Source organism: Ochrobactrum sp. A-1 (genome assembly GCF_022488005.1).
In the GTDB taxonomy this organism is placed as follows: Bacteria; Pseudomonadota; Alphaproteobacteria; order Rhizobiales; family Rhizobiaceae; genus Brucella.
In genome coordinates this window covers 1,445,837-1,795,000 of sequence record NZ_JAKVQC010000007.1, presented here as the reverse complement: position 1 = coordinate 1,795,000, position 349,164 = coordinate 1,445,837, and the positions used below count along the sequence as shown (strand labels likewise).

Here is a 349,164-nt window from a genome sequence, read left to right as displayed (position 1 = left end):
TGGCGTAGTGTGCTCAGGGTCTGTTCGTTCTTGTCCAGCAAAACTGATTCCGTAATCTCCAGTTCCAGCCGCCCTGCATGGAGCCCGCTTTGCTCAAGTGCATCAATCACGCTCTGAATGAGATTCAAACTGCGAAATTGAACTGGAGAGAGATTGACCGCAATCTTGAGCGGCTTGTTCCAATGGGCAGCTTCCAGACAGGCTGTCTTAAGCACCCAGTCTCCAAGAGCATGAATGAAGCCGATCTTTTCGGCAACCGGAATGAACTCGACGGGCGAAACAGCCCCCCTTATAGGATGCGTCCAACGAAGCAGCGCTTCATAACCGCATATTTCACGGGTGATAGTGCAAGCCTGCGGTTGATAGTAAACTTCCATCTCGCCGTTCTCCAATGCCTTCTGAAGATCAGCTTCGAATGATTTTTTCTCTCTCAAGCGTGTCTGCATCTGAGACTTGAATACGCTCGCGTGACCGGGACCAAGCGCCTTCGCTTCATAGAGCGCGAGATCGGCGTGTTTAAAAAGTTCTTCCGTATCCGGTTCGCCTTGGGAGATTGCGACACCGACGCAGGTTCCGATTTTTATTTCCAGCTCGCCGACATGGTAAGGCTGACTAATCGCATCCATCAGGCGATCTGCAAGCTCCAGAGCTTGCTCTTCCTGCAGCCCAGTGGAAAGCAGGGCAAATTCGTCGCCGCCTAGGCGGCATACCATGTCGCCTCTCTCACCGAGTTTTGTGAGGCGCCGCGCGACTGCCTGCAAAAGTGCGTCACCGACATCATGTCCGAGCGTATCATTGACATCTTTGAACCCATCGAGGTCCAAAAGAAGAATGATCGCCGATAGGCTTCCGGACTGTGCGGCTTCAAGCCTTTTCTCCAGATCCTGTCGAAATAGAACACGATTGGGCAAACCGGTCAAAGCATCGTGATGAGCGTCATGCTCAAGCCGAAAGTTCTGCGACTGCAACTCGCCCGTCGCTTGACGAAGGTCGCTTGTCAGGCGCTGCATGCTGCCATGCGCCCGATCGAGAAGCTTGTTATGGCGAAGCAGAAGAATGACCAGCACCACGCCGCAGAGGATAAGACCTGCCGCCAATCCCGTGTAAATGAGATGCAGCTGACGAACTTCTGCCTGTGCAGCATCGATAAGCCCGACATCATACTCAACAGCTGATGACGCGAGTGCCGTCATCGGCCCGTCAAGTGTACTCATCGACTGCAAAAGGTTTTTGACACCCTCCGCATCAAGTTTATCCAGCTGAGCATCAAGTGTCTGCAGAACATTGCTCAGCTTCAGAAACAGGTCGCGCCGCTGCTGGTCATTTTGAATGAAAGAACGCAGATTGCCCTGCTGCAGCAACTCCAGTCGGCCAAGCATAATATCGAGACGAAGCCGCACTTCGTCACGCGTGTCCTCATTCAAATTCAGCGCATATCCAGCGAGAACATGCTCAAGTCGCATATATTCTGAAACAGTCTGACCAACAGCCCAGGAATCGTTGTAACGGGAAAACTTCTGAAGCGCAGTCTGTCGCTCAGCAATGACATAGGCGATATAGGCCGTTGCCACCACGAAACAACAGATAATAACGCCTAGTATTCGTCTCACACTTTGCCTCTATTCAACTATCAGCTTGGCAACCTGCCACGCAGAACGTGTGTAATAGGTCTGGCTTTGAAGCTGAGGGTCGCTGTCATAAGGGTAGATTATAAACAATGGTCCTTTATCGCGCACAGCCATGTAATTGCCATCTCGCTTCATAGCAAGAATAACATTGAACTTCTTCAAGTCCTCCATAGGCAGTGTGCTGACATAGTCGTTCAACGCCACCGCCGTCACTTTCGTTCCCGTGGCACCGACGAGCGTCATAAGCTTGTCCATCGATACACCTTCGAAGCGCACGCGACCATCATACCACGGATTAGCAGTTTCTACGGTTTCCAAACCGATCGCTTCCAGCATGTCCCTATCAAATTGAGCTGTATCGCCGACATTTGTATTCGAAATATTGCCAGATATGACGAGGATCGGCTTACCCGTTGGTTTGGCCAACGGCTCCGCCGCTGCCCCCGACAGCCAGACCAAGGGCAAGAACAGACATAAAAAGAGCCGGATGAGTTTCATTGCATTTCTCCATGATAAATTAGACTGATAAAGAGAATTGCCTAAATCAACGTGAAGATTGCATGAGTTTTGTATCTTTTCATGTTCATATGCAATAAAAATGAAATATCGGCAGCAACCGTGACGCAACGTAACTTCAAATCATGGCTGTTAGTGAATTACCCCAATATTAGAACGTTTTCATACGATAGTAACGCTTTTAACATGCCGTGCTGGATGATCATGTCCTGACTATAGCGTGATTCCGCCCATCAAGAGCCTAAAGGGCAACATGATTGACGTCGCCCTTTAGGGAAATTCGATGGTTGTCGTTGATTCAACCTGCCAGTTTTCCACCCGTCATCGGCTCTGGCACCCCGGTCGTACTTGGAAAACTGATGGGCAAGCCACGCAAGACCCGAACCGCGAGGAAAGCAAAGCATTCCGCTTCCACGGCATCGCCCCGCCAGCCAAGTGTTTCAACGGGAACGAGTTCCACTTTCGCACGCTGGACCAGCATGCGCATCATGGTCGGATTGCGACGGCCACCACCGCTGACGGCCAGCCGCTTTGGCCGACGCGGCAAAATATCCAGGGCCTTCCCAACAGCAGAGGTAGTGAACGCGGTCAATGTTGCCGCGCCGTCTGCCTCATTCAGACCGTTAGCCATTGCATCGGTGAAATCGAAGCGATCCAATGACTTCGGGTATGGCGCAGTCAGATAAGGGTGTTTGAGCAGTTCCGTGAGCCGGGCTTCGTCTACCCTGCCCTTTGCCGCCAGCACTCCATCGCGATCCATCTCACCCAATCCATGTGCCTTCATGAAATCATTGATGGGTGCATTGGCTGGCCCCGTATCGAATGCCACAAGCGCATCACCGCCATCCCACCACGTGATGTTGCCGACACCGCCAAGATTGAGAATCGCAGTATTGCCACTCGAATCGGCACTGCGCAGCAAAGCAGCGTGATAGACGGCCGCAAGCGGAGCGCCCTGCCCGCCAGCGCGAATATCTGCTGTCCGGAAATCATAAGCAACTTTAGTTCCGAGCAATTCGCTCATAAGCCTTCCGTCACCAAGTTGCCTTGTGTCACCAAACCTGCCTGCCTGCGGCGCACGATGCAAAACCGTCTGCCCATGAAAACCGACAACGCCGATATTCTCCATCGACAGCCCGCTTTCCTCGACCAGTTCGCGCACAGCCGCAGACTGTGCACGCGTCAGCGCTTCCTCGGCCTCACTAAACACGGAAGGTTCCGCACCTTCAAAATTCCAGCCTCGAGCCTCCGCTTGCGCTCGTTCCAGAAGATCACGAATCCAGCGCGGATAAGGCTTCAGCGCATAAGCGCCAAACTCCGTGATGGTCTCGCCATCAGTCTTCAAAAGGGCAACATCGATGTTTCCATCAAGAACAGTGCCGGTCATCAGGCCAACGGCCCATATTGGCTGCATAGACGTCTCCTATCCCAATGAAATTGCGTCGCCAACGCCCTGACGTAGCGAAAGAATACCACTTTCGAAATGGCGTGTCGGATGAATGCGATTGGTGAGCAAGGTCCACGCCCTGCCCGCTTCAAAATCGATCCACAAACCGGTACCCGTGAAACCGGTATGACCGATCGTATCCTTCGAATTGAAATTGCCGCCGGACCAGCCGTCATAAGGCAGTTCCCAGCCATGCGTCCGGGTTGCGGATATTGGTTGGCGCATCTGCGTTATAACGTGTTGCGATGCGCCAGTGCCGTCGAGCAAACCAAGTGCGAAATCGAGTATGGATGCAGCCGTGCCGAACAGCCCCGCATGCGCAGCACCCTGTAACGCTGAACAATTGTCGTCGTGGACTTCACCGCAAAGTACGCGATTGCGCCAGGTGCAATCTTCGGTGGCAGCACTGATCTCCGGCTCCGCAGAAAAGGCAAACCCCTCACCGGGGTCCATTTCGCGAATGGTCTTGCCGTAATGCCTTTCCATCGCGAAACCGAGCAGAATGAAATTGATATCCGAATAAACCGGTGCGGATTTTCGCCATTCGCGTTGCAGAACGAATACGCGCAACAATTCCGGGTCTCGTCCGTAGGTGTAGATCGGTTCTACCGATGGGAACGGTGTCTGATGGCCAAGGCATTCGCGGAAAGTAACTCTGCGCTCCCACGCATCATTGTCATACTGCCGAAGATCCGGAAGCAATGTGATCAACGGCGCGTCGAGATCAATGACACCTTCCTCAGCCAGTGCAAGAATCCGGGGTGTCGTGAAAATCACTTTTGTCAACGAGGCGAGATCGAACCATGTATCGATTGTCATCGCGCGCCGGGCCGGTACAGCCTGCGCATAGCCAGTTGCCCGGACAGCCCGGTTGCCGGAGAGATCGACCATTCCGAGCACACCTCCCGGAATTTGGCCTGAGTCGCACGCACTTGTCAGCAGGCTGAAAGCTTTTTCAAAGCGTGCGGTAAAGGCGGTATCCACGGAGTGGCGGACATTTGGTTCAGCCGTCATGATTATACCTCGGTCCGGGCCACGTGATCATGACCGTATGTCTGCCAGTTTGCCGGTGCGGGCTCGTATCCCAACGGGCGGACGAGTGACGGCACCTGCCGCGTGTCGAGGGTGAAGTGCTCGTTGCGCCGATCAATACTTGGAACAGCAGATATTAGCCGCTTCGTATAAGAATGTTTCGGCGCAGACAGGATTGATGCGGCATCGCCGACTTCGACAATCTGGCCAGCATAGACGACCGCAATGCGATGCGCGATACGTTCCACCACCGCCATGTCATGCGACACGAACAGATATGCAAGGCCGCGTTCCTTCTGGAGTTCAATCAGCAGGTCCAGAACTTTCACCTGCACTGAAACATCCAGCGCGGAAACGGCTTCGTCCAAAACGACAATCGAAGGGTTCAGCATCAGCGCGCGGGCAATGCAAAGTCGCTGGCGCTGTCCGCCAGAAAACTCGTGTGGGTAGCGCTCCAGACTGTTTGCGGGCAGGCCCACGCGGTCAAGCAACTGCAGCATCTGGTGCCGCGCTTCCGGCCCACCGTACCCACCAGCGGCGATAACCGGCTCTGCAAGGATACTATCTATACGCAGGCGCGGGTTGAGCGATGCATAGGGATTCTGGAAAACCATCTGAACGGAGGAGGAGCTGCGAGTGTCAGAGGCATTTGCCACACCGACTTCAAGCTTGCCGCGCGAAGCTTTGACAAGTCCGAGAATCGCGCGCGCTGTCGTCGACTTACCCGAACCGCTCTCTCCGACGACCGCAAGTGTTTCGCCCGGAACAAGATCGAAATCGACACTCTCCACGGCATGAACTGCACCGAGTCTACGGCCAAGAATGCCTCCCTTGATGGGAAACCGGACTGTGAGCCCTTCCACAGCAAGAATTGGCTTTGTTCCGGGCCTGGCTGCTCGCACGCTATCCGTTCGTGCCGCATTGCCACTTTCAAAATGCGGCACAGCTTTCAGGAGATGCTGCGTGTAAGAATGCTGAGGCTGGTCAAGAACGGCACTCAGTTCACCTTGCTCTACCGCCTCGCCATGCTGCATCACCATGACCTTGTCGGCCATCCCTGCGACCAGGCCAATGTCATGGGTAATGAAGACCATCGCCATGCCGGTTTCGCGCTTCAGTTCTGCCAGCAGCGCCATGATCTGTGCCTGTACCGTAACATCGAGCGCTGTGGTTGGCTCGTCGGCGATCATGAGACGCGGATTACAGGCAAGCGCCGTTGCAATCATAACCCGCTGCAACATACCGCCTGAAAGCTGGTTCGGGCAGTATCTAAGACGCCTTGCAGCATCCGGAATGCGTACGCGATCAAGTGCGTCCTTGGCAGCGAAAGCTGCCTGCTTTCCGGTAAGCCCACGATGGAGGCGAAACGACTCCTCAATCTGTGTTCCGATTGTGAGCACTGGATTGAGCGACGTCATGGGCTCCTGAAAGATCATGCCGATTTCCGCACCGCGGATTTTCGTCAGCTCAGCTTCGTTTGCAGTTGCAAGATCGATGGTGGTGCCGTTTGCGCGCTTCAGCTTGATCGTTCCATCGATAATGCGTCCGCCGCCAAAATCCACAAGACGATTGATCGACAAGGCCGTTACAGATTTACCGGAACCGCTTTCTCCGACAATAGCCAGCGTTTCCCCGGCGGCGAGATCGAAACTCACACCGCGCACGATCTCATTGGCTTCAGGATTGCGCCCGAAACCAACGCGAAGGTTTGAGACAGACAGAAGCTTGTTCATGCAGTTACCCTCCGCATCCTGGGATCGAGAATGTCGCGCAGGGCATCACCCAGAAGGTTGAAGCCAAGAATACCGATCATGATCGCCAGGCCCGGAAAGGCCAGCAGCCATGGCGCGGTTTCCATGAGATTACGCGCATCTGCCAGCATGAGGCCAAGCGACGAAGCAGGTGGCTGAGTGCCGAGACCGAGGAAACTCAAGCCTGCCTCTGTTAGCAGCGACCAGGCCAGCGCCAAAGTGATTTGCACAGTCAGAGGCGCGATCAGATTAAGCAGCAGATGGCGCGAAAGGATATAACGGTTGCTGCTGTGGAACGTGCGTGCCGCATCGACGAATTCGCGTGTTTTAATCGACAAGGCCGGACCACGTACAACCCGCGTAAAAATCGGGGTGTAAACAATGGCGATGGCGGCGATACTTGTTCCAATGCCCGGTCCAACAACGGCGATGATGAGAAGCGCAAGCAAGATAGCCGGAAACGCTAGAAGCACGTCCATGACGCGCATGACCGTGCCGTCCCACCAGCGCCCGAACCATGCCGCGGTCAATCCCATAATGGTGCCAGCAAAGGCGGCAATTCCGACCGCAGAAAAGCCCACGACGAATGATTGCGCTATGCCTGCCATCAGGCGGCTCATCACATCACGTCCGAAGAGGTCCGTTCCCATCCAGTGGGCAGCACTTGGAGGACGCAGCCTGTCTATCCGGTACTGCATTAGCGGGTCATGCGGCGTAAAGCCGAAATACCCCAGACACGCGACGATCAGATAGATCAATACGATGAGCCCGCCGATACGGCCACTCGGATGAGCAAAAACGGACCGCAATATCTGCATCAGTTTTCCCCCAGGCGAATACGTGGATCGAGCGCTACGTAAAGGAGGTCAACAAGCAGATTGACGATCATGAAGTTGAAGGCGATGAAGAGAATACTGCCCTGCACCAACGCATAATCCCGCTGCAAAATGGCGTCGAGCACCATGCGTCCAAGTCCCGGCAGAGCATAGATCTGCTCGACCAGCACAGCTCCGCCCAGAAGGTAACCAAATTCCACGCCGCTCAGCGTCACCACAGGGATGAGTGCGTTCGGCAATGCGTGCCGCCAGATAACAGAGCGGGCCGAAGCACCCTTGCTGCGAGCGGTACGAACGTAATCATCGCTGAGAACATCCAGCATGGCGGAACGCGATATGCGTGTGACCGATGCAGCAAATGCGAAGCCGAGTGTTATGGCGGGCAAAATCATCTGCAAAAAATTCTGCCACGGATTGACCCATATCGGCGTAAATTCGCCCATGGTCGGTAACACACCAAAGCCGGCCGACAGAATATAGATAAAGAGGAGGCCCAGAACGAAGCTCGGGGTCGATTGGCCGATCATTGCGAAAATACGGACGGCAAGATCGGACATTTTCTCGTTGCGAGTTGCCGCATAAATCCCGGCCGGAAGGCCAATGAGCAACGCAATAATCATCGACATCAATGCCAGTTGCAGTGTCAGCGGGAAGCGTTCCAGAATAACCGTCAAAACCGGTTTGCCGAACGTGACCGAGACACCCAGATTACCCTGCAACACGTCACCGAGCCAGCGCCAGTACTGAGTAGTCCAGCTTTGATCGATGCCGAAATATTGCGCCAGTGACTGCCGTTGTTCCGGCGTCAGCAATCCAGCCTCCGTTCCGAGCATAGCCGTGATGGAATCGCCCGGAACCATACGGATCGAAACGAAGACAAGGATCGACACCCCCAGCATAACCAGTGGAAATGTCAGCAGCCGACGTGTCAGATAATTCATGTCAGATTACTCACGGCCTGCCGTCAAGGAAGGCACTGGAAAGCCACGCCTTCCTGATGAAGGCTTGACGGATTTCAAGACATCACTGCCCGATCTGCAGCTTGGTTACGCCGAACAGCGAACCGGTAGCGCGAGGCTCAAAACCTGTAACGTTCTTCTGGTGAGCAACATAGTTGTTGGCCGTATAGAGCCAAACCCATGGAGAAACTTCCGTTATGTGCTTTTCGAAATCGGCGAAGATCACCTTGCGTTTTTCAGGATCGGTCTCAACTCTTCCCTTTTGCATCAGATCATCGAGCGTATCGTCGATATACTGCGCGACCTTTTGAAGGTTTCCCGCCTTGGTCCAGTAACGACCATACATCGTATAGGGATCAGCCGAACCGCCGTTCAAAGCCACGGCCATGTCGAAATCACCCTTCAGCCAGGTATCGACATAGACGTTAAGTTCCATCATCCGGATATCGAGCTTGATGCCGATTTCGGCGAGTTGCGACTGGAGGACCTGAGCTTCAGCCGCAGCGGTTGCTGGCTCTCCATTCGCAGCTATGATGGTTGCCGAAAAGCCATCCGCATAACCGGCATCCGCCATCAGCTTCTTTGCTTTTTCGACATCGCGTTTGTAGCAGAAAAGCGTGTTCGGATCGCTTGCATAAGCAGGCATGGTCAAGGGACCTGTCACCTTGCCTTCACCAAGCAATGCGGTGTCGAGCACATCCTGGCGATCAACAGCGCAGGAAATGGCCTGACGCACGGCCAACTCTGTCATTGGTTTGCGCGAGGGATTTAGCTGTAACACGTGATAGGCTAGTGCCGGTGTGCGTACCAGTTCCAGCGCGCTCTCACGCGGCACCATCGTTGCAACCAGCGGGTCGTTTAGAAATGCAAAGTCGATCTGCTTGGCGCGAAGCGCCGCGAGAATTGCTGTTTCGTCCGGCAGGACGCTGATGTCGATCCCATCGATCGCTACTTTGCCGCCCGCCCAATCGGGATTGGCTTTCAGCACTTCCTTGGAGTTCGGTTCCCAACGCTCAAGGATGAATGGGCCTGACCCAACCGCTTTCGTCCCAATATTTCCGGCCTTGATCTCGCTTTCCGGAACGACCGCCGCATTGATGCTGGCAATGGCTGCCAATAGAGGAACGTCAGGCTGCGAGAGTTTGAAGGCGACCGTTTCGGCGTCCGGGGTTTCAATAGCAGCAATGGAACCGAAATTGGCGCGCGCCACTGCGCCTGTCTTTTCATCCAAAATGCGCTCGAAGGATGCTTTCACATCGCCTGGCGTCACCGACTGACCGTTCTGAAATTTCGCATTCTTGTCGAGCTTGAATGTGAGAACCTTTCCGCCATCGGAAAATTCCCAGCTTTTTGCAATGGCAGGCGCAATCTGAAGGTTGGAATCAAGACGGACGAGCGGTTCATAGATGAGCTCAAGCAGGCGAATCGACGAAAATGCCGGCTGCTTATGTGGATCGAGACCAGTGGCATCCTGCGACCAGGCCATTCGGAGCGTCACGGCAAAAGCCGTCGAAACACCTAATCCGCCAAAGCTCCCAATGCTCAACGCTATTGCGGCAGCGCCCGCAATAAGGCTTTTCTTGAAACTCACTCCCATTTTCTTCCCTCGCAAATTACTGCAATGCTGATGTCCGATTGCTTCCCCGCTTCGGCTCACGCTTTATTGGCATTTATTGCCTGTCTAAGAAATCCCCCAGCATTCTTTAATGCCTTTCTTGCCTCATCCACTGGCATTCCGGTGATCGTGATGAGAATTGCAAGCTTCACGTCATTGTCGGTCAGAGCGAGAACGCGTTTCGCCTCCCCCGCCCCGCATCCGGTTGCCTGCATGACAATTCGCGATGCCCGCGCAACAAGCTTATTGTTGGTGGCACTGACGTCCACCATGAGGTTCTCGTATGTTTTCCCGATCCGGATCATGCTCGCCGTCGTCAGCATATTAAGAACTAGCTTCTGCGCCGTACCGGACTTAAGGCGTGTTGAGCCTGTCAGTATTTCAGGCCCGACAACCGGCGATATGGCGATTTCAGCCAAGGTCGCAATGGTCGAATCGGGATTGCAGGAGAGCGCCACGGTCGTGGCGCCGATAGATGCTGCGTAGGCCAGACCACCTATCACATAGGGCGTGCGCCCACTGACCGCGATTCCCACAACAACATCGTGCGAAGACAAACCTATGTTGCGCAGGTCAGATTCCCCAAGCAACGGATCATCTTCTGCCCCTTCGATTGCATGTTGCAGCGCATCCACGCCACCTGCAATCAGCCCTATCACCACGCCCTCCGGCACGCTGAAAGTCGGCGGACATTCCGATGCATCGAGAACGCCGAGACGTCCGCTTGTTCCTGCGCCCAAATAAATCAGTCGGCCGCCGACCCGAAATGCGTCGACAATCTTATCGACGGCCTGCGCGACCTGAGGCAGTACTTGCTCAACGGCGGTGGGAACCAGATGATCTTCATCGTTAATACGGCGCACAATAGCAAGGCTCGACAAGAGATCGATATCCATCGTGCGGGGGTTTCGTTCTTCTGAAACCAGCCTATCCAGTTCAGATAACAATGCCTGTTCAGTCATGCCTCTGCCTGCTTATAGATCAGCGTTCAGGATCCGCTGCCATATGGTTAATGAATGGTAAGATTATAAATTCCCACAGTCAATCGCACAATGGAATAAATTATTCCTATTCGATGAGTGCCATACGTTTGCGCTCAACTGGAGATCACCATATTTCGAGCAAGAATGATCGCACCTGAAACAGCATCGCCATCGGCAGGTTTCAGTCGCCGACGGACATCGGGTGCCAACCACGGTTCTAGTGGGGTCGCAAGCCCGCCGAGCAGCGTAACGCGAGGTGCCCCTTTTTCGAAAAGTACGCGCACGATCGTATCTATATGGCCCGCAGCAGCTTGAACGATCTGGCGCGCGGCTGCATCGCCCTGATCCGCATGGCGCATGACCATAGGTGCCAGAGATGCATATTCCGTGGCAGTGGCCCGGTCCATCCACGCGACCGCCTCCATCGGGTTTTGATTAAAACGCACCATGACTTCGTTGAGAAGTGGCGTGCGTTCAATACGTCCGTCATAGGCCTGAAGCGCCCGCTGAATCGCAGACAACCCCAGAAAAGCACCACTGCCTTCGTCTGAGATGGGAAAGCCATAGCCTCCAACACGAATGTCGGTGCCATTCACGAAGCCAAGGCCAATTGATCCGGTCCCAGCAATAACGATGGCTCCGTCATTACCCGAATGCGCACCAAGACAAGCGCCCTTGCCGTCGCTTATGAAATGAATACTCGAAAAGGGATGCTGTATAGCCTGAAGTGCTTCGAGCGCACCTTGCCTGCCTATGCCCGCCAGCCCAATACCTGCATGCGTTCGGGCCAGTTCTTCCGCACACAGACCTGCCTCGCTGATCGCTGCGTCAAACGCACGTGCAATGGATTCCCATGCCTTGTCTATCCCGAGCCGTGTAGTCGCCGGGCCGGACAATCCTTGTCCGAGTACGTTGCCGACCTCATCTTCCAACCGGGCTCGACAACCCGTACCGCCGCCATCCACGCCAAGATAGAACCGATTTTTCCCAACCCTGTCCGACATCATTCTGACAGCCGTTCTATATCTGCACCGCAAAGTTTCAGTTTGCGGTCAAGCTGTTCATACCCGCGATCAAGATGATAGATGCGATTAACGACAGTTTCTCCCTCGGCAACCAGCGCTGCGAGAACAAGCGACACGGATGCCCGCAAATCCGTTGCCATGACTTGTGCGCCGTGCAGCGGGCGCCCGCCGCGTACCAGAGCAGTTGTTCCCTGCAGTTTGATGTCAGCGCCAAGCCGCATCAGTTCCGGCACATGCATGAACCGGCTTTCGAACACTGTCTCGCGAATGAGCGATGCTCCTTCGGCACATGCTGCCAACGCCATGAACTGGGCCTGCAAATCGGTAGGGAAGCCGGGATAGGGTTCGGTCGTCAAATCAGTGCCACGTAAGACGCCATTACGCGAAACAACCAGACCGCGGTCGCTCGGCCATACACTGACGCCCATAGTTTCAAGCATTTGCACAACAGAAGCGAGATGCTCAAGACGAGCATGTGTCAATTCGAGCGTGCCGCCGGTAATCGCCGCAGCCACTGCATAAGTTCCGGCTTCGATACGATCCGGTATGCCGTGATGGCGTGCAGAACGCCAAGATGTATCGCCCTGAATCAGAATGCGATGCGTACCCGCCCCTTCAATCTGCGCGCCCATGGCCCCAAGACATGCTGCAAGGTCAGCAATTTCCGGTTCACGGGCTGCGTTCAATATTTCCGTCTCGCCACGAGCGGCGGTTGCCGCCATCATTGCTGTTGCCGTCGCGCCAACGGAAGGTGCGGGCAAAACAATACGGCTTCCGATCAGGCCGCTATCGGACGAAGCAACGATCCAGCCGCGATCAATGGAAACATGTGCGCCAAGTGTGGAGAGCGCTTTCAAGTGCATATCGACAGGCCGCGCGCCAATGGCGCATCCGCCCGGCAAGGAAACACGAACTTTACCCAGTCTCGCCAACAGAGGTGCCAGCACCAGAACCGTCGCACGCATTCGCCTTACAGTGTCATAAGGCGTTTCTCCTTCGACAAGTTCAGCGGCGGCAATTGTCGTCGAATGCGGCGTGCGGGAGACCTGTGCCCCGTGCGACTGCACGACATTGAGCATGTTTTCAACATCACTCACCGCTGGAAGGTTGGTAAGCTCAACGGGGTGGGGACTTAGCAGGGAAGCCGCGATCTGAGGCAGCGCAGCGTTTTTCGCACCGGAGATAGTGACCGCTCCCTGTAACGGTCGTCCACCGACAATTCGCAATCGTTCCATGTCTCTCCACCATGTACCATCTTGTGGATAGTTAGCTCATTCCGTAAATTTTAAAAGATTGGAATTTTATATTCCAAATCAATTTCGGTTGTCTTATGAGGCAAGACAATCGAATATCGAGCCTTCCGACGCCGGAGTGGGGATTAATCGCGCATGTCGATCCTGCAGAAGATCAATGCCAAATTGAACGAGCTGACGATTGCAGACCGAAAGATCGGCCAGTTCATCGTCGATCATCCAGAACAGGTATTGAAGCTTTCCTCTTCCGCGCTCGCAGTCGCGACCGGCCGCAGTCAATCGAGCGTCGTCAAATTCAGTCAAAAGTTCGGTTTTGACGGCTATCAGGAACTTAAACTCGCGGTCAGCGAAGCTCGAGCCAAAGAATGGCAGGTTCCGGCAGGCATGGTCCACGGCAGCATCGAGACCGGCGACAGCTATATTACGGTTCTGCAAAAGCTGATCGGCAGCAAGCTACAATCCATGCAGCAGACGATTTCCGTCAACAATGAACAAGGTATCGACGGCGCATTGCAAGCGCTGATCAGCGCCCGGCGTATTCATCTCGCTGGCGTTGGCGCATCGTCACTCGTTGCGCGTGATTTTTCCTACAAGCTGATGAAGCTTGGGCGCAATGTAATGCACGACAGCGATAGCCATATCCAGATGGCCAATGTTTCCACATTGCATGAGGGTGACGTTCTGTTTGCCCTTTCCTATTCGGGAACGAGCATCGAGACCCTTCGCATCGCCGAGCAGGCCAAGAAGTGGGGAGCAACCGTGATCGCTGTTACAGGCCTCAACGAAAACCCGCTCAACAAGATCGCTGATATTCGCCTATATACAGTTGCCGATGAAGAACGAGTGCGCTCGTCGTCAATCACGGCACGCGATGCACAACTGGTTTTGACGGACTTACTCTTTATCCTGCTGTTCCAACGGCAACAGGATGCGAACGATTATGTGCATAAGAGCGAAGCCGCAGTGTCTTCGCTGAAAATATAAGCGGCAAGATCAATCAATAATGGCGGCGGCGGCCAGGCTAGCGAAGGCAGCAACGAACGCTACTGCGACAGCACCAACTTTCGTGAAGAGATTAAACATATCACCAGGCGTTTCACGGTTTGACATGTTGAGATAGACCAGCGCCGCAACGATGATAACAATCGAAAAACCGAAAGCGGAAACCCACTGCCACAACTCAGGCATGAAACCTCACAGACGCTAAAGTCATTTTTGAAACTGCAGCCTTTTACGGTAACTTTGTTACCGCAGTGTGACCTCACCTAATGTTTTCAATTCCGGCTCGCAATGTGCCACGAAAAAAACGGACTGATTATCATCACTTTGTGATCGTGCACTCACTCAGACATTCCAGGCAACGGTCTCGCCGTTATCCCACAAAAGTCCCCGTGAACGGCGTCTTGTGTCGTGTTTCGCAAATCAGCCTTGCCGTCCTGAACTTTTGAACGCAATAGCGGAGAGATGACTTTCAGATAGCCACAGCCGTGATATATCTGCCCGGAAGCAAGCTGCGTTCGAACGCAGGCTTTGCCAGAAACAAACCGCAAAGGTATGCATTATGACTTCACCGTCATCTCCTCCACGCATCGAACACGCAGAACGTCTTGAACGATTGGCATTGTTGCAAAGCAAATTGAGAGAGCGCGGGATTGGCGGGCTTCTGCTCGGGCCAACGGCAAGTCTGCGATATTATACCGGGCTTGTCTGGCACATCAGCGAACGTTTTCTGGGCGCACTCGTCACACCGTCGGAAGTCGTTTATATCGTTCCCGGCTTTGAACAGAGCCGCGTCGAAAGCCTGCCGCATCTGCCGGGTGAAATCCGCGTGTGGCAGGAGGAAGAGAGCAGTGCTGAACTGATAGCGTCACTCATTCCGGCAAGCGCTACACTTGCCGTAGATGATGCTGTGCCGCTGTTCGTCTATAATGCTCTTAAACACGAAATCTCGCCGGAGCGCTTGCTTGACGGCGGTGAACTGATCCGTGAACAGCGCATCAGCAAGTCAGCCAATGAAATTGCGATCATTCAGTACGCGATGAATCTGACACTTGAAGTCCATCGCCGCGCACATGCATCGATAAAGCCCGGCATCGCCGCAAGCGATGTGGTACGCTTTATCGATGAACAGCACCGTACCCTTGGTGCTACTGGCGGTTCGACGTTCTGCATTGTCTCTTTCGGAGCAGCGACCTCTTTGCCGCATGGTGCAGATGGAGAACAGTTCTATCGGTCCGGTGACGTTATCCTCGTCGATACCGGATGCCGTATCGATGGCTACCACTCCGATCTTACGCGCACCTACATGCTGGAAGAGCCAAGCGCAGAGTTTTCACGCGTTTGGGCAATCGAACGTGAAGCGCAACAGGCCGTTTTCGACGCGGCTAAGCTTGGTGCGGCCTGTTCAACCCTTGACGATGCGGCACGCGCTGCACTCGTGAAGCATGGATTGGGACCGGATTATGCGTTGCCCGGCCTTCCGCATCGCGCCGGTCATGGCCTTGGTCTGGAAATTCACGAGGCCCCATACATCGTTCGCGGGAATTCACTCCCCCTTGCTGAAGGCATGTGCTTCTCCAACGAGCCGATGATTGTGATTCCAGACCAATTCGGTATTCGTCTGGAAGATCATATTCATATGACAGCAACCGGGCCGAAATGGTTCACCCACCCCGCGAAAGGCCCGACCGAACCTTTCGCGTGAAGTCTCAACTGTTGCTATCGATTACCGGGTATGCCTGCCCAGCTTTCCGCTTGCTTTTCGCCAATATCGATCAGGTCAATGGCTCGCGCCGCGATCTGATCGGCCACCTCATCAACCGATTGCGGCTTGAAATAGAATGCCGGGACTGGCGGCATCACAATCGCGCCCATTTCTGTCACCGTGCACATATTGCGCAGATGGACCAGATGCAACGGCGTTTCCCGTGTAATCAAGACCAGCCTGCGCCGCTCCTTCAAATGAACATCGGCGGCGCGGGTTAACAGACTGTCGCTGTACCCCGTTGCAATCGCCGAAAGGGTACGCATAGAGCATGGCGCAACGATCATACCGGCTGTCTTGACCGATCCGCTAGCGATCAGAGCGCCAATATCGCCGACGGAATAGCTTCTGTGCGCAAGCCTGTGCAGAAGCGCATAACCGTCGGGGCCTAACTCGTGACGCAAGGTCTGCTGTGCGGCGTCTGAAACGACCAAATGGGTCTCGACATCAGTTAAAGCAGAAAGCTGTTCCAGCAGTTTGAGCGGGATGAGAGCGCCCGATGCGCCGGAAATTCCGACAACAACCCGTTTCATCACATGTTTTCCTTATTCAACCCAAGCTCACCCCACATGGCATCTACACGAGCGACCACATCTTCGCTCATCTTCAGCACAGCGCCCCACTCCCGGTCGGTTTCGGAGCCGATCTTGTTGGTCGCATCGAGACCAAGCTTCCCACCCAAGCCCGAGCGCGGCGATGCGAAATCGAGATAATCCACAGGCGTGTCGGAGAGCATCACAACATCGCGGCTCGCATCGAAGCGCGTAGCGAGCGCCCACATGACATCATCCCAATTGCGAACATTTATGTCCGGATCGACCGCGATGATGAGCTTCGTATAGCTGAATTGCGGCAGCATCGACCAAAGTCCCATCATCACCCGTCGCGCCTGACCGGGATAGCGCTTGTCGATTGAGACCACCATTGCGCGATAGGAACATGCCGCCGGAGGCAGCCACAAATCGGCAATTTCCGGGAACTGTTTTCGCACAATTGGCACGAACAGCTCATTCATCACTTCGCCCAGTCTTGACGGCTCGTCCGGAGGGCGACCGGTATAGGTCGAAAGATAGACGGGGTTCTTCCGCATGGTCATTGCCGTTACCTGGATGACCGGGAATTCCTCGACACTATTGTAGTAGCCGGTGTGATCGCCGTACGGCCCCTCTGGCGCGGTGATTGATGTGGAAACGTGCCCTTCCAGAATGATTTCAGCGTTAGCGGGCACGGAGAGCGGCACAGTGTGCGCATCAACGACGGAAGGCCTTCGCCCGGCAAGCAGGCCCGAGAAGGCAAGTTCGCTCATCCCTTCTGGCAAAGGCATGACAGCAGCAAGAATCGTCGCTGGATCGGCCCCGATAGCCACAGCAACGGGCATATCCTCCCCCCGCCTTTGCCACATGCGGTGATGACGCGCACCACCACGATGGGCGAGCCAACGCATGATCAACCTGTCCCGGCCAAGCTTCTGCATCCGGTAAATTCCGACATTGATATCGGATGGATCGTCTGGTGCCCGAGTGATAATCAACGGCCAGGTAACAAGCGGCGCGGGCTCTCCCGGCCAACACCATTGAATCGGTAATTGATCGAGATTGACGGTTTCGCCTTCCAGTATGTTCGCCTGCACCGGTGCGCGGCGGACTAGCCGAGGGCGCATATTCAATGCAGCCTTTGCCAAGGGCAGCGTGCTCCATATTTCCCCTGCCGAGCGCGGCGGTTTAGGTGCCCGTAGTTCCGCAAGCATCTTGGCAAGGTCAGGGATTTCCTCGACGGCACGGCCAAGCCCCAATGCAATACGTCGCTCAGAGCCAAAAAGATTGGCCACGAGGGGGATTGAATGCAGACGCCCATCGGCATCGACCGGTTGTTCGAAAAGTAATGCCGGACCATCCGCTTCAAGCACACGCTTGTGGATTTCTGTTATTTCCTGGACAAGCGATACCGGACGCTTGATCCGGACGAGATCATTGCGCCGTTCAAGCTCCGACAAAAAACTTTGCAGGCAGTCGTAATGCAACGGAGAAGATTGGACCCTTTTCATGTCTCTAGTTTTGAATGTCGAAATCTTCCGCCGTCTTTGATCTGAATCAAACTGTCCTCGTATTGAATCGCCTAATTCTGAATTCACCTTGTAAAGCTCACTGGAGCTAAGTGATGATGAAGATACCTCCAGCTGTGGCTGTTCCAGCCCGGCTTGTTCCGCCTTTTCTGATCGCCCCTTTTGTCTCGCGCATTTTCTTTCAGGTAATGCGCTCCCATCCGGGTCTTTTCGAGCGTCTCGGAGACTACGCGACAAAGCGGTTCCGTTTTCGCCCGTCCGACATACCATTCGCTTTTGTGATCGAGCCGGATAAGCCGCGCATCACAATCGTGCGTGAAGACGAAGCGACGGAAATCGACGCAGGCATCGAGGGGCCACTGGTTATGCTGCTAGCGCTTCTCGAAGGTAAGCTTGACGGAGATGCGCTGTTCTTCTCCCGGGATATTACCGTGACAGGCGACATGGAAGCCATGCTGGCGCTTCGCAATGCGTTGGATGACTGCAACATAGACCTTCCATCCGATCTTGGCACAAGTGCGGGACCATTTGCCCCGATGGTTCGCGGCATAGCAAATTACGTACGCAGCAAAGCGCTCGGAAAGGAAGCCACCGGATGGAACTGATTTGTCCTGCAGGTACGCCATCGGCTTTGCGTGAAGCAGTGGGTGCAGGAGCGGATGCCGTCTATTGCGGCTTTCGCGACGAAACGAACGCGCGCAACTTTCCAGGCCTCAACTTCAGCCGCGACGAATTACGCGATGCTATCCGGTTTGCCCATGCTCACAAAACGCAGGTTTTCGTGGCCATCAACACGTTCATGCGCGCAGGCGATGAGCACATCTGGTACCAAGCCGTAGACGATGCATCCGCTCTTGGTGCAGACGCGGTCATCCTCGCCGATTTCGGGCTGATGGCCTATACCACCGAGAAGCATCCAACACAGCGGCTCCACGTGTCCGTACAAGCTTCCGCCTCCAATGCAGATGCAATCCAGTTTCTCGTCGATGCGTTCAAGGCAAAGCGAGTCGTGTTGCCACGCGTTCTGACCATTGCCGATATTGCGAAACTCGGCCGCAAGATCGGCTGCGAAATGGAAGTATTCGTATTCGGCGGACTATGTGTGATGGCGGAAGGGCGATGCTCCCTGTCTTCCTACGCTACCGGCAGATCACCCAACATGAACGGTGTCTGTTCACCGGCAAGTCATGTGCGTTATCGTCAAGACGGAGAGCAACTCGTTTCCGAACTTGGTGATTATACGATCAATCGTTTTCCTTTGGGCGAACCTACCGGCTATCCAACACTCTGCAAAGGCCGCTTCAATATCGCAGACGATCAAGGTTATGCATTCGAAGATCCTGTTTCGCTCGATGTCATGAACCATATCGACGAGTTACGAGCGGCCGGTGTGTCGGCGCTCAAGATTGAGGGTCGCCAACGTGGTAAGGCTTATGTTGGTGAAGTCGTCTCGACACTTCGTCAGACACTTGTCGCAAGCCCAGAAAGCCGTGCAACCCTTTTGTCCCGCCTCCGTCTGCTGAGCGAAGGCCAGCAGACGACTTCGGGCGCTTACGACAAACGCTGGAGATAGATATGTTAGCACCTAGCCTCAGCCTCGGTCCTGTTCTCTTCCTGTGGGACGGTCCGAAATGGCGGGATTTTTATTTCCGTATCGCCGATGAAGCCCCAATCGACCGTGTCACGGTCGGTGAAATCGTCTGCTCCAAACGGTTCCATTTCCTCACACCGTATATAGAGGCTGTAATCGAGCGGCTGCAACGCGCGGGAAAGACAGTAAGCCTCGGCTCCTTGGCACTCGTCATGCTTGAACGGGAAGCAAAACAGGTCCGTCAAACGATCAAGGAAGCGGCGCTACCAGTGGAGGCAAACGATCTGTCCGCATTGGGGCTCTTATCCGGTGTGCCGCATATAGTCGGTCCACTGGTCAATGTTTATAATGCTGCGACCGCCAAGGTTCTTGCGGCCCGTGGTGCACAGTCTATCTGCCTGCCGCCAGAGTTACCAATCAGTTCAATCCGGGAGATCGTCAAAGCCGCGCCTGAGATTGCGTTTGAAGTATTCACGTTCGGACGAGTACCGCTCGCCATTTCAGCTCGTTGTGCGCATGCGCGATCCAAGGGTCACATAAAAGATAATTGCCGATTTGTATGCGGCGAAGAACCCGACGGACTGCCGGTCAAAACCCTGGATAGCCAACCCTTCCTGGCACTGAACGGTGTACAGACACTCTCCCATACCTGTCAGTCGCTGATTGAGGACCTGCCTGACCTGCAAGAAGCGGGAATCAGGCGTTTCAGACTGTCACCGCAGGATTGCGATATGGTGGAAGTTGCCTGCATCCATGAAGAGGTGTTAAACCGATTTATCAGTCCAGACGAAGGGATCGCGCGCTTGCGAAAGGTTTATCCGGACGTACCGCTCTCGAATGGTTTTTTGCACGGTAGTATCGGCGCGGCTTGGATCAGCCGTCAACGTTCAGCCGCTGCAAACTAGATAACGCAATTCATACTTTCATTATATGTTTTCTAGCTTTCGCCATCGGCAATCGATTTCAAATGCCGAAGGTCGCGAACAAGTAATGACTGTCTGCCACCTTCCACCCAGCCTTTCGCCTGCCACTGGCTAATGATGCGCGAAACTGTATGCAGGGTTGTCCCGGTCAATTCAGCGATATCCTGCCTTGAAACCGGAAAATCGATACGTACACCGCCGCTTTCTTTTACCCCTGCTTCACGGACAAGTCTCAGCACCGCATGTGCCACACGCGGTTCGACTTCCTGTGTTGATATCTCTCTGATGCGATTGTGTGCGGCATCCAACCTGCGCCCGATCATCTGCATCGTATTGACCGCAAGTGCGGGACTGCGCGCCATGAAATCAGTCATCATCTCCATCGGCCAGGCAAGTACTGCGCTATCGACAGCAGCCAGAGGCGTACCCGGATAGTCCTTGCGTCCAAGCGCCACCGCAAAACCGAAAAGTTCTCCGGGATTGACCACCCGCACTATAATCTGCTGCCCGTCGACGGTGACTTGCATAACTTTCAATCGTCCGCTCAACAACACAAAGAAATGGCGCGCATCGTCACCTTGATTGAAGACAGCAGTACCTTTGGACACAACGCGCTGTGTAGCCTGTCCAAGAAACTGGTCAAAACTCGCATCATCCATACCGGCGAAGACCGACAGCGAACGGATATGCGTTTTATCAAAGGGGAATGCCATTACATCCTCATTGCCAAGCCGCCTTCCGGCAAAAAAATGGCGTCAATATCAGCGAACTGGCTGGCATCGCTATCAGACCGGACCTGGAATGAAAACACTAATCGCGCTTCCTGAAGGCCGATGCATCAATAGCAAGCTTTTGCAGGCGGGCGTAGAGGCTTCGGCGCGGCAATTGCAACAACGCCGAGGCCGCTCCAACATCCCCGTTGCAACGATCCAGCGTTGCGCGAATGACACCGTCTTCAAAACGATCCATCTGTTCCGACAGAGAAAACGGGCTTGTCTCTGTGATCTGGTCGTGACGTAGGCCCAATACCATTTGCTTTGCATAATTGCGCAATTCGCGGACATTTCCCGACCATTCGTCGGAATTCAGTCGCGCTTCCATTACAGCGTCGATTGCAGGTCGCGTTTGGCCGAATTGGGCTGCTGCTTCATCAAGGAAATAGGAGAAAAGTAGACCTATATCCTGTCGCCGCTCGCGCAGAGGCGGAACACGTAACCTGACGGTTTCAAGGCGATAAAACAAATCGGAACGAAAGCGGCCGCTTGCCACAGCTTCCTCCAGATTGCCTTTCGCAGCCGCAATGATCCTTAGATTGACCGCACGGGGCTCTCCAGTAGGTGAAGGTAACTCACGCTCTTCAACAACACGTAGCAGCTTGCCCTGAACGGACGGCGACATGCTGTCAATTTCATCGAGAAATAATGTACCGCGATCCGCGTCAGCTATTCTTCCACGTTGAATGCGACTGCCGAAAAGAACCTCGTCAGCGATAGCATCCGGCAAGGCGGCACAATCAATGGCAACAAAACTGCGGGCATGACGTGCGCTCCAGCGGTGCAGGAGGCGAGCCACCAATTCTTTTCCGGTCCCGGTTTCGCCTTCTATCAACACATCGACATCGACACTGGCAAGCTGGCGGATCGTGTCACGCAGCCGTACCATCACCGGAGTTTCACCAAGTAGAGGATAATCCTGCTCGGCATCTGCCGCAGCACGACGAAGACGGCGATTTTCCAGTACCAGCCGACGCATTTCCAGTGCACGACGCACGCTCGATATCAGGTGATCGGCCGCGAATGGTTTGGCTATGAAGTCAAACGCTCCCTTTTTGAGAGAAGCGACAGCCATTCCGATATCACCATGTCCGGTCATCAAAATAACCGGCAACTCCGGATCACGCGCCAACAATGCTTCCATCACCGCATGTCCATCGACCCGCGGCATGCGGATATCGGTCACAACAATGCCGGGATAATCGGGCGTCAAACTGCTCAAAGCGGACTGACCATCACCATGGGCTTCAATATCGAGACCTGCGATCTCGAATGAATCGGCCAAGGCCGTACGAAATGCTGCATCGTCATCGACCAGCATCACCCGCAAAGGCTCAATTTCCATTGCACTTTGCCCTCTTCAAAGTTGCCGCAAAAGCTGCACCGCCAAGCTGCGATGGAACGACACACAACGTTCCTTCCAGTTCTGCCATGAGGTCTCTTGCGATGCCGAGACCCAGACCGAGACCGTCCGCCTTTCCCGTCACGAATGGGCTGAAAATCTCATCGGCCAATTGGGGATCAATGCCAGGTCCGTTATCGTCCACGACAAGAGAAATCTGGTCACCCTCATCGCGGACGTTGAACGAAACACGGGGATTCTCGCTGTTCACGACCGCATCCAATGCGTTCTGCAGCAAATTCACCAGCACCTGCTCCGATCTAACGCGGCAGGCAAGTATCATTACGTCAGAACGCTCCGGTATATCCAGTTGAACCTTGGCATTGCGGAAACGGTCTCCCATCAGCAACATCGTGCCATCCACCAGTTCATTTAGCGGCAGCGAGCGAATGACACCGCTGCGACGGCGCGCAAACCGGCGCATTTCCTGTGTGATAGAGCCTATTCGCGCCGTCAGTTCCACGGATGTATCCAGGTTACTGGCGACCTTATCAAGCTTGCCGTTTGCAAGATGATGCTGTGCGTTTTCGGCGAGTGTCCGAATAGTCGCGACGGGTTGGTTAATTTCATGCACCAGCCCTGCGGTAATAGATCCGAGGGAGGCGAGCCTGTTCGCCTGGGCAAGCTCTTCCCGCGCATCGCGAAAGCGTTTGTCAGCCAGTTCCCGCTCCGCCATTTCTGCGCTCAATGCTGCCGTGCGCTCTTTAACTGCAGCCTCAAGCTCGGCACGATAGGCTGCCGCACGCGCTGCGCGGCTCACTCGCCAGTAGGCGGCACCTGCAACCACGACGAAGACTAGCATGGCCGCCACCGTAATCAGCCGCGCAAGGTCGTTGGCAGCGCGCAAGGCTCGCCCCGTAGGTTCGATATGAACCAGTTTCAGAGAGGTTTCGGCAATCGGCTCATCGACAGCAACTGAATATTGCCCGGAAGGCTCGATCATCATCGCGTCCGGCGCAAAGCGATAATTGCTCGGTTTCATATCCGCCGCATTGAACTGCCCGCTCTCGATAATCTTGGAGCGTTCTGTAGTTGATATTGGCTGAAAGGAGCGAAGGTCTTCGGCCTTATCGGTGGAGGCCAGTATGATCCCTCGAGGATCAACGACGAAGGTCTGGCCGGGGTCGTTTGCCCAGGTTTGCACCAGCCTGTGGAATTCAAACTTGATCACGACCACACCGACCGGGTCAGTCTGATCACCGATGCGCCGCGCCAGAAAAAGGCCGAAGCGACCACTCAAATCACCTATGGCATAATACTCTGCCGAACCTGCCGCCATCGCGCCCTTGAAGTAAGGCCGGAAATCGTAATTGCGTCCGACAAAGCTCTCCGGCGTATTGGCATTAGATGACGCGATAACCGTACCATCACGAGCGATCACATAGATGATTGGCGAACCGATCTGATGTGCAAGAAGTTCAAGCTTTTGGTTCAAACGAGCGGTCGCGTCCTTCGAACCACCCGCGAGCACATCGCGCAGATCGCTATATTCCTTCAACACCACTGGCAATAACCGGAACTTTGCCAGTTCGCTGTCGATGAGGCGGGTTTGCTGACGCGCTATCAACGTCGCATCCTGACGGAGACCATCCAACGCCCCGCTTTCGGCCCACAGCCGGGCGGAAAACCACACACCGATTGCCAGCAAGGAAGCGAGGGCAACCAACAGGAGTTTTGCAATCTTCGACGGCGCCTTCATTTGTGCTGATTTATGCAAAATCACGCAAAGAGTCACGCAGAATCTTGCACAATACCGGCACGGGAGTATGTCGAAATCTACAGAAAATCTTTTTATTTCAATATTTTAATCTTTTTAACCCAGCTCTCTGGCGATCAATGTTGCACTACCGCATGTTAGCGCCACTTCGAAAAAGGGAGTTTCGAAGAGAGGAGTTTACCCGTGAACCACATCAATATAGCCCCCTGCATCGCACCCAATTCCGGGACCGCTCTCATCGACCGGATCACTGATATTGCGTGCTCGAAGCTGAAGCGGAGCACGGACTGAGATTATTCACCAGCGCCAAACAGGCCTTTTCTCACTCATCCAAACGGAAGTGCAGAGAGACGCGTTGAAGGCAACGGAAAAACACCCCGAAACCGTTTCGCCGATCCGGTGCCACAACAAGGGGTGAAATTCAAAAATCGAGAGATTTGAAGGAGCAACCCATGGTCTCAATCACTAACGAACGGAGTGAAGTGCAAAGCACCAATAGCCGCCTGAAATCCATTATCGGTGGCTCGACCGGCAATCTGGTCGAATGGTTCGACTGGTACGTTTACGCAGCATTTGCGCTTTACTTTGCACCGCACTTCTTCCCGTCCGAAAGCCAGACCGCGCAGCTTATGAGTGCCGCCGCAGTCTTTGCCGTGGGCTTTATCATGCGCCCCATCGGCGCATGGATCATGGGGGTTTATGCCGACCGCAAGGGTCGCAAGGCAGGCCTTGCGCTGTCCGTGACGCTGATGTGTGCAGGTTCGCTCATCATCGCACTGACGCCGGATTACCAAACCATCGGCCTTGCAGCCCCGGCCCTTCTCGTACTCGCACGTTTGATGCAAGGCCTGTCGGTTGGCGGTGAATATGGTGCCAGCGCCACCTATCTGTCGGAAATGGCAGGCAAAGACCGTCGCGGCTTCTTCTCCTCGTTCCAGTATGTCACGCTCATTTCTGGGCAGCTTCTCGCAATTCTGCTTCTGATCGTGCTTCAGTCGACCATGGAAACCCCTGCGCTGGAATCCTGGGGCTGGCGTATTCCGTTCTTCATCGGCGCCTTGCTTGCAGTAGTCGTATTCTGGCTGCGTCGCGGCCTTGCAGAAACCGAGAGCTTCAAGAATGCGAAGGCTAAGAACGCTCCGAAATCCGGCTTCTGGACGCTTATAAAGCATCATCCGAAGGAAACCGCTCTCGTCATGCTTCTGACTGCTGGCGGTACGCTCGCATTCTACGCGTACTCGATCTACATGCAGAAGTTTCTTGTAAACACGTCTGGCTTCAGCCGCGAAGTGGCAAGTCAGATCAACGCGGTGACGCTGTTCGTCTTCATGTGCCTGCAGCCAATCGCTGGTGCTTTGTCGGACAAGATCGGCCGCAAGCCATTGATGATCGCTTTCGGTGCCGCAGGTGTTCTTTTCACCTATCCGATCTTCACGACGCTGGAACAGACCCGCGATCCGATCACGGCCGGTCTACTGGTCATGGGCGCGCTCATCATCGTCACCGGCTACACCTCCATTAATGCTGTAGTGAAGGCGGAGCTTTTCCCGGCGCATATCCGTGCACTCGGCGTAGCGCTGCCCTACGCACTAGCCAACACTCTCTTCGGTGGTACTGCCGAGTATGTTGCATTGAGCTTCAAGAATGGCGGATGGGAACGTGGCTTCTACTGGTACGTCACCATCATGATCGGCATTTCCCTGATCGTTTATCTGCGTATGCGGGATACGAGCAAGGACAGCATGATCAAGGAAGACTGACATCGCCTCCCAAGCGACAAGATGCCGGGCTTAGGCCCGGCATCTTTTATTCCTCTTGCTGTACAGTCCGAAACTGCCCTGGGCTTTGCCCCATCCATTTATGAAATGCGCGATAGAAGGCGCTCGGCTCACTGTAGCCAAGTTCGGCAGCCACCTCCGCTACACTTAGCTTGTTTTCCTGCAAAAGCCTTTCGGCTAACACGAAACGTAACTCGTCCTTGATACTCCCGAAATTCTGCCCCTCCCCGCGCAGCCTGCGCCGCAAGGTCGGCCCGGACATGCCAAGCCCCTTCGCCAGCCCTTCAAAAGATGGCCAGTCTGTGATTGGCAAAGCATTCAGTTGTGCGCGTACTCTCGCGGAAAGATCATTATCATGACGATAGCGGATCAGAATATTGGCCGGAGCCTCGCGTAAAAAACTCTCCAGCGCCACATCGCTGCGGATGATCGGCAGCGATAGATAGGATGAAGAAAAAACAAGCCGCGTCACTGGTTGGTCGAAGAGAACCGGCGCTCCGAAGAACTTGTGATAATCCTGACGATGGACCGGCGCTGGACAAGCAAAGTCGAGTGTGCGCAACGGAATACGCCGCCCGATCAACCAACAGACCACCCCCATCAGGATTAGCCAATAGGCACGATAGGCGAAGGCCGGTCTCGGAGGTCCGGCATCGGTCAGAACGACATGGGCCATCCCATCGCGGATACGCAATTCGCCTTGCGGATCGTCCAGCACCACGTTGAGAAATTGCAAGGCCCGTCGCAAAGCGCGTTCCAGCGTACCCGCGTGCAGCACAGCATGACAAAGCAGATTAAAGCTGCCCGGGCGCATCGGCCTTGCCGCAAGTCCGAAGAATTCGTCGTCAATCGTTTCAGCGATCAGCCACCACAAACGACCATATTCTATATTGGTGACGGGCTCCGTCACTGCTCTAGGCAGGCCAATCTTCGCCATCAGAGGAGCCGTATCTATCCCCCGGATACGCACACTTTCGAGCGCATCCTCGACAAAGCCCGGTGCAATATTATGGCGTTCCATGGCTTCTCCATATTGCAAAATCGATCACACATTAATGCATCTAATGTCATTGTTTGCAATGCATGACGCGTTAACCTTCAAGTGTGGTTGGCCACGAGGAGGTGGCGGTCAGGGAGGTTATACTGGATGACTGAAACGTCCGTTTCAGCGCGGCTGGCGCGTTATGATGATGCCGTTGCGCAATTTCGCATCGAAGATGCCATTGCAAAGCTTCACGGCAATCCTGAAACCGGCATCAATGCCTGTGTTGAATGCTGCGACCGGCACACTGGCGATAATCGCGTAGCCCTCCGCGCAATTGCAACCAATGGCGAACTTTCCGAATTCACTTTCGAGAACCTGCGGGATATGGCCGCTCGCGTCGGCAATGTACTGAAAGATGCAGGTGTCGGTGCTGGCGACGTAGTCGCAGGCCTGTTGCCTCGCACGCCGGAACTCATTGCAACCATTCTCGGCGCATGGCGTATCGGCGCTATTTATCAGCCGCTTTTCACCGCCTTTGGCCCGAAAGCAATCGAACATCGCCTGAAAACCAGTGGTGCAAAACTGGTGGTTACCAACACAGCCAACCGCTCCAAGCTCGCTGAAATTGAAGCCTGCCCCAAAGTAGCAATCGTGCTGACACCCGGCGAAGACCTGCCAGCTGATGACATCAATTTTCGTGCTGTAACGGCTTCCGCTTCGGTCGATTGCGCGCCTGTACTTCGCAAAAGTAGCGATCTGTTCATGATGATGTCGACCTCCGGCACGGCGGGTCTACCGAAAGGCGTACCGGTTCCGCTTTATGCGCTGATGGCATTCGGCGCCTATATGCGCGAAGCCATCGGTCTGCGTTCTGACGACATTTTCTGGAATATTGCCGATCCAGGCTGGGCTTATGGTCTTTATTACGCCGTTACAGGTCCGTTGCAGCTTGGCATGGCAACTACGCTTTACGAAGGTGGTTTCACCGCTGAAAGCACCTACGACATCATCGAACGCCTTGGTGTCACCAGCCTCGCCGGTTCGCCGACTGCTTTCCGTCTGCTGATGGCTGAGGGACCGGAAGCTGCGAAACGTATCAAGGGTCGCCTGCGTGTAGTCTCCAGTGCCGGAGAGCCGCTTAATCCGGAAGTCATTCGCTGGTTCGACGCATATCTTGGTACACCAATCTACGATCACTACGGCCAGACCGAACTCGGCATGGTCGTGAATAATCATCACGGCCTTGAACATTCCGTTCGGCATGGTTCGGCTGGTTATGCAATGCCCGGCTATCGTGTCGCGGTTCTGGATGAAGAGAGCAATGAACTTGGCCCTAACCAGCCCGGTATTCTCGCTGTCGATATAGCACAATCGCCGCTTCTCTGGTTTTCCGGCTATTACAAGCAGGAAACTCCAGCCATTGCGGGCGGTTACTATCGCACCGGAGACACCGTGGAGTTCGAGCCGGATGGTTCGATCAGCTTCATTGGTCGCGCTGACGACGTTGTAACATCATCTGGTTATCGCATCGGACCATTCGACGTCGAAAGTGCCCTTCTTGAGCACGCAGCCGTCAACGAAGCGGCGGTTGTCGGCGTACCGGACCCGCAGCGAACGGAAATTGTGAAGGCATTCGTTATCCTTGCGTCCGGTTTCGAAGGTACGCAGGAACTGAAGGATGAGCTGGCACTGCACGTGAAGAAGCGGCTCTCCGCCCATTCCTACCCGCGTGAAATTGACTTCCTGAGCGAACTTCCCAAGACGCCAAGTGGAAAAATCCAGCGTTTCCTCCTTCGCAAGGCGGAAATCGACAAACAGCAACAGACGAAGGCCTGAGGACAAGCATATGCAGATTAAAGATCGGGTATTCCTTATTACCGGTGCAAGCTCTGGCCTCGGTGCTGCGGTTGCTAAAATGGCCGTTGATGCAGGTGGGAAAGTCATGCTTCTCGATGTGAATGCTGAAGCCGGTGAAGCACAGGCCAAGGCACTTGGCGCGATGGCAAAATTTCATCGCACCGACGTCACCAGCGATGCGGACGGCAGGGCTTCCATCGCCGCTGCCCTGGAGGCTTTCGGGCGCGTCGACGCACTCGTCAACTGTGCCGGTGTGGCACCGGGTGAAAAGGTTCTTGGACGTGATGGCGCGCATAGGCTGGAAAGCTTCGCGCGCGCAATTTCGATCAATCTCATTGGCACATTCAATATGCTGCGCCTCGCTGCCGAAGCCATGGCAAAGAACGAGCCCAGCGAGGGTGGAGAACGAGGCGTCATCATCAATACGGCGTCCGTTGCAGCCTTCGACGGCCAGATCGGCCAAGCGGCCTATTCAGCTTCCAAGGGCGGCGTTGCTGCCATGACATTACCAGTGGCCCGCGAACTTGCGCGTCACGGCATCCGCGTCATGACCATCGCGCCCGGAATATTCGCCACACCTATGATGGCTGGTATGCCGCAGGAAGTGCAGGATGCCCTCGGCGCTTCCGTGCCATTCCCGCCCCGCCTCGGTCGACCGGACGAATATGCGGCTCTTGCCCGCCACATCGTGGAAAACCAGATGCTCAACGGTGAAGTCATCCGTTTGGATGGCGCACTTCGCATGGCAGCGAAATAAAGCAATTCCAGGAAAAGTGGAAACCGGTTTTCCGTCCGGAACTGCGTACAGAAAGAACCAACGAGGAACAATCATGTCCAACAGCGATTCTATTGTCATTGTCGGTGCTTCCCGTACTCCTATGGGCGGCTTTCAAGGCGATTTCGCCAATGCTCAAGCCACAGATCTCGGTGCTGCCGCCATTCGCGGCGCACTTGCAGGCGCTGGCCTTGCGCCGGAAGCGGTAGAGGATGTCTATATGGGCTGCGTCCTGCCTGCTGGTCAGGGACAGGCTCCGGCGCGTCAGGCTTCGATCAAGGCCGGGATACCTGTTTCCACTGGCGCAACGACGGTCAACAAGATGTGCGGTTCGGGCATGAAGGCAACCATGCTGGCGCATGATCTGCTGCTGGCGGGTTCTGCCGATGTCATTGTTTCCGGCGGCATGGAGAGCATGACAAACTCCCCCTATCTGCTGCCTAAGGCACGTGGCGGCTATCGTATGGGGCACGGACAGATTATCGATCATATGTTCATCGATGGTCTCGAAGACGCCTACGACAAAGGCCGCCTCATGGGCACCTTTGCCGAAGACTGCGCGGAAGCTTATCAGTTCACGCGGGAAGCTCAGGATGAGTTCGCCATTGCCTCGCTGACACGCGCCCAGAATGCCATCAAGAATGGTCTTTTCGCCGCCGAAATTACGCCCGTTACCGTGAAGGCCGGACGTAGCGAAGTTGACATTTCCATCGATGAGCAGCCCGGTAAGGCGAAACTGGACAAAATTCCGACCCTTCGCCCGGCTTTTCGTGACGGCGGCACCGTGACGGCTGCCAACTCCTCCTCGATTTCGGACGGTGCAGCAGCCCTCGTTCTCATGCGTGCTTCCGAAGCGGAAAAACGCGGCCTCACCCCGCGTGCGGTTCTGGTCGGCCATGCGACCCATGCCGACAAACCGAACCTCTACCCGACCGCGCCCATCGGCGCGATAAGCAAACTTTCGGCGAAAATCGGCTGGAACCTGAAAGATGTCGATCTCTTTGAGATCAATGAGGCTTTTGCGGTCGTAACCATGGCGGCGATGCGTGATCTCGATCTGCCGCATGATAAGGTCAATATTCATGGTGGCGCCTGCGCCCTTGGCCATCCTATCGGCGCGTCCGGCGCGCGTATTCTTGTCACCCTGCTTTCAGCCCTCGAAACCCATGGTCTGAAGCGCGGCGTTGCTGGCATCTGTCTGGGCGGTGGCGAAGCAACTGCCGTCGGCATTGAGAGGATCGTCTGATGCTCTTGAACGATACGCAGGAGCAGATTCGCGAAGCCGCCCGGCAGTTCGCACAGGAACGGCTCGCGCCGGGTGCTGCCGCACGCGACAGAGAGCATTCTTTCCCGGGCGCAGAGCTTGCCGAAATGGGCGAGCTTGGCTTTATGGGAATGCTGGTACCGGAAGAATGGGGCGGTTCCGATCTGGGAGCGGTTGCTTACGCTCTGGCGCTGGAAGAAATTGCTGCAGGCGATGGGGCATGTTCGACCATTGTTTCGGTCCACTCGTCTGTCGGCTGCGTTCCGATCCTGCGTTTCGGTACCGAAGAGCAGAAACAGCGTTTCCTGCCCAAGATGGCTTCCGGTGAATGGATTGGCGGGTTCGCATTGACCGAACCACAGGCCGGTTCGGATGCGTCTGCGCTCAAAACCCGCGCACGCCGCGACGGCGATCATTACGTGATCGACGGTTCCAAGCAGTTCATCACGTCGGGCAAGAATGGCAGCGTGGTGATCGTGTTCGCTGTTACCGATCCATCGGCAGGCAAAAAAGGCATTTCGGCGTTCATTGTGCCGACCGATACTCCGGGCTACGAAGTTGTTTCCGTGGAACACAAGCTCGGCCAGCATTCATCGGATACCTGTGCGCTCGCTTTCACCGATATGCGCATTCCAGTAGAAAACCGACTAGGCGATGAGGGCCAGGGCTACAAAATCGCGCTTGCCAATCTGGAGGGCGGGCGCATCGGCATTGCTGCTCAATCAGTCGGCATGGCCCGCGCAGCATTCGAAGCTGCATGTGCTTACGCCAAAGAGCGCATCTCATTCGGCAAGCCAATTATCGAGCATCAGGCCGTCGCTTTCAGGCTTGCCGACATGGCAACGAAGATTGAGACAGCCCGTCAGATGGTTCTCCATGCAGCTGCGCTGCGGGAGGCAGGCAAACCGTGCCTGACTGAAGCATCAATGGCCAAACTTGTTGCCTCTGAAATGGCTGAACAGGTCAGCTCTGCCGCGATCCAGATTCATGGCGGTTACGGTTATCTGGCTGATTATCCAGTTGAGCGTATTTATCGCGATGTTCGCGTCTGCCAGATTTACGAAGGCACCAGCGACGTGCAGCGTCTTGTAATTGCGCGAGGAATGTGAAGGCCACTTGCGATAATGTTTGCAAGTCGTGGTGAAAATCGGCCAAAAGATCGCGTGCGGATACCAGGTATATCTGCACGCAAAATGTGAGGCCTGATGACTGTTCGCCCGATTGTAAACTATCCGGATAAACGGCTTCGCGTTGCAGCCGAGCCAGTCACCCTGTTCGACGGCGCTTTGCAGGAGCTAGGCACCGATCTTCTCGATACAATGCGCGCAGCACCGGGCATCGGTATAACCGCACCGCATATCGGCATATCAACACGTTTGGTGGTTTTAGAATTACCGACCGAACCAGGCCCAAAATTTTATGTAAATCCGGAAATCGTCTGGGCTTCAGAAGAAAAAATCCATCATCAGGAAGGCAGCGTCTCGATGCCGGGTGTTGTCGATGAGGTCGAGCGCCATGCCCGCATCACAATTCGATATCAGGATCTCAATGGCAACGAGCAAACCGAGAAATCGGAAGGCCTGCTCGCCGTTTGCCATCAGCACGAAATCGACCAGCTTGACGGTATTTTCTGGATTCAGCGCCTTTCGCGATTGCGCCGAGACCGCCTCATCAAGCGCTATGAGAAATCGCAGCGCCCGAGATAGTTGGCGCTGCGAAATGCACTCAATAAAGTAGACGGGCGCGGATAGTGCCGGGAATTTCGCGAATGGCCTGCAATACCGTTTCGCTGGCCTCACCGACGCCATCAGCTTCCATCACAAGATAACCCACTTCGCCATCGGTCTGCAGAAACTGGCTGGCGATGTTGATGTTATGCGTCGAGAAAACATTGACGAGGCTGTTGAGAATGCCGGGGCGATTTTCATGCACATGCATGAAGCGCGTGCCCGTGGGACGTGGCGGCAGCTGGACTTGCGGGAAGTTGACAGCGCCCAGCGTGGAGCCGACATCGGAATATTCGACCAGTTTTCGGGTGACTTCCAAACCGATACGTTCCTGCGCTTCTTCCGTCGATCCGCCGATGTGAGGCGTGAGAATGACGTTCTCCAGACCCTGAATCGGAGAAACGAACCTGTCATTGTTCGAGGCTGGTTCAACCGGGAACACGTCAATGGCAGCGCCTGCGAGGTGACCTTCCTGCAGAACCTTTGCCAGAGCTTCCAGATCAACAACCGTACCGCGTGCATTGTTGATGAGAAAGGCTCCCTTCTTCATCTTGCGCAGTTTCGCTTCGGTAATCAGCTTCGAAGTCGATTTATTCGACGGCACGTGCAGGCTGACAACGTCTGAAATCTTCAGCAGTTCGTCGAGGCTCGCAGCTGGTTTGACATTGCCATATTGCAGCTTGTCGGACGTATCGAAATAACGCACGGTCATGCCGAGGCTTTCAGCCAGATTACCGACTTGCGAACCGATATTGCCATAACCGATGATACCAAGCGTCTTGCCACGCACTTCACGGCTGCCGGTTGCCGTCTTGTCCCAACCGCCTGCATGTGCGGAGACGGAGCGTGGGAAAATCCGGCGCATCAGCATGATGATTTCGCCAATCACCAGTTCTGCTACCGAACGGGTATTCGAAAATGGTGCATTGAAGACCGGAATACCGCGCTTGCGTGCAGCTTTCAGCTCAACCTGATTAGTCCCAACCGAGAAGCAACCGACTGCGATCAGACGGTTAGCCGCAGCGAAAATCTCTTCAGTCAGTTGCGTCCGCGAACGAATGCCGACGATATGCGCTGACGAAATCGCTTCAATCAGATCGGCTTTATCCAGCGCCTTCGGCAGATGCGTGACATTGGTGTAACCGGAAGCTTTGAAGTAATCGACGGCTGTTTGATTGATGCCTTCCAGTAGAAGAACATTGATGCGGTCGCGTGCGAGTGAGAGACGTTCAGTCATTTTGGGGATTTCCAGGCTGTAACAGCAGATAGTCGGTTTACGACATGAATGAACGCAAAGCCGTCGTCAACAGGATGTATTGAAAGATTTTACCCCAATTGCAGATTCACGAAGAAAGTGAATGGAGCAGCGCCTTTTCAGAAACCCCGACGGGCCTATTTGATTACTATGGCAAATAACAAAGCTTCCATTTGGCTCACCTGCCAACCGAGCCAAAGATGTCCTTAAATGACAGCAACCGGAGGAATACCCCCGATGAGTGAAACTATCACCCTTGATACGCATGAAGCCATTCGGGACTGGGTGGCTGCTCGCAACGGAAACCCCGCATTTGTCAGCACATCCATAGATCCCGATGCAGCGCCGGTATTGCGAATTGTTTTCGAGCCGGAATTCGTTGCCGATGTCGAACGGCCCTTGGATGCAGGCGGACTTGAAGTCGTGGAATGGGAAGATTGGTTTCGCGTTTTCGACCAGGAAAAACTGGTCATGCTGGTAGCTCACTCGAAGCCAGGAAAACTTGATAATTTCTATCAAATCCTCCCGGCCTAATTGCTAATGAAATAATTACCTTTTGCCGGTCAGGGACTGGCTTCAAGCCAGTTTCCCTGATCGGCTATCAGTTCTTAAGCTTCTTGCCGATGGTTTCCGCGACCAGCGCCAGCGAAATGGCTCCCGCATCGGGATGACCGATGCTCTTTTCCGCCAATGGTCTCGCCCGACCGAGTTTCGGAGCAAGTGGTGCCGTCGCGTCGGCTGCGACCTTTGCAGTCTCTGCCGCTTTATTCCAAGCATCGGCCAGCGTCTTGCCAGAAGCAAATTCGCTTTCAAGCGTTTCAACAAAAGGAACAAACGCATCCACCAATGTCTTGTCGCCGGGCTTCGCCCGACCAAGGGTTGTCACTGAATCAAGCGCGCGCCTGCCACCGCGAACGACCGCACCATCATCAATGTTGCCATTGTCCGAAAGCTCCGCGCTCCATGAGCGCAGCAGAAGTCCCCATAGCGCTCCCGATGTTCCTCCGGCCCGGTCCGCCCAGGCGTCACCTGCAACAGCCAATACGCTTGCGGCCCCCGCCCCGGCCTTGACGGCCCGGTCAGCTGCATCTTTTGCAGCCGTAGAGCCACGTCGCATGCCTTGCCCATGATCGCCATCACCTGCGAAGGCATCGATACGACCCAATTCCTCTTCGGCCTCGACCAGCACATCAGCGACGGCGTGCAAAATACCCTGCATGCAAACGGCACCGGCACGCCCGGCCTCATCCGCCTGAGCAAAATCGGGCGCCACATCCTCGTTGGCAATGACATCGTATGCGGGCTCGACTGTGATCGCTTCGCCGCGACGCAGAACCGGAGTATCGCAAGCTGCCGTCCAATAGCGCTCGAGTTCGTCATCGAGCCAAAGAAGGGTCAGCGAACAGCCTTGCATGTCGAGACTGGTAACAAACTCACCAGCTTCCGGAGCTACAACGTCAAGACCAGCTTTTTCCAGCAACGACGCAATCGCTGTCCACAGGACAAACAGCTCTTCGTACTTGGTAGCACCAAGGCCGTTCAGGATAACACCAACTTTCTTCGTTCCTTTGGGACGCTCCGCCAGAAGCTTCTCCACCAGCAGGCTTGCCAGACCAGAGGCAGGCAAGATCGCCTCTTCCTTGATCCCCGGCTCGCCATGAATGCCGAGACCAAGCGCCATCTGGCCTTCCGGTACGGTAAAGAGCGGATGCGGAGCGCCAGGCAAGGTGCAGCCTTTGAAGGCAACGCCAAAAGACACGGTGTTGGCGTTCGCATGACGTGACAGCCGTTCGACTTCGTCCAGTGACAGACCGGCCTCAGCAGCAGCACCAGCAATCTTGAACACGACCAGATCACCAGCAATGCCTCGCCGCTTCTCGTGCATATCCGCCGGAGCGCTGGCCACATCGTCGGTTACAGGCACGATGCGGACGTCGATACCTTCGGCACGCAGTCGTTCAGCAGCAACGCCAAAATTGAGCACATCCCCGGCGTAATTGCCAAAGCCCAAGAGAATACCACCGCCCTTATGCGCCTGCCGACAGACACGCGCCACTGCCGCCGTGGAAGGCGAAGCAAATACGTCACCAGCAACGGCTGCATCCGCGAGGCCTGGCCCGACATATCCGGCAAATGCAGGGTAATGACCCGAGCCGCCTCCGACAACCACAGCGACTTTGCCTTGAGGGACCTTTGTGGAACGAACAACGCCGCCACGCACGTGACGAACATAGCGGTTATAGATACTGGCAAACCCGGCAAGAGCGGTCGAGGCAAACTCCTCCGGCGCGTCGAAAATCGTCGTCATTGAAACAGTCCTTGGTCTGGGTCATTAGCCGCGTGGCAGGATGCGGCGCAAGTAGTCACGATTTGTAGCCGAAACAGAAAGCCCGTCGCCACCATAATGTTCACATAAAAACGGGCTGGCAAATCCGTGATCCAGCGCCATTCTGATGGCTGCACGATAATTGATGATCCCGCTTTCGAGGGGAGCAGGATGTGTGACGATGACACCGGAGGCTGGATCTTCTGTACGGGTGTAGTTCTTGACGTGCCAGAATTTTGCGTAAGGCGCGACCTTCTCCATCATCTGCTGCCAATGCTCGACCGGACGGTGCAGACGAATGAGATTACCCAGATCGGCATTGATCCCTACATTATCGAGGCCGACTTCCTCGACAAAACGAACCGAACTGTCCGCAGTACCGAGATAAGTATCCTCATACATTTCAAGAGACAGCTCTATGCCAAGCTCCTCTGCGTGACGACCGAGTTCGCGAATTCGTTCAACAGCCTTGTTCCAGACAGCCGGATCGTCCGGGTTCTTCGCTCCGTCGACCGTCCAGAACCATAATGCCTGTTTCTGCACGTCTGTCAGCGGTTCAAAAAGCCCGAAGGAAACGCAACCGGCACCGATTTCCTTTGCCGTGTCGATAACCCTGTGCCCATAGGCCAAATATTCGTCGCCATGTTGTGCATCGATCACGTTGCGCCGTGAGGTCGAAATCGCAGGAATAGTAAAGCCGAGCGATTTGGTGACCGCCATAAATTCACCAAGACGGGCGGGTGACAAATCCGCCAGCCGCAACCAGCTGTCAGTCGGATCGAGTTCGGTAAACCCTGCATCCGCAACGTCGGACAAAGTACGAGCCCAATCTTCTGCCGACTGATCCTGCACGGAACTGCCATCCGGCAGCATATTGGGATACTGGATCATCGCGGCTGCAATTGGCCAGGTTTCGCGCGTCCATTTCGAAGTCGTCTGTTTCAACTTACATTCCCGTTCTTTTGCGTAATCCATCGACATCAGGCCACGTTGCCGTTACCGGAGGGAATTTCGGGTTTCCGGCTACGCAGTTTGCCAATGCCCCAGAAGATGGCGGGTGAAACAAGCAGGAAGACGCCGAGCGTCATCAGCGATGCAACCAGGCCATTCGACCAGAATATCGAAAGCTGACCGCTGGACATCATCATCGACTGACGGAATGCATCTTCTGCCTTGTCTCCGAGAACCATGGCTAGAACCAACGGTGCCAGCGGATAGTCGAGTTTCTTGAAGATATAGCCCAGCACGCCAAATGCGATCACCAGCCAGACGTCGGTTATCGAGTTGGCGACCTGATAAGCGCCGGAGAAAATGACCGCGACAATGATCGGCCCGATGATCGAGAACGGCACGCGCAGAATAGATGCGTAGAGCGGCACGGTCGCAATGACCAGAATAACGGCGACAATATTGCCGAGATACATGGATGCAATCAGACCCCAGACGAAATCCGGGCGATCCGTGAACAATGTCGGGCCGGGAGTGAGGCCCCAGATCATCAGGCCGCCCATCATCACAGCAGCGGTAGCCGAACCCGGAACACCAAGTGCCAGCATGGGGAGAAGCGCAGATGTACCGGCAGAATGGTCAGCGGTTTCCGGAGCCACGATACCGCGCGGGTCCCCCTTGCCGAACTTCGATTTATCGCGGGCAGAACGACGAGCCACGCCATAGCTCATAAAGGATGCAGCCGTTGGCCCGGCGGGCGTTATGCCCATCCAGATACCAATCAGCGTTGAACGAGCGAGCGTGAACCAGTAGCGCGGCATTTCAAGAAGCGTACGCCCAATCTCACCGAGACGCACCCGTGCCTTGATGCCATCAAAGCGTAACCCCTCCTCCGTCGTCAGCAACAGTTCGCCAATCCCGAACAGGCCCATCACTGCAATCAGAAAGGAAATACCCTTGATGAGTTCCGGTATTTCGAATGTCAGGCGCAAGTTGCCGGAGATCGTGTCCATGCCCACCGAAGCAAAAGCAAAACCGATCATCATGGAAACGAGTGTCTTGAAAGGTGATTGAGCGCCCATGGATATGAAGCTGGCAAAAGCCAGAAAATAGACAGCAAAATATTCCGGGGAAGAAAACCGCAGGGCGAAATTGGCGACCCAGCTGGAGAGCAGTGTAATCATCACTACGCCAGCCAGTGCTCCGATACCAGCCGAAACGAATGCCAGCGTCAGGGCGCGGCTCGCATGTCCAGCCTTCGCCATCGGATATCCATCGAAAGTGGTGGCAACGGACGAAGGCTCACCTGGAATATTGAATAGAATGGACGTAGTCGATCCACCGAACAATGCGCCCCAATACATACAGGAAAGCAGAATAATCGTGAGCGCAACGAATAGCCCACGTCTTTCGTGATTGACGGAATGGGTTTCCGGCTGGCAGTCAAAACTTTTGCTTTGCCCGCTTCGGCATAAAATAGGTTCGGATATTGACGAGTGCTTCAGCGACGTCAGCGGCATCCTGGCGGGTGGCTTTGCGTTTTGTCTCGCCGAGCTTGCGAATTGGCGCAATGATATCGCCGGTGACGGCATGACCGCGAAGAACCGGCTGCCAAAGTCTCGGCGCGTATCCTGTTGCCAGCAAAAAGCAGAGGTCCCAATCGAACGGATCAAAGGTTTGATCATCGATCCTGGTGAACCTGGGCCGGTAGTCTTTCGGGGTTTCAGAGAGGCTCCCCGAGATACGGTTATATTCCGCAACGATCGTCTGCACGGCCCGATGTTCGGTTGTTTCCATCGGCAGGTTCAGGGCGTCCGGGCCAGTCAGTTCCGGGATCCATTTGCGTGGGTCGATGAACTTTGGGCCAATGATCAGAGCCGTAAGATAACCATCGAGACCGCTCATTGACCAGATTGGCGATGCCGGACGGCGTCCCCTGATAAAGGCTTCGAACGCCGCGTCATCAAGCTTCGGTCGATCCGTCGTCCCCTGGCTGTTGTGCATCATGCCGCCCGTCGCTCCTGCTGCGTCATCGCTTCACGCTCAGCCTTCCAGGCCCACGGCAGGAGACTTTCCATTTCGTTGGCTTTCACTTTGCCGGAGATGATGCGCTCCAGCACATCGGCAAGCCAGACCTCGGGGTCCACACCATTCAGTTTACAGGTGTTGACGAGCGATGCGAGGACAGCGAAAGTCTTTCCACCCCGCTCGTTGCCCACGAACAGCGAATTCTTCCTCGTCAGGGCCACGGATTTCATTGAACGCTCGACCACATTGGAATCGATCTCGACCCGGCCATCATCAAGGCAGGCTGTCAACCCGCTCCAATGGTTGAGCGTGTAGCTGACGGCCTTGCCAAGCGCCGATTTCGCCGACACCTCGTCGCGCAGTTCGGTGAGGTGGACTTTCAGCTCTCTCATGACTGGAGCAGCCTCGCGACGTCTCACGACGAGCCGGGTATCGGCGCTTTCGCCGCGCAGTTTTGCTTCGATCCGATAGACTTCCGCAATCCTGGCAAGGATCGACAAAGCCTCCGAAGAACCCGTCAGCTTGACGACATCGACGAACTTGCGCCGCGCATGAGCAAGGCAGAAGGCCAGCCGCATGGGTGCGACATTGCTCTTGCCCCGACGTTTGACCATGGTTTTATAGGCTTGGTATCCATCGACTTGAAGCACGCCGGTAAACGACGACAATTGCCCCTCGATCTCGCGGGCGCTGCGGCTTTCGGCAAAGATATAGGCCACGGCCGGCGGTGCCGGACCATTCCAGGGACGGTCGTCAACCGCCTGCGCCCATAACTGGCAGACCTTGGTTCGTTTGCGCCCCGGCTCGAGCCGCGGCAACGGCGTCTCGTCACAGAACACTCTCGGCTGCGAGCGGATAAAGGCGGTAAGCGCGTCATAGAGAAGCTCCAGCCACCAGGCGACCCGCATCACCCAGGCGCCAAGCGTACCGCGATCGATGATGACACCGCAGGAGGCCAGCATTTGCGCCTGTCGATTGAGCGGGAGATGCCAGGCAAACTTCGAAACAGCGACATGCGCGGCAAACGCCGTGGTCACCATGCCACCGTCCATCACGCGCGCCGGTGCAGGTGCTTGCACGATGGCACTCTCACAGGCCCGGCATGCATAGCGCGGCCGGATCGTCCGTTTGACCCGGACAACAGCAGGTACGATGTCGAGCGCCTCGCTGACGTCCGTGCCGATGCAATGCAGTTCGAACGAACAGCAGGGGCAAATCTTGCTCTCCGGCTCAATGATCTCTTCATAGCGCGGAAGATGCTTGGGCAAGCGGCCGATATTGCGGGCAGACGATCGCCGTGCCTGTGTTTTGTCTTCACCGGCCGGTGCGGCATCGTCATTGGCTGCAACGGGAATATCGCTTAGATCGCCCAGGTCGAGCGTTGCCTGGGCTGGATCGATGATCGTCATCTTCTCCGATTTCGTCCCGAAGAGCTGGCGCTCAAGGAAGGCAATACGCGCTTTGAGATCGGCATTCTCTTCGTCGAGTAAGAGAATGATCCGGGTCAATTGCGCAGCATCCTGGGGCAAGGGATCGGGTCGAAGCAGCATGACCGACCCTATCATATTAGCCTGAATCTTCAAGCAAAACCAATAGGATCAGCCTACTTTTGAGGGTCGTCTCACCGCGTTTCGCTTGACCCGCGTCCAGTCAATGCCAGCTAGCAAAAGCGAGAACTCCTGGGCACTCATCTGCATCGCACCATCGCGGATCGGGGGCCAAACAAACTTTCCGCTCTCCAACCACTTTGTCGCCAGGATCATGCCTGACCCATCCCAGTAAATGCAGCGAAGTCGATCCAGACGCTTGGCGCGGAAAACGAACACGTCGCCACAATAGGGATCGGCCGCGAGCGCTGACGCCACCAAAGCCACAAGGCCATTCATGCCGCGCCGGAAGTCGACCGGTTGCGTAGCCACCATGATCTTCACGCCACTCGGCGAAACTCCGATCACCGGCGACCTCGCAAGGCCGCCACCATCGCTTGCGCCAGTTCAGGTGCTACCGGGCCGATAACCGTCATGCGCGCGCCAGCAATCTCGATCTCAATTCGACCCGCGGCAAAGTGGGCGACATCTGACGGCGAGCCTGGAGCCGGCGTTCGATCGCCAACTACCGTCACCGGCACGAACATCGCCTGCTGCGCACTGGACCTCGCAGATCGTTGAGAGGTCAGCCCAGCGTCCCGGCGCCAGACGTTCAGCAAGCCGCGATTGACGCCCCAGCGCCGGGCAACGGCCGAGATGTTAACATCAGGTTCCGCGCTTTCCGCAAGGATCCGCGCCTTCTCCTCGTCAGTCCAATTCCGCCGCTGCCGCCGGCCGGTAATCACCTCGATCCGACGATACTTTCCCTCATGCCTGGCTTCATCCATGTCTTCAAGCATGGCATCAGCGCGATCTCCAATCATCCCGGTCCGCTCCTATCAATGAAGGAGCTTATCTCGCGGCATCATTCACAAAAGAAAAGGTGGGATGTTCGTCGCGCTCACGAATAATCGCGGAGATAGGGTCCATCGTGAATGTCAGCGGCAAAAGCAGGGAAACGCCGTTAGGCGCACCCAATCCCGGCAGGACACCAACCAAAATTCCAAGCGTTACACCCAGCATCATCAGCAAAACATGATTGAAACTGAGTATGTGGGCGAAGCCATCCATCAGGAGACTGAAGTTTTCCATGTCTTTCCTCCCAAGACATCGGACTTTCCGGTATCAATAAATGCCGAAGAAAGCCTCCACCGGACCTTTAAGGAGCGGAACCTTGAAGCCGATTTCAAAAATGACGAAAAAGAAGAGGGAAACGGCAATACCGGCTGGCAATGAAGCCCACCATTTGTAGCGCCCCTGAAACATCATCGCTGCAGCGATATAGAGCGCGGTACCGACATATAGTCCGAGAACCGTCGATATGGCAGCGAAGGCAACCAGCGGCAAGGCGAAACCGAGAACAGGTTTCAACCGAGAGAGTTCAACGAATACTTCTCCACTACCACGATGTTTTACAAATGCCAGAACGACATTGACCGCGCTTCCGAACATGATCAGTAGCCCGATGTAGAACGGAAAGTAACCTGCATCCGGCCCCATTTCGGTCCAGCCTGTACCAGCCTGTAGTGAGCCATAACAGACCACCGCTCCCAACCCACCCGTCAAAAGAGCTACGCTCCCCTCGACGATGAAGCGGGAAATTCCGGCCTCGCCTTTGTCACTCATTGGATAAGCTCCTTCAATGAATGGTGCAGACGCCGGCGGCGTCTGCACAAATACACGAAACGTCAGTTGGCAAGCCAGCCTTCACGCTTCAGCACGGCCGTTACCGCTGTTTCATCGTTCTTGATAAAGGATAAGAGTTCATTACCGCTCATATAGGCGGCGGATTGCGAACTATCGGCAAGATACTTCGCCCATTCAGGTGTCTCGACAACCTTCTTGAGTACGCCTGCATAGTAATCAACCACGTCCTGATCGACGCCTGCAGGAAGCCAAACGGTGCGTGGCATGGAGTAATTTTCGATTGCGATCCCTGCTTCCTTGCAGGTCGGGATGTCGCTCCATCCCATATCGCCAGCAACCTTGCCGTCACTCTTGAGTTTTTCACCCTTGAAGACGCAAAGCGGCTTCACCATGCCCGCCTGCCATTGACCGAGGTTCTCACTCGGATTGTTGACATTGGCCGCAATGTGCTCGCCCGCGAGCTGAACAGCGGCTTCGCCACCGCTTTTGAACGGGATATAGCCGAGTTTCGAACCCGTGGCATCGTTGATCATGGATGTCAAAATCTGGTCAACGTCTTTGGACTGACTGCCGCCAACCTTCATGCCCGCATCAACTTTCGCTTTGGCGATAAACTCTGCGGCTGTCTTGAAGTCAGACTTTCCGTTGATCCAAAGAATGAATTCGTCCGAAGCAAGCGCCGAAACAGGGAGCAGATCTTCCGATTTATAAGGAACTTTGGCGCGCACTGGCAAAAGGTAGGCGTTGTTCGTACCGAAAGCGAGCTTGTATGGATCGCCCTTATAGCCAGCAGTATAGACAAACCCCTCCGCCCCGCCTGCGCTGCCCTTGTTTGTGACGACGATTGGCGCACTCATCAGGTCATATTTGCCGATGATCGACGGATTGTACGCGCGAAAATATCCGTACCGCCGCCCGGCCCGGCTGTCACGACAAACTCGACTGGCCGTGTCGGCTCGAATGCCAGGGCAGATGATGCGATTACTGCCACGCCTGCTGCCAGGCATGCGATATGTAGAGACTTCTTCATGGTCTATCCTCCCAGTTAAGCGGCACGGGCCTCCCCCCATGCCGATAGTGTCAAAATGTCGAAAATCAGGCAGCGTCTGAAAGTGCAGCCGCTCTTTTCGCCATTCGTGCCGCGAGCAGGATTGCTTCGCGCGTGGCCCCCACGTCGGCGATGCCCTTCCCGGCAATATCGTAGGCAGTGCCATGGGCGGGCGTGCAGAGCGGGAACGGCAATCCGCCCATCATTGTCACGCCTTTGTCGAAGCCCATCAGCTTCATCGCGATCTGACCCTGATCGTGATACATGGTCAGCACCGCCTGAAAGCCATCCTTCAGAACACGCAGGAACACTGTGTCAGCTGGGAACGGACCATCGACATCGAACCCCTTGGTCTTCGCTGCCTTGACGGCAGGTTCAATGATGTCGATTTCTTCCATGCCAAAGCTGCCGCCGTCGCCAGCATGTGGATTGAGCCCAGCCACTGCAATCTTCGGATTGTCATATCCCGCCTTCTTCAAGCACATCCAGGCCAGTTCCAGCTCGGCGAGAATTCCTTCAACAGTCAGGGTCGAGGCCACATCCTTGAGCGGAATATGCGACGTCACGCGCGCGTTCCAGACTTTCTCCAGAACGTTGAACTCACGCACCTTGCCTGTGAAGCTCAGCACATCGGCAACAAAGCGGATTTCGTCGTCGTAACCCGGATAGGCAAACCGCATGGCCTGCTTGTTGAACGGCGTAAAGCAAACAGCCTGCGCATGTCCGGCATCGGCAAATTTCAACGCAGTACGAAAGTTCTGAGTTGCAAAAGTTCCGCCGACCAACGTGGCTTCACTACGCACAACATCCTTCGGATCGAGATTTTTCAAGTCAACGAAGACGTGCTTGCCGACCGGCATGTTGGGCGCATTTTCGAGAGTAGAATTCTGCAGATCAAGCTCAACACCCGCTATACGCGCACCTTCGTCCAGAACGCGGCGATCACCAAAGACGATGATATGCGCTTCTTTTCTGACATCCGGCAAAGCGAGGAGACGCGCCGTCAGCTCGGGACTGACACCGGCTGGATCCCCCATTGCAAGCGCAATTACGCTCGGTTCAGCGCCAGTAACGGTCATTAGCATCCTCCTCGTCTGCATTCTGTATGCAGCATGCATATGACAGCCCCACGCATGACGCAAGCATTTTGTATTCTGTATGCAGCATTTTATATTGACGGTTGAGGGCAGGCCAGCCATCTTCGCCTCAAACGGTGAGGTGAGGATTCGAGCTCACTCTTTGAGAAAAAGGCCGATGGACGAAATTCAAAAAAACGAACAAGCCGAAAACGGCTCACAAGCGTTCCGCCGTACTGCCTTGCACGACATGCTCGTCAATCATCTGCGCGACATGATTATCGAAGGGCAGCTAGAACCTGGCACGCGTCTGCATGAAGGCCAGCTCGGGGAGCAGCTCGGCGTATCCCGCACACCGCTACGTGAGGCGATCAAGTATCTGGCCAGCGAAGGACTGGTCGAGCTTGTTCCAAGTCGGGGCGCCGTTGTGAAGCGATTCAGTGCCGCCGACGTGAAAGACATGCTCACAGTCCTGCGCACTCTGGAAGAACTTGCCGGAAAGCTCGCCTGCGAGCTGGCGTCCGACAAGGAAATTGCTGAGGTTCGTTCACTGCACGATGAAATGATCGAGCGCTACAAGCATGCTGACCGACTGCAATATTACAAACTGAACCAGCAGATTCATCTCGCCATCGTTCGTCTGGCCAAAAACCCCACGCTGGCAGACATTCACCAAATGCTGCAGACACGATTGAAACGAATCCGTTTCGTCGGCCACGAAGGCACCGAAAAATGGGCGGCGGCTGTATCAGAGCACCAAGAAATGATCGAGGCGCTGGAAGCCCGCGACGCGACCCGACTGTCTGAAGTATTGGGACGCCATTTGACCAAGGCATGGGAGCGCGTACGCGATTCGATGTAAAGGCATCAGACGTCTCGTTTTGTCTATCCGCCGCTATCGGCCAGATCATTGTTTGATCGAAAACATCAGATGAACTCTACCTCAATCCAATCGGATCGCGTTATAGATAGGCTGTGAACTTTTTTGCTTATCTGATGTATCGGTGCAGACTATGGAACTGAAATGGCTTGAAGATTTCGTCAGTCTTGCAGAACACAGGAGCTATTCTCGCGCGGCAGGTGACCGCAATATCACGCAGTCTGCCCTCAGCAAGCGCATCAAGCAACTGGAAGACTGGATTGGCCTCCCCCTGATCGACCGCTCTTCGAATCCTATTGGCTTGACGAAGGCGGGAGAGTGTTTTCTCCCGCGAGCACACGATGCTCTTGAAATGCTGCTTACCGCCCGTAAGACCGTCAGCGAAGGTTATAGCGCATCGTGGGAAATCGTTTCTTTTGCTACACTCAACACGCTGTCACTCACATTCTTTCCGCACTGGATGGCGCAGATTGAAGCCTCCGGCGCGTCATTCCGTGCCCGTTTTGCCGATCCGCACTCATCATTCGTCGGAAATATTTCCACGCTTGTCAGCGGGCATTGCGACTTCTTCCTGACTTATGCGCATCCGGCAGTTCCGCAGATGGATGATCTTGGCGGTTATCCGTTTTTGGCACTGGGCACCGAGAGGGTCATCCCTGTATCCGCTCCTGCGCCGAATGGACAAGCCCTACATAGCTTGAAGGAAAAGTCGCTACCAATCGACTTCCTCAGCTATCGAGGCAATTCGTTCTTTTCTCTCGCTCTGCCCTGGCTGTTTGAGAAACATGGTTTCGAATTGAATACGGTCTATGAAAACGGAATGTCTGTTGCGCTCAAGGCAATGGCGGTCTCCGGACATGGGGTTGCATGGATACCGGAAAGCCTTGTCGACGATGAACTCAAGCGTGGCGTGCTCGTCCGCGCCGGTGAAACAAACACCGATCTGTTGATTGAAATCCGCGTTTACCGAACAGCCCAATTCAGGAACAAGCAGGCGGAACTCTTCTGGCGCCGTGCCTCGCAACTGGTTGCCCAGAAAAATGGCCACAACGCCGGAAGTCTTGCGCCGAGTTAAGACATCAAGGCCGGGTGAAAAGTGCCGCAACAGCTTGCAGGTTCTCTGCATCGTCAAGATCACGCAAATCCCGATAGATCTGATCTGCTGCCGGAATCACCGCACAACAATCAAGAAATTTTCGCGTCCGGTCATCTGCGCTAAACGGTTGCTGCAGAGTACCAACGGCGAAGCTGCGCGACGCCTGCAAAACACGTCCGTTTTTCAGTGTAACGGTTGCGACATGCGGCAGCTTTTCCACTGATGCCCGTTCTTCCTCCATCGAATAACTTCGCATGGCGATAACATCGAGCAATGGATCGTCCCGGAAAGCACCCACGGCCTCTGGGGTAAAATCTGCAAGTGCCAGATGTCCCTGCCGCAGGGCGCGTGCGACGCAATATTGCATGGAAAAGCGTGCCTGCATCTGGTCGTCCGGCTGCATATAGGCAAGATTGCGATAGTTCGCGATCCCAACCAACGTATCTACAGCTACAACATCCTCGGCATCAAACCGGTGTTCTTCCTTAAGATCAAGCAACGCGTCGACGATCATATGGGTGGACCCACAGCAAGGATGCCGTTTCGGCATGACACCGGCCGTTTCGATTACATGCGCCTTATCCGTGAGGATATCTTCGATAATCCAACCGAGACGTGGGTCCCCTGCAAATAACTCACGAATACCCTGCTCCCCTTCCAGAATATCGTGCCGGGCCTCCATTCCGGCTTTTGCGAGCAATGCAGCCTCAACAGCATTGCGCGCGGCCATGCCTGCATGAAACGGCTTGATCAGCGTGCCGAACTGACCTTTCGTGCCGGATGCGAAACTGGCAGCGATAGTGATCGCCTGTGTGGTCGTCGCGATGTCGAGACCGAGCATATGAGCCGTGGCGACAGCCGTGCCAATACTCCCCACCGTTGAGGTGCCGTGCCAGCCAGCTGTGTAATGTGCCTGTCCCAGGCCCTCGCCTACCAGGGCCTGTGCCTGCAGTCCTGCCAGATAGGCGTCAATCAGACGCCCCCCTGCGGTTTCATCCAGATCGGTCAGTGCCAAGATAGCGGGCACGATCACCGCCGAGGCATGACTCATGCCGGGCAGGAAATTATCGTCGAAATCGAGCGCATGCGCTGCTGTAGCATTGACCAGTGCAGCGAACATCGGGCTGCCTGTTTTTCCCGCAACCAACAAAGCAGTTCCGCCAGCGCTGAATTCTGCAAAGGCTTTCGCAACACTTTTCGTGCTGACATCGTCACGACCTGCCACCATACAGGCCAACGTATCTAAAATGGCGTCACGCGCCAGTGTCCGCGCATTGGCGCTCACCACTGGTTTTGCACATGCCGAAGCAATCGCGAGTGCGACTGTCACCTTTTCCCACTGCATGACATTACCCCTGAAAAGCATCCAGAATGAGCTTCAAGAGACGCCCGAACTTGTGCCGGTTCAGCTGACGACCAGCAACGTCCGTATCCACACGATGCACGATCACCATGTCGAGCGCGGGCAATACGATACAGAAATGGCCGCCGGCACCGAAACCTGCATAGCTGCCATTCGGTGTCACCACACCGGGGAAAAACACGCCGTCTCGCTCCAGCCACCACATATAGCCATAAGCGCCACGTGCACCGGCATGAGAGTAAGGCATCACACATTCCTGCGCCCACCCCTCAGGTAGAACGGGTGCACCATTCCAGCGACCATTGCGCAGATAAAGCTGACCGAAGCGCGCCAGATCGCGTGTCGACAGACGGAACGGGTAAGCGGCGTGTCGGCTTTCCATAAAACGGTCATGCCAGCCGTCTGGATTGTCACCGTCGAGTCTAAAATCCTCAAGGCCAAGCGGTCTTGCGATACGCTCATCGAAAGCCTGGTGTACGGTCTTGCCGGTCAACTGCTCGAAAATAGTACCTAGTGCGTTGAAATCCCAGTTGTTATAGCACCAGAAGGTGCCTGGTGCATGGGAATGACGCTTTTCCTTGATCATCCGCATCCACGGGGTCTCGTAGCCCGCGGGATGATAAATGCCGGAGCGCGCGGTCAGGAGATCATAAACCGTCGCCTGCTTCTCAACTTCGCTCAAGCCTTCATTGTCATCAATGCCTAGCTGCTCCAACGTCAGGCTGAGATCAATGGTGCCATCGGCTACATCCTGTCCCATCATCGCTGCAAGAATACTCTTGCGGATGGAGTGGCAGAGATATTTGTGCGTGATGTCGCCATATGTGTGGACGATCTTGTTGCCCTGAACGATCATCAGCGCATCGGTTTCCTGGCTGTCGGCACAAGCATCGACGGCGCCCAGTCCAGCTTCAGACCAGCCCGCCGCAGCGGGGCTTTTCAGACGTTCCCATTCCTGTCCCGGATTGGCCACCGAATGATAGTTCATACTCGTATTTCCCTAGACTGATTATGTGCAACAGCTTCCACACTGGCATGCAGGAACTCCTGCGTGTATTCGGCTTTGGCGCGCGAATGGCGCAGATCGTCCGCCGTCAATTCTTCCAGAATGATGCCCTTGTGCATGACCCCGACACGCTCGCAGATATGCGCCACCACGGCGAGATCGTGCGAAACCATGAGGTATGTGAGATTTCGCTCGCGGCGCAGCACCTTTAGCAGATTGAGAATTTCCGCCTGCACGGAAACATCGAGCGCGGATGTCGGCTCATCGAGAAGCAGCACGTCCGGTTCGATGATAAGTGCACGTGCTATGGCGACACGCTGGCGCTGGCCACCGGACAATTCATGTGGATAGCGATAGAGAAAGCTCGGACCGAGACCCACCGCTTGCAATACGTCGCGAACTCGCTCGTCCTTGCGGTCCATGCCGTGAATGGCAAGCGATTCCGCCAACACCTTATGCACCTGCTTACGTGGGTGCAGCGAGGCATATGGGTCTTGAAACACCATCTGCACGCGACGGAAAAATGCTTTATCGCGTTCGCCGCCCATCTTCCGTCCGTCAAAGCTGAAGTTGCCTTGATAATGCGGGATGAGACCGGCAAGAGCGCGCAGGATCGTGGATTTGCCGCAACCGGATTCACCGATCAGACCATAGGCCTCGCCGCGTTCGATATGAAATTTCACCTTCCTGACGACGGCGGCCCGCTTGCGCCCCTTGCCGAAGCTGATGGAAAGGTCCGAGACATCCACAAATGGAAAACTGACTGCATGTATCATGAGTTTCCTCCCACCAGCGTCGGCTCGGTCAGCCAGCTTTTGTCGCGTTCCGGCACCTTCAGCATATCGACCGGATGGTCGAGCCGCGGCAGGCTGGCCAGCAGTGCCTGCGTATAGGGGTGGCGCGCCTTGTGCAGCTCCTTCGCCGGCAGATCTTCCATGATACGCCCCGCATACATGACCAGTACCCGATCGCAGAAATCGGCAACCAGGTTGAGATCATGGCTGATGAACATCAGCCCGGTGCCTGAACGGCTGACCAGCTCATCGAGAATTGTCAAAACTTGGCGCCGCACGGTCACGTCGAGCGCGGAAGTCGGCTCGTCGGCAATAATCATGTCCGGTTCGGGAATCAGCATCATCGCGATCATTACACGCTGCCCCATGCCGCCGGAAATTTCGTGCGGGAACAGACGCATGACACGTTCGGGATCGCGAATATGCACGGCCTCGAGCATGGCAATTGTCTTCTGTCGCGCCTCTGCCGATTTCACCCGATGGTGTATCCGATAGGCTTCCATGATCTGATCGCCGATACGGATCAGCGGGTTTAGTGAGTATTTCGGGTCCTGGAGAATCATCGAAATGCGGTTGCCCCGCACGCTGCGCATCTGGCGCTCGCTGGCTGACAGCAGGTCAATCTCGCCGAAACGCAGGCGCTTGGCACGAATCTGCGCCGTCTTTGGTGTGAGTTTGAGAATCGAGCGCCCGGTCATCGATTTGCCGGAGCCGGATTCACCTACGATGCCGACTTTTTCGCGCCCGATGGAAAAGCTGATGCCGCGAACGACATCGATGTTGCGATCAGCACCGGGAAAAGACACCCACAGATCATCGACTTCAAGCAATGGTTTTGTCATTGATCTTATCCGTTTCTAGGGTCGAGGACATCGCGCAAGCCGTCACCGAACAGGTTGAATGCAAGGCTCGCAAGCAGGATTGCGGTGCCCGGCACAGCGGCAAGCCACCAAGAGGTCATCATAAATTCACGACCACTGGACAACATCGCGCCCCATTCCGGGCTTGGCGGCTGTGCACCAAGGCCGAGAAAGCCGAGGCCCGCAGCGGTTAGGATGATCGACGACATGTTAAGTGTGATGCGGATCACCACCGAGGGTATGCACATCGGCACGACATGCTTCGCAATGACCCGCATGGCGGAAGCCCCCTGCAGACGGATGGCGGCCACATAATCCGACGAGCGGATCGTCAATGTCTCGGCACGGGCAAGACGCGCAATGGGTGGCCACGCAGCGAGCGAAATGGCTATGACGGCATTCTCGATGCCCGGCCCGAGTGCTGCGGCAAAGGACAGCGCAAGCACAAGACTGGGAAAGGCAAGAAAGATGTCGACGATGCGCATCAGCGCCGTATCGACCCAGCCGCCCATATAGCCCGCGGTGGTGCCAACGACGAGACCGATAGGTGCAGCGATGACGGCGGTCAGCGTTACGATGTAGAGTGTGATGCGCGAACCATAGACAAGGCGACTGAAAATATCGCGACCCAGTTCGTCTGTACCGAAGAAATGGCCCCATGACGGTGGTTGGAGCCGATTGGCGAGATTGTTGGCACCGATGTCGTGTGTTGCGATCAGGGGCGCGAAAATCGCCACCAGAACCAGAAGGACGATGACCGCAAGACCAAAGACAGCGGATGTGTTGGCCATCAGCTTGAACCAGGACCGGCGCAATTGCTGTATATTGGCCTGAAAGGCAGAAGTGGGTACGGGAGCGGTCAGCCAGGCCCGCAGGGAACTGGAAGTTCGCGCCGGCGACGTGCTGGTGTGCGTGTTCATCGGCAGTTTCCTATCGTGTGCGGGGATCGAAGACGCGATACAGAAGATCGCTGATCAGGTTGATACCGACGAAAAGAATGCCGACGATAAGCGTACAGCCGACCACTGCGTTCATGTCACCAGCCAGAAGTGCATTGGTGAGGTAACGCCCGAAGCCCGGCCATGCGAACACTGTCTCGGTCAGCACCGCACCTTCCAGCAGGAAAGCATAGGACAGCGCCACAACCGTCACGACCTGAACCGCAACATTGCGGAAGGCATGGCCCCAGACGGTACGCGCCCAGGACAACCCCTTGACGCGTGCTGTGATAATATATTCCTGATTGAGTTGCTCGATCATGAAACCGCGCGTCATGCGGCTGATATAGGCCATCGAGCCGAATGCGAGGATCAGCGCGGGCATGATGATATGGCTTACGGCGTTCCCAAAAGCATCCCACTGGCCCTGCATCGCGCTGTCGAGAAGCAGGAAGCCGGTCGTCGGTTCGACGGAATATTCGTAAATGAAGTCTATCCGACCCGGCCCACCAATCCAGCCCAGCGTGGCATAGAAAATCAGCAGCGCCATCAAGCCGAGCCAGAAATTCGGCGTGGAATAGCCAAGCAAACTGACCATACGCACGGTATGATCTAGAGGCGAATTGCGGTACATGGCAGAGAAAACACCGAGCGGAATGCCCAGCGCGGTTCCGATGACGATAGCCACAGTCGCCAGTTCGATGGTGGCCGGGAAGACGCGTGCAATATCTTCCAGCACCGGACGACCAGAAGTCAGCGCGTTGCCGAAATCGAACATCAGCGCGTTCTTAAGATAGAGGCCATATTGCACGATCAATGGCTGGTCGAGCCCCAGCTTTCTATACATCGTGTCATAGGCTTCCTGGGACACATTATCGCCCAGCATCGCGATGACCGGATCAAGTGGCAAAAGGCGGCTGATGAAAAAGGTCAGCGTGATCAGCCCCAGAAGCGTAATTGCCACTGAAACGACCAGACGCGCGGTGGCGGCGAGAAACTGAAGTACGGGTCCGGCCTCCCGATCGTGGTCCACCGCCTCCACATCTTCAATGATTTCGTGCGTCGTCATCTGCAAATTCCCGAAAGAGAAAAACGGGATGCCCGGTCCGGGTCGCGAAGCGAACCACAGGCGACCATGCGGTCATCCATTGAAACGATGTGCACCCAACCACTTTGAGAGAAGCCGCCGGGTGCGTAATTCCCGTTATTTAGCGGCCAGATCGTAGTAGACGCGGAAGCCGTTCCAGCTCCAGTTCTTTATGGCCTTGTTGACACCGGCGACATTGTAAATCTGGAAAATGAAGGCATGCGGCCCCTTCTCCATCATCTCTTTCTGCAGATCGATATACATCTGCTTGCGCGTGGCCTCATCCTTCTCGAACAGGGCAGCGTCAACTTCCTTGTTCACGGCTTCGTTGAAATAGCTCGCGCGCCAGCTCGGATACATGGTCTGCTTGGCTTCAGCCCGGTTGTCGGGATTGAATATCTGACGCGAAGCATTGCCATGCGCGTCCGGAACAGTCGTCTGCCAGCCCATCAGCGAAGTCTGGAACTCACGGCCACGGATACGGCTGAACAATTGCGCATTGGCCATGCGTTCGATCTTGATCTTCACACCTATCTTGGCGGCCGCGTCCTGAATACTCTGGGCAATCGGAGCGGCATAAGGCGCGGTACTGATGAACATCGTCGTCTCGAAGCCCTTCTCGTAACCGGCTTCCTTCAGCAGTTCGCGAGCCTTTTCGACATCAAGTTTGAAGGGCTGCCCTTCCTTCTCGTCCAGCGCGCCGAAAGCACCGAGCTGCACGAAACTTGCACGCGGCACGCCGACATTGTTGATGACCGTCTTGCCGAGGCCCTCATAGTCAATGAGATAGCGCATCGCGAGGCGCACCTTCTCATTGGCGAAGATTGGATCGGCATTGTTGAAGTTCCAGTAGAACAGCGAAGGCTTCAGCGAGCGTGAGGCGGTCACCTTGTCCTGAGTTTCCAGATCGCGCAGATCTTCCGGCGTCAGGTCACGGGCGATGTCGATATCGCCCTTTTCGAGCAACAGTCGCTGAGTTCCCGCTTCAGAAACATGGCGGATCAACACCTGCTTAAGCTTCGGCGCTTCACCCCAATAATTGTCGGTCGCCTGTAGGATAACTACTTCAGCCGGGTTCCACCGCATCAACTTGTAGGGGCCAACGCATTCCGACCGGGTGGCCAGATATTTGTTACCCATGTCATTATCGACCTGGTTCTGCATCAACACCTTCTGGTTCAGAAGGCTGGCAACACGGTTGGCGGCGATCGCTGCCAGGATGAGATTGACCGGATAAGGTTTGTCCAGCTTGAACACGACTGTGTTGTCGTCCGGCGCCGAAATGGTCTGATCCACATTGTCCTTGGTGAAACCGTATTCTGTCAGCGTCGCTGCGTTGCCGAAACCGAGCTTGACCGCGCGCTGGAGCGACCACGCCATATCACCCGCCGTCGCCTTGTCGCCATTGTCGAACTTCAGGTCATCGCGCATGTGGAATGTGATCTGCAACCCGTCTTGCGACACCTCCCAGCTTTTGGCAAGTTGCGGCACGATCTTGGTCTCGTCAGCCGGATCGAAATCGACCATGGGATCGCAGATATTCTGGATAATTTCATTGGTCGCGGCTTCGCCGATCTGCGCCGGATCAAAAGTGCTGATGGCGTCGATATTCCAGGCCATGACGAGTGCGTTCGGCGGTGAGGCGGCTTCGGCGGTGAACGTCACGGCGCCCATACCGGCGGCAAGCGCGAGCGCCGTGGTGCGGCGCAGGATGGTTGTCTTCTGTTTTTGCATTGTTATCCCCTTTTATGGTTGGGCATTTTCGAAAGGTGCCGCGCGCGGACGCAGGGCACGAAATGCATACTCTTAGCCAGTCAATCGGCCGGACGCGGCTGCAGCGGCGGGTTGACTTCCGGCGGGATCGGGCAGGTATAGGGCGTCTTTGCCGTGCGAGCTTTGTGATCGGCTTTGGCGTCGTTCAGAATCTTCTCATTTTGAAGAACATCGAGTGCCGTACCCGCCATTACCTTCGCAGCATAGACCATGCCCTTATGAGCAGCCGGCATCTTGCCTTGCGCGGTGATCTGCCAGGAATGGCCCGGCGAACCGATGGCGTGCGTTGCCACGCGTGCCTGAACAGTCGGCACGACCCAGCTCACATCGCCCAGATCAGTGGAGCCGATCATCGGTACGCCCTTCTGTTCGCGCGGCAGCACGTAGTCGCAAAGCGGTTCGTTTTCCGCCAAAGGCTGGCCGACACGCAGATAGTCGGTTTCGATGTCTTCTTTCGAAAGAGTCGACTGTATCTCCGCTGCAAAGGCACGGTCCGCATCATCAAACGGCACGCCGCCCAAACGCTCCATGTTCGAATGCATCGCGATTTCCAGTGGCGTATTGCCCAGCAGGTTCGAGACCGCGCTCATGATGGAGATATTGACGGTCGTTTCCGTCATCATTGCTGCGCCCGCCGCAACCTTCTTCACCCGATCATTGAGGGCGAACATGCCCGGCAGATCAGCGGCGCGGATGGCGTAGCGCACCTTGGCCTTGGCTTGCACGACGTTCGGCGCGATGCCACCCGCATTGAGATAAGCATAGTGAAGACGGCAATCGGACGGGATATGCTCGCGCAGATAGTTGCAACCGACACTCATCAGTTCCGCCGCATCCAGAGCCGAACGCCCTAGATGCGGTGCCGCAGCAGCGTGGGAGGCCCTTCCGGTGAATTCGAAATCCATCCGGGTATTGGCAAGCGATTGGGCGTCATCGACCTGCGTAAACGAAGCCGGGTGCCAGCAGATGGCAATATCGACATCGTTGAAAGCGCCCGCTCGCGCCATGAAAGACTTGGCCGCGCCGCCTTCTTCTGCAGGACAACCATAGTAGCGCACGCGACCCTTCTTGCCGGTCTTTTCCAGCCAATCCTTGACCGCCGTCGCAGCCAGAATGGCAGCGGAGCCCAGAAGATTGTGGCCGCAACCATGACCATGTCCCGTACCGGGGATCGGACGCGGCTCTGCTATGCCCGCTTCCTGACTAAGGCCTGGCAGCGCATCATATTCACCAAGAATGGCGATGACTGGTCCTCCCTCACCCGCCTCGCCCATGACGGCGGTAGGGATGCCAGCCACGTTTTCGGTGATGCGGAAACCCTGTGCCTTTAACATTTCGGTGTGCTCTGCACAGGACTTGTATTCGGTATAGGCGATCTCGGGCATCCCCCAGACACGATCGCTCAAGGCTTCAAAATCAGCCTTCTTCGCATCCACTAGATCCCAGATCTCTTCACCATTCTTCACGGCGTACTCTCCCAACAATGCTTTTAAAGATTCTCGTCGATGAAACGGGCAAGCGCGCCAAACACGCGGCGACGATTTTCGATACGCGCAAAGCCATGGCCTTCGTGCGGCACGCGCAGATACTCGATGGGCTTGCCGAGGCCGCGTAAGCAGGAATAGACCATCTCGCTCTCGCACGGGGTGACGCGCGGGTCCTCCAGACCATGTGCTACCATCAATGGTGCTGCGATATTTCCGATGCTGTTGATGGGCGAGAATCGCTCCAACTCATCGCGCATGGTTTCGGCATCACCATATTCAACAGCGCGCAGCTCCTTGCGCCATGGCCCCGTCGTCTGCAACAAGGTGAGAAAATTGGCGATCCCGTAATATTCGACGCCAAGCTTCCACAGATCGGGGTATTCGGTCATGGCCGACAAGACCATGAAACCACCATAGGAGCGACCGAATACACCGATACGGTTTGCATCAACATCGCTGCGTGCCGCGACCGCCATGCGTACCGCCTTGAGATCAGCAACGCTGTTCATGCGTAATTCGCGATCATCCAGGTGTTGGTAGGCGCGGCCATATCCCGTGCTGCCGCGAACATTTGGCGCGATGACCATGATGCCTTGCGCCAGCATGTACTGAATGTCCGCACGAAAATCCGGCTTCCACTGGGCTTCAGGACCGCCATGTACGATTATCATCACCGGATAACCATCGAGACTTGCAGCAGGCTCCGGCTTGTAGACGAAATAAGGAATCTCCAAACCGTCAAAGCTTACCGCACTTGTCACTATCGGTTCGAGGAAAGCCGGTAATTTAACCTTGGCCTTTGGTGCGTCTGTCAGGCGCGTGAAAGCACCGCTTTCAACATCGCAGCGCCAGATGTCGCTTGACGTCGCAGCACCTTCCACAGGCATGATCAGTGACGTGCCATCCGGCGTCCACGCGATCGAAGCAACGACCCCGGTAACCGGCATCACTAGCTGTTTCAGTACAGCTCCACCGCGGCCGACCAGAACCACATCGTTCCAGCCTTGACGGTTCAGGACGAGTGCTATCCTGTTTTGATCGGGTGAGATTGCAAGCGCTTCGACATCCTGCCCTTCGAAGGTCGCAAGTTCAGTCAGCGATGCCGCGTCACGCGGCTTTACCATGACCGAGAGATACTCGCGTTCCTGATCGGCAATCAACAGAATGCCGGAACCATCCTTGAAGAATTTCGGCGCCTGATAGCGCGCCCGGCCTTCATGCGGCAGAATGTTTTCATAAACGCCTGTTTCGAGATCGAGACGGCAAAAATCCTGATCCGTCATGGCACGCCGGCAATCATTGACCAGAAGCGACTTGCCATCGGGCGCAAAAGCGGCGGGAGTGCGCCAACCGATACCCTTGTAGACACATTTGGTCTCGCCAGTTGCAACGGTCATCACATGAATGTCCATGTGCGATCGATCGCGATAATTGGCACCATAGGCGATCTGCGCGCCGTCCGGCGACCAGCAACCCCAGGCATGCACCACCGTAGTATCGGTGGTGAGGAGACGTGGCTCACCTTCGGCGTTTTCGATCAACCAGAGCTGATTACGCTCATCCCCCCCCCAGTCGGTAGTGATAAGCAGATCACGGCTCTTCGGATTGAAGGCAAGATTGCCGACCGGTTCCGGCAGATTGGTGATCTGGCGTGGCACGCCGCCCGCAAGCGGACGCCCCCAGACCTGCGCCGTGCCGCTTTCATCGCTGAGATAGACCAGAAGCTCACCGTCCGGCGAGACGACGGGCTTTACGGCCTTGCAGATATCGATGTAGTGCGTCATCGAAAGCGATGTATCGGCGGTCTTTGTATCGAACATCGAACTGTCCTCAATTCCAAGCATTGAACGTGTGGGCTTACCTCAATTGCCGCGCCAGCCGGGCTGATGCGGCGGTCAGTGCATCAGCCATCGGGCCAATTGTCGACTGATGATTGGCAAGCGTGACGATGGTGAAATTCGCTTCCGGCCAAGCTTCCTTGAGTTTCCACGCCGTCATCATCGGAGTGACGGTATCGTAGCGCGCCTGCACAATTTCAGCGGGAAGGTGGTGGATACGATCGATATTATCGATGAGATAATTGTCCGGGAGGAAAGCCTGGTTGACGCAATAGTGCGTAAAAATGCGTGATACGGCCAAAGCCGCTTCCGGCTTCAGAAGCTTGGAAACGTGGTCCGTGTCCGGTTCGAAGGTCTGCGTGCGCGCCGAGAACCCGCGCAGGCTCTGGGCCGCTTCCTGTTCTTGTACGGGATCGCCCGAGGTGAGCCGCTTATAATAAGCGGTAAGTAGATCGCTACGTTCGCTTGTAGGCACGAATTCGGCAAATTTCTGCCAGTGGTCTGGAAAAATGGCCCGGCAGCCATGGAACCACCAGTCGACATCCTCCTGCCCCCCCAGAAATATGCCGTGCAGCCGAAAGCCGAGGCAACGCTGCGGATGCGCGATGCCATAAGCAAGCGAAAGACACGATCCCCAAGAGCCGCCGGCCACAAGCCAGCGCTCAATACCCAGTTTTTCGCGCAGGGCTTCCATATCCGCGATCAGATGCTGTGTGGTGTTTTCAGCAATTTCAGCGAGAGGGGTGGAACGTCCCGCGCCGCGCTGATCGAAGGTAATGACACGATAGGTGTCCAGATCGAAACTGGCAATCTGTGCAGCCGAGACGCCCGCACCGGGACCGCCGTGCAGAAAGACAGCAGGGATACCTTTCGGATTGCCATATTCCAAAACGGAAAGCTCATGTATGTTGCTGACTTGCAAACGGAACTCATGCGTCGGCTGAGCGGCGCTTGACGCCCCAACGGCGCTGCTTTGCAGTTTCAAATCATTGATTTGCTGTGCCTTTTCGCCAGAAGGGTAAATCTTCCCCTTCGGAATGCACTTGGCTTCCGTCATTCATTTCCCCATTTTTGTGCGCTCGTTTGAAAGGCGCGCCAGTCATCGTTGCCCGGAGCTGATCTTCTCGCTTTTTCAAAAGCTTAAAGAAAAGCTGAGGAGCATTCTCCCTTGACTGTCAGTTTTGTTATTTGAAATTTATAGGCAGCAAATTTGGGCGTTGGCCAATGCAATTTTAGACTTGCCATTCCAATCTGGAATACGTGTCTATACGCGGCCATATCGTTGGCAGCCTGTCTTTACGGGATTGGATAATACTGATCCCGTAATATGTCCGGGGCAAACTTTGCCAAGCATCGTGGCAAAGAGATTTATGGCGTATGGAGCCAATCCCCCATACGCATATGGACAACCGTTTCAAGAAAATAGAGCTGACAACGTCTTGGCAAGCTCTGAAATTTCAAGCAAATACTTCAATCCCAACCATAGATGCCGGTATGAATCTCACCATCTGCACCGCACCACGCACGATACATGCCCGGACTGTTGAACGGCAGACAGACATTGCCGTTGCGGTCCACCGCAACGAGGCCGCCAGAACCGCCGATTTCACCAAGCTCGCGGACAACAACTCCAGCCGCTTCGCTGAGCGTTTGCCCGGCCCAGCGCATCCGCGCATCTACTTCGTGGCCTACCGCCCAGCGGATGAAATATTCTCCGTGACCTGTGGCGGAAAGCGCAACCGTCTGGTCGTCAGCCCAGGTTCCAGCGCCGATGACCGGACTGTCGCCAACACGTCCCGGCGTCTTGGCCGTCATGCCACCCGTGGATGTTGCTGCAGCCAGATGCCCGAAACTATCCAGCGCAACAGCACCTACAGTCCCGTGCTTGCGGGCTGGATCGCCATCGTCGGCTGCGCCACTGCGACGACGCTCCATTTCGTCATGCAATGCCTTGCGGCGCTGTTCCGTCGAGAACCATTCCGGTGCCATCATTTCCAGACCGGCAGCTTCGCAAAACCGCTTCGCCCCTTCGCCTGCAAAGAACACGTGTTCGGTCTGCTCCATAACCGCACGTGCCGCCAGAATAGGGTTGCGTGGTCCGCAAATTCCAGAAATTGCACCACATGCCCGAGTTGCGCCATCCATGATGGCAGCATCCATCTCATGCGTTTCGTCGGCGGTGAAAACAGCTCCTCGCCCGGCGTTAAAAAGCGGATTTTCTTCCAGAGCAATCACAGATGCCGTCACAGCATCGATAGCTTTGCCACCTTTACGTAAGACGTCCAGTCCAGCCTGCAGGCATTCACGCAGGCCAGCGTGATAGGCGGCCTCTTTCTCCGGCGTCATATTGGCCTTGAGAATAGTTCCAGCGCCGCCGTGCAACGCAATTACGGGTACAAATTCGGACATTTTAACTCACTGTTGAAGACGTTATCACGGACTGGAATGACGTGAAGACCTATACGAACTATCGAAATGTATCAGCCAGTTTTGACTGGTTCGTTTCGTTCTGCGTATTTTCAAGTTCCCTTGGAAGAGGCGCGCTTGAGCAACGCAGATGCATCTCGCGAACGAAAATTTTCCGCCGCTTCTCGTCGTTCTCTTTTATTGCCGCCGCGATACCCAGCCCATATGGACCGATGAGAAGTCCAGGAGCTAGATCAGAAGCTTTCGTTTCTCTGGCCTCATAGTTCGTGGCCTCCGCACGAATTTCTTCGCACTGCGGCGACTGCCATTTGGGATCCTGCGTTGAAAGCGAAGCTGCATAATTCTGCGGCGATGTCGTGCATCCAACCAAAGTCAATGACAGCAGGCAAACACACCCCACCGCTAAACGCTCTAATACCATTTTATTCCGTTTCTCCGTGCGACAAGCTCCATATGCGAAGCCACCGCTCTATTCTGAAATATTGCTATTACCTGCAAGTATTGCATCTGCGGCCAACCCACCTGCCATGCGGTATTCATCCGACCACTCTTCGTCATCAAAGACGCAAAGTGCAACTGTCGCGCATCGCTGCCTCTCCCTAAGGATAGCGAGCGCGATCACATCGACGGGTACAACTTTTTCGTTCGCTTCGGAGACTTCCAGCCACAAATTTCTGGCGGCATCTTCGATATCACGGGGAAATTCCATGCCGTTCGCCTCTTCACGTGGTTCAATGCGCAAAATTTCAGCTCGTCGAATCGCACGCACTTACCCGCTATTTCTATCGTTTCACAATTCAAAACATCAGGCACTTCTCAACAATGCCGCATTGAGCGAAACTTTCTTTCGACAGCGCCCGTTAACGAAAAACACTGATCCGCACGGATATAACATATTGAAGGTTGCATCTAACAACGGGTGAGGCAGGGCTTGAAGCCGGACTTATTCTTTAAAATCATACTGGCTTTATGCGCAGCTTTCCTTGTGACTGCCATCATTGTCAGACTTTATCACGAGTATCACGACATTGATTCAACTTGGGGCAATATGCGTTCAGGTGTGTATCCCGGTTGGGATACACCGGAGAACTAGTCTCCGAAGCTTCAGAAAACCTGCTTGCCTTGTACGTCAGGCTTCCCGATTCCGCAGCCTCCACCTCAATTCGAATATTCCTGATTTCGATAGATTGTTGCTCGACCGGAAAATCGACTGTTTGTCCCGTATCCGGGTTTAGCAAGTCAGTCGCGGTATAACCGCGAATCTCGAAACGCATTCTGCCATCGATAATGCCCAGATAAACGATATCAAAAATCGTGCCGGACTCGATCGGATCATACTCATCGGGATTCGGTATCTCCGACCCTTTTGCGTAGCCGCGCGGAGGGACAATGGGATCGCCGCTGAGAACGAACTGCGTCTGACCGAAGGTGTCGGTTGCCAGCGCAGGATGATGCAATGTCTCTTCAGTCATCGCCGACACCTCTGCATTTGCAGCCGGTTGCGCATGCAAACCCGTTGGAAAATTCAGAATACAAGATGTAACCGAGAATATCGCAAGCCGTCGAGTTGTATTCGAACGTTTATCCATCGGCTGTTCCTTTCCCTGAATCGCAAATCAGCAGCGTTGATTTGACCGAAACGCGACACGCAGGCAATCCTGCATATCATGTGCTGCTCCTGTTGAAAGGACAGCAGTAACTGTCACGATTTTATGACTGCAATCATTAATACCTTAGGTTAGGGTCAGCGCGAGAAGACTACCTTCTGAAACCTCAGTAGAGAGGCATGGCATGACGGTTGAATCCAGGTCAGTTCGCATTATCCGGACAGTTGTTGAAACACTGCGCCCACAGTTCAACGTGGAACTATGGGATGGTACACGTATCGGTGCGTTCGATGGTCCGTCATTGGTAATCAACGATCCAACAATCGTCCGACAGCTTCTTCTCAAGCCCAACTATGATTCCCTGATTGATATCTGGACATCCGGTCGCGTCGATATCAGCAACGGTACGATCTTCGATCTCGCTGAAGCCAAGACTGATGGGAGTGTGAAGAACAGGTTGAAAGAGCTGCCAAAATGGCAACTACTCAAGGATCTTCCGGCTCTTCTGTTGACTGGCAAAACCGATGCGCGCGAGGTTCTTGACGGCAAGGAGCCGTTCGTCAGTGGATCAAGCAAGGAGGCGATTACCCATCATTACGATGTATCCAACGAGTTTTATCGCTTATTCCTCGATGAACGAATGGTTTACACATGCGGTTACTTCAAGGACTGGGCCAATGATATCGACCAAGCCCAGAAGGACAAGCTGGAGCTTATTTGCCGTAAACTACGATTGAAACCCGGTGACCGTCTTCTAGATATCGGTTGTGGTTGGGGTGCCCTCCTGATCTATGCAGTGCAGAACTTTGGCGTCATCGGAACTGGCGTTTCATTGTCTGAAGCGCAAAGCGCGCTGGCCCGCGAGAGGATCAAGCAGGCAGGACTTGAAGACAGGATTACCATCCACGTCAAATCCTATGCAGAACTTGATGGTCAGTTCGACAAGATTTCATCTGTGGGAATGTTCGAGCATGTGGGAATTGCCAACTACGATAGCTATTTCAGCGCTGTGAACCGGCTTCTACGCCCCGGTGGACTTTATATGCATCACGCAATCACAAGGCGCATGAAGAAGAACAAGAAATCCTTCAAACGTAAAAGTGCAGAGCATAAGGCGCTTGTGAAGTATATTTTTCCCGGCGGGGAACTCGATCATCTTGGAATGACCGTAGAGAACCTTGAAGGGCACGGGTTCGAAGTCCACGACGTCGAAAATTTACGCGAACATTATGGCCGCACCTGCCGGTTATGGTGTGAACGACTGTATTCCAATTTCGACAAAGCCGTTGCCGAAATTGGATATCCGAAAGCGCGTCTCTGGCTGCTTTATCTCGCGGGATGTTCGCTGGCATTTGAGAGAGGCACCGTCCAAATCAACCAGACGGTGGCTTCAAAACGCAAACGCGGCATTTCCGCTGTGCCGCAGACGAGAGCGGATATCTATACCAGTTTCAGCCGGCCGGGACGTGAGTAGGCAGCGAGGGTAATCGCTGCTGAGACCCACGACCGGCTAAACAGTCTCCACTAACTGTACGCTTTGTACCGGTTTAGCCTGTATCTGGCGCCATAGAGGCGTCATTGCAGCTGTGATTTCTCCATAAAGCGCGTAACGGCGATTATAGTGTCCATCCAGCGCGGCGTTCGGCTTGTAATGCCGATCGGCGCGCACCATGGCATTGGCACCTTCTGTGAAATCTGAGAACAGCCCAACACCGGTCCCCGCCGCAATGGCTGCGCCAAGTGCGCCTGTTTCTCGTGAGACGGCAACAGAAACTGGCACGCCGAGTACATCGGCAAATATCTGGGGCCATAAACGGCTGCGTGAGCCGCCACCGGAAAGCAAAGCCTCCTCGAAGGTCGCGCCTGCTTTTCGGATGGTTTCCACATGCTGGCGATGACCGAAGGCAACGCCTTCAAGCAAAGCGCGTATCAGATGCCCCTTCGTATGCCAGCCCGCAATACCGTAAAACCCTGCGCGGGCGTGGCCGTCCTGCTGCGCTCCGTAGAGATAAGGGTGGTAAAGCGGATCATCACTTGCAGGTTCGATGGCTGCGGCGAGACTGCAACAAACATCAAATGGCGAGACATCGGCATGATGGTCGCCTTCAAAAAATTCCCGCACCAGCCATTCAAGATTCGCCGCAGAGGTAGCGCTGTTTTCCATCGCCATGTAACGGCTGCGATCAAAAGTAGAGGTCATGAAGACCGGCCCCTTGAGATCAGGACTATCGACAATAATCTGGTTGATGCTCCACGTACCTGCAATGATCGATGCGCTTCCCGTGCGCGAGACGCCAGAACCCAGCGCCGATGCTACGACATCGAAGAGACCTCCAACAACGGGCGTACCCGCCGCAAGCCCAGTCTCCCTTGCCACAGCCTCAGTTACATTACCTGCAATATTGTCGCTTTCGATGAGCGGCGGCAGGATGTCCATACTGTCACCCAAACCGTAAGCATCCATCAAAGCACTGTTGTAACGGCGCGTTGCAAGATCGAGCAAGCCTGCCCCCGACATATCGGAAACTTCGCTGAAACGTTTGCCCGTCAAGCGATTGACCACGAAGTCCTTGGAGAAAAATACCGTGCCTATCTGGTCAAACAGTTCAGGCTGGTAGCGCTTCAGCCAGGCAAGCAGCGTCGGGGTTTGGGAGGGCCATGGACGCTGGCGCGCTATCGGATAGGTCTTTGCGCCCACCTCTTCCGCCGCCCACTCTTCAACGAGACCAGTCGCGCGGGTGTCGAGCGACTGGATGCCTATGAGCGGATCTCCCTCCCGGTCGAGCGCGTAGAGCCCGTTACCGTGTCCGGCACAGCCGATAGCGGCAATATCACTCGCCGCTATCCCCGCCTTATCAAGGCAAGCCCGAATAACCCGCTTGGCATTGGACCAGAGCTCGCCAAGGTCACGCTCGACGTGACCGGGATGCAGCATGCGGCTATGTCCTTCTTCACCTGCATGGGCGAGCTCCCGTCCCGAAAGATCAAAAACCACCGCCTTGATGACAGTGTTGCCCGCATCGAGCCCCAACAGATATTTTTGCATGAAGAACCCCTCCCAAGGTCCAACCAATCCAGTAACTCAGCCCTGCTGATAAAGCGAGTAGGCCTCCTCGCCGCTCGCATTCTTATGAATAATCGCCATCAACCCACGCACCACGGCGCTTGGATTGGCATGCTGATATATGTTGCGCCCATAGACCATGCCCATTGCACCTTGCTGCATCAAGGCTGCAGATTTTGCAAACACTGCGGAGAGATCTTCCTTACCGCCGCCACGCACCAGCACCGGACAGCGCGCCGTCTCTACAACACGATGGAAATCCTCTGCATTTGTTGTGGGGTCTGCCTTGATTATGTCAGCTCCCATTTCTCGGGCGAGCCGTGTGAGTGTCACGATCTTGTCGGCATCACCGTCAACCATGTAGCCACCGCGTTCAGTGACTGGCTGCATGACGAGCGGTTCAATCATGAGCGGCATGCCGTATTTTTCGCAATCTGCCCGGACGCGGGAAATGTTCTGTACGCATTGGCGAAAGAGAGCCGGTTCGTCCGGCAGCATGAAGAGGTTCACCACCACGCAGGCCGCATCCATTTGTAGCGCTCCAATCAGCGGATCGGCCTCGTTCTGCAGCACCGCCCACATGTCGCGATGGCGGATGCGGTTATAGGGATTGCCCATGTCGAGGCGCATGACCAGCGCTGGCTTATCCTTACCGGGAATATCCTGCAGCAGATCGGCCTGACCATAGTTCATTTGGATGGCATCAGGCTTTGCCTCAACCAATGCCTTAATGACAGCAGGCATATTCTCCAATCCGTCGAGAAAAGATGGTTCATTGCACACGCCATGGTCAACAGCCACATCCAGACAACGACCGTTGCCGAACAACCGGTTCATCCGGAATTTGCAGTTTTCTCGCATAATTCACTCCTTTGTTCATTCCTTGCGGAAAGGGTTTCCTCGGCGACGTCGTGGCGTTCGCGCATGAGGGTTAGAAATCGTTTCAACTCAGCGTTTGCACGCTGTGGCGGCCAGCTTTTCTCCTTCGCAAGCAGATCAAGGACAGCCTTCGCTATAGCGAGGGAAAGTTCACCTGAGATCGCCAATGTCGTACGACGCAAAAGCAAGTCATCGAGATGCTCGACTGCCTCGGTTCGGATGAGATAAAGGAACTCTCGCGTACTGTAGTCAGCATTGGGCAAGGCATAATCTGGCCCTTCCACGATGAAACGAGCGATTTTGACGGCATCTGTGCCGTAACGTTCAAAGAGTGTTTCAATGCGGCCTGCGGGAAGTCCGGTGGCGGCAGCCGTTTTTGCGATCCAGCTCGCACGGTCTTTCGGAAATTCACGTCCACCACCTATGGCGCGTTCCGTTGTGTCGATCCGTCGCGACAAACCCAGCCGTTTCAGCGCCATATCGGCCGCCATTTCGCCAAAGGAGCGGAAAGTCGTCCATTTTCCACCGATCATGCAGAGGACGGGAGGACGGTTATCCTGCCCTTCAAGCACCGTGCAGAAATGGTCGCGTGGGATACGGCCCGTAAAACTGTCGTTGCTGGCTGGCAGCGGGCGCACGCCTGCGAACTGGAAGACAATCTCCTCAGGACGTATTTTGATCTCTGGCAGCACGAAAGCGAGCGATTGCAAAATGTAGTCCCGTTCGTCTGCCTCGCAGCGCACGGTGCCGGGATCGTCGACGCGGATATCCGTCGAGCCGACGAGAACTTTGCCGAGATAGGGAAACAGGATGCAGATGCGTCCGTCCTCGTTCTCGTAATAGATCATGTGCCCATCAAGACTGTCACTGAGAGCGGGATTATCGACAATGAGATGCGAGCCTTTGGTGACCCCCATCAGCGGGGCAGGTTGTGCCTCTTTCGGAAACAGTGTGCCATTCGCGATATCGATCCAGCCACCCGTCGCGTTGATGACCAGCCGCGGCTGGATAGAGAGTGTTTCGCTGGAAATACCGTCGAATAACTGAAAATCACCACCGCCACTTTCACAAATTGCCGCATAGTTCAGCGCCTTGGCATTCGGTCCAGCTGAAAGGCCGTCGCGCAGAAGCTCGACCCCAATCCGCTCTGGATGGCTGACCCAAGCATCGAAGTAGGTAGCGGAACTGCGGATCGCGGGATTGAGCGAAGGCCATTTTGCAAGTGTCGTTTTGCGACTGCGAAAACGGTGTTTTGGCATAAGCGCTCGTTTGCGCGTCAGAAAATCGTAGATACCTAATCCTGCTTTGATGGCGATTGCACCACGCCGGCTCGGACGGCGCGTAAGCCCCAGAAAACGTACAATCCCATTTCCTAACCCCGAGAAAATGTCGAAGATCGGAACGGTTGTCGGTAGCGGCGCGACATAGTGGGGAGCATTGCGCAGCAATCTGTCACGCTCGACAAGGGATTCCTTCACGAGGCTGAACTCGCCATTCTCCAGATAACGCAAACCACCGTGAACCATACGTGAAAGCGCAGCGCTGGCGCCCGAACAATAATCGGACTGCTCAACCAGCAGCACGTTCACGCCCTGCAGCGCAAGCTCACGGAAAACGCTGAGCCCGTTAATGCCACCGCCGACGACACAAACGTCCACCTTCGGGCTCTGGCGGAGCCCGTCTAATATCTCTTTTCGGTTCATGATGGCCGTCCGTTATCCGTCCATGTTAACCAGTTGTGCCGAAATGGCCGTGTCGATAGCCGCAAGGTCATCGGACGAAAGCCGGAGCCTTCCTGCCTGCGCATTGTCGAGCGCCTGCGCTGGATTTCTCGCCCCGCAAAGTGCGAAGGTCACTCCCGGCTGCGCCAGCGTCCAAGCAATCACGATCTGGGCTATCGTCGCGCCATGGCGATCGGCGACCGGCTTTACAGCCGTCGCAAAATCCTTTGCCTTCTGCCGGTTGGCAACGGAAAAGCGTGGATTGTCCTTGCGTTGATCGTCCCCGGAAAACACACGTTCCGGTCCGATCATGCCAGACAGAAGACCAAGCGCGAGTGAGGAATAGCTCAACGTCGATACATTGTTTGCAGTGGTAAGCGGCAGCAAGTCTTGCTCGATCTCCCGATCGATCATGCTGAGCCGCTCCTGGATCGCATCGAGCGCGCCAGTCTGGACATAGTGCTCCAGTTCCGACCGATTGACGTTGCTGGCACCAACAGCCCGGATTTTGCCTGCCTGTTTCAGGTCATCAAGCGCCGCGACGGTCTCTTCGATTGGTGTCGTCGGGTCCTGCCAATGAGTGATGTAAAGATCGATATAATCGGTACCAAGGCGGCGCAAACTTTCTTCCACCTCGTGGATGATCGCATCCCGCCCCAGATAGCGATGGACTGGCTTTCCATCCTGATCGAAGAAGTGCTTACCTTTCCGGGTATGCCAGACGAGGCCGCATTTGGTCGCGATCACCGCCTTGTCGCGGCATCCGGCAATTGCCTTGCCGACAATTTCCTCAGATCGTCCGAGGCCGTAGGCCGGCGCCGTATCGATCAGCGTCACGCCAGCATCCAGCGATGCCTGGATAGCTGCGATGGATTGGGCTTCATCCGTTCCGCCCCACATCCAGCCGCCTATAGCCCATGTACCGAGACCGACTGCGGACGCCCTGACGCCGGAGCGCCCGATTTCGCGGATCAACTGTTCGCCGCTCATGCGAAATATCCTTCTTGGGATGCAAGTTCGAGAATGCGGGCGCCAGTCGCTTCGTCGGTGACGAGCGTATCGAGATGATTGCCGCGAAGAACACTCAGGATAGATTCGGCCTTGTTCAATCCGCTGGCGACACCGATCTTCGTCGGGATGTGCGCAAACTCATTCAGCGTAAGCGAGACCAGCGCACGATTGAGGCTATAGTTGCAAATCTGTCCCTCCACATCGAGCAGATGGGCGAGAAGTTCCGCACTGGCACCGGAATGCTCGATAGCCGTCCGGTCTTCACTCGACGACGGGTGCAGATCGTAATAGGTCGAATCCGTACTGACGATAGAGCCGATACCGACGATGGCCACCTTGGCCTCCCTCGCCCGTTGGAACACGTCAGCGACAGAGCGCATGTTCATCAGCATAGCGCGCTGCGCAGCATCATCTGCGAACAAGGGCGCATGTATCTGATAGGAATGCCCTCCGAGTTTTTCGGCCATCAAGGTCGAGACGTGATTGACGTCAGTATAGTGCTTTCCCTGCACACAGCCCGTTGCTGGAATAACCTCGACATCGAAACGGCGTGGGGTCTGAATTCCAGCGACCACGGAACTCACGCCCTTTCCGCCAGTGATGCAGATCGTGTCACCATCGGCGATTTCTTCAAGAAGCAGGCGGGCAGCGGCTTCCCCCACCGCCAGCAAAGCCGTTTGCGGGTTGTCGGATGCGGTCGGCACAACAATGGCGCGGCTAATGCCACCAAGCGCCAGTAATCGTTCTTCCAGATCGATAAGAGGCTCAACCGGCGACTTGATCTTGATTTCTACAAGGCCAAGCTGGCGGCCGCGTTTGATGAGCCGGTTGACAGTTGCGTGAGAAATCCCGAGCTGGTCCGCAATCTGCGCCTGCGTCAACCCTTCCAGAAAATGCAGGACGAGAGCCTGATGCATCTGGCGGGCAACGACGATTTCCTCACGTGGCGCTGTTGTTCTTGGTTTCAGTTTAGCAATGGGCATATCAGGACGCCTTCCGCTTGTGCAGGAAATGGTCGATCGAAACAGCGGCAAGAAGAATGCAGCCCTTGATCATGTCCTGCCAGTACACCGAAACATTGAGAAGGATCAGCGAGGATGTGACCAGCGAAAGCAGAGCCATGCCGAGAATAGCGCCAAGGATAGTACCTGAACCGCCGCTGAGCGATGCACCGCCGATGACTGCGGCAGCGATAATATTCAGCTCCATGCCAACACCAAAAGTAGGCGTAGCAGCACCGAAGCGGGACATATAAATGACGCCTGCAACACCGGCGAGCGTCGAGCACAACACCGTAACCCAGAATTTGACCTGGTTCGTCTTTATGCCTGAATAGAGCGCCGCTTTCTCATTGCTGCCGGTATAGAACACCTTGCGAAAGGCCGTGGCGCGACGGAGCAGGAAGTCGAACAGAATGACGACGGCGACGAAAATCAAAATGACATAGGGGATGCCATAGAATGTGCCCTGCCCCACCGCTTTAAAGCTTGGCGGCAGCGTGAAAAGCGACAGCGGCGTTCCTTTGGTGATGATAAGGCAGAGGCCACGCACAATTACCATGGCTGCCAGCGACGTGATGAAATGGTTGAGGCCAACGACGGTTACGAAGAATCCCATAATGCCGCCGATGGCTGCGCTCGCCGCAATGCCTACAAGCGAAGCCGTCCATGGATCGAGCCCAGCCAGAAAGAGTGCGCCGGAAAGGACCATGGAGAAACAGACCACCGAGCCCACCGAAAGGTCGATGCCCCCGACAATCAACAGGATCGTCATCCCCACCACGACGATGCCTTCCACCGAGAAACTCATCAACATCGCACGAAAATTGCCGAGCGTCAGAAAATGCGGCGACGCAAAACTCATCACCACGGCCAATGCCAGAATGATCGCAATCAAACCGGCTTCACGCATGGTTCCTATGCGCCTTATCGACGAATTTTTTGGCGCAGCCGCTGCCATTGTGTCGATTGCCATTTCACCCTCTCCCATTTTCTTTTCATGCGGCATGATGCGATGCCCGTTCCGCGCCAACGCCTGAAGCAAGAAGGATCACTGCCTCTTCCGACATGGTGTCCGTAGAAAGCTCTCCCGCGATGTGCCCTTCCCGAACGACGAGCACGCGGTCAGCAAGACCAAGCAGTTCCGGCATTTCCGACGAGATGACGATGATACCAATACCGGAACGCGCAAGCTCCCGCAGCAGGCGATGAATTTCCGCCTTTGCGCCGACATCAATGCCCCGTGTCGGTTCATCCATCAGAATGACTTTGGGCTTTACCGCCAGTTGCTTGGCGATTGCCACTTTCTGCTGATTGCCGCCTGAAAGTGATTTCACAGGCGCTTCGATGCCACCCATGCGCACGGAAAGCCGTTTCGCAAAATCCTCTGCAAGTGCAGCCTCGGCTCGACCGTTCAGAAGTCCGGCGGCATTGGTCAATGATTTCAGGTCCAGCACGGAAATATTCTGCGCGATGGACATCTCCAGGAATACGCCAGAACCTTTGCGGTCTTCTGAAAGATAAACAATGCCGGCCTTGGCTGCGTCGGAATATGAACTGATCTTCTGTGTCTTGCCATGGAGGCGAACTGTTCCCGCAGTGCGTGGACGAAGGCCGCAGATACCTTCGGCAATCTCCGTTCGCCCCGATCCGATAAGGCCACCGACACCAAGAATTTCACCTTTGCAAACGGCAAAGCTTACGTCATTAAAGCGCACGCCATCGCCAATGCCGTCGACTTCGAGAATAATTTCGCCTGCCGCCTCGTGTGATCCAAGCTTATCTGGGTAGAGCTGCGTGATCTCTCGTCCTACCATCCGACGCACCACATCGTCGGGTTTCACATCTGCAATGCGATCGGTGCATACATAACGACCATCGCGGAAAACCGTCACCCGGTCGCAGAGGCTGAAAATCTCGGCCATACGATGACTGATATAGATGATGGAAATGCCATTCGCCTTTAGATCACGGATAATCGAAAAGAGCTGCTGTGCCTCGGTTTCGGTGAGCGCAGCCGTCGGTTCATCCAGAATCAACACACGGCAGTCGAGTGTCAGCGCTTTGGCGATCTCCACGAGCTGCTGGCTAGAAATCGGCAAGTTGGCGACCTTCTGCCGAACATCGATAGCCGCCAGGCGGTTCATCACGATCTGCGCATCACGTTCCAGCGCGCGGTAATTCATGAACGGCGAACGACGGCGATTGGTCGTCGCCATAAACATGTTTTCGGCCACTGTAGCGTCCGGACAAAGCGCTATTTCCTGATGCACCAGACCGATACCAAGCGATTGCGCCACGGCGGGGGAGGCAATGTGAACGGTTTTGCCGTCAATGCGTATCTTACCTTCAGTCGGCTGCAAAACGCCAGCGATAATGCTCATCAGTGTCGATTTACCAGCACCGTTCTCGCCGCAGAGCGCATGGACCTCACCACGTTCAAGCCTGAAATCCACTTGCGTCAGCGCCTTCACCGCTCCGAAATGCTTGGTTACACCGTGGATGGTAAGCACCGGTTCAGCCATCTTTTTCCTCCCTCTCCATTCCAACCATCCGCACCACAGGGCGCGGATGGCTTCTTGAACGGAGCCTATTCCTCAATGCCCTTAGTACCGCGACGCTTCAGATATTTGTCCCAATAGAAGTCGTCCGCGTTTTCTGCGGTCACAATCGAGAGGCCATTATCGACAACGGGAATGCTCATCGGGTTGAAGCCGGAACGCTTGGCGTCATTCATCGGGTCGATCAGTTCCGGATGCTTGGCAAGCCACAGCAGCATGAAGCCCATATAGCCCTGCATGCCCTGGTTCGGATTGATCGAACCGAAGACTTCACCAGCCTTGATCATGTCGAGGATGTTGGCGTTGACGTCGGCACACATGACGAGAACCTTGCCACCGGCTTCCTTGTTCGCCTGAGCAGCCCCAATTGCGGAGTTGGCCTCCGGCATGAAAACCGCACCAAGGTTCGGATTGGCCTGAATGAGGCTCGACAGACCCTGATAAGCCTTGGTCGGGTCCTGATTGGAAGCAGCGCGACCGACCAGTTTCATGTCCGGCCACTTTTCTTCCATACGGGCAATGAAGGCTGCAATCCGCTTGTCGTGATTATCCTGTCCCGGATTTTCAAGAACTGCATATTCGCCTTTGCCGCCCATTTTCTGGGCAATGGCATCGGCTGCATATGTACCTTCGCGGGTATTGTCCGAAGTGATGAAGGACACACGCTTCGACAGCGGTGAGTCTGCTGCGAAGGTGACGACAGCCGTGCCCTGATCAATCGCCCGGTTGATAGGCTCGATGAACGGGTCAGAATTCATTGGATGAACGAGAATGCCAGCCGGGTTCTGCGCCAAAGCCTGATCGAACGTCGCGATCTGTTTGTTCACGTCATATTCCGGCGTACCCGTATATTCCGTCTCACAGCCGAACTGCTGACCAGCCTGCTTGAACATTTCATAGACGGGAAACCAGTATTCAACGCCAGAAACCATGACGTTCATCACATATTTTTCGCCCGGTTTACAGCGGAACGGATTTTCCGTCTCGGCTGCCGTTGCGGAACCGGCCAGAAGCGTTGCCGCAAGAACCGCCAGTGCGGTCGTGCTCAGAAAATTGCGCAAGTGTCCTCCTCGAGGCCGAAGCCCCTCCCAAACGCGCGGATAGCGTCCCAAAAACGCCGTTGATCTTTATGAAGACCGGCCCTCCTCCTCGAAGACCAGTATTGATAGCTAATCGCAAAGAAATGCGCCTGTCAATATAATTCACATAATGAAATATATTTCACGGTACTTGTTCATTTTGCCCATGGTCAAGCTGGATCGGTGGCGAAGCGCATATCTGGATGATGAAATTTTTGATGCTGCCCGCATGTTCCCTATTTCTGAAAATGGCAGCCACTTCCGACATGATCGGCTTTCCCGCTATTGGACGAAAAACCATATTGGGCATGTGCACGACGTTTCTCACCACGCCCGGTATTACCGATATGCCTGCACCCAAAGACACTTGTGTCAAAACAGCTAGAAGACCGCCCGGCTTTGCAACGATCCTTGGAGTGAATCCTCCGCGCTTCGCGACTTCATACGTACCTGCCTCCTGTTCGGGCAGAATAAATCGGCTTTCTGCAAGAAGAGCGTACTGCCCCTCCAACGCTGCAACCGTCAGCCGATGGTCTGAGGGGACTGCCAGACAAAAATAGTCTTGCAGCAAAACATGAGCACTGAGTGACGGTGGGAGCGTCATCGGCATACGGACGAAGCCAATGTCGAGATGTCCTTCCTCGATGAGCTTTGGGAGTTCCTCCATCGGAAACTCACGCGAGTGAAGCTCCACCTGAGGCCAATCTCCTGCGAAACGGCTGATCTGCGTCTGCAAGGCTCCGGCATAAGCCGCCGAGCCAACATAGCCGATTTCGATCCGCCCGATTTCCCCCCGCCCGGCTCGGCGTCCGACACTTTCTGCCTTGTCGAACTGATCCAGCACTAATCTTGCTTCCTTCAGAAAGACCTCGCCCGCCGGGGTGATTGTGACTGAACGTTTGGTTCTGAGAAAAAGCTTCGCACCGAGCCGCCGCTCGATTTCCTGTATCTGAACCGTAAGCGTCGGAGCAGCAATGTTCAACCGCTCCGCAGCTCTTGAAAAATGAAGCTCTTCGGCGAGAGCCACTAAATAGCGAAGGTGCCTGAGTTCCATGTGCGCTTCCAACAATTAGGTAAAAACTAATATTATTCCAAATTACCGCGAATGAAAGAAATTCAAAAATCCGATCTATTGGCACTGTCAATCTCTATGAAAGAATGTCTTATGTCCCGACATACTGTCGCAATCATCTCCTCGCTAATCACAACGATAACCCTCACTAACTCGGCATTCGCACTGGACTTGCCGACAAAACCTTTTCTTACGCTCGAAGCTGCCCGCTTCGTCGTTGCGGCCGCCGAGGAAGAAGCTAAGGTGAATGGCTGGCCCTGTGTGATCTCTGTCGTCGATGCGGAGGGTATGCCAATTCTGACCGTGCGCATGGACGACGCATCAGTACCTGCTGGCGTCGAACTTGCACCTGAAAAAGCTCGAACAGCCGCTCTTTTCCGTCGAGAAAGCGGCGCTTTGGAAGATGCCATCAACGGGACACGTCCTGCTGTCATCACCGCGCGTGGATTTGTGCTTATGCGTGGTGGCGTGCCCATCACCGTGGGCGGTAAGGTTGTCGGCGCCATCGGCGTATCGGCGGACACGCCCGATCATGACCAGCAAATTGCTAAGGCTGGTGCGGCAGCGCTGACAACAAAATGACGACAGCTCTTGCATCCGCACCGCGTCTTACCAATTCAACTTTGATTTTGCTGACGGCATCGACCGGTTGCGCAATGACCGTGCTGGACACAAATGTCGTCGCAATGGTCCTACCGACTATCGCACAGGAATTTTCTGCCAGTTTTGCCGATGTCGAGTGGGTTATCAGTACTTATGTTCTTTGTTTCGCGTCACTCCTCTTACCAGCCGGCGCCCTAGCCGATCGGTTCGGACGCCGAACTGTTTTCCTGATCGGAATTGGCGCGTTCGCATTGTCGTCCTGGCTTTGCGGTGTGGCGAATTCTGCCAGTACACTTTATCTCGCCCGTGCATTGCAAGGCGCAAGCGCGGCCTTCCAGCTCGCACCCGCGCTCGCAATCATTGGCCATACGTTCCATACCGAAGACGAACGTAACCGTGCATGGTCAATCTGGGGTGGTATCATGGGTCTGACCATGGTCCTGTCACCCATTATCGGCGGCATTATTGCCCATGCGCTTGGCTGGCGATGGGCATTCTACATAAACATACCCATCAGCATTGTTCTGGCACTTGCTACGCTGCGTTTCGTCACGGATTCAAATGATGAAAATGCACGACGTCTCGATCCTATCGGGATCATTTCCTTTGCAGCGACCATGTTTGCATTAACATGGGGGCTCATCAATGGGCAGGCACATGGCTGGACATCTCCAATCGCTGTGACAGGTTTTGTCAGCGGCGTTGCCGGGCTGATGATTTTTCTTATCGCCGAAACTGCCCAGCAGCGCCCGATGCTCGATCTCAGTCTGTTTCGTAATCCCCGCTTCATCGGTGGTGTCTGGGCGATGTTCGCCTATGCCGCCTGCGCGCAGGTGATGGCATCCATGCTGCCACTGTTCCTTCAGAACGGCTTCGGTCAGCCACCATTGCAGGCTGGTTTTGCCATGCTCCCATTTGCAAGCGCGATGCTGATCTTCCCCAATGTCGGGCGCCTTCTCGGAAAGAAAGTATCATCTCGAGAAATTCTTGCCCTGGGTCTCATGGTCGTCGGCGTTGGCAGCCTCGTGACAAGCCTCGGTGCGCATTCCGGAAACTGGTCTATCGTGATGTGCGGCATGTTTCTGATCGGGAGCGGTGGCGGCCTGCTGAACGGTGAGACCCAGAAGGCGATTATGAGCGCGGTTTCGCGCGAACGGGCCGGGATGGCATCTGGCATCAGCACAACCGCTCGGTTTACTGGCATTCTGCTCGGCTTCGCAGTCCTGAGCGGTGTGCTAGCAAGTGCTGTCCGAACTCATCTAATTCAAACGGATTGCAGCGATCCTACATGCAGCGGAGATTTTGCTGATGCGATAGTGGCAGGCGACCTACCCAATGCGCTTTACATGGTGGCACCGTCAGCCAGAACTGTCACATCTGAACTTGCCATGCGGGGTTATTCCGCCGGTTTCTCGGTTGCGCTGCTGGTTTCCGCGACCGTCGCCATCGCCTCCTCGCTTCTGGTGTACCGCCTGATGAAACGACAATAACCTTCTCGCGAAGGCTCTATTCCTTTTTATAAAGTGTACGCGACCGCTCGAGATGACGGAGCATGGCAGCCTCGGCACGGTCCGCATCCTTACCGGACAGGCAATCCAGTATTTCCTCGTGCTCAACGAGGGTATATTTCTCCTTACCCGTCCAGATAAGCATATGAGTATGATACTCTTTCAGCCAGGCCAACATGGCCTCGCTCACTGCTACCAATATCGGATTACCAGCAATTCTGGCTATCCGGACATGAAACTCCATATCGGCAGCGATGAATGCATCCGCGTCACCAAGCGATTCCCGCTGCCGTTCGATGATCTCTCGCAGTTCCGCGATATCATTTTCCGTTATCTTCTGCGCAGTCTCGCGAACAATACCGCGTTCGAAGAAAATTCTTGCACTCTTCAAATCCTCCAGTGTGTCCATTGATTGCGCAAGCATGATCTTCGCAGTCGGATCTACCTGCTGAAAGATCGACTTTGCCGTTAGCTTCAGCACCTTGGCACGCTCTCCGTGCGAAATACTGACCAGTCCCATTTTGGCAAGCGACTGCATTGCCTCGCGAATTGCGGGGCGACCAACACCGAAACGCTCCATCAGAACTCGTTCCGACGGCATTTCGTCCCCCGGCCCCAACTCACCGGAGGTGATCATGTTTTCGAGCCGATCAAAAACTTCATCGGACAATTTGCGACGAACAATAGGTTCGATTGGCTGGTTCATTGCATCTCACCCCTCATGCGCTTTCCCCTCTTATGCATCTTCGAATGCGTGGAGAAAAGCTATTTGCCCACAGCAGTCGAAGCGTCTCACAATTTTTCACTTGCGCATAATGGAGTACTCATTATACCAGTTATCCTGCATACGCCAAGCGAACACCGCTGGCAACAAACCAATAGCCAGTTCCCGGTAACGACCATGCACATAAACTTGACCTATCGCATTGAGACAACCGGCAGCATCGAGCAGATGGCAGCCAAGATTGCGAGCGATCAGTCTACCGGCACTTTCGTCTCCGTTCCCGGTGAAACGGAAGAACTGAAGGCGCGCGTTGCAGCACGCGTGCTCGCAATTCGTCCACTTGAAGATGCAACAGTTCCAGCCTGGCCAGAACTTGAACCAGCTCACGGCCCAATCAAGCGTGCCGATGTCGACATCGCCTTCCCGCTCGACGCAATCGGTACTGATCTTGCAGCACTGATGACGATTGCTGTTGGTGGTGTTTACTCGATCAAGGGCATGACCGGCATTCGCGTTGTCGACATGAAGCTGCCGGATGCATTTCGCACAGCCCATCCCGGACCACAATTCGGGATTGCCGGAAGCCGTCGCCTCACCGGCGTTGAAAAGCGCCCGATCATCGGCACCATCGTCAAGCCAGCCCTTGGTTTGCGTCCGCATGAGACCGCAGAACTTGTCGGCGAATTGATCGAATCTGGTGTTGATTTCATCAAAGACGATGAAAAACTGATGAACCCGGCCTATTCGCCGCTCGAAGAGCGCATCGCCGCTATCATGCCGCTTATTCTCAATCATGAGCAGAAGACCGGCAAAAAGGTCATGTATGCTTTCGGCATTTCGCACGCCGATCCTGACGAGATGATGCGCAACCATGACATGGTGCTGGAGGCTGGCGGCAATTGCGCCGTCGTCAACATCAATTCGGTCGGCTTTGGCGGCATGAGCTTCCTGCGCAAGCGCTCCGGCCTTGTACTGCATGCGCATCGCAACGGCTGGGATATTCTGACCCGTAATCCGGGTGCAGGCATGGATTTCCGCGTTTACCAGCAGTTCTGGCGCCTGCTCGGCGTCGATCAGTTCCAGATCAATGGCATCCGCGTGAAATATTGGGAGCCGGACGAAAGCTTCGTCAATTCGTTCAAGGCTGTCAGCACACCATTGTTCAGGCATGCCGATTGCCCGCTTCCCGTCGCCGGTTCCGGCCAGTGGGGCGGTCAGGCACCTGAAACCTATGAACGTACAGGCCGCACCACGGACCTGCTTTATCTGTGCGGCGGCGGCATTGTCAGCCATCCGGGTGGCCCGGCAGCTGGTGTTCGCGCCGTACAGCAAGCATGGGAAGCAGCAGTCGCTGGCATCACACTTGAAACCTATGCTGCTGAGCATCCTGAACTTGCAGCTTCGCTCGCAAAATTCGGCTCCGTTAATTCAAATGGAGGAGGCGAATAATGACCAAGGCTTCCAACGAATTGCTGCTGTCTTACTACGGTGACGACCTCACAGGCTCGACCGATGTTATGGAAGCCGTGTCTTCCAACGGCGTTGACACTGTGCTGTTCATGAATGTGCCGGACGAAGAGCTTCTTTCGCGCTTTTCGCACTGTAAGGCTATCGGTCTTGCAGGAACGAGCCGCAGCGAAACGCCGGAATGGATGCAGGAAAATCTCACGCCTGCATTCAACTGGCTCAAAAGCTTGAATGCTGCGATTGCTCATTACAAGGTCTGCTCAACATTCGATTCCGCCCCCCATGTCGGCAATATCGGCAAGGCCGTCGAAATCGGCAAAGCGGTCTTTGGTCAGACCTATGTGCCGTTGGTTGTTGGCGCACCGCAGCTCAAACGTTATACCGCTTTCGGGAATCTCTTTGCCGCCTATCAGGGCGAAGTCTATCGTATTGACCGCCATCCGGTCATGAGCCGCCATCCCGTCACGCCAATGCACGAAGCGGACCTGCGCGAGCATCTGGCTAAGCAGACCGCACTGAAAACCGTGCTTGCTGATCTCGTAGCGCTTTCAGCCTCCGATGCGGATGAGCGTGTAAACGCGATTGTCAAAGATGCTGACGGCATGTTGTTGCTTGACGTTGACAGCCACGAAAGCCAGCTGCAGGCAGGTGAACAGCTCTGGCGTTTGCGTTCCCGCGATGGCTGGTTTGTCGCTGGGTCGTCCGGCGTCGAATATGCGCTTCTGGCCGCCTGGGCCAAGGCCCGACTGATCGGTGCGAAAAAAGAGTTTCCGCTTCCCGGCAAGGCTGACCGCATCGCGATCGTTTCGGGCAGCGTCTCACCAACCACCGAACGCCAAATCCGTCATGCAACCACATCGGGCTTTACCGGCATTGATCTTAACCCGCTCGATCTTCTCTGCGAAAACGGCAATCAGGCAATCGAAGCTGCCATTGCTGACGGCCAGAAAGCGCTCCAGCAGGGCAACAGTGTGATCCTCAACACCGCGCTTGGTCCGTCCGCTGATCGCGGCACAGAAATTGATAAGATCGCAGGCAGCCGCCACAAACTGGCCCGTAGCCTCGGCTTCATCCTCCGCAGCCTTGTCGAACGCGAACAGCTTACCCGCGCAGTTATTGCAGGCGGCGACACTTCCAGCCACGCATTGCGTGAACTGCATGTCGATGCACTCACCACGCTTTTGCCGCTTCCACAAACTCCGGGGTCGCCGCTTTGCACGGCGCACGGCGCTCACGCCGCCACCAACGGCCTGCAGGTTGCCCTCAAGGGCGGCCAGGTCGGCTCAGACAATTATTTCAGTCAGATTCGCGACGGGCTGATCGCTTGAATCTGGAATACTCATTGACTGGTTATACCAGTTACACTACCAAAAGTCTGGAAGGAAATACAATCATGACAGCTATCGCTTTGTTCGGAGCGGGCGGCAAGATGGGCTACCGTCTGGCCAAGAACCTCCAAGATTCACGCTTTGACGTACGTCACATCGAAGTCAGCGACGCAGGCAAGGCACGCCTGAAGAACGAACTCGATATTGACACCATCGATGCAGATGCAGGTCTCGAAGGCGCTGAAGTAGTCATTCTGGCTGTGCCGGATACCATCATCGGTAAGGTTGCTGCAGGTATCGTTGACAAGCTGAAGCCAGGCACAATGGTTATCGCGCTCGACGCAGCCGCTCCATTTGCAGGTCACCTGCCAGAACGCGCAGACCTCACCTATTTCGTAACCCATCCTTGCCATCCGCCGATCTTCAACGACGAAACGGACGTGCAGGCAAAGAAGGACCACTTCGGCGGTCTGTTTGCAAAGCAGCACATCGTTTCGGCTCTGATGCAGGGCCCGGAAGAAGCTTATGCGCTAGGTGAAGAAATCGCGAAGGTCATCTGGGCACCTGTCATGCGCTCGCACCGCGTGACCGTCGAGCAGCTCGCAATCCTCGAGCCGGGCCTTTCGGAAACCGTTTGCGCTTCGCTTCTGGTCGTCATGAAGCAGGCCATGGATGAAAGCGTCCGGCGTGGCGTTCCTGAAGAGGCGGCCCGAGACTTCCTGCTGGGGCATATGAATGTCCTTGGAGCGGTCATTTTCGGCGAAGTTCAAGGCGTATTCTCCGATGCCTGCAACAAGGCAATCGAATTTGGCATCCCGGCGCTGATGCGCGACGACTGGAAAAACGTATTCGAACCGGCAGAAATCGCAGAAAGCATCCGTCGCATTACGTGACGTCACTTGGGAGGGCGTCAAACGCTCTCCCCTTTTCCGCCCTTTTGGGAAATGGGGCTTATTGGGAGGTCTACATGAAGTTCACACGCAGGAAAATTGCACGCGGTTTTGCTATTGCAGCCGTTTCGGCAACATTGGCAGGCAGTGTTGTCATGCCGGCATGGGCTGCTGATCTGATCGCGATCATCACGCCATCGCATGACAATCCATTCTACAAGGCTGAAGCCGTAGGTGCTGAAGCCAAGGCCAAGGAACTTGGTTACGAAACACTGATCCTCCAGCATGACGACGACGCGACCAAGCAATCGCAACTCGTCGATACGGCCATCGGTCGTGGCGCAAAGGCTATCATCCTCGACAATGCCGGTTCGGAAGCCTCGATTGCAGCCGTTCAGAAGGCAAAAGACGCGAAGATTCCCTCATTCCTGATCGATCGTGAAATTAACGCCTCGGGCGTTGCCGTTTCGCAGATCGTATCCAATAACTATCAGGGCGCTCAGCTCGGCGCTGAAGAATTCGTCAAGCTGATGGGCGAAGCCGGCAATTATGTCGAGCTGCTCGGCCGCGAATCCGATCTCAACGCTGGCACCCGTTCCAAGGGCTATCACGACGTTATCGACGAATATCTAGACATGAAGATGGTTGCGCAGCAGTCTGCTAACTGGAGTCAGACTGAAGCCTTCACGAAAATGCAGAGCATTTTGCAGGCAAACCCTGATATTAAGGGCGTGATTTCCGGAAACGACATCATGGCCATGGGCGCATGGGCAGCTCTTGAAGCTGCCGGTCGCAAGGACGTTATCGTTGTCGGCTTTGACGGCTCCAATGATGTTCGTGACTCGATCAAGGCAGGCGGCATCAAGGCAACTGTTCTTCAGCCAGCCTATGCTCAGGCACAGATGGCTGTCGTACAGGCTGACGAATATATCAAGACCGGCAAGGGACCTGCTGAAGAAAAGCAGTTGATGGACTGCGTCCTCATCAATCCTGACAATGCAGACAAGCTTGAAACCTTCGCTTTGAAGGATTAATCAAGCGCGGCTTGGCCGGGAGCGCCAGCGCTCCCGGTACTATTTCCTGTATCGAGGATAAATTCATGTCAGTGCTGAAGTCAGCTTCCATTATCGTGCTGGCCTGCGGTGTCGCGCTTTCGGGCTGCAAAATCATCAAGACTCCGACAGCAGAAGAAGCCGCAGAAGCACGCGGCGATAATTTCAATCCCGATCGTTCGGTTGCCGACATCTGGGATTCAAAAGTTAAGCCGTTTTTTGCCGAAAAAACTGCAACGCTCGATGGAGTGATGCAGGCAGCAAACGCAGATGCTGATGCCGCTGGAGCGAAATACGGTCATCGCGAAAAGCAGGGCAATGCCCCCTGGACCTTTGCAGCCAAGCTTGAAGGCACCGTGGTCGCCGCTGAAACGAAATCCCGCGCAGCCTATGTTGATGTGGACAGCAATGGCGATGGCAAGGCCGATGCACGCGTGCAGATCGGGCCGACCGTTCGCGGCAGCGCAATTCGCGACAGCCTCTCCTTTGTGAACTTCAACGAGTTTCGCAATCAGATCGACTGGGCTCAGTTTGGCAAGGCGTTCAACACCCGCGTCAATGACGATGTTCTTTCAAAGCTCCCGCGCGAAGATTTGGTTGGCATGAAGGTGAAAGCCGAAGGTGCTTTCCCGTTACCATCGAAGGGCCAGCTTCCGCTCGTCACGCCTGTTTCCATCTCTTTGGAGAAATAAGCGATGGAGACGGAATTGAACCCAAAGGACGATATCGTCCTCAAGCTTGAGGATGTTTCCAAGGTCTATTCGGGTATTGTCGCGGTCAAGCGCGCCAATCTTGAATTGCGCCGTGGTTCGGTCAATGTGCTTGTCGGCGAAAACGGAGCTGGCAAGTCAACGCTGATGAAGATCATCGCGGGCGTTGAGCGTCCGACCATGGGGAAGATCATTCTCGATGGCGAGGAAGTGTCATTCGACAGCCCCGCCGACGCGCAGAAGCGCGGCATTGCGATGATCTTTCAGGAACTCAACCTGTTTTCAAACATGACGGTGGCAGAGAACATCTTTGCCACGCGCGAAATTACACGCGGTTTGCGCGGCATTGATCACAAAGCACAGGTCGTCAAGGCCAATGAATATCTCGACCGCCTTGATGCAGGCATCAGTGCAAGTACGCTCGTCGCCGATCTGCCAATCGGTCAGCAGCAACTTGTCGAAATCGCCAAAGCCATTTCGCTTGACGCACGCATCGTCATCATGGATGAACCGACATCGGCCCTTTCTGCAGCCGAAGTCGATATTCTGTTCAAGGTGATTGCCGAACTGAAAAAGAAGGGCGTGGCAATCGTCTATATCTCGCATCGTCTCGAAGAACTGATGCGGATTGGCGATTACATCACGGTTCTGCGTGACGGAAAAATCACCGGCCAGGAAGAGATCAAGAACATCGATACGCAATGGATCGTGCGTTCGATGATCGGTTCCGATGCCAAGGATTTTGCCAAGCCTGTGACCCACAAGATCGGTGCAGAACGGTTTCGCGCTGAAAACATCACCCTGCCGCGTGCAACCGGTGGGCTTGCAGTGAATGACGTCTCCCTGACTGTGCGCGCAGGCGAAGTTCTGGGTATTTACGGCCTTATGGGCGCCGGACGTTCCGAGTTTTTCGAATGTGTGATGGGCCAGCATGGGCATTCCACTGGCCATATCTATATCGATGGCGAGGAAGTGAAGGAACGCGATACGACCCGTCGTATCCGGCGTGGCCTTGCCCTCATACCGGAAGATCGCCAGCGCGAAGGACTGGTACAGATTTTGTCGATTGCCAGCAATCTGACACTGGCAAGTCTTGACCGTCTGGCTCGCTTCTTCCACATCACGCCAAAGCGTGAAAAACAGGCCATTCAACAGGCAATCAAAGACCTTTCGATCAAGGCACCGAACCCCGAATTCGAAGTCACTTCGATGTCAGGTGGCAATCAGCAAAAGGTTGTCATCGGCAAGGCGCTGATGACCAATCCGAAAGTTCTTCTGATGGACGAGCCATCGCGCGGCATCGACGTGGGTGCGAAGGCCGATGTCTTTCGCACCATGCGCAGGCTTGCTGCCGAAGGTCTCTCCATTCTTTTTTCAACCTCTGATCTGGAAGAAGTCATGGCGCTCTCTGATCGCATCGCGGTGCTCAGCAATGGGAAGCTGATTGCCATATTCGACCGCGATAAAGCGACGGAAGCCGACATTGTTGCCGCATCGGCCAAGGGCCACGGGCACACACATGACAACGACCACAACAAACAAACAAGGGAACTCGCGTCATGACAGCCAACACGACGACGGCCGCCACTGACTCAACCTTTAACAGCGGCTCGGTCCTGCTGACACTGATGAAACTAAGAACCTTCATCGCGCTTTTCGCGGTGTTCATCTTCTTCTCGTTCGCAGCGCCGAACTTCCTGTCAGCTGCCAACCTGATCCTGATGTCAAAGCACGTTGCGCTTAATGCATTTCTTGCAATGGGCATGACTTTCGTCATCATCACAGGCGGCATCGACCTTTCCGTCGGCTCCATTGTCGGGCTTTGCGGCATGGTTGCCGGTGGTCTTCTGATCTACGGTATCGATCTTGGCATCGGCTATACGATCTATTTCAACATCATTGAAATCTCGCTGATCACACTGGCTGTGGGTGTCGCAGTCGGCTTCATAAACGGGCTATTGATAACCAAACTGAATGTTGCGCCCTTCATTGCGACACTCGGCACGCTTTATGTAGCGCGTGGCCTGGCACTTCTGTCCTCGGACGGCCAGACCTTCCCGAACCTTGTAGGCCGCGAAGACCTGGGTACAACCGGCTTCGCCTTCCTCGGATCAGGCAGCATTCTCGGTCTTCCGGTCTCGATCTGGATTCTGATCGTTGTCGCGTTGGCAGCAGCCTATATCGCGCGATACACGCCCCTTGGTCGCCAGATTTTCGCAGTCGGCGGCAATGAACGTGCGGCACGCATGTCGGGTATCCGCGTCGACCGCGTAAAGATGTTCGTTTACATGTTTTCGGGCTTCTGTGCGGCGATCGCCGGGCTTATCATCTCGTCCGAACTGATGTCTTCGCATCCGGCAACCGGCAACTCGTTCGAACTGAACGCCATTGCGGCAGCAGTCCTCGGAGGCACCTCGATGTCTGGCGGGCGCGGCACCATTGGCGGCACGATCATCGGTGCATTCGTCATCGGTATCCTCTCCGATGGCCTGGTCATGATGGGCGTATCGTCCTTTTGGCAAATGGTCATCAAGGGCCTTGTCATCATCATTGCCGTGGTGGTGGATCAGGCACAGCGCCGCCTCCAGCAGCGCGTTACACTTATGCAAATGGCAAAAGCGGGTTAAAATGGCAGAATTGAATGGCGCTCTGATCGGCTGCGGTTTTTTCGCAATCAACCAGATGCATGCATGGAATGACGTTTCGGGTGCCAGGATCGTGGCAATCTGTGATCGCAACCCTGAGCGGCTGAAGATTGTCGGCGACCAGTTTGGCATCGAACGCCGCTACACGGATGCGCAGGCGCTGTTTGCGGATGGCGGCATTGATTTTGTCGATATCGCCACCACAGTCTCAAGCCACCGCGCACTGGTGGAGCTTGCCGCCGCCCATAAGGTGCCGGCAATCTGCCAGAAGCCTTTTGCCAAAACGCTTGATGATGCAAAGGCCATGGTGAAAGTCTGCGATGAAGCAAGCATTCCGCTCATGGTGCATGAAAACTTCCGCTGGCAGACGCCTATTCAGGCAGTGCGCAAGGCACTCGATAGTGGCGTCATCGGCACGCCGTTCTGGGGACGTTTCTCCTTCCGCTCGGGCTTCGACGTGTTTTCCGGCCAGCCCTATCTTGCTGAAGGCGAACGCTTCATCATCGAAGATTTAGGCATTCATACGCTTGATATTGCACGCTTCATTCTGGGCGATGTGACCAGCCTTGTTTCTCGCACAAAGCGTGTGAACCCGAAGATCAACGGTGAAGATGTAGCAACTATTCTCATGGATCATGAAAATGGCGCTACTTCCATTGTCGACGTAAGCTATGCGACCAAGCTCAAAACCGATCCTTTCCCGGAAACGCTCATCGAAATTGATGGCACCGAAGGTTCGATCCGGCTTTATCAGGGGTATCGCCTTGAAGTGATTACGCCGAACGGCACCACGGTTTCCGACGTTTCGCCAAAACTGCTCTCGTGGGCCTCACGTCCTTGGCACAATATTCAGGAAAGCGTTTTTGCCATTCAACAGCATTGGGTGGACAAACTGGAAACTCGCGAAGAAACCTCGACATCGGGTGCGGATAATCTAAAGACTTTCGCGCTTGTCGAAGCCGCCTACGACAGTGCCACAAGCGGCAATCGCGTCGACATTACGGCGTTGCTCAAATGAGCAACGTCGATCCTTTTCTGCTCTTTGGAACGCGCGAAACGGAAGCGAAACCATTTCATCTGAAAGCGGGCCTGCTCGCCGTCGATTTGTGCGATGGCAATCTACGAACCATCAAATATGATGGCGTTGGGGTTCTGCGCGCTGTTTCCTATCTCGTGCGGGATCGAGACTGGGGAACCTATAATCCGGAAATCAACAACCTGAACGTCGAAGAAAACAGCACCGGATTTGCCGTCACTTATCAGGCGCGTTGCGAAGGCCCGGATGCGACCCAACTCACCATTGATGTCCGCATTCAGGCAGAGAGTGGCGGAACACTTACTTTCGACGCCGTGGCCACTACCGTGACCGGCTTTGAAACCAACCGTTGCGGCTTCTGCATTCTCCATCCGATTGTCGGCGTGGCAGGTTCGCCTGTAACAGTCGAGCATGTCGATGGCACGCTCAACCAAACCCATTTGCCCGACCTGATTGAGCCATGGCAGCCTTTCAAGGACATGCGTGCAATCACCCATGAGGCCATGTCTGGCGTTACGGCGGAATGCCGCATGGAAGGCGATACGTTTGAGATGGAAGACCAGCGCAACTGGTCCGATGCATCTTACAAGACCTATGTGCGTCCCCTGGCTTTGCCATGGCCTTACCAGATCGAAGCCGCCAAACCCCAGCATCAGCGCATCGTGCTCAGTATTCGCGACACGCGCAAAGCAGCATCACAAGTGGGCACGCATGCAGCGCCGATAAGCATCACGCTTGGCGACCTAAGTGGCAGGATGCCAAATATCTGCATCATCATCACACCAGAAGAAGCCAAGGCCAGTTTAGCTGCAATAGAGCTGCTTGAGGAAATAGCCCCGCAGGATCTGTTATTTCATTACGATCCTCTGGCAAGTCATAACGAATCAGCTTTTGCTGATTTCGCGACCCTGGCTGCGAAGCATAGCGGGCACGTTTCGCTCGAAATTGTATTGCCTTGCGAGAAATCGCTCATCGAAGAGACGATAGCAATCGCTTCTGACATGACAGCAGCTGGCTTTACCCCGGATGCGGTCATTGTTTCACCGGCCATAGACCGGCAATCGACGCCTCCCGGAAGCAAATGGCCTCCCTGCCCGCCGCTCGAAGATGTTTATGCGGCAGCAAGAGCAGCCTTCCCGGATGTACGGCTTGGCGGTGGAATGCTGAGCTATTTCACAGAGCTTAATCGCAAGTGCGTTCCCGGCGAGCTTGTTGATTTCGTCACCCATTGCACCAATCCGATAGTCCATGCCGCTGACGACCTGAGCGTCATGCAGACACTAGAGGCTCTGCCTTTCATCACCCGCTCGGTGCGAGCGATCTATGGCGACAAGCCCTATCGCATTGGGCCGTCGACGATCCCCATGCGTCAGAATCCCTATGGAAGCAGGACGATGGAAAACCCGAATGGCAAACGCATTGCCATGGCCAATCTCGATCCACGCCATAATGGAAAATTCGCGGAAAGCTTCGCCATGGCCTATGCCATATCGGTGCTGAATGCAGGCCTTGATCGTCTGACGCTTTCGGCCATGACTGGCCCGTTCGGGCTTATTGCTGGCGAAGGCGAGCCAACGCCAGCAGGCGGAAAACGTCCGCTCTTTAATACGATAAAAACATTGGCCGGGCTGGCAGGTAAGAAATGGCAGCAGCTTGTTTCGTCGCGGCCTGACCACGTTCTGGCCTTTGCAACAGAGCGAGAATTCTGGCTGGTGAACATCACTTCACAACCTCAAACTGTGAGCATCGCTCAATTTACCGAGATTGTTCTCAATCCCTATGCGGTCAAAAGCTTGAAACGCTGCTAGTTTTTAATCAGGTCGACGTTTCGTTTTGATCAGGAGCGACCAGCGCCAGCTATAAAAACGATATGCCCGCCAGCAAGAACTGACGGGCATAGATCGAAAGAGTTTTGAGCGGTTTAGATCAGATTTGAGTGGCAGGCAGACGTCAAATTATTCCCACTCGATCGTGCCAGGCGGCTTTGAAGTCACATCATAGACAACGCGATTGATGCCACGGACCTCATTGATGATGCGGGTTGCCGCATTGCCAAGAAAGTTCATGTCGTAGTGGTAGAAATCGGCCGTCATGCCGTCCACCGAAGTCACGGCGCGCAGCGCACAGACGAATTCGTAGGTACGACCGTCGCCCATCACGCCTACGGTCTGAACCGGCAACAGAACAGCGAAAGCCTGCCAGATGGCATCGTAGAGGCCAGCCTTACGGATTTCATCCAGATAAATCGCGTCGGCTTCGCGCAGAATCTCGAGTTTCTCTCGCGTAATGCCGCCCGGGCAGCGGATAGCAAGACCCGGTCCGGGGAACGGATGACGACCGATGAAGCTGTCCGGCAGGCCAAGTTCCTTGCCGAGCAGGCGTACTTCGTCCTTGAACAGTTCGCGCAATGGTTCGACGAGCTGCATCTTCATGCGCTCCGGCAAACCACCAACATTGTGGTGCGACTTGATCGTAACCGAAGGACCACCGGTAAACGAGACACTTTCGATCACGTCCGGATAGAGTGTGCCCTGCACGAGGAAATCCGCACCGCCGAGCTTCTTGGCTTCTTCCTCGAACACTTCGATGAAGAGACGACCAATCGTCTTGCGCTTCTTTTCAGGATCGGTTTCGCCTTCCAGCTCACCGATGAAACGATCAGCAGCATCAACCAGAATGAGCGGCAGGTTGTAATGTTCGCGGAACATTTCAACGACCTGCTGCGCTTCGTTCTTGCGCATCAGCCCATGGTCAACGAGAATGCAGGTCAGCTGATCGCCAATAGCCTCATGCGCCAGAAGTGCAGCAACGGAAGAATCAACGCCGCCAGAAAGCGCGCAGATAACCTTACCGCTGCGGACCTGCTTGCGGATGGCTTCGACGGCCTGTTCGCGATAAGCACCCATCGTCCAACCGGGCTTCACGCCGACAATGCGATGAACGAAGTTTTGAAGGAGCTTTGCGCCGTCCGGCGTGTGCACGACTTCAGGATGAAACTGCACGCCGTAATATTTGCGCTTCTCATCCGCAATAGCGGCAAAAGGCGCGTTTGGCGAAGTACCGATAATGGTAAAACCATTGGGCAGCGATGTAACGCGGTCGCCATGGCTCATCCAGACCTGATGGCGAGTGCCCTTGGCCCAGATGCCTTCGAAGAGAGGACTATCTTCCTGCACATCCAGGAAAGCACGACCGAATTCGCGATCATGGCCACTTTCCACCTTGCCACCCAGCTGGGCGCACATCGTCTGTTCGCCATAGCAGATGCCGAGGACCGGAATGCCTTCTTCGAAAACGGCCTGGGGCGCACGCGGCGACCCAATATCAGTCGTCGAATGGGGGCTTCCTGAAAGGATAACACCTTTCGGCTTCAGCCGCTTAAAAGTCTCTTCCGCAGACTGGAAAGGGACGATTTCACAATAGACGTTGGCTTCGCGCACGCGACGCGCAATCAGCTGCGTAACCTGGCTGCCAAAGTCGATAATTAGGATTGTGTCGGGATGTGCCGTGTTGCTCATGTGCAGCATCTATTTAAAAAGTGACCGGGATGCAATGCCTATATGGGTTATAGACGCCATGCTCAACAAGTGCGTTGCCAAAAAATCGACCTATACTGACATACCATTGTCAGGAGCCGACAAGAGACCATCCGCGATTGCAGCCTCAAGTCGCTCGACCGCTTGGGCCAGTTTTTCATCGATAATGTGCAGATACTGTGTCCAGTCCCCGACATGCTGCAACTCGCTTGCACCATCGGAGATACCACGAAGCCCAAAAAGCGGAACTCTTGCAAACTGGCATGCGCGCAGACAGGCATAGGTTTCCATATCGACCATATCCGCATCAATCGCCGCATAGGCTTTTCCTGAAACGATATTTGCACCTGTTGAAAGCGATGCAGCAGGGATTTCCAGTACGGAAACCGGGAGTTCGATCACTTTGGGAAGATCGAGAAAAGGCGTCGCGCCTTTTTCAAACCCAAGCGGCGAAGCATCCATATCGCGATAGGATACGGAAGATACCTGGAACACTTCCGCTTGCGGTAGTCTGGCTGAGCCTGCAGAGCCGAGTGAAATCACAAGATCAGGCTTTTCTCCCGCGTGCATCAGAGCTGCAAGAGCATAGGCGAGATTGGCAGCCGCCTCGACCGGTCCTACCCCGATCATGACCGGCGTGAAGAGCTTCGCCAGATGACGCCCATATTCGGCATCAACAGCCATAACGTAGAGCAGACGCTTTCCGGCGACAATTTTCATCATCCCTGCAGGCCTTTTCTGTCCTGCACGACCATCATTGTTCCGGTCATTGTTGCGATCAGGCGCACTTCCGTGTCGGTAACAGCAAATGCCTGTCCATCACTAACCATGATGGTACGGCCGGGTTTGGTGACCTCACCGCGAAAGAGAAACCGTTCACCTTTGCCTGGAGCAAGCAGATTCACTTTGAATTCGATAGTCAGTACTGCCGCATCGGAAGGCATCAGCGTCAGCGCAGCATAGCCGCAGGCAGAATCGAGTGCGGCAGAAATCATGCCTGCATGCAAAATGCCGTGCTGTTGTGTCAGCTCCTCACGAAACGGCATTTCAACTTCAACGATACCGGGCTCACACCGTGTCAGTTCAGCGCCGATAAGCTTCATGGCCGCCTGCCGAGCAAAGCTTTCCTCGACGCGCTCTTTGAAATCCGGTTCTGCTACACGATGCGCTGACATCGTCTCTCCCGTTTCATTTTGATCTTTGCAGAATGCTCACATAAAAACCGTCGGTGCCAGTGGACAATGGCGAGAATACTGCGCCATACGACGGAAATACCGGCTCCACTTCACCGGAATCCGCAACAATTGTATCCCAGATAGCCTGTGGCGCGACCTCCGAAAAATCAGCGTTACCTGTGAGAAACCGCGCAACCTGTTGCGTGTTTTCTTCCGCAAATAGAGAACAGGTAACATAGGCAAGTCGCCCACCCGGCTTCACGTAATGCTTGGCAGATTCCAGCACTTCTCGCTGGTCCTGGACACGCCGCTCAAGCTGCTGGTCGTTCAGCCGCCATTTCGCATCCGGGCGGCGGCGCCATGTGCCGGAACCTGTGCAAGGCGCATCAGTCAGAACGAGGTCCATCTGCCCTGTGAGCGGGTCGAGTGCATCGAGATTTCCATGAACCTGCGTATTGCGCACCCCTGCACGCTGCAGTCGCTCGTGCATCGGCGACAATCGGGAGCGTTCCGCATCAAAGGCGTGGATTTGACCACTATTTTGCATCGCAGCAGCCAGAGCCAATGTCTTGCCACCAGCTCCAGCGCAATAGTCCAATACTTGTTGGCCGGGCATCGCACCGGCAAAGCGGGCGGCAAGCTGCGACCCTAAATCCTGAACCTCGAACCAGCCGTCGAGAAAAGCCTGTTCGCCCTGCACATTCGGGTGCCGTCCAAGTGCTTCAATCGGCGGTATGCGCAAGGCTTGCGCAAGGAATGGCGCCGGTGCAGCGCCGGCTTTTTCCAAGGCCGCAAGCGTTTGCTCAGGCTTGGCCTTCAAACTGTTTACGCGCAGATCGACGGGTGGCCGTGTTGCCAGTGCCCTACCCTCATCCACCCAGCGCGCCCCGAAAAGTTCCTCCAGCGAAGATGCGCACCATTCGGGCACATCCGCCTGAACATGGGCTGGCGCTTCGGTGACATCCCTGCTTTCCCAAGCAATACGACGCAGCTGCTCCAGCACCTGCGGCGCAAACTTATCTCCATCGAGAGCGGCATCAACAGCAACAATATCCATGCCGCCATCGGCCAATAGCGCGCCAAAAGCCAGAGCGCGTGCATCGTCGGCGTCCATTCGCCACGCGATGGACAGTTTGCGGCGCAGTGCATCATAGACGATATTGCCAATCACAGCGCGGTCACCCGCGCCTGCGAAACGATGGGAAGCGCCCCAATCCTTCAGCACGTCTGAAGCCGGACGCGTGCCCACTTCAATCTGATCCAATACCTCGATAGCCGCCTGCAGACGTCCGCCAAGCCGCATTGTGTCTCCTTCTCGAATGCCTGCTTGGGCATAGCCTTCCTTGGAGGGAAAAGGCAATCGGCAAATCAAAACAAAAAAGCCGGAGCGACGAGCTCCGGCTTTCTTTCTATCTTATGACAGCGGTTTATTCAGCCGCCGTTGCTTCTTCATTAGTGGCAATCGTGTTGGCTTCATAGCCATGGGCATCCTTCAAGGCTTTACGCACGCCAGCCTCATAGTCGGGATGGATCAGCTTGAAGTGACCGAGCTGACGCTCGACAATGAAGCCCGGAACCCCACCCATTGCCGCAGCGATATTGGAGAACAGGCGTTGTTTTTGTCCGTCATCGAACAGATTAAACAGGGCCCGCGGCTGCGAATAATCGTCATTACCAACACGATGGTCATAACGAGCAGCATCGCCTGAGATACGCAGCGGCGGCTCCTTGGCTGACGGCTGTTCAACCGGACCATTGAACGAGTTCGGCTCGTAATAAGCATCTGGATTGCCGGTCTTGATCCCACCATAGACATTCATCTGACCATCGCGGTGATAATGATGAACCGGGCACTTCGGCTGGTTGACCGGAATGCTTTCGTAATGTGTACCAAGGCGATGACGATGCGCATCCGCATAGGAGAAGATACGCGCCTGCAACATCTTGTCGGGTGAATAGCTAATACCCGGCACGATATTCGACGGCGAGAAAGCCGCATTTTCAATCTCGGTGAAGTAGTTCTCCGGATTACGGTTCAGCTCCATGATACCGATGTCGATCGGCGGATAGTCTGCATGCGGCCAGACCTTTGTGAGATCGAACGGATTGTATGGCGTCTTGTCGGCATCAAGTTCCGGCATGATCTGCACCTGAACCTTCCACTTCGGGAAATCTCCCTTGTCTATGGAGGTGAACAGGTCTTCCTGCGTGGATTCACGCGTACGGCCAATCACATTCTCGGCTTCTGCATTGGTCCAGTGCTTGTGACCTTGCATGGTCTTGAAATGGAACTTGACCCAATAGCGCTCGCCAGCATCGTTCCAGAACGAATAAGTATGAGAACCATATCCGTTGATGTGACGCACATCGGTCGGCAAACCGCGATCCGACATCAGGATTGTCACCTGATGCAGGCTTTCCGGCGAGAGCGACCAGAAGTCCCACATCGCAGTCGCCGAACGCAGGTTTGTCTTGGGATGACGCTTCTGGGTGTGAATGAAATCCGGGAATTTGACCGGGTCGCGCACGAAAAACACGGGTGTGTTATTGCCGACCAGATCCCAGTTGCCTTCCTCTGTATAAAACTTGAGAGCAAAGCCGCGTACATCGCGCTCGGCATCAGCGGCACCCTGCTCGCCGGCAACGGTCGAGAAGCGCGCCAGCATCGGCGTCTTAGCGCCTGGCTGCAGAGCCTTGGCTTTGGTGTATTTCGAAATATCGCCGGTAATGGTCAGTGTACCATGGGCACCCCAGCCCTTGGCGTGGACAGCACGCTCTGGAATGCGTTCGCGGTTCTGATGGCTCAGTTTTTCAATGAGCTGATAATCCTGCATCAAGAGAGGGCCGCGCTCGCCCGCACTCAGGGAATTCTGGTTGTCCGGTATCGGAGCGCCTGCACTCGTCGTCATTGTCGGGCGATCTGCCATGGGAATTCCCTCCTGAAAAAGCCAATATTGGAATACGACTAGCCTTGCTAGAAGCACGACACGGTTCGTCCGCGTCATACCGTGGCTAGGTAACGGGCTCAGATTAGACCTATTCCAATCATAATCTCCAATTGCTTTTCCGATTATTTTTGATAACTTTTTCTTATCATGTTTACAGTACGTCAGATGCGCTATTTCGAAGCGCTTGCCACCACGCTACATTTCCGCAAAGCCGCACAATTGGCTCATGTGTCCCAGCCCGCGCTTTCAGCTCAGATCGCGGAAATGGAGGCCGTTGCGGGTGCACCGCTTTTCGAGCGCTCTCAGCGACAGGTAATAATGACGGAGCTTGGCAGGCAACTTTATCCAGGTATCAAGACAGTGTTGCGTGAACTCCATGCACTTGAGGAAATTGCCGCGCAAAGCCGGGGGTTGCTGCAAACACGGCTACGACTGGGTATCATTCCAACCGTTGCACCCTATTTGGTTCCGGTGCTCATCCCACTTTTGCGCGAACGGCATCCGTCATTCCGCCTCCAATTGCGGGAAAGCGTAACCGCCAAACTTCTTGATGAGCTGCTTGCGGGTGAAATCGATGCGCTTGTCGCTGCCTTTCCCATTGACGACGAGCGGCTCGCCCAAAGAAAACTGTTCGATGATCGCTTTCTGATAGCGACCTCCACCAATGATCAAATGGTTTTGGCTTCACCGATGACGCAGGACAACGTTGCTATCGACCGATTACTTTTGCTGGAAGAAGGGCATTGCATGCGAGATCAGGCATTGGCCGTTTGCTCGCTACCATCGCAACGCCAGCTCGTAAAATATGGCGCCACCAGCATGACTACCCTGTTACAAATGGTGAGCCATGGCATGGGCTTTACACTCATTCCAGAAATAGCGGTGCGTGCTGAAGCGCGCAGTAATCATATGCGCATCGTGCCTTTTAAAGGCGAACAACCGAAGCGGGAAATTGCTTTGTTCTGGCGAAGACAGAGCATGCGTCGGCAGGATTTTCTAGCCCTCGCGGACTGTATCACTGAAAGCGCAAGCGGACTGAAAGTAGGCCACGATGATCTCTCTGTCCTGAAGTGACCGCCCCTCACACTCTTAAGGCTGCATTAAGTTTGGAAACATAGCCACTCAACGTTTTGATTCTGAAACCTATTGCCTGGAGGGGATAATGAGGTGGTCCGATTTGGCGGCCTATGGTGTGGTCTTTTGCCTGAGCTTGACTTATTTCGCGGTGACGAGCGACAGTTCGCGCTCTTCAATTACGCCGCGTACAAACCACGCCATCGCTAAGAATAATGCAACTGTACCGCAGAATGCTGCGACGTCTGCGAATACGGGAAACGTTTCTGCAAAAACAGCGGCGGCCGAAGACGCTGCCTGGGAGATACCAGATCCCGACACATTGCCTGACGATGCGTGGGGACGAATTGTGCGCCATGGCCGCGATCTGATTACCGAGACTTATGCGCATATGGGTCCAGAAATGGCTGATGAAACGAAACGTTTTGCAGGTAACAATCTTTCCTGCCAAAGCTGCCATCTGGAAGCCGGAACCAAGAAATATGGACTACCTCTCGTTGGCGTCTACGGCGACTTTCCTCAGTACCGCTCGCGAGAAGGTCAGGTCGGCACGATTGAAGATCGCGTCAATGGTTGCATGACCCGAAGCCTAAATGGCACAGAGCTGGCCATCGATTCCCCGCAGATGAAAGCCATGGTCGCCTATATCAAATACGTCTCTGCAGGGACTATTGTTGGCGAAAATACCAAAGGTCGCGGCTCTGGAAAGATGCCGGAACTGAAACGCCCGGCCGATCCGGTGCACGGCGAGAAACTCTATGCTGAAGTTTGCGCCGCCTGTCATGGAGCGGATGGTCAGGGCAAACGGGTCGGCGTCGTAGGCGATGCGAAAGGCTATGAGTTTCCGCCGCTCTGGGGGCCGGATAGTTTCAATGACGGCGCAGGCATGAACCGGCTGATCTCAGCGGCAAATTTCATTCACGCCAACATGCCGAACGGCGTATCACTTGACGAGCCGCAATTGGAACCGGAAAATGCATGGGACATTGCCGCCTTCTTCCAGTCGAAGCCACGTCCAGCTAAAGCAGATCTGGACAAGGATTTCCCAAACCGATTGGAAAAGCCTGCGGATGCTGGCTACGGCCCTTATGCCGACAACCTGTCTGCACAAACGCACAAGGTTGGTCCCTTCGATGAAATCCGCACAGAAATTAAGAAGTTGAAGGCCGTAACCAACTAAAGATAAAAAAGGCGGCTTCAATCGAGTCGCCTTTTTCCATTCGTGAAATCTAATGAATTACATGCCGCCAGGATAGTTTGGGCTTTCGCGGGTAATGGCAACGCCATGCGAATGGCTTTCACGGAGACCGGCATTGGAAATCCGCACGAACGTTGCCTTTTCACGGAACTCTTCCAGTGTTTTGGCGCCAACATAGCCCATGGAGGCTCTCAAACCGCCCGCAAGCTGGTGCAGGACTGCCGAAATCGGCCCCTTATAAGCTACCTGCCCTTCGATGCCTTCCGGTACAAGCTTCAGTTCATCGCGCACTTCCGCCTGGAAATAGCGATCAGCCGAACCGCGCGCCATGGCACCAACCGAGCCCATACCGCGATAGGCCTTGAACGAGCGCCCCTGATGCAGATAAACCTCGCCTGGGCTTTCTTCCGTACCGGCCAACAGTGAACCAGCCATCGCTGCGACTGCTCCTGCAGCCAGTGCCTTCGCGAAATCGCCAGAGAACTTGATACCTCCATCAGCGATCACCGGGATATTCTGCTTCTGCGCTGCCTCAACGGCTGACATAATGGCTGAAAGCTGCGGAACGCCAACACCGGCGACGATACGTGTAGTACAGATTGAGCCTGGCCCGATACCTACCTTCACCGCATCCGCACCCGCATCAATGAGTGCCTGCGTGCCACCAGTCGTTGCCACATTGCCCGCAAGAATAGCGACATTCGGATAGGCCTTTTTGATACGAGCCACAGCATCGAGAACACGCTGCGAATGGCCGTGCGCCGTATCCACGACCAGAAGGTCGACGCCTGCTTCAATCAAACGTTCGGCGCGCTCATAACCATCTTCTCCGACGCTCGTAGCGGCGGCAGCGCGCAGACGTCCCTGAGCATCCTTGGCAGCATTAGGATTGAGCTGCGACTTTTCAATGTCCTTGACGGTAACGAGACCGACACAACGACCTTGATCGTCGACAACGAGAAGCTTTTCAATGCGATGAGCGTGCAAGAGACGCTTTGCTTCGTCCTGATTGACGTTCTCACGAACCGTAATGAGGTTCTCGCGAGTCATTAGTTCGTGGATTTTCTGCTTCGGATCAGAAGCGAAACGGACGTCGCGATTGGTCAGGATGCCGACAAGACGGCCTGGGCCCTTGGTAGCATTTTCAACGACCGGAATACCGGAGATTCCATGCGCCTTCATCAATGCCTGAGCGTCGGCAAGTGTAGCGTCCGGCCCAATGGTGACCGGATTTACGACCATACCGGATTCGAACTTCTTGACCTGACGGACTTCTTCCGCCTGACGTTCCGGTGTCAGATTGCGGTGAATGACGCCGATGCCACCAGCCTGTGCCATCGCAATGGCCAGACGGGATTCCGTCACCGTATCCATAGCAGCAGAAAGAAGAGGAAGGTTAAGCTCGATATCCTTCGCGATGCGCGTGCGCAGATCAACCTGCCCCGGCATCACTTCGGAATGGCCCGGCTGCAATAGCACATCGTCGAATGTGAGAGCGAGAGCGCCAGTGGGCGATTCCACGATTTTAGCCATTGCCAATTCCTTTGCCGATTTTATCGAATGAGAAAAGCCGCCTCTCCGGAATAGGTCCGGGAGCAGCGACGCATCTGGTTTGCTAGGTTGAATTGGCACCGGCTGGTAACACGGTTATGACCAAATGGAAAGCCTTTTGCTGACAAGTTTCAGTTACCGATAAGGATTTGCGTGATAAATCTCTGTACGTCGAAAACGGGCAGCAGCAGATTTGCAGGGGCAAAGTGAGAAAATCCTATAGACGCGTTCCGCTTGTCAGACGGTCAAAAGCCATGTGGATGTCGCCGCATGTCTGGAAACCACGGCTGGTCTTCTGGTGCGGCGCATTGGCCATCGGTCTTATCAGCGTCGGCTTTGCAGAAGCCGCCGACATTGCGCAGGATTGGTTCAAGACACTAACAAGTGGAAACAGCTGGCGGGCATGGCTCCCCCTGCTTATCACACCGGTCGGGTTTATGGCCTGTTCCTGGATTGCCTTATCCTGGTTTCCAAATTCTGGAGGCAGTGGCATTCCGCAAGCAATTGCCGCACGCCACTTGCACGATCATGAAGATCGAACTCTTCTGCTTTCGCTCAAGACCGCAGTCGGGAAAATCATTCTCACTCTCGCAGGGCTTTTTAGCGGTGCTTCCATCGGACGTGAGGGCCCGACAGTGCAGATTGGCGCATCCATCATGATGCAGTCTGCGCGTTTCGGCGGCATGGAGCAGGCACGCGGCCTCATCCTTGCAGGCTCTGCTGCAGGTATCGCCGCAGCATTCAATACACCTCTGGCGGGTGTCGTCTTCGCGATCGAGGAGATGGGACGCGCCTATGCGGCCCGAACCAACGGCCTTGTGCTGTCCGCTGTCATTCTCGCTGGTCTCGCTTCGCTCGGTCTTGTTGGAAACTATAATTACTTCGGACTGACCATCGTTACGGCTTCGACCGGCAAGGATTGGGTTTTGGTTATTGCGTGTGGTGTAATCGGCGGAGCATTCGGGGCAGCCTTCAGTGCGCTCGCACTGGAACTAGGACGCCGCGTGCGACGTCGTGTTCAAAAAGCCCCACTTCGCAATGCCGTGCTTTTCGCAGGAATTTGCGGCCTCCTCGTCGCAATCATCGGCATTGCATCCGGCGGGTCGACCTTCGGTGCAGGCTACGATCAGGCACGGAGCGCTGTCGAAGGGCTGGCTCTTCCGCCTCTCTACTTTATCGCGAAATTTCTTGCCGGGCTCCTCTCCATGATTTCGGGAATACCGGGTGGGATATTTGCGCCGTCTTTATCGGTCGGCGCGGGATTGGGCAGCACAATCGGCCTTGTTCTTGGAACCAGCGCCAGCCTTGCTGCTGTTCTCGGCATGGCGGGATATTTTGCTGGTGTCGTGCAGGCGCCCATGACGGCATTCGTCATCATTCTGGAAATGACCGGCAATCATAACAATGTCATTCCACTCATGTGTGCATCAATGCTGGGCTATGGCACTGCGCGGCTGATTTCTCACGAGCCGCTCTATCATGCCCTGTCACGTGACTATGTGGCCGACGTTCTGCGCCAGCGCCGGGCACGCGAAAAGAATACGCTCTCTCAATAGAGCAAAAATGGAGGAGAAAACTGTTCATGGACCGCAGAACATTTACCAAGTCGCTTGCGGGACTTGGGGCAATGCCCTTTGTCGTCAATGCCGCATCTGCAGCTACTGAGGGAGGAGCGAATATGCTGGAACTTATGGGTGGAAGCATCACGGATGTGCCCGGAATCAAGCTGGGACACCACACACTGACAAAACGTCCGACCGGCTGCACCGTCCTTCTATGCGAGGACGGCGCTTCTGCGGGTGTCGACGTGCGCGGTTCAGCCCCTGGTACGCGTGAAACTGATCTGCTCGATCCGATCAATTATGTGCAGCAGGTTCAGGCCATCCTGCTTTCCGGCGGCAGTGCATATGGTCTGGCGGCTGCAACCGGTGTCATGCGTTATCTCGAAGAAAACAATCTCGGTTTCAAGATCGGCAAAGGCGTAGTTCCGATTGTACCGGCAGCAATCCTGATGGATCTCGGTGTCGGAGATTTTTCTGTGCGCCCCGATGAAGAAGCCGGCTATCTGGCATGCAAGGCCGCAAAGGCCGAGGCTTCTGGAGAAGGCAATATTGGTGCTGGTGCAGGCGCGACTGTCGGCAAGATGTTTGGCATGGATTACGCCATGAAGGGCGGACTCGGCACTGCCAGTTACAAGGTGCCCGGCACCGAAATCGTTGTTGGCGCAATTGTTGCTGTCAACGCTGTCGGTGATGTCTATGCACCGAACTCACGCCAGATTCTGGCTGGCGCTCGGGCAGAAGACGGCAAAAGCTTCCGTGATACCATGTCCGCCATCATGCAGGGCCACGGTGTGGTCAAGTCGGGAGGCGCCAACACAACGATTGGCGCAATAGCGACCAACGTCCCGTTCGACAAGGCTCAGCTGAAAAAGATTGCGGGCATGGCGCATGATGGCTTTGCACGCACGATCAACCCAATCCATACAATGTGGGACGGTGACACGGTCTTCGCACTTTCCACAGGCAAGGCGAAGGGTGTGGAAGCCGATGTAACTGCGATTGGAGCAATTGCAGCGACTGTTATGGCAGAAGCCGTGGCACGTGCAGTTGTCAATGCAGACAGCCTTAAGGATTTGAATTTGCCAGCACATAAGGATTATGCCCCGCAATAAGGCGATTATCTGCAGACAACAATGTGTATTCGGCAGCATCCTTGAATGCACAAAAGGCGGTCTGGCCGGACTATAGAAGCATGTTCTTTACAGAAGCGAATCCTTCTATAGTCCCACCATGCCCATTCGACACTTAAGCGAAACCATCATCAATCAGATCGCGGCAGGGGAGGTCATCGAACGCCCCGCCAGCGTTATCAAGGAACTTGTCGAGAATGCAATCGACGCTGGCGCGACCCGCATTGAGGTCGTGACAGGTGGTGGTGGCAAGACTTTGTTGCGGGTGACGGATAATGGTTCGGGAATCCCGATTGATGAGCTTCCATTGGCAGTTTCCCGCCACTGTACTTCCAAGCTTTCCGATGATGTGCACGATATTCGCGCACTGGGATTTCGTGGGGAAGCTCTGCCATCTATTGGCTCGGTCGCAAAACTGACCCTCAAATCTCGCCCGCAGGACGCTGACTCCGGCTTTGAAGTATCGGTTTCCGGCGGACATCTCGACGGTCCCCGTCCTTCCGCGCTCAATCGCGGGACGATTGCCGAGGTCCGCGATCTTTTCTACGCGACCCCTGCCCGTCTAAAGTTCATGAAGACGGACCGCGCGGAAGCTTCAGCGATAACCGATGTCGTCAAGCGCATCGCAATTGCCTTTCCGCATGTCCGCTTTTCGCTTGCAGGCACCGACCGGACACCGCTGGAGTTGTCCGCAACCGGTAGCGGCGCAGAGGCAACGCTCGAGCGCATCAACCAAATACTCGGAAAAGAGTTCGGCGAAAATGCGCTCGCCATCGACGCCGAGCGTGACGGCGTGCGCCTGGCCGGGTTTGTGGGCATTCCCTCCCATAATCGCGGCAATGCCCTGCATCAGTTCGCTTATGTGAACGGGCGCCCGGTGCGTGACAAACAGCTTTTCGGCGCATTGCGCGGAGCTTATGCGGATGTCATGGCCCGTGATCGCCATCCGGTTGCCGTATTGTTTCTGACGCTGGACCCTGCACTGGTCGACGTTAATGTGCATCCGGCCAAGGCTGACGTGCGTTTCCGTGATCCGGGTCTCGTGCGTGGACTGATTGTTGGCGCAATCAAACAGGCACTGGCGCAGTCGGGCATTCGGCCTGCAACCAGCGGTGCCGATGCCATGCTGCAAGCTTTCCGCGCAGAAGGGTTCCAGCCAGCCACGCCATCATTTACATCGCGGCCTCCTTCGGCTGGTTATGCATCAGGAAACTGGCGCCCTGCGCCTTCAGCCCCGAGAAACGAATGGTCGCCGCAGACTGCGCATCCGGCGCATCGGCCGCTGGACTTGGGAGTGGCACCCTCCTTTCAGGAAAGTGACCAGGCGACGCTCACCGCCGTCAATGTTCTTGCAGCGGACGCGCGGGCGACGCTTGACGAAGTGCCGGTGGAACTCCAGCAGAAGCCGCTTGGTGCGGCCCGCGCACAAATCCACTCAAATTATATTGTTTCGCAGACGGAAGACAGTCTCGTTATTGTAGATCAGCATGCGGCTCACGAACGCCTTGTTTATGAAGCGTTGAAAAACGCCCTGCACTCTCGCCCGATACCGGGACAAATGCTGCTTATCCCTGAAATCGTGGATTTACCGGAAGAAGATGCCGAGCGGCTGGCAACCCACGCAGAAACGCTTTCACGCTTTGGCCTCGGCATCGAACAATTTGGGCCAGGTGCCATTGCTGTGCGTGAAACGCCTGCAATGCTCGGAGAAATGAATGTACAGCAGCTGATCCGCGATCTTTCGGATGAGATTGCGGAACACGATACATCCGAGGGATTGAAGGCCATGTTGAACCATGTGGCCGCAACCATGGCCTGTCATGGCTCCGTTCGCTCGGGACGGCGGTTGAAGCCTGAAGAAATGAATGCACTTCTGCGGGAAATGGAAGCCACCCCCGGTTCAGGCACATGTAACCACGGTCGCCCGACTTACATCGAATTGAAACTGACAGATATCGAACGGCTTTTTGGCAGGCGTTGATAGAATTACGACCAAGCAAGATGCCGGTACTGCTGGACGCAACGCACGGCACTTGCTAGAGTCAGCCACAAAGGTATTAGACACATGAATAAATTTGAATCGCCCCGCTCTTCCGAAGCTGTTCTGCGTTATCTTGACGGTGATTATGAGATCGTCAGACACGGAGCCTATGTCGCGTGCGCAGTGACCGGTGCCCATATCCCGCTCGATGAACTCAAATATTGGAGCGTTGCGCGGCAGGAACCCTACGCAACCGGCCTGATTTCTTTTGAGCGTGAGTTGGAAGTCAATCCTGAACTGCGTAGCCGTAAGAAGGCTTAAAATTAGCTCGCAACACGGCTTTTGAAACGTTCGATGACTGTATCCAGAATGTGGTCAAGCCCGTCGTTGCGGTCAAATTTGAGATCGACATCGAGAACCGCGAGTTTTGCCAGAAAGCTGGCAGGAACGCCAATCATCGTTGCCAGACGCACCTGATCCTTAGCTGTTGTAATCAATCCCAATCCCTGACGGCGAGCTGTGTCCATCAGGTTGCGAATATCATCCGCTTCAAAACTGTGATGATCGGGGAACGAGCGCGTCTCCACAATCTCACCGCCTGCCTGTGCAACACTTGCATAGAATTTTTCTGGATTGCCTATACCCGCAAATGCGAGCCATCGATTGCCCGCTACCGGAGCGGACGACGAGGGTTCAAGCTGCGCTTCATATATCGGCCGACCAGCCCGTGCCGCTTGACGGATGACGAAATCAGCACCATCGCCCTTGCCTATACGCAGCAAAGCGTCGGTCTTACGCATCTGGTCTGTCAGCGGAGCACGCAGGGGACCTGCCGGTATGACCTTTCCATTGCCAATACCACGCACGGCATCCACAACCAGCAGCGAAAAATCGGCAAAAAGCCGCGCACTCTGGAAACCGTCATCCATGACGATGAAATCGCAACCGAGCGTCTGTAAATGGCGAGCCGCCTTTAGCCGATCAGGACAAAGAGCCACCGCGGCATGACGTGCCAGCAGGAGTGGCTCGTCCCCGACATAACGCGCACTGTCATGCGCGGGATCAACAACGTGTAATCCCTTGTAAGCGCCGCCATAGCCGCGTGACACAATGCCGGGGTTTAAACCTCGCGTTTTTGCACCAGCAGCGAAAGCAATCGCGGTCGGCGTTTTTCCCGCTCCGCCTACGGTGAAATTGCCCACACAAAGGACCGGCAGAGAAATTTTTGGTGGCTCCGCTTTCAATAGCCGACGCCCTGCCACCGCTCCGTAGAGCCAGGCAGCAGGTGCCAATGACAGAGCGCGCCAGTCAGGTTTTTCCCACCAGAAAGGCGGCGCTTCACTCACCATGCTCAGTGACCGCCCGTCTGATAGGCAGTCTCATTGCGATTGCCAGGTAACTGTGCCTGCAGGATCAAGGGCTGGATAAACGGCTCGAGTGCGACAAGTGTACGGTCCAGTGCACCGCGCATATCCCTAACCGTGCTCACTCCTGCATTGATCATGGCACGGAGATGCTGAGGATTGTTGAACAGGAAATTGATCGCTCCCGCGAGCATATTGCGATCCTTCACAATGCGCGCGCCACCGTTCTTGATGAGACGCTGAAAAGACTCACGGAAATTCTGGACATTCCGTCCAGTTAGCACGGCAGTTCCCATCATCGCCGGTTCCAGCGGGTTGTGTCCGCCTTCCTTGGTCAGCGAATTGCCAATAAAGGCTATTTCTGTCAGCTGGAGGTAAAGCCCCATCTCTCCGATAGTGTCTCCCAGCAGGATATCGGTATCGGCTTCAATCGGCTCATTAGTGCTGCGACGCGCAACCTTGAGCCCTTTTTCCACCAGCATAGCCTCAATGGCCGGAGCGCGATCCGGATGACGCGGAACAATAATCGTGATGAGATGAGGATAGCGTACTTTCAGCATCTGATGAACTTCCGCCGTGATCGCTTCTTCACCGTCATGGGTAGAAATTGCGGCCCATGTCCGCCGTCCACCGATCTGGCGTTGCAACGCGGCCAGTGCCTGCGGATCGGCTGGCGGAGGATTCGTATCGACTTTGAGATTCCCTGAAACACTGACCGGTCGCGCTCCCAGCGCCCGAAAGCGATCTGCATCAAGTTCCGACTGTGCAACCACATAGGCGAAATTTTCAAAGAGCGCTTCGGCCAGTGCCGGTCTCTTCTGCCAGGCAGCGAAGGAGCGGTCAGACATGCGCCCATTGACCAGAACCTGCGGCGTATGGCGACTGCCAAGCGAAAGTACGGTTGCAGGCCAGACTTCAGACTCACAACCAATGGCAAGATCAGGTTTCCAATGGTTGAGAAACTTGTTGACCGCTGGTTGCAAATCCAGCGGCGCATATTGATGAATAACCTTGCTACCCAATTGATCCGCTACAACTTTTGCCGACGTCACAGTACCTGTCGTCAACACGATATGAATACCCGTTGCGGCAATCCGCTCAATCAATGGCGTGATCGCAACAGTTTCACCCACGCTTGCCGCGTGGGCCCAGATTACCGGTCCCTGCGGGCGTGCGATGGCGGATTTGCCGTAGCGCTCGCCGCGGCGCATACGCTCTTCCTTGCCGCGCGATGCACGATAAGCGATGTAAGGCCCCATAAAAGGATAGGCCGCAGAGCCGAGTGCGCGGTAGGCAGCCAACATATTGCGCGCCCAGCGTTCGCTCATTTCGCTTTCTCCAACGCGGCATAGGCCTTGGCAGTCGCGTCGTTGAGTTGGCGCGTTAGCTCCATGCGTTTTTCTTCCAGTTGCGTTTCATCGGCATCCGCGTCGACCCATACATTGTCGCCGCGCACGATAATCGAACGCCCAAAGGGCAGCGGAATCGCCGTCTTGTCCCAGGACTTTTCCAAAACATGGTTCCGTGAGAAAGCATAAGCAACCGGAATTATCGGACGACCGGACAATTTCGCCAATAAAATGATGCCGTCTCCAGCTTCACGCGCTTTGCCGTGAGCAATGTCTGCAATTATCGACGCCGACTGGCCTTTCTTTAGCGCATTCTTCAATGTCAGAAGCGCGCGCGCCCCACCTTTTTCCGGCTTGGAGCGAGAACCTCGTCCTCCGGAACCTCGTACCGTCAATAATCCGAGTTTTTCCGCAACACGAGCATTCAACTCCGCATCGGCACTTCTCGAGAACATGGCAACCAGTTCAATTCCTTTAGGGCAGATGAACGGTCCCATGAGATGTTGCCCGTGCCAGAACGTCACGATGAAAGGATCGTCCTTGCCAACCAGTGCTTGAGGGTCAGCTGATTCTTTCAGACGCGAATTGGTGCTGTAGACGAACTTGAAATAGGTAGTGATCAGCCAGACCAGCATGGCTTTAACCACGGCAGACTGCGCCAACGGCCCGCGAATACGCCGCCAGAGGCGTTTCGCGAGCCCTTGCTTCTTATGCCCGGTGGTCCGACCCGGGCTATCTCCGCTTTGCATCCGATACCGGCCGGGAGCAGGCAAACTGCTCAATCCGCCTTCAGCGTTATGCCTTCAGGATCGAGCAACCGATGCAGGTGCACGATAAAATAACGCATATGAGCATTGTCCACGGTTTGCTGGGCTTTCGACTTCCACGCCGTCTTGGCCGACTCGTAATCCGGGTAGATGCCAACGATATCGACGTTCTCAAGATCGCGAAACTCAACGGTACCGAGCTTTTTCAGCTCACCGCCGAACACCAGATGAAGAAGCTGCTTTTTGTCGCTTTCGACGCTCATGACAATTATCCCTGAACAAATTTGGTTCGCGGCATGATTAACCCAAGGGTCAGCCCGCGACAACACTCAACATTTCTTGCAGAAGGTCCCCGCTGGCGGCAACGAGAGCACCATGGCTCAACGTCGGACCACCATATGTGATCGGCAAGGCATCGTTTGTCAGGATTGCCCCGCCCGACTCACTCAGGATCAGATCAGCTGCTGCCAGATCCCAATCATGCGAATTTGGCCGAATGAAGGTGCCTGCTATATCTCCGCGTGCCACCATCGCAATACGGTAAGCGAGAGAGGGAACATAGGGGTGAACCTTTGCACGGTCCCGCCAGCTTTCCGAGAGTGCCGTCACCATGTTGCGGGCTGATGCGATGGTGACTTGTTCACCTGACGACGGTAACTTGACATGAATGGCAGCACCATTTTGCGAAGCGCCGATGCCTTTACCAGCCTCGATAAGTTCTGTACGCGCTGGACACTCTAGGACGCCGGCCAACGGGCGGCCCTTTTCAACAATGGCTATGCTAACACACCATTGATCCTGTCCTGCAATATAGGCACGGGTGCCGTCAATCGGATCGACGACAAAGGCGCGGCTACGTTTTTGAGCCACTCGTTCATCAACGGTCTCTTCAGATATCCAGCCATAATCCGGCCGCGCTTTCAAAAGGACATCCTTCAGATAGCGGTCAACAGCCAGGTCGGCTTCACTGACGGGCGATGAACCATCCTTCAGCCAGACTTCCGGAGAACGACCGAAGTAGCGCATCGCGATACATCCGGCTTCACGCGCAGCATCACGCAGAAGCGCCAGCTCCCCGGAAATGTCGTTTTGTTTGTCAGTTTCCGGCAAGGGTCATGCCTTCGATTACGAGTGTCGGCGCCGTCATCCCGAAATTTCGGTCGATATCGGACGCTGGTGTCATATTGAGGAACATGTCCTTGAGGTTCGAAGCGATCGTCACTTCGCTAACGGGATAGGCGAGCTCGCCATTTTCGATCCAAAACCCCGACGCGCCGCGGCTATATTGGCCCGTTATCATGTCAACGCCCTGCCCAAACACCTCCGTTACATAAAAACCTGTGCCGATTGCACGGATTAATTCCTCCGGTGACTGTAAACCGGGTTCGATAGCAAAATTGGTCGATGCTGGAGAAACGCCGGAGCCAGAACGAACACCGCGACCATTGCCTCGCAAACCGAGCTCGCGGGCGCTCGACCCAGAAAGCAACCAATGATTGAGAATGCCGTCTTCAACCATCGTCAACGGCTGCCCCTCAATCCCTTCGCCGTCGAACGGACGCGAAGAAGAACCACGCACACGCAGCGGATTGTCGGTAACGTTTATACCCTGCTTGAGAATCTGTCTGCCGAGACTGTCGCGAAGAAAGCTCGTCTTGCGCGCAACCGAAGCGCCGTTAATGGCGCTTGCAAGATGTCCCGCAATACCGCGTGCAAGGCGAGGATCAAAGACAACAGTAACTGGCCCCGTCTTTGCCTGACGCGCACCCAGCCTTCGCACAGCGCGTTCGCCAGCGCGACCCCCAATATCATCAGGCGTATCAAGATCGGAAAAATGCAGTCGCGAACTAAAATCGTAGTCGCGCTCCATTTTCGTGCCCTCGCCTGCAATCGCCGAGACCGATCGTCCAAAGCGTGTGGCTGCATATTGGCCTGAAAACCCGGTGGACGTGACCAGCACCAGACCACCCAGACTGCGCGAAGCGCCAGCACCACCCGAATTTGTCACACCTTTAACGGCAAGCGCCGCAGCTTCCGCCACAAGCGCATCCTCTGTCAGACGTTCGGAATCGATTTCCGTTGAATCGTAGAGATCAAGATCACGAGGCGAAACCACAAGCAGCAATGGATCGGCCAGTTGTTCATAAGGGTCTTCCGGCGCAACACGCGCCATGGCCACCGCCCGCTCAGCGAGACGGTCGGGGTCGGCGCTCGCATTTGCTGAAACACTCGCAATGCGACGCCCCACAAAAACGCGCAGAGCGAAATCGTCGCTTTCCGACGATTCGGTTCCCTCAACCTTACCCAGCCTCACCGACACGCTTACGGACCGTGCACGCATCACGACTGCGTCAGCCTGATCCGCACCGGCACGTTTGGCCGCAGCCACGAGAGCGGCTGCTCGATCAACAAGTTTCTCTGCCGAATTATCTGAAATCATTATATAATCCGAGTTTCCCAAGTTTATCACGGTTCAACCTTGCACTACAATTTGCAGCGGGACCGAAACCGGGACTTGCTAAAAAATATCGTCAAATTGTTCGACATCGGGCTGATTACAGCCATATCTTGTTTCTATATTGCCGAAATCCAAGGGCTTCAAGGCAAGTCCTTCTACATTTCTCCAAATTCCAAGAGCTTGGCATGGTTGCAACTGGCGGAAGTCTCTACCTACAGTGTCTGATGATTTTGGGTGGTGCAATTATCGCTGCGCCGCTGTTCAAACGATTAGGACTTGGCACAGTCCTCGGCTATCTTGCGGCAGGCATCACGATTGGACCTGTAGCTCGCCTGATTGCAGACGGAGAAGATTTTCTGCACTTCTCCGAGCTCGGGGTTGTCTTTCTTCTCTTCATTATCGGGCTAGAGCTGAAGCCCTCAAGACTTTGGGCATTGCGCCAATCGATCTTCGGTCTTGGCACCGCCCAAGTTCTGATTTGTGGAGCAGCTCTGACCGCTCTTGGCATCTATTTTGCGGGCCTCAGCCCTGAAGCAGGAATCATCATCGGTTTCGGTCTTGCGCTTTCGTCTACGGCATTTGCGATGCAAGTTTTGGAGGACCGGGCCGAAACGAACCAGAAACACGGCCAGCGTGCTTTTTCGATCCTGCTGTTCCAGGACCTTGCGATCGTGCCGATCCTTGCAATTATTCCGGCACTTTCGCCAAACGAACCGTCACAGGCGAGTGCGGGATTCCATCTCGCCACAGCTATCGCAGCCATAGCGGCGCTGGTGATTGCAGGACGCTATCTCATCAATCCGATGTTTCGCATTATTGCCAACACAGGCGCCCGCGAAGTAATGATCGCCGCAGCGCTCTTTGTGGTACTCGGATCAGCCAGCCTACTTCAGGCTGCAGGCCTTTCGATGGCCATGGGCGCATTCATTGCAGGCGTTCTGCTTGCAGAATCGTCCTATCGACACGAACTGGAAGCGGACATCGAACCTTTTCGCGGTATTTTCCTTGGATTGTTCTTTGTTGCGGTCGGCTTGTCGCTCAACCTCACGGTGATCCTGCAATACTGGAAGATTATCCTTCTTGCAGTGCCCATCTTCATGGCCACCAAAATCGCCATCATCTATCTGTTGTGCCGCATCTTCCGGTCCAGCCATAACGATGCAGTGCGGATCGCTTTTCTTCTGCCGCAGGGCGGTGAATTTGCTTTCGTTCTGTTCTCGGCAGCCTCGGCTGCAGCCATTATCTCAAGCGCTCTTGGTTCCGAGCTCGTGGCCGCCGTCACCGTATCCATGGCTCTGACGCCGCTTTCTGTCGCGATAGGGTCGAAGCTGCTTATCAAGGATAAGACTGTCGACGTCATTGAAGAGAACTATGAAGGTGCAGGTTCTGACGTCTTGATGATCGGCTTTTCACGATACGGGCAGATTGCATCGCAGATTCTTCTTGCCGGTGGTATCGACGTAACCGTGATTGACAGTTCGCCCAACCGTGTCCGTGCAGCGGGAAAATTTGGCTTCCGCATTTACTTCGGTGACGGCACCCGCAAGGACGTCCTGGAAGCCGCAGGAATTCGAAAAGCAAAGATTGTCGCCGTCTGTACACACAAGAAGGAAACGACTAACCACATCGTCAATCTCATACAATCCGAATATCCGGACGTGCGTTTGTTCGTTCGTTCCTATGATCGCGAACATACGTTGCAATTACGAGCGCAAGGCGTTGAATATGAACTGCGCGAAACATTTGAATCCGGCCTGCTGTTCGGTCAACGGACGCTTGAGGGGCTCGGCATAGCCGAAACGCAAGCCTACGGAATTCGCGAAGATGTGCGCCAGCGCGACGAGGACCGTCTCCACGTGCAGGCTTCGGAAGGAATTCTGGCCGGGCGCCATCTGCTTTTCAACAAGCCGGTCACACCAGAGCCTCTGGTCAAACCAGCTCGCGAAGGCCAGCGCATCGACAAAGGTGCAGATGATATCGTGCCCGCGGCATCGTCAAGTGACACAGTCGGATTACCGATTCCGGCGGAATAGCAATCATATAAAGACGCCGATAAATTCAGGTAGCAAGAGTTGAGTTTATCGGCACCACTTTCCCCTCAAGTGCCAGTTCGATAGCGCGTTTCAGTTCGTCACGAACGCTGGCGCTTTGTGACAAGATTTGCTCGAACTTCAGGAAATCGAGAAGCCCAATCCGCTCGACATTAGGGCGAATGAAAATGTGCGGAGGGCGAATGCGAAATTTGTTTTCGATGATGGAGCACATCGTCAGCTGGTTCGCGCCGATCACCGCCTCGAACGTCGTTGGCATATAGTCGTCAGGTCCGACCGGGGTGCCAACAACGTCAATGCCTATGACAATATCGGCCTCATCGAACAGCAAATCAAAGGGTACTGGATTGAATAATCCGCCATCGACCAGAATGCGGTCATTTCTACGCACCGGAGCGAACACTGGCGGTATGGCGCAGGACGCTGCAATGGCGGAATGTAGATCGCCATCACGAATATGAATTTCCCGAGCGGCATGGAAATCCGCCGCCGTAATGCTCATCGGGATTTTCAATTCTTCTACATTGGCTGGTAAGCTGACAGGCAAAAAGACGTCCAGCACCTTTTCGATGTTGAACTGGCTGACGCGTAGCCCACCCTTCAGTAACTCTACCCAGCGAGCCGGTCGAGTCTGCCACATGCGCTTGGCGACTTCGGAGCGGCGATTGAAAATCGCTGCCATATATTCATGAATTTCCTTGCCGGTCATACCACTCGCCATGCCAGCGCCGACGATCGAGCCTATCGACGAGCCTGCAATTGCAACCGGCCTGATACCAAGTTCGTCAAGTACTTCGACGATATGGATGTGAGCAATGCCGCGTGCCCCTCCTCCGCCGAAAGCGACGGCAATTCGGGGTGATGACGGCACTGCCTTTTCCAATTTGGCACCTTTTAGCTTTGGGCTGGACCGAAAATCAGTATTGCCGGTTCCGCTTCAAGCAGCTTCTTGGCAATAGCCTTGACCTGATCCAGCGTTACAGCATCGATCAACTCCGAGCGCTTGTCGATATAATCACGCGGAAGTTCTGCTTCCTGCAAGCTGACGAGAGTTTCAGCGATTGCTGCAGACGAGTCCAGATTGTTGACTGCGTAAGACCCTTTGAGGAAGTTTTTTGCAGCAGCAAGTTCCTCTTCCGTCGGTCCCTCGGCAGCCATTGCAGCAACCTGTTCACGAATGATCTTCAGGGATTCCTGCGCCTTATCGGGACGGGTAGCGGTCGAAATCATAAGCGCTGAAACATGATCACGCATGACCATGGATGACGACACCGAATAGGCAAGACCGCGCTTTTCGCGCACCTCGGCATAGAGTCGCGAGGTAAAGCCGCCTCCCAGAATATGATTCATCAGATAGGCTGCAAAGAATTCGGGATCTTTGCGCGGAATAGCCGGATAGACGAAACTGATCGAGGTCTGCGGCATATCGAAATTGAGACTGGTCGTGGTGCCGAGTGCCAGTTTGGCATCCGGTACGGGAACCAGTTCGGCCATCGCAGGCAGATCACCGAACACCTTATCCAGCAACGCACCAAGATCCTTTGCGTTGATGGAACCCACTACGCCAATGGTCAGGCGGTCACGTGCAAAATTCTTGCGATGAAAGTTCAGCAGATCGTCACGCGTGATCGATTGCAGTGACTTCACCGTGCCGTCATCGGGACGCGCATAAGGATGGTTGCCGTAGAGAACTTCGGAGAATTTACGCGATGCAATCGTCGAAGGGTTACGTTGCGATGATTCGATACTTGCAACCACCTGCTGTCGAATACGGTCGATTGCATCCTGGTCGAAGCGAGGCTTGTTGACGGCAAGAGCAAGCAAACTCGTTACTGCGTCACGATTTTCCGCGAGCATGCGAATGCCGCCCGAAACAGAATCGGGCGTTGCAGAAAAACTCATTTCCGCGCCCAGATTGTCGATCTTCTCCTGAAATGCATCCGATTTCAGGTCGCCGGCGCCCTCGTCGAACAGCCCAGTCATGAGGTTAGCCAACCCTTCCTTGCCTGAAGGATCCTGTGATGTGCCACCCTTGAATGAGAACCGCATGGAAACAAGCGGAACTGAATCGTCTTCTACCAGCCAAGCATGAATGCCCTTTGGCGAAACAACTTCCTGAATTTCTATTGCGCGCGCCGGCAAGGCACATACGATCAACAATGTCATGGATGCCGCAAGAATACCCACAGCGGAACTGGCATAGCGAAAGCCGAAAACACGTTTGAAGTTCAACATAAGAATGTTCTTCACTGGATTGCTCCCTCAGCACCATTGCCATCGGCGCCCTCTGTTGACGCAGCCGGGTTCTCGCGAGCGCTTTCCGGCTCGGCGTCTGGTGGAAGCAAGTAGCTGGTTACCGACTGGTCTTTGACAAGATAGCGCGTCGCCACATCCTTGATTTGGTCGACGGTGACACCCTTGATGACCTCCGGCCATTTCTGGATATCGTCGACCGTCTGTCCTACAGACAGCGACGAGCCATAAATCCGGGACATACCTGTCTGGCTGTCGCGTGCAAAGATAACCGCTTTCAGGAAACGATTGCGAGCTTGATCGAGCTCAGTCTGGCTGACGCCATCCTTGATGATCCGCGCAACTTCGGCATCAACAGCCTTTTCAACATCGCCAAGCGTAGCGCCATTGCGCGGTGCACCATAAACGGAAAACGTACCGTCATCGAGCGCATCGCCGCCATAGCTCGCGCCCGTATTGGCAGCAATACCCTGCTTGACGATCAATTCCTGATAAAGGCGCGAACGTAACGAACCGCCAAGAATTTCGCTTAAAAGATCAAGAGCGGGGGCATCCCCCGGTTTCACATTCGGAAACCGCTTTTCATTCGCATAGGACGGGACGAGCCAAGACACTCGGAAAGAAGGCGTGCTGACACGCTCATCATGCAGCGTCACGACGCGCGCGGCGTGCTTCGCGGGTTCCTGCGGACGCTCACGCAGCAGAACTTCGGCTCGTTTCGGCACGTTTGCCCATGTCTTCAAAGTCAGATCACGCACGCGTTCTGGCGAAACGTCTCCGGCTATAACAAGCGTCGCATTATTCGGTGTATAATATTGCTGATAAAAGTCGATGGCGTTCTTGAGGCTTAGCTTTTCCATTTCCTGCTGCCAGCCAATGACAGGCTTGCGATAAGGATGGTTATAGAAAAGGACAGCGTCGGCGTTTTCCATCAGCATCGACGCGGGATTGGAATCGACCCGCATGCGGCGCTCTTCCAGAATGACGTCCCGCTCGGTTTTGACGGCTTCTTCGTTGAGCACCAGATTTTCCATCCGGTCCGACTCGAACTGCATCACCATTTCCAGCGCTTCGGGAGATACACGCTGGAAATAGGCCGTATAATCATAAGACGTGAAGGCGTTTTCCTGCCCGCCGATGGAGGCAACTTTCGCCGAAAACTCACCAGCTGGATGGTTCTTCGTCCCCTTGAACATCAGATGTTCGAGGAAATGCGCAATACCCGAAACGCCGGGTGCCTCATCGGCCGATCCCACATGGTACCAGATCATCTGGGTCACGACCGGAGCGCGATGATCGGGGATAACGACCACTTCCAAACCATTTGGCAATGTGAAGTGACTGACTCCATCCGACTGGATAATTTCTGGAAGCGCCGCTTGTTCAGTAGCTGGTGGCGACGGAGGCGCTGGTTGCGTTTCAGTAGTAGCGGCAGGTTGGCTTTCTGCCCGGACAACACCGTTTGCCATTGGTAAAGCCAGCACGAAACCCAAGGCGGTAGACAGCAGCAAGCGCCGGAGTGAGGGGGTTTTCACCAAGCGACATCTCCAATCGGTTTCATCTTCGCTCGGTTGTTCCGGGCGACTTGTTATATTTTATGCGAACGGAATCGTCCGCTAATTCAACCGGCGGCTTTCAACTGGATCAGCCGAATAATCGTGCCCCCGTAGTTGCGCTCTTCCAGCACGACGAATCGTTCATCGAGTTCGAGCGCCGCCTCAGCATCTTCTTCAAGCACCAAAAGTGCGTCAGGATTAAGCCAGCCGCCCTGAAGCGCTGATAAAAAAGCCTTTTCACCCATTCGACGTCCATAGGGAGGATCCGCAAAAACCAGGTCAAACGGCTCCATCGTGCCGACAATACCTAGCTGGCAAGCGTCGCGCCGCAAAATTTTGGTATGCCCCTGAAGACTGAAAGCTTCGATATTCTGGCGCAACAATCCCCGTCCTTCTACGGATTCTTCCACGAAGGTCGCATAGCGCGCGCCGCGCGACAAAGCCTCCAAACCGAGCGCGCCAGTTCCCGCGAACAGGTCGAGGACGCGCGCGCCCTCCACCTTGTCGAGGAAATTATGCGCGAGAATATTGAACAGGCTCTCGCGAGTGCGGTCAGTGGTGGGACGAATGGCGTTGGTCGAAGGTGTTACGAGCACTCGCCCACGGAACTTACCGCCGACGATCCGCACCGCCGCCTCCAGTTCTGCCACCGCCTGACTTGCCGCCTCCCGGCTTTCCACCAGGTTTACCACCCGGCTTGCTTCCCGGTCCCCGACGCGGGCCATCGTTCGGGCGATCATCAAAACGACGAGTCTTGTTGCCCGGTCCGCTGCTGCGCGGACCTGAACGCGTATCACGGTCGGAAGCACCAAAACGGCCTTCTCCACGCGGCCCGCCCGGCTTACCCGTCTTACGACCCTCAAAGCCACCTTTACCGTGCTCTGCAGAGCGCCCTTCCGTATCGCGCAATTCCGCACGTTCGCGCTTGCCGGGACGACGTTCCTTGCGTCCATCCTCACGCGGCTCGCGGCGCTCCGGACGTCCTTCTTCCGAACGATTTCTTTCCGGGCGCGGACGTTGTGGACGGGAATCCTTGTCAAAACGGCCTTCCGGTCGTTTGTTGTAGCGGCGTTCGCCGCCGTCTTCGCGGTCGCGACCCTGCTCCTCTTCCCCAACCCGGCGCGGCCGCATTTGCAGGTCGCCACTGAACTTTGCCGAGCGATGCGGAACCTGGTGCTCTACACGAGGAGGCTTTGCAGCCGCCTTTTCGCCCTTGGGTCGCGCACCGGGAGCCATCCAGACATTGGCGTTTCCACGACGGCGTGGCTCGACCTTCTCTGTCTTGTCTTCCCGTCCGCGACGACGTTCGGGGCGACTGGAAATCCATTCACGCTCACGCGGTGCCCGGCGGGTTTCGCCTTCCTGCTCCGGCTGAGTTTCTTCCATCTCACGGCGAGTGCGGCCCTGCACGGCGGTGTTGGAAAACTCATTGAGAACAGGGGCATCAAAATCTGCGCCCGATTCCTCGATCAGCTTGTCACCCAACTGATCCCGCAGAATACGCCCCTTGATTTCGCGAACGGCGCCTTCTTCAAGATCACTAAGCTGGAACGGGCCGAACGAAACACGGATAAGCCGCCCGACCGTAAGGCCCAGCGCACCGAGAATGTTCTTCACTTCGCGGTTCTTGCCTTCACGCAACCCGATGGAAATCCAGACGTTCGCACCCTGTACGCGTTCAAGTTCGGCTTCAATGCTGCCGTAGAACACGCCATCGACCGCTATGCCGTTCTTCAGTTCATCCAGTTGCGGCTGGGTGACCTTGCCATGAGCCCGCACACGATAGCGGCGCAACCATCCGGTGGACGGCAGCTCCAGAACGCGTGACAACCCGCCATCATTGGTCAGAAGAAGAAGCCCTTCGGTATTGATATCAAGCCGACCAACCGACAGCACACGCGGCATTTCTGCTGGCAACGCCTCAAAAACCGTTGGACGGCCTTCAGGATCGCGATTTGTCGTCACCAAACCTGCTGGCTTATGGTACAGCCAGAGACGGGTACGCTCGGTTTGCTTCAACGGCTTGCCGTCGACCGTGATAATGTCAGTACGCTTGACATTGACAGCCGGGCTTTCCAGCACCTTGCCGTTCACAGCAATACGGCCAGCCGCAATCATCGTCTCAGCTTCACGACGCGAAGCTATGCCTGCGCGCGCCAGACGCTTGGCAATACGCTCACTCGTCTCCTCCTGCGCTTCAGTGCCGCGCGATCCGAATTTTCGTGGCTTGTCACGTCCACCGTCGTCGCGGCGCGGACGGCTATCCCGGTCTGTCCGGCCGGGACGATCGGAGCGCCCTCCTCGGCCATAGGGACGCTTGCCGTCCTTGTTATCGTCATCTGTAGTCATCTGGTATTGGCCTTTCAGCAGCGCTGCCGTGTCACCTTACACCTTTAATGACAGGCAAGGGACAGCCGGAAACAGGAACGCCGTATAAATCCGTTCGCAAATCGGTTTCGATTTCGAGAAATATGCAGTAACAAATCGTTCCATGGCTTGCGAGCGAAATTTCCGAAAGAGTGCATGAAATGGAACCCGCGTGAAAAAGAGTGCCGAAGTCCTGAACCAGAATATGGCGATTCCCATGGAGATCGCACTGGAAGAGGCACGAGCTGCAGGCGCACGCGGAGAAGTTCCGATTGGCGCAGTCATCGTGCATCAGGGTACAGTCATCGCGCGGGCAGGCAACCGCACACGTGAGCTCAACGACGTAACCGCTCATGCTGAAGTACTTGCAATTCGCGACGCGGGCGAAGCTCTGAAATCCGAACGTCTAATCGACTGCGATCTTTATGTGACACTGGAACCATGCGCGATGTGCGCAGCCGCCATCTCTTTTGCCCGTATCCGTCGTCTATATTATGGCGCCTCCGATCCGAAAGGAGGGGGCGTGGAGCAAGGGCCACGCTTTTTTACGCAGCCCACCTGCCATCATACACCCGAGATCTACGCGGGCCTCTCCGAGAGAGACGCGCAGGAAATCCTGCGGGACTTCTTCCGCGATAAGCGCTAATTCAAGACCTTGCGTCCAGTCATATAGCGCAGCGTATCATCCCGCAGTGCGAAATGATGAAAAAGTGCCATCAAGACATGCCCAAAGACCGCCGCAAGCAACACCCACCCCAACAAACCATGCAGTACATTACCGGGAGCGGTTAGTGCGGCATTCTGCACGCCTGTTTGCTCGAAAATCCGAACACCAAGAAACGAGAAACCTCGCCCACTGCCATATGTACGCAACAGCGCCAAGGCTGGAACTGCGAACATCAGTCCATAGATAACGAGATGTCCCAGCGTCGCCAGCTTGCCAACATGACCTGATTTATGCGGACGACGACCGAAATTCAGTACTCCCCATGTTCCGCGCAATAGCACCAATACCAGAAGCACAAAACCGAGCTGGTGATGAGCCGACCAGAAGATATTATAGATCGTTGTATCTTTAGCGACAACACGCAGGATTGCGGACATAAACTGCCAAAGAAACAAAACAGCCATCAGCCAGTGAAGAGCTCTGCTGATCAGACCATACCGCGACGGCGTATCCCAGATAGTGTTCATCTTGTTCATCAAATCATACCTTATATCCCAAGTTGGCAAGATACGATCTGCTTGAAGGAAATCTTTGATTGAAATCAAATATACGTCAGAACCAGCAACATTAAAAATATTTAATGATTTCAAAAAAGAATAGCCGAAGCAATGAAACGAACCCGAAATAAAGTAAGCCTCAGTAAATTTTATTTACTGAGGCTTACCATCAACCATTTTATTTAAAGAAGAGTTAGTTCCAAGGAAGATAATCGCGCCAGCCCTTTGACTTGCCAGCGGCCTTCTTGCGCTCACGCTCCTTCTGAGCCTCGTCCGTACCCAACTCACCGACAGCTGCGGTAGACGCTGGCTCACGATAGGTAAGCGGCGGCTCGCTCAAATAACGGCGCGTCGTCGAGGAACCTTGAGTCTGCTGCTCCCGTGCGGCCTTGTAGGCAGCAACCTTCGCTGGGTCGAACGTCGGTGTACGGGATTCATAATCTTCACGACGGCTATTACCGCGTGGCAAGGCTGCCTGAATATTAGACGCCACCGGACCATCCTGAACGACCGGTGAGACGAAATTCGGATCATCACGATTCGCAGTGATTTCGTCACGCAGACGTTTGCGGCGCTGTTCCGGTGATTCTGGCCAGTTCGGATCGTTGGAGCTGGCGACGCTTTGCTGAGGAGCAGGCAGCTGGCCCTTGTCACCAGGAGCCGGACGAACCAGATCGGGACGCGGCTTGTAATCAATCCGCTCTTTCTTGTTCTTACCTTGTCCGAAGCTCGCCATATTCGACACGTCGTCAAAGAGCTGTGCTCCTGCGGTCTTGTCGGTTCCATAGGTTGGCGAAGAAACGCAGCCGGATAGCGAAACGCCCGCTATCGCTGTCATAAGCACCAGAACTCGTCCTTCAATCTTCATTAGCGCCACTTCTTTTACGCTTGCCGATCTTATCTTCACCAAAATTTGCTCAAGCAAGCCTTGACTGAAGAAACCGGCAACTCCAAGGCAGATCTTGAAATTATCCGAGGAATGCCTTGTACATGAGTGCACCCCATGCGGCAATCCGATGTTAACTGGTATTTCACCATGTCCGAAGAGAGGAATGCAACCCGTTTCCTTCTGAAAATGCCCCCGCCATGTGAAACGCCGAGGGCAAATCCTTCAGAAGACCATCAAGCCTCAAGCTTGCCAAGTGACTTTAGTTCCTTGAGAGCGGCAGCGTCTCGCGCCGAGACTTCGGGAAACTCGGGGTCGGAACCAACATCTGTCGTATAACGCCACGAACGCGCGCACTTTTCACCATCAGCGCGTGCAGGCACAACAGCTACACCTTTCACATCACCAAGCGTGAAAGCGTCTTCCGGTGCAGCCGCGTCACTCAACGATATACCGCTGGTGATGCAGATTTCTGCAAAATCAAGACCTTCGAGCGAATCGGTCAGGCTCTTGTCGGAAATGTAGACGAGCGGAGCGGCTTCGAGCGACGATCCGATACGCTTGTCCGCACGCTCCAGTTCCAGAGCGCCAGTAACGACACGGCGCACCGCACGAACCTTGCGCCACTTTTCGGCCAGCACGTCGTCGCGCCATTCGGCCCGCGTCGGGCGGAACTGCTCGGCATGAACCGAAACCGATTGCGGATAGCGGTCGAGCCACGCTTCTTCCATCGTGAATGGCAGCATTGGCGCCAGCCAGGTCGTCAGACGGTCGAAGATTTCACGCACAGTCTGAAGCGCAGCCTTGCGACGAACGCTCGACGGCGCATCGCAATAAAGCGCGTCCTTGCGGATATCGAAATAGAAGGCCGAAAGCTCGACATTCATGAAATCGATCAGCGAGCGCGCAATGCGTTTGAAATCGAACGCATCATAGCCGGAGCGGACGACTTCATCCAGCTCGGTCAGACGATGCAGCATCAGGCGTTCAAGTTCCGGCAGATCGGCATAAGCGACGTTTTCGCCTTCATCATGCGCCAGCGTTCCCAGCATCCAGCGGATGGTGTTGCGCAGCTTGCGATAGGCGTCGATATTGGTCTGGATGATGCTCTTGCCGAGGCGCTGATCTTCCCAATAATCGGTCGTCATGACCCACAGACGCAGGATATCCGCGCCGGATTCCTTGATGACGTCCTGCGGTGTCACCGTATTGCCGAGCGACTTCGACATCTTCTTGCCGTGCTCGTCCATTGTGAAACCATGGGTCACGACGGCATTGTATGGCGCGCGGCCGCGCGTGCCGCAGCTTTCCAGAAGCGAGGAATGGAACCAGCCGCGATGCTGGTCGGAACCTTCGAGATAGACATCTGCCGGCCATTTCATGTCCGGGCGATCTTCCAGCGTGAAGGTGTGGGTCGAACCGGAATCGAACCACACGTCCAGGATGTCACGCACCTGCGTCCAGCCTTCATTGGAGCGACTTCCGAGGAACCGCTCGCGAGCACCTTCAGCAAACCAGGCATCGGCACCCTCTGCCTCAAAAGCATCAAGAATGCGCTTGTTGACGGCATCATCCTGAAGAATGTTGCCTTCTTCATCCACGAAAACACAGATCGGCACACCCCAGGCTCGCTGGCGCGACAGAACCCAGTCTGGACGGCCCTCGATCATCGAGCGCAGGCGGGTTTGACCAGCCGCCGGTACAAAACGAGTGTCATCAATCGCCTTCAACGCACGCGAACGCAACGTCGTGCCGTCACCGAGGTTTTTGTCCATATAGACAAACCACTGCGGCGTGTTGCGGAAGATGACCTGTTTCTTGGAGCGCCACGAATGCGGATAGGAGTGCTTCAGGCGACCACGGGCGAAGAGCTTTTCACGGGCGATGAGCTGATCCATGACAGACTTGTTGGCATCGCCTTTCTTGCCGTTATCGTCGATAACGCGTGCAGGACCACCTTCACGGTCAGGACCAAAGCCCGGTGCGTCCTTGGTGTAAAAGCCATCATCCCCGACCGGGAACGGGATGCTCGGATCGATACCGCGCGCTTCCAGCTCGCGGGCGTAGTTCATCCATGCCTCAAAGTCTTCGCGACCGTGACTTGGAGCTGTATGCACAAAACCCGTACCCGCATCATCGGTAACATGATCGCCGTCGAGCATCGGCACGATGAATTCATAACCATCGCCAAAGCCCTTGAGTGGGTGATCGAGAACGATTTTACCTAGTTCATCAGCCGAGATACCACGCAAACGCTTGAACTGAAGCTTCGCCTTGGCAAAGCATTCTTCCGCGAGCTTGTCGGCGAAGATAAGCTTTTCGCCTGGACGCGGACCGAAATCGTTCTCGGCTTCCGTGACTTCATAAAGCCCGTACTCGATACGCGAAGAATACGACACGGCACGATTGCCGGGGATGGTCCACGGCGTGGTCGTCCAGATCACCACGGCGCTGCCGGAGAGATCGTCTTGTCCAGCGACCGGGAACTTGACCCAGATCATATCCGACTCGACATCGTGATATTCGACTTCGGCTTCGGCAAGCGCCGTGCGCTCGACGACCGACCACATCACCGGCTTGGAGCCGCGATAAAGCTGCCCTGAGGCCGCGAACTTGAGAAGTTCACCAGCGATACGCGATTCAGCGTGGAAGTTCATCGTGGTGTACGGATTTTCAAAATCGCCAAGAATCGCAAGGCGCTTGAACTCTTCCGTCTGGACCTTGATCCAGTTGGAAGCAAATTCACGACATTCCCGGCGGAATTCGTTGATCGGAACTTCGTCCTTGTTCTTGCCCTCAGCGCGATACTTTTCTTCGATCTTCCACTCAATCGGCAGACCGTGGCAATCCCAACCCGGAACGTAATTCGAATTGTATCCGCGCATCTGGAAGGAGCGCGTGATGACGTCCTTGAGGATCTTGTTCAGCGCGTGGCCGATATGGATATTGCCGTTGGCATAGGGCGGACCGTCGTGCAGTACGTAAAGTGGGCGATCTTTCGCCTGCTCACGAAGCTTTTTATAAAGGTTCATGCCCTCCCAGCGCTCAACGAAAAGCGGTTCACGCTGCGGCAAGCCAGCACGCATCGGGAATTCGGTCTGCGGCAGATAAAGGGTTTTGGAATAATCGATTTTGGTCGTCTCAGTCATGAGGGTATTCGCCTGTGAAGCCCCAGCCAGAAGTGGCGGGCATGTGGATCAAAGAAAACATGGGACTGTGGAGCACAGCCGGTCACTCCCGGACCTCGCGCCAGATATTGCCTGGCAAAGCAGCCATTCAGGCAAAGCGGGAGGCCGGGCCAATAATTCGTATGGCCGTCATGATAAGCCGAAAATTCGTCATCATGGGCACGCTTTTAGCAATGAGCTTCGCAGGAATAAAGAGGCCAGAGGGGCAAAGACGCAATAAAACTGCATCCCTGCCCCTGAAAATGTTCACATTGATACCGCTGAGGTCAGTCCAGCGAGAAATCGAAACGATAGGTCGCAGAAACCCCGACCATGAACTGGTCCGGGGATCCACGTTCTTTCACGATGCTTGAATCCTTTGCCGGACCTTGCAGACGACTATATTCACCAAACAGGCTCGTATCGATCTTGTCGGTTGCCTTCCAGGTAATTGCGCCACCAACACCAGCTGACTTGAAGCCACCGCCTGGACTATATTCGGAAAGTCCCGACGCAACTGCTTCCTCGGCATCGACGCCGAAATATGTCTTGAAATAATCCTTTGATGCGAAGGTAGCACGCGGACCACCTGAAACGCGAACGGTCGGCGTGACATCATAGAATGCATCTGCAGCAATATCAGCCACCACGCCCTTATGTGCACGGATACCTTGACGCACTTCACCACGCACACGCAGCCAGTCGGTTGGATAAACGTCAACGAACGCACCTGCTTCACCGCCGAATTTTGTATCTTTCAGACCATGAATATCGTCATCTCGTTCGAACAGCAGCTTCCCGGCGAGCCCCACACGGAAGCGATCATTGTCAATCAAAGCGAAGGATACGTTGTCGTTTCGTGACGAAAAGCGTGTCGCCTGCCCGTGTCGACCAAGCGAGATCAACGGCTGAGCAGAAAAGCGATATTTGTTCGAGCCTTCGAACTTCGGAGCTACGAGCCCTGCCGCACCTACCTTGAGATACCAATCGCCGGACCAGAAATGCTTGCGAGCAGGCTGAACCGTTTCAGCCGCGTAAATATCAGTTTGCTGCGCATCGGCCGAGAAAGCAAGCGAGCTACTCGTTAGGAATGCGGCACCTGCAACGAGCGCCAGAGGAACAATACGTGCCACATTAAACTCCAACAAAAAGCACCCCAACAAGTTTTGAGGCATTTATCCCTTTTTGTCGAGAATAAGTAAAATTTGATTTAAATCTTAAGTGGAAAACGAAACCAAGAGTTCGCCTCACTCAAAAGAAAGCAACCGATCCAGGTCCGAAAGTGGTTTCGCACTTGCAAGCAGGGCTCGCGCTTCCGCATCGTCGTGCCCCATCTGCTCGATAAGCGGATCAAGACCATCAAACTTGATCTCGCCACGTAGAAACCCGAAGAACGATACACAAGCGGTCTCACCATAGAGATCCCCCGAAAAATCAAACAGGAAGGTTTCAAGAAGGGGTATACCGTCACTATCGACAGTCGGGCGACGACCGAAACTTGCAACCCCATCGTAAAGGTCGCCATTCTCGCGCCTGAACCTGACAGCATAGATTCCGTGCTTCAGGCCTGCCTGCGCGTCGATTTTCATGTTGGCAGTCGGAAATCCAAGTGTTCGCCCTAGCTTCTTGCCATGAATGACTTCACCACACACCATATAGCGATAACCAAGAAGTCCTGCTGCTTGGACGACGTCACCTTCGCAAAGCAGATTTCTTATGCGGGTGGATGAGACAAGATTGGCACCTTCATCGGTGAAGGCATCAACCAGAGTAACTGTGAAACCAGCATCTTCACCGGCCTTTTGAAGAAACTCCGGTGTCCCGCGCCGTCCCTTGCCGAAATGAAAATCGTACCCCGTGACCACACAGCTTGCGTGCAATCGGTCAACCAGAATGTGCTCAACGAAATCTTCAGCCGAGCGGGATGAGAACTCATCGGTAAAGGGCTGTTCAACGACAGCATCAAATCCCATCAGACGCAGTATTTCTGCCTTCTTCACCGCCGCAGTCAAACGATCGATTGGCGCGTCGGGCTTGAAAAAGCTGCGTGGGTGCGGCTCGAAAGTCAGGACCACCGCTGGCAGGTCGTGCTTTCCGGCGATCTCCAGCGCGCGTTCGAGCACCGCCTGATGGCCGCGGTGGACACCATCGAAATTACCGATTGCCACCACACAATTCTGTAAGCGTTCCGGTAAGGAATCCGTTCCAGAAAGGCGCTGAAAGCTGGATTTGGTCATCTTGATCTGGACTTCGCTTGATAGTAGCGGGATTGCTGAGGTTCAAACAAGAGCGTTAAGCGTAGCGACCGGGCGGTTGCCGTGCTTCTGGAGAAACGCTTCCATTCGGCTAATGTCAACGGTACCGTCAGTTGTATAGTCCGCGGCATGAACTCCGCCGGAGATATAAAGCACATCCAATCCGAAATCGGCAGCGCCCTTCACGTCAGTCAGAACTCCGTCACCGATACCGAGAATTCGGCTTTTCTCGACTTTTTCGTCCCGAATCTCTTCGGCAAACCGCAATGCTGCCTCGTAAATCGGGCGATGCGGCTTTCCAGCAATAAGTGTGCGTCCGCCGAGCTGGCCATATTCGCGCGCAAGGGCCCCCGCGCACCAGATCAGTCGCGTGCCACGCTCGACCATAATGTCCGGATTGGCGCAGATGAACGGAAGATTGCGCGAACGCAACCGGGCCAGCAATTCCTTGTAATCGTCCGGCGTTTCGCTTTCATCATCATAAAGCCCGGTGCAGACGACGCCTGAAGCTTCAAATTCTTCGACCAGTTCAACATCAAGACCGTCATAGATGGTCAGCTCGCGTTCACAGCCGATATGAAATACCTTGCGCGGACCTTCCGCGATCAGATCGCGGGTTACGTCACCCGAAGTAACTACGCGATCATAAGTATCGGCGGGAACGCCAAGACCTAACATCTGCTTTTCAACATCGGGATGAGGTCTTGGAGAATTCGTCACAAGAATGACCGTAACGCCTTTAGCGCGCGCACGTTTTAACGCGTCGATTGCAGCCGGATAGGCGGACACGCCGTTATGCACCACGCCCCATACATCGCAGAAGAGCACATCGTACTGGTCGGTCAGATCGTCGAGGCGTTCGAGCTGCTTCATGGTTTCCTCTTGATAATCCATCTGTAAGGCGAGAGCCGCTATAGGAGATATATGGAAGTCCGCCAAAAAGGCAGTCAGCGCTCCATCTAACGCAGGCAACCACTTCTGTCACGGCCTTTGGTCCGGATATCCAACCCGCAGAGCGCGTCCAATTATCCCATAGTGTGTTTCATCGATCATTTACCGTGCTTCGTGACTGACTGTTAGAAAGATGCTGATAGGAGCGGATACAACTTTTCATTTCATGTGTCGCAGACACAACCGTCGGCGGGGGCCAAATTGAAAAACTGGATCACTCAAGCCCTCAGGCTTCGTCAACATTTGCTTCAATCACCGAGCGCGTTCTTTATCAGGGACGAGCGCGGTAACTTTGCAATGATAACGGCGTTAGTGCTGGTACCTCTGCTTCTGGCAGGCATGGTTGCGGTTGACACAGCCAATCTCATGCGCGTGCGCAACAATGTGCAGGCCTCGCTTGATGCTGCGGCACTTGCTGTAGGCAAGAGGTTTTCCACTGGTGAAAATCAGACCGTCGTGCAGGTCTACGGCGCCAAAGTTTTTACCGCTAACCTCACCGTTCTAAGTGCAGATGCAGTCAATTTCCAGATCGCCTTCCCCCAAGATAGAACAACTGATCAACAGATACTCGCTACTGCTGGGTTTACCTACAAATCTCTGTTTGGCGTAGTAGCCTCCCGCCTCACAGGAGATAACTGGGACCAATACCGGTATACGCTCAACGCTTCCGTCAGACTTAAGAACACAATTGAAGTTGCACTGGTCCTCGACAACTCCGGTTCAATGGATGAAACAAGAAGTGGGTCAACAAAAAAACGCATCGATCTTCTAAAGGAAGCCGCCTCGCAGCTTGTCGAGACGATGGCCTCGCAATCTGCGCTCATAACGCACGTCGAACGACCCGTGCAGTTTTCATTAGTTCCTTTTGCGGGCTCTGTGAATGTCGGCCCACAATACTTGAACGCAACCTGGATGGACCCGGAAGGCAAGTCTTCCGTGAATCTTGAAAACTTTACACTACCAATCACGATCGACAATACGCGCAAAATAGAAGAAAGACCGGCAGGCAGCGGGCGATACTACAAATCTGGTACAGGTTGGGGAACACGCAATAACAAGCCTTTTTCGCGCGCGGAACTCTATGCCGACCTTTCACAGCGATCAAAGGAGACCTGGCTACCTTGGCAGGGGTGTGTCGAGTCTCGTCCAGGCACTTATGCCCTGGATGTGACGCCTCCTTCTGACAATAATCCAAACACGTTATTTGTACCCATGTTCGGCCCGGCTGAATATTACAACACCGACAGCAAAGGAAACGTCACCTCGACAGTTTTGAACAGTTGGTGGCAAGATGAGGTATCCCTGTCTTATTCGTCTCGACAAAGCGACCTCAAAAAATACTATTTGCGTGATTCCCTTGATAAGATTTACCGAGGTGGAAGATCGAAAGACGGCGGCCCGAACTATAGTTGTACATCATTACCTCTCACGCCCTTGACGGACGTCTCGACGGAACAAGGGATGAAAACGATCCAAACCGCAATCAAGGCGATGGTGCCAGCTGGCGGCACAAACGTTCCCGAAGCGATGGCCTGGGGATGGCGGACAATCGTCCAAGGCGCACCATTTACAGAAGCCCGCGCTGCGACTGAACGGGGCAACGACAAGGTCGTAATCGTACTCACCGACGGTGCCAACACTTACTATAAATATGACGGCCTCGCGGGTTCTGGGCCGGATCGCGCAGGAAACTTGTCGTATTATTCGGCACATGGCTATACCGGTCGTATAACCAAAAACTACACGCAGTCCCGCTTGTTTCAGGAAAGCGGCGTTTCGGTTTCGCAAAACAACAGTACGTACACCAAGGCTATGAACGCCCGCTTTGCAAAGCTCTGCGACAATGCCAAGTCCGCAAACATCATCGTCATGACAGTCGCGTTGGACCTCAGTGCGACGGATAGCGCAGAGAAAGCACAAATAGATTTGCTGAGATCGTGCTCTTCAAACTCACGCGTGCGCATGGAAAGCGGTAAACCAGTTAAGCTTTTCTGGAACTCGACAGGTGGCGAACTGAGCGAAACCTTCCGGCAGATCGGCGACGAATTGTCAAACTTGCGTCTCGTCAATTGATATTGCCAACGACATCACCATATGCCGGGTTGGCCGGAGCCACCTCTTTGCCGTTCCGCATTAAAGATGGTGCAAATTAACCATCATTTGTCTGTCAAATTTCTCAGGCAATCTTGACAAGATAAGGTCCGGCTTCTATCTCAGAGCCACGTTAGCACTCTCGCTTGATGAGTGCTAACAAGCGCGGATCGGCTCGATCCGTTAACAGGGTTCAACGTCTATAACACCAAGGGTTATACCATGGCTGATATCAAGTTCCGCCCGCTTCATGACCGCGTCGTCGTTCGTCGCGTTGAATCGGAAGCCAAGACTGCAGGCGGCATCATCATCCCTGACACCGCCAAGGAAAAGCCGCAGGAAGGCGAAATCGTCGCTGTTGGCGCAGGCGCCCGTGACGAAGCTGGCAAGCTGATCGCTCTGGAAGTCAAGGCTGGCGACAAGGTTCTGTTCGGCAAGTGGTCGGGCACCGAAGTCAAGATCGGCGGCGAAGACCTGCTGATCATGAAGGAATCCGACATTCTGGGTATCGTTGGCTAATTAGCCAGAAGCGTTTCGCTTTTATCCTAGAAATCCAATTCACCATAATCTGACCGGGATATTCCCAGGAGAGTAAAATGGCTGCAAAAGACGTAAAATTCGGCCGCACTGCGCGCGAAAAGATGCTGCGCGGCGTCGATATCCTCGCTGACGCTGTTAAGGTAACGCTCGGCCCCAAGGGTCGCAATGTTGTCATCGACAAGTCCTTCGGCGCACCGCGCATCACCAAGGACGGCGTATCGGTCGCCAAGGAAATCGAACTGGAAGACAAGTTCGAAAACATGGGCGCACAGATGCTGCGCGAAGTGGCTTCGAAAACCAACGACACTGCTGGTGATGGCACGACGACTGCAACTGTTCTCGGTCAGGCAATCGTTCAGGAAGGCGCAAAGGCTGTTGCTGCCGGCATGAACCCGATGGACCTGAAGCGCGGTATCGACCTCGCAGTAACCGAAGTTGTTGCTGAACTTCTCGGCAAGGCCAAGAAGATCAACACGTCGGAAGAAGTTGCTCAGGTCGGCACGATCTCTGCCAACGGCGAAGCCGAAATCGGCAAGATGATCGCTGACGCGATGCAGAAGGTCGGCAATGAAGGCGTGATCACGGTTGAAGAAGCCAAGACCGCTGAAACCGAACTCGAAGTCGTTGAAGGCATGCAGTTCGACCGCGGTTATCTGTCCCCTTACTTCGTCACCAACCCGGAAAAGATGGTTGCTGACCTGGAAGACGCTTACATCCTCCTGCACGAAAAGAAGCTCTCGAACCTTCAGGCCCTCCTGCCGGTTCTGGAAGCTGTCGTTCAGACCTCCAAGCCGCTCGTCATTATCGCTGAAGACGTCGAAGGCGAAGCTCTTGCAACGCTCGTCGTCAACAAGCTGCGTGGCGGCCTGAAGATTGCTGCTGTCAAGGCTCCTGGTTTCGGCGATCGCCGCAAGGCCATGCTGGAAGACATCGCGATCCTCACCGGCGGTCAGGTTATCTCCGAAGACCTCGGCATCAAGCTCGAAACCGTTACGCTTGACATGCTCGGCCGTGCAAAGAAGGTTTCGATCTCGAAGGAAAACACCACGATCGTTGACGGTGCAGGCCAGAAGGCTGAAATCGACGCTCGCGTTTCGCAGATCAAGCAGCAGATCGAAGAAACCTCTTCGGACTATGATCGTGAAAAGCTTCAGGAACGTCTTGCCAAGCTCGCTGGTGGCGTTGCCGTGATCCGCGTCGGCGGTGCAACGGAAGTTGAAGTGAAGGAAAAGAAGGACCGCGTTGACGACGCGCTGAACGCAACCCGCGCTGCGGTTGAAGAAGGCATCGTTGCTGGTGGCGGCACCGCCCTTCTCCGCGCTTCGGCCAAGATCTCTGCCAAGGGCATCAACGCCGATCAGGAAGCTGGCATCAACATCGTTCGTCGCGCTCTGCAGGCTCCGGCTCGCCAGATCACGACCAATGCCGGTGAAGAAGCTTCGGTTATTGTTGGCAAGATCCTTGAAAATGCCTCTGAAACCTATGGCTACAATACTGCCAATGGCGAATTCGGCGACCTGATCAAGGCTGGCGTTGTCGATCCGGTCAAGGTTGTCCGCACCGCTCTGCAGAACGCAGCATCGGTTGCTGGCCTCCTGATCACGACGGAAGCCATGATCGCCGAACTGCCTAAGAAGGATGCAGCTCCGGCTGGCATGCCTGGCGGTATGGGCGGCATGGGCGGCATGGACTTCTAAAAAGTCCACAAAGCTTACTTTGATGAAAATGCGCGAAAGGCGGCCTTGGGCCGCCTTTCTTTTTCTGCTGCGTAACCATTTGTGATTTATGAAAAATTTACTCTGCTCACGCTTTGCGGCAGTAAAGTCTTTATTTTAGAAACTTCTGATTGACTCATAACCGCCAATCATGATCAATCCCGAATGACATAGAGATGGACTTCCTGTTTGCCCCCGCACTTTGGAAGTCCTGTCTCAGGCAACAGGAAAGGCAGGCTTCGGCCTGTCTTTCCACTTGTACTCCTCAACGATTAGCTCTCATTCTGCAGCGTCGATCTGTGCATTACCTGACGCTAAAGCATCATAGCGGGCACGAGCGACCAGCACCTTTGCTTCATTGGCTATCGCCCACTCACCCAGCGCTCGCACAGGGCGCAAAAGATCGCACCCCAATTCGGTCAATTCATATTCGACCTTTGGTGGGATTGTCGGAAAGAGAGTGCGCTTGACGAAACCATCCCGTTCCAGATTACGTAACGTCGTCGTCAGCATTTTTTGCGAAATACCATCCACTGTTCGGCGCAATTCGTTGAACCGCATTGGACCATTGCCGAGATAACTCACCACAAACACTGTCCATTTATCGCCAACTCGCGACAAAATCTCCGCTACAGTCCTGCATGCACTGGTTTCCTTGAAGTCACCGGGTTTCATAAAAGTGCCTCCTTGCGCCGCCAATTAGTCACTTATATAGCGTCGGTTTCCAATGGTTACCACTCTAATAAAGGTGCTATCTATGTCTAAGCTCAAAGTCGCAGTCATCGTCGGCAGCACGCGCGAACAGCGTTTTGCCCCAGTTCCCTCCCAGTGGATTGCGAAACTCGCTGCCGAACGGGCCGCACTGGACGTGGAAATTCTCGATATTGCCGACTATCCGATGGGCTTCTATGGCGACACTTCCACCACGACTGCACAAGCGGAAACTGCCGACAAATGGAAAACCAAGCTGCGCGAGTTCGACGCCTACATTCTGACCGCGGCTGAATACAACCACGCTCCCACTGCTGTTCTGAAGAACGCCATCGACTACGGTGACTGGATTCAGAAGCCAATGGGGTTTGTCGGTTATGGCGGCGTTGGCGGCGCTCGCGCTGTCGAACAACTGCGGATGATTGCCGTCGAAATGTCTTCTATGTCCGTCAAAACCGGCGTTCATATCCTTTTTCCTGATTATCTCGCTGTCGTCAAAGGCGAGAATAAGCTGGACGATTTCCCGCATCTTGGGGAAGCTGCCAAGAACATGCTGGATCAGCTGATCTGGTGGGGCAAGGCCCTTAAGTCTGCACGTTCGGCATAAACAAGACGGCAGGCCGGAACGTTGGGGTTCCGGCTTGCCGCTGGCATTGTATGCCCTATGATTATCTGCAGTCACAATGGAATGGATGATCATATGCGCAAAGAACTTCCCATCGCCACAGCTCCGAAAGACGGCAGTAAGATAACAGTCGTCTGGACCGATGAAGATGACCAGCGCAATGAGTCAATTGCACAGTATCGAACGCTAGCCCAGTTGCAGGCCGGCGGCGGTCAATGGGATGAGACTGATACAGGCTGGTGGACGTTCACCGATAGTAAGACCCAGCGCAAGATCGAACCGACCGCCTGGATTTCCGAAGCGGATGACAGTGAGGATGAGGATGACGCTTGACCGTTCAGGTCCGGTCAATAAAATTTGACTTTTATAGTCATATTTTATCAAGTGATTGCGTTATAAAAGTTTCACGAAGAAACATTAGCCCGCCAAGGACTTGGCGGTGCTATATTTGCTTAGAATGGCTCGGCTTCGAGTCCAAGTTACCCGGAGACCTGAAATGACAGCTATGCGTACCGAGACAGATACGTTCGGACCGATTGATGTTCCTGCGGACCGTTACTGGGGCGCCCAGACGCAACGCTCATTGCAAAACTTCAAGATCGGCGGGGAGCGCATGCCGCTTCCATTGGTTCACGCATTGGGTGTCGTCAAGCGCGCAGCGGCAGAAACCAATATTGCGCTTGGCAAACTCGATCCGGTTCTCGGTCAGGTCATTGCTGTAGCGGCTTCAGAAGTCATTGAGGGCAAACTCGATGACCATTTTCCACTGGTCGTCTGGCAGACTGGTTCGGGAACGCAATCGAACATGAATGCCAACGAGGTCATCTCAAACCGGGCTATCGAGCTTCTCGGTGGCGAAAAGGGGTCCAAGAAGCCGGTCCATCCCAATGACCACGTGAATATGAGCCAGTCGTCCAATGATAGCTTCCCGACGGCGATCCACGTCGCTACGGCGGTTGAGGCAGTCAATCGGCTTTACCCGGCGCTTGAACACCTGACCAAGGCGCTTCAGGTCAAGGAAGAGGCATTTAAGGATATCATCAAGATCGGCCGTACCCATACGCAGGATGCGACGCCGGTCACACTCGGACAGGAATTTTCCGGTTATCGCGCCGCATTGGAATATGCGCGTCATCGTATCCAGCAATCACTCGCAGACATTTTTCTGCTCGCGCAAGGCGGAACTGCAGTCGGTACGGGCCTCAACGCACCGGTTGGTTTCGATACAGGCTTCGCCGATGCGGTGAGCGAAGTTACCGGCCTTACTTTCAAGACTGCGCCCAATAAATTTGAGGCTCTAGCCAGCCATGGTGCCATTCTCAACTTCCACGGCAGCCTGAACGCCTTGGCGGCAGATCTTTTCAAGATAGCCAACGACATCCGTTTCCTCGGTTCAGGTCCTCGTTCCGGCTTGGGTGAACTGTCATTGCCGGAAAACGAACCAGGGTCGTCCATCATGCCCGGAAAGGTCAACCCGACCCAGGCCGAGGCTTTGACGATGGTGGCAACACAAGTATTCGGCAACCAGACCACTGTCACCGTTGCCGCAAGCCAAGGCCATTTTGAGCTCAATGTGTTCAAACCGGTGATCGCGTTTAATGTTTTGCAATCAATCCGCATTCTTAGCGACGCCATGGTGTCGTTTGCTGATCATTGTGTCGAGGGAATCGAACCGAATCTGAACCGTATCAAGGAACTGCTGGACCGCTCGCTGATGCTCGTTACCGCACTGGCCCCGGCGATCGGTTATGACAATGCGGCCAAGATCGCCAAGACTGCTCACAAAAATGGAACGACTTTGCGCGAAGAAGCATTGGCGAGTGGATTGGTGTCGGAAGCAGACTATGAGCGACTGGTGCGCGCAGAGAGAATGATTGCGCCAGAATGAATTGTATTCATACTGTAAACGAACTGTCGAGGATTAGACGGCTTTCCTTGACAGTCAGTAATCGTTAATTGATGCCCCAGTTCAACAGGAGATAGCCCCGCATGTCCTCTATCACTCCGCAGACCAATGGCGTTGTAACGCTCATTGCCCGCATTTTCCTTTCGATTCTCTTCATCCTTGCTGGCTATGCCAAGCTGACCGCCATCTCGGGTACCGCAGGTTATTTTGCTGGCCTCGGCCTTCCGGTTCCGACCGTTACGGCTGTTATTGTCGGTCTGGTGGAATTTGTTGGCGGCCTCGCAATTCTCGTCGGTTTTCAGACCCGCATCGCGGCAGCCGTTGTCGGTCTGTTCACCATCGGCGCGACGCTTGTTGCCCATATGGACTTCTCGCAGGGTATGAACGCCATGATGGCGCAGAAAAACCTCGCAATTGCCGGTGGTCTTTTCATCCTTGCCCTGCATGGCGCAGGTTCGCTTTCGATCGACGCCAAGCGCAGCTGATCAAGTGCCGTAAAGACAACGAAACCGCGCCATTTTCATGGCGCGGTTTTCTTATCTCTAAACCCTTGTCGTCAGCACAATCACAATGCTGGATACTCCTCGAACTGAGGCAGATCATCCAGAATGTCATACCATTGAGCTTTCGAGCCAACGAAAATATGGGCCGACGGCTTCAGGCTTGGCTCCTCAGCCAATACACCATAATTGACATGAACATATTCCCCGTCGCGAACAATGGAATATAGAAAAGAACCGCAAGCAGCACAGCGCACATCGTGATCGGTCTCGTTGCCGACAAACATGAGCAACGCTTTGTCGTTCGCCCCTTCCAATGCGTTGGTTCTTATTCCGCCAAAAGCCTTGAATGCACTGCCCGTCGCACGACGACATAATGAACAATGGCAGTTCAGGGCGTATTCGAATTCATCTGGCACGGTGAAACGGACAGCTTCACAAGCACAACGACCAATCAATCTCCGCACACCGTTCATCTGGACTGTTCCGAGTTCCAATTGTGAAATCGCAACTCGCAACATAAAAGACAAACTTGAAGTTATCTACCCGTCCAATCCTTTACGAATACGGGTCGCAACTTCAGTGACACGTGAATTCTCCCGGCTGCGGCGTGCCGAAACAAGGCAAGCCTGCGAGCGCAAAATAACGCCATCTTCCAAAACCTTGAGACGGTTGGCCCGCAGCGTTGAACCGGTCGATGTAATATCAACGATCATGTCCGCAGAACCAGCCGCCGGAGCGCCTTCAGTGGCACCAAGGCTTTCAACGATGCGGTAAACCTGAATGCCATGCTTTTGCGAAAAAAACTGCTGTGTCAGTCGCCAATATTTGGTGGCGATGCGCAGACGACGACCATGGCGTTGGCGGAAATCTGCCGCTACATCATCCAGATCGGCCATGCTGGTCACATCGCGCCAGACTTCGGGCACTGCCACGATCACGTCGGCATGACCAAATCCCAATTCGGCTTCAATAGCCACACGTTCTTCCGAATGCGCCAATGTTTCGCGAACAAGATCTTCGCCTGTAACGCCCAGATCAACGCTGCCATATCCCAACTCGCGGGCAATTTCTGAAGCTGAAAGGAACAGAATATCTAGATCAGGTTCGCCCTCGACACGCGCTCGGTAATTACGCGAGTCGTCTGGCAGGATCACCCTGTAGCCCGCCTTTTCGAGCACTGCGAGCGTCTGTTCCTTCAACCGTCCCTTGGACGGCAACGCGAGGGTGACACTCATTTTTTCTCTCCCGCCAGGGCCTGAAGCCGGTCCAGCCAGATGGAAAAGCCAACGCCGGGAATGTTTTCGGAAGCGCCAAGCATGGTCAGAAGCCGATCATAGCGGCCACCACCTGCCAGAACAGCATCCTTCTCCACGCCTGTGGCACGAATCTCATAGACGAGGCCGGTATAATAATCGAGCGGCCGCCCGAAAGAGGCATCGTAGATAATATCTTTCGTAGCAATCCCCTCATTCGCAACAGCTTCACTACGCGCTTCAAACTTCTGCAATACCGCAGCAAGGTCAAGGGCGTGTTCCGATGCGAACGCCCGCAAGGTAACGGCTGCGGAATCAAGCGATACACGCATTTCGAGAAACTGCTTCAAGAGGTCGAGCGCAGATGCCGGGAAACGCGTGGCCGCCAAATCCTCCTTTTCGATCAACCGCCGTGCAATCTCTGCGGGCGAGCGTCCAGAGCTAGGCGAAATGCCAGCTTCTAACATTTCCGCTTCCAGCATGCGCGCAAGCCCGGTTTCGTCGCCTTCTGCGACCAGAACGGCAAGGGTTTCCGGCAATGGATCACGCCGCTGTGCGCCGGTCAGCTCGGCTAGTACCTGCTCCATCGAATTCGCGTCGCCAAAAGAACGCAAAAGCTTCTTGCGCCAGCCTTGTGGCAGGCCCAACGCCTTCAGCATGCCCGCAAAAACCGACTGGTCTCCCAAAACGATCTCAAGTTCTGCTTCCGGAGCCGCAGCACGAACGCAGGAAAGAGCATCTGCAATTGAGCGCGCATCCGAAGCCGCTTCGTCGGAAGCGCCCAAGTCTTCAATACCAGCCTGAAGGAATTCAGCCGCTCCGTCACGACGCTGACGGAACACTTCGCCCAGATAAGCATAGCGCTTCGGCGTGGCGGCGTTTAGAGCGATGTGGTTGCGGCAGACGGGAATTGTAAATTCCGGTCGCAAGCACAAACTATCGCCATTCTCGTTTTCGGTCAGAAAAATGCGGCGGCGCAAATCCTCGCCCGCCATATCCAGAAATGGATCAGCTGGTTGGATCAGCGGAATTTCGACAAGTTCGGCTTCGCGCGCATCAAGCGTTACACGAAGAGAATTGAGAATACCAGATGAGCTCGATCCAGCCATGGTTTCCGTCACTTAGACTGTTCTGCGCGATCTTGCGCCTGACTGGCAAGGATTTCACGGACAGCATTGATGAGATCATCTTCCTTGGCCGTGATCTGCGCCGGACGGCTTTCACGCCAGGTTACATTGTCCTCGATCTCCGCAGAAAGACGCTTGCCCTCAACCAGATCCTTGATCTGCACCTCACCGGCCTCACGCTCCTGCGAACCCTGAATGATGGCGCACGGAGCCTCACGGCGATCAGCATATTTCATCTGCGCCTTCATGCCAGATCCGCCAACATACATTTCAGCGCGAATGCCAGCCTGACGCAGATCGGAGACCATTTTCTGATAGCGCCCAAGGCTTTCCGTATCCTTGTCCATGACCAGAACCACTACCGGCCCGACGACATCGGAAACATCCAGTTTGCCGAGGTTCTTCAAAGCCGTCATCAGACGCGAAACACCGATGGAGAAGCCAGTCGCAGGAACTGGTTCACCCCGGAAGCGTGACACGAGACCGTCGTAACGGCCACCGCCCCCCACCGAACCGAACACGACCTTCTGGCCGTCTTCATTAGTCACATCGAACAGAAGTTCTGCCTCGAAAACCGGACCAGTGTAATATTCAAGACCGCGCACAACAGATGGATCGATCTTCACACGGCCATCATAGCCGCCCGCAGAGAACAGCGCCTGCATGTCGGCGAGTTCGGTCACACCTTCTTCGCCCTTGGCGTTGCCTGCGACGACTGCACGGAGATTGGCGATCGTATCGGCACCCGTCGCACCACCGGCGGCGGTGAAAGCCAGCACCTTTTCAATCGCGGCATCGGTCAACTCTGCGCCCTTGGTGAAATCGCCACTTTCATCGAGGCGACCTTTACCAAGCAGAAGGCGAACGCCTTCCGGGCCAAATTTGTCGAGCTTGTCGATGGCGCGCAACACATTCAGGCGTTTCGCAGCATTGCTCTCACCTGTAAGGCCGATGGCTTCCAGCACGCCATCGAGAACCTTGCGGTTATTGACGCGGATCGCATAATCGCCACGACGGATGCCAAGGCGCTCCAGCGTGTCGGCCATCATCATGCACATTTCAGCATCAGCAGAGACATTCGGCGCACCGACCGTGTCAGCGTCGAACTGCATGAACTGACGGAAGCGGCCCGGTCCCGGCTTTTCATTGCGGAACACCCAACCATTACGATAGCTGCGATAAGGCTTTGGCAGCGACTCGTAGTTTTCGGCAACAAAACGTGCCAGCGGCGCAGTCAGATCGTAGCGCAGCGACAGCCATTGTTCATCGTCGTCCTGAAACGAGAACACGCCTTCGTTCGGGCGATCCTGATCCGGAAGGAACTTGCCAAGCGCGTCCGTATATTCCACGAGCGGAGTTTCCACCGGCTCGAAGCCATAAAGGTCATAAACTTCACGGATGGTCGCCATCATCTTTTCAGCGGCGCGCAAATCATCCGGCACCCGATCGACAAACCCGCGCGGCAACCGCGCCTTCATCTTGTCCGCTTTATCGGCCATTTTTCCTGCCTGATCGCTGATTTATACATACATGCCGATTGGAACCGGCATCAATTCTGTTGCCGGTTTCCTAACCGATCAAGTCCGTTGCGGCAAGTGCGGGAAGCCTGTTCAGCGTGTCGCAATGGCGACAGCCGCTCCCGCCATCATGCCAGCGCTGGTTCTATTGGCAATTCGCATCATGCGGGGACTGCGCAGAAACCGTCGCGCCTGCGCTGCGAGCACCACCCATGCGGTATCGACTGCTGCGAGAACCGCAAACATGACCAGCAGCAATTCGCCCCAGCCAACCAGCGAAACATGGGTGATATCAACCACCGTCGGCAAGATGGCGAGGTAGAAAACCATGATCTTCGGATTGCCGAGTGTGATCGCCAGCGCACTAAGGAAGAGCTTCCCCGCTTCACCCTGACGCGGAATGGCATCTCCATCTGCAACTTCATCTACCGGAGCAATCCACATCTTCCACGAAAGATAGACCAGATAGGCTACGCCCACATATTTGAGGATGAGAAACGCTGTATGAAACGTATTAGCCAGCGCGGCCAGTCCCCAAACCGCGAGTGAAAGCCAGATGGCATCACCGAGCCACAGACCGAACATGAATGGAAAAACGCCCTTGTGGCCGCGGCTGATGACACGTGCCACCAACGCGCCGACATTCGGTCCGGGCGTGCCCGCCGCCACGACCAGAATACCGGCAAATGCCAACAACGACACCAAGTCCATGATCGTCTCCCATACTCAAAGATGGATGTTTCTCGCAGAAATGATGCGGCTTAGCAATCGTTGCTCTAGCTCGGTCGTTTGAAACTCTGTCGCAATTTTTCAATGTGAGTCCGACAATGGCAACCCTCAATGTGGTCGTTCACCAGTCCCATGGCCTGCATGAAGGCATAAACCGTGGTCGGCCCAACGAATGACCAGCCGCGCTTCTTTAGGTCTTTGGAGATGCGGATGGAAGTCTCAGTCGTCGGGTTGGCGACAAGAGTTGGATAGTCCACCACGGCAGGGCGATCTTTAGCCCCCGGCTCGAAGGACCAGAAATAGGCCGCAAGTGAACCCTTTTCTGCAACCAGTTCAATTGCGCGCTTGGCGTTATTAATCGTGGATTCGATCTTGCCGCGGTGACGCACAATTCCCTTGTCGGCCAGCAAGCGCTCCACATCCTCTTGATTGTACTGCGCAACACGATGGAAATCGAAGCCATCGAAAGCTGTACGAAAATTCTCGCGTTTGCGCAAAATCGTGAGCCACGACAGGCCTGATTGGAAACCCTCGAGGCAGATTTTCTCGAAAAGCCGGAAATCGTCAAAGACAGGAACACCCCATTCATTGTCATGATAAGCTAGGTAATCCGGTAACTCGCCCGGCCAGAAACAACGTGCCATACCATCGGCGCCGACGATCAGGCCGGTTTTTGCCTCAGTAACCTCGCTCATTGTTCCGCCTCTCGAGTTTCATCCATAATTAATTATGTCACGCAACCTGACACTAACCACAACTTTAATTGGAAGGACCATCAGGCGAAACACGCGACCAAAATTTACCTTTACGATTCCATTCCAGCACACAATCCCTACACGAGCATGAGGGTCGCTCTCCTGACAGCTGATGTCAGGAGCTGCAACGGGCAACTGCGCCACAAAGATTTTCCGGCGCAAAGAGACGGATCTGGATTATGAAACCACGTCATCTTCTTTTAATCGGATCGCTTGCGGCGATTGCTGTTTCCATCGTCAGCACGGGTATGGCGTTTGCCAATGACCGCTATGCAACCCTGCCGCCGGTGAGTGTGAGTCCTGACCTCTCTGCCCCTTGGGTAGCTCAGTTGCATGGACAACCCGCCCGCATCAAGGCCGTACCGCAATCTTTACAGCCAGCGCCACGTGTTGGAGCCAGGCAGAAGCAAAAAGTCAAATCGAGCTATCGCCAGGTTTCCTATCAACGACCGCCCGCAAATCCGGCAACCACGGTACGAAAGCACCAGATTGATCCAGCTTATCTGCCGCAGATGGTGTCCTATTCCGGCAACGAAAAAACGGGAACAATCGTCATCGATACAAGCAAGCGCTTCCTTTATCTCGTTCAACCTGGCGGGAAGGCGATGCGATATGGTGTTGGCGTCGGCAAGCAGGGATTCAGTTGGAAGGGGTCGCAGCGCATCAGCCGCAAGGCTGAATGGCCGACCTGGACGCCACCGAAGGAAATGATTGCACGCGAGCGCAAGAAGGGACGTATTCTACCTGCACGCATGGAAGGCGGCGTCAACAATCCTCTCGGCGCACGTGCCCTTTATCTCGGTTCGACGCTTTATCGCATCCACGGAACTAATCAGCCATGGACCATCGGCAAGGCGATGTCGTCCGGCTGCATTCGCATGCGTAACGAAGACGTCACTGATCTTTATGAACGTGTTCCAGTTGGTGCAAAGGTCGTTGTCCGCTAACCAAACCATTTTGCATGCCATTTGCGACCGTCTTCTCCCGAAGGCGGTCGTATTGTTTTCACACATCTGAAAAGATCAAAATTTCTGCACAGAAAGAATGATCGCAGACTTCGAAACATGCCTGAAAGGGCTTTTCCTTTTGCCCCAAACACCCATATGCTGACCATGGCAAAGTCCAGAAAGATATGGAAAAGGCTGCCGGATGGCAGTTGTGCTGGAGAAGAAAACCGGCATGTAGGTCAATAGCATTTATGCGCATAAAGGGGCCACCCCGCGCCGAATGCTTCGGAGGGAAAGGATAAATCATGACCGTACCGACAGTTAAACTGAACGACGGCAATCACATTCCGCAGCTCGGTTACGGTGTCTGGCAAGTGGGTAACGACGAAGCGGTCGCCGCTGTCAGCGAAGCGTTGAAAGCGGGATATCGCCACATCGATACCGCTGCCATTTATGGCAATGAAGAGGGCGTCGGCAAGGCGATCAAGGGTTCCGGTATCGAGCGTGGCGACATTTTCCTCACCACGAAATTGTGGAACAGCGAACAAGGCTATGAATCAACGCTGAAAGCATTCGACACCAGCCTGAAAAAGCTTGGTACGGACTATGTGGATCTTTATCTCATCCACTGGCCGATGCCATCAAAAGACCTTTTCATGGAAACATGGCGCGCGTTTCTTAAACTGAAAGAAGAAGGCCGCGCCAAATCCATTGGTGTATCCAACTTCCGTATAGCCGATCTCGAACGCATCATCAAGGAAAGCGGCGTTACGCCTGTTCTTAACCAGATTGAATTGCATCCACAATTCCAGCAGGACGAGTTGCGTCTGTTCCACAGCAAACACAACATCGCAACAGAAGCCTGGAGCCCACTCGGTCAGGGTAAAATTCTGGAGGAAGCTACGCTGAAAACCATCGCGGAAAAGCATGGCAAGTCGGTTGCACAGGTCATTCTGCGCTGGCACATCGAAACAGGTAATATCGTCATCCCGAAGTCCGTTACACCTGCCCGCATCAAGGAAAACTTCGATATTTTCGATTTCCATCTCAACGGAACCGACCACGATGCGATTACGAAACTGGACAAGGCCGATGGCCGGATAGGTCCGAACCCGAGTACATTCTCGGCCGGCTGAACATGTATCAAAGAAAAACCGGGCAAGCGCCCGGTTTTTTTTTATGCAGCGCTTTGTGACAATCCTTGCGGCATCGGTCCACCATAGGCCCAGTCAATCAGCTCCACAGTATGCACAATGGGTAGTTTGCTGCCGGTTGCGATCTGCGTCATGCAACCGATATTGCCGGTAGCGATCAGATTAGCTCCCGTCGCCTCGATATTCTTCACTTTACGGTCGCGAAGTTTTGCAGCAATTTCCGGCTGCATGATGTTGTAAGTACCCGCCGACCCACAGCACAGATGCCCCTCCAGCGGCTCCTTCACCGTGAAGCCCGCTTTGGACAGTAGGTCTTTCGGCTGGCGTACGATTTTCTGCCCATGCTGCATGGAACAGGCAGAATGATAGGCAACTGTCAGTGCCTGCGGTGCATCCGGCTCTGGCAGATCAATGTTTGCCAGATATTCAGTGATGTCCTTGGCCAGTGCCGATACGCGTGCTGCCTTGTCCTTGTAGGATGAATCGAGGCGCAGCATGTAGCCGTAGTCCTTGATGGTCGTGCCGCAGCCCGATGCCGTGACGATAATGGCATCAAGACCACCCGCTTCGATCTCACGCGTCCAGATATCGACATTGTGCCGTGCCTGATCAAGTGCCTGCTCTTCGCGTCCCATATGATGGACCAGCGAACCGCAACAGCCCTCGCCTTTCGGTGTCACGACCTCAATGCCGAAACGGTTCAAAAGGCGCAAGGTTGCCGCATTAATGCCTGGATTGAGCACTGGTTGCGCACAACCATTGAGGATCGCAACGCGACCACGCTTCTCGCCTTTGGCGGCACTGATCGTTTCGACATTGGCGGCGGCTGGCAAATTTTGTGGAGCAAGATCAAGCATTGCCGCCATCGGTCGCAGGGCCTGGCTCTTTCGCAGAAGCGGCGCAAACGGCTTGCCGATCTTCGCAAGCTTTAGTGCTGCACGGAAGCGCCCCGGATAGGGCAACACCTGCGCCAGAACCCCACGCAAGAAGCGGTTCATAAATGGGCGCTTATAGGTCTTTTCGATATGCGCACGCGCATGATCGACCAGATGCATGTAATTGACGCCCGAAGGGCAGGTTGTCATGCAGGAGAGGCAGGACAGACAGCGGTCGACATGGCGCACGATTTCCTCATCCGCCGGGCGGCCGTTTTCCAGCATATCCTTGATCAGATAAATGCGTCCGCGGGGACTGTCGAGTTCGTTACCGAGCGTCACATACGTCGGGCATGTGGCGGTACAGAAGCCGCAATGCACGCATTTCCGCAGGATTTTTTCGGCTTCGTTGACACCGGGATCGCGCAGTTGGTCGGGGCTGAAATGAGTCTGCATGGGTTCAAGCTCCAGCCTGACGGGGATGCATACGCCCCGGATTGAGGATATTCTCCGGATCGAATTGCTGCTTCAACCGCTGCGACAATGCCGCAAGGGCTGCTGGCTGCGGTTCGAACACATGGATACTGGCGCGGATTGCTTCCGACGCGCGCACCAGCGTCGCATGACCACCACCATGTCTGGCGATGAGCTTGCGCAAAATCTGCGCTTCCGGCTCAGCTTCCATCCGCATCCAGATCAGGCCGCCCTGCCAGTCGTAATAGGCATCGACACCGGCATGACGGCGGAATTCATCCACCATCTGCCAGCCCTGCATCGGCGCCATCGAGACGCGCCAGACCACGCGATTGTCATCGGCCTTGGCATAGGGATGCACATCGCGCACTTCGCGCCAGAGCTGTTGCGACTGCGTTCCGTCCAGCACATCAACCGCACCCGACCCGCTGAGCAGCGCCTGCAACTGTCGGCTGCGATGCGCGACCGAGGGCGCAAAGCCCTCAAGCCGCAATACCGTCGCCGCTTCCCAGCCCAGTTTGCCATCGAGAAAGCGATTGGCAACCATGGGCGGCAAATGTGCCGCGGAAGCAACTTCCTCGCGCGATCCCATGGCCATTGCCATAATACGCGTCGCCTGCTCATCGGTCAGTCCGCGCACGGCGAGCGTCGCCGCCGTCTCCGGTTTCGGCAGAACCTTGAACGTCACCTCCGTGGCGATGCCTAGCGTCCCCCATGAATTAGCCATGCCTTTCGACAAATCATAGCCAGTCACGTTCTTGACCACACGACCGCCAGATTTGAACAACTCGCCACGTCCGGACACAACGCGCACGCCAAGCACATGATCACGGGCGGCACCCGCTTTGATGCGGCGCGGACCGGACAGATTGGCGGCAAGCGCTCCGCCGATCGTGCCGCGCCCGCTCTCGCCCGACAGCAACGGACCGTAATCCATCGGTTCGAAATGAAAGCATTGATTGTTATCGGCCAAAAGCTTTTCGATCTCGGCCATTGGCGTTCCAGCCTTTGCCGAAAGCACCAGTTCGTCCGGTTCGTACAACGTCACGCCAGTAAGCCGCGACACGTCGAGTACGCGGCCTGCGTCGACCCTGTGTCCGATGCCGCGCTTGGAGCCATGGCTGATGATTTCAAGCGGGGTGGAACTGGCCAGCGCATCCTGCACCACATCCAGAACGCCCGTCTCATCCTGCGGCTTTAGAATATTTGCATCACTCATGATCAAAACCACAACTCAGAATCGAGGAATATCCGGGAAGGCCAGCTCACCGCGATGCACATGCATGCGGCCAAGCTCGGCGCAGCGGCGCAATTGCGGAAACACCTTGCCGGGATTGAGCAGATGCTTGGCATCGAAAGCACATTTGACACGCATCTGCTGATCGAGGTCGATCTCGTTGAACATTTCCGGCATCAGATCGCGCTTTTCAATGCCGACACCATGTTCGCCGGTGAGAACACCGCCAACCTTCACGCAAAGACGTAAAATGTCCGCGCCAAAATCTTCCGCAGCTTCCAGTTCGCCAGGGATATTCGCATCATAGAGGATAAGCGGATGCAGGTTGCCATCGCCGGCATGGAATACATTGGCCACCCGCAATCCATATTTTTCGGACAGTTCGCGCATCCCCGACAAAACACGCGGCAGCTCTTTACGCGGAATGGTGCCGTCCATGCACAGATAGTCCGGCGAGATGCGTCCTACTGCCGGGAATGCAGCTTTCCGCCCCGCCCAGAAAGCCAGACGCTGTTCTTCCGACTGAGACAGAATACACGTCGTGGAGCCATTTTGGAGCGCCAGCGCTTCGACCCGCCCAATCAGATAATCCACTTCAACTGGAGGTCCATCCAGTTCGACAATCAACAATGCTTCAACATCCAGCGGATAGCCTACACGGACAAAATCCTCCGCCGCTTTGATAGCCGGCCTGTCCATCATCTCCATTCCACCGGGAATGATGCCTGCACCGATAATATCAGCCACACACTGACCAGCCTGCTCGCTGGATGGAAAGCCAACCATGACAGCACGCGCCGTTTCCGGCTTTTGCAGGATACGGACCGTAATTTCTGTCACGACGCCGAGTAGCCCTTCCGATCCGGTCATCAGACCGAGAAGATCATAGCCCTCACTATCGAGATGCTTGCCTCCAAGCCGGAGCACCTCACCGGTAATCAGCACCATTTCAATGCCGAGTACATTATTCGCTGTCAGACCGTATTTGAGGCAGTGCACACCGCCTGCGTTTTCTGCGACATTACCGCCAATGGAGCAGGCGATCTGCGACGACGGATCGGGTGCGTAATAAAAGCCCTCATGTTCAACAGCCTTGGTGATGCCAAGATTGGTAACGCCCGGATGCACCACCGCGACACGATTTGGATAATCGATTTCGAGAATGCGATTGAAGCGCGACATGCCAAGCAGAACTGCATCCTGCAATGGCATTGAGCCACCGGACAACGATGTACCCGCGCCGCGCGGCACCACGCGAATATTATTATCGTGACAATAGCGCAGAACCTGCGAAACCTGTTCTACCGTTTCTGGCAGCACAACGACCAGCGGCAACGAACGGTGCGCGGTCAGGCCATCGCTCTCAAACACGCGCATTGCATTGATAGCATCGACAACGCCCTCGCCCGGCACGATTCCGCGCAGATCGGCGACAATCTGCTCGCGTCGCTGCATGACGGACGCGTCTGGTTCCGGCATGATAAGTCCGCTCATATTCTCCTCCACCACGTATGTGGTCAAAGTGCACTCCGTACCATTTTCGTCAAGTGGTAAATCATTTTTACCACTTTAGTCAGCAGCTAAACAGTTTCCACGCTGCGGCATAATTGCTTGCCTAGTTTCCTAGCGCTCGGCTAGATGCTTAAAACCCAACGCTTGAGCAAAAGCACGGCAGGGAGTGGGATAGCAGAACATGATGAGCAGTCTGGCGGATATGGAAATTTTTGCCCGCGTCGTGGCAACGGGCAGCATGTCAGCAGCCGCACGCGATCTGAGTCTCTCACCAGCAGTCGTATCGAAGCGCCTGGGACGGTTGGAAGAACGTCTCGGAACCCGGCTGCTTCAACGCACAACCCGCCAGATCGCGCTAACTGAGGCGGGTCAAGGCTATCATGAACGGGTTCTCGCCATTCTCTCTAACATCGAGGAAGCGGAAGCCTTTGTTGCTCGCCGTTCAGCCGATGCGCGCGGAACACTGAAAATTTCGGCACCGACGACTTTCGGTCGCATGCACATTGCGCCTTATCTCGTACCATTCATGCGCGCTAATGCCGATCTTACCGTCAATATGCAGCTTACCGATGAGATGGTCGACATCGTGGGCGATGGATATGATCTGGCCATTCGGATCGCGGAGCTTTCCGATTCAACCCTCGTCGCGCGCCGTCTTGCCCCAGTGCGTCGTATTCTCGTCGCCTCACCCGGTTATATTGCGGAACGCGGTACACCACAGACGATTGAGGACCTGCAAGAGCATATCTGCCTGGCACCGCACAACAACGACCCCTGGCGACTGGAGGGCCCCAAGGGACCCATCGTCATCCGACCGGTTGGGCCACTGCAAACCAATTCCAGCGAAATGGTACGCGAGGCAGTCCTGGCAGGCCTTGGCATAGCGCAACGCTCAACCTGGGATATCGGCCCGGAACTTGCAGCGGGCAAGTTGGTGCAAGTACTGCCCGACTATGCTGCTTCTCGCAACGTTGCTATTCATGCCGTCTATCCGTCGAAACAGTTCCTCCCGGCTAAGGTCAGACTGTTCATCGACTATCTGACAGATCTTTATGGCCCTGTTCCTTACTGGGAGAGCGGCGCATCTCCGCACGAAGTAGCAAAGAAATAGACTGGCTTTCATTCGTCGGTTAATAAGTCGCGCGCGCTATATTAGCGTGCCAGCATATACAGCTGACTAAGCTTTTGATTCTAAAAGGCTTAGATATCCCGCAATCCGTTATTCAAGCGAATCGGATGATTTCCTCCCGTTGTCCTGATTTTCTGGGAAAAATGATGAACACACCTGTACGTTTTATTCTAGCAATCATCGTCGCCGTTATCGTCGGCTGTGGTTTCATGTTCTATGACAAATCGCGCGGCGCTGAATGGGTCGTTTCACCACAGCAGATCGAACAAGCCAAAGCTGACGGCAAATCCGGCGTCGAAAGCCGCCCCGGCACAGTAACTGTACTTCCCATCCGTAGCGAAACAGCCGACGCACTTCCGTTCAAATGGGCCATGTATGGCCTTGTCGCAGGACTTGTCGTACTCGTCGCGACACGCAAGCGCAAAAAAGCCTGATCATTTTTCGACCATAACTCCTGAGAGCCCGATTCCATTATCGACCGGGCTCTCATTTTCAATATATTCCGTTGCCGGACATCAGCCTAAAGGCTACTTTGCCGCCGTTATGGAGAGGGCTTCAGACGGCATGGCCGAAACGATTTTTTCACGCATACAGGCAAGCCGCACGGCAGACGACGTCGTGCACCAGATTGAAACGCTTATTCTCGAAGGCGTTCTGCGTGGTGGCGATCGGCTTCCCGGCGAGCGTGAGCTGGCGCGCCAGTTCGACATTTCCCGCCCGATACTTCGCGACGCGCTCAAGAGACTTGAGACCGCCGAACTCCTGATCTCCCGCCATGGCGGAGGCACATTCGTTGCAGACGTGATCGGACAAGTGTTCAGCGCCCCTGTGGTCAAACTTTTTGCCGATCACCGCAAGGCAACTGCAGACTACCTTGAATATCGGCGAGAGATTGAAAGCATCGCGGCAGAATACGCGGCACTTCGAGCCACACCAGCCGACAAGGCACTTCTGACTGAAATCATGGAAGCCATGGAAAAAGCTCATGGCGTCAGTGACTTTGACACGGAAGCACGCCTCGACGTGGAATTGCACAATGCTATTGGCGAAGCAGCACACAACATCGTTCTGCTGCATACCCTTCGGTCTTGCTATCAACTGCTGAAGGATGGTGTTTTTTACAATCGCAGCCTTATTTACAGCTATCCTGGCGTCGCTGACATGTTCCTGTCGCAACATCGCGCCATTTACGATGCCGTCATGGCTGGCAATCCGCAGGCGGCTCGCGAAGCGGTTCAAAAGCACATTCGCTTCGTGGAACAGGCAACCCATGATCGCGAACTGCACGAAGAACGTGAACGCGTCTCACGTCTGCGCTACCGACAGCGGGCGGGCGTGAAGGCGAGCAAAGACATTAAGGAAGATGACAGTCAATGAGCGTGGTTTTCAAGGATGCGAAAGGGCCGGACGGTATCCGCCTCTATGCCATTGGGGACGTGCATGGCCGTCTCGACTTGTTACAGGACATGCACGGGCTGATCCGTGCCGACCTTGACCAACGCCCTGCTCACGACTGGCGTATCATTCACCTTGGCGATTACATAGATCGCGGCCCGAGCTCAAAGGAAGTGCTGGATTTTCTGATTGAACTGTCGCGTCGGGATAAGCGCATCATTTCGTTACTAGGCAATCACGACGACGGCTTCCTTACCTATCTGGCAACGGGAGACGTCGCAGGGATATTTGCATTGCACGGCGGCGTCGATACCGCCCGCTCCTACGGTGTGGAAGTTGACTTTACTGATACAGATTCAGCCCGACGAGGTCATGCTGCGCTCGTTAAAGCTGTTCCACAAGATCATATCGACTTCATCCGCGCTATGCCGCGCTCAGTCGCTTTTGGCGAATGCTTCTTCTGTCATGCGGGTATAAACCCCGTTGTTCCGTTAGATGCACAAGATCCGGAAGAATTGATCTGGATTCGCACGGCTTTCCTCAAATGGACTGCCCCCTTCGAAAAGCTCATCATCCACGGGCATACACCGCAAAGCGCTATCGATATTCAGCCCAACAGGGTCAATCTCGATACATATGCCTGGAAAAGCGGACAGCTTTCAACCATCGTAATAGATGGTTCGGAAAAGCGTTTTATCGAAGCGAAATAAATGCGCCTAGTGCGCGCTGGAAATGCCGTAGCCGTCGGTGGACATCGCATTGTTGCCGGCATCGACGGTGAATATGCCGACCGCCATGAATACAATCGCGGAAACCATCAGTACGGTGAGAAGAGCGGCATGTTTGGCGGTCATATTCGGAAACTCTTTCGACTGGGGCCGGACGAAATTCGTTAGACGAGCCGCCACTTGGGAGCCTGGCAATCAGCCCTGCTCGTTCGGTTGCTGCCCGGGGAGACGGTGTCCAGTTACACTCGAAAAAAGTTACCTGCAACTGAACGGTTCCAGCCAAACCATCGCTTTTCTCTTGAAAAACCGAATTGGTTGAACGCTGTGGCAAAGCCGCAACGCGATACTTCGACTTAAGGTTAAAGCGCAGTTACGAAGCCTCTAGATTTGGTTTACCCACGCCTTGGCTAATGCAGCACCTGCAGCATCCGCTTGTAATCCAAACTTATTTGCCAGCACTGGGTGCTGTACTGCCCAATCCGGTGCGAAACCCACAATCATCTCACTTAGCTGATCGTTCCATTCAGCGACAAGCTGTGTGTTCGCCTCGAAATGAAACTGCGTGCCATAAACTGCACGCCCGATGCGATAAGCCTGATGAGGCGTCATATCACTCGTCGCCATATGCAATGCGTCCTTCGGAAGTGAAAACGTATCGCGGTGCCAGTGAAAGATTGGGAAGGCGTCTCCTGCGGCAGACAATACCGGGTCGCCTTTGCCTTCCTCGGTAAGCCGAACTTCTTGCCAGCCGAACTCAATGGGTCGGTCCAGAATATTTGCGCCGCCATAAGCACGCGCGATGAGCTGACTGCCCAGACAAATGCCAAGAACGGCCTTATCGCTGTCGCCAAACTGACGAATGAGCTCAAGCAAATGCGGGAAATATGGACATTTAGCGTCGGCCAGCGCATTCTGCTCGCCCCCAAGCACAATCAAGGCTTGATATCCATCGTCGTCACCGGGCAATGCATCCCCGCTGTATGGATGACGCAGATCAATCGAATAGCCAGCATCTGCCAGAACAGGTTCAATTTGTCCCAATCCAGAGCCTTTGTAGTTCTGAACGACCAGTACACCCATGAGAAATCCCCGACCTCTTTTTATCTTTGCTAACATGGAAAAGGCCCGGACGACAGCCGGGCCTTTAAATCAGTTCACCACCGAAACGCTGACCGTTCGACCGGCAACGAGGTGGACACTGTCCGGCACATCTTCAAGCTTCACACGCACCGGCACACGTTGCGCCAGGCGCACCCAGTTGAAGGTCGGTGAAACATTTGCCAGCAGACTAGAAGAATCGCTACGCTCACGATCTTCAATCCCTCCGGCAACACCCTCGACCTTTCCTTTAAGTTGCACTTTGCTGCCCATGATATCGACCACCACCGGATCACCAATCCGGATACGCTCGAGCTTGTTCTCTTCAAAGTAGCCGGAAACGTAGAACGAGTCCGTATCAACGAGGGCCGTCACTGCCGATCCGGCGGAAACATAATCACCCGGTTGAAGTGAGAAGTTTGTAATCACTCCGTTGACGGGCGCCTTTACCGAAGACCGGTCCAGATTGAGTGTCGCCAGATCGCGATCCAGTTGCGCCTGACGGTAGGAAGCTTCTGCTTGCTGGGCCGTAGTTTCGATCTGCTCCAGTTTCTGACGTGTCACGGTCGTGTCGTTGAGTTGGCGATAGCGGACCAGATCGCGGTTTGCCATATCAAGCGCTGCTTTGCTGCTATCAACCTTTGCTTCCGCTGTCTGCAGGGCGAGTTTGTAGCGTGCCTGATCGATACGGAAGATAACGTCACCCTGATGAACGCTTTCATTATCGTGGACGAGCACTTCTCCGACCAGACCTGAGACATCAGGCGCAACGCGCACGACATCGGCACGAATTTTGCCGTCGCGGGTCCACGGCGCATTCATGTAATAGTCCCACAAATGCCAGCCAAGAAGCCCCGCCATAGTGACCATAACCACGGTTACAAAGACACGGCCTGAATGTGCAAAGAGCTTTTTCATAGCGGTATTCCATTGAGAAAGACGGCCGTAGCGCCGAGAATACAAAAATACATCGCGGCATCGAACAAAGGCCGGTGCCATACGAAACGATAGAAGCGTGCGCGCGCCAGAAGGCGCTGCATGACCGTGTTTGCGAAATAGGCACCGAGCGCCAGCACGCCGAGGGTCGGAATATAAATTCCGTAGATGTCGAGTTCAGGTTGCATCACAAGTCACATTGTTTTTCTAGGCTGCTTGGGGAAGTTCCATCAGCGGACGTGGCGGCAACACGAATGGTGGGGCCTTCGGAAAAAGATTGAAGCGAAGAGCGACCAGCGCCATTCGGGTACGTTTGGCTATCGCAGGCGATCCGCTCTCGATAATGGTGGTGATTGCTGTATCGATGGAGGTGAGCAGATTTCGGTCGATTTCACTTGCCTCCTTTGGCTTGTTGGCCAAGGCTCGATAATGCGCACCAACGCCATCCAGCACTTCATCGACAGCTGGCCGACAGTTTTCAGGCAGTTTGGAGCGATATTGCTGGAGATCGATCGTGTTCATGCCGTTTCGCAGATCGCGCAACAGATCGACCTTCGCCACGTCTGCTGCCGGAACCAGCGCCAGACGTGGGGTCATCATGCCGATACGGTCGATCATCCGGAGCAGAAGGCGATTCATACGCTGACGGCGATGACGTCCGGGACGCCTTTCGGCAGCAAGCGCAATATCGTTCCAGCCCGCCTTGATCAGGCGGCGCACGCTCCATTCAGCACCGACAGACCGGACAATTGAAGTCACTACGGCGGCGATTACGATCCCCACAACGGTGGCCAGATTCGCATTGGCAAAACTGACAAAATCGTGGGTCAGATGACCCTGCAGCATGAGCATGTTCGGCAAGTTCACGCAGAGCACCATGCCGAGCAAAAATTGCGAAGGAATAGCAAGCAGCAAACCTGCTGGAATGAGGAACAGTCCCAGCACAAGAACCAGCGGAAAGAACCCGTCCACCAGCGGCAGCAACGCAAACTCAAAAATAAAGGCGGCAACGATGACAATCAAAAGCAGCCAGTTGAACTTGCGCATGACCGGCACCGGGTCATCCATGGTTGCAAAGATGCAGCAGAAAATACCGGCCATCATGGCTGCGGCACTCCCTTGAGACCAGCCGCTCGCAATCCAGAAAGCGGTTGCCACACAAGTTGCCAGAAAGGCAGAAAAGCCAGACAGAAAGGCCATGCCATAATCACGATGCATGGGGCGGGCTTTCAGATGTGCGTCGTAGCGACGCCACCGCAACGAATGCCGGGAACCGGAAACAATGTCCTGGCGCAGCGTGATGCAGTCGCTCCATATCTGAACGAGATCGCGAACACGTGCAGCCACGTTGAAAGGTAGCAACTCGCTCCAGCTTGTAGCGTTCTTCCCATGCTGGTCGATTTCCTCGATCAACTGCAACAGGACGGCACGGCGTTCCTCTGTTAGATTTTCGCCACTCTCGATCCAGTCGCAGGCCTCGTCCAATAGTTTCTGGACCGCCGGATGCCAGGACTTTTCGTTATCGCCAGGCTTCATCGCCAGCACATCGTGCAGACTTGATATGATCGGAAGAACAGCCACCATGCGTTGCTGCAGGACGTGAAGCTGCGTTCCGACATTTCTGATCGATGAGGTGTCATAGGCAACATGTGTTGTCAGATTGCGCAGTTCAAGTGCATCGGCTGCGAGACGCTGGCGATCCCGAAGGAATTCGGGCGTAGCGCCTTCACCTCGCATGCTTGCCAACGCAAGCTTTGAACCCTCACGCAGCCAATTGTCGATACGACTGACGAGCACCGGGCCGCTGTGACGTGGAAAAACAAGTCGATTGACGACAGCGGCGCAAATAATGCCGATTGCGATCTCTTCCACACGGCCCACGGCATAGTCGAACGTCGTTTCAGGCACGGAAACAACAGCAAAACTCGCGATTGCCACCGTGTAGCCAGCCAGCATGAACAAATAGCTGCGCGGCGTACCGTCGAGCAGGCTGATCGCAAGACAGAGGCCCATCCAAAGACCGATCGCCAGCGTCAGTAATTCAGGTGAATTGACCAGATGTGGCACGAAAAGAATGGTCATTGCCCCGCCGATGATCGTACCGACCAAACGGTAAAAACCCTTTGATGTGGTCGCACCTGACAACGGATGCGCGACAATATAGACAGCAGCAATGGACCAGTATGGATTGGGCAAGTTGGCCATCAGGCCGATCCACAGCGCAAGCATGGCCGCAGCGAAAGTCTTCAGCGAAAAGACTACGTCCCAAAACTTCGGAGTTGTTTCGGCTGATTTCATCATGGCTTGCGGGGGCACCGGTTGAACACATTGCATCTTTCCGGTCAGACGGCTGATCAGAAAGACTATGTTTGAAATTTCTCATTCAACTTGCGCAATATCTCCATGGCTACATCGACCGCATCGGAATCGAAATCGCCTAGGAAAAGAGCGCGAAGGCGGGCGGCCGACTTTTCCACCTTGGCGGCAAGAGCGCGACCGTCCTCTGTCAGTTGGATAAGCTTGACGCGACGATCGGCATCGTCGGCAACACGCTGGATCAGACCGTCCTTTTCCAGCTCATCGACAACCCGGACAATCGTTGCTCCCTCAATACCGACCCGTTCGGCCAGTACCCCTTGAGGAACACGATCTCCGTGCCGCAACAGGGTCATCAGCGGTATGGCTTTCGCGTCGGAAAGACCATGTTCCGCCATCGCTGCATCGAAAGCTTTCCGCCATCCTCTGGCGGTACTAGCAAGAAGCGGTGCGAATTCGACCCACGCTTGTTTCATCACATCAATTCCATTCAAATAGATAGCTTCATACCTATATGGATACAATCTAATTAAATGCAACTGACATGATATTTCCCATCAATTGTTTGTGTAGGAATGCTAATTAATTGTCTCTTGATGCATTACCAAAGCGCTTGACCGCCGCCCCTGCCCTCTGCCATCGATGCTGACATGCGCGCAAACTATAAAATGCAGAGATTATACGTTGAAAACGGCCTCGAAAGCGGCGACCAGATAGAGGTCGCCCTGCAGGCCGCACATTATCTCACCCATGTCTTGCGATTGAAGGACGGCGATGAAATTCTTGCCTTCAATGGACGCGACGGCGAATGGAAATCGCGGTTGAAGCCGGAGGGTAGAAAGCGGCTGTTCCTCGTGCCTTTCGAACAGACGCGTCAGCAACCTTTACCGAGCGATCTGGTCTATTGCTTCGCCCCACTGAAGCAGGGACGGCTGGACTATATGGTGCAGAAGGCTGTGGAGATGGGCGCAGGCGTTTTGCAGCCAGTTATCACACAGCACACTCAGGTATCAAAGCTCGGAACTGATCGCATTAACGCCAATGCGATAGAAGCTGCCGAACAGTGCGGTGTGCTTTCCATACCTGAATGTCGCGGGGCCATCCGCTTTGACCACTTTATCGAACAATGGGATCAATCCCGACATCTGATTTTCTGCGATGAAGGGCATGAATCGGACGATCCATTGACCATCTTGCGGAAAATGACGCCAGGCCCGACCGCTCTTTTGATCGGCCCTGAAGGAGGTTTCTCAGAGGATGAACGTCAAACGCTCCGAAAACTACCATTCGTAACATCTATTCCGCTTGGCCCTCGAATCCTCCGTGCCGATACAGCTGCCGTCGCTGCGATGGCTTTGGTACAATCTGTGCTCGGGGACTGGAGAAATGAAGGATGACGTTCTCGAAATCTGATGTTCAATGGAATTGACTTGCGTGATTTGACAAATTTGTCCAATCACGCTGAAAAGCGAAAAATCGACTAGGGATAGACTGTATGGCGCGCGATACGACTGACGAAACGGCACTGACGGGCGTTGAACAACTGGCAGACTATCTGGCTGGCGGATGCAAGCCCAAAGATGCCTGGCGCATCGGCACCGAGCACGAAAAATTTCCATTCTACACGGCCGATAACAGTCCCGTTCCCTATGAGGGACCGCGCGGCATCAAAGCCATCCTTGAAGGTATGCAGGCAACGCTTGGCTGGGAACCTATTATCGATGAAGGCAATATCATCGGTCTGGTGGAGCCAACCGGACAGGGTGCTATTTCGCTGGAGCCCGGCGGCCAGTTTGAGCTTTCCGGGGCACCGCTTTCAACCATTCATCAGACATGTCGCGAAGTGAACGCTCACCTGTCTCAAGTCCGCGAAATAGCGGAACCTTTGGGTATTCGCTTTCTAGGTGTCGGCGGCAGCCCAAAATGGACCTTGGCCGAAACACCAGTCATGCCGAAGTCACGCTATAAGATCATGACGAACTACATGCCAAAAGTCGGGCGTGAAGGTTTGGACATGATGTATCGCACTTCGACCATTCAGGTGAATCTGGACTTCAGCTCGGAACGAGACATGCGCCGCAAGATGCAGGTTTCGATGAAGCTGCAATCCGTAGCAACAGCACTTTTCGCCAGCTCGCCGTTCACCGAAGGCAAACCGAACCGCCTTTTGTCATGGCGTTCGAATATCTGGCGCGATACCGATAAGCAGCGTTCGGGCGTGTTGCCTTTCGTTTTCTCGGAAAACTTCGGGTTTGCCGATTATGTCGAATGGGCGCTTGATATACCTATGTATTTTATACTGCGCGACGGGCATTATCACGACTGTACGCATGTCACCTTCCGCCAGTTCATGAACGGCGCGTTGAAAGGTGAAGTGAGCGACCCGGTCCCCAATATGGGCGACTGGACCAATCACCTTTCGACACTGTTCCCTGAAGTGCGCCTCAAGCGTTTCCTGGAAATGCGAGGAGCTGATGGAGGTCCGTGGCGCCGTATCTGTGCACTTCCAGCCTACTGGGTCGGACTGCTCTATGACGAAGAAGCTCTGACCGCTGCCGAACTTCTCACCAAAGATTGGACCTACGAAGAGGTGCTTGCACTTCGCAACGAAGTTCCTGCCAAGGCGTTGAACACGACCTTCCGGGGCAAACCGCTGGAACAGATCGCTCGCGAGACTTTGAAAATCTCCCGGCTCGGCCTCTTAAACCGCAACAAGCTCAACAGTGAAGGTCATGACGAAACGCATTTCCTCGCACCGCTTGAGGAAATCGTTGCGGCTGGTGTTACGGATGCCGAGCGCATGCTGAAGGCCTATAACAGCGTATGGGCAGGGTCAGTTGATCCAATCTTTCTGGAATATGCCTATTAAGCATTGAGTTGCAAAACACATCCAACAAAAAGGGCGCGTTATCCGCGCCCTTTTTATCTTAGTCAGCTTGTGACCTGCTGGCCCTTCGTCGGATCGGGGATCACGACAATTGTGCTACCATCGCGCACATTGTTGTAGAGATCGATCACATCTTGATTGAGCATGCGGATACATCCCGACGACACGGCCTTGCCGATACTCCAAGCCTCCGGGGATCCGTGAATGCGATAGAGCGTATCGCGCCCGTCCTTATGAATGTACATCGCTCGCGCGCCAAGTGGGTTCTTGATACCCGGGGGCATCCCGCCATTGGCGATGCTGTAAGGCTCCAGCGCGGGTTGACGTGCGACCATCTCATCGGGTGGCGTCCAGCGGGGCCATTGGCGCTTATAAGCAATCTTCGCGCGTCCCGCCCAAGCAAAACCGTCACGTCCGACACCGATGCCATAGCGCATGGCCCGGCCATTGCCGAGTACATGATAGAGATACTTGTTCGGCGTATCGACGATAACAGTACCTCTGACTTCGTCAGTCGGATAACCGACCTCCTGTCGCCAGAACTTTGGATCAATCTTGCTCGTATCGACGGCAGGAATCGGGAATTGTTCGTCTGGCAAGGCCTGATACATCAACGGCACGGGCCGTGACGATGCAGGTTCAGGCATTTTTTTCACCGGCTGAGGTGGCTGTTCCGCCGTCGAAACACAGCCAGACAACGCAACCGCGCTTACACCTATGAGAAAGCCGCGGCGGCTGAAAGCAGCCCTCGCAAAGCCATTTGTGAGGTCGTCCTGGGATTTGTTACGCGACATCCTGAATCTCTAACAATGACAGATGCACGAGAAAAAGACGGCCAAGCTTAAGCCAGCCTTAAGGCCAGGCAACCTCAGCAGAAAGCGAACAACACCGAGACGGACTGTTGCTAAAATAACGATCCCTGATTGCCGGAGCCGGGAGACCGAACCTTTTTTGTTTGTACAAGCTTTGCGGACTCACTCCCGTCTTCCTCACTCGCAACGACTGCAACGTCTCCATCGCGAAACCGAATGGACAATGCATCGCCAGCCGATACGGATGCAGCCTGCTTCACCGGCTTCCCTTCTGCATCGAAGATAACCGCAAAGCCACGCTCGAGAACGCTTTCATAGGAAAGCGTGCGCATGAGACGCTCCAGTTCCTGCCCGCGCCGTTTGGCTCTTTCAATGAGAAGCCGCACAGCTTGGTCGCGACGACGATCCAGCTGTTCTGTTGCAACGGTTGTAAGCTTTGTTCGCCGCAGTATCGGCTCCGCCGAAAGTCGACTTGCTCGATGAATGAAAGCCGTTCGACGTTCGCGCAGGAATGCCTCAAGCGCGCGAGGCAATCTCTGCCCAAGAACGGAAACCCCGCGTTCCAGTTCCGTAAACCGGCGCCGAAGGAGGCGCGGCGATAATTGTCGCGCATGACCTTCAAAGTGAACTCGTTTCTTTTGCGTATTGACGAACAGCGCCCGCGTGAGGCGCGAAGCCGCTTCGTCGAAACGGCGTCGAGGCAAAGCCAGCAACTGGTCAGCCGACGGAAGAGCACGCGCTGCCGAACGATGTGCTTGTTGTTTCAGATCGATAAAGCGGGACATGGCTGATGACAGCCGAGCGGACTGACCCGCCAGCGCTGCCTGCAGGTCCGCCTTTACAGGCACCGCCATTTCCGCCGCGCCCGTCGGCGTCGGAGCACGAATGTCGGCTGCAAGATCGATCAAGGTCCAGTCTGTTTCGTGACCGACTGCAGAAATTACCGGAATATGCGACGCAGCAACGGCACGAACAACGATCTCGTCGTTGAAACCCCACAGGTCTTCCAGACTGCCACCGCCGCGCGCCACGATCACCACATCCGGCCTCGGAATAGGACCATCTTCGGGCAATGCATTGAAGCCATCAACTGCGGCGGCCACCTCAGGTCCGCTCGTCTCGCCCTGTACACGCACAGGCCAGACAATAACATGCAGCGGATAGCGGTCTGCTATCCGGTGAATGATGTCCCGAATAACCGCCCCGGTCGGAGAGGTCACCACCCCGATCACACGAGGCATAAAGGGTAGAAGCTGCTTTACCGCAGGATCAAACAACCCTTCAGTAGCAAGCCGTCGCTTGCGTTCTTCCAGAAGCGCCATCAAGGCGCCAGCCCCGGCAGGCTCCATCTGTTCGATGACGATCTGATATTTCGATGAACCAGGATAGGTCGTGAGTTTGCCGGTAGCAATCACTTCCATCCCCTCTTCAGGACGGAAGCGCAGACGGCTCATCGAGCCCCGCCAGATCACGGCTTCAAGACGCGCACGATCATCTTTCAACGCGAAATAGGCGTGCCCCGACGAATGTGGGCCTCGATAGCCGGAAATTTCGCCGCGCACGCGCACATGTCCGAACGTATCCTCGACCGTGCGCTTCAAAGCGCCGGAAATCTCGGAAACGCTATACTCGGCAACATTGGACGATGTGCCGGTAAAACTCGAATCGGAACCCATGCTCATCCCATCATAGGCAACCAGGTGGCATAGCTGGTCAAGAAGCCATGCGGCGATTTACTGTCTCATCACCAGCCTGGCAGCAATTCGTTGGCTCGCACCCTCCTCGTGCGAACCGCCGGAAACGGCGAAATTTCCGCCGAAGCCATCGCACCGGGCTGCGGTGATGATATATTGTCTAGACTTTCGATAATGTGCTGCGCAAGTGCATCGACGATGGCATTCTGTTTTGTATGGCCGCGCATGATGCCAATGCCGAATTCCGGCAGTGTTCCAAACCCATCAACTTCACCAAGGACCCGCATACCGGGACGGAGTGCGCATTCTGGAAGAACAGAGACCGCAAGGCCGGAGAGAACTGCCGCCGCAAGAACAGTCGCTGACCAGCTGGTGATGATGATACGGTAATCGCGTCTGGCCGCTTCCAGCACATCAATAGCTGCATGACGCCAGATACAGGTCGGGCGCCCGACTGCAAGCGGCAGAACAGCCTCTTCATGTACCGCATGATTGGCAGAAGTCACCCACAGCAATGGCTCGGTTCGAACAACTTCCGAGCGACGTTTGTCATCGCACTGGGTGACCAGAGCGATATCCAGTGTTCCGCGGCGGATCATCTCGTCCAGATTGACTGTCGGTTCGCAGACGACCGACAATTCAACGCGCGGGTTTGATCGCGCAAAACGTGCCATGATTTCCGGCAGAAACCGATCGGCATAATCGTCCGGTGTGCCGATGCGTACGTGACCTTCCAGTTGTGTGTCATCAAACGCAGCGATAGTCTCACCATTGAGCTGCATCATGCGACGTGCATATAGCAAAAGCCGCTCGCCCTCTTCGGTAAGACGATTGGTCCGTCCATCACGTTCAAATAACGACTTGCCGATACGCTCTTCAAGACGGCGCATCTGCATGGAAACGGCCGATTGCGTCTTGAAAACAGCGTCCGCTGCCCGCGTGAAACTGCCCATATCCGCTATGGCGATGAAAGTCTGTAACTGATCGAGATCCAGAGGCGTGCTCATCGGCGTCATCCATCATTATTATTGAAGAATGACATTAAAAACATTCGTTGGAACAATCAATTCGATTGTTAGATAAAGCAGCCATCGTAAAGGAAAAGGAGCCGCGAAAGCGAATGACCCTGACGATAAGGATCACTTAGCCCCGCTAAATCAAAGGAGAGCGGACATGACAGCGACAAGCAAGATAACGACACCGCACTTACCAGCAACGAGCGTACAGACCTCCACGCCCGTGCAAATGGTGAAGGCCGTATTTACGTCGATCATGCGTCGCTGGACGTTTTCCAATGGTCGACGGCAAGTGCTAAACCTGAGCAGCTTTGACGACCACATGCTGCGCGATATCGGACTTCGCCGTGAGGATATTTACACAGCAGCTCATTATCGCGGCGCAGCCGACCCCACACAGGTTCTGGGTGAACTGGCAGACGCTCGGCTACGGATCAAGGCTACACGACTGATCTGCTGAACCAACATCGCTTCGGGACTCGGTAAGGCACTGCCATTTTCGAACCCGCAGACTCATAATCTGGCAGGCGCCACCTTCACATACCGGGTCCCCTCCCGGTCAGCCTGCCCCTTGCCCGGCCGCTCCTCCGCTGGCCGGGCTTTTTTATGCACCTGCTTCTGGAAAGCATTCCTCTACACATCAATTTGCAGCGCCTCACCGCATGAAATCAGCAATTGCTGGATAACTTAAATCGCTTTGAATTTTTTCGAAGAAAAGTGTTGCGTTCGGTGTTTGAGTTCGCTAGATGGAGGCCGTCGCGAACGAACTAACGCTTCCATCGCGCTTGCAGGCCTCCAGATCGAAGGCATTTGCAAATTCCTGCTGGGGAATAGTTTAAGGGTAGAACAGCGGACTCTGACTCCGCTAGTCTTGGTTCGAATCCAGGTTCCCCAGCCAAATTTTCTTCAAGAAAATCAATGCTATAGATAGTCAGCCGGGGCACTTCTCGGCTTTTCTCAGGTCGCGTTTAGCGGCAACCAGCTACCAGTACCCAGCTTAGATATCGTAACCTGCATTAAGAGTTTTCAAAACGGGACACGTACCGGATCGAACATTGCAAAAAATTCAGGTTCTAACCTTGAACTTGGCAGAACCATACACATTTGAAGAAATGCAGCGCCGGGCCCCTCTGGTCATGGCTACCGCTATGGCGATGTCGGGGCTGCTCCACTTGTTCAAATGGAGATGGTCCGGCGATGGATTCGCTTATTGTAGCCCTTTCGGGCGATTTTCTCGGCACACCTGTATATTTCTGGGCGGCATTTATCATTGTCGTCGTCGGCTTGCTTGTTTTCGACCTCGGTATTTTGCATCGCGACGAGCACGAGATTGAAGCCAAGGAAAGCCTCCTGCTTTATGGCTTTTATGTCCTCATCGCGCTGGCCTTTGGTGGCTGGGTGTGGTGGCAGCGCGGTGCAGAGTCCGGTCTGGAGTTTTATACCGGCTATCTGATCGAGCAGAGCCTCGCGATGGACAACATGTTTGTTATCGCAACGATCTTCGGTTTCCTTGGCATTCCCCGTCTTTACCAGCACCGTGTTTTGTTCTGGGGCATTCTCGGCGTTATAGCCTTCAGAGCAGTCCTGATCGGGCTTGGTGCCGCACTTGTGCACGAGTTTAACTGGATTCTTTTCCTATTCGGCGCGTTCCTGGTTTTCACCGGATTCAAGATGTTCGGACATCAGGATGAGACACCCGACATCGAACAGAACGCCGTATTCAAATTCCTGCGTCGCCGGTTCAATATCACTCGCGAACTGCATGGCCGCAATTTCACGGTCAAGCAGCCACACCCTAAAACCGGCAAGATGGTCACCTGGCTGACGCCATTGGCGGTCGCACTTATCATGGTGGAAACAGTCGATCTGATCTTTGCTGTCGACTCTGTCCCCGCTGTTTTCGCTGTCACCCAGGACACTTTTATCGTCTACACTTCGAACATCTTTGCCGTTCTGGGCTTGCGCGCGCTCTATTTCGCGCTGGCTGCGGCAATGAACCGGTTCCGCTATCTACAGGTGTCGCTTGCTATCATTCTGGTGTTGATCGGCATCAAGATTTTCCTTGTACCGCTGGGCGTTCACATCAACACGCTGCTGTCACTTGTCGTAACGCTGGCTATCCTCGCAAGCGGTGTACTTTACTCGCTGTATAAAACCCGGAATGAACCTGACATGAGCGTCGAGGATCTCGCCAAGCAGCAACATACAGAGAGCTGATTGAAAGCAGTTTCAACGCCAGAAAGGTCGGCCATATTGTGCCGACCTTTCTTCTGTGATGACAGTGTAATTCATTGCATACATACCGAGCCGCGCCGAGCCTAAGCCATCCTTTTGGTGAAGCTGCATCTCAACTCACAGATGATATACTGAGTTTCAAAAGGCAATCATTCGAAAACAAGTCGCGGAAGGCGAAGTTGAACTCCTTATTGCTTGGCGCACTGGTATTCTTCATCCTGATATTGGCGACCATGCTTGGCATGGTCGCTCGAACGCGTTTGCCCGAGCATCATCTAAACTCTGAGTCCAAGGATGTCATCCGCCTTGCCACCGCTGTTGTCGGAACACTTTCCGCTCTTGCCCTCGGGCTTCTGATTGCTTCGGCAAAATCCGATTATGACGATGCACAAGCCGAGATGAAAACATCGGCGGCTCGCATTGTCTTGCTGGATCGGATCATGGCGCGCTACGGCCCTGAAACGGAGCGTCCACGTGCCGTACTCAAGCAAATCATCCAGAAACGTCTTGATCAAGCATGGAATGCCAAGCGAGCCGACGAGCTTTCCGACGGAGCTTTGCCGGAGTTCAAGGATATCGAGGATATTCAGGCCAGTCTGCGTGCTTTGAATCCGACGGACTCCGCGCAGAGCTCCCTCCAAGCACGCGCGCTGGAAGTCAGCGGAATGATTGCCGAAGGTCACTGGCAATTGGTGGAAACAACAGATGAGGGGCTGCCTGTTCCATTTCTCATCGTATTGATTTCATGGTTGGCGCTTTTATTCGCAACTTTTGGGCTACAGGCCCCGTTAAACAACACTGTCATATTGATTATAATCGTATGCTCATTGTCCGTCGCTGGCGCGATTTTCGTGATTTCGGATATGGCGAGTCCCTATGCCGGACTGATCCACATTTCTGAAGCTCCACTTCGCACTGCACTGGATCGTCTTGGTGCTCCATGACGAATTGCCTGCGCTACAACGCCACGAAATGCTGAGGCGATACCTCGCGATACTCGCGTAAAGGCACCGCGAAATCTGCCGGACGGATGGGACTCTTGAGTTCCCCCGTTTCGCTTGAAAGCTTGGTCCTGCGTCGGTCAGGGTCAGGAACCGGCACAGCCGCCATCAGCTTGCGTGTATAGTCGTGCTGGGGGTTCTCAAACACCGACGACCTCGGCCCGATTTCTACGATCTCGCCCAGATACATCACCGCCACACGATGGCTTACACGCTCAACGACGGCCATATCGTGCGAGATGAACAGGAATGCCAGATCGAAGCTCTGCTGGAGATCCAGCATGAGGTTGATGACCTGTGCCTTGATCGAGACATCGAGCGCAGACACACTTTCATCTGCCACGATGACTTTAGGTTTCAAGGCCAGCGCCCGGGCTATACAAATACGCTGCCTTTGCCCGCCAGAGAATTCATGCGGGTAGCGCTTTGCCATATCCGGCGTCAGGCCAACCTTTTCCAGCATGTCTGCAACAACATCCTTCGCGTCCCGTGTGCTTCCCAGCCGGTGTTCGATGTAAGGTTCCGCAATGGCGGCTCCCACCGTCATGCGCGGGTTCAACGATGCATAGGGATCCTGAAAGATCATCTGAACCGTTCTCCGCATCTCGCGCATGGCCTGCTTGTCGAGGGCCAGAATATTTTGGCCCTCAACCAAAACCTCACCGGAATCCGGTTCGGTCAGTCGCATGATGGCGCGTCCAGTCGTCGATTTCCCGCACCCGCTCTCGCCAACCAGCGAAAGGGTTTCACCCTTGCGGAGATCGAAGGACACATTTTCCACGGCATGGACACGCCCGCTCAGGCGAGACATGAAACCTGAGTAAATCTCGAAGCGCTTGGTAAGGCCTTTCACTTCCAACACGGGTACATCGACCTTGTCGACCGTATCCGCCACCTCGACCGGCTTTTCCGAAAGGCCGGTCGCATTGTCTACTATCGGAAACCGCAGAGGGCGTTGATAGCCCTGCATTGAACCCAGTACAGGAACTGCCGACAAAAGTGCACGCGTGTAAGGATGTTTGCTCTGCCGGAAGATATCGACTGTCTGCCCTGTCTCAACCTGCTTTCCACGAAACATGACAACTGTACGATCCGATATTTCGGCCACCACGCCCATGTCATGCGTGATGAAAAGAACGGACGTGCCCTCCTCTTCCTGCAACGTCTTGATAAGATCGAGTATCTGGCCCTGAATGGTTACATCCAAAGCCGTCGTCGGTTCGTCGGCGATCAGCAGTTTGGGTCTGGATGCCAGAGCCATCGCGATCATGACACGCTGGCGCATACCGCCTGAAAAGCGATGCGGATATTCATCGAAGCGGGATACTGCGGACGGGATGCGGACCTTTTCAAGCAAGCGGATCGTTTCAGCACGCGCATCTGCCTTTGACATTTGCGAATGGCAGAGCAATGCTTCCGAAATCTGGTCCCCTATTGTGAAGAGCGGATTGAGACTCGTCATCGGCTCCTGAAAGATCATAGCGATTTCGTTGCCGCGTATCCGGCGCATTTTCTCTTCTGGAAGCGTCAGAAGCTCCCTATCTCCCAACCTGATACTGCCTTCGATGCGGCTCGTATCCTTCTGCAAAAGACGCATGATCGACAGTGAGGTGACACTCTTGCCTGAGCCGGATTCCCCGACGATTGCGACGGTTTCTCCGGGATGGACATCGAAGGAAACGTCATCCACAACCGGTTTCCAGGCACCATCGACCAGAAAAGAGGTGCTCAGCCCTTGAACGGATAGAACAGGTTCGTGTTTTCCAACCGTCGCAATTTTCTCAGACGTCATGATGTTCCTCCGCTTTACTCAGGCTCCGCCAATCAATCCGGCCAACGCAGCAAGCTGTCGAAGCGATGCCTGCTTCGATCCTCAAAGGGAGTCGCGATAATCTCGTTCGATGCCCGGGCTTTGTCGAGTTCTTCGCCCAGACGTTGAGCAACAATGGTCTCCTGCCCTGGATGGAGATTGCAGGGATCGAGATAGAAATAATTGTGTTCCACCTCGTGATCTCGGGTGATGATCGGTGGGTTCCCTCGGGCAAGAGCGGTCACCAGATCCCAGGCCGTGATGTGGGCGTCAGTGGCCGATACGATCACTCGCAGGCGGTCGAGCGGGTTGTTGGTCGGATCTGGTTCGATCAGTGCCGTGATGCCGGGACGGCCATCCAGCGTCTTCTTCCACAGTTCCAGATATGTAGTCTCCCTCTCGCGAATTCCGGCATGGTCGCGCTTTTCCCACGCTTCCAGCGCCGCCATAACGCCATAAATGCTCTCTTTACCAACTTTCATGCCGCGCCCGATGCCGAGATTTTGCAGGAACGCATTGCGGACAAGCTCCTTCTTACCTGCAACGATGCCGGAGGTCGGACCGCCCAGAAACTTGTGTCCCGAATAGATTGCGACGTCTGCGCCCTTTTCCAGAAATAGCTTCAAGTCGTATTCAGATGCGGCATCCACGATCACTGGCACGCCCTTGGCATGCGCGATCTCGACAAACTCACTGAGATGCAAAAGGCCATAGTCGACGACGTGGTGCGATACGACATAAACCGCCGCAGCCGTCTTTTCGGTAATCGCATTTTCCATGTGATAGCGATGCGTCGATGTTGCCTGTCCGATCAGAACGACCTTGCCACCCGCAAGCCTGATTGCCTGATCGACCGGTGCGCCGTAGCTGACCACGTGACCGGTCTGCACCAGAACTTCGTTCTTTTCCGGTGTAGTGTCCGGTAGCTTTTCAATTGCGAGAAGGTTGTTGCCTGTCATAGCTCCGGCAACAGCAAGCGTAATGCCTGCCGAGCAGGACGCAGTGACGAAACCAGCTTCGCCGCCTGTCAATCGCGCAATCACTTCACTTGCCTTACGCTGGAGATCATTGACCTCGACGAATTGCGGCAGGATGGCCGCCATCGCCTCTACCGCCTCAGGCACAACGATGGACGCGCCAAGCGATGTCATCGTACCGGAAACATTGATGACCGGTCGAAGCCCGATCTTGCGGCGGATATCATCGGTCATTTCAATTCTCCCATTTCTTTCGCTGTCTCAGGCATAGACGGATATACCATAATAATGTAATAACTTCTCGAATTCACATGGAGCACATGAGTGAGCGCATCATCATCCGCCGTCCCCGCTGAAACGGCTCCTGCAGACGACACCGAAGTCAAGTCGACACGTCGCTCTCGTGTGAGCGGCATAGATCGTGCGTTGCAGGTGATTGATTATCTTTATGAAACCGGTGCTCCGGCTGGTCCCTATGCGATTGCAAAGGCGATCAAGGCACCTTTGTCGACGGTCTATGTAACCATCGATGATCTCGTTGAAAAGAATATGCTCGCCCGCAACGCGGATGGCGCAATCTGGCTCGGTGCGCGGCTCTATCACTACGGTCTTGCTTATGCGCGCTCGCTTGATTTCATGAGCGTCGCCACGCACGAGATGCATGATCTTTGCCGCGAAGCGAACGAAGCGGTGCAGCTGTGTGGACGGGACGGAGATCATATGCTCGTTCTGGCCATGGCGGATGGACCAAGCCCGTTCCAGGTTGCCTCGCGTGTCGGCACAAGAGTGCCCTTGAACTGGACCGCGTCCGGACGTCTGCTGGTCGGTCATTTGGCTGCAAATGAACGGATCGAGCTTTTCAAGCGCTGCGCCCGAACTTCTCCAACCGGTCGGGCCGAAATCGACGCCGCAAGTCTTTCGGAGGCTGCGGCGAAAGCCTTCGATGAACGGCTCTCGATCCAGATTGCGGAATCCGATTATGCGGTTGCCTGTATTGCTTCCCCGATCTGCGACCGCGATGGACAATGCGTTGCGACGATCTCCATCGTGCTCCCGGAGCAGAAAGTGCTTTCCGACGAAGGTCGCTACACCAGTCAGGTACGCGCTTCGGCAGCGAAGATCGAAAAGCTGATGGGTTGGCGCAATCATTAACGCTGTCCTAGTCGTTCAGGGCTACGATCGCTTCGATTTCAACCGTGATATTGCCCGGCAAGGAACCGAAGCCGACGGCTGAACGTGCATGTTGTCCGGCAGCACCAAATACTTCGATGAAAAGATCGGAGCAGCCATTGATGACATTGGGATGCAGTTCAAAATCCGGCACGGCATTGACCATCCCCAATAGTTTCACGACACGTTTCACACGGGAAAGATCGCCAAGAGCCTCGTGCATGACGGCCAGCAGATTGATACCCGTCAGGCGGGCATCCTGATAGGCTTGATCCACGCCAATATCGCCACCGACTTTACCCGCGCGCAAATATCCGCTCTCCTCCCGGGGGCCCTGCCCTGAAAGATAGAGGATATTGCCTTCCCGAACATGCGTGACAAAGTTCGCGATAGGTGGGGGTGGGGGCGGTAAAGTTATGCCAAGCGAAGCCAAGCGATCATAAGGGGAATGCTGTATTTCGGTCGTTTGGGGAGAATGAGACACGAATTTTCCTCATCATTTCGTCACGGGGCGTTCCCGCAAATTCAATGCTGCGCCAATTGTTTCAGCGCCACGAATAACCGTGGCTATGACGAACGAGTTTGCGCGCACGCGGTATATAGCGGCTGGCCGTAATGGCCTCGGCGCCGATGACTGCGTAGCGAGGTTCAAAAAGCCTGTTCAGGCGAGACACATCGCCATTGGAATCCGTCGCTTCCAGGTCGGCGTCGAGCAGATCAAAGATCGTGAAATCTGCGCGCTGTCCTACCGAAAGCCGGTTTTCCATCGAGAGCTTGATCACCGACGCCGGATTGTGCGTGACAGCTTCGATGACATTTTCGAACGGCATGTTGACCGACAGCAGCTTGGACATGGTTGTCGCCAGATCCCAGACAGGGAAATTCATCGAGTGGCCATGCAGGTCCGTCGAGATTGAGAATGGAAGGAGACCACGTTCAATTGCCGCTTCAGCAACCTTGAACGAAAAGGACGCTCCGCCATGGCCGATATCAAGCCGGATACCTTCGCCAGCGCAGCGTCCCGCGAGGTTGAACAGGTCTTCGTCTTCCATAATGCTGGAACCGGATTTGCCGTTGAAGCAATGCGTGACCACATCGCCAGGGCCAAGAATTTCAAGAACCTCGTCATAGAGCGCGGGCGGCTCGCCTACATGCACCATCATAGGCACTTTGAGTATCTTGGCGATCTTCTTACCAAGCTTGACCGGCGTAACGCCCCATGACCCGGTTATGACATGGCTGGCCCGGACCTTGATCCCTACAATATGCTCACTGTTGGCTGCATAGCATTCGAGAATACGATCAAGATCGATGTCCTTGATGTCTCGTAGTTCCGGAACCCGGTTGCAAGCGACAAGGCCGATTGAACCGAGATTGAGGAAGGCTTTGATCCGTTCCTTGGACGGTTCGATGATATATTCTCGGAAACCATGAAAATTGGCTTCTCCCGCCGAACCGGCATCAACGAGCGTTGTCACCCCTCGCTCAGCACCGCACTCCGAAGGGCGTATCGAAATATCCGTGCCGCCGTGCCAGATATGGACATGCAGATCGACCCAACCCGGCGAAATCCAGGCTCCCTTGCCATCGACACGCTCCACCTCTGCCGGTGCGTTCAACGACTTGCCGATGGCGCTGATATTGCCGTCTTTCCCGACCAGAATATCGGTCGTCATATCGAAATGTTCTGCACCGAAAGCTACCGGTTTGACATTGGTGATTAGAAGCGGCTTCGTTTGTTCACCGGAAATCATATTACAAATCCCTTCGCAGTCTTGGATCGAGCATGTCGCGTAGTCCGTCGCCAACCATCTGGAGCGAGAGGACAGAAAGAATGATGGCGAAGCCGGGGAAGTAGGTCATCCAGTCGGCTTGTCCGATATATTGGCGTCCTGCGGCAATCATGGTTCCCCAGGTTGGAATCTCGGGGCTTACGCCGAGACCAAGGAAGGAGAGCCCCGCTTCGGCGAGCATTGCGCTCGCAAAGAGGAAAGTGCACTGCACGATGATGGGCGAGATCAGATTTCTCAGCACGTGCCGCGTCATGATGTGGAATGTCGAAATTCCAAGCGATTGAGCCGCTTCGACATAAGGCAATTCACGGATCACCAGCGTTGAGGCGCGCACGATGCGCGCCAGCCTCGGTGCGTAGACGATAGACAACGCAACGATGACCGTCGCCAGCGATGGGCCAAGCGCAGCGACCAGGGCAATGGCCAACAGAATATCGGGGAACGCCATCATCGCGTCGATCAGGCGAGCGATGGGCGTATCCAGACGCTGGAAGAAGCCTGCGAGCAATCCGAGTGTCACCCCTATGATCGCCGACAGGACGACAACAGCCGCGCCCACCATAAGTGACAGCCGTCCGGCATAGATCGTACGAGAAAAGACGTCACGCCCGAACTCATCCGTACCGAACCAAAACATCTCGCTCGGCGGCTTTAGACGGTTGACGATGGATAGCTTCGACGGTGAATAAGGTGCGATCCAGGGCGCCAGCAGCGCGAGGATAGCAAAGACTGCAAGCACAATAATGCCGGCCGCTACCGTCTTGCGTTTGAACAGCCGACGGATGAACAAAGCCCGTTCCGAAAGGGCTTTTTGCGTGGTCGTAACAAGATCGGCCATCAGTAGCGAACCCTCGGATCTACGAACAGATAGAGCATATCGATGATGAAATTAATCAAGACATAGAGCCCTGCTATGACGAGCAGCGCGCCCTGAATTACCGGATAATCCCGTCGCAGGACTGCAGACACGACAAGATTGCCAACCCCCGGCAGGCCGAACACCGTTTCCGTTACCACGGCTCCGGAGATCAGGACGGCTGCAGTAAGACCGACAACCGTCAGGATCGGGATCAGCGCGTTCTTCAATGCGTGCTTCATGATTACACGCCGCTCAATCAAACCCTTTGCACGCGCCGTGCGGATGTAGTCGTCACCAAGAACATCAAGCATTGAGGCACGGGTGAAACGCAGGATCAGAGCAGAGGAAACCAACCCCAGCGCAAAGGCTGGCAGGATCAGATGATACATTCGATCCATAAAGCTCGAACCCGGACCGCCATAGCCGGACACAGGAAACAGGTTCAGCCGGACCGCAAAAAACTGCATGAGGATAAGGCCGAGCCAGAAGCTCGGTATGCTCGCTGCAAGCATGGCAACCGTCGTTGCAGCCTGATCGACAAAGGAACCACGCCGATAAGCTGCATAAACTCCAACCGGCAGAGCAATGATGCAGGCAATCAGAAGCGAAAGAACGGTCAGGAAGAATGTTGGTTCGGCCCGGTCAAGCAATGCCGCACCGACCGGCATGTTGAGAAAGATCGACTGACCGAGATCGCCCTTCAGTAGCTGACCGATGTAGTAAAAGTATTGAATGACCAGCGACTGATCGAGGCCAAGTCGGGCGCGCAGATCGGCAATGTCCTGCGCCGATGCATCCGGTCCAAGCATGACAGCGGCAGGATCACCTGGCGTCACCCGGACAATCACGAATACGATCGTCACGACCAGAAACATGACGACAGCCATGCCGACAAACCGCTGAAGGATGTAGCGCACCATGCGATCAGATTCTCCAGATTGAACACTTCAGCAAATGCCGACCGGACGGACGGCATTTGCATTGCCCGGAAGTTACTTCTTCAGCGAAGCATTCCAGAAGTAAGGCCACGGCGCGGGCTCAACGCCCTCCAGCTTGGTGGACATTGCCGCGACAGCATTGAAGTCGCCGATCTTGATCAGGGGCAGTTCGTCATAAATGGTCTTCTGAACGTCTGCCCACAGCGCAATGCGCTTTTCCGGATTGGATTCAGACGTGAATGCATCGACTACGGTTTTACGCGCCGGCGTGTCCCACCAACCCGGCGAGCTGGTCGACAGAGAACCCATCAAAGCAGGCTCGGGCAGGAAAGGGCTGTGCGTTATGTAGATATCCCAGAGCTTGGGATCAGCGCGGCGCTGCGTCAGTGTCGCCCAATCGACAACCTGCAAATCCACGTTGAAACCGGCAAGCTTCAGATATTCTGCAGCCACCTGCGCCATCTTGTAGTGGAACTCATACTGGCGGCTTGTCAAAATGCGTAACGGCTCGCCATTATAGCCAGCAGCCTTCAATTCTTCGGCTGCAGCTTCCGGCTGGGCCACATTATAATTGCCTTCAACGCCAGCGTCAGAATTCCAGACGAAATTGGACGGATAGAAGGCGCCGTCTAACGCGTAGAATTCCGTACTGCCGAATGCAGCCGCAAGCATGTCTTCCATACTCAATGCGTGTGTGACAGCCTTTCGTACCGGCAATTTCGACGCCACGCCTTCCTTGGTGTTGAACACAAAGACTGGATAGCCGAAGGGCTTGAGAAGCAATGGCTGGGAAGCCGTTGATGACTTGATCTTGTCGAATGATTCAACTGGAATGGAATCGACATAGTCATACTGTCCGGAAACCGCCGCTTCGACACGGGTGTTGGCGTCTGGCACCGATACAAACCGGATTTCATCAAGATATTGATGGCGTGCGCCGCCATAACCGTCACTCTCGCCATCGCGCGACTTGTAACCGTCGAAACGTACGAGCTGAATATACTGATCTGCCTTTCGCTCCTTGAGCATATAGGGACCGGTGCCGATAAACTCATTCATCGGCTCTGCCTGCTTTTCTGACGGTATGATGATCGCCGCAGAGTTGTTGAAGGCAAGCAGAGAGGTCAATGGCGCATAGGGCTGCTTGAGCGTTATCGTCACTGTGGCCGGATCAGTCGCCGCGATATTATCGATAAAGGCCGACGCCTGCTTTCCGCGCGAAGCGAGCTTCGTCCAGCGCTCCAGCGACGCAACCACGTCTTCCGACGTCATGTCGCTACCGTCATGGAACTTGATATCGGAACGCAGCTTGATCGTATAGGTTTTTCCATTCGCGCTGATTTCAGGCAGGCTTTCTGCCAGCAATGGCGTCGGCTTCCATTCCTTGTCGAACGTATAGAGCGTTTCGAAGATATGCTGCGTGACGATACCCACAAGATCGGCGGTGGACACCATCGGATCGAGCGTCGGCGGCTCGCCAATGGTCGCGACATTGATGACACCACCCTTGTCCTGAGCCAGCGAAACGCCGGGACTGAAGATCATGGCAGAAGCCAGAAGGAGTGCTAGTTTGATCCGCAAGGCAGAACCCCCATTTTTGAATTGTTCCACAATTATGTTATATAAGCTTTTATAAAAGAATAACTAAGATCATGAGGGTGTCAATCCATCAAAGCACATCGACTGGAAATCTTCCGCCGATAACGATGGAATGCTCATACAATGTGGGCATTTCAGATTTTATGGGTGGCAGCACCAATGCTGTGTCGATAAGAGTGCGCCATGACACGCAAAGGCCAGGGCTATCTCTTCACACTTCTCGCGGTTACCATTTTTGCAACGCAGGATGGTATCTCAAAGTATCTTGGCACCCATTATTCGCCGATCCTCATAACGATGATTCGCTATTGGGTCTTTGCAGCCTTCGTTCTCCTGCTTGCAATCCGCTCCGGAGGCATTGCCAAGGCCGCAGCAACGAAACGTCCTTTCTTGCAGGTTTTTCGCGGCATCCTGCTTGCTGCTGAAATCGTTACATTCATATTCGCTCTCAGTCGCGCGGGCATGGCAACGGCACAATCGATCTTTCAGGGCGCGCCGCTATTAGTGACCATGCTCTCCGTGCCCTTCCTTGGCGAAAAGGTTGGCTGGAGACGTTGGACTGCAATTATTGTCGGGTTGATCGGTGTTTTGCTGATTATCAATCCAGTGAACGCGACATTCGACGCAAGCCTGCTTCTGCCCGTGGCGGCGATGGTCATGTTCGCCGTTTATGCGGTTGCGACACGCGCCGTCAGCAAGAGCGACGATGCCATGACGAGTTTCTTCTACACTGGCATAGCAGGTGCCGTTGCCCTCACATTTGTCGGCAGTTTCTATCTCATGCCTATTGCCAGAAGCGACTGGTTCTGGATGGCAGCCCTTTGTGCCTGCGGTATCGCAAGCCATTATTTCCTTATCCGTGCCTACAACATTCTGGAGGCAGGAGAAGTACAGCCGCTTACTTATCTGCAGCTCGTTATCGGCGCATGTATCGCAGTCACGGTGTTCCACGAGCAATTGACATGGAACATCATCGCCGGCGCAGTCATCGTCGTCGGCGCCGGGCTGTTCTCGGTCTTCCGCGAACGGCAACTTGGCAAAAGAACGCCGCCCGCGCTCGGATAGATTTCAATTCTCAATGCAGGATAAACTGGCAAGTCAAGCTCAACGGCATTGCTCGCTGGCGTGGCTCGGTCGCTTGACAAATTAAACTTGATAATTTAATTCATGTTTTGACCTCTACTGGTCGCGTAGACTTCCAGCCGGCGCTTGACCTACTGAGAGCGCCGGTCTTTTTATGTCTTGTGTGCAAAACAAGCGCGGTCGAGTGGAACAGTCATGACGCAGCCAGCCCCATCGGATATCAGCCATATCGAAACTGATTGCGTGATCGCAGGTGGTGGGCCAGCAGGGCTGATGCTGGGGCTTCTGCTGGCGCGCTCAGGTATCAACGTGACCGTTCTCGAAAAGCACCCGGATTTTCTGCGCGATTTTCGCGGCGACACAATTCACCCGTCCACCCTTCAGGTCATGTATGAACTCGACTTGCTGGATGGCCTTCTTGCCCTCCCCCATACCAAAGCGCATCGGCTACATGCAGAAATCGGCGGCAAGGACATCACAATAGCCGATTTTTCGAGAATTCCCGCTCAGTGTCGTTTCATCGCTTTCATGCCGCAATGGGAATTTTTGGATTATATTGCACGCGAAGCTGCGAAGTATTCGAACTTCAGACTCATTATATCTGCGAGCGTGGTCGATCTCATCGAACGGAATGGGAAGGTCACCGGCCTCCTTGCAACAACATCCGATGCATCGATCAGGATTGATGCCAAACTCGTCGTAGGGGCAGACGGGCGAAACTCCACGGTTCGCACAAAGGCCGGTCTGGAGGTCGAAAGCTTTGGCTCGCCAAGCGAAATTCTCTGGATGAAGCTGTCACACGCTCCCAATGACCCACCCTATACGATGGGCCACGGCGGTCCTCGACAGGGTTTCGTCATGATCGATCGCGGCGATTACTGGCAATGCGGTTATGTGCTCCGCAAACAGACCTTTGCTGACGTCAGACAAGGAGGACTCGATGCACTCCGCAAAGCAGTTGCGGAAGTCTCCCCTTTGCCTGCCGACCGAATGGATGAAATACGCACCTGGGATGACGTTCATCTCCTGAGCGTCCGCATTGACCGACTTAAGACATGGTGGAAGCCGGGGCTTCTGTGTATCGGTGATGCCGCTCATGCCATGTCGCCAATCGGCGGCTTTGGGGTCAATCTCGCCATTCAGGACGCCGTTGCAGCTGCAAATATTCTGACCGCACCGCTTCAGGAAAACCAAACTTTAGAACCGCATCTCGCTGCAGTCGAAGCACGGCGTCGTTTTCCGACAAAGGCAACACAGAAGCTTCAATTGATGATGCGCAGCGATCGACGCAAGCGCGAAACAAATGACACTAGGCGCGATGGGCCACCCGCTTTTATGCGCCACATCGCACGCTGGCCCATTCTTGCACATCTGGCGGGCAGGTTAATAGGGGTCGGCTTCCGCCCGGAACACGTCCGAAACAACTAAGCGGAGAGCTTCAGTCCATATCGTCAAGTTCGTCGTGAATACCGGCGACGATCTCCAACCGCTGTTGCGCCGATTTGCCTGCATGCGAAGCATAGGTCAAAGCGAGAAGCCGAATGGCGCTGCTGACGGCGGTATATGATGCTCCCAATGCGAAGCTGTCTACATGACACGGCAGCACGACGCGCGCATAACGCTGGGCCTCCGAAACCGATCCCCGGTCCGTAATGGTCACAATATTCAACCGGCTCGTAGCCGCATAACCCAGAATTTGTTTCAACAATGCCCGATGTGGCGGCAGCGTGATCAACAACAACACATCTTTCGGACCAGTCATGGCAAGGTCTTCAGCCCACGAGCCCTGATTGATACCAAGGATCATCACGCTGTGACGCAACCTTGAGAACAAGAGCCGCGCATAACGCGCGAACCCTTCCTCGTCGCCTATCCCGACCACCCAGACACGCGGCGCTTCTGCGATAAGTTCGGCAGCTTCACGCATCTTGTCGGACCGAAGCGCCTCGAATGTTCGGGTTATATTGGCGATCTCCAGATTAAGATGCGCACTGATGGTACGCACCAGCGGCACTTCTTCGTCAACCGTGCTCGAATATTCAAAAGGTTCGGTGCGATTGCGCTCCTCACGCGCCTGAAGTTTGACTTCATTGAAATCCGCATAGCCCAGATGCTGAAAGAAACGAGCTGTGGTTGCCTTGGATACGCCAGCCATCTCCGCGATTTCAGTAGCGGAATGAATCAGGATGTCGTCCTCGCGCTCGAGAACGAGCTGCGCGATTTTCTGCTCGCCTGCGGTGAGCTTTGCGTAGCGCTCCTGTATGCGCAGTACCAGACGTGAAGCCATGTGCGTTTATTCCGAATCTCTCTGTGCACTAAAAAAGCTTATCATCGCCTCTTGCAATACTGAAACATTTGTTTCATTGATAATGAAACATTGAAATTCATGGAATCTCCATGGCGTATTCCCGCAGTATACGGCAGCGCATATGGGATCGGCTGAAAGACGTCGCCCGCCCTGATGCACGCTTCCACTTCAAGTTCTCGGAATTCATACCGGATTTTGAAGGTGTAGAGGCAGCGACGGATCGCTTGCTGGTGGTTGAAGGGATTGCGAAAGCCAAACTGGTTTTTGTGACGCCAGATAATTCCATGATCGAATTGCGCCGTCGCCTGATCATGTCGGGTACACCATTCATCATGCCGACCTACGGCATGCAGCGCGGCTTTCTCCTGCTGGAACCGGGATCCGTTCCCCCGGGGCTGGAGAAAGCCGCAGCCTGGCTTGACGGTATGGAACATTTCGGTCGATCGGTCAGTCTCGAAGACCTGACTCATATCGGCCGTTTTGATGTCATTGCGACTGGCGCATCCGCTGTTTCCATCGATGGAGTCCGCTTTGGCAAAGGCCATGCGTTCTTCGATCTGGAATGGGGCATGTTCACCGATCTGGGTCTTGCTGACGAGCAGTCTCTGATTGCAGCAGCCGTGCATGACGTACAAATCGTGGAAGAGCGCCTCAACGTATCGGAGAACGATATTGCTCTCGATTTCATTGCCACGCCCAGCCGCCTGATTGAGATAACACGTAACCGTCGCAGGCCGCGCGGTATTCGCTGGAACGACGTTTCAGCCGAAGAAATCCAGTCCATCCCGCCGCTGCGTGAGCTTGCGCGCATGCGCGGCATTGCCTGACAGTTCAGCACCAAAAGGAAAATTCAATGAATATTGCCCTGGATCGCCGCCGTTTTCTCGGACTTTTGGGCGCCGCAGCCACTCTGCCAGCTATGAGCCGTTTTGCCTCAGCGGATGCACCGTTCAACTTTCAGGCCTCCTGGATCAATGACGCAGAATTCAGCGGCTATTTCATTGCAGTCGACAAGGGCTTCTATCGCGAAGAAGGCCTCGACCTGAACTATATTTCCGGTGGGCCCGACGTCATCCCGGAAAGCACTATCATCGCGGGCAAGGCCGACCTGACCCTCACCACTCCCGACACGACGATCAAGGCAATCGTCGAACAGGGAGCGCCTTTCAAGATTATCGGCGCCCAGTATCAGAAGAACCCTATCGGCATTATTTCGCTCGCCAAAAACCCGATCAGGGAGCCAAAGGACCTGATTGGCAAGACGCTGGCTGTGCCGCCGGTCAATGTCATCTCGGTCGAAGCCATGCTGAAGATTTCGGGCATCGAACCTTCTCAGGTCAACATCGTTCCTTATGCCTATGATCCAACGCCGCTCATCAAGGGTGAAATCGACGCTTCGCTCGACTTTACGACCAATGTTCCTTTCACCATCAAGCAGGCAGGCGAAGAGGCCGTGTCGTTCCTGCTCTATGATTTCGGCTTTACGATCTTCAACGATACGGTTGTCGTGACGGAAGAAACACTCAAAGCAAAGCGCAAGGATCTCGTTGCTTTCCTTCGCGCAAGCCGCAAGGGCTGGAATGAAAACCTCAAGGACCCGGCAGCCTACCCACCAAAATTTGCCGACAGCTGGTTCAAGGGTACGGGCAGGTCGATTGAAAATGAAATCTATTTCAACACCGCCCAGAAGCCGCTGATCGAGTCGCCGAACGGTGTATTCTCCATGAGCGAAGAAGCCATCGAGAACACGATCAAGGCGCTCGGTACGATTGGCATCGCCGCCAAGCGCGATCATTTCGACACTACGCTTCTTGAAGAGATTTGATGCCTGAGATGTCCGGGATCAAGCTTGAAAATGTGACGCGCTCTTTTTCGGGGCGCGGCACGGATGTAATTGCATTATCCGATGTCTCGCTCGCATGCCCGACCGGCTCGTTCACTGCACTTATCGGGCCGTCCGGCTGTGGCAAGTCGACTATGTTGCGGCTGGCACTCGGCCTCGACCAACCCGACGGCGGCTCGATTTCGGTCATGGGCAAAAGCCCTGCAGAAGCAGCAAAGGCCGGACTGACCGGTGTGGCTTTTCAGGATGCGGCGCTCATGCCCTGGCGCAGTGTCGAAGACAATATTGCATTGCCGCTGGATGTACTTGGCCAGTCTCGCTCCGCAAAGGCTGAGCGGATTGCCGAATTGATCGCCCTTGTTGGCCTCAAAGGCTTCGAGAAGGCACTTCCAGGTGAGCTTTCAGGTGGCATGCGCCAGCGTGTGGCAATTGCCCGCTCCCTGGTCACCGATCCGCGCGTTCTGTTTCTCGACGAGCCTTTCGGCGCGCTTGACCAGATATTGCGCCGCCAGATGAACATCGAGCTTCAACGCATTTGGCTTGAAAGCAAGGCGACCACCCTGCTCGTTACCCATGGCATAGACGAGGCGGTATTCCTCGCCGACCGGATTGTGGTGATGCACAGTCGCCCCGGACGCATCGCGCAGATCATCGATATTCCGCTGGAACGCCCACGCAGCCCCGAAATATTCAGCACATCGCAGTTCCATGCGCTGGAGGACGCTGTCGCGGAGGCTCTGCATGGCTGACATGAAGCCATCGAACCATTTCTCTACCTTGCGCAACTGGGTCATCCTCATTGCAGCCTGGGAGATATGCGGCCGCTTTTCCCTGATCGCAGGTGGCGCCTTGCCGGCACCTTCGGCAATTCTGGCCCGCCTGTGGATCGACCGAGCCGATTATCCAGCCCACATACTGGCCACGCTTCAGGGCGCAGGTTCTGGCTTTGTCATCGGCAACCTTGTTGCCGTTGCTGCAGGCATTCTGTTCGCTCTCTTTCCGGCTGCCGCGAAACTGGGACGTGGCGTCAACATCGCGATTTTTGCACTGCCTCCAATTGCCATTTCGCCCATTCTGGTGCTGACTTTCTCAGGAATGACGCCGCGTATCACACTGGCGGCACTCGGTTGTTATTTCATCACCATGGCTGCTACCGTGACCGGCATCAGCCAGACAGACCGCCGCATGGTGGATATTGTTCGTGCCTATGGCGGCAGCCGATGGAAAGTGCTGCGTCTGGCGCAATTGCGATCCGCCCTGCCGTCAATCCTTGCCGGTCTGCGAATTGCGGCTCCGAATGCAGTTCTGGGCTCCATTCTGGCCGAGTTTGGTGGCGGCGGACGCTTTGGTCTCGGCGCTTATCTGATCGGCTCTCTCGGGAGAGCTGAACCGACCCGGCTCTGGGGTATCGGTTTGTGTGCTACCTTGCTTGCAGGATTGGCCTATGCGCTCTTTTCCATCCTTGCAAAAATGTTGACCGGCAGCACCAAGGCCATCACCGTCCCAGCCAACGCTCCGAACGCTACCCCGCGCAGCTCGCGTGGTTTGAATTTTATTCTCGTCATTTGTTCGATCGCGCTTCCATTCGTCTTGTGGTGGCTACTGCTTGTGGCCATGGGAACACCGGCCATGATTGCCAAAACGCCGACCGGACTGTTCGACTATCTGTTCCTCGCTCCGTCGGCAGCTCCCGCGCAGGCAAAATTGCTGACGGCGCTTTCGCAGACTTTGCCGCTTACCTTTCTGGGCATGGCAGCAGGCATCCTCTTCGCCTTTGCACTCGCTATCGCCTCCGTCGCCAAACCTGCCATCGTGCGCGGCTTCATGCCTGTCGCTCTTGTCACGCAGACGATGCCGCTCGTCGCCCTGACGCCCCTGCTCGTTTTGTTGTTGGGACGCGGGCCGTCCGTCATCCTCTGGATCACGGTGTCGGTCACATTCTTCCCTGCCTTCGTGACCATGGCGCAGGGTATGGCACTGGTTCCTCGTGCGGCGCTGGACGTGCCCCGCGCCTATGGTGCGAGCATCTGGACACAAATCCGTCTGGTATCCGTACCCGCCTCCCTGCCCTATCTCTTCGCTGCCATTCGCCTTGCCGTACCCCGCGCTTTGCTTGGAGTCATGATTGCCGAATGGCTGGCCACGGGTACGGGGCTCGGAAACCTTCTCAACCAGTCACGCGGATATCTCGACTACGGCATGATCTGGGCCGTTGCGGTTGTGTCCGTCATGCTATCCGTCTTTTTCTATCAAATCGTAGCCCTCTGCGAGCGCCAGGTACTCGCACGCCGCGGCATGAGCCCGGCAGACTAAAATGCAAGGAGTTCCCATGGAAATCACCGATCACAAAGCTTCCGTTCGCGAACGTGTGTGGAGCGAGTTGCGCAAGGTCGCTGTCCCGGATAGCCGTTTCCATTTCGACTTTGGCGAGTTCATCGCGGATTTCGAAGGTGGAGAGGATGCCGTAGCCCGTCTGACAAGCCATCGCTATTATCAGAACGCAGACTTCATCTTCATCACGCCAGATAATTGTCTCGACCGCCTGCGTCTTCAAGCTTTGAAAGACGGTAAGACCGTTCTGATAACCACATATTCGATCAAGCGCGGCTTCTGGGTTCTCGATCCGAAGTTGATTTCGCCGGACTATTATCTTTATGCCTCGACGCTCGACGGCATGGAGCGTGTAGGACAGCCGGTAACGCTGAAAGATATCTCGGCCATGCCGGTCGTCGACTACATGGTTACCGGCACCGGCGCGATCAATCTCGAAGGGGTCCGTTTTGGTAAAGGACATGGTTTCTTCGATGCCGAATGGGGCATGCTTTACCGTCTGGGCCGCATCACCGCCGCAACGCCAGCAGCGGCGGTCGTGCATGATTGTCAGGTACTGAGTGAAAAGCTGACGCCGGATGTCTACGATACAGTTGCGGACGTGATTTTCACCCCCACCCGCACAATCGAGGTGAAGGACCCGCACAAGCCAACCTGCGGCATCATCTGGGATCGTCTCGACCCTGTCATGTACGAAACGATCCCTCCGCTTCAGGAACTGAAGGCCATGGGGCTATAGACAACGTCCCTCCGAAACCTCAAAAAGCCGGATGCATTTATCGCGTCCGGCTTTTTCCTTACATGCCAATCACGAGCTTCAGCGCAATTGACCACATCGTTACGGCAATGATGCCTTCCAGAATACGCCACGAAGATGGGCGGGCAAAAATCGGGCGCAGCCAGCGGGCACCAAAGCCAAGCGAAAAGAAGAACACGAAAGACGCCGTGATCGCACCTGCGGCAAACGATGTTTCCAAACCCGGAAACTGCGTGGAGATCGTTCCGAGAAGGACGACAGTATCCAGATAGACATGCGGATTGAGCCATGTCAGCGCCAGACAGGTTGCAAGTGTCTTGGTGAGACTCACAGACGCCCCGTTCGCAGTGGCCAGAACAGCCGACGAGGTAAAAGCGGAATAGAGGCTGCGCGCACCATACCAGATCAGAAAAGCCGCACCGCCATATCGCATAATGGGATCAAGCGCAGGCATGATAGCAGCGATCTTCTGGAAGCTTGTGACACCGATCAGGATCAGGATGGCATCCGATACGGCACAAGCAAGGCTTACGGCAAACACATGCTCATCGCGCAGCCCTTGCCGCAGGACAAAGGCGTTCTGTGCTCCGATGGCAACAATGAGAGTGAGGCCCATGGTAAGGCCGGTTACATAGACTGAAGGATTCATAAATGGTCGCCATCTGGGGTCAGTTGGCACTTGGATACTGGAAGTTAGAGAGTTAGAATAGTTAAACTTTATAACTTCAATTTAGGAATTCTAATGATCGACTATTCTGCCTTGAGAGCAGTGGCGATGGTAGTTCAGACAGGCAGTTTTGAGAAAGCCGCACGGGCATTGAACGTGACCCCGTCAGCTATCTCACAACGTGTCAAACATCTCGAGGAGCGGCTTGGTGCCGTGCTCATCGAGCGAGGTTCTCCTTGCATGGCCACAGAGAAAGGCGACTGGCTATGCCGGCATATCGAGCAGGTGGGCATGCTTGAACGCGAACTTCTGGCGGAATTGCCTGGATTGTCCGGCAGCGAGAATACGGCACAGCGCGTAACGCTTCATATAGCGACCAATGCCGATAGTCTCGGCACGTGGTTTCTGAAAGCGATTTCGCATTTCAGCACATCATCGGAGTATCTCTTCAACATTGCGGTAGACGATCAGGATCATACTGCCGAATGGCTGCGGCGCGGACGCGTCGTTGCTGCCGTAACCTCCCTGTCCAAACCGGTTCAGGGCTGCCGTCTGACGCCGCTTGGTATTCTCCAATATCGCGCCACGGCATCACCAGATTTCGTCGCTCGCCACTTTCCCGGTGGAATAACCCGCGATGCTATCGCCAGGGCCCCGGCTCTGACATTCAACCAGAAGGACAGATTGCAGGATCAGTGGGTGCGCGCTGCCCTCAGAGCCGACATAGCATGCCCGACACATTGGCTTCCCTCGACACAGGCTTTTGTCGATGCAAGCCTATCAGGCATGGGGTGGGGGATGAACCCGATGCAGTTGGTGGGTGACCATTTGCAATCAGGCAGGCTCATCGAATTGATCCCGGACACACCGTTGGATATTCCTTTATTCTGGCAGGTCAACCGCCTTGCGGCTGACAGGCTTGCAAGCCTGACACAGGCAGTTTTGACGACGGCACGGCAGGAGCTTGCACCCATCTCAAACAAATGAGGCAAGCCATCACTTCCAAAAATCACATTGGAACAATGGGATAGAGAAGGATTTTCTTCACTGATCCCGTCAATCACCATCTGTTTTCTTGAACGTGAACAGCGATTGAGCGATGCATGATGAATGAAGCTCCTGTTCCTCATCGCGGCGCTGGTCGCCCTTGTCTTCCTCGGCTGCTACTTGCAGATGTTTTTTGCCGTGCCATAAAAGCGGCACCCCTGATCTGCCTGCCTAAGCCGAGGAGCTCGGAGCACTCGATAAAGCTGAGCCTTACAAGAAAAAAGGCAGGATCAATGATCCTGCCCTGTTTGTGCAACGCCTGCTGCCTCTTCACAGACCCTGACATGCTCTGCCAGTGCCTCGAGTTGCAAGAAAGCGCTTATGGTACAGATATCCCGCTTCTGAAACTTTGGAAGTTCCTGAAGCTCCTTCAATCTGGTGAGAAGTGCACCGCGGTTCATGGTTTTTCCCTCCATCTTTTTCGGCTATCCGCAAATTTGGTACTAATCAGGCTGCCCGCACCTTCGCTTTCGTCTTCAACGGAAGTTCGATATCGACTTCGAGCGTCGACATCTGATCGCCCCGATCCATTTTCACGCTAACCTTGTCGCGATCAATCTGGATATGTTTGGCGATAACGGCGAGAATTTCCTCTCGCAATACCGCAACAAGATCAGAATGTTCGTGTGACGCCCTTTCATGGGCAAGCAGAACCTGCAACCGTTCGCGCGCTTGCGGCGCGGAAGCAGGCTTGCTGAAGAAACGAAACAGGCTCATGCCGCTCTCCTTCCGAAAAGTTTACCCAGAAGGCCGCGCTTTTCGGATGGAACAGTCATCGGCACTTCTTCACCGGCGAGGCGGCGGGCTGCGTCGAGATAAGCCAATGCAGGCGCACTGCGCTGATCGGCAAGCGTTACGGGCGAACCAATATTGGATGCCCGCAGAACATCCTGGCTTTCCGGAATAATACCCAGAAGCGGGATGGACAGAATTTCGAGAACGTCATCGACCTTCAGCATGTCACCGCGCTCGGCGCGCACCGGGTCATAGCGGGTCAGCAGGAGATGCTTTTCCACGCGTTCGCCACGCTCGGCCTTGAGTGTCTTTGCATCCAGCAAACCGATGATACGGTCGGAATCGCGCACGGACGACACTTCAGGATTCGTGACGACCACAGCCATATCCGCATGACGCATGGCGAGCGTGGCACCGCGTTCGATCCCGGCAGGGCTGTCGCAAATGATCCAGTCGAACTCTTTCTTGAGATCTTCCATGACGCGGTCGACGCCATCGGTGGTCAGGTTATCCTTATCGCGTGTCTGGGAGGCAGGCAGCAGATACAGTGTCTCAAGGCGCTTGTCGCGGATCAAAGCCTGTGGAAGCTTCGCATCACCCTGAATGACATTGACCAGATCGAACACGACGCGGCGTTCTGCGCCCATGACGAGGTCGAGGTTACGCAGACCGACATCGAAATCGATAACGACAGTCTTCTCGCCGCGTTGTGCCAGCGCAGCACCGATTGCAGCGGTTGATGTCGTTTTGCCAACGCCACCCTTACCGGAAGTTACAACAATCACTTTTGCCATATTTGTCTCCTGTATCTCCCGCGCGCCTCCAGAGCATTCGTTACCCGGGCTATGAAGTGCTCTGCTTTTCTTTTACGACACTCAAAAGTGCCTTAAATCCTATTGAAATCTGCTTCTCTCAAAGCTTCTCAGCTCTGAGGGCAATGCTAACTCAGCGTTTCTGCCATCATATAATCGCCGTCGAGCCAGAGCTGGACCGCCTGTCCACGCAACCGGCTCTCCATGTCTTCGGCCGTCTTGTAGAGGCCGTCGATGGCAACGAGTTCTGCTTCCATCTTGCGGCAGAAAATGCGCGCATCGGCATTTCCGGCTGTTCCAGCCATTGCACGGCCGCGCAACGCGCCATAGACGTGGATCGAACCACCTGCCACCACTTCAGCACCGGACGCTACAGAGCCAACAATCGTTACATCACCGTCCGGAAAATAGACCGATTGGCCAGACCGAACCGGCTCGGTGACGACCATCGACGGAACAGCCTTGACAAGTTGCACCGACGCGGAGGCAACCGGTGCACGCTCCTGCGGTTTCGGCTCTGTGATCTCCGGGTCGAAATCTGCTGCAGGCTGCCCACCACGCATTGCAGGCGGCATACCTGGGCCCAACAGAGAGGGCCGCGCATTTTCAAACCCCGTAATCCAGACGCCACGTTTAACCAGATCCTCAAGCAACTGAACCAATTGGGGACGCTCAATCGAAACATTCTCCAGATCGAGAACGATCGGGCGATTCAGAAAGAACCCCACTGAACGGGCTGCAAGATCGTCCAGCTTGTCGAGCCAGCCATCGAGCGGCAGTTCAGGCGAGAGTACCAGCGCAAGAAAGGACCTCCCTTTCAAGCGGATTGGACGAGACTGTGTTAGCACTTGATTCATCTTGGTTAAAAAACGGTTTATCCGGTCTATATGCGCAATGGTTAACAGATGGTTAATTTCTGAAGCCCAAATAGTTCCAACTGCGGGAGCAGCCGGTCCCTTTTTGACGATCAGAACATAACTATCAGCGGACATTAAAGTGCTGCGCGTCCTTATGGGCGCACGCAGGACACTCCAAGCTATTGAAACTACACATCACGCTTTCCGAAAAGCGATTCCGAGTTTCGGACTGATGCGGTAGCCATCGGACACGGAACGCAACATAGTGCCCGATTGAACAGCCAAAGGCACTTCCAGCTCGAAAGCGACTCAGCCTATTCTTAATTATAAACGGACAATCGGATTGATTATTGCGGTTTCTTAGCCCATCCACAGAAGACGTTGCAAAAAATATAAAATTAAATTCCGATCAAATGTGACGCTGCGTAATGTATTATATTTTTATAATATATTTTTATTTAGCCCTAAATCGAGAATATCTTACACTGAGCGGAACTCGATAAAAATCTATCCGATTCTTTTTAAATCATATTTCTTCTAATTAGTAGACATTTGGAGATCAGCTGGATCATTTTCTGATATTGTCAGCGCTTCATCAAGAATTTCATGAACAATATGCGCCATGAAAAACCTTCAGGCGGCCCATCAGCCGACCCGGTCGATGCAACGAGTGAGTATAACTCAGCGAAGCAACAGCGATCTTTCTGATCGTTGTCTTTTCTCTACGAATGCCGTCCTCGTCAGTAGGAATGATCCCTGACTGACGCACGGAATATAGATTGTTTGGAAGGTTCCGCTCAAAGGAACCGCCTCGCGTTTGGGCGGGGGGCTTAGGGGCGCGAGGCGGGCGAGCTCTCAGGAGTGCACGCACAGGCAAAATGGAACGGTAGCTCCGATTCTGGAATTAACAATACGTTCCAACCTGAAAAATTACGTGAGCAGAGTATAGAAAAGCCCACAACGCCTGGGAGGAGAAGAGCGTTGTGGGCTTAATCTGTAAGCGCGATCGGGAGGAGGAGTATCGCGCTTGAGGTCCGGTTCTTGGGAGGAGGAGTGAACCGGACGCATTTTTAATAGCCTGCCCAGCAGGCCCGCTCAATCAACAAGCTTGCATTGCTGATATGCACTTTCAACAGACCCAAAATGAAAACCGCCTCGCAGCGAATGAACGCGCTGAGGCGGCATATCTCCCTCGAAAGCCCCCAATCGAAGAAGATGGAGGAACTTACTGATAGCTTTGACAAAAATAAATAGACAATCTGCACGCGCACTTGAAAATCTGGTGAACAATATCAGCCAATGGTTGAAGATTCTTGCTTCAACAAACTTTTCCGCGCCTCCAGCCGCTCGATTAAACACTGTTCAAGATCGGATATAGTTCAGTCGTGCAGTGTGATCAAAATGCTCTTAAACCGGTTAGAATCTGAATGAGTATCAATCAAATATCTTACACAAATTTCAGTATTTTCTGAAAATCCTAGAGTTCTATTAGGGGGTTGCTTTCTCCACGAGCGCGGTTATTGTTCCTCTCACTTGGAGGAGGGAGTACCGCCCCAGCGCGCTAGACCGCTGCGGGGCGGTTTCTTTTTTAGCTACCCAAAAATGCATATCTGCATTGCAGCGTTGCCCCTTGTATGCAGCGGCCCTTATTCCTATTTTGGACTTGTTCGGTTTTACTCCTCCTCCCAAAAACCGAACCCAAAGCGCGATACTCCTCCTCCCAATCGCGCTTTATAGATCCGCCCACTGCACACTCCTCCTCCCAGTGCAGTGGGCGTTCTCTTTTCTGAAACTCGTCACACATATAAAAAATTGAACCCAATCGGACGACCCTGTGGCTATTTCAGTAGTTTTAAGGGTTTGCAGATAATTTCTGCACTGGATGCACCAGGGAGCGGGGTTCCATGTTCTTCAGCACGACCTTCAAATCGGCCAGACCACCGCTGCTATGCGTGCCTTTGTTCTGGCTGGGTTTTGTTCTGGTTCTGCTGATCGCGCTTTTGTCATTCAGGCTCAGTGCCCCTATTGGGCCGATGTATTGGGACAGCTATATCTATTTCGATGCGGCCCAGCGCATAAGAATGGGCCAGATTCCAGGCGTTGATTTTTCCACACCTGTCGGGCCACTTGGCTATTATCTTTTTGCATGGGGGCACGCCCTGTTCCCGCAGGCGCAACCGCTTTTGCTCGTTCAGTGGTCAATATTGGCCGTTGCAGCCCCTCTGATGGCGTGGGTACTGGCAGAGATTCGCCCCTACAATCGAACAACCGGGTTTCTGATCCTTGTTCCATTTCTGGTTTTCGCAATCTTTCCAGCCAATACACAGAGCTTTTACCCCTATCCCGGGCTGGATGGGTTTGGCATTTATAACCGCCATACATCGCTTCTGCTCTACGTGCTGATGTGCGGACTGCTATTTATGCGCAACGGCACAAAGCTCGCGCTCTTTTGCGCGGCAGCGATGCTCACCCTGCTTTTGATGAAGGTGACTGGTTTCCTTGCAGGTGGGCTGTTCGGACTCACAGCACTTCTCGCTGGGCGAATCTCAACCCGCAACGTTCTGCTGGCCGCTGCCGCTACCGCAGCATTTCTGCTTGCCCTTGAACTGCACAATGGGATTATCAGCGGATATATTCGCGATATTGCTACATTGGTCACACTGAACGAAGAAGCCCTGCTCCCGCGTTTCCTGACCGTCATATCCTTGAAGCTGGACGTTATTCTACCGACAGTAATCCTTGTTCTGGCCCGTTTCTGGAATGAACAGCGCCAGTCCAGTGAACAAAATCGCTTCTTCGACCGGAGCTCTGTCTGGCTCGCCATTGGGCTTCTGGGCGGCATCATCCTTGAAACGCAGAACACCGGAAGTCAGGAATTCATATTCCTTTGGCCTATCCTGCTTCTGATCTTTCAGCGGATGAAAGCCGTCCCCGAGAAGCTCAAAATCGCCTTCGTCTTGCTCGCTGCCTTCTGTGTCATTCCGACGTTCACCAAGGTTGTGCACCGTACCCTGCGCGCCGTTGCCGTAGCCCCAACTTATGTAGAGCCGTCTTTGCCGGAACTGAAAAATCTCGGGCAGGTCCTAACCCGGCCCGATTTCCTGCAGCGGGCAGAGCTTTTCGAAACCCATTACCCGGAAAACAATACAGCCTATGACGCGCTGGCAGCACAAGGCCAGCTACCTAGCTGGCAGCTTTATTCGGAAATCGATTTCCAGGTGTACTGGCTCGTTTCTGCAAACCAGGTGGTAAAGGATCTGAAATCCTTCGAGACCCAGAAGAATCTTCACCTGCAAAGCATCATGTCGCTCGACTTCGTCAATCCATTTGCGTGGATATTGGATCGCGATGCGACACGGCATATCCAGATCGGCGCCGATCCCTTCCGCACAGTCCGGGCGTTATCCAAGGAAACGAAAGCTGCCGTAGAAGCAACCGACGGCATATTGCGCGCGAAATGTCCAACGACGACCAATCGCCTTGCCTTGCAGAAAATATATGCCGAAGCGCTACAGGATCGTACCGTCGTCGCTTTGAACCCCTGTTGGGATTTGTTGCTTCGCCCCGGTCTCATTCCTTAATCAGAAACGGCTCATTTGATCTGAGCCCTGACGAAATCCCGCACAATCCGGACAATGCCGCGTGAAAGTACCTCATCCAATGCTTGGATGAATGCGTCCACATGCTCGCGCCCGCAGATCAGCGGCGGCTCCAGACGGATGACGTTTCGATTATATTCGGTAAAGGCGACCAGAACTCCATGATCGCGCAGCAGATGGCTGCCGATAAAGCCAGGAAGCGAACCTTTCAGCTTTTCATCAAGCATCGCCAAGACAGGTCGCAGCACGACCGGCATGGTCTGTGAGAAATCATGGAACTCCAGCCCCACCATCATCCCCTTCCCGCGCACGTCTTTGACAAGCGCAGGATAGCGGCTCTGCAACTCATCCAGACGATCCAGAAGATATTCTCCAACATCGGCTGCGTTATCGATCAGATGCTCGTCATAGAGCACGTTCAATGCTTCAATCGACGTGATGCAGGCTTCACCAATCCCGCCAAAGGTCGCCATGGCATGTATCATTGCTGTCTTGGGCGTGCCGTAGGCCTTCATATAGATATCGCTGCGGGCAATCATTGCAGCCATGGCCGTCTTTCCACCACCCAGCGACTTCGCCAAGGCAGTGACGTCCGGTATCACGCCATAATGCTCGAAAGCATAGAATTTCCCGGTTCGTCCCAGCCCACACTGCACTTCATCGGCAACCCAGATCACACCATACTGGTCGCAAAGGCTCCGCAGCTTCTGCCAGAACTCAGCATCGGCCTGAATGATGCCGCCACCGCCTTGCACCGTCTCCAGCACAATTACCCCGATTTCGGGGTCGGAGCGAAATGCGTTCTCAATAGCCGCGATATCACCGAAGGGCACACGCAGGGTGTTATCGACAAGCTTGAATTCACCACGATAAAGCCCGCCATCCGTGATAGACAGGACGCCCTTGGTCTTGCCGTGGAACGAATTTTCCGCATAGACGATCTTGGGCTTTTTCGGACCCGCAGCGCGCTCTGCCACCTTGATTGCGGCCTCCATTGCCTCGGAACCGGAAGACCCCAGAAACACCATGTCGAGATCGCCCGGCGAGCAGGCCGCAATATCATAAGCGAGTGCGGTCGCATACTGCGACATGAAGGCGATTGCGATCTCGTGACGCATTTCTTCCTGGAATTGGCGCCGTGCTTCCAGAATACGCGGATGATTGTGACCGAAAGCCAGCGATCCAAAACCGCCGAAGAAGTCGAGAATTGAGCGCCCGTTCTGGTCGTAATAATACATGCCTTCGGCACGTTCGATCTTCACCTTGTGAAAACCGAGCAACTTCATGAAGTGAAGCTGACCCGGATTGAGGTGAGCGGTGAACAGCTCCGTCATCCGTGGCAGGTCGAGCGCTTTCGCCTCGCTGACGGTGAGCAGTTTCGGCTTTGGCGTTGTGTTGATCTTGTTCATTTCTGCCTCTACGCCGCTTCCGAAGCCCGCGCATCCAGCGATGCGGCTCCAATCTTCCTGCGATACTCGCTATAGGCCGCGATCAGCATGTCCTCGTCCCTGTATTGGGGAACCCAACCAAGCTCGCGCTCGCCTTTCGAAACATCGAGTACACACATTTCATCAGCTATAAGATATTGCTCCGGGTCCATGATGGGCTTGTTCATCCAGTCCAGCAGGTCCAGCGTGCGCTTCACCGCCCAGGCGGGCGTCGGCAACAGGACGGATTTTGATCCGGCATGCTTGATCAGATCACCGAGCAGTTTTCGAACCGGGGGCGGTTTGAGCGAACCGAGGTTGTAGACCTCGTTGGGGACACCGGCGCTGAAAGCGGCACGCGCCGCCGACGCACAATCGAACACCGAAATGAACTGGTAGGGATTTCTGCCCGAGCCGATCATTGGCACCGGTAGATTGTGATCAACCAGCTTGAACAGCTTTTCCAGAATGCCGAGACGGCCCGGTCCAATGATAAGACGCGGGCGAAACAGCGAAATATTCATGCCCCGCTCGCGCCATTCAATGGCGAGTTCTTCGGTTTTCAGTTTGGATAGCCCGTATTCCCCGAGCGGCTTGCACGGATGGTCCTCTTTCTGCGGCCAGACGTGAGTGTGCCCGTACACCATATCGGTGGTGAAATGGACGAGCTTGCTGGCACCAGCCGCATCCATCGCCTTGATGATGTTCTCCGTTCCGTGAAAATTGACAGGAAAGAAGAAATCGTGCCGCTTCGCCCGGACCTGAATTGGGGAAAGCATCTTGGCGGACAGGTTATAGACCATGTCGTCTGCGCTGATGCCAAGTCTGCGAATTGCGTCAGGATTGGTTACATCAGCCACAATGAAGGCGGCGTCAGCATAGTGCGGCAGATCGCTTCTTACGATATCTGCAACAATGACCTCATGACCATCGGCAAGGAGTTTTGGAGCGAGATAGCGTCCGACAAAACCGTCGCCACCGAAGATTATATGTCTCATTGCGTCCCCCGTTTAACGATGTGTCTGCTGGTTCATGTTCGTATCCGCCTGCGGCTCGGAGGGCTTGCCGCTTTGCGCGATCAGCACAGTTCCAATGCAGATGAACGCGATGCCTGCAATTTTGTATGCACCCAGCTCCTCCTTGAACAAAAGCCATGCGAACAGAGCGACTGCTACATAGGCGAGACTGAGGAACGGATAGGCAAACGAAAGATCCACTTTCGACAACACGTAAAGATGTGACGCCATGGAGATCACGAAGGTCAGCAAGCCGGCAAAAATCCAGGGATTGAAGACAATCTGGAACATGCGCTGGATCAATGTTTCGGCTGAAAAGCTGATCGGTCCGAGCGTTAGCATGCCATATTTCAGCATCAACTGCGCGGCAGCGTTGGTCATGACCGTAAACAGGATGAAGGGAATATATTTCATCGCATTTTCCTAACCTGCCGAACCGAGCGTCAACGCCGTTCGGCGCCAGAAATTCGAATTGAAAGCCTTATCGCGAAAAGGTTCAAAATCGCGCCAGTGCGGGTAGCTAGCGGCAAATATTTCCGCGCTCATCCGCTGATCCTTATATGGATTGACCCGGCCACCGGCCTCCACCGTCATCCGATCCAGATGGTCCAGCAATTTCAACGTCTCACGGCCACGATTGGGAAAATCCATGGTCAGCGTATACCCAGGCAGCGGGAATGACATGAGGCCAGGAGATGTCATTTTTCCGAAACGTTTGAGCACCGTCAGGAACGAAACCTGCCCGGAGTTTCGGCTCGCCTCAAGCATCGCCGGAATGACCGCTCTGGCTGCATCGAACGGCATGACACTTTGATGCTGGTAAAGCCCTGACGGGCCGTAAATCCTGTTCCAGTTTCTGACGCCATCAAGTGGATAAAAGAACTTTTGATACGGCACTCTATGTGCTGCCGTCAGTAGTTTTTTGCGCTGAAAATAAGCTGCATTAAACAGTGACAGGCTTGCCTTGTTCAATACGGAGAACGGCAATTCAAAGGGCACGCCAAACCGCGCAACCGCCGACATATGAGAATTATGGGCCGTCGCAATATGATTGCCGACAATCAGCAGACCTCGGCCATCGGAGAGCTGGTCGACCCAGGCAACGGCATATTCATTCTCAAGATCTTCGGCCTGGGCCATATCGAAATATTCATCGAGATTGGCGAATGGCAGAACCTTCTCCTCCACATCGAGACCATCCACCCGCATAAGCCGGATGGTCGCGCGAAGGATCAAGCCCGTCAGGCCTAATCCGCCGATTGTGGCGCGGAACAGATCAATGTTCTCCTTATCGGAGCATTTGTAATGAACACCATCCGAACGAAGCAGATCCAGCCCTTCGACGTGACACCCGAAAGTCCCCTGCCGGTGGTGGTTTTTACCATGCACATCGTTGGCAATGGCACCGCCGAGAGTCACGAACTGCGTGCCTGGTGTGACGGGAAGGAAATAACCATGCGGCGCGACATGGGCGATAACTTCATTCAAAAGCATACCGCTTTCAGCCGTCAGCAACCCCGTATCGGGATTGAAGTGCGCTATCCTCATTCGCGCCTGCATAGGCACAAGAAAGCCCGCATCGTTATGACAGCTATCCCCATAAGAACGACCATTTCCAAATGGCAACAAGCTAGCGCCTTTGGGCAGGAACTGCGCGAAATCAGCCTCCAGCCCATCCAGCGGACTGTACTGCCGCTTTCGCCGGTCAATGCGGCCAAAACTGTCGAAGGATCGTTCCATCAGCGCATACCAGCCACAAGAAGCAGCACTGCACCAAGCGCGATGACAACCTGGCTGCGCCAATCTCTGGCAATAAAGAGTACCGGGTCATCATCCATGTCGCCCCGATGCGCCAATATCCACACACGCACATTGATATAGAGTACGATCGGACCAAGCGGCCATATCAGCCAGGGATAGGTGTAGAGCGTCTTGACGGCATCGCTATTGATATAAAGCGCCAGAACCAGTGCAGCGGTAAATGCAGCCGCAACCCCACACTGCCCAACAATATCGCGATCTTCCGGACGGTAGCCTCGCCCCAAAATCCGGTCCTTTTCTGTCACTGTAGCGCCTTGCAACTCGACATAACGTTTCACCAGCGCCAGTGACAGAAAGAAGAACATGGCAAATGCCATCAGCCAGAACGACGGTGGAATATAGGAAGCCGCCGACCCTCCCAACAGCCGCAGGCTGTAAAGCCCTGCGAGGCAAATTACATCTCCCAACAACATGCGTTTCAAGGCGAAGGTATAAGCGGTCGTGAAAACCAGATAGGTGACAATTGCGAGCGTAAAGGCGGATGGGAGGAAGAAGCAGACAAAAGCCGTCAGAATCAACAACAGCGCCGCAACGCCTAGACCAAAAGGAATGGATATCTGTCCGCGTGCAAAAGGTCTCTGATTTTTTCGCGCGTGTCTTCGATCCACCGGAAGATCAACAATGTCATTGACGATATAGATCGCAGACGCCGTAGCAGAGAAGGCGATGAATGCCAGACAAGACGCAATCAGCACATCGGGTTTCAATATGTCATGCGCCAGAATGGCCGGCACAAAAACAAGCAGATTCTTCAGCCACTGATGAACACGCAGCATACGAACATAGGTTCTATTAGTCGGTTTCTCACCACTGAAAAGTTTGCAGCCAGTCCGTTGCTGGAAATGTGCCGCCGCGTGATCGGGCGCGACAACGATCGCCTGTCGGGCTGCATCGAAAACCGGCAGGTCATCATGATCGTTTCCGGCATAGTCGAACCCCTGTCGTCCATAGTGCTCGACAAGCAGATTGGCCTTGTGTTTCGCCGAAAGATTGGTCGTGCCGGACGTTGAATAGACAGCGCTGAAAATCTCAAGCTCGGACGCAACGGCCTTGGCCATCGATTCTGCCGCGGCTGTTGCCAGCACTAAAGTCCGCCCCGATGCATGTTCGCTGCGCAGAAATTCCAGAAATTCTGTTCGATAGGGAAGCCTCGACGCATCCAGCGCTACACGTTCTGCGACCTGTCGCTTGAGATATGCTTTGCCTGAGAATAACCAAACCGGCAGCATGAAGACGAACAGGATGTTCTTCTTCAGAAGAAGAAAAATACCTTCCCACAGCAGATCGGTCGAAACCAGAGTTCCGTCCAGATCGACTGCCAGCGGCACATCCTTGTTGTTCTGCCCCCGCGTGTCCATTTTCAGCCCTTTTCCGCTCAGGCAGGAATGCGGTTCGATCAACCTGTTCCGCCCAAGCCCCCTCTCGTAAAGGGATAGAGGCAGAAACCAAATGAAAAATGAATATTCCTGTTACAATCGATGATTGATTTGTTGAATACGATTTCTGCTTAAAATTTTCCCAACAACTAAAATACAGCATATTGATCGCAGCTTGCATAGTTTCATGTTCGCCGAAAAGAATATCCGGCGAACATTTCGTAATTTAGATTTATCTAACTTATACTATCTTGAACCTGGGAACAGCAAATCGACAAATCTGGCGGCAGTCGGTTGCGGCTCATGATTGGCAAGACCCGGACGCTCGTTGGCTTCAACGAAGATATAGTCCGGCTTCTCGGGCTGGTTGACCATAAAGTCAATGCCCACGACCGGTATACCAATTGCTTGGGCAGCCTTGCAGGCAGCATTGACCAGGTCTGCATGAACAGTGGCGGTCACGTCATGGATCGTGCCGCCCGCATGAAGATTGGCCGCCTTGCGCACGGTTATTTCGCGACCGTCCTCCAGAACAGAGTCGAGTGACAGAGCTTGTTCCTCAAGGCATCTTTTCGTTTCCGTATCGACCGGAATACGGCTTTCTCCGCCGGTCGCCGCAGCGCGTCTGCGCGATTGTGTCTCGATAAGTTTGCGGATCGTTGACTTCCCATCTCCGATCACGCGCGGCGGACGACGAACTGCAGCCGCGACAAGCTGGTAATCGATGATAACCAGCCGGAGGTCTTCGCCTTCAAAACACGCCTCCAGCAGCACGCGGTCGCACACGGATCGCGCCTGTTTGATCGCAGCACGCAGATCCTTGATGGTCGAAATACCGACGGAAATTCCTCGTCCCTGTTCGCCCCGAGCCGGTTTCACAACCAGCTTGCCGTGGCGTTTCAGAAAAGCCTCCAGCGCGTCGTCACTCGCTTCGGCAGCGATCTGCTCCGGCACCGTTAGCCCAGCGGTCTCAACGACACGGCGCGTCACGGCCTTGTCGTCACAGATCGACATCGCGACGCCCGATGTCATTTCAGACAGACTTTCGCGACAATGAACTGAACGCCCGCCATAGGAGAGGCGGAAAAATCCGCCTTCGGCATCGGTCACATCAACCTGAATACCACGGCGCACCGCTTCATCGATGATGATGCGGGCATATGGATTCAGTGCATCGAAGGATTCCAGATGTGGGGCGAAAAACTTCTCGTTGATTGCATTCTTGCGTTTAATCGCAAAAAGCGGGACACGGCGAAATTTCAATTTTTCATAGAGCCGTATGGCGTTCTCATTGTCATGCAGAACCGAAAGATCGATATGGCTTAGCCCGCGAGCCTGAAAATGTTCGGCAAGTTTTCGCACCAGTTTTTCGCCGATTCCCGGCTGCCGTGCTTGCGGATGAACGGCGAGGCACCAGAGCGAAGCACCGCAATCAGGATCATCGAAAAGACGCTGATGGTCTATACCCGTCACCGTGCCGACGATTTCACCTGTGGCATCGTCCTGTGCCACGAAATAGGTAACGGCCCGGTTGTCTCGCTCAGACGAGAAAAAGTCCGGTCGCAGTTGAACCATACCGCAAGCCGCATAGACGGCATTGATGCCTTCTGCGTCTACTTCCGATACCGCGCGACGAATGGTGACACCACGCGTCCGTCGGCCGCCCGGACGATAGGTTGCAAGCTCGATGCGGTAGGTATGCGACGGGTCGAGAAATATTTCATGTGGCGCAAGCGACAGCAGTACATGAGGATCACTTACATAGAAGACAATATCGCGGCTTGCAGGCGCTTCCGCGCGCAATGCCTCCACAATGGCTTCATTGGTTTCGAAGGTCTGCGCAAAGAGCAATCGTCCCCAGCCGCAGTCAACGACCACATCCTGCTTGCGGCCTTCCATTCCCGCCCGGTCATGGCCATACATATGTTCCTGATAAAAGCCTGCACTTTCAGGCGTGCGCAAGCGCGTCAGACGATGCGAAAAGGCCTTGCGACCTCTCGCTTTCTGCCGGGTCATATCCACCTCACCGGGTTTTCGCATGTCATGCCTCCTGCGCCTGCAGCCACATTTCGAGAAGGCCAGCCTGCCATAGCTCCGAACCACGTAATGGCGTTATGTGCTCGGACGGCTTTGCGAACAGACTTTCCAGGTAATCGCGTTGAAAAAGCCCGCGCTCCCTCGCCTTTTGCGACGAAAGAGCATCACGCAACATGTCGAGATAGGGACCTGCAATATATTTAAGCTGTGGCACCGGAAAGTATCCCTTCTTGCGATCGATGACTTCGCTTGGAACGATCTTCCTCGCCACATCCTTGAGGATACCTTTGCCGCCATCGCGCAGCTTCTCTTCCGGCGGAATGCGAGCCGCGAGCTCTACCAGTTCATGGTCCAGAAACGGCACCCGCGCTTCAAGTCCCCAAGCCATCGTCATGTTGTCCACGCGTTTGACCGGATCTTCCACCAGCATTACATTTGTGTCGAGCCGCAATGCACGGTCGACTGGTGTATCCGCACCGTCCTGCAACAGGTACTCTTCCAGAAACTCCTGACTGTAATCGCGTTCCGGCATCCATTCCGGCGATAATTGCGTGGCAAGCACGTTGTGCGAGCGGTCACGAAATCCCTTGGCATAATCGCTGACAACATCGTTGGAATCGACCAGTGGCGGATACCAGTGATAGCCGCCAAAGACTTCATCAGCCCCCTGCCCCGACTGGACAACCTTGATATGTTTCGAAACTTCCTTGGAAAGAAGATAGAAGCCGACATTATCGTAGGACACCATCGGTTCCGACATTGCGGCGATTGTTCCCGGCAGGGCATCCATGAGGTCTGCCGAGGGCACAAAAATCTTATGATGCTCGGTACCGAAATGTTTAGCGATCAGGTCGGAATAGACAAACTCGTCGCCTGTTTCCCCGTTAGCTTCCTCGAAACCGACTGAAAAGCTCATCAGGCCCGATTGACCAGCCTCGGCAAGCAATCCAACGATCAGGCTCGAATCCACACCGCCGGACAAAAGCACACCGACCGGCACGTCAGAAATCATCCTGCGCTTGACGGCTACGCGAAGCATATCGAGCAATTGCTCCTGCCATTCCTCCCTGCTCAAGGCGCCATCACCGCGCAGACGGCGATAAGGTGCCTGCCAGTAGATACGGTCGCTGAAACCGCCATTCGGTTCGTAAACCCGCATCGTCGCGGGAGGAAGCTTTCGAACACCGTTGTAAATCGTGCGCGGCGGCGGCACGACAGCATGAAAGCTCATATAATTGTGCAAGGCTGCATGGTCGATCGACGTGTCGATACCTCCCGCCTTGACCAGAGCAGGCAAAGACGAGGCAAAACGCAACGCACCGTCCACCTCGGCCAGATAGAGCGGCTTGATACCGAACCGGTCACGCGCGAGAATAATCCTGCCCGTATCGCGTTCGTGAATAGCGAAGGCGAACATGCCCAGGAAGCGCGATACGCAGCTTTCGCCCCATGCGTGCCATGCCTTGAGTATGACTTCTGTGTCACCATCGGAGAAGAACTTGTAGCCCTTCTGTTCCAACTCAGTGCGCAATTCTCGGAAATTGTAGATGCAGCCGTTGAACACCAGCGTCAAACCGAGGTCCGCATCAATCATCGGCTGCTGCGATTTTTCGGAGAGATCGAGAATTCTTAGTCTTCGATGCCCGAAGCCGACATTGCCCCGGATCACAATCCCGGACGCATCCGGTCCGCGAGGACTGAGTACATCCGCCATTTTCGAGACTGCCGAAACTGACGGCGAACCGCCGTCGAACCTGACTTCTCCGCAAATACCACACATAAAAAGGGTCGAAACCTCCATTGTCATTCATAAACAAATGAGGCCGTCGCGTCTGTTATGGCGGCGGCCTGCATAGTTGCAAATGCGGGAGCGCCGGGATGGTTCCCAACTTTTTAGCTCTCTTTATGCGGTTTTCCCCACTGTACTCGCCTTGGAAAGCATATAGTTTTCGGCTGAAACCATATGCTCATACGTAATACGGCGGGCATCTTCACGACGATTTTCAACAAGCGCCGTAAGCAATCGGTGCTGGAAAATAAGTCCTTCTTCGCGCGAAGCCGGTGTCGGATCGGCATAGATCGCCCGCGCTATCGGCAGGCTTCGCAATAGATTATGGGTCAACCCGCAGATGAAGCCCAGCAACCGATCGGGACAGAGTTGCGCCAGCGAGGAATGGAAATCCAGTTCCGCGACGCGCTGGTGGTATTGATCATCAAGATCGACCGGCGGACGGTCATAGACCCGCATTGTGTTTTCCAACTGCGCAATATCGTCGCCGGTCAGTCTTCCGCACAGCAAGGTAGCGACTTCCGGTTCGAGAAGCTTGCGAATGGCATAGACTTCGGCAAGGCTCGGCTGGTCGAAAAAGAAATAGCTTCCAAGCATTTCCATTGCATGCTGAGCGGAAGGCTCGGCCACAAAGGCGCCGCCGCCAGGGCCGCTGCGCGTAAAAATCAGCCCCTGCGTTTCCAGCGCCTTCATCGCTTCGCGCACGGTGCCCTTGGCTGCCTTGAACTGATCGATCAATTCCTTTTCCTGCGGCAGGCGGTCTCCCGGTTTCAATGCATCGGAACGGATGACATCCTTGATACGATCGGCAATCTCCTCCGGCCGCCGCCGGGCTTTTACCGCCCTCGCGCGCGGTTGCGGTTCGTGATCGGAATTCCGGCCCGGTCTGACCATAGTCTGTTACTCTCTCCTGATGCGCGGAGCGCTTTCCACGAGTTGTCGTGTATAGGCATGTTCCGGTCTGGCAAAAAGATCGCTTGCGGTCGCTTCCTCGACTATTTCCCCGAAATACATCACGGCGACCCTGTCAGAGATGGCCTCCACCACAGCAAGATCGTGGCTGATGAAGAGGTAGGAGAGACCAAACTCCTTATTCAGTTGATCGAGAAGCAATAGAACCTGCGCCTGAACGGACACATCGAGTGCGCTGACCGGCTCATCGAGAACGATAATTTCCGCTTCCGCAGCCAGCGTGCGGGCAATGGCGATGCGTTGCGCCTGTCCGCCGGAAAACTCGTGCGGATATCGTTCCAACGTATCATTGGGCATCTGAACGGCGTCGAGCAATTGGATCATGCGCTGCCGGCGTTGTGCAGAATCCAGCCCGCCCAGAAGCTTGAGCGGTGTTTCCAGTATCTGGCGGATCGTCTTTCTGGGATTGAGTGAAGCAACAGGGTCCTGAAACACATATTGTATGACCTTGCCGAATGCCTGTGCGCCCGAATTCCGCAGTTCGCTTGAATCTCGACCCGCAATCGTCATCGTGCCGTCAGTCGGCTCGGTCAACCCGACAAGCATTCTGGCGAGCGTGCTTTTGCCCGACCCGCTTTCGCCGACAATGGCCAATGTCTCGCCGCTTCTGAGATCAAGCGAAACACGTTTAACGGCCTCGACTTTGTGGCGCTCCTTCCCCAGAAAGCTTCGCCCGCCACCAAAGGTTTTGCTGAGATCGCGCACGCTGATCGCATTGTCGCTCATCCTGTCGCCTTCCCGTTCTCGTATCTGAAGAGATCAGCCACACGGTCCAGAAAGCCGGCTCCCTGCCCAAGTTCGGGAACACAGGCAATCAAGCGCTTCGTATAGCTATGCTGCGGATTGGAAAGAACTTCCGCAGTCGTACCTGTCTCGACTATTTCACCGTCTTTCATCACTGCCACGCGGTCGCAAATCTCCGAAACCACTCCAAAATCATGGGTGATAAACAGGAGAGCCATGCCGCGCTCGCGCTGGAGATCGCGTAGCAGCTTGAGAATGTGCGCCTGCACCGTGACATCGAGCGCCGTGGTAGGCTCGTCCGCAATGATGATGTCTGGATCATTGGCCAGAGCCATGGCAATGCCGACACGCTGACGCTGGCCACCTGAAAGCTGGTGCGGATAGTGATTGGCCCGTTCCGCTGCATCTGGAATGCCAACCTTGCCAAGAAGCACAATCGCCTGTTCCCACCGCTCACTGGCTCCAATCCGCCGATGCGCTGCAATTGCTTCCTCGACCTGCCGACCGACCGGATACATAGGATGCAACGTCGTCAGTGGGTCCTGAAACACATAAGCAACTCTTGCGCCCCGTGCCGCCGTCAACTCGGTTTCAGACATTGAAAGAACGTCCCGGTCGCCCAGATAGATCGCGCCGTTGCGGATAAGTCCGGGCGGGGACGCCACGAGGCCCATTACTGACAGGGCGGTCACGCTTTTGCCCGATCCGCTCTCCCCGATCAGGCCGAGACATTCGCCGCGTTCAAGTTCCAGTGAAACATTGCGGACAGCGGGGGTGAAATGCCCACCATTGACAAAGCCCGTTTCGAGACCGGCAATAGAAAGAGCTTTTTCGCTATCCTTGATCATGGGCGATGACCGGTCCTTGGCAATATCGGTTACAGCATCTGGCCGCCCCAGCGCACCTGACCGCAATCGCGGATCGAGAACATCGCGCACCCCATCTCCCAATACGTTGAGACTGATGACCAGCAGGAAGATCATCAATCCCGGCACGATGGAGACATGCGGGGCATTGAACAGTTGCGCGCGGCCCTCGCCGAGCATGGAGCCGAGATCGGCCTGCGGCGGCTGCGCGCCAAGACCGAGGAAGCTCAGGCCCGCCGTTTCGAGGATCATCCAGCCCGCCGTGGTCGACATGGTAATGACGATAACCGGCAGCACATTGGGCAGCACTTCGCTTAACAGGATCGAAACCGGACTTTTCCCGGAGAGCCGGGCAGCATCAATAAACTCACGATGCGCGAGACCAAGCGTAACCCCGCGAACATTACGCGCGAAGAACGGAATATTGACCACGGCGATCGCGTAGAGCGCATTCATTAGGCCAGGCCCGAGTACGGCCACGATAGCCAGCGCCAGCAGGATATAAGGGAATGCCATCAGTATATCGATGCCGCGCATCATCAAATTGTCGGTTCGTCCACCCGCATAGCCGGCCACGAGACCGATCGCCGAGCCAACGATCGCTGCGATCAGCGTCGCTGCAAATCCTACTGCGACAGACACCCGCGTGCCCCATATGACACGACTCAATATATCGCGCCCAAGCTGATCCGTTCCAAGAAGATGTCCTTCGCTGAACACGGGTTTCAACCGCATTGCGGGAGAAGTCGCGTCAGGATTGGGAAGCGGGAGAACCGGGGCCAGCAGAATGACGAGGCAGATCAGGACCAGCATAAAAAAACCGAAAGCCGCCAGTCGATTGCTCATCAGGAGCTGCCATGATGACATGCGGACCGCCGTTGGCGCGGCAGAAATTTCTGGAAGCGCGCTCATGAGCGTATCCTTGGATCGAGCATGGTCTGGATGACATCAGCGAGCAGATTGAAAAGGACATAACTCGCGGCAACCACAAGCACGCCACCCTGCACCAGCAAGATATCGCGGGTGGAAATGGCTTTCACCAGCATGGCGCCAATACCGGGCCACTGGAACACGGTTTCGATGTAGACGGCGCCGCCCAGCACAAATCCCGCCTGAATACCGATCACAGGAATGACGCTGACAAGTGCGGCGCGAAACGCATGACCATATATCACACGACGTTCGTTGAGACCTTTGGCCCGGGCTGTCCGGATATAGTCCTGACGAAGCACTTCCAGCATCGCGCCGCGGGTCAGACGTGCGATCACGCCTGCCGCCACCACGGCCAGCGTCGTGGCAGGCAGGATCAGATGCCAGAGCAGATCCTTCAGGTCACCGCCGCCATAAACAGCATACATGCCGGACGCTGGCAGAATGCGCCAATGAACCGCGAAGAGATAAATCAGAAGCAGCCCCAACCAGAATGAAGGAATGGAAATTCCGGCAAGCACGATGAAAGTGATCGTCCTGTCTGCCCAGCCGAACTGGCGTACCGCCGAAACGATGCCCGAGAGCAGGCCGAAGACTGAACACAGTACCAGCGCTACGCCCGCAAGCACGAGTGTCGCCTGAAAGCGCTCCATAACCTCATCCAGCACCGGACGATTGAGCACGAAGGAACGCCCGAAATCCCCATGCAGGAGATTGCCCATCCAGATGAAGTATTGTTGCAGCAACGGCTTGTCGAGACCGAGATCGCGATTGATCCGCTCGACATTTTCCGGTGTTGCGTATGATCCGAGCAACGCAGTCGCCGTATCACCGGGGATCATCGCCATGACGAGAAAAACAATGATCGAGAGCCCGAGCAACACAGGAACAACGGCCAAAAGTCGCTTGAGGATATAGGCTGGCATGAATGCCCTCCCTGCTTATTCCTTGGTTACGTCTTTCAAATGCAGCAGGAAGGACGGCTGCAACTTGAACCCCTTGACGGCAGCGGTCGTGACTGCATTTTGCTTCCAGTTCGCCACGAACAGCCATGGTGCATCGTCACGGACAATGCTCTGCACTTCGCCATAAAGCTTGCCGCGCTCGGTTTGATCGGTCGATGACCGCGCCTTTTCCAGAAGCTCATCCACTTTGGGGTTGGAATAGTAACCGGAATTGAAACCGCCCTTGTCCGGCAGTGCGTCGCTGCGAAGCGTCAGATAAGGCACCGTGTCCGGATCATTGGTCATCCATGCCATCTCGGCCATATCGGCCTTGCCTTCCAGCCCCGGATTGACCCTGCCAAGGAACGTGTTCCACTCATAGGTTTCAATCTTGACCTTGAAGCCCACAGCCTGAAGATCGGCCTGGATTGCGGCACCCATCGTGATTGGATCAAGCATGCCAGAACCGCCTTCGGTCACATAGAACGTGACTTCGGGATTGCTTGCACCAGCTTCGGCAAGGAGCGCCTTGGCCTTTTCCGGATCATAGGGATAGGGTTCGGTTTTGTTCTCGACCCAGTTGAAGGCGGGTGGGATCGGCCCCGCAGCAACAGTTGCGGAACCCTGCAAAACATTATCGACAAGCCCCTGCTTGTTGACCGCATAATTCGCCGCCTGACGCACTTTCTTATCCGCGAATGGACCGCTCTTCGCATTCAGGATAGTGAACCACACATGGGGCCCAGCCTGTTCGGCGACCACGAAATTCGCGTCCTGCTTGAATGTGGCAAGATTGTCCGGCGGTACTTCCACCATGACATCCAGCCCGCCCGCCATCATCTCCGCAACGCGGGTATTGGCATCCGTGATCGGGCGGAACACGATTGCTTCCAGTGCCGGTGCCTTATCCCAATAATCGGGATTGCGTTCCACCACCACACGCTGGCCGGATTGCCATTCTGCGAATTTGAAAGGGCCGGTTCCCGATGGATGACGGCCAAATTCCTTACCGTATTTTTTGACCGCTTCGGGAGAAACGATCAGGCCGGTTGGATAGGCCAGATTGGAGAGGAACGGGGCGAAAGGTTCCTTCAACTTGAATTCGACCGTATGATCGTCGAGTGTATTGACCGCATCGATAGACGAGAAGTTGAACGAAAGCGGAAATGGGCCGGTGTTATAGAACGGATGATCTTCCTTCAGCATTCTGTCGAAGTTGAATTTGACCGCCTCAGCATTGAAATCCGATCCGTCATGAAATTTCACGCCCTGGCGCAGCTTGAACGTATAGGTCTTGCCGTCATCCGAGATCGTCCAGCTTTCGGCCAAAGCTGGCTCCACTTCCAGCGTCCCGTCTTTGTAACGCACCAAGCCATCGTAAATGTTGACCAGAATGCGGAAATCATTGGTGGCCGTAACTGTATGCGGATCCAGTGATTGCGGCTCCGCAATCTGTCCGACAATCAGCACATTGGGCGGCGTTTGCGCCAGCGCGACTGTGCCCGCCCCGGCGACCGAAAGCGCCATAGCAGTCAGAACGGCACGGAATAACCTTCTCATGGGGTTCCCCTTCATTTGTCAAATCCGTCGGAATCTAATTTATAGGCATAAATCAATGATCATCAATGAATTATCATAATTAATTTTAACGAGACAAAAAAAGCGGGCCTCAGCCCGCTTGTGATTTCGGAAAGTTCCAAGTTTATTCTGCAGGTGTATCTTCAGGCTTGAGATCCTGCTCGGCCTTGGTCGATTTCTGATGCGTGAAACCCTTGAGGCCCTTGGCGGTTTCCTCGGCATCGCGTTTGATCTCGACTTCGCTCATTGCATAATGAACTGCAAGTTTTGCAATGGAAGTCAGAGCGCTTAGATGAATGCGCTCATAACCATGCGAGGCATCGACACCGAAGGTCAGCAAAGCCGTGCGCACATCATGCCCGGCCTCAACCGCAGACGCGGCATCAGAACGATAATAACGGAACACGTCCTTCTGGACCTGAATGTCATGCTCTCCGCAAAGCTCGTAGAGTTTCTTCGTCAGATGGTAATCGAACGGTCCGGTCTGGTCCGCCATGGCAAGCGTGACACCGAACTCCGATGAATTCTGGCCTGGTGCAGTCGTTCCATTATCGATGGCGACCAGCGAGGCAATATCCGGCACAACGACCGCAGAGGCACCCACTCCAACTTCCTCGCCGATGGTGAACAGCCAATAACTGTCGACCGGCGTTTCCACATTGGCTCTCTGCATCGCTTCGAGGGCCGCAAGCATGATTGCAACGCCTGCCTTGTCATCAAGGTGACGCGAGACGATAAAGCCATTATCGATGAATTCGGGCGCGGGATCGACAGCAACTATGTCACCGACATCGATACCGAGCTGCAGCAGATCATCACGATTTCGGGCGAGCGCATCGACGCGGAGTTCGACATAAGGCCAGCCGACCGGCTGCGTATCGACTTCGTCATTGAATGTATGGCCGGAAGCTTTCAACGGCAGGATCGAACCGCGATAAATTCCTTTGGACGAAAAGATGGAAACGCGGGCACCTTCAGCGAAACGCGCTGACCAGTTACCGATGGAAACCAGTTCCAGCCGTCCGTTTTCCTTCAGATATTTTACCTGCGCGCCGAGTGTATCGACATGCGATACGATCCCACGCGCCGGTCTCTCCGTCAGGCCCACCCTGCGCGCGCGAATAGCCCCCCGGCGCGTCAGCATAACCTCAAGTCCCAAATGCTCCAGCTCGCGCGCAACATAACGCACGGCTTCGTCGGTAAACCCGGTCGGGCTCGGTATGGCGAGAAGCGCATTGAGCCGTGTTACGAGATAGTCCTGATCGATTGTGATGGCGGTCTGCATCATTCATGTGTCGCAAAACAAGACCGCAACGTCAACGTCATCTCCAGAACAGAAAACTTCGGCACCGGTGTTACGCGGCGCCGAGATGCCATCAGAAACTCCAGTCTTCATCCTCAGTCGCGACCGCCTTGCCGATGACGTAAGAAGAGCCAGAACCGGAGAAAAAGTCGTGGTTTTCGTCTGCATTCGGTGAAAGAGCGGACAGGATCGCCGGGTTGACCTTGCACGCTTCAGCCGGGAAGAGTGCCTCATAGCCGAGGTTCATGAGGGCCTTGTTGGCGTTGTAATGCAGGAATTTCTTGACGTCTTCAGTTAGGCCAACACCATCATATAGCGCTTCCGTGTAGCGAACCTCATTGTCGTAAAGTTCCAGAAGAAGTTCGAAGGCAAAATCCTTGATTGCCTGCTTCTGCTCTTCGTTCAAGCGTTCCAGTCCGCGCTGGAATTTGTAACCGATATAATAGCCATGCACAGCCTCATCACGGATGATGAGCCGGATAAGATCGGCTGTATTGGTCAGCTTTGCCCGGCTCGACCAGTACATGGGCAGATAGAAGCCGGAATAGAACAGAAAGCTCTCCAGAAAGACGCTGGCGATTTTCCTTTTCAGCGGATCATCCGCGCGATACTGGTCCAGGATCAGAACGGACTTGCGCTGCAGGAATTCGTTTTCCTCGGACCAACGATAGGCATCGTCAACATCCGGCGTCAGGCACAAAGTCGAGAATATCGACGAATAGGATCGTGCATGAACCGCTTCCATGAAGGAGATGTTGGACAGCACCGCTTCTTCATGCGGCGTCGCTGCATCATCTATCAGCTTCACGGCACCGACTGCGTTCTGGATCGTATCGAGAAGTGTCAGCCCGGTGAAAACGCGGATCGTCAGTTGCTTTTCCTGCGGTTTCAGCGTTTCCCACGACTGAATATCGTTCGAAAGCGGCACCTTTTCTGGCAGCCAGAAATTGCCGGTCAGACGGTTCCAGACCTCAAGGTCTTTCTCATCTTCGATCCGGTTCCAGTTGATCGCACGCACTGCGGCGGGTTTCGGGTTCTTGGTTTTCGCTTGAATATTCATTGGTCATCACCAGTGGTCAGAGGGCGCAGGAAACGCAGCCCTGCACTTCCGTGCCGGAGAGCGCCATCTGGCGCAGGCGAATGTAGTAGATGGTCTTGATGCCCTTCTTCCACGCGTAGATCTGTGCGCGGTTGATATCGCGTGTCGTTGCGGTATCGCGGAAGAACAATGTCAAAGATAGGCCCTGATCGACGTGCTGCGTCGCCGCCGCGTAAGTGTCGATGATCTTTTCCGGCCCGATCTCATAGGCGTCCTGATAGTAATCGAGATTGTCATCGGTCATGAACGCTGCCGGATAGTAGACGCGACCGATCTTGCCCTCCTTGCGGATCTCAATCTTCGACACGATCGGATGAATCGATGACGTCGAATGATTGATGTAGGAAATCGAGCCTGTCGGCGGCACGGCCTGAAGGTTCTGGTTATAAAGCCCGCCCTCCATCACCGCATTTTTCAGATCGCGCCAGTCATTCTGCATCGGAATCGCAATGCCAGCCTTTTCGAAAATTTCTCGAACCTTTTCCGTCGCCGGTTCCCAAAGCTGCTCGGTATATTTGTCGAAATATTCACCTGTTGCATATTTAGATTTCTCGAAACCTTTAAAGGACTTGCCCGTTTCCACTGCAATCAGGTTCGATGCGCGGATCGCGTGATAGGTAACCGTATAGAAATAGATATTCGTGAAATCGACGCCCTCCTCCGAGCCGTAATAAATCCGCTCGCGGGCGAGATAACCATGCAGATTCATCTGGCCGAGACCGATAGCATGGCTTTCATCATTGCCTCGGACGACCGACGGCACGGAGCCGATTTGGCTCATATCGGAAACTGCTGTCAGAGCGCGGATGGAGGTTTCGATGGTCTTGCCGAAATCGGACGAGTCCATTGCCGATGCAATGTTGAGCGAACCCAGATTGCACGAAATATCCTTGCCGAGATGATCATAGGAAAGGTCTTCGCCGAAGATGCTCGCCTCACTCACCTGGAGGATTTCCGAACAGAGATTGCTCATGGTGATGCGCCCGTCAATCGGATTGGCGCGGTTCACCGTGTCCTCGAACATGATATAGGGATAACCGGACTCGAACTGGATTTCCGCCAACACCTGAAAAAACTCGCGTGCATTGATCTTCTTCTTGGCAATACGCGCATCGTCGACCATTTCCCGATATTTTTCGGTAACCGAAATCTCGGTCAATGGCACGCCGTAAACCCGCTCCACATCATAGGGCGAGAATAGGTACATATCCTCGTTGTTCTTTGCGAGTTCGAAGGTAATGTCTGGAATGACCACACCAAGCGACAAGGTTTTAATACGGATTTTCTCGTCGGCGTTTTCGCGCTTCGTATCCAGAAAGCGCATGATATCCGGGTGATGGGCGTGCAAGTAAACAGCACCCGCTCCTTGTCGCGCACCCAACTGATTGGCGTAGGAAAAGGAATCCTCAAGAAGCTTCATCACCGGAATGATACCGGATGATTGGTTCTGAATCTGCTTGATAGGTGCGCCCGCCTCGCGAATATTGGTAAGGCTCAAGGCCACCCCGCCGCCCCGCTTCGACAATTGCAACGCCGAATTGATCGAGCGCCCGATGGACTCCATATTGTCTTCGACCCGCAGCAGAAAACAGGAAACGAGCTCGCCGCGCTGCTTCTTGCCTGCATTGAGGAAAGTCGGCGTCGCAGGCTGGTAGCGGCCTGCAATGATCTCCTCCATCAGATTGCGTGCCAGCTGTTCATTGCCGCGCGCCAGCGTCAGCGCTACCATGCAGACACGGTCTTCATAGCGCTCCAGATAGCGCTTTCCATCGAAGGTTTTCAGCGTATAGCTGGTATAATATTTGAATGCGCCTAGAAATGTCGGAAAACGAAATTTTCTCGCATAGGCTTCGTCGAAAAGGTCACGCACGAAATTGAAGGAATACTGATCCAGCACCTCCTGCTCGTAGTATCCCTCCGTCACCAGATAATCGAGCTTTTCCCGCAGATTATGAAAAAAGACGGTGTTCTGGTTCACGTGCTGAAGGAAATACTGGCGTGCAGCCTGCCGGTCGCGATCAAGCTGGATTTTTCCCTCGTCATCGTAAAGGTTCAGCATCGCGTTGAGCGCGTGATAATCCAGCCCGTCCGAGGATTTTGCCGGTTTGTTGCTGTTGGAAGTCGCCGCTTGAGGCGCATCCTGCGCCACTGGCCGTGCCTCGCGCTCTCGGATCAAGGTCGTGTCTGCCGTGTCCAAAATCGTTCCATCCCGTTTTTGACATTGCCAATGTCCTCATCGGTTCCCAGAAGCTCGAAGCGGTAGAGATAGGGAACCTGACATTTGGCGGAGATAATGTTGCCGGCGATACAGAAAGCCTCGCCGAAATTGCTATTTCCCGCGGCAATCACGCCGCGGATGAAAGAGCGGTTGGTCTCATCGTTGAGGAAGCGGATCACAGGTTTGGGGACAGCGCCCTTGGAGCCGCCGCCACCATATGTGGGCGACACGAGCACGAATGGCTCGCGCACCTGCAATCCGCCTGAACCGTCCATCGGGATACGGTTCGACCGCATTCCAAGCCGCTCGACAAACCGGTGCGTATTTTCCGACCGGCTGGAGAAATAGACGATCAGGCTCATGTGACCGCAGCCCTCAGGCGAGCGCGCTGATCATGTCCGGCCGGAAGCCCGCCCAATGGGATTCACCTGCCACAACCACCGGCACCTGGCGATAACCCATGCCCTGAACGAGATGGAAAGCATCGGCATCGGCAGAGATATCGATGACCTCATATTCGATGCCCTGGCGGTCGAGGGCGCGTGTGGTGGCGGTGCACTGAACGCAGGCGGGCTTGCTGTAAACGGTGACGTTCATTTTTTCCTCACTGGAGCATGTCTCCCAAAAATGGGAACCGGTTTTGGGGTCAAGACATGCATAAAAACAAAGAGATAGAGCATTTCCAACGGTTCGGTTTAAACTGGAATACTCTCGATAGGAGACGCAAAAAGCCGTTCGCGCATCGCAAGATGCGCGTCAAAAAGCACAAGATAGGAAACGGTCAGCCGCCACGATGAGCAGTCTGACCACAACAGACTATGCCTCGAAGGGAGGACCGGAACCGAAACTGAATAGACTGGACATGGACTTCACCCCGAAGCTATGAGCGGGAAGTTCGGGGCAGCAATCGGCAAGGCAATAGTTTGCCACACAAGATTGCGCGCCAACCGGACACCCCGCCCGTGGACGTACTCGTTCAAGGCAGGTCTCCTGGCTCACGGATCAACATCCTGCCCGCCTTCCCAGCCTGAGCCAGTGACGTGATGGACAGAACTCTCCGCTTACAGTTGCGGGGGCAGCTCCGGCATTGCCGCATCCGTCATGGATGAAACGCACCGGATTCCCGTCTTAGCTTTCGACTCAACGAATCGAAAGAACCTAGAACACTATATATAGTAGTCGAAGTTAAAAACCCGTCAACGGATAGTTGGTAGCAAAACATAAAATTAGCGGACCATTATGTGAGGCCTGTGAATAGCAGGGATTATCGCTGTTTATTTTGCGTGTTTGATCGGTTTCGGTTTGAATTCCGGCTTGATGGCCTTGAGGGCCATGCGATCCACCAGCGCGGGAGCGACAAGTTTCAACCAGCGCCCGAATCGCATCTGGCGCGTCATCAACACTTCACGCTTGCGTGCCCGCACACCTTCCAGCATCAGTCGTACGGCTTCTTCGACCGGCATCATGTCATCTTCACGCACACCGCTCTTTCCCAGCGCGCTGCCGTCCGCACTATAGCCCACCTTGCGAATGTCGGTTTTGACGACACCCGGATAGACGATTGTCACGGAAATGCCGCTGGGGTCCAGTTCCGCGCGAAGCGCCTCGCAGAAGCCTGACAGGGCGAATTTCGTTCCGCTATAGGCCGTGCGCCCCGGCACGCCGATCAATCCGGCCACGGATGAGACAGCGACAATCCGCCCCCTGCTGGCAGCGAGATATGGAAGTGCGGCATGGATAGGCCAGACACTGCCCCAATAGTTCAACTCCATCAGGTCATGCATCCAATCGAGATCGTCCGGCTTGATCTCGGCAAAATTGGCATGGGCCGACATGCCCGCATTCACGATCAGCGTATCGATGCGACCATAGGCGGAAACCGCCTTGCCGATCAGAGCTATGCAAGCAGCGTGATCCTTTACGTCGGTGGGTATCACAAGGGCCGAGCTGCCCATTTGCCGCAATTCAGCGGCAAGCCTCTCCAGTTTGTCCGCATTGCGCGCAGCAAGCACCAGCGCAGCATTGGCGCGGTCGCACCGGGCGATTTGCCGCGCGGTTTCAGCGCCGATACCATCCGATGCTCCCGTTATGATCGTCACGTCCATGCCCCGCCCTCCCCTGCCTATCGATCCGACGACAGGCAAGGTACAGGCAGGGCAATCAATGCGTCCAGTGGTTTAGACCTTGCGCGATAGAATAGCAGCAAGAGCGAGACCACCGATCAGCGATATGTGCTCCAGCGCCACCGTCATATCCCGGAAAGCTTCTTCTCCTTCCTTTGCCCAGAACGGGTGGGCAACTGGAATGGTCAGGATCGTAAAGACGGCAAGAGCACCACAAGCCAGCCAGATTCCGCGATTGAAGATGATCATCAGCGATCCGACAATCTGCAAAAGCAGGGTTGCGCTGTTGAACAGCCAGCCCGGATGAAGACCAAAGCTTTCCATTTCCGCAGCATTGGCGCCGAAGTCGAAGAGCTTGGCCAGCCCACTCGACCAGAAAATGAAGGTAAGGACCACCTGCGCCAACAAAAGGCTGGCACGGGAATCGAGGATGTTGGCGATGAAACGCGGCATTGGTCAACCCTTTACGCCGGTGATACGGATAACCTTGAATGCGACCGCCACGGCAACTGCTGGCGCGAGTGCGAATATCACCGACAGCCAGAGCGAGGCATTTGCCGCGCCCTCTACACCTCCCGGCACGGCAATGCCGGCAAAATTGGCAATCATCCCCGCGCAAGCCGTCCCGAAGGCTATGGCGAAGAGTTGTACGGTCGTCATTCCACCCGCTGCGAGATCCTGCTCGGTGGACGGAGCGCTCTGATAGACGCGGGTAACGAGGCTTGGCCAGGCAAGACCGATCCCCAAACCGATCAGGATGAGCCCAAGGCAGACGGGCGCGAGCAGCAACCAGTTGCCGTTTCCATGGATCGGGAGAAATATGGCGAGCAGGACAAGACCGGCGAGCGCCAGAACAGGGCCGGCAACGACAAGCTTGTCGCCCCCCTTCTCCTGCCATCTGGAACTGAGGAAGGATGCCACCGTCCAGCCGATTGCCATAAGTGCCGCCAGATATCCTGCCCAGAGCGGAGACTGGCCATGCAAGTGCTGCAGCAGATAAGGCACGTATATTTCGGGCTGCATGCTGAGCATCAAAAGCGCGATCGTAAGGTAAAGAGGCCCGAGCGGCGTCGACAGGCTGAACGAGCGGCGCGGCAGGAGACGTGCCTTGGCGTCGCGGTCCACGACTGTGATGATGGCGATCATGAATATCGCCGCACCCAAACCGACGACCTTCCATAGCGTTTCCTGTGACAGGCTCCCCGCTGAAACCGCAAGGACAGCGCCGGTCAAGAGGATGAGTTGAAGAATCGGAATGGAAACACGCTCGTTTTTATCCCAGCTCGAGCGTGGCAAAGTCGCGAATGCCACCACAGCGAAAAGACCCGATACCGGCAGCAATGACCAGAAAGCGGCGCGCCATGCGCCATATTCGGCAAAGATGCCGCCAATTGCCGGCCCGATCAGCGTGGCCACGCCGAACATAGCGGAAATAAGACCGATGGCCCGGCCCCACAGGCGCTCTGGCAAAACGACACGGGTGAGACCATAGGCGAGCGCGTAAAGAAATCCGCCACCGAGGCCTTGCACGCTCCGCCCCGCCAGCATGACCGGCATGTTGATGGCCAGAGACGAGATCAGTGTGCCTGCTGCGAACAGCAGGGTCGCCACGACATAAGCGCCTCTTGGACCGGCACTTTTCAGAAGCCGCGCAGTGAGTGCGGCACCCAGAATGGAGGCCACGACGAACAAGGTCGTGGCCCAGGCATAGAAATCCATGCCGCCAATATCCTGCACCACGCTCGGCATGACTGTGGTCGCGATGTACATATTGACCGCGTGGAGCGTGACTCCACCAGCCAAAGCCAGGGCATAGAGGCCATTTTTACCGCTTAGAAGCTCACCCCAGCCAGCGGGCTTATAGCCCGCATCCCCCGCCGGAATTGTTTCTTCGATCGAACTTTGCACTGTCGGCCTCCGTGAACTGAATTGTTGCCGACGGGTTTATAGAACCTCAACCTTCGTTGAGGTCAATAGGCTATTTCGACTGAAAACATCAGGATTTAATCGGCCAAATCCAAAACAAAACCGCCACTGCGAACGAGCACAATGGCGGTGGGGAAAACTCGGCTCGGACGCTCGAAAGTCAGGTGAGATTGCCGGTCTTGGCCATCAATCTTCTGGGGCCAGCGCCCTGTTGTCCGAGGATGTCGTCCGGATTTCGCAACGGGCATTCGGAAAGCGAGAGACAACCGCAGCCGATGCAGCTCGTTATTTGGTCACGAAGCTGCATCAGACTGTCGATACGTTCCTGAAGCATGCCTTTCCAGGCTTCCGAAAAACGTCTCCAGTCTTCCGCTGTCGGCACGTGGTCATGCGGAAGGTCTTCCAGCGCCTCGCGAATGATCGCGAGGGGGATACCCGCGCGTTGCGCGATTTTGATAATGGCAATGCGACGCAGCACGGCGCGGTGATAACGTCGCTGGTTGCCCTCTGTGCGCCAGCCCTCGATAAGCCCCTTGGTTTCATAGAAATGAACGGTAGAGACCGCCACGCCAGCGCGCCGGGAAACGTCACCAACTGTCAGGCTTTTCTTGAGACCTGAATGTTCCATATCGTCAAACTCGATCATGCCGAATGTGTAGGCCTTTGAGCACATCCCGAAAAGTGTGAAACGGCTTTTGGTTCAGATGCGCGGAAGAAAAGCGCTCCAGCCGCGCGCCATTGCAAGCGTCTCATAAATCCGCGTCATGTCTCAACGCGCGATAATTGCGGCGCGCCCATAGCAACGGGCGAGAATGCAGCGGCAAATCGGTATTCGTTACCAGCCCGGCAAAAAGCGTGTGATCCGCCATTGGAACACTGCCCGCCAGTTCGCAATCTATCGCAGCTGACGCCCCGAAAAGATGCGGCCTGCCCGACGGCCATTCGCCCCACACCCCAATGAGAAATCTTTGCCCATGCGGTATTTTGCCTGCAAAGGCGTCGCCGATCATCTCCTGCCCTTCCGCGAGCATGGCGAGTGAGAAGCCGCCATCGGAAATGATCGCCGTTGCCAGTGCGCTGTCGCTTTTGACCGAAACCAAGACCATCGGCGGTTCGGCGGAAAGCGACAACACCGCTGTCACCGTGCGACCGTGGGCTTCGCCAGCATCGCGCGCTGTCACCACGGACACGGTCGCGGCCATACGCGACATCACATCCGCGAACTCTCGTTTCGAAACAGCGCCAATTGCGTCGCGGTCTATATGCAGCACGTTCGTGTTCATCATGTCAGGCAACCTTCGGCTTCTGTCCCCGCTTAGAGCGGCCCCAGTTTTGACGGCATCGTTGGAACCGCTCTATCTATTTGTTTTTCCACATTTCCGAACGCAAACCGTTTCACACTTTTGCTGGAAATGTTCTGGCGCCGGTCGGAATCGCCCCGCAGCGTTTCCGACCGGCCATGGCCTTACGTCGGGATGTCCGTTCGGCCATATCGGCTCCAAACAGCTATTCGGAATGCTGTTTGAGATAGGCGATCATGTTTTCGAGGTCTTTTTCCTTGGTCAGCCCGGCGAAAGCCATCCATGTGCCTTTCACCATGGCCTGCGGTTTCTTGAGAAAGCTCTTCAGCTCATCCTCGTTCCAGACCAGCCCTTCGGACGCCGCCTTGCGCATTGCATCCGAATAGGGATAGCCCGGATAGGAGGCGGCCTTGCGGCCCACCACGCCCTTCAATGACGGGCCGCGCTTGCTCTCATCGGCATCCGCCGTGTGGCAGACGGAGCATCGCTTGAAGAGTTTTTCCCCCGCGGCAGCATCCGCCCCTTCACCAGAGGCGGCTGTCGAAACAATGAGAGCAGTGGAAAAGGCAAGGGGAACAAGAAGGAGCGACAAGCGCATGGACGATACTCCAGATAATCGGCCATGCTTCTCTAGTTCCTCAACCTTGGTTGAGGTCAAGAGTAAATCTTGCCTGCCTCCTCACTTTTTAGCCACCGCTCGCAGAAAAATTCGCGGCAGCGCTTAACACAGCCCGTATTGACGCGGTTGCGATATCGTCATCGATCCCGACGCCGAAAACTTTCCGCCCATCCTGCGTCCGACATTCGATATAGGCCGCAGCCTGTGCGTAGGTACCTTTTTTGAGCGAATGCTCGTGATAATCGACGATTTCCAGATCGATATCGCAACCGGCCTGCAATGCCGAAACCGCACTTGAGATCAATCCGTTACCGCGCCCTGTTATGACGACTTCCTTGCCGCGATGCCGGATTCGTCCGGCAAAAACACGCGGCTCCCCGCTCCGCGCCGGTCTGCTTTCCGTGTAGTTCAGAAGCTCGAATTCGGCGTTTGCGTTCAAATGATACAGGTCGCTGAATAGCGTCCAGATCATTTCAGAGGTCGTTTCCTTGCCGGTATCGTCGGCAAATGCCTGTACGCGGCGGCTGAAATCGATTTGCAGCGGACGCGGCAGTCTCAGCCCCCGGTCCTGTTCCAGCACCCACGCCACGCCGCCCTTGCCCGACTGGCTGTTCACGCGAATGACGGCTTCATAGCTCTCGCCGATATCCTTCGGGTCAATGGGCAGGTAAGGCATTTCCCATATTCCGTCATTACGCGTTTCATGCGCGGCAAAGCCCTTGCGGATAGCGTCCTGATGCGAGCCGGAAAAAGCTGTATGGACCAGTTCGCCTGCATAGGGATGGCGCGGATGAACTGGCAAGTCATTGCAATGTTCCACCGTTCTCACGACGGAACGCATCTCTGGAAAATACAGTTTTGGGTCGATGCCCTGCGTATAGAAATTCAGTGCCAGCGTAACGAGATCGACGTTGCCGGTGCGCTCGCCATTACCGAACAGGCAGCCCTCGACACGATCAGCGCCTGCGAGCAGGGCCTGTTCCGTTGCAGCCACCGCTGTGCCCCGGTCGTTATGCGGATGGACGCTTATGATCACGCTGTCGCGGCGGGAAAGATTGCGGCAGAACCATTCGATCTGGTCCGCATAGACATTCGGCATTGCCACTTCAACGGTAGCAGGCAGATTCAGGATCGCCTTGTTTTCCGGCGTTGGCTGCCAGACATCCAGAACACGTTCACAGATTTCCAGCGCAAAGTCCGGCTCGGTGAAGCAGAAGGTTTCCGGTGAATATTCAAACGTCCAACGCGTCTCGGGTTGCTTCCGGCTTTCCTGCAGCATGGCCGTTACGCCACAGACGGCCAGGTCGATTATCTCGTTCTTTTCCATCTTGAATACAACGCGACGGAAGAGCGGCGCTGTCGCATTATAAAGATGGACGATGGCCTGACGCGCTCCGCGCAGGGATTCAAAAGTGCGTGCAATCAGGTCGGCTCGCGATTGGGTGAGCACCTGAATGGTCACATCGTCAGGTATCAGTTCCTCTTCGATCAGGCGGCGGACAAAATTGAATTCCGTCTGCGAAGCTGAAGGAAATGCAACCTCGATTTCCTTGAAACCGATTTCTAGGAGCATGCGATAAAAGCGCATTTTCTTGTCGCCATCCATCGGGTCGGCAAGCGCCTGATTGCCGTCGCGCAGGTCTGTCGATACCCAGCGCGGCGCCTGCGTCAAGCGCCGGTTCGGCCACTGGCGATCCGGCAGTTCGATTGGAGATATGAAAGGACGGTATTTGCTGTCCGGGTTCTGCAACATGATAATAGTTCCTTCGGCTGCGCGGAGCAGCGACTGCGACAATGGGAAAGGGATTGACGGCAGGTTACGACCGCCGGGATGCCATCAGGCCCAACGGTCGCCGGTAAGTCGAAGGAGAAGAAGCGAAAAAGCCAAGCGTGCGCCGCCAGCCGGAGTGTTCAACTCCGTCGAAACAACTATGTTGTGGCAGGCGCAAGCGGACACGTTCAGGCTTTCTGGAAAACTGGCTTCTCCACCCGATAATAGACGTGCCGATATTGGCATTCTTGCGCATCAGGGTCATAATAGAGCGCAAAAGGGGCAACCCATGTCGCTGAACTACCCTGCGCCGCTTGCGCTCGCCCTATCGGCCCTGGCGCAAGATGACACGTCTTTTGCCGGGCCGCCGCACCGCCATCAGGATGCGCAACTGATCTATGCGCGATCCGGCGTGGTATCCGTCACAACGGAGAGCGGAACCTGGGTCGTGCCGCCAAATCGTGCGGTGTGGGTACCGCCGATGGTGGAACATGCAACGCGCAGCCATGGACCGGTCCAGTTTCGTACGATCTTTGTCCGTTCGGATGCGGCCCGCTCCCTTCCCTTGTCCTGTGGCGTGGTGGAAGTTTCGCCATTATTGCGGGAATTGATCCTGCGTCTGGTTGAATTGCAGGACCAGCCTGTTACATCCTTTGTACAGCGTATCAGCGAACTTTTGCTGGAAGAACTGACCTTTCTCCCCGCGGAACCGCTCAATCTTCCAATGCCTCTGGATCAACGGTTCCGCAACCTTTGTGAAGCCCTGCAAGCAGAGCCCGATACAGAGCTGTCCCTTGACGATGCCGCCGATCGAACGGGCATGAGCAGGCGCAGTTTCATGCGACACTTCGAGCGCGAGACCGGCATGACCTATGGCCGCTGGCGGCAACAGGCACGATTGCTCGCCGCCCTGCCCGCCTTGGCCGCGGGAATGCCCGTCGTCACCGTTGCGCTGGACTGCGGATACCAAAGCGCAAGCGCCTTCGCCGCAACGTTCAAACGCAGCCTCGGGCGAAGCCCGGCAAGTTATTTTTCCTGAAATATTCACAAAGTTGTGTGATGGCAACCGAAGTGAAAGCGAACATTTTCAATCGCTTATATTCCGGGGCATTTCGACCGCGAACTTTCAAGCCTTGATTTGGCCCTCCTGATCGAAGGGAGAAATTGACAGTCCGGCTTCTTATCCTGTATCGGTCGTTTAGTTTTGAACATTGTTCAATATACTGAACAAACGAAAAGTTTCTCCCAGGCTTTTCTTCAGAACCGCCGATGCATCGGCTGTATCGGAAAATGACGGAGGCGCTTCCTTCCCAAGACAGAAGCTTTTCCGGGATAAGCCCAGCGTTGTGTGCCGGTGAGGAAGTGAGAGACCTCGGCGCTGGTGAAAGTGATAAGGGTGGAATGATGACAACAGAGATCAAGCCATTTTCGTTCGATACCGTCGGCTCGATGCTCGTCGAATGGAGCGCTGCCAAGCGCCTCGGCGAAATCCTCGGCGAGCGGTTTTCCGAACGCAAGATTCTGATCGTGACGGACAAGGGCCTGCACAAGGCCGGCGTCCTCAACCATGCGCTGGCCTCGCTTGAAAAGGCTGGATTCGGTATCAGCGTGTTCGATGACGTGGTAGCCGATCCGCCGGAATCCGTATTGTTTGCCTGTGTTGAGCAAGCAAAGGCCGCCGGTTGCGATATCGTACTTGGTCTGGGCGGCGGCTCTTCCATGGATATCGCCAAGCTCGCGGCCGTGCTGCTCGTTTCCGAACAGGAACTTTCCGAGCTGTATGGCATCGGCAAGGTCCAGGGCAGCCGCCTGCCGCTGATCCAGATCCCGACTACGGCGGGAACAGGATCGGAAGTCACCAACATCACCATTCTGACCACCGGTGAGACGACGAAGATGGGTGTGGTTGCCCGTCAGCTTTACGCCGACTTCGTGATCCTCGATGCGGAACTGACTTGCGGCCTGCCTGCGCTTCATACGGCCGCGACCGGCATCGACGCCATGGTCCATGCGATTGAAGCCTATACGAGCCGGATCAAGAAGAACCCGCTCTCCGACGCGTTTGCCCGCGAAGCTCTGAAGCTTCTTTCGGCCAATCTGATCGCGGCTTGCGAAAACGGCAATGATCGCCATGCCCGCGAGGCCATGCTACTTGGTGCCAACTATGCCGGTCAGGCTTTTTCCAACTCGCCAGTCGGCGCTGTTCATGCACTGGCTTACCCGCTTGGCGGCCACTACCATGTGCCGCATGGTCTTTCCAATGCGCTGATGCTTGGTCCGGTGCTGCGCTACAATATGGCGGGTGCAGCCAAGCTATATGCAGAGCTTGCCGATCTGCTGCTGGAGAAATCCGAAGGCACGACGGAAGAGCGTTCAGCGGCCTTTGTCACCTATATGGAAGCACTGATGAACAAGTCCGGCGCACCGCGCCGCCTGCGTGATGTCGGCGTGACCGAAGACAGTCTTGAAATGCTGGCGCGCGACGCGATGCTGCAAACGCGGCTTCTGGGCAACAATCCGGTCGATGTGACTGAGGCCGACGCTCTGGCGCTTTATCGCGAAGCTTTCTGATCAAACATAACGAACTGACGGACCAAGCGCCGGAGAAGTGAGCTGACTGCCACTTCTCCGCAGCTTGGCTCTATATCTGCGGAGAATAAATTGAGCACTGAACGTATCGACGGTCAGGAGCAGCCTTTTTGGTCTGCCGGACCGTTCAAAATTCGCCTGCCTTTCGTTCACTATAAATTCGAATGGCCTGATTATTTTCAAGGCCTGCTGATGTGTGCGGTGGACCTGTCCGCCATCCCGCTTATGACTGAACTCCTTGGCATGCCTTTCGAAGTGGCCCTCGCCGTGGTCGTCCTGAACGGGTTGTTCTATCTGACGCACCATTTGCTCGGCGATCCCGTCGTTCCGGGTTGGATCACACCTGCCATTCCGCTTCTGATGGCCTATTGCACCACGTTCCCCGAAGGGCCAGAGCGCGTTCATGCACTTGTTGCCTTCCAGATGATGCTGGGCATATTCTCGATCTTTATAGGAGCGTCAGGGCTTGCACATCGCGTCGTGCAACTGATCCCATCAGCGATCAAGGCTGGCATCATTGCTGGTGCGGGCTTTGCCGCCGTCATATCGGTGTTTCAGATTGGCGGTCGTTTCGACAGCTTCCCGTTCACAATCACCATTGCAGTTGGCCTCGGTTTCTACGTGATATTCTCGCGCCAGTTCGCACGTATTAAAAATAGCAATCCGGTACTGGCCCTCATTGGAAAACTGGGTGTTTTCCCGATTATCCTGCTCGCAGTAATCATAGCCCCGCTCTTCGGCGAAGCACCCTGGCCAAAGCTTGAATGGTCGCTGACCAGCCCCGACTTCTCGACGCTTTGGCGTGAATATACCGTATTCGGACTTGGCTTGCCGCCGCTGTCGATGTTCATTACGGCTATTCCGACCATGTTCGCCGCCTATATCGTTCTTTTCGGCGATGTTTTGCAAAGCCGGGCAATCCTGAAGGAAGCCGACGAAGCCCGCCCCGACGAAAAGATAGACTACAGCCCTGATCGTGCTCATCTCATTTTTGGCGGGCGCAACGCGGCCATGAGTGTCCTTGGACCGGACGTATGTATGTGCGGCCCGCTCTGGTCCGCCATGCACGTCGTCATTACCGAGCGTTTCTCGCAGGGCAAGAAGGCCATGCATTCGATCTTCGGTGGCGCAGGCTCATTTCGCTGGGGCACCAATACCGGCTTGTTTCTGATGCCAATTGTCACTCTGGTGCAGCCGATCCTTGGCGTCGCACTCGCCCTCACCTTGCTTATTCAGGGATATGTTTCGGTTCGCGTCGGCATTCTCGAAGCACGTTCCCAACGCGATCTTGGCATTGCCGGCGTGGTCGGTGCGGTTCTTGCCACTCGCGGTGCAGCCTGGGCTTTTGCGACCGGCGTCGTCCTCTGCCTTTTGATATATGGCCGTGACTTCTTCCGTGGTGAAATAGACAACACTTTTACCAAAGACAACTGACCGATAGCCCTCCCGGTCCTACCGGGAGGGCTTCTGGTTTTTATCCACTCACGACTTCAGGCAACGGTCGATCCACTGTCATCGCATGATCGAGAACCCGTTGCAGATTGGCGGCGTGACGGAAACTCGGTTCCAGTTCCGCACCATCGGCCACAGCACGCGCAAAACGCTGGTAGTTCGTCTCTACCGTTCCCGCATCGATGTCCCGCCAGACTGGCGTTTCAATGTCCTCGCCGATGGAACCGCGCAGGCTTGAGCCTGTAGGTGTGTGGAGAATTTCCAGCGCACCCTTGTCGCCATGGATCCGCAGCCGCAGCTCGTTCAGGTGCCCCGTCGCCCAACGGCTGGCGTGAATGACACCCAGCGCGCCATTGGCATATTCCGCCATCATGACGAAGCTGTCATTCGCATCGAGCACATATTCACCAATATGGTTGTTCTCGGCCTTCTCGAAAGTCTTGAGGCGAGCCGAGGCACGTTCCACATCGCTGCCGATGGCATAGCTGGCGAAGTCGAGAATATGGATGCCGACATCGCCCAGAACCCCGTTCGAACCATGCCGGGTCGAAAGGCGCCAGAGCCATTTGCTTTCGGTTTTCCAGTCGCCCCATATCTTCGAGACCAGCCAGCTTTGCAGATAGGACGCCTCGAAATGACGCACCTGGCCGATCTCACCCGCCATCACCATTTCCCGCGCCTTCTGCAGGGGCGCGACATTGCGATAGGTCAGGTTGACCATGTTGATAATACCGGCCTGCTCGGCAGCATCCGCCATTTCAGCGGCTTTTTCGTAGCTTTCTGCAAGTGGCTTCTCGCAGAAGACATGCTTGCCCGCGCCCACCAATGCAAGTGTGGTCGGATGGTGGATGGCATCCGGCGTGACATTGGCAACGGCATCGAAACGGCCCCACTCCAGCGCATCCTCAAGTCGCGTGAAGCGGTTGTGAATGTCGTGGTTTTCAGAAAAGGCATCGACACGCTCCGCCGAAACGTCACATGCGGCAACGACCTCGACGCCCTCAATGGCCTTGAAGGCTTCGGCATGGTTTTTCGCCATGCCACCTGTTCCCAGAATAAGAAGACGCATCATGCACCTCAACGATAGCCGGCTTCGCCCGGCTTGTGCAGTTTAGGCCCACGCTCGACAATAGGCTCCGGCGCCTTGTCGACCGGAACATTCGGCGCGGTGTGAATGCCCGTCCATGCCGGTTGCGGATTGTAGGCCCATTTGACCGAGTTGCGCAGAACCGTCTGCACATTCGCGTCGTGATAGGTCGGGTAGGTTTCGTGGCCGGGGCGGAAATAGAACACATTGCCCGCACCGCGCCGCCAGGTCATGCCGGAGCGGAAGACCTCTCCACCCGCGAACCACGAAATGAACACGGTTTCCAGCGGTTCCGGCACGGAGAACTGTTCGCCGTACATTTCCTCATTCTCAAGCACGAAATTCTCGTCCAGCCCCTGTGTGATCGGATGGCCGCGATTGACCACCCAGAGCCGCTCGCGCTCACCCGCCTCACGCCACTTGAGCGCGCAGGGTGTGCCCATCAGGCGCTTGAAGATCTTGGAGAAATGTCCAGAATGGAGCACGACCAGTCCCATGCCTTCGAAAACGCGCTTCGCGACGCGTTCCACAACCTCGTCACTGACGCCACCATGATCCTTGTGGCCCCACCAAGCGAGCACATCGGTCTTGGCGAGACGGTCTTCGGTCAAGCCATGCTCCGGTTCCTGCAAGGTGGCGGTCGTCGCCTCGATTGCGCTATCCTCGTTCAGTGCCCTGGCGATAGTGTTGTGCATGCCGTCCGGATAAACCGAACGTACGGTTTCATTGATCTGCTCGTGAATGTTTTCACCCCAGACGACAGTACGAATAGGCACGAGTATTCTCCTTGCTGCGGGCAATCACGGCCCATTTGTCTCATGTATCATCAAGCTTGGGAGGTCAGCGTCAGACGGCGCGGCCCTTTTCATCGAAACGATGAACATTTTCCCCCATCGGGGAAACCGAGAGTATCTCGCCTGACCTGCGCGCTGCCACGCCGCTTTCGCGGACCACCAGCGGTTCCTCCAGGCCAAGATCGATATAGACATAGGTGTCGGAACCGAGAATTTCGGTGTGGATCACCTGACCGGTCCAGTGAGCATTGTCGGATACAATGACGAGGTGTTCGGGACGCAGGCCCACTGTATGCGCACCGAAAGGCTCACTATATCTGCCGGTCAGGAAATTCATCTTCGGTGATCCGATGAACCCGGCGACGAAAAGCGAATTTGGCTTTTCGTAAAGCTCAAGCGGCGTTCCGATCTGCTCCACCCGTCCGTCACGCAGCACACAGATGCGGTCAGCCAGCGTCATCGCCTCCACCTGATCGTGCGTCACGTAGATCATGGTGGTGTCTTCCATGCTCTGGTGGAGCTTGGCGATCTCAAGCCTTGTAGCCACACGTAGCGCCGCATCGAGGTTGGACAAGGGCTCGTCGAAAAGGAATACTTTCGGATCGCGCACGATGGCACGGCCAATCGCGACGCGCTGCCGCTGGCCGCCGGAAAGCTGGCGCGGCAGGCGCTCAAGATAGGGCGTCAGCTGCAGCATTTCTGCGGCTTTTTGAATGCGGGCCTTACATTCATCCTTGTTCTTGCCTGCAAGCTGCATACCGAAGGCCATGTTCTCATAGACCGTCATATGCGGGTAAAGCGCATAGGACTGGAAGACCATTGCGATGCCGCGCTTCGACGGTGCGAAACTGTTGACCACGGTTCCATCGATGGCGAGGCTACCCGATGAAATTTCCTCCAGCCCCGCGATCAGGCGCAGCAGCGTGGACTTGCCACAGCCCGAAGGGCCGACAAAGACCATGAACTCGCCGGGACGGATATCCATGTCGACGCCCTTGATGACATCGAAATTGCCGAAAGACTTGCGCACATCGCGCAACTGAAGTTCTGCCATGTGTTAAGACTCCTAACCCTTTACGCCACCCGCCGTCAGACCGGACACGATCCGCCTCTGGAAGATGAGCACGAGGATGACGAGGGGAACCGTCACGATGACGGAAGCCGCCATGATGTTGCCCCAGGGGATTTCAAACTGGCTGCTGCCGGACAGAAGTGCGATGGCGACAGGCACCGTGCGCTGGCTGCTGGACGAAGTAAAGGTGAGCGCGAACAGGAACTCGTTCCATGCGGAGATGAAAGCAAGTAATCCGGTCGTCACTAGCGCCGGCCACATCAGTGGCATGAAAACACGCGTGATAATCACCCACGGCGATGCGCCATCCACGATGGCCGCTTCCTCAATCTCGATTGGCAGGTCACGCATGAAGGTGGTGAGGACCCAGACCGTGAAAGGCAGCGTGAAGATCATATAGGAGAAGATCAGCGCCAGCGGCGTGTTGAAGATGCCGAGGAAGCGTATCAGCTCGAACAAACCTGCCAGAACGGCGATCTGCGGAAACATGGACACCGAAAGAATGGTGAGAAGCAACAAGCCCCGTCCGCGAAAACTCACACGCGCCAGCGCATAGGCAGCTGTCACCGCCAGCAAGAGAGAGATTGCCACTACAACGGTCGCCACCAGCAGTGAATTACCAAGACTGCGTAGGAAGCTGCCCTGCGTGAGAACACCGGTATAATTGTCGAGCGAGAAACTGCGTGGCCAGTAATCGACCTGAAACAGCGCCGTCCCGGATTTGAGACTGGTGATGATCGCATAATAGAATGGGAACACCGCGATCAAAATGATGAGTGCCACCAGCAGATAGAAGCTGAGGGTTTTCACATAGTGCATCATGCTATTCCCCCCTGCTGCCGACATTGACGCGTCCGAAGAACATGTAGAGCACGGTGATGGCCGCAATGATGAGGAACAGCATCGTCGATGCCGCCGCACCATAGGCGAATTTGTCGAAATCGAAGAGATTTTCGCGCGCGAAAACCGACATGGTCTTGGTCTGCGCGTTATTCGGCGTCAGCACATAGATCAGGTCGAAGATGCGCAAGGCATCCAGCATACGGAAGATGATCGCCACCATCAGCGCTGGACGGATTAACGGTAGCGTCACCCGCCAGAATACCTTGACCGGATGCACGCCATCGATCTTCGCCGCCTCGTAAATGTCGGATGACACCATTTGCAGACCGGCCAGAATAAGCAGCGCCATGAAGGGCGTCGTTTTCCAAACATCGACGATCAAGATCGCAATCATCGCTGTGTCGGGATTGGCCGTCCAGGCGATCTTCTGGCTGATGAGGCCGAAATTGAGCAGGATATGATTGAGGATGCCGAACTGGTCATTGAGCATCCAGCCCCACATCTTGGCCGAAACAATCGTCGGGATTGCCCATGGGATCAGGATTGCGGCGCGCACGAGCCCACGCCCCCGAAAATTCGCGTTCAGCACCAGAGCGACGATCAATCCGAAAATCGTTTCGAGGCTGACCGACAGAATAGTGAACCGGATCGTGTTCCAGACCGCACCCCACCAGGCGGGATCGGCCAGAAGACCACGGTAGACGGTGCGCCCGCTCTTGAGCGTCACCCACGACAAATAGTTGTTGAAGCCGACGAATTCAGCGGTGCTCAGGCTCGTCAGCGATGCATTGGTGAAACTGAAATAGATGGTCCGCAGCAGCGGCCAGCCAGCCACCAGCGCCAGCACGATCAGCGTGGGTGCGAGAAACACCCATGCCGACCGGATACGCTGCGCGCGCAGATCGGAGTGAAGCCGTGTCTGCAGGCTCCTCAGCGCATCAAGGGAAGTCTCCGTCATGATCCTGCTCCGGGTCATCGGATGAGAAGGGCGTTCGGGTTGCCCGATAGGGGGCTTGGGAGGACAACCCGAACGCGGCTTGATCGGTCCTTACCAGCCGGAGCCTTCCAGCTCAGTCAGCTCGACCTCAAGCATTTCGAGATTCTCCGCAGCCGTACCGTTGCCCGAGAGCGTCTTGTGCACGGCAGTCCAGAACTTCGAAGAGACTTCGTTATATTTCACCTTCGTCGCAGCCGATGGGCGCGGCACGGCATTCTGGAAGATAGGTTTCCAATTGGCCATGAAAGGCTGCGCTGCAATGACATCCTTGTCATCATAAAGCGTTTGAATGGTTGGCAGACGCGAAATCTCGACGGCCTGCACCTTTTGCACTTCCGGCGATGCGAGATATTTGACCAGCGCGATGGCCGCATCCTGCTTGGTGGAATATTTTGAGACGGCAAGGTTCCAGCCGCCGAGCGTCGAGGATGGCGCATCCCCCTCTGCACCGGCAGGCAGTGGTGCGACGTCGAACTTGCCGTTCACGCCGCTATCGGCACTGTTGCCAAGCGCATAAGCATAGGGCCAGTTACGCATGAAGACGGCATTGCCAGTCTGCCAGACGCCGCGCGATTCCTCTTCCTGATAAGCAAGCGCGCCCTGTGGCGAAATCGAACCGATCCAGCCCTTGGCGCGATCGATCGCCGCTGCTGCCTTCTCATTGTTGATGGAGATCGTACCGTCGGCTTCAACGATCTGGCCGCCTCCGGACGACTTCACCCATTCAAGCGCATTGCAGGTCAGGCCCTCATAGGCATTGCCCTGAAACACAAAGCCCCAGAGATCGGACTTTCCCTCCGCCCGCTCCTTGTCCATGATCTCCTTGGCAGTCGCCGTCATCTCATCCCAAGTCTTGGGAACCTGTTTGTTGTATTTTTCGAGGAGATCCTTGCGATAGAAAAGTGCCGGAGCGTCGGTATAGAAGGGCAGCGCAACCAGCTTTCCGTTCACGGTCTGTGACGCGATAATGGATGGGAAATGCGCGCCCGTGACATCCTTGGTCGCTTCCGTCAAATCGACGAACTGATCGGATAGCTGCGGCGCCCAGACCACGTCCGTCTGGTAGACGTCGATATCGGCGTTACCTGCCGCGAGCCATAGACGATACTGGCTGAATTGCTCGCTGCTCGATGGCGGCATCGAGACAATATTGACCTTGTTGCCGGTGTCCTTCTCGAACTTGACGATCTGCTCCTGCAGAAACTTGATGTTATTGCCCGTTGAATTGGCCGCAATGGAAATCTCCACTGCATGGGCGCTTACCGTCGCCAGGCCAAATGCCGCGCAAGCCGCGAGTATACCTTGGAATGCCTTCATAGTTCCCTCCTCCCATCCATTCTGTAAGCGGTTTGATAAAATCGAAAACGGTTTGGATGACGAAAAGGTTGCAGAGGACCGCATTTCTGTCAAGCAGCAGATTTTTCACTCTATTTCATTTCACATCTCATCACTCAATATATATTGCAAATTCAATATATTATCATTCATAATCTGTATTTCTTAGCGCTTAAGGGGCATGCTCTCTCAAACGTGCCAAAATGAAAATTGAAACAAACTTGAAATCGGTTTGGATTTCGTGCACCCTATATGTTGCAGCAGTTTAAAGAACTCAACCGACCAATTGTTAATCGCAAGGAAGCGGCTATAATCCGCTGCCTTGCCTGCCTGACTAATTCGAAAGCCAAATGAAGCTCCGTGAATTCGCCAAACATCTCGGCCTCTCAGCCACGACCGTCAGCCGGGCGTTGAGCGGCTATCCCGAAGTGGCGGAAAGCACGCGGAAGCGGGTCATGGACGAGGCTGTACGTCTCGGCTACCAGCCCAATGTCAACGCGGTCAGACTGGTTACCGGGCGTGCTGGTGCAATCGGCGTCGTGATGGGCCGTAACAGCGAGTTTCACTTCGCCGAGTTCATGCGCGGCATGGCAGAACGGCTCAGTCAGGATGAAGTCGATATTCTCGTCAGCCCGATTGCAAACAACGGCACCGACGACGAAGTGCAACTCTGTCGGCGCCTCGCCACCAGCCACCGTGTCGATGCTATCATCGTGACGTCTCCAAAACCCAATGACGAGCGCATCCGCATGCTGCATGAACTGGGAATGCCATTCCTCGTGCACGGACGCTCTGAAACCGACATTCCTCATGCATGGCTCGACATCGATAATGAAGGCGCGGTTTATCGCTCAACAGCCCATCTGCTTGACCTCGGCCACCGTCGTATCGCGATGATAAATGGTCGCTACGGCTTCACCTTCTCACTTCACCGCGACGAAGGCTACCGGAAGGCGCTCGAAAGCAAAGGCATTGCCTTCGATCAGGAACTTGTCGAGCACGGCGATTTCACGGATGAGATCGGTTATCGTCTTGCGCGCAAGCTTCTGGAGCGTAATCCGTGCCCGACAGCGTTTGTTGCCGGCTCCATGATGACTGCGCTTGGCATATACCGGGCCGCGCGCTCTTTCGGCCTGACCATCGGCAAGGATATCTCCGTCATCGCCCATGATGATGTGATCTCGTTCCTGAGCGCTGACAATATGGTGCCATCCCTGACTGCAACCCGCTCGTCGATGCGAGCAGCGGGAAAACGCTGCGCCGATCTTCTGATGGATATACTCGACGGACGCGCGGCCACCGACATCCATGAATTATGGCCCGTCGAACTGATCCTGCGGGAGTCCGCGACCCGCGTGCCCGAATGGGCTTAGGAATGTTCAGAATTTAACGCGATTTGTCAGATTCACGCCACTGGTGTAGATTTGTCATGCAACGCGGAATTGGTTCAACACGCAGAAATGCGCCCCCGAAACCAAACCGCGTTGCATGCGGTTTATATCGGAGTAAAAATTGCGCAGTGAACAATCTATTCTTCAAATTTCCATAGCGGTTACTATTCTGGTTGCTGGCTTCGGCATCGTTTTCGGCCTGTTATCCGGCTCATTTTCTATCGTATTCGATGGCGTTTACATGCTGGCTGATGCTGCGATGAGTGGGCTTGCCCTCCTTGTCTCGCGTCTCATCGCCCTTTCTGCCTTGCCGGAACAGCCACGCGGAAAATTGCGCGATCGCTTCACAATGGGCTTCTGGCATCTCGAACCGATGGTACTTGGCCTCAACGGTATGATGCTTACCGGCGTTGCGATCTACGCGCTCATCAACGCAATCGGCAGCCTGATGGATGGCGGACGCGATCTCGAATTCAGCTATGCGATTTTCTATGCCGTCGTCGCCCTGATCGCTTGTCTCGGCATGGCGCTGTTGGAAATGCGCGCAAATAGGATATTGAAATCAGACTTCGTCGCACTCGATGCCAAAGCCTGGATCATGTCCGGCGGCATAACTGCGGCACTTCTGATCGCCTTTTCGGTCGGCTATGCCATTGAAGGAACAGAACTCGGCTGGCTGACGCCTTATATCGATCCCGCAGTTCTGGCAGTCGTTTGTCTTGTCATCATTCCCATGCCCATCGGCACGATCAAACAGGCTCTGGCCGATATATTCCTGGTTACACCCATTGATCTCAAGCAGCATGTCGATGCGGTTGCTGGAGAGTTCGTCAAGCGCAACAGCTTTCTGTCCTACCGCGCTTATGTCGCCAAGGTCGGTCGCGGCAAACAGATCGAACTCTATTTCATCGTTCCGCCCGACCTTCCGCCACGAAAGCTCGAGGAATGGGATGCGTTGCGCGGCGAAATCGGTGATGCACTCGGCGGCGAAGGACCGGATCGGTGGCTGACCATCGCCTTTACCACGGATGTGGAGTGGGCCGTCTGACCTGAAGGGCTTTGTTACTCGTTCGTCAGCGACAACTGTCGGCGCAGCCGCATCGTGCGGCTGTCGCCTGGCTGACGGGGCAGCCGATTGAAAGCATTCAGGTAATTGGTCTTGGTGCGCATGATGTGCGCCTCCAGTATTTCCCGCAATTCCTTCGGCTTGTCGGCATCGGCCAGCTCAATGATGGCGGCATGGTCGGCGAAGGAGCGTGCAGGCTCGCCCTCCGCACCGATGGCAAGATGCGTTCGCAAGGCTGCGACACGTCCTAGAATACTGTCATAGGCGCGCGCCAGATAACGATTGCCGCAAACACGGAAGAAGGCCAGATGAAATTCTGTATCGCAACGCCCGTAAGCGCGCAGGTCATCCTCATCTATTGCCGCACGCATGAGGTCGAACTGCTTTTTCAGTTGCGAGACAAGTTTCTTGCGGTTGTTGCCAAGCGCAAGCCGCATGGCCTGATCTTCCAGGCCCACCCGAAAATCGCAAAGCTCTGCAATGTCTTCCTGCGTCGGCGTAAAAACATAGGTGCCGGACTTTGGAACGATATGAACCAATTCCTGCATCTGCAGGATGTTGAGCGCCTCGCGTACCGGCGTGCGACTGACATCGAAGGCCGCAGCGAGCATGTCCTCGGAGAGGTTCTCCCCGAATTGAAACTCAGCATCGACAATCGCACCGCGAATACGTTCGGCGATGCTACTTGCCAGCGACTTCTTGCTCTTGCCTCGAATCTCTCTCATGTCCGAATCTTACAGACGCCTCATTGCGACGTATAGAGCGGTTGAAACCGCATTCAAATTGCACCGGTGAATGGTAGCGGACCCGGATGAAGTCCGGGCCCGTCATTTTGATCAGTCCCGCTTGGCTTTCAGGCTCATGCAGAGAAAGAAGCCAAGAATCGGAAACACGGACAGGGCCAACAACGACAGCGAGAAACTGTCTGTCGTGGATTTAACCCAGCCCACGAGATAGGGCCCGGTAAAACCGCCAAGCTGCGCGAAGCCGTTGATGGCCGCAAGTCCGCCAGCGGCAGCAGCGCCGGACAGGAACTGTGTCGGCAGCGTCCAGAACACGCCGAGATAGGACCACAGGAAAAACGCGCAGACCGACAGGAGCACGAGGCTCAGGATCGGCGACGGTGCCAGCGCACTGGCAGCAAGGAAGATACCGCCGAACAGGCCGGCAATCGCCGTGTGAATCTTGCGCTCACCGGTACGGTCCGAACTGCGTGAAATCACGACAAGTCCGATCGCGGCAAACACGAACGGAATGGCAGAGATGAGTCCGGTCTGCGCCGCAGTATAGTCGCCAAGGCTCTTCACGATCTGCGGCAGCCACATGATGACGCCGTAAACAGCAATACCGTTGAACATATAGACCAGCGTCAGAAGCCAGACGCGGTAATCGCTGAACACTTCTTTCAGCGAATGACGAGTATCGGCCTGCTTGCCTGCATTTTCCTTGGCTAGTTCGGCCATCAGCCATGCGCGTTCGTCGGCGGTCAGCCAGCGCTTGTCCTTTTCTGGACTGTCAACCAGATAGAAGAAGGTCACGACGCCGAGGAGCACCGCGGGAATTCCTTCGAGAATGAACATCGCCTGCCAGCCGTGCAGACCAAACAGTCCCTCGCCTGCATCCATCAGCCAGCCAGAGAACGGTGCGCCCACAACGATGGAAAGCACGGTTGCCGTCATGAACAGGGCCGTTGCGCGGCCACGTTCCTTGGCCGGGAACCAATAGGTGAGATAAAGCAGAACGCCCGGTGCAAAACCGGCTTCTGCAACACCCAGCAGAAAACGGAGGATGTAGAACGAAACCGGGCCCTGCACGAAAGCCATGGCGCACGACACAAGCCCCCACGTGACCATGATGCGCGCAATCCAGACGCGCGAGCCGAGCTTGTGCAGCATCATGTTGCTCGGCACTTCGAACAGCATGTAGCCAATGAAGAAGATGCCCGCACCAACGCCGAACATGTAAGGCGTGAGACCGATATCATTGTTCATGTGAAGCGCGGCATAGCCGATATTCACACGGTCGAGATAGTTAACGATGAAGCAGATAAAGCAGAACAGAACGATCCGCAGATTGAGTTTGCGAATGGTGCTGTCGCGCAGGTCGGGCGTTGCGCCGACCGCACTCAGAGTGGAATTGACCACGATGTCCTCCCAGGTCTCCGCTCACATTCCAGCATGAGCGGCATGCAATAATCGTTGCGGGAGCTGACACGTGATGATGCGCTCTCCCGTTCAGAGCTTTATCTGCAGAAACGGAGCCGGGACCATTCCGGCATGTTTCCAGCAGACAGGCAATCCCGATCACGGACAGGCCATTGGCACAGATCCGACCGTTATCGTCTCACTCCCATTGCAATGATTAGCGTGCAAACAGCAACTTTACAAGTAGCATACAAAATCTTGTACCCTAGATTGACAGGAGAGCCGGTCCATGGCTTTTAAAGCCACCGTTGCCGAAAGGTTGAGTCTGCGGATTCTCTTCGGCGACCCGTGGGCGCAAAGCGACGCCTTTCTTCGAGGAGGAAGATTTCATGACGACGAATCCAACAGCCTTTCCGGCTGATTTTTTTGCGGATCGGGTGGTGCTCATTACCGGCGGCGCATCAGGCATTGGCAAGGCCGTTGCCGAAAAGCTCATCGCGCTCAAGGCCAGGGTCGTGCTTTGGGATGTGAACGGCGCTCGTCTGCAGGAAATGGCGGACAAACATGGCGAGCAGGTTCTGACGGCCATTGTGGATGTCTCCGACAAGGCCGCGGTTGATCGCGCGGCGCACGATATCACCACGAAATGGGGGGGCATCGACCACCTGGTCAACAATGCGGGCATTATCGGCCAGCGCATGACCGTGAAGGAATTCGATGCTGATGAGCTGGACCGCGTGCTGGCCGTCAATCTGAAAAGCGTGTTCTACGTTTCCAGCGCTTTCCTCAACAATCAGGGCAAGAAGCCGAATAAATCGGTTGTCGGCCTGTCCTCCATCGCCGGTCGTACTGGCGGCATGGTCGGTAATATCGCCTATGCGACGACCAAGGGAGCAATCGCTTCCTACACCTACGCGTTTGCCAAGGAGCTCGCGCCGGAAATCCGCGTCAATGCACTGGCGCCCGGCGTGATTGACACGGAAATCCAGAAGGATGTTTTTGCCGATCCTGCCAATATCGCCAAAATGGCTGACCTCATTCCATTGAAGCGGCTTGGAACTGCCGATGAAGTTGCAGACGCGGCCATCTGGCTGCTGTCGCCGGGAGCGGCCTATATTACAGGCGTCGTGCTTGACGTTTCGGGCGGGCGATAAGGAGACGACGATGACGCAGGCAAAGGCCCTGAAAAACCTCATCGAAACCGGTCGCATCATTCAGGCGCCGGGTGCGCCCGATCCGCTAACCGCCCGCCTTGTGCAGCAGGCAGGGTTTCCGGCCATCTACATGACCGGGTTCGGTGCGACGGCAAGCCGCCTCGGCACGCCCGATCTGGGTCTCCTCACGCAGACCGAAATGACAACCCATGCGCGGGATATGACCCGCGTGGTGGATATTCCGGTCATCGCCGATGCCGATACAGGTTACGGCGGCCCGGCCAATATCGTGCGCACGGTGGAGGAATATATCCAGTCCGGCGTCGCTGCCATTCATCTGGAAGACCAGATGGCGCCGAAACGCTGCGGCCAGCTTGCCGGTATCCGGCTGATTCCGTCGGAAGAAAATGTGCGTCGCCTCAAATGCGCGATTGCGGCGCGCGCCGACAAGGACTTGCTCCTGATCGCCCGCACCGACGCCATGCCTGCGGCTGGAGCGGAAGAGGCGATCCGTCGCGCGAAAATGTATCAGGATACGGGTGTCGATCTTGTCTTTGTCGATGGCATTAAGACTATTGCGGAAGTCGAAGCCGTCGCCCGCCACGTCGAAGGACCGAAGGTCGTCAGCATTGTCGACGGCAACGAAACCGTGGCTTTGACGGCCACCGACCTCGAACAGATGGGCTTCAACGTCGTGTTCTATGCGCTTTCAACGCTGTTCTCGGCGGTCAAGGCAGTGAGCGATACGCTGTCAGTTCTCAAGCGTGACGGTACGCCGAAAGCCCGCGCCAGCAATATGATTACGTATCAGCAATATTGCGACATCGTGGACCTGAAAAAGTTTCAGGATCTCGATGAGGAATATGGCTGGTCATAATCGGACTAGCCGAGGCAGGCGGCGACGCCTGCCTTTTCAGGCACTAAGCTTCTTCGCCTGAATGCGCGGCGATGCTCTTTCGACCGTGATTTCATAATGGTCGCCTTGCGTTACCTCAGCGATACGGCTTGGACGAAACGCAACTGTATTGATGCCGCCTTCGTGGCGCAGGCTGTCGAACAGAATTCCGAACTCGCCGCCCTTGCGCATTTCTTCGCCGAACTTCTGTGAAGCGGCGTAATCTGTCGGATCATAGACGGCAGGTAATGTTGCCTGCTCGCCGCATATATCGACGAAATCCTCTTCCAGCTTCGCCGCATAGACCCGAAATGTACGGGCCAGACCGTCCTGCTGCGTCGCAACGGTTTCGCGACGCATGTGGTGCGCAACCTCGACGACGGACGTGGTCAACCGCGCCGCCGCATACCAGGCGCCAAGCTCAGGACCGTTGAAGCGCATGCCGCCCGGCGCCACATGCAGAAACGTCGCCATGACGATGCTGGAATTGGGCCTGCCGAACACCCATTCCTCGCGTGGAAGGCGCTGCAATCGTTCACTCAGAAGACGATCGTTCGTCCAGCCTGCCAGTTCCATCACCGCTTCCAGATCGGCAGCGGTAGCAACGGTATCAAAAAGACCAATCGGCGGAAAACGCGACGGGATCAGACGATAGCTTGGTTGTGGAGCAGGATTGCGCCTCACGAGAACACCACGTCTTCATCCCGATAAGGCCGGAACGCGCGATCCAGTTCGTTCGGCTCCATGTAAAGGCCGCCACGCGCCGCATCCAGAAACCGGCGAACCGTCAGCAAGCCATCCTGCAAACCGCTCGTTATCAGGCTCAACGGCGGATGACCGCCGAAGACGCCGGACTGATTGGGCGTATGCAGCCAGCGGATACCAGCTTTCTCATCTGGATAAAGCACGCCCAGCGCCTGATGAATGCCCAGCACAGCGGACAAGCGCATCAACACGTCCACATCCAGCGTGATTTCGCGATGCTCGCGCACCGCCTTCACCCAATTGTAATAGGTTGATCTTGAAGGCAGTCCCAGCACCATAAGCCGCTGCTGCTCGTCCAGCCCCCAGAGATCGGCAATAGCAAGAAAGGTGCGCAGGCCCGGTCCGCTCAACCGCTTGCGCGAATGCGGAGAAAAGCGGGCCGCATCGAGAATATCCGGTCCCTTGCCTATCATTGACTTCAACACCGCATTGCTTCTGGCCATGATTGCCTCCGATCGTCCAGATCAGAATATAGTCCAAATTTGGACTTTTGCAACCTGACGGTGTTTCAGCCGGTAAGACACGCTTTATTCGGCGGCGATAAGAGGCGTTTCGGCAGCCACGTCCGGCATTGTATCGAAATGGACCGGACACAGCGAGACATAGCCGTTGCGAATGTCCAGCACATGCGAATAGACATTCTGGCCGTTTTCAAGCCGCGGCAGCTTGTCCTCATGCATGATGCTGATGACGATGGCTTGCGGGCAGCGGGTCTTCAGCGCCTCATGGAACCGCATCTTGGAAGCCGGATCGAGGGCACCGGTTGCTTCGTCGAGGAAGATAATCGACGGCTTGTGCAAGAGAATGCGCGCCAGCACCATCTTCTGCTTCTGGCCTCCAGAAAGAACCATGTCCCAAGGCGTGCCATCGGCATCGGCGTCATTCATGCGCTCGATGAATTCGCCCAACCCCGCCTCGTGCAGCACAGCAGCAACAGCCAAGTCACTGAACAGGTTCTCATCGGCGGGCAGGCTGACAAGCTGCTTCAAGGAGACGGAGGGGAACTTGGCCTCCTGGGTCGCATAAAACGAGGTGGCATTCTGCGGATAGATGATATCGCCGGTGCCATATGGCCACAGGCCATTCAGCGCCTTTACGAAGGAAGTTTTGCCCGAACCGGATTCACCGCGCATATAGACCCAGTCGCCTGAACGAATATTGATCACGCCAGAGCGCAGGAACGGTGCTTCGCTGTCCGGTCCCTGCATGAGGGTGAGATTGCGTACCGACAGGCCGAAACGCGGATGCTGTTCGGCAAAAGCGAAGCGATTGATACCGGAGCGGCTGTAAAATTCCGTCGGATCCTGAACATTCTCGATGGCCTGCGCGAGGCCGATCACGCGGCCCGCATTGGCGCGCAGATTGGCAATTGCCGGCATGACCTGAATAAACCACGAGCAGTCATTGATCATCGCAGCGACGAGTTCCGCGCCCGTCACATAGTTACGGAAACTGACGGAGCCGCTCATATAAGGCAGAAGGCCCGGAATATAGGCAACGATACGGTTCGACAGAAAACCATAGGCTTGCGAGAAGGCGAGATAGGCAGCGTCGAAACGGTTAAGCCGGTTCCAAGTGCCATCGACATCCTTGTAGAGACGATCATTGACCGACCGCTGGACGGCTTCACCGCCGGATGCAGAAATCTGGAAACTGCGCCGCAGCAGCGTCGTCCACTCGCCACGATAGGAACCTTCGGCCTTCTGGATGCCGAGATTGAGGCGCTCCAGGCGTTTGCCGATCTTGATCGCGACCAGCGTTCCGAGCGGGACATAGATCACGATTGCAGCAAAGGCCAGGACGGCGCTGCCATAGCTTCCGAGGAAATCCAGTCCCTCTACGTGGGTGGACATTTCAATCAGCTTCTGGCCAATGAAGAAAGCAGACAGGAACACACCAACAATGCCCATGACGAGGCCGATGGCGCCGCCGGTCATGCCCTTGATCGATTCCTGCAGGCGCTGATCGATATTGTCCGGCTGATCCTTGCCCCTGCCCTGTTGCAGATGGAAATGCGTATGCTTGCCGTTCAAAAGCGCAGTGGAGAACTGGTCGTTCAGCCATTTGCGCCATTTACGGTGCAGCGTGGTGGACAGGAAATGGCGGGAACCGACCAGCATTACGTCCTTTGCCAGCATCAGCAGAACAAGAACGCCTGCATTGGCGGCAATGGTTATGAGAGGATGCTGAACAGGCGCAGTGTTGACGTTAACAATAGAATTCATCAGCAGGCCCGAAGCCTCGGCCACCCATACCGTGGTCTTGCTCACGAAGGCCGTCATCAGGAAGATTGCGATGGTGAGAGCCCAGGCTTCCTTCCAGCGGTCGGAAACCCAATAGGCGCGCATCAGCCCCCAGAACGACGTCATGTCAGCCACGGCAGACCTCCCCCTTGCCTGCAAGGATTGCTGTCTGGCCTGCCGGTTTTTGCTCAATCCACACCTCATTCAACATCAAGAAATGTAACGCTATGTTACATATTGCAACAAACTGTGGTTAACGAAATGTTAATAGTCAACACAAAAGCGGAGCACTAACCCGTGATCATAGGGGGCGCATATCAGCAACGAGCTGAAATCGTTAGGCTATCGGAAACCTAATTATTTTGGATGAAGCACGTGTTTTGCATCGGAAATTCGACATTTCCGGGAATCATCGCCGATGATTCGAGCAAATCAGCCCTACTAGGTTGCAAGATAGGTCTGCAGACGCGGCACCACAAAATCAAGAAAAACACGAACCCGTTGCGGCAGTCGCGCACCGCCAAGAAACACGGCGTGTACTTCCTCTATGTCGTTCTCCACCGCCTCGGCCAGAACCTCCACCAATGCGCCAGAGGCGAGGTCGTTCCGCGCATGATAATCGCCGATCCGGGCGAGCCCCAGCCCCGCGACTGCCATGCGCCGGACCGTCTCCCCATTATTGGCCAGCAGCGAACCGTAGACCGCGCGATCCACGATGCGACCGCTTTCCTTCAGCGGCCAGACGGGTGCAGCGCGGCGAAAATTGAAACCGATGCAATTGTGATCGGCAAGATCGTCTATAGTCAACGGCGTCCCGCAACGTTCCAGATAGGCGGGGGCCGCCACGATCTTGCGACGGGCCGTACCAAGCTTGCGCGCCATCATGCTGGAATTGGGCAAGGTGCCGATGCGGAAAGCCACGTCGGTGCGGTCAAGATAAAGGTCAACCAGCTCATCCGACAGGGCCAGGTCAATCACGATATTCGGATAGGCCGACAGAAATTCCGGCAACAAAGGCTCCAGCGCCAGCGTGCCCAATGCCACAGAAGCGTTGACGCGCACAGTGCCACCAGTGCTTGCCGAACCTTGTGAAAGCTCGCGTTCGACTTCCTCGAAATCGCGCAGCAGTCCCTGACTGCGCTCATAATAAATCTGCCCCTCGGTTGTCAGCGACAAGCGCCGCGACGAGCGCTCCAGAAGCCGGACGCCGAGCCTTGCTTCGATACGGGATATGAGCTTGCTGATGGTCGAAGGGTTCATGCGCAAGAGGCGGGCAGCTTCGGAAAAGCTGCCCGCTTCCACAACCCGCAGAAAGACCTGCATTTCGCCAACGCGATTGTCCATCGCCCGCTCCACCTGTGAAACTGTTTCACAGATAATGTGGATTCCCAGCGGATTTTCAAGCCCGCGCGACTGTCCTATTTCTGCATCACGAGATCGAACCTGACCGAAGATTATCCGGAACAGGATCAGAATCCATAAATTGACGGCCCGAAGCATGAGCCTCCCAAGCTCGCGCAACTGACGCGAAAACGCCGAGGGCCAATCGACAGGAGATGATATGAAAATCGTAAACGCACACGGTGCGTCTATACCCGCGCTCGGCTTCGGTGTTTTCCGCATGACGGATGCGGAAGTGGAAAGCGTCATCCCGGCTGCGCTGGAAGCGGGTTTCCGCCATTTTGATACGGCCCAGATCTATCAAAATGAGGCTGCCCTCGGTCGTGCTCTTGAGAAGGCAGGCGCGCAACGCAAAGACCTGTTTCTCACCACAAAAGTCTGGGTCGATAATTACAGCCCGGAAAAGTTCAGTGCATCCGTGGATGAAAGCCTCGACAAACTGAAAGTAGATCAGGTTGACCTCCTGCTCCTGCATTGGCCTGCCGACAAGGTGGCGATTGCTGATCAGATCGACATGCTCAACGCAGTGCAAACGGCAGGCAAGACGCGCTTCATTGGCGTGAGCAATCAGAATGTCGCGCAAATGAAAGAGTCTATTCTTCGCAGTGCAGCACCCATCGTCACCAACCAAATCGAAGTCCATCCTTATCTCTACCAGAATGCCGTAGCAGAGGCCGCAAAGGCATTAGGCATTGCCATCACCGCCTATTACGGCATGGCTGATGGCGCAGTGCCGCGCGACCCCATCTTGCAGGCCATTGGCGCCCGATACGGCAAGACTGCCGCTCAGGTGGGTCTACGCTGGCTGATTGAACGCGGCTTCATCGCACTTTCCAAGACAGCCAAGCCCGAGCGTGTCGCTGAAAACTTCGACATATTCGACTTTGAGCTCAGCGTAGAAGACATGACGGCGATCTCCAAACTCGCTGGCCCCAATGGACGACTGGTCAGCCCCGACGGTCTGACCCCGGTCTGGGACAAATAACGGAGGCTATGATGAGCACGATGACGTCTCACGACAGCGCAACGAAGACGGCCGGTTTCAACTGGCCGCTTCTGGCGCTTGCAATCGGTGCGTTTGGTATTGGCACTACGGAATTTGCACCTATGGGTCTGCTGCCGGTCATTGCCGACGGCATTGACGTTTCCATTCCGACGGCCGGTCTTCTGGTCAGCGCCTATGCCATCGGCGTCATGGTCGGCGCACCGATCATGACACTTGCCTTCGGACGGTTCGGCAAACGCACGGCACTGATGCTGCTGATGAGCATTTTCACACTCGGCAACATCCTGTCGGCTCTCGCACCGGATTACTGGACGCTGCTTGCAGCGCGTCTGGTAACGAGCCTCAATCACGGTGCGTTTTTCGGGCTTGGCTCCATTGTTGCAGCCAGCGTCGTGCCTCCTGAAAAGCGGGCAAGCGCCGTTGCCACCATGTTCATGGGTCTGACGATTGCGAATATTGGCGGCGTCCCGGCTGCGACCTGGATTGGCCAGCAGATCGGCTGGCGCATGTCGTTCGCCGGTACTGCTGTTCTGGGTCTGCTCGCCATCGCGGCGCTCTGGCTTTCGCTGCCGCGTGGCGAGGCAGGCAAGATGCCCGACATCCGTCGTGAGCTCGGCGTCCTGATGCGCCCGACCGTGCTGATGTCGCTCGCAACGACCGTCATGGGCGCTGGTGCCATGTTCACGCTCTACACCTATGTAGCGCCTGTACTGGCCGACCTGACAAGCGCTTCGGAAGGTTTCGTGACGCTGGCGCTCATTCTTATCGGCGTGGGCTTCACTATCGGCAACGCGCTCGGCGGACGCCTCGCAGACTGGTCGCTCAATGGTGCTACGCGGATATTTCTTGCAGCGCTTGCCATCATCAGTCTGGCACTGCCGTTCCTGCTGGGAAGCCATATCGGTGCGGCAATCGGCCTGCTCGCCTGGGGTGCGGCAGCTTTCGCCATCGTTCCTCCGGTTCAGACCCGCGTGATGCAGGCTGCATCGGAAGCACCTGGGCTGGCATCGTCGATCAATATCGGCGCGTTCAACCTCGGCAATGCGGTGGGCGCGGCCCTTGGCGGCGGCGTCATCAGCGCAGGCTATGGCTATGCAGCCATTCCCGTCGCAGGCGGCCTTCTGGCAGCGGCAGGATTGTTGTTCACACTGTCTCGCCGCCCGAAAACAGCGCTGGCTCCATCAGCCTGCTAATCCAACGTTCTCCTGAAGCGCAGAAGCGCCAGCGACGTAAACAGGAACACGAAGAATATGAGGGCGTTCACTTCTCCGGCAATGTCGGAGAGGTGGGCGCCCTTAAGCATGACGGCACGGACGATCCGCAGAAAATGCGTCAGCGGAAAAATCTCGCCCAGCGCCTGCGCCCAATCGGGCATACCCCGAAACGGGAACATGAAACCGGACAACATCAGCGATGGCAGGAAGAAGAAGAAGGTAAGCTGCATGGCCTGCATCTGCGTGCGCGACGCCGTCGAGATCGTATAGCCGAGCAGGACCAGCGACAAGACGAAGATCAGCACGCAGGTCAAAAGCAGCGCCAGCGAACCGACAAAGGGCACCCCGAACAAAAGCTTGGCCGCGACCAGCACGACCACGACCTGCACGCCACCGACGACAAGAAATGGCAGAACCTTCCCCAACATGATTTCGGCGGGCGTTGCGGGCATCGCAAGCAGGTTTTCCATCGTGCCCCGTTCTGTCTCGCGGGTCAGCGCCATAGCCGTCATCATCACCATGGTCATCTGCAGGATTACACCCAGAAGACCAGGGACGATGTTGTATTGCGATACGCCTTCCGGGTTGTAACGGCGATGCACGATGACCTGGAGCTGGCTTCGCGCAGCATCTGAAGCTTCAGCCTGCTTGCCCTGTTCACGCAGGAGCGCCTGACTTGCGACCGTTCCAAGCGTGGAAATCGCACCGCTTGCCACCGACGGGTCCGTCGCATCGGCCTCGATCAGGATCTGCGGCTGTTCGCCTGCATCGACACGTCTTGCAAAATCCGACGGTATCGTCACCACGAAGGAAACGGTGCCGTTGGCAATCAAGGCCTCGGCTTCTGCGGCACTTTGCACGACGTGGTCGAAACGATAATAGCCTGTGGTTTCCAGCGCGGAAATCATGGCACGCGTATAATGATCCTGACTGGTCACGACCAGTGCGCTCGGCAGGCTTTTTGGATCATTATTGATGGCAAAGCCGAAGAGCAGCAGCTGCATCAATGGAACGACCAACATCATGGCGAAGGTGATGCGATCGCGCCGCATCTGGATAAATTCCTTCACCAGCATCGCGCCAAGACGTTCGAACGAGAACCAGCCGCTCATGGTTTGCCGCTCCCGGAGTTCCTGTCCTTGGACATATTATCCTGCGCATTGGCCATGAACTGGATAAACACGTCCTCAAGACTGGTTTCGCCCACCTCGACTGTGGTCCCCTCGCGATGCCTGATCTTCTCCAGAGCCGCCTCAAGCTTCGCCCTGTTGGACCCCACGACATGCAGCGTCGCACCAAAAGGCGCAACCTGCTCGACACCCGGTTCACCTTCCAGTTCATGTGCTACTTCGCCAAGTCGCGGGCCATTGACGATGAAGGTCGTCAGCCCCGCCTTCTCGATGACATCCCGGACGGTCCCGGTGGCCAAAAGCTTGCCATAGGAAATATAGCTGATGCGATGGCAGCGCTCGGCTTCGTCCATGTAATGGGTCGAGACGAGTACGGTCAGTCCACCATCGGCCAGACGATGTATCTCGTCCCAGAAGTCGCGCCGTGCCTTCGGATCGACCCCAGCGGTCGGTTCATCCAGCAGCAGGAGCCTGGGCTTGTGCATGATACAGGCTGCCAGTGCCAGCCGTTGTTTCCAGCCACCGGAAAGCGTGCCCGCCAACTGATCCCCACGCGAGGTCAGTCCCAGCTCCTCAAGTGTCCGTGCCACGTGCTCCTTCACCGGCTTCAACCGGTAGAGACGCGCAACAAATTCAAGGTTTTCGGCAATGGTCAGGTCTTCATAGAATGAAAAACGCTGCGTCATGTAACCGACTTCGCGCTTGATCTTCAGTCCTTCGGTACGAAGATCGAAACCCAGCACCTTCCCTTCGCCCTCGTCGGGCGTCAGCAGCCCGCACATCATGCGGATCGTGGTCGTCTTGCCCGAACCATTCGGCCCCAGAAAGCCGACAATCTCGCCCTCGGCCACCGACATGCTTACATGATCGACGACCGTAGCGTCACCGAAGCGCTTGACGAGACCTTTGACATCGATAGCGTTCGACATTGCCACCTCCGCCTATCGGGCAGCCAGATCGACATCCACGATCTGACCGGGCTGCAGAGGCGATGCGGGATCGACCGGATGCGCCTCGACGAGATAGACAAGCTTCTGGCGCGTTTCAAGCGAGTAGATGACGGGCGGTGTGAACTCGGGATCGGGCGAAACATAGCTCACACGCGCTTGCAGGCCAGGCGCGCAACCATCGCAGCGCACGGACAGAATATCGCCCACCCGCACCGCCGAAAACTTGTCTTCCGGAATATAGACCTTCAGCTTGACCGCACCGTCCGGCAACATGGTCAGCACCGGTGCGGACGGACCCGCAATATCGCCCGGATTACGGATGACATCGGTGATCCGGCCCGGTGCGGGTGCTTCAATCGTTCGCTTGGTCAGATGCCAGCGTGCGGAATCTAGCTGCGCTTCGGCGCTCCTGACGGCATTTTCCGCCGCCTTGATCTCTTCCGGGCGCGCGGGCAAGCGACCAACCGCCAGATTGGCTGTGGCCTGATTGATCGAGGCCTGAGCCACTTCCACCTTGGTGGCCGCGTCGTCAAGCTGTGCCTGCGTCATCACCCCGCGTTTCGTCAGGTCCTGCGTACGCAAAAGAGTTCTCTGGGCATCGTCTGCCTGTGCCTTTGCTGTCCTGACGGCCGCATCCAGAACTGCAATTTCATCGGGACGCTTGCCAACCTGCAAATCCGCCAGTTGCGCGCGGGCCTGCGCCAGCGCCGCGTCGGCCTGCGCAACGGCGATCTTTGCATCCGCATCTTCCGTCTTTGCTATCGGCTTGCCCGGTTCGACGCGATCACCACGCCTGACGGCAACGGACTGAACCTGCGCCACTTCCAGCGGTGCAAGCTGCACGAATTCACCCTCAACATAACCAACAGCAAGAGGCTGCGCGCTGCATGCGGCGAAAAGGTAGGACGCAAAAGGAACCATACAGAGAATGCTCATGCCAACACCTCGCCGTTTTTGGCGGCGTCCTTCGCTGCAAGAATAGCCATGAGATTCTGGCGTGCGATTGCCGCAACAGCCGCCGCCTCTTCCGAACCCATTGTGGACCAGCCCATGCGCCGTTTCACCGCCTCCCGGCCAATGCGGAAATAAACAACCTGCCCAAGCAGGGTGAAGACGAGAAGCCGCGTAGCCTCGCTCTCGGCAGGTTCGCCCGTCGCAACTTCCCAGATGGCGCACAGCCTTTTGTGCGTTGGCTCGAAAACACCGGAATAGATACGATCGAGCGCCGCCGTCGGATGCGCCAGCTCACGCAAAAGGAACTGGACGATCTCGCCGGATTGCGGTTGTGCGACAATGAAATACGTCATCCGCTCCAGCGCCAGACCAAGCTGCTGACGGGCCGTTTCCTTCGTTTCGGCAGGTGCACTGATCACACCGTGGTGCCCGAGCGCCTGCCCCGCAATGCCCTGTATCGTTTCGACAATATAGTCTGCCGCCGCCAGCCGCAGCCCTTCCTTGCCGCCGAAATGGTAGGCAATGGAACCGATATTCGCCTTGGCCATCCCGGCAATCTCGCGGGTCGATGTGGCGTCAAAGCCCTTCGAACCAAACAGTTGCAAGGCCGCATGGATCAGCGCCATCCGCGTCTGATCGACCGAAGGTGACGGAGGCTCTTGTCCTGCATGTTTCGTTTTGCTCATATCATGATTTAATCAATCGATTGATTAAATGTCAAGCATAACAGAACCCAAAGCGCCGATCTTGGATCAGCACCTTGGATCCTACTGAAAATTATAGACGTTGTTCAGCCTCGTCTTCCAACATGCCGACCGACAGCAATCGGTGTCGGCATCTCGCGGTGTGTGTGAGAAAGCCCCTCCAATACGGCCAGAATTTCGGTCTTCGCAGCGACCGCCTTGCCCGCCTTGCTGTCGACATGAAGCAACATCTGCTCGGCGCTGGCAATCTCCGTATCGCCACGCCGGAGGCTGTGAAAGACATGTGCGCGCTTCTCGTCGAAGGAGAGCAACTGCGTTTCGACATGCAGCGCATCGCCTGCCTTGGCCTCGCCGCGATGCATGATATGGGTTTCGACCGTGTAGTAGCTGTGACCGGATTTCAGATAGGCTTCGTCCACACCGATATGCGCCAGAAACCTGTCCGTCGTCTGGCCAAATACATCAAGATAACGATGCTCGGTCATATGTCCGTTATAGTCGATCCATTCCGGGATGACGCGCGCATCCAGTAGGCGCAATGGACCGGAACCTGCCTTGGAAGAACCCGCAGCCGCATCGAGCCGTGCTGTATAGGCGTTGAGAAGCGCGCCTGCGCCCCAACCCTTGCCATTTTGCTGATGCGCGAGAGCGCGAATGATCGCGACCAGATTTTCGTCACGAATCCGCTCCAGATCGCGAATTGAAAGCCCTTCATTTTGCGCGTCCGACTGGTCCGCGATGCGGTTGATGAGGCTGTCATCGAGATCGGGCACATCTGTCAGCTTCGTCCATGGCCATTGCAACGCAGGCCCGAACTGGGCCAGGAAGTGCCGCATGCCTGCCGGACCACCGGCAATGCGATAGGTCTGGAACAGCCCCATCTGCGCCCAGCGAAGCCCGAACGAATAGCGGATGATATTGTCGATCTGCTCGACCGTGGCGATACCGTCACGCACGAGCCACAATGCCTCGCGCCACAGCGCTTCCAGCAGGCGGTCCCCCACGAAAGCATCGATCTCCTTTTCGAGCACGACCGGCTCCATTCCGGTCTGGCGGTAGAGCGCGGACGCACTTTCGATTGTCGATACGGAAGTCTTGCCTCCCGGCACCAGTTCAACCAGCGGCAACAGGTAAACGGGATTGTAGGGATGCGCGATCAAGAGGCGCTCCGGATGCCGTAACCCAGCCTGCAACTTGCTTGGAAGAAAACCGGAGGTGGACGAGGCGATCAGTGCATCGTCTGCACAAGCGGCTTCAATCTCCGCCAGAACGGCAAGTTTCAGGTCGAGACGCTCGGGCACGCTTTCCTGAACAAGCACCGCGCCTGCCACCGCCTCCGCCAGCGAAGAGGAAAACGACAATTGCCCCTCCTGCGGAAGACGCACAGTGGTCAGCGCTGCCAGCGCCTTGCGCGCATTATCGAGAATGTGTTCGGTCGTCGCCTTTGCATCGGGCGACGGATCGTAAACAGCAACGTCGAAACCGTTCAGCAGAAAGCGTGCGGCCCAGCCGCTGCCGATGACACCGCTGCCAATGCAGGCAATCTTGGGGGAATGGCTATTCATGGATTTCACCAACGCTTTGTAAGCTTGAGTTTTTCGCGGACTTCAGCAGGCGTCAGAACCTTCGTTCCCATATTGACGGCGATGGCTTTGGCCCGTTCGACCAGATCGCCATTCGACGCCAGAACGCCCTTGTCGAGCCAGATATTGTCTTCGAGACCCACACGGATATTGCCACCCGCCAGCACGGCAAGGGCCGCATAAGGCAACTGATTACGGCCAATGGAGAACGCCGAGAAAATCCAGTTATCCGGCAGGTTGTGGAGGATGGATACCAGCGTCGCCAGATCGTCCGGCGCGCCCCATGGAATACCCATGCACAGCTGCACCAGAACCGGGTCATCAAGCAGGCCCTGCTGTTGCAACCATTGGGCGAGCGGCAGATGGCCGGTGTCGAAAATCTCGATCTCCGGGCGCACGCCAAGCCGCTGTATCTGCCCGGCCATTTCCCTGAGCATGGCGGGCGTGTTGGTCATCACATAATCGCCTTCACCGAAATTCATCGTGCCGCAATCCAGCGTGCAGATTTCCGGCAAGAGTTCAGCGACATGGGCAAGCCGTTCCGTTGCGCCCGCCATATCGGTCTTGGCGGCATCGGGCGGCAGCGGCGCTTCTGCCGACCCAAAGACCAGATCGCCGCCGACACCTGCCGTCAGATTCAGCACGATATCGACACCGGACGCCCGGATGTGGTCCACAACCTCGCGGAAAAGCTCCAGCTTGCGCGATGGTTCACCCGTTTCCGGATCGCGCACATGAATATGCGCGACAGCGGCACCCGCTTCGGCACTCTCAATGGCCGCATCCGCGATCTGGCGCGGCGTGATCGGCACCTTGTTCGAGCGGTGCGTGGTGGCTCCGGCACCGGTGACGGCGGCGGTGATGAATATTTCGCGGGCGGGCTTTAAAGGCATGATCGTTTCCCTCAATTTTCGCCGAGCTTGACAGGTCACGAAATGCCGGGATTATCATTTTACGAAATCTATTTGGCGAAGAGCGAAACGTATGATCTTTGAGCCCTCCGACGAAGAACTGAGCGTTACCTTGCTGGTCCTGCCGGATTGTTCGCTTATGTCATTGGCTGCAACGCTGGACCCCATGCGCGGCGCCAACCGCGTGACGGGCCGCTCGCTTTATCGCTGGCGGGTGGTGTCGCCGGATGGCAGCGATCCCGTCACATCCAGCGGCCTCAAAGTTGCGGCCAATGGCCGTTTCGAGGCTGGCGCGCAGGATATTCTTATTATCGTCAGCGCTTTTCACGCGCTGGAACATGCGACGCCGAAGCTTCTCGCCATGCTGCGCCAGGCGGCCAAGCAATCGAAACTCGTCGTGGGTGTGGAAGCCGGGTCATGGGTGCTGGCAAAGGCAGGATTGCTGAACGGACGTAAGACAACAACGCACTGGGAAGACATGGAAGCATTCTCGCAGCGCTTCCCGGAAGTCGAAATGCAATCGGATCGTTGGGTGCGGGATGGAGCTTTTCTGACAACCGGAGGCGCGGCACCGGCGCTTGACATGATGCTGGCGCTCATTCGCGCCCGCCACGGCTATTCCATCGCGCTGGATGTGGCGAGCCTCTACATCTACGACGAGGTGAAACAGGCTTCCGATGCGCAGCCGCTGGTATCCCTTGGCCGTTTGCTTAACCGCGAACCACGACTGGCAGATGCCATAAAAATCATGGAAACCCATATCGACCGCCCGATCCCCGTGTCGAGCATAGCCCGAAGACTTGGGCTTTCAACGCGCAGCCTTGAATTGCTGTTCGCCAATGTGATCGGGCAGTCACCGGGCAATTACTACCTGTCGCTTCGGCTGAAAGCGGCCCGGCGGCTGATCCTCGATACGCATCTCTCCATGGCGGATACAGCGGAACAGACCGGCTTTTCGTCGATCAGTTCGCTGTCGCGCGCCTTCAAGCGGCATTTCGGTCAATCGCCGAGCAAGCTGCGGCAATAGCGGACGGGTTTCTTACAGATCAAGCCCCGACTTCACCTCTGCGAGCGCGGGCTTGCCGTCGAAAGTGGTCACGCCGTCAAGCCACGCATCAAGCTGCGCCGGGTTGTCCTTGATCCATTTCGTCACGGCGTCCTTGGCTTCCATGCTGTCGTTCAGGATCATGTTCATCATCGTGCTTTCCATCTCCGTGCTGAACTTCAGGTTCGACAGAAAGCGCGAGACATTGGGGCAATCCGCTGCATAGCCCTTGCGGGTCAATGTTTCGACGGTCGCGGCACCGTCATCCGGTCCGAACAGGTTTTCGCCATTTTCCAGATAGGTGAGCTTATAGCGAATATTCATCGGATGCGGCGTCCACGCGAAAAACACAACGGGCTCATCCTTGCGCACCGCGTTTTGAACCTGCGAAAGCATGGCCTGCTCGCTCGATTCCGCGAGCTGGAAATCCTTCAGGCCAAACTTGTCCTTCTCGACCATCGACTGGATCGTGGCGTTGGCGCTGCTGCCAGCCTCAATACCGTAGATCTTGCCGCCAAGCTGATCCTTGAACTTCGCGATATCAGCGTAGTTCTTGATGCCGAGATCCTTGCCTGTTGCTGCAAGACCAATCTTGGCGCCTTCGAGATTGACGCCAGCCTGCTCGACCTTCTTTCCTTCGATATAGGGTTTGCGCGCTTCTTCCTGAAGCGGCATCCAGTTGCCGAGGAAAATATCGATCTGTCCATTTTCCAGAGACTGGAAGGTGACCGGCACGGAAAGAATGGTTGTCTGCGGCTCATACCCGGCTTTTTCAAGCAGCAAAGAAGCGAGTGCTGTCGTCGCAGTAATGTCGGTCCAGCCGACATCGGAGAATTTGGGTGCCTTGCAGTTTGCGCCTTCAGCGGCATGCGCCTGCACGCTGGCAAGGCTGGCGACGCTTGCTGCAAGCAAAAGAACGATGCGTTTCATTATCTTCTCCCCTTTGTTTTTATTGAGAACAACATGATAGGGGAAACAGGAAACGCCTGTTCGCAATATACGCAATCATCTTTGCGTTTTGCGCAACCTTTGACCATTGATCAGTCGGGTCGATTTCTGAAAGCTGCGCAAAACCGGGGCGAAATTTATTTGCCACCGCCATATTGCACGTCGCTGACATGCTCCATCCAGTCGACGACTTTGCCGTCGAGCTGTTCCTGAATGGCTATATGGGTCATGGCATTGCTCGCGGATGCGCCGTGCCAGTGCTTCTCGCCCGGTTCGAACCAGACCACATCGCCGGGCCGGATTTCCTCAATCGGTCCGCCTTCGCGCTGCACAAGGCCAAGCCCGGCGGTCACGATCAAGGTCTGGCCAAGCGGATGCGTGTGCCATGCAGTGCGTGCGCCGGGCTCAAACGTCACGGTCGCAGCCGCAGCCCGCCGGACATTATTGGGAGAAAACAGCGGATCGATACGGACAGTGCCGGTAAACCAGTCGGCAGGGCCTTTCCCCGAAGGATCAGTTCCGTTGCGCTTGATATCCATGAGGCGTTTCCTTTCCTGTTCACAACGCAACATAGATCAACTTCACGGACTGTTCAGCGCCTTTTGGCGGGGTCCCGCTGCAAAATCACGTTATGCCGTTTCTCAAGCTCTGTGTTGACCGCTTCGATTTCCTGCGCCTTGCGCGCATCGTCCCAGCCAAGCTCCCGCGCCAGAATATCGGCGATTGCAGCAAGATTGCCGGTCGTCAGCGCCCCGTCGATTGCAAGTGTGGTGCGCCGCAAAACGACGTCCGCCAGATGCACGACAAGCTCGTTGCGTGCGATCCATGCGATTTCCGTCGCGCTGACCGTGTCGGTTTCAGGCAGCATCGCGACCGTTACTTCTGCTTCCTCTCGGAGGATCGGCAGGGCCGTGCTGCCATAGCGCTTCAACAATGTCTCAACCCGTGCGGCGGACAACTTTGTTTCGGTGGCATATTTCGTCACCCAAGCCTTGCGGGCGCGATCATCGGACGGATAGTCCCTGCCGCCGCCTATAGGGAGGTTGCGCGTTGAAACCTGCCGCGTCTTGTCGAACCGGCCCAGAACCTTGTCGGCCACTTCCTCGGCAAAGCCGCGGAATGTGGTCCACTTGCCGCCAACAAGCGAAATGATCGCGAATGGCCGTTCGTTATCCGGCTCGATGACGGGCGCGGAATGATCGCGACTGATCAAACCCGGTTCGGAAGCATTGGAAGCCGGAAGCGGACGAATGCCGCTATAAGTGTAGACGATTTGGCTGCGGTCGAATTTGAGTTTCGGCAGCAGCGAACGCAGGCTGTCGATGAAATAGTCGGTTTCAGGATCGTCGCAGCGCACATTGTCGGGATCGTCCGATGGAATATCGGTGGAACCCACCAGCGCCAGACCGTGATAGTCGTAGACAAGGCAGATGCGTCCGTCATCCGCCTCGAAATAAATCATTCGTCCGTTCAGGCTCTTCACCAGTTCGGGGTGATCGACAAGAATATGCGAGCCCTTGGTGCCGCCGATCATCTTGGTCGGCTTGCCAAGCGCAGCATTGACCCGGTCGATCCATGGCCCAGCCGCGTTGATGACCAGCTTCGGCCTGACCGCGAATTTCACACCATCCGGCCCTTCAAAGCCGATAAGGCCGTTCTCGGCGGAAACCAGCGTCGTGAAATTGGCGGCAGCGCTTTTCGAATTGGCGCGCAGTCCGTCGCTGACAAGTTCATAGACCAGACGTTCCGGCTGGCTGACCTTCGCATCATGATAGATGCCGCCCGCCACGATTGCGGGCGTGATATAGGGCATTTCCTTCGTCGCCGCCTCCTTCAGCAGAAAACGGTGACGCGGCATAACGCGCTCGCGCGCACCAAAATAATCGTAAAGCGCCAGACCGATCTTGATCAGCGCGGCGCCACGGCTGCGCGGCGCGGTCGTCGAGCCAAATAGGGTACGCAACGCCGCCGTAATACCCTTGGTCCATGAGAAGACAGGAATGAAAGTCGGCAGCGGCTCGACATTGTGCGGCGCATTTTTCAAAAGCAGATTACGTTCCAGTGTGGACTGGGCCACAAGCCCGAACTCACCGGTTTCCAGATATTTGAGGCCGCCATGGATAAGCCGCGACGGCGCAGCACTTGTGCCTGAACCGAAATCCGCCTTGTCGACGATGAGACAGCTCACGCCCTGCTCGCAAAGATCGCGATAGAGGCCCGCTCCGTTGACACCAGCGCCAAGGATGAGCACATCCACGCCCTCGGCTTCCAGTTGTCCGATGCGGCTTTTCATTCCGGCCTTGCCTGCGAAGTCATTCATCTTACTGTCTTTATGTCTGTGGCGCATCGCGCCTTGTCCTTCAATCCGCAAGAGCTTCGATCTTTGGCCAGACCGGCCCAAGCGCAGATGCGATCTCCTTGAAAAGCTGATAGCGCTTTTCATAAAGCGCGCTTCGCGCTGCATCCGGTTCATAGGTGCGGCCTATGGCGTCGAGATCGCGCGGGTCGCTGTAGACATTGGCAAAGACACCTGCGCCCTTGCCAGCGCAAAGGGCAGCCCCCCAGGCGGCGGCCTCGTCCGTATCCGTAACGGTAACGGGCATGCCGAGCACATTGGCAAACATCTGCGCGAAAGCCGGGCTACGCGACACGCCGCCGGTGAGGCGCGCAGCGGAGATTGCAAACCCGTCCTTCAGGTGATCAACATGGATGCGATGATTGAAGGCAATGCCTTCCCAGATTGCGCGCAGCATATCGCCCCGATCCTGCCAGCCGCGCAGACCGAAAAACGCACCGCTCGCCATCGCCCCATAGGGCGAGCCGAAGAGATAGGGATGGAACATCGCCGTCGAAGGCTTCGCCAATGCCGTATCGATTTCCGGGCGCAGCATGTCGTGGATGGAACGCCCTGTTTCCTCTGCCTCGCGCCGTTCTGCCGGGCAGAGTTTGTCGAGGAACCAGTCGTAATTGGCCGTCGACGCCGGCGAGATCGACATATTGTTCCATTCGCCCGGCGCAATACCATTGCGGCAGAACCAGCTTTTGTCGACACGCGGTTCGGAAGATAATGTTTCGTTGATGGAATAGGTCCCGGCCACCACGGCAACGGTCCCGATGCCAAGCCCGCCGACGCCAAGCGCTGAAGCGGTGACATCGTGCAAGCCACCGACAACCGGTGTTCCGGCAACGAGGCCTGTACGTTGTGCGCATTCGACAGAAACGCTACCCACGATTTCATCGGAACGCGACATGGGTGGTAATGCGTCCCAAAGCGCATCCAGCCCGAAAAGAGCGAGCGCTTCTTTCGAATATTCCTGCGTGTTGACATCGGTGAAGGAGGTCGAGGCTTCGGTGCGATCCGTGCCGACATCGCCGGTCAGGCAAAAGCGCAGCCAGTCCTTGCAGGCGATCACATGCGCGATGCGGCCAAAGCGTTCCGGTTCGTTTTCCTTCACCCATGCCAGAATGGCGGATGGTGCCGATGCATGGGGAAGCTGGCCGGTGATGGTTATGGCCTGCTCTGCAACGGGGCTATTGACCCAACGCTCCGCAACATCAACGGCGCGGCTGTCGAGAGACAATATGCCTGCGCCAAGCGGACGGCGATCCTTGTCGAGCATATAGATGCCATCACCATGCGCTGTGGTGGCAATGGCCAGAATGTCGGACGCAGGTCGCCCGCCTTTAGCGATGGCTTCGGCAATAGCATCCGCCGTTGCAGTCCAGAATTCATCCATGTCGCGTTCGACATGGCGGGCGCGCGGAAAGGATTGCGCCACGCGGCGGCGGGCAATGGCAAGGGTGGTTCCGTCAATATCGAACAGTACGGCTTTGGTGACGGTCAGTCCGCTGTCGATTCCGAGCAGAGAGGGCATGTATCGTATTCCTGATAAATATGCGCGAGCTATTCTTGCTTGCCGCCTGTCCCGGCATTGGCGCGGGCAACCACCACGTTGATGCCTTGCGCCTCCATGCGCTCGATATGCGCGAAAGGCGTAGCCTCATCCACGATGACGACATCGAAGTCGCTGAGCGCCCCGAAATTGTGTAAAGCGCGGCGCTCGAATTTTGTGTGATCGGCAAGAAGAATGCGCTTGGCGGCGCAGTCCAGCATGGCACGCTTGGTTTCCACCATTTCCGGTGATTGATGAAACAGGAGGTCGTCGGTGATCGCTGCAATCGAAATGAAGGCCACATCGGCGCGAAGACGACGAATTTCGTGGATCGTCATGCCGCCGACGAATGCGTTGCACCAGTTATAGAGCTGACCGCCAAGACCGAGCAGCGTCACATCCTTGATGTCGCGTACTTCGTTCATCAGAATCAGCGAGTTTGTAATGACGGTGAGCGGCCCCTTGCCCGGAAGATGCGGCACCATTTGCAGAACAGTGGTGGAATCATCGAAGAAAATGGCCTGTCCCGGCTCAACGAACTGCATTGCAGCTTCGGCGATCAGTTTCTTTTCTTCCGACTGGCGGGTAACGCGATAAAGATCGCTTGCCTCGATCAGGCTTGTGGGCGCAGCCGACACGATGCCGCGCGACTTGCGAAACAGGCCGCGGCTGACCAGTTCATCGACGTCGCGATGCGCTGTCATCAGGCTGATGCCGAACCGTTCGGTGAGGTCCTCGATACGCATCGAGCCTTCAGCCATTACAGTTTCCGCAATCTGCTGGCGCCGGACGAGCTGACGCGCATGCCGGCTGTCGTTCGGCACTTGCTCCGTCATAAGCTTGTCAATGCTTGCTTTGTTGCTCACTGCCATGCCTGTCACTTGTCCCCTTGCTTGCGCGTTCCAAAAGCTTCGGAATCGCCTGATAGGCTTTATATTGCGCGGTCTTCAGCCCCAAAATCCAGCGAGTGATTGCATGGGACTTTCTTGAGGAGAGGGACTTCTGGAAATGCGCATCCCGAAAGCGTTCTGCTGCCGGGATGCGCCTTTTCAAACCTTACTGTTCGAGAACGAACGGCGAGGTGTACTTATCGACATTGTCCTTGGTGATCAGGATGCAGTCGAAGAGCTGCTTTTCATGATCCACACCGGTCTTGCCGGTCTTGATGAAGTTGTCGGCCTGCTTGACGGCAGCTTCCGAGAACACGGCAACCGGCTGCAGAACGGTGTACTGCAGTTCACCCGCCTTGATGGCTGCAACCGCATCCGGCGAACCGTCGAAACCACCGACCTTCACCTGATCCAGCTTGCCAGCCTTCTTCAGAGCAGCAATTGCGCCCAGAGCCATTTCGTCATTACCGGAGATAACGCCGATGATGTCCGGATTGGCCTGAAGCAGAGCCTGCATCTTGTCGTGACCCTGCGTACGGTCCCAGTTGGCGACGTCCTGACCGGCCTTCACCAGATCGGGATACTGCGACAGAACGGTTTCATAGCCGTTCGAGCGCGTTGCGGCGTTGTTGTCCGATGGCGAACCGAACAGCTCGACATACTTGCCCTTGTCGCCAACGCTTTCGACCCACTGGGTCGCACCGATAGCGGCGCCCTGTGCGTTGTTGGAAACGAGCTGTGCCTTGGCCAGGCCTTCCTGGTTGATTTCCGCATTGACGAGGAAAACCGGGATGTTGGCGGCGATTGCACGCTTGACCGCGCCGACCGAACCGTCCGCATTGGCCGGGTCGAGAATGATGGCAACCGACTTGTTGGTGATAGCCGTGTCGATCAGGTTGCTTTCGGTGTTGGTGTCGCCCTTGTGGCCACCGACAACAGCCTTGTAGCCGAGACCTTCAGCGGTCTTCTTGGCAATTTCACCTTCGGTGTACCAGTACGGATTGGACGGATCGTTGACGATGATCGTCATCAGTCCTTCGGCCCAGGCCGTGCTGGCGATGAGAGGCAACGCTGCCGCAGCGGCGAACAGAACGCGCATTCCCTTCTTGAACATGGTCTCACTCCCTTAACATTTTTCGTTTGCGTTATGCCGGTTCCCCGGCGGTACTCATTTCCATCAGGCCGTTTTCGAGATCTTGTGCCCTTTTGGAACTCTTTCGATACGCCCGGCTGTTTTCGCGGCTCCATCCGGAACGGTGGACAGAGCCGCTATCGATCATCGCCGGGAGTATTGAATGCTGTTGAGCAGAACCGCGAGCACGATCACCGCGCCGGTAAAGACGGTCTGCCAGTAGGAGGACACGCCGATAATCACGAGGCCGTCGGAAAGGAAACCGATCACGAAAGCGCCGAGAAGTGTGCCCTGTATAGTACCGCGCCCCCCAGTGAGCGCAGCGCCACCGATAACCACGGCAGCGATTGCCGTCAGTTCGTAAGTGGTGCCTGCTGTCGGACCAGCCGACGTAAGCTGCGAAGAAAGAACCAGACCTGCGATGGCAGCGCAAATGCCGGAAATGACATAGACCGACACCTTGACGCGCTTGACCGGAACGCCGGACAGTTCAGCCGCACGTTCGTTGCCGCCCGATGCATAGAGCCAGCGGCCAAATGCTGTGCGGTTGAGAACGATCGCGCAGATGATGGCGAGAACCGCCAGAACCAGAACGCCGATCGGCACGCCGAACAATTTGTTGAAACCAAGCCATTCAAAGCCCGTATTGCCAAGTTCCGGACGTCCGCCGAGATTGTTGTAGGTCAGGCCATTGGTCATCAGAAGCGCCACGCCGCGCGCGCAATAGAGAACGCCGAGCGTCGCAACGAAGGCCGGAACGCGCAGATATGCGATGAGCACACCGTTGACCGCGCCGACGAACGCGCCGAGCGCACAGGTGATGAGAACCACGGCCCAGACCGGGAAATAGAGAATGATGCCGAATTCCTGCAGCGTCACGCCCTGCATCAGAAAACCGGCGACCACACCGGCCAGCCCCAATGTGGAGCCAACGGAAAGATCGATGCCGCCATTGAGGATGACGAGCAGCATGCCGATGGCAAGCAGGCCGAAAATGGCCACGTGCGACGACATGATGAGGAAGTTGTCGACCGTGAAATAATAAGGCGAAAGGAACGAGAAAACTGCGATGATCGCGATCAGTGCAAAAAATGCACGACCTTCGAGCAGCAGATGCACGATGCCGGGTTTCCGCTTCGCGCCGTTCGGAGCCGCTGTTTCTTTGTTGGTGCTCGTGACTGACATTCTATCAGTGCTCCATAACTATTTTAGTGACCGACCATGGCTTCGCCCGAGGCGGCCATGATCTTCTCCTTGGACACGTCCGATCCGAATTCGGCAGAGATGCGTCCACGGTGCATGACGATGATACGATGAGCGATGCTAAGGCACTCGCCGACTTCCGAAGTCGTGTAGACGACAGCCAGACCCTGCTTCGCCTTTTCAGCTAGAAGCTTGAACACTTCCGCCTTCGCCCCGATGTCGATGCCGCGGCTTGGCTCATCAAGCAGAATGACTTCCGGCTCGGTTGCCAGCATCTTGCCGATCACGACCTTCTGCTGGTTACCACCGGAAAGCGAACCGATTGTCGCTTCGCCGCCATCCGTCTTGATGTGCACATTCTTGATCGACTGATCGACAATCTGCTTTTCACGCTTGCGCGATGTGAAAAGGCCCTTCGTCATTTCGGCGATGCTGGCGAGCGACAGGTTCTTGCCGACCGTCATCGTCTGGACGAGACCGTCGCGCTGGCGATCTTCCGGCACCAGCACAAGGCCCTTCTCGATACGCTGCGCGATGGTGAGGCCGGAAACATCCTGCCCTTTCAGGAGAACACGTCCACCGCTTGCCTTGAGACGACCGGCAACAGTTTCCAGAAGCTCCGTACGACCGGCACCCATGAGGCCATAAATGCAGACGATTTCACCAGCCCGGACCTGAAGCGACATGCGGTCGACCAGCGCGAAGCCCGCACCACCCGGATCGGGAACCGTCAGGTTCTCCACGGAGAGCGCAACATCGCCCCAGTCATAGCCGGTCGGCGGCGAGCCGAGATCGAAATTTTCGCCGACCATGTTGCGGACGATCCATTCCAGATCGATTTCCTCGCGCGGTGCATAGGCCGTCATGGTGCCGTCGCGCAGCACCACCGCATGATTGGTGATCTGCAGCGCTTCTTCCAGATGGTGCGAAATATAGACGATGGCGACACCACGCGCCGTCAGGTCGCGGATCACCTTGAACAGAACCTCGACTTCCGAGGCGCTGAGCGCCGATGTCGGCTCATCCATAATGAGAATACGTGAATTGACCGAAAGAGCACGGGCAATTTCAACGACCTGCTGCTGGCCAAGGCGAAGTTCCTCGACCGGCGTCAGAGGATCGATGTCTTCTTCCAATTCCTTCAGAAGATCACGCGTCAGGCGTTCTTCCTCGGCGAAATCGACGCCGGTCGCAGTACGGATTTCGCGTCCCATGAAGATGTTGTCGCGCACGTTCATGTTGGGCGCGAGGCTCAATTCCTGATGGATGATCGAGATGCCGAGATCGCGCGCTTCAGTAGACGAATTGAACGTCACCGGTTCGCCATCGAGAATGATCGTGCCGGAGGTCGGCTGGATGACGCCGGAAAGCACCTTCATCAGCGTCGATTTTCCGGCACCGTTTTCGCCGAAAAGCGTCGTGACCTGACCACGACGAATTTCGAAATTCACGCCCTTCAAGGCATGAATGCGACCATAGGCTTTGGCGACGTTGTGCGCGGCAAGAACGACATCGCCGTTTTTGCCTTCGATTTTTGGAGCGGCGCTCATTTCACTTCCAGCCCCACAGGCGTGACGAGCCAGTTCTTCGGATTGACGACCTTGAAGACGCCAACCACCGTCACGGTCTTGCCGACGAGATTCTCGATATCGACGCCCGAAAGCACCTGCTTCTTCATCTCATTGTTCAAAGCCGAGCCGGCGTTCTGATATTCGATCTGGTTCTTGAACTGGCCGAACTGGATTTCGCCGGTCGCATCGCGCAGATCGGTGCCGTTGACGGCAGGGCCGGTCTGGACACGGATGGCAACGCCGTCCGGCAGGCCATCGACCTTCACGACGTTGTAGTTGGACTTGCGCTCTTCGACGACGCCCGTGAACTTGACCGGGATGACCGGATTAACATCGCCCACGCCATATTTCTTTCCGGCTGCGGCCTTGTCGGCGGCGAGAGCCGTTCCAACTTCCACAGCATCCACGGCGCGCTGCTCGACGCTGGCCTTCACCTTGGGGAATTCGGAAGCGCCATAGGCATCGGGAGAGAAAGCCTGCTGGCGCACATCGGAATCAGACCCGATCTTCACGACTTTCGTGTCGAAGGCAATCGCACCGACAACCACCACCACAGCGATCACGCTCCAGACGACGGCGCGGCTCAGCTTTGCGGGTTTTTGTGAAATTTGACTGGTTTGTGCACTCATTATCAAACGCCTTCAGCAATTCTGCCGTATTGTCGTTATGGAAACGGATGATGCGGCTGGATTTAAGCCGCCTGTAGACTATTCTCGATCATTGCCATCGGGCCTGCCGGATAGGCAGGAGCCTCCGCCAAAGCGGCGCAAGATGCGATGGACAAGATCATGATGGCCTCCACATGAATTCCAGGGCCCCGCTCCTCCGTGCAACCTGGAAACAGATGCACCGCAATCAGAGCCTATGATAGCGGTGTGTTATTAACTCCAATAATGATGTTATAAAGCTTGAAAGCTGTCAATCGGATGTTTTCGAAACACCGGTTAATTAGCACCATTCCATGCTGAATCCACATCACAATCCAGAGAAATCCACTACATATTCCGTTACAACGCGAATTATTCACACAGCGACTTTTCACGAAAAAAGCATATGGAAACGTAAGAGGTATCCAAAAATATTATTATTTATTTCAGATAGTTAGCAATTCTCTGATAGAAAAATCTTTGCCAGAAAGAAAAGAAACGGGTCAAAATCCGCACATTGAATCACAGCGATTTCCCCTGCAATCACTGTTTGGTGAAAAAAAATTCTCACCATCGAAAATTTTACAGACAACGTGGTAGCGTTATGTTATCTCCAGCATACGCCATTGCCCGACTTCATTATAAACGGGGCTGGGAGCGACGTATTTTCAGTCGCGGGAGGAATCCAAATGTCAATGAAAGCACATATCCGCCATGCGTGAGAAAGGTGACATCATCATCGGGATCGACGCGGGTACTTCCGTGCTCAAGGCAGTCGCTTTCGATCTCAGCGGACGTCAGATCGAGTCTGCAGCCGTTCGCAACAAATACGATACCGGCGACCATGGCGCCGTCACACAATCGCTTTCCCAGACATGGCATGACTGCGCGCGCGCATTGCGCGACCTCGGCGCGAAGGTGCCGGGCCTAGCTGAACGCACTGCGGCAATCGCCGTTACCGGCCAGGGCGACGGAACCTGGCTTGTCGGTCGCGACAACCAGCCGGTTGGCGATGCCTGGCTATGGCTCGATGCCCGTGCGGCAACGACGGTCACGCGGCTTACCGCTGGCCCCATGAACCGCGCGCGCTTTGAAGCGACCGGCACCGGGCTGAACACCTGCCAGCAGGGCTCCCAGATGGCGCATATGGATGCTATCGCGCCCGAGCTTCTGGATAATGCCGAAGTTGCGCTCCACTGTAAGGACTGGCTCTATCTCAATCTCACCGGCATTCGCGCCACCGACCCCTCGGAAGCAAGCTTCACCTTCGGCAATTTCCGCAATCGCCAGTATGACGATGTCGTCATCGACGCGCTCGGCCTGACGAAACGACGTGGATTGCTGCCAGAAATCATCGACGGCACCGAAGTGCAGCATCCGCTTTCCCCCGAAGCGGCAGCAGCAACGGGCTTGCGGGCAGGAACGCCGGTGAGCCTTGCCTATGTCGATATGGCGATGACCGCACTCGGCGCAGGCGTTCGCGGTGGAACGGCAGGAGCCGGATGCTCGACCATCGGTTCCACAGGCGTGCACATGCGTGCCAAGCCGATTGCCGACATCCACCTGAACAAGGAAGGCACCGGCTACGTCATCGCCCTGCCCATTCCCGGTATCGTCACGCAGGTGCAGACCAATATGGGCGCGACGATCAATATTGACTGGATATTGCAGGTCGCTGCCGATCTCATGTCGACGCCGGACAAGCCTATTTCGCTCGGTGACCTTATTCCCCGCCTTGATGTTTGGTTCAATGCCAGCCGTCCGGGGGCGATCCTCTATCATCCGTATATTTCGGAAGCGGGCGAACGCGGCCCCTTCGTCAATGCCTATGCCCGGGCCGGTTTCGTCGGCCTTTCCAGCCGCGACCGTTTCCCCGAAATGGTGCGGTCTGTCGTTGAAGGCCTCGGCATGGCAACGCGCGACTGCTACGCAGCCATGGGTGAAATGCCTGCCGAATTGCGCATCACCGGCGGCGCGGCGCGCTCGAAGGCTCTGCGCAGCACCCTTGCCGCAGCCGTGAATGCGCCAGTGCGTGTTTCCTCGCGCGAAGAGGCGGGAGCCGCAGGTGCTGCCATGATGGCTGCGGTGGCCATCGGCGCCTATCCCAGCATGGATGCATGTATTGCGGAATGGGTCGAGCCGCTGCTTGGCCCGTGCGAGGCCCCGGACGGTCCGCGCGCAAAGCACTATGAGGAACTATTCGTTGCCTATCAGGAAGCTCGGCTGGCACTGACGCCGGTATGGGGCAAGTTGGCACGCATATAGACTATGGGATGCAATTGCATCCGAAGGAGCATGAAATGGCTGAACCGGAAACCTGCGATCTGTTTGTCATCGGCGGTGGTATCAACGGCGCGGGCGTAGCCCGTGACGCCGCCGGGCGCGGCCTCAAGGTTGTGCTGGCGGAAAAGGACGATCTGGCGCAGGGAACATCATCGCGCTCCGGCAAGCTGGTGCATGGTGGCCTGCGTTATCTCGAATATTATGAGTTCCGCCTTGTGCGCGAAGCGCTGATCGAGCGCGAAGTGCTTTTGAACGCCGCTCCCCATATCATCTGGCCGATGCGTTTCGTTCTGCCGCACAGCCCGCAGGACCGTCCAGCCTGGCTGGTGCGGCTCGGCCTGTTTCTCTATGACCACCTCGGCGGTCGCAAGAAGCTTCCCGGCACACGCACGCTCGACCTGCGGCGCGATCCGGAAGGTACGCCGATCGTCGACCAATATACCAAAGGCTTCGAATATTCCGACTGCTGGGTCGATGATGCCCGTCTCGTTGCACTGAATGCGGTTGGCGCTGCTGAAAAAGGCGCGACCATTCTTACCCGCACGCCTGTCGTTTCCGCACGCCGCGAAAAAGGCGGCTGGATTGTGGAAACAAAAAACCGCGACACCGGCGAAACCCGCACATTCCGCGCGCGCTGCATCGTCAACTGCGCCGGACCATGGGTTACGGATGTCATCCACAATGTCGCTGGCTCCAACTCGTCGCGCAATGTGCGTCTCGTCAAGGGCAGCCACATCATCGTTCCGAAATTCTGGTCGGGCGCAAATGCCTATCTCGTCCAGAACCACGACAAGCGCGTTATCTTCATCAATCCTTATGAGGGCGACAAGGCGCTGATTGGCACCACCGACATCGCTTATGAAGGCCGTGCCGAAGACGTTGCAGCGGATGAGAAGGAAATCGAATATCTGCTGACTGCTGTGAACCGCTATTTCAAGGAAAAGCTCAGGCGCGAAGACGTGCTGCATTCCTTCTCCGGTGTTCGCCCGCTGTTCGACGACGGCAAGGGCAACCCTTCCGCCGTCACCCGCGATTATGTCTTCGACCTCGACGAAACCAACGACGCGCCGCTGCTCAACGTCTTTGGCGGCAAGATCACCACGTTCCGCGAGCTGGCGGAGCGCGGCATGCATCGCCTCAAGCACATCTTCCCGAAAATGGGCGGCGACTGGACGCATGGCGCACCGCTTCCGGGCGGCGAAATCGCCAATGCCGATTATGAAACCTTCGCCAATAGCTTGCGCGACACCTATCCGTGGATGCCGCGCACACTCGTCCATCATTATGGCCGCCTCTACGGTGCGCGCACGAAAGAAGTGGTTGCAGGCGCGCAAAACCTCGAAGGTCTCGGTCGCCATTTCGGCAGCAGCTTCTATGAGGCGGAAGTGCGCTATCTGGTAGCGAATGAATGGGCGAAGACGGCAGAGGACATTCTCTATCGCCGTACCAAGCATTACCTGCACCTGACCGAAGCCGAACGTACCGCATTCATCGCATGGTTCGACAACGCAAATTTTACTGCCTGAGGAAGCCATGGCTCTGACGCTTTCGCTGAACACCAATCCACTGGTCAACCGCTTTGCAGAGCCGGACGACCTGATCGAAACCGTGGCGCGCGACCTGCGCCTGCGTGACCTCCAACTCACCCACGAGTTCATCAATCCAAGCTGGCAGGCTTCGACCATTCGCCGCCTGACGCGCGACATGGACAAGGCACTGCAGCGCACCGGCGTTCGTGTCACCTCCGGCATGACCGGCCCCTATGGCCGTCTCAATCACTTCGGCCATCCGGACGCAGAAGTGCGCCGCTATTATATCGACTGGTTCAAGACCTTTGCCGACATTATCGGCGATCTTGGCGGCAAGTCGGTCGGCACGCAGTTTGCGATCTTCACCTACAAGGATTTCGATGACGCTTCGCGCCGCGAAGAGCTTATCAAGATTGCGATCGATTGCTGGGCGGAAGTCGCCGAACATGCGAGCAGTGCCGGTCTCGACTATGTCTTCTGGGAGCCGATGAGCATCGGGCGTGAATTTGGCGAGACGATTGCCGAATGCATGAAGCTTCAGGACCGCCTCACCGCTGCCGACATGGCAATTCCGATGTGGATGATGGCTGATATCGACCATGGCGATGTGACTTCCGCCAATCCGGACGATTTCGACCCCTACGCCTGGGCACGCGCCGTGCCGAAAGTCTCACCGATCATTCACATCAAGCAGAGCCTGATGGACAAGGGCGGACATCGTCCGTTCACCGCAGCGTTCAATGCCAAGGGACGCATCCAGCCAGAACCACTTCTGAAAGCCTTTGCCGAAGGCGGTGCGGTGGACAATGAAATCTGCCTTGAGCTGTCGTTCAAGGAACGCGAGCCGAACGACCGTGAAGTCATTCCGCAGATTGCAGAAAGTGTGGCTTTCTGGGCTCCGCACATTGACACCGGCGCTAAGGACTTGAAGATATAGACAATTTAAGGAACCGGACCGCTTTCAATGGCAGATGCTGATGATTCACTGGCGCTGCGCGCTGCATGGCTTCACTTCGTGGCGGGCATGACCCAGTCAGCCGTTGCGAAGCGCCTTGGTCTGCCGTCCGTGAAAGCGCATCGCCTTATTGCCAAAGCCGTCGCGGACGGTGCGGTGAAGGTCAGTATCGACGGTGACATAACCGAATGTATCGACCTCGAAAACCGCCTCGCCGATATGTACGGCCTCGATTATTGCGAAGTTGCCCCTGACATTGGCGAGGAGGGCCTGCCGCTCATGGCGCTTGGTCATGCGGGTGCGGATTTTCTGCGGCGCGAGATCGAGCATGGCGACCATGAAGTCATCGGCATCGGCCATGGCCGCACGCTTTCGGCCGCAGTCAACTATATGCCCCGCGTGGTAGCCAACGACCTGCGTTTCGTGTCGCTGCTCGGCGGCCTGACACGCAATTTTGCCGCCAACCCGCATGATGTGATGCACCGCATCGCCGAAAAGACAGGTATGCCCGCTTATGTGATGCCGGTGCCCTTCTTCGCCAACACGGCAGAAGACCGCGAAGTGCTGCTCGCACAACGCGGTGTCACCACCGTTTTCGACATGGGTTGCCAAGCTGAACTGAAGATCGTCGGCATCGGCACAGTCGATGCGCAGGCGCAGCTTGTCACATCCGGCATGATAGAACTGGCTGAAGTCGAAGAGATCGCCAGCCTCGGCGGTGTTGGCGAAATGCTCGGCCATTTCTTTGACGCCAATGGCCAGCGCCTCGAAACAGCGCTGACCGCCCGTACCATCGCTGCATCGGTCGAAAACGCGGATATGAGCCGAATTGTGGGCCTTGCCGGTGGAATTTCCAAGGTGGAAGCCATCCGCGCCGTGCTGAAAAGCGGTCGTCTTTACGGCCTCATCACCGATGAGCGCACGGCAAAAGCGCTCGTTGAACAGCCGAACGGAAAATAACATAATAACATTTTTATAATAGATTTTTTTGTGATTTTGTGATCTAACTTCACGCGATAAATGTTCCGCCAATGAGATCGGACGAGAGCGTGAAGCGCGACGACAGAAGACAGGCGATAATAAACCTTCTGATCGAAAATCAGGCCGTCGATCTCGACGATCTGGCGGATCGGTTTGCCGTTTCCAAAATGACGATCCATCGCGATCTGGATTCGCTGGAACATACCGGCGTGCTGCGCAAGGTACGCGGCGGAGCGACGATCGATACCGGTACACAATTTGAAAGCGATTTCCGCTTCCGCGAACGGCAGGACGGCGAAGCGAAGCAGAAGATGGCCCGTACCGCGCTCCAACTTGTCGAGCCGGGTATGACGGTGATGATCAACGACGGCTCCATGGCCGCAGTTCTCGGCGGTTTGCTTCTGGAAAAACGCCCGCTGACGGTCATCACCAACAACGCCGTCATCATTGATGAGCTGAAGGGTGAAAGCGGAATCAATCTCATCGCGCTCGGTGGAACCTATTCAGCCAAGTTCAATGCGTTTTTCGGCATTCTGACAGAAAGCGCCCTGTCACATCTGAGTGCCGATATCGCCTTCATTTCCTCGCCTGCAGTCAATGGCAAGCTCGTCTATCACATGGATGAGAATGTGGTGCGTACAAAGCGCGCCATGACGGCGTCCGCCGCCCGCACCTGTCTTCTGGTCAATCACCAGCGGTTCGGACGCCCCGCACTGCATGTCATGGCTGATCTTTCCGATTTCGACGCGATCATAACCGATGCCTCCCCCGACGCGACTGTACTGGCCGATCTCGAACAGGCTGGCATTGCACTGACCATCGCTGACGACTGCGCATAAACCTAAAGGACGAAAATTGAGCATGACCAAATTCTGGATTGGCACGAGCTGGAAGATGAACAAGACGCTGGCTGAAGCCCGCGTTTTCGCCGAAGCGCTGAAAACTGCCGATGCGAGCCGGTCGTCGGACATCCAGCGCTTCGTCATCCCGCCCTTTACCGCCGTGCGCGAAGTGAAGGAAATTCTCTCCGGCACATCCGTCAAGGTGGGCGCGCAGAACATGCATTGGGCCGATCAGGGTGCATGGACCGGCGAGATTTCGCCGCTGATGCTCAAGGATTGTAATCTCGATATTGTCGAACTCGGCCACTCGGAGCGCCGCGAACATTTCGGCGAAACCAACGAAACTATTGGCCTGAAAGTGGAAGCCGCCGTGCGTTACGGTCTGATCCCGCTCATCTGCATCGGTGAGACACTGGAAGACCGTGAAAGCGGACGCGCGGCGCAAGTGCTTGAAGAAGAAGTACGCGGTGCGCTTTCCAAGCTCTCCGATGCGCAGAAGCAGGCCGAAATCCTGTTTGCCTATGAACCGGTCTGGGCCATCGGCGAAAATGGCATCCCGGCATCGGCGGACTATGCAGATGCGCGACAGGCGGAAATCATTGCGGTTGCAGAAAGCGTGCTTGGTCGCCGCTTGCCTTGCCTTTATGGCGGCTCGGTCAATCCGGGCAATTGCGAAGAGCTGATCGCCTGCCCGCATATCGACGGTCTTTTCATCGGTCGCTCGGCATGGAACGTCGAAGGCTATCTCGACATTCTGGCCAAATGCGCCAACAAAATTGCATCCAAATAAGGAGTAACGTCATGAAAGTAGCAGTAGCAGGCGACAGCGCCGGCGAAGGTCTGGCCAAGGTTCTCGCTGATCATCTCAAGGATCGCTTCGAGGTTTCGGAAATCTCACGCACGGACGCTGGCGCAGATGCATTCTACGCCAACCTCTCCGACCGCGTGGCTTCCGCGGTGCTCGATGGCACCTATGATCGCGCCATCCTCGTTTGCGGCACCGGCATCGGTGTATGCATCGCGGCCAACAAAGTTCCCGGCATCCGCGCCGCGTTGACGCACGATACCTATTCGGCAGAGCGCGCAGCGCTTTCCAACAATGCCCAGATCATCACCATGGGCGCCCGCGTCATCGGCTCGGAAGTGGCCAAGACCATTGCCGACGCCTTCCTCGCTGAGACCTTTGACGAAAATGGCCGTTCGGCTGGCAATGTCAACGCGATCAACGAAGTCGACGCAAAATACAACGCACGTTGATCTTCAACGCATGAAACAAAAAAGCGGAGGGTTTCCCCTCCGCTTTTCTTTTGCCGTATCGACAGAATTTAGCTGAACTTCGGATCCAGCGAACCATCGCGATAGCGCTTTGCCATTTCGGAAAGCGGGATCGGACGGATCGAGGCAGCATGACCGGCAGTGCCGAACTGTTCGAAGCGCTCCTTGCAGAGCTTGGTCATCGCGGCCATCGCAGGCTTCAGGTATTTGCGCGGATCGAACTCGCTCGGATCTTCCTGCAGGACGCGGCGGATCTGGCCGGTCAGCGCCATGCGGTTGTCCGTGTCGATGTTGATCTTGCGCACGCCATGCTTGATGCCGCGCTGGATTTCCTCAACCGGAACGCCCCAGGTCGGCTTCATCTTGCCGCCATACTTGTTGATGATTTCCTGCAGCTCTTCCGGCACTGAAGACGAACCATGCATGACAAGATGCGTGTTCGGCAGCTTGCGATGGATTTCCTCGATCACATTCATGGCGAGGACGGAACCGTCCGGCTTGCGGCTGAACTTGTAGGCGCCATGCGACGTGCCCATGGCGATTGCCAGTGCATCGACCTTGGTTTCGCGCACGAATTTCACAGCTTCATCCGGATCGGTCAGAAGCTGGTCGTGCGACAGTACGCCTTCCGCGCCGTGGCCGTCTTCTGCATCGCCCATGCCGGTTTCGAGCGAACCCAGAACGCCGAGTTCCCCTTCCACCGAGATGCCGCCAAGATGCGACATCTCGCTGACCTGACGCGTGACGGAAACATTGTAGTCCCAGTCGGCAGGCGTCTTGCCGTCAGCCTTGAGCGAGCCGTCCATCATGACGGAGGTGAAGCCCGCCTGGATGGCGGTCATGCAGGTGGCGGCTTCGTTGCCATGGTCGAGATGCACGCAGACCGGAATATGCGGATAGATTTCCGTTACCGCATCCATCATGTGACGGAGCATGATGTCGTTTGCATAGGAACGCGCACCGCGCGAAGCCTGCAGGATCACCGGCGCATCGGCGGCATCCGCCGCTTCCATGATGGCAAGCGCCTGTTCCATGTTATTGATGTTGAATGCCGGGACGCCGTAACCCTGTTCAGCGGCGTGATCGAGCAATTGCCGCAGCGTAATGCGCGCCATTTCTAGCCTCCTAGAGCGCATCCCGAAAAGTGTGAAACGGTTTTCGGAACAAGATGCGCGTAAAAACAAATGGATGGAGCATTTCCAATGCTCCAGACGATGTCAGATCAGGTTATTTCGCGAAATATTCGCCGAGGATATCCACCTCTTCGGCCACGCCGAACACCAGCGCACTGCGCTCGTGATAGGTTTGCGGGACAATATCGAGAATGGATCTCGAACCGTCGGTCGCCTTGCCACCCGCCTCACGGGCGAGGAAAGCAATGGGATTGGCTTCGTAGACGAGCCGCAAGCGGCCCTTCTCATAGCCGGGGCGGCTGTCATTCACATAGAAGAACAGGCCGCCGCGCTGCATGATGCGGTGCATGTCGCCCACCGCAGCACCGAGCCAGCGCATGTTGAAGTTACGCCCGCGCGGACCATCCTTGCCAAGGAATGCATCGTTGACATAGGCTTGCATGCCAGCGGACAAATGCCGCTGGACGGATGCGTTGAACGCCAGATCGGACGTGTGTTCCGGCAGCGTCACATTGCGGCGCGTGATATGGAAAATCCCGCTTGCCGGATCGAATGTCGCGAAAATCACGCCCTCGCCGACCGAAAAGCCGAGATCGACCGAATTGCCATAGGAAACATAACCGGCTGCAATCTGGCGGTTGCCGGGCTGCAAAAACGGCTCCGCCGTATCTGCCGGGAAAATCGAGAAAATCGTGCCAAGCGGGGCACCTAGGCTCACATTGCCGGAGCCATCGAGCGGATCGATGGCGACAGCGATCAGCCCATCGGCCTTGCCTGCTACGGGAAGATCCGCTTCCTCCGAAAGAATGGAGGCCGCACCTCCCGCGATCAGCAGCTCAACGAACAGATTGTGCGAACCGACATCGATGCACTTCTGCTGGTCCTGATCGCTATTGACGCCGACAAGCTTGCCCGGATCGCCTGGAAGCGAACCGCGTGCGATGCGACCGGCAAGCCGCGCTGCGCCAGCCAGAATAGCCTTGATTGCATCGGCGGTCGCAAGGCGCAGCGCGTCCTTGCCAGCCCAGTTGTCGAGATAAGCGCCGACAGCTTCGGCTTCCACGCGATCGCTATCGCCAACAAGAACCAGCGGAGAAAAATTGCCAGCCACCGTCATTTGCCCTGCTCCAGCAAGAATTTGGCGCGGGCGATAATCGCCTCGGCCGTGATGCCGAATTTTTCATAGAGCACCTCGGCAGGTGCCGAAGCGCCGAAGCCATCCATGCCGATCACATCGTCTTCGCTGTCGACATAACGCGTCCAGCCGAACTTGCCTGCGGCCTCGACGGCGATGCGCGGCGCATCGCCCAGAACGCCCTTGCGGTATTCCTTGCTCTGCTTTTCGAACAGATCCCAGCTCGGCATGGAGACGACCGCTGTTGCGATGCCTTCTTCAGCAAGCTTTTCGGCAGCCTTCACAGCGAGCGACACTTCCGTGCCCGTGGCAAGCAATGTGATCTGGCGTTCGCCTTTTGCTTCACGCAGTACATAGGCGCCACGCGCGGAGAGGTTCTCGCCATTGTCGGTGCGCAACTGCGGCACGTTCTGGCGCGAAAGGGCCAACACCGAAGGCGTATGCGGATCGGAAACCGCCACAGCCCAGCATTCCAGCGTCTCAATCGTGTCTGCCGGGCGGAAGACGTGAAGGTTCGGCATGGCGCGCAAGCTGGCCAGATGTTCGACCGGCTGGTGCGTCGGACCGTCTTCGCCGAGACCGATGGAGTCATGCGTCAGCACATGGATGACACGCACACCCATCAGCGCCGAAAGGCGGATGGCGTTGCGGGCGTAATCGGAGAACACCATGAAGGTGCCGCCGTAAGGGATGAAGCCGCCATGGACCGCGATACCGTTCATGGCTGCGCCCATCGCAAATTCACGCACGCCGTAGCTGACATAGCGACCGCTGTTTTCCGGCGTGAAATCGCTGTCGACGGCAGGAACGCGGGTGAGGTTCGAATGGGTAAGGTCAGCCGAGCCGCCGATCATTTCCGGCAGGGCTGCCGTCAGGCTTTCAAGCGCGATCTGGCTTGCCTTGCGGGTCGCAACATTCTGCAGCTTGTCGAGGAGACGTTGCTTGGCATCGCCGACGACCGCTGCAAAGCCTTCCGGCAGAACGCCAGCAATACGACGGTCGAATTCGGCGCGTTCGGTTGCAGGCAGCGCATCGACGCGCTTTTGCCACGCTTCACGCTCCAAAACGCCACGCGCACCGGCTTCACGCCAGGCATTGAGCAAGGGGCCGGGAATTTCGAAAGCTTCCGCCGTCCAGCCGAGCGCTGCCTTGGTGGCGGCATTTTCAGCGGCACCCAGCGGCGCGCCATGCACGCCGCTCGTACCGGCGCGATTTGGCGAACCATAGCCGATGACAGTCTTGAGCGCGATCAGCGTCGGGCGGTCGGCTTGAGCCTTGGCGCGCGTCAGCGCCGCATCGATGGCATGATGATCGTGACCGTCGACCTTCTCAACATTCCAGCCACAAGCTTTGAACTTGGCTGGAATATCGTCGGTGAAGGCAATTTCCGTGCTGCCGTCGATGGTGATGCCGTTATCATCATAGAGCAGGATCAGCTTGCCGAGGCGAAGGTGACCGGCAAGCGAGATCGCTTCCTGTCCCACGCCTTCCATGAGGCAGCCGTCGCCGCAGAACACATAAGTGCGGTGATCGACAATATCCTTGCCGAACTGGCCGGCGAGCGCGCGTTCGGCGATTGCCATGCCGACCGAGCTGGCGAGACCCTGACCGAGCGGGCCGGTGGTCAGCTCAACGCCTTCTGTATGACCATATTCTGGATGACCGGCGGTCTTCGAACCCCACTGGCGGAAGTTCTTCAGCTCATCGATGGACACGTCCTTGTAGCCCGCCAGATAGAGCGCACTGTAAAGCAGCATCGAGCCATGGCCGTTGGAGAGCACGAAACGGTCACGGTCCGCCCAGTTCGGCGTCGACGCATCGAATTTCAGGTGCTTCGAGAACAAAACGGCTGCGGCGTCAGCCATGCCGAGCGGCATTCCCGGATGGCCGGAATTGGCAGCATCGACGGCATCGATCGAGAGAGCGCGAATGCAGTTGGCGAGTTGCAGCATATCTGATACGGGCGGGGCGAAATTCATCGGCGGCAACCTCCTTGCCAAAAGCAAAGCCTTGAGCATGTCCGGCAAACGAAACCCGGTTCGGTGCCGATATGCGTAAAACAACTAAGCCAGAGCGCATTGCGCTCGTGCTGCCTGAGATTTCGCAGTCCTTTTAAGGCCAGCCTCTCAGGCACCAATTGCGGTAACACCGTTTCAAAAGCATAACAATATGGCCATAACATTATAACGATTTAAATGTGATATTGAGTGTGATTTTTCTTTCCACACCCTTGTTTTTGGCCGTTTAGAAAGGGCGAATCGCAGCTTCAGCGCCGCGACTCACCTCCCAAAACGCAAAAAAGCAATCCGTGGATGACCACGGACTGCTCCTTATAATAGTATCGAGATGAGGCGGATTACGCACCGGCCATGCGCTGGCGCCGCTCACGCAAAAGCATCGGACCGTATTCGAGAACATAAAGCCCGAAAGCGCCCATCCAGAGCAAAGCCGATGCGGCGAGGATGGTATGGAAGAAATTCGGCATGACTTCCGCCAGCGGGCGGATCAGCGCGGCGGCGACCAGGCACAGATAGGCAATCTGCGTGACGGGCGAGGCCGTCAGCTCGCGTCCGGTATGGCCTCGCGTCGCCCGCGTCATGACCGCCAGCATCATGCAGCCGATTGCGCCGACAGTCACGACATGCAAGGCGGAATAGGGGTTGAGGCGATCAATGGCGGAAAGACCGATGGCGATGAAACCGAGCGGGATGAACGCATAGGCGACATGAAGAACCAGCAGCAGCTTTTCCCTCGCCACAGACCATCCCCGCCAGCGGTAAAGCCGCACGATGTGAAACAGGGCTGCGATCCACGCCAGCACCGCCGTTATCGTCTGATCAGGAGCGGCGATCCAGCCGATGCAGGCAGCCACCCCGACAAGAATGCTGAAACCGTCATAGCGGTTGAACGGCACCGGAAAGCGTATCCGCCCCATCTTGTTGAGCCAGTTGCGGGTGAAGCTTGGCACAATGCGCCCACCGATCACCATGACCAGCAGGACATAGGCACTGACACCAATGCGGTTGGCCAATGCCACGTCGCCATCGGTCAGGATCAGATAATGAAAGACGAGATTGGCAACCATCACCGTTGCCACGCCGACCAAAACCTTCAGGTTTTTCCACTGGCGCCCGGCAATGATTTCCCGCGCGCAGATGAAAAGCAGCAAGGGCAGAAACAGGCCTTCGACCGCAACGGCGAACCGTATATCGACAAGATCAGGCTCCAGAAACACGAGCCTGCCCGCAATCCACACCCCGAAGAGAACCGCAAGCGGCATCCCCGACACCGGCAGACCGCCGGTCCAGTTCGGAATGGCTGTCAGCAGGAACCCTGCCAAAACGGCGGAGGAGAAGCCAAACACCATTTCATGGGCATGCCAGTTCAGCCCGCCATAGGAACCGCCGAGCGGCATTCCAAGCGTCAGCGACAATATCCAGAAAAGCATGGCCAGAACGGCCCATATGGCTCCGCCCAGAAAAAATGGGCGGAAGCCATAGCTGAGGAGGACGGGACCAGTCATTTTCAGTCCACGCGGCATACCTTTTTGATCGGATGGCATCGCAGCAGGTACTGCCTGCAGGCTTGGCTGTCTGGTCATGATGTCCTCGTCATGTAGCCGGTTCAAGTTCGGCTCATCGAGAGTTTTCGGTCAATCTTATTTGGCGCTGGCGATGACCTTATCCAGCCGCTCCTGAACGATCTTCGGCTTCTTGGCAGAAACGATCTGGTCGAGATTGGCCGGGTTGTCACCGACAGCGATGAGCGCGATCATGCCCATGGCATAATGCGGTGTGCACTTTACCATATATGCGCCGGGATGGGTAACCGTCAGCACATAGTTCTCATTGATCTTGCTTTTGAATTTTTCGGCACCTTCGGGGATCATGTCCTTGATGGACTCGACATTGTGCCCTTTGTCGATCGGTATGAAAGTGATCGTGTCACCGGGATTGGCCTTGATATAGGCGGGCTCGAAAACCATGGCGCCTTCGGCACCCTTGTTGAGCATGTGAACTTCGATATTTTCGGCAAGGGCTGGGGCCGCCAGCACCGAAAGAATGCCTGCTGCAGCAAATTTGATCGCGAGGTTACGCATTTTCGTCCTGATCTCCATCGATTGGCGCACCTGCCGTCTCGGCTTTGACACGCCACGTCACGGGATGTAGACCTGTCGTCTGCCAACCTCTTTGATCTGGATCAAACAGGTGAAGTTATTCCTGATAATGACGCTCAAATTACAATAGAAGCCAAAAGGAGCGCCTCAGCGCTCCCTTCGACTATGGTTTCAGTTCTTGGCCGCAACGACCACGACTTCGATCAATCGCTTCGGGTCGCCCAGATCGGCGATGCCAATCGTGGCGCGGGCGGGAAGGTCGTCCCCATCCAGCCATTCGAGCCAGGCTTCGTTCATCTCTTCCTTCTTCGACATGTCGCTGATGTAGATGCGTGCCGAGACGAGCTGTGTCTTGTCCGAGCCGCATTCGGCAAGTACGTCGTCCAGTTTGGCGCAGACTTGCTGCGTCTGTTCCTTCATGCCGAGCGAAATATCGGACGCCGCATGTCCACCGACGAAAATGAGACCGTTATGCTCCACTGCCGCATGCATGATGCGATGCTTCCGGTAACGCGTTACCATAATTATACCTCTCTTACAGAATTGAATTTCAAATGAGATGACCCGTCACGCAGGCGCGTAACGAGAAAGATCGACGGCGAGCGGCGCGTCGGTCAGAAGGTCGGCCAGCAGTCTGCCTGCGAAAGGTCCGATGGTGAGCCCGGCTGCGCCGAGCCCGTTTCCGACGGTCAGACCCGAGACGCCCGGCACACGGCCCAGGATGGGCTTCATGCTCCGGGATGCCGGACGGAAGCCAATGCGTGTTTCGATGTGGGTCGCGTTTGCAAGGCCAGGAGCCACTGCCAGCCCCGCATTCAGTACTTCAGCCTCCCCACCTGCCGTTACGCGAAAATCAAAGCCTGAATTATCTTCGCGAGTAGCGCCGATCACCACGCGGGAATCGTCGAATGCCAACAAATAATGGCTACCCATGGGCAGGAGCACCGGCCAGTTCGAAGTCTGGACACCCGGCAGACGAAGATGAATGATCTGCCCCTTCTGCGGTTCAACCGGATGATCGAGACCCAGCGGATCAAGTATCTGCGAAGCCCAGGCACCGGCGGTCACGACGATTTCGTCTGCCTCAACCACAGCACCGTCGCCTGCAGAGCAAACCGGCTTGCCGTCCTTCAAAACGAGTGAAACCCGATCCTGTCGCACTTTCGCACCAAGAGAGGCCGCAGCGCGCAACATGGCTGCTGCAAGCAGCCGTGCATCGACGCGAGCTGCACCCGGAATGAAGATCGCTTCCATATCGTCGCGCAGTGGCGGAAATTTCTCGCGCGCCGCTGCTGCGCTCAGATGCTCGACCGTGCCTGCCTCCGGAACATTGGCGACCCGACGCGCTACTCGCTCGGCGGCAGCTTCGAATTCCTGCCTGTCTTCGGCGACGACCAGACCGCCGACCTTGCCATAACCGAGATCGGTTTCGCCGAATGATTTGAGTCCTTCCACCAGCGCCGCATAATAGGCCGCGCCTGCGGCATACATATCGTAAAAGGGACCATCCTCAAGTTTGGTTGCCCACGGACATACGATACCGGCACCGGCAAGCGTGGCCTTGCCTTCATGCTGGGCGTCGACGATTTCGACGTCGATGCCCTTGCGGGCGAGATGGTAGGCCGTGCTTGCACCAAGTATGCCCGCACCGATAATCAGGACTTTCATATCTGCTCCCGTATCTGCTCTCATGCGAATGCGCAGTTTGAGGCGGCCCCCAGCGAAACGTGTCGGGAACTGCCTGACTATTCAACTATTCCACGGTGACACCGGAGAACCGGCTCGTCCCGAAAATTGCGGGCTCGAAACCCTTCACATTTTTGGCAACCGTCGTCAGCGTGTCGGCACCGCCGAGAATGACCGCAGGCGCTTCCTCGTAGAAACGTCTTTGCGCCTTCTCATAGAGCTCGATGCGCTTCTCCTTGTCTGTAACGCGGCCGGCCTCATTCATCAGGCTGATAAATTCCTTGTCGCACCACGCGCCCACATTGGACGGACTTGGCTTGCCCTCGGAATCGCAGATGAAATAATTGTTGGGAATCTGGCTCGGGTCGGGGAAATCATAAATACCGCCAAACATCGCGACCGGCGCTTCGCCAGCCCGCGCGCGCTGGATATATTCACCCCATTCAAAAGAGACGATTTCCGCCTTCACACCGATCTTGGCCCAGTCGGCTTGGATCATTTCCGCAGCACGGCGACCATTCGGCATATAGGGCCGATAGACCGGAACGGCCCAGACCTGCGTTGAAAAACCGTCTGGATAACCGGCTTCCGCCAGAAGCGCCTTGGCCTTTTCAGGATTATATTCGTGTGGTGGCAGATCCTTGGCATGTCCCCAGAGGACCGGCGGGATCAGCGCTCCCGTGGATACACCCATGCCGCTATAAACCGCTTCAACCAGCGCGGGGACATTGATTGCTTCAGCAAGAGCAGTTCGCACGCGCTTGTCCTGAAACTTCTCGTCACGGAAGTTGAAATCGATAAAGCCGGTCGAGGCCACCGGTGTCTGCTTGAGTTCAAGCGTTTCGCTCTTCTCGATCGTCGCGCGATCCGCAAGATTGGGGTAAAGCGCAATCTGGCACTCGCCTGCAAGTGCACGTTGCAGGCGCACCGACGCATCCGTGCTGATCGCCATAATGAGTGCGTCGACCATCGGTGTGCGGCTTTTGTCACCGATAGCCGCCCCCCAGGTTTCCTTGAACGGCGCAAGCCGCACGATGGCATCCTGCTGATAGGCCTGCAAGGCGAAAGGGCCTGTCCCGATGGGGTCCATATCGAAAGTCTGCGGCGTTCCAGCCTTCAGGAGAACATCGGCATATTCCGCCGAGGTGATAGCGAGCGACTGGTGCGCCACAACGCCGACAAAAGGTGCCAAAGGCTCCTTCAAGGTGAAGGCGACAGTGTAGTCGTCGATCTTCCTTACCGATTGCAGAGTGTCGGCAAGCTTGGTGTTGAATGTGACGTAGTTGCCGCCATTGATTTTGGCGTAGGGGTTCTCCGGACTCATCATCCGGTCGAAAGTGAAAACCACATCATCCGCGTTGAAATCCCGACTTGGCGTGAACTGCGCATTGGACTGCCATTTGACACCCTTGCGCAGCTTGAACGTGTAGGTACGACCGTCATCCGAAATCGTCCAGCTTTCGGCAAGCGAGGGTTCCAGATCGGAACTGTTCGCCTTCACCGAGACGAGATTGTCGTAAATATTGCCAAGAACGTTCGATGTGGTGCCGTTGCTGCTTAGCTGCGGATTGAAGATTTCCGGCGATCCCTCGACGCAAACCGACAATATTCCCGCATGAGCGGGAGCTGACAGCGACAGGGCCAGCATCGCCGACCCCAATGTGGAAGCAAAGGCCGATGGACGGGCCAGTCTCATGCGCATTCCCCTTTTTATGAAACGAACCGCCTGGCGGCCCGTCGTGCTTTCTTGCAGGGAGAAAAGCGAGACAGGGTATAATTGTCAAATATCAAATTATCCTATCATTATAACCAAACCTCATATTGTCGATTCCAGACGAAAGCGCCTGCATGAACATCCGCCAACTCGAAGCATTTCACAACACGATAGAAACCGGGTCGGTTACGCTTGCTGCCGAACGGATGCGGATTTCGCAACCAGCTGTCAGCAAGCTCCTGCGCAGTTTTTCCGATACCTGCGGTTTCCAGCTTTTCATTCGCTCCGGCGGGCGCCTGACACCAACGCTCGAAGCACGCATGCTCGCTGTCGAGGTCGCCAAGATGTTTTCCGGTACGGCGCGGGTGGCGCGGCTGGCCGATGCTGTGCGAAATCAGGAGTGGGGCGAGATAACGCTCGTCGCGCCGCCGGCGCTCACCACGCGGTTTCTGGCGCAATCGCTCGCGCCGCTCCTCGCCGACCAGCCGGATATCCATTTCACCATGCGCAGCCTGCCCTCCCCACGCATCATCGATCTCGTTGCCGCACAACAGGTTGATATCGGCCTCAGCGTGCTGCCATTTGAACACCCGAATGTCGAGACTGAACGCCTCATGCGGTTTGAAATGGTCTGCGTGCTGCCAGCCGGTCATCCGCTTGCCGACAAGGCCGTCATCGATCTGGAAGACCTCGGCAGCGCCCCCTTTGTGTCGCTGGCCCGAGACGATTGTTCGTTGATGACCATCGACCGCGCCTTCCAGATCAAGGGCGTGCAGAAGAGAAACCGCATAGAAGTTCCACTTTCCGAGACGGCCTGTTGCTTCGTGGCCAATGGCGTGGGTGTTTCCATCGTCCCTTCCTTTGTTGGCCTCGATTTTGGTCCCGATATGCTGATCAGGCGACGCATCGTGCCAGAAACGACCATCGATCTCTGGCTGCTTACATCCAAAAATCATCCACGCTCGCTCGCGGCCAACAAACTGATTGATTTTCTTCGCCAGGCTGTCGCACCATTTGATGCACGGCGGTAAGGAGACCGCCCCTTCCACGCCAGCCCTTTTGCCGCAGTCTCCGCCCCGCCTGTGCGGCATGACAACCCTGCATGCATCTTGTATGCATTTAACGAACGATATTCGCCTACACTCGGCCCACCCCTAAGAACTGCGTCCAAAGAATTGCGCCCAAGAATTGGATAGGAATGACAGAATGAGCGACACCATTTCGATTTCGACAGAAGAACTCGCCAAGCTTGTGCGAGAAATCCTGCACAGAACGGGTTTCAGCGCCGATCATGCCGCAGCCATTGCCAAGACGATTGTGGCGGGTGAACGCGACGGCTGCAAATCGCATGGTGTCTACCGTATCGAAGGCTGCCTGCGCACGCTGAAGAGCGGCAAGGTTGTCGCCGATGCCGTCCCGGTCGTCACGACCGACGACAGCGCCGTCGTCCGCGTTGATGCCAAGGGCGGCTTTGCCAATCTAGCATTCGAGCGCGGCACGCCTGCCCTCGTCGAGAAGGCACGCAAGCTCGGTATCGCAGCGCTGGCGATCAACGACTGCACCCATTTCGCAGCCTTGTGGCCTGAAGTCGAAGCACTTGCCGAACAGGGCCTTGCGGCAATGGCCATGTGCCCGAGCTATGCCACCGTGGCGCCAGCAGGCGGAACGAAGCCGCTTCTCGGCACCAACCCATTCGCCTTCGGCTGGCCTCGCTCCGGCGATTACCCTTATGTGTTCGACTTTGCCACCAGCGTTGCCGCGCGTGGCGAACTGGAACTTTACCGTCGTGCCGGAAAGCAGCTACCCGAAGGATGGGCCGTCGATGCGGACGGTAATCCGACGACCGATCCTGAAGCCGCCCTTGCAGGAGCAATGCTGCCGTTTGGCGGGCACAAGGGATCGGCCATCTCCACGATGATCGAGCTTTTGGCCGGTGTGATGATCGGTGATTTCACCAGCCCCGAGGCGCTGGACTTCCTTGGCACGACGACGCTTGCGCCGCGCCACGGCGAACTCATCATCGCCTTCGACCCTGCCCGCATGGCAGGTGGCCGCGGCAACCCGCAGGAGCGTGGCGAAATCCTGATCGAAGCGATTGCCGGACAGGGCGCACGCCTGCCGTCACAGCGCCGCTTTGCCGCCCGTCGCGATTCACTGGCCAAGGGCATTGCGCTCACCGCAGCCGAGATCGCGTTGTTGGAAAAACTGAAGGAAAAGGGTCTCGACGCAGTGTCATGATCCCAAACAAAAAGGCGCCGGAATTCGGCGCCTTTTTGTTTTATCTGTGAAGGGTCAGGACCTAGATTTCAGGCGGCGTATTTCGCCGCTGCGCCGCCCTGCTTGTTCCAGTCGGCATACCAGGTCTGGAAGAGCTTCAACTGGGTTTCGCAATAGCCGCGCTGGCTATCGGACAGCTTGTCCGTCTCGTTGAAATGCAGTTCATATTCCGGATTGCCGGTCAGAACCATCATATGCTTGTAGAAGAGAACGAGGTCCGGGCCTTCATCGAAGGATGACAGTACGTCCAGTGCGGCTTCCAGTTCCAGCGCCAGCTTGCGCGCCGCGACATCGCCTGTGGCGGCCGCCTTCGACAATGCCACGAGATGCTGGACTTCCTTCGGCAGCACATTGCCGATGCCGGTGATGGCACCGGTTGCACCGCAATTGACGAAACCGTGGAAAACGCCGGTATCGACACCGACCATCAGGGTTACATTGTCATCGGCGCTCGTGATGTTTTCGGCTGCGTAACGCATGGCTTCCGCACCGCCGAATTCCTTGAAGCCAATGAGGTTCGGATGTTCCGCACGCAGTGCGAAGAAAAGGTCGGCGCGGGTCGCAAAGCCGTAATACGGGCTGTTGTAGATAACGGCTGGCAGATCAGGAGCTGCCGCAAGGATCGCCTTGAAATGGGCCTTCTGCGCCGAGATCGACGACCCACGCGAGAGAACGCGCGGAATGACCATCAGGCCCTTCGCGCCAACTTTCTGCGCATGGGCCGCGTGGGCGGCGGCGATCTTCGTGTTGACAGCGCCGGTGCCGACGACGACGGGCACGCCTGCCTTGGCAAGCGCTTCGACGCCAGCCATGCGTTCCTCGTCCGAGAGAAGCGGCCAGTCACCCATGGAACCGCAATAGACAACCGCAGACATGCCCTTCGCGATCAGTTCCTTGCCTTTGCGGACCAGCGCATCGAAATCCGGCGTGCGGTCGGGCTTGCAGGGGGTCATGAGGGCCGGAATGCAACCGGAGAAAATGTTAGAGGTCATAGCGTCGTTCCTTGGACGTTTTTCCTTGAGCGTTCTTCACGCGGGCTGGATCTACAATCGGTCTGCCGAACCTTGTATTGAAATCAAATATACACTTTGTATTTTTCTTGTCGACCAAAATTTTTGTTTGAGGTAGGATTGCTTGACTGGATGCGCATTTCCAGCAAAAGTGCGAAGCGGTTTTGCGTTGGATAATGCGTAAAAACAAATGGATAGAGCATTTCCCACGCTTCAGAGGATAGGAAGCGCTCTATGCTGAAACTGGTGTTTGGAGCGCAGTTTGCCGCGCCGTACCTATTTTCGGGTCGCCAAAACATCACGACTGAGGACAGACAAGATCATGGACAAAGACGACGCAAACCAGACAGCCGACCGGAAGAAGGGTTCAGGTGTCAAACTGGTTTACGACGTGCTGCGCGACGAGATTATCGATCTTTCGCTTGCGCCGGGTAGCCCCATTGATGAAAACCAGTTGGCCGAACGCTTTTCCATGTCGCGCACGCCTATACGTGAGGCTTTGGTGCGGCTGGCAAGCGACGGCTTCGTAACCACGCTGCCCAATCGCTCGACCGTTGTGTCCAATATCGACTTTCTGAGCCTCCCCGCATTTTTCGACGCGGTAACGCTGATGTACCGCGTAACGACGCGGCTTGCCGCCCGCAACCGGACCGACAGGGACCTTGAAAACATCCGCGCGCATCAGGAAGCTTTTGCCCGCGCCGTCCGCTCACAAAACGCGCTGGAAATGATCGCGACCAACCGCGATTTTCATGCGGCTATTGCGGAAGCGGGGCGCAATCCCTTCTACACCACCTTCTTTTCGCGGCTTCTCGATGAAGGGCGCAGGCTGTTGCGCCTCTATTACCAGTCTTTCGCCGACCGCCTGCCCGAGCGCTACGTCACTGAGCATGAAGACATGATCCGCGCCATTGAAGAACGGGACGTGGATACCGCCGACCTGCTTGGCAAGGCGCATGGAGACCAGATCGTCTATCAGATCCGCAAGCTGATTGCGGAAGACCGTCGCGATCAGCTCGATTTATAGAGCAGCAATTCCGGCGGAAAGACCGCCGTCAAACGGCTTCCGGCAATTGCCGTAATTCCGTCAGCCGGTCGAACCACCCAAGCGTTGCCTTGCTATCCGCCGCCAGAAGGATACCGCAGTCACCGGCAAAGTCGTTCCATCCGTCGACATAGGTTTCCCGCACCACCGTCAGCACCGGAATCTGGCGCGCATATGCCGTTTCGATGATGGCGCGGAAACCGTGCCCTTCCGTCTCGCCCTTGCCGAAACGGTTGAGGATCAGAACATCGGCGCCGTCATCCAGTTCCGCCAGAAGCGAGCCTGCTACATCGGCAAGGGCCGCCGGGTCGAGGCGGCATCCCTTCGAACCCGAGCCGAGCGACTGCGAGATGATCTGCGTCACGCCGGTGCCTATATGCTTGATCTCGATATCGCGACAGCATTCATCCGTGTTCTTTTCGCGGTGCTGAAGAAAGCCCACAACGTGCAGTCCAGCCTGTCTGGCCCGATGTGCCACGCCTGCCAGAAGCTGGTCAACCGGCTCGTCCTTCGCGGCCCGGATGGCCGCAAGCGTCGGTACACCGCTCATCCATCCGCTCCCTCATTCGAAAGCAGATCGATACCAGTGATATCGGCATCTGCTGCGAGGATCGCGATATATTGCGACACGGCCTTCGACCAGGTGGAGGCTTCCAGCCACCCGGCAATCCTGTCGGCAACATAGTCGAACGGGAGCTCTTCGCCTTCGATGCGGCGATCAAGGCGCACAATGTGAAAGCCAAAGCGGCTTTCAATAGGCGCTGGCGTTATTTCGCCGGGCGTGAGGCGCTCCAGCGCCCGTTCGAATTCAGGCACTGTGCTGCCGCGTGTGAGCTGGCCGAGATTGCCGCCTTGCGCGCCCGAAGGGCAGGACGAGTATTCATGGGCGACCGAAGCGAAGGTGGCAGGCTCGGTAATCACCGAGGTAGCCAGATAGGATGCCGTCGTGCGGGCCTCCTCACGCTCGCGCTGGTCGGTCGGATCGGCGGCGATCAGGATGTGACTTGCCTCCAGAATGGGCGCACTGGTGAAGCGATGGCGGTTTTTTTCGTAGAAGCGCAAGGCTTCCTCGCGCGTGGCGGAAGGCACCTCGACCTCCCGTTCAATCACCATGCGCACGAGGGCATCTTCATCAGTCTCGCTGCGCCCCTCCGCATCTTTCTCGCTTTCTGGCACGATGCCGGTTTCCCTTGCGCGCTGCAGAAGAAGTTCACGCACGGCAAGCGCCCGGGCGGCAGCAAGCAGTGCCGCGCCGGGATTTTCCGACGGATGGTTTTGTGCCTCCGTCAGAATGTCGGTTTCGTTGATCGCCACGCCATTGACGGACACTGCATCGAAAACCGGGCGTGGTTTTGGCGGCACCCGCGTATCCGGCTCCTGATAGGTCGTGTAACCGGTGTTATGATCATGGGCGTGGGCGTGGGCGCCCTGATGCTGTTCAGACGGCTGTTTCCGGTCAAAAAGTGTCACCATGAGCCTTACTCCGCAGGAATACGCATATGCGAGGGCTGAGCCGTATGGTTGCGCTCACGCACGACCTGATAGCCCGGACGCCAGATGTAGCGGACCGGCGCACTCAGCATATGCACAAGCCGCGTGAACGGGAACAGCAGGAAGATGGTCAGCCCCAGGAAGATATGCATCTTGAAGATGAACGACGCATTGGCGATGTAGCTGGATGCCGCCGGATTGAAGGTGAAGATACCTTGTGCCCAGTTCATGAATGTCACCATTTCGCCGCCGTCGATATGCTGCAACGAGATCGGGATGGTGCCGAGCCCCAGCAGAAGCTGCAACCACAACAGAATGATAATCAGCGTGTCGGATGGCCGCGAGGACGCACGAACGCGCGGATCGAATACACGGCGATGCACAAGCATGCTGGCGCCAACGATTGCCATCATACCGGCGATGCCACCCGCCACAACGGCGAGAATCTGCTTTGCCTCATGACTGACGCCGAGCATGTCGAAAACCCAGATCGGCGTCAGCAGGCCGACCAGATGGCCAGCGAAGATAAACAGCACGCCGAGATGGAACAGAACCGACCCCCACATGAGCTGCTTGCGCCGCAAAAGCTGGCTTGAGCCGGAACGCCAGGTATAGGGCTCGCGGTCATAGCGGAAGATCGAGCCGAGCACGAGCACGCTCAGTGCGATGTAGGGATAGATGCCGAAAAGAAACGTATGGAGGTAAGCCATCTTCCGTCTCCTATATATGTGATGGGTTGGACGGGTTGCCGGGCTTGCGCTGTGCTGCACGCATCTGCATGCGCAACCGGTCCGGGCCGCAGGAATTTTCGCCTGCATTGCCGCCAAACGTTACCGCTTCTTCTTCCCATATGCGGTCGAGCGCGGCCAGATCGTTCGGATCATCTTCTTCTTGCCGCAGCAACTCCCCGACGAGATTCTTGTCCGGCTTGGCATTGGCGACATGAAGCAGCGCCGCAAAGGCGTTGGCATAAGGCGACTGGCGCTTGCGCAGACGCTCACCGATGGCCGCTGTAATATGGCCGGTCTGAGTGAGAAGATCGTGGATTTCCTCTGGCGAGCGTGTCGACAGGAATTCGAGGAACAACGGCAGATAGTCCGGCAGTTCCTTGGCATCGACGACAAAGCCATTCTCGTCATACATCTTCATGAGATCGACCATAGCCTGGCCGCGGTCGCGGCTTTCACCATGCACATGCTCGAAAAGATGCAGCGACAGCGAGCGCGTGCGGTCAAAAAGGTGCACGTAACGTTCCTGCGCCTCGTAGAGATCGCAGTCGCAGACATAATCGACAAGGCTGTCGAGCAGCCTGCGGATGCCGGGGGAAAGCTTTTCCCCGGCCAGTGCTTTTTTCAGTTCCTCGCCGCCGAGTTGCAACTCTGCGGTCGGATAGGAAAGCAGCAGCGAAATGATTTTCAGGGTCTTGTTCATTACACCTGCTCCCGGAAAATATCCGTTGGTGTCTGGACGACCTTCTGGCGCTTGGAGCCGAACAGGTCTTCGGTCGACGTTCCACCCGAACAGCCATTGCCGAAAGTGAAGCCGCAGGAGCCGCGCACGTCATAGGCATCCTCGGTGATTTCACGATGCGTGGTCGGGATGACGAAGCGGTCCTCGTAATTGGCAATCGCCATGATGTGGTACATTTCCTCGATCATCGCACCGCTCATGCCGACGCGATCGGCAATCGCCTCATCGATAACGCCATCAACAGTCTTGGCGCGCATATAGGCACGCATGGCGAGCATGCGTTCCAGCGCCGAGATGACCGGCTCTTCCTTGCCTGCTGTCAGAAGATTGGCAAGGTAGCGGACCGGAATGCGCATGGAACGGACATCCGGCAGCGGACCATCCATGCCGAGCTTGCCAGATGCAGCAGCAGACTGGAGCGGCGAGAGCGGCGGTACGTACCAGACCATCGGTAGAGTGCGATATTCAGGATGAAGCGGGAAGGCGATCTTCCAGTCCATCGCCATCTTGTAGACCGGCGAATGTTTCGCCGCTTCCAGCCATGCTTCCGGCACGCCGTCCTTGCGCGCCTGCTCGATCACGGCAGGATCGTTCGGATCGAGGAAGATATTGAGCTGTTCTTCGTAGAGATCCTGCTCATTAGCCGTGGACGCAGCCTCCGAAATGCGGTCGGCATCATAGAGCATCACGCCCAGATAACGGATGCGGCCCACGCAGGTTTCCGAACATACGGTCGGCTGACCGGCTTCAATGCGCGGATAGCAGAAGATGCACTTCTCGGACTTGCCTGAACTCCAGTTGTAATAAATCTTCTTGTAGGGGCAACCGGAGACGCACATGCGCCAGCCGCGGCACTTTTCCTGATCGATCAGGACGATGCCGTCATCCTCGCGCTTGTAGATCGCACCCGACGGGCAGGCCGCAACGCAGGTCGGGTTGAGGCAGTGCTCGCACAGGCGCGGCAGATACATCATGAAGGTGTTTTCGAACTGGCCGTAGATTTCCTTCTCCACGCCTTCGAAATTGTAGTCCTTCGAGCGCTTGGCGAACTCGCCGCCGAGAATTTCTTCCCAGTTCGGCCCCCATTCGATCTTTTCCATCCGCTCGCCGGAAATCAGCGAGCGCGGGCGGGCGGTCGGCATGGTCTTGCTTTCGCCTGCCGTCTGGAGATGGCCGTAATCGAAGTCGAACGGCTCGTAATAGTCGTCGATTTCAGGCAGGTCCGGATTGGCGAAAATCTTGGCGAGGATGCGCCACTTGGAGCCCATCTTCGGCTCGATCTTGCCGTTTTTCTTGCGGACCCAGCCGCCGTTCCACTTCTTCTGGTTTTCCCATTCCTTCGGGAAACCGATGCCGGGCTTGGTCTCGACATTGTTGAACCAGGCATATTCCACGCCTTCACGGTTGGTCCAGACGTTCTTGCACGTCACGGAGCAGGTGTGGCAGCCGATGCACTTGTCGAGATTGAGCACCATTCCAATTTGCGCACGGATTTTCATTCTGCTGCCTCCTTCGCTGCGGAGCTCTGGTTGCCTTCTTCAAGCGGACCTTCCATCCAGTCCACTTTCTCAAGCTTGCGCACGACCACGAACTCGTCGCGGTTGGCACCAACGGTTCCGTAATAGTTGAAACCATAGGACTGGTGGGCATAGCCGCCGATCATATGCGTCGGCTTGGTGATGATGCGGGTGACGGAGTTGTGAATGCCGCCGCGCTGGCCGGTGAGCGGCGAGCCGGGCGTGTTTACGATCTTCTCCTGCGCATGATACATGAAGACGGTTCCGTCCTTCATGCGCTGGGAGACGACCGCACGGGCCACAATGGCGCCATTGGCGTTGTAGACTTCCACCCAGTCATTATCGACGAGGCCTGCCCTTGCGGCATCAGGCTCCGAAATCCAGACAACCGGCCCGCCGCGATTGAGCGTCAGCATCAGGAGATTGTCCGTATAGGTGGAGTGGATGCCCCATTTCTGGTGCGGCGTGATGAAGTTCAGCACCAGATGCGGCTTGCCGTCCGCCTTTTCACGGATTGCCGGGTTGACCGTCTTGGTATCGATCGGCGGGCGATAGACGCAGAAGCCTTCGCCAAATGCACGCATCCACAGGTGATCCTGATAGAGCTGCTGACGACCGGTCAGCGTGCGCCACGGGATCAGCTCATGGACGTTAGTATAGCCTGCATTGTAGCAGACGGTTTCGGATTCGATGCCCGACCAGGTTGGCGAGGAGATGATTTTGCGCGGCTGCGCAACAATATCGCGATAGCGGATCTTCTCGTCTTCCTTGGGGATAGCGAGATGCGAATGGTCGCGTCCTGTGAACTTCGACAGCGCTTCCCATGCCTTGACCGCCACTTCGCCGTTGGTTTCCGGCGCGAGCGACAGAATGACCTCGGTTGCGTCGACGTCGGTATAGATGCGCGGACGTCCCTCGCTTGCCCCTGGCTCATGAACCTTGCCGTTCAGATTAGCGAGCAGCTCGACCTCGTGTTGGGTATTCCATGAAATGCCCTTGCCGCCATTGCCCAGCTTGTCGAGAAGCGGTCCGACGGAGGTATAGCGCTTGTAGAGGTTCGGATAATCGCGCTCCACAACCACGACCGATGGCATCGTCTTGCCGGGAATCGGCTCGACTTCACCCTTCTTCCAGTCAAGAACATCCTTCGGCTGCGCCAGTTCGCCCGCCGTGTCATGCAGGGTCGGCACAAGAACGATGTCCTTCTCGACGCCCAGCACTTCCGGTGCCACTTCCGAGAACTTCCGGGCGATACCCTTGAAGATTTCCCAGTCGCTGCGCGCTTCCCATGCCGGGTCGGCTGCGCTCGACAGCGGATGGATGAAGGGATGCATGTCGGAAGTATTGAGGTCGTTCTTCTCGTACCAGGTGGCAGTCGGCAGAACGATATCGGAATAGACGCAAGTTGTGGACATACGGAAATCGAGCGTGACCAGAAGGTCGAGCTTTCCTTCTGGAGCATTCTCATGCCACACGGCCTCGCGGCTTTCCTGTGCGCCTTCCTGACCCAGATCCTTGCCGAGCAGGCCGTTCGAGGTACCGAGCAGATGCTTCAGGAAATACTCATGCCCCTTGCCCGACGAACCGAGCAGGTTCGAACGCCAGACGAACATGTTGCGCGGCCAGTTGGCCTCATGGTCCGGGTCTTCGCAGGACATCGTGACGGTGCCGTTCTTCAGCGCATTCGCGATAAAGTCCTTTGGCTCCTTGCCCAATGCGGCGGCCTCTTTGGCGAGTTCCAGCGGGTTCGTCTGGAGCTGCGGAGCGGAAGGCAGCCAGCCCATGCGTTCGGCGCGGATGTTATAGTCCATCATCGTGCCGTCCCATGCACCCTCGGGGGCCGTAGGCGAGAGGATGTCCTGCACCTTTACCGTCTCGTAGCGCCACTGGTCGGTATGCGCATAGAAGAACGAGGTGGAGTTCATGTGGCGCGGCGGACGGTTCCAGTCGAGCGCGAAGGCAAGCGCTGTCCAGCCGGTCTGCGGACGCAGCTTTTCCTGCCCCACATAATGGCTCCAGCCGCCGCCGGACTGACCGACGCAACCGCACATCACCAGCATGTTGATGATGCCGCGATAATTCATGTCCATATGGTACCAGTGGTTGAGACCGGCACCGAGGATAACCATCGAACGACCGTTGGTCTTTTCGGCATTGGTTGCGAATTCGCGGGCGACCGCGATGATCTGGTCGCGCGGGACGCCCGTGATTTTTTCAGCCCAGGCCGGAGTGTATGGCAGGCCCTCGTCATAGGACTTGGCGGAGTTCTCGTCGCCAAGCCCGCGATCAAGCCCGTAATTGGCGGCAAACAGGTCGAACACTGTCGCTACCATGACGTCGCCGCCCTTGATCTTCAGCTTGCGGGCCGGAACCTTGCGCACCAGCACACTGTCATGGTCCGTGCCTTCAAAGTAATCGTGCTCGCGATTACCGAAATATGGAAAGGCCACATCGGCAACGGCATCATGGCTGTCCTTGTCGATGAAGCTCTTGGCAAGTTCCACATCCTTGCCCTTGCCGTCCTTTTCTTCAAGGTTCCACTGGCCGTCGTCACCCCAGCGGAAACCGATGGAACCCTGCGGCGCGACATAGGCGCCCGACTTTGTGTCGAAGGCGACCGTCTTCCAGTCGGGATTGTTGCCTTCGCCGAGATCGCCCTTGAAGTCGGACGCGCGCAGGAACCGATCCGGCACATAGCGGCCGTCCTTCTTCGAGAGCATGACCAGCATCGGGAAATCGGAATATTTACGGCAGTAATTCTCGAAATAGGGTACCTGCCGGTCAATGTGATATTCGCGCAGGATGACATGGCCGAGCGCCATGGCCAGCGCGGCATCGGTGCCCTGCTTGGGATGCAGCCACAGATCGGAAAACTTTGCGGCTTCCGAATAATCCGGCGAGACCACGACCGACTTGGTGCCCTTGTAACGCACTTCCGTATAGAAATGCGCATCCGGCGTGCGGGTCTGCGGTACGTTGGAACCCCAGAGCATCAGAAAACCGGCATTATACCAGTCAGCCGATTCCGGCACGTCGGTCTGCTCGCCCCAGGTTTGCGGCGAAGCGGGCGGCAGGTCGCAATACCAGTCATAGAACGACATGCAGACGCCGCCGAGCAGCGACAGGTAACGAGAACCGGCCGCATAGGAAACCATCGACATGGCCGGGATCGGCGAGAAGCCGATGACGCGATCCGGTCCGTAAGTTTTGGCCGTATAGGCATTGGCCGCAGCGATAATCTCGTTGACTTCGTCCCAGGTTGCGCGAACGAAGCCGCCGAGACCGCGTACCTTCATATAGTCGGCGCGCTTGGCAGGGTCCTGCTGAATTGCGGCCCAGGCTGCGACTGGCGTTTTCACCGCACGTTCCTTGCGCCACAGCTTCAGGAGGCGGGAGCGGATCAGCGGATATTTCACGCGGTTGGCCGAATAGACATACCAGCTATAGCTTGCCCCGCGCGAACAGCCGCGCGGTTCATGGTTCGGCAGGTCGGCGCGCGTGCGCGGATAATCCGTCTGCTGGGTTTCCCAGGTGATGATGCCGCCCTTGACATAAACTTTCCACGAGCAAGAGCCGGTGCAATTCACGCCATGGGTGGAGCGGACAATCTTGTCGTGCTGCCAGCGCTTGCGATAGGCCTCTTCCCAGTCACGGTTTTCATTGGTCGTGACGCCATAGCCTTCCGAGAAGGTGCCGACATTCTTGCGCGCGAGAAAATTCAGGCGGTCGAGGAGTAGACTCATGATTTTATCCTCACTTTATTTCTTCAGGCAGCAGCAGCGGCTGTCTTGTTGCGGCGCTCGACGTCATAAAGCAGACCGCCTTTTCGGGTGTAGACGCCCCAGGTGATAATGAGACAGGTCACGTAGAAGATCAGAAAGGCCCAGAGTGCTGCTTCCGGTCCGCCGGTCATGCTGATCGAGGTGCCGTAGCCCTTCGGGATGAAGAAGGCGCCGAAGGCAGCAATGGCCGAGGTGAAGCCGGTGATGGCCGCAGATTCCTTGTCCGCTTCATGACGGCGTTCTTCCGGGCTGGCATTAGGCATCAGCCGCACCATTTCCTTCGACATGATCGCCGGGATCATCTGGAAGGTGGAGGCATTGCCGATACCGGTTGCGAAGAACAGCAGCACGAAGGAAGCAAAGAAGCCCCAGAAAGCATTCGGCTGATCCTTGATACCGACGAAATACAGCACGCCTGCCACGCCGATCATCATCAGGACGAAGGCCCAGATGGTCACGCGCCCGCCGCCGTATTTATCGGCAAGCCAGCCCGAACCCGACCGCGACAGCGCGCCGACCAAAGGTCCAAGGAAGGCGAACTGAAGCGCATTGACCTCGGGGAACAGGATGTTGGTGAGCAGCGGGAAGCCAGCCGAATAGCCGATGAACGAACCGAACGTGCCGGTGTAAAGCCAGCACATAATCCAGTTGTGCTTGCGGCGGAAAATCACGGCCTGATCGGCAAACGATGCTTTGGCCGAGGCGATATCGTTCATGCCGAACCAGTTGGCGAAAGCAGTGATGACGATGAACGGCACGAAGATGAAGCCGGCGTTCTGGAGCCAGAGCGGGGCTTCGCCTGATGCGGTCGCGACCATTGCCGGATCACCGCCAAGCTTGCCGAAGATACCGGCAGTGATGACGAGCGGAACGACGAACTGCACGACGCTGACGCCGAGATTGCCGAGGCCAGCATTGAGCGCCGCCGCATTGCCCTTCTCATGCTTCGGGAAGAAGAACGAGATGTTGGACATGGAGGAGGCAAAGTTGCCGCCACCGAAGCCACAGCAGAGCGCCAACAGCAGGAAGATGAAGTAAGGCGTATTCGGATTCTGCACGGCATAGCCGATACCGATGGCCGGAATGACCAGCGACCAGGTGGTCAGTGTGGTCCAAAGGCGGCCGCCGAAGATCGGCACCATGAAGGAATAGAAGATGCGGAAGGTCGCGCCCGAGATGCCGGGGAGCGCCGCCAGCCAGAATAGCTGGTCGGTCGTGAACTGGTAACCCACCAGCGGCAGCTTTGCCACCACCACGGACCAGACCTGCCAGATGGCGAAGGATAGGAGAAGTGCCGGGATCGAAAGCCACAGGTTGCGCTTGGCGATCTTCCTTCCCTTCTGTTCCCAGAAGGTCGGATCGTCCGGACGCCAGTCGGTGAGAACAGAATCGCCCTTTGCAGGTTTGACTTCGGCCTTCTTGAGCCCCTGCAGTTCGGCAAAGGGCGGAAGCTCTTCCGTCGTCTTGCCTTCGGCTGCACGCTCCATCTGGCGGATCGAGACATGCATCCACGCAAAGGAAACCGCGACGATGACGAAGAGCAGCATGAAGCAGCTTGTCCAGAGGCCGGTCTGGTCCAGAAGCACGCCGAACAGGATCGGCAGGATGAAGCCGCCAAGACCGCCGATCATGCCCACCAGACCGCCGACGGAGCCGACATTGCCCGGATAATAGACCGGAATATGCTTGAAGACGGCGGCCTTGCCCAAGGCCATGAAGAAGCCGAGAATGAAGACGGTGATGGTGAAGCCGATCACACCCATTTCGGCATGGAAAGCAAGCGGACCGTTATCGCTCTGGATGACGTAATCCGTTGGTGGATAGGACAATACGAATGTCGCGACCAGCGAAACGGCGAAGGTCCAGTACATGACCCGGCGCGCGCCATAGACATCCGAAAGATGCCCGCCATAGGCGCGGAAAAGGCTGGCCGGGACAGAGAAGAACGCCGCGATGATGCCCGCCAGACGGATATCGACGCCATAGACATGGATCAGATACTGCGGCAGCCACAACGCGAGAGCCACGAAAGCGCCGAAGACGAAGAAATAGTAAAGCGAGAAACGCCAGACCTGCACGTTCTTGAGCGGTTCCAGCTCCATCAACGTGCTGGCTGGCTTTTCACCTGTGCGCCGACGCTCGACCAGAACCGGATCGTCGCTCGTGGTGAAGTAGAAGATCAGTGCCATGACGACCATCGCGGCCGCCCAGATTTCGGCAACCGCATGCCAGCCGAATGCGACCATGACCATTGGCGCAAAAAACTTCGTCACCGCCGAGCCAACATTGCCCGCGCCGAAAATGCCGAGCGCCACGCCCTGCTTTTCAGGCGGATACCAGCGCGAGACATAGGCAACACCGACCGAGAACGACCCGCCCGCCACGCCGACGCCGAGTGCTGCAATCAGCATCTGCGGGTAGGTGGTGGCATAGGTCAGAAGCCAGGTGGCAACCGCCGAGACCAGCATGGTCAGCGTGAAGATGGCGCGGCCACCATAGCGATCCGCCCAGATGCCCAGGATGACACGGATCAGCGACCCGGTCAGAATAGGCGTACCGACGAGCAGGCCGAACTGCGTTTCGCTCAGGCCAAGCTCGGATCGAATTTCAATGCCGATGATTGCGAAGATGGTCCAGACCGCAAAACAGACTGTGAATGCGGTCGTACTCATCGCCAGCGCGGTAGTCTGCGCCCTGGGATTTTCCCCTGCGACATGTTGCATAGGCGTACTCCGAATTGAATACCATGGAAGGTTTCGTTTGCACTTATGCGTCGACTTTCAGATGAATACATTGATTAAGATCAATATCGCCGGACTATTCAAGTTGAATTTAGGATATTCGTGAGTTAACGCCAAAAATAGATTTAGTTTGTCTGAAGTATTGATTAATACGCATTGCCTAATTGATATTAATCAAGCATAATAGGCCAACAAAAACTTGATCCTAAGAGGGAGGTTTAATGCGGAAGGAAGATATCGACGCGCTGAGAAATCTGCCGCTTTTCATGGATATGGCAGATGCCACATTCGAGCGGATCATGCGTCCGAGCTTCGTGCAGTCATTTCCACCGCGCACGACCTTGATCAAGGAGGACGAGCCTGCGGACTTTCTGTTCGCGATCCTCGATGGCCTCGTGCTGATGTCGGCGAAATCGGATGACGGCGAAACCGCGCTGGAGATATTGCGCAACGACGATATTTTCATTCTCGCCGCGGTTCTCAATGACGACGTGTGCCTGCAGACTGCGCAGACACTGACGCCCACCCGCGTGTTGATGGTGCCCTCCAGCCTTGTCCGGGATTTGATGAGCGAGGATCTAGGCTTCATGCGCGCCGTCGTTTTTGAAACCGCACGCTCCTATCGCCGTCTGGTCAAGGAACTGAAGGCACAGAAGCTTCGAAGCAGTGTGCAGCGCCTCGCCAACTGGATCGTCAAGGAATCGCTGTTGAACAACGGCGCGGAGGTCGTGATGATCCCTTATGAAAAACGGACGCTTGCCGCTTATCTCGGCATGACGCCGGAAAACCTGTCGCGCAATTTTGCGACGCTTGGCTCGCATGGCGTCAGCGTGCAGGCCTCCGCGATCAAGATCACGAACAAGAACAGGCTGCTGCAATTTGCTGCCCCTTCCCATCTGATCGACAGGGAAGAACCGACACGCACCGCCGACAGGGTATGAGACCGGCTTTCATCGTCCTGTCAAACAGAACAGCTATCCGGTGACTTTCCTGATCGAACGGAGATCCGTCATGAAAGCACCTTTTGTTGCACTGTTTCTTGCCCTCGCCACCAGCGCCTCAGCACAGGAAATGCAGAAGCCGGAACTTATCGGCGCTATCACGCTGCCGACCGGCTTAAAAATTGGCGGCATTGAATTCGGTGGAATTTCCGGCCTCGATTACGATCCGCGAGAGGATGTCTATTACGCCATTTCCGACGACCGCTCGGAAAACGCACCTGCGCGCTTCTACAAGCTCAAGCTCGCCATCGACGGTTCCGGCGTGCAAAGCCTTGATATTCTGGAAACTGTCACGCTTCTGGACAAGGCCGGCAAACCATTTGGACTGAAGGATGTGGACCCTGAAAGCATCCGTTTCAACGGGGAGACAGGCACGCTCTACTGGTCGAGCGAAGGCGATAGGAATGGCAGGCCTTTTATCGGCGAAGCAAAGACCAACGGCAGCTTCATTCGCGAATTTGCTTTGCCGGAAGCCTACATCCCCGACGAGAGCAAGACACGCGGCATCCGCAACAATCTGTCTTTTGAAAGCCTGACCATCACACCGGACGGAAAGACGCTTCTGGCGGGAACGGAAAACGCCCTGATACAGGATGGAGACAAGGCGACGCTCGACCACGGCAGCCGTTCACGCATCATCGCCTTTGACCTTGCCTCGAGCAATGTGACGGCAGAATTTGCCTATGACACCGACCCGATCTTCACCAAGGCGACGCTGCCGCCCTTCTGGAACGATAACGGCCTGTCGGAATTCATTGCCGACGGAAACGATCTCCTCACTGTCGAGCGCTCCTTCGCCATGGGCGTGGGCAATCGCATTTCGCTTTACCGCGCATCCTTCGACTGCACCAGCAATGTGAAGAATGTGCCCTCACTGGCCAATCAGTCGGTGGCACCGCTCGGCAAGAAACTTCTCCTCCAGCTCAACGAAGGCGATTTCGGCCTCGACATCGACAATATCGAGGCCGTCACCTTCGGGCCGATGGTTGACGGCAAGAAAACGCTGATCCTCGCTTCCGACAACAACTTCAACCACAGTCAGGTTTCGCAGTTCATCACTTTGAAACTCCCCTGACAGGACATCGTCTCACGTCCAGAAGTAACGCACGATGTGAAAGAAGACAGGCGCCGAAAAAACGAGGCTGTCGGCACGGTCAAGCATCCCGCCATGTCCTTCAATCATGTGTCCCCAGTCCTTCACGCCGCGATCACGCTTGATGGCGGAAGCGACCAGCCCGCCGAAAAAGCCCATGATGCAGGAAGTTGCAGCAAGTGCACCCGCCTGAACCGGCGAAAACGGCGTCAGCCATGCAAGACCTGCCCCCAGAAGTGAGGCTGCAGCCACTCCGCCCACAAACCCTTCCCATGTCTTGGATGGCGATATACTGGGCGCGATCCGATATTTTCCGAACAGCTTTCCGAAAATATATTGCAGCACATCGCTGCCCTGCACCGTGGCCACCAGAAACGCGATCAGCAGCAGCTTCTTGCCATCGAAACCGGGAATATCCAGCGTCATCAGCGCGGGCACATGGCTGATGCAATAGACCGAGAGCATGATGCCCCACTGCTGTTCGCTGATGCGCTCCAGAAAGCGGGACGTGTCACCGGAAAGTGCTGTCAGAACCGGCATGGCGAGGAAGCAATAAACCGGGATGAAGATGGAATAGAGCCCGTACCAGTCGATCCAGATCAGATAATATTGCACCGGGATAACCAGCAGGAACATGCCGAGCAGCACGTGATGGTCGGCGCGGCGTGTTTGCGTCAGCGTTGCATATTCACGCAACGCAGCAAACGAGATCAGCGCAAACAGCACGATCACGCCGCCCTTGCCGAACAGGAAGGCGATGCACATGGCGCCAACCATGATCCACCATGCCTTGATGCGGGCATTGAGATTGACCAGCGTGGATGACAGCGGCTTCGGGGCGCGCCAAGAAAGAACACCGGCAACGGCGCTTGCCGTTATCAGAACGCCCATGAGGCCAAGGAATAATCGGGTTGTTTCACTCATGAGTGATTACCATTCTGAGGCTGAATATCGAGAAGGCTCTGGCGAGCGCGGGCGAGAAATTCCTTGCGGTCCTCGCCGTCGCGAAGCTGCACCGGCGCACCAAAAATCACGCGACACAGCAGCGGCACCGGCAGCATTGCGCCCTTGGGCAACACACGCGACATGTTTTCGATCCAGCAGGGCACCAGCTCGACATCAGGACGCGACAGCGCCAGATTATAGATGCCGGAACGAAAGCGCAGCAGCGCTTCATCGGTCATGTTGCGTGTGCCTTCGGGAAAGATGATGAGCGAATGGCCATCGGCCAGCGCTTTCAGCATCACTTCCATCGGGTCTTGCGTGCGTTCCACCCAGTTGCGCTCGACAAGCACGGTGCGCAACAGAACTTCCGCCATGAACTGGCGCACGCGGTTGCCCCGCCAATAATCGGCACCAGCGACAGCACGGGTGCGCGCGCGTTCTTCCTGATCGAGACAGGAGGAAAGCAGGATAAAATCGCCGTGGCTTGTATGGTTGGCAAAATAGATACGCTGATTGCGCGACGGACCAGTGCCGCTCCAGATTGGTCGCACGCCGGTTATCCCGCGCGACAGGATTGCCAGAAACGAACCGAAAATCGATTGCACCTGATGGCGAACCAGTTCCCGCATGTCACAGCCCCCATCCTAATGGCTGCCCCAATGGCACTGTGGCCAGCAGAATGAAAAGCACAATACCAAGCCCCATGAAGAAACACAGACGCCCCATGATCCGTCGCGAGCCTTCCATCCTTTTCGCAAGTGGACGGACCGTGCCGTCATTGGAGCGCAAACCCATGCGCTCAAGAATGCTATCTACCTCACCCAATCCCGTTTCACCGGAACCGGCGATCAGCTTGAAAAGCGCAGCATCGAACAGAAGATGCGCTGCAATACCCAGCACGATCAATGCGCTCGCCAACAGCAGCGGCCAGATCAGCCAGAAAGCCAGATCATGCACCGGGCGCATGAAGGGCCCGGCCGCAAGCAGCACGACGGCGACCGCGATGCCGAGAACGGCATTGCGGCGCAACACAATCGCGATGGACGTTGCCGGAGAATTCATGCCACCCCCTCGGCACGATGCAGATGGACAGGCCAGCCCTTGGAGCGGATCAGCGTTTCGGCCTCACGCACACTGGCGACGCGGCCAGTAGAGACGAGCCACGCGACTGCAACCGCGGCGCTGCGCTGAAAACCAAGCGCACAACAGATGAGCACCGGACCATGATGGCGCGCAGCTTCAACGGCATCGGATGCCAGTCGCACTGTTTCGGATGACGGCGCGACCAGATCAAGCGCGCCAAAGCTTTTCCATTCAATTGAATGACTTGGCAAATGGCGTGGCGGCACCATTTCAGCGGCAAGATCAACGACGGCAGCAAAGGGGGAAAGCTCCGCTGGTTTTGGATACCGTCCAAGAAACACTCCGTCGGCAAGTTCGACATGCGGCGGCAGCTTGCGTGTCCAGAACCGCACGTTCAGTCGGGCAAAAAGCCGGTAGGGCCAAAGCAGCCAGCGGCTTGCGAGGCTGACCGATCCATCTGTCTGTTTCTGGAAAATGCCGGCACCGGCACCGAGATAGCCAAGAGCGACGACGGCAAGTGCCGTCGCGGGCCAGAGCCAGAAAATCGCATAACCAGTGATGGACAAGCCGTGGATTGCCAGAGCCAGAAACGGGACTGCACCCGCCAGATAACAAAAACCGATTCGTTTGGCTCTCGTATCAAAGTTGAAACGAAAGCCCGCGAGCGGCGAAGGACCGCTGCGCGGAAAAAGCCATAGGGCAAACAGGCCAAGCAACGCGCCTGCCGGAATATCGACCGCGTGGTGCTGATAGGTGGTGAGCACCGACAGACCGATCAGCAGACACCAGACATGCCAGACCACGCGCATGGCGTCGCCCATTATGCGGCGCATCTGGTCCCAGATGATAATCAAGAGCGCAATATGCAGCGATGGCGCCTGATTGAAGGGTTTGTCGAAGCCGCCAAGCACATCGAACATGAAACCCGGAAGCCCGGCTGTTGCCGGTTTTACGAAAGTTGCGGTCAACGGAAAAGCGACAAAGCAGAGCACAGCGACGATCTGCGCGGTGAGATAGCGCTTTGCCAGCCGGTCGACCTGTTCCGGGCTGTCATTGACGAACAGCGCAATCGCATAGAACAGATTGACCGACCAATAGGGAATGATGCTCCACGCGATGAAGGGAACATGGTGTTCCCACTCGAAAGCAAGGTTCGGTACGTGACTTTGCTGCGATGCGAACCAGTTCGCCGTACCGTAGGTCAGATAGAAAAAGGGGCCAAGAAACAGAAGCCAAAGGACCGCGCGGCGGATCACTGACCACCGTGAAGATCCATCCACTTCCGTTAATTGCGTGGTCACGCTTCGCCGTCTCCAACGCGTTCTGCAATCGATACGGAAAAAATGCCCCACTGATCGACGCGCTGTTCGAGCTTGCGATAGCCTGCCTTCTCGACAAGCTGGTCCATTTCGCCCTGCGTGCGGCGGCGCATCACCCATGCCTCGCCACCGCGATGCGAGGTCAGTGCCCGCGCGATCATTTCAAGCTGCGGATGCCATGGCTGGTTGGTGTAAATCAGCAATGAGCCGGGTCTCTGCACGCGGGCAAGCCCCGACAGCGAACGATTGATCAGCGCATTATCGGGGAAGAGTTCATAAAGACCGGACACGATGGCGAGGTCCGGCTTAGGCGTGACCGCCGCGAGGGTTTCCGCATTGAAAGCGTCGCCCTCTTCCATATGAGCGATGGATTCCAGCCCGCGATCCCTGATGAGCTTGTTGCCTGCCAGCACATTGATCGGCGAATAATCCCGCAGGTGAATGCTGTCCGGCATTTCGTCAGCACGCACCACCGCATCGATGACATAACGGCCATGGCCGCAGGCAATGTCGAGAATATTGGTCGAGCGGCCCTCGCTTTTGAGCCGTTTGATCGCCGCACCGATCAGTTCCTCCAGATGCACCTTGCGCTGCCGGATGCCTTGCCAGCCGATGGCTTCCAGAAACTGCTTGTCGATAAGCTTGCCGCCCGGCCCGAGGCCCCGCGCTTCATTCTCATAAACGTAATCGAGCGTGGAACCGGAATCGAAGCCCGTGCGCTTGCCGACTTTCAACCCTTCCGAAAACAATGCGCCGAAGGCTATCGAAGCGCGTGTCGACGCCCAGTAAAGCCCCTGCGCGGTCAGAAGCGGCAGCGGGCTGGACAGCCGGTCAGCCTCGTCGCGCGTGTGGCCAGCAATATGCGCTTCGGTCAGATCAGCGCGCTGCGGCTTTTCTGCAAAACGAGCCTCGATGAAATCATGGATGCGTTCGATGGCCGGCTTGCGATCCCGCTCGCCCAGCGTGTCGTGGTAGAAGCCTTTCAGCACATGCCGCTCCTTGATGCGGCTGCCGAGATTCTCGAAGAAGCGATGTTGCGGTGCGGTACGCACGACAAAATCGCTACCGGAAATGAGCAGTTGCGTCGGAACGGTGATCGCCCGCGCATCGTCCACCACGCGCTTTGCCGCCTCATAAAGCTGAAGCAAGATATGCGATGCGATGGGCCGTGTGATCAGCGGATCGGTGCGATAGGATTCGATGCGTTCCGGATCATGAGTTAAAAACTGTGGTTTGACGTAGGAATTGACGTAGAACGTGCCCTTCAGCTTCTGCCACAGGCCGATGCCCTCCTTGGCGAAGGGCACATAGAGCTTGATGTCGAAGGCAGGTGAAGCCAGCACCAGCGCCCGAATATTCGGCGCATAATCATGCACCCAGGCAGCGGCCAGCACCGCGCCAACACTCTGCGCGATAATCGCCACATCTTCGATGGCGGTGCCGGTTTCCTGTCGGATATGGGTTACGAAACTATCCAGGTCACGGATCGACGCACCGAATGAGGGCGAGAAGCCACGCACGCCCGGCGACTGGCCGTGGCCGCGCGCATCCCATGCGTAGAAGGCGTAGTCGTCCAGCCCCAGCTCATCAACGAGGTGCGCGACGCGTCCGCTGTGTTCATGACCGCGATGCAGGAGGACAATCACGCCTTTCGGCTTGTCGGAGAGTGATGGCCAGAAACGGTAGAATAGCGACGTGCCGTCATGGGTGACGAACTGGCTTTCCTGCGCCGCGCGATGCCGGTTTGTAGCGTGCTCGTTCATGCCATCCCCTCTCCAGATGTTTCCTCATGGGACAATTGCCCCCAATTTCTATTGAGTGAAACCAAATGTTTGAATAAACGAGCTGGAGCGAACCGCAAATAGCTGTTCAATACTTATTCTTCGTTTCCCAAGAGATTCTTGATGTCGGTTTATCAACTCAAGTCGCGTTTCCAGAATTTACTGCGGCCTCTTGTCGTGCGACTTGCCGAAGGCGGTGTAACGGCCAATCAGGTTACAGTCGCTGCCGCGCTCGTCTCGGTCATACTTGGCGCTTTTCTGGCGTGGAGTGGAAAGGCGGCATGGTTTGCACTCGTCCCGATCTGGCTGTTCCTGCGCATGGCGCTGAACGCCGTCGACGGAATGCTGGCGCGTGAACATGGGCAGAAATCGACGCTCGGTGCCTATCTCAACGAGATTGGCGATGTCGTCTCCGATGCCGCGCTGTACGCACCGTTTGCGATCATCGCACCTTTGTCAGCGCCCTGGATTTTTGCGATTATACTGCTGGCCACCCTGACGGAGTTTACAGGCGTTACCGGTGCGTCCGTGGGTGCGAGCCGCCGCTATGACGGTCCGATGGGCAAGAGCGACCGCGCCGTCGTCTTCGGCGTACTCGGCGCCTGGATCGCTATTGACGGCGGCCTCCCGGACTGGATTTTCTGGCTGCAGCCGTTCCTTTGCCTGCTTCTGGTCGTAACCACTGCCAAGCGCATCGCAAACGGCATAAACGAGACAAAAACCTGGTAAAAGAGGTTAAATCCAGCCTTCCGGCACTGGTATTGACGCAATTGGGGCCTATGTTGGTCCATTCAATTCCAGCTCAATCGGAGGCCATGCCAATGAAGAAAGCTAACGCTGCTTTTCTGCTTGCGGGCATATTCGCATTCTCATCCACGTTCAGCCCGGCGCTGGCTGCCAGCAATGGCAGTTCGAAGCAACGGGCGAAGGAAGTCACCGCTGTCGTCAATGCCGTCGCGCAGAAAATGCCCGACCAGCCGATCAATACGGTGATGTATATCCGCTCCAATAATTTCGAGGTTCTGGCCGGCGACTGCACCGTGCGTGCGCACATCGTCTCATCGGACCACAAGGCGAAAAGTACCTCTCCCGACAGGATCAAGGTCCGGCTCAACAAGCGGCGCTGCGCGCGCTAACTATTCTGGCTCCAGAGTTTGGCAAAGCGATATTCTATGCCGAAGGGAAAGCCGCACATTTGCGCGGGTGGTTTGGGTTATGTGACAGCGTTAGCAACCGTCAGCTATAGCGCTGAGCAGATCGTGCGGAAGCAATTTGAGACAGCGTGGGATCGGCGTGGGCGGCCTTGTTATCGCCTCCGCTGAACGCCCGTTCGGTTAAGAACGCCCGATTAAACTGTCACCCAAACGGTCCCACTCATTCTCCTTTCCGGTTGGAATGATCACTCTCCAGAGGATCACGTATCGAATGTCGCCAGCGTGCGTAACAGGGTTGAGAAAGTGAGGGAGCGGTTCGCGTCAGACTGGCTGTCGCTGATGCCGTCGTTTCGCGACAGCGACTTGCGGACATTGCTCGGACTGTAGCCAAAATGCTGCGTGAATGCCCGCGTGAAATTGGCTGCCGTATCGAAGCCAAACAGCTGCGCTATGTCGGACACCCTGCGGTTTTCGGATGCATCCGCAAGCATCTCATGTGCTGCAAGCAAACGCTTCTGGCGAATATAGTTGAGCACCCCGCCCGAGCCTTCGAACAGCTGATAGAGATGTGTGCGTGAGATGGCGAGCTCCTTGCTCAGTGCATCGGGCGTGAGTTCACGGGAGGTGAGATTTTTCTGGATGAAGCGTCTGGCCTTGGTCATCAACCCCAGAGAGGCCCCGAGAGACGCATTGTGTTCGCTCGCATCGTTTTCCTTTACCAAAGGGGCGATCGTGTCAAATACGATCTGGCGCAGGGCGTCGCGCAGCTCCGGCAGGTCTTCGCTTCTGATATGGTCAAGTCCCGCCTGGATCGTCGATACGAAATCGATCAGCAGCTTGGCGCGATAGCCTCCGAGCGTCGCATTGTTGCACGCTTCCGGCATACCGCCCAGACCGGCGAAATGATCGACCGGAATGATCAGCAGCACCACGTCCGTTGCCAGCGCACGACCGCGAAACGGATAGCCAAACGAACGGATATTGATCATGCCGGGCTCGTTTTCCGCCACACGATCATCCACCGCCGTCCATGGGCGACCGCTTCGCAGAAAACTGATCTGCCAGTGATCAATCGGGCTGAAACGAACCTTTTCCGCTGTACGTTCATAGCTGAATGGAGGAACAGTCTGTTCTATCAGCAGCATGCCGCGCAGATCCCAGACTTTCTGGGTAACGGCAAAACCGTCTTCGGCGTTCACACCATCCGGCATCCGCACATCATAGAGGGGAGCCACGTGCTGTTGCCATGTGGGAAACTGTGCGCAGGGTTCCAGCTCTTCGGTCGTAAAGACCAGCGGGGTCAGAATATTGGTGCTTCGGGCATCTTCTCCAAGGGGCGCGAGTGGAACGCGCACTGACTGGCGGCGCTCCACAAAATCGGGCTTCAGATCACGCGAGGCCTTGTCGCTCGGGGATGTCACGGCAACTCCCTAAACCAACCCGGAGGCTCGAGGCGCGGTAATGGCGAACCAAGCCCTGCGTCGATAGTAGCATTTGCACGTATAAAATCAAAATAAGCTGGAACACTATCAGCCACGTAACCGTTCAGACCGGTAGCCGACGTTTCCACTTACGCGCCGACAACCCCGCTTTCCCGGCCTCTTCCCAGATTTGACCGGAAGTGTCGGAGCGCGCAAAACGGTCTCTGAAATGAGTTGATTGCATCCCATTTGATGAAAATTTTCATGAAAATCCGGCCAGAATATTAAAACGCATCCGATAGAAAGCACGGTAATAACAACCGGAGGCAATCGCATGAACAATGTATTTGCATATGCCGTACGTCGCGAAGGCTTGAAATGGGCTGCCGCTATCATCGTTGGACTGTCCGCTTCATTTTGCCTGACGGCAGGTGCAGAAGCCAAGGACACACGCAAGCAGAAAAGCGCAACAGTTTCCGTTTATCTCGCCAAGTTCGAGGTTGGCAGTCAAGCTCGCTTCAACAAGCCCGCATCCGCGAAAGTCATCAAGGTTTCCGCATCGCAATATGCGACCGGCACGTCCTATGTGTGCACGCCAAGCGGCTTCGGGCAGAAATCTCGCTGCTTCATCCGTGACTAGAGCGCGATCCGGCCGGCGTGGAACGGCTTCCGGGAGGCGCTCCAAGGCATACCGGCTCGCCAGAACTCGATACTGATCAGCGAGCCGGCATGCGTGCCCGGCGATCATCTCGCCTTGGCTTTCATGATTGCCAGCCCCTTGCTGATACGGTCACCGCGCAGGAGCTTGGCTGCCTCATCGGTCGGGCGTGGGGGATTGTTGCGAAAGACATACCAGCTACCGCCCAGCGAGCGCTTCTGATAGATGACGCCGTCCTGCTCGCGGTGGAGGAAGCAGGTCGTATCGCTGCTGCTCCCCGTCTTGCTGACCCAATAGGCCTGAAGACAGAGCTTGCCGCTGTCGGTGGCATACCAGCGCCCCTGTGCGTAGGACCAGGCCCTGCCCTTCTGCGACCAGGCGATGAAACGATGTCTGTCGGCTGAGAAATAGCCACCTCCATCCTTCCATTTCCATGTTCTGCCGGAGTAAAGCGCCTCAAGCGCCTTGGCTGAGAGCGGTGACGCCGCAGCAGCCTTGATGGCAACCGGATCTTCGGTCTTCGGCTTCGGCGCCGCATCGGCGGCGCCTGCCAGAAGAAGCACGGACAGCGCCGCAGTGACGGTTCTCAAACGGATCGAAAACATTGTCGTATTCCTGTTCAGACGTTAGAGCATGATTAAAATGGAACGGACTCGCATCTCCGGATTAATCAAGCGGATGGTTCGCAACCCGCCAGTCAGGCCGCCCGACACCACGTGGCCACGGATAGACTTCGCGGTCATTGAAGTAGACGGCCGCTGTAAGTTTCGGGAATTCGGGCTGCGGCTTGTTGGTCTCCTGTGCCCAGGCGCGGACATAGGTATCGCTTCCCTCATAGCCGAGTTCGGCGATGACAATCGGCTTCTTGAAGCCTGCGACCCGGTCATATCCGGGCTTAGCCCGTTCGACGAAGGTGGATGCGCGTCCGAGTTCCAGCATATCGTAGGTTTCGTAGCCGAACACCGACAGACCGATCACATCGACATAACCATCGCCCGGATAATAGGCCTCAAGCCCCTCTTCGCCCTTCGGCGACCACATATATTTGGCGTGCGGCAGTGACTTGCGGCAGACGCTGACGACATGCTGATAGGCGCGGATATAACCCTGTGCCGGCCAGTAGGACCAGGTGAACTGGCCAGCCTTGTCCTCCATTTCCTGCGCCCAGCGAATGGTGACCGGGCTCTTCAGCTTGGAAGCGGCAGAGCAGACGGCCGCCATGTTTGAATCGTAGCGGCCACGCACGATTCCGCTCAGAAGATCATCCGGCGCAACGCGCCAGTCGCGAGCCCATGACCAGGGTTCGATGGTGATCAGCAATTCGCGGCCCCGTTCCTGCGCATAGGCATCGGCGGTCGACAGGCTGGTCAGGTCCACATCTTCCCAGGGCAGGAACAGATGCTCGATACGGGAATTGGGATCGTTGGTGAAATCCCCGTGCGGATCATAAGCCCCGAACGTGATGGATTGCGGGGTTATGACCGGGCGCTTGTCATGGAACATGTTACGGGTATCGACATTGGCGCCCGAGACACCGCTTGCCGCGTAAACAGCGGTTGAAAGCATCCCACCGCAAAGAATGGCCGTTGCTATTTTATATGAGGTTTTCATCGCCGCCTCCTTTATTGCGTTGGCGATTGCGCGACGGGCAGCGCCAGATTCAGCGCTTCCGTTTTTGGCGTTATTGTTTCGATGGAGACGAGCTTGCGCGCTTCGTCATCCTTGTTTCCGCCAGCGTGGCGGAAGACATACCAGACACCGTCCGGTTCGCGTTTCTGATAGATCGTCCCATCGGCAATGCGGTGGGAGAAACAGGTCTTGTTCGGGAAGACGCCTTGATCCAGATGCCATTTCGCATCGAAGCACATCTGGCCCGACCAGGTGATCCGCCAGCGGCCTTCAGCCCAAGCCTTGCCCTTGTCGCCATCGACGCGGGCGGTGAATCGGCGGTTCTGGCTTTCCATCCGGCCAGCGCCATCGGCCCATTGCCAGTTCTTGTCACGATAGAGCACGTAAAGCTCTGCAGGTGTCATCACACGGGCGTCCTCGGGCAAGCCATCCGCCGTAGCCGTTGCTGCACCGGCTGGCGTGCCGAGCCCGGCCAGCAGGACAAAGAGCGTGAGAACGCCTCTGCTCCTGTCCGTGCGCCAGCCATACCGGGACCGTTGGCCTTCAAACATCGAATGTTTCATTTGAACCTCCCACGACCTTCAGGTTGCGCGCACCCGCCAAGGGTTCTTGCGATTGACGGATGCGCGCGTGCGGCAGAACGTTTGTTGGTCTTGTTTCCTGCCGCTGTTGAACGGGACGACCGATCGTCGAAATCCGGAAGCCCAGATTCTCGGCAATTGTCGGTGAAAAGACATTACGCAGATCGACGAGCACCGTGTCCTGCATGACCTGTTTCATCCGAACGAGATCAAGCTTGCGAATGCTGTCCCATTCAGTCACGACCACCGCCGCATCGGCTGTGTTCAGACATTCATAGGGATCGTCGCAAAACTCGACATCGCTGAGAAGACAGCGCGCATTCTCCATTCCAGCCGGATCAAAGGCCCGAATTCTGGCGCCGAAACGCTGCAAGGTTTCGATAAGCGGAATGGACGGTGCGTCACGCATATCGTCCGTATCGGGCTTGAACGTCAGACCGAGAACGGCAATCGTCCGGCCTTCGACACTACCGCCGAGCGCATCCAGCACCTTCAGCGCCATGCGACGCTTGCGCGCCTCATTGACGGTAACCGTTTCCTCGACCAGCCGCAGGGCGACCCCGTGATCCTGGGCAGTGCGCAACAGCGCAATCGTATCCTTTGGGAAGCAGGAGCCGCCATAGCCAGGCCCCGCATTGAGAAAGCTGGTGCCAATACGCTTGTCCAGCCCCATGCCGAGCGCCAGCTCGGTGACATCGCTGCCGACTTCCTCGCACAGATCCGCCAGTTCATTGATGAAGGTGATCTTGGTGGCGAGAAAAGCGTTGGCCGCATACTTTATCAGCTCCGATGTCCGGCGCTGCGTAATCACGATTGGCGTCTTTCCAGCTTCGAGCGGCGGAGCATAAAGGGCGACAAGCACGGAACGTGCGCGCTCGTCCTCCACGCCGATGACGACGCGATCAGGCTCAAGAAAATCGCGGATAGCCACACCCTCGCGCAAGAACTCCGGATTGGACGCAACGGAGAATGTGCCGGGTCGGCGAACCGAGCCGATGATCTTTTGCACCACATCGCCTGTGCCGACCGGAACGGTGGACTTGACCACAACGACGCTATAGTCGTCGATCAATGGTGCAAGCTCGCGAGCCGCCATATAGACAAAGGACAGGTCCGCATCGCCGTGTCCCGCACGCGCTGGTGTACCGACTGCGATGAAGACAAGCTCCGCGCCCTTGACCGCTTCCGCCAGATTGGTCGTGAAGCTGAGTCGGCCAAAGGCGAAGTTGCGTTCCACCAGCTCATCCAGCCCCGGCTCGTAGATCGGCACAATGCCGCGCTCCAGCCGGGCGATCTTCTGGGCGTCCTTGTCGACACAGACGACCTCGTGTCCCCATGCTGCGAAACACGTGCCACTGACCAATCCGACATATCCCGTACCGATAACAGCGATCTTCATAATCGTCGCGCCTCTTTCGCCTAGTTCTCTGTGCTGGCAGTATCCGTACGCCAGCGTGGATTGAAAATTGTCCGGTGGAGATCGCGTCCGCCCACACCGGCACCGGCGACCGAGAAGCGATCGTCAAATATCGTGAAGCTTTTCGTGCCCCAGCTCAGCGCCTCGATACCGTCGCGTCCACGTTCAACAGTCGTGAAGCCGGTCAGTGCCACCAGCGCGGTAAAGCTGCATGCCAACACCGGTCGATAGAGGCGGCTCGTCATCCGCACCTGATTTTCGCGGGTGTGCTGAATCACGATCATCGCCAACAGGAACAGGTAGGAACACGCATTGACGATGGCGAAAATGAAGAAGCCCCGCGTTTCATGGGCATCCCTGACGACGAGCACCGGCAGGATGGAGAGACCGGAGATCAGCGCATAGGGAGCAATCACCCGCAGCGGCACCGGATCCACCTCGGATGAGCCTTTGGGCGTGACACGAAAATCGACAAAGGAACCGGTCAGCCAGTCGCGGAAGGCTGCGAAGGTGCCAGCCAGAGCCCAGGGCCACCGTGCCAGCAGGAACAGCATCGCTTCCCAACTGAAAATCCTGCCGTCGACCGGACGGAATGTCTTGCTCGACCGCCACCAGAATGCCAGCGCCAAAGTCACGAGCGATAGTGGCAAGAAGTGCATAAGGAAGGCGGGATAGGTAACGCTGACGAAATTATCGCCATAAGCCAGAATGACTATCGGCAGAACGAATGCCAGCGCCAGAAAGAATGCATAGAGAGGATACCAGAGCTGCGAGAACAGGAACTGGAGCTTCAGGCGCAGCGGCAGCCGCCCGATCAGCTTCGGCGTATATTGCAGCAGAATCATCACAAGGCTGCGCGACCACTGGAACTCCTGCGTCACGAGATCGGCGAAGGTGCGCGGGCCGTCACCATGGGCGATGGCGTCCAGCGCATGAACACCACGCCAGCCATACGCGTTCATGAACAGGGTCGTGGAATGATCCTCGGCCAGTTCCGGCCCAAGTCCGCCGATTTCCTTCAGCGCTGCCGTCCGCACGGCATAGTGCGAACCGATGCAGAGCGGGGCAAAGCCGCCATTGTAACCGGCCTGCAGCGAGCCATGCATGCTGGCTTCCACATAGAGACGTCCGCGCGCCGACCAGCTTTCATGCGCATTGCGATCACAAATGCTCGGTGCGGAAACATAACCGACAGCCGGATCGGCAAAAGGCCGCAGGATATTGAAGAGATAGCCCGGTTCAGGCACATGGTCGGCGTCGAGCTGCGAGACGAAATCATAGCGCTCATAGCCATAGTGATCGTAGAAGAAAGCAAGATTGCCTTCCTTGCACCGGGTACGGCGCGGCCAGATCTGCCGATGATAGTCGGCGCGGCCCTTGCGCGTGGAAACGAACACGCCATGCTCACGACACCAGGCAAGCGTCGAGGGCGAAGGGTCCTCATCGGCAAGCCAGGTATCGTGCGGCACATCCTGCGCCAGCATGGCGCGCAACGTTTCAGCCACCACCTCGAAGGGCTCTGACGGAGCCTTGGTGACGACCATGGCGACGCGGCTTCCGGCAGGAATGCGAAGCGGGCCGGTCGGGCGCGCTGCATGGAAGAAAACCGTGATGAAGTAAAGCGGCAGGATCGTGATCCACGCCAAGAGTGCCGTCACCAGAATGGAGCCGAGTAGATGATTGTGCTTTGCGCTGATGAACCACCATTGCCAGAAATAGGCGATGGCGAGGGCCCACAGGACAATGCCCACCACATATTCCGCCCGCTCGCGGCCAGTGAAGATGGGGGCCAGCAATGGTTCCGTTTCGCCTGTATCGCCATCAACGGCTGGATGAAGCTCGCGCCGTGTCATGTTCGTATCTCCAGACCAAAGAAGGGCGCGGCAGTGCGGATGATCGTATCGAGATCGGAATGGAGCGTGCGAAAGCCAAGCTTTGCTGCAGCTTCTGCCGGATCGGCATAAAGCACCGGCGGATCGCCTGCCCGGCGCGCACGCATTTCGACAGGCACCGTGCGTCCGGTCAGCCGGTCTATCGCATCCACGATTTCCTTGATGGATGTTCCGCGCCCGGTTCCCAGATTAAGGATGAGATTGTCGCCGCCATTCAGAAGATGCTCGACTGCAAGCACATGTGCCCGCGCCAGATCGACCACATGGATATAATCGCGGATGCAGGTGCCATCCGGCGTATCATAATCGTCGCCGAACACTTCGAGACAGTCCGCCCTCCCCGCCGCAGCCAGCATGGCGCGCGGTATCAGATGGGTTTCGGGATCGTGCTTTTCGCCCAGTTCGCCATCCAGATCGGCACCGCAGGCATTGAAGTAGCGCAACGCCGCATAGGGCATGCCATAGGCGGCCGAATAATCGGCCAGCATATGTTCCGCGATCAGCTTTGTGCGGCCATAGGGATTGATCGGATTTTGCGTTTCGCCTTCGCGGATCGGCAGCACATCAGGAATACCGTAGGTGGCACAGCTCGATGAGAAGATGACCGGGCGCCCGCCTGTCAGGCGACTGGCTTCCAGAACGGATTGGATGCCGCCGACATTGTTGCGATAATATTTTGCCGGATCCGTGACGGATTCACCCACATAGGCCGAGGCCGCAAAGTGGATGATGGCTGCCGGATCAAAGGTCCTGATTGCAGCAATGAGCTGCTCCTGCGAAAGCGTATCGCCTTCGACAAAATCACCCCAGCGCACGGAAGACCTGTGACCGGTCGACAGGTTGTCATAGACGACCGGGGAAAATCCGCTCCTATGCAGAAGCTTGGCCGTATGGCTGCCAATGAAGCCCGCGCCACCGGTAACGAGTATGTTCTGCCGGGTCATCTTGCCACCTCGAAAAGCTCACCAGAGGGTCTGGCCAACTGGCGTTCGAAATAGGCGATCGTCTGCTTCAGCCCTTCGACAAGTGCTATCTGTGGTTCCCAGCCAAGCTCGCGCTTTGCCAGCATGATGTCCGGACGCCGCTGGCGCGGATCGTCGGTGGGCAGCGGACGATAGACAATGCGCGACGCCGAACCGGTCAGCGCAATGATCTGTTCGGCCAGCTCGCGGACAGTGAATTCTCCCGGATTGCCGAGATTGACGGGCTTCTGAATCTGGCTGTTCATCAACCGGCTGAAACCTTCGATAAGATCTTCGACATAGCAGAAGGAACGGGTCTGCGAGCCGTCGCCATAGATGGTGATTTCTTCGCCCTTGAGGGCCTGTACGATGAAGTTCGACACGACACGGCCATCGTCGGGCCGCATGCGCGGGCCATAGGTATTGAAGATGCGCACGATACGGATATCGACGCCATACTGCTTGTGAAAATCGTAAAACAGCGTTTCGGCTGAGCGCTTGCCTTCGTCGTAGCATGACCGGGGACCGAAGGAGTTTACATTACCCCAATAGGCTTCCGGTTGCGGATGCGTTTGCGGATCGCCATACACTTCCGACGTCGAAGCCTGGAAAATCCGGGCCTGATAATGCGCTGCCAGCTCAAGCAGATTGAGCGAGCCCATGACGCTCGTCTTCATCGTGTGAACCGGATCGGCCTGATAGTGCGGCGGCGATGCCGGGCAGGCCAGATTGTAGATCTCGTCTACAGGCAGATCGATCGGATGGACAATATCGTGGCGCACAAAGCTGAACGTGTCATAACGCAGCAGATTGCGGATGTTCTCGAGCCGTCCCGTCGAAAAATTATCGACACAGATGACAAAGTTTCCTTCGTTCAGAAGACGCTCGCAAAGATGAGAACCGAGAAATCCTGCACCGCCTGCTACGAGAATACGCCGTGTTGCCATGCGATCCGCAGATATACACAATGATCTAAAGTTTATACTCACGAGATCCTCCAACGCTATTACTTCACTTGCGCTATCTGGTAAAATGCAAAGCAATTCCGTCCGCGCGTTCGAATTGAAGCGCACTGGTCAATGTTTCTTTGCTTGCTTTACTAGATGATTGAAGATAGCGGCGCCGGAGACATGAGTCGTTAGCGTAGAATCCGGAATCTTATCCTTGCGTCCATTTTTGACGCCATGCAGTACCGCTCGCTGACGAACCTATTCACAAGGTTTGATATGGATTAGCTTTTCCGCGGCCTTGCCCAGCTCGATACATTTTTGCCCTGAGCAGAACGTCCAGCCCCCGCCTGTCTTGCCGGAGGCGGCGAGGACGATTTCCCGGCGTGGAGGAATGGCTGGGTGATAAACATACCAGCCATTCTTGAGAACAGCATCTGCAGGCGGGTCCATGCCAGCGCCGGAGCCTTTGATGCGCGCCTCGGACAAGACCAGTCCCTGCGACGTAACATTCCAGGACTCCTGCCACGGCACTTTCTCAACGCTGTGCGTCCATGAGAGCAGAAAGCTTGTGGCGGCGATTTTGAGTGCGCCGCCAGCCGTTGCAATGCAGACTGCCATCAACCTGATGACGCGACGACGGAAGGTCGCGATCTCCAGAAATGCCAGACAAGAAAGGCCGCACAGGCCGCAAAGCCGAGCTCATCGCTAAAGGGATAGGTGGCGAGCATCAGAGCAATGGCAACGAAAGCCCATATGCGTTCCCACATCTTCAACGGTGTTCGAAGATGGCCGATGGCGGCCGCTCCCCAAAGCAGAATGCTGAGCAGCGCCTTGATGAACATATAGACGAAGGCGGGCCAGAAACCGAATTTTTCGGAAAGAGGCCCGCCCTCCTGAAGCATGATAACCGGCTCGTACACTGCCATGAAGGGCACTGCAAAACCCGCAACCGCGATCCGGATCGCCTGCATGCCGATCTTCATGCCGGACTCTCGCGCAATCGGCGCCGCTGCAAAAGCTGCGAGCGCGACAGGCGGAGTGAGGTCGGCCATGATGCCAAAATAAAAGACGAACATATGCGACACCAGCAGCGGCACTTCGAGGTGAAGGAGCGCCGGTCCAGCTATCGAGGATGTGATGATGTAATTTGGAATGGTCGGAATGCCCATACCGAGCACGAGACAGGCCAGCATGGTCAATACCAGCGAGAAGAAGAGCGAGTTTTCTCCTACACTGACGATCACGCGTGCGAAAGTTGATCCGGCACCAGTCAGCGCCAGAATGCCGATGATGACGCCAACCAGCGCACAGGCGATGCCCACAGGCAGCGCATTCTTGGCACCTTCCGCGAGGCTTTCGAGGCAAAGGTTCAGCGTTGCACGTCCGCCGCGCACCAGAAAATTTATCGCGACCAACAGCGCAACGAGGCAGATGATCAGTGTGATGCCGCGCAGGACATAGCCGAATATATTGAAGGTGGTGCCGAAAGCCGCAGCCGACATGACGCCGAGCGCGACCCAGAACAGCACGCGCAGCGGCATCGACATGGAGCCGGAAACCGGCACACCGAGGATGATGAGCACGGTCAGGCTGAGGCCAACCGTGCCTGCAAAAAGTGGCGTATAGCCCGAGAAAAGCAGCCATACCAATGCGACCAGCGGCAGAACCAGAAACCAGCGCTTTCGGATTGCTTCAAGCGCGCTTGGCATTTCGCTTTTATTGAGGCCCTTCATCTTGAGACGACGCGCTTCAAGATCAACCATCACGAAGACAGTTATGAAGTAGAGAATTGCGGGAACGATTGCCGCCTTGACGATCTCGACATAGGGCAGGCCGAGCGTTTCAGCCATGATAAAGGCAACCGCGCCCATGACCGGCGGCATGATCTGGCCGCCCATCGAGGCCACTGCTTCGACACCACCGGCAAAGGCCGGGCGAAAGCCGGAACGCTTCATGAGTGGAATGGTGAACGCGCCTGTCGTTACCACATTGGCGACACCGGAACCGTTGATCGTCCCCATGAGTGCGGACGAGATTACCGAAACTTTTGCTGGCCCGCCCCGCGACGCGCCGACCGTTCCCATGGCAATGTCGTTGAAGAGTTGGATCATGCCAGCGCGTTCGAGAAATGCCCCGAACAGGATGAAAAGGAAAATATAACTCGATGAGACATAGATCGGCGTGCCGTAAATTCCCTCTGTTCCCAGAAAGAGAACCTCGACCACCTGCTCGAAATCATATCCGCGATGATTGAATGGATGCGGCAGATATTGCCCGAACAGACCGTAAGCCAAAAAGATCGCGCAGATGAGCGGCAAGGTCCAGCCCATCATCTTTTTGCCCGCCCAGAAGACGAGACCGACCACAAGAATGCCTATCACGATATCGAGCGTATTGGGTTCGCCAGCCCGGATCACCAGATCTTCGTAGAAAATCCAATGGTAAAGACTGAGCGCGAAAGCGACAATGGCAGCCAGCCAGAACGCCGCTCGCTTGGCAGCGACCGTACTCGCATTGGCATAGAGGCCGAAGAGAAGCAGAAGCAGAAATCCGACATGGATGGAGCGGACCACCTGACTTGGCAATGGTGAATAGGCAGAAGTCCAAAGCTGGAAAACCGAAAAAGCCACGGCGATGGCAAACAGGATTTTTGCGCCTGCGCCGACACCCCAGGCGGGAATATGCTCAGCCGATTCAACGGCGCTGTTCTCGCTCTGCGTCATGAACGAACCTTCATCAGATTATGCAAGTTGAAATGAACAGTTACGGGAGCGATCCGATTGACAGGGATCGAGCGCCGTCGGCCGGAAAAGGACGATACCTGTGAAATGTCACTCGGATATCGTCCACTGGGCAGGACTGCTGCCAGCCTATTCGATGCCTTTTTCCTTATAGTAACGCAACGCGCCGGGATGAACCGGGACAGGTGACACTATGGTGTTTTTGTCGAGCTTGATTGCCTTTGCCGATGAATGGGCGGCAGTCAACTGGTCAAGATTCTCGAACAGCCCCTTGGTCATCTGGTAGACTAGTTCCTCATCCATATCGGGACGAACGATCAGATAGTTGATTACGGAGGCCGTTACGACATCCTTATCCTGCCCGCTGTAGGTATCCGCCGGGATCGTGTTGACCTGATAGGGCGCGCCGATCTTCTCGATGACGTCTGCCGGAACCTCGACAACGTTGATGTCTACCGAATTGGCAAGATCACGCAGCGAGGCAACGCCAAGCCCGGAGGATTGCAAGGTTGCATCCAGTTGGCGATTTTTCATGAGTTCGACCGATTCTGCAAAGGGCAGATACTCGATCTTGCCCAGGTCGTCATAGGAAAGTCCGGCTGCCTCTAGAATGGTTCGTGCATTCAGTTCGGTCCCGGATTTCGGTGCTCCGACGGAAAGCCGCTTTCCCTTGAGATCGGCCAATGTCTTGATGCCGGATTCCTTGGAGGCGACGATCTGAACATAATTCGGATAGATCGCTGCAAGGGTGCTCAGATTGGTGAGCTTCTTTTTAAAACCGGCTGCTTCATTTCCTTCATAGGCATCGCGCAGGGAATCGCCCAGCGTGAACGCAACTTCGCCGCGACCGCTGTTGATGAGATTGATATTCTCAATGGATGCTTTTGTTGCCTGCACCGAAGGGCGCACGTCGGGAATGCCCGAATAGATTTTTTCCATCGCAACGCCCAGCGGATAGTAGACACCGCTGGTTCCGCCAGTCAGAATATTTACAAATTCCTCGGCTTTCGCTTGCGCCGCGCCCCAAACCAGCCCTAGCGCAGTCGCCAGAGAAACAGTTGTTTTCCGATTAAAGATTTGCATATTTCCTCCTCACTCCAATAGATTTTGCCATGGCGCCATGGCCGAGCGGGAAGTTCTTGCAGGTTACTCCCCCACTGTATTTCATCACGTCCTCCCACGGGACTGTGGAAACGCTAACGCATTCTGGAGAAAATCCCAAATGTTTTTGGTCGCTTTTTACGGCGAATTTAGTTTTCAATATTTATTGCGTCCAACTGCGGAAGAAAGAGTTTATTTCTGCTGTGCCAAAGAACGAAATAAAAAGAAAAAATCTATGGCCAGCCCGATCCTTAGAATTACACTGTGAATTTCTCTCATCCTAAAATTTAATTATGGAAAAATCATCGGTAAGCTTGCGCGATACTATCAAAGAACCTCACCAGATAGAAAACCATATAGGCTTGGCCACGGCACCGGAAGCCGCAGCCAATATCTCACATACAGACTTCAGACACCTTCTTTTAGTGAACAAACGGCAATTCCACTTCGCATAGGCGAAAGCCCATTCACTCAAGCCTCAACCCTATACGGCCATTTCCAGTTACGGATTTCAGGCATATCCTCACCATGTTCTCTCACGTATTTTTTGTGAAGCGTCAGTTTGTCTACAAATCTGGCGATCAAAGGTTCTGCGACATCGCCACCGAGTGGTAGTCGCCTGATGGCCTCAATGGCTAGATGAAACCGATCCAGCTCATTCAAGACCGTCATATCAAAGGGCGTGGTCGTCGTCCCTTGTTCGATAAAGCCGCGCACATGGAAATTCGGGTGATTCCTACGCTTATAAACGAGCCGATGAATGAGATATGGATAGCCGTGATAAGCGAAGATCACCGGCCGGTTGGTCGTGAAAATCCGATCAAACTCCTCGTCAGCAATGCCATGGGGATGCTGTTGTGGCGACTGAAGAACCATTAAATCCACGACATTGACTACCCGGATACGCAGATGCGGCAACGACTGCCGCAGAAGATCGACTGCCGCAAGCGTTTCCATCGTCGGAACATCGCCCGCACATGCCATCACGATATCGGGTTCCAGACCATCCTCAGTTCCGGCCCAGCTCCATATGCCGAGACCGGCTTCGCAATGGCGGATGGCTTCATCCATTGACAGCCACTGAGGCTCCGGCTGCTTTCCCGCAACAATTACGTTCACGCGATTCCAGGTTTTCAGGCAATGATCGCCGACCCACAGCAGCGTATTGGCATCGGGTGGAAAATAGGCACGGATGATATCGGCGCTTTTATTGGCCACTAGATCGACAAAACCAGGATCCTGATGGGAGAAGCCATTATGATCCTGACGCCACACGTGCGACGTCAGAAGATAGTTGAGGGAAGAGACAGGCTTTCGCCATTTCAGCTCCCGGGCAACCTGCAGCCATTTTGCGTGCTGATTAAACATGGAATCAACGATATGGATGAAAGCTTCGTAGCAGGAGAAGAAACCATGCCTGCCGGTTAGCAGGTATCCCTCCAACCAGCCTTGGCATAAATTCTCGCTCAACACCTCCATCACGCGACCATCCGCAGAAAGATGATCGTCTATGTCGAGCGTTTCAGCCATCCACACACGGTCACTGGCATCGAAAACCGCACTGAGGCGGTTCGACGCGGTCTCGTCCGGGCCGAACACGCGAAAATTTTTCTCGGGCTCATTCAGCTTGAGCACGTCCCGCAAGTATTCACCAAGTATCTTGGTCGATTGCGCGTCGATGGCGCCCGGTTCATTGACGTCAACGGCGTATTGACGGAAGTCAGGTGTGTGAAGTTCTTTACGCAGCAATCCGCCATTTGCATGTGGATTAGCGCCCATGCGCAGTTCGCCTTTCGGCGCAAGTGCACGCAGTTCTGATTTTAACGCGCCATTTGTGTCAAACAAATCCTCCGGATCATAGCTCCTCATCCATTCTTCGAGAATCTTGCGATGCGCATCATTCTCACGGCAGTTAGCGACAGGCACCTGGTGCGAACGCCAATAGTTCTCGACGATGAGCCCATCAACTTTTTTCGGACCGGTCCAGCCTTTTGGACTTCTGAGGATGACCATCGGCCATCGCGGCCGTTCAGGAGACTTCAGATCAGCGTTTTTCTTAATTTGCTCGATCCTAGCGAAGATCGTATCGAGCGTCGCCGCCATTTTCTGATGCATAGCCTTCGGCTCGCTACCCTCAACGAAGAACGGTTCATAACCATAGCCCTTGAATAGATCGGCCAGATCATTGTCAGAAAGGCGGGCAAGGACAGTGGGGTTTGCGATTTTATAGCCGTTCAGGTGCAGGATCGGCAGAACAACACCGTCACGCACGGGGTTGAGAAATTTGTTCGAATGCCATGAGGTGGCAAGCGTTCCTGTTTCTGCTTCTCCATCACCAACCACGCAGGCGACAACCAGGTCCGGATTATCGAATGCAGCGCCATAGGCGTGTACCAAAGCATAACCAAGTTCTCCGCCTTCATGGATCGAACCAGGTGTTTCCGGCGCGACATGGCTCGGTATACCACCAGGAAAGGAAAACTGCCGGAACAGCTTGCGCATACCCGTTTCGTCTTCGCTAACCTCGGGATATATTTCGGAATAAGAGCCTTCGAGATAAGTGTTCGCAACCATGCCCGGCCCGCCATGGCCGGGGCCGCAAACGTAAATTACATTGGCATCTCGATCCTGAATGATGCGATTGAGATGAGCATAAATAAAATTGAGGCCAGGCGTCGTGCCCCAATGGCCAAGTAATCTTGGCTTGATGTGCTCCGGTTCAAGTGGTTTGCGCAGTAAGGGATTTTCCATCAGATAGATCTGGCCGACGGAGAGATAATTCGCCGCTCGCCAGTAGCGGTCGATCAATGAGAGTTGCTTTGGGGCCAAGGGGTCATGGCCAGTCACGTTGTTCATGTCCTGTCTCCAGCACTAATTGTTAAGCCGTCACATTGACAGCGGCTGCGGCGATGTTCTGGATGACCTCGAGTGTTTCCGAGGCGATGACTTGCTCTTCGTCAGTGGGAAGCATAAACGCGGCTGTACGGCTCGCCTTGTTCGTAATCCTAAACGCATTGTCGCTGTTGGCAGCTGCATCGATTTCAATACCGAGCCATGCGAGACGCTGACAAACCGCTGCACGGATTTCCGGCTGATACTCCCCGATTCCGGCAGTAAAGATAAGCGCGTCGATGCCGCCAAGCGTGGATGCAAGACGGCAAATTTCGCCAGCGATACGCAGAGCAAAAATTTCAAGTGCCTCTCGAGCCTGCATCGTGTCACTTGCGAGCAAATCACGTGTATCGCCACTTTGTCCCGAAATTCCTAGAAGACCTGAGCGATGATAAAGCATATCGGACAACAGATCGGCCTGCATGGCTTCCTGTTGTATCAAATGCATAAGCACCCCAGGATCGACGGCTCCGCAGCGTGTCGCCATCGGTATCCCGTCGAGCGTCGAAAAACTCATACTGGTGTCGACGCTTTTGCCGTCAGCTATGGCACATAAGCTCGCCCCACTTCCCAGATGGGCTGCGACGACTTTGCCGTTGGCAAGCTGCGATTCCCACTGGCTGAAATTCCCGATGATCGATTTGTAGGAGAGACCATGAAAGCCATACCGCTTTATCCCACGTTCATGAAGATCGCGTGGAAGTGCAAAACGCCGGACAGTATCCGGGATGGTCTGATGAAAGGCGGTATCGAAGGACGCTGTTTGCATAAGATGCGGAAAGAGTTTCCGGATAGCTTTTATCAACGCGATGCTTTTCGGCTGATGGAGAGGTGCAAAAACGGACAGACGGTTGATAGCTTCGATATGTTCGTCGTCTATCAATACCGGCTTCGCAAATTGGTCCCCTCCGAAAACCACACGATGCCCGACGGCCTGAATCTGTGTCGGATCGACATGCTCAGCTAACTTCGCAAACAATTCTTCGAGAATGGTCGCAATATCGTCAGTGCCTACGGCAGACAGTGCGATGTCCAGATTTTCTGTCTCACCATGCAGCCGAAAATTCAGAGGAGTTTCGTTCAAGTCGATCACACCCCGCGAAACTTTTCGAATCTGTTGCTCGTCGTAAGCGAACACACCGATTTTCACCGTAGAAGAACCGGCATTGAACGTAACAAGCTGCTTGCCCACACGACAGCTCCCTGTGTTCGTGGCTGATGTATTACAACATAGAGAACTATTCCAAGCTGACGATATGCACAGTGCAGATAATCAATCTTTGATCGAGGATGCTCGGTATCCAGTTCTCCTTATATAAGTATAGAGCACCAAGTTCGGCCGCCGGGCACATACATGCATTGTCTCAAATCAACCAATGCTCTTTTTCAAATATCTCCCTCCTCAAAAAGTGATCATAACAGCCATCAGGAAGGCCAGATCCGCTCTCAATGAGTTTAATTGCCGACGAATTGATTTGTGGTAGCGTGATTGGAGCAGTTGTTGGCGTCTCCGTTCGTGAACAGGAGCCTACGGTGAAGCGTTGGGTTGTCCGCTGTCTTGCACTATTGCTGATTGTTTATGCCGCTTATGTCGGCTGGCAACGTCTTACTCCAAAAGACCCTGCTCTATTCCCCACCGATCAAAGCGAGGCCAAGCGGGGAGGAGGCCGTAACACCAACCTCGAACATGCGGTCAAAACCACGGTTGCAAAATCAGGATCGCTGCCAGTACTGCGCAATACAATCGGCACTATAGTGGCTGTGGCATCAACAGCAGTGAATAGTCCGGAGGCGGGTAATGTTGCAGCATTGAACGTCAAGGATGGCGCGATTGTCAAAGCAGGCGATCTTATTGCTCAGCTTGATGACCAGGCGATCCGTGCAAACCTCAGGAAGGATGCCGCTTCCGTTGCCAAGTCTCGCGCCACGCTGAACGATGCCGAAATTCAGCTGAAGCGCACGCAGGATCTGGTACAAAAAGGAGTCAGTACATCGCAGAGCGGTGACGATGCACTGGCCGCGCTGAAGGTTGCGCAAGCGCAACTACAAGTCGATCAGGCGCAACTTGCAGCTGACCAGGTAACGCTTTCACATATGGGCATTATTGCACCTTTCGACGGACAATTGGGTGTCGTTCAGGTTTCCGTGGGTGCCTATCTCGCAGCAGGAGCGCCTGTTGCAACGATTACGCAGATGACGCCAGTTTATGCAGAATTCACGCTTCCCGAAACCGATCTCGCACGTATTCGTTCGACAATGACTGCCGGAATGTTGAAGGCCGATGTGACTGCGATCTCCGCAGATGGAAGGAGCGTCACCGAAAGTGGCCCCGTCAATTTCATCGATAACGCGATTGATCCGAGCAGCGGTACCGTGCGTTTGCGAGCCACGCTAGACAATCATTCCGGCAACTTTTGGCCGGGGCAGTCCTTGCGTGTCTCTGTCGATGCGGGGCAGATCGATGATCTGGTGCTGGTCCCCGATGTTGCTGTCCAACCGCAGGAAAATGGCTCCATAAGCTATGTGGTCAAACCCGACAATTCCGTTGAAATACGACCGGTGACGGTCACTTTGCGTGCCAACGGCATGGCGGGCTTGAGCGCGGGAATTCAGCCCGGCGAAAGAGTGGTTACGGAAGGCCAAAGCGCGCTCTCTAATGGCACCAAGGTAAAATTGGCCGACGCAGAACCGGATACCAAGGTTTCATCCGACTGAACCGAATGAAGGTAGACTGGCAATGAATATTTCCGAGGTCTTCATTCGTCGCCCGGTAGCGACCATTCTTCTGATGATTGGCGGGTTGATAGGCGGGGTTGCAGCTTACTATCAGCTACCAGTCGCGGAATTGCCTGAAGCGGACTTTCCGACCATCAACGTCTCCGCGCAACTCGCTGGCGCGTCGCCTGACACAATGGCCTCTTCCGTCGCAACGCCGCTTATCAAGCAGTTTGAGACGATTGCAGGTATCGATACGATCAGCGCCACATCATCGCTTGGAAACACATCGATTACGTTGCAGTTCGACCTGACGCGCAATATCGATGCAGCAGCAGCAGATGTGCAGGCGGCCATTACGCGTGCGCAACGGCAACTGCCGGATAATCTCACCACGCCACCGAGCTATCGCAAGGCAAACCCCGCTGACGCGCCCGTTATCATTCTGGCCCTAACAAGCGACGGCGCGCGGCTGACCCAGATGGATGATATCGCGCAGAACATTATCTCCCCAGCCTTGTCGACTATCTCGGGCGTGGCACAGGCGCAAGTTTATGGTTCGAAGACCTACGCGGTCCGCGTGGAAGTGGATCCTGACAAACTGGATAGCCGAAATCTGTCGCTATCGGGCCTCGGCGATACCATTGCTGCAGCGAATGACCAGACCCCGGTCGGAACGCTGCAGAACAGTTCGCAGGCACTGACGGTTAACGCGAAAACCCAGCGCACGAATGCGGCGGAGTTCAAGGACTTGATCGTTGCAGGCAGTGGTAACCGTATCGTCCGACTGTCCGATGTAGCCACGGTGCTGGATAGCGTGGATAACGTCAATCAGGGTAGCTGGCTGGATGGGAAACAAACGATCGCTCTGGCTGTTCAGCGTCAGCCCGGTTCGAATACTGTGGCTGTTGTCGATGCGATCCGCGCCAAGCTTCCCGAAATCGAGACGGCGCTGCCTGCACAGATGCATATCGCGGTCGTCAACGATGCTTCAGCATCTATCCGTGCAGCAGTGGCAGATGTTCAAACGACACTGGCCATAACCATCGGCCTTGTGGTGCTGGTGATCTTCCTGTTTCTGGGGCAGTTCTGGGTGACAATGATCCCAGGGCTTGCGGTCCCGCTTTCTCTAGTCACGACATTTGCAGCGATGTATGCCCTCGGTTTTTCCATCGACAATATTTCGCTATTGGCACTGACATTGGCAGTGGGATTGGTCGTCGACGATGCCATCGTGATGCTTGAGAATATCGTCCGTCACGTGGAGGAGGGACTACCCCCTTTTCAGGCAGCTGTTGTCGGTAGTCAGGAAGTGACAGGTACAATAATTTCCATGTCGCTGTCACTGGTTGCCGTCTTTCTGCCGATCCTTCTGATGGGCGGTATCGTCGGACGGGTGTTGAACGAATTCGGCATGGTGGTCACGCTGGCAATTCTGTCTTCGGCGCTGGTCTCGCTGACGGTCACGCCCATGCTTGCTGCCCGTCTGCCGCACACGCAGGCAGAACCTGGACGCATTGCGCAAATGTTGGACCGGGTGACGGCAGGTTACGGACGCGCTGTCGGCTGGTGTCTCCGACATCGACTTCTGGTGATGTTGCTTTTCGTGCTGAGTTTCTTTGGTTCGGTATGGTCGTTCATGACATTGCCACGCAGCTTCTTCCCACAGGAAGATACGGGACTGGTGACCATCTCAACCCAGGCCAGACAGGACATCTCCTATCAGGGCATGAGCGAATTGCAGAAGCAGGCGGCCGCCATCGTTTCTGACAATCCTGCGGTTGAGCATGTTACGGCGTCACTTGGAAGTGGGCCGGGTGGTTCGACATTCAATACAGGCTCCATGTTTGTACAGCTTAAAGCGCGAGATGCGCGCCCGCCGCTGGACCTGACGCTGAGTGAACTTCGGAAGAAACTTGCCGGACTTCCGGGGCTGACTGCATATCTCACCCCAGTACAGAGCTTGCGCTTTGGCGGCCGTAGCACGCAAAGCCAGTATCAGATCGTTTTGCAATCGCTAGATGCCAACGAAGCACGCTCCTGGTCGCAAAAGCTTGGCGACGCGATGAAAGCAGAGCCGAACACTTTCGTTGATGTCGCTTCCGACCTGCAGGACAATGCGTTACAGGCCCACATTGATATTGACGACGACAAGGCGGGAAGCCTCGGCATAACGTCGGAAGCAATCCGCAAGACGCTGGAAGCAGCTTATGGGACACTCACGGTGTCGCAGATACAGACGACTGGCAATAGTTATGATGTCATCATCGAACTTGACCAGAGCAGGCCTTGGGATGAGACGATGCTGGGCGCACTTCGTGTTCCATCCGCGTCAGGCGTGCTTGTTCCGCTCGCAAGTTTTGCGACGATCTCCCGGACGAATGGTCCGGTAACGGTCAATCAGTCCGGTCAGCTCGCTTCTGTCACGCTCTCCTACAACCTGCCAGCAGGTGTTTCTCTTGGCACAGCGACAGATCGTCTGGAAAGCCTGCGCAACGAGATCGGCATGCCGGTTTCCGTTACAATGCGTGCGTCCGGTGCGGCGCAGATTTTTGCTCAATCGACCGGAAACATGGGGCTTCTCATCTTCGCGGCGATCGCAACGATCTATATCGTTCTGGGTGTTCTTTACGAAAGTTTCGCCCACCCGCTGACAATCCTGTCCGGTCTGCCATCGGCGGCTTTCGGCGCGCTGGCGACATTGCAGCTTTTCGGGTTCGACCTTTCGATCATAGCGCTTATAGGTCTTCTCATGCTGATCGGCATCGTGAAGAAAAACGCGATCATGATGGTGGACGTCGCCTTGACATTGAAACGGGATGAAAATCGTGCACCGGACGACGCCATCCATCTTGCCGCCATTCGACGGTTTCGTCCGATCATGATGACGACTTTCTGTGCGCTTCTTGCGGCGGTACCCGTTGCACTCGGTCATGGACAGGGTTCCGAACTGCGCCAGCCGCTTGGGATTGCGGTTATGGGCGGTCTGATCTTAAGTCAGGTGCTGACGCTGTTTATCACACCGGTCATTTTTGTGGAGATTGACCGACTGGCAAGCAGTCGTTGGTTTAGGCGGAAGAAAACTTCAACTAAACAAACGTCAAATACAAATGCCTTCAGGTGAATGGGCCTACAAATCCAGTCAGTTTTGAGGTGCGGGAGCAGCAGTGACTAGCGAGTAAGCCCAGATTACACAAATTCAGTTTAAGTTTAACAGTTAGAACTGCCCTGCAACAAAACCTGCGTAACCGTCGTCCAGCGTCTTGGACAAGATCGCCGAATAGTCGGCGAAGGACCGATCATCGAGGCGTATGCGCCCGAATGAGGGATCTGCGAACTGTTTTATCGGAACAAGCGCAAGCGGCGTTGAAACCGGTGTCAGATGTGCACCTTGCCCGGCACGCAATGTCGTCAGGATACCAAACATTTCACCTGTAATGCTTGGGCGGGAGAGCACGGCCATGCGGTACTGACCGGATGTATTCGTGACGAGATAGATGTGCCCTGAAAGATGCGGAACGGAGACTGTACCCTGTTGCGAGAATGAAACATCGGAACGTTCCCGCTCACAAAAATTGAGATGCCCGACATCGAAATCCCAACCGATTTCCGTGGTGTAAGCGAAGATGGCCTTGTCCTCGCCAAAGGACGGACGCAAGGTCAGGTAATCGCCTTCAAGCCATGAAACCGAGGCGCGCGAATAGGCGCCCAATTCTTCCGCTGCGTGGCTGTTGCCGTTCCTGGCCAACGAGACGGGAGTATCACCTGCCTGTTCGCGCAGGGCGACACCCATTGCCTGTTCAAGCCGGATGATCGTTGCAAGTGTGAAGGGCCTGTGGCCCGACAGCGCTTTTTCCAAAGTCGAAAGACTGATCCGCGCTTCATCGGCCAGAAGCTGGCGCGAAATTCGCCGCCGGGCAATTTCCTCACGAACCCGTACGGCAACGCGGGCATTGAGCTGGTCGGGAAGGTGAGAGTCCTGATCGGACATGGCATATCCTGAATTGCGTACTTTTCTTCACAATTCCACACATATGCGTAACCGGCAAGGCGGTTTGCGGAAAGTGACGGCTGAAACTTGGCAAAGCTTACGCTGGAGTGGAAACAGTGGCTCCAGCGACAATGGCTCCAGTTCTTCGAGGTGAACAAGGAGCACGCCATGTTACCCGCGATAAGTCTTACAAATCATAACAATAGGCGCCGGATACTCTCCCGCTTCTGCTCATTCGTCTGGTTCTGCAACATGGCGCTACTGCCTGCGCTAGCCGTCATCTTCTGCCTGTTGCAGATTGTGCAGGCTCGTGCAGAAACACCCGCTCTCGTCACGCCGAACGAGGTTCAATCCGGCAGTCTTTTGCTTGAGACAAGCGAAGCCGAGCGTTATGTCGAAGCGCCTCGGATCGCAACGGACGTCAATCTCGATGTGAGTGGGCCGACGGCCCGAGCCCGGCTGACGCAGGCATTCGAGAACCCGACCGATGGTTTCGTTGAAGCCCTGTATGTTTTCCCATTGCCGGAAGAAAGTGCGGTCTATTCGCTGAAGATGGTCATCGGCGATCGCGTGATTGTCGCTGAAATCAAGGAGAAGCAGGCAGCGCGCGCAATATATGAACAGGCGAAAAGCGAAGGCAAAAAGGCCACGCTGATCGAACAGCAGCGGCCCAACGTGTTTACCAATGCGGTTGCCAATATCGGCCCGCATGAAAAAGTCGTCATCCAGATCGAGTATCAGCAGGCGGTGCGGCTTTCCGATGATCGTTTCTCGCTGCGTGTGCCTTTGGTCGTCGCACCACGTTACAATCCGGACAATGCCTCACCCGTTGTCCAGGAAGTCGAAATGAAAAACGGTTGGGGCAAGTCGAGCGATAGTGGCAAGCCCGATACTTACAATTCGCCGCTTAGAACGCCTTTGGCCCCACCGGCTGCCTTGCGAACCAATCCTGTGACCATCTCAGTCAATCTGAAGGCAGGCTTCCCGCTTGGAAAGGTCGAAAGCCTTTACCACAGGATCAGGATCGACGCGACGAACGACACGACACGAGAAATCACGTTGGACGGAACGGCTGCTGCTGATCGTGATTTCGTTCTGGAATGGAGCGCTGTCGCAAGTGATGCACCGCAGGTCGGGCTGTTTCGCGAAAATATCGGCAAGGACGATTATGTGCTTGCCTATGTTACGCCACCGGCTGTTGCCAACGCAAAAAAGGTCCAGCGTGAGGTTATCTTCGTGATCGATAATTCCGGATCGATGGGCGGCACTTCCATTGAACAGGCAAAGGCCAGCCTGGATTATGCACTGTCGCATCTCCAGCCCGGAGATCGGTTCAATGTGATCCGCTTTGACGACACATTGACCAAGTTCTTCGAAGATTCTGTCGATGCCAATCAGCAGAATATCGCGTCCGCCCGCCGTTTCGTAACGAACCTTGAAGCGCAAGGCGGTACGGAAATGCTGCCTGCCCTTCATGCAGCGCTTGATGACAGCCACCAGGGAAATGGATTGCGCCAGATCGTGTTTTTGACCGACGGCGAGATCAGTAATGAGCAGCAATTATTGGGTGCCGTTGCGGCACGTCGGGGGCGCTCGCGTATTTTCATGGTCGGCATCGGCTCTGCCCCGAATTCCTATCTGATGAACCGTGCGGCAGAACTTGGACGCGGAACCTTCACCCATATCGGGTCGGCGGCTGAAGTGGACGAACGCATGCGGGCTCTGTTCGACAAGCTTGAAAACCCGGCTGTTACCGATCTGAAGGCCAATTTTTCGGAAAAGAATGTGAGCATGACACCCTCCCTTCTGCCCGATCTTTATCGTGGTGAACCGCTTGTCATCGCCGCACGAATGGGCAAGGCGACCGGAAGCCTTGTTATCGAAGGCCAGATTGATGGCCGTCCGTGGACAGTCAATCTGCCGCTCGACCAGGCAATGAATGCTGAAGGCATCTCAAAATTGTGGGCACGTCGCAAGATTGACGATGCGGAAGTAGACCTTACCCTTGGCAAAATTACTCAGGACGCAGCCGATGCGCGCATTCTTCGCCTGGCACTGGAGCATCATCTGGTCAGCCGGCTGACGAGCCTTGTGGCTGTCGACAAGACACCGTCGCGACCGGCCAATGCACCGCTGACCCGCGCCGATATTCCACTGCAACTGCCTGCCGGGTGGGATTATGACACGCTGTTCGGCATCCGCGCGGACCGCAATGTCGGGGATCACGCAAGCATGGACATAAATGGGGTGAGCGACGCTGTTCGCAGCCATGAAAGCCCTGCCTCACCATCATCGCCATCGCAGTCGATCCCGCTGCCGCAGACGGCAACGCCAGCGACACTGCTGCTTTTGCAAGGCTTGGGTTTGATGCTGGTTGGACTGTTCGTCTTCTGGTTCTTCCGTCGCAAGGAGAATGTGTGATGCCTATCAATCAGCTTGTTACGGGGAGCGCGCTGAAGCGCTCCCTTCTCCCCGCGCTTGGTATGGTGCTGATTGCGATGGGGCTGGCAATTGCCGGTCAGGGAATCTGGATCCATGCGAAAGCGTTTGCGGCTCAGATCCTGTTGGAAAAGGCCTTTTCCGAAAGCATTGAAACGGGCGCTCCGGTTAAACCCTGGAACTGGGCCGATACATGGCCGGTTGCCCGCATCGAAGCCCCAAGGCTCAATGAATCAGCCATTGCCCTGAAAGGTGCCAGCGGACAGGCATTGGCTTTCGGTCCCGCTCATCTGGACAATACGCCGATGGCCGGCGAACGCGGAACGGCCATCTATGCGGCGCATCGCGATACGCATTTCGCATTTTTGAAGAATATCGAAAAGAACGACCAGATACTTGTCACCCGCAGCGACGGAAAGAAGGTCTCCTATCGCGTCAGCTATATGACCGTGGCGCGGTGGGATGAGGCTAATATCGCTCCAGATAGCGAAGGCCACCACCTCGTGCTGGCGACCTGCTACCCATTTGATGGGATTACACCTGGTCCGCTTCGCTATCTGGTCCATGCGGATATGGAGGAGCCGCATTAGCTAGCACCAACTATTGTTTTTACGAAGACAGATGGCGTGATCGAAGCCCAGATGCGCGCTTCTTCCTGAAACTAAAGGTGGCAAGTAAGTCTAACGCCAGAACTGTGAGTCCCAACGACCACGATCACGGATGTCGTCACCGATATCAAATTTCGGAATCCAATAACGCCGTCATCGAGCTAGAATTAACACCCATTCAACCCCGCCGAGCTTTGGCAGAGAAATGCACAGAGCATCGGCATTAGTAAATCAATTACAGTGCGTATTATGGCTATCCAGACGCCAGATGATAGGCCTGACCGCATAAATATAATGACAGAAAAAAGAAGAATTTCTTCCACAAATACTGACACAGTTATGACAACTGGATCAAAATGTCAGACGAAATAATCATTGGGAGAAAGCTACTTTGGCGTCGACTTCTAAAAAAGCCAATGCAAACGGCAAGACCAGCCAAGAAGCAGAAAATTCCTATTTAATATTAGCTCATTGCTGAGGCACCCACAAGACAGCGTCTGGATTGATCCCCAATAGCAGTCCCTGTGCAATTGCTCGCGCCTTCACCTCTCCACTTGCCTCGGGCTCGCGCGAAAGTACCCAGAAATAGCTCCGCGTGGACCCGACAATGATCGACCACTGATAATCGTCTTCATCTATATCAACGACATTATAGCCGCCATAGAAAGGTCCGAAGAACGAAACTTTCAGCGCGCCTTCGTCGGTGGATCGCACAAAACGGGCGGTTCCTGTGGCTTGCGTCCAGCGCGCTTTCCACGGATCAAAGCCGCGATTGACCACTTTTACGGTTTGATCGGAGTTCAATGAATATTCTGCTGTCGTCCGGATCAGGCCGCGCTCGAAACGATTTTCGAGGCGGCCGACCTCGTACCAACGGCCCAGATAGCGCGTGAGATCGAAGGGTTTTACCGGCACGATACCCTTTGGAATCTGCGGCGAGCTTGCCCGCGTCAGTGCATATCCCACCGCCAGCCCTGTCAGACCGAGAGCAAGCGTTCCAAATCTCATCCTCTTCCCTTCCTTTGTTGCATGAAGAGACAAACCGATGTGATGGCGATTGGTTCCGAACCGCAAACAGCGCAGGCTTTCGCAGCGTCATCCAACTGTCATGCAATCAGAATAGAAGCTCCCAATCTATTTGGATTGTGGAAAAATGTTGCATTCCTCGAATATTAAAGCGGATATCGCCGTTCGGGCTGAAGGGCTGAATCTGGCCTTTGGTCCGGCCACTATATTGAAGAATATCGATCTTTCACTGCCGAAGGGACAGACGCTCGCTTTGCTCGGGCCATCCGGTTGCGGCAAGACGACCTTGCTCCGTCTCGTGGCTGGCCTTCTCGCCCCGACGAAGGGCTCGATCACAATCAACGGCGTCACCGTCGCCGATGCCAAGACAGGATCATTCATTCCGCCTGAGAAGCGTCATCTGGGCATGGTGTTTCAGGATTATGCGCTCTGGCCGCATATGACTGTTTTCGGCAATGTTTCCTTTCCGCTCGAAATGCGAGGCCTCGGCCGTGCGGAACGCGAAAAACGCGTTGCCTCGGCACTCGATCGCGTCGGCCTTTCGGGCTTCGGTGAGCGCGCCATCAGCGATATGTCGGGCGGCCAGCAACAACGCGTCGCCATTGCCCGTGCCATCGTTGCCGAGCCGGGACTGGTACTATTCGACGAGCCGCTGTCCAATCTCGACCGCGAACTGCGCGAAAACATGGTCACGGAGATCGGCCAGCTTGTCGCCAATCTCGGCCTGACCGCAATCTATGTCACCCATGACCAGAGCGCAGCTTTCTCGCTTGCCGATCAGGTGGCCGTCATGCGCGCCGGTGTGATCGAACAGCTCGCCGCCCCCGAGGCGCTTGTCGAAGAACCGACGACACCGGAAGTTGCAGATTTTCTGCGGCTCGGCTGTGTCGTGCCTGTGGAGCAGCGCGACAATGCCTACAGGATTGCGCGCACCGAAATCCACATCGCCCATGGCTCTCATGCGGGACAGGCAACGCATGTCTTGTTGCCGTCGCGCTCGGTTCGCAGCGTGCCCGCAAGTGATGCAGCCATTCTAGCAACGGTCCTGCGCTCGCAGTTTCGCGGCGACGGCCATCTGACCACGGTGCGCATCGGCTCCCAGCAGGACGGCCACGAACTGACCTATCTCGACAGCATCCGCCTTTCACCCGGCGTTCCGGTCGGTATTTCGGTCGATGCCAGCCAGCTTCGCTGGTTCTCAAAATAAGACCATCACATCAGGTAACATCTCAGGAGGCACAGATGAAGAAATCCATTCTCGGCGCGGGGCTTGCGCTTGTTACTGCTTTGCTCACCAGCACGGCTGCCTATGCGGACATCACGGTCTATTCGGCAGGCCCTGGCAGCCTGATTGAAAAGCTGGCAGCGGGCTTCACTACCAAGACCGGCGCAAAGGTCAATGTCTTTCAGGCAACGACCGGCAAGGTTATGGCCCGCATCGAAGCGGAAGCTGCCAATCCGGTTGTCGACGTTCTGATTTCCGCATCGTGGGATACGGCAACCGATTTCGCCAAGCGCGACTGGCTGGTCGCCTATACCAGCCCGAACGCCGAAAAAGTGCCGGATTTCCTCAAGAATGAAACGGCGGTCGCTCAAGGCGTTTCTGCCCTCGGCATTGCTTGGAACCCTGCCAGCAAGACGCCGAAGCCCGCCGAATGGGCGGATCTCGCCAAGCCTGAATACAAGGATCTGGTCAACCTGCCGGATCCGGCACAGTCGGGCGCGACCTTCGAGCTCGTTGCCGCCCTTCAGGCACAGCAGGGCTGGGACCTGTTCAAGAATCTGCATGAAAACGGCGCCGCTGTCGCCGGTGCCAATGCAGAAGCTTTGAACCCTGTCCTCCAGGGTGCGAAGGCAGCAGTGTTCGGCGCTGTCGACTACATCTCGCTTGCCGGCAAGGCCAAGGGTGAATCCATCGACGTCATTTTCCCGGTATCCGGCACCGTGATCGCCCCCCGCCCAGCCATGATCCTCAAATGGTCGAAGAACCAGGACGAGGCCAAGCAGTTCATCGATTACATGCTGTCCGATCAAGGCCAGAAAATGGTTGCCGACACCTATCTAATGCCGTCGCGCACCGATATTCCAGCCAATCGTCCACTGATCGGCGACCTCAAAATCCTGCCGGTCGACGCCAAGGAAGTCTATGGCAAGCGCAATGAAACGCTGAAGGAGTTCGGCGCCGCTTTCGCCGTTAGCAACTGATTTTTGAAGGACAGACAGATATGAAGACAGGCAGTGCGGCGGCTGGCAATCCGCTCGGATTCGTTGCGGTCGCAGGGCTCGCATTCATCGTCGCGGTGCCGTTTGTCTTCATTGTCCTTCAGGCAATCTTTCCGCAGTTGGGGAGAGGCTCGCTGGCCGAGCCTTTCCTGCATCTCTCAGCCCTTTTCGAAGACCCGAAACTTTTGCGCATGAGCGGCAATACCGTGCTGCTCGGGCTTTCTGTGGTGGCACTTTCCGCCCTTATCGCCGTTCCGCTTGCGGTTTTCCGGGCGCTCTACAAGGTTCCTTTCGCCGTATTGTGGGACGTGCTGATGCTCGTTCCGTTCATGATCCCGCCCTATATCGCCACACTTGGCTGGATCATGACCCTGCAACCGCGCGGCTATCTTGAACAACTCGCCGGTTTCAATCTGGCTCCATTCCTGTTCTCGGTCGCAGGAATGAGCTTCGTCATGGCGCTGAACACGTTTCCGCTCGTCTATTTTGCGGTGTCGCGCACAATTGAAGCAGTTGGCGCTCGCTATTCCGATGTCGGACGGGTGTTTGGGGCTTCGCCGTGGCGCTCCTTTATTCGCATTACCCTGCCGCTTGCGACGCCGGGTCTCGCGGCAAGCCTCCTTCTGGTTTTCGCAGCCGCCATCGAGGAATATGGTACACCCGCAGCCCTTGGACGCCGCTCCGGCTTTGAAGTTCTGGTGACGGAAATTGATCTCCGCATTTCCGACTGGCCCATCGACCTTGCGGGTGCTGCCGTCTTTTCACTGGCGCTTGTCTGCCTGTCGCTGGCCGCTTTTCTGGTCCAGCGCTGGATACTGACGCGCCGCTCCTATGTGACGACCGGCGGCAAGCCACAGGCAAAGGACAAACGCCCGCTCGGAGCGCTCACCATTCCCGTGGTGGTTCTGTTCGCTATCATCGCCTTTGCTGCGACCGGTGTTCCTCTGCTGGCCATTCTGGCGACCGCTCTTTCCAAAACCGTGTCTGGCGGGCTGACGCCATCGAACCTCGGCTTCGACAATTTTGTCGCCATTGCAGAAAACAGCGCAGGCGGCATGCGTGCGCTAGTCAACAGCCTGTCGCTCGGCATTGCAAGCGCCCTGCTAACGGGATTTCTTGGTGCGGTTGCTGCCTATGCCGTGGTGAAAATGCGTTTCCGTGGCCGCTTCTGGCTCGACGTTCTGACCGTTCTGCCGAATGCCCTGCCCGGCGTCGTTGTGGCAGTCGGTCTCATTCTGGCATGGAACCAGCCCGTGCTACCCGTCTCGCCATACAACACACCTCTGATCCTGCTGCTCGCCTATTGCTGCATTCTTCTCCCGCAGCCGATCCGCTATGCATCGGCTGCCTTTCACCAGATCGGTGACAATCTGGAAGCTGTTGCACGTGTTTGCGGCGCAAACAGTTTCACTGCTTTCCGGCGCATCATGCTGCCGCTGATCACGCCGAGCCTCATAACCGTCATGCTGCTCGTCTTCGCTGTCGCGACCCGTGAGCTGGTCGCGTCAATCCTGGTCGCTCCGGTTGGAATGCAGACCATCTCGATCTTCATCTGGCGCCAGTTCGAACAGGGGTCGGTTGGCCTCGGCATGGCCATGGCATTCATCGCCATTCTCATCACCACGCTTTTACCGTTGGTCCTGATGGGATTGTTGAAGCGCTCCGGCCTCGTTAGAGTTTGACCAACCATTTCCAAACACAAGTATATGGCAGCAAGATTTGCAATCGGCTCCCTATCGTTAAACCTTGCTGCCATCCAACTCATCACGTCTCTGGTGAGTAACCGAAAGTTACAGCCGGGTTTTCCGCCGTCTCCACCCAGATGCTTTTTGCTTGCGTATATGCCATCAACGCATCCTTACCGCTCGATCGGCCGTAACCGCTCCGACCGAAACCGCCAAACGGCGACATGACCGAAATGGTTTTATAACCATTGATCCAAAAGGTTCCGGCCCGCACGTTGGCCGCAACACGGTGAGCCCGCGCGACATTCTCCGTCCAGACCGCTCCGGCAAGCCCGTAGGGATTGTCATTGGCAAGCACAATTGCCTCCGCCTCCTCGTCGAAAGGCATGACCGCGACGACCGGACCGAACACTTCCTCCTTGGCAATCGTCATTGCAGGATCGACACGATCAAGGATTGTTGGAGCATAATAATAACCACCTGTCTCCTCCAGTACTTCCGGCTTCTTACCGCCTGTTGCTAGCACGGCCCCATCGGCGATCCCGTCGCGAACCATCTGGTCAATCTTTGACCATTGCCGTTCATTATTGATAGGTCCAATATGCGAGTTATCGTCATAGGGATCGCCTACGACAATACGGCTCGCCGCATCAGCATAACGCTCTACAAATTCCTGATGAATGGAACGATGCACCAGCAAACGTGATCCAGAAACGCAGCTCTGGCCAGCCCCGCTGAAGATTGCCGACTGCGCGCCAACGATTGCGCGATCTATATTGGCATCTGGAAAAACAATATTGCCCGATTTCCCGCCCAGTTCCAGAATGCAAGGGATCAAATTCTTTGCAGCCGTCGCGGCAATCATAGACCCGGCCTGCGCCGAACCAACAAAAACGACTAGACCCGTGCACGGATGAGACACTGCAGCCTGCCCGGCAGTGGGACCCTGTCCGGCGATTACGTTGACCAGACCACGCGGCACGCCACCTTGCTCGCACATCAAGCCAAGGATAAGGGTCGAAAGCGGTGTCAGTTCAGATGGCTTGATGACAATGCCGTTGCCTGCACAAATTGCGGGTGCGATCTGCCATCCACCAGTGAAAAGAGGAGCATTCCATGGCGTAATCTGTGTAACGACGCCAATCGGTTCATGGCGCGTATAGTTGAGATGGCTGCTTGGCACCGGAATAACATCACCATAGAGCTTGTCGCACCAGCCGGCATAATATTCGAACATCTCGGCAACGCGCACCGCCTCGCCACGAATGTCGCGGATGGGACGTCCGGCAGAACGGCTTTCGATTTCAGCAATCAGCGGAGCATGCTCGCGGATACGCCGAGCAATTTCGTTCATCACCCGACCACGCGCAGATGCTGTCAGAGCCATCCACTCTTTTTGGGCGCGAGCAGCACTGTCCATCGCCGCATCGATAATCGCTTGGTCCGCATCCTTGAACGAGGCAAAAATCCTACCGGTCGCCGGGTCTGTCAGATTCTGTTGGGCACCGCTTCCGACAATAATCTCACCATTCACTAAACTGCCGATGACGCCTTTCGGAAAGAAACTCTTGAAAATTTCAGCAATACGCGCGGCTTGCGCATTAGGATCAATTCTAGGTGTCATGGTTCTGCTCTTTACTTTGATGAAACAGGCTGGAAGGCGCCCATACGAGTGAAGTCGTCACTATCCTTGAGATTGTCTGAACCGGCCCAGAGTTTTGCCACGACAGATGTCAGAGGATTGTCCGCACCTACGCGCTCAGCCATTTCCTGTGCCAAACGTACATCCTTACGCATCAACCCCATCGAGAAACCACTGTCGAACCGGTCGTTCATTATCCAAGTCGGGAAATGAACTTCGCTGATCATGGATTTGCCAGAAGCAGCATTCAGAACACGGAGGGCAGATTCGGGGCTTATTCCAGCGGCGAGCGCAAGTTTCAGACCCTCGCTAGTTGTCACCATATGAGCCGCAGCAAGCAGGTTGTTGACGAGCTTCGCAACATTACCAGCACCGCTCGGCCCCACATGCAAAGCTTTGGCCGCCATGGATTCGATAACGGGTTGCGCCAGCGCCAAATCCGCATCGCTGCCACCAATCATCATCGTCAGTTTGCCAGAAGCAGCCCCTGCCGGCCCACCACTCACGGGGGCATCAAGGAAACCATGTCCGAGTGCATCGAGCTTTTGCGCGAGCGTACGACTTACATCTGGTTCGGCGGTCGACGTATCGATGATGACCACACGCCCGCGTCCTTCATTCAGTTGATGGATGTGCGCATTGACTACATTCTCGACATCACGCGCCGTCGGAAGTGAAAAAACCAGAAAATTGGATTTTTCGAATAGCAGGTCGAGTGTATCTGCGGGCATTACGTTCGCCTTTTGCGCCAGCGCCTTACGCTCTGCAGACAAATCAAAGCCGAGCGTAGCGAAACCTTTTTTCGCCAAGGTCTGCGCCATGCCGAGCCCCATACTGCCGAGGCCGACCACGCCGATCACCGGCTTTCCCTCTTGCGCCATTCCACTTCTCCATTGTTCCATCAAGCGACCTTGAGGTCACTCCCGTTTTGAATGGAAAAGCTCGCACCAAAGCGCGCGATCGCATAGCCGGTTTGCAGACAACGCTGCGTCCCGTGACGAGCAACAGTGATTGGGATGACTTATCTGAACGCCGCCATGTTGTTGGCAAGAAATCCGCTCAAGCGTTCAACTGAATTCGGTAGCCGGCGCTGGGCACGCACCATCAGATGTGCACTTGCTTCAGCCAGCAGCGGGTCGGACAGTTCGCGTATGGCGACAGCCTCACGAGCCAATTCGGTGGAGACGGCAAAGCGAGGTAAAAATGATATGCCAAGTCCTGCAATCACGAAACGCCTCAAAACATCAATTGATGTCGTTTCTACGAGGGGCGAAATCGCGAAGCCCCGATCAGCTGCAACCCGCGTGACCAGTTGGGTAATACCGTGCCCTGGTCCAAGCAGCGCATTAGGCAAACCTGCGCAGTCGGCTAGTTCCAGCCGATCCCTTGCTAATAGTGGATGTTCTGGCGGTGCGACCACGCAGAGTGGCTGTTTCGAGATGGCAAGCGAACGAACCCGGGCGTCAGTCAACGGATTATAGGCAATGCCGATATCAGCGTCACCATTGGCAATCCCGTCTAGAACGCTCTCCGTGCCACCAAGCTGCAGATCATACTGTACATCGGGATAGATTTTGACAAAGGAACCAAGACCATATTGCAAGATGTCAGCGAGAAAGCCTTCGCCACAAAGAATGCGGACCCGTCTCTGCTGCACACCCTTCAGAAAGCCAAGCTGCTCCGTCAGCAAGCTATGCTCTTCCAGAACGCGTCTGCTATGTTCCAGAACCAGCTCGCCAGCTTCGGTCAATATCATGCCGCGTGCGTTTCGCTCGAACAGAGGCAAGCCAATACTGCGTTCTGTTTCGGCGATCTGACGGCTTACTACTGAAGGCGCGACATTCATATGTTCGGCAGCACCTCGGATCGATCCGATCCGAACCACCGCCATGAACGTCCGCAATTCTTTTGCATCGAGCGTTTCCATGGCACTATGTTGCTTAGTTAGCATCACGGATCAATTGACGACAGGAACGACACAACACAGCATTCAGTTTGACGCCAGTTCGCTTGTGACCAGTTTGATCCAAAAATTTGCGCCTATAGGCAAAAGCGCGTCATTGAAATCGTAATACGGCGAATGCAGACCCGGATTAGGACCGTCACGACGGCTACCAAGCCAGAAATAGCAACCCGGTTTCTCCTGCAGCATAAATGCAAAATCCTCCGCTGCCATACTTGGGGCTGCATCAAGAACTTTGAGACCAAGATCGGGCGAAACAGCCAACTCACGGATTTTGCGGGCATTGTCAGCTGTATTGATCGTCGATGGATAACGTTCTTCATAATCAACACGTGCCGCGCAGCCAAAACCTTCGGCGATTGAAGTGGCAAGCGCGTGTATCCGGCGGGCAATCGTCTCCCCGACCTCTGGTTGGAACCAGCGGGTTGTTCCACGGATGATCATACTTTCTGGAATGACGTTCCAAGCGTCACCGCCATGCATCTGCGTTACCGAAACAACAACAGATTCCAGCGGCGAAACATTGCGACTTGCGATGGTCTGCAATCCCGTGACCAATTGCGCGGCGGCAACCACTGGGTCGGCGCCTTCATGTGGCATCGCTCCGTGCGCTCCCTTGCCGATCAGCTCGATCTCGAACGTTCCGAAGGCTGCCATCATCGCATCATCGCGAGCGACACAGGTGCCAACATCCAGTGCGGGCCAATTGTGCAGACCATAAACCGCATCAACCAGGAAATCCTTAAACAGCCCTTCGCGCACCATCTCGCGACCGCCGCCTTCATTTTCTTCAGCCGGTTGGAAAATGAAATGCACAGTTCCATCAAAATCAAGCTTGCTGACAGATTTTGCTGCAGCAAGAGCCATGGCTACATGCCCATCATGACCGCATGCATGCATTTTGCCTGGAGTCTCCGACACATAGCCGACACCGCTTTTTTCAACGATTGGCAGAGCATCCATATCCGCCCGGATACCGATGGCGCGTTTCGATGTTCCCCGCGTCAAGCTGCCAATCACGCCAGTTCCGGCATAACTGGACCGAACGCTGAAACCCCATAGCTGGAGCTTTTCCGCAATGAAGGCAGCGGTCCGATTTTCCTCGAATGCGAGTTCGGGATGCCGATGCAAATCATGGCGCCAAGTCATCGCTTCCGCTACGTCGGCTTCACTGAGAAAAACGGTCATATGAGAAGTCTCCCTACATTTTCATGGCAGACCCGGTCATCGGGCCTGCCATGAGACGGTTTAACCCGTGATATGCAATGTCAGATCGGCGACCACCACCGAACCAAGGTAGGTGCCGATCATCACGCAAATAGCGACGATGACAATCTTCCAACCAGAGCGACGTGCAATCTCGAATTCATTACGCGTCAACGCCAGTCCTCCATAGGCCAGCGCCGGTGTTGCCAACGCCAGAAAATTCAGTTCCCCTACTTTCGCCAGAACGAACTCCGCCCCCGGGACGCCAGGGATGGTGATAAGGATGGCGATGAGGGAAACCCAGGCGACGCTCGGTAGATAGAATGGCATATAGCGCGCGAGCATTAAGCCACCAATGGATGCAGCGTAAAGGACAGCCATGCCAGGCAGGGCTTGTAAAGGCGTAACGCCGGTACCAACCCAGTTTGCGACTAGCCCAAGAAAGCACGCAATAACCAGAAGAAGAGCATTCTCGACGATATCAATTTTGCGTTCGTCGGTGGTCTCGACAGACAAGGTCAGGTTGTCGACCGTATTTTTCATCGATTTAGAAGTCATCTGCCTCTCCCCTTACGCAGCGTCACGATATTCTTCGGGACGGCATTTCTTGTAGAGCCATTCCGTCAGTGGCAGCGCCACAAAAAGACCGACGTAAAGTCCGGTCGCATAAGTGAGAATGTTACTGGCCGCGGCCAAGGCTAGAATGAGGTCTTTCTGTTCAGGTAAGACACTGACCAAGCCACCCGTACAGGCAGCAAGCATGCTGCCGGAACCAACACCGCACGACATCGCGAGCGCCCGGAAGTCAAACAGTCCAAGACCGTGCACGAGTGGCGGCATGAGCGCAAACACAAATGTGCCGATCAACGTACCGGTCGCATAGACCCCCATAACCCCAGCGCCCTCCGGACTATCCAGGCCATATTTATCGGCGATCAGCGCCAGATTGGGTTCGCGATCAATGGAATAAGTCGCTCCGACGGTTTCACGCCCCATGCGCAGCAGAAAAACAGCAACCGGAAAAGCGACAGCAATGGTTCCGAGGTTGCCGATCTCCTGCAAGACCAACGCGGGGCCAGCGGCGATGATATTCTCAATCTGAGGACCAACAGTCGTCCCGAATTTTGCAATGAACGGCATGATGGCGATGGTAATCATCGTACCCGAAAGCTTGACAGAATCCGACTTCAAGACTTTCCCTGTCGCCTTCAAAATATTCGGATTCAGGATGACGCCAAGTGCAAATGCGTAAAGCATCGGTAGAAAGATTACAGCACCGATACCGATGGATATTTTCTGAATGCCAATCAGTTCTGAAATACAGATGATTGCCAGTACAAATGCATGCAACCAAATGTGGCGCATCGCAAACACATTATTCCCCTTCACGCGGGCCTCCTTGTTTTTTCTTCATACGCGCTGCGCGCCAGTATGATGAGTTTAGGCTCCAGTACCAGCCTCAGGGGAAGGAACACAGCGTTGCTTTTGCAACAACACAGGAAATTAGTAGTATGTTCACCGAGCCGGACTTCCATCATCTATGGAGATGGATGCCGTATTCTCTGATCGCTAAAAGCCGGGAGGAGCATTTTGACCAAACAAGCCGTTGTTTTGAAAAGAGAGGAGTGGGCGAGGCGCGACGATGCCTGGTCCGGTCGTGTCGAAGGCAAGAGATTTGGCACCGATGCGTCGATCATATTCTTTTCGACCGATATTGTCGGACATGGCCCCAGATTGCACCGACATCCTTATGACGAAATTTTCATCGTACGCCAGGGAAATGCTCTCTTTATTGTTGGCGATGAACAAATTGAGGCGACAGAAGGGCAGGTCGTCTTCGGCCCCGCAAACATACCGCACAAGTTCATCAATCTGGGTCCAGGACGCCTGGAAACAACCGATGTTCATGTGACCCGATACTTCGAACAAGAAGACCTTGAGTGAATCCGGGCAATGGGAGCCGCAACGGCTTTCCTTCTCATGTTTTAGATCCCATGAGGAGTGAACAGCAGCCGCCACTCTGGCAGAGTGAGGTTGCATCAAAACACTCGCTCAGGAGGAGCAGTTTATGGAACCCGCATCCATTCATCCGACCGCTGTCCGCACTGATCTTGGCGCAATTTTTGTGTCATTGGAACTGAGCCGATCGACCTGGTTGATCACTTCGTTGTCGCCGGGCAGTGGCGAGAAGATGTCGAAGTATGTAGTGGCCGGTGGCAATGTGGCAGAGCTGCTGGATCGATTTGAGCAGCTACAGCACAAAGCGCGGTTGAGAACAGGAACGTTGTTTCCTATCGTAACGATCCAAGAGGCAGGATTGGACGGCTTCTGGATACACCGGGTGCTGGAGGCTAATGGTATCGAGAGTCACGTCGTCGACGCAGCTTCGATCGCGACCTCCCGCCGACGTCGGCGGGCGAAGACCGATAAGATCGATGGAGAGGCTCTGACGCGCGCATTGCTCGCGTTCAAGCGCGGCGAGCCACGCGTATGTGCGATGGTCAGAGCGCCAGATCCGGAGGACGAAGATCGGCGTCGAATTTGCCGGGAACACAAAATTTTGATTGCTGAACGCGTCAGGCATGTCAATCGCATGAAGGGACTACTCTTTGCTCAAGGCGTCAGCGGCTATCAACCGCTCCGTAAGGATCGCCGTCAGCGGCTGGAGGAGCTCCAGACCGGAGATGGGCGCGAGTTACCAAAACACCTGAAGGCTCAAATCAATCGCGAACTCGACCGTCTCGAGTTGCTGCTGGAACAGATTGCTGCAGTGGAGAGCGAGCGGAATTCGCTCCTGTCAACGTATGAGCAGCCAGCGGTTGAGGCAACTTCGCCCGCGGCGATGCTGCTGTCCTTGAAGGGGGTTGGCGCTGAGTTTGCCGCCGTCCTTTGGACCGAAGCCCTGTCCCGGCGTTTTGATAATCGGCGGCAGATTGCCGCCTATGCAGGTTTGACACCAACGCCATGGATGAGCGGGACCATCGACCACGAACAGGGTGTCTCAAAAGCAGGGAACCCCCGGCTGCGCACTACGATGATTCAACTGTCGTGGCTGTGGCTACGCAATCAGCCAGCATCAGCGCTTAGCCGTTGGTTTGTGGATCGGGTCCAGTCGAATGGTGGACGCTTAAAGAAAGCCACGATAGTTGCATTGGCGCGCAAGCTCCTTATCGCGCTGTGGAAGTTTGTCACTGCGGGTGTTGTCATCGAGGGGGCAGTTATGAAGACCATCTGACGACCAAAAAACTGGTGAACATAAAAATCTTCCAGGACCGATCACTCCTGGCGGATCCAGGTAAGCGAACCGCTTCAAAGTCGGGCTTCAAATGCCGCGCTTTAGATTGGTGCCGTTCTCCTGAGCCTTGCCGCTACGCAAGCGGGATGATGGTGCTGCCGGACAAAACGGCGACCGTATGTGAGTTTGAACCGGTGACGGAAACCGGCCGCGTCAAGCAAAATGGCTCAGACCATGGGTTCGACACTAAATCGAAGGGGACAAGCTATGAAACTATGATTGATCTTGACGGCGAAATCCTCATGTGAGCTTTGAACGACAGCAATTGGCATAGTAATGCGATGGTATCTGGGCGGTTGCGCTGGCGCGATAGCGCATGCGGCCTATAACGTGTTCGGTTGATAATTCACGCGACTTCAATCAGTTCGCGGCATTCGAGATTCTCACATTAGCCTTGGCGAACGAAAAGCCGCAATCTTACGATTGCGGCTTTTTCATTTCAGTCACGCTCTCATCGTCAGAGCTGGTTGGAAACCGCTTAAATTATCTATAAAAACTTCACTTGAACAATTCTCCGTTCTGATAATAATCTATATTTCATAGATTCTTTCTAGTTTTATAGATAAAAAGGAATGCAGATATTGAACGCGATCAAAGCGACTTGGGATATCAATGAAAGAGCATCCAAACTGGATGAAGGCGCGTGGACGCTCGCCAGAGCCCGCCTACTCTATGACCTCCCGTTCAACGACCTTCTTTTCGAGGCACAGAGCCTTCACCGCGCCAATTTCGACCCGAACCGCGTCCAGCTCAGCAAACTGCTCAACATCAAGACGGGCGGCTGTCCCGAAGATTGCGGCTATTGCAGCCAATCGGCGCATCATGCTTCGGGCCTGAAAGCGTCAAAACTGATGAATATTGATACGGTTCTTGAAGAAGCGCAGAAGGCAAAGGATAGCGGCGCGACCCGCTACTGCATGGGCGCGGCCTGGCGCAGCCCGAAGCCGCGCGACGAACCGGCCATCGTAGAAATGGTCAAACAGGTGAAAGCGCTCGGTCTGGAAACCTGCATGACACTCGGCATGTTAAACCCGGATCAGGCGAAGACCTTTGCGGAGGCTGGTCTCGATTATTACAACCACAATATCGATACTTCGCAGCGGTTTTATCCGCAGGTCATCACGACGCGCAGTTTCAATGATCGGCTGGAAACGCTCGCCCATGTCCGTGAAGCCGGAATCAAGGTTTGCAGTGGCGGCATTCTCGGCCTTGGAGAAACCGAAGACGACCGCATCGACATGCTGGTAACGCTGGCAAATCTGCCCGTCCCACCGGAAAGCGTACCGATCAATATGTTAATTCCGATGCCCGGATCCCGGCTGGAGAAAGCCTCGCCCATTGATCCTATCGCCTTTGTCCGCATTATCGCGCTTGCCCGCCTGATGATGCCGCAATCGCATGTGCGCCTGACAGCCGGGCGCAATTCGATGAGCGATGAAATGCAGGCTCTCTGCTTTTTCGTGGGCGCAAATTCGATCTTTATCGGCGACACACTGCTGACCGCCTCCAATCCGGGCGAAGACCGTGACATAAGCCTCATGCGACGGCTTGGCCTGACTGCCGATGCGCTGGACGCCCATGCATGAACAGTGATCCGTTGGCCCGCTATGCCGCCAAACTGAAAAGCCTTGAGCGGCGGCGACATCTGCGCACGCTTTCGGATCATCGCGGCGCGGATTTCAGTTCAAACGATTATCTGGGCCTTGCCGCCTCGCCGTCGATCCGCAAAGCATTGATCAACGCGCTCAAAAACGGCCTTGCCACCGGGGCTGGCGGCTCCCGGCTGTTGCGTGGCAATCACTCGGAACACGCGCTTCTGGAGGCTGAAGCTGCGTCCCATTTTCATGCGCCGTCAATGCTGTATTTCAGCAATGGTTATGCGGCAAATCTTGCAGTTCTCTCAACCTTGCCGCAACGCGACGACCTGATCGTCTATGACGCACTAATCCATGCCAGCGCGCATGAAGGCATGCGGACCGGAAAGGCCGAAACCGTTTCCATCCCGCATAATGATGCGGAGGCATTCGACAAGGCGATCCGGATCTGGCGCAACAAGGGGGGAAGCGGCACACCATGGATTGTGGTGGAAAGCCTCTATTCGATGGATGGAGACTGCGCGCCGCTCTCCGACCTCGTTGAAATCGCCGACCGCCACGATGCCTTTCTCTTCATCGACGAAGCCCATGCCACAGGCGTTCACGGACCGGGCGGGCGCGGCTTTGCGGCGGGGCTGGAAAGCAGACCGAATGTGATTGCGCTTCACACCTGCGGCAAGGCCATCGGCAGTGCCGGTGGGCTGGTCGCAGCGGATCCAATCCTACGCAATTTCCTCGTCAATCGCGCGAGACCCTTCATTTATTCGACTGCGCCCTCACCCTTGCAGGTATCTGCAACACGGCTGGCGCTGAAAACCACGATCGCCGAACAACATCGTCGGCACGAATTGCACCGACTTATTGCTTTCGCCAATGCACGCTTCGCCGATCTCTTCGGCAGCCCCGGCAGCGGCACACAGATATTGCCGCTCATCGTCGGCGATGCCGACCGCACCTTGCGCATCGCACACCGTTTGCAGGCCGAGGGCTTCGACATACGCGCCATCCGTCAGCCCACAGTGCCCTCTGGCACGGCGCGCCTGCGCATCACCATTACGCTTAATGTCGATGAATCCACAATAACGCGCATGTTCGAGCGCCTTGCCGCGATCATGGCAGAGAAAATGATATGAACCGCACTTTCATCGTTACCGGCACCGATACGAATATCGGCAAAACCGTCTTTTCTGCGGCCCTCGCTGATGCGCTCAATGCTTATTACTGGAAGCCGGTTCAGTCGGGGCTTGAAGAGGCAACCGACAGCGAAACGGTTGTCCAGCTTGCCAGACTTTCGCCTTTGAAAATAATCCCTGAAACTTGGCGCCTGAAAACGCCAGCTTCGCCGCATCTTTCGGCACAGATCGACGGGGTGGAGATCGATACGGATGCGCTCGAAGTACCGTCGGTCGACGCTCCTCTGGTGATTGAAGGGGCAGGTGGATTGCACGTGCCGTTAACGCGCCGCACGACGTTTGTCGACGTTTTTGCGCGCTGGCGGAAGCCAGTCATCCTCTGTGCAGGGACCGGCCTTGGAACCATCAACCACACATTGCTTTCGCTTGAGGCTTTGGACCGGCGCAATATTCCCGTACTCGGCATCGCCTTTATCGGCGAACCGCAACCCGACACCGAAGAAATCATCCCGCAACTCAGCGACGTGCCCAGACTGGGGCGACTGCCGCACCTTGCAAGGCTTGATCCAGATACACTCCGCCACGCCTTTCGCGAGCATTTCGACATAAACGTTTTTAACGAGGCTTCCGAATGAGCGAGCATTCGTCTCCTGTCTGGCATCCTTTCACCCAGCACGCCACCGAACCGGCTTTCCGCAGGATCGTCAAAACTGATGGTGCCTATCTACAGGATGAAACCAGTTGTTCGGTGCTGGATGCCATATCGTCGTGGTGGGTGATTACACATGGGCACCGTCACCCAAAGATCATGGCGGCGATCCGGGACGCATTGGACCAGTTCGATCAGATCATCTTTGCCGAATTCACTCACGAACCGGCAGAAAAGCTGGCGCAAGAACTGGTCAAACTCACCCCGCAAGGCCTCGCCCATGTGTTCTATTCCGACAGCGGTTCCACAGCAGTCGAAGTCGCTATCAAGATGGCGCTCGGCTTCTATCACAATAGAAACAAACCGCGTTCACGCATCGCAGTGTTGGAGCATAGCTATCACGGCGATACGATTGGCACCATGTCCACCGGTGCGCGCGGTGTGTTCAACTCCGCCTATGCCCCCCTGCTGTTTCAGGTCGACACCATTCCGTTTCCATCGGTGGGGCAGGAGCAGGAAGCACTCGATGCGCTGGAGCACTTCTGCCGGACTGGCAAGGTTGCCGCCCTGCTCTTGGAGCCGCTTGTTCTGGGTGCAGGCGGAATGAAGATCTATCCTCCTCACCTGCTCACCGAGTTCCGGCGGATCACGAAACAATACGGAACACTGCTGATCGCCGATGAAGTGATGACGGGATGGGGACGCACGGGCACCATGTTCGCGTGCGAACAGGCATCCACCTCGCCAGATATTCTTTGCCTTTCCAAAGGCATTACCGGCGGCGCTCTTCCGCTGGCCGCAACGCTCAGCACGGCTGAAATCTTCGATGCGCATTTTTCGAAAGACCGCAGCCGCACATTCTTTCATTCCAGTTCCTACACGGCCAATCCGATTGCCTGCGCGGCAGCACTTGCAAATATAGAAGTCTGGCAAACGGAACCCGTCGCGGATCGCATCAGGACATTGGGGCAATTGCACTCGGGAAGGCTATCGCGTTTTCAGGATGATCCTCGTTTCACCAATTTTCGCCAGCAAGGAACCATTGCCGCCCTTGATCTCGCGGTCAAAAAAACCGGCTACCTTTCCGATGCTGGGCCGCTATTGAAATCCTTCTTCCGCAAACAGGGCGTGCTTCTGCGTCCGCTCGGCAACGTGATCTATCTGATGCCCCCCTATTGCGTAACGCCACTTGATCTGGACCTTGCCTATGACGCGATTCATGCGGCGGCCGATATGATTGAGACGGCAGCGCGATGAGTATCTCGAGCCGTATGGCGGGTTTCGGCCATTACGTGCCTGACCGCCGAGTTGCTAATGATGAACTGGAGCAGCGTCTCGGACTGGATACTGGCTGGATCGAAAGGCGCACCGGCATTCGCGAGCGGCGTTGGGCGGCACCGGATGAAACTCTGACGGACATGGCTATGAAGGCGGGAGAAATGGCTCTCCAGGATGCCGGTGTCCCGCACAATTCGGTGGCGCTTGTCATTCTCGCGACATCAACGCCCGATCATCTCCTGCCACCTTCCGCGCCGCTTCTCGCTCACAAGCTGGGGCTGGAAAACTGCGGCGGGATCGATCTTGCAGGCGCTTGCTCCGGGTTTCTTTATGCGCTTGTTCTGGCAGACGGCTTCGTCAAGAACTTCCGCAAGCCAGTTCTGGTCGTGGCAGCCAATATATTGAGCCGCCGGATCAGTATGGAGGAGCGTAACACAGCAATTCTCTTTGCCGATGCCGCCGGTTCAGTCCTGCTTGCACCATCGAACGATCCACATGCTGGAATGCTTGGGTCGGCGCTCATGTCCGATGGAGGAAATTACGGGCTGATTTCCATTCCCGCTGGCGAGACAAGAATGACCATGCGAGACGGCAAGGCCGTCTTTACGCAGGCCGTTCGTATGATGTTGCGTTGCGCAACCGACGCGCTTGAACAGGCAAAGCTTACTGCCTCCGATGTGAACAGGTTCTTTCCCCATCAGGCCAATGCGCGGATCATCGACACGGTTTGCGACCAGTTGCACCTGCCTGCCTCGATTGCCGCCAGATCGATTGGCGTGTTCGGCAACTCGTCGGCGGCGACGATCCCGCTCTCGCTATCACTGGCATCGAAATCGCAGTCTTTTCAGTCAGGCGAACGGCTACTTCTTTCAGCCGCCGGTGCCGGCATGCTTGCCGGCGCTGCAGTCTGGGAAATTGGCGATGGTTGAAATCCAGCCATGGCTCGAACTGAAATCGGCATTTCCGTCCTGCCTTAGAGCCTGAATCATAATGAATGTAATGATATCAGGCTCTTGCGATACGCCGTGTGAGGAAGCGGATATTTGCGATGTATATCCACGCTTCGGAAGAAGCGATAGTTTTCTCGAAGTCTTTGGCCAGTCTGCGACACCTTCCCAGCCATGCAAATGTTCGCTCGACCACCCATCGGCGTGGCAGGGCTTCGAAACCGTTGGCCTGATCGGAGCGCTTGACGATTTCCAGTGTAAACTTTCCGACCTTTTCCAGCCTGCCTCTGAGCTTGGGGCCTGCATATCCGCCGTCAGCAAAGATATGTCGCAGCCACGGCCATCGTTTGAGTATGGTTTTCAAGACGTCCGGTGCGCCATCGCGATCCTGAATACCCGCAGAATGGATCACCAGACCAACCATCAAGCCAAGGGTATCAACGACAATGTGACGCTTACGTCCGCTAATCTTCTTTCCCGCGTCAAAGCCCCGTATTCCGCCACTTTCCGTGGTTCTAACTGACTGGCTGTCGATGACGCCAGCCGTTGGACTGGGCTGCCTGTCAGCCTGCTCACGCGCCAGCATCACAAGCGTGTTGTTGATGGTACGCAGCAAGCCTTCATCGCGCCAGCGGTAGAAGTATTTCTGTACCGTCGAGAATGGTGGGAAATCGGTTGGCAGAAGCCGCCACGCACCGCCAGATGATGCGATATAAAGAAGCGCGTTTACCACCTCACGCAGATCCGTTTTGCGAGGGCGACCAAGGTATCTGGGCGAAGGCATCAGCGGTTCGATCACTGACCATTCCGCATCCGTTAAATCAGTTGCATAGCGCGAATTGCGACGTACATAGTGGCGGCGAGCGGTTACTGTCCAGGCCATTGTGATCTCCATCGAATGTAAGCAATCCGATTGGATCATAACCTACTGTAATCGCTCAACCCTTTTTGGAACAGGCTCTTAGATGGCTACCAGCGCAGTATCCTCGTCAAACATCTCGGAGAGGCTTCGCAGCAAGTCATCCTTGAAACGCTTTCGTATCTCAAGAAGATTGTTCAGTCCCTTGGCAATGCGCCTGGCATAGCAAAGATCATTAAGAAGCGACCTGAGTTGACAAGCAGCCCCGCAAGACGGACAGCCTGCTGTCGAAGCCCTGGACGTGAAGAAGCGTCCATTTCTGCGTGTACAGTCTTCAATGTGCGCTGTCGTCCGAGCTGTCAGACCCGACCACAGAGCATGCAACCGGAACTGCCTGCGTGCCGGGAACAATCTAGCTCAGTTGAACCACGCGGATTTTGCGAGCGGTTGCCTGCAAAAGTGTGAAAGCCTCGAAACGCTGGTCGTGCCATCTGGCCAACCCGGCATCCGGCCTGTTAACTGCTCCTAGTTCCGACATGGCGTCCATGGCCGATGCAAGATCAGGGTAAGCCCCCGACGCGACCGCACCCAGCATGGCAGAGCCGAGCAGAACAGGTTCGGGCGAAGTGGAGGCGGCGATGACAAGACCGGTCGTGTCGGCAAGCACCTGTCGCACCAGATGCGAACGTGCAGCCCCACCCGAGACGACGATAGTATCGGTCGCGATACCCTTTGCTTTCTGGGCCTCCACGATCTGCCGCGCACCATAGCCGAGGCCGCACAGCCCTGCCAAATAAAGTGCCGTAAGGCTGTCGATCCCGGCATCGAGATCGAGCCCGGCAATGATTGCGCGCGCATCAGGGTCCGCGAACGGTGCACGATTACCGAGGAACTCCGGCACGACGTGAATGTCGCCAATGATGGCAGCTGCCTCTTCTGAGCCTCCCCTCGCGTCGACTTCTGCAGCAAGAATGTCGACCAGCCCCTTGCCTCGGGCGGTTGCCTGCTCTTCCGCTTCCTTCGCGAAAGGATGCATGTGGATCAGATGATCGATAGCTGCACCCGCTGCCGATTGTCCTCCCTCGTTAAGCCACAGGCCCGGAACCATTGCCGAATAATACGGACCCCATACACCATCCACGAAAACCGGCTGTTCGGTGGTCGTCATGGTGCAGGCCGACGTGCCAAACACATAGGCCATGCGCGACAATATCCGGCCCTCCGGACCGCGTGCCCCGACCGTGCCGATCCCACCCGCATGAGCGTCGATCAGGCCAGCGGCAATAGCTGTGCCCGGCATAAGACCGAGTTCTGCTGCGGCCTGTTCGCTCAAGCCGCCAAGACTCTCGCCACCGGGTCGAACGTCCGTACCGATGCGGACAAAATTTTCGTCCGCCAGTTCGCCAAGGCCCACTTCACGAAAAAAGGTCTCATCCCAGCGCTTTTCATGACTGAGATAGGTCCATTTGCAGGTGACTGTGCAGGCCGAACGGGCAAGACTGCCGCAAGATTTCCATGTGAGAAAATCGGTAAGATCGAAAAACTGCCATGCAGCAGCGAAGGTTTCCGGCTTGTTTTCCTTGAGCCACAACAGCTTCGGCGTTTCCATCTCGGGGGAAATGGCGCTGCCAACGTAGTCGAGAACCCTGGCTTTGGTCGAATTAATGCGTTCTGCCTGGCCAACAGCGCGATGATCCATCCACACAATAATATCGCGCGCTGGATCGTTGGACGGACCGACTGCAAGCGACTTGCCACCTTCGCCCAGCACAACCAGCGAACATGTCGCGTCATAGCCGATACCGGCAATGTCCGTCGGATCAACATTGGCAGTCTTGACGGTTTCGCGCACGCTTTCGCAAACAGCCTGCCAGATATTGGCGCTCGACTGCTCGACAATGCTGCCCGCCTCACGCCAGATGGTGATATCGCGCTTGGCCGAAGCAAGCATGGTACCGCTGGCGTCGAAAAGACCGGCGCGAGCACTGCCGGTGCCGACATCGACGCCCAGATAATAGCTGGTCATGGTCGCTCCCATTTACAGATCGAGGCTTTGTGGAAGAATGACCAGATCGCGAATGGTAATGTTGCGCGGGCGGGTCAGCATGAACATCACCGATTCCGCAACTTCCTTCGGTTCCATCAGACTGCCATTAGCCAGCGCTTCATCCAGCTTTGCCTTCGGCCAGTCGCTAATAAGTGCGGTAACCACCGGACCCGGCAGAACGCCACCAACGCGGATACCGTGCGGGGCAACCTGACGGCGAACCGTATGAACGAAAGCCTGAACGGCATGTTTGGATGCGGTATAGATAGGCTCCCAGATGACCGGTACGACACCTGCGACAGAGCTTGTCATGATGATATCGCCGGTCTTTCGTTCCATCATATGTGGCAGAACCGCATGAATGGTGCGGAAAGCCGCGTTGATGTTGAGGTTCAGCATGCGGTCCCATGCATCCGGGTCGCCTTCCCAAAGAGGTCCGCCAATATAGGCACCCGCATTGGCGTGAAATACGTCGAGTTTGCCCGCTTGGTCGAGTATTTGCGGCATCATGGTGGCGACTGATGCCGGATTGAGCAGATCAATGACCAGCGGCCTGGCTTTATCGCCAAGCTCGGCGCATTTTTCATTAAGCGCTTTCTCGTCACGGTCGACGAGAAACACCGTCATTCCTGCTTCTAACATGTGCTTTGCACATTCGAAGCCGATGCCAGAGGCAGCACCGGTAACGGCGCCGACTTTTCCATTGAGATCCTGAGCCATTTTTCAGTCCTTAAAGTTTTAGGCGCGACCGTGCGACTGGCGCGAACGGCGGGCAAGGGAGTCGACAATCACGGCGATGGCGAGCACGGCGCCAGTAATCATGTAGCGAAGCGACGATGACAGATCGAGCAGCGTCAAACCGCTGGCAATCGACTGGATTACGATAATGCCAAGTAGAGCCGACCAAGCACTGCCACGTCCGCCAAAGAGGCTAGTACCGCCGATGACCGCTGCTGCAATCGCGTTCAGGTTGACGTCGCCAGTGCCTGCCTGCTGGCTGGAAGAAGCAAGGCGAGCTGCGGCCAGAATGCCGCCTACGGCAGCCAGAACCGAACAGGTCATGAAAGCCGACATATAGATAAATTTCACATTGATGCCGGCACGGCGTGCGGCTTCGCGGTTGCCGCCGACAGCCTGCATCGCGCGCCCCCACTGGGTACGTGTGAGTGCGTAATTCATCGCGATGACCAGCGCCACGAACAGACCGAACATCCACGGCACACCACGCGACTGATTGAGATAAAACACAGCACCGCCGACAATGACTGTGATGACGATGGCCTTGAGCGCTATCCCGACCGACGACGGCGCTGACAGACCGGCTTCACGGCGGCGCTGCGCGGAGCGGAACCCGGTGAAAAAGATCGCAAGTCCGGCAATCAGTACCAACGCATAGGACAGCGGACGCGGCATAACCAGAAGCTGGCCGAAACTCACGAGCCAGGAACCATAAGGCAGGTTGATCGAGCCGGTATTGCCCAGCAGATAAAGCTGAAGGCCAAGCGCCGCCAACAGACCGGCCAGTGTGGAAACAAAGCTTGGCATACTGAAGCGATTATAGAGGAACGCGTAAAGCAGGCCGATCAGCGCACCGGTGCACAACGCCGCCAGCATTGCAAAGCCGACAGGCCAGCCATGATTGACCCAAAGCACGCCGACAATGGCAGACGCAAGTCCGCTGACCGAACCGACCGAAAGGTCGATTTCACCCAGCATCAAAATGCAGACGATACCCAGCGAAATCACGCCGATAGTCGAACAGTCGAACAGCAGGTTTACGAGATTGTTGCTCGACAGAAAAACCGGGTTCAACGTCTGGAAAACGGTCCAGATGATGACGAGACCGATGATGACCGGCAGCGATCCAAGATCGCCCGACCGGACACGGTCGAAGAAATTGCGCAGTGCGCCCGAAACGCCTTCATCGTGGCGCACGCGGGTGTCCTGGCGATCGAGAGGGGTATTTCCGGTTGCCTGGTTCATTATGCTTCTCCCCGATCGTGGATCTGACCGGTTTCATGCTGCGCCTGACGCCGTTCGGCACGGCGGGAAACGGAATTGCTGCTTGCGCCGGTGATGGCTGCAACCAGTTCCTCATTTGAGGAATCCGGGTAGAAAACACCATTGTTTCGGCCAAGCCGCAGCACGACGATGCGATCCGCAACAGCACGAACGTCTTCCATATTGTGGCTGATCATCAAGACACCGAGCCCACGGTCACGGACGCGCTCGATAAGATCGAGAACCTCAGCAGTCTGCGCAACGCCAAGTGCTGCCGTCGGTTCGTCGAGCATAATGAGCTTGGGATCAAGCAACAGCGAGCGTGAGATCGCAACCGTCTGGCGCTGGCCACCAGAAAGGGAGGCGACCGGCTCGCGTACGCTCGGGATACGGGCGGAAAGCTCGTTCAGAAGCTTCCACGCCTTGATCTCCATGGACACTTCATCAAGCCGATAGGGGCTCATTTCGCGGCCAAGGAAAATATTGGCGACCACATCGAGGTTCTCGCACAGCGCCAGATCCTGAAAGACCGTCGCAATGCCGAGATCGAGCGCAACGCCCGGCGACGAAAGCACAACCTTCTCACCATTAAATTCGATACTGCCGGATGTCGGTTGATGGACACCTGCCAGTGTCTTGATCAGGGTGGACTTTCCTGCTCCGTTATCACCGACAAGAGCGACAACTTCGCCCGGAAAGACTTCCAGATCGATATCTGTCAGCGCTGAAACGGCACCGAAATTCTTGGATATGCCGCTTAGACGCAGCACTGGCTGCCGCGACGACGCAGCGGCTTCGTGATCTTGGGACATGATCTCACTTTCCCTGGCATATTGCAGGATACGCCATTGCACATCAAACTGCCCGACCGGATAACCGGCCGGGCGCGTCGTTGGTCAGTTGGTGATGCCAAGCTTCTTGCAGCCGTCAGCATAACGGTCGACGCAAAGCGTTTCTGCGGAAACGATGTTCTTGTCGATAATTTCAGCCTTGAGGTTTTCAGCGGTCACCACCACTGGAACGAAAAGCTTTGACGGAGTGTTATAAAGCGTGGCTTCGGCCTTCGGAGTTTCGCCGTTCAGAAGCTGACCCGCGACGCGCGCGGCTTCTGCGGCAACAATTTCAGATGGCTTGTTGATCGTGTTGTACTGATCGCCCGAAATGATCAGCTGAAGTGCTGCAATCGTCGCATCGTTGCCGGTAACCGGCGGTAGCGGATCAATGCCTGCCGCCTTCATGGCTGCGATCGCACCGCCTGCAGTGCCGTCATTGGCAGCGACAACGCCGACGATCTGGTCATTGAAGCGGGTGATCTGGCCACTAGCCCACTGCTGAGCCTTGCTCGGTGCCCATTCAGGCGTGTCATATTCGGCCAGCGTCTTGTAACCGCTGTCCTTCAAGCCGGCGTGAATACCATTCTTGATGAGACCGGCAGCGGCATCGGTTGGCGAACCGTTGATCTGCAGAACGCCGCCCTTGTCACTCGCGACGCCCTTGTCCTTCAGGTGCTTTACCAGCGATTCCGCAATCGACTTGCCGATGGCTTCATTGTCGAACGACACGTAGAAATCAGACGTCGCATCCGGGATCGGACGGTCATAGGCAATGACCTTGATATCCTGTGACTGGGCGAGTTTGACCAGCGAGGCTGCCGCTGCCGTATCGACCGCGTCGAGCACTATCACCTTTGCACCTTGCGATATGACCGAATTGAACTGCTGCTGCTGCTTGCTCGCATCACCATCGGCATTGAGATAAAGCACCTTGCAGCTTTCGCAGATTTTCTTCATCTCGGCAGCGAAGCCCGGATAGTCGCGCTCCTCATAGCGCGTCGATGCCTGGTCTGGCATTAAAAAGCCGACCACTGCATCCTTCACTTCCGCCTGAGCATTGCCAGCGAAAGACGATAGCACCACCGCAGCAAAGGCTGCCTTACCAAACATATTTTTCATGTCTCACTCCCATTGGGTTTTCAATTTTGTATTTTACACAATCTTGCAGACAAACTTTATATCGCTACTCCACCCCATATGTCCTCCCTATAGCGACCTCCAGTTCCCTGGAGTTCCGGCATTCCGGCGCCGCGTTGCGGCGCACCAATCAAATCGAGCAATGCTGACGGGGCTTGTGACGCATGAAGGGAAGCCGTTCCTGGCTTCGGCATGTGTGCACCGCTCCTCTCGGCATACAATCATGTTGCACCATCGATAGTGCAACGTAACCATCGCTCAACATCCTGCATCTGGTCAAGAGGAAAATGACAGAGGAATAGATTGGATTACGCCTTCCCCTACTTGCAGCAAACGCTATCGCACCGCTAAGATCGGGACCCGACCCAGACGCAAAGCAGGCCTGATGAGCACCCCCCGGAAAGTAACCATTTACGATATATCGGAGCGCGCT

General features: G+C 55.7%; 308 protein-coding genes, 1 tRNA gene, 5 pseudogenes and 1 riboswitch (2 of these 315 only partly in view). Of the genes and pseudogenes, 106 read left to right on the top strand and 208 right to left on the bottom strand.

Annotation, left to right across the window (positions count from 1 at the left end; translation table 11 throughout):
- From MKS82_RS26715 to murA, 11 genes are all read right to left on the bottom strand, one after another.
- Nucleotides 1–1,610, bottom strand: the 5' portion of a protein-coding gene (locus tag MKS82_RS26715) for a putative bifunctional diguanylate cyclase/phosphodiesterase (protein ID WP_109986925.1). 367 nt of this gene lie to the left of the window's left edge; only the first 1,610 of its 1,977 coding nucleotides appear in the window; its start codon is at nt 1,608–1,610; its stop codon lies beyond the left edge, outside the window.
- Between the two features lie 9 nt (nt 1,611–1,619).
- Nucleotides 1,620–2,126 (bottom strand): oxidoreductase, encoded by a 507-nt coding sequence (locus MKS82_RS26710; protein WP_109986924.1) that lies wholly within the window; start codon nt 2,124–2,126, stop codon nt 1,620–1,622.
- A 316-nt stretch (nt 2,127–2,442) separates the two neighbouring features.
- A complete protein-coding gene (locus MKS82_RS26705; RefSeq protein ID WP_109986923.1) occupies nt 2,443–3,558 on the bottom strand; it encodes an anhydro-N-acetylmuramic acid kinase in 1,116 nt (371 codons plus the stop codon).
- 9 nt (nt 3,559–3,567) lie between these two features.
- Nucleotides 3,568–4,605: a serine hydrolase domain-containing protein gene (locus tag MKS82_RS26700; RefSeq protein ID WP_109986922.1), complete on the bottom strand. Its 1,038-nt coding sequence runs from the start codon at nt 4,603–4,605 to the stop codon at nt 3,568–3,570.
- 2 nt (nt 4,606–4,607) lie between these two features.
- Nucleotides 4,608–6,356, bottom strand: a complete 1,749-nt coding sequence (locus MKS82_RS26695; protein WP_109986921.1) for an ABC transporter ATP-binding protein — start codon at nt 6,354–6,356, stop codon at nt 4,608–4,610.
- The gene (locus tag MKS82_RS26690) at nt 6,353–7,192 is read right to left on the bottom strand and encodes an ABC transporter permease (RefSeq protein WP_109986920.1); all 840 of its coding nucleotides are present in this window, start codon (nt 7,190–7,192) and stop codon (nt 6,353–6,355) included. The genes MKS82_RS26695 and MKS82_RS26690 overlap by 4 nt, the downstream gene beginning before the upstream one ends.
- Nucleotides 7,192–8,151, bottom strand: coding sequence for an ABC transporter permease (locus MKS82_RS26685; protein ID WP_109986919.1), 960 nt, complete (start codon nt 8,149–8,151; stop codon nt 7,192–7,194). Before MKS82_RS26685 ends, MKS82_RS26690 begins: the two co-directional genes overlap by 1 nt.
- Before the next feature lie 82 nt (nt 8,152–8,233).
- The gene (locus tag MKS82_RS26680) at nt 8,234–9,766 is read right to left on the bottom strand and encodes an ABC transporter substrate-binding protein (RefSeq protein WP_109986918.1); all 1,533 of its coding nucleotides are present in this window, start codon (nt 9,764–9,766) and stop codon (nt 8,234–8,236) included.
- Between the two features lie 56 nt (nt 9,767–9,822).
- Nucleotides 9,823–10,746 carry an N-acetylmuramic acid 6-phosphate etherase gene (gene murQ / locus MKS82_RS26675; protein WP_109986917.1) on the bottom strand — a complete coding sequence of 308 codons (924 nt, stop codon included), beginning with the start codon at nt 10,744–10,746 and terminating at the stop codon, nt 9,823–9,825.
- Nucleotides 10,747–10,880: 134 nt separating this feature from the next.
- Nucleotides 10,881–11,774, bottom strand: coding sequence for a BadF/BadG/BcrA/BcrD ATPase family protein (locus MKS82_RS26670; RefSeq protein WP_181394254.1), 894 nt, complete (start codon nt 11,772–11,774; stop codon nt 10,881–10,883).
- Nucleotides 11,771–13,027, bottom strand: a complete 1,257-nt coding sequence (gene murA / locus MKS82_RS26665) for a UDP-N-acetylglucosamine 1-carboxyvinyltransferase (RefSeq protein ID WP_109986916.1) — start codon at nt 13,025–13,027, stop codon at nt 11,771–11,773. Before murA ends, MKS82_RS26670 begins: the two co-directional genes overlap by 4 nt.
- Before the next feature lie 153 nt (nt 13,028–13,180).
- Here murA and MKS82_RS26660 point away from each other — a divergent pair, with 153 nt between their 5' ends.
- On the top strand, nt 13,181–14,029 hold the full coding sequence (locus MKS82_RS26660) for a MurR/RpiR family transcriptional regulator (protein WP_109986915.1): 849 nt from the start codon (nt 13,181–13,183) through the stop codon (nt 14,027–14,029).
- Between the two features lie 9 nt (nt 14,030–14,038).
- Here the strand turns inward: MKS82_RS26660 and MKS82_RS26655 are convergent, their stop codons facing one another.
- Nucleotides 14,039–14,233: a hypothetical protein gene (locus MKS82_RS26655; RefSeq protein ID WP_061346523.1), complete on the bottom strand. Its 195-nt coding sequence runs from the start codon at nt 14,231–14,233 to the stop codon at nt 14,039–14,041.
- Between the two features lie 373 nt (nt 14,234–14,606).
- Here MKS82_RS26655 and MKS82_RS26650 point away from each other — a divergent pair, with 373 nt between their 5' ends.
- Entirely contained in the window at nt 14,607–15,749 is a 1,143-nt protein-coding gene (locus MKS82_RS26650) for a M24 family metallopeptidase (RefSeq protein WP_109986914.1), read from the top strand.
- A gap of 14 nt (nt 15,750–15,763) precedes the next feature.
- Here the strand turns inward: MKS82_RS26650 and MKS82_RS26645 are convergent, their stop codons facing one another.
- Nucleotides 15,764–16,342, bottom strand: a complete 579-nt coding sequence (locus MKS82_RS26645) for a UbiX family flavin prenyltransferase (protein ID WP_109986913.1) — start codon at nt 16,340–16,342, stop codon at nt 15,764–15,766.
- Nucleotides 16,342–17,853, bottom strand: a complete 1,512-nt coding sequence (locus MKS82_RS26640) for a UbiD family decarboxylase (protein ID WP_240579479.1) — start codon at nt 17,851–17,853, stop codon at nt 16,342–16,344. Before MKS82_RS26640 ends, MKS82_RS26645 begins: the two co-directional genes overlap by 1 nt.
- Before the next feature lie 113 nt (nt 17,854–17,966).
- On the opposite strand from MKS82_RS26640, the gene ubiT reads away from it, so the two are divergent.
- Genes ubiT through ubiV form a run of 3 tightly spaced genes read left to right on the top strand, consistent with a single transcriptional unit; the run spans nt 17,967 to nt 20,367 of the window.
- The gene (ubiT, locus tag MKS82_RS26635) at nt 17,967–18,476 is read left to right on the top strand and encodes a ubiquinone anaerobic biosynthesis accessory factor UbiT (protein WP_109986911.1); all 510 of its coding nucleotides are present in this window, start codon (nt 17,967–17,969) and stop codon (nt 18,474–18,476) included.
- On the top strand, nt 18,467–19,444 hold the full coding sequence (gene ubiU / locus MKS82_RS26630) for a ubiquinone anaerobic biosynthesis protein UbiU (protein WP_109986910.1): 978 nt from the start codon (nt 18,467–18,469) through the stop codon (nt 19,442–19,444). Before ubiT ends, ubiU begins: the two co-directional genes overlap by 10 nt.
- Nucleotides 19,445–19,446: 2 nt before the next feature.
- Nucleotides 19,447–20,367, top strand: a complete 921-nt coding sequence (gene ubiV, locus MKS82_RS26625) for a ubiquinone anaerobic biosynthesis protein UbiV (protein WP_109986909.1) — start codon at nt 19,447–19,449, stop codon at nt 20,365–20,367.
- A 32-nt stretch (nt 20,368–20,399) separates the two neighbouring features.
- Here the strand turns inward: ubiV and MKS82_RS26620 are convergent, their stop codons facing one another.
- From MKS82_RS26620 to MKS82_RS26610, 3 genes are all read right to left on the bottom strand, one after another.
- Nucleotides 20,400–21,098 (bottom strand): Crp/Fnr family transcriptional regulator, encoded by a 699-nt coding sequence (locus MKS82_RS26620; RefSeq protein WP_109986908.1) that lies wholly within the window; start codon nt 21,096–21,098, stop codon nt 20,400–20,402.
- A 97-nt stretch (nt 21,099–21,195) separates the two neighbouring features.
- Entirely contained in the window at nt 21,196–22,503 is a 1,308-nt protein-coding gene (locus tag MKS82_RS26615) for a sigma-54-dependent transcriptional regulator (RefSeq protein WP_109986907.1), read from the bottom strand.
- Nucleotides 22,493–24,259 (bottom strand): ATP-binding protein, encoded by a 1,767-nt coding sequence (locus MKS82_RS26610; RefSeq protein ID WP_240579478.1) that lies wholly within the window; start codon nt 24,257–24,259, stop codon nt 22,493–22,495. Before MKS82_RS26610 ends, MKS82_RS26615 begins: the two co-directional genes overlap by 11 nt.
- A 470-nt stretch (nt 24,260–24,729) precedes the next feature.
- Here MKS82_RS26610 and MKS82_RS26605 point away from each other — a divergent pair, with 470 nt between their 5' ends.
- Complete coding sequence (locus MKS82_RS26605; protein WP_109986905.1) at nt 24,730–26,037, top strand: MFS transporter; 1,308 nt, start codon at nt 24,730–24,732, stop codon at nt 26,035–26,037.
- Between the two features lie 46 nt (nt 26,038–26,083).
- Here the strand turns inward: MKS82_RS26605 and MKS82_RS26600 are convergent, their stop codons facing one another.
- Nucleotides 26,084–27,076, bottom strand: coding sequence for an AraC family transcriptional regulator (locus tag MKS82_RS26600; RefSeq protein WP_109986904.1), 993 nt, complete (start codon nt 27,074–27,076; stop codon nt 26,084–26,086).
- Between the two features lie 126 nt (nt 27,077–27,202).
- Here MKS82_RS26600 and MKS82_RS26595 point away from each other — a divergent pair, with 126 nt between their 5' ends.
- From MKS82_RS26595 to MKS82_RS26575, 5 genes are all read left to right on the top strand, one after another.
- A complete protein-coding gene (locus MKS82_RS26595) occupies nt 27,203–28,876 on the top strand; it encodes an acyl-CoA synthetase (RefSeq protein ID WP_109986903.1) in 1,674 nt (557 codons plus the stop codon).
- Nucleotides 28,877–28,886: 10 nt separating this feature from the next.
- A complete protein-coding gene (locus tag MKS82_RS26590) occupies nt 28,887–29,654 on the top strand; it encodes a 3-hydroxyacyl-CoA dehydrogenase (protein WP_109986902.1) in 768 nt (255 codons plus the stop codon).
- Between the two features lie 73 nt (nt 29,655–29,727).
- Nucleotides 29,728–30,918 carry an acetyl-CoA C-acyltransferase gene (locus MKS82_RS26585; protein WP_109986901.1) on the top strand — a complete coding sequence of 397 codons (1,191 nt, stop codon included), beginning with the start codon at nt 29,728–29,730 and terminating at the stop codon, nt 30,916–30,918.
- On the top strand, nt 30,918–32,045 hold the full coding sequence (locus MKS82_RS26580) for an acyl-CoA dehydrogenase family protein (RefSeq protein ID WP_109986900.1): 1,128 nt from the start codon (nt 30,918–30,920) through the stop codon (nt 32,043–32,045). Before MKS82_RS26585 ends, MKS82_RS26580 begins: the two co-directional genes overlap by 1 nt.
- A 96-nt stretch (nt 32,046–32,141) precedes the next feature.
- Nucleotides 32,142–32,642, top strand: a complete 501-nt coding sequence (locus tag MKS82_RS26575) for a peptide deformylase (protein ID WP_109986899.1) — start codon at nt 32,142–32,144, stop codon at nt 32,640–32,642.
- Between the two features lie 19 nt (nt 32,643–32,661).
- Here the strand turns inward: MKS82_RS26575 and serA are convergent, their stop codons facing one another.
- The gene (gene serA, locus MKS82_RS26570) at nt 32,662–33,900 is read right to left on the bottom strand and encodes a phosphoglycerate dehydrogenase (protein WP_109986898.1); all 1,239 of its coding nucleotides are present in this window, start codon (nt 33,898–33,900) and stop codon (nt 32,662–32,664) included.
- Nucleotides 33,901–34,155: 255 nt separating this feature from the next.
- On the opposite strand from serA, the gene MKS82_RS26565 reads away from it, so the two are divergent.
- Nucleotides 34,156–34,452, top strand: a complete 297-nt coding sequence (locus MKS82_RS26565) for a hypothetical protein (RefSeq protein ID WP_109986897.1) — start codon at nt 34,156–34,158, stop codon at nt 34,450–34,452.
- Nucleotides 34,453–34,519: 67 nt separating this feature from the next.
- On the opposite strand, the gene MKS82_RS26560 is transcribed toward MKS82_RS26565, so the two are convergent.
- The 11 genes and pseudogenes from MKS82_RS26560 to MKS82_RS26510 form a co-directional block, all read right to left on the bottom strand.
- Nucleotides 34,520–36,226, bottom strand: coding sequence for a dihydroxyacetone kinase family protein (locus MKS82_RS26560; protein ID WP_240579477.1), 1,707 nt, complete (start codon nt 36,224–36,226; stop codon nt 34,520–34,522).
- 24 nt (nt 36,227–36,250) lie between these two features.
- A complete protein-coding gene (locus tag MKS82_RS26555) occupies nt 36,251–37,225 on the bottom strand; it encodes a sugar phosphate isomerase/epimerase family protein (protein WP_181394253.1) in 975 nt (324 codons plus the stop codon).
- Nucleotides 37,225–38,574: pseudogene (locus MKS82_RS26550) on the bottom strand (tripartite tricarboxylate transporter permease); the annotation flags it as partial. The gene MKS82_RS26555 and the pseudogene MKS82_RS26550, both read right to left, overlap by 1 nt.
- Nucleotides 38,575–38,635: 61 nt before the next feature.
- Nucleotides 38,636–39,199, bottom strand: a complete 564-nt coding sequence (locus tag MKS82_RS26545) for a UPF0149 family protein (RefSeq protein ID WP_105528924.1) — start codon at nt 39,197–39,199, stop codon at nt 38,636–38,638.
- Complete coding sequence (tnpC, locus tag MKS82_RS26540; RefSeq protein ID WP_151607717.1) at nt 39,196–40,770, bottom strand: IS66 family transposase; 1,575 nt, start codon at nt 40,768–40,770, stop codon at nt 39,196–39,198. Before tnpC ends, MKS82_RS26545 begins: the two co-directional genes overlap by 4 nt.
- A 48-nt stretch (nt 40,771–40,818) precedes the next feature.
- A complete protein-coding gene (tnpB, locus tag MKS82_RS26535) occupies nt 40,819–41,175 on the bottom strand; it encodes an IS66 family insertion sequence element accessory protein TnpB (RefSeq protein ID WP_105528926.1) in 357 nt (118 codons plus the stop codon).
- Nucleotides 41,172–41,630: an IS66-like element accessory protein TnpA gene (gene tnpA, locus MKS82_RS26530; protein WP_168436537.1), complete on the bottom strand. Its 459-nt coding sequence runs from the start codon at nt 41,628–41,630 to the stop codon at nt 41,172–41,174. Before tnpA ends, tnpB begins: the two co-directional genes overlap by 4 nt.
- An 82-nt stretch (nt 41,631–41,712) precedes the next feature.
- Nucleotides 41,713–41,898: pseudogene (locus MKS82_RS26525) on the bottom strand (tripartite tricarboxylate transporter permease); the annotation flags it as partial.
- 33 nt (nt 41,899–41,931) lie between these two features.
- On the bottom strand, nt 41,932–42,432 hold the full coding sequence (locus MKS82_RS26520; RefSeq protein WP_029929903.1) for a tripartite tricarboxylate transporter TctB family protein: 501 nt from the start codon (nt 42,430–42,432) through the stop codon (nt 41,932–41,934).
- Between the two features lie 62 nt (nt 42,433–42,494).
- A pseudogene (locus tag MKS82_RS26515) lies at nt 42,495–43,483 on the bottom strand (Bug family tripartite tricarboxylate transporter substrate binding protein).
- 65 nt (nt 43,484–43,548) lie between these two features.
- Nucleotides 43,549–44,580, bottom strand: coding sequence for a 4-hydroxythreonine-4-phosphate dehydrogenase PdxA (locus MKS82_RS26510; protein WP_109986893.1), 1,032 nt, complete (start codon nt 44,578–44,580; stop codon nt 43,549–43,551).
- Between the two features lie 175 nt (nt 44,581–44,755).
- Between MKS82_RS26510 and MKS82_RS26505 the strand changes: the two genes are divergently transcribed.
- A complete protein-coding gene (locus MKS82_RS26505; RefSeq protein ID WP_109986892.1) occupies nt 44,756–45,439 on the top strand; it encodes a GntR family transcriptional regulator in 684 nt (227 codons plus the stop codon).
- A 151-nt stretch (nt 45,440–45,590) separates the two neighbouring features.
- On the top strand, nt 45,591–46,532 hold the full coding sequence (locus MKS82_RS26500; RefSeq protein WP_109986891.1) for a LysR family transcriptional regulator: 942 nt from the start codon (nt 45,591–45,593) through the stop codon (nt 46,530–46,532).
- Nucleotides 46,533–46,536: 4 nt separating this feature from the next.
- Here MKS82_RS26500 and MKS82_RS26495 read toward each other — a convergent pair whose 3' ends face one another.
- From MKS82_RS26495 to MKS82_RS26430, 14 genes are all read right to left on the bottom strand, one after another.
- The gene (locus MKS82_RS26495) at nt 46,537–47,898 is read right to left on the bottom strand and encodes an MmgE/PrpD family protein (RefSeq protein ID WP_109986941.1); all 1,362 of its coding nucleotides are present in this window, start codon (nt 47,896–47,898) and stop codon (nt 46,537–46,539) included.
- 4 nt (nt 47,899–47,902) lie between these two features.
- Nucleotides 47,903–48,904 (bottom strand): serine hydrolase domain-containing protein, encoded by a 1,002-nt coding sequence (locus tag MKS82_RS26490; protein WP_109986890.1) that lies wholly within the window; start codon nt 48,902–48,904, stop codon nt 47,903–47,905.
- A complete protein-coding gene (locus MKS82_RS26485; RefSeq protein WP_109986889.1) occupies nt 48,901–49,698 on the bottom strand; it encodes an ABC transporter ATP-binding protein in 798 nt (265 codons plus the stop codon). Before MKS82_RS26485 ends, MKS82_RS26490 begins: the two co-directional genes overlap by 4 nt.
- A complete protein-coding gene (locus tag MKS82_RS26480; RefSeq protein ID WP_109986888.1) occupies nt 49,695–50,558 on the bottom strand; it encodes an ABC transporter ATP-binding protein in 864 nt (287 codons plus the stop codon). Before MKS82_RS26480 ends, MKS82_RS26485 begins: the two co-directional genes overlap by 4 nt.
- A gap of 5 nt (nt 50,559–50,563) precedes the next feature.
- Nucleotides 50,564–51,496 (bottom strand): nickel transporter permease, encoded by a 933-nt coding sequence (nikC, locus tag MKS82_RS26475; RefSeq protein ID WP_109986887.1) that lies wholly within the window; start codon nt 51,494–51,496, stop codon nt 50,564–50,566.
- Between the two features lie 10 nt (nt 51,497–51,506).
- On the bottom strand, nt 51,507–52,583 hold the full coding sequence (locus tag MKS82_RS26470; protein ID WP_109986886.1) for an ABC transporter permease: 1,077 nt from the start codon (nt 52,581–52,583) through the stop codon (nt 51,507–51,509).
- 135 nt (nt 52,584–52,718) lie between these two features.
- Nucleotides 52,719–54,335, bottom strand: coding sequence for an ABC transporter substrate-binding protein (locus tag MKS82_RS26465; protein ID WP_109986885.1), 1,617 nt, complete (start codon nt 54,333–54,335; stop codon nt 52,719–52,721).
- A gap of 80 nt (nt 54,336–54,415) precedes the next feature.
- Nucleotides 54,416–55,840, bottom strand: coding sequence for a M20 family metallopeptidase (locus tag MKS82_RS26460; protein WP_240579476.1), 1,425 nt, complete (start codon nt 55,838–55,840; stop codon nt 54,416–54,418).
- 23 nt (nt 55,841–55,863) lie between these two features.
- On the bottom strand, nt 55,864–57,681 hold the full coding sequence (locus MKS82_RS26455) for a S9 family peptidase (RefSeq protein ID WP_240579475.1): 1,818 nt from the start codon (nt 57,679–57,681) through the stop codon (nt 55,864–55,866).
- 37 nt (nt 57,682–57,718) lie between these two features.
- Nucleotides 57,719–58,756: a prolyl aminopeptidase gene (gene pip / locus MKS82_RS26450; RefSeq protein WP_109986882.1), complete on the bottom strand. Its 1,038-nt coding sequence runs from the start codon at nt 58,754–58,756 to the stop codon at nt 57,719–57,721.
- 413 nt (nt 58,757–59,169) lie between these two features.
- Nucleotides 59,170–60,108, bottom strand: coding sequence for an isoaspartyl peptidase/L-asparaginase family protein (locus MKS82_RS26445; RefSeq protein WP_109986881.1), 939 nt, complete (start codon nt 60,106–60,108; stop codon nt 59,170–59,172).
- A gap of 58 nt (nt 60,109–60,166) precedes the next feature.
- Nucleotides 60,167–60,547, bottom strand: coding sequence for a hypothetical protein (locus tag MKS82_RS26440; protein WP_109986880.1), 381 nt, complete (start codon nt 60,545–60,547; stop codon nt 60,167–60,169).
- A 48-nt stretch (nt 60,548–60,595) separates the two neighbouring features.
- A complete protein-coding gene (locus MKS82_RS26435; RefSeq protein ID WP_109986879.1) occupies nt 60,596–60,835 on the bottom strand; it encodes a hypothetical protein in 240 nt (79 codons plus the stop codon).
- Between the two features lie 292 nt (nt 60,836–61,127).
- On the bottom strand, nt 61,128–61,715 hold the full coding sequence (locus MKS82_RS26430) for a hypothetical protein (RefSeq protein ID WP_240579474.1): 588 nt from the start codon (nt 61,713–61,715) through the stop codon (nt 61,128–61,130).
- 202 nt (nt 61,716–61,917) lie between these two features.
- Between MKS82_RS26430 and MKS82_RS26425 the strand changes: the two genes are divergently transcribed.
- Nucleotides 61,918–63,207, top strand: a complete 1,290-nt coding sequence (locus tag MKS82_RS26425; RefSeq protein WP_109986878.1) for an SAM-dependent methyltransferase — start codon at nt 61,918–61,920, stop codon at nt 63,205–63,207.
- Between the two features lie 36 nt (nt 63,208–63,243).
- Here the strand turns inward: MKS82_RS26425 and MKS82_RS26420 are convergent, their stop codons facing one another.
- From MKS82_RS26420 to MKS82_RS26380, 9 genes are all read right to left on the bottom strand, one after another.
- Nucleotides 63,244–64,779 carry an FGGY-family carbohydrate kinase gene (locus MKS82_RS26420; protein WP_109986877.1) on the bottom strand — a complete coding sequence of 512 codons (1,536 nt, stop codon included), beginning with the start codon at nt 64,777–64,779 and terminating at the stop codon, nt 63,244–63,246.
- Nucleotides 64,780–64,815: 36 nt separating this feature from the next.
- On the bottom strand, nt 64,816–65,658 hold the full coding sequence (locus MKS82_RS26415; RefSeq protein WP_109986876.1) for a class I fructose-bisphosphate aldolase: 843 nt from the start codon (nt 65,656–65,658) through the stop codon (nt 64,816–64,818).
- On the bottom strand, nt 65,631–67,379 hold the full coding sequence (locus MKS82_RS26410) for a glycerol-3-phosphate dehydrogenase/oxidase (protein ID WP_181394252.1): 1,749 nt from the start codon (nt 67,377–67,379) through the stop codon (nt 65,631–65,633). Before MKS82_RS26410 ends, MKS82_RS26415 begins: the two co-directional genes overlap by 28 nt.
- A gap of 12 nt (nt 67,380–67,391) precedes the next feature.
- Nucleotides 67,392–68,387, bottom strand: coding sequence for an aldo/keto reductase (locus MKS82_RS26405; RefSeq protein ID WP_109986874.1), 996 nt, complete (start codon nt 68,385–68,387; stop codon nt 67,392–67,394).
- Entirely contained in the window at nt 68,384–69,391 is a 1,008-nt protein-coding gene (locus MKS82_RS26400; RefSeq protein ID WP_109986873.1) for a sugar-binding transcriptional regulator, read from the bottom strand. The genes MKS82_RS26405 and MKS82_RS26400 overlap by 4 nt, the downstream gene beginning before the upstream one ends.
- A 1-nt stretch (nt 69,392) precedes the next feature.
- Nucleotides 69,393–70,382 (bottom strand): ABC transporter permease, encoded by a 990-nt coding sequence (locus MKS82_RS26395; RefSeq protein ID WP_181394251.1) that lies wholly within the window; start codon nt 70,380–70,382, stop codon nt 69,393–69,395.
- Between the two features lie 22 nt (nt 70,383–70,404).
- Nucleotides 70,405–71,931 carry a sugar ABC transporter ATP-binding protein gene (locus MKS82_RS26390; protein WP_109986871.1) on the bottom strand — a complete coding sequence of 509 codons (1,527 nt, stop codon included), beginning with the start codon at nt 71,929–71,931 and terminating at the stop codon, nt 70,405–70,407.
- A 65-nt stretch (nt 71,932–71,996) separates the two neighbouring features.
- Entirely contained in the window at nt 71,997–73,028 is a 1,032-nt protein-coding gene (locus MKS82_RS26385; protein ID WP_109986870.1) for a substrate-binding domain-containing protein, read from the bottom strand.
- A gap of 160 nt (nt 73,029–73,188) precedes the next feature.
- Nucleotides 73,189–74,100, bottom strand: a complete 912-nt coding sequence (locus MKS82_RS26380) for a LysR substrate-binding domain-containing protein (RefSeq protein ID WP_109986869.1) — start codon at nt 74,098–74,100, stop codon at nt 73,189–73,191.
- Nucleotides 74,101–74,211: 111 nt separating this feature from the next.
- Here MKS82_RS26380 and MKS82_RS26375 point away from each other — a divergent pair, with 111 nt between their 5' ends.
- Nucleotides 74,212–74,700, top strand: coding sequence for a GlcG/HbpS family heme-binding protein (locus MKS82_RS26375; protein WP_109986868.1), 489 nt, complete (start codon nt 74,212–74,214; stop codon nt 74,698–74,700).
- Complete coding sequence (locus MKS82_RS26370; RefSeq protein WP_109986867.1) at nt 74,697–76,211, top strand: MFS transporter; 1,515 nt, start codon at nt 74,697–74,699, stop codon at nt 76,209–76,211. Before MKS82_RS26375 ends, MKS82_RS26370 begins: the two co-directional genes overlap by 4 nt.
- Before the next feature lie 16 nt (nt 76,212–76,227).
- Here MKS82_RS26370 and MKS82_RS26365 read toward each other — a convergent pair whose 3' ends face one another.
- The gene (locus MKS82_RS26365) at nt 76,228–76,935 is read right to left on the bottom strand and encodes a transcriptional regulator NanR (RefSeq protein ID WP_109986866.1); all 708 of its coding nucleotides are present in this window, start codon (nt 76,933–76,935) and stop codon (nt 76,228–76,230) included.
- A gap of 195 nt (nt 76,936–77,130) precedes the next feature.
- On the opposite strand from MKS82_RS26365, the gene oiaX reads away from it, so the two are divergent.
- From oiaX to apnL, 9 genes are all read left to right on the top strand, one after another.
- Nucleotides 77,131–78,402, top strand: a complete 1,272-nt coding sequence (oiaX, locus tag MKS82_RS26360) for a 3-oxo-isoapionate-4-phosphate decarboxylase OiaX (RefSeq protein ID WP_109986865.1) — start codon at nt 77,131–77,133, stop codon at nt 78,400–78,402.
- Nucleotides 78,402–79,748, top strand: coding sequence for a four-carbon acid sugar kinase family protein (locus tag MKS82_RS26355; RefSeq protein WP_109986864.1), 1,347 nt, complete (start codon nt 78,402–78,404; stop codon nt 79,746–79,748). The genes oiaX and MKS82_RS26355 overlap by 1 nt, the downstream gene beginning before the upstream one ends.
- A 65-nt stretch (nt 79,749–79,813) precedes the next feature.
- A complete protein-coding gene (locus MKS82_RS26350; protein ID WP_109986863.1) occupies nt 79,814–80,641 on the top strand; it encodes a phosphogluconate dehydrogenase C-terminal domain-containing protein in 828 nt (275 codons plus the stop codon).
- A 74-nt stretch (nt 80,642–80,715) separates the two neighbouring features.
- Nucleotides 80,716–81,672: a D-ribose ABC transporter substrate-binding protein gene (locus tag MKS82_RS26345; protein ID WP_240579473.1), complete on the top strand. Its 957-nt coding sequence runs from the start codon at nt 80,716–80,718 to the stop codon at nt 81,670–81,672.
- A gap of 65 nt (nt 81,673–81,737) precedes the next feature.
- Nucleotides 81,738–82,382, top strand: coding sequence for a DUF2291 family protein (locus tag MKS82_RS26340; protein WP_109986861.1), 645 nt, complete (start codon nt 81,738–81,740; stop codon nt 82,380–82,382).
- Nucleotides 82,383–82,385: 3 nt separating this feature from the next.
- A complete protein-coding gene (locus MKS82_RS26335; RefSeq protein ID WP_109986860.1) occupies nt 82,386–83,963 on the top strand; it encodes a sugar ABC transporter ATP-binding protein in 1,578 nt (525 codons plus the stop codon).
- Nucleotides 83,960–85,027: an ABC transporter permease gene (locus tag MKS82_RS26330; protein WP_109986859.1), complete on the top strand. Its 1,068-nt coding sequence runs from the start codon at nt 83,960–83,962 to the stop codon at nt 85,025–85,027. Before MKS82_RS26335 ends, MKS82_RS26330 begins: the two co-directional genes overlap by 4 nt.
- A 1-nt stretch (nt 85,028) precedes the next feature.
- Nucleotides 85,029–86,063, top strand: a complete 1,035-nt coding sequence (locus MKS82_RS26325) for a Gfo/Idh/MocA family protein (RefSeq protein ID WP_109986858.1) — start codon at nt 85,029–85,031, stop codon at nt 86,061–86,063.
- Entirely contained in the window at nt 86,060–87,889 is a 1,830-nt protein-coding gene (apnL, locus tag MKS82_RS26320; RefSeq protein ID WP_109986857.1) for a D-apionate lactonase, read from the top strand. Before MKS82_RS26325 ends, apnL begins: the two co-directional genes overlap by 4 nt.
- A gap of 147 nt (nt 87,890–88,036) precedes the next feature.
- Here apnL and guaA read toward each other — a convergent pair whose 3' ends face one another.
- The 5 genes from guaA to katA form a co-directional block, all read right to left on the bottom strand.
- Nucleotides 88,037–89,599, bottom strand: coding sequence for a glutamine-hydrolyzing GMP synthase (gene guaA, locus MKS82_RS26315; protein ID WP_109986940.1), 1,563 nt, complete (start codon nt 89,597–89,599; stop codon nt 88,037–88,039).
- A gap of 90 nt (nt 89,600–89,689) precedes the next feature.
- A complete protein-coding gene (locus MKS82_RS26310; protein WP_109986856.1) occupies nt 89,690–90,340 on the bottom strand; it encodes a 5'-methylthioadenosine/S-adenosylhomocysteine nucleosidase in 651 nt (216 codons plus the stop codon).
- Nucleotides 90,337–90,792: a PaaI family thioesterase gene (locus MKS82_RS26305; RefSeq protein ID WP_109986855.1), complete on the bottom strand. Its 456-nt coding sequence runs from the start codon at nt 90,790–90,792 to the stop codon at nt 90,337–90,339. The genes MKS82_RS26310 and MKS82_RS26305 overlap by 4 nt, the downstream gene beginning before the upstream one ends.
- 13 nt (nt 90,793–90,805) lie before the next feature.
- On the bottom strand, nt 90,806–92,095 hold the full coding sequence (locus tag MKS82_RS26300; protein WP_109986854.1) for an RsmB/NOP family class I SAM-dependent RNA methyltransferase: 1,290 nt from the start codon (nt 92,093–92,095) through the stop codon (nt 90,806–90,808).
- 124 nt (nt 92,096–92,219) lie between these two features.
- Nucleotides 92,220–93,719, bottom strand: coding sequence for a catalase KatA (gene katA / locus MKS82_RS26295; RefSeq protein WP_109986853.1), 1,500 nt, complete (start codon nt 93,717–93,719; stop codon nt 92,220–92,222).
- A gap of 168 nt (nt 93,720–93,887) precedes the next feature.
- Here katA and MKS82_RS26290 point away from each other — a divergent pair, with 168 nt between their 5' ends.
- Nucleotides 93,888–94,814, top strand: coding sequence for a hydrogen peroxide-inducible genes activator (locus tag MKS82_RS26290; protein ID WP_109986852.1), 927 nt, complete (start codon nt 93,888–93,890; stop codon nt 94,812–94,814).
- An 88-nt stretch (nt 94,815–94,902) separates the two neighbouring features.
- Nucleotides 94,903–95,994: a c-type cytochrome gene (locus MKS82_RS26285; RefSeq protein WP_109986851.1), complete on the top strand. Its 1,092-nt coding sequence runs from the start codon at nt 94,903–94,905 to the stop codon at nt 95,992–95,994.
- A gap of 57 nt (nt 95,995–96,051) precedes the next feature.
- Here the strand turns inward: MKS82_RS26285 and guaB are convergent, their stop codons facing one another.
- Nucleotides 96,052–97,545: an IMP dehydrogenase gene (guaB, locus tag MKS82_RS26280; RefSeq protein ID WP_109986850.1), complete on the bottom strand. Its 1,494-nt coding sequence runs from the start codon at nt 97,543–97,545 to the stop codon at nt 96,052–96,054.
- Between the two features lie 224 nt (nt 97,546–97,769).
- On the opposite strand from guaB, the gene MKS82_RS26275 reads away from it, so the two are divergent.
- The 4 genes from MKS82_RS26275 to MKS82_RS26260 all read left to right on the top strand — a co-directional run bounded on the left by MKS82_RS26275 (nt 97,770) and on the right by MKS82_RS26260 (nt 102,557).
- On the top strand, nt 97,770–99,119 hold the full coding sequence (locus tag MKS82_RS26275) for a chloride channel protein (RefSeq protein ID WP_109986849.1): 1,350 nt from the start codon (nt 97,770–97,772) through the stop codon (nt 99,117–99,119).
- 26 nt (nt 99,120–99,145) lie between these two features.
- Complete coding sequence (locus MKS82_RS26270) at nt 99,146–100,237, top strand: P1 family peptidase (RefSeq protein WP_109986848.1); 1,092 nt, start codon at nt 99,146–99,148, stop codon at nt 100,235–100,237.
- Between the two features lie 118 nt (nt 100,238–100,355).
- Entirely contained in the window at nt 100,356–102,236 is a 1,881-nt protein-coding gene (mutL, locus tag MKS82_RS26265) for a DNA mismatch repair endonuclease MutL (RefSeq protein ID WP_109986847.1), read from the top strand.
- Between the two features lie 84 nt (nt 102,237–102,320).
- Nucleotides 102,321–102,557 (top strand): DUF2093 domain-containing protein, encoded by a 237-nt coding sequence (locus MKS82_RS26260; RefSeq protein WP_104755504.1) that lies wholly within the window; start codon nt 102,321–102,323, stop codon nt 102,555–102,557.
- Nucleotides 102,558–102,559: 2 nt separating this feature from the next.
- Here the strand turns inward: MKS82_RS26260 and lpxK are convergent, their stop codons facing one another.
- From lpxK to MKS82_RS26230, 6 genes are read right to left on the bottom strand one after another with little or no spacing between them, the layout of a single operon-like run.
- Nucleotides 102,560–103,585, bottom strand: coding sequence for a tetraacyldisaccharide 4'-kinase (gene lpxK, locus MKS82_RS26255; protein WP_109986846.1), 1,026 nt, complete (start codon nt 103,583–103,585; stop codon nt 102,560–102,562).
- 2 nt (nt 103,586–103,587) lie between these two features.
- Complete coding sequence (gene waaA / locus MKS82_RS26250) at nt 103,588–104,928, bottom strand: lipid IV(A) 3-deoxy-D-manno-octulosonic acid transferase (RefSeq protein ID WP_240579472.1); 1,341 nt, start codon at nt 104,926–104,928, stop codon at nt 103,588–103,590.
- Nucleotides 104,925–105,698: a lysophospholipid acyltransferase family protein gene (locus MKS82_RS26245; protein WP_109986844.1), complete on the bottom strand. Its 774-nt coding sequence runs from the start codon at nt 105,696–105,698 to the stop codon at nt 104,925–104,927. Before MKS82_RS26245 ends, waaA begins: the two co-directional genes overlap by 4 nt.
- A 29-nt stretch (nt 105,699–105,727) precedes the next feature.
- Nucleotides 105,728–105,979: a DUF4170 domain-containing protein gene (locus tag MKS82_RS26240; protein WP_109986843.1), complete on the bottom strand. Its 252-nt coding sequence runs from the start codon at nt 105,977–105,979 to the stop codon at nt 105,728–105,730.
- Between the two features lie 49 nt (nt 105,980–106,028).
- The gene (locus tag MKS82_RS26235; protein ID WP_109986842.1) at nt 106,029–106,826 is read right to left on the bottom strand and encodes a 3'(2'),5'-bisphosphate nucleotidase CysQ; all 798 of its coding nucleotides are present in this window, start codon (nt 106,824–106,826) and stop codon (nt 106,029–106,031) included.
- A complete protein-coding gene (locus tag MKS82_RS26230) occupies nt 106,813–108,156 on the bottom strand; it encodes a TldD/PmbA family protein (RefSeq protein ID WP_109986841.1) in 1,344 nt (447 codons plus the stop codon). Before MKS82_RS26230 ends, MKS82_RS26235 begins: the two co-directional genes overlap by 14 nt.
- A gap of 203 nt (nt 108,157–108,359) precedes the next feature.
- On the opposite strand from MKS82_RS26230, the gene MKS82_RS26225 reads away from it, so the two are divergent.
- Nucleotides 108,360–110,207: a monovalent cation:proton antiporter-2 (CPA2) family protein gene (locus MKS82_RS26225; RefSeq protein WP_240579471.1), complete on the top strand. Its 1,848-nt coding sequence runs from the start codon at nt 108,360–108,362 to the stop codon at nt 110,205–110,207.
- Between the two features lie 25 nt (nt 110,208–110,232).
- On the opposite strand, the gene MKS82_RS26220 is transcribed toward MKS82_RS26225, so the two are convergent.
- The 5 genes from MKS82_RS26220 to MKS82_RS26200 all read right to left on the bottom strand — a co-directional run bounded on the left by MKS82_RS26220 (nt 110,233) and on the right by MKS82_RS26200 (nt 116,383).
- Complete coding sequence (locus MKS82_RS26220; RefSeq protein WP_109986839.1) at nt 110,233–111,108, bottom strand: patatin-like phospholipase family protein; 876 nt, start codon at nt 111,106–111,108, stop codon at nt 110,233–110,235.
- 11 nt (nt 111,109–111,119) lie between these two features.
- Nucleotides 111,120–112,460: a M16 family metallopeptidase gene (locus MKS82_RS26215; RefSeq protein ID WP_235969087.1), complete on the bottom strand. Its 1,341-nt coding sequence runs from the start codon at nt 112,458–112,460 to the stop codon at nt 111,120–111,122.
- An 11-nt stretch (nt 112,461–112,471) separates the two neighbouring features.
- A complete protein-coding gene (locus MKS82_RS26210) occupies nt 112,472–114,013 on the bottom strand; it encodes a M16 family metallopeptidase (RefSeq protein WP_240579512.1) in 1,542 nt (513 codons plus the stop codon).
- A gap of 86 nt (nt 114,014–114,099) precedes the next feature.
- A complete protein-coding gene (rsmD, locus tag MKS82_RS26205) occupies nt 114,100–114,663 on the bottom strand; it encodes a 16S rRNA (guanine(966)-N(2))-methyltransferase RsmD (protein WP_109986938.1) in 564 nt (187 codons plus the stop codon).
- Complete coding sequence (locus tag MKS82_RS26200; protein WP_109986837.1) at nt 114,644–116,383, bottom strand: pseudouridine synthase; 1,740 nt, start codon at nt 116,381–116,383, stop codon at nt 114,644–114,646. The genes rsmD and MKS82_RS26200 overlap by 20 nt, the downstream gene beginning before the upstream one ends.
- A gap of 235 nt (nt 116,384–116,618) precedes the next feature.
- On the opposite strand from MKS82_RS26200, the gene MKS82_RS26195 reads away from it, so the two are divergent.
- Complete coding sequence (locus MKS82_RS26195; RefSeq protein WP_276313505.1) at nt 116,619–117,047, top strand: nucleoside deaminase; 429 nt, start codon at nt 116,619–116,621, stop codon at nt 117,045–117,047.
- On the opposite strand, the gene MKS82_RS26190 is transcribed toward MKS82_RS26195, so the two are convergent.
- The 6 genes from MKS82_RS26190 to MKS82_RS26165 all read right to left on the bottom strand — a co-directional run bounded on the left by MKS82_RS26190 (nt 117,044) and on the right by MKS82_RS26165 (nt 124,806).
- Nucleotides 117,044–117,604: a cytochrome b gene (locus MKS82_RS26190; protein ID WP_109986835.1), complete on the bottom strand. Its 561-nt coding sequence runs from the start codon at nt 117,602–117,604 to the stop codon at nt 117,044–117,046. The two genes, MKS82_RS26195 and MKS82_RS26190, sit on opposite strands and share 4 nt — an antisense overlap.
- 214 nt (nt 117,605–117,818) lie before the next feature.
- Entirely contained in the window at nt 117,819–118,493 is a 675-nt protein-coding gene (locus MKS82_RS26185; RefSeq protein WP_109986834.1) for a hypothetical protein, read from the bottom strand.
- A gap of 254 nt (nt 118,494–118,747) precedes the next feature.
- Nucleotides 118,748–121,660 (bottom strand): isoleucine--tRNA ligase, encoded by a 2,913-nt coding sequence (gene ileS / locus MKS82_RS26180; protein WP_109986833.1) that lies wholly within the window; start codon nt 121,658–121,660, stop codon nt 118,748–118,750.
- A gap of 305 nt (nt 121,661–121,965) precedes the next feature.
- Entirely contained in the window at nt 121,966–122,853 is an 888-nt protein-coding gene (locus MKS82_RS26175) for a MipA/OmpV family protein (RefSeq protein WP_181394250.1), read from the bottom strand.
- A gap of 72 nt (nt 122,854–122,925) precedes the next feature.
- A complete protein-coding gene (locus MKS82_RS26170; RefSeq protein ID WP_109986831.1) occupies nt 122,926–123,915 on the bottom strand; it encodes a bifunctional riboflavin kinase/FAD synthetase in 990 nt (329 codons plus the stop codon).
- A 42-nt stretch (nt 123,916–123,957) separates the two neighbouring features.
- On the bottom strand, nt 123,958–124,806 hold the full coding sequence (locus MKS82_RS26165) for a TIGR01459 family HAD-type hydrolase (protein WP_109986830.1): 849 nt from the start codon (nt 124,804–124,806) through the stop codon (nt 123,958–123,960).
- Between the two features lie 279 nt (nt 124,807–125,085).
- On the opposite strand from MKS82_RS26165, the gene MKS82_RS26160 reads away from it, so the two are divergent.
- From MKS82_RS26160 to groL, 3 genes are all read left to right on the top strand, one after another.
- Nucleotides 125,086–126,957, top strand: a complete 1,872-nt coding sequence (locus MKS82_RS26160) for a pilus assembly protein TadG-related protein (protein WP_240579469.1) — start codon at nt 125,086–125,088, stop codon at nt 126,955–126,957.
- 240 nt (nt 126,958–127,197) lie between these two features.
- Nucleotides 127,198–127,494 (top strand): co-chaperone GroES, encoded by a 297-nt coding sequence (groES, locus tag MKS82_RS26155; protein WP_006472506.1) that lies wholly within the window; start codon nt 127,198–127,200, stop codon nt 127,492–127,494.
- Between the two features lie 77 nt (nt 127,495–127,571).
- Nucleotides 127,572–129,212 (top strand): chaperonin GroEL, encoded by a 1,641-nt coding sequence (groL, locus tag MKS82_RS26150; RefSeq protein WP_061346604.1) that lies wholly within the window; start codon nt 127,572–127,574, stop codon nt 129,210–129,212.
- Between the two features lie 297 nt (nt 129,213–129,509).
- Here groL and MKS82_RS26145 read toward each other — a convergent pair whose 3' ends face one another.
- Nucleotides 129,510–129,905 (bottom strand): winged helix-turn-helix transcriptional regulator, encoded by a 396-nt coding sequence (locus tag MKS82_RS26145; protein WP_109986829.1) that lies wholly within the window; start codon nt 129,903–129,905, stop codon nt 129,510–129,512.
- An 82-nt stretch (nt 129,906–129,987) separates the two neighbouring features.
- On the opposite strand from MKS82_RS26145, the gene MKS82_RS26140 reads away from it, so the two are divergent.
- The 4 genes from MKS82_RS26140 (at nt 129,988) to MKS82_RS26125 (ending at nt 132,957) form a co-directional block, all read left to right on the top strand.
- Nucleotides 129,988–130,548, top strand: coding sequence for an NADPH-dependent FMN reductase (locus MKS82_RS26140; RefSeq protein WP_109986828.1), 561 nt, complete (start codon nt 129,988–129,990; stop codon nt 130,546–130,548).
- A 93-nt stretch (nt 130,549–130,641) separates the two neighbouring features.
- Entirely contained in the window at nt 130,642–130,899 is a 258-nt protein-coding gene (locus MKS82_RS26135) for a hypothetical protein (RefSeq protein ID WP_109986936.1), read from the top strand.
- Between the two features lie 163 nt (nt 130,900–131,062).
- Nucleotides 131,063–132,454, top strand: coding sequence for a class II fumarate hydratase (fumC, locus tag MKS82_RS26130; RefSeq protein ID WP_109986827.1), 1,392 nt, complete (start codon nt 131,063–131,065; stop codon nt 132,452–132,454).
- A gap of 101 nt (nt 132,455–132,555) precedes the next feature.
- Entirely contained in the window at nt 132,556–132,957 is a 402-nt protein-coding gene (locus MKS82_RS26125; protein ID WP_109986826.1) for a DoxX family protein, read from the top strand.
- Between the two features lie 80 nt (nt 132,958–133,037).
- Here MKS82_RS26125 and MKS82_RS26120 read toward each other — a convergent pair whose 3' ends face one another.
- From MKS82_RS26120 to MKS82_RS26095, 6 genes are all read right to left on the bottom strand, one after another.
- Nucleotides 133,038–133,448, bottom strand: coding sequence for a GFA family protein (locus MKS82_RS26120; RefSeq protein WP_240579468.1), 411 nt, complete (start codon nt 133,446–133,448; stop codon nt 133,038–133,040).
- Nucleotides 133,449–133,514: 66 nt separating this feature from the next.
- The gene (gene hisG / locus MKS82_RS26115) at nt 133,515–134,210 is read right to left on the bottom strand and encodes an ATP phosphoribosyltransferase (RefSeq protein WP_109986824.1); all 696 of its coding nucleotides are present in this window, start codon (nt 134,208–134,210) and stop codon (nt 133,515–133,517) included.
- Nucleotides 134,207–135,337, bottom strand: a complete 1,131-nt coding sequence (locus tag MKS82_RS26110) for an ATP phosphoribosyltransferase regulatory subunit (RefSeq protein ID WP_109986935.1) — start codon at nt 135,335–135,337, stop codon at nt 134,207–134,209. The genes hisG and MKS82_RS26110 overlap by 4 nt, the downstream gene beginning before the upstream one ends.
- A gap of 8 nt (nt 135,338–135,345) precedes the next feature.
- Nucleotides 135,346–136,854: a histidine--tRNA ligase gene (hisS, locus tag MKS82_RS26105; RefSeq protein ID WP_109986823.1), complete on the bottom strand. Its 1,509-nt coding sequence runs from the start codon at nt 136,852–136,854 to the stop codon at nt 135,346–135,348.
- A gap of 111 nt (nt 136,855–136,965) precedes the next feature.
- Nucleotides 136,966–137,583, bottom strand: a complete 618-nt coding sequence (locus MKS82_RS26100; RefSeq protein WP_109986822.1) for a LysE family translocator — start codon at nt 137,581–137,583, stop codon at nt 136,966–136,968.
- Between the two features lie 65 nt (nt 137,584–137,648).
- Nucleotides 137,649–138,296 carry a DNA-3-methyladenine glycosylase I gene (locus tag MKS82_RS26095; RefSeq protein WP_109986821.1) on the bottom strand — a complete coding sequence of 216 codons (648 nt, stop codon included), beginning with the start codon at nt 138,294–138,296 and terminating at the stop codon, nt 137,649–137,651.
- A gap of 239 nt (nt 138,297–138,535) precedes the next feature.
- Here MKS82_RS26095 and MKS82_RS26090 point away from each other — a divergent pair, with 239 nt between their 5' ends.
- Together MKS82_RS26090 and MKS82_RS26085 are read left to right on the top strand one after the other, a co-directional pair.
- The gene (locus tag MKS82_RS26090; RefSeq protein ID WP_109986820.1) at nt 138,536–139,303 is read left to right on the top strand and encodes a L,D-transpeptidase; all 768 of its coding nucleotides are present in this window, start codon (nt 138,536–138,538) and stop codon (nt 139,301–139,303) included.
- A gap of 305 nt (nt 139,304–139,608) precedes the next feature.
- Nucleotides 139,609–140,439: an aldo/keto reductase gene (locus MKS82_RS26085; protein WP_109986819.1), complete on the top strand. Its 831-nt coding sequence runs from the start codon at nt 139,609–139,611 to the stop codon at nt 140,437–140,439.
- A 41-nt stretch (nt 140,440–140,480) separates the two neighbouring features.
- Here the strand turns inward: MKS82_RS26085 and glcF are convergent, their stop codons facing one another.
- From glcF to MKS82_RS26070, 3 genes are read right to left on the bottom strand one after another with little or no spacing between them, the layout of a single operon-like run.
- On the bottom strand, nt 140,481–141,788 hold the full coding sequence (glcF, locus tag MKS82_RS26080) for a glycolate oxidase subunit GlcF (RefSeq protein WP_109986818.1): 1,308 nt from the start codon (nt 141,786–141,788) through the stop codon (nt 140,481–140,483).
- Nucleotides 141,789–141,792: 4 nt separating this feature from the next.
- A complete protein-coding gene (gene glcE / locus MKS82_RS26075) occupies nt 141,793–143,025 on the bottom strand; it encodes a glycolate oxidase subunit GlcE (protein ID WP_109986934.1) in 1,233 nt (410 codons plus the stop codon).
- 15 nt (nt 143,026–143,040) lie between these two features.
- Nucleotides 143,041–144,537 carry an FAD-linked oxidase C-terminal domain-containing protein gene (locus MKS82_RS26070; protein ID WP_109986817.1) on the bottom strand — a complete coding sequence of 499 codons (1,497 nt, stop codon included), beginning with the start codon at nt 144,535–144,537 and terminating at the stop codon, nt 143,041–143,043.
- 199 nt (nt 144,538–144,736) lie between these two features.
- On the opposite strand from MKS82_RS26070, the gene MKS82_RS26065 reads away from it, so the two are divergent.
- The 4 genes from MKS82_RS26065 (at nt 144,737) to MKS82_RS26050 (ending at nt 147,789) form a co-directional block, all read left to right on the top strand.
- On the top strand, nt 144,737–145,666 hold the full coding sequence (locus tag MKS82_RS26065; protein WP_109986816.1) for a LysR family transcriptional regulator: 930 nt from the start codon (nt 144,737–144,739) through the stop codon (nt 145,664–145,666).
- A 164-nt stretch (nt 145,667–145,830) separates the two neighbouring features.
- Nucleotides 145,831–146,118, top strand: a complete 288-nt coding sequence (locus tag MKS82_RS26060) for a hypothetical protein (protein WP_109986815.1) — start codon at nt 145,831–145,833, stop codon at nt 146,116–146,118.
- Between the two features lie 130 nt (nt 146,119–146,248).
- Nucleotides 146,249–147,061, top strand: a complete 813-nt coding sequence (locus MKS82_RS26055) for an FCD domain-containing protein (RefSeq protein ID WP_109986814.1) — start codon at nt 146,249–146,251, stop codon at nt 147,059–147,061.
- Nucleotides 147,058–147,789, top strand: a complete 732-nt coding sequence (locus MKS82_RS26050) for a metallophosphoesterase (protein ID WP_109986813.1) — start codon at nt 147,058–147,060, stop codon at nt 147,787–147,789. Before MKS82_RS26055 ends, MKS82_RS26050 begins: the two co-directional genes overlap by 4 nt.
- 6 nt (nt 147,790–147,795) lie before the next feature.
- Here the strand turns inward: MKS82_RS26050 and MKS82_RS26045 are convergent, their stop codons facing one another.
- From MKS82_RS26045 to MKS82_RS26020, 6 genes are all read right to left on the bottom strand, one after another.
- The gene (locus tag MKS82_RS26045; RefSeq protein WP_010660970.1) at nt 147,796–147,933 is read right to left on the bottom strand and encodes a hypothetical protein; all 138 of its coding nucleotides are present in this window, start codon (nt 147,931–147,933) and stop codon (nt 147,796–147,798) included.
- Nucleotides 147,934–148,188: 255 nt separating this feature from the next.
- Nucleotides 148,189–148,887 carry a type 1 glutamine amidotransferase gene (locus tag MKS82_RS26040; protein ID WP_240579467.1) on the bottom strand — a complete coding sequence of 233 codons (699 nt, stop codon included), beginning with the start codon at nt 148,885–148,887 and terminating at the stop codon, nt 148,189–148,191.
- Between the two features lie 69 nt (nt 148,888–148,956).
- Nucleotides 148,957–149,823 carry an efflux RND transporter periplasmic adaptor subunit gene (locus MKS82_RS26035; RefSeq protein ID WP_109986811.1) on the bottom strand — a complete coding sequence of 289 codons (867 nt, stop codon included), beginning with the start codon at nt 149,821–149,823 and terminating at the stop codon, nt 148,957–148,959.
- Entirely contained in the window at nt 149,820–150,029 is a 210-nt protein-coding gene (locus tag MKS82_RS26030; protein WP_109986810.1) for a DUF1656 domain-containing protein, read from the bottom strand. The genes MKS82_RS26035 and MKS82_RS26030 overlap by 4 nt, the downstream gene beginning before the upstream one ends.
- A 19-nt stretch (nt 150,030–150,048) precedes the next feature.
- Nucleotides 150,049–152,142, bottom strand: coding sequence for an FUSC family protein (locus MKS82_RS26025; protein ID WP_109986809.1), 2,094 nt, complete (start codon nt 152,140–152,142; stop codon nt 150,049–150,051).
- Nucleotides 152,143–152,204: 62 nt separating this feature from the next.
- Complete coding sequence (locus MKS82_RS26020; RefSeq protein WP_109986808.1) at nt 152,205–152,633, bottom strand: MarR family winged helix-turn-helix transcriptional regulator; 429 nt, start codon at nt 152,631–152,633, stop codon at nt 152,205–152,207.
- A 174-nt stretch (nt 152,634–152,807) separates the two neighbouring features.
- Here MKS82_RS26020 and MKS82_RS26015 point away from each other — a divergent pair, with 174 nt between their 5' ends.
- The gene (locus MKS82_RS26015) at nt 152,808–153,554 is read left to right on the top strand and encodes a 16S rRNA (uracil(1498)-N(3))-methyltransferase (RefSeq protein WP_109986807.1); all 747 of its coding nucleotides are present in this window, start codon (nt 152,808–152,810) and stop codon (nt 153,552–153,554) included.
- 98 nt (nt 153,555–153,652) lie between these two features.
- Nucleotides 153,653–155,026, top strand: coding sequence for a glutamate--cysteine ligase (locus tag MKS82_RS26010; protein WP_109986806.1), 1,374 nt, complete (start codon nt 153,653–153,655; stop codon nt 155,024–155,026).
- Between the two features lie 62 nt (nt 155,027–155,088).
- On the opposite strand, the gene MKS82_RS26005 is transcribed toward MKS82_RS26010, so the two are convergent.
- The 3 genes from MKS82_RS26005 to MKS82_RS25995 form a co-directional block, all read right to left on the bottom strand.
- A complete protein-coding gene (locus tag MKS82_RS26005) occupies nt 155,089–155,838 on the bottom strand; it encodes a L,D-transpeptidase (protein WP_109986805.1) in 750 nt (249 codons plus the stop codon).
- A 110-nt stretch (nt 155,839–155,948) separates the two neighbouring features.
- Nucleotides 155,949–157,532, bottom strand: coding sequence for an exodeoxyribonuclease VII large subunit (gene xseA / locus MKS82_RS26000; protein ID WP_109986804.1), 1,584 nt, complete (start codon nt 157,530–157,532; stop codon nt 155,949–155,951).
- A gap of 68 nt (nt 157,533–157,600) precedes the next feature.
- Nucleotides 157,601–158,557 (bottom strand): LysR substrate-binding domain-containing protein, encoded by a 957-nt coding sequence (locus MKS82_RS25995; RefSeq protein WP_109986803.1) that lies wholly within the window; start codon nt 158,555–158,557, stop codon nt 157,601–157,603.
- Nucleotides 158,558–158,723: 166 nt separating this feature from the next.
- On the opposite strand from MKS82_RS25995, the gene MKS82_RS25990 reads away from it, so the two are divergent.
- The 4 genes from MKS82_RS25990 to MKS82_RS25975 all read left to right on the top strand — a co-directional run bounded on the left by MKS82_RS25990 (nt 158,724) and on the right by MKS82_RS25975 (nt 161,745).
- A complete protein-coding gene (locus MKS82_RS25990; protein WP_109986802.1) occupies nt 158,724–159,026 on the top strand; it encodes a DUF1127 domain-containing protein in 303 nt (100 codons plus the stop codon).
- A 364-nt stretch (nt 159,027–159,390) separates the two neighbouring features.
- Nucleotides 159,391–159,464, top strand: a tRNA-Gln gene (locus tag MKS82_RS25985).
- Between the two features lie 299 nt (nt 159,465–159,763).
- The gene (locus MKS82_RS25980) at nt 159,764–160,783 is read left to right on the top strand and encodes a TerC family protein (RefSeq protein WP_109986801.1); all 1,020 of its coding nucleotides are present in this window, start codon (nt 159,764–159,766) and stop codon (nt 160,781–160,783) included.
- A gap of 197 nt (nt 160,784–160,980) precedes the next feature.
- The gene (locus tag MKS82_RS25975; protein WP_109986800.1) at nt 160,981–161,745 is read left to right on the top strand and encodes a bestrophin-like domain; all 765 of its coding nucleotides are present in this window, start codon (nt 160,981–160,983) and stop codon (nt 161,743–161,745) included.
- A 13-nt stretch (nt 161,746–161,758) separates the two neighbouring features.
- Here MKS82_RS25975 and MKS82_RS25970 read toward each other — a convergent pair whose 3' ends face one another.
- Both MKS82_RS25970 and MKS82_RS25965 read right to left on the bottom strand, forming a co-directional pair.
- Nucleotides 161,759–163,594 carry an ABC transporter ATP-binding protein gene (locus MKS82_RS25970; protein WP_109986799.1) on the bottom strand — a complete coding sequence of 612 codons (1,836 nt, stop codon included), beginning with the start codon at nt 163,592–163,594 and terminating at the stop codon, nt 161,759–161,761.
- A gap of 32 nt (nt 163,595–163,626) precedes the next feature.
- The gene (locus MKS82_RS25965) at nt 163,627–164,823 is read right to left on the bottom strand and encodes an aminotransferase class V-fold PLP-dependent enzyme (RefSeq protein WP_109986798.1); all 1,197 of its coding nucleotides are present in this window, start codon (nt 164,821–164,823) and stop codon (nt 163,627–163,629) included.
- 90 nt (nt 164,824–164,913) lie between these two features.
- Here MKS82_RS25965 and MKS82_RS25960 point away from each other — a divergent pair, with 90 nt between their 5' ends.
- Entirely contained in the window at nt 164,914–165,741 is an 828-nt protein-coding gene (locus MKS82_RS25960; RefSeq protein WP_109986797.1) for an IclR family transcriptional regulator, read from the top strand.
- Nucleotides 165,742–165,748: 7 nt separating this feature from the next.
- Here MKS82_RS25960 and MKS82_RS25955 read toward each other — a convergent pair whose 3' ends face one another.
- From MKS82_RS25955 to MKS82_RS25935, 5 genes are all read right to left on the bottom strand, one after another.
- Nucleotides 165,749–166,243 carry a RidA family protein gene (locus MKS82_RS25955; RefSeq protein WP_109986796.1) on the bottom strand — a complete coding sequence of 165 codons (495 nt, stop codon included), beginning with the start codon at nt 166,241–166,243 and terminating at the stop codon, nt 165,749–165,751.
- 61 nt (nt 166,244–166,304) lie between these two features.
- Nucleotides 166,305–167,513: an amidohydrolase/deacetylase family metallohydrolase gene (locus MKS82_RS25950; RefSeq protein WP_109986795.1), complete on the bottom strand. Its 1,209-nt coding sequence runs from the start codon at nt 167,511–167,513 to the stop codon at nt 166,305–166,307.
- Nucleotide 167,514: 1 nt separating this feature from the next.
- Nucleotides 167,515–168,390, bottom strand: a complete 876-nt coding sequence (locus MKS82_RS25945) for an ABC transporter permease (protein ID WP_109986794.1) — start codon at nt 168,388–168,390, stop codon at nt 167,515–167,517.
- Nucleotides 168,390–169,331 (bottom strand): ABC transporter permease, encoded by a 942-nt coding sequence (locus MKS82_RS25940; protein WP_176037014.1) that lies wholly within the window; start codon nt 169,329–169,331, stop codon nt 168,390–168,392. The genes MKS82_RS25945 and MKS82_RS25940 overlap by 1 nt, the downstream gene beginning before the upstream one ends.
- Nucleotides 169,332–169,403: 72 nt before the next feature.
- Nucleotides 169,404–170,894: an ABC transporter substrate-binding protein gene (locus tag MKS82_RS25935; protein ID WP_445558102.1), complete on the bottom strand. Its 1,491-nt coding sequence runs from the start codon at nt 170,892–170,894 to the stop codon at nt 169,404–169,406.
- Nucleotides 170,895–171,131: 237 nt separating this feature from the next.
- Here MKS82_RS25935 and MKS82_RS25930 point away from each other — a divergent pair, with 237 nt between their 5' ends.
- Together MKS82_RS25930 and MKS82_RS25925 are read left to right on the top strand one after the other, a co-directional pair.
- Nucleotides 171,132–172,013 (top strand): DMT family transporter, encoded by an 882-nt coding sequence (locus tag MKS82_RS25930; protein ID WP_109986792.1) that lies wholly within the window; start codon nt 171,132–171,134, stop codon nt 172,011–172,013.
- Between the two features lie 213 nt (nt 172,014–172,226).
- Entirely contained in the window at nt 172,227–173,459 is a 1,233-nt protein-coding gene (locus MKS82_RS25925; protein ID WP_109986791.1) for an FAD-dependent oxidoreductase, read from the top strand.
- 10 nt (nt 173,460–173,469) lie between these two features.
- On the opposite strand, the gene MKS82_RS25920 is transcribed toward MKS82_RS25925, so the two are convergent.
- Nucleotides 173,470–174,318, bottom strand: a complete 849-nt coding sequence (locus tag MKS82_RS25920) for a MurR/RpiR family transcriptional regulator (RefSeq protein ID WP_109986790.1) — start codon at nt 174,316–174,318, stop codon at nt 173,470–173,472.
- A 110-nt stretch (nt 174,319–174,428) separates the two neighbouring features.
- On the opposite strand from MKS82_RS25920, the gene MKS82_RS25915 reads away from it, so the two are divergent.
- From MKS82_RS25915 to MKS82_RS25895, 5 genes are read left to right on the top strand one after another with little or no spacing between them, the layout of a single operon-like run.
- A complete protein-coding gene (locus MKS82_RS25915; protein ID WP_109986789.1) occupies nt 174,429–175,166 on the top strand; it encodes a 5-formyltetrahydrofolate cyclo-ligase in 738 nt (245 codons plus the stop codon).
- A 26-nt stretch (nt 175,167–175,192) separates the two neighbouring features.
- Complete coding sequence (locus MKS82_RS25910) at nt 175,193–176,164, top strand: ABC transporter substrate-binding protein (protein WP_109986788.1); 972 nt, start codon at nt 175,193–175,195, stop codon at nt 176,162–176,164.
- Entirely contained in the window at nt 176,164–176,931 is a 768-nt protein-coding gene (locus MKS82_RS25905; protein WP_109986787.1) for an ABC transporter ATP-binding protein, read from the top strand. The genes MKS82_RS25910 and MKS82_RS25905 overlap by 1 nt, the downstream gene beginning before the upstream one ends.
- Complete coding sequence (locus tag MKS82_RS25900; RefSeq protein WP_061346656.1) at nt 176,924–178,495, top strand: ABC transporter permease; 1,572 nt, start codon at nt 176,924–176,926, stop codon at nt 178,493–178,495. The genes MKS82_RS25905 and MKS82_RS25900 overlap by 8 nt, the downstream gene beginning before the upstream one ends.
- 16 nt (nt 178,496–178,511) lie before the next feature.
- Complete coding sequence (locus MKS82_RS25895) at nt 178,512–179,252, top strand: 5-formyltetrahydrofolate cyclo-ligase (protein WP_061346657.1); 741 nt, start codon at nt 178,512–178,514, stop codon at nt 179,250–179,252.
- Nucleotides 179,253–179,310: 58 nt separating this feature from the next.
- On the opposite strand, the gene MKS82_RS25890 is transcribed toward MKS82_RS25895, so the two are convergent.
- The gene (locus tag MKS82_RS25890; protein WP_109986786.1) at nt 179,311–179,919 is read right to left on the bottom strand and encodes a LysE/ArgO family amino acid transporter; all 609 of its coding nucleotides are present in this window, start codon (nt 179,917–179,919) and stop codon (nt 179,311–179,313) included.
- A gap of 93 nt (nt 179,920–180,012) precedes the next feature.
- Between MKS82_RS25890 and MKS82_RS25885 the strand changes: the two genes are divergently transcribed.
- Nucleotides 180,013–180,924 carry a LysR family transcriptional regulator ArgP gene (locus tag MKS82_RS25885; protein WP_109986785.1) on the top strand — a complete coding sequence of 304 codons (912 nt, stop codon included), beginning with the start codon at nt 180,013–180,015 and terminating at the stop codon, nt 180,922–180,924.
- A gap of 69 nt (nt 180,925–180,993) precedes the next feature.
- On the opposite strand, the gene MKS82_RS25880 is transcribed toward MKS82_RS25885, so the two are convergent.
- From MKS82_RS25880 to minC, 4 genes are all read right to left on the bottom strand, one after another.
- Nucleotides 180,994–181,140, bottom strand: coding sequence for a hypothetical protein (locus MKS82_RS25880; protein WP_176037009.1), 147 nt, complete (start codon nt 181,138–181,140; stop codon nt 180,994–180,996).
- Between the two features lie 291 nt (nt 181,141–181,431).
- Nucleotides 181,432–181,701, bottom strand: coding sequence for a cell division topological specificity factor MinE (minE, locus tag MKS82_RS25875; protein ID WP_006468449.1), 270 nt, complete (start codon nt 181,699–181,701; stop codon nt 181,432–181,434).
- Nucleotides 181,698–182,513 carry a septum site-determining protein MinD gene (minD, locus tag MKS82_RS25870; protein WP_010660936.1) on the bottom strand — a complete coding sequence of 272 codons (816 nt, stop codon included), beginning with the start codon at nt 182,511–182,513 and terminating at the stop codon, nt 181,698–181,700. Before minD ends, minE begins: the two co-directional genes overlap by 4 nt.
- A gap of 146 nt (nt 182,514–182,659) precedes the next feature.
- Nucleotides 182,660–183,388 carry a septum site-determining protein MinC gene (minC, locus tag MKS82_RS25865; protein ID WP_061346660.1) on the bottom strand — a complete coding sequence of 243 codons (729 nt, stop codon included), beginning with the start codon at nt 183,386–183,388 and terminating at the stop codon, nt 182,660–182,662.
- Between the two features lie 1,904 nt (nt 183,389–185,292).
- Between minC and MKS82_RS25860 the strand changes: the two genes are divergently transcribed.
- Nucleotides 185,293–186,969: a hypothetical protein gene (locus MKS82_RS25860; protein WP_109986784.1), complete on the top strand. Its 1,677-nt coding sequence runs from the start codon at nt 185,293–185,295 to the stop codon at nt 186,967–186,969.
- 11 nt (nt 186,970–186,980) lie between these two features.
- Here MKS82_RS25860 and MKS82_RS25855 read toward each other — a convergent pair whose 3' ends face one another.
- The 24 genes from MKS82_RS25855 to leuA all read right to left on the bottom strand — a co-directional run bounded on the left by MKS82_RS25855 (nt 186,981) and on the right by leuA (nt 214,829).
- Complete coding sequence (locus tag MKS82_RS25855) at nt 186,981–188,396, bottom strand: aspartate aminotransferase family protein (protein ID WP_109986783.1); 1,416 nt, start codon at nt 188,394–188,396, stop codon at nt 186,981–186,983.
- 8 nt (nt 188,397–188,404) lie between these two features.
- A complete protein-coding gene (locus MKS82_RS25850; protein ID WP_109986782.1) occupies nt 188,405–189,412 on the bottom strand; it encodes an NAD-dependent epimerase/dehydratase family protein in 1,008 nt (335 codons plus the stop codon).
- Between the two features lie 12 nt (nt 189,413–189,424).
- Nucleotides 189,425–189,844: an EamA family transporter gene (locus tag MKS82_RS25845; protein ID WP_109986781.1), complete on the bottom strand. Its 420-nt coding sequence runs from the start codon at nt 189,842–189,844 to the stop codon at nt 189,425–189,427.
- A gap of 9 nt (nt 189,845–189,853) precedes the next feature.
- Nucleotides 189,854–191,170 (bottom strand): FAD-binding oxidoreductase, encoded by a 1,317-nt coding sequence (locus MKS82_RS25840; RefSeq protein ID WP_109986780.1) that lies wholly within the window; start codon nt 191,168–191,170, stop codon nt 189,854–189,856.
- Nucleotides 191,170–192,609: a UbiA family prenyltransferase gene (locus MKS82_RS25835; protein WP_109986779.1), complete on the bottom strand. Its 1,440-nt coding sequence runs from the start codon at nt 192,607–192,609 to the stop codon at nt 191,170–191,172. The genes MKS82_RS25840 and MKS82_RS25835 overlap by 1 nt, the downstream gene beginning before the upstream one ends.
- A gap of 264 nt (nt 192,610–192,873) precedes the next feature.
- Nucleotides 192,874–194,667 (bottom strand): N-acetylglutaminylglutamine synthetase, encoded by a 1,794-nt coding sequence (gene ngg / locus MKS82_RS25830; RefSeq protein ID WP_109986778.1) that lies wholly within the window; start codon nt 194,665–194,667, stop codon nt 192,874–192,876.
- 1 nt (nt 194,668) lies between these two features.
- The gene (locus MKS82_RS25825; protein WP_240579464.1) at nt 194,669–196,444 is read right to left on the bottom strand and encodes an N-acetylglutaminylglutamine amidotransferase; all 1,776 of its coding nucleotides are present in this window, start codon (nt 196,442–196,444) and stop codon (nt 194,669–194,671) included.
- A gap of 123 nt (nt 196,445–196,567) precedes the next feature.
- Nucleotides 196,568–197,347 (bottom strand): FadR/GntR family transcriptional regulator, encoded by a 780-nt coding sequence (locus tag MKS82_RS25820; protein WP_109986777.1) that lies wholly within the window; start codon nt 197,345–197,347, stop codon nt 196,568–196,570.
- A gap of 6 nt (nt 197,348–197,353) precedes the next feature.
- Nucleotides 197,354–198,151, bottom strand: coding sequence for an ATP-binding cassette domain-containing protein (locus MKS82_RS25815; protein WP_240579463.1), 798 nt, complete (start codon nt 198,149–198,151; stop codon nt 197,354–197,356).
- Nucleotides 198,148–199,947 (bottom strand): dipeptide/oligopeptide/nickel ABC transporter permease/ATP-binding protein, encoded by a 1,800-nt coding sequence (locus MKS82_RS25810; protein WP_109986775.1) that lies wholly within the window; start codon nt 199,945–199,947, stop codon nt 198,148–198,150. The genes MKS82_RS25815 and MKS82_RS25810 overlap by 4 nt, the downstream gene beginning before the upstream one ends.
- Complete coding sequence (locus MKS82_RS25805) at nt 199,944–200,891, bottom strand: ABC transporter permease (RefSeq protein ID WP_109986774.1); 948 nt, start codon at nt 200,889–200,891, stop codon at nt 199,944–199,946. The genes MKS82_RS25810 and MKS82_RS25805 overlap by 4 nt, the downstream gene beginning before the upstream one ends.
- Nucleotides 200,892–200,906: 15 nt before the next feature.
- The gene (locus MKS82_RS25800; protein WP_240579462.1) at nt 200,907–202,469 is read right to left on the bottom strand and encodes an ABC transporter substrate-binding protein; all 1,563 of its coding nucleotides are present in this window, start codon (nt 202,467–202,469) and stop codon (nt 200,907–200,909) included.
- Between the two features lie 142 nt (nt 202,470–202,611).
- Nucleotides 202,612–203,772, bottom strand: a complete 1,161-nt coding sequence (locus MKS82_RS25795) for an osmoprotectant NAGGN system M42 family peptidase (protein WP_109986931.1) — start codon at nt 203,770–203,772, stop codon at nt 202,612–202,614.
- 91 nt (nt 203,773–203,863) lie between these two features.
- The gene (gene nrdF, locus MKS82_RS25790; RefSeq protein WP_109986772.1) at nt 203,864–204,850 is read right to left on the bottom strand and encodes a class 1b ribonucleoside-diphosphate reductase subunit beta; all 987 of its coding nucleotides are present in this window, start codon (nt 204,848–204,850) and stop codon (nt 203,864–203,866) included.
- Between the two features lie 16 nt (nt 204,851–204,866).
- Nucleotides 204,867–207,086 carry a class 1b ribonucleoside-diphosphate reductase subunit alpha gene (gene nrdE, locus MKS82_RS25785; protein ID WP_109986771.1) on the bottom strand — a complete coding sequence of 740 codons (2,220 nt, stop codon included), beginning with the start codon at nt 207,084–207,086 and terminating at the stop codon, nt 204,867–204,869.
- Nucleotides 207,062–207,469 (bottom strand): class Ib ribonucleoside-diphosphate reductase assembly flavoprotein NrdI, encoded by a 408-nt coding sequence (gene nrdI / locus MKS82_RS25780; protein WP_109986770.1) that lies wholly within the window; start codon nt 207,467–207,469, stop codon nt 207,062–207,064. The genes nrdE and nrdI overlap by 25 nt, the downstream gene beginning before the upstream one ends.
- A gap of 13 nt (nt 207,470–207,482) precedes the next feature.
- Nucleotides 207,483–207,704, bottom strand: coding sequence for a glutaredoxin-like protein NrdH (gene nrdH / locus MKS82_RS25775; protein WP_061346668.1), 222 nt, complete (start codon nt 207,702–207,704; stop codon nt 207,483–207,485).
- Nucleotides 207,705–208,070: 366 nt separating this feature from the next.
- Nucleotides 208,071–208,284, bottom strand: a riboswitch (cobalamin riboswitch).
- Between the two features lie 97 nt (nt 208,285–208,381).
- Nucleotides 208,382–209,212: an SDR family oxidoreductase gene (locus tag MKS82_RS25770; RefSeq protein WP_109986769.1), complete on the bottom strand. Its 831-nt coding sequence runs from the start codon at nt 209,210–209,212 to the stop codon at nt 208,382–208,384.
- A gap of 72 nt (nt 209,213–209,284) precedes the next feature.
- Nucleotides 209,285–209,683 carry a DoxX family protein gene (locus MKS82_RS25765; RefSeq protein WP_109986768.1) on the bottom strand — a complete coding sequence of 133 codons (399 nt, stop codon included), beginning with the start codon at nt 209,681–209,683 and terminating at the stop codon, nt 209,285–209,287.
- A 3-nt stretch (nt 209,684–209,686) separates the two neighbouring features.
- A complete protein-coding gene (locus tag MKS82_RS25760) occupies nt 209,687–211,138 on the bottom strand; it encodes an MFS transporter (RefSeq protein WP_109986767.1) in 1,452 nt (483 codons plus the stop codon).
- Nucleotides 211,139–211,316: 178 nt separating this feature from the next.
- Complete coding sequence (soxR, locus tag MKS82_RS25755; protein ID WP_162997308.1) at nt 211,317–211,784, bottom strand: redox-sensitive transcriptional activator SoxR; 468 nt, start codon at nt 211,782–211,784, stop codon at nt 211,317–211,319.
- 121 nt (nt 211,785–211,905) lie between these two features.
- The gene (locus tag MKS82_RS25750) at nt 211,906–212,442 is read right to left on the bottom strand and encodes a flavin reductase family protein (protein WP_109986766.1); all 537 of its coding nucleotides are present in this window, start codon (nt 212,440–212,442) and stop codon (nt 211,906–211,908) included.
- A 220-nt stretch (nt 212,443–212,662) separates the two neighbouring features.
- Complete coding sequence (locus tag MKS82_RS25745) at nt 212,663–213,055, bottom strand: c-type cytochrome (RefSeq protein WP_109986765.1); 393 nt, start codon at nt 213,053–213,055, stop codon at nt 212,663–212,665.
- 88 nt (nt 213,056–213,143) lie between these two features.
- Nucleotides 213,144–214,829 carry a 2-isopropylmalate synthase gene (leuA, locus tag MKS82_RS25740; RefSeq protein WP_109986764.1) on the bottom strand — a complete coding sequence of 562 codons (1,686 nt, stop codon included), beginning with the start codon at nt 214,827–214,829 and terminating at the stop codon, nt 213,144–213,146.
- Between the two features lie 307 nt (nt 214,830–215,136).
- Here leuA and MKS82_RS25735 point away from each other — a divergent pair, with 307 nt between their 5' ends.
- The 3 genes from MKS82_RS25735 to MKS82_RS25725 all read left to right on the top strand — a co-directional run bounded on the left by MKS82_RS25735 (nt 215,137) and on the right by MKS82_RS25725 (nt 218,870).
- Nucleotides 215,137–215,886: an AraC family transcriptional regulator gene (locus tag MKS82_RS25735; RefSeq protein WP_109986763.1), complete on the top strand. Its 750-nt coding sequence runs from the start codon at nt 215,137–215,139 to the stop codon at nt 215,884–215,886.
- Between the two features lie 362 nt (nt 215,887–216,248).
- Nucleotides 216,249–217,418 carry an iron-containing alcohol dehydrogenase gene (locus MKS82_RS25730; RefSeq protein WP_109986762.1) on the top strand — a complete coding sequence of 390 codons (1,170 nt, stop codon included), beginning with the start codon at nt 216,249–216,251 and terminating at the stop codon, nt 217,416–217,418.
- Between the two features lie 90 nt (nt 217,419–217,508).
- Nucleotides 217,509–218,870: a hypothetical protein gene (locus MKS82_RS25725; RefSeq protein ID WP_109986761.1), complete on the top strand. Its 1,362-nt coding sequence runs from the start codon at nt 217,509–217,511 to the stop codon at nt 218,868–218,870.
- A 40-nt stretch (nt 218,871–218,910) separates the two neighbouring features.
- Here the strand turns inward: MKS82_RS25725 and MKS82_RS25720 are convergent, their stop codons facing one another.
- From MKS82_RS25720 to MKS82_RS25695, 6 genes are all read right to left on the bottom strand, one after another.
- Nucleotides 218,911–219,957, bottom strand: a complete 1,047-nt coding sequence (locus tag MKS82_RS25720; RefSeq protein WP_109986760.1) for a Gfo/Idh/MocA family protein — start codon at nt 219,955–219,957, stop codon at nt 218,911–218,913.
- Nucleotides 219,958–219,965: 8 nt separating this feature from the next.
- Nucleotides 219,966–220,751 (bottom strand): ThuA domain-containing protein, encoded by a 786-nt coding sequence (locus MKS82_RS25715; RefSeq protein ID WP_109986759.1) that lies wholly within the window; start codon nt 220,749–220,751, stop codon nt 219,966–219,968.
- 70 nt (nt 220,752–220,821) lie between these two features.
- Nucleotides 220,822–221,823: an ABC transporter ATP-binding protein gene (locus MKS82_RS25710; RefSeq protein WP_109986758.1), complete on the bottom strand. Its 1,002-nt coding sequence runs from the start codon at nt 221,821–221,823 to the stop codon at nt 220,822–220,824.
- 12 nt (nt 221,824–221,835) lie between these two features.
- Nucleotides 221,836–222,663, bottom strand: coding sequence for a carbohydrate ABC transporter permease (locus MKS82_RS25705; protein ID WP_109986757.1), 828 nt, complete (start codon nt 222,661–222,663; stop codon nt 221,836–221,838).
- A gap of 1 nt (nt 222,664) precedes the next feature.
- Nucleotides 222,665–223,642: a carbohydrate ABC transporter permease gene (locus tag MKS82_RS25700; protein WP_109986756.1), complete on the bottom strand. Its 978-nt coding sequence runs from the start codon at nt 223,640–223,642 to the stop codon at nt 222,665–222,667.
- A 90-nt stretch (nt 223,643–223,732) separates the two neighbouring features.
- A complete protein-coding gene (locus MKS82_RS25695) occupies nt 223,733–224,998 on the bottom strand; it encodes an ABC transporter substrate-binding protein (RefSeq protein ID WP_109986755.1) in 1,266 nt (421 codons plus the stop codon).
- Between the two features lie 368 nt (nt 224,999–225,366).
- On the opposite strand from MKS82_RS25695, the gene MKS82_RS25690 reads away from it, so the two are divergent.
- Together MKS82_RS25690 and MKS82_RS25685 are read left to right on the top strand one after the other, a co-directional pair.
- A complete protein-coding gene (locus tag MKS82_RS25690) occupies nt 225,367–226,389 on the top strand; it encodes a substrate-binding domain-containing protein (RefSeq protein ID WP_109986754.1) in 1,023 nt (340 codons plus the stop codon).
- Between the two features lie 139 nt (nt 226,390–226,528).
- Nucleotides 226,529–227,455, top strand: a complete 927-nt coding sequence (locus tag MKS82_RS25685) for a cation diffusion facilitator family transporter (protein ID WP_109986753.1) — start codon at nt 226,529–226,531, stop codon at nt 227,453–227,455.
- A 14-nt stretch (nt 227,456–227,469) separates the two neighbouring features.
- Here MKS82_RS25685 and MKS82_RS25680 read toward each other — a convergent pair whose 3' ends face one another.
- Nucleotides 227,470–228,198: a GntR family transcriptional regulator gene (locus tag MKS82_RS25680; RefSeq protein ID WP_109986752.1), complete on the bottom strand. Its 729-nt coding sequence runs from the start codon at nt 228,196–228,198 to the stop codon at nt 227,470–227,472.
- Between the two features lie 111 nt (nt 228,199–228,309).
- Nucleotides 228,310–229,617 (bottom strand): MFS transporter, encoded by a 1,308-nt coding sequence (locus MKS82_RS25675; RefSeq protein ID WP_109986751.1) that lies wholly within the window; start codon nt 229,615–229,617, stop codon nt 228,310–228,312.
- A gap of 289 nt (nt 229,618–229,906) precedes the next feature.
- On the opposite strand from MKS82_RS25675, the gene MKS82_RS29590 reads away from it, so the two are divergent.
- The 3 genes from MKS82_RS29590 to MKS82_RS25665 are packed head-to-tail and all read left to right on the top strand — an operon-like array spanning nt 229,907 to nt 231,648.
- Nucleotides 229,907–230,038, top strand: a complete 132-nt coding sequence (locus MKS82_RS29590) for a hypothetical protein (RefSeq protein ID WP_268904577.1) — start codon at nt 229,907–229,909, stop codon at nt 230,036–230,038.
- Entirely contained in the window at nt 230,007–230,771 is a 765-nt protein-coding gene (locus tag MKS82_RS25670; RefSeq protein WP_176036989.1) for an SDR family NAD(P)-dependent oxidoreductase, read from the top strand. Before MKS82_RS29590 ends, MKS82_RS25670 begins: the two co-directional genes overlap by 32 nt.
- 10 nt (nt 230,772–230,781) lie before the next feature.
- Entirely contained in the window at nt 230,782–231,648 is an 867-nt protein-coding gene (locus MKS82_RS25665) for an isocitrate lyase/PEP mutase family protein (protein ID WP_109986749.1), read from the top strand.
- Nucleotides 231,649–231,684: 36 nt separating this feature from the next.
- On the opposite strand, the gene MKS82_RS25660 is transcribed toward MKS82_RS25665, so the two are convergent.
- The 4 genes from MKS82_RS25660 to MKS82_RS25645 all read right to left on the bottom strand — a co-directional run bounded on the left by MKS82_RS25660 (nt 231,685) and on the right by MKS82_RS25645 (nt 236,018).
- Nucleotides 231,685–232,350 carry an RES family NAD+ phosphorylase gene (locus tag MKS82_RS25660; protein WP_109986748.1) on the bottom strand — a complete coding sequence of 222 codons (666 nt, stop codon included), beginning with the start codon at nt 232,348–232,350 and terminating at the stop codon, nt 231,685–231,687.
- Nucleotides 232,347–232,874 (bottom strand): MbcA/ParS/Xre antitoxin family protein, encoded by a 528-nt coding sequence (locus tag MKS82_RS25655; protein WP_109986747.1) that lies wholly within the window; start codon nt 232,872–232,874, stop codon nt 232,347–232,349. Before MKS82_RS25655 ends, MKS82_RS25660 begins: the two co-directional genes overlap by 4 nt.
- A gap of 84 nt (nt 232,875–232,958) precedes the next feature.
- On the bottom strand, nt 232,959–234,809 hold the full coding sequence (locus tag MKS82_RS25650) for an ABC transporter ATP-binding protein/permease (protein ID WP_176036986.1): 1,851 nt from the start codon (nt 234,807–234,809) through the stop codon (nt 232,959–232,961).
- 306 nt (nt 234,810–235,115) lie between these two features.
- The gene (locus MKS82_RS25645) at nt 235,116–236,018 is read right to left on the bottom strand and encodes a LysR family transcriptional regulator (protein WP_109986929.1); all 903 of its coding nucleotides are present in this window, start codon (nt 236,016–236,018) and stop codon (nt 235,116–235,118) included.
- A gap of 217 nt (nt 236,019–236,235) precedes the next feature.
- Here MKS82_RS25645 and MKS82_RS25640 point away from each other — a divergent pair, with 217 nt between their 5' ends.
- Both MKS82_RS25640 and MKS82_RS25635 read left to right on the top strand, forming a co-directional pair.
- The gene (locus MKS82_RS25640; protein ID WP_109986745.1) at nt 236,236–237,060 is read left to right on the top strand and encodes an aldo/keto reductase; all 825 of its coding nucleotides are present in this window, start codon (nt 236,236–236,238) and stop codon (nt 237,058–237,060) included.
- A gap of 11 nt (nt 237,061–237,071) precedes the next feature.
- Nucleotides 237,072–238,274 carry an MFS transporter gene (locus tag MKS82_RS25635; RefSeq protein WP_109986744.1) on the top strand — a complete coding sequence of 401 codons (1,203 nt, stop codon included), beginning with the start codon at nt 237,072–237,074 and terminating at the stop codon, nt 238,272–238,274.
- Here MKS82_RS25635 and MKS82_RS25630 read toward each other — a convergent pair.
- The 6 genes from MKS82_RS25630 to MKS82_RS25605 all read right to left on the bottom strand — a co-directional run bounded on the left by MKS82_RS25630 (nt 238,271) and on the right by MKS82_RS25605 (nt 244,509).
- Complete coding sequence (locus tag MKS82_RS25630) at nt 238,271–239,407, bottom strand: ABC transporter permease (RefSeq protein ID WP_109986743.1); 1,137 nt, start codon at nt 239,405–239,407, stop codon at nt 238,271–238,273. The two genes, MKS82_RS25635 and MKS82_RS25630, sit on opposite strands and share 4 nt — an antisense overlap.
- Nucleotides 239,404–240,354: an ABC transporter ATP-binding protein gene (locus MKS82_RS25625; RefSeq protein ID WP_109986742.1), complete on the bottom strand. Its 951-nt coding sequence runs from the start codon at nt 240,352–240,354 to the stop codon at nt 239,404–239,406. The genes MKS82_RS25630 and MKS82_RS25625 overlap by 4 nt, the downstream gene beginning before the upstream one ends.
- A 12-nt stretch (nt 240,355–240,366) precedes the next feature.
- The gene (locus MKS82_RS25620; RefSeq protein WP_109986741.1) at nt 240,367–241,311 is read right to left on the bottom strand and encodes an HlyD family secretion protein; all 945 of its coding nucleotides are present in this window, start codon (nt 241,309–241,311) and stop codon (nt 240,367–240,369) included.
- Nucleotides 241,308–242,015, bottom strand: a complete 708-nt coding sequence (locus tag MKS82_RS25615) for a DUF1956 domain-containing protein (RefSeq protein ID WP_109986740.1) — start codon at nt 242,013–242,015, stop codon at nt 241,308–241,310. Before MKS82_RS25615 ends, MKS82_RS25620 begins: the two co-directional genes overlap by 4 nt.
- Nucleotides 242,016–242,119: 104 nt before the next feature.
- Nucleotides 242,120–243,598, bottom strand: a complete 1,479-nt coding sequence (locus MKS82_RS25610) for a carnitine 3-dehydrogenase (RefSeq protein ID WP_109986739.1) — start codon at nt 243,596–243,598, stop codon at nt 242,120–242,122.
- A 5-nt stretch (nt 243,599–243,603) separates the two neighbouring features.
- Nucleotides 243,604–244,509 carry a BKACE family enzyme gene (locus MKS82_RS25605; RefSeq protein ID WP_104755611.1) on the bottom strand — a complete coding sequence of 302 codons (906 nt, stop codon included), beginning with the start codon at nt 244,507–244,509 and terminating at the stop codon, nt 243,604–243,606.
- A gap of 91 nt (nt 244,510–244,600) precedes the next feature.
- Here MKS82_RS25605 and MKS82_RS25600 point away from each other — a divergent pair, with 91 nt between their 5' ends.
- Complete coding sequence (locus MKS82_RS25600; protein WP_109986738.1) at nt 244,601–245,554, top strand: GlxA family transcriptional regulator; 954 nt, start codon at nt 244,601–244,603, stop codon at nt 245,552–245,554.
- Between the two features lie 12 nt (nt 245,555–245,566).
- Here MKS82_RS25600 and choX read toward each other — a convergent pair whose 3' ends face one another.
- The 9 genes from choX to MKS82_RS25555 all read right to left on the bottom strand — a co-directional run bounded on the left by choX (nt 245,567) and on the right by MKS82_RS25555 (nt 255,838).
- Nucleotides 245,567–246,502: a choline ABC transporter substrate-binding protein gene (choX, locus tag MKS82_RS25595; protein ID WP_109986737.1), complete on the bottom strand. Its 936-nt coding sequence runs from the start codon at nt 246,500–246,502 to the stop codon at nt 245,567–245,569.
- 155 nt (nt 246,503–246,657) lie between these two features.
- Complete coding sequence (locus MKS82_RS25590) at nt 246,658–247,059, bottom strand: (R)-mandelonitrile lyase (RefSeq protein ID WP_109986736.1); 402 nt, start codon at nt 247,057–247,059, stop codon at nt 246,658–246,660.
- 53 nt (nt 247,060–247,112) lie between these two features.
- Nucleotides 247,113–248,840: a glycerol-3-phosphate dehydrogenase/oxidase gene (locus tag MKS82_RS25585; protein WP_109986735.1), complete on the bottom strand. Its 1,728-nt coding sequence runs from the start codon at nt 248,838–248,840 to the stop codon at nt 247,113–247,115.
- 40 nt (nt 248,841–248,880) lie between these two features.
- Nucleotides 248,881–250,395 (bottom strand): FGGY-family carbohydrate kinase, encoded by a 1,515-nt coding sequence (locus MKS82_RS25580; protein WP_109986734.1) that lies wholly within the window; start codon nt 250,393–250,395, stop codon nt 248,881–248,883.
- A 29-nt stretch (nt 250,396–250,424) separates the two neighbouring features.
- Nucleotides 250,425–251,285: a DeoR/GlpR family DNA-binding transcription regulator gene (locus tag MKS82_RS25575; RefSeq protein ID WP_109986733.1), complete on the bottom strand. Its 861-nt coding sequence runs from the start codon at nt 251,283–251,285 to the stop codon at nt 250,425–250,427.
- Between the two features lie 184 nt (nt 251,286–251,469).
- Complete coding sequence (locus MKS82_RS25570) at nt 251,470–252,417, bottom strand: D-ribose ABC transporter substrate-binding protein (protein WP_061346699.1); 948 nt, start codon at nt 252,415–252,417, stop codon at nt 251,470–251,472.
- A gap of 162 nt (nt 252,418–252,579) precedes the next feature.
- Nucleotides 252,580–253,620, bottom strand: coding sequence for an ABC transporter permease (locus tag MKS82_RS25565; protein ID WP_061346700.1), 1,041 nt, complete (start codon nt 253,618–253,620; stop codon nt 252,580–252,582).
- Between the two features lie 23 nt (nt 253,621–253,643).
- Nucleotides 253,644–255,188, bottom strand: a complete 1,545-nt coding sequence (locus tag MKS82_RS25560) for a sugar ABC transporter ATP-binding protein (RefSeq protein WP_109986732.1) — start codon at nt 255,186–255,188, stop codon at nt 253,644–253,646.
- Nucleotides 255,185–255,838: a DUF2291 family protein gene (locus MKS82_RS25555; protein WP_109986731.1), complete on the bottom strand. Its 654-nt coding sequence runs from the start codon at nt 255,836–255,838 to the stop codon at nt 255,185–255,187. The genes MKS82_RS25560 and MKS82_RS25555 overlap by 4 nt, the downstream gene beginning before the upstream one ends.
- Here MKS82_RS25555 and MKS82_RS25550 point away from each other — a divergent pair.
- From MKS82_RS25550 to derI, 8 genes and pseudogenes are all read left to right on the top strand, one after another.
- A pseudogene (locus tag MKS82_RS25550) lies at nt 255,818–255,911 on the top strand (ATP-binding protein); the annotation flags it as partial. The gene MKS82_RS25555 and the pseudogene MKS82_RS25550 overlap by 21 nt on opposite strands.
- Nucleotides 255,912–256,570: 659 nt before the next feature.
- Complete coding sequence (locus MKS82_RS25545; protein WP_109986730.1) at nt 256,571–258,121, top strand: FGGY-family carbohydrate kinase; 1,551 nt, start codon at nt 256,571–256,573, stop codon at nt 258,119–258,121.
- 35 nt (nt 258,122–258,156) lie between these two features.
- Nucleotides 258,157–259,665, top strand: a complete 1,509-nt coding sequence (locus MKS82_RS25540) for a glycerol-3-phosphate dehydrogenase (RefSeq protein WP_109986729.1) — start codon at nt 258,157–258,159, stop codon at nt 259,663–259,665.
- A gap of 7 nt (nt 259,666–259,672) precedes the next feature.
- Nucleotides 259,673–260,605, top strand: coding sequence for a sugar phosphate isomerase/epimerase family protein (locus MKS82_RS25535; protein WP_109986728.1), 933 nt, complete (start codon nt 259,673–259,675; stop codon nt 260,603–260,605).
- Nucleotides 260,606–260,632: 27 nt separating this feature from the next.
- Entirely contained in the window at nt 260,633–261,583 is a 951-nt protein-coding gene (locus MKS82_RS25530; protein ID WP_109986727.1) for a sugar-binding transcriptional regulator, read from the top strand.
- An 89-nt stretch (nt 261,584–261,672) separates the two neighbouring features.
- The gene (locus MKS82_RS25525; RefSeq protein WP_109986726.1) at nt 261,673–262,443 is read left to right on the top strand and encodes a DeoR/GlpR family DNA-binding transcription regulator; all 771 of its coding nucleotides are present in this window, start codon (nt 261,673–261,675) and stop codon (nt 262,441–262,443) included.
- Between the two features lie 22 nt (nt 262,444–262,465).
- Nucleotides 262,466–263,236, top strand: a complete 771-nt coding sequence (locus MKS82_RS25520) for a triose-phosphate isomerase (protein ID WP_109986725.1) — start codon at nt 262,466–262,468, stop codon at nt 263,234–263,236.
- Between the two features lie 11 nt (nt 263,237–263,247).
- Nucleotides 263,248–263,703, top strand: coding sequence for a D-erythrulose-4-phosphate isomerase (gene derI / locus MKS82_RS25515; RefSeq protein ID WP_109986724.1), 456 nt, complete (start codon nt 263,248–263,250; stop codon nt 263,701–263,703).
- A 68-nt stretch (nt 263,704–263,771) separates the two neighbouring features.
- Here derI and fba read toward each other — a convergent pair whose 3' ends face one another.
- The 8 genes from fba to MKS82_RS25475 all read right to left on the bottom strand — a co-directional run bounded on the left by fba (nt 263,772) and on the right by MKS82_RS25475 (nt 273,488).
- Entirely contained in the window at nt 263,772–264,836 is a 1,065-nt protein-coding gene (gene fba / locus MKS82_RS25510; RefSeq protein ID WP_109986723.1) for a class II fructose-bisphosphate aldolase, read from the bottom strand.
- Between the two features lie 112 nt (nt 264,837–264,948).
- Nucleotides 264,949–265,971 carry a class 1 fructose-bisphosphatase gene (locus tag MKS82_RS25505; protein WP_109986722.1) on the bottom strand — a complete coding sequence of 341 codons (1,023 nt, stop codon included), beginning with the start codon at nt 265,969–265,971 and terminating at the stop codon, nt 264,949–264,951.
- Nucleotides 265,968–267,968, bottom strand: coding sequence for a transketolase (gene tkt / locus MKS82_RS25500; RefSeq protein WP_109986721.1), 2,001 nt, complete (start codon nt 267,966–267,968; stop codon nt 265,968–265,970). The genes MKS82_RS25505 and tkt overlap by 4 nt, the downstream gene beginning before the upstream one ends.
- A 377-nt stretch (nt 267,969–268,345) precedes the next feature.
- Complete coding sequence (locus MKS82_RS25495) at nt 268,346–269,590, bottom strand: NnrS family protein (RefSeq protein ID WP_109986720.1); 1,245 nt, start codon at nt 269,588–269,590, stop codon at nt 268,346–268,348.
- Nucleotides 269,591–269,647: 57 nt separating this feature from the next.
- On the bottom strand, nt 269,648–270,088 hold the full coding sequence (locus MKS82_RS25490) for a pseudoazurin (protein ID WP_109986719.1): 441 nt from the start codon (nt 270,086–270,088) through the stop codon (nt 269,648–269,650).
- A gap of 189 nt (nt 270,089–270,277) precedes the next feature.
- Nucleotides 270,278–270,628: a RidA family protein gene (locus MKS82_RS25485; RefSeq protein WP_109986718.1), complete on the bottom strand. Its 351-nt coding sequence runs from the start codon at nt 270,626–270,628 to the stop codon at nt 270,278–270,280.
- Between the two features lie 45 nt (nt 270,629–270,673).
- Nucleotides 270,674–271,774: an NAD(P)/FAD-dependent oxidoreductase gene (locus MKS82_RS25480; protein ID WP_109986717.1), complete on the bottom strand. Its 1,101-nt coding sequence runs from the start codon at nt 271,772–271,774 to the stop codon at nt 270,674–270,676.
- 85 nt (nt 271,775–271,859) lie between these two features.
- Entirely contained in the window at nt 271,860–273,488 is a 1,629-nt protein-coding gene (locus MKS82_RS25475; protein WP_109986716.1) for an ABC transporter substrate-binding protein, read from the bottom strand.
- A gap of 152 nt (nt 273,489–273,640) precedes the next feature.
- Here MKS82_RS25475 and MKS82_RS25470 point away from each other — a divergent pair, with 152 nt between their 5' ends.
- A complete protein-coding gene (locus tag MKS82_RS25470) occupies nt 273,641–274,537 on the top strand; it encodes a LysR substrate-binding domain-containing protein (protein ID WP_109986715.1) in 897 nt (298 codons plus the stop codon).
- 175 nt (nt 274,538–274,712) lie between these two features.
- On the top strand, nt 274,713–275,744 hold the full coding sequence (locus MKS82_RS25465) for an Ldh family oxidoreductase (protein WP_109986714.1): 1,032 nt from the start codon (nt 274,713–274,715) through the stop codon (nt 275,742–275,744).
- 68 nt (nt 275,745–275,812) lie between these two features.
- Here the strand turns inward: MKS82_RS25465 and MKS82_RS25460 are convergent, their stop codons facing one another.
- Nucleotides 275,813–276,775: a dihydrodipicolinate synthase family protein gene (locus tag MKS82_RS25460; protein ID WP_109986713.1), complete on the bottom strand. Its 963-nt coding sequence runs from the start codon at nt 276,773–276,775 to the stop codon at nt 275,813–275,815.
- A 340-nt stretch (nt 276,776–277,115) separates the two neighbouring features.
- On the opposite strand from MKS82_RS25460, the gene MKS82_RS25455 reads away from it, so the two are divergent.
- Nucleotides 277,116–277,820, top strand: coding sequence for a GntR family transcriptional regulator (locus tag MKS82_RS25455; RefSeq protein WP_109986711.1), 705 nt, complete (start codon nt 277,116–277,118; stop codon nt 277,818–277,820).
- 28 nt (nt 277,821–277,848) lie between these two features.
- On the opposite strand, the gene MKS82_RS25450 is transcribed toward MKS82_RS25455, so the two are convergent.
- From MKS82_RS25450 to MKS82_RS25420, 7 genes are read right to left on the bottom strand one after another with little or no spacing between them, the layout of a single operon-like run.
- A complete protein-coding gene (locus MKS82_RS25450; RefSeq protein ID WP_109986710.1) occupies nt 277,849–278,388 on the bottom strand; it encodes a DUF2478 domain-containing protein in 540 nt (179 codons plus the stop codon).
- Nucleotides 278,385–279,311, bottom strand: a complete 927-nt coding sequence (locus MKS82_RS25445) for a peptidylprolyl isomerase (RefSeq protein ID WP_109986709.1) — start codon at nt 279,309–279,311, stop codon at nt 278,385–278,387. The genes MKS82_RS25450 and MKS82_RS25445 overlap by 4 nt, the downstream gene beginning before the upstream one ends.
- 5 nt (nt 279,312–279,316) lie before the next feature.
- Nucleotides 279,317–280,039 (bottom strand): respiratory nitrate reductase subunit gamma, encoded by a 723-nt coding sequence (gene narI / locus MKS82_RS25440; protein ID WP_109986708.1) that lies wholly within the window; start codon nt 280,037–280,039, stop codon nt 279,317–279,319.
- A 10-nt stretch (nt 280,040–280,049) separates the two neighbouring features.
- Complete coding sequence (gene narJ, locus MKS82_RS25435) at nt 280,050–280,760, bottom strand: nitrate reductase molybdenum cofactor assembly chaperone (RefSeq protein ID WP_109986707.1); 711 nt, start codon at nt 280,758–280,760, stop codon at nt 280,050–280,052.
- A complete protein-coding gene (narH, locus tag MKS82_RS25430; RefSeq protein ID WP_109986706.1) occupies nt 280,760–282,298 on the bottom strand; it encodes a nitrate reductase subunit beta in 1,539 nt (512 codons plus the stop codon). Before narH ends, narJ begins: the two co-directional genes overlap by 1 nt.
- Nucleotides 282,295–286,059, bottom strand: coding sequence for a nitrate reductase subunit alpha (locus tag MKS82_RS25425; RefSeq protein ID WP_109986705.1), 3,765 nt, complete (start codon nt 286,057–286,059; stop codon nt 282,295–282,297). Before MKS82_RS25425 ends, narH begins: the two co-directional genes overlap by 4 nt.
- Before the next feature lie 23 nt (nt 286,060–286,082).
- On the bottom strand, nt 286,083–288,821 hold the full coding sequence (locus MKS82_RS25420; RefSeq protein ID WP_109986704.1) for a nitrate/nitrite transporter: 2,739 nt from the start codon (nt 288,819–288,821) through the stop codon (nt 286,083–286,085).
- Nucleotides 288,822–289,060: 239 nt separating this feature from the next.
- Here MKS82_RS25420 and MKS82_RS25415 point away from each other — a divergent pair, with 239 nt between their 5' ends.
- Both MKS82_RS25415 and MKS82_RS25410 read left to right on the top strand, forming a co-directional pair.
- Nucleotides 289,061–289,780, top strand: coding sequence for a cyclic nucleotide-binding domain-containing protein (locus MKS82_RS25415; protein WP_109986703.1), 720 nt, complete (start codon nt 289,061–289,063; stop codon nt 289,778–289,780).
- Nucleotides 289,781–289,850: 70 nt separating this feature from the next.
- Nucleotides 289,851–290,915, top strand: coding sequence for an esterase-like activity of phytase family protein (locus MKS82_RS25410; protein WP_109986702.1), 1,065 nt, complete (start codon nt 289,851–289,853; stop codon nt 290,913–290,915).
- 12 nt (nt 290,916–290,927) lie between these two features.
- On the opposite strand, the gene MKS82_RS25405 is transcribed toward MKS82_RS25410, so the two are convergent.
- From MKS82_RS25405 to MKS82_RS25385, 5 genes are read right to left on the bottom strand one after another with little or no spacing between them, the layout of a single operon-like run.
- Complete coding sequence (locus tag MKS82_RS25405) at nt 290,928–291,857, bottom strand: phosphatidate cytidylyltransferase (protein ID WP_109986701.1); 930 nt, start codon at nt 291,855–291,857, stop codon at nt 290,928–290,930.
- Nucleotides 291,854–292,507, bottom strand: a complete 654-nt coding sequence (locus tag MKS82_RS25400; protein WP_109986700.1) for a lysophospholipid acyltransferase family protein — start codon at nt 292,505–292,507, stop codon at nt 291,854–291,856. Before MKS82_RS25400 ends, MKS82_RS25405 begins: the two co-directional genes overlap by 4 nt.
- Nucleotide 292,508: 1 nt before the next feature.
- The gene (locus MKS82_RS25395) at nt 292,509–292,940 is read right to left on the bottom strand and encodes a hypothetical protein (RefSeq protein WP_109986699.1); all 432 of its coding nucleotides are present in this window, start codon (nt 292,938–292,940) and stop codon (nt 292,509–292,511) included.
- On the bottom strand, nt 292,937–294,262 hold the full coding sequence (locus tag MKS82_RS25390) for a phosphatase PAP2/dual specificity phosphatase family protein (protein WP_109986698.1): 1,326 nt from the start codon (nt 294,260–294,262) through the stop codon (nt 292,937–292,939). Before MKS82_RS25390 ends, MKS82_RS25395 begins: the two co-directional genes overlap by 4 nt.
- Complete coding sequence (locus tag MKS82_RS25385) at nt 294,259–296,043, bottom strand: bifunctional alpha/beta hydrolase/class I SAM-dependent methyltransferase (RefSeq protein ID WP_109986697.1); 1,785 nt, start codon at nt 296,041–296,043, stop codon at nt 294,259–294,261. Before MKS82_RS25385 ends, MKS82_RS25390 begins: the two co-directional genes overlap by 4 nt.
- Nucleotides 296,044–296,184: 141 nt before the next feature.
- Here MKS82_RS25385 and MKS82_RS25380 point away from each other — a divergent pair, with 141 nt between their 5' ends.
- Nucleotides 296,185–296,790: a CDP-alcohol phosphatidyltransferase family protein gene (locus MKS82_RS25380; protein ID WP_109986696.1), complete on the top strand. Its 606-nt coding sequence runs from the start codon at nt 296,185–296,187 to the stop codon at nt 296,788–296,790.
- A 92-nt stretch (nt 296,791–296,882) separates the two neighbouring features.
- Nucleotides 296,883–297,197, top strand: coding sequence for a hypothetical protein (locus MKS82_RS25375; RefSeq protein ID WP_109986695.1), 315 nt, complete (start codon nt 296,883–296,885; stop codon nt 297,195–297,197).
- A 278-nt stretch (nt 297,198–297,475) separates the two neighbouring features.
- Here MKS82_RS25375 and MKS82_RS25370 read toward each other — a convergent pair whose 3' ends face one another.
- Complete coding sequence (locus MKS82_RS25370; RefSeq protein ID WP_240579461.1) at nt 297,476–298,636, bottom strand: helix-turn-helix domain-containing protein; 1,161 nt, start codon at nt 298,634–298,636, stop codon at nt 297,476–297,478.
- A gap of 334 nt (nt 298,637–298,970) precedes the next feature.
- Between MKS82_RS25370 and MKS82_RS25365 the strand changes: the two genes are divergently transcribed.
- Nucleotides 298,971–299,276, top strand: coding sequence for a hypothetical protein (locus MKS82_RS25365; RefSeq protein ID WP_109986693.1), 306 nt, complete (start codon nt 298,971–298,973; stop codon nt 299,274–299,276).
- A 104-nt stretch (nt 299,277–299,380) separates the two neighbouring features.
- On the opposite strand, the gene MKS82_RS25360 is transcribed toward MKS82_RS25365, so the two are convergent.
- The 12 genes from MKS82_RS25360 to MKS82_RS25305 all read right to left on the bottom strand — a co-directional run bounded on the left by MKS82_RS25360 (nt 299,381) and on the right by MKS82_RS25305 (nt 314,651).
- The gene (locus tag MKS82_RS25360; RefSeq protein ID WP_109986692.1) at nt 299,381–299,899 is read right to left on the bottom strand and encodes a DUF995 domain-containing protein; all 519 of its coding nucleotides are present in this window, start codon (nt 299,897–299,899) and stop codon (nt 299,381–299,383) included.
- Between the two features lie 61 nt (nt 299,900–299,960).
- Complete coding sequence (locus tag MKS82_RS25355) at nt 299,961–300,905, bottom strand: glycoside hydrolase family 26 protein (protein ID WP_109986691.1); 945 nt, start codon at nt 300,903–300,905, stop codon at nt 299,961–299,963.
- Nucleotides 300,906–300,916: 11 nt separating this feature from the next.
- The gene (locus MKS82_RS25350; RefSeq protein WP_419190778.1) at nt 300,917–301,474 is read right to left on the bottom strand and encodes a DUF995 domain-containing protein; all 558 of its coding nucleotides are present in this window, start codon (nt 301,472–301,474) and stop codon (nt 300,917–300,919) included.
- Complete coding sequence (locus MKS82_RS25345) at nt 301,467–302,903, bottom strand: UDP-glucose dehydrogenase family protein (protein WP_109986689.1); 1,437 nt, start codon at nt 302,901–302,903, stop codon at nt 301,467–301,469. Before MKS82_RS25345 ends, MKS82_RS25350 begins: the two co-directional genes overlap by 8 nt.
- A 20-nt stretch (nt 302,904–302,923) precedes the next feature.
- Entirely contained in the window at nt 302,924–304,774 is a 1,851-nt protein-coding gene (locus tag MKS82_RS25340; protein WP_109986688.1) for a glycosyltransferase family 2 protein, read from the bottom strand.
- Nucleotides 304,771–305,757, bottom strand: a complete 987-nt coding sequence (gene galE, locus MKS82_RS25335; RefSeq protein WP_109986687.1) for a UDP-glucose 4-epimerase GalE — start codon at nt 305,755–305,757, stop codon at nt 304,771–304,773. The genes MKS82_RS25340 and galE overlap by 4 nt, the downstream gene beginning before the upstream one ends.
- Nucleotides 305,754–306,722, bottom strand: coding sequence for a UDP-glucuronic acid decarboxylase family protein (locus MKS82_RS25330; RefSeq protein WP_109986686.1), 969 nt, complete (start codon nt 306,720–306,722; stop codon nt 305,754–305,756). The genes galE and MKS82_RS25330 overlap by 4 nt, the downstream gene beginning before the upstream one ends.
- A gap of 261 nt (nt 306,723–306,983) precedes the next feature.
- Nucleotides 306,984–307,343, bottom strand: a complete 360-nt coding sequence (locus tag MKS82_RS25325) for a DUF1850 domain-containing protein (RefSeq protein ID WP_109986685.1) — start codon at nt 307,341–307,343, stop codon at nt 306,984–306,986.
- Nucleotides 307,343–309,448: a TRAP transporter permease gene (locus MKS82_RS25320; protein ID WP_109986684.1), complete on the bottom strand. Its 2,106-nt coding sequence runs from the start codon at nt 309,446–309,448 to the stop codon at nt 307,343–307,345. The genes MKS82_RS25325 and MKS82_RS25320 overlap by 1 nt, the downstream gene beginning before the upstream one ends.
- Nucleotides 309,449–309,595: 147 nt before the next feature.
- Nucleotides 309,596–310,549, bottom strand: a complete 954-nt coding sequence (locus tag MKS82_RS25315; protein ID WP_109986683.1) for a TAXI family TRAP transporter solute-binding subunit — start codon at nt 310,547–310,549, stop codon at nt 309,596–309,598.
- A gap of 489 nt (nt 310,550–311,038) precedes the next feature.
- Nucleotides 311,039–313,423, bottom strand: coding sequence for a phosphoketolase family protein (locus MKS82_RS25310; RefSeq protein WP_109986682.1), 2,385 nt, complete (start codon nt 313,421–313,423; stop codon nt 311,039–311,041).
- 22 nt (nt 313,424–313,445) lie between these two features.
- Nucleotides 313,446–314,651 (bottom strand): acetate/propionate family kinase, encoded by a 1,206-nt coding sequence (locus MKS82_RS25305; RefSeq protein WP_109986681.1) that lies wholly within the window; start codon nt 314,649–314,651, stop codon nt 313,446–313,448.
- Nucleotides 314,652–315,181: 530 nt separating this feature from the next.
- On the opposite strand from MKS82_RS25305, the gene MKS82_RS25300 reads away from it, so the two are divergent.
- Entirely contained in the window at nt 315,182–316,174 is a 993-nt protein-coding gene (locus tag MKS82_RS25300) for an efflux RND transporter periplasmic adaptor subunit (protein ID WP_235969084.1), read from the top strand.
- Between the two features lie 22 nt (nt 316,175–316,196).
- On the top strand, nt 316,197–319,298 hold the full coding sequence (locus MKS82_RS25295) for an efflux RND transporter permease subunit (RefSeq protein WP_109986680.1): 3,102 nt from the start codon (nt 316,197–316,199) through the stop codon (nt 319,296–319,298).
- Between the two features lie 93 nt (nt 319,299–319,391).
- Here the strand turns inward: MKS82_RS25295 and MKS82_RS25290 are convergent, their stop codons facing one another.
- Nucleotides 319,392–320,165 (bottom strand): helix-turn-helix domain-containing protein, encoded by a 774-nt coding sequence (locus tag MKS82_RS25290; protein ID WP_109986679.1) that lies wholly within the window; start codon nt 320,163–320,165, stop codon nt 319,392–319,394.
- Between the two features lie 168 nt (nt 320,166–320,333).
- Between MKS82_RS25290 and MKS82_RS25285 the strand changes: the two genes are divergently transcribed.
- Complete coding sequence (locus tag MKS82_RS25285; RefSeq protein ID WP_109986927.1) at nt 320,334–322,586, top strand: marine proteobacterial sortase target protein; 2,253 nt, start codon at nt 320,334–320,336, stop codon at nt 322,584–322,586.
- Nucleotides 322,586–323,194, top strand: a complete 609-nt coding sequence (locus MKS82_RS25280; RefSeq protein WP_109986678.1) for a class GN sortase — start codon at nt 322,586–322,588, stop codon at nt 323,192–323,194. Before MKS82_RS25285 ends, MKS82_RS25280 begins: the two co-directional genes overlap by 1 nt.
- 486 nt (nt 323,195–323,680) lie before the next feature.
- On the opposite strand, the gene MKS82_RS25275 is transcribed toward MKS82_RS25280, so the two are convergent.
- Entirely contained in the window at nt 323,681–324,220 is a 540-nt protein-coding gene (locus tag MKS82_RS25275; RefSeq protein WP_109986677.1) for a lipocalin family protein, read from the bottom strand.
- Between the two features lie 145 nt (nt 324,221–324,365).
- Here MKS82_RS25275 and MKS82_RS25270 point away from each other — a divergent pair, with 145 nt between their 5' ends.
- Genes MKS82_RS25270 through MKS82_RS25260 form a run of 3 tightly spaced genes read left to right on the top strand, consistent with a single transcriptional unit; the run spans nt 324,366 to nt 328,143 of the window.
- The gene (locus tag MKS82_RS25270) at nt 324,366–325,445 is read left to right on the top strand and encodes an ABC transporter ATP-binding protein (RefSeq protein WP_109986676.1); all 1,080 of its coding nucleotides are present in this window, start codon (nt 324,366–324,368) and stop codon (nt 325,443–325,445) included.
- 35 nt (nt 325,446–325,480) lie between these two features.
- Nucleotides 325,481–326,443 carry an ABC transporter substrate-binding protein gene (locus MKS82_RS25265; RefSeq protein WP_109986675.1) on the top strand — a complete coding sequence of 321 codons (963 nt, stop codon included), beginning with the start codon at nt 325,481–325,483 and terminating at the stop codon, nt 326,441–326,443.
- Nucleotides 326,444–326,463: 20 nt separating this feature from the next.
- Entirely contained in the window at nt 326,464–328,143 is a 1,680-nt protein-coding gene (locus MKS82_RS25260) for an ABC transporter permease (RefSeq protein ID WP_109986674.1), read from the top strand.
- Nucleotides 328,144–328,225: 82 nt separating this feature from the next.
- On the opposite strand, the gene MKS82_RS25255 is transcribed toward MKS82_RS25260, so the two are convergent.
- The 6 genes from MKS82_RS25255 to MKS82_RS25230 all read right to left on the bottom strand — a co-directional run bounded on the left by MKS82_RS25255 (nt 328,226) and on the right by MKS82_RS25230 (nt 334,322).
- Entirely contained in the window at nt 328,226–329,770 is a 1,545-nt protein-coding gene (locus tag MKS82_RS25255) for an aldehyde dehydrogenase family protein (RefSeq protein ID WP_109986673.1), read from the bottom strand.
- 11 nt (nt 329,771–329,781) lie between these two features.
- A complete protein-coding gene (locus MKS82_RS25250) occupies nt 329,782–330,669 on the bottom strand; it encodes an NAD(P)-dependent oxidoreductase (RefSeq protein ID WP_109986672.1) in 888 nt (295 codons plus the stop codon).
- Nucleotides 330,670–330,809: 140 nt separating this feature from the next.
- Nucleotides 330,810–331,715, bottom strand: coding sequence for a LysR family transcriptional regulator (locus MKS82_RS25245; protein WP_240579460.1), 906 nt, complete (start codon nt 331,713–331,715; stop codon nt 330,810–330,812).
- A gap of 63 nt (nt 331,716–331,778) precedes the next feature.
- Nucleotides 331,779–332,939, bottom strand: coding sequence for a M20 aminoacylase family protein (locus tag MKS82_RS25240; RefSeq protein ID WP_109986670.1), 1,161 nt, complete (start codon nt 332,937–332,939; stop codon nt 331,779–331,781).
- Between the two features lie 60 nt (nt 332,940–332,999).
- Nucleotides 333,000–333,515 carry a hypothetical protein gene (locus MKS82_RS25235; RefSeq protein ID WP_109986669.1) on the bottom strand — a complete coding sequence of 172 codons (516 nt, stop codon included), beginning with the start codon at nt 333,513–333,515 and terminating at the stop codon, nt 333,000–333,002.
- Nucleotides 333,516–333,527: 12 nt separating this feature from the next.
- Nucleotides 333,528–334,322: a DUF3100 domain-containing protein gene (locus tag MKS82_RS25230; protein WP_109986668.1), complete on the bottom strand. Its 795-nt coding sequence runs from the start codon at nt 334,320–334,322 to the stop codon at nt 333,528–333,530.
- 225 nt (nt 334,323–334,547) lie between these two features.
- Between MKS82_RS25230 and MKS82_RS25225 the strand changes: the two genes are divergently transcribed.
- The 8 genes from MKS82_RS25225 (at nt 334,548) to MKS82_RS25190 (ending at nt 341,836) form a co-directional block, all read left to right on the top strand.
- On the top strand, nt 334,548–334,901 hold the full coding sequence (locus tag MKS82_RS25225; RefSeq protein WP_109986667.1) for a cupin domain-containing protein: 354 nt from the start codon (nt 334,548–334,550) through the stop codon (nt 334,899–334,901).
- A gap of 124 nt (nt 334,902–335,025) precedes the next feature.
- Nucleotides 335,026–336,192, top strand: coding sequence for an IS110 family transposase (locus MKS82_RS25220; protein WP_109986666.1), 1,167 nt, complete (start codon nt 335,026–335,028; stop codon nt 336,190–336,192).
- Between the two features lie 146 nt (nt 336,193–336,338).
- Nucleotides 336,339–336,500, top strand: a complete 162-nt coding sequence (locus MKS82_RS25215) for a hypothetical protein (RefSeq protein WP_176036957.1) — start codon at nt 336,339–336,341, stop codon at nt 336,498–336,500.
- A 324-nt stretch (nt 336,501–336,824) separates the two neighbouring features.
- Entirely contained in the window at nt 336,825–337,838 is a 1,014-nt protein-coding gene (bioB, locus tag MKS82_RS25210; RefSeq protein WP_276313434.1) for a biotin synthase BioB, read from the top strand.
- Nucleotides 337,835–338,980 carry an 8-amino-7-oxononanoate synthase gene (locus MKS82_RS25205; protein WP_109986665.1) on the top strand — a complete coding sequence of 382 codons (1,146 nt, stop codon included), beginning with the start codon at nt 337,835–337,837 and terminating at the stop codon, nt 338,978–338,980. The genes bioB and MKS82_RS25205 overlap by 4 nt, the downstream gene beginning before the upstream one ends.
- Nucleotides 338,977–339,615, top strand: coding sequence for a dethiobiotin synthase (bioD, locus tag MKS82_RS25200; protein WP_109986664.1), 639 nt, complete (start codon nt 338,977–338,979; stop codon nt 339,613–339,615). Before MKS82_RS25205 ends, bioD begins: the two co-directional genes overlap by 4 nt.
- Nucleotides 339,612–340,886, top strand: coding sequence for an adenosylmethionine--8-amino-7-oxononanoate transaminase (locus tag MKS82_RS25195; protein ID WP_109986663.1), 1,275 nt, complete (start codon nt 339,612–339,614; stop codon nt 340,884–340,886). Before bioD ends, MKS82_RS25195 begins: the two co-directional genes overlap by 4 nt.
- Nucleotides 340,883–341,836 carry a beta-ketoacyl-ACP synthase III gene (locus MKS82_RS25190; protein WP_109986662.1) on the top strand — a complete coding sequence of 318 codons (954 nt, stop codon included), beginning with the start codon at nt 340,883–340,885 and terminating at the stop codon, nt 341,834–341,836. The genes MKS82_RS25195 and MKS82_RS25190 overlap by 4 nt, the downstream gene beginning before the upstream one ends.
- 76 nt (nt 341,837–341,912) lie before the next feature.
- Here the strand turns inward: MKS82_RS25190 and MKS82_RS25185 are convergent, their stop codons facing one another.
- From MKS82_RS25185 to MKS82_RS25160, 6 genes are all read right to left on the bottom strand, one after another.
- Complete coding sequence (locus MKS82_RS25185) at nt 341,913–342,737, bottom strand: IS5 family transposase (protein WP_240578521.1); 825 nt, start codon at nt 342,735–342,737, stop codon at nt 341,913–341,915.
- A gap of 388 nt (nt 342,738–343,125) precedes the next feature.
- A complete protein-coding gene (locus tag MKS82_RS25180; protein ID WP_240579459.1) occupies nt 343,126–344,739 on the bottom strand; it encodes an FGGY-family carbohydrate kinase in 1,614 nt (537 codons plus the stop codon).
- 12 nt (nt 344,740–344,751) lie between these two features.
- Nucleotides 344,752–345,480 carry an SDR family oxidoreductase gene (locus tag MKS82_RS25175; RefSeq protein ID WP_006468282.1) on the bottom strand — a complete coding sequence of 243 codons (729 nt, stop codon included), beginning with the start codon at nt 345,478–345,480 and terminating at the stop codon, nt 344,752–344,754.
- An 18-nt stretch (nt 345,481–345,498) separates the two neighbouring features.
- Nucleotides 345,499–346,743 carry a sugar ABC transporter permease gene (locus tag MKS82_RS25170; protein ID WP_109989862.1) on the bottom strand — a complete coding sequence of 415 codons (1,245 nt, stop codon included), beginning with the start codon at nt 346,741–346,743 and terminating at the stop codon, nt 345,499–345,501.
- Entirely contained in the window at nt 346,743–347,573 is an 831-nt protein-coding gene (locus MKS82_RS25165; protein WP_109989861.1) for an ATP-binding cassette domain-containing protein, read from the bottom strand. The genes MKS82_RS25170 and MKS82_RS25165 overlap by 1 nt, the downstream gene beginning before the upstream one ends.
- Nucleotides 347,574–347,657: 84 nt before the next feature.
- On the bottom strand, nt 347,658–348,704 hold the full coding sequence (locus MKS82_RS25160; protein ID WP_235969083.1) for an ABC transporter substrate-binding protein: 1,047 nt from the start codon (nt 348,702–348,704) through the stop codon (nt 347,658–347,660).
- 412 nt (nt 348,705–349,116) lie between these two features.
- Between MKS82_RS25160 and MKS82_RS29705 the strand changes: the two are divergent.
- A pseudogene (locus tag MKS82_RS29705) lies at nt 349,117–349,164 on the top strand (LacI family DNA-binding transcriptional regulator); its annotated part runs 60 nt beyond the window's last position; the annotation flags it as partial.

Coding starts and splice junctions, on each gene's coding strand:
- MKS82_RS26710 (WP_109986924.1), bottom strand. CDS start 2,126: ATGAAACTCATCCGGCTCTTTTTATGTCTGTTCTTGCCCTTGGTCTGG.
- MKS82_RS26705 (WP_109986923.1), bottom strand. CDS start 3,558: ATGCAGCCAATATGGGCCGTTGGCCTGATGACCGGCACTGTTCTTGAT.
- MKS82_RS26700 (WP_109986922.1), bottom strand. CDS start 4,605: ATGACGGCTGAACCAAATGTCCGCCACTCCGTGGATACCGCCTTTACC.
- MKS82_RS26695 (WP_109986921.1), bottom strand. CDS start 6,356: ATGAACAAGCTTCTGTCTGTCTCAAACCTTCGCGTTGGTTTCGGGCGC.
- MKS82_RS26690 (WP_109986920.1), bottom strand. CDS start 7,192: ATGCAGATATTGCGGTCCGTTTTTGCTCATCCGAGTGGCCGTATCGGC.
- MKS82_RS26685 (WP_109986919.1), bottom strand. CDS start 8,151: ATGAATTATCTGACACGTCGGCTGCTGACATTTCCACTGGTTATGCTG.
- MKS82_RS26680 (WP_109986918.1), bottom strand. CDS start 9,766: ATGGGAGTGAGTTTCAAGAAAAGCCTTATTGCGGGCGCTGCCGCAATA.
- murQ (WP_109986917.1), bottom strand. CDS start 10,746: ATGACTGAACAGGCATTGTTATCTGAACTGGATAGGCTGGTTTCAGAA.
- MKS82_RS26670 (WP_181394254.1), bottom strand. CDS start 11,774: ATGATGTCGGACAGGGTTGGGAAAAATCGGTTCTATCTTGGCGTGGAT.
- murA (WP_109986916.1), bottom strand. CDS start 13,027: ATGGAACGATTGCGAATTGTCGGTGGACGACCGTTACAGGGAGCGGTC.
- MKS82_RS26660 (WP_109986915.1), top strand. CDS start 13,181: ATGTCGATCCTGCAGAAGATCAATGCCAAATTGAACGAGCTGACGATT.
- MKS82_RS26655 (WP_061346523.1), bottom strand. CDS start 14,233: ATGCCTGAGTTGTGGCAGTGGGTTTCCGCTTTCGGTTTTTCGATTGTT.
- MKS82_RS26650 (WP_109986914.1), top strand. CDS start 14,607: ATGACTTCACCGTCATCTCCTCCACGCATCGAACACGCAGAACGTCTT.
- MKS82_RS26645 (WP_109986913.1), bottom strand. CDS start 16,342: ATGAAACGGGTTGTTGTCGGAATTTCCGGCGCATCGGGCGCTCTCATC.
- MKS82_RS26640 (WP_240579479.1), bottom strand. CDS start 17,853: ATGAAAAGGGTCCAATCTTCTCCGTTGCATTACGACTGCCTGCAAAGT.
- ubiT (WP_109986911.1), top strand. CDS start 17,967: ATGATGAAGATACCTCCAGCTGTGGCTGTTCCAGCCCGGCTTGTTCCG.
- ubiU (WP_109986910.1), top strand. CDS start 18,467: ATGGAACTGATTTGTCCTGCAGGTACGCCATCGGCTTTGCGTGAAGCA.
- ubiV (WP_109986909.1), top strand. CDS start 19,447: ATGTTAGCACCTAGCCTCAGCCTCGGTCCTGTTCTCTTCCTGTGGGAC.
- MKS82_RS26620 (WP_109986908.1), bottom strand. CDS start 21,098: ATGGCATTCCCCTTTGATAAAACGCATATCCGTTCGCTGTCGGTCTTC.
- MKS82_RS26615 (WP_109986907.1), bottom strand. CDS start 22,503: ATGGAAATTGAGCCTTTGCGGGTGATGCTGGTCGATGACGATGCAGCA.
- MKS82_RS26610 (WP_240579478.1), bottom strand. CDS start 24,259: ATGAAGGCGCCGTCGAAGATTGCAAAACTCCTGTTGGTTGCCCTCGCT.
- MKS82_RS26605 (WP_109986905.1), top strand. CDS start 24,730: ATGGTCTCAATCACTAACGAACGGAGTGAAGTGCAAAGCACCAATAGC.
- MKS82_RS26600 (WP_109986904.1), bottom strand. CDS start 27,076: ATGGAACGCCATAATATTGCACCGGGCTTTGTCGAGGATGCGCTCGAA.
- MKS82_RS26595 (WP_109986903.1), top strand. CDS start 27,203: ATGACTGAAACGTCCGTTTCAGCGCGGCTGGCGCGTTATGATGATGCC.
- MKS82_RS26590 (WP_109986902.1), top strand. CDS start 28,887: ATGCAGATTAAAGATCGGGTATTCCTTATTACCGGTGCAAGCTCTGGC.
- MKS82_RS26585 (WP_109986901.1), top strand. CDS start 29,728: ATGTCCAACAGCGATTCTATTGTCATTGTCGGTGCTTCCCGTACTCCT.
- MKS82_RS26580 (WP_109986900.1), top strand. CDS start 30,918: ATGCTCTTGAACGATACGCAGGAGCAGATTCGCGAAGCCGCCCGGCAG.
- MKS82_RS26575 (WP_109986899.1), top strand. CDS start 32,142: ATGACTGTTCGCCCGATTGTAAACTATCCGGATAAACGGCTTCGCGTT.
- serA (WP_109986898.1), bottom strand. CDS start 33,900: ATGACTGAACGTCTCTCACTCGCACGCGACCGCATCAATGTTCTTCTA.
- MKS82_RS26565 (WP_109986897.1), top strand. CDS start 34,156: ATGAGTGAAACTATCACCCTTGATACGCATGAAGCCATTCGGGACTGG.
- MKS82_RS26560 (WP_240579477.1), bottom strand. CDS start 36,226: ATGACGACGATTTTCGACGCGCCGGAGGAGTTTGCCTCGACCGCTCTT.
- MKS82_RS26555 (WP_181394253.1), bottom strand. CDS start 37,225: ATGTCGATGGATTACGCAAAAGAACGGGAATGTAAGTTGAAACAGACG.
- MKS82_RS26545 (WP_105528924.1), bottom strand. CDS start 39,199: ATGATGCACAACAGCCAGGGGACGACGGATCGACCGAAGCTTGATGAC.
- tnpC (WP_151607717.1), bottom strand. CDS start 40,770: ATGCTGCTTCGACCCGATCCCTTGCCCCAGGATGCTGCGCAATTGACC.
- tnpA (WP_168436537.1), bottom strand. CDS start 41,630: ATGATTGGAGATCGCGCTGATGCCATGCTTGAAGACATGGATGAAGCC.
- MKS82_RS26520 (WP_029929903.1), bottom strand. CDS start 42,432: ATGAGTGACAAAGGCGAGGCCGGAATTTCCCGCTTCATCGTCGAGGGG.
- MKS82_RS26510 (WP_109986893.1), bottom strand. CDS start 44,580: ATGACCGTTACTGGCGCTGAACCGAGCGTAATTGCGCTTGCAATGGGG.
- MKS82_RS26505 (WP_109986892.1), top strand. CDS start 44,756: ATGGACGAAATTCAAAAAAACGAACAAGCCGAAAACGGCTCACAAGCG.
- MKS82_RS26500 (WP_109986891.1), top strand. CDS start 45,591: ATGGAACTGAAATGGCTTGAAGATTTCGTCAGTCTTGCAGAACACAGG.
- MKS82_RS26495 (WP_109986941.1), bottom strand. CDS start 47,898: ATGCAGTGGGAAAAGGTGACAGTCGCACTCGCGATTGCTTCGGCATGT.
- MKS82_RS26490 (WP_109986890.1), bottom strand. CDS start 48,904: ATGAACTATCATTCGGTGGCCAATCCGGGACAGGAATGGGAACGTCTG.
- MKS82_RS26485 (WP_109986889.1), bottom strand. CDS start 49,698: ATGATACATGCAGTCAGTTTTCCATTTGTGGATGTCTCGGACCTTTCC.
- MKS82_RS26480 (WP_109986888.1), bottom strand. CDS start 50,558: ATGACAAAACCATTGCTTGAAGTCGATGATCTGTGGGTGTCTTTTCCC.
- nikC (WP_109986887.1), bottom strand. CDS start 51,496: ATGAACACGCACACCAGCACGTCGCCGGCGCGAACTTCCAGTTCCCTG.
- MKS82_RS26470 (WP_109986886.1), bottom strand. CDS start 52,583: ATGACGACGCACGAAATCATTGAAGATGTGGAGGCGGTGGACCACGAT.
- MKS82_RS26465 (WP_109986885.1), bottom strand. CDS start 54,335: ATGCAAAAACAGAAGACAACCATCCTGCGCCGCACCACGGCGCTCGCG.
- MKS82_RS26455 (WP_240579475.1), bottom strand. CDS start 57,681: ATGTTCGATACAAAGACCGCCGATACATCGCTTTCGATGACGCACTAC.
- pip (WP_109986882.1), bottom strand. CDS start 58,756: ATGACGGAAGCCAAGTGCATTCCGAAGGGGAAGATTTACCCTTCTGGC.
- MKS82_RS26445 (WP_109986881.1), bottom strand. CDS start 60,108: ATGTCCGAATTTGTACCCGTAATTGCGTTGCACGGCGGCGCTGGAACT.
- MKS82_RS26440 (WP_109986880.1), bottom strand. CDS start 60,547: ATGGTATTAGAGCGTTTAGCGGTGGGGTGTGTTTGCCTGCTGTCATTG.
- MKS82_RS26435 (WP_109986879.1), bottom strand. CDS start 60,835: ATGGAATTTCCCCGTGATATCGAAGATGCCGCCAGAAATTTGTGGCTG.
- MKS82_RS26430 (WP_240579474.1), bottom strand. CDS start 61,715: ATGGATAAACGTTCGAATACAACTCGACGGCTTGCGATATTCTCGGTT.
- MKS82_RS26425 (WP_109986878.1), top strand. CDS start 61,918: ATGACGGTTGAATCCAGGTCAGTTCGCATTATCCGGACAGTTGTTGAA.
- MKS82_RS26420 (WP_109986877.1), bottom strand. CDS start 64,779: ATGCAAAAATATCTGTTGGGGCTCGATGCGGGCAACACTGTCATCAAG.
- MKS82_RS26415 (WP_109986876.1), bottom strand. CDS start 65,658: ATGCGAGAAAACTGCAAATTCCGGATGAACCGGTTGTTCGGCAACGGT.
- MKS82_RS26410 (WP_181394252.1), bottom strand. CDS start 67,379: ATGAACCGAAAAGAGATATTAGACGGGCTCCGCCAGAGCCCGAAGGTG.
- MKS82_RS26405 (WP_109986874.1), bottom strand. CDS start 68,387: ATGAGCGGCGAACAGTTGATCCGCGAAATCGGGCGCTCCGGCGTCAGG.
- MKS82_RS26400 (WP_109986873.1), bottom strand. CDS start 69,391: ATGCCCATTGCTAAACTGAAACCAAGAACAACAGCGCCACGTGAGGAA.
- MKS82_RS26395 (WP_181394251.1), bottom strand. CDS start 70,382: ATGGCAATCGACACAATGGCAGCGGCTGCGCCAAAAAATTCGTCGATA.
- MKS82_RS26390 (WP_109986871.1), bottom strand. CDS start 71,931: ATGGCTGAACCGGTGCTTACCATCCACGGTGTAACCAAGCATTTCGGA.
- MKS82_RS26380 (WP_109986869.1), bottom strand. CDS start 74,100: ATGGAACTCAGGCACCTTCGCTATTTAGTGGCTCTCGCCGAAGAGCTT.
- MKS82_RS26375 (WP_109986868.1), top strand. CDS start 74,212: ATGTCCCGACATACTGTCGCAATCATCTCCTCGCTAATCACAACGATA.
- MKS82_RS26370 (WP_109986867.1), top strand. CDS start 74,697: ATGACGACAGCTCTTGCATCCGCACCGCGTCTTACCAATTCAACTTTG.
- MKS82_RS26365 (WP_109986866.1), bottom strand. CDS start 76,935: ATGAACCAGCCAATCGAACCTATTGTTCGTCGCAAATTGTCCGATGAA.
- oiaX (WP_109986865.1), top strand. CDS start 77,131: ATGCACATAAACTTGACCTATCGCATTGAGACAACCGGCAGCATCGAG.
- MKS82_RS26355 (WP_109986864.1), top strand. CDS start 78,402: ATGACCAAGGCTTCCAACGAATTGCTGCTGTCTTACTACGGTGACGAC.
- MKS82_RS26350 (WP_109986863.1), top strand. CDS start 79,814: ATGACAGCTATCGCTTTGTTCGGAGCGGGCGGCAAGATGGGCTACCGT.
- MKS82_RS26345 (WP_240579473.1), top strand. CDS start 80,716: ATGAAGTTCACACGCAGGAAAATTGCACGCGGTTTTGCTATTGCAGCC.
- MKS82_RS26340 (WP_109986861.1), top strand. CDS start 81,738: ATGTCAGTGCTGAAGTCAGCTTCCATTATCGTGCTGGCCTGCGGTGTC.
- MKS82_RS26335 (WP_109986860.1), top strand. CDS start 82,386: ATGGAGACGGAATTGAACCCAAAGGACGATATCGTCCTCAAGCTTGAG.
- MKS82_RS26330 (WP_109986859.1), top strand. CDS start 83,960: ATGACAGCCAACACGACGACGGCCGCCACTGACTCAACCTTTAACAGC.
- MKS82_RS26325 (WP_109986858.1), top strand. CDS start 85,029: ATGGCAGAATTGAATGGCGCTCTGATCGGCTGCGGTTTTTTCGCAATC.
- apnL (WP_109986857.1), top strand. CDS start 86,060: ATGAGCAACGTCGATCCTTTTCTGCTCTTTGGAACGCGCGAAACGGAA.
- guaA (WP_109986940.1), bottom strand. CDS start 89,599: ATGAGCAACACGGCACATCCCGACACAATCCTAATTATCGACTTTGGC.
- MKS82_RS26310 (WP_109986856.1), bottom strand. CDS start 90,340: ATGATGAAAATTGTCGCCGGAAAGCGTCTGCTCTACGTTATGGCTGTT.
- MKS82_RS26305 (WP_109986855.1), bottom strand. CDS start 90,792: ATGTCAGCGCATCGTGTAGCAGAACCGGATTTCAAAGAGCGCGTCGAG.
- MKS82_RS26300 (WP_109986854.1), bottom strand. CDS start 92,095: ATGCGGCTTGGCGGACGTCTGCAGGCGGCTATCGAGGTATTGGATCAG.
- katA (WP_109986853.1), bottom strand. CDS start 93,719: ATGGCAGATCGCCCGACAATGACGACGAGTGCAGGCGCTCCGATACCG.
- MKS82_RS26290 (WP_109986852.1), top strand. CDS start 93,888: ATGTTTACAGTACGTCAGATGCGCTATTTCGAAGCGCTTGCCACCACG.
- MKS82_RS26285 (WP_109986851.1), top strand. CDS start 94,903: ATGAGGTGGTCCGATTTGGCGGCCTATGGTGTGGTCTTTTGCCTGAGC.
- guaB (WP_109986850.1), bottom strand. CDS start 97,545: ATGGCTAAAATCGTGGAATCGCCCACTGGCGCTCTCGCTCTCACATTC.
- MKS82_RS26270 (WP_109986848.1), top strand. CDS start 99,146: ATGGACCGCAGAACATTTACCAAGTCGCTTGCGGGACTTGGGGCAATG.
- mutL (WP_109986847.1), top strand. CDS start 100,356: ATGCCCATTCGACACTTAAGCGAAACCATCATCAATCAGATCGCGGCA.
- MKS82_RS26260 (WP_104755504.1), top strand. CDS start 102,321: ATGAATAAATTTGAATCGCCCCGCTCTTCCGAAGCTGTTCTGCGTTAT.
- lpxK (WP_109986846.1), bottom strand. CDS start 103,585: ATGGTGAGTGAAGCGCCGCCTTTCTGGTGGGAAAAACCTGACTGGCGC.
- waaA (WP_240579472.1), bottom strand. CDS start 104,928: ATGAGCGAACGCTGGGCGCGCAATATGTTGGCTGCCTACCGCGCACTC.
- MKS82_RS26245 (WP_109986844.1), bottom strand. CDS start 105,698: ATGCAAAGCGGAGATAGCCCGGGTCGGACCACCGGGCATAAGAAGCAA.
- MKS82_RS26240 (WP_109986843.1), bottom strand. CDS start 105,979: ATGAGCGTCGAAAGCGACAAAAAGCAGCTTCTTCATCTGGTGTTCGGC.
- MKS82_RS26230 (WP_109986841.1), bottom strand. CDS start 108,156: ATGATTTCAGATAATTCGGCAGAGAAACTTGTTGATCGAGCAGCCGCT.
- MKS82_RS26225 (WP_240579471.1), top strand. CDS start 108,360: ATGGTTGCAACTGGCGGAAGTCTCTACCTACAGTGTCTGATGATTTTG.
- MKS82_RS26215 (WP_235969087.1), bottom strand. CDS start 112,460: ATGTTGAACTTCAAACGTGTTTTCGGCTTTCGCTATGCCAGTTCCGCT.
- MKS82_RS26200 (WP_109986837.1), bottom strand. CDS start 116,383: ATGACTACAGATGACGATAACAAGGACGGCAAGCGTCCCTATGGCCGA.
- MKS82_RS26195 (WP_276313505.1), top strand. CDS start 116,619: ATGGAGATCGCACTGGAAGAGGCACGAGCTGCAGGCGCACGCGGAGAA.
- MKS82_RS26190 (WP_109986835.1), bottom strand. CDS start 117,604: ATGAACAAGATGAACACTATCTGGGATACGCCGTCGCGGTATGGTCTG.
- MKS82_RS26185 (WP_109986834.1), bottom strand. CDS start 118,493: ATGAAGATTGAAGGACGAGTTCTGGTGCTTATGACAGCGATAGCGGGC.
- ileS (WP_109986833.1), bottom strand. CDS start 121,660: ATGACTGAGACGACCAAAATCGATTATTCCAAAACCCTTTATCTGCCG.
- MKS82_RS26175 (WP_181394250.1), bottom strand. CDS start 122,853: ATGCCTCAAAACTTGTTGGGGTGCTTTTTGTTGGAGTTTAATGTGGCA.
- MKS82_RS26170 (WP_109986831.1), bottom strand. CDS start 123,915: ATGACCAAATCCAGCTTTCAGCGCCTTTCTGGAACGGATTCCTTACCG.
- MKS82_RS26165 (WP_109986830.1), bottom strand. CDS start 124,806: ATGAAGCAGCTCGAACGCCTCGACGATCTGACCGACCAGTACGATGTG.
- groES (WP_006472506.1), top strand. CDS start 127,198: ATGGCTGATATCAAGTTCCGCCCGCTTCATGACCGCGTCGTCGTTCGT.
- groL (WP_061346604.1), top strand. CDS start 127,572: ATGGCTGCAAAAGACGTAAAATTCGGCCGCACTGCGCGCGAAAAGATG.
- MKS82_RS26145 (WP_109986829.1), bottom strand. CDS start 129,905: ATGAAACCCGGTGACTTCAAGGAAACCAGTGCATGCAGGACTGTAGCG.
- MKS82_RS26140 (WP_109986828.1), top strand. CDS start 129,988: ATGTCTAAGCTCAAAGTCGCAGTCATCGTCGGCAGCACGCGCGAACAG.
- MKS82_RS26135 (WP_109986936.1), top strand. CDS start 130,642: ATGCGCAAAGAACTTCCCATCGCCACAGCTCCGAAAGACGGCAGTAAG.
- fumC (WP_109986827.1), top strand. CDS start 131,063: ATGACAGCTATGCGTACCGAGACAGATACGTTCGGACCGATTGATGTT.
- MKS82_RS26125 (WP_109986826.1), top strand. CDS start 132,556: ATGTCCTCTATCACTCCGCAGACCAATGGCGTTGTAACGCTCATTGCC.
- MKS82_RS26120 (WP_240579468.1), bottom strand. CDS start 133,448: ATGAACGGTGTGCGGAGATTGATTGGTCGTTGTGCTTGTGAAGCTGTC.
- hisG (WP_109986824.1), bottom strand. CDS start 134,210: ATGAGTGTCACCCTCGCGTTGCCGTCCAAGGGACGGTTGAAGGAACAG.
- MKS82_RS26110 (WP_109986935.1), bottom strand. CDS start 135,337: ATGGCTGGATCGAGCTCATCTGGTATTCTCAATTCTCTTCGTGTAACG.
- hisS (WP_109986823.1), bottom strand. CDS start 136,854: ATGGCCGATAAAGCGGACAAGATGAAGGCGCGGTTGCCGCGCGGGTTT.
- MKS82_RS26100 (WP_109986822.1), bottom strand. CDS start 137,583: ATGGACTTGGTGTCGTTGTTGGCATTTGCCGGTATTCTGGTCGTGGCG.
- MKS82_RS26095 (WP_109986821.1), bottom strand. CDS start 138,296: ATGAGCGAGGTTACTGAGGCAAAAACCGGCCTGATCGTCGGCGCCGAT.
- MKS82_RS26090 (WP_109986820.1), top strand. CDS start 138,536: ATGAAACCACGTCATCTTCTTTTAATCGGATCGCTTGCGGCGATTGCT.
- MKS82_RS26085 (WP_109986819.1), top strand. CDS start 139,609: ATGACCGTACCGACAGTTAAACTGAACGACGGCAATCACATTCCGCAG.
- glcF (WP_109986818.1), bottom strand. CDS start 141,788: ATGCAGACTCATTTCAGCCCCGACCAACTGCGCGATCCCGGTGTCAAC.
- glcE (WP_109986934.1), bottom strand. CDS start 143,025: ATGAGTGATGCAAATATTCTAAAGCCGCAGGATGAGACGGGCGTTCTG.
- MKS82_RS26070 (WP_109986817.1), bottom strand. CDS start 144,537: ATGAGCGGACTTATCATGCCGGAACCAGACGCGTCCGTCATGCAGCGA.
- MKS82_RS26065 (WP_109986816.1), top strand. CDS start 144,737: ATGATGAGCAGTCTGGCGGATATGGAAATTTTTGCCCGCGTCGTGGCA.
- MKS82_RS26060 (WP_109986815.1), top strand. CDS start 145,831: ATGAACACACCTGTACGTTTTATTCTAGCAATCATCGTCGCCGTTATC.
- MKS82_RS26055 (WP_109986814.1), top strand. CDS start 146,249: ATGGCCGAAACGATTTTTTCACGCATACAGGCAAGCCGCACGGCAGAC.
- MKS82_RS26050 (WP_109986813.1), top strand. CDS start 147,058: ATGAGCGTGGTTTTCAAGGATGCGAAAGGGCCGGACGGTATCCGCCTC.
- MKS82_RS26045 (WP_010660970.1), bottom strand. CDS start 147,933: ATGACCGCCAAACATGCCGCTCTTCTCACCGTACTGATGGTTTCCGCG.
- MKS82_RS26040 (WP_240579467.1), bottom strand. CDS start 148,887: ATGGGTGTACTGGTCGTTCAGAACTACAAAGGCTCTGGATTGGGACAA.
- MKS82_RS26035 (WP_109986811.1), bottom strand. CDS start 149,823: ATGAAAAAGCTCTTTGCACATTCAGGCCGTGTCTTTGTAACCGTGGTT.
- MKS82_RS26030 (WP_109986810.1), bottom strand. CDS start 150,029: ATGCAACCTGAACTCGACATCTACGGAATTTATATTCCGACCCTCGGC.
- MKS82_RS26025 (WP_109986809.1), bottom strand. CDS start 152,142: ATGATGAAATCAGCCGAAACAACTCCGAAGTTTTGGGACGTAGTCTTT.
- MKS82_RS26020 (WP_109986808.1), bottom strand. CDS start 152,633: ATGAAACAAGCGTGGGTCGAATTCGCACCGCTTCTTGCTAGTACCGCC.
- MKS82_RS26015 (WP_109986807.1), top strand. CDS start 152,808: ATGCGCGCAAACTATAAAATGCAGAGATTATACGTTGAAAACGGCCTC.
- MKS82_RS26010 (WP_109986806.1), top strand. CDS start 153,653: ATGGCGCGCGATACGACTGACGAAACGGCACTGACGGGCGTTGAACAA.
- MKS82_RS26005 (WP_109986805.1), bottom strand. CDS start 155,838: ATGTCGCGTAACAAATCCCAGGACGACCTCACAAATGGCTTTGCGAGG.
- xseA (WP_109986804.1), bottom strand. CDS start 157,532: ATGGGTTCCGATTCGAGTTTTACCGGCACATCGTCCAATGTTGCCGAG.
- MKS82_RS25995 (WP_109986803.1), bottom strand. CDS start 158,557: ATGAGCACGCCTCTGGATCTCGATCAGTTACAGACTTTCATCGCCATA.
- MKS82_RS25990 (WP_109986802.1), top strand. CDS start 158,724: ATGACAGCGACAAGCAAGATAACGACACCGCACTTACCAGCAACGAGC.
- MKS82_RS25980 (WP_109986801.1), top strand. CDS start 159,764: ATGGATTCGCTTATTGTAGCCCTTTCGGGCGATTTTCTCGGCACACCT.
- MKS82_RS25970 (WP_109986799.1), bottom strand. CDS start 163,594: ATGACGTCTGAGAAAATTGCGACGGTTGGAAAACACGAACCTGTTCTA.
- MKS82_RS25965 (WP_109986798.1), bottom strand. CDS start 164,823: ATGACCGATGATATCCGCCGCAAGATCGGGCTTCGACCGGTCATCAAT.
- MKS82_RS25950 (WP_109986795.1), bottom strand. CDS start 167,513: ATGATTTCCGGTGAACAAACGAAGCCGCTTCTAATCACCAATGTCAAA.
- MKS82_RS25945 (WP_109986794.1), bottom strand. CDS start 168,390: ATGGCCGATCTTGTTACGACCACGCAAAAAGCCCTTTCGGAACGGGCT.
- MKS82_RS25940 (WP_176037014.1), bottom strand. CDS start 169,331: ATGGTGCGCTACATCCTTCAGCGGTTTGTCGGCATGGCTGTCGTCATG.
- MKS82_RS25935 (WP_445558102.1), bottom strand. CDS start 170,894: ATGATCTTCAGTCCCGGCGTTTCGCTGGCTCAGGACAAGGGTGGTGTC.
- MKS82_RS25930 (WP_109986792.1), top strand. CDS start 171,132: ATGACACGCAAAGGCCAGGGCTATCTCTTCACACTTCTCGCGGTTACC.
- MKS82_RS25925 (WP_109986791.1), top strand. CDS start 172,227: ATGACGCAGCCAGCCCCATCGGATATCAGCCATATCGAAACTGATTGC.
- MKS82_RS25920 (WP_109986790.1), bottom strand. CDS start 174,318: ATGGCTTCACGTCTGGTACTGCGCATACAGGAGCGCTACGCAAAGCTC.
- MKS82_RS25915 (WP_109986789.1), top strand. CDS start 174,429: ATGGCGTATTCCCGCAGTATACGGCAGCGCATATGGGATCGGCTGAAA.
- MKS82_RS25910 (WP_109986788.1), top strand. CDS start 175,193: ATGAATATTGCCCTGGATCGCCGCCGTTTTCTCGGACTTTTGGGCGCC.
- MKS82_RS25905 (WP_109986787.1), top strand. CDS start 176,164: ATGCCTGAGATGTCCGGGATCAAGCTTGAAAATGTGACGCGCTCTTTT.
- MKS82_RS25900 (WP_061346656.1), top strand. CDS start 176,924: ATGGCTGACATGAAGCCATCGAACCATTTCTCTACCTTGCGCAACTGG.
- MKS82_RS25895 (WP_061346657.1), top strand. CDS start 178,512: ATGGAAATCACCGATCACAAAGCTTCCGTTCGCGAACGTGTGTGGAGC.
- MKS82_RS25890 (WP_109986786.1), bottom strand. CDS start 179,919: ATGAATCCTTCAGTCTATGTAACCGGCCTTACCATGGGCCTCACTCTC.
- MKS82_RS25885 (WP_109986785.1), top strand. CDS start 180,013: ATGATCGACTATTCTGCCTTGAGAGCAGTGGCGATGGTAGTTCAGACA.
- minE (WP_006468449.1), bottom strand. CDS start 181,701: ATGAGCCTGTTTCGTTTCTTCAGCAAGCCTGCTTCCGCGCCGCAAGCG.
- minD (WP_010660936.1), bottom strand. CDS start 182,513: ATGGCAAAAGTGATTGTTGTAACTTCCGGTAAGGGTGGCGTTGGCAAA.
- minC (WP_061346660.1), bottom strand. CDS start 183,388: ATGAATCAAGTGCTAACACAGTCTCGTCCAATCCGCTTGAAAGGGAGG.
- MKS82_RS25860 (WP_109986784.1), top strand. CDS start 185,293: ATGTTCTTCAGCACGACCTTCAAATCGGCCAGACCACCGCTGCTATGC.
- MKS82_RS25855 (WP_109986783.1), bottom strand. CDS start 188,396: ATGAACAAGATCAACACAACGCCAAAGCCGAAACTGCTCACCGTCAGC.
- MKS82_RS25850 (WP_109986782.1), bottom strand. CDS start 189,412: ATGAGACATATAATCTTCGGTGGCGACGGTTTTGTCGGACGCTATCTC.
- MKS82_RS25845 (WP_109986781.1), bottom strand. CDS start 189,844: ATGAAATATATTCCCTTCATCCTGTTTACGGTCATGACCAACGCTGCC.
- MKS82_RS25840 (WP_109986780.1), bottom strand. CDS start 191,170: ATGGAACGATCCTTCGACAGTTTTGGCCGCATTGACCGGCGAAAGCGG.
- MKS82_RS25835 (WP_109986779.1), bottom strand. CDS start 192,609: ATGGACACGCGGGGGCAGAACAACAAGGATGTGCCGCTGGCAGTCGAT.
- ngg (WP_109986778.1), bottom strand. CDS start 194,667: ATGCGAAAACCCGGTGAGGTGGATATGACCCGGCAGAAAGCGAGAGGT.
- MKS82_RS25825 (WP_240579464.1), bottom strand. CDS start 196,444: ATGTGTGGTATTTGCGGAGAAGTCAGGTTCGACGGCGGTTCGCCGTCA.
- MKS82_RS25820 (WP_109986777.1), bottom strand. CDS start 197,347: ATGGTCAGACCGGGCCGGAATTCCGATCACGAACCGCAACCGCGCGCG.
- MKS82_RS25815 (WP_240579463.1), bottom strand. CDS start 198,151: ATGAGCGACAATGCGATCAGCGTGCGCGATCTCAGCAAAACCTTTGGT.
- MKS82_RS25810 (WP_109986775.1), bottom strand. CDS start 199,947: ATGAGCGCGCTTCCAGAAATTTCTGCCGCGCCAACGGCGGTCCGCATG.
- MKS82_RS25805 (WP_109986774.1), bottom strand. CDS start 200,891: ATGCCAGCCTATATCCTCAAGCGACTTTTGGCCGTTGTTCCTGTGTTG.
- MKS82_RS25800 (WP_240579462.1), bottom strand. CDS start 202,469: ATGAGAAGGTTATTCCGTGCCGTTCTGACTGCTATGGCGCTTTCGGTC.
- MKS82_RS25795 (WP_109986931.1), bottom strand. CDS start 203,772: ATGCAGACCGCCATCACAATCGATCAGGACTATCTCGTAACACGGCTC.
- nrdF (WP_109986772.1), bottom strand. CDS start 204,850: ATGAATATTCAAGCGAAAACCAAGAACCCGAAACCCGCCGCAGTGCGT.
- nrdI (WP_109986770.1), bottom strand. CDS start 207,469: ATGAGCCTGATCGTCTATTTCTCCAGCCGGTCGGAAAATACGCACCGG.
- nrdH (WP_061346668.1), bottom strand. CDS start 207,704: ATGAACGTCACCGTTTACAGCAAGCCCGCCTGCGTTCAGTGCACCGCC.
- MKS82_RS25770 (WP_109986769.1), bottom strand. CDS start 209,212: ATGGACGTGACGATCATAACGGGAGCATCGGATGGTATCGGCGCTGAA.
- MKS82_RS25765 (WP_109986768.1), bottom strand. CDS start 209,683: ATGCCGCGTTTCATCGCCAACATCCTCGATTCCCGTGCCAGCCTTTTG.
- soxR (WP_162997308.1), bottom strand. CDS start 211,784: ATGGAACATTCAGGTCTCAAGAAAAGCCTGACAGTTGGTGACGTTTCC.
- MKS82_RS25750 (WP_109986766.1), bottom strand. CDS start 212,442: ATGATGAACACGAACGTGCTGCATATAGACCGCGACGCAATTGGCGCT.
- MKS82_RS25745 (WP_109986765.1), bottom strand. CDS start 213,055: ATGCGCTTGTCGCTCCTTCTTGTTCCCCTTGCCTTTTCCACTGCTCTC.
- leuA (WP_109986764.1), bottom strand. CDS start 214,829: ATGTTGCAGAACCCGGACAGCAAATACCGTCCTTTCATATCTCCAATC.
- MKS82_RS25735 (WP_109986763.1), top strand. CDS start 215,137: ATGTCGCTGAACTACCCTGCGCCGCTTGCGCTCGCCCTATCGGCCCTG.
- MKS82_RS25730 (WP_109986762.1), top strand. CDS start 216,249: ATGATGACAACAGAGATCAAGCCATTTTCGTTCGATACCGTCGGCTCG.
- MKS82_RS25720 (WP_109986760.1), bottom strand. CDS start 219,957: ATGCGTCTTCTTATTCTGGGAACAGGTGGCATGGCGAAAAACCATGCC.
- MKS82_RS25710 (WP_109986758.1), bottom strand. CDS start 221,823: ATGGCAGAACTTCAGTTGCGCGATGTGCGCAAGTCTTTCGGCAATTTC.
- MKS82_RS25705 (WP_109986757.1), bottom strand. CDS start 222,663: ATGATGCACTATGTGAAAACCCTCAGCTTCTATCTGCTGGTGGCACTC.
- MKS82_RS25700 (WP_109986756.1), bottom strand. CDS start 223,642: ATGACGGAGACTTCCCTTGATGCGCTGAGGAGCCTGCAGACACGGCTT.
- MKS82_RS25695 (WP_109986755.1), bottom strand. CDS start 224,998: ATGAAGGCATTCCAAGGTATACTCGCGGCTTGCGCGGCATTTGGCCTG.
- MKS82_RS25690 (WP_109986754.1), top strand. CDS start 225,367: ATGAAGCTCCGTGAATTCGCCAAACATCTCGGCCTCTCAGCCACGACC.
- MKS82_RS25680 (WP_109986752.1), bottom strand. CDS start 228,198: ATGAGAGAGATTCGAGGCAAGAGCAAGAAGTCGCTGGCAAGTAGCATC.
- MKS82_RS29590 (WP_268904577.1), top strand. CDS start 229,907: ATGGCTTTTAAAGCCACCGTTGCCGAAAGGTTGAGTCTGCGGATTCTC.
- MKS82_RS25670 (WP_176036989.1), top strand. CDS start 230,007: ATGACGACGAATCCAACAGCCTTTCCGGCTGATTTTTTTGCGGATCGG.
- MKS82_RS25665 (WP_109986749.1), top strand. CDS start 230,782: ATGACGCAGGCAAAGGCCCTGAAAAACCTCATCGAAACCGGTCGCATC.
- MKS82_RS25655 (WP_109986747.1), bottom strand. CDS start 232,874: ATGGCCAGAAGCAATGCGGTGTTGAAGTCAATGATAGGCAAGGGACCG.
- MKS82_RS25645 (WP_109986929.1), bottom strand. CDS start 236,018: ATGGACAATCGCGTTGGCGAAATGCAGGTCTTTCTGCGGGTTGTGGAA.
- MKS82_RS25640 (WP_109986745.1), top strand. CDS start 236,236: ATGAAAATCGTAAACGCACACGGTGCGTCTATACCCGCGCTCGGCTTC.
- MKS82_RS25635 (WP_109986744.1), top strand. CDS start 237,072: ATGAGCACGATGACGTCTCACGACAGCGCAACGAAGACGGCCGGTTTC.
- MKS82_RS25630 (WP_109986743.1), bottom strand. CDS start 239,407: ATGAGCGGCTGGTTCTCGTTCGAACGTCTTGGCGCGATGCTGGTGAAG.
- MKS82_RS25625 (WP_109986742.1), bottom strand. CDS start 240,354: ATGTCGAACGCTATCGATGTCAAAGGTCTCGTCAAGCGCTTCGGTGAC.
- MKS82_RS25620 (WP_109986741.1), bottom strand. CDS start 241,311: ATGAGCATTCTCTGTATGGTTCCTTTTGCGTCCTACCTTTTCGCCGCA.
- MKS82_RS25615 (WP_109986740.1), bottom strand. CDS start 242,015: ATGAGCAAAACGAAACATGCAGGACAAGAGCCTCCGTCACCTTCGGTC.
- MKS82_RS25610 (WP_109986739.1), bottom strand. CDS start 243,598: ATGAATAGCCATTCCCCCAAGATTGCCTGCATTGGCAGCGGTGTCATC.
- MKS82_RS25605 (WP_104755611.1), bottom strand. CDS start 244,509: ATGCCTTTAAAGCCCGCCCGCGAAATATTCATCACCGCCGCCGTCACC.
- MKS82_RS25600 (WP_109986738.1), top strand. CDS start 244,601: ATGATCTTTGAGCCCTCCGACGAAGAACTGAGCGTTACCTTGCTGGTC.
- choX (WP_109986737.1), bottom strand. CDS start 246,502: ATGAAACGCATCGTTCTTTTGCTTGCAGCAAGCGTCGCCAGCCTTGCC.
- MKS82_RS25590 (WP_109986736.1), bottom strand. CDS start 247,059: ATGGATATCAAGCGCAACGGAACTGATCCTTCGGGGAAAGGCCCTGCC.
- MKS82_RS25585 (WP_109986735.1), bottom strand. CDS start 248,840: ATGAATGACTTCGCAGGCAAGGCCGGAATGAAAAGCCGCATCGGACAA.
- MKS82_RS25580 (WP_109986734.1), bottom strand. CDS start 250,395: ATGCCCTCTCTGCTCGGAATCGACAGCGGACTGACCGTCACCAAAGCC.
- MKS82_RS25575 (WP_109986733.1), bottom strand. CDS start 251,285: ATGGCAGTGAGCAACAAAGCAAGCATTGACAAGCTTATGACGGAGCAA.
- MKS82_RS25570 (WP_061346699.1), bottom strand. CDS start 252,417: ATGTTCAAGAAGGGAATGCGCGTTCTGTTCGCCGCTGCGGCAGCGTTG.
- MKS82_RS25565 (WP_061346700.1), bottom strand. CDS start 253,620: ATGTCAGTCACGAGCACCAACAAAGAAACAGCGGCTCCGAACGGCGCG.
- MKS82_RS25560 (WP_109986732.1), bottom strand. CDS start 255,188: ATGAGCGCCGCTCCAAAAATCGAAGGCAAAAACGGCGATGTCGTTCTT.
- MKS82_RS25555 (WP_109986731.1), bottom strand. CDS start 255,838: ATGAGTGCACAAACCAGTCAAATTTCACAAAAACCCGCAAAGCTGAGC.
- MKS82_RS25545 (WP_109986730.1), top strand. CDS start 256,571: ATGCGTGAGAAAGGTGACATCATCATCGGGATCGACGCGGGTACTTCC.
- MKS82_RS25540 (WP_109986729.1), top strand. CDS start 258,157: ATGGCTGAACCGGAAACCTGCGATCTGTTTGTCATCGGCGGTGGTATC.
- MKS82_RS25535 (WP_109986728.1), top strand. CDS start 259,673: ATGGCTCTGACGCTTTCGCTGAACACCAATCCACTGGTCAACCGCTTT.
- MKS82_RS25530 (WP_109986727.1), top strand. CDS start 260,633: ATGGCAGATGCTGATGATTCACTGGCGCTGCGCGCTGCATGGCTTCAC.
- MKS82_RS25520 (WP_109986725.1), top strand. CDS start 262,466: ATGACCAAATTCTGGATTGGCACGAGCTGGAAGATGAACAAGACGCTG.
- derI (WP_109986724.1), top strand. CDS start 263,248: ATGAAAGTAGCAGTAGCAGGCGACAGCGCCGGCGAAGGTCTGGCCAAG.
- fba (WP_109986723.1), bottom strand. CDS start 264,836: ATGGCGCGCATTACGCTGCGGCAATTGCTCGATCACGCCGCTGAACAG.
- MKS82_RS25505 (WP_109986722.1), bottom strand. CDS start 265,971: ATGACGGTGGCTGGCAATTTTTCTCCGCTGGTTCTTGTTGGCGATAGC.
- tkt (WP_109986721.1), bottom strand. CDS start 267,968: ATGAATTTCGCCCCGCCCGTATCAGATATGCTGCAACTCGCCAACTGC.
- MKS82_RS25495 (WP_109986720.1), bottom strand. CDS start 269,590: ATGACCAGACAGCCAAGCCTGCAGGCAGTACCTGCTGCGATGCCATCC.
- MKS82_RS25490 (WP_109986719.1), bottom strand. CDS start 270,088: ATGCGTAACCTCGCGATCAAATTTGCTGCAGCAGGCATTCTTTCGGTG.
- MKS82_RS25485 (WP_109986718.1), bottom strand. CDS start 270,628: ATGGTAACGCGTTACCGGAAGCATCGCATCATGCATGCGGCAGTGGAG.
- MKS82_RS25480 (WP_109986717.1), bottom strand. CDS start 271,774: ATGAAAGTCCTGATTATCGGTGCGGGCATACTTGGTGCAAGCACGGCC.
- MKS82_RS25475 (WP_109986716.1), bottom strand. CDS start 273,488: ATGAGACTGGCCCGTCCATCGGCCTTTGCTTCCACATTGGGGTCGGCG.
- MKS82_RS25470 (WP_109986715.1), top strand. CDS start 273,641: ATGAACATCCGCCAACTCGAAGCATTTCACAACACGATAGAAACCGGG.
- MKS82_RS25465 (WP_109986714.1), top strand. CDS start 274,713: ATGAGCGACACCATTTCGATTTCGACAGAAGAACTCGCCAAGCTTGTG.
- MKS82_RS25460 (WP_109986713.1), bottom strand. CDS start 276,775: ATGACCTCTAACATTTTCTCCGGTTGCATTCCGGCCCTCATGACCCCC.
- MKS82_RS25455 (WP_109986711.1), top strand. CDS start 277,116: ATGGACAAAGACGACGCAAACCAGACAGCCGACCGGAAGAAGGGTTCA.
- MKS82_RS25450 (WP_109986710.1), bottom strand. CDS start 278,388: ATGAGCGGTGTACCGACGCTTGCGGCCATCCGGGCCGCGAAGGACGAG.
- MKS82_RS25445 (WP_109986709.1), bottom strand. CDS start 279,311: ATGGTGACACTTTTTGACCGGAAACAGCCGTCTGAACAGCATCAGGGC.
- narI (WP_109986708.1), bottom strand. CDS start 280,039: ATGGCTTACCTCCATACGTTTCTTTTCGGCATCTATCCCTACATCGCA.
- narJ (WP_109986707.1), bottom strand. CDS start 280,760: ATGAACAAGACCCTGAAAATCATTTCGCTGCTGCTTTCCTATCCGACC.
- narH (WP_109986706.1), bottom strand. CDS start 282,298: ATGAAAATCCGTGCGCAAATTGGAATGGTGCTCAATCTCGACAAGTGC.
- MKS82_RS25425 (WP_109986705.1), bottom strand. CDS start 286,059: ATGAGTCTACTCCTCGACCGCCTGAATTTTCTCGCGCGCAAGAATGTC.
- MKS82_RS25420 (WP_109986704.1), bottom strand. CDS start 288,821: ATGCAACATGTCGCAGGGGAAAATCCCAGGGCGCAGACTACCGCGCTG.
- MKS82_RS25415 (WP_109986703.1), top strand. CDS start 289,061: ATGCGGAAGGAAGATATCGACGCGCTGAGAAATCTGCCGCTTTTCATG.
- MKS82_RS25410 (WP_109986702.1), top strand. CDS start 289,851: ATGAAAGCACCTTTTGTTGCACTGTTTCTTGCCCTCGCCACCAGCGCC.
- MKS82_RS25405 (WP_109986701.1), bottom strand. CDS start 291,857: ATGAGTGAAACAACCCGATTATTCCTTGGCCTCATGGGCGTTCTGATA.
- MKS82_RS25400 (WP_109986700.1), bottom strand. CDS start 292,507: ATGCGGGAACTGGTTCGCCATCAGGTGCAATCGATTTTCGGTTCGTTT.
- MKS82_RS25395 (WP_109986699.1), bottom strand. CDS start 292,940: ATGAATTCTCCGGCAACGTCCATCGCGATTGTGTTGCGCCGCAATGCC.
- MKS82_RS25385 (WP_109986697.1), bottom strand. CDS start 296,043: ATGAACGAGCACGCTACAAACCGGCATCGCGCGGCGCAGGAAAGCCAG.
- MKS82_RS25380 (WP_109986696.1), top strand. CDS start 296,185: ATGTCGGTTTATCAACTCAAGTCGCGTTTCCAGAATTTACTGCGGCCT.
- MKS82_RS25375 (WP_109986695.1), top strand. CDS start 296,883: ATGAAGAAAGCTAACGCTGCTTTTCTGCTTGCGGGCATATTCGCATTC.
- MKS82_RS25365 (WP_109986693.1), top strand. CDS start 298,971: ATGAACAATGTATTTGCATATGCCGTACGTCGCGAAGGCTTGAAATGG.
- MKS82_RS25360 (WP_109986692.1), bottom strand. CDS start 299,899: ATGTTTTCGATCCGTTTGAGAACCGTCACTGCGGCGCTGTCCGTGCTT.
- MKS82_RS25355 (WP_109986691.1), bottom strand. CDS start 300,905: ATGAAAACCTCATATAAAATAGCAACGGCCATTCTTTGCGGTGGGATG.
- MKS82_RS25350 (WP_419190778.1), bottom strand. CDS start 301,474: ATGTTTGAAGGCCAACGGTCCCGGTATGGCTGGCGCACGGACAGGAGC.
- MKS82_RS25345 (WP_109986689.1), bottom strand. CDS start 302,903: ATGAAGATCGCTGTTATCGGTACGGGATATGTCGGATTGGTCAGTGGC.
- MKS82_RS25340 (WP_109986688.1), bottom strand. CDS start 304,774: ATGACACGGCGCGAGCTTCATCCAGCCGTTGATGGCGATACAGGCGAA.
- galE (WP_109986687.1), bottom strand. CDS start 305,757: ATGACCCGGCAGAACATACTCGTTACCGGTGGCGCGGGCTTCATTGGC.
- MKS82_RS25330 (WP_109986686.1), bottom strand. CDS start 306,722: ATGGCAACACGGCGTATTCTCGTAGCAGGCGGTGCAGGATTTCTCGGT.
- MKS82_RS25325 (WP_109986685.1), bottom strand. CDS start 307,343: ATGGCAGTCTGCATTGCAACGGCTGGCGGCGCACTCAAAATCGCCGCC.
- MKS82_RS25320 (WP_109986684.1), bottom strand. CDS start 309,448: ATGACGCAGAGCGAGAACAGCGCCGTTGAATCGGCTGAGCATATTCCC.
- MKS82_RS25315 (WP_109986683.1), bottom strand. CDS start 310,549: ATGCAAATCTTTAATCGGAAAACAACTGTTTCTCTGGCGACTGCGCTA.
- MKS82_RS25310 (WP_109986682.1), bottom strand. CDS start 313,423: ATGAACAACGTGACTGGCCATGACCCCTTGGCCCCAAAGCAACTCTCA.
- MKS82_RS25295 (WP_109986680.1), top strand. CDS start 316,197: ATGAATATTTCCGAGGTCTTCATTCGTCGCCCGGTAGCGACCATTCTT.
- MKS82_RS25290 (WP_109986679.1), bottom strand. CDS start 320,165: ATGTCCGATCAGGACTCTCACCTTCCCGACCAGCTCAATGCCCGCGTT.
- MKS82_RS25285 (WP_109986927.1), top strand. CDS start 320,334: ATGTTACCCGCGATAAGTCTTACAAATCATAACAATAGGCGCCGGATA.
- MKS82_RS25280 (WP_109986678.1), top strand. CDS start 322,586: ATGCCTATCAATCAGCTTGTTACGGGGAGCGCGCTGAAGCGCTCCCTT.
- MKS82_RS25275 (WP_109986677.1), bottom strand. CDS start 324,220: ATGAGATTTGGAACGCTTGCTCTCGGTCTGACAGGGCTGGCGGTGGGA.
- MKS82_RS25270 (WP_109986676.1), top strand. CDS start 324,366: ATGTTGCATTCCTCGAATATTAAAGCGGATATCGCCGTTCGGGCTGAA.
- MKS82_RS25265 (WP_109986675.1), top strand. CDS start 325,481: ATGAAGAAATCCATTCTCGGCGCGGGGCTTGCGCTTGTTACTGCTTTG.
- MKS82_RS25260 (WP_109986674.1), top strand. CDS start 326,464: ATGAAGACAGGCAGTGCGGCGGCTGGCAATCCGCTCGGATTCGTTGCG.
- MKS82_RS25255 (WP_109986673.1), bottom strand. CDS start 329,770: ATGACACCTAGAATTGATCCTAATGCGCAAGCCGCGCGTATTGCTGAA.
- MKS82_RS25250 (WP_109986672.1), bottom strand. CDS start 330,669: ATGGCGCAAGAGGGAAAGCCGGTGATCGGCGTGGTCGGCCTCGGCAGT.
- MKS82_RS25245 (WP_240579460.1), bottom strand. CDS start 331,715: ATGGAAACGCTCGATGCAAAAGAATTGCGGACGTTCATGGCGGTGGTT.
- MKS82_RS25240 (WP_109986670.1), bottom strand. CDS start 332,939: ATGACCGTTTTTCTCAGTGAAGCCGACGTAGCGGAAGCGATGACTTGG.
- MKS82_RS25235 (WP_109986669.1), bottom strand. CDS start 333,515: ATGACTTCTAAATCGATGAAAAATACGGTCGACAACCTGACCTTGTCT.
- MKS82_RS25230 (WP_109986668.1), bottom strand. CDS start 334,322: ATGCGCCACATTTGGTTGCATGCATTTGTACTGGCAATCATCTGTATT.
- MKS82_RS25220 (WP_109986666.1), top strand. CDS start 335,026: ATGGAACCCGCATCCATTCATCCGACCGCTGTCCGCACTGATCTTGGC.
- MKS82_RS25215 (WP_176036957.1), top strand. CDS start 336,339: ATGATGGTGCTGCCGGACAAAACGGCGACCGTATGTGAGTTTGAACCG.
- bioB (WP_276313434.1), top strand. CDS start 336,825: ATGCAGATATTGAACGCGATCAAAGCGACTTGGGATATCAATGAAAGA.
- MKS82_RS25205 (WP_109986665.1), top strand. CDS start 337,835: ATGAACAGTGATCCGTTGGCCCGCTATGCCGCCAAACTGAAAAGCCTT.
- bioD (WP_109986664.1), top strand. CDS start 338,977: ATGAACCGCACTTTCATCGTTACCGGCACCGATACGAATATCGGCAAA.
- MKS82_RS25195 (WP_109986663.1), top strand. CDS start 339,612: ATGAGCGAGCATTCGTCTCCTGTCTGGCATCCTTTCACCCAGCACGCC.
- MKS82_RS25190 (WP_109986662.1), top strand. CDS start 340,883: ATGAGTATCTCGAGCCGTATGGCGGGTTTCGGCCATTACGTGCCTGAC.
- MKS82_RS25185 (WP_240578521.1), bottom strand. CDS start 342,737: ATGGCCTGGACAGTAACCGCTCGCCGCCACTATGTACGTCGCAATTCG.
- MKS82_RS25180 (WP_240579459.1), bottom strand. CDS start 344,739: ATGACCAGCTATTATCTGGGCGTCGATGTCGGCACCGGCAGTGCTCGC.
- MKS82_RS25175 (WP_006468282.1), bottom strand. CDS start 345,480: ATGGCTCAGGATCTCAATGGAAAAGTCGGCGCCGTTACCGGTGCTGCC.
- MKS82_RS25170 (WP_109989862.1), bottom strand. CDS start 346,743: ATGAACCAGGCAACCGGAAATACCCCTCTCGATCGCCAGGACACCCGC.
- MKS82_RS25165 (WP_109989861.1), bottom strand. CDS start 347,573: ATGTCCCAAGATCACGAAGCCGCTGCGTCGTCGCGGCAGCCAGTGCTG.
- MKS82_RS25160 (WP_235969083.1), bottom strand. CDS start 348,704: ATGTTTGGTAAGGCAGCCTTTGCTGCGGTGGTGCTATCGTCTTTCGCT.